This window comes from Kitasatospora sp. NBC_01246 (assembly GCF_036226505.1).
Taxonomy (GTDB): domain Bacteria; phylum Actinomycetota; class Actinomycetes; order Streptomycetales; family Streptomycetaceae; genus Kitasatospora.
In genome coordinates, this window is record NZ_CP108484.1 from 1,541,751 (window position 1) to 2,003,123 (window position 461,373).

Annotated in this window: 358 protein-coding genes, 5 pseudogenes and 2 riboswitches (2 of these 365 running past the window's edge); of the genes and pseudogenes, 196 read left to right on the forward strand and 167 right to left on the reverse strand. The window is 73.7% G+C overall.

What is annotated here, in order from left to right:
- The 3 genes from OG618_RS06740 to OG618_RS06750 all read right to left on the reverse strand — a co-directional run.
- Positions 1–1,076, reverse strand: partial view of a helix-turn-helix transcriptional regulator gene (locus tag OG618_RS06740; protein ID WP_329486303.1) — the start only. Its footprint begins 1,831 nt before the window's first position; the window shows 1,076 of its 2,907 coding nt (coding positions 1–1,076); its start codon is at positions 1,074–1,076; the stop codon falls past the left edge of the window.
- A gap of 72 nt (positions 1,077–1,148) precedes the next feature.
- Positions 1,149–1,352, reverse strand: coding sequence for a hypothetical protein (locus OG618_RS06745; RefSeq protein ID WP_329486304.1), 204 nt, complete (start codon positions 1,350–1,352; stop codon positions 1,149–1,151).
- Between the two features lie 132 nt (positions 1,353–1,484).
- Positions 1,485–4,631 carry a type 2 lanthipeptide synthetase LanM family protein gene (locus OG618_RS06750; protein WP_329486305.1) on the reverse strand — a complete coding sequence of 1,049 codons (3,147 nt, stop codon included), beginning with the start codon at positions 4,629–4,631 and terminating at the stop codon, positions 1,485–1,487.
- Between the two features lie 546 nt (positions 4,632–5,177).
- Here OG618_RS06750 and OG618_RS06755 point away from each other — a divergent pair.
- The 10 genes from OG618_RS06755 to OG618_RS06800 all read left to right on the forward strand — a co-directional run bounded on the left by OG618_RS06755 (position 5,178) and on the right by OG618_RS06800 (position 19,643).
- A complete protein-coding gene (locus OG618_RS06755) occupies positions 5,178–5,801 on the forward strand; it encodes a helix-turn-helix transcriptional regulator (RefSeq protein ID WP_329486306.1) in 624 nt (207 codons plus the stop codon).
- Positions 5,798–6,442, forward strand: a complete 645-nt coding sequence (locus OG618_RS06760) for a response regulator transcription factor (RefSeq protein WP_329486308.1) — start codon at positions 5,798–5,800, stop codon at positions 6,440–6,442. Before OG618_RS06755 ends, OG618_RS06760 begins: the two co-directional genes overlap by 4 nt.
- 181 nt (positions 6,443–6,623) lie before the next feature.
- Positions 6,624–9,827, forward strand: coding sequence for an amino acid adenylation domain-containing protein (locus OG618_RS06765; RefSeq protein ID WP_329486309.1), 3,204 nt, complete (start codon positions 6,624–6,626; stop codon positions 9,825–9,827).
- Between the two features lie 34 nt (positions 9,828–9,861).
- A complete protein-coding gene (ectB, locus tag OG618_RS06770) occupies positions 9,862–11,130 on the forward strand; it encodes a diaminobutyrate--2-oxoglutarate transaminase (RefSeq protein ID WP_329486310.1) in 1,269 nt (422 codons plus the stop codon).
- A gap of 45 nt (positions 11,131–11,175) precedes the next feature.
- Positions 11,176–12,123 carry an ornithine carbamoyltransferase gene (locus tag OG618_RS06775; protein ID WP_329486311.1) on the forward strand — a complete coding sequence of 316 codons (948 nt, stop codon included), beginning with the start codon at positions 11,176–11,178 and terminating at the stop codon, positions 12,121–12,123.
- Between the two features lie 59 nt (positions 12,124–12,182).
- Positions 12,183–14,519, forward strand: a complete 2,337-nt coding sequence (locus OG618_RS06780; protein ID WP_329486312.1) for a lantibiotic dehydratase — start codon at positions 12,183–12,185, stop codon at positions 14,517–14,519.
- Positions 14,516–16,042 (forward strand): amino acid adenylation domain-containing protein, encoded by a 1,527-nt coding sequence (locus OG618_RS06785; RefSeq protein WP_329486313.1) that lies wholly within the window; start codon positions 14,516–14,518, stop codon positions 16,040–16,042. Before OG618_RS06780 ends, OG618_RS06785 begins: the two co-directional genes overlap by 4 nt.
- On the forward strand, positions 16,039–17,016 hold the full coding sequence (locus OG618_RS06790; protein ID WP_329486315.1) for a threonine ammonia-lyase: 978 nt from the start codon (positions 16,039–16,041) through the stop codon (positions 17,014–17,016). Before OG618_RS06785 ends, OG618_RS06790 begins: the two co-directional genes overlap by 4 nt.
- Before the next feature lie 57 nt (positions 17,017–17,073).
- Positions 17,074–17,334: a phosphopantetheine-binding protein gene (locus tag OG618_RS06795; protein WP_329486317.1), complete on the forward strand. Its 261-nt coding sequence runs from the start codon at positions 17,074–17,076 to the stop codon at positions 17,332–17,334.
- An 11-nt stretch (positions 17,335–17,345) separates the two neighbouring features.
- Positions 17,346–19,643, forward strand: a complete 2,298-nt coding sequence (locus OG618_RS06800; protein ID WP_329486318.1) for a lantibiotic dehydratase — start codon at positions 17,346–17,348, stop codon at positions 19,641–19,643.
- Positions 19,644–20,087: 444 nt separating this feature from the next.
- On the opposite strand, the gene OG618_RS06805 is transcribed toward OG618_RS06800, so the two are convergent.
- The 3 genes from OG618_RS06805 to OG618_RS06815 are packed head-to-tail and all read right to left on the reverse strand — an operon-like array spanning position 20,088 to position 34,694.
- Positions 20,088–27,311 carry a non-ribosomal peptide synthetase gene (locus OG618_RS06805; RefSeq protein ID WP_329486319.1) on the reverse strand — a complete coding sequence of 2,408 codons (7,224 nt, stop codon included), beginning with the start codon at positions 27,309–27,311 and terminating at the stop codon, positions 20,088–20,090.
- Positions 27,308–33,778, reverse strand: coding sequence for a non-ribosomal peptide synthetase (locus tag OG618_RS06810; RefSeq protein WP_329486321.1), 6,471 nt, complete (start codon positions 33,776–33,778; stop codon positions 27,308–27,310). The genes OG618_RS06805 and OG618_RS06810 overlap by 4 nt, the downstream gene beginning before the upstream one ends.
- On the reverse strand, positions 33,765–34,694 hold the full coding sequence (locus OG618_RS06815; RefSeq protein ID WP_442906766.1) for a TauD/TfdA family dioxygenase: 930 nt from the start codon (positions 34,692–34,694) through the stop codon (positions 33,765–33,767). The genes OG618_RS06810 and OG618_RS06815 overlap by 14 nt, the downstream gene beginning before the upstream one ends.
- A 292-nt stretch (positions 34,695–34,986) precedes the next feature.
- Between OG618_RS06815 and OG618_RS06820 the strand changes: the two genes are divergently transcribed.
- The 6 genes from OG618_RS06820 to OG618_RS06845 all read left to right on the forward strand — a co-directional run bounded on the left by OG618_RS06820 (position 34,987) and on the right by OG618_RS06845 (position 41,980).
- The gene (locus OG618_RS06820; protein WP_329486323.1) at positions 34,987–35,202 is read left to right on the forward strand and encodes an MbtH family protein; all 216 of its coding nucleotides are present in this window, start codon (positions 34,987–34,989) and stop codon (positions 35,200–35,202) included.
- 32 nt (positions 35,203–35,234) lie between these two features.
- On the forward strand, positions 35,235–36,569 hold the full coding sequence (locus tag OG618_RS06825; RefSeq protein ID WP_329486326.1) for an MFS transporter: 1,335 nt from the start codon (positions 35,235–35,237) through the stop codon (positions 36,567–36,569).
- A gap of 205 nt (positions 36,570–36,774) precedes the next feature.
- Positions 36,775–37,794, forward strand: coding sequence for a 2,3-diaminopropionate biosynthesis protein SbnA (gene sbnA / locus OG618_RS06830; RefSeq protein ID WP_329486327.1), 1,020 nt, complete (start codon positions 36,775–36,777; stop codon positions 37,792–37,794).
- Positions 37,788–38,801: a 2,3-diaminopropionate biosynthesis protein SbnB gene (gene sbnB / locus OG618_RS06835; RefSeq protein ID WP_329486328.1), complete on the forward strand. Its 1,014-nt coding sequence runs from the start codon at positions 37,788–37,790 to the stop codon at positions 38,799–38,801. Before sbnA ends, sbnB begins: the two co-directional genes overlap by 7 nt.
- A gap of 228 nt (positions 38,802–39,029) precedes the next feature.
- A complete protein-coding gene (locus OG618_RS06840; protein ID WP_329486329.1) occupies positions 39,030–41,306 on the forward strand; it encodes an ATP-binding protein in 2,277 nt (758 codons plus the stop codon).
- Between the two features lie 431 nt (positions 41,307–41,737).
- A complete protein-coding gene (locus OG618_RS06845) occupies positions 41,738–41,980 on the forward strand; it encodes a hypothetical protein (protein WP_329486331.1) in 243 nt (80 codons plus the stop codon).
- A gap of 27 nt (positions 41,981–42,007) precedes the next feature.
- Here OG618_RS06845 and OG618_RS06850 read toward each other — a convergent pair whose 3' ends face one another.
- The 4 genes from OG618_RS06850 to OG618_RS06865 form a co-directional block, all read right to left on the reverse strand.
- Entirely contained in the window at positions 42,008–42,943 is a 936-nt protein-coding gene (locus tag OG618_RS06850; RefSeq protein ID WP_329486332.1) for a helix-turn-helix domain-containing protein, read from the reverse strand.
- A gap of 213 nt (positions 42,944–43,156) precedes the next feature.
- Positions 43,157–44,155, reverse strand: coding sequence for an alpha/beta hydrolase (locus OG618_RS06855; protein ID WP_329486333.1), 999 nt, complete (start codon positions 44,153–44,155; stop codon positions 43,157–43,159).
- A gap of 382 nt (positions 44,156–44,537) precedes the next feature.
- Positions 44,538–45,515 (reverse strand): helix-turn-helix domain-containing protein, encoded by a 978-nt coding sequence (locus OG618_RS06860; RefSeq protein WP_329486334.1) that lies wholly within the window; start codon positions 45,513–45,515, stop codon positions 44,538–44,540.
- A 410-nt stretch (positions 45,516–45,925) separates the two neighbouring features.
- Positions 45,926–46,747 carry an alpha/beta fold hydrolase gene (locus OG618_RS06865; protein WP_329486335.1) on the reverse strand — a complete coding sequence of 274 codons (822 nt, stop codon included), beginning with the start codon at positions 46,745–46,747 and terminating at the stop codon, positions 45,926–45,928.
- Between the two features lie 449 nt (positions 46,748–47,196).
- Here OG618_RS06865 and OG618_RS06870 point away from each other — a divergent pair, with 449 nt between their 5' ends.
- Positions 47,197–49,272: a galactose-binding domain-containing protein gene (locus OG618_RS06870; RefSeq protein WP_329486336.1), complete on the forward strand. Its 2,076-nt coding sequence runs from the start codon at positions 47,197–47,199 to the stop codon at positions 49,270–49,272.
- A gap of 66 nt (positions 49,273–49,338) precedes the next feature.
- Here OG618_RS06870 and OG618_RS06875 read toward each other — a convergent pair whose 3' ends face one another.
- Both OG618_RS06875 and OG618_RS06880 read right to left on the reverse strand, forming a co-directional pair.
- The gene (locus tag OG618_RS06875) at positions 49,339–50,208 is read right to left on the reverse strand and encodes an AraC family transcriptional regulator (protein ID WP_329486337.1); all 870 of its coding nucleotides are present in this window, start codon (positions 50,206–50,208) and stop codon (positions 49,339–49,341) included.
- Between the two features lie 396 nt (positions 50,209–50,604).
- Positions 50,605–51,345: a GyrI-like domain-containing protein gene (locus OG618_RS06880; RefSeq protein WP_329486338.1), complete on the reverse strand. Its 741-nt coding sequence runs from the start codon at positions 51,343–51,345 to the stop codon at positions 50,605–50,607.
- A gap of 353 nt (positions 51,346–51,698) precedes the next feature.
- On the opposite strand from OG618_RS06880, the gene OG618_RS06885 reads away from it, so the two are divergent.
- The 25 genes from OG618_RS06885 to OG618_RS07005 all read left to right on the forward strand — a co-directional run bounded on the left by OG618_RS06885 (position 51,699) and on the right by OG618_RS07005 (position 77,711).
- Positions 51,699–53,021 (forward strand): TrpB-like pyridoxal phosphate-dependent enzyme, encoded by a 1,323-nt coding sequence (locus OG618_RS06885; protein WP_329486339.1) that lies wholly within the window; start codon positions 51,699–51,701, stop codon positions 53,019–53,021.
- A gap of 250 nt (positions 53,022–53,271) precedes the next feature.
- A complete protein-coding gene (locus OG618_RS06890) occupies positions 53,272–54,381 on the forward strand; it encodes a 2-deoxy-scyllo-inosose synthase (RefSeq protein ID WP_329486340.1) in 1,110 nt (369 codons plus the stop codon).
- Between the two features lie 94 nt (positions 54,382–54,475).
- Positions 54,476–55,114 (forward strand): class I SAM-dependent methyltransferase, encoded by a 639-nt coding sequence (locus OG618_RS06895; protein WP_329486341.1) that lies wholly within the window; start codon positions 54,476–54,478, stop codon positions 55,112–55,114.
- 139 nt (positions 55,115–55,253) lie between these two features.
- Positions 55,254–56,090 (forward strand): sugar phosphate isomerase/epimerase family protein, encoded by an 837-nt coding sequence (locus OG618_RS06900; RefSeq protein ID WP_329486342.1) that lies wholly within the window; start codon positions 55,254–55,256, stop codon positions 56,088–56,090.
- 7 nt (positions 56,091–56,097) lie between these two features.
- Complete coding sequence (locus tag OG618_RS06905; RefSeq protein WP_329486343.1) at positions 56,098–57,018, forward strand: deoxyribonuclease; 921 nt, start codon at positions 56,098–56,100, stop codon at positions 57,016–57,018.
- The gene (mfnA, locus tag OG618_RS06910) at positions 56,963–58,210 is read left to right on the forward strand and encodes a tyrosine decarboxylase MfnA (protein ID WP_329486344.1); all 1,248 of its coding nucleotides are present in this window, start codon (positions 56,963–56,965) and stop codon (positions 58,208–58,210) included. The genes OG618_RS06905 and mfnA overlap by 56 nt, the downstream gene beginning before the upstream one ends.
- Entirely contained in the window at positions 58,207–59,664 is a 1,458-nt protein-coding gene (locus OG618_RS06915; protein ID WP_329486345.1) for a B12-binding domain-containing radical SAM protein, read from the forward strand. The genes mfnA and OG618_RS06915 overlap by 4 nt, the downstream gene beginning before the upstream one ends.
- Complete coding sequence (locus OG618_RS06920) at positions 59,661–60,713, forward strand: zinc-dependent alcohol dehydrogenase (protein WP_329486346.1); 1,053 nt, start codon at positions 59,661–59,663, stop codon at positions 60,711–60,713. Before OG618_RS06915 ends, OG618_RS06920 begins: the two co-directional genes overlap by 4 nt.
- Positions 60,710–62,044: a phenylacetate--CoA ligase family protein gene (locus OG618_RS06925; protein WP_329486347.1), complete on the forward strand. Its 1,335-nt coding sequence runs from the start codon at positions 60,710–60,712 to the stop codon at positions 62,042–62,044. Before OG618_RS06920 ends, OG618_RS06925 begins: the two co-directional genes overlap by 4 nt.
- Entirely contained in the window at positions 62,041–62,922 is an 882-nt protein-coding gene (locus tag OG618_RS06930; protein WP_329486348.1) for an NAD(P)-binding domain-containing protein, read from the forward strand. Before OG618_RS06925 ends, OG618_RS06930 begins: the two co-directional genes overlap by 4 nt.
- Positions 62,919–64,058, forward strand: a complete 1,140-nt coding sequence (locus OG618_RS06935) for a BtrH N-terminal domain-containing protein (protein WP_329486349.1) — start codon at positions 62,919–62,921, stop codon at positions 64,056–64,058. Before OG618_RS06930 ends, OG618_RS06935 begins: the two co-directional genes overlap by 4 nt.
- Before the next feature lie 5 nt (positions 64,059–64,063).
- A complete protein-coding gene (locus tag OG618_RS06940) occupies positions 64,064–64,744 on the forward strand; it encodes a class I SAM-dependent methyltransferase (protein WP_329486350.1) in 681 nt (226 codons plus the stop codon).
- 15 nt (positions 64,745–64,759) lie between these two features.
- Entirely contained in the window at positions 64,760–66,259 is a 1,500-nt protein-coding gene (locus OG618_RS06945; RefSeq protein WP_329486351.1) for a coproporphyrinogen-III oxidase family protein, read from the forward strand.
- Positions 66,246–67,010, forward strand: a complete 765-nt coding sequence (locus tag OG618_RS06950; protein ID WP_329486352.1) for a class I SAM-dependent methyltransferase — start codon at positions 66,246–66,248, stop codon at positions 67,008–67,010. Before OG618_RS06945 ends, OG618_RS06950 begins: the two co-directional genes overlap by 14 nt.
- A 112-nt stretch (positions 67,011–67,122) precedes the next feature.
- The gene (locus tag OG618_RS06955) at positions 67,123–68,151 is read left to right on the forward strand and encodes a carbon-nitrogen hydrolase family protein (protein WP_329486353.1); all 1,029 of its coding nucleotides are present in this window, start codon (positions 67,123–67,125) and stop codon (positions 68,149–68,151) included.
- Between the two features lie 4 nt (positions 68,152–68,155).
- Entirely contained in the window at positions 68,156–69,088 is a 933-nt protein-coding gene (locus OG618_RS06960; protein WP_329486354.1) for a carbon-nitrogen hydrolase family protein, read from the forward strand.
- Positions 69,089–69,094: 6 nt separating this feature from the next.
- A complete protein-coding gene (locus OG618_RS06965; protein ID WP_329486356.1) occupies positions 69,095–69,718 on the forward strand; it encodes a hypothetical protein in 624 nt (207 codons plus the stop codon).
- Between the two features lie 73 nt (positions 69,719–69,791).
- Complete coding sequence (locus OG618_RS06970; RefSeq protein ID WP_329486357.1) at positions 69,792–70,028, forward strand: ferredoxin; 237 nt, start codon at positions 69,792–69,794, stop codon at positions 70,026–70,028.
- Positions 70,025–70,681 carry an NADPH-dependent FMN reductase gene (locus tag OG618_RS06975; protein ID WP_329486358.1) on the forward strand — a complete coding sequence of 219 codons (657 nt, stop codon included), beginning with the start codon at positions 70,025–70,027 and terminating at the stop codon, positions 70,679–70,681. The genes OG618_RS06970 and OG618_RS06975 overlap by 4 nt, the downstream gene beginning before the upstream one ends.
- 99 nt (positions 70,682–70,780) lie before the next feature.
- Positions 70,781–71,341 carry a hypothetical protein gene (locus OG618_RS06980; RefSeq protein ID WP_329486359.1) on the forward strand — a complete coding sequence of 187 codons (561 nt, stop codon included), beginning with the start codon at positions 70,781–70,783 and terminating at the stop codon, positions 71,339–71,341.
- Positions 71,338–71,937 carry a class I SAM-dependent methyltransferase gene (locus OG618_RS06985; protein ID WP_329486360.1) on the forward strand — a complete coding sequence of 200 codons (600 nt, stop codon included), beginning with the start codon at positions 71,338–71,340 and terminating at the stop codon, positions 71,935–71,937. Before OG618_RS06980 ends, OG618_RS06985 begins: the two co-directional genes overlap by 4 nt.
- 200 nt (positions 71,938–72,137) lie before the next feature.
- Entirely contained in the window at positions 72,138–73,769 is a 1,632-nt protein-coding gene (locus tag OG618_RS06990; RefSeq protein ID WP_329486361.1) for an MFS transporter, read from the forward strand.
- A gap of 129 nt (positions 73,770–73,898) precedes the next feature.
- Positions 73,899–74,600 carry a hypothetical protein gene (locus OG618_RS06995; RefSeq protein ID WP_329486362.1) on the forward strand — a complete coding sequence of 234 codons (702 nt, stop codon included), beginning with the start codon at positions 73,899–73,901 and terminating at the stop codon, positions 74,598–74,600.
- A gap of 93 nt (positions 74,601–74,693) precedes the next feature.
- Complete coding sequence (locus OG618_RS07000; protein ID WP_329486364.1) at positions 74,694–75,482, forward strand: DNA alkylation repair protein; 789 nt, start codon at positions 74,694–74,696, stop codon at positions 75,480–75,482.
- A 48-nt stretch (positions 75,483–75,530) separates the two neighbouring features.
- Positions 75,531–77,711: a molybdopterin-containing oxidoreductase family protein gene (locus OG618_RS07005; RefSeq protein WP_329486365.1), complete on the forward strand. Its 2,181-nt coding sequence runs from the start codon at positions 75,531–75,533 to the stop codon at positions 77,709–77,711.
- Between the two features lie 39 nt (positions 77,712–77,750).
- Here OG618_RS07005 and OG618_RS07010 read toward each other — a convergent pair whose 3' ends face one another.
- Positions 77,751–78,698, reverse strand: a complete 948-nt coding sequence (locus OG618_RS07010; RefSeq protein WP_329486367.1) for a helix-turn-helix domain-containing protein — start codon at positions 78,696–78,698, stop codon at positions 77,751–77,753.
- Positions 78,699–78,798: 100 nt separating this feature from the next.
- Between OG618_RS07010 and OG618_RS07015 the strand changes: the two genes are divergently transcribed.
- Positions 78,799–79,830 carry a saccharopine dehydrogenase NADP-binding domain-containing protein gene (locus OG618_RS07015; RefSeq protein WP_329486368.1) on the forward strand — a complete coding sequence of 344 codons (1,032 nt, stop codon included), beginning with the start codon at positions 78,799–78,801 and terminating at the stop codon, positions 79,828–79,830.
- A gap of 27 nt (positions 79,831–79,857) precedes the next feature.
- Here the strand turns inward: OG618_RS07015 and OG618_RS07020 are convergent, their stop codons facing one another.
- The 3 genes from OG618_RS07020 to OG618_RS07030 all read right to left on the reverse strand — a co-directional run bounded on the left by OG618_RS07020 (position 79,858) and on the right by OG618_RS07030 (position 82,564).
- A complete protein-coding gene (locus OG618_RS07020; RefSeq protein WP_329486369.1) occupies positions 79,858–80,265 on the reverse strand; it encodes a nuclear transport factor 2 family protein in 408 nt (135 codons plus the stop codon).
- A 314-nt stretch (positions 80,266–80,579) separates the two neighbouring features.
- The gene (locus OG618_RS07025; RefSeq protein WP_329486370.1) at positions 80,580–81,044 is read right to left on the reverse strand and encodes a rhodanese-like domain-containing protein; all 465 of its coding nucleotides are present in this window, start codon (positions 81,042–81,044) and stop codon (positions 80,580–80,582) included.
- A 104-nt stretch (positions 81,045–81,148) separates the two neighbouring features.
- Entirely contained in the window at positions 81,149–82,564 is a 1,416-nt protein-coding gene (locus OG618_RS07030) for a helix-turn-helix transcriptional regulator (RefSeq protein ID WP_329486371.1), read from the reverse strand.
- 308 nt (positions 82,565–82,872) lie between these two features.
- On the opposite strand from OG618_RS07030, the gene OG618_RS07035 reads away from it, so the two are divergent.
- A complete protein-coding gene (locus OG618_RS07035; protein ID WP_329486372.1) occupies positions 82,873–86,067 on the forward strand; it encodes a M28 family peptidase in 3,195 nt (1,064 codons plus the stop codon).
- 314 nt (positions 86,068–86,381) lie between these two features.
- A complete protein-coding gene (locus OG618_RS07040; RefSeq protein ID WP_329486374.1) occupies positions 86,382–87,698 on the forward strand; it encodes a cytochrome P450 in 1,317 nt (438 codons plus the stop codon).
- A gap of 144 nt (positions 87,699–87,842) precedes the next feature.
- Here the strand turns inward: OG618_RS07040 and OG618_RS07045 are convergent, their stop codons facing one another.
- Entirely contained in the window at positions 87,843–90,410 is a 2,568-nt protein-coding gene (locus OG618_RS07045) for a discoidin domain-containing protein (protein ID WP_329486375.1), read from the reverse strand.
- A 336-nt stretch (positions 90,411–90,746) separates the two neighbouring features.
- Positions 90,747–92,003: an ROK family transcriptional regulator gene (locus OG618_RS07050; RefSeq protein ID WP_329486376.1), complete on the reverse strand. Its 1,257-nt coding sequence runs from the start codon at positions 92,001–92,003 to the stop codon at positions 90,747–90,749.
- 145 nt (positions 92,004–92,148) lie between these two features.
- Here OG618_RS07050 and OG618_RS07055 point away from each other — a divergent pair, with 145 nt between their 5' ends.
- The 4 genes from OG618_RS07055 to OG618_RS07070 are packed head-to-tail and all read left to right on the forward strand — an operon-like array spanning position 92,149 to position 96,599.
- Entirely contained in the window at positions 92,149–93,462 is a 1,314-nt protein-coding gene (locus OG618_RS07055) for an extracellular solute-binding protein (protein ID WP_329486377.1), read from the forward strand.
- A 1-nt stretch (position 93,463) separates the two neighbouring features.
- Positions 93,464–94,384, forward strand: coding sequence for a carbohydrate ABC transporter permease (locus OG618_RS07060; RefSeq protein ID WP_329486378.1), 921 nt, complete (start codon positions 93,464–93,466; stop codon positions 94,382–94,384).
- Positions 94,381–95,223, forward strand: a complete 843-nt coding sequence (locus OG618_RS07065; RefSeq protein ID WP_329486379.1) for a carbohydrate ABC transporter permease — start codon at positions 94,381–94,383, stop codon at positions 95,221–95,223. Before OG618_RS07060 ends, OG618_RS07065 begins: the two co-directional genes overlap by 4 nt.
- Before the next feature lie 35 nt (positions 95,224–95,258).
- Positions 95,259–96,599 (forward strand): GH1 family beta-glucosidase, encoded by a 1,341-nt coding sequence (locus OG618_RS07070; RefSeq protein ID WP_329492030.1) that lies wholly within the window; start codon positions 95,259–95,261, stop codon positions 96,597–96,599.
- Positions 96,600–96,681: 82 nt separating this feature from the next.
- Here the strand turns inward: OG618_RS07070 and OG618_RS07075 are convergent, their stop codons facing one another.
- Entirely contained in the window at positions 96,682–96,942 is a 261-nt protein-coding gene (locus OG618_RS07075) for a GlsB/YeaQ/YmgE family stress response membrane protein (protein WP_329486380.1), read from the reverse strand.
- Between the two features lie 118 nt (positions 96,943–97,060).
- Positions 97,061–98,629, reverse strand: a complete 1,569-nt coding sequence (locus OG618_RS07080; RefSeq protein ID WP_329486381.1) for an APC family permease — start codon at positions 98,627–98,629, stop codon at positions 97,061–97,063.
- A 306-nt stretch (positions 98,630–98,935) separates the two neighbouring features.
- On the opposite strand from OG618_RS07080, the gene OG618_RS07085 reads away from it, so the two are divergent.
- On the forward strand, positions 98,936–99,238 hold the full coding sequence (locus tag OG618_RS07085; protein ID WP_329486382.1) for a muconolactone Delta-isomerase family protein: 303 nt from the start codon (positions 98,936–98,938) through the stop codon (positions 99,236–99,238).
- Entirely contained in the window at positions 99,235–99,594 is a 360-nt protein-coding gene (locus OG618_RS07090; RefSeq protein WP_329486383.1) for an SgcJ/EcaC family oxidoreductase, read from the forward strand. The genes OG618_RS07085 and OG618_RS07090 overlap by 4 nt, the downstream gene beginning before the upstream one ends.
- Positions 99,595–99,609: 15 nt before the next feature.
- Here the strand turns inward: OG618_RS07090 and OG618_RS07095 are convergent, their stop codons facing one another.
- The 4 genes from OG618_RS07095 to OG618_RS07110 all read right to left on the reverse strand — a co-directional run bounded on the left by OG618_RS07095 (position 99,610) and on the right by OG618_RS07110 (position 108,565).
- The gene (locus OG618_RS07095; protein ID WP_329486384.1) at positions 99,610–100,338 is read right to left on the reverse strand and encodes a DUF7158 domain-containing protein; all 729 of its coding nucleotides are present in this window, start codon (positions 100,336–100,338) and stop codon (positions 99,610–99,612) included.
- Complete coding sequence (locus OG618_RS07100; RefSeq protein WP_329486385.1) at positions 100,335–104,555, reverse strand: NEW3 domain-containing protein; 4,221 nt, start codon at positions 104,553–104,555, stop codon at positions 100,335–100,337. Before OG618_RS07100 ends, OG618_RS07095 begins: the two co-directional genes overlap by 4 nt.
- A 103-nt stretch (positions 104,556–104,658) precedes the next feature.
- Positions 104,659–107,106 carry an endo-beta-N-acetylglucosaminidase gene (locus OG618_RS07105; RefSeq protein WP_329486386.1) on the reverse strand — a complete coding sequence of 816 codons (2,448 nt, stop codon included), beginning with the start codon at positions 107,104–107,106 and terminating at the stop codon, positions 104,659–104,661.
- A 382-nt stretch (positions 107,107–107,488) separates the two neighbouring features.
- Positions 107,489–108,565 (reverse strand): LacI family DNA-binding transcriptional regulator, encoded by a 1,077-nt coding sequence (locus tag OG618_RS07110; RefSeq protein ID WP_329486387.1) that lies wholly within the window; start codon positions 108,563–108,565, stop codon positions 107,489–107,491.
- Between the two features lie 132 nt (positions 108,566–108,697).
- Here OG618_RS07110 and OG618_RS07115 point away from each other — a divergent pair, with 132 nt between their 5' ends.
- The 7 genes from OG618_RS07115 (at position 108,698) to manA (ending at position 119,046) form a co-directional block, all read left to right on the forward strand.
- Complete coding sequence (locus tag OG618_RS07115; protein WP_329486388.1) at positions 108,698–109,984, forward strand: ABC transporter substrate-binding protein; 1,287 nt, start codon at positions 108,698–108,700, stop codon at positions 109,982–109,984.
- Between the two features lie 297 nt (positions 109,985–110,281).
- Entirely contained in the window at positions 110,282–111,154 is an 873-nt protein-coding gene (locus tag OG618_RS07120; RefSeq protein WP_329486389.1) for a carbohydrate ABC transporter permease, read from the forward strand.
- A 4-nt stretch (positions 111,155–111,158) separates the two neighbouring features.
- On the forward strand, positions 111,159–112,100 hold the full coding sequence (locus tag OG618_RS07125) for a carbohydrate ABC transporter permease (RefSeq protein ID WP_329486390.1): 942 nt from the start codon (positions 111,159–111,161) through the stop codon (positions 112,098–112,100).
- 67 nt (positions 112,101–112,167) lie between these two features.
- A complete protein-coding gene (locus OG618_RS07130; RefSeq protein ID WP_329486391.1) occupies positions 112,168–113,493 on the forward strand; it encodes a glycoside hydrolase 5 family protein in 1,326 nt (441 codons plus the stop codon).
- Positions 113,494–113,574: 81 nt separating this feature from the next.
- On the forward strand, positions 113,575–116,625 hold the full coding sequence (locus OG618_RS07135) for an alpha-mannosidase (protein WP_329486392.1): 3,051 nt from the start codon (positions 113,575–113,577) through the stop codon (positions 116,623–116,625).
- Positions 116,626–116,766: 141 nt separating this feature from the next.
- Positions 116,767–117,756 (forward strand): ROK family protein, encoded by a 990-nt coding sequence (locus tag OG618_RS07140; protein ID WP_329486393.1) that lies wholly within the window; start codon positions 116,767–116,769, stop codon positions 117,754–117,756.
- Positions 117,757–117,789: 33 nt separating this feature from the next.
- Complete coding sequence (gene manA / locus OG618_RS07145) at positions 117,790–119,046, forward strand: mannose-6-phosphate isomerase, class I (protein ID WP_329486394.1); 1,257 nt, start codon at positions 117,790–117,792, stop codon at positions 119,044–119,046.
- A 459-nt stretch (positions 119,047–119,505) separates the two neighbouring features.
- On the opposite strand, the gene OG618_RS07150 is transcribed toward manA, so the two are convergent.
- The 5 genes from OG618_RS07150 to OG618_RS07170 all read right to left on the reverse strand — a co-directional run bounded on the left by OG618_RS07150 (position 119,506) and on the right by OG618_RS07170 (position 124,012).
- Entirely contained in the window at positions 119,506–120,045 is a 540-nt protein-coding gene (locus OG618_RS07150) for an acyl-CoA thioesterase (RefSeq protein ID WP_329486395.1), read from the reverse strand.
- Positions 120,042–120,365, reverse strand: a complete 324-nt coding sequence (locus OG618_RS07155; RefSeq protein ID WP_329486396.1) for a hypothetical protein — start codon at positions 120,363–120,365, stop codon at positions 120,042–120,044. Before OG618_RS07155 ends, OG618_RS07150 begins: the two co-directional genes overlap by 4 nt.
- Positions 120,366–120,596: 231 nt before the next feature.
- Positions 120,597–121,532, reverse strand: coding sequence for a DUF6528 family protein (locus OG618_RS07160; RefSeq protein ID WP_329486397.1), 936 nt, complete (start codon positions 121,530–121,532; stop codon positions 120,597–120,599).
- Between the two features lie 153 nt (positions 121,533–121,685).
- Positions 121,686–123,098 carry an NAD(P)/FAD-dependent oxidoreductase gene (locus OG618_RS07165; protein WP_329486398.1) on the reverse strand — a complete coding sequence of 471 codons (1,413 nt, stop codon included), beginning with the start codon at positions 123,096–123,098 and terminating at the stop codon, positions 121,686–121,688.
- Positions 123,099–123,508: 410 nt separating this feature from the next.
- Positions 123,509–124,012 (reverse strand): cysteine/serine endopeptidase inhibitor, encoded by a 504-nt coding sequence (locus tag OG618_RS07170; protein WP_329486399.1) that lies wholly within the window; start codon positions 124,010–124,012, stop codon positions 123,509–123,511.
- A 292-nt stretch (positions 124,013–124,304) separates the two neighbouring features.
- Between OG618_RS07170 and OG618_RS07175 the strand changes: the two genes are divergently transcribed.
- Positions 124,305–124,562: a hypothetical protein gene (locus OG618_RS07175; protein WP_329486400.1), complete on the forward strand. Its 258-nt coding sequence runs from the start codon at positions 124,305–124,307 to the stop codon at positions 124,560–124,562.
- 73 nt (positions 124,563–124,635) lie between these two features.
- Here OG618_RS07175 and OG618_RS07180 read toward each other — a convergent pair whose 3' ends face one another.
- Complete coding sequence (locus OG618_RS07180; RefSeq protein WP_329486402.1) at positions 124,636–125,466, reverse strand: SMP-30/gluconolactonase/LRE family protein; 831 nt, start codon at positions 125,464–125,466, stop codon at positions 124,636–124,638.
- Between the two features lie 281 nt (positions 125,467–125,747).
- Between OG618_RS07180 and OG618_RS07185 the strand changes: the two genes are divergently transcribed.
- Positions 125,748–126,653 carry a hypothetical protein gene (locus OG618_RS07185; protein WP_329486403.1) on the forward strand — a complete coding sequence of 302 codons (906 nt, stop codon included), beginning with the start codon at positions 125,748–125,750 and terminating at the stop codon, positions 126,651–126,653.
- 363 nt (positions 126,654–127,016) lie between these two features.
- Here OG618_RS07185 and OG618_RS07190 read toward each other — a convergent pair whose 3' ends face one another.
- From OG618_RS07190 to OG618_RS07205, 4 genes are all read right to left on the reverse strand, one after another.
- Positions 127,017–127,208 carry a DUF4073 domain-containing protein gene (locus tag OG618_RS07190; RefSeq protein WP_329486404.1) on the reverse strand — a complete coding sequence of 64 codons (192 nt, stop codon included), beginning with the start codon at positions 127,206–127,208 and terminating at the stop codon, positions 127,017–127,019.
- Between the two features lie 8 nt (positions 127,209–127,216).
- Positions 127,217–127,888 carry a metallophosphoesterase family protein gene (locus tag OG618_RS07195; protein WP_329486406.1) on the reverse strand — a complete coding sequence of 224 codons (672 nt, stop codon included), beginning with the start codon at positions 127,886–127,888 and terminating at the stop codon, positions 127,217–127,219.
- A 194-nt stretch (positions 127,889–128,082) separates the two neighbouring features.
- Entirely contained in the window at positions 128,083–129,009 is a 927-nt protein-coding gene (gene bla, locus OG618_RS07200; protein ID WP_329486407.1) for a class A beta-lactamase, read from the reverse strand.
- A gap of 132 nt (positions 129,010–129,141) precedes the next feature.
- Positions 129,142–129,708, reverse strand: coding sequence for a Uma2 family endonuclease (locus OG618_RS07205; protein ID WP_329486409.1), 567 nt, complete (start codon positions 129,706–129,708; stop codon positions 129,142–129,144).
- A gap of 302 nt (positions 129,709–130,010) precedes the next feature.
- On the opposite strand from OG618_RS07205, the gene OG618_RS07210 reads away from it, so the two are divergent.
- The gene (locus tag OG618_RS07210) at positions 130,011–130,676 is read left to right on the forward strand and encodes a 4'-phosphopantetheinyl transferase family protein (protein WP_329492031.1); all 666 of its coding nucleotides are present in this window, start codon (positions 130,011–130,013) and stop codon (positions 130,674–130,676) included.
- Between the two features lie 116 nt (positions 130,677–130,792).
- On the opposite strand, the gene OG618_RS07215 is transcribed toward OG618_RS07210, so the two are convergent.
- Both OG618_RS07215 and OG618_RS07220 read right to left on the reverse strand, forming a co-directional pair.
- A complete protein-coding gene (locus OG618_RS07215) occupies positions 130,793–131,020 on the reverse strand; it encodes a hypothetical protein (RefSeq protein WP_329486410.1) in 228 nt (75 codons plus the stop codon).
- Between the two features lie 393 nt (positions 131,021–131,413).
- Positions 131,414–132,391 (reverse strand): polysaccharide deacetylase family protein, encoded by a 978-nt coding sequence (locus OG618_RS07220; protein WP_329486411.1) that lies wholly within the window; start codon positions 132,389–132,391, stop codon positions 131,414–131,416.
- A 261-nt stretch (positions 132,392–132,652) separates the two neighbouring features.
- On the opposite strand from OG618_RS07220, the gene OG618_RS07225 reads away from it, so the two are divergent.
- Positions 132,653–133,570 carry an SMP-30/gluconolactonase/LRE family protein gene (locus OG618_RS07225; protein WP_329486412.1) on the forward strand — a complete coding sequence of 306 codons (918 nt, stop codon included), beginning with the start codon at positions 132,653–132,655 and terminating at the stop codon, positions 133,568–133,570.
- Positions 133,571–133,650: 80 nt separating this feature from the next.
- Here the strand turns inward: OG618_RS07225 and hemC are convergent, their stop codons facing one another.
- Positions 133,651–134,586 (reverse strand): hydroxymethylbilane synthase, encoded by a 936-nt coding sequence (gene hemC, locus OG618_RS07230; protein WP_329486414.1) that lies wholly within the window; start codon positions 134,584–134,586, stop codon positions 133,651–133,653.
- A gap of 312 nt (positions 134,587–134,898) precedes the next feature.
- Here hemC and OG618_RS07235 point away from each other — a divergent pair, with 312 nt between their 5' ends.
- Both OG618_RS07235 and OG618_RS07240 read left to right on the forward strand, forming a co-directional pair.
- The gene (locus OG618_RS07235) at positions 134,899–136,557 is read left to right on the forward strand and encodes a CehA/McbA family metallohydrolase (RefSeq protein WP_329486416.1); all 1,659 of its coding nucleotides are present in this window, start codon (positions 134,899–134,901) and stop codon (positions 136,555–136,557) included.
- Between the two features lie 284 nt (positions 136,558–136,841).
- Positions 136,842–137,345 carry a hypothetical protein gene (locus tag OG618_RS07240; protein ID WP_329486417.1) on the forward strand — a complete coding sequence of 168 codons (504 nt, stop codon included), beginning with the start codon at positions 136,842–136,844 and terminating at the stop codon, positions 137,343–137,345.
- A gap of 141 nt (positions 137,346–137,486) precedes the next feature.
- Here OG618_RS07240 and OG618_RS07245 read toward each other — a convergent pair whose 3' ends face one another.
- The gene (locus tag OG618_RS07245; RefSeq protein ID WP_329486418.1) at positions 137,487–139,052 is read right to left on the reverse strand and encodes a chitinase; all 1,566 of its coding nucleotides are present in this window, start codon (positions 139,050–139,052) and stop codon (positions 137,487–137,489) included.
- A gap of 594 nt (positions 139,053–139,646) precedes the next feature.
- Between OG618_RS07245 and OG618_RS07250 the strand changes: the two genes are divergently transcribed.
- On the forward strand, positions 139,647–139,916 hold the full coding sequence (locus OG618_RS07250) for a hypothetical protein (protein WP_329486420.1): 270 nt from the start codon (positions 139,647–139,649) through the stop codon (positions 139,914–139,916).
- Between the two features lie 16 nt (positions 139,917–139,932).
- Here the strand turns inward: OG618_RS07250 and OG618_RS07255 are convergent, their stop codons facing one another.
- The 3 genes from OG618_RS07255 to OG618_RS07265 form a co-directional block, all read right to left on the reverse strand.
- Positions 139,933–140,556 (reverse strand): sigma-70 family RNA polymerase sigma factor, encoded by a 624-nt coding sequence (locus tag OG618_RS07255; protein WP_329486422.1) that lies wholly within the window; start codon positions 140,554–140,556, stop codon positions 139,933–139,935.
- Between the two features lie 405 nt (positions 140,557–140,961).
- A complete protein-coding gene (locus OG618_RS07260) occupies positions 140,962–143,376 on the reverse strand; it encodes an ATP-binding protein (protein WP_329486423.1) in 2,415 nt (804 codons plus the stop codon).
- Positions 143,377–143,995: 619 nt separating this feature from the next.
- Complete coding sequence (locus OG618_RS07265) at positions 143,996–146,824, reverse strand: AfsR/SARP family transcriptional regulator (protein WP_329486424.1); 2,829 nt, start codon at positions 146,822–146,824, stop codon at positions 143,996–143,998.
- Between the two features lie 238 nt (positions 146,825–147,062).
- Here OG618_RS07265 and OG618_RS07270 point away from each other — a divergent pair, with 238 nt between their 5' ends.
- Positions 147,063–149,981, forward strand: coding sequence for an AfsR/SARP family transcriptional regulator (locus tag OG618_RS07270; protein WP_329486425.1), 2,919 nt, complete (start codon positions 147,063–147,065; stop codon positions 149,979–149,981).
- Positions 149,982–150,066: 85 nt separating this feature from the next.
- Here the strand turns inward: OG618_RS07270 and OG618_RS07275 are convergent, their stop codons facing one another.
- Positions 150,067–151,539, reverse strand: a complete 1,473-nt coding sequence (locus OG618_RS07275; RefSeq protein WP_329486427.1) for a hypothetical protein — start codon at positions 151,537–151,539, stop codon at positions 150,067–150,069.
- Between the two features lie 782 nt (positions 151,540–152,321).
- Between OG618_RS07275 and OG618_RS07280 the strand changes: the two genes are divergently transcribed.
- The 3 genes from OG618_RS07280 (at position 152,322) to OG618_RS07290 (ending at position 158,578) form a co-directional block, all read left to right on the forward strand.
- Positions 152,322–155,429 (forward strand): hypothetical protein, encoded by a 3,108-nt coding sequence (locus OG618_RS07280; RefSeq protein WP_329486429.1) that lies wholly within the window; start codon positions 152,322–152,324, stop codon positions 155,427–155,429.
- Positions 155,430–155,518: 89 nt separating this feature from the next.
- Positions 155,519–156,496, forward strand: coding sequence for a chitosanase (locus OG618_RS07285; protein ID WP_329486430.1), 978 nt, complete (start codon positions 155,519–155,521; stop codon positions 156,494–156,496).
- Between the two features lie 111 nt (positions 156,497–156,607).
- Positions 156,608–158,578 (forward strand): acyl-CoA dehydrogenase family protein, encoded by a 1,971-nt coding sequence (locus OG618_RS07290; protein ID WP_329486432.1) that lies wholly within the window; start codon positions 156,608–156,610, stop codon positions 158,576–158,578.
- A 114-nt stretch (positions 158,579–158,692) separates the two neighbouring features.
- Here OG618_RS07290 and OG618_RS07295 read toward each other — a convergent pair whose 3' ends face one another.
- Together OG618_RS07295 and OG618_RS07300 are read right to left on the reverse strand one after the other, a co-directional pair.
- Positions 158,693–160,120, reverse strand: a complete 1,428-nt coding sequence (locus OG618_RS07295; protein ID WP_329486434.1) for a hypothetical protein — start codon at positions 160,118–160,120, stop codon at positions 158,693–158,695.
- A 216-nt stretch (positions 160,121–160,336) separates the two neighbouring features.
- Positions 160,337–161,125: a hypothetical protein gene (locus OG618_RS07300; protein ID WP_329486436.1), complete on the reverse strand. Its 789-nt coding sequence runs from the start codon at positions 161,123–161,125 to the stop codon at positions 160,337–160,339.
- Positions 161,126–161,342: 217 nt separating this feature from the next.
- On the opposite strand from OG618_RS07300, the gene OG618_RS07305 reads away from it, so the two are divergent.
- On the forward strand, positions 161,343–162,470 hold the full coding sequence (locus tag OG618_RS07305; protein ID WP_329486438.1) for a MinD/ParA family ATP-binding protein: 1,128 nt from the start codon (positions 161,343–161,345) through the stop codon (positions 162,468–162,470).
- Positions 162,471–163,177: 707 nt separating this feature from the next.
- Complete coding sequence (locus tag OG618_RS07310; RefSeq protein WP_329486439.1) at positions 163,178–166,192, forward strand: AfsR/SARP family transcriptional regulator; 3,015 nt, start codon at positions 163,178–163,180, stop codon at positions 166,190–166,192.
- A 12-nt stretch (positions 166,193–166,204) separates the two neighbouring features.
- Here the strand turns inward: OG618_RS07310 and OG618_RS07315 are convergent, their stop codons facing one another.
- Together OG618_RS07315 and OG618_RS07320 are read right to left on the reverse strand one after the other, a co-directional pair.
- Positions 166,205–166,588, reverse strand: coding sequence for a hypothetical protein (locus OG618_RS07315; protein WP_329486442.1), 384 nt, complete (start codon positions 166,586–166,588; stop codon positions 166,205–166,207).
- A gap of 228 nt (positions 166,589–166,816) precedes the next feature.
- Positions 166,817–167,368 (reverse strand): DinB family protein, encoded by a 552-nt coding sequence (locus OG618_RS07320; RefSeq protein WP_442906767.1) that lies wholly within the window; start codon positions 167,366–167,368, stop codon positions 166,817–166,819.
- A gap of 254 nt (positions 167,369–167,622) precedes the next feature.
- Here OG618_RS07320 and OG618_RS07325 point away from each other — a divergent pair, with 254 nt between their 5' ends.
- Positions 167,623–168,432, forward strand: coding sequence for a class I SAM-dependent methyltransferase (locus tag OG618_RS07325; RefSeq protein ID WP_329486443.1), 810 nt, complete (start codon positions 167,623–167,625; stop codon positions 168,430–168,432).
- A 176-nt stretch (positions 168,433–168,608) separates the two neighbouring features.
- Positions 168,609–170,048, forward strand: coding sequence for a condensation domain-containing protein (locus OG618_RS07330; protein WP_329486445.1), 1,440 nt, complete (start codon positions 168,609–168,611; stop codon positions 170,046–170,048).
- Positions 170,049–170,113: 65 nt separating this feature from the next.
- Here OG618_RS07330 and OG618_RS07335 read toward each other — a convergent pair whose 3' ends face one another.
- From OG618_RS07335 to OG618_RS07355, 5 genes are all read right to left on the reverse strand, one after another.
- Positions 170,114–171,637, reverse strand: a complete 1,524-nt coding sequence (locus OG618_RS07335) for a M1 family metallopeptidase (protein WP_442906935.1) — start codon at positions 171,635–171,637, stop codon at positions 170,114–170,116.
- Between the two features lie 176 nt (positions 171,638–171,813).
- Positions 171,814–172,686 (reverse strand): sulfurtransferase, encoded by an 873-nt coding sequence (locus OG618_RS07340; protein ID WP_329486448.1) that lies wholly within the window; start codon positions 172,684–172,686, stop codon positions 171,814–171,816.
- A gap of 77 nt (positions 172,687–172,763) precedes the next feature.
- Positions 172,764–173,843, reverse strand: coding sequence for a class I SAM-dependent methyltransferase (locus OG618_RS07345; protein ID WP_329486450.1), 1,080 nt, complete (start codon positions 173,841–173,843; stop codon positions 172,764–172,766).
- A 156-nt stretch (positions 173,844–173,999) separates the two neighbouring features.
- A complete protein-coding gene (locus OG618_RS07350; RefSeq protein WP_329486451.1) occupies positions 174,000–174,326 on the reverse strand; it encodes a hypothetical protein in 327 nt (108 codons plus the stop codon).
- 162 nt (positions 174,327–174,488) lie between these two features.
- Entirely contained in the window at positions 174,489–175,427 is a 939-nt protein-coding gene (locus OG618_RS07355; RefSeq protein WP_329486452.1) for a polysaccharide deacetylase family protein, read from the reverse strand.
- Positions 175,428–175,601: 174 nt separating this feature from the next.
- Between OG618_RS07355 and OG618_RS07360 the strand changes: the two genes are divergently transcribed.
- On the forward strand, positions 175,602–176,456 hold the full coding sequence (locus tag OG618_RS07360; protein ID WP_329486454.1) for an SAM-dependent methyltransferase: 855 nt from the start codon (positions 175,602–175,604) through the stop codon (positions 176,454–176,456).
- 46 nt (positions 176,457–176,502) lie between these two features.
- Here OG618_RS07360 and OG618_RS07365 read toward each other — a convergent pair whose 3' ends face one another.
- Complete coding sequence (locus OG618_RS07365) at positions 176,503–177,372, reverse strand: Fpg/Nei family DNA glycosylase (RefSeq protein ID WP_329486455.1); 870 nt, start codon at positions 177,370–177,372, stop codon at positions 176,503–176,505.
- Positions 177,373–177,555: 183 nt separating this feature from the next.
- On the opposite strand from OG618_RS07365, the gene OG618_RS07370 reads away from it, so the two are divergent.
- The 4 genes from OG618_RS07370 (at position 177,556) to OG618_RS07385 (ending at position 180,333) form a co-directional block, all read left to right on the forward strand.
- Entirely contained in the window at positions 177,556–178,026 is a 471-nt protein-coding gene (locus OG618_RS07370; protein WP_329486456.1) for an SRPBCC family protein, read from the forward strand.
- A gap of 98 nt (positions 178,027–178,124) precedes the next feature.
- The gene (locus OG618_RS07375; RefSeq protein WP_329486458.1) at positions 178,125–178,784 is read left to right on the forward strand and encodes a hypothetical protein; all 660 of its coding nucleotides are present in this window, start codon (positions 178,125–178,127) and stop codon (positions 178,782–178,784) included.
- 95 nt (positions 178,785–178,879) lie between these two features.
- A complete protein-coding gene (locus tag OG618_RS07380; protein ID WP_329486461.1) occupies positions 178,880–179,710 on the forward strand; it encodes a DsbA family protein in 831 nt (276 codons plus the stop codon).
- On the forward strand, positions 179,707–180,333 hold the full coding sequence (locus tag OG618_RS07385) for a vitamin K epoxide reductase family protein (RefSeq protein WP_329486462.1): 627 nt from the start codon (positions 179,707–179,709) through the stop codon (positions 180,331–180,333). The genes OG618_RS07380 and OG618_RS07385 overlap by 4 nt, the downstream gene beginning before the upstream one ends.
- A gap of 73 nt (positions 180,334–180,406) precedes the next feature.
- On the opposite strand, the gene OG618_RS07390 is transcribed toward OG618_RS07385, so the two are convergent.
- Positions 180,407–181,405 carry an adenosine deaminase gene (locus OG618_RS07390; RefSeq protein WP_329486463.1) on the reverse strand — a complete coding sequence of 333 codons (999 nt, stop codon included), beginning with the start codon at positions 181,403–181,405 and terminating at the stop codon, positions 180,407–180,409.
- Positions 181,406–181,646: 241 nt separating this feature from the next.
- Here OG618_RS07390 and OG618_RS07395 point away from each other — a divergent pair, with 241 nt between their 5' ends.
- Entirely contained in the window at positions 181,647–181,931 is a 285-nt protein-coding gene (locus OG618_RS07395) for a DUF6158 family protein (RefSeq protein ID WP_329486466.1), read from the forward strand.
- A 124-nt stretch (positions 181,932–182,055) separates the two neighbouring features.
- Positions 182,056–183,444, forward strand: coding sequence for an NADP-dependent succinic semialdehyde dehydrogenase (locus OG618_RS07400; RefSeq protein WP_329486468.1), 1,389 nt, complete (start codon positions 182,056–182,058; stop codon positions 183,442–183,444).
- A gap of 43 nt (positions 183,445–183,487) precedes the next feature.
- Here OG618_RS07400 and OG618_RS07405 read toward each other — a convergent pair whose 3' ends face one another.
- Together OG618_RS07405 and ku are read right to left on the reverse strand one after the other, a co-directional pair.
- Complete coding sequence (locus OG618_RS07405) at positions 183,488–183,769, reverse strand: hypothetical protein (protein WP_329486470.1); 282 nt, start codon at positions 183,767–183,769, stop codon at positions 183,488–183,490.
- Between the two features lie 52 nt (positions 183,770–183,821).
- Positions 183,822–184,880 (reverse strand): non-homologous end joining protein Ku, encoded by a 1,059-nt coding sequence (gene ku / locus OG618_RS07410; RefSeq protein WP_329486471.1) that lies wholly within the window; start codon positions 184,878–184,880, stop codon positions 183,822–183,824.
- 155 nt (positions 184,881–185,035) lie between these two features.
- Here ku and OG618_RS07415 point away from each other — a divergent pair, with 155 nt between their 5' ends.
- Complete coding sequence (locus OG618_RS07415; RefSeq protein WP_329486472.1) at positions 185,036–185,245, forward strand: hypothetical protein; 210 nt, start codon at positions 185,036–185,038, stop codon at positions 185,243–185,245.
- 180 nt (positions 185,246–185,425) lie between these two features.
- The gene (locus OG618_RS07420) at positions 185,426–187,675 is read left to right on the forward strand and encodes an MMPL family transporter (protein ID WP_329486473.1); all 2,250 of its coding nucleotides are present in this window, start codon (positions 185,426–185,428) and stop codon (positions 187,673–187,675) included.
- 38 nt (positions 187,676–187,713) lie between these two features.
- Here OG618_RS07420 and OG618_RS07425 read toward each other — a convergent pair whose 3' ends face one another.
- Positions 187,714–188,955 (reverse strand): metallophosphoesterase, encoded by a 1,242-nt coding sequence (locus OG618_RS07425; protein WP_329492033.1) that lies wholly within the window; start codon positions 188,953–188,955, stop codon positions 187,714–187,716.
- Between the two features lie 274 nt (positions 188,956–189,229).
- On the opposite strand from OG618_RS07425, the gene OG618_RS07430 reads away from it, so the two are divergent.
- The 5 genes from OG618_RS07430 to OG618_RS07450 all read left to right on the forward strand — a co-directional run bounded on the left by OG618_RS07430 (position 189,230) and on the right by OG618_RS07450 (position 197,456).
- Positions 189,230–190,687, forward strand: a complete 1,458-nt coding sequence (locus OG618_RS07430; RefSeq protein ID WP_329486474.1) for an amino acid permease — start codon at positions 189,230–189,232, stop codon at positions 190,685–190,687.
- 206 nt (positions 190,688–190,893) lie between these two features.
- On the forward strand, positions 190,894–191,835 hold the full coding sequence (locus OG618_RS07435) for an EI24 domain-containing protein (RefSeq protein WP_329486475.1): 942 nt from the start codon (positions 190,894–190,896) through the stop codon (positions 191,833–191,835).
- Positions 191,836–192,405: 570 nt separating this feature from the next.
- Positions 192,406–193,083 (forward strand): transglycosylase SLT domain-containing protein, encoded by a 678-nt coding sequence (locus OG618_RS07440; RefSeq protein ID WP_329486476.1) that lies wholly within the window; start codon positions 192,406–192,408, stop codon positions 193,081–193,083.
- A 281-nt stretch (positions 193,084–193,364) separates the two neighbouring features.
- A complete protein-coding gene (locus OG618_RS07445) occupies positions 193,365–194,399 on the forward strand; it encodes a glycosyltransferase family 2 protein (protein ID WP_329486477.1) in 1,035 nt (344 codons plus the stop codon).
- Between the two features lie 162 nt (positions 194,400–194,561).
- Complete coding sequence (locus OG618_RS07450; protein WP_329486478.1) at positions 194,562–197,456, forward strand: FAD-binding and (Fe-S)-binding domain-containing protein; 2,895 nt, start codon at positions 194,562–194,564, stop codon at positions 197,454–197,456.
- Positions 197,457–197,482: 26 nt separating this feature from the next.
- On the opposite strand, the gene OG618_RS07455 is transcribed toward OG618_RS07450, so the two are convergent.
- Together OG618_RS07455 and OG618_RS07460 are read right to left on the reverse strand one after the other, a co-directional pair.
- A complete protein-coding gene (locus tag OG618_RS07455) occupies positions 197,483–197,947 on the reverse strand; it encodes a CBS domain-containing protein (RefSeq protein ID WP_329486479.1) in 465 nt (154 codons plus the stop codon).
- The gene (locus OG618_RS07460; protein ID WP_329486481.1) at positions 197,944–198,942 is read right to left on the reverse strand and encodes a slipin family protein; all 999 of its coding nucleotides are present in this window, start codon (positions 198,940–198,942) and stop codon (positions 197,944–197,946) included. Before OG618_RS07460 ends, OG618_RS07455 begins: the two co-directional genes overlap by 4 nt.
- A 159-nt stretch (positions 198,943–199,101) precedes the next feature.
- On the opposite strand from OG618_RS07460, the gene OG618_RS07465 reads away from it, so the two are divergent.
- Positions 199,102–199,917, forward strand: coding sequence for a uracil-DNA glycosylase (locus OG618_RS07465; RefSeq protein WP_329486482.1), 816 nt, complete (start codon positions 199,102–199,104; stop codon positions 199,915–199,917).
- A 15-nt stretch (positions 199,918–199,932) separates the two neighbouring features.
- On the opposite strand, the gene OG618_RS07470 is transcribed toward OG618_RS07465, so the two are convergent.
- The 3 genes from OG618_RS07470 to OG618_RS07480 all read right to left on the reverse strand — a co-directional run bounded on the left by OG618_RS07470 (position 199,933) and on the right by OG618_RS07480 (position 203,995).
- Entirely contained in the window at positions 199,933–201,879 is a 1,947-nt protein-coding gene (locus OG618_RS07470) for an anthranilate synthase family protein (protein WP_329486484.1), read from the reverse strand.
- Positions 201,876–202,550, reverse strand: coding sequence for an isochorismatase family protein (locus OG618_RS07475; RefSeq protein WP_329486485.1), 675 nt, complete (start codon positions 202,548–202,550; stop codon positions 201,876–201,878). Before OG618_RS07475 ends, OG618_RS07470 begins: the two co-directional genes overlap by 4 nt.
- Positions 202,551–202,780: 230 nt before the next feature.
- Positions 202,781–203,995, reverse strand: a complete 1,215-nt coding sequence (locus OG618_RS07480) for a 3-deoxy-7-phosphoheptulonate synthase (RefSeq protein ID WP_329486487.1) — start codon at positions 203,993–203,995, stop codon at positions 202,781–202,783.
- A gap of 531 nt (positions 203,996–204,526) precedes the next feature.
- Here OG618_RS07480 and OG618_RS07485 point away from each other — a divergent pair.
- A complete protein-coding gene (locus tag OG618_RS07485; protein WP_329486488.1) occupies positions 204,527–205,294 on the forward strand; it encodes an SDR family NAD(P)-dependent oxidoreductase in 768 nt (255 codons plus the stop codon).
- 30 nt (positions 205,295–205,324) lie between these two features.
- Here the strand turns inward: OG618_RS07485 and OG618_RS07490 are convergent, their stop codons facing one another.
- Entirely contained in the window at positions 205,325–206,227 is a 903-nt protein-coding gene (locus tag OG618_RS07490) for a ScbA/BarX family gamma-butyrolactone biosynthesis protein (RefSeq protein WP_329486489.1), read from the reverse strand.
- Positions 206,228–206,360: 133 nt separating this feature from the next.
- Here OG618_RS07490 and OG618_RS07495 point away from each other — a divergent pair, with 133 nt between their 5' ends.
- The 3 genes from OG618_RS07495 to OG618_RS07505 all read left to right on the forward strand — a co-directional run bounded on the left by OG618_RS07495 (position 206,361) and on the right by OG618_RS07505 (position 210,452).
- Positions 206,361–207,014 carry a ScbR family autoregulator-binding transcription factor gene (locus OG618_RS07495; RefSeq protein ID WP_329486490.1) on the forward strand — a complete coding sequence of 218 codons (654 nt, stop codon included), beginning with the start codon at positions 206,361–206,363 and terminating at the stop codon, positions 207,012–207,014.
- Positions 207,015–207,256: 242 nt separating this feature from the next.
- The gene (locus OG618_RS07500) at positions 207,257–208,414 is read left to right on the forward strand and encodes an IS701 family transposase (RefSeq protein WP_329486491.1); all 1,158 of its coding nucleotides are present in this window, start codon (positions 207,257–207,259) and stop codon (positions 208,412–208,414) included.
- A gap of 784 nt (positions 208,415–209,198) precedes the next feature.
- Positions 209,199–210,452, forward strand: a complete 1,254-nt coding sequence (locus OG618_RS07505; RefSeq protein WP_329486493.1) for an IS701 family transposase — start codon at positions 209,199–209,201, stop codon at positions 210,450–210,452.
- A gap of 65 nt (positions 210,453–210,517) precedes the next feature.
- On the opposite strand, the gene OG618_RS07510 is transcribed toward OG618_RS07505, so the two are convergent.
- From OG618_RS07510 to car, 3 genes and pseudogenes are all read right to left on the reverse strand, one after another.
- Positions 210,518–211,231: a ScbR family autoregulator-binding transcription factor gene (locus OG618_RS07510; RefSeq protein ID WP_329486494.1), complete on the reverse strand. Its 714-nt coding sequence runs from the start codon at positions 211,229–211,231 to the stop codon at positions 210,518–210,520.
- 506 nt (positions 211,232–211,737) lie between these two features.
- Positions 211,738–212,448 (reverse strand): methyltransferase domain-containing protein, encoded by a 711-nt coding sequence (locus OG618_RS07515; RefSeq protein ID WP_329486495.1) that lies wholly within the window; start codon positions 212,446–212,448, stop codon positions 211,738–211,740.
- A gap of 97 nt (positions 212,449–212,545) precedes the next feature.
- A pseudogene (gene car / locus OG618_RS07520) lies at positions 212,546–215,986 on the reverse strand (carboxylic acid reductase); the annotation flags it as partial.
- A gap of 564 nt (positions 215,987–216,550) precedes the next feature.
- On the opposite strand from car, the gene OG618_RS07525 reads away from it, so the two are divergent.
- Positions 216,551–217,954, forward strand: coding sequence for an MFS transporter (locus tag OG618_RS07525; RefSeq protein ID WP_329486496.1), 1,404 nt, complete (start codon positions 216,551–216,553; stop codon positions 217,952–217,954).
- Between the two features lie 93 nt (positions 217,955–218,047).
- On the opposite strand, the gene OG618_RS07530 is transcribed toward OG618_RS07525, so the two are convergent.
- The 3 genes from OG618_RS07530 to OG618_RS07540 all read right to left on the reverse strand — a co-directional run bounded on the left by OG618_RS07530 (position 218,048) and on the right by OG618_RS07540 (position 219,274).
- On the reverse strand, positions 218,048–218,395 hold the full coding sequence (locus OG618_RS07530; protein WP_329486497.1) for a hypothetical protein: 348 nt from the start codon (positions 218,393–218,395) through the stop codon (positions 218,048–218,050).
- Positions 218,396–218,510: 115 nt separating this feature from the next.
- Positions 218,511–218,897, reverse strand: a complete 387-nt coding sequence (locus OG618_RS07535; RefSeq protein WP_329486498.1) for a hypothetical protein — start codon at positions 218,895–218,897, stop codon at positions 218,511–218,513.
- Complete coding sequence (locus tag OG618_RS07540) at positions 218,894–219,274, reverse strand: hypothetical protein (protein WP_329486499.1); 381 nt, start codon at positions 219,272–219,274, stop codon at positions 218,894–218,896. The genes OG618_RS07535 and OG618_RS07540 overlap by 4 nt, the downstream gene beginning before the upstream one ends.
- A 505-nt stretch (positions 219,275–219,779) precedes the next feature.
- On the opposite strand from OG618_RS07540, the gene OG618_RS07545 reads away from it, so the two are divergent.
- The 3 genes from OG618_RS07545 to OG618_RS07555 all read left to right on the forward strand — a co-directional run bounded on the left by OG618_RS07545 (position 219,780) and on the right by OG618_RS07555 (position 222,220).
- The gene (locus tag OG618_RS07545) at positions 219,780–220,457 is read left to right on the forward strand and encodes a hypothetical protein (RefSeq protein ID WP_329486500.1); all 678 of its coding nucleotides are present in this window, start codon (positions 219,780–219,782) and stop codon (positions 220,455–220,457) included.
- A gap of 214 nt (positions 220,458–220,671) precedes the next feature.
- Positions 220,672–221,499 carry a DsbA family protein gene (locus OG618_RS07550; protein WP_329486501.1) on the forward strand — a complete coding sequence of 276 codons (828 nt, stop codon included), beginning with the start codon at positions 220,672–220,674 and terminating at the stop codon, positions 221,497–221,499.
- A gap of 64 nt (positions 221,500–221,563) precedes the next feature.
- The gene (locus OG618_RS07555; protein ID WP_329486502.1) at positions 221,564–222,220 is read left to right on the forward strand and encodes a vitamin K epoxide reductase family protein; all 657 of its coding nucleotides are present in this window, start codon (positions 221,564–221,566) and stop codon (positions 222,218–222,220) included.
- A 107-nt stretch (positions 222,221–222,327) separates the two neighbouring features.
- On the opposite strand, the gene OG618_RS07560 is transcribed toward OG618_RS07555, so the two are convergent.
- Together OG618_RS07560 and OG618_RS07565 are read right to left on the reverse strand one after the other, a co-directional pair.
- The gene (locus tag OG618_RS07560) at positions 222,328–222,684 is read right to left on the reverse strand and encodes a hypothetical protein (protein WP_329486504.1); all 357 of its coding nucleotides are present in this window, start codon (positions 222,682–222,684) and stop codon (positions 222,328–222,330) included.
- A gap of 21 nt (positions 222,685–222,705) precedes the next feature.
- Complete coding sequence (locus OG618_RS07565) at positions 222,706–229,935, reverse strand: RHS repeat domain-containing protein (RefSeq protein WP_329486505.1); 7,230 nt, start codon at positions 229,933–229,935, stop codon at positions 222,706–222,708.
- A 506-nt stretch (positions 229,936–230,441) separates the two neighbouring features.
- On the opposite strand from OG618_RS07565, the gene OG618_RS07570 reads away from it, so the two are divergent.
- A complete protein-coding gene (locus OG618_RS07570; protein WP_329486506.1) occupies positions 230,442–235,178 on the forward strand; it encodes a LamG-like jellyroll fold domain-containing protein in 4,737 nt (1,578 codons plus the stop codon).
- Positions 235,179–235,281: 103 nt separating this feature from the next.
- Here the strand turns inward: OG618_RS07570 and OG618_RS07575 are convergent, their stop codons facing one another.
- The 3 genes from OG618_RS07575 to OG618_RS07585 are packed head-to-tail and all read right to left on the reverse strand — an operon-like array spanning position 235,282 to position 237,403.
- A complete protein-coding gene (locus OG618_RS07575) occupies positions 235,282–236,364 on the reverse strand; it encodes a serine hydrolase domain-containing protein (protein WP_329486507.1) in 1,083 nt (360 codons plus the stop codon).
- 58 nt (positions 236,365–236,422) lie between these two features.
- The gene (locus OG618_RS07580; protein WP_329486508.1) at positions 236,423–236,962 is read right to left on the reverse strand and encodes a GNAT family N-acetyltransferase; all 540 of its coding nucleotides are present in this window, start codon (positions 236,960–236,962) and stop codon (positions 236,423–236,425) included.
- A 24-nt stretch (positions 236,963–236,986) separates the two neighbouring features.
- On the reverse strand, positions 236,987–237,403 hold the full coding sequence (locus OG618_RS07585; RefSeq protein WP_329486509.1) for an ankyrin repeat domain-containing protein: 417 nt from the start codon (positions 237,401–237,403) through the stop codon (positions 236,987–236,989).
- Between the two features lie 429 nt (positions 237,404–237,832).
- On the opposite strand from OG618_RS07585, the gene OG618_RS07590 reads away from it, so the two are divergent.
- The 3 genes from OG618_RS07590 to OG618_RS07600 all read left to right on the forward strand — a co-directional run bounded on the left by OG618_RS07590 (position 237,833) and on the right by OG618_RS07600 (position 240,420).
- Positions 237,833–238,027 (forward strand): hypothetical protein, encoded by a 195-nt coding sequence (locus tag OG618_RS07590; RefSeq protein ID WP_327674940.1) that lies wholly within the window; start codon positions 237,833–237,835, stop codon positions 238,025–238,027.
- Between the two features lie 115 nt (positions 238,028–238,142).
- On the forward strand, positions 238,143–239,765 hold the full coding sequence (locus tag OG618_RS07595; RefSeq protein WP_329486511.1) for a hypothetical protein: 1,623 nt from the start codon (positions 238,143–238,145) through the stop codon (positions 239,763–239,765).
- Between the two features lie 280 nt (positions 239,766–240,045).
- The gene (locus OG618_RS07600; RefSeq protein WP_030396357.1) at positions 240,046–240,420 is read left to right on the forward strand and encodes an RNA polymerase-binding protein RbpA; all 375 of its coding nucleotides are present in this window, start codon (positions 240,046–240,048) and stop codon (positions 240,418–240,420) included.
- A gap of 127 nt (positions 240,421–240,547) precedes the next feature.
- On the opposite strand, the gene fxsA is transcribed toward OG618_RS07600, so the two are convergent.
- From fxsA to OG618_RS07625, 5 genes are all read right to left on the reverse strand, one after another.
- Positions 240,548–241,117 (reverse strand): FxsA family membrane protein, encoded by a 570-nt coding sequence (fxsA, locus tag OG618_RS07605; RefSeq protein ID WP_329486512.1) that lies wholly within the window; start codon positions 241,115–241,117, stop codon positions 240,548–240,550.
- A gap of 145 nt (positions 241,118–241,262) precedes the next feature.
- Positions 241,263–242,906, reverse strand: coding sequence for an apolipoprotein N-acyltransferase (gene lnt / locus OG618_RS07610; protein WP_329486513.1), 1,644 nt, complete (start codon positions 242,904–242,906; stop codon positions 241,263–241,265).
- Positions 242,907–243,076: 170 nt separating this feature from the next.
- Positions 243,077–243,532, reverse strand: coding sequence for an N-acetyltransferase (locus OG618_RS07615; protein ID WP_329486514.1), 456 nt, complete (start codon positions 243,530–243,532; stop codon positions 243,077–243,079).
- A gap of 43 nt (positions 243,533–243,575) precedes the next feature.
- Entirely contained in the window at positions 243,576–245,240 is a 1,665-nt protein-coding gene (locus tag OG618_RS07620) for an amidohydrolase (protein WP_329486515.1), read from the reverse strand.
- Positions 245,241–245,271: 31 nt separating this feature from the next.
- A complete protein-coding gene (locus OG618_RS07625; protein ID WP_329486516.1) occupies positions 245,272–245,712 on the reverse strand; it encodes an Lrp/AsnC family transcriptional regulator in 441 nt (146 codons plus the stop codon).
- Positions 245,713–245,941: 229 nt separating this feature from the next.
- Between OG618_RS07625 and OG618_RS07630 the strand changes: the two genes are divergently transcribed.
- On the forward strand, positions 245,942–246,394 hold the full coding sequence (locus tag OG618_RS07630; protein WP_329486517.1) for a hypothetical protein: 453 nt from the start codon (positions 245,942–245,944) through the stop codon (positions 246,392–246,394).
- 127 nt (positions 246,395–246,521) lie between these two features.
- On the opposite strand, the gene OG618_RS07635 is transcribed toward OG618_RS07630, so the two are convergent.
- On the reverse strand, positions 246,522–247,685 hold the full coding sequence (locus tag OG618_RS07635; RefSeq protein WP_329486518.1) for an acyl-CoA dehydrogenase family protein: 1,164 nt from the start codon (positions 247,683–247,685) through the stop codon (positions 246,522–246,524).
- Positions 247,686–248,038: 353 nt separating this feature from the next.
- On the opposite strand from OG618_RS07635, the gene OG618_RS07640 reads away from it, so the two are divergent.
- Both OG618_RS07640 and OG618_RS07645 read left to right on the forward strand, forming a co-directional pair.
- The gene (locus OG618_RS07640; protein ID WP_329492034.1) at positions 248,039–248,596 is read left to right on the forward strand and encodes a uridine kinase family protein; all 558 of its coding nucleotides are present in this window, start codon (positions 248,039–248,041) and stop codon (positions 248,594–248,596) included.
- Positions 248,597–249,024: 428 nt separating this feature from the next.
- Entirely contained in the window at positions 249,025–251,115 is a 2,091-nt protein-coding gene (locus OG618_RS07645; protein WP_329492035.1) for an AAA family ATPase, read from the forward strand.
- Between the two features lie 31 nt (positions 251,116–251,146).
- Here OG618_RS07645 and OG618_RS07650 read toward each other — a convergent pair whose 3' ends face one another.
- The 10 genes from OG618_RS07650 to OG618_RS07695 form a co-directional block, all read right to left on the reverse strand.
- Positions 251,147–252,130, reverse strand: a complete 984-nt coding sequence (locus tag OG618_RS07650; RefSeq protein ID WP_329486519.1) for an NAD-dependent epimerase/dehydratase family protein — start codon at positions 252,128–252,130, stop codon at positions 251,147–251,149.
- A 109-nt stretch (positions 252,131–252,239) separates the two neighbouring features.
- Complete coding sequence (locus OG618_RS07655) at positions 252,240–253,283, reverse strand: hemolysin family protein (RefSeq protein WP_329486520.1); 1,044 nt, start codon at positions 253,281–253,283, stop codon at positions 252,240–252,242.
- Positions 253,280–254,623 carry a hemolysin family protein gene (locus OG618_RS07660; RefSeq protein ID WP_329486521.1) on the reverse strand — a complete coding sequence of 448 codons (1,344 nt, stop codon included), beginning with the start codon at positions 254,621–254,623 and terminating at the stop codon, positions 253,280–253,282. Before OG618_RS07660 ends, OG618_RS07655 begins: the two co-directional genes overlap by 4 nt.
- A gap of 296 nt (positions 254,624–254,919) precedes the next feature.
- On the reverse strand, positions 254,920–255,354 hold the full coding sequence (locus tag OG618_RS07665) for a PH domain-containing protein (RefSeq protein ID WP_329486522.1): 435 nt from the start codon (positions 255,352–255,354) through the stop codon (positions 254,920–254,922).
- 136 nt (positions 255,355–255,490) lie between these two features.
- Positions 255,491–256,339, reverse strand: coding sequence for an ATP phosphoribosyltransferase (gene hisG, locus OG618_RS07670; RefSeq protein WP_329486523.1), 849 nt, complete (start codon positions 256,337–256,339; stop codon positions 255,491–255,493).
- 50 nt (positions 256,340–256,389) lie between these two features.
- Positions 256,390–256,662: a phosphoribosyl-ATP diphosphatase gene (locus tag OG618_RS07675; RefSeq protein WP_329486524.1), complete on the reverse strand. Its 273-nt coding sequence runs from the start codon at positions 256,660–256,662 to the stop codon at positions 256,390–256,392.
- A 110-nt stretch (positions 256,663–256,772) separates the two neighbouring features.
- Positions 256,773–257,246: a 6,7-dimethyl-8-ribityllumazine synthase gene (gene ribH / locus OG618_RS07680; protein ID WP_329486525.1), complete on the reverse strand. Its 474-nt coding sequence runs from the start codon at positions 257,244–257,246 to the stop codon at positions 256,773–256,775.
- 37 nt (positions 257,247–257,283) lie between these two features.
- Complete coding sequence (locus OG618_RS07685; protein WP_329486526.1) at positions 257,284–258,543, reverse strand: bifunctional 3,4-dihydroxy-2-butanone-4-phosphate synthase/GTP cyclohydrolase II; 1,260 nt, start codon at positions 258,541–258,543, stop codon at positions 257,284–257,286.
- Positions 258,540–259,187: a nicotinamide mononucleotide transporter family protein gene (locus OG618_RS07690; RefSeq protein ID WP_329486527.1), complete on the reverse strand. Its 648-nt coding sequence runs from the start codon at positions 259,185–259,187 to the stop codon at positions 258,540–258,542. Before OG618_RS07690 ends, OG618_RS07685 begins: the two co-directional genes overlap by 4 nt.
- On the reverse strand, positions 259,184–259,846 hold the full coding sequence (locus tag OG618_RS07695; RefSeq protein WP_329486528.1) for a riboflavin synthase: 663 nt from the start codon (positions 259,844–259,846) through the stop codon (positions 259,184–259,186). Before OG618_RS07695 ends, OG618_RS07690 begins: the two co-directional genes overlap by 4 nt.
- A gap of 190 nt (positions 259,847–260,036) precedes the next feature.
- Positions 260,037–260,164: riboswitch (FMN riboswitch) on the reverse strand.
- A gap of 246 nt (positions 260,165–260,410) precedes the next feature.
- Between OG618_RS07695 and OG618_RS07700 the strand changes: the two genes are divergently transcribed.
- Positions 260,411–260,659, forward strand: a complete 249-nt coding sequence (locus tag OG618_RS07700) for an SCO4226 family nickel-binding protein (RefSeq protein ID WP_329486529.1) — start codon at positions 260,411–260,413, stop codon at positions 260,657–260,659.
- 47 nt (positions 260,660–260,706) lie between these two features.
- Here the strand turns inward: OG618_RS07700 and OG618_RS07705 are convergent, their stop codons facing one another.
- Complete coding sequence (locus OG618_RS07705; RefSeq protein WP_329486530.1) at positions 260,707–261,012, reverse strand: antibiotic biosynthesis monooxygenase family protein; 306 nt, start codon at positions 261,010–261,012, stop codon at positions 260,707–260,709.
- A 127-nt stretch (positions 261,013–261,139) separates the two neighbouring features.
- Here OG618_RS07705 and OG618_RS07710 point away from each other — a divergent pair, with 127 nt between their 5' ends.
- Both OG618_RS07710 and OG618_RS07715 read left to right on the forward strand, forming a co-directional pair.
- Positions 261,140–261,835 (forward strand): MSMEG_1061 family FMN-dependent PPOX-type flavoprotein, encoded by a 696-nt coding sequence (locus OG618_RS07710; protein WP_329486531.1) that lies wholly within the window; start codon positions 261,140–261,142, stop codon positions 261,833–261,835.
- A gap of 174 nt (positions 261,836–262,009) precedes the next feature.
- On the forward strand, positions 262,010–262,429 hold the full coding sequence (locus OG618_RS07715; RefSeq protein WP_329486532.1) for an HIT family protein: 420 nt from the start codon (positions 262,010–262,012) through the stop codon (positions 262,427–262,429).
- 99 nt (positions 262,430–262,528) lie between these two features.
- Here OG618_RS07715 and OG618_RS07720 read toward each other — a convergent pair whose 3' ends face one another.
- Positions 262,529–263,302 (reverse strand): GntR family transcriptional regulator, encoded by a 774-nt coding sequence (locus tag OG618_RS07720; RefSeq protein ID WP_329486533.1) that lies wholly within the window; start codon positions 263,300–263,302, stop codon positions 262,529–262,531.
- A 313-nt stretch (positions 263,303–263,615) separates the two neighbouring features.
- Between OG618_RS07720 and OG618_RS07725 the strand changes: the two genes are divergently transcribed.
- The 5 genes from OG618_RS07725 to OG618_RS07745 all read left to right on the forward strand — a co-directional run bounded on the left by OG618_RS07725 (position 263,616) and on the right by OG618_RS07745 (position 271,720).
- Entirely contained in the window at positions 263,616–264,692 is a 1,077-nt protein-coding gene (locus OG618_RS07725; protein WP_329486534.1) for a glycoside hydrolase family 19 protein, read from the forward strand.
- Positions 264,693–264,848: 156 nt separating this feature from the next.
- A complete protein-coding gene (locus tag OG618_RS07730; RefSeq protein ID WP_329486535.1) occupies positions 264,849–265,922 on the forward strand; it encodes a serine hydrolase domain-containing protein in 1,074 nt (357 codons plus the stop codon).
- A 133-nt stretch (positions 265,923–266,055) separates the two neighbouring features.
- The gene (locus OG618_RS07735) at positions 266,056–267,240 is read left to right on the forward strand and encodes a thiolase family protein (RefSeq protein WP_329486536.1); all 1,185 of its coding nucleotides are present in this window, start codon (positions 266,056–266,058) and stop codon (positions 267,238–267,240) included.
- A 248-nt stretch (positions 267,241–267,488) separates the two neighbouring features.
- The gene (locus OG618_RS07740) at positions 267,489–271,115 is read left to right on the forward strand and encodes a SpoIIE family protein phosphatase (protein WP_329486537.1); all 3,627 of its coding nucleotides are present in this window, start codon (positions 267,489–267,491) and stop codon (positions 271,113–271,115) included.
- 173 nt (positions 271,116–271,288) lie between these two features.
- A complete protein-coding gene (locus OG618_RS07745; RefSeq protein WP_329486538.1) occupies positions 271,289–271,720 on the forward strand; it encodes a nuclear transport factor 2 family protein in 432 nt (143 codons plus the stop codon).
- A gap of 24 nt (positions 271,721–271,744) precedes the next feature.
- Here OG618_RS07745 and OG618_RS07750 read toward each other — a convergent pair whose 3' ends face one another.
- From OG618_RS07750 to OG618_RS07760, 3 genes are all read right to left on the reverse strand, one after another.
- On the reverse strand, positions 271,745–272,812 hold the full coding sequence (locus OG618_RS07750; RefSeq protein WP_329486539.1) for an S-adenosylmethionine:tRNA ribosyltransferase-isomerase: 1,068 nt from the start codon (positions 272,810–272,812) through the stop codon (positions 271,745–271,747).
- Complete coding sequence (locus OG618_RS07755) at positions 272,809–273,561, reverse strand: SDR family NAD(P)-dependent oxidoreductase (protein ID WP_329486541.1); 753 nt, start codon at positions 273,559–273,561, stop codon at positions 272,809–272,811. The genes OG618_RS07750 and OG618_RS07755 overlap by 4 nt, the downstream gene beginning before the upstream one ends.
- A gap of 72 nt (positions 273,562–273,633) precedes the next feature.
- Complete coding sequence (locus OG618_RS07760; protein WP_329486542.1) at positions 273,634–274,683, reverse strand: pseudouridine synthase; 1,050 nt, start codon at positions 274,681–274,683, stop codon at positions 273,634–273,636.
- A gap of 121 nt (positions 274,684–274,804) precedes the next feature.
- Between OG618_RS07760 and OG618_RS07765 the strand changes: the two genes are divergently transcribed.
- Together OG618_RS07765 and OG618_RS07770 are read left to right on the forward strand one after the other, a co-directional pair.
- On the forward strand, positions 274,805–275,896 hold the full coding sequence (locus OG618_RS07765; RefSeq protein ID WP_329486543.1) for a PP2C family protein-serine/threonine phosphatase: 1,092 nt from the start codon (positions 274,805–274,807) through the stop codon (positions 275,894–275,896).
- A 223-nt stretch (positions 275,897–276,119) separates the two neighbouring features.
- Positions 276,120–276,983 carry a DUF5995 family protein gene (locus tag OG618_RS07770; protein WP_329486544.1) on the forward strand — a complete coding sequence of 288 codons (864 nt, stop codon included), beginning with the start codon at positions 276,120–276,122 and terminating at the stop codon, positions 276,981–276,983.
- Positions 276,984–277,028: 45 nt separating this feature from the next.
- Here OG618_RS07770 and OG618_RS07775 read toward each other — a convergent pair whose 3' ends face one another.
- Positions 277,029–278,468 carry a GuaB1 family IMP dehydrogenase-related protein gene (locus OG618_RS07775; RefSeq protein WP_329486545.1) on the reverse strand — a complete coding sequence of 480 codons (1,440 nt, stop codon included), beginning with the start codon at positions 278,466–278,468 and terminating at the stop codon, positions 277,029–277,031.
- Between the two features lie 285 nt (positions 278,469–278,753).
- On the opposite strand from OG618_RS07775, the gene OG618_RS07780 reads away from it, so the two are divergent.
- On the forward strand, positions 278,754–280,277 hold the full coding sequence (locus OG618_RS07780) for an SDR family NAD(P)-dependent oxidoreductase (RefSeq protein ID WP_442906768.1): 1,524 nt from the start codon (positions 278,754–278,756) through the stop codon (positions 280,275–280,277).
- A 70-nt stretch (positions 280,278–280,347) separates the two neighbouring features.
- Positions 280,348–280,803, forward strand: a complete 456-nt coding sequence (locus OG618_RS07785; RefSeq protein WP_329486546.1) for a nucleotide triphosphate diphosphatase NUDT15 — start codon at positions 280,348–280,350, stop codon at positions 280,801–280,803.
- Between the two features lie 106 nt (positions 280,804–280,909).
- Here the strand turns inward: OG618_RS07785 and OG618_RS07790 are convergent, their stop codons facing one another.
- From OG618_RS07790 to OG618_RS07800, 3 genes are read right to left on the reverse strand one after another with little or no spacing between them, the layout of a single operon-like run.
- Entirely contained in the window at positions 280,910–283,138 is a 2,229-nt protein-coding gene (locus OG618_RS07790) for an FtsX-like permease family protein (RefSeq protein ID WP_329486547.1), read from the reverse strand.
- Entirely contained in the window at positions 283,135–283,821 is a 687-nt protein-coding gene (locus OG618_RS07795) for an ABC transporter ATP-binding protein (RefSeq protein WP_329486548.1), read from the reverse strand. Before OG618_RS07795 ends, OG618_RS07790 begins: the two co-directional genes overlap by 4 nt.
- Positions 283,818–284,342 (reverse strand): PadR family transcriptional regulator, encoded by a 525-nt coding sequence (locus OG618_RS07800; protein ID WP_329486549.1) that lies wholly within the window; start codon positions 284,340–284,342, stop codon positions 283,818–283,820. The genes OG618_RS07795 and OG618_RS07800 overlap by 4 nt, the downstream gene beginning before the upstream one ends.
- 451 nt (positions 284,343–284,793) lie before the next feature.
- Here OG618_RS07800 and OG618_RS07805 point away from each other — a divergent pair, with 451 nt between their 5' ends.
- A complete protein-coding gene (locus tag OG618_RS07805) occupies positions 284,794–285,462 on the forward strand; it encodes an Rv1733c family protein (protein ID WP_329486550.1) in 669 nt (222 codons plus the stop codon).
- 95 nt (positions 285,463–285,557) lie between these two features.
- Here OG618_RS07805 and OG618_RS07810 read toward each other — a convergent pair whose 3' ends face one another.
- Positions 285,558–286,205 carry a YoaK family protein gene (locus OG618_RS07810; RefSeq protein WP_329492037.1) on the reverse strand — a complete coding sequence of 216 codons (648 nt, stop codon included), beginning with the start codon at positions 286,203–286,205 and terminating at the stop codon, positions 285,558–285,560.
- A 261-nt stretch (positions 286,206–286,466) separates the two neighbouring features.
- Between OG618_RS07810 and OG618_RS07815 the strand changes: the two genes are divergently transcribed.
- From OG618_RS07815 to OG618_RS07825, 3 genes are read left to right on the forward strand one after another with little or no spacing between them, the layout of a single operon-like run.
- Positions 286,467–286,835 carry a BlaI/MecI/CopY family transcriptional regulator gene (locus OG618_RS07815; RefSeq protein ID WP_329492038.1) on the forward strand — a complete coding sequence of 123 codons (369 nt, stop codon included), beginning with the start codon at positions 286,467–286,469 and terminating at the stop codon, positions 286,833–286,835.
- Positions 286,832–287,959 carry a M56 family metallopeptidase gene (locus OG618_RS07820; RefSeq protein ID WP_329486551.1) on the forward strand — a complete coding sequence of 376 codons (1,128 nt, stop codon included), beginning with the start codon at positions 286,832–286,834 and terminating at the stop codon, positions 287,957–287,959. Before OG618_RS07815 ends, OG618_RS07820 begins: the two co-directional genes overlap by 4 nt.
- A gap of 47 nt (positions 287,960–288,006) precedes the next feature.
- Positions 288,007–290,427, forward strand: a complete 2,421-nt coding sequence (locus OG618_RS07825; protein WP_329486552.1) for a galactose-binding domain-containing protein — start codon at positions 288,007–288,009, stop codon at positions 290,425–290,427.
- A 63-nt stretch (positions 290,428–290,490) separates the two neighbouring features.
- Here OG618_RS07825 and OG618_RS07830 read toward each other — a convergent pair whose 3' ends face one another.
- The 7 genes from OG618_RS07830 to OG618_RS07860 form a co-directional block, all read right to left on the reverse strand.
- The gene (locus OG618_RS07830) at positions 290,491–291,504 is read right to left on the reverse strand and encodes a LacI family DNA-binding transcriptional regulator (RefSeq protein WP_329486553.1); all 1,014 of its coding nucleotides are present in this window, start codon (positions 291,502–291,504) and stop codon (positions 290,491–290,493) included.
- 174 nt (positions 291,505–291,678) lie between these two features.
- A complete protein-coding gene (locus tag OG618_RS07835; RefSeq protein ID WP_442906769.1) occupies positions 291,679–295,977 on the reverse strand; it encodes a discoidin domain-containing protein in 4,299 nt (1,432 codons plus the stop codon).
- A 184-nt stretch (positions 295,978–296,161) separates the two neighbouring features.
- Positions 296,162–297,787, reverse strand: coding sequence for a glycoside hydrolase family 13 protein (locus OG618_RS07840; RefSeq protein WP_329486554.1), 1,626 nt, complete (start codon positions 297,785–297,787; stop codon positions 296,162–296,164).
- Between the two features lie 32 nt (positions 297,788–297,819).
- Positions 297,820–298,713: a carbohydrate ABC transporter permease gene (locus OG618_RS07845; RefSeq protein WP_329486555.1), complete on the reverse strand. Its 894-nt coding sequence runs from the start codon at positions 298,711–298,713 to the stop codon at positions 297,820–297,822.
- Positions 298,714–298,813: 100 nt separating this feature from the next.
- The gene (locus OG618_RS07850; protein ID WP_329486556.1) at positions 298,814–299,746 is read right to left on the reverse strand and encodes a carbohydrate ABC transporter permease; all 933 of its coding nucleotides are present in this window, start codon (positions 299,744–299,746) and stop codon (positions 298,814–298,816) included.
- Positions 299,747–299,842: 96 nt separating this feature from the next.
- Positions 299,843–301,240: an ABC transporter substrate-binding protein gene (locus OG618_RS07855; protein WP_329486557.1), complete on the reverse strand. Its 1,398-nt coding sequence runs from the start codon at positions 301,238–301,240 to the stop codon at positions 299,843–299,845.
- Between the two features lie 283 nt (positions 301,241–301,523).
- On the reverse strand, positions 301,524–302,495 hold the full coding sequence (locus tag OG618_RS07860) for a C40 family peptidase (protein WP_329486558.1): 972 nt from the start codon (positions 302,493–302,495) through the stop codon (positions 301,524–301,526).
- 415 nt (positions 302,496–302,910) lie between these two features.
- Between OG618_RS07860 and OG618_RS07865 the strand changes: the two genes are divergently transcribed.
- Genes OG618_RS07865 through meaB form a run of 3 tightly spaced genes read left to right on the forward strand, consistent with a single transcriptional unit; the run spans position 302,911 to position 308,023 of the window.
- The gene (locus OG618_RS07865; protein ID WP_329486559.1) at positions 302,911–304,818 is read left to right on the forward strand and encodes a methylmalonyl-CoA mutase subunit beta; all 1,908 of its coding nucleotides are present in this window, start codon (positions 302,911–302,913) and stop codon (positions 304,816–304,818) included.
- Positions 304,815–307,022 carry a methylmalonyl-CoA mutase gene (scpA, locus tag OG618_RS07870; RefSeq protein WP_380386602.1) on the forward strand — a complete coding sequence of 736 codons (2,208 nt, stop codon included), beginning with the start codon at positions 304,815–304,817 and terminating at the stop codon, positions 307,020–307,022. Before OG618_RS07865 ends, scpA begins: the two co-directional genes overlap by 4 nt.
- An 11-nt stretch (positions 307,023–307,033) precedes the next feature.
- On the forward strand, positions 307,034–308,023 hold the full coding sequence (meaB, locus tag OG618_RS07875) for a methylmalonyl Co-A mutase-associated GTPase MeaB (RefSeq protein ID WP_329486561.1): 990 nt from the start codon (positions 307,034–307,036) through the stop codon (positions 308,021–308,023).
- Between the two features lie 218 nt (positions 308,024–308,241).
- On the opposite strand, the gene OG618_RS07880 is transcribed toward meaB, so the two are convergent.
- Entirely contained in the window at positions 308,242–308,733 is a 492-nt protein-coding gene (locus OG618_RS07880) for an ATP-binding protein (RefSeq protein WP_329486562.1), read from the reverse strand.
- 225 nt (positions 308,734–308,958) lie between these two features.
- Between OG618_RS07880 and OG618_RS07885 the strand changes: the two genes are divergently transcribed.
- Together OG618_RS07885 and OG618_RS07890 are read left to right on the forward strand one after the other, a co-directional pair.
- A complete protein-coding gene (locus OG618_RS07885) occupies positions 308,959–309,285 on the forward strand; it encodes a putative quinol monooxygenase (protein WP_329486563.1) in 327 nt (108 codons plus the stop codon).
- Positions 309,282–310,520 (forward strand): helix-turn-helix domain-containing protein, encoded by a 1,239-nt coding sequence (locus tag OG618_RS07890; RefSeq protein WP_329486564.1) that lies wholly within the window; start codon positions 309,282–309,284, stop codon positions 310,518–310,520. The genes OG618_RS07885 and OG618_RS07890 overlap by 4 nt, the downstream gene beginning before the upstream one ends.
- A gap of 196 nt (positions 310,521–310,716) precedes the next feature.
- On the opposite strand, the gene OG618_RS07895 is transcribed toward OG618_RS07890, so the two are convergent.
- Positions 310,717–311,319: a superoxide dismutase gene (locus OG618_RS07895; RefSeq protein WP_329486565.1), complete on the reverse strand. Its 603-nt coding sequence runs from the start codon at positions 311,317–311,319 to the stop codon at positions 310,717–310,719.
- 161 nt (positions 311,320–311,480) lie between these two features.
- Between OG618_RS07895 and tsaD the strand changes: the two genes are divergently transcribed.
- Both tsaD and OG618_RS07905 read left to right on the forward strand, forming a co-directional pair.
- Positions 311,481–312,548 carry a tRNA (adenosine(37)-N6)-threonylcarbamoyltransferase complex transferase subunit TsaD gene (tsaD, locus tag OG618_RS07900; protein ID WP_329486566.1) on the forward strand — a complete coding sequence of 356 codons (1,068 nt, stop codon included), beginning with the start codon at positions 311,481–311,483 and terminating at the stop codon, positions 312,546–312,548.
- Between the two features lie 179 nt (positions 312,549–312,727).
- On the forward strand, positions 312,728–315,043 hold the full coding sequence (locus OG618_RS07905; protein WP_329486567.1) for a M9 family metallopeptidase: 2,316 nt from the start codon (positions 312,728–312,730) through the stop codon (positions 315,041–315,043).
- A 130-nt stretch (positions 315,044–315,173) separates the two neighbouring features.
- On the opposite strand, the gene OG618_RS07910 is transcribed toward OG618_RS07905, so the two are convergent.
- The gene (locus OG618_RS07910; RefSeq protein WP_329486568.1) at positions 315,174–315,680 is read right to left on the reverse strand and encodes a DUF5990 family protein; all 507 of its coding nucleotides are present in this window, start codon (positions 315,678–315,680) and stop codon (positions 315,174–315,176) included.
- Positions 315,681–315,824: 144 nt separating this feature from the next.
- Here OG618_RS07910 and OG618_RS07915 point away from each other — a divergent pair, with 144 nt between their 5' ends.
- Positions 315,825–316,373 carry a histidine kinase gene (locus OG618_RS07915; protein WP_329486569.1) on the forward strand — a complete coding sequence of 183 codons (549 nt, stop codon included), beginning with the start codon at positions 315,825–315,827 and terminating at the stop codon, positions 316,371–316,373.
- Positions 316,374–316,385: 12 nt separating this feature from the next.
- Here OG618_RS07915 and OG618_RS07920 read toward each other — a convergent pair whose 3' ends face one another.
- From OG618_RS07920 to OG618_RS07935, 4 genes are all read right to left on the reverse strand, one after another.
- On the reverse strand, positions 316,386–316,769 hold the full coding sequence (locus tag OG618_RS07920; RefSeq protein WP_329486570.1) for a VOC family protein: 384 nt from the start codon (positions 316,767–316,769) through the stop codon (positions 316,386–316,388).
- 240 nt (positions 316,770–317,009) lie between these two features.
- On the reverse strand, positions 317,010–317,402 hold the full coding sequence (locus OG618_RS07925; RefSeq protein WP_329486571.1) for an ArsR/SmtB family transcription factor: 393 nt from the start codon (positions 317,400–317,402) through the stop codon (positions 317,010–317,012).
- A 96-nt stretch (positions 317,403–317,498) separates the two neighbouring features.
- Positions 317,499–318,845: a phenylacetate--CoA ligase PaaK gene (paaK, locus tag OG618_RS07930; protein WP_329486572.1), complete on the reverse strand. Its 1,347-nt coding sequence runs from the start codon at positions 318,843–318,845 to the stop codon at positions 317,499–317,501.
- 128 nt (positions 318,846–318,973) lie between these two features.
- A complete protein-coding gene (locus OG618_RS07935) occupies positions 318,974–319,879 on the reverse strand; it encodes a LysR family transcriptional regulator (protein ID WP_329492040.1) in 906 nt (301 codons plus the stop codon).
- Between the two features lie 248 nt (positions 319,880–320,127).
- Between OG618_RS07935 and OG618_RS07940 the strand changes: the two genes are divergently transcribed.
- Together OG618_RS07940 and OG618_RS07945 are read left to right on the forward strand one after the other, a co-directional pair.
- Positions 320,128–320,823 carry a type 1 glutamine amidotransferase domain-containing protein gene (locus OG618_RS07940; protein WP_329486573.1) on the forward strand — a complete coding sequence of 232 codons (696 nt, stop codon included), beginning with the start codon at positions 320,128–320,130 and terminating at the stop codon, positions 320,821–320,823.
- Positions 320,824–320,828: 5 nt separating this feature from the next.
- On the forward strand, positions 320,829–321,110 hold the full coding sequence (locus tag OG618_RS07945; RefSeq protein ID WP_329486574.1) for a TetR/AcrR family transcriptional regulator: 282 nt from the start codon (positions 320,829–320,831) through the stop codon (positions 321,108–321,110).
- 296 nt (positions 321,111–321,406) lie between these two features.
- Here the strand turns inward: OG618_RS07945 and OG618_RS07950 are convergent, their stop codons facing one another.
- From OG618_RS07950 to OG618_RS07960, 3 genes are all read right to left on the reverse strand, one after another.
- A complete protein-coding gene (locus OG618_RS07950) occupies positions 321,407–322,141 on the reverse strand; it encodes a Mut7-C RNAse domain-containing protein (RefSeq protein WP_329486575.1) in 735 nt (244 codons plus the stop codon).
- Between the two features lie 155 nt (positions 322,142–322,296).
- Complete coding sequence (locus OG618_RS07955) at positions 322,297–324,567, reverse strand: heavy metal translocating P-type ATPase (RefSeq protein ID WP_329486576.1); 2,271 nt, start codon at positions 324,565–324,567, stop codon at positions 322,297–322,299.
- Positions 324,568–324,684: 117 nt separating this feature from the next.
- Positions 324,685–324,960, reverse strand: a complete 276-nt coding sequence (locus OG618_RS07960) for a heavy-metal-associated domain-containing protein (RefSeq protein WP_329486577.1) — start codon at positions 324,958–324,960, stop codon at positions 324,685–324,687.
- Positions 324,961–325,140: 180 nt separating this feature from the next.
- Here OG618_RS07960 and OG618_RS07965 point away from each other — a divergent pair, with 180 nt between their 5' ends.
- The gene (locus OG618_RS07965) at positions 325,141–325,494 is read left to right on the forward strand and encodes a VOC family protein (RefSeq protein WP_329486578.1); all 354 of its coding nucleotides are present in this window, start codon (positions 325,141–325,143) and stop codon (positions 325,492–325,494) included.
- Between the two features lie 117 nt (positions 325,495–325,611).
- Here the strand turns inward: OG618_RS07965 and OG618_RS07970 are convergent, their stop codons facing one another.
- Positions 325,612–326,418, reverse strand: a complete 807-nt coding sequence (locus OG618_RS07970) for a LysR substrate-binding domain-containing protein (protein ID WP_329486579.1) — start codon at positions 326,416–326,418, stop codon at positions 325,612–325,614.
- Positions 326,419–326,475: 57 nt separating this feature from the next.
- Here OG618_RS07970 and OG618_RS07975 point away from each other — a divergent pair, with 57 nt between their 5' ends.
- Positions 326,476–326,889: a DUF5997 family protein gene (locus tag OG618_RS07975; protein WP_329486580.1), complete on the forward strand. Its 414-nt coding sequence runs from the start codon at positions 326,476–326,478 to the stop codon at positions 326,887–326,889.
- Positions 326,890–327,061: 172 nt separating this feature from the next.
- Here OG618_RS07975 and OG618_RS07980 read toward each other — a convergent pair whose 3' ends face one another.
- The gene (locus OG618_RS07980; RefSeq protein WP_329486581.1) at positions 327,062–327,529 is read right to left on the reverse strand and encodes an SsgA family sporulation/cell division regulator; all 468 of its coding nucleotides are present in this window, start codon (positions 327,527–327,529) and stop codon (positions 327,062–327,064) included.
- On the reverse strand, positions 327,526–327,738 hold the full coding sequence (locus tag OG618_RS07985) for a hypothetical protein (RefSeq protein ID WP_329486583.1): 213 nt from the start codon (positions 327,736–327,738) through the stop codon (positions 327,526–327,528). The genes OG618_RS07980 and OG618_RS07985 overlap by 4 nt, the downstream gene beginning before the upstream one ends.
- A gap of 135 nt (positions 327,739–327,873) precedes the next feature.
- Between OG618_RS07985 and OG618_RS07990 the strand changes: the two genes are divergently transcribed.
- From OG618_RS07990 to OG618_RS08000, 3 genes are all read left to right on the forward strand, one after another.
- Entirely contained in the window at positions 327,874–328,806 is a 933-nt protein-coding gene (locus tag OG618_RS07990; protein WP_329486584.1) for an Lrp/AsnC family transcriptional regulator, read from the forward strand.
- Positions 328,807–328,933: 127 nt separating this feature from the next.
- Positions 328,934–330,448, forward strand: coding sequence for an APC family permease (locus OG618_RS07995; RefSeq protein ID WP_329486585.1), 1,515 nt, complete (start codon positions 328,934–328,936; stop codon positions 330,446–330,448).
- Positions 330,445–332,088 carry an amidohydrolase gene (locus tag OG618_RS08000; protein ID WP_329486586.1) on the forward strand — a complete coding sequence of 548 codons (1,644 nt, stop codon included), beginning with the start codon at positions 330,445–330,447 and terminating at the stop codon, positions 332,086–332,088. The genes OG618_RS07995 and OG618_RS08000 overlap by 4 nt, the downstream gene beginning before the upstream one ends.
- A 32-nt stretch (positions 332,089–332,120) precedes the next feature.
- Here OG618_RS08000 and lysA read toward each other — a convergent pair whose 3' ends face one another.
- Both lysA and OG618_RS08010 read right to left on the reverse strand, forming a co-directional pair.
- Positions 332,121–333,536, reverse strand: coding sequence for a diaminopimelate decarboxylase (lysA, locus tag OG618_RS08005; protein WP_329486587.1), 1,416 nt, complete (start codon positions 333,534–333,536; stop codon positions 332,121–332,123).
- A gap of 81 nt (positions 333,537–333,617) precedes the next feature.
- A complete protein-coding gene (locus OG618_RS08010) occupies positions 333,618–333,854 on the reverse strand; it encodes a hypothetical protein (protein ID WP_329486589.1) in 237 nt (78 codons plus the stop codon).
- Positions 333,855–334,284: 430 nt separating this feature from the next.
- Here OG618_RS08010 and OG618_RS08015 point away from each other — a divergent pair, with 430 nt between their 5' ends.
- From OG618_RS08015 to OG618_RS08050, 8 genes are all read left to right on the forward strand, one after another.
- Complete coding sequence (locus OG618_RS08015; RefSeq protein WP_329486590.1) at positions 334,285–335,061, forward strand: ABC transporter ATP-binding protein; 777 nt, start codon at positions 334,285–334,287, stop codon at positions 335,059–335,061.
- Complete coding sequence (locus tag OG618_RS08020; protein ID WP_329486591.1) at positions 335,058–337,799, forward strand: ABC transporter permease; 2,742 nt, start codon at positions 335,058–335,060, stop codon at positions 337,797–337,799. Before OG618_RS08015 ends, OG618_RS08020 begins: the two co-directional genes overlap by 4 nt.
- A gap of 140 nt (positions 337,800–337,939) precedes the next feature.
- Complete coding sequence (locus OG618_RS08025; protein WP_329486592.1) at positions 337,940–338,554, forward strand: GNAT family N-acetyltransferase; 615 nt, start codon at positions 337,940–337,942, stop codon at positions 338,552–338,554.
- A 179-nt stretch (positions 338,555–338,733) separates the two neighbouring features.
- Positions 338,734–339,492, forward strand: coding sequence for an SOS response-associated peptidase (locus tag OG618_RS08030; RefSeq protein WP_329486594.1), 759 nt, complete (start codon positions 338,734–338,736; stop codon positions 339,490–339,492).
- A 199-nt stretch (positions 339,493–339,691) separates the two neighbouring features.
- Entirely contained in the window at positions 339,692–343,567 is a 3,876-nt protein-coding gene (locus tag OG618_RS08035; protein WP_329486596.1) for an amino acid adenylation domain-containing protein, read from the forward strand.
- A gap of 192 nt (positions 343,568–343,759) precedes the next feature.
- The gene (locus OG618_RS08040) at positions 343,760–345,460 is read left to right on the forward strand and encodes a peptide-N4-asparagine amidase (RefSeq protein WP_329486597.1); all 1,701 of its coding nucleotides are present in this window, start codon (positions 343,760–343,762) and stop codon (positions 345,458–345,460) included.
- Between the two features lie 170 nt (positions 345,461–345,630).
- Entirely contained in the window at positions 345,631–346,188 is a 558-nt protein-coding gene (locus tag OG618_RS08045) for a GNAT family N-acetyltransferase (protein ID WP_329486598.1), read from the forward strand.
- A gap of 110 nt (positions 346,189–346,298) precedes the next feature.
- On the forward strand, positions 346,299–346,655 hold the full coding sequence (locus OG618_RS08050; protein WP_329486599.1) for an SDR family NAD(P)-dependent oxidoreductase: 357 nt from the start codon (positions 346,299–346,301) through the stop codon (positions 346,653–346,655).
- Here the strand turns inward: OG618_RS08050 and metE are convergent.
- Positions 346,549–348,858 (reverse strand): 5-methyltetrahydropteroyltriglutamate--homocysteine S-methyltransferase, encoded by a 2,310-nt coding sequence (gene metE / locus OG618_RS08055; protein ID WP_329486601.1) that lies wholly within the window; start codon positions 348,856–348,858, stop codon positions 346,549–346,551. The two genes, OG618_RS08050 and metE, sit on opposite strands and share 107 nt — an antisense overlap.
- 138 nt (positions 348,859–348,996) lie before the next feature.
- Positions 348,997–349,220: riboswitch (cobalamin riboswitch) on the reverse strand.
- Positions 349,221–349,308: 88 nt separating this feature from the next.
- Here metE and OG618_RS08060 point away from each other — a divergent pair.
- The gene (locus OG618_RS08060; RefSeq protein ID WP_329486603.1) at positions 349,309–349,431 is read left to right on the forward strand and encodes a hypothetical protein; all 123 of its coding nucleotides are present in this window, start codon (positions 349,309–349,311) and stop codon (positions 349,429–349,431) included.
- A gap of 151 nt (positions 349,432–349,582) precedes the next feature.
- The gene (gene cobF, locus OG618_RS08065; RefSeq protein ID WP_329486604.1) at positions 349,583–350,341 is read left to right on the forward strand and encodes a precorrin-6A synthase (deacetylating); all 759 of its coding nucleotides are present in this window, start codon (positions 349,583–349,585) and stop codon (positions 350,339–350,341) included.
- Here the strand turns inward: cobF and OG618_RS08070 are convergent.
- The 4 genes from OG618_RS08070 to OG618_RS08085 all read right to left on the reverse strand — a co-directional run bounded on the left by OG618_RS08070 (position 350,304) and on the right by OG618_RS08085 (position 352,884).
- Positions 350,304–350,585 carry a CopD family protein gene (locus OG618_RS08070; RefSeq protein WP_329486606.1) on the reverse strand — a complete coding sequence of 94 codons (282 nt, stop codon included), beginning with the start codon at positions 350,583–350,585 and terminating at the stop codon, positions 350,304–350,306. The genes cobF and OG618_RS08070 overlap by 38 nt on opposite strands.
- A gap of 93 nt (positions 350,586–350,678) precedes the next feature.
- A complete protein-coding gene (locus OG618_RS08075) occupies positions 350,679–351,305 on the reverse strand; it encodes a MarR family winged helix-turn-helix transcriptional regulator (protein ID WP_329486607.1) in 627 nt (208 codons plus the stop codon).
- Between the two features lie 248 nt (positions 351,306–351,553).
- Positions 351,554–352,498, reverse strand: coding sequence for a M56 family metallopeptidase (locus OG618_RS08080; protein WP_329486608.1), 945 nt, complete (start codon positions 352,496–352,498; stop codon positions 351,554–351,556).
- On the reverse strand, positions 352,495–352,884 hold the full coding sequence (locus tag OG618_RS08085) for a BlaI/MecI/CopY family transcriptional regulator (protein ID WP_329486609.1): 390 nt from the start codon (positions 352,882–352,884) through the stop codon (positions 352,495–352,497). Before OG618_RS08085 ends, OG618_RS08080 begins: the two co-directional genes overlap by 4 nt.
- Positions 352,885–353,072: 188 nt before the next feature.
- Here OG618_RS08085 and OG618_RS08090 point away from each other — a divergent pair, with 188 nt between their 5' ends.
- Positions 353,073–353,651: a flavoprotein gene (locus OG618_RS08090; RefSeq protein WP_329486610.1), complete on the forward strand. Its 579-nt coding sequence runs from the start codon at positions 353,073–353,075 to the stop codon at positions 353,649–353,651.
- Positions 353,652–353,667: 16 nt separating this feature from the next.
- Here the strand turns inward: OG618_RS08090 and OG618_RS08095 are convergent, their stop codons facing one another.
- The 13 genes and pseudogenes from OG618_RS08095 to OG618_RS08160 form a co-directional block, all read right to left on the reverse strand.
- Complete coding sequence (locus OG618_RS08095) at positions 353,668–354,693, reverse strand: chitinase (RefSeq protein WP_329486611.1); 1,026 nt, start codon at positions 354,691–354,693, stop codon at positions 353,668–353,670.
- Positions 354,694–355,132: 439 nt separating this feature from the next.
- Entirely contained in the window at positions 355,133–355,270 is a 138-nt protein-coding gene (locus OG618_RS08100) for a hypothetical protein (protein WP_329486612.1), read from the reverse strand.
- A gap of 257 nt (positions 355,271–355,527) precedes the next feature.
- Positions 355,528–356,433, reverse strand: coding sequence for an AraC family transcriptional regulator (locus tag OG618_RS08105; protein WP_329486613.1), 906 nt, complete (start codon positions 356,431–356,433; stop codon positions 355,528–355,530).
- A complete protein-coding gene (locus tag OG618_RS08110; RefSeq protein WP_329486614.1) occupies positions 356,430–357,188 on the reverse strand; it encodes a phytanoyl-CoA dioxygenase family protein in 759 nt (252 codons plus the stop codon). Before OG618_RS08110 ends, OG618_RS08105 begins: the two co-directional genes overlap by 4 nt.
- A 320-nt stretch (positions 357,189–357,508) precedes the next feature.
- On the reverse strand, positions 357,509–360,331 hold the full coding sequence (locus OG618_RS08115; RefSeq protein WP_329486615.1) for a condensation domain-containing protein: 2,823 nt from the start codon (positions 360,329–360,331) through the stop codon (positions 357,509–357,511).
- The gene (locus OG618_RS08120; protein WP_329486616.1) at positions 360,328–362,151 is read right to left on the reverse strand and encodes a non-ribosomal peptide synthetase; all 1,824 of its coding nucleotides are present in this window, start codon (positions 362,149–362,151) and stop codon (positions 360,328–360,330) included. Before OG618_RS08120 ends, OG618_RS08115 begins: the two co-directional genes overlap by 4 nt.
- Positions 362,152–362,215: 64 nt before the next feature.
- The gene (locus OG618_RS08125; protein WP_329486617.1) at positions 362,216–364,030 is read right to left on the reverse strand and encodes an amino acid adenylation domain-containing protein; all 1,815 of its coding nucleotides are present in this window, start codon (positions 364,028–364,030) and stop codon (positions 362,216–362,218) included.
- Positions 364,031–364,054: 24 nt separating this feature from the next.
- Positions 364,055–365,230, reverse strand: a complete 1,176-nt coding sequence (locus OG618_RS08130; protein ID WP_329486618.1) for an acyl-CoA dehydrogenase family protein — start codon at positions 365,228–365,230, stop codon at positions 364,055–364,057.
- A gap of 14 nt (positions 365,231–365,244) precedes the next feature.
- On the reverse strand, positions 365,245–368,361 hold the full coding sequence (locus tag OG618_RS08135; protein ID WP_329486619.1) for a non-ribosomal peptide synthetase: 3,117 nt from the start codon (positions 368,359–368,361) through the stop codon (positions 365,245–365,247).
- 497 nt (positions 368,362–368,858) lie between these two features.
- Positions 368,859–370,145, reverse strand: a complete 1,287-nt coding sequence (locus OG618_RS08140; RefSeq protein ID WP_329486621.1) for a non-ribosomal peptide synthetase — start codon at positions 370,143–370,145, stop codon at positions 368,859–368,861.
- 51 nt (positions 370,146–370,196) lie between these two features.
- Positions 370,197–371,564: an MFS transporter gene (locus OG618_RS08145; protein ID WP_329486622.1), complete on the reverse strand. Its 1,368-nt coding sequence runs from the start codon at positions 371,562–371,564 to the stop codon at positions 370,197–370,199.
- Positions 371,565–371,998: 434 nt separating this feature from the next.
- Complete coding sequence (locus OG618_RS08150) at positions 371,999–373,099, reverse strand: PP2C family protein-serine/threonine phosphatase (RefSeq protein ID WP_329486623.1); 1,101 nt, start codon at positions 373,097–373,099, stop codon at positions 371,999–372,001.
- Positions 373,100–373,528: 429 nt separating this feature from the next.
- Positions 373,529–373,693, reverse strand: a pseudogene (locus OG618_RS08160) (pirin family protein); the annotation flags it as partial.
- Positions 373,694–373,785: 92 nt separating this feature from the next.
- On the opposite strand from OG618_RS08160, the gene OG618_RS08165 reads away from it, so the two are divergent.
- Positions 373,786–374,940, forward strand: a complete 1,155-nt coding sequence (locus OG618_RS08165) for a tyrosine-type recombinase/integrase (protein WP_329486624.1) — start codon at positions 373,786–373,788, stop codon at positions 374,938–374,940.
- 59 nt (positions 374,941–374,999) lie between these two features.
- On the opposite strand, the gene OG618_RS08170 is transcribed toward OG618_RS08165, so the two are convergent.
- Positions 375,000–375,191, reverse strand: a complete 192-nt coding sequence (locus tag OG618_RS08170; protein WP_329486625.1) for a helix-turn-helix transcriptional regulator — start codon at positions 375,189–375,191, stop codon at positions 375,000–375,002.
- 708 nt (positions 375,192–375,899) lie between these two features.
- Here OG618_RS08170 and OG618_RS08175 point away from each other — a divergent pair.
- A complete protein-coding gene (locus OG618_RS08175) occupies positions 375,900–376,118 on the forward strand; it encodes a hypothetical protein (protein ID WP_329486626.1) in 219 nt (72 codons plus the stop codon).
- A 282-nt stretch (positions 376,119–376,400) separates the two neighbouring features.
- Here the strand turns inward: OG618_RS08175 and OG618_RS08180 are convergent, their stop codons facing one another.
- Complete coding sequence (locus tag OG618_RS08180; protein ID WP_329486628.1) at positions 376,401–378,533, reverse strand: hypothetical protein; 2,133 nt, start codon at positions 378,531–378,533, stop codon at positions 376,401–376,403.
- A 212-nt stretch (positions 378,534–378,745) separates the two neighbouring features.
- Here OG618_RS08180 and OG618_RS08185 point away from each other — a divergent pair, with 212 nt between their 5' ends.
- Together OG618_RS08185 and rplL are read left to right on the forward strand one after the other, a co-directional pair.
- The gene (locus OG618_RS08185) at positions 378,746–379,249 is read left to right on the forward strand and encodes a hypothetical protein (protein WP_329486629.1); all 504 of its coding nucleotides are present in this window, start codon (positions 378,746–378,748) and stop codon (positions 379,247–379,249) included.
- 632 nt (positions 379,250–379,881) lie between these two features.
- The gene (gene rplL, locus OG618_RS08190) at positions 379,882–380,301 is read left to right on the forward strand and encodes a 50S ribosomal protein L7/L12 (RefSeq protein ID WP_329492041.1); all 420 of its coding nucleotides are present in this window, start codon (positions 379,882–379,884) and stop codon (positions 380,299–380,301) included.
- A gap of 526 nt (positions 380,302–380,827) precedes the next feature.
- Here the strand turns inward: rplL and OG618_RS08195 are convergent.
- Positions 380,828–382,687 (reverse strand): ATP-dependent helicase, encoded by a 1,860-nt coding sequence (locus tag OG618_RS08195; RefSeq protein WP_329486631.1) that lies wholly within the window; start codon positions 382,685–382,687, stop codon positions 380,828–380,830.
- Positions 382,684–384,696: an ATP-dependent nuclease gene (locus tag OG618_RS08200; protein ID WP_329486632.1), complete on the reverse strand. Its 2,013-nt coding sequence runs from the start codon at positions 384,694–384,696 to the stop codon at positions 382,684–382,686. Before OG618_RS08200 ends, OG618_RS08195 begins: the two co-directional genes overlap by 4 nt.
- A 383-nt stretch (positions 384,697–385,079) precedes the next feature.
- Between OG618_RS08200 and OG618_RS08205 the strand changes: the two genes are divergently transcribed.
- Positions 385,080–385,844 carry a hypothetical protein gene (locus tag OG618_RS08205; RefSeq protein ID WP_329486633.1) on the forward strand — a complete coding sequence of 255 codons (765 nt, stop codon included), beginning with the start codon at positions 385,080–385,082 and terminating at the stop codon, positions 385,842–385,844.
- A 593-nt stretch (positions 385,845–386,437) separates the two neighbouring features.
- On the forward strand, positions 386,438–387,334 hold the full coding sequence (locus OG618_RS08210) for a hypothetical protein (protein WP_329486634.1): 897 nt from the start codon (positions 386,438–386,440) through the stop codon (positions 387,332–387,334).
- Positions 387,335–387,409: 75 nt separating this feature from the next.
- Here OG618_RS08210 and OG618_RS08215 read toward each other — a convergent pair whose 3' ends face one another.
- From OG618_RS08215 to OG618_RS08230, 4 genes are all read right to left on the reverse strand, one after another.
- Positions 387,410–390,028, reverse strand: a complete 2,619-nt coding sequence (locus OG618_RS08215) for a pPIWI_RE module domain-containing protein (protein WP_329486635.1) — start codon at positions 390,026–390,028, stop codon at positions 387,410–387,412.
- Positions 390,029–390,057: 29 nt separating this feature from the next.
- On the reverse strand, positions 390,058–393,348 hold the full coding sequence (locus OG618_RS08220; RefSeq protein WP_329486636.1) for a hypothetical protein: 3,291 nt from the start codon (positions 393,346–393,348) through the stop codon (positions 390,058–390,060).
- 29 nt (positions 393,349–393,377) lie between these two features.
- Entirely contained in the window at positions 393,378–394,703 is a 1,326-nt protein-coding gene (locus tag OG618_RS08225; RefSeq protein WP_329486637.1) for a restriction endonuclease-related protein, read from the reverse strand.
- 444 nt (positions 394,704–395,147) lie between these two features.
- Complete coding sequence (locus OG618_RS08230; RefSeq protein ID WP_329486638.1) at positions 395,148–395,663, reverse strand: hypothetical protein; 516 nt, start codon at positions 395,661–395,663, stop codon at positions 395,148–395,150.
- Between the two features lie 12 nt (positions 395,664–395,675).
- Here OG618_RS08230 and OG618_RS08235 point away from each other — a divergent pair.
- The 6 genes and pseudogenes from OG618_RS08235 to OG618_RS08260 all read left to right on the forward strand — a co-directional run.
- Positions 395,676–395,893, forward strand: a pseudogene (locus tag OG618_RS08235) (integrase core domain-containing protein); the annotation flags it as partial.
- Positions 395,893–396,180, forward strand: a complete 288-nt coding sequence (locus OG618_RS08240; RefSeq protein WP_329486639.1) for a hypothetical protein — start codon at positions 395,893–395,895, stop codon at positions 396,178–396,180. The pseudogene OG618_RS08235 and the gene OG618_RS08240, both read left to right, overlap by 1 nt.
- Positions 396,181–396,334: 154 nt before the next feature.
- The gene (locus tag OG618_RS08245; protein ID WP_329486640.1) at positions 396,335–398,314 is read left to right on the forward strand and encodes a type I restriction-modification system subunit M; all 1,980 of its coding nucleotides are present in this window, start codon (positions 396,335–396,337) and stop codon (positions 398,312–398,314) included.
- Positions 398,311–399,582 carry a restriction endonuclease subunit S gene (locus OG618_RS08250; protein ID WP_329486641.1) on the forward strand — a complete coding sequence of 424 codons (1,272 nt, stop codon included), beginning with the start codon at positions 398,311–398,313 and terminating at the stop codon, positions 399,580–399,582. Before OG618_RS08245 ends, OG618_RS08250 begins: the two co-directional genes overlap by 4 nt.
- Positions 399,583–399,587: 5 nt before the next feature.
- Positions 399,588–402,689 (forward strand): type I restriction endonuclease subunit R, encoded by a 3,102-nt coding sequence (locus OG618_RS08255; protein WP_329486642.1) that lies wholly within the window; start codon positions 399,588–399,590, stop codon positions 402,687–402,689.
- 154 nt (positions 402,690–402,843) lie between these two features.
- Positions 402,844–403,779: a DUF5655 domain-containing protein gene (locus OG618_RS08260; protein ID WP_329486643.1), complete on the forward strand. Its 936-nt coding sequence runs from the start codon at positions 402,844–402,846 to the stop codon at positions 403,777–403,779.
- 91 nt (positions 403,780–403,870) lie between these two features.
- Here the strand turns inward: OG618_RS08260 and OG618_RS08265 are convergent.
- The 7 genes and pseudogenes from OG618_RS08265 to OG618_RS08295 form a co-directional block, all read right to left on the reverse strand.
- Positions 403,871–404,524, reverse strand: a pseudogene (locus OG618_RS08265) (DNA-methyltransferase); the annotation flags it as partial.
- Between the two features lie 106 nt (positions 404,525–404,630).
- Positions 404,631–404,990 (reverse strand): annotated as a pseudogene (locus OG618_RS38010) (carbamoyltransferase N-terminal domain-containing protein); the annotation flags it as partial.
- A gap of 73 nt (positions 404,991–405,063) precedes the next feature.
- Positions 405,064–406,233: a glycosyltransferase family 9 protein gene (locus OG618_RS08275; RefSeq protein ID WP_329486645.1), complete on the reverse strand. Its 1,170-nt coding sequence runs from the start codon at positions 406,231–406,233 to the stop codon at positions 405,064–405,066.
- On the reverse strand, positions 406,230–407,507 hold the full coding sequence (locus OG618_RS08280; RefSeq protein ID WP_329486646.1) for a hypothetical protein: 1,278 nt from the start codon (positions 407,505–407,507) through the stop codon (positions 406,230–406,232). Before OG618_RS08280 ends, OG618_RS08275 begins: the two co-directional genes overlap by 4 nt.
- Positions 407,504–408,811 (reverse strand): cytochrome P450, encoded by a 1,308-nt coding sequence (locus tag OG618_RS08285; RefSeq protein ID WP_329486647.1) that lies wholly within the window; start codon positions 408,809–408,811, stop codon positions 407,504–407,506. The genes OG618_RS08280 and OG618_RS08285 overlap by 4 nt, the downstream gene beginning before the upstream one ends.
- Positions 408,804–409,886, reverse strand: a complete 1,083-nt coding sequence (locus tag OG618_RS08290; protein ID WP_329486648.1) for a radical SAM protein — start codon at positions 409,884–409,886, stop codon at positions 408,804–408,806. Before OG618_RS08290 ends, OG618_RS08285 begins: the two co-directional genes overlap by 8 nt.
- 176 nt (positions 409,887–410,062) lie before the next feature.
- Complete coding sequence (locus tag OG618_RS08295) at positions 410,063–410,497, reverse strand: NUDIX hydrolase (protein ID WP_329486650.1); 435 nt, start codon at positions 410,495–410,497, stop codon at positions 410,063–410,065.
- Positions 410,498–410,737: 240 nt separating this feature from the next.
- Between OG618_RS08295 and OG618_RS08300 the strand changes: the two genes are divergently transcribed.
- Positions 410,738–411,622, forward strand: a complete 885-nt coding sequence (locus OG618_RS08300; protein ID WP_329486651.1) for a GNAT family N-acetyltransferase — start codon at positions 410,738–410,740, stop codon at positions 411,620–411,622.
- A 64-nt stretch (positions 411,623–411,686) separates the two neighbouring features.
- On the opposite strand, the gene OG618_RS08305 is transcribed toward OG618_RS08300, so the two are convergent.
- The 5 genes from OG618_RS08305 to OG618_RS08325 all read right to left on the reverse strand — a co-directional run bounded on the left by OG618_RS08305 (position 411,687) and on the right by OG618_RS08325 (position 416,303).
- Positions 411,687–412,985 carry an asparagine synthase-related protein gene (locus OG618_RS08305; RefSeq protein WP_329486652.1) on the reverse strand — a complete coding sequence of 433 codons (1,299 nt, stop codon included), beginning with the start codon at positions 412,983–412,985 and terminating at the stop codon, positions 411,687–411,689.
- A 1,029-nt stretch (positions 412,986–414,014) separates the two neighbouring features.
- Complete coding sequence (locus OG618_RS08310; RefSeq protein WP_329486653.1) at positions 414,015–414,845, reverse strand: hypothetical protein; 831 nt, start codon at positions 414,843–414,845, stop codon at positions 414,015–414,017.
- A gap of 3 nt (positions 414,846–414,848) precedes the next feature.
- A complete protein-coding gene (locus tag OG618_RS08315; RefSeq protein WP_329486654.1) occupies positions 414,849–415,436 on the reverse strand; it encodes a hypothetical protein in 588 nt (195 codons plus the stop codon).
- Between the two features lie 241 nt (positions 415,437–415,677).
- A complete protein-coding gene (locus OG618_RS08320; RefSeq protein ID WP_329486655.1) occupies positions 415,678–415,869 on the reverse strand; it encodes a hypothetical protein in 192 nt (63 codons plus the stop codon).
- 131 nt (positions 415,870–416,000) lie between these two features.
- The gene (locus OG618_RS08325; RefSeq protein WP_329486656.1) at positions 416,001–416,303 is read right to left on the reverse strand and encodes a hypothetical protein; all 303 of its coding nucleotides are present in this window, start codon (positions 416,301–416,303) and stop codon (positions 416,001–416,003) included.
- A 378-nt stretch (positions 416,304–416,681) separates the two neighbouring features.
- Between OG618_RS08325 and OG618_RS08330 the strand changes: the two genes are divergently transcribed.
- The 4 genes from OG618_RS08330 to OG618_RS08345 all read left to right on the forward strand — a co-directional run bounded on the left by OG618_RS08330 (position 416,682) and on the right by OG618_RS08345 (position 420,036).
- Complete coding sequence (locus OG618_RS08330; RefSeq protein ID WP_329486657.1) at positions 416,682–417,539, forward strand: helix-turn-helix domain-containing protein; 858 nt, start codon at positions 416,682–416,684, stop codon at positions 417,537–417,539.
- The gene (locus tag OG618_RS08335) at positions 417,536–417,826 is read left to right on the forward strand and encodes a DUF397 domain-containing protein (protein WP_329486658.1); all 291 of its coding nucleotides are present in this window, start codon (positions 417,536–417,538) and stop codon (positions 417,824–417,826) included. Before OG618_RS08330 ends, OG618_RS08335 begins: the two co-directional genes overlap by 4 nt.
- A 205-nt stretch (positions 417,827–418,031) precedes the next feature.
- Positions 418,032–419,321 (forward strand): tetratricopeptide repeat protein, encoded by a 1,290-nt coding sequence (locus tag OG618_RS08340; protein ID WP_329486659.1) that lies wholly within the window; start codon positions 418,032–418,034, stop codon positions 419,319–419,321.
- A 16-nt stretch (positions 419,322–419,337) separates the two neighbouring features.
- Positions 419,338–420,036, forward strand: a complete 699-nt coding sequence (locus OG618_RS08345) for a 2'-5' RNA ligase family protein (protein ID WP_329486660.1) — start codon at positions 419,338–419,340, stop codon at positions 420,034–420,036.
- A gap of 48 nt (positions 420,037–420,084) precedes the next feature.
- On the opposite strand, the gene OG618_RS08350 is transcribed toward OG618_RS08345, so the two are convergent.
- Positions 420,085–421,077: an aldo/keto reductase gene (locus OG618_RS08350; protein WP_329486661.1), complete on the reverse strand. Its 993-nt coding sequence runs from the start codon at positions 421,075–421,077 to the stop codon at positions 420,085–420,087.
- A complete protein-coding gene (locus tag OG618_RS08355) occupies positions 421,074–421,550 on the reverse strand; it encodes an ATP-binding protein (protein WP_329486662.1) in 477 nt (158 codons plus the stop codon). Before OG618_RS08355 ends, OG618_RS08350 begins: the two co-directional genes overlap by 4 nt.
- Positions 421,551–421,936: 386 nt before the next feature.
- Between OG618_RS08355 and OG618_RS08360 the strand changes: the two genes are divergently transcribed.
- From OG618_RS08360 to OG618_RS08395, 8 genes are all read left to right on the forward strand, one after another.
- Entirely contained in the window at positions 421,937–422,329 is a 393-nt protein-coding gene (locus OG618_RS08360; RefSeq protein WP_329486663.1) for a roadblock/LC7 domain-containing protein, read from the forward strand.
- On the forward strand, positions 422,326–423,792 hold the full coding sequence (locus OG618_RS08365) for a hypothetical protein (RefSeq protein ID WP_329486664.1): 1,467 nt from the start codon (positions 422,326–422,328) through the stop codon (positions 423,790–423,792). The genes OG618_RS08360 and OG618_RS08365 overlap by 4 nt, the downstream gene beginning before the upstream one ends.
- Before the next feature lie 55 nt (positions 423,793–423,847).
- A complete protein-coding gene (locus OG618_RS08370; protein ID WP_329486665.1) occupies positions 423,848–424,372 on the forward strand; it encodes a LuxR C-terminal-related transcriptional regulator in 525 nt (174 codons plus the stop codon).
- A complete protein-coding gene (locus tag OG618_RS08375; RefSeq protein ID WP_329486666.1) occupies positions 424,372–424,596 on the forward strand; it encodes a hypothetical protein in 225 nt (74 codons plus the stop codon). The genes OG618_RS08370 and OG618_RS08375 overlap by 1 nt, the downstream gene beginning before the upstream one ends.
- Positions 424,593–426,206 (forward strand): helix-turn-helix transcriptional regulator, encoded by a 1,614-nt coding sequence (locus OG618_RS08380; RefSeq protein ID WP_329486667.1) that lies wholly within the window; start codon positions 424,593–424,595, stop codon positions 426,204–426,206. Before OG618_RS08375 ends, OG618_RS08380 begins: the two co-directional genes overlap by 4 nt.
- A complete protein-coding gene (locus OG618_RS08385) occupies positions 426,203–426,685 on the forward strand; it encodes a hypothetical protein (protein WP_329486668.1) in 483 nt (160 codons plus the stop codon). The genes OG618_RS08380 and OG618_RS08385 overlap by 4 nt, the downstream gene beginning before the upstream one ends.
- 39 nt (positions 426,686–426,724) lie before the next feature.
- Positions 426,725–428,608, forward strand: coding sequence for a glycoside hydrolase family 15 protein (locus OG618_RS08390; RefSeq protein ID WP_329486669.1), 1,884 nt, complete (start codon positions 426,725–426,727; stop codon positions 428,606–428,608).
- 91 nt (positions 428,609–428,699) lie between these two features.
- Complete coding sequence (locus tag OG618_RS08395) at positions 428,700–429,635, forward strand: endonuclease/exonuclease/phosphatase family protein (protein ID WP_329486670.1); 936 nt, start codon at positions 428,700–428,702, stop codon at positions 429,633–429,635.
- A gap of 92 nt (positions 429,636–429,727) precedes the next feature.
- On the opposite strand, the gene OG618_RS08400 is transcribed toward OG618_RS08395, so the two are convergent.
- Together OG618_RS08400 and OG618_RS08405 are read right to left on the reverse strand one after the other, a co-directional pair.
- A complete protein-coding gene (locus OG618_RS08400; protein ID WP_329486671.1) occupies positions 429,728–430,876 on the reverse strand; it encodes a helix-turn-helix domain-containing protein in 1,149 nt (382 codons plus the stop codon).
- Between the two features lie 3 nt (positions 430,877–430,879).
- Positions 430,880–431,311, reverse strand: a complete 432-nt coding sequence (locus OG618_RS08405; RefSeq protein WP_329486672.1) for an NUDIX hydrolase — start codon at positions 431,309–431,311, stop codon at positions 430,880–430,882.
- 177 nt (positions 431,312–431,488) lie between these two features.
- Here OG618_RS08405 and OG618_RS08410 point away from each other — a divergent pair, with 177 nt between their 5' ends.
- The 25 genes from OG618_RS08410 (at position 431,489) to OG618_RS08530 (ending at position 456,605) form a co-directional block, all read left to right on the forward strand.
- Positions 431,489–432,310, forward strand: a complete 822-nt coding sequence (locus tag OG618_RS08410) for a TauD/TfdA family dioxygenase (RefSeq protein ID WP_329486673.1) — start codon at positions 431,489–431,491, stop codon at positions 432,308–432,310.
- A 384-nt stretch (positions 432,311–432,694) separates the two neighbouring features.
- Positions 432,695–432,877 carry an FxLD family lanthipeptide gene (locus tag OG618_RS08415; RefSeq protein ID WP_329486674.1) on the forward strand — a complete coding sequence of 61 codons (183 nt, stop codon included), beginning with the start codon at positions 432,695–432,697 and terminating at the stop codon, positions 432,875–432,877.
- Between the two features lie 231 nt (positions 432,878–433,108).
- Positions 433,109–436,072, forward strand: coding sequence for a lantibiotic dehydratase (locus tag OG618_RS08420; protein WP_329492042.1), 2,964 nt, complete (start codon positions 433,109–433,111; stop codon positions 436,070–436,072).
- Complete coding sequence (locus OG618_RS08425; protein ID WP_329486675.1) at positions 436,069–437,325, forward strand: lanthionine synthetase C family protein; 1,257 nt, start codon at positions 436,069–436,071, stop codon at positions 437,323–437,325. Before OG618_RS08420 ends, OG618_RS08425 begins: the two co-directional genes overlap by 4 nt.
- A 31-nt stretch (positions 437,326–437,356) precedes the next feature.
- The gene (gene fxlM / locus OG618_RS08430) at positions 437,357–439,444 is read left to right on the forward strand and encodes a methyltransferase, FxLD system (protein ID WP_329486676.1); all 2,088 of its coding nucleotides are present in this window, start codon (positions 437,357–437,359) and stop codon (positions 439,442–439,444) included.
- A 94-nt stretch (positions 439,445–439,538) separates the two neighbouring features.
- Complete coding sequence (locus tag OG618_RS08435; RefSeq protein ID WP_329486677.1) at positions 439,539–440,648, forward strand: hypothetical protein; 1,110 nt, start codon at positions 439,539–439,541, stop codon at positions 440,646–440,648.
- A 670-nt stretch (positions 440,649–441,318) separates the two neighbouring features.
- Entirely contained in the window at positions 441,319–442,692 is a 1,374-nt protein-coding gene (locus OG618_RS08440) for an NUDIX hydrolase (protein ID WP_329486678.1), read from the forward strand.
- Positions 442,689–443,189, forward strand: a complete 501-nt coding sequence (locus OG618_RS08445) for an NUDIX hydrolase (RefSeq protein ID WP_329486679.1) — start codon at positions 442,689–442,691, stop codon at positions 443,187–443,189. The genes OG618_RS08440 and OG618_RS08445 overlap by 4 nt, the downstream gene beginning before the upstream one ends.
- Positions 443,186–444,073: a phosphotransferase family protein gene (locus OG618_RS08450; protein WP_329486680.1), complete on the forward strand. Its 888-nt coding sequence runs from the start codon at positions 443,186–443,188 to the stop codon at positions 444,071–444,073. The genes OG618_RS08445 and OG618_RS08450 overlap by 4 nt, the downstream gene beginning before the upstream one ends.
- Before the next feature lie 33 nt (positions 444,074–444,106).
- A complete protein-coding gene (locus OG618_RS08455) occupies positions 444,107–444,838 on the forward strand; it encodes an NUDIX domain-containing protein (protein ID WP_329486681.1) in 732 nt (243 codons plus the stop codon).
- Positions 444,839–444,873: 35 nt separating this feature from the next.
- A complete protein-coding gene (locus OG618_RS08460) occupies positions 444,874–445,458 on the forward strand; it encodes a class I SAM-dependent methyltransferase (RefSeq protein WP_329486682.1) in 585 nt (194 codons plus the stop codon).
- Complete coding sequence (locus OG618_RS08465; protein WP_329486683.1) at positions 445,455–445,931, forward strand: GNAT family N-acetyltransferase; 477 nt, start codon at positions 445,455–445,457, stop codon at positions 445,929–445,931. Before OG618_RS08460 ends, OG618_RS08465 begins: the two co-directional genes overlap by 4 nt.
- A complete protein-coding gene (locus tag OG618_RS08470; RefSeq protein ID WP_329486684.1) occupies positions 445,928–446,419 on the forward strand; it encodes an HIT family protein in 492 nt (163 codons plus the stop codon). Before OG618_RS08465 ends, OG618_RS08470 begins: the two co-directional genes overlap by 4 nt.
- A 2-nt stretch (positions 446,420–446,421) precedes the next feature.
- Positions 446,422–446,934 carry an NUDIX hydrolase gene (locus OG618_RS08475; protein WP_329486686.1) on the forward strand — a complete coding sequence of 171 codons (513 nt, stop codon included), beginning with the start codon at positions 446,422–446,424 and terminating at the stop codon, positions 446,932–446,934.
- 40 nt (positions 446,935–446,974) lie between these two features.
- Positions 446,975–448,987, forward strand: coding sequence for an ABC transporter ATP-binding protein (locus tag OG618_RS08480; RefSeq protein ID WP_329486687.1), 2,013 nt, complete (start codon positions 446,975–446,977; stop codon positions 448,985–448,987).
- Positions 448,988–449,051: 64 nt separating this feature from the next.
- Positions 449,052–449,441, forward strand: a complete 390-nt coding sequence (locus tag OG618_RS08485) for a nucleotide pyrophosphohydrolase (RefSeq protein ID WP_329486688.1) — start codon at positions 449,052–449,054, stop codon at positions 449,439–449,441.
- 75 nt (positions 449,442–449,516) lie between these two features.
- Positions 449,517–449,909 carry an NUDIX hydrolase gene (locus tag OG618_RS08490; RefSeq protein WP_329486689.1) on the forward strand — a complete coding sequence of 131 codons (393 nt, stop codon included), beginning with the start codon at positions 449,517–449,519 and terminating at the stop codon, positions 449,907–449,909.
- Positions 449,906–451,201 carry an MFS transporter gene (locus OG618_RS08495; protein ID WP_329486690.1) on the forward strand — a complete coding sequence of 432 codons (1,296 nt, stop codon included), beginning with the start codon at positions 449,906–449,908 and terminating at the stop codon, positions 451,199–451,201. The genes OG618_RS08490 and OG618_RS08495 overlap by 4 nt, the downstream gene beginning before the upstream one ends.
- Positions 451,198–451,788 carry a class I SAM-dependent methyltransferase gene (locus tag OG618_RS08500; protein WP_329486691.1) on the forward strand — a complete coding sequence of 197 codons (591 nt, stop codon included), beginning with the start codon at positions 451,198–451,200 and terminating at the stop codon, positions 451,786–451,788. The genes OG618_RS08495 and OG618_RS08500 overlap by 4 nt, the downstream gene beginning before the upstream one ends.
- A gap of 30 nt (positions 451,789–451,818) precedes the next feature.
- The gene (locus tag OG618_RS08505) at positions 451,819–452,979 is read left to right on the forward strand and encodes a bifunctional class I SAM-dependent methyltransferase/NUDIX hydrolase (protein WP_329486692.1); all 1,161 of its coding nucleotides are present in this window, start codon (positions 451,819–451,821) and stop codon (positions 452,977–452,979) included.
- Positions 452,980–453,025: 46 nt separating this feature from the next.
- Positions 453,026–453,811, forward strand: coding sequence for a PIG-L deacetylase family protein (locus tag OG618_RS08510; RefSeq protein WP_329486693.1), 786 nt, complete (start codon positions 453,026–453,028; stop codon positions 453,809–453,811).
- A 101-nt stretch (positions 453,812–453,912) separates the two neighbouring features.
- Entirely contained in the window at positions 453,913–454,386 is a 474-nt protein-coding gene (locus tag OG618_RS08515) for a GNAT family N-acetyltransferase (protein ID WP_329486694.1), read from the forward strand.
- 103 nt (positions 454,387–454,489) lie between these two features.
- Positions 454,490–454,894, forward strand: coding sequence for an NUDIX hydrolase (locus OG618_RS08520; protein ID WP_329486695.1), 405 nt, complete (start codon positions 454,490–454,492; stop codon positions 454,892–454,894).
- 15 nt (positions 454,895–454,909) lie between these two features.
- A complete protein-coding gene (locus tag OG618_RS08525; protein ID WP_329492043.1) occupies positions 454,910–455,545 on the forward strand; it encodes a M15 family metallopeptidase in 636 nt (211 codons plus the stop codon).
- Positions 455,546–455,606: 61 nt separating this feature from the next.
- On the forward strand, positions 455,607–456,605 hold the full coding sequence (locus OG618_RS08530; RefSeq protein ID WP_329486696.1) for an endonuclease/exonuclease/phosphatase family protein: 999 nt from the start codon (positions 455,607–455,609) through the stop codon (positions 456,603–456,605).
- Positions 456,606–456,787: 182 nt separating this feature from the next.
- Here the strand turns inward: OG618_RS08530 and OG618_RS08535 are convergent, their stop codons facing one another.
- Positions 456,788–457,294, reverse strand: coding sequence for an NUDIX hydrolase (locus tag OG618_RS08535; protein ID WP_329486697.1), 507 nt, complete (start codon positions 457,292–457,294; stop codon positions 456,788–456,790).
- 3 nt (positions 457,295–457,297) lie between these two features.
- Complete coding sequence (locus OG618_RS08540) at positions 457,298–457,732, reverse strand: hypothetical protein (RefSeq protein ID WP_329486698.1); 435 nt, start codon at positions 457,730–457,732, stop codon at positions 457,298–457,300.
- Between the two features lie 279 nt (positions 457,733–458,011).
- On the opposite strand from OG618_RS08540, the gene OG618_RS08545 reads away from it, so the two are divergent.
- Complete coding sequence (locus OG618_RS08545) at positions 458,012–458,821, forward strand: hypothetical protein (protein WP_329486699.1); 810 nt, start codon at positions 458,012–458,014, stop codon at positions 458,819–458,821.
- Here OG618_RS08545 and OG618_RS08550 read toward each other — a convergent pair.
- Together OG618_RS08550 and OG618_RS08555 are read right to left on the reverse strand one after the other, a co-directional pair.
- Complete coding sequence (locus OG618_RS08550; RefSeq protein ID WP_329486700.1) at positions 458,815–459,906, reverse strand: hypothetical protein; 1,092 nt, start codon at positions 459,904–459,906, stop codon at positions 458,815–458,817. The two genes, OG618_RS08545 and OG618_RS08550, sit on opposite strands and share 7 nt — an antisense overlap.
- A 26-nt stretch (positions 459,907–459,932) precedes the next feature.
- Positions 459,933–461,373, reverse strand: partial view of an HpcH/HpaI aldolase family protein gene (locus OG618_RS08555; RefSeq protein WP_329486701.1) — the 3' portion only. Its footprint extends 1,349 nt past the window's final position; 1,441 of the gene's 2,790 nt are visible here — the last part of the coding sequence; the start codon falls outside the window, past its right edge; the stop codon is at positions 459,933–459,935.

The following is a 461,373-nucleotide window of genomic DNA, read 5'->3' on the forward strand; positions in this document are numbered from 1 at the left end:
GCGAGCAGTGCCTCGGCGGTCAGCGGGTGCTGGAAGGCGTACCAGTCGGGGGCGGGCTCGTCGGCCGCGACCAGCCGGGCGGTGACACCGGCGTGCAGGTGGCTGAGCAGGCTGCGGTCGTCGGCGCCGGTCATCAGCTGGAGCACCGACAGGGGGAAGCGCCGGCCGAGCACGGCGGCGGCGGAGAGCAGGGTCTGCCCCTGCGGGCCGAGTTCGTCGATGCGGTGGATGGCGCCTTCGAGGAGCGCCCTCGGCACGTTGCGGCGCAGGTTCCCGGCCACCCGCCAGGCGGTGTTCTCGCGGACCAGCGCGCCACCGGTGACGGCGCCCTGGAGGAGTTCCTCGACCAGGAACGGGATGCCGGCGCTGTCCTCCCGGATCTGCGTCAGCACTTCGGCGGGCACCAGGCCCGGCTCGGTGTCCAGGCAGGACGCGATCAGGCGGTTCACCTCGTCGTCGTCCAGCGGCGCCAGCCGGAAGACCGTTCCGCTGCGGCGGCGCCCGGCCGACTCGGCGAGCAGGAGTGCCTCGCCCGGTTCCGACCGGACGGTCGCCACCAGCATGACCGGCTGCTGTTCGAGGTTGTCGACGAGGTACTCGACGACGGCCAGCGTCTCGGTGTCGGCGTCGTGCAGGTCCTCCAGGACCAGCAGGCAGCCCTGGTCGCGGCCCGCGGAGGCGAGCAGCCGCAGGACGGCCTCGGCGAGCACCACGGTCGATCCCTGGTCCGGGGTGCCGGTGCTCCAGTCCGGGATGAGCCGGCCGAGCACCGGGCGGTAGGGGCCGAGGCTCGCTTCGTCCGGCGTCTCCCCGCCGCGTGAGAGCGGCATCAGCGCCTCGGTGAGCGGCCGGAGCGGCACCATCGGTCCGATGGTGCTGCTCCGGCCCCGCAGGACGCGGACTCCTGCGTCGACCGCCTCGCCGATCAGCTCGGCGACCAGTCGCGACTTACCGATTCCGCCCTCGCCGACCAGGAATGTGGTACAGCCGCGCGAGCGGCGGAGATCCCGCAGTGATTCGCCGAGTCCGGCGACTTCGGCATCACGGCCGATGAGATGGGCTGCCCGCACACGCATAGCCCCGGATAGTAGTCGCTCTCCCCGCGGAGCGTCGTGTTCATGTTCGGATCGGCCCTACGTGAGTGCAGGTCAGAACGGCACCGAGACAGTGGTGGTGATGGAGCCGAGGCCCACGACCACGCCGCTGCCGAGGCTCATTCCGGCCAGGGCCCGGGTCCGGGCGCAGGCCCCGTTCCGGCGGACCAGGCGGATCTCGCCGGCCGGGTCCGGGGTGGTCGCGGCCTGGTTCGTGGCCTCGCTGCGGACAGCACCGTTGTACAGGGAGTGGGACATGGGGCTTTCCTTTCCATTCGGGAAGCGGTGCGTGGTGATAAGTGGCGCTGTTCTCTGCTGTTTTGTTTTCGTTTCAGGTGGTCTTGTGCTATTCGGTCCTGTTTGTTTCTCTTCGGTTCTCTTCGGTTCTCTTCAGATGGTCGAAGGGGCCGGTGGGGGGCCGGGGGCCGCGTCCAGCAGCAGGACGGAGGGCACGGTGTCGGCGAAGCCCAGCCGGAGCAGCGCGTAGCCGATCCCGGAGAGCCCGGTGAGCAGCCCCGGCGTCGGCACCTGTCCGGGGGTCCCGCAGCGGGGTCCCCAGTCGTGGAGCTGTCCGAGGACCGTTCCGGCCCGGCCGGTCAGGCTGTTGCGCGCGCCGCGGTGGCCGCGCTCGGCGAGCGCCGCCAGCGCCTCCGCGGTGCCCAGCTCTCCGTGGCAGAGGCTGAGGTCCGCCACCGGCGGCTGTCCGGTGAGCCGGTGCACGGCGTCCCGCAGCGGGCTGTCGGGCTGCTCGGCGCACAGGCCCGCGTCGGCCGCCGCCAGCACGGTGCCGGCCGTCCCGGAGCACCAGCCGCCGGTGAGCCGGTCCGCCGCCAGGGCGGTGGTCAGCCGGGCCCGGCCGGCGGCGGCGAACCGCGCGCCGCGCGGGCCGCCGGTGAACCGGGCGTGCCGGGTGAGCGCCCAGCCGATCCCGGCCTCCCCGAAGGCGAAGCCGACCCGGTCCGGCGCCGCGGCGCCGAGCGGACCGGGCGGCGGCAGGCCGAGCAGCCGCTCGGCGATCCGGTCCGCGAGCTCGGCGGCCCGCTCCAGCCCGCGCTCGCGGTGCACCGCGTGCAGGGCCGCGAGCGCCCCGGCCAGGCCCGCCGAGACGCCGGGCCGGGCCTCCTCGTCGAGCGCCGCCACGGCCAGCGCGTCCAGGGCGGCCGGCAGGCAGTCGGCGAGGCCCTCGTCGACCAGGCCGGCCAGCCGGGCGAGCGAGTAGCAGAGGCCGCCCAGGCCCTCGAAGCCGCCCGGGCCCACCGCCAGGCTCAGCTCCGGGTCGGCGGCGGCCGCGGCGACGAGGTCGGGCAGCGGGGCGACCGCCGCCCGGGCCAGACCGGTGTGGCGGGCGGAGCCGGTCAGCGCGCCGAGCTGGGCCAGGAACAGCGCCACCCCGCAGTAGCCCTGGGCGAGCCCGGCGCCCATCGGCAGCACCGTCCAGTGCTCGTCGACGGCCTCCAGGCCGATCCAGTTGACCCGCCCGTGGCCGCTCACGGAGCGGCCGGCGATCTCGTCGGCGATCCCGGAGGCGGCGGCGAGCAGCGCGGACGGCTCCGGGACGGCGGCGGGCGAGGGGCGGGTGCGCCCACCCGTCCGGTGCCGGGGGCCGGTGGCGTCCGGCCCGACGGAGGCCAGCGTGGCCGAAATGATCCATTCCTGGTCGTGGCGGTCGACGGTGTTCATGCCGTCGAGCTTCGCCCGCGCGGTGGCGAGGCCGGAGGTGTCCAGGACGCCGGGCACCGGGCTCCCGTCCGAGGCGAACACCGCGGGCTCGCCGGGCCGGTGGAAGAAGACCGGGACGTCGCCGTCCCACAGGTCGGCGATCTCGTGCTCGATCAGGGCCTGCCGGGCCGGGTCGCCCTGCGATTCGGCCCAGAGCACCGCGAACAGGGCGTCGCGGTCGAGCCCGTCGCCCAGCAGCTGCGGGTGGGTCGCCTCGGCCAGCAGGGTGGCGTAGAGCATCGTCGGGCGGATCACGAGCCGGCCGACGGCCGCCGCCCCGGTGGCCAGCAGCCCGGCCGGGTCGGCGAGTTCGGCCCGGTGCCGGACGACAGCGTCGTACCCGGCGCGGAACCCGGCCAGCGTCGCGGAGAGCCGGTCCGCGCTGCCGGCTCCCGGCACGACGCCGTACGGCCGGTTCTTGGCACCGGTGAACGGCGCCCCGCGGCGCACCAGGCGCATCTCGTCGGTGCCGGTCTCCTCCCAGACCATCCGGGTGTTGGGGAACTCCCCGCCCGGCGCGGCGCCGAGGGCGGAGACGTCGACCGCGCCCAGCTCACCGACCAGCAGCTGGGGCAGCAGGCAGGTGCGGTGCACCGAGGCGGCGTGCGCCGCGGCCGCCGGGTCCGGCAGGGTGGTGCTCCCCTCGCCGAGGACAGGGTGCAGCAGCGTCTCCACGTCGACGAGCACCGGCTGGTCGCCGTGCGCGAGGAGGTTCTCGCAGTGCAGGTCCACCCCTTCGAGGGTGTAGGCGAGGGCGAGCAGGGCGCCCTGGCGGCGGTGGAACCGATCGATCTCGACCAGCGAGCGGCAGGGCCGGTGCTCGATGAACTCCAGCCAGCCGTAGCCGTCCCCGCCGACCCAGCGCGGGGTGCGCGGCGCCAGGCCCGGCACCTTGGCGTCCAGCCAGTCCGTCATGGCGTCCAGGAGCGCGTGCTGGCCGATCGGCCGGGGCTTGTAGACCGCGGTGGCGCCGGCGGCGAACCGCAGCACCGCCACCGACCGGCCCTGCTGGTGGAGGTCCCCGCGGCCCAGCTCGACGGCGGCCAGCGGGCCCTGGTCCCGGCCGTCGAACAGCCCCGCGGTCAGCGCCGGCCGGTCGGCGGCGAGCCGGGTCAGCAGCTCCGCGCCGGAGCGGGCGGTGTGACGGGACGTCCGGGCCATCAGCCGGGCGAGCACCGGGTAGCGGGTGAACAGCCGGGCCAGTCCGGCCCGGGTGCCGGTGCGGGCCGCGAAGTCGGCGAACCGGTCCGCGCCGGTGGCGCCGGCCAGGCCGCCCGCGTCCCGGGCGGCGGCGAGCTCCACGACCAGTGTCCGGGCCGCCTCGCCGGCGAGGCGCTCGGCCAGCCAGCGCGAGTACGCCGGGGCGAACACCGCCAGGTCGGCCGGATCGGCGCCGCCCGCCAGCGCCCGCGCCGTCAGCTCGGCGGTGGCGGCCGCCACCAGCGGGCGCAGCAGCGGTGCGAACACCGTCGCCCCCTCGCCCGCTTCGAGCGGCACGCCCCCGGGGTGCTCCGGCGCGCCGGCGACGGCCCGCTCCGCGAAGACCGCCCACGACGGCTTGGCCAGCCGGCCGGCCAGGCGCTCCGGCGCCTCGGCGGCGAGTGCCGCGGCCAGCCCCGGGTCGACGCCCAGCCGGGCCAGCCGGGCGGCCTCGCAGGCCTGCTCGACCGCCGAGCGGGTGCGTGCCCCGGCCGTCGGGCCCGCCGCCGGCGCCACCGGCGGGTGCGGGGCCGACAGCCGTTCGCGCAGCGTCGCGGCCGGCGCCCACCAGGAGGGCGCCGGCCCTGAGGCCCGGGAAGCGGTGTCGGTTGTGGTCACGTCCGCCACCCTTCCAGCGGCACGACCCTCCGTACAGGGGAGCACCACCCGTAGATTTCGCCGCGGACTACCCAGACGCCGTACCCGGCGTGCCCCAGCTTTGCGCGCCCGGGTGGTCGGACGGGTCGCGGGGGCGGGCGCCGGGTCGGTCCGGGGGGCCGCCGGGACCGCGCGGAGCTGCGGCGGAGCGGTCCCGCGGCCACCCGCGGCGCCACCCGCCGCACCCGGTCGCGGCGGGGCGGCGGCGGGCGACGGCGGGTGCGGCCGGGGGCGGGGGTCCGCGGTCGCACGGGCGCGCCGCCCCCGGTGGGCGGCAGCGGGCCGCCCCCACCCTTCGGGCCCGCCGCCCCGTACCGGACGGACCGGGACGATTCCCCGGCGGATCCGGACGGGGCGCCCGGCACCGTCCGCGCGACGGGGGCCGTCCGGACCGGCCCCGGCGCCCCCCGCGGCGGGGAATGCGGGTGATCGCGCCCCATGCGGCACGGCGCACCGGAAGCGAAGACTCCTCGCCGAGAGGTTCACCCCGCTGACCGAGGAGTGCACATGGGCAACCCCCTGCCGCTTTGTGTCGTGGCCCTGGACCCGGTGCTGGAAGCCGGCGCCGTCAGCGCGCTGTCCGGCAACCCGGACATCGCCCTGGTCCAGCCCGAGGAGAAGGCCGACGTCGCCGTCGTCCTGGTCGACCGGGTGGACCGTCAGGAGCTCGACCTGGTGACCGCGACGCGCACCGGACCGCACCGGCCCGCCGTCGTCGTGATCGCCGCCGACCTGTCCCCGGCCGAGGCCGCGGACGCCATCAACGCCGGGGCCCGCGGCCTGCTGCGCCGGCGCGAGGTCAACGCCGACCGGCTGGCGCGGACGGTGCTCACCGTGGCCGGCGGCGACTGCACGGTGCCGCCCGACCTGATCGACGGGCTCCTCGACCACGGCACCGACCTCGACCCGCACCCCGGCGCCCGCGGCCACGGCCCCGGCTGGGGCCTGGACGAACGGGAGCGCGCCGTCCTGCGGCTGGTGGCCGACGGCCACGAGACCGACGAGATCGCCCGGGCGCTCTGCTACTCCGCACGGACCGTCACCACCGTGGTCCGCGACATCACCCAGCGGTTCCGGCTGCGCAACCGCGCCCACGCGGTGGCCTACGCCCTGCGGGCGGGTCTGCTGTGAGCGCCCTCGCCCTCGCCACCAGGCCAGAGACCGAGCGGCGGCCCGCCACCGCCCTGCGCGTCCACCTCGGCCCGGCGGGCGGGCCGGCCCGCGAGAAGGTGGCCGCCAACCTGCGCCGGGCCGGCATCGAACTCGCGGCCGGCCACTCCGGGGCCACCGTCCGGGTGGCCGCCGGGCCGACGCCCGGCGCCGCGCTGGACGGCTGGCCGGAGCCCGACGGCCGCCCGCTGCTGCTGGTCGCCGACACCTTCACGGCCGACGGGGTCCGGCGGGCCGTCCGCGCCGGCGCGGTGGCCATGCTGCAGTCCGCCGAGGCCACCCCGGAACGCCTGCTCACCGCCGTCCGCTGCGCCCGGCACGGCGAGGGCCGGATGCCCTACGGCGTCCTGGTCGGCCTGCTCGGCCCGGCGGAGGACGGCGCGCCCGCCCCGCGCCGGCCCGCCCCCGACTCCCCGCTGACGGCCCGGCAGACCGCCGTCCTCGGCCTGGTCGCCGAGGGCCACGGGAACGCGGCCATCGCCCGCGAACTCTCCTGCTCCGAGCACACCGTGAAGAACGTCATCTACGACCTGATGGCCCGGCTCCAGGTCCGCAACCGGGCCCACGCGGTGGCCCACGCCGTCCGCACCGGGCTGATCTGACCCGGCGACGCCCCGGCCCGCCGCGGCCGGAGCCGCCGAACAGAGACATTGACGCAGCAAAAGCGGCGCCCCGCGCTGCCGCTCCTTCCCTACTCCCCCGCCGCACCCGACCGGCAAGCTCCGGTTGTGCCCCGACCACCCGGGGCGCGCGACGTTCTGACTACCCCTTGGAGGTGAGCCGGTGGACCGCGGTGACGTCCGGACGACATCGTTCTCGCAGCAACGGCTGTGGTTCCTCGACCAGCTGCGGCCCGGTACGGCGGATCATCTGCTGCCGCTGGCCCTGCGCCTGCGCGGCGGCGTCGACGCCGCCGCCCTCGCCGCCGCCCTGACCGCCGTGGTCGCCCGGCACGAGGTGCTGCGCACCCGGTACGCGGCCGCCGACGGCGAGCCGGTGGCCCGGGTGGCGCCCGCCGTCGAGGTCCCGCTGGAGACCGTCGAGGCGCCCGCCCCCGGCGAAGCCGGCATCACCGCCGTCCTCGACCTGGTGCTGCACCGGCCGATCGAGCTGACCACCGCGCCGCCGCTGCGGGCCACCCTGGCCCGGCTCGCGGCCGACGACCACCTGCTGGTCGTCGTGGTGCACCACATCGCCTTCGACTTCTCCTCCTGGAACGTCTTCACCCGCGAGCTGGCGGCCGCCTACCGCGCGGCGACCACCGGCGGCCCCGACGGCCTGCCGGACCTCCCGCTCCAGTACGCCGACTTCGCGGCCCGCCAGCACGAGCGCACCACCGGACCCCGGCTCGCCCGGCAGCTCGGCTACTGGGGCTCCCGGCTGGCCGGGCTGCCGCCCCTGGAGCTGCCCACCGACCGCGCCCGGCCCGCCGAGTGGGACGGCGCCGCCGCGGTGGCCCGGTTCACCCTCCCCGCCGAGTTGGTGGCACGCGCCGACCAGCTGGCCCGGTCCCGGCGCGCCACCCGGTTCATGGTGCTGCTGGCCGCCTTCCAGGCCCAGCTGGGCCGGTACAGCGGGCAGAGCGACTTCGCCGTCGGCACCCCGGTCGCCGGCCGGGGCCAGGCCGCCACCCGGGACCTCATCGGCCCGTTCGTCAACACCGTGGTGCTGCGCGCCGACCTGTCGGGCCGGCCGAGCTTCGGCGAGCTGGTGGACCGGGTCCGCAGCGGCTCCCTCGCCGACCTCTCGCACGCCGAGACGCCGTTCGAACGCGTCGTCACCGAGCTGGCCCCGGACCGCGACCTCAGCCGCAACCCGCTCTTCCAGGTCTCCTTCCTGACCCTCGACTCCCAGGCCGAACCGCCCGCGCTGCCCGGCCTGGACGTCGAGCTGGTGCCCACCCCCGTCGCCGGGACGCCGTTCGACCTGGCGCTGGACCTGCTCGGCCGCCCCGACGGCAGCCTGGGCCTGCGCCTGCAGTACGCCACCGCGCTGTTCGCCCCCGAGACGGCGGCCCGCCTCACCGAGGACTACGTCGGGCTGCTGCGCGAGGTGCTCGCCGCCCCGGACGAACCGCTGGCCCTCGCCACCGCCCGGCTGGCGCCGCTGCCCTCCGGCGAGCGCCGCCGCCGGCTCGCGCTCGGCCTCGGCGCCGCCCGCGAGGTGCCCTCCCCCACCGTCACCGACCTCTTCGAACGGCAGGCCCGCAGCACCCCGGACGCCATCGCCGTCCGCTCCACGGACGGCGAGCTGAGCTACGCCGGACTCGACGCCCGGGCCGACCGCCTGGCGCACCGGCTGCGCGGCCTCGGCGTCGCCCGCGGCGTCCGGGTCGGCGTCCTGCTGGAGCGCGGCACCGGCCTGCTCACCGCGCTGCTCGCCGTCCTCAAGGCGGACGGCGTCTACGTCCCGCTCGACCCGATGCACCCGGTGAAGCGGATCGGCTACCTGGTCGAGGACACCGGGGCGGCCGTGGTGGTCACCACCGGCGCGCTGGCCGGCCGGGTGGCGGACACCGCCGCGACCACCCTGCTGCTCGACGGCGACGGCCCGCAGACCGGCCCGGTGACCCGGCCGGACCGGCTCGACCGGACCACCGGCCAGGACGACCTCGCCTACGTCTTCCACACGTCCGGCTCGACCGGCATGCCCAAGGGCGTGCAGATCCCGCACCGGGCGCTGACCAACTTCCTCCGGTCGATGGCCGCCCGGCTGGAGCTGCCGCCGCACGCCACCGTCCTCGGACTGACCACCGCCTCCTTCGACCCCTCGATGCTGGAGCTCTGCCTGCCGCTGCTCACCGGCGCCCGGCTGGTGCTCGCCGACACCGAGCAGGCCCGCGACCCCGAGCGGCTGATCCGCCTGATCGGCGAGGCCCGCCCGCACGTCGTCCAGGCCACCCCCTCGATGCTGCGGATGCTGACCGACACCGGCTGGCTGCCCGCTCCCGGCCTCACCGTGCTCTCCGGCGGCGAGAAGCTGCACACCGAGCTGGCGGCGACGCTCGCCGCCGGCGGCGCCCCGGTGTGGGACCTCTACGGGCCGACCGAGGCCACCATCTGGACCAGCGTGGCCCGCCACGGCGCCGACGGACAGGTGCTGAGCTGGGCCGCGGTGGACAACACCAGCGTCCGGGTGCTCGACGACCGGCTGGAGCCGGTGGCCGAGGGCGGCACCGGGCAGGTCTGCATCGGCGGCGACGGCCTCGCCTGGGGCTACCGCGGGCGGCCCGGCCAGACCGCCGGCGCCTTCCTCCCCGACCCGCACGCCACCGTCCCCGGCGGCCGGCTCTACACCACCGGCGACCTCGGCCGGCTGCGCCCGGACGGCTCGCTGGAGATCCTCGGCCGCAGCGACCACCAGGTGAAGATCCGCGGCCACCGGATCGAACCGGGCGAGATCGAGGCCGCGCTGCTCGCCCTGGACGGCGTGCGCTCCGCCGTCGTCCACCCGACCCCGGACGGCTCCGGCGGCCGCCAGCTCACCGCCTACCTGGTCGCGGAGGACGCCGAACGGCCGCCCACCGGCGAGGAGCTGCGCGCCGCCCTGCTCGACTCGCTGCCGCACCACCTCGTCCCGGCCGCGTTCGTGCTGCTGGACGCCATCCCGACCGCGGTCAGCGGCAAGGTCGACCGGCACGCGCTGCCGGTGCCGGAGCCCCGCACGGCCACCGCCGCCTCCGCCGCCCCGCGCACCCCGCGGGAGCGGGCCGTCGCCGCGGTCTGGGAGGAGGTCCTCGGCAGCACCGGGATCGGCGCCCACGACGACTTCTTCCGGCTCGGCGGGCACTCGCTGCTCGCCACCCGGGTGGCCGTACGGCTGCGCGCCGCCCTCGGGGTGGACGTGCCGGTGCGGGCGCTCTTCGACCACCCCACCGTCGCCGCCCTCGCCGCGGCCCTGGACGGCTACCCGCGGACGGCCGCGGACGGCCCGCTGCCCCGGCTGACCGCCCGCCCGCGCGGGGACCGCGCGACCGCGGGCCGCTGACCCCTCCTTGCCCTCCTCGCCCCAAGGAACCCCCATGACCACCGCCACCACCACCGACACCTCCGTCTTCGAGAAGCTCGAATCCGAGGTGCGGTCGTACTGCCGCACCTTCCCCGTGGTGTTCGAGCGCGCCAAGGGCGCGCTGCTGCACACCGACGACGGCCGGGCCTTCATCGACTTCTTCTGCGGCGCCGGCAGCCTCAACTACGGGCACAACGACGACGCGGTCAAGCAGCGCGTCCTGGACTACCTCGCCGCCGACGGCGTGATGCACGGCCTGGACATGCACACCGTCGCGAAGCGCGAGTTCCTCACCCGCTTCAACGAGATCGTCCTGCGGCCGCGCGGGCTCGACTTCAAGGTGCAGTTCACCGGCCCGACCGGCACCGACGCGGTGGAGGCGGCCCTCAAGCTGGCCCGCCGGGCCACCGGCCGCACCGGGCTGACCGCCTTCACCGGCGCCTACCACGGCATGTCGCGCGGCTCGCTGGAGGTCACCGGCAGCCGCCGCGCCCGCCGGGCCGGCGCGGTGACCGGCGGCGACGTCACCTTCGTGCCCTTCGAGGACGGCCCGCTCGGCCCGTTCGACTCGATCGACCTGATCGAGCGGCTCTGGGCCGACCCGTCCTCGGGCACCGAGCCGCCGGCGGCGGTCGTCGTCGAGCCGGTGCAGATGGAGGGCGGCGTCTACCCGGCGAGCCGGGAGTGGCTGCGCCGCCTGCGCGGCGTCACCGAGCAGTACGGCGTGCTGCTGATCCTCGACGAGATCCAGTCCGGCTGCGGCCGCACCGGCACCTTCTTCGGCTTCGAGGACGCCGGGATCGTGCCGGACATCGTCACCGTCTCCAAGTCGCTCAGCGGCTACGGGCTGCCGCTCTCGCTCACGCTGTTCCGCCGCGAGCTGGACCTGTGGCAGCCCGGCGAGCACACCGGCACCTTCCGCGGCAACCAGCTGGCCTTCGTCGCGGCCACCGCCGCCTGCGAGTTCTGGCAGCAGGACGCCTTCCTGACCGGACTGGAGCGGAACTCGGCCCGGCTCGACCGGTTCCGGACGGAGCTCGCCACGCTGGACCCGGAGCTGGTGCTGCGCGGCCGGGGCATGGTGCTCGGCATCGACACCGCCCCGGCGGGCGGCGCCGACCGCGCCGAGCGCGTCCAGCGGTACGCCTTCGACCACGGCCTGATCATCGAGCGCTGCGGCCGGCACGACGAGGTCCTCAAGGTGATGCCCCCGCTGACCATCGCGCCCGAGCTGCTGGACGAGGGCCTCGGCGTCCTGCACGACGCCCTGCGCGCCAACTGACGGTCCGCCACCCGAGTCACCGAGCCACCCGAGGAGGAACCCCCGATGCCCCGACCGCCCCGCCGCCACCTGGTCTCCCTGGACGACCTCTCCGACCGCGAGCTGCGCTGGATCGCGTACCGCGGCGCCCAGTACGCCGCCGGCGAGTGCGAGAGCGCCCGGCCGCTCTCCGACGCCGTCGTCGGCGTGCTGTTCCGCAAGACCTCCACCCGCACCCGCACGGCGTTCTCCGCCGGCGCGCTGCGGCTCGGCGCCCGGCTGATCACATACGGTCCCGACGACCTCCAGGAGAACACCGGCGAGACCACCGAGGACACCGCCGAGGTGCTCTCCCGGATGCTCGACGTGCTGGTGGCGCGCACCGCCGGCAGCACCGAGGAACTCCGCGCCTACGCCGCCCAGCAGCGGATGTCCGTCGTCAACGCGATGAGCGCCGCCGAGCACCCCACCCAGGCGCTCACCGACCTCACCACCATGCTCGGCCACTTCGGGCGGATCGAGGGACTGCGGGTGCTCTACGCGGGGGAGGGCAACAACACCGCCTCGGCGCTCGCCCTCGCGCTCGCCCGCTTCCCCGGCGCCGAGCTGCACCTGCGGACCCCGGCCGGCTACGGGCTCGACCCGGCCTACCTCGACCGCGCCCGCACCCTCGCCAAGGAGGCCGGCGCCCTGGTCGAGGAGCGGCACGACATGGCCGACCTGCCGGAGGCCGACGTCGTCTACACCACGCGCTGGCAGACCACCGGCACGGCCAAGGCCGACCCCGACTGGCGGCGCGACTTCGAGCCGTTCCGGGTCGACTCCTCCGTGCTCGCGGCCTGCCCCGGCGCCGTCTTCATGCACGACCTGCCGGCGCACCGCGGCGACGAGGTGACCGGCGACGTGCTGGACGGCCCCGCGAGCATCGCGTTCCAGCAGGCCGAGAACAAGTACCACAGCGCCCGCGCGGTCCTGGAGTGGTGCCTCGGCGGCATCCCGGCCGAACAGGCCTGACGGCCGGTCGGCCACCGGCGGACGACCCGGCGCACGTTTCCCAGGGAGGTAGCTCAGCAATGTCCGACACCATACGAATGCCCGGCGGTGGGTGGCGCCTGTGGCCGCACTTCGCACTCCGCGGGCCGGGCTTCCCCGCCGCCGGGGTGCTCCGGCTGGCGCCAGAGGGCCTGGCCACGGCCGCCGACAAGTTCACCCCCGGCGAGGTACCGGCGAAGGCCGACTGGGAGGCCTTCGAGGAGGCCTTCACCGCGGCCGCCGTGCAGACCGCGCGGGACCTCCAGGAGATCGCCGCCTCGGGACCGTTCCGGGCCGCGGTGGCCTGGCAGAACCGGGCGGTGCTGGGCACCGGCATCAAGTCGTTCCTCGACTGGACGCCGTCCGCCGAGGGCCGCACCAGCATGCCGCGCCAGCGCGAGGAACTGGTCGCCCACTACTGGCAGCGGTTCTGCGTCAAGAACGACACCATCGGCTTCTTCGGCCCGGTCGGCTGGGGCACCTTCGACACCGACCGGCGCGGCATCGAGGTCCACCCCGGCACCGGCCTGGTCGCCGACTCCCAGGTGTACTTCTCCAGTTGGTCGATGGACGCGCTGGCCAAGGCGATCGACCGGGACCCCCGGGTCCGCGACTGGACGCCGCCGCGCCCGGTGCCGTTCGTCCGGGCCGCCGAGGGTACCGTGCTGGTGCCCGGCCGCCCGCCGCTGCCGGTCTCCGAGGCCGCGCTCGCCGTCTTCCGGCTCTGCGACGGCCGCCGGACCCCGGCCGGGATCGCCGAACTGGCCGGCCGGGAGCTCGGCCGGCCGCTGCCCGCCGCGGAGGTCACCGCCGCGCTGGAGTGGCTGGTCGCCCGTCGGCTGGTGCTGTGGAAGCTCGACGTCCCGGCCGGCACCTACCCGGAGCGGGAACTGCGGGCCATGCTCGACCGCATCGGCGACGCCGAGGTGCGCGAACCCGCGCTGGCCCGGCTGGCGGTCCTCGAAGAGGGCCGCGACCGGGTGCAGCGGGCCGGCACCGACCCCGAGGAGCTGACCGCCGCCCTCGCCGCGCTGGAGGGCGCTTTCGCCGAGATCACCGAGGTCGCGGCGGTCCGCGAGAAGGGCGCCCGGACGGCGCCCAACCGCGCCCTGGTCTACTCCGACACCCGCCGCTCCGCCACCGCCACCGTGGGCACCGCCGTCCTGGAACAGCTCGCCCCGCTGGAGCTGTGCATGACCGCCGCCCGCTGGATGACCAACCGGTACGCGGAGGCGGTCGGCGAGCGCATCCGCACCGCCTACCGCGCCCTGCGCGAGCGCGGCGGCGGCGGCCCGGTCGACCTCGGCTCGCTCTGGTTCGCCTGCCTGCCCGCCCCGCACCCGGAGTCGATCGCCGACATCGACCGGATCCAGGCCGACCTGCGCGAGCGCTGGCGGCGGATCATCGACGCACCGGCCGGCGCCCGGCGGGTCCACCTCACCGCCGCGGACATCGCCGAGCAGGTCCACGAGGCGTTCCCGGAGGGCGGCCGGGGCTGGTCGCTCAGCCGGTACATCAGCCCCGACCTGATGATCATCGCCGAGGACCTCGACGCCGTCGGGCGCGGCGAGTTCGAGCTCGTGATCGGCGAGCTGCACGTCGCGATGAACACCCTCGGGCAGTCCCTCTTCGTCCACCAGCACCCGGACCGCGAGCAGCTGATCGACGAGACCAGCCGCGACTTCCCCGGCCCGCGCCTGCTCCCGATGCTGCCCAAGGAGCTGCCGCTCAAGTGGTCCGCCCGCAGCCGGCAGGCGCTCGGACGGCCGCAGGACCACTACGTCGCCCTCACCGACCACACCTCCGACCCGCACCGCCCGCGCACCGTGCGCTCCGGCGACGTCCTGGTGGAGGAGCGCGACGACCGGCTGGCCGCCGTGCTGCCCGACGGCTCCGAGTTCGAACTGCTCGACGTCTTCTGCCACGCGCTCACCAACCGCGTGATGGACCGCTTCACCCTGCGCTCGGACGGCGACCACTCGCCGCGGATCACCATCGACTCCACCGTGGTCGCCCGGGAGACCTGGCGCTTCGCCGGAGCCGCCCTGGACTTCGCGGACGAGAAGACCGAGGCCCGGCGGTTCGTCCGGGCCCGGCAGTGGCGGGACGCCCACGAGCTGCCCCGCTTCGTCTTCGTGGTCTCCCCCACCGAGCCCCGGCCGTTCTTCGTCGACTTCGACAGCCCGGTCTACGTCACCATCCTCGCCAAGGCCGCCCGCCGGCTCGCCCGCAAGGACCCGGACGCCCGCCTGACCGTCAGCGAGATGCTCCCCACGCCCGAACAGGCCTGGCTCACCGACGACCAGGGGCAGCGCTACACCTCCGAACTGCGCCTCGTCGCCGTCGACCGGACCACCGGGACGGAGGAGCCGGCATGAGCACCCCCGCCGGGGCCACCTTCGTCGACGCCATCCGGGCGCACGCCGACCGCGCACCCCAGGCCCCCGCCCTGCTGACCCCCGGCGGACCGGTCGGCTACGGCGAACTCGCCGAGCGGATCGACCGGCTGGCCGCCCACCTGGCCGCCCACGGCCTCGGGCCGGAACGGGTCTGCGCGGTGGCGCTGCCGCCCGGCGCCGACGCCGTGGTGGCGATCGCCGCGGTCGTCCGCACCGGCGGGGCGTTCCTCGCCCTGGACACCGAACTGCCCGACGGGCGGCTCGCCGCGCTCGCCGCCGGCGGCGCGGCGGCGCACCTGCTCACCACCGCGGCCCTGGCCGACCGGATCGGCCCGCTCGTCGGCGCGCCCGCCCTGCTGCTCGACCGGCTGCCCGCCGACCCGCCGGCCGCCCCCGCGTTCCCCGCCCCGCACCCGCGTTCGCTCGCGTACGTCAGCCACACCTCCGGCTCGACCGGAGCGCCCAACCCGGTGCTGATCGAGCACCACGGCCTCGACACCTATCTGCGTGCCGTCGCCCGCGACAACCACCTCGGCCCCGGCACCGTCACCCTCCAACTCGCCCCGCCCGGCTACGACGCCTCGATCCGGGACACCTTCGCCCCGCTGACCGCCGGCGGCTGCGTCGTCCTCGTCGACCGCTCGCGCCTGCTGCGCGCCGAGGCCTTCGCCGACACCGTCGCCGAGTACGGCGTCGACACCGTCCTCAGCACCACCCCGTCCTTCCTGACCTTCCTCTCCCAGCACCCGCGCGCCGCCGAACGGCTGCGCTCCCTGCGCCTGCTCTGCTCCAGCGGCGAGTCGCTGCGCCCGTTCCTCGCCGCCGGCGGCCGCGCCCTGGTCGGCGGCCGGCTGGTCAACCAGTACGGGCCGACCGAGTGCACCATGACCTCCACCCGCTACGAGGTGCCGGCCGACCCGGACACCGCCACCGACACCGTCGGCACCCCGATCGAGGGCACCGTCGTACGGCTGCTCGACCCGCAGGGCCGCGAAGTCCCGGGCGGCCAGGTCGGCGAGGTGCACATCGGCGGCGCCGGGGTGGCCCGCGGCTACGGCGGACTGCCCGGCCTGACGGCCGACCGCTTCCCGCCCGACCCGCACGGGCCGCCCGGCACCCGGCTGTACCGGACCGGCGACCTCGCCCGGCGCGGCCCCGACGGCACCCTCGACTACCTCGGCCGCGCGGACCGCCAGCTCAAGATCCGCGGCCACCGGGTCGACCCGGCCGAGATCGAGGGCGCCCTGCTCACCCACCCCGACGTCACCGGCGCCGTGGTGACCGCCGAGACCGACGACCGGGGCCGGACCTGGCTCGACGCCCACGTCACCGGCCCGCTCGCCGCCACCCCCGACGCCCGGCTGCGCGCCCACCTCGCGCTCACCCTGCCGCCGCACATGATGCCCCGGCGCTTCACCCGGCTGGAGCGGCTGCCCGTCACGCACAGCGGCAAGACCGACCGCCGCGCCCTGCGCGCGCCCGTGCCGGAGGCCGTCGCGTGACGGCCGCCGACACCCGCCCGCTGACCGGTCTCGCCACCGACACCGGCCTGCCCGGGCCGGCCGACGTCCTGGCCGCCGCCGAGCGGATCGCCCCGCACGTGCGGCACACCCCGCTGCTGCGCCACGACACCCTGCCCGGCCTGCTCGTCAAGGCCGAACACCTGCAGCACAGCGGGTCGTTCAAGCTGCGCGGCGCGGCCAACGCGATGCTCGCGCTCGGCGCCGACGAGGTGGTCGCCGGCTCCTCCGGCAACCACGGCATCGCGGTGGCCACCCTGGGCCGGATGCTCGGCGTCCGGGTCACCGTGGTGATGGCCGCCGGCGCCGCCGAGGCCAAGGAGCGGGCGATCCGGGCGCTCGGCGGCCGGGTCCTGCGGGTGCCCGGCGGGGTCGCCGAACGCGACCGCCACGCCAGGGACCTCGCCGCCCGCACCGGCGCCGCGCTGGTGCCCTCCTCCGACCACGGACTCGTGATCGCCGGTCAGGGCACCGTCGGCCTGGAGGTGTTCCGGGACGCCCCCGACCTCGACGCGGTCTTCGTCCCGGTCGGCGGCGGCGGCCTGCTGGCCGGCGTCCTGCTGGCGGCCGCCCGGCTGCCGAGGCCGGTGCGCGTCATCGGCGTGGAGCCCGAACGGGCCCGCCGCTACGCCCGCTCGATGGCCGCCGGCGAACCGGTCGAGCTGCCGCCCAGCGACACCGTCGCGGACGGGCTGCGCGGCCAGCGGCCCGGTGAGCTGACCTTCCCGATCGTCCGGCGGCGGGTCGACGACCTGATCGGCGTCGACGACGCGGCGGTGCTGCGCGCCATGGACCTGCTGCACCGCGCCGGCATCGCCGCCGAACCCAGCGGCGCCGCCGCGCTGGCCGGCGCGCTGGGCTCCGGCGCCCTGCGGCCCGGCGCGGCGGGCCGCACCGCGGTCGTCGTCTCCGGCGGCAACTCCGCCGCCGTGCTGGCCGCCGCCGCGGCGCGCTGAGCGCCCTGCGCCCCCTCTCGTTCCCCGTACACCCCACCCCTTTCGGAAGGACCCACCATGACCACCATCGACACCGCCGAACTCGCCGGGCAGATCGCCGGCTTCTACCGCGAGACGCTCGGCGACGACAGCCTGGACACCGACAGCGACTTCTTCGAGGCCGGCGGCGACTCGCTCGCCGCCTTCCAGATCGTCGACCGCCTCCAGGAGCTGGTCGGCGCCGAGATCGCCGTCGCCCTGGTCTTCACCTACCCGTCCCCCGCGGAGCTCGCGGAGGTCGTCGTCGACGACCTGTCCCTCGCTCCCGCCTCGGCCTAGGGGGCACCGGCATGCACGAGGAATCCGTCTCCCTGAGCGGCCGGTGGCGGCTGTGGGACCAGGTCGCGGTGCGCGGCCCGGGGTTCCCGGCCGATGGGGTGCTCCGGCTGGCGCCGGAGGGCCTGGCGGCGGCCGCGGACAAGTTCGGGGCCCGGGACAAGCTCTCCGGGGCCGCCTGGCAGGCCTTCGAGGAGGAGTTCACGCAGTCCGCCGCCCGGGCGGCGGAGAACGCGCAGGAGATCGCCGCCTCCGGGCCGTTCCGCGCGGCGGTCGCCTGGCAGAACCGCGGGGTGCTGGACTCGGCGATCCGGCCGTTCCTCAACTGGTCGCCCGCGACCGAGGGCCGGACCTTCAAGCAGCGCCAGCGCGAGGAACTGGTCGCCCACTACTGGCAGCGGTTCTGCGTCAAGAACGACACCATCGGCTTCTTCGGCCCGGTCGGCTGGGGCGCCTTCGACCCCGACCGGCCCGGCATCACCATGGACCCGGGCACCGGGCTGATCGCCTCCTCGGAGGTCTTCTGGTCCAGCTGGTCGATGGACGCGCTGGCCCGCGAGATCGGCGCCGACCCGGCGGTACGCGTCTGGACGGCGCCCCGCCGGGTGCCCTTCGTCCGGCTGGAGGAGGACGCGGTACGCGTCCCCGGCCGCCCGCCGCGCCCGGTGGAGCCGGAGACGCTGCGGGTGCTGCGGCTCTGCGACGGCACCCGCACCGCCCACGCCATCCAGCAGGAGACCGGCCCGGGGACCGACGTCCCCGCGCTCCTCGACGAGCTGGTCCGGCGGCGCTGGATCACCTGGCAGCTCGACCTCCCCGCCGACATCCGGCCGGACCGCCGGCTCCGGACCGCCCTGGAGCGGATCGGCGAACCCGCCGTGCGCGCCGAGGCGCTCGCCCGGCTCGACGAGCTGGAGCGCGCCGGCGAGGCCGTCCGGGCCGCGGCCGACGACCCCGAGCGCCTGGTGGCCGCCCTCACCGAGGTCGAGCAGACCTTCCAGCGGGTGACCGACGCGGCCGCCAAGCGCGAGAAGAGCGGTACCACGGCGCCCGGTCGCGCGGTGGTCTACCAGGACTGCCGGCGTGCGGCCCACGTGACGCTCGGCAGCCGGGTGCTGGAGGCGCTCGCCCCGCTCGAACTGCTGATGGACGGCGCCGCCTGGCTCGCCGCCGCGCTGGCCGCCCGGGTGTCGGAGCGGGTCGCCGCGGTGTACGGGAAGCTGCGCGCCGAGACCGACGCCGACCGCCCGGTGGACCTCGCCACCTTCTGGTTCGCCTGCATGCCCGTGCTGCACGGCGCGGCGGGGGCCGACGCCGCCGAGCTGCAGGCCGAGTTCGAACGCCGCTGGCAGCGGATCCTGCCGTCCACGGAGGGCGTGCGCCGGGTCAACGTCGCGGGCGCCGACCTCGCCGACCGGGTGGCGGAGGCCTTCGGGCCGGCCACCGCCGCGGGCTGGACCGCCGCCCGGTACATCAGCCCGGACATGATGATCGCGGCGGAGGACACCGCGGCGATCGACCGCGGCGAGTTCGAACTCGCCCTGGGCGAGCTGCACCTGGCCTCGAACACGCTCGGCAACGAGCTGTTCGTCAACCAGCACCCGGACCGCCGGGAGCTGTTCGACCGGACCGACCGCGACCACCCGGCGCCGCGGCTGATGCCGCTGCTGCCGAAGGAGCACAAGGCCCGGCTCTCCGCCCGGATCCGGCACGCGCTGGTCCGCCCGCAGGACTACCAGGTCGCCCTGCTCGACAACACGGCCGACCCGCACCGCGACCGGACGGCGCCGAGCGCCGACGCCGTGGTGGAGCAGCGGGACGGCCGGCTGACCGTGGTGCTGCCGGACGGCGCCGTGTTCCCGGCCGTCGAGGTCTTCTCGCACGTGCTGACCACCCTGGTGATGGACCGCTTCCGGCTGCTGCCGGAGGCCGACCACTCCCCCCGGATCACCATCGACAAGATGGTGGTGGCCCGGGAGACCTGGCGGTTCATCGGCTCCACGCTGGACTTCGCGGACGAGAAGACCGAGCCGCGCCGGTTCGTCCGGGCCCGGCACTGGCAGGACGCGAACGAGCTGCCCCGCTTCGTCTTCGTGGTCTCCCCCACCGAACCGCGGCCGTTCTTCGTCGACTTCGACAGCCCGGTCTACGTCAACATCCTCGCCAAGGCCGCCCGCCGGCTGGCCCGCAAGGACCCGGACGCCCGGCTCACCGTCACCGAGATGTTCCCCACGCCGGAGCAGGCCTGGCTCACCGACGACCAGGGCCGCCGCTACACCTCCGAACTGCGGCTGGTCGCCGTGACCGACTGACCCACCCGCACCGCTGCGACACCGACCCGGGCCGGGCTCCTGAGGAGCCCGGCCCGGGTCGTCGGCGCGTCCGTCCGGCGCGGGGCGCCGCGCGCGGCCGTCCCACGCGGACTGTCGGGATCCGGGGCGGGGCCGGGGGCGGGCCGCCGGCGGCGGGGTGTACCCGGCCCGGCGTCCGAGGGCCGGCTCCCCGGAGCGCCGGGGACGGGGCGCCCGGGACGGGGCGCCCGGGACGGGGCGCCCGGGGACGGGGCGCCCGGGGACGGGGCGCCCGGGGGCGGGACCTCACCCCGGTGGAGCGACCGCCGCTGCGGGGCCCGCCCCGCCCCGCGCCGGCGGGAGAGAGGCCGTCCGGGCGTCCGGGCCCGGGCCGGGCACGGCGAAACCGCGAGGGCGGGGGCGCTGTGTGCGCCCCCGCCCTCGCGGTGGTTCCCTCCCCCGGGGTCAGCCGGTGCTCGCTCCGCCGTCGGCGAGGATCGCGGTGATCGTCTCGGCCAGGCGGCCGAGGTGGGGCGGCTTCATGACGCCGAAGTGGTCGCCGGGGATCCGGTGCAGGGCGACGTCGCCGGTGAGCTCCTGCCAGCGGGTCAGGTACTCCCCGAAGTCCTGCCCGGAGGCCACCTCGTGCTCGCCGTCGGCGAGTTCGTCGCTGGCGATCAGGTTCAGCCGCCCGGGGTAGGGGCGGTGACGGTAGGTCAGGCACATCTCCATGACCTCCCGCCACATCCGGGCGGAGGGCAGCCAGACCTCGCCGGCCCCGTGTTCCGGCAGCACGATCCCGACCTCGGGGTCGACGTCGTCCACCAGGTGTTCGAGCAGCGCCAGGGTCTCCCCGCGGAGCGCCGAGGTGTCCTGCCCGGCCGGGGCGGCGGCCAGTTCGGTCAGCTTCGCCACGCAGCTCTCGATCAGCCGGTACTCCTTCCACAGCTCGGGCCGCTCGTGGTTGTCCAGCCCCGGGTCGAGCAGGACGAAGGTGACCTCCTCGCCCTCGGCGGTGAGCCGGTGGGCCAGCTCGCTGGCGATGCCGCTGCCTCCGCACCAGCCGAACAGCCGGTACGGGCCCTGCGGGGCGGCGGCCCGCAGTTCGGCCAGGTAGCGCTCGGCCATCTGCTCGGTCGAGGGGACGGGCTGCCCGTTCTCGGCCTGGAGACCGGGCCAGGCGAAGGCCGCGACCGGCTGGTCCGGGTCGAGGTACGGCACCAGCGGGCGGTACCAGTGGGCGCTGCCTCCGCCGGGGTGCACGCAGAACAGGGGCGGCCTGCCGCCTTCCCGGCGGAGCCAGACCAGCGCCTCCACCGGCTCGCCGGCCGCCGCCGCGTCGACGGCCGCCGCCAGCCCGGCGACGGTCGGGTCCGCCACGAACGAGCGCACGGTCAGGTCGATGCCGTGCCGCTCGCGCAGCAGGGCGGTGATCCGCAGGATGGCCAGCGAGTGGCCGCCGAGGAGGTAGAAGTCGTCGTCCACCCCGACCTGTTCGAGGCCGAGCACCTCGGCCCAGACCTCGGCGACGGCCCGCTCGGTGGCGGTGCGCGGCGCCGCGGAGCCGGCGGTCGGCGCGGGCCCGGAGGGCTCCGGGAGCGCGGCGCGGTCGATCTTCCCGTGGGCGGTGAGCGGGAGTGCGGGCAGTTCCACCCAGGCGCCGGGGACGAGGTAGTCGGGCACCCGCCGCCGGAGCTGCTCGCGCAGCACGGCGACGTCCAGCGGGCCGGTCCCGGGTTCCGGGACGACGTAGCCGACCAGGCGCTTCTGGCCGTCCGGTCCGGGGTGCACGGCCGCCGCGGCCGCCCGGACCGGCGCGAGGCCGCCGATCATGGCCTCCACCTCGGCGAGTTCCACCCGGTGGCCGCGGATCTTCACCTGGTTGTCGCGGCGGCCGACGAAGGACAGCGTCCCGTCGGGGTCGCGGCGGACGATGTCCCCGGTCCGGTAGAAGCGGGCGCCGGGGAGGTCGCCGGACGGGTCCGGCACGAAGCGGTCCGCGGTGAGGTCGGGGCGGCCGAGGTAGCCGCGGGCGAGCCCGGGGCCGCCGACCAGCAGTTCACCGGCCACACCGAACGGCACCGGGTCGAGGTGGTCGTCGACCACCAGGACGCGGGTGTCGGTGATCGGCACGCCGATCGGCACCCCGCGGTCGGCGTCGGCCCCGGTCACCCCGCGCAGCGCCGTGCTGAAGGTGGTGCACTCGGTGGGTCCGTAGCCGTTGGTGAGCGCGACGCCGTGGCCGAGGGCGGTGCGCACGTGCGCGGGCGAGAGGGCGTCGCCGCCGGCGAGCACCTGCCGCACCCCGGCCAGCGCGGCCGGCTCGGTCTCCACCATGTGCTGGAACAGGCCGGCGGTGAGCCAGAGCAGCGTGACCCGGTGCCGGCGGAGCACCTCGGCCAGTTCGGCGGCGGTGGTCGCCCCGGGCGGGCAGACCGCCAGTCGGGCACCGTTGCCCAGCGCCCCCCAGACCTCCAGGGTGGAGGCGTCGAAGGCGAGCGGCGCGTGCAGCAGCAGCACCTGGCCGGGGTCGAGGTCGGCGTAGTTGGGGTCGTGCACCAGCCGGACCACGGCCCGGTGGGTGACCTGGACGCCCTTGGGCCGGCCGGTGGAGCCGGAGGTGTAGGTGACGTAGGCCAGGTTGTCGGGGTGGGTGCCCGCCTCGACCGGGGTCTCCGGCAGGACGGCGAGGCCGGTCCAGGCCGCGTCCAGCGGGACGCAGCGCAGGTCGGCGATCCGCGCGAGGCGGTCGGTGTCCTCCGGCCGGCAGATCACCACGTCGGCGCGGACGTCGTCCAGCACGAAGCCGATCCGGGCGTCCGGGTAGGCGGGGTCGAGCGGGACGTAGTAGCCGCCGGCCTTGAGCACGCCGAGCATGGCCAGCACCGCCTCGACGCCGCGGTCCAGGCAGATCGCGACCGGCGTCTCCGGGCCGACGCCCAGCCCGCGCAGCAGGTGGGCCAGCTGGTTGCTGCCGGTGTCCACCTCCCGGTAGGTGAGGCTCCGTTCGGCGTCCTCCAGGGCGATCGCGTCCGGGTCGGAGCGCTCCGCGACCAGCTCGGGCACGCAGACCTCGGGCAGCGGGCGGGTGGCGGGGGCGGTCGCGCCCGGCCGGTCCAGGCCGGGGGCCCGGAAGGCCTGCGGGTCGGCGTCGGCGTCCTCGGCCATCGCGGTGAGCACGGCGATGAAGGTCTCCCCGATCGCCGCCAGCCGTTCCCGGCCGACCCAGCCGGGGCGGCAGGTCATCCGCAGCTCGCCGGGGAAGGTCCAGACGTCGAAGGTGAACTCGTTCGGGCTGTGGTCGGTGACGGTGCCGATGTCCGACCGGTGCTCGTCGAGCACGTGGAAGTCCAGGTAGGCGAAGACCACCTCGACCAGTGGCTCGCCGCCGCCCCACTCGCGCTGCATCGCGGGCAGCGGGTAGCGGCGGTGCGGCCACAGGGCCAGCTCCTCGGCGAACACCGAGCGCACCAGCTCGCGCCAGCTCGGCGCCCGCAGGTCCACGGCGAACGGCACCGTGTTGAGGTACATGCCGCGGACCCGGTCGCCGCCCGGCAGTTCGGGCCGGCCGTTGGTCACCGCCCCGGCGAGGAACCGGCGCTGGCCGCTGAGCAGGCCGAGCACCTTCAGGTGGGCGGTGTAGAGGACGGTCTTGAGCGAGCTCTGGGTGTCGGCGGCGAGCCGGCGCAGCTTCGGCTCCAGCGCCGCCCAGGGCAGCCGCACCTCGGTGGCGGGCAGGTGCGCCTCGGCCGGGGCGGTGTCGGCGGGCAGCCGCAGCCGGTCGTGGCCGGTGATCCGGCCGCGCCAGAACTCCCGGTCCGCCGGGGAGGCCAGGGCGCGCTTCTCCAGCTGGATGAAGTCGGCGTAGCGGACCTCCGGCGGCGCGGCGGCCGGGGCGCCGGTGCCGGCGGCCAGCTCCCGGTAGGCGGCGCGCAGTTCGCCGATGACGGAGTGGTGGCTCCAGCCGTCCAGGATGGCGTGGCACTCGACGTGGGTCAGCAGCCACTCCCGGTCGCCGACCAGGTGGGCGTGGTAGCGCAGCAGCGGGGCGCGTCCGACGTCGAACGGGGTGCGCTGGGCCTCGGCGCGGAAGCGCCGGACGGCGGCCTGCTGCTCCTCGGCCGGCAGGTGGCGCAGGTCGTCCACGCCGATCTCCAGGTGCAGGTCGTCCGCCGCGTGCACCAGTTGGAGCGGTTCGGAGTACCCGGAGAGGTCGAAGGAGGTGCGCAGGATCTCGTGCCGCTCGATCAGCAGCCGGACCGCGCCGTTCAGCGCCTCGGCGGAGAACGGGCCGTCGTCGACGATCTGGAAGGTGCTGGCGTTCTGGTAGGTGTTGCGCTCGGGGTCGGCCAGCATCTCGTAGACCATGCCGACCTGGACCTGGCCCATCGGGTAGGCGTCGGCCAGGCCCTCGGGGAGGCGCTCGCGGTCGGCCGGGTCGAGCAGCTCGAACCGGCCCACCAGGGTGGTCTCGGCCGCACCGGCGGCCGGCCGGTCGGCCGCCAGCGGGGCCAGCTCGGCGACGGTCTGGCGGGCGAACACGTCCTGGACGGAGAGGGCGAGCCCCTGGTCGCGCAGCGCGCCGACGGCCCGGATGGCGCGCATCGAGTCGCCGCCGAGCTGGAAGAAGCCGTCGTGCACGCCGACCTTGTCGACGCCGAGGGCGGCGGCGAAGGCGTCCGCGAGGGTCTGTTCGAGGGCGCTGCGCGGGGCGACGAACGCGCCGACCAGCTCGGAGCGGGTCCGGTCGGGTGCGGGCAGCGCCTTGCGGTCGGTCTTGCCGCTGGGGGTCAGCGGCAGCGTCTCCAGCGTCGTCCAGTGCACCGGGCGCATGTGCTCCGGCAGCCGTCCGCGCAGGTGCTCGCGGGCCGCCTCGACGTCGGCCCCGGCCGGGACCAGGTAGCCGACCAGTTGGTCGTCGTGGACGGCGACGGCCGCGGCGGCGACGCCGGGGGCCTGCGCCAGGACCGCCTCGATCTCGCCGAGTTCGACCCGCTGGCCGCGGATCTTCACCTGGTGGTCGAGCCGGCCGAGGTACTCGATCTCGCCGTTCGCCCGGTAGCGGGCGAGGTCGCCGGTGCGGTAGAGCCGGCCGCCGGGTTCGGTGGCGAAGGGGTCGGGCACGAAGCGGTCTGCGGTGAGCTCCGCCCGGTTCAGGTAGCCGCGGGCCAACTGGACCCCGCCGAGCAGGAGTTCGCCCGGCACGCCGATCGGCTGCGGGCGCAGCGCGGCGTCCACGATGTAGGTGCGGGTGTTGGAGATCGGGCGGCCGATGGTGACCGGCCGGCCCGGCTCGCAGCGGATCGCGGTGACGTCGACGGCGGCCTCGGTGGGCCCGTACAGGTTGTGCAGTTCGCAGCCGATCCGCTCGTGCACGGCGGTGACCAGCTCGGCGGGCAGTGCCTCGCCGCTGCACACCATGCGGCGCAGCGAGGGCAGCGGCGGCAGCGGCTCGGCGAGGAAGGCCCGCAGCATCGACGGTACGAAGTGCAGGGTGGTGATCCGCTCGGTGCCGATCAGTTCGGCGAGGTAGGCCGGGTCGCGGTGGCCGCCGGGGCGGGCCAGGACCAGGGTCGCACCGGTGATCAGCGGCCAGAAGAACTCCCAGACCGAGACGTCGAAGCTGTACGGGGTCTTCTGCAGCACCCGGTCGTCGGCGTCGAGCCCGTAGGCCTCCTGCATCCAGTGCAGCCGGTTGACGATGGCCCGGTGCTCGACCAGCACGCCCTTGGGGCGGCCGGTCGAACCCGAGGTGTAGATCAGGTAGGCCGGGTGCTCGGGCGCCGCCGCGAAGACCGGGTCGTGGCCCCAGCCGCCGGGCAGTTCGGCGGTGATGTCCACCAGGTGCGGGGCGCCGCCGTTCACCAGCGGGGTGAGCCCCGGGTCGGTGACCACGGCGAGGGCGCCGGAGTCGGCCAGCATGAAGGCGAGCCGGTCCGCCGGGTAGTCGGGGTCGAGCGGCAGGTACGCGCCGCCGGCCTTGAGCACCGCGAGCAGCGCGACCACCAGGTCGGCGCCGCGGTGCAGGCAGACGCCGACCACCGACTCGGGGCCGACGCCGAGCCGGCGCAGGTGGTGGGCGAGCTGGTTGGCCCGGACGTCCAGCTCGCGGTAGCTGAGCTCGGCGCCCTCGAACCGCAGGGCGGTGGCGTTCGGGGTGCGGGCGACCTGCGCCTCGAACAGCAGCGGCAGGGTGCCGGTGGGGTAGCCGCGGCCGGTGGCGTTCCAGCTGAGCAGCTGGCGCTCGCGCTCCTCCCGGGGGAGGATCTCCAGCTCGTCCAGCGGGGTGTCGGGCGCCGCGACGGCGTGCTCCAGCAGCTGGGCGAACTGGGCGGCGAACCGCTCGGCCGTCGCCCGGTCGAACAGCGCGGAGGCGTAGTTGACGCCGCCCGCGAGCGAGCCGTCCGGCTGGGCGGCCAGGCCGACGGTGAGGTCGAACTTGGCGGTGCTCTCGCCGACCGGCAGCCGCTCGACGGTCAGGCCGCCCATGGCCGCGGGCGTGGAGGCGCCGGCGGCGTCCTGCCACAGCAGCATGGAGGAGAACAGCGGTGTGCGGGCGGGGTCGCGCTCGGGCGCCAGCTCCTCGACCAGGCGCTCGAACGGCACCTCCTGGTGGCCGTACGCGTCCAGGGCGGTCTCCCGGACCTGGGACAGCAGCTCGGCGAAGGTCCGCGGGCCGGCCAGGTCGACCCGGAGCACCAGGGTGTTGAGGAAGAGGCCGACGACGTCCTGCACCTCGGCGCGGTCGCGCCCGGCGACCGGGGAGCCGACGGCGACGTCGCGCTGCCCGCTCCAGCGGCCGAGCAGGACGGCGTGGGCGGCCAGCAGGGCCATGAAGGGGGTGGCGCCGTGGTCCCGGGCCAGCGCCGTCAGCCGTCCGGCGGTCGCGGCCGGGACGACCAGCGGCACCAGGGCGCCGGCCGCGTCGCGCACCGGCGGGCGGGGCCGGTCGGTGGGCAGCTCCAGCGGCGCCAGTGCGGCCAGCCGCTCGTTCCAGTGGTCGAGGCGGCGCCGGAGCGCCCCGTCGGAGAGCCGCTCGCGCTGCCAGACGGCGTAGTCGGCGTACTGGACCGGCAGGTCCGGGGTGCGGGCCGGGCGCCCGGCGACGGCGTCGTCGTAGCGCTCGGCGAGTTCGCCGACCAGGAGGTCCTCGGACCAGCCGTCGCAGGCGATGTGGTGGACGGTCAGCAGGACGACGTGCTCCCGCGGGGCGAGCCGGGCCAGGACGGCGGACAGCACCGGGCCCTCGGCGAGGTCCACCGGACGGCGGGCGCCGGTGGCGAGGTCGGCCAGCCGGGCGCCGGCGGCGGCCCGGTCCAGGGTACTCAGGTCCTCCTCGGTGAGCGGCACGACGCTCGGCGCGTCGACCACCTGGACGGGTTCGCCGTCGACCACCGGGTACCTGGTCCGCAGGACTTCGTGGCGGTGCTGGATCCCGTCGAGCGCGGTCCGCAGCGCGGCCCGGTCGAGGGGGCCGGTCAGCCGCAGCGAGGCCGTCACCAGGTACTCGGTGCTGCCGGGCTGGAGCCGGTCGAGGATCCAGAGGCGGCGCTGGGCGAAGGAGAGCGGCAGCGGGCCGCCGCGCGGTGCCCGGGCGATGCCCTCGGCCGGGGCGGTGCCCGCCCGGCCGGCGAGGCGCCGGCGCAGCAGCTCCTGCCGCAGCCGGGTGCGGTCCGTGGTGTCGGTCATCGGTGCCCCTCCTCGGCGAGCAGGCCCGCCACTTCCTCGTCGGTGAGCGCGGTGATCTCGGCCTCGACGGCGTCGGTCACCGCCTCGGTGAGCCGGGCCACCGTGGTGGCCTCGAACAGCAGGCGCAGCGGCAGCTCGACGGCGAACGTCTCGCGGAGCCGGGCCAGGACCCGGGTGGCCAGCAGCGAGTGGCCGCCCAGGGCGAAGAAGTCGTCCTGGACGCCGATCCGCTCGACGCCCAGCACCTCGCCCCAGATCGCGGCGACCGCCTCCTCGGCGGGGTCGCGCGGGGCCAGGTGCTCGCGGGCCCCGCCGGCCAGCGCGGCGGAGGCGTCGGGCAGTGCCTTGCGGTCGACCTTCTTGCTGGCGGTCAGCGGGAGCGCGTCGAGCGGCACCCACAGCGCGGGGATCATGTACTCGGGGAGCAGCGCCCGCAGGTGGCCGCGGAGTTCGGCCACGTCGGGCATCGGGCTGCCGGGCCGGGCCACCAGGTAGGCGGCCAGCCGGCGTTCGCCGGGGGCGGTCTCCGGGGCGGTCACCACCGCCTCCTGGAGGGCGGGGTGGCGGGCCAGCGCCGCCTCGATCTCGCCGAGTTCGATGCGCAGGCCGCGGACCTTGACCTGCTGGTCGATCCGGCCGAGGAACTCGATGGTGCCGTCCGGCCGGTGGCGGGCGAGGTCGCCGGTCCGGTAGAGGCGCCCGCCCGGCTCGCCGCCGAAGGGGTCGGGCACGAAGCGCTCGGCGGTCAGCTCCGGGCGGCGGTGGTAGCCGCGGGCCAGCCGGACGCCGCCCAGGTACAGCTCGCCGGGGACGCCGACCGGGACGGGCCGCTGGTCGGCGTCGAGGATGTGCGCGCGGGTGCCGGGGACGGGCCGCCCGAGCGGCAGGGCCGAGGCCTCGTCGCCCTCCGCCGGCACCTCGGAGACGGGGTGCAGCAGGCAGGTGACGGTGGCCTCGGTCGGGCCGTAGTTGCACAGGAAGCGGGCGGGCAGGCCGGTCTGCGCCCAGCGCCGCGCGTCCAGGCCGGTGACCACGTCGCTGCCGACGTTCATCAGCTTGAGCCCGCTCAGCAGGTGCAGGTCGGGGGACTCCAGGACGGCCCGGTAGTAGGACGGCGTGATCTCGACGACGGTGACCCCGTGCTCGGCGAGCCGGACCGGCAGCTCGGCCGGGGTCCAGAACACCGGGTCGGCGACCACGATGGTGGCGCCCGCGACCAGGGTGGCCGCGATCTGGTCCATCGCCACGTCGAAGGTGAGGGCGGAGAGCAGGACCACCCGCTCGCCGGGGGCGATGCCGTACTGGTCGGCGATCACCCGGCAGTGGTGGGCGTAGGAGCGGTGCTCGATCATGACGCCCTTGGGGCGGCCGGTCGAGCCGGAGGTGTAGATGACGTAGGCGAGGTTCTCCGGCCGGATCAGGACCGGCTCGGCCTCGGTGGCGGCGCTGTCGGTTCCGGCGGCGGTCCCGTCGTCGGTGTGGGTCCCGTCGTCGGTCCCGTCGGCGAGCACCACCCGGTGGGAGCCGGTCACCCGGTCGGCGAAGGCCCCGGTGGTGACCACGAGTTCCGGGCCGGCGTCGGCGAGCATGAACTCCAGCCGCTCGGCCGGGTGCTGCGGGTCGAACGGCACGTACGAGCCGCCGGCCTTCAGCACCGCGAGCAGCACCACGACCGCCTCGACGCCGCGCTCCAGGAGGGAGCCGACGACCGTCTCCGAGGTGACCCCGAGGGCGCGCAGCCGGGCCGCGAACCGGTCGGCCCGCGCGTCGAGTTCGGCGTAGCTCAGCCGCTGGTCGCCGAAGACCACGGCGACCGCGTCCGGGGTGCGCCGGGCCTGCCGGGCGAAGAGCTCGGGCACGCAGAGCCCGTGCTCCTCGACCGGGTCGAGCTCGGCGGCCCGCCCGCCGGCCGGGTCGGCCCAGCGGGTGAGGACGGTGTGCCGCTCCTCGTCGGTGAGCATGCCGAGGTCGCCGATCCGGGCCCCGGGGGCGGCGGTGACGCTGCCGATCAGGGTCAGGTAGTGGCCGGCCATCCGTTCGACGGTCGCCCGGTCGAAGAGCGCGGTCGCGTACTCGAACCAGCAGTACATCCGGCCGCCGCGTTCCTTGACGGTCACGGTGAGGTCGAACTTGGCGATCTCCAGGCCGGCCCGGACCGGCTCCACGGCGGCCGCGCCGAGCCGGGCGGGGACGCCGGCCAGGTGCTGGTGCTCGAACATGACCTGGAACAGCGGGTTGCGGGAGAGGTCCCGCTCCGGGCGCAGCGCGTCGACCAGGTGCTCGAACGGCACGTCCTGGTGGGCGAAGGCGTCGAGCACCGAGCCGCGGACGTGGTCCAGCAGGTCCGGGAAGGCCGGGTTGCCGGCCAGGTCGTTGCGGATCACCAGGTTGTTGGTGAAGAACCCGACGAGGTCCTCGGTCTCCTGGCGGGTCCGCCCGGCGACGGGGGTGCCGACCGCGAGGTCGTCGAGGCCGGTGTAGCGGTGCAGCATCACCTGGAAGACGGCGAGCAGCACCATGAACGGGGTCGCGCCGTGCCGGCCAGCCAGCTCGGTGACGGCCCGGCCGACCTCCGGCGCCACCTCGACGACCACGTTGGCGCCGCGCGAGTCGCGGACGGCCGAGCGGAGCCGGTCGGTGGGCAGCTCGACCGGCGTCAGGCCGCCCAGGCGGTCGCGCCAGTAGGCGAGCTGGTGGTCCAGCCGGCCGGCGTCCTGCTGCTCGCGCTGCCAGACGGCGAAGTCCGCGTACTGGACCGGCTCGGGGGCCGGCAGGGCCGGCGCGTCCTCGGTGAAGGACCGGTAGGCGAGGTCGAGTTCGCGCAGGTAGACGTTGGTCGACCAGGCGTCGAACGCGATGTGGTGCAGGGTCAGGACGAGCAGGTGGTCCTCGGGGGCGGTGCGGATCAGGGTCGCCCGCAGCGGGTGGCCCTGGGCCAGGTCGAACGGGGAGCGGGCCAGCTCGTCGACCAGGGCGCGGGCCCCTGCCTCGGCGTCCGGCCCGGCCGACAGGTCGGTCAGGGTGAAGTCGACCGGCCCGGCGGGGTCGACGACCTGGACGGGGTCGCCGCCCTCGGAGCGGTACCGGGTGCGCAGCACCTCGTGCCGGGCGGAGAGCGCGTCCAGCGCGCCGCGCAGCGCCGCGGTGTCGAGCGGGCCGGTCAGCCGCAGCGCCAGCGGGACGACGTACTCGTGGCTCCCGGGCTCCAGCTGGTCGAGGAACCACATCCGCTGCTGGCCGAAGGAGAGCGGCAGCGGGCGGTCCCGGCCGACGGGGCGGACGGCGTCCGCCGCGGTGTCGGGGCCGGTGCCCGAGGCGCCGTCGATCCGGGCGGCCAGCCCGGCGACGGTCGGCGCGTGGAACAGCTCGCCGACGGTCAGCTCGATGCCGAACGCGCGCCGCAGCCGCAGCACCAGCTTGATCGCGAGCAGCGAGTAGCCGCCGAGCAGGAAGAAGTCGTCGTGCGCGCCGACCCGTTCGACGTCCAGCACCTCGGCCATCAGTGCGGCGACGGTCCGCTCGGCGTCGGTGCGCGGGGCCTCCCAGGCCCGCGCGGCCGGGCGCTCCGGCTCGGCGGCGGGCAGCCGGCGGCGGTCCACCTTGCCGTTGGGCGTGAGCGGCAGCTCGTCGAGCTCGACCACGGCGGACGGCACCATGGCCTCCGGCAGCGCGGCGGCCAGCCGGGCGCGCAGCCCGTCCGGCTCGATCCGCGCCCCGGCGGCGGCCACCACGTAGGCGGTCAACCGGGTGTCGCCGGTGCCGGACCGGTGGGCGGCCACCACGGCGGCGGCCACCGAGGGGTCGGTCGCCAGCAGCGCCTCGATCTCGCCGGGCTCGATCCGCACGCCGCCGATCTTGACCTGGTCGTCGACGCGTCCGACGTACTCCAGCGCGCCGTCCGCGCGGCGGCGCACCAGGTCGCCGGTGCGGTAGCGGCGGGCGCCGGGCACGGCGGCGAACGGGTCCGGGACGAACCGGTCGGCGGTGAGGTCGCCGCGGCCGGCGTAGCCGCGGGCCAGACCGATGCCGCCGACGCAGAGTTCACCGACGACGCCGACCGGCACCAGACGGTCTTCGGCGTCCACCACGTAGGTGCGCACATTGGGCAGCGGCAGGCCGATCGGCACCTGCTCGCCGGGCTCGGCCGGGTCGTAGGGCCAGGCGGTGGAGTCGATCGCGCACTCGGTGGGGCCGTAGGTGTTGACCACCTCGACGTCGACGATCCGGCGCAGCCGGGCGCAGAGTTCGGCGGGCAGCGGCTCGCCCGCCGAGCAGACCACGCGCAGCGCGTCGCAGTCGGCCAGGGCCGGTTCGTCGAGCAGCAGGCGCAGCATCGAGGGCACGCCCTGGAGCACGGTGACGCGGTGCTCGGCGACGGCGCGGGCCATCACCGCCGGGTCGCGGTGGGCGTCCTGCGGGCCGGTGACCACGGTGGCGCCACAGACCAGCGGGGAGAGGAACTCCCAGACCGCGGCGTCGAAGCCGATGGTGGTCTTCTGCAGCACCCGGTCACCGGGGCCGAGGCCGTAGCGCTCCACGGACCAGAGCACCCGGTTGCGGATCGCGGCCTCCGGGACGACGACGCCCTTGGGCCTGCCGGTGGAGCCGGAGGTGTACATCACGTACGCGGCCTCGGCGCCGGTGACGCCGGCGGGTTCGAGGTCCGCCGACGGCGCCCCCGCCGGGTCCTCGCCGCCCTCGCGGTCGAGGACGAGCGTGTTCGGGTGCGGCGGCAGCTGGCCGAGCAGGGACTCCTCGGTGACCAGCAGGCCCACCCCGGCGTCGGCGACCAGGTGGGCCAGCCGCTCGGCCGGCTGCTCCGGGGCCAGCGGCACGTAGACGCCGCCCGCGGTCAGCACCGCGAGCAGGGTGGCGACCAGGTCGGTGCCGCGGTGCAGGGCGACGCCGACGGGGCTCTCCCGGCCGACGCCGCGCGAGCGCAGCACCCCGGCGAGCCGCCGGACCCGGTCGGCGAGAGCGGCGTAGTCGGTCCGCCGCGCGCCGGACACCACGGCGACCGCGTCCGGGGTGGCCAGTGCCTGGGCGAAGAACAGTTCGGCCAGCGACCGCCGCGGGCGCCCGGTCTCGGTGCGGTTCCAGCGGGCGAAGTCGGCCAGCTCCGCGTCGGGGACGGTCTCCAGCGTGTGGGCGGGGGCCGCCGGGCGCTCGGCGATGGCCGCCAGCAGCCGCACCAGGCTCGCCGCCATCCGCTCGATCCGGGCCCGGTCGAAGAGCGCGGTCGGGTAGATCAGCCGGGCCGCGAACGAGCCGTCGGGGAGCTCGGACAGGTGCAGCGAGAGGTCGAACGCGGAGTGCTCGGTGGCCGCCTCGACCTTGCTCACGTCGAGCCCGGGCAGCCGCAGCGGGCGGCGCTCGGCGTTGTGCAGCGCGAAGCCGACCTGGAACACCGGGTTGCGGGAGAGGTCGCGCTCGGGGGCGAGGTCGGCGACCACCCAGCCGAACGGGACGTCCTGGTGCTCGTAGGCGTCCAGGGTGGTCTCGCGGACCCGCGCCAGCAGGTCGAGGAAGGATCCCCGGCCGGACAGGTCGGTCCGCAGCACCAGCGTGTTGAGGAACATGCCGACCAGCGGCTCCAGGGCCACCTCGTCGCGGTCCGAGACCGAGACGCCGACGGCCACGTCGCGGGCGCCGGACCAGCGGGCGAGCAGCAGCTGGAACGCGGCCAGGTGCACCATGAACGGGGTCGCGCCGCCGTCCCGGCCGAGCGCGGCCAGCCGCTGCGCGAGCTCCGCCGGCACGGTGAACGGGACGCTGTCGCCGGCCGGGTCCCACTGCGCCGGGCGGCGGCGGTCGGTGGGCAGCTCCAGCGGTTCCAGGCCGGCCAGCCGCTCCCGCCAGTAGCCGCGCCGCCGCTCGGCCCGCTCGGGGGTGGCGGCCCAGGTGTCGCGCTGCCACTGCGCGAAGTCGGCGTACTGCACCGGGACGGGCTCCAGCGGCGACGGCCGCCCGGCCGCGAAGGCCTCGCAGAGCTCGTGCAGCTCGCGCGCCAGGATGCCCCAGGACCAGCCGTCGAAGGCGATGTGGTGGACGGTCACCAGCAGGACGGCCTCGTCCTCGGCGAACCGGGCCAGGGTCAGCCGCCAGGGCGCCCGGGCGCGCAGGTCGATCGGGGCGCGCAGCTCGGCGGCGTGCAGCTCGCGCACCCTCGCCTCGCGGCCGTCCGCCGGCACCCCGGTCAGGTCGAGCACGGCGAGCGGCACGGGGCCGGGCTCGTCGACGTACTGCACCCCGGTGCCGCCCTCGGTGCCGTAGCGCGAGCGCAGCACCTCGTGCCGCGCCGCGACCTCGGTGAACGCGGCCTCCAGCACCGGCAGGTCGAGCGGGCCGCGGATCCGGAACGCCTCGCACATCAGGTACTCGGTGGAGGCGCCGGAGCGCAGCTGGTCCAGGAACCACAGCTGCTCCTGGGCGTAGGAGAGCGGGAGTCCGCTGTCACCGGTGGGCATCGGACGCCTCCAGGAGCGAGTCGGGGCTGACGGCGGCCGAGTACGGCTCGGCCATGGCCACGGCGATCCGGCGCGGGCCGGTGAACGGCTCGCGGGCGTGCGCCGACAGCATGTTGTCCACCAGCAGGACGTCGTCCCGCTGCCAGTCGAAGCGGCGCCACTCGGCGCGGTAGCAGGCGCGCAGGTGCGCGATGACCTCGTCCGGCACCGGCCGGCCGTCGCCGTAGTAGGTGTTGGTCGGCAGCTGGGAGTCGTCGTACATCTCGCGCAGCGCCGAGCTCACCTCCTCGCCGAGTGTGGTCACGTGGAAGAAGGTGAGGTGGTTGAACCAGACCGTCTCGCCGGTCACCGGGTGGCGGTGCACCGCCCGGCGGCGGGCGCGGGTGCGCAGGCCGTCGGCGGTCCACTCGGTGGCGACGCCGTTGCGGGCGCAGTAGGCGTCGACCTCGGCGCGGTCGGAGGTGTTGAAGGCCTGCTGCCACGGGACGCCGAAGCCGTCCGAGAAGTTGCGCACCACCATCCAGCCGCGGGCGGCGAACTCCTCGCGGACGGCGGGGTCGATCGCCTCGTACACCCGGCGGGTGTCGGCGAGCGGGGTGGCGCCGAGCGTCTCCGGCGGCTCGACGCAGTGGAAGAACAGGGTCATCGGCCAGTCGGCCTGGTAGGAGTTCTCGTTGTGGAGGAAGATCTCCTCGTTCGGCGGGTAGTCGGTCGAGGTGTACACCTGCCCCTTGATGGTGCTGCGCGGCGAGGACCGCTCGGCGTAGGCCAGGGGCGAGCCGGACACCGCCCGCACCGCCGCCTCGAACCCGTCCACCCCGCCGACGCCGAACCCGCGCAGCAGGACCGCGCCGTGTTCGAGCAGCCGGCCGCGGACGAACGGTCGGGCGGCCGAGAGGTACTCGGCCAGGGGCATGCCGGGAGTGTCGGCCGGCACCGTCAGGGGGAGGACGGAGCCCGCGCCGTTCTCCCGGGGTCGGTCCGCCGGCGCGGGCCGTATGGAGGGGTTCGCAGTCATGCGCCTCAGCGTCGTCGCCCGGCGGCCGCTCCCCGGAGAGAACAACCGGCAGTCACGGCGGCAGGCTTGGCGTCGCGGTGACTGCGCCTCCTTCTCTGCATCCGGACCGGGCCGGTGCGGCAGGCTCGCTGGCGCCGCCACCGGTCACGTGAGGTGCGTGACGCGGCAGTTCACCCGAGGGAGGCCCGTCGTGGCCGAGGAAGACACCGACGACCGCACCTACCGCGTCGTCCTCAACGACGAGGAGCAGTACTCCGTCTGGCCCGCCGACCGGGACCTCCCGCTCGGCTGGTACGCGGAGGGCACCGAGGGCACCAGGGCCGACTGCCTGACCCACATCGGCACGGTCTGGACCGACATGCGGCCGCTCAGTCTGCGCCGCCAGATGGAGCGGGCGGCCGGCTAGCGGCCGGTCCGGCCCCGCGAGGTGTGTGACAGATGACCAGCCCCGACACGCGGGCTCCGGCGGACGAGCAGACCCGGCCGCCGGACCCGCCCGATCCACCCGCTCCGGCGGACGCGGCCGATCCACCCGGCCCGGCGGACGCGGCCGGGACGGAAGCCGTGGTCCCGCTGCACCGCAACCGCGACTTCCTGCTGCTGTGGGGCGGCTCGGCCGTCTCCCTGCTCGGCTCGACCGCGACCACCATCGCCTACCCGCTGCTGGTCCTCGCCCTCACCGGCTCGCCGTTCGACGCCGGGCTCGCCGGCTTCGTCGCGCTGCTGCCCGCCCTGCTGCTCCAGCTGCCGGCCGGCGCCCTGGTGGACCGCTGGCCGCGCCGGCGGCTGATGATCTGGTGCGACGCGCTGCGCGCGCTCGGCGCGGCGGTCATCGCCGGCGCGGCGGCGCTCGACCTGCTCAGCCTCCCGCTGGTGCTGGTGGTGGGGTTCACCGAGGGCGCGCTCACCGTCTTCCACGGCCTCGCCGCGCACGCGGCCGTCCCCAACGTCGTGGCACCGGGCCAGCTTTCGCTGGCGCTGTCCCGCAACGAGGCGCGCGGGCGGGGCGCCGTGATGCTCGGCACGCCGCTCGGCGGCATCCTGTTCGGGCTCGGCCGGGCCGTGCCGTTCGTCGCCGACGCGCTGACCTACCTGGTCTCGCTGACCGGCCTGCTGTTCATCCGCAAGGAGTTCGAGGCCGAGCGGTCCGCCGGCACCGGCACCATGCGCGAGCAGGTCCGGGAGGGCCTGGGGTGGCTCTGGAAGCACCCCTTCCTGCGCACCACCACCCTGCTGGTGGCCGGCAGCAACCTGATGTTCCGGGCGCTGTTCCTGGTCGCCATCGTGCTGGCCACCGACGTCGGCGCGTCCTCGGCCGGGGTCGGCCTGATGGTCGGGGTCGCCGGCGCCGGCGGGCTCGCCGGCTCGCTGGCCGCCCCCTGGTTCGCCCGCCGCCTGGGCCTCAGCGCCCTGGTGATCGCGGCGAACTGGGCCTGGGCCGTGCTGATGGTGGTGATCGCCGTCAGCCGCGACCCGTTCACGCTCGCCGCCGCCTACGCGGCGATGTGGTTCGTCGGGCCGCTGTGGAACGTGGCGCTCGGCAGCTACCAGCTGGGCATCACCCCCGACCGGCTGCGCGGCCGGGTGCTCGCGGCGATGAGCACGCTGTCCAACGGGGCCCTGCCGATCGGCTCGCTGCTCGGCGGCCTGCTGCTCGACTCGGCCGGCGCGCGGACCGCCGCGGTGGCCCTGGCGGGCTGGATGGTGCTGCTCGCCGTCGCCGCCTCGGTCGCCCGCACGGTGCGCACCGTGCCCGGCCCGGCGAACCCGTGACCCGGCGGCGCCACCCCCGCCGCCGTACCGCTCCGCCGGCGGCCGCCGCCCCGGCCGCTCCCCCGGTCCCCGCGCTCCCCCGCGGCCACACCCCCGGCCCCGACGGCGACGGCCGGACCACCCCTCGATCCAGTGCTGACAGGAGGAACTAGCGTGTTCCGCACCATGCTCGGGCCGCGCCCCGATCCGACGGGGCGAGGCCATCATGCCGGCACCTGACGACCGGCCGGCCGGCGTCCTCGGCACGATCGGCGGCACCCCGCTGGTCGAACTCGCCAAGCTCGCCCCGGGCCGACACTTCACCACCTACGCCAAGCTGGAGGCGTTCAACCCCGGCGGCAGCATGAAGGACCGGTCGGCGCTGGAGATGCTCCGCGAACGGATCCGCACCGGCGCGCTGGTGCCCGGCCGCTCCGTGGTCGTCGAATCCAGCTCCGGCAACCTCGGGATCGGACTCGCCCAGGTCTGCTCCTACTACGGGCTCCGGTTCATCTGCGTGGTGGACCCGCGCACCAACCGCCAGAACATCGCCATCATGCGGGCGCTCGGCGCCGAGGTGGAGGTGGTCCAGGAGACCGACCCGGTGACCGGCGAGTACCTGCCGGTCCGGATCCGCCGGATCAGCGAGCTGACCGCCCGCATCCCCGGCGCCTACTGGCCCAACCAGTACGCCAACCCGCTGAACCCCCAGGCGCACCGGCGGACGATGCGCGAGATCCTGGACGCCGTCCCCGGCGGGATCGACTACCTGTTCTGCGCGACGAGTTCCTGCGGCACCCTGCGCGGCTGCGCGGAGCAGGTCCGCGAACTGCGCCTGCCGGTGACCGTGGTCGCGGTGGACGCCAGGGGCAGCGCCATCTTCGGCGGCGTCCCGACCTCCCGGCTGATCCCCGGCCACGGCGCGGCCGTCCGGCCCGCGCTCTACCGCGACGGCCTCGCCGACGAGGTCGTCCACGTGACCGACCTCGAATGCGTGGTCGGCTGCCGCCGGCTCGCCGGCCGCGAGGCCATCCTGGCCGGCGGCTCGTCCGGCGCGCTGGTGGCGGCGATCGACCTGATGGCCGACCGCATCCCCGCCGGCTCGCGCTGCGCGGTCGTCCTGCCCGACCGCGGCGAGCGGTACCTCGACACGATCTACAACGACGAATGGGTCGCCCGCCACTTCGGCGACGTGTCCCACCTGTGGAAGGAGAAGGAGTACGCGATGAAGGTGGCACCATGCTGATCCTCGGAGCAGGGGAGGTCCGGCAGGTCCTCGACGGTGCCGAGAGCGAGGTCGTCGCGGCCGTCCGCCGCGCCTACGTCCTGCACGACCGGGGCCGCACGGCCCTGCCGCACTCGGTGTTCCTCCGCTTTCCCGACGACCCGCGCAACCGGATCATCGGACTGCCCGCCTACCTCGGCGAGGACGTCCCGGTGGCGGGCATCAAGTGGATCTCCTCCTTCCCCGGCAACACCGCCGCCGGTCGGGAGCGCGCCTCCGCCGCGGTGATCCTCAACTCCATGGCCACCGGGCACCCGGAGGCCCTGCTGGAGGGCTCGCTGATCTCGGCCCGGCGGACGGCGGCCAGCGCCGCCCTCGCCGCGTCCGTCCTCACCTCGGAGACCCCCGAGACCGGAGCCACCCTGATCGGCTGCGGCGTGATCGGCTTCGAGATCCTGAACTACCTCCGGGCGGTCCTGCCGGACCTCGGCACCGTCACCGTGTTCGACCTCGACCGGTCCCGCGCGGAGGCCTTCGCCGCCCGCTGCGAGGCCCGCTGGCCCGGGCTCAAGACGGCCGTCGCCGAGACGGCCGAGGACGCGATGGCAGCCCACCGGCTGGTCTGCCTGGCCACCACCGCCGGGACCCCGCACCTGACCACCGAGGCCTGCCGGCCGGGCACCCTGGTGCTGCACGTGTCCCTGCGCGACCTGACCGCCGAGAGCATCCTGGGCGCGGTCAACGTGGTCGACGACGCCGACCACGTCTGCCGGGAGCGGACGTCCCTGCACCTGGCCGAGGAGCTGGTCGGCAACCGGGACTTCATCTCCACCTCGCTCGGCGCCGTGCTCCGCGCCGACGAGCCCTACCGGCGCACCGAGGACGGCGTCACCGTCTTCTCGCCGTTCGGGCTCGGCGCGCTCGACCTCGCCCTGGCGGGCCTGGTCCACCGGCAGGCGCGCGAGCGCGGGCTGGGCACCCGGGTGGCGGGATTCCTGCCGGAGGGCGCCGGAGCCGCCGCCGGGTGACGCCACCGGCGCCGCCGGGGCCCCGGGCCGCCGCTCGGCCGGCGGCGGCCCGGGGCCCGGCGGTGGGGCGGGGCCCGGGGGCGGGGCGGGGCCCGGGGGCGGGGCGGGGCCCGGCGGTGGGACGCGCCGCGGGACACCCGGGGGGTGCGCCCCACCGGCCGGAAACCGGGTCGTCGCAGGTCAGAGCCGTGGGCCGGTACGATGATCCCTCACCTATCGGGGGGTCAGATGAGCCAGCCGGACGTTCCGGCCCTGGGACCGCTGCTGCGCGCGCACCGCCACGCCGCCGGGCTGAGCCTGGAGGAACTGGCGGAGGGTTCGGGCGTCAGCGCCCGCGCCATCGGCGACATGGAGCGCGGCCACAGCCGCGGCCCCCAGGCCCGCACCGTCCAGGCCCTCGCCACCGCCCTGGGGCTCGCCCCGGCCGCCAGCGGGACGCTGCTGGGCGCGGCCCGCGCCGGCCGGCGACGGCACCCGGCCGCCGAGGCCACCGGGCTCTGCGACCTGCCGCCCGCGGTACCCGACTTCACCGGCCGCGAGACCGAGACCGACTGGCTCGCCCGGACCGCCGGCGCCCCGGCCGGTCCACCGGTCTCGATCGTCTCCGGCGCGCCCGGACTGGGCAAAACCGCACTCGTCGTGCACGCCGGGGCGCGGCTGGCCGACCGGTTCGCCGACGGCTGCTTCTTCGTCGACCTGCGCGGCCTGGACGCCGAGCCGGTCACCCCGCACGACGCCCTGGGCCGCCTGCTGCGGGCGCTGGGCGTCCGCGAACGCGACCTGCCGGGCGAGACCGACGAGCGCCGCGGGCTCTACCGCCGGCTGATGCGGGAGCGGGAGGCCCTCGTCGTCCTGGACAACGCCGCCCACGAGGCCCAGGTCCGCGCGCTGCTGCCCGGCCCGGGCGCGGGCCGGCTCTGGGTGACCAGCCGCCGCACGCTCGCCGGGATCGAACACGCCCGGCGGCTCCTCTTGGCGCCGCTGCCCGTCGGCGCCGCCACCGCGCTGCTCGGCGCGATCCTCGCCCAGCGCGAGGACGAGCCGGCGGGCGGGTCCGCCCCGGCAGCGCTGGCGCGGATCGCGGAGCTGTGCGGGCACCTCCCGCTGGCGTTGCGCATCGCCGGGAACCGGCTGCTCAGCCGGCCCGCCTGGAGCGCGGACGGCCTCGCCGAACGGCTCGGGGACGAGGACCTCCGGCTGCGCCGCCTGACCGCCGGGGACCTGCGCATCCGCTCGGCGTTCCGGCTCTCCTACGAGCAGCTGGCCGAGCCGGTGCGGCGCCTCTTCCGCCGGCTCGCGCTCGTCCCGGGGGCGGACTTCGACACCGGCGCCGGCGCCGCCCTCACCGGTCTGCGGCCGGACGCGGTCGAGGAGATGCTCGACGAACTCCTCGACCTCGGCCTGCTCGGGCACACCGCCGGCGACCGGCTGCTCTTCCACGACCTGCTGCGGCTGTACGCGCGCGAGCGGCTCCACGAGGAGGAGACCCCGCGGGACGTCGCCACCGCCGAGGCGGCGCTGTACCGCTGGCTGCTCGACGCGGCGGCGGAGGCCGGGCAGTGGTTCCAGCCCGGACCGCCGCCGGCCGGCCGCGCGGCGGCACCCGTCGGCTTCGGCTCGGCGCGGGCCGCGCAGGCCTGGCTGGAGGCCGAGAGCGCCAACTGGCTGACCGCCCTGCGCGCCGCGGCCGCGGCCGGCCGGCACACCGACGTCGTCCGGACCGCGGAGTCCATGCACTGGTTCTCCGACCGCTGGACCAACTGGGGCCACTGGCCCACCGTCTTCGGACTGTCCCGCACGGCGGCGCACGCCCTGGGCGACGACGTCCTCGCGGCCACCCACGCCAACTACCTGGCCTGGGCGGTGCACTACTGCTCGCACCAGCCCCGCGAATCGTCCGCCATCGCGGAACAGGCGGCCGAACTCGCCCGCCGCGGCGGGGACGTCACCCAGGAGGCGTGGGCGCACTTCTACGCGGCGGCGGCCGCCAACCGGCTGGGCGAGCCCGCCGACGCCGTCCCCCGGGCCCGGCGGTCGGCCGAACTCTTCGCGACGGCGGGCGACCGCGAGGGCCGCCCCCAGGCCCTGCTGGCCCTGGCCTCGGCCCAGGCCGGCACCGGCGGCCACGCGGACGCGGTGGCCACCACCGACACCATCCTCGCCCTGCTCGCCGACCCGGCCACCGCACCCGCCGCGCACATCGGCGACTTCACCCGGACCAACGCCCTGTCCCAGCGGGGCGGCGCCCTGCTCGCCCTCGGCCGCGCCCAGGAGGCCGAGCGCACCTACGCCGAAGCCCGCACCGTGGGCGCCCGCGTCGCCGTCCCCCTCCTCCAGGCCATCGCCGCCCTCGGCCAGGCCCAGGCCCTGGCCACCCTCGGCCACCACGACCGCGCCCTCACCGCCGCCCGCGAAGCCAGAACCTTCGCCGAATCCGCCGCCGACCCCACCCGCCTCACCGAAGCCACCCGACTGGAAGCCACCCTGACGGCGCTGAAGGAGTGACCCTGGCGCGGCGCCGACGGAGCCGGACTCGTTCCTGCCCGAGCGTCTCGGGGCGACCCCCAGGTGTCCGGCACGGCGGAGCTGCTCTCTGCTACCGGCTCGGGGCCTCGTGCGCGGTCCGCAGTGGTCGATCGGAACGCCACCCGGCGAACGAGCCGTCGCGGGAACGTACGCCCTCAAGGTCGCCTTCGAACAGCACTGCGGCCTCCGGCCTGCGTGCCGGAGGATCGGCCAGATAGCCGTTGCCGTGATCCCAGGTCCGAAGCTCGCCCGGGAGCGCTTCGTACCAGGCCAGGCCACGGACATTGCAGTTCCTGCACAGGAGCCCCCGCACACACCGCGCTCGGCCTCCAGCGGACCGGCCGGATCATCACCAGCGCCGCGCTGCTGCTGGTGGTCGTGGTCTGCGGGTCCTGACCTCCTCCGTCGCGTTGCTGCAGATGATCGGGTTCGGCCTGGTCATCGCCGTCCTGGTGGACGCGACGCTGGTCCGGGCGGTGCTCGTACCGGCGAGCATGAAGCTGCTGGGCCACTGGGCCTGGTGGGCGCCACGACCGCTGCGGAACCTCCGGCGTCGCCTCGGCCTCGCCCACCGGGAAGGGGCGTCGACCGGTCGTCCGCGCCCGGCCGGCGCCGGGGAGCCGCTCACTCCGCCACCCCTCCGGACGCGTTGATCCCGTCCGGCCCCCGGTCGACCGGGCTCAGCCCGGGAGAGCCGGGTGGGTGGCGGGGTCGTGGGCGGTGGACTGCCAGGCGCGGGGGGTGAGGCCGTAGGTGGTGCGGAAGACGCGGCTGAAGTGGCTGGTGCTGACGAAGCCCCAGCGGCCGGCGACGGCGGCCACGGTGGCGGGGCGGGCCGACGGGCGGGCCAGGTCGCGGCGGCACATCTCCAGGCGGCGCCGCTGGATCCAGCGGCCCACGGTGACGCCCTCGTACTGGAAGAGCTTGTGCAGGTAGCGCACCGAGAAGTGGTGGGCGGCCGCGATCCCCTCCGGGGAGAGCCCGGGGTCGGGGAGCCGGCGCAGGATGTACTCCTTCGTCCGGGCGATCGTGGCCAGGACCTCCTCGGGCACCGGTCCGGCCGCCCGCCGGCGGTGCTCGTGGGCGAGGACGGTGAGCAGGTCCAGTGCCGTACCGGCGAGCCGGGCGGCCACCTGCGGCTCCGGTGCGACCCCGGGGCGGGCCAGCCGGTCCAGGTAGGCGGCCACCAGAGCGGCCGTCCCGGTGTCCGAGCGGAAGGCCGTGCCGGACAGCTCCCGCAGGTCCTCCTCGGCCACTCCGGCCGCTGCCCGGGGCCAGTGGAAGGCCGTGCCGGAGAAGGCCTCCGACACCTCCAGGACGACGGGGCGGCCGGTCCGGGCGACGGCGAACTCGCCCGGCCGCAGGGGCACCCCGTGACCGTCCAGGAGCAGCGCGGCCGTGCCGTGCCGCGGCAGCACCAGGGTGATGTGGTCGCCGCGGCCGCACAGCACCACGCTGCGGCCGTGCGCGGCCGGCCACGGACCGGCGACGATCGAGGAGACCCGCAGCGGGCCGAGCCGGTGGCCGGCGATGCTCGCGGCGAAGGGGACGTGGCCGGACGGGGCGTGGCCGGACGGGACGAGGACGGGGACGGGGACGGGGGCGAGGACGGGCATCGGTACTCCTGCGACGGCCGCCGGGGTGGTCCCGGGCGGCCGGGTGCTGGCACGGGGTGAGGGAAGGGCGCGGGCGACGCGGCCCGCCCTCCCATCCCAGCCGGTCGGACAGCGGGTGACCAGGAAGAACAGCAGGAGGAACTGCGCGGTCGCCGGTGCCGCACGAGCCCCCGTCCTGCCCCGCACCGGCACCGGCTGCCAGCAGCGGCCGGCTTACCAGGAGCGGCGGTGCAGGGCGAGGTGGAGGGTGTCCACGGCCTGGATGAGGGCGGAGCGGGCCGAATCGGTGCGGCAGTGCGAGTCGAGCAGGACGAAGCCGTGCACCACGCCCTGGTAGCGGGTGGCCACCACCGGCACCCCGGCCCGGCGCAGCCGGGCCGCGTAGGCCTCGCCCTCGTCCCGCAGCACGTCGGCCTCGGCGGTGATCACCAGCGCCGGTGGGAGCCCGGCGAGTTCCTCCAGTCCGGCGCGCAGCGGGGCCGCCAGGGACTGCGCCCGGCCGGCCGGGTCGGGCAGGTAGGCGTCCCAGAACCGGCGCATGTCCGCCCGGTGGAGGAAGTACCCGTCGGCGAAGGCACGGTAGGAGGGGGTGTCGAAGTCCGCGTCGGTCACCGGGCAGATCAGCACCTGGTGGAGCAGCTCGGGGCCGCCGCGCCGGCGCAGGAGCAGGGTGAGCGCCGCGACCAGGTTGGCGCCCGCGGAGTCGCCGGCGGCGGCGATCCGGCTCCCGTCCAGCCCGATCTCGTGGCCGTGCGCGGCGATCCAGCGGGCGACGGCGTAGCACTGCTCGACGGCGACCGGGAACCGCTCGGCGGGCGGGCGCCCGTAGTCGACGAGGACCACGGCGGCGTCCGCGCCCACGGCGAACTCCCGCAGCAGGTGGCGGTAGCTGTCGGCGTCGCCCAGCACCCAGCCGAGGCCGTGCAGGAAGAGGACCACCGGGGTCGGCCGGGCGGCGTCGACCGGGCGGATCACCTGGATCCGGACGTGACCGGCCGGTGTCGGCAGCGCCAGCCGGGTGGCGACGGTGTCCCGGTGGCCGTCCGACGGGTGGGGCCCGGCCAGGAAGGCGAGGTCGAGGGGCTCCGGCGCGCTCCCGCCGGGCGGCGCCGCCGTCCGAACGCGGCGGGCGTGGGCGCGGGCGGCCAGGAAGTCCTGGAGGCCGTCGTCCAGGATCGGGCCCGGGGCCTCGGGGGTGGTGCTCTCGGACACTGGTGTGCTGCTCCTGGCGTAGCGGCCGGGTCGGACCGGCTTCCGCGGGTGGGCGTGGCCCCGCCCGGTGGTCGTGGGCTCGCCCGGCGCCGCGGCGTGCGGCGTGCCGGCGCCGCGGGTCCGGGCACGGCGGCGAGCCGGGGGTACTGCCACCGTGCCCGGAGAGCGTGCCGGCCGGGGCCCGGGGCGCCCGGCCGGCACGTCGTCACCTTAGGGACCGGCCGGGCCCGGGACCATACCCGGAGCGCACCGGAAGCCGCCGCTCCGTGCACGGCGGTCGGCCGGTCCCGCGCGCCGCTCCGTGCACGGTGGTCAGCCGGTCCCGCGCGCCGCTCCGTGCACGGTGGTCAGCCGGTCCCGCGCGCCGCTCCGTGCACGGCGGTCAGCCGGCCGTGCGCGCCTCTTCCGTACATCGCGCCCGCCACTCGCGCGGGGACGTCCCGTACGCGGCCCGGAAGGCCCGGCTGAAGTGCGCGGGGTTGACGAACCCCCAGCGCTGGGCGACCGCCGAGACGGTCGGCGCGCTGCGGCTGCGCCGGCCGAGCTCCCGGGCGCACTCCTCCAGCCGGCGCCGCTGGATCAGCCGGCCCACCGTCACGCCTTCGTTCTCGAAGAGCCGGTGCAGGTAGCGCACCGAGATGCGGTGGGCGTCGGCGATGCCCTGCGGGGTCAGCCCCGGATCGCCGAGGTGGCGGTCGATGTGGGCGCGGACCAGCCGGACGAGGTGGGCGCCGGCCTCGTCGGGGCCGGCGGCCGGGCGCCCCGCCAGCTCGCCGACCAGGGTGAGGAACAGGTCGGCGACACTGCCCGCCAGGAGGTCCCCGACGGCGGACGGGTAGCTGGGCGCGGCGTCGGCGAGGGTGTCGAGGAAGGGCAGCAGGACCGCCCCGAGGCTCTCCCGCGAGGTGACGGCCCGCCCGGTCACCCGGCGGATGTCGGCCTCCGGCACACCGAGCAGCCGGTGCGGCAGGTGGAACACGTGGGAGCGGAAGCGCTGCGGGTAGTCGACCGAGTAGGGGCGCGCGGTGTCGTACAGCACGAGGTCGCCGGGCGCGACCTCGGCCCGGCGGCCGTCCTGGGTCAGCACGGCGTGGCCGGACACCTGGACGCCCACCGCCACCTGCGCCTCCGCCCCGGCCGAGCGCGCGATCAGGCCCGGCGTCCGGGACAGCCGGGTGGCGTCCGCCTCCAGCGTGGACACCCGCAGGCTGCCCAGCCGGTGCGACTCCAGCCGGCCGTCGAACGGGCCGTCGGCGAGCGGCACCACCTCCACCGGCGCCAGCGCGTACGAGACCGCCCGGCCCCAGTGCCCCGCCTTCTCCCCGTCCGGCACCGCGGCGGTTGTGACCCGCAGGTTCACCTGGCTGCCCCTCTCTGTCGGCGTTCACGGCCGAAGCCCCGCACGTCCAGCCTGCGGCAGGGAGCGGATGAGTGCCTAGGTCGTCTGACTGTCGTTCTGACGAGCCGGGGCGGCCGGGCGCGCTGGGGCGCGGCTCCCCCGGGCCGGCGACCCTCCCGGCGGGGTCGGCCGTTCGTTCCGTCCGCGCCGGGGCGCGGCACCCGGCGGGCCTGGGTCGTCGGGCGGCGACCCGTCGCCGGGCAGGGTCAAGGCTAACCGGCCGTCAGCCGTGCTCGCGCCCGCCCGGCAACGCCCGCACGCCCCGGACCTGCGCCGATGCGCAGGTCCGGGGCGTGCGGGGGCCGCGGGGGTGGTGGGTGGCCGCCGGGGCGGGCCACCCCACCGGATCAGGCGTCGGATCAGGCGTCGGATCAGGCGCCGAGGAACTCCAGCAGGTCCTTGGTGAACGCGGCCTCGTAGGCGCCGACCAGACCGTGCGGGGCGCCCGGGTAGACCTTGAGGACGCCCTGGGAGAGCAGCTCGACGCTCTTCTCGGCGGAGGCGGCGATCGGCACGATCTGGTCGTCGTCGCCGTGGGCGACCAGGACCGGGATGTCGATCTTCTTGAGGTCCTCGGTGAAGTCGGTCTCCGAGAACGCCTCGACGCAGTCGAGGGCGCCCTTGAGGCCGGCCTGCATGCCCTGCAGCCAGAACTCGCGGCGCTTGCCCTCGGAGACCTCGGCGCCCGGCCGGTTGAAGCCGAAGAAGGCCTCGCTGAGGTCGTAGTAGAACTGCGAGCGGTCGGTCGCGACGCCGGCCCGGATGCCGTCGAAGGCCTCGATCGGGGTGCCCTCGGGGTTGTCCTCGGTGCGCAGCATCAGCGGGGGCACGGCGCCGAGCAGGACGGCCTTGCGCACCCGGTCGCTGCCGTGCCGGCCGAGGTAGCGGGCGACCTCGCCGCCGCCGGTGGAGTGGCCGACCAGGACGGCCTCGGTGAGGTCGAGCCGCTCCATCAGCTCGGCCAGGTCGTCCGCGTACCGGTCCATGTGGTTGCCGTCCCAGGTCTGCTCGGACCGGCCGTGCCCGCGCCGGTCGTGGGCGACGACCCGGTAGCCGGCCTCGGCGACGGCGACGGCGAGGCCGTCCCAGGCGTCGGCGTTCAGCGGCCAGCCGTGCGAGAGGACGACGGGGCGACCGGTGCCCCAGTCCTTGTAGAACTTCTGCGAGCCGTCGGAGAGCGTGATGGTGGGCATGAGGCGCCTTTCTGAAGGGGTGTCACGGCCGGGCCGGAGAGCCCGGACCGGAGAGCCCGGGCCGGGGGCGGCCACGGGGTCGGCCGGGCCTCCGTGCGGAACACCGGGAACGCTAGGGCGCCGTCGGGCCGAGCGGTGCTCCCTCCCTGCACAGCCCTTGCCCACGCGCGCACCGCCCGTCTCCCCGACCACCCGGGGCGGCTCCGGGCCGATCCGAGACCGCCCGGCCGGTCTCCGCATACCGGACAGTCAACTACCGCATCGAACACGGCCTTTCACGTCAACGGACCATCCGTCCAGGGCTATTGACTAAGAATCCAACAGTGGCGATTCTCATCGCACCGAGTACGCGGGACATGACAGTCGCCCGGCGCGAAACAATCAAACACCCCGCGCCGGCGGGTCGTTCGTCCCCGTCGTCCCTGCATCGACGACACGAATGGTGACCGATGAAACCCCCACAGCCCCGCCCTCATCCGCACCGCAGGCGCAGAATCGTCACGGCCCTGGCCTCGCTCCTCACCCTCTTCTCCCTGCTGTTCGCGGCCCCCGCGCCGGGGGCCTCGGGCGGGACGGGCTGGTGGAACCCGGTCGCCCGGCCCGCGCCGGACTCGCAGATCGGCGTCACCGGTGAGCCGTTCCGCGGGACCGACGCCCAGGGCAAGGTCCGCGGCTTCGTCGACGCGCACGACCACCTGATGTCCAACGAGGCGTTCGGCGGCCGTCTCCTGTGCGGGAAGACGTTCTCCGAGGCCGGGATCGCGGACGCGCTCAAGGACTGTCCCGAGCACTACCCCGACGGCTCGCTGGCGGTCTTCGACATGATCACCAAGGGTGGCGACGGCAAGCACGACCCGGTCGGCTGGCCCACCTTCAAGGACTGGCCGGCCCACGACTCGCTGACCCACGAGCAGAACTACTACGCCTGGGTCGAGCGGGCCTGGCGCGGCGGCCAGCGGGTGCTGGTCGACGACCTGGTCACCAACGGGGTGATCTGCTCGGTCTACTTCTTCAAGGACCGCGGCTGCGACGAGATGGACTCCATCCGCCTCCAGGCGCAGAAGACGTACGACCTGCAGGCCTACATCGACCGGATGTACGGCGGGACGGGCAAGGGCTGGTTCCGGATCGTCACCGACAGCGCGCAGGCCCGCCAGGTCGTCGCGCAGGGCAAGCTCGCCGTCGTGCTCGGCGTGGAGACCTCCGAGCCGTTCGGCTGCAAGCAGATCCTGGACGTCGCCCAGTGCGGCAAGGCCGACATCGACCGCGGCCTGGACGAGCTGTACGGCCTGGGCGTGCGCAGCATGTTCCTGTGCCACAAGTTCGACAACGCGCTGTGCGGGGTCCGCTTCGACGAGGGCGCCCTCGGCACGGCGATCAACGCCGGCCAGTTCCTGTCCACCGGCACCTTCTGGACCACCGAGCAGTGCGCCGGGCCGCAGCACGACAACCCCATCGGCCTCGCCGCGGCACCGGAGGCCGAGAAGCTGCTGCCGCCGGGGGTGACCGTGCCGGCGTACGCGGCGGGCGCCCAGTGCAACTCCCGCGGCCTCACCGACCTCGGTGAGTACGCCGTGCGCGGGATGATGCAGCGCAAGATGATGCTGGAAGTCGACCACATGAGCGTCAAGGCGGCCGACCGCGCCTTCGACATCCTGGAGTCCGCGTCCTACCCGGGCGTGATCTCCTCGCACAGCTGGATGGACCTCGACTGGACCGAGCGCGTCTACAAGCTCGGCGGCTTCGTCGCCCAGTACATGAACGGCGCCGAGGCGTTCAGCGCGGAGGCGAAGCGCACTGACGCGCTGCGCGACAAGTACGGGGTGGGCTACGGCTACGGCACCGACATGAACGGCCTCGGCGGCTGGCCCGCGCCGCCCGGCGCGAACGCCCCGCACCCGGTCCAGTACCCGTTCCGCACCACCGACGGCGGCTCGCTCGTCGACCGGCAGACCACCGGCGAGCGGACCTGGGACTACAACATGGACGGCGCCGCGCACTACGGCCTCGTCCCGGACTGGCTGGAGGAGATCCGGCTGGTCGGCGGGCAGGGCGTGGTGGACGACCTGTTCCGGGGCGCCGAGTCCTACCTGACCACCTGGGGCAGCACCGAACAGCACCGGGCCGGCACCAACCTGGCCGCCGGCGCCCCGGCCACGGCCGCGTCCACCGAATGGAACCCGTTCGTCAGCTACGCGGCCGGCCGGGCCGTGGACGGCGACGGCGGCACCCGCTGGGCCAGCGACTGGAACGACGACCAGTGGCTGCGGCTCGACCTCGGGTCCACCACCCTGGTCGGACGCGTCACGCTGGACTGGGAACGCGCCTACGGGAAGGCGTACCGCATCGAGGTGTCCACCGACGGGGCCACCTGGAAGTCGGTGTGGTCCACCACCACGGGGGCGGGCGGGCTGGAGACCGCGCGGTTCACCGGCGTCCCGGCCCGGTACGTCCGCGTCCACGGGGTCCAGCGCGGCACCAGCTGGGGCTACTCGCTCCACGAGGTCGGGGTCTACAGCACCTGACGGACTGCGCGGGCACGGCTTCGCGGCCCCGGGCGACCGCCCGGGGCCGCGGGGCGTGCGCGGCGCTCAGTTCCGGCGGGTGTGCGGCATCAGGTAGACGTCCACGGCGACCTGGCGCTCGGGGTGCGCCGAGGGGAACGAGGAGAACTCCAGGTAGTACGGCAGCGGCGGGCGCTCGGTGCGCTGCATCCCCTTGGTGGCGGCGCTGACCGCCAGGTGCATGTAGGTGAACGGGATCAGCTCGGGCGGTCCGACGTGACGCATCGCCAATCCTGTTGAAGCGGGAACGACTTGGACACCCATCCCGTCCCGGGTCTGCGGGTCGAAGCGGTCCGAGACCGGGACGCAGATGTCGTGCCGGGTCCGGGCGCCGATGAAGAAGTCCGGGTCGTCGTAGGAGACGCCCAACGCCTTGGAGCGGGCCGGGCAGTGGCCGTGGGTGGTGAGCCAGCCGCGCAGCCGCTCCCAGGCGGTGTCGGCGCTGTCGATCGGTCCGAGGTGGGAGTAGAACGCGACCCGGCGCTGCGGGATCGCGGCCGGCCGGATGTCCGAACCGGCCGCACCGGCGGTCGGCCAGGCGGTGTTCTGCGGGTTGGTGCGCAGGTCGGTGGGACATATCCCGTACGCGGACCGGAACGCGCGGGTGAAGGCCGCGTGCGAGTTGTAGCCGGCGCTGACCGCGATGTCGATGATGGTGCGGTCCCCGTAGACCAGCCGGTAGGCCGCCAGGGAGAGCCGGAGCCTGCGGACGTAGCGGTGGATCGGCTCGCCGACCTGGTGCCGGAAGACCCGGCGCAGGTAGTCGGGCGAGGTGTTGGTGGCCATCGCCAGCTCCTCCAGCGAGACGGCGGCCTCACCGTCCCTGACCTGGGCCACGATGTGGGGGATGGCCCGGCGCAGACGCTCGTCGTGGCTGCTCAGCGTGTCGATCTTCATAGCAGACTGAAGCCCTCCGCTTCTCGGGTCCCTCGGGCGGGGTCCGACGGGCGACCGGAGCCGAGCCCGGGCCTGTTGGAGCCGACGCCTGACCGACCGATGGCATGACAATCGATCGCACCTCAATGCCTACCTGCGCGGTCACCCCCCGTGCGCGCCAGGGTCAGACGTCCAGATCCACCTCGCCCCGTGGCATGTCCGGTGGACGGACGCCGCCCTGACAGCGGCTCCCGGGGACGGGCGAAGACGGGCCCCGACGGGCACCTGGCCCTGACGGGGATTCTCACGATGCTAGGGGGGGCGTCCATGGCTGTCCAGCGGGCCGCAGCCGGTGCACGGAGGTGCGCCACGGCGGCCACGGGAGGTCAGGGGTCCGTACCCGGGTGTGCCGACGCCTCAGGACACCGGCTGGCGCAGGATGGTACGGCGTCGCTCGGGGGCCGTCCTGGTCGGGTCCGAGAGGTAGATCTCGTGGTGCCGGCCGGCCTCGCGCAGCCCCTCGGTGTGCAGGTAGTCGTGCAGCAGCTTCACCGTCCGCGGCTCGGTCTCGTAGGGGCCCTGGTGCAGCACCTGGACGCAGCGGCCCTCGGTGAAGGACTCCCGGCGCAGCCGGCCGACCGCCTCGGCCCCGGCCTTCCCTTCCGCCTTGGCCTCCGCCTTGGCGAGCGCGGCGGCGAGTTGCGCGTCGGTGTAGGGGACGGGCTGGCGGATCAGCAGGGTCCACCGCCAGCCGGCCCGGGCGCCGGGGCCGTAGGAGTCGGCGGAGACGGCGTCGAAGTGCGGGTCGTCGCTGTGCCAGAGCCCTTCCAGCGGCATCACCGCGTAGTCCGTCCCGGTGTCGGCCCGGACGGCGAACTTCAGGGCGTAGGAGACCGCGTACAGCGCGGCGATGGCGGGCCCGAACTCGGGGCTCTGCTGCGGGTCGCCGGTCCCGTCGAGGGCCAGGAAGGCGAACTCGGGGACGTCTAGCGGTTGCGGGACGGCCTTCGCACGGTACAGCTCGCCGCCCAGCTTGCGGTGGTCGGTCTTCTCGGCCTTCTTCCCGGTCTTCTCCCCGGCCTTGCCGGACTGCCCTGCCTGCTCTGCCTTCTCGGCCCTCTGCTCGGTCTTCTTCTCGGCCTTGCCGGTGGTACCCATGGTGCACAACTCCCGTACGACTGCGGATCGGGGCGCCCGGGGCGCCGGTGGAACAGGGCGACCGGTGGCCCCCGCAGGGGCGAACGAGACGGCGCGACGACGGTCACCGCGCGTCCGGTCGCACGGTCCGGGCCGCCGCCCCGCCGTCGGTCCGGGCTCCTGACCCGGGCTTCACCCAGGAGCGGGCCGGTCCGGGACCGCTTTTCCACCGTTGCGGTCAAGTACTCCCCCGGCAACCGATCCAAAGCTTGACTGAGCCGGTCAACAACGCTCCTACCGCTTCTCACCCGGTCGTTTCGCTGCGAGAACTGACGTGCGCGGTTCCCCCATCCGGATGACGAGAGGGATGCATCGTGACTCCAGCCGCCCAGTGGACCCCCGTGCCGGTGCCGGCCGCAGCGGACCCCCATGAGGTCCCGTCGCACTGGTTCAACCTCGTCCCCAGCCTGCCCGGCCCCGTCCCGCCGCCCCGCGAGCCCGAGGGCGCCGAGCACGACGCCTGGGGCTCCCGGCTCGCCCTGCAGCAGCGGATCCGGCTCGACGCCGTCCGCGCCCAGGACGGTGCCACCGAACCCTTCCTGGCCATCCCGGAGCGGGTGCGCGAGGAGCTGGCGTCGATCGGACGCCCCACCCCGCTGCTGCGGGCCCGGGCCCTGGAGCGCTACCTGGAGACCCCGGCCCGGATCTACCTCAAGCGCGAGGACGTGCTGCCCACCGGCAGCTTCAAGCTCAACTCGGCCATCGCCCAGGCCCACTACGCGGCCGAGCAGGGCGTCGACACGCTGGTCACCGAGACCGGCGCCGGCCAGTGGGGCCACGCGGTGGCCTGGGCCGCGCGCCGCTTCGGCCTCAGGGCCGTCATCTACTGGGCCGGCGTCTCGGCCCGCCAGAAGCCCGGCCGCCGGGCGCTGATCGAGATGCTCGGCGCCGAGGTGCACGCCTCCCCCAGCGAGCGGACACCGGTCGGCAAGGCGCTGCTGCGCGACGGCCGGCACCTGCTGGGCTCGCTCGGCACCGCGATCGGCGAGGCGATCAGCCACGCCGCGCTGCACCCGGAGACCCGCTACATCTCCGGCAGCAACCTGGCCCACGTACTGATCCACCAGACCGTCATCGGCCAGGAGACCAAGGCCCAGCTGGCCGCCCTCGGCGAGCGGCCGGACGCGCTGGTGGCCTGCGTCGGCGGCGGCAGCAATCTGGGCGGCTTCATGGGCCCCTACCTCGCCGAGAAGGCGGAGCGCGGCGACGACCTGCTGCTGCTCGGCGCGGAGTCCGCGAGCGCCCCCCGGCTGACCCGGGGCACGCTGCGCTACGACCACGCCGACCCGGAGGGCGTCACCCCGCTCGGCAAGTCGTACACCCTCGGCCGGGACTACGAGCTCCCGGAGACCCACGTCGGCGGTCTGCGCCAGCACAGCGGCTCGCCGCTGATCGGCGTGCTGCGCGGCGAGGGGCTGCTGGACGCGGTCGCGTACGAGGAGACGGACGTCTTCGAGACCGGGCGGCTGGTGCTCTCCACCGAGGGGATGCTGATCGCGCCGGAGTCCTGCCACGCCCTGCGCGCGGCCGTGGACCGGGCCGTCCTGGCCCGCGAGACCGGGCGGGCCGAGGTGATCGTCGCCTGCGTCAGCGGCAACGGGCTGCTCGACCTCGACGGCTACCTCGCGCACCGCTGACCACCGGCGCCCCGCGCCCACCACAGGCACCCGTCACCGGGCCCTCCGCCGGGCCCCGCACCACCGCCCGCGCACGCCGGGAGCGTGCCACCGCGTACCCGGGGCCGCGCGCACCACCGGGGGCACCACCCCCGCGCACGACCGAGGTCACGGCACCACCCGCACCGGCACCGCCCGGGCGAGGCGCACGCGCCCCAGGACCACCCGTTCCGACACCACCCGTTCCGACACCCTGCACGAAAGGACCGACGTGTCCGACGGAACCATCATCGAGCTGTCCAGCGGGACCAGCCCAAGCTGCCCGTACTATCTCGGCGAGTCCATCGGCGACCGGCTGCCCGAGTACCTCGGCCGGCACGCCTTCGACGAGTTCTACCTGGTCACCAGCCAGCCGCTGTACGAGCTGTTCGGCCGGGACCTCGCCAACCGGCTCGGCCGGGCCGGCGTCGCCGTCAACCTGATCACCGTGGCCGAGGGCGAGGGCGTCAAGGGCTGGCCCGAGCTCACCGCCCTCTGCGAACGGCTGGTGGCCGCCGGGGCCACCAAGGACTCGATCGTCGGCGCGCTCGGCGGCGGCATGATCAGCAACCTGGCCGGACTGGCCGCCGCCATGGTCTACCGGGGCCTGCGCTTCGTCGAGATCCCGACCACCATGCTGAACCTCACCGACGGCACCCTCAGCAACAAGCAGGCGATCAACGGCGCCCTCGGCAAGAACCAGTTCGGCGTCTACCACGCACCGCTGTTCATCTGGGCCGACGTGGCGATGCTGCGCAGCGAGCCGGAGCGCCAGCACCGCAGCGCGCTGGTGGAGGCGCTGAAGAACGGCCTGGTCAACGACGCCGCGTGGGTCGACCGGATGGAGGGCCTGCTGACCGGCGGTGTGGCGGGCATCCGGGACGACCTGCTCGGGGTCTGCCACGAGGTGGTCCGCAGCAAGCTGGGCATCCTGGCGCAGGACCCGGGCGAGCGCGGCGCCGGCATCATCCTGGAGTACGGCCACACCGTGGGGCACGCCGTGGAGTTCCTCTCCGGGGGCGCGCTGCTGCACGGCGAGGCGGTCGGCATCGGGATGTGCGCCGCGGCCCGGCTGGGCATCCGGCTCGGGATCACCGCCCCGGAGGTGCTGGCGCGCCAGGAGCACCTGCTGGGCACCCTGATCGGCAGTCCGACCACGGTGCCCCGGGAGTTCACCCCGGAGCGGATCGTCGAGGTCATCCTCAGCGACAACAAGCGCCGGGCGGGCAGCGCGGTGCGGTTCGTGCTGGTGCCCGAGGTAGGCCGGGTGCACATCGTCGACGGCGACCACGAGACGCCGGTGCCCGAGCCGCTGCTGAAGAGCGTCCTCGCCGAGGCCTGACCGCCCCCGTACGCGCCCGGGCACCGCGCGCACACCCCCGACCGCCGGCCCAGCAGGGCCGGACGGCCCGTTCGGCCTCCCGAAGGAGTCATCCATGAACGACGCGCATTCGCCGGAGATCGCCGAGACGGTCTACCGGCTCGACGGCCCGCTGCGCTGGGCGCTCGGCGAGGTGCAGGACCTGCTGCGCTCCGTCGGCGCCGCGCCCGGCCAGCAGGTGGTCGACGTCGGCGCGGGCACCGGCTACGCGGCCGTGCCCGCCGCCCGGCTGGTCGGGCCGGAGGGCTCGGTGCACTGCGTCGACGGCAGCCCGGAGCTGCTGGAGGTGCTCGCCGGCCGGGCCGCCCGCGAGGGCGTGGCCGACCGGGTGACCCGCACCGTGAGCCCGGTGGTCCCGCTGCCCGTCGCCGACGCCGCCGCCGACCTGGTGATCTCCACCTACGTCCTGCACGAGCTGGCCGACGACGCGCCCGCCGCGATCGCCGAGATGTACCGGGTGCTGCGCCCCGGCGGGCGGGTGGCGCTGGCGGACTACCGCAAGACCGCCGACAAGGAGCGCAACCGGGAGATCGAGGCCTGGTACGCCCGCCAGCCCGACGGCGCCGGTCCCGAGGAGGTGCACCTGCGCTTCACCCTCAACGAGTTGGAGGAGATGCTGCGCGCCGCCGGCTTCCAGCGGATCGAGCTGCGCACCTGGCACGACTTCCACGTGCACGCCACCGCGGAGAAGTGACCGGCCCCCCGGGCACCGGAGCCCCGGCGCGGCGCACCGACGCGGCCGCGCACCAGCACCCGGCGACCGGCCGGCCAGGACCCGCCGGTCACCGTCGTCACCACCGTCACCACCGTCACCAGCCAGAAGGAGAACTGTCGTGGTCAAGCTTGCCTACAACGCCAACGGCCTGCGGACGATCTCGGTGGAGCGGGCGATCGAGGCGGTCGCCGACGCCGGCTACGAGGGGATCGAACTCTCGCTCCACCCGGCCCACCTGGACCCGTTCGCCTTCGGCCCCGCCGAGGCCGCGCCGATCCGCAAGGCCCTGGAGCGCACCGGCCTGACGGCCTGCTGCCTGGCCGCGGGCGCCGACAACCTGCTCGGTGAGGAGCGCTTCGAGCCCTCGCTGATCCACCCCACCGCCGAGGGCCGGGCCCGCCGCGTCGACCTCGTCCTGCGGTCGGTCCGGATCGCCGACGAACTCGGCATCCCCTACGTCAACTTCGCCACCGGCAAGCGCAAGCCCGAGGTGGCCGAGGAGCAGGCCCGGCAGTGGCTGGACGAGGGCGTCCGGCAGGTGCTGGACGGTCCGGGCACCGCGGTGCTGGCGATGGAGCCCGAGCCGGAGTTCTTCCTGGAGAGCAACGACGGGGTCGCCCGGCTGGCCGACGCGCTGGCCTCGGACCGCTTCGCGCTCGCCCAGGACCTCGGCCACTGCCGGGTGGTGGAGGAGGACTACCTCGCCTCGGTGGAGCGGAACCTGCCCTATACGAAGATCATCCAGGTCGAGGACATCAAGGGCCGGGTGCACCACCACGAGATCCCCGGGGACGGCGACATCGACTTCGCCGGCTTCTTCTCGGTGCTGGGGCGCGGCGGCTACGACGGCTACGTCAGCGTGGAGCTGTACAACCACGCCGACCGCTACGAGCACGCGCTGCGCCGCAGCCGCGAGGTGCTGACCGCCGCGATCGCCGCCGCCGCGCAGGGCTGAGCCCGTCGTGCCCGCCGACCGCCCCGGTCCGCCGCCGCCCCCGCCGCCGCTGGCCCCCCGGGCCCTGCACGGGACCGGACTGACGCCGCTGTTCGACCACCACATCCACACCGACCTGCGCAACGCGGACGACTACGAGCTGATGGCCGTCAGCGGGGTGCTCACCGCGCTCGCCCCGTGCTCCGCCTCGCTGGAGGCCCGGGACTCCGGCAGCGCCTTCGCCGCCCGCTTCGAGCGGCTCGCCGGAGCCGAGACCGCCCGGGCCGCCGCGTACGGGATCGACCTGCACGTGGCGCTCGCGGTGCACGCGGCCGACATGGCGGGGCTGCGCGGCGCGCTGGCCGGGATCGAGGTGCTGGAGCGGTACCTGGACCACCCGAGGGTCCGGGCGCTGGGCGAGGTGTCGCTGCGCGGCGGCGGCCCGGACGAGGTCGAGGTGCTGGAGCGGCAGCTGAAGCTGGCGTCGGCGCGCGCCCTGCCGGTACTGGTCGAGTCGCCGCCCGCGCTGCCGGCCTTCCGGGAGATGCTGGCGCCGCTGGCGGGCGCGGTGGAACGGGCCGGCATCGACCCGGCCACGATCGCCCTGCTCGACCTGGACGAGCAGCGGATCGACCTGCTGGCCGAGCACCCGGCGCTGCGCGGGCTCGGCGGGTACGGGATCGCCGTCGCCCCGCGCCAGGACGCGCTGTTCCAGGTCCGCGAGAAGCAGTCGCACCGCGAGGTGCTCGGCCTGCTGGACCGGTTCGGCCCGGAGCGGCTGATGCTCAACACCGGCCTGCACTTCGGCTCGGCCGACCCGCTGGGTCTGGCCAGGACGGTGCACCGGCTCCGACTCCATGGTGTCCCCGAGCAGATCGTGAGGGCTCTCGCTCATGGCAACGCTGCCCAGTTCTTCGCCGTCCCCCACCGGGTCCCCGCCGCCGGGTGAGCCGGCCGGCGCCCGCCCGCACGGGCTGCCCGACCGGGGCGTCCCCGTCGAGCGGGTGCTGGCCGAGCTGGCCGGGCTCTGCGCGGACGACCACGACTACCGGGACGGCACCGTCTTCAACTCGATCTGCTCGACGCCGCTGCCGGTGGCCGAGCAGGTGTTCGCCGCCCACCAGCAGTCCAACATGGGCGACAACCGGATCTTCCCCTCGCTGCCCCGCGCCGAGGCCGAGGTGACGGCCATGCTGGCCGACCTGATGGACGGCCCCGGGGCCGCCGGGGTGGCCACCTCGGGCGGCACCGAGGCCAACCTGCTGGCGGTGCTCGCCGCGCTCCGGCACCACCGGGCCCGCTTCGGGGCCGGTGCGCCGGCCCGGGTCCTGATGGGCGACAGCGCGCACTTCTCCTTCGACAAGATCGCCGCGCTGCTGGCGGTCGAGGTGGTCCGCGTCCCCTCCGACGAGCGGCTGCGGGTCGACACCGGGCGGCTGCTGCCGCTGGTGACCCCGGAGACCGCGCTGGTGGTGGCCACCGCCGGCAGCTCCGAGTCCGGCGCCGTGGACGACGTGCCGGCGATCGCCGCGCACGCCTCGGCACTCGGCGTACCGGTGCACGTGGACGCCGCCACCGGCGGGTTCCTGGTGCCGTTCGCCCGCGAGCTGGGCGACGACCTGCCGGCGATCGGCTTCGGCGTCGACGGCGTCAGCTCCATCACCCTGGACCCGCACAAGTACGGTGGCGCGCCGATCCCCGCGGGCCACGTGCTCTTCCGCGACCCCGGGGCGCCGGACGCGCTGCGCACCTCCTCGCACTACCGGGGCACCCTCGACCACCACGCCCTGCTCGGCACCCGGCCCGGCGGCGCCCTGCTGGCCACCTGGGCGGCGCTGCGCGCCCAGGGCCGCAACGGCTACCGGGCCTCGGTCGCCGGGCTCTGGGAGCGCCGGGCGCTGCTGGTGCGGCTGCTCACCGAGGCCGGTTTCGAGGTCGCCCCGCGGCCCGAGCTCACCGTGGTGACGGTCCGCCACCCGAGCCCGGAGAAGCTGGTCGACGCGCTGGAGGAGCGCGGCCTGATCGCCTCGGTGGCCCGCCGGCTGGGCCTGCTGCGGCTGGTCGTGCACTGGCACCAGAGCGAGCGGCAACTGCGCGGCCTGGTCGCCGCGCTGGCCGAGGTCGACGGGGGCCGGCCGTGAAGATCCTCTTCGTGTCGATCAACAAGCTGAAGTCCTTCCGGCCGGTCCTGCCGATCGGCATGGTCACCATCGCCACCCAGGCGCGGGCGGCCGGGTACCAGGTCGAGACGCTGGACCTGATGTGGGAGGAGGAGGACGAGCCGGTCGTCCGGGCCGCGGTCCGCGCCTTCAAGCCCGACGTGGTGGGGATCTCGATCCGCAACGTCGACTCGCAGAGCATGCTGGAGCCGGTCGTCTACACCCCGCTCGCCCGCGAGGTGGCCGACTGGTCGCGCGACGAACTGCCCGGCGTCACCGTGCTGCTGGGCGGTCCGGGGTTCTCCACCGTCCCCGAGGACCTGATGGACTTCGTCCGGGCCGACTACGGGATCACCGGTTTCGCCGAGGAGTCCGTCCAGCCGCTGCTGGACCACCTGGCCCGGGGCGAGGAACCGCTGGACGTGCCCGGGGTGATCAGCCCGCGCGAGGGCGGCGGCTACCACCGGCGCGACGCCGTCTTCCGGATCGACTACCGCAAGGCGGCCCGCCCCGACCCGGCCCTGTACGACCAGCGCTACTTCAGCTACTCGTACGAGACCCACGACCGCAGCCTCAAGGTGCCGGCGACCATCCAGACCAAGAAGGGCTGCGTGCTGGAGTGCGTCTTCTGCAGCAACTTCCTGGTGGACGGCACCGGCGTGAAGTTCGACGAGGTCTCCCGGGTGGCCGACGAGGTGGAACGGCTGCGCGACGAGGGCCTGGAGGTCCTGGAGATCGTCGACGGGGTCTTCAACCTGCCGCTCAACTACTCGCTGGAGGTGCTGCGGGAGTTCGTCCGCCGGGGCATCGAGATGCCGTGGTCCTGCATGGTCAACCCGGGCAACGTGACCTCCGAACTGGTCGACCTGATGGTCCGCACCGGCTGCTACTACGTCGAGTTCGGCACCGACTCGGCGTGTGACCGGATCCTGCGCGGGCTGAAGAAGAACTTCCGCCAGCGCCAGATCATCGAGTCGCACCGCAAGTTCGTCGAGGCCGGCATCCGGGTCGAGCACTGCCTGTTCATCGGCAGCCCCGGCGACGACCGGGACTCGGTCCGCGAGACCTTCGACGTGATGGAGCAGCTCGTGCCGCCCGCCACGCCCGACGTGCACGCCTTCTGGACGCTCGGCCTGCGGGTCTGCCGGGGCACCGCCCTGCACACCACCGCCGTCGCCGAAGGCATGATCACCGGAACGGAGCGATTCATCGTGCCCAAGTACTACTGCTCCCGCGCGGTCATCGAGGACGCCGCCGTCCTCGACGAGATCCAGGCGCGGGTGCTCGCCAACGACAACTGGTACCTGTGGTGGGGGCTCAACTCGATCAGCCTGCGCGAGCGCATCACCATGGCCCGCGCGGAGAGCGAGCGGATCGAGGCCGAGCTGAACGACCACCTGCCGCCGCTCCCGGCGGCCGGGGACGGTGCCCGGTGAGCGCCGGGGCGGACCTGCGGCTGACCGGCCCCGGCCGGCTCACCGTCGACGAGGCGAAGCCGCCGACCGCGCCGCTCGGCCCGGACGAGGTCCTGGTCGAGGTCGACCGGGTCACCCTGTGCGGCAGCGACCAGGCGCTGTACGACGGCGCCTACGGCGGCCCGAGCAGCTACCCGCTGCGCTTCGGCCACGAGTGGTCCGGCCTGGTGGTCGACACCGGGAGCAACGGCCGCGCGCTGCTGGGCCAGTGGGTCACCGGCGACTGCTCGCGCTGGTGCGGGGACTGCCCGCGCTGCGGCACCGACCGCAACGTCTGCACCCGGATCGAGAAGTTCGGCCTCACCGTCGACGGCTTCTCGACCCGGCTGCGGACCGTGGACCGCCGCTACCTCTACCCCGACACGCACGGCCTGGGCCCCGGCCTGCTGGCGCTCTCCGAGTTCTTCGCCGTCGCCGCCCAGGGCCTGCGGCGGATCGACCCGCGCCCCGACGAGCGGATCCTGGTGATCGGCGCCGGCGCCCTCGGCCTGGCGAGCTACCTGCTGCTCACCGGGGCGTACGGGGCGGGCGGGGTGGAGCTGCTGGAGGCGGACCCGGTGAAGGCCGCCGCCGTCACCGCGCTGCTGCCGAGCGCCCGGGTCCGCACCGCCGCGCCCGAGCCCGACGCCGCCGCGCGGTCCGCCGGCGGGTACGCCGCCCTGACCGCCGCCGCCCGGTACGACCTGACCGTGGACTGCTCCAGCGGCGCCGACGGCCTCGCCACCGCGCTGGCCTGCGCCGTCCCCCGCGGCCGGGTGCTCTGCTTCGGGCTGCGCCGCAGCGCCGCGCTCCGCACCGACCTGCTGGTGGCCAACGCCCTGACCCTGGTCGGCTCGATCGGCGGCACCGGCGGCTTCCACCGCGCCCAGGAGTTCCTGGCCGGCCACCGCGAGGAGGCCGGGCTGCTGGTCACCCACCGCCTGCCGGCCGAACGGGCGGCGGAGGCCTTCACGCTCGACCCCCGTACCCGGATCAAGACCCAGCTGATGTTTGGAGAGGATGCCCGGTGACCACCGCCGACCGCCCCCCGCACCTGCGCTATCCGGAGATCCGGGAGGCCGCGCTGGCCGACCTGGCCGCGTTCGAGAAGCTCAGCCCCGACCAGGTGCCCGACCACCAGTTCGATCTGCTGCGCCGCCAGTTGGACCACGCCTTCGCCAACTCGCCGTTCTACCGGGAGCGCTGGGCCGGGCGGCACGGCTCTCTGCGGCCCACCAGTGCCGAGGAGCTGCGGACCCTGCCCTTCACCACCAAGGCCGAGCTGCGCGGCGCCTACCCGTTCGGCCTGCTGGCCGTCGGCCGGGAGGAGCTGATCCGCTACGGCGAGTCCACCGGCACCACCGGCAGCCCCACCTCCTCGATGATCACCTACGAGGACTGGATCCGCGGCAACGTCGCGGTCGAGCAGTCCGTCGGCCACGTGCTCGGCCCCGGCGACCTCGTCTTCATCGCCATCCCCTACGAACTCGCCTTCGCCTCCTACGACCTGGACCGGGCGCTGGAGCAGAACGGCGCGGCCGTGGTGCCGGTCGGCACGCTCAGCCTGGTCTGCCCGTTCGAGCGGATGGTCGAGATGATGTGGACCGTCCGCCCGACCGCCCTGGTCTGCACGCCCAGCCGGGCGCTGCGCCTCTACGACATGTTGAAGGACACCGGGCGCGACCCGGCCGAGATCGGGCTGAAGACCTTCCTCTACGTCGGCGAGACCTGCTCCCCCGCCAAGCTGGAGAAGATCGCCGCGCTCTGGGGCGTCCGGCTCTCCAACGCCTACGGCTCCACCGAGACCAACTCGCTCGGCCTGGTCTGCGAGCGGGGCAGCCTGCACCTCACCGAGGACCGGCACCTGTTCGAGGTGATCGACCCGGAGACCACCGAACCCGTCCCCGACGGCACCGCCGGCGAGCTGGTCATCACCGCCCTGGCCGGCCGGGCCATGCCACTGCTGCGCTACCGCAGCGGGGACTTCGTCACCGTCTCCGCCGAGCCCTGCGCCTGCGGCAGCCCGCGCCGGGTGCTCTCGCACCACGGCCGGGTCAGCGAGCAGCTGACCGTCGGCGGGCAGCGGATCAACAAGCTGGCGCTGGAGCAGACCGTGCTCGCCACCGAGGGCGCCGGCCTCTACTGGGCGGCCGGCGTCTCCGGGGACCACCTGGAGATCCGGGTCGAGGCCGAGGTCGAGGACCCGGCGGCGCTCTGCGCGGCCGTCGCCGAGCGGGTCACCGCGGAGTTCGCGGTGCCCGCCTCGGTCGCCCCGATCGACCGCGCCCAGGTGCGGCGGGCGATGGACCGGATGCTCAAGCCCGGCAGCCTCACCATCGAGGACCTGGAGGCGGTCTCATGACCCTCGGCCTGCGCCCGGGCAACCCCGCCGAACCCCGGCACAACGACCCCGGCACGATCGCCGTGGTCGGCCTCGGCCGGCTGGGCTCGGTGCTGGCCGACCGGCTGGCCGAGCGCTTCCCGGTGCTGCTCAACGACAGCGACCCCGCGGTCGCCCGGCGGGTCGCCGCCGAGCTGTCGCTGCCCGACATGGACCAGCGCGAGATCCTCTCCGCCGCCGACACCGTGCTGCTCTGCGTCCCGCCGCAGGAGACCGCGGCCGCGCTGCGCCGGCTCGCCGCGCTGACCGAACAGGTCGGCCGCCGGGCGCTGTTCGTCAACATGGCGACCAGCGTGCCCACCGAGGACCTGCCGGACCTCGGCGTGGAGGTGGTCGGCCTCAAGCCGGTCTGCCAGTTCACCGCCGTGGCCCTCGGCCTCAAGACCGTCCTGGTCACCTCCGCACCGCGCCGGATCGGCCTGCTGCGGACCCTCGCCGCCGACCTCGGCGAGGTGGTGCTCGGACCGGAGGCGTGCGTCGGCCCGGCCAACCGCGCCGCCACCAAGGCCGCCCTGCGCGCCTGCGCCGAACTGGCCGCCGAACTGACCGGCCGCGGCCTGCCCACCGACATCGTGCGGGCGGCGATCCGCAACGTCTTCGTCGGGACGGCGCTGGACTACCCGCCCTCGGACGCCAACCCCTACACCCGCTCGGTGCTGGAGGAGATCGCCGCCGAGGCCGTCGGCGCCGCGCCGCCCGCCGCCGACCGGGCACCGGCCGGGCCGCGGGCCGCCGTCCGGCCACCGACCGTCCTGCCACCCACCGACCTCGTCCCGCCGGACGCGCTCGGCTGGGCCGCCTGGGCCGAGCGCCCCGTCACCCCGGGAGGACCCGCATGACCACCACCCCGCCGGACGTCCCGCACGGCGGCGCGCACTGCGAGACCGCGTCGATGCGCAAGCAACTGGCCGCGCACGACCTGCCGATCAGCGAGGCGATGCTGTTCGGCGTGGCCGGCGGCATCAACTTCATGCACATGCCCGCCCCGCCCGGCGGACGCGGCTTCACCGGCGGCCGCAACGGCCCGTTCCCCGAGTTCACCCGGCGGATGGCGGCCGGCGTCGGCCTCGACCTGGAGGTCGCCGTCACCGACGACCCCGAGCGCGCCTGGGGCGACCTGCTGGCCGAACTCGACCTCGGCCGCCCGGCGGTGGTCTACGCGGACCTCTTCCACCTGCCGTACTTCCAGGCCACCCGGCACTTCGGCGGCCACGCGATCGTCGTCGTCGGCCACGACCGGGACGACGACACCGTCACCGTCTCGGACCGCCCGGCCCGCGCGCAGACCCTGACCACGGCCGAACTCGCCACCGCCCGGGCCTCCGGCCACCAGCCCTTCCCGCCCCGGCACGCCCTGCTGCGCGCCGACTGGAAGGCCGCCCGGTACCCCACCGAGGACGACATCCGCCAGGGCATCCGCTGGTCCTGCCGCGCGATGCTGCACCCGCCCGTGCCCAGCTTCGGGCTGCGCGGCCTCGACTCCTACGGCGCCGGTCTGCGGCACCTGCTGCTCAGCGACACCCCCGCCGCCGCCGTGGTGGACGAACTCGCGGGCGCCTACGTCGACTTCGAACTGGCCGGCACCGGGGGGAACGCCTTCCGCAACCTGTTCCGGACCTTCCTGACCGAAGCCGCCGAGCTCACCGGGGACCACCGGCTGGCCGACGCCGCCCTGCTCTGCGCCGACAGCGCCGGGCGCTGGGAGCGGGTGATCGCCCTGCTGCTGCCCGACTGGACGCCCGCGTTCACCGAACTCGGCGCCGCCTACCGGGCACGGGAGGCCGAGCTGCTGGACGGCGGCGCCGCCGCCCTCGCCCGGGCCGCCCTGCTCGGCGAGCGGCTGCCCGACCTGCGGGCCGCCGCGGCCGCCGGGCTCGCCCCGGTGCGCGAGCGCCTCGCCGGGGAGCTGCGGGCGGCCCTGGCCTCCGTCGCCGAGACCGAGCGGGAGCTGTTCGCCCTGCTGAGGGAGGTGTGAGCGGGGTGTCCACCGGCCTGCTGCCGGCCGTCCGGACGCCGACCCGCCACCGGCTCTCCGACGAGGCCGACCGGCTGGCGTACGACCGGTACGTGGCCGCCCGCAACCAGTACAAGGAGGAGTTCCTCGACCTGCTGGAGAGCGCCTGCACGGACGGCCCGGTGCTGGAGGTCGGCCCCGGCTACGGCGGGTTCGCCGCCCTGCTGCTGGCCCGCCGCCCGGTCGACCTGCGGGTGCTCTGCACCGACCCGGGCGCCGTCGCCCCGCTGCGCGAGCGGCTCGGCGCGGCGGTGCCGGTCGACCACTGGCCGGCCGGCGGCCCGCTGCCGGCCCCCCTCGCCGGGCGCCACCCGCTGGTCTACAGCGTGCACGCGCTCGGGGAGTGCACCGACCCCACCGCCCTGCTCCGCGGAGCGGCGCGGGCCCTGGCCCCCGGCGGCCGGCTGCTGGTCAACGACCTGCGCCGGGACCCGGATCCGTTCATCCTCGAATACACCCTGCGCGAGATGGCCGCCGACGACTCGCCCGACGGCCAGTACCGCTTGCGCACCTACCTGGACTCCCTGCGCGGCGCCTGGACCGGCGCCGAACTGCGTCAACTGCTCGACGCCGCGGGGATGGCCGACTGGGCGGTCGGCCCGGACGGCCCGATGGCACTCACCGTCGAGCACCACCGCGCCACCTGACGACCGGAGAGGCACATGACCCAAGAAGCGATCACCCGGAACTTCCTCGACACCCCCAGCTTCTGGCGCGACTACCCGGAGCGGGACATCGAGTTCGTCCGCTGGTACCCGTGCGACGTCAAGCCGCTGTCGGCGGACCAGATCTACGCCACCCGGGAGAAGTTCCCGAAGACCACGTCGTTCTACGTGCACATCCCGTTCTGCAACCAGGTCTGCACCAGCTGCCCGTACAACAAGTTCTCCACCCGCAACACCCTCACCCAGCGCTACATCCAGGCGCTCAAGCGGGAGATCGACCTCTACTCGCAGCTGCCGCACGTCCGGGACACCGTCTTCACCTCCGGCTACTTCGGCGGCGGCACGCCCACCACGCTGCGCGCCGAGGAGCTCGACGACCTGCTGGGCTACATGAAGCAGCGGCTCAACTTCAGCCCGGACTGCTCGGTCACCATCGAGTCCACCCCCGTCGACGTCGACCAGCAGAAGCTGGACGTGCTGCTCAAGCACGGCGTCAACCGGATGAGCCTGGGCGTCCAGACCTTCCACGACCCGCTGCTGCGCTACCTCGGCCGGGCCCGGGCGCACACCGGCGAGTCCGCCACCCGCACCATCGAGCTGATCGACCGCAGCGGCCTGGAGAACCTCTGCATCGACTACATGATCGGCATCCCCGGCCAGACCCCCGAGCTGTGGGCGCAGGACATCCGCACCCTGATGGACCTCCCGGTGACGTCCTTCTCGGTCTACAACTACGCGGTCATGCCCGGCTCGGAGGTGTTCTTCGCGCTGCAGAGCGGCGCCACGCCGCCCTGCCCGAGCACCCGCGAGGCCGACGAGATGTACCAGTACCTGCACACCACGCTGATGGACGCGGGCTACCTGGCGCTCACCTACAACGACTTCATCGAGCCGATGCGGCCCGAGTGGGAGGCGGCCGGGGTCAAGACGTACCCGGTGGTGAAGGACGGCAGCAAGCCGTACCGCGGCCTGGAGACGGACACCTTCTACCTGACCGACCACCTGTCCCAGATCTGGGGCCGGTGCGGGGACATGGTGGCCATCGGCTCGGGCGCCTACGGGTACCTGAACAACCACATGTACCTCAACGAGCCGGACATCGAGTCGTACATCAGCCGGTGCAACGAGGGCCGGCTGCCGGTGGTGATGGGCGCCTACACCGACGAGCACGAGCAGCGCTGCCGCAGCCTCGTCCTGGGGCTGAAGCTGCTGCGGGTCAAGCGCTCGGTCTACCGCGAGCGGCACGGCGTCGACCCGTACGAGTACTTCAAGGACAAGGTCGACGACCTGGTGGCCAAGGGGCTGCTGGAGGTCGACGCCGACGCGATCCAGGTCACCTACCCGAAGGGCTGGTACTACATCGACAACATCTCCAAGAGCTTCTACTCGGACGCCAACTACCGGCTTCCGCAGCCGACCTCGGCGAGCACCGAGATCCTCAAGTGGCAGATCGACCGCACCGACGGCCGGAAGGGGCTCCCCCTTGTCCAGTTCTGAGACCACCGCGCGCCGCTCCCGCCGGGGGCGGATCTTCGACCTCGCCGAGCGGGCCCCGCAGGGCGACCCGTTCGAGACCGCCGAGGAGTGCCGCGCCTACGACCGCAGCGTGCGCACCTCGATGATCATCCCGATGCAGCACATGATGAAGCTGATCGGGCCGGACTGCGGTCCGGACAAGGACGTCCTGGAGATCGGCTGCGCCAGCGGCCTGCTGTCGCTGCGCCTGGCCGCCCAGCACCGCGACTCCACCTTCACCGGGCTGGACAGCAACGACGCCTTCCTGGAGGTCGCCCGGGAGAACACCATCTTCGCCAACCTGGTCTCCTACGGCGGCGACTTCGCCTGCGACTGGGCCCGGTACAGCCGGCTGCCGTACCCGGACGACAGCTTCGACGTGGTGTTCAGCTTCTGCGCGATCAACCGGTGGGACAAGCCCGCCCGGATCCTGCCCGAGCTGGCCCGGGTCTGCCGCCCCGGCGGCGCCGTCCTGCTGTACGACCTGGCCCGGGACGCCGACGAGGGCATGGTCTCGTTCGTGCTGCAGTACGCCGGCGGTGACGCCAACGCGTTCATGACCTCGCTGCGGGCCTCGTACTCCACCGAGGAGATGCGCGAGCTGCTCGACCAGGTCGGCCTGAACGACTGGAGCGTCACCAAGGAAGGCATCAACCTGGTGGTCTCCTCCCGGGCCAGGGACACCGGGTACACGGTCGGCGAGCCCGGCATCTACGAGCGGATCTTCGACTGACGGTCCCCGCCCCAGGTCCGGGTGGGGTGCCCGCCGCTGCGGCGGGCACCCCACCCGGACCCCCCGGACCACCCCGCCCGCGCCACCGCCCGCCCCCGGAAGGAGCACGACCATGCCCACCGCCGATCTTCGCCGGTACCGGGTCGGCGTCGTCCAGCTGTCCGTCGCCACCAACCGCCGTGCGGAGAACCTGGCGCGGGCCGAGAAGCTGGTGCGCGCCGCGGCCGACGACGACTGCCGGCTCGTCGTCCTGCCCGAGGTGTTCGCCACCGCGCTCAACCTGCCGAAGAGCCACGAGATCGCCGAGCCGGTGCCCGGGCCGCTCACCGAGTGGCTGGCCGGCCTGGCCCGCGAACTCGGCGTCTGGATCGCCGCCGGCGTGCTGGAGCGCGCCGGGGACGACGTGCACAGCACCGCCGTCCTGCTGGACGACACCGGGGAGCTCGTCGGCACCGCGCGGCGCACCATGGTGTACGACTTGGAGGCGCACTTCATCACGGGCCGCACCGGCGCCCGCGTCTTCCCGACCCCGCTCGGCCGGATCGGCTTCGCGCTCGGCTACGACGTGCAGTTCCCGGAGGTGCTGCGCGGCCTGTTCGCCGACTCGGCGGAGATCATCGTGGCCCCCTCCGTCCTGCTGCGGCCGTTCGCCGAGCCGGTGCGGCAGATGCTGCTAGCCCGGGCCGCCGAGAACTGCGCCTACGTGCTGTTCGCCAGCGCGACCGGCGAGAACACCCTCGCCGGGCTCACCTACATGGGCCGCAGCGCGATCCTGCGCAGCCCGCTGGCGATCGGCGCCTACTCGCGGGACTTCCGCAAGCAGCAGCCGGTGCTCGCCGAGGCCGACCGCGAGGAGGCACTGCTGACCGCCGACCTGGACCTGCACGAGCTGCGCCGGATGCGCGAGGCGGCGCCGTTCGCCGCCGACTTCCGCCGGTCGCCGCTCGGCCTGGCGCTGACCGCCGCCACCCACCCGGACGGGCCGCTGCCCGACTGGGCCGCCGCGGCCCTCGCCCCGCACACCGCACCGCATGCCGCTTCGGACACCCCGGACGCCCCGACCCCGGAAGCCCCCGACGCCCCGGTGGCCCCGGACACCTCGGCGGCCCCGGACACCTCGTTCGCCTCGGATGGAGCCTGACCAGATGACCGTCGAACGCTCGCTCGCCACCAGCCGGCCCCGGGTCGCGCTGATCCAGTCCTTCTGGGACCCGGACCCGGAAGTCAACCTGGCCCGGACCCTCGCCCTGCTGGACACCGTCCAGGACGTCGAACTGATCATCCTCCCGGAGTTCTTCCTCGGCCCGCCCTTCTACTTCCCCGGCCGCGCCCACCTCAAGGGCGTGATCGACCAGCCGGTGCCGGGCCCGCTCTTCGACCAGCTCGCCGAGGTGGCCCGCGCCAAGGGCTGCTACCTGCTCTGCGGCACCGTCGTGGAGCGGGAGGGCGACCGGTACTACAACACCTCCGTCCTGCTGGACGACCAGGGCCGGATCGCCGCCAAGGCCCGCAAGACCCACCGGTTCGCCGCCGAGATGGTCACCGTCTCGCCCAGCGACGAACTGGTCATCGTGGACACCCCGTTCGGCCGCCTGGGGATCTGCGTCTGCTCGGACTTCTGGATCCCCGAGGTGCCGCGGACGCTGGCGATGCGCGGCGCCGAGATCATCGCGGTGCCGGGGGCGGCGCTGCGCGGCAACATCCAGATCACCCGGCCGTGCATCCAGGCCAACTCCTCCTTCAACGTCTGCTACACCCTGCTGGCCAGCGCCGTCGGCGAGGTGACCGGCGAGCGCGCCGGACGGACCGTCACCATCTCGGTGGCCGGCCACAGCACCGTCGCCTCGCCCGAGCACCTGGTCGGCTCGCTGGACGAGGAGGAGGGCGTGCTGATCGCCGAGCTCGACCTGGACCGGCTGCGCGAACTGCGGGAGGTCGACCTGTCGTTCCGCAAGAGCCTCTACTTCTGCCTGCACGGCCGTCGGCCCGAGCTGTACCAGGACCTGCTGAAGCCGTACGCCGGCCACCAGGACCTGGAGACCCTCATCACGGACTACCTCACCGCCCGACGGAGCTGATTCGCCATGGCACCCAGCCTGCTGTACCCCGCCGCCGACCACCTGCCCACCGGTGCCGACCGCGAGCCCGCCCTGAAGGAGGTCCTCGACTGGGCCGACCGGGCGGCCGCCACCAACACCGCCGACGCACTGCTCGCCTTCTTCGGCCAGCCGCTGGACCCGCGCACCCTGCGGCTGACCGGCCTGCACCACGTCGCCGTCTACCTGGGCGACTACCGCACCGAGGAGGAGTACGAGGCCTGGCTGGAGACCGTCCGGTCCCACCCGGGACTCGGCCGGGTGTCCGCCGGCCCCTCGCACATCGCGCCGCGGGTGCACGGCACCCCCGGGCACTGGATCAACCTGACCACCGAACGCGGCACCGAGGTCGAGTTCTTCACCTGCCGCGCCTACGGGGCCTGGGCCGACGAGCCGCCGGAGCGCAAGCGGGCGCTGATGTCCCACCTCGGACTCAGCGTCGACACCCCGGACCACGTCCGCCGGGTGCTGGACTACCTGGCCGGCTTCGACAGCGTCGAGGTGCTGGCCTACGCCCCCGAGGACGAACTCGGCCACACCTACGGACACCTGCTGCGCACCGACACCGACCGGGTGCTGGAGCTGGTGCACGCCGGACGGAGCCAGGCATGAGCGAGCGGAGCGAGGTCATCATCCAGTGCCGCGCGTTCCGCGAAGCGGCCACCGAGCGAAGCGAGGCGGGCGCATGAGCGGGTTCCCGGTACCGGCCCGGCTGCCGGAGAACGTGCCCGGGCGGTTCTACGTCAACGCGGAGTGCACCGACTGCGACACCTGCCGCTGCATCGCCCCGGACTCCTTCGTCCGCAACGACAAGGCCGGCTACACCTTCGTCGCCCGCCAGCCGGCCGACGAGGACGAGGAGGAGCTGGTGTACGAGGCGATGGACTGCTGCCCGGCCGACGCCATCTGCGAGGACGAGTGAGCCCCCGTCCGCCGGGGCCGAGGATCCTCGGCCTCGGCGGCTCGCTGCGCCCCGGCTCGACCAGCCAGCTGCTGCTGCGCCGCGCCCTCGCCGTCCTGGACGCCGACGGCTGCCGGACCTCCCTGCTGGACCTGCGCGAGCTGGACCTGCCGTTCTGCAACGGCGACAAGCAGGACCCGTGGCCGAGCCGCCCGGACGTCAAGCTGCTGCGCGAGGAGTTCCGCGCCGCCGACGGCGTCATCCTGGCCGGGCCGGAGTACCACGGGACCATCGGCGGGGCCCTGAAGAACGCCCTGGACCTGCTGGACTTCGAGCACGTCGAGGGGAAGGTCTTCGGGGCGATCTGCGCGCTCGGCGGGCGCAACAACTCCAACGCGCTCAACCACCTGCGCCTGGTGGCCCGCTGGTACCGGGCCTGGATGGTGCCCGAGCAGGTCGCCGTCCCGCAGGCCCGCGGCGCGCTGCCGGGCGGCGAGCCGGCCGATCCCGAGCTCGGTGCGCGGGTGGACGAGCTGGCCCGCAGCGTGGCCCGGGCGGCGGCGCTGCTGCGGCCCGGGGCGGGCGGTCCGGCCGTCGTCGGGTCGGTCCGGCCGGGACCGGCCGTCCCGGAAGAAGTTCCGAACGTGTCCAGGACAGTCAAACGCGGGAGCTGACCCGTTGGTAGCGTCACCCCTGTGAATAAGACGCACACATTGGGTGCGCATTTCCAGGGGGCCGGAGAATGGTTCCCGGTGCACCCCAGACCACTTCTCGTGATCAGTCTCCGCCATCCGTCCAACGGAACTCCGCGGGAGGCGACCTGGCTTCGCCTCACCGCATTTCTGTTCAATCGCGGGATTTCCGACGACCGCACCGTCGGTATCGAAGTCCTGTACGACGATCCGGAGTCCACGGCGCCCGACCGGCGGCGTTTCGACGCCTGCCTGTCGGTGCCCCGGGACCGGGTCGCCGGGCTGTCCCTGCTCGATCCCCGCAGGGACAGCCTGGGCATCCGCGTGCTGCCCGTCCTGAGCGAACGGCTGATGCTCTGGCGGGGCGGTTCGGCCCAGGCCGAACCGCCCGTCCGCCACCGGCACGTCACACCGGCCGCCGACCTCCCGCTGCGGGCCAACTGGCCGCGCTACGAGGTCTACCGGGGCTCGCCCGTGCTCACGCCCGGGCACCCCGAGGTGATCGGCTGGTACGCCACCGCGGCCTCCTCGGCCGGCGCCGTGGGCGGCAGCCACCTCCCCCCGCGCACGCCCGCCACCGGCGTGCCCCGCCGGCCGTACGGTGCGGTCCGGCGCGCCTCCGGAAGGGGTCAACGACCATGACCACGACGACCACGATGAACTGGGACCGGGCCTACAAGGCCGGTGATCACCACCAGTACTGGGAGCTCAGCGCCCCCTCCCCCGACCTGGTCGGCTTCCTCGCCGCCACCCCGCCCGCGCCCGGCGCCCGGGCCCTGGACCTCGGCTGCGGCACCGGCTGGGACACCGTCGCGCTGGCCCGGGCCGGGTACCGCGCGACCGGGGTCGACATCAGCGGCGAGGCCGTCGGCATGGCCGTCGCGCGCGCCGCCGAACTGGGCCTGGAGATCGAGCTGTCGGTCGGCGACGTCCGCGGACTCGACCTGCCGGACGAGGAGTTCGACCTGCTGGTCGACCGCGGCTGCTTCCACCACCTCGGCCCGGACGACCGCGACCGCTACGCGGCCGAGGTGGCCCGGCTGCTGGCCCCCGGCGGCCTGCTCTACCTGCGCGGGAGCCGGCAGGAGATGTTCCCCTTCAAGCCGGTGGACGCCGCCTCGCTCGCCCGGCACTTCCCCTCGGACCGGTTCAGCACCGGCCCGTTGATGCCCTTCCAGCTCCACACCGACGTCCTCCAGCTGGACGCCAACGCGGTGGTCCTGCGCCGCGCCGACTGACTCCGGGGCGGCCCCCGCCGCCCGCCGGCGCGCCCGTGCGGCGCGACCGCCACCCTTGCGGCGCACCGCCGCGACCACCCCTCGCGATCCGTTTCGCGCCGGCCTGACCGAGACCGGCGGACATTCCGTGCTTCCCCGTTTCCGGAGCCCGATGCCCGCTTCGTCCGACGGCTTCCGGCGCTCCAAGAAATGAGCCACCTATGCCCACCCCGCAAAGCCGGGACAAAAGTCCCTGGCTCATCCTCGGCGTGCTCAGTATGGGCTTCTTCATGACGCTGCTCGATATGACGATCGTCAATATCGCGCTGCCCCATGTGATGACCGGAGTACACGCCTCGCTGGACGAGGGCCTGTGGGTGTTCAGCGCCTACATCCTCGGCTACGCCACCCTGCTCATCGTCGCCGGCCGGCTCGGCGACCTGTTCGGGCCCCGCCGGGTCTACCTGTACGGCCTGGCGGTGTTCGTGGTCGCCTCCTGCGTGTGCGGGGTCGCCCCCAACGCGGGCGTGCTGATCGCGGCCCGGGCCGTCCAGGGCATCGGCGGGGCCATGCTCGCCCCGCAGATCCTGCCGATCGTCACCATGGTCTTCCCGCCCTCCAAGTGGGGCGCGGCGTTCGGGTTCACCGGCGCGCTCTCCGGGCTCGCGGTGCTCACCGGGCCGACCCTGGGCGGGGTCATCGTCAGCTACCTGGACTGGCGGTGGATCTTCTACCTCAACCTGCCGATCGGCATCGCCACCGCCTACCTGGTGCTGCGGCACGTCCACGACTACCGGCCGGGCAAACGCCAGCCGCTCGCCGTGCTGCCCACCGCCCTGCTCGTCCTCGGCCTCACCGCGCTGGCCTTCGGCCTGATCGAGGGCGAACGCCTGGAGTGGAACGCCACCGCCTGGGCGGCGATCGCGGCGGGGCTCATGGTCCTGACGTACTTCGTCCTGGACCAGCGCAGGCACCAGCGGTCCGGCCCGCTGCTCCCCTTCGACCTGCTGCGACTGCGCAACTTCGCCCCCGCCAACATCATCGCGGCGATCATGGGCTTCTCGATGCTCGGCGCCTTCCTGCCGATCTCGCTCTACCTCCAGACCGTGCTCGGGATGTCCCCGCTGCGGGCCGGCTTCACCATCGCCGCGATGCCGCTCACCTCGGCGCTGGTCGCCGGGGTCGGCGGCAAGCTCTCCGACCGCGGCTCGGGCAAGGCCGTCATCCTGACCGGGCTGGCCTGCTTCACCGCCGGGCTGGGCTCGTTCGTCCTGGTCACCGGGACGGACACCGGCACGCTCCAGCTGATCGGCCCGTTCGTGCTGGCCGGCCTCGGCATGGGCCTGGTGTTCTCGCCGCTGTTCAGCGTCGGCATGCGCCAGGTCCCGCCGCCGCAGGCCGGGGTGGCCTCCGGACTGGTCAACACCGCCCAGGAGATCGGCGGCCTGCTGGCCAGCGCGGCGATCGGCGCGATCCTGTCGCTGCGGCTCTCCAGCGGCCTGCGCGGCTGGGTGAACGAGCAGGCGCTCGCACTGCCGCCGGAGGCCCGGGAGGGCTTCAAGCGGGCGTTCGCCCCGCTCACCGACGGCGCCCTGAAGATCGGCAGCGGCGGTCCGCCCCCCGCCCTGGCCGGGGCCGACCCGGCGCAGGCGGCCAAGGTCCAGGACGCCTTCGCCGAGGCCTTCACCAGCGCCATGCACAGCGGACTGCTCCTGCCGGTGGGCCTGCTGGCCGTCGGCTGGGTGGCCGCCCTGCTCCTCATCCGGGACGTCCCGGCACCGGCCTTCGGAGCTCCACGACCGCCCGCCGCCAGGGCCACGGGCAGCGCCCCGGCGGCGGCCGAGAAGGCCTGAGGCCACCGGACCGGTGGCTCCGCGCCACCGACCGACGTCCCCCGTCCACCATCCACCCACCACCTACCGATCCGAACCGCATCCGACCGGTCCGCACCGGCGGCACGAACAGAACCGAGGAGTCATCCGATGTCCCAGTCCCCCGTGGTGCTGTCCACGCACATGATGGCGACGTACATGGTCAAGCCCGGCTGCGCCGAGCAGGCCCGTGACATCATCGCCCGGCACTGGCCCACCCTGAAGGCGCACGGCCTGGTCACCGACGAGCCCGCCACCGTCTACCACAGCGAGAGCGAGCACGGTCCGGTCTTCTTCGAGATCGTCACCTGGGTCGACGAGAACGCGGTCAGCCGCGCCTTCAACACCCCGGACGTCAACGCGATCTGGCAGGAGATGGCGGCGATCACCGAGGCCCGCGAGGGCCGGCCGCCGGTCGACTACCCGATCGTGCACCGGATGGGCTACTTCCAGGACGAGCCCGACCTCCCCGAGGAGGACGCCTACACCGGGCTCGCCCACTACCTCGTCCGCCCGGACAAGGTCGCCGAGTTCCACGAGCTGATGGCCCGTGACTGGCCGACCCTGCGCGACGAGAAGCTGACCACCGGCGACCGCGCCGTCGTCTACTTCGGCGAGGACGCCACCGGCCCGTTCTTCCTGGAGATCGTCCGCTGGTACGACCAGCAGGGCCCCAGCATCGCGTACCGCAACGACAAGGTCAGCGCGATCTGGCAGGACGTGTTCCGCTACACCGAGGGCCGCAGCGGCCGCCCCGCCTCCGAGTACCTGTGGGCCGGCGAGATCCGCTACCCGTACCACGACGCCGACTGACGTAACGTCAACACCTCAGAGAAACATCAGCGTTCGGACGGGCCGGGGCTCCGCCCCCGGCCCGTCCGGCCCCGTCCGACCGGAGCTTCCTCGGTGACCCGCAAGACCCCCCAGACCTTCGACACCCCGCCCGCCCCCGTCCTGGCCGACCGGCTCAGGTCCGAGCTGGAGGACAGCGCCGTGCCCGGCCGGGCCGACGGCGAGAAGGCCTACCTGAAGAGCCGGCTGGAGCACATCGGCGTACCGCTGCCCGCCATGCGCACCGTGGTGCGCAACTTCGTCCGCCGCCACCCCGGGATCGACCGGGACACCCTCCTGGAGCTCACCGAGGAGCTCTGGGCCCCGCCCGTCCACGAATCGCGCTCCTGCGCCGCGCTGCTCCTGGAGAGCCGCTCCGACCTGCTGGTCCGCGAGGACACCGGCTACCTGGAACAGCTGCTGCGCGAGTGCGAGACCTGGGCGCACGTCGACCTGATCGCCCCCAAGGGCGCCGGCGCCCTGCTGCTGCGGCTGCCGGAGACCGCCGAGGACTTCCTGCGCTGGAGCCGGGACGACCACCAGTGGGTACGGCGCGGCGGCATCCTGTCCTACCTGCTGGCCCTGCGCGACCGGGGCGAGTTCCCGCACTACTTCGCCGCCTTCGGCGAACTCGCCGACCCGCTGCTGACCGACTCCCGGTTCTTCGTGCGCAAGGCGCTGGGCTGGGCCCTGCGCGAGGGCGCCAAGCACCACCCCGAGGAGGTCGCCGACTGGCTGCGCGCCCGCCTGCCCCGGGTCTCCGGGCTCACCCTGCGCGAGGCGATCCGGCCGATCGACGACGACACCTGCCGGAGCCTCCTGCAGGAGCACGCCGAACTCGGCGGGCGCCGACCGCGCGGCTGACCGCCCGCGCCGCGCCCGGCCGCCACCGCACACCGCCCGGAGGCCCGCATGACCACGCACAGTCCCGCCGACCGGCACCGCCGGCCGCTCCCGGTCGTCCAGGTGCTCGCCGAGGACGGCCGGCACCGGACGATCTGCCGGATGTGCCACGGCGGCTGCGGCGCCGTCGTGACCGTCGACCAGGGGCGGCTGACCGCCATCGAGGGCGACCCGGACAACCCGAACAACCACGGGTTCCTCTGCGCCAAGGGCCGCGCCTCGCTGGAGCACCTCAACCACCCCGACCGGCTGACCACGCCGCTGCTGCGCACCGGGCCGCGCGGCAGCGGCGAGTTCCGGCCGATCGGCTGGGACGAGGCGCTGGAGCGGACGGCCGTCGCGCTCGACCGGGCCCGGATCGAGCACGGCCCGGAGGCGGTGGTGCTGGCCCAGGGCACCGACCGCAACTACCAGGAGTGGCTCTTCCGGTTCGCCAACAGCTTCGGCACGCCCAATGTGCTCGGCCCGGCGCACGTCTGCTTCTACCCGAGGGTGATGGCCGGCATCCTCACCGCGGGCGGCTTCACCTTCTGCGACTACGAGGGCCGGCCCGACCTGGTCCTGGTCTGGGGCTCCAACAAGGCGCTCACCCACGGCGACGGGGTGATCGGCACCCGGCTGCTCGCCTCCGTCCGGGACGGCTCCCGGATGATCGTGATCGACCCCCGGCGGACCTCGCTGGCCGCCCGCGCCGAGCAGTTCCTCCAGGTCCGCCCGGGCGGGGACGCGGCGCTGGCGCTCGCGATGATCCACACCGTGATCGAGGCGGACGCCTACGACCACGCCTTCGTCGAGAAGTACACCGTCGGCTTCGAGGACCTCGCCGCCCACGTCGCCGACTGGACGCCGGAGTCGGTCGCCGAGCGGACCGGCGTGCCGGCCGACCTGATCAGATCGGCCGCCCTCGCCTACGCGGCCGCGCCGAGCGCCGCGATCGAACTCGGCACCGGGCCCCAGCAGCACCGCGACTCCTTCCACACCTGCCGGGCGGTCCTGCTGCTCTCGGCGATCTGCGGCAACCTGGACCGGCCCGGCGGCGACGTCCTGTGGGACCCGCCCGGCATCGACGGCCGCCGGTCCTTCCCGCGCGCCGAGCTGCTGGCGCCCGAGCAGGCCGCCAAGCGCCTCGGCGGCGACCGGCACCGCATCCTGGCGATGTCCGGCTGGGCCCACCCCGGCTCCGTCTGGGACGCCGTGCTCGCACCCGACGCCCCGCACCCGGTGACCACCATGCTGGTGCACGGCAGCAACCTGCTGCTCAACTACGCCGACTCGGACCGCGTCCGGCGGGCCCTGGAGCGGCTGGACTTCCTCGCCGTCGCCGACCTGCGGCTCACCCCGACCGCCGCCATGGCCGACGTCGTGCTCCCGGTCGGCGGCTGGCTGGAGCGGGACCAGATCGTCGAGCACGCCCACTACGTCGCGGCCCGCCGGGCCTTCGCCAAGGTCGGCGACACCCGCTCCGACGAGTGGATCCTCACCGAACTGGCCCACCGGCTGGGCCTGTCCGCCGACTTCTGGCCGGACGCCGCGGACTCCCTGGACACCCGGCTGGAGCCGATCGGCATGGACTGGCGGCAGCTGGCCGAACTCCACTACCGGGCGACCCCCCTGGAGTACCACAAGTACCGCAGCCGCGGCTTCGGCACCCGCAGCGGCAAGGTCGGGCTGCGCTGCGACGCCCTGCGCGCCTTCGGCTACCCGCCGCTGCCCACCCCCGGCCCGCCGGTCGGCGGCCCGGAGGACGGCCCCTACCTGCTCACCTCGGCGCACTCGGCGTTCTACTTCAACTCCGAGTTCCGCGACCTGCCCTCGCTGCGCTCCAAGGAGCCCGAGCCCCGGCTGGAGATGCACCCCGAGGCCGCCGCCCGCGAGGGCATCGCCGACGGCGAGTGGGCGGAACTCGCCACCCGCACCGGCCGCATCCGGCTGCGTGTCCTGCTCACCGACCGGATCGCCCCCGAGGTGGTGATGGCCCCCGCCGCCTGGTGGTACCCGGAGCGCGGCGCCGACGGCGGCTGGCGGGAGGCCAACGTCAACCTGCTGACCACCAACGAGGACGAGAACGCCGAGATGGGCTCCTCCACCTTCCGCGGCCTGCGCTGCACCGTCACCCGCGCGGCGGACCAGTCCCCGGCCCCGGGCGGACCGGCCGCCGCCGCGGCGGGTCCGCGGGCCCCGGGGCGGTGAGCCCGGCCGTCCGCCGGGCCGGCGGCGGGCGCCGACCGGTCAGCCGGCCCTCGCACTGCGGAACGCCTCCCGGTAGCTGTTGGGCGGGACGCCGACGATCCGCTTGAACTGGCGCCGCAGCGTGGTGGCCGTCCCCATCCCGGTGGCGACGGCCACCGCCTCGACGCTCTCGTCGGTGGCCTCCAGCAACTCCTGGGCCCGGCGGACCCGCTGGTTCAGCAGCCACTGGAGCGGTGTCTGCCCGAGCACCGACCGGAACTGCCGGCCGAGGTTGCGCGGGCTGGTGTTCGCCCGCCGCGCCAGGTCGGTCACGGTCAGCGGCCGGTCCAGCCGCTGCTGCGCCCAGGCGAGCACCTGGGTCAGCGGGTGGTCGCCCGTCGCCTGCACCGGTGTGGCCACGAACTGGGCCTGGCCGCCCGTGCGGTGCGGCGGCATGACCAGGCGACGGGCGACCGAGTTGGCGATCGCGGCACCGTGGTCGAGGTGGATCAGGTGCAGGCAGAGGTCCACGGCCGCCGCCTTGCCCGCGGAGGTGAGCACGCTGCCGTTGTCCGTGTAGAGCACGTCCGGGTCGACCACGGCCAGCGGGTGGCGGGCGCTCAGCTCCGCGGTGTGGGCCCAGTGGGTGGTGGCCCGCCGGCCGTCCAGCAGGCCCGCCGCGCCGAGCACGAACGCGCCGGTGCAGAGCGAGGCCACCCGGGCGCCGGCCCGGTGCGCGGCGCGCACCGCCTCGACCAGCTCCGGGGGCGGCGGCTCGTCGAGGTCGGCCCAGGCGGGCACGATCACCGTGTCGGCGTCCACCAGGCGGTCCAGCCCGTGGTCCGGCTCGACGACGAACGGGCCGACCCGTACCGGCCCGGGCCCGCAGAGCACCACGTCGTACCAGCCGTCCACGGCCTCGCGCGGAGGATTGCCGAAGATCTCGTAGGCCACCCCCAGTTCGAAGTGCAGCAGGTTTCCGGCGGTCGGCAGCGCGACAGTGGGCATGTCCGAAAGTGTACGGGTGTTGTCGTTCCGGACCATCACACCCGGGCCCCGCCGGCGACCAGACTGAGGGTCGACAGGACGACGAGAACGGGGAACAGCGATGGGTACGACGGCTGCAGTGGTGGTCTACGGCGCGACGGGGCACACCGGTCGCTTCATGGTGGCCGAGTTGCGACGGCGTGGCTTCGCCCCCGTCCTCTCCGGCCGCAACGCGGCCCAGTTGGAGGCGCTGGCGGCCGAGTGGCCCGGTACCGGGGTCCGGCCGGCCACCGTGGACGACCCGGCCTCGCTGGACCGCGCCCTCGCCGGGGCGGCGGCGGTCGTCAACTGCGCCGGACCGTTCGCGGTGACCGGCGGCCCGGTCGTCGAGGCCGCGATCCGCGCGGGGATCCCCTACGTCGACGTCGCGGCGGAGATCGAGGCGAACGCCGCGACCTTCGCCGACCACGCGGACGCCGCCCGGGCGGCCGGCACCCCGGTCGTCCCGGCGATGGCCTTCTACGGCGGCCTGGGCGACCTGCTGGTCACCGCCGCGATGGGCGAGTGGACCTCGGCGGACCTCGTGCACGTCGCGTACGGGCTGGACAGCTGGCACCCCACGCCGGGCACCCGGGAGGCCGGCCGGGTGTCCCACGAGCGCCGCGCGGGCCGCCGGGTGAGGTTCGCGGACGGCGCGCTGCGGTACCACGACGACGCGCCGTCCGAGCAGCAGTGGACGTTCCCCGCGCCGCTGGGTACCCGCGCGGTGCTCGGGGAGTTCACCATGGCCGACGTCGTCACGGTACCCAGCCACCTGGCCGTGCCGGAGGTCCGCACCTACATGACCGTCGAGGCCGCGGGTGACCTCGCCGGCCCGGACACCCCGGCCCCGGAGGCGGTCGACGACCTGGGCCGGTCGGACCAGAGCTTCGTCGTCGACGTCCTGATCGAGTCCGGCGGGGTCGGGCGCCGGGCCACCGCGCGCGGCCGGGACATCTACGCGATCACCGCCCCGCTGGCGGTGGAGGCCGTCGAGCGCCTGCTGACCGGCCGGGGCCGCACCACCGGGGTCGCCTCGGCCGGCGCGATGTTCGACGCGGCGGACTTCCTGCGGGCGCTGGGCCCGCACCTCTCGGTCGAGCTCCCGCACTGACGCCGCTCGGCCGTCCCCCGCTACCCGCTACGCCTCACCGGCGCGCAGCGGGTAGCGGGGGACGGAGCGGCGGTGGGCGATCCGCCAGCCGTCCCCGGTGCGGACGTAGACGTCGAACCAGTCCCCGTTGTGGACCGTCCCGTCGAGCTGGATCGCCAGGTAGCGGCTGTGGCCCCGGACGGTGCCGTCCGGCTCGACGGTGAGCACGCTGTCCAGGGTGTGCTGGTCGGGGGACCGGCTGCCGAGGTCGCGGCTGAACACCCGGATCTTCTCCAGTCCGCTGAACACCGCTCCGGTGCGGGCGAGTTCGAGCACTCCGTCGGCGGTGAAGACCTCACCCAGCGCCCTGGTGTCGGCGTTGTCGAAGGCGTGCGGGAAGCGGGCGAGCAGCTGGCGGATCTGCTCGGCGTCGGTCGGGGACAGGTCGGCGGCCATGCGGTCTCCTCGGCAGGGAAGTCGGGGCGGGGGTCCGGCACCCGGACCTCGACCGCACCGGTGACCTGACGTCGCGTCAGCGGAGTGCACCCCGGTGACGGGGCTGCCGGCCGGGGCCCGCGGCCGACGTTCTCCGCCGCCCGATTCTAGGAACGCCGGGACGATCTCTCAACGGCCGGGCCGGGGATTCGGCGGCCTCGGAGCATTCCGAAAACCGCACGTCACAGGAGCGAAACACGGCCGCCACACTGACCCGTGGAACGCCGCTGCGACCCGCCTGCCGGCCGACCCGCCCGGCGCCGGGCGCACCGGCCTCAGCAGGCGCAGGAGATCCCGGAGCGCGGGGCGGTCAGGTCGTCCACCGGCCGCTGCTCGCTGCCGTGGTCGGTGTCGTAGGCGAAGCCCTCGCGGGCCCAGTACTCGAAGCCGCCGAGCATCTCCTTGACCGGGTGGCCGAGCCGGGCGAACGCGAGGGCCGCCCGGGTGGCGCCGTTGCAGCCCGGACCCCAGCAGTAGGTGACGACCGTGGCCGAGGGGTCGATCAGCAGCGGCGCGAGTTCGGCGATCCGGGCGGTGGGGATGTGCACCGCGCCGGGGATCCGGCCCTGTGCCCAGGCCACCTCGCCGCGGGAGTCGACCACCACCACACCGGGCACGCCGGCGGTCAGGTCGGCGTGCACGTCCGAGACGTCGGCCTCGAAGGAGAGCCGGCCGAGGAAGTGCGCGGCGGCGACGGCCGGGTCGGCGGCGGGGACGGTGAGAACGGCGCTGGCGGTCATCGGGGTGCTCCTCGCACTCGTACCGGGGTCCGCCCTGTTCGGCGGTGGTCCGATCCTCGCCCGGCGGGGCCGGCGCCCACGAGCGGCGTGATCGCCCGCCTTCGTCAAGATACCGCCAGCCCGTGGGCGCCCAGCCGGATGCGCAGCCCGCGCAGTTCGTGGCGGGCGAGGGCGGGCAGCGCGGTCGCCTCGTCCAGGACCGGGGCGAGCAGCTCCACGGCGGTCCGCGGGTCATGGGCACACAGGTGGCAGTCGGCCATCCGGATGGTGAACAGCAGCCGGGTGGAGGGCAGTTGGTCCGGGGCGAGCAGCCGCAGCGCGGTGTCGGCGGCGTCCACGGCGCGCAGTGCCAGCCGGTGGTCCCCGACGGCGGCGGAGGCGTCGCGCAGTGCGGCGGCGGCGGCCGACTCGACCCGCAGCCGCATCGAGGCGATGGAGAGCCAGGGCGCGTCGGTCTCGTCGTGCTCGCCGATGTGGTCGAGGTGCAGCCGGGCGCGGCCGATGTGCCGGACGGTCGCGCGGACGTCCCCCGCCAGGGCGTGCGCCCGCGCCTGGCCGATCTGGGACATCGCGCCGGCCCAGTGCCGGCCGGGCGCGGCCCGGGCGATCTCGCGGGCGTAGCCGAGCGCGGCGGCCGGGTCGCCGTCGAGCCGGGCGAGGGTGCTCATGTCGCTCAACGCGGCGACCTGGGTGGCCGGGTCGTCGGCCAGTTCGGACCAGGTGAGCGCGCGGTCGAAGCAGGCCATCGCGGTGGCGTTGCGGCCGTGCTGCATCCGCAGTCCACCGGCCGCGTGCGCGTACTCGGCGGCGAGCCGGGCGAGCGCCTGGCGGGCCCGGGCGTCGGTGGTGCCGCCGAGCCGGCGCAGGATCGCCCGCAGGGTCTCCTCGACGGCGGCCGTGCCGGGCCCGGCGGGCGCCTCACCGGCGCGCAGGTGGGCGGCGAGCAGGCCGGTGAGGGCGTGTGCGGTGTCGGCGTCCAGCGGCGGCGCGGTGTCCGGGGCGGCGGCGCAGAACGCGGCGTGCAGGGCGGCGAGTTCGGCGGCCTCGGGGACGGCGCAGCCGGCCGCGCCGTGCAGCGGGCAGAGCAGCCCGTAGTCGGGGAGCCGGCGGGGCGGGCCGCCGGCCGCGAGCGGCGGCAGCGGCGAGGGCGGGGCGGCGGGGCCGCCGGGCAGTGGCGGGCGGGCCCAGCCGGCCGGTCCGGGCGGGGCTGGCGGGGCGGCCGGGGCGGGCCGGTCCCACTCCCCCGCGTCCCCCTCCTCGGCCCGCAGGCAGGCGGTGCGCAGTTCGCCGCCGGCGCCGAGCAGACCGTCCAGCCGCTCGGCGATCCGCGGGGTGGTCCGGCGGGCGCCGTGTTCGAGCTTGCTGACGGCGGTGTGGTCGTAGCCGATCTCGGCGCCGAGCTGGGCCTGGGTGAGGCCGGCCCGGCGGCGCCAGTGCCGCAGCCGGGCGCCGAAGGCGCGCCAGAGCGGGTCGGCCGGCGGCGGACCGACGGACGGTACGTCGGTGTGGCTCCGGGGCACGGGGCTGCCCTCCCGAGTCGGTTCCGGTCCTTCCGATGGACAGGACGGTACTGGACCGGGCGGGCTCCGTACATGAGGTGGTCTCAACCTCTTGGTCTCAACCTCTTCACAAAACCCGCAGCTTGACAGAACTTGCCAACTGCACGGAAGCCATGCCGCAGCCGTTGACCGGGGCATGACGGCATGTGAGTGTTCCGGCACCCGAGCGCGGACGCCCGCAACGGCCGTCCCCCGATGCGGCCCCGCGGTGAGCGCCAGACAGGCACGTCGTCCGCGGTCGAGCACCCCCACGTTCGAGGAGCCTCGGAATGAAACGCAGATTACTGACGGCGGGAACCACCCTGACCGTCCTGGCCGGCATGCTGACCGCCACCGCGGTCGGACAGGCCGCCGCCCAGCCCGGCCCGGCCGTCAGCGCGCCGCCGAGCGCCCTGGCCGCCGCCGTCTCCGCCGCCGACCAGGCGGCCGCGGCGGGCCTGGACGCCCTGGCCAAGGGCCCGGGCGAGACCTACGAGCGCCAGTCCGTCACCCCGTGGCTCGGCGGCCTCTACTCCGTGGCCTACGAGCGCACCTACCAGGGCCTGCCGGTGGTCGGCGGCGACGCCGTCGTCATAGCCGACGGCCAGGGCAGGGTCCGCGGCCTCCAGTCCGCCGCCACCGGTCCGGTCGGCGGCCCGACCAAGGCCGCGATCAGCGCCGCCCAGGCGGAGAAGACCGCGCGCACCCGGCTGGCCGCCGTCGACGGCGTCGACACCCGCCGCCTGGTGGTCAAGGTGCAGGACGGCACCGGGCGGCTCGCCTGGGAGACCGTGCTCACCGGCCGGACCGGCGCGGCCCCGAGCCGGCTGCACGTCTTCGTCGACGCCCGCACCGGCGAGGTGATCGACAGCTACGACGACGTCAAGGCCGGTACCGCGAACAGCAAGTGGAACGGCCCGGCCCCGGTCACCATCAACACCACCGCCTCGGGCGGCACCTACTCGCTGCGCGACCCGAGCCGGTCCGGGCTGAGCTGTGCGGACTACAGCTCCGGCCAGGTGTTCTCCAAGTCCAGCGACTCCTGGGGCACCGGCAACCCGACCAGCAAGGAGACCGGCTGCGCCGACGTGATGTTCGCGGCGCAGAAGGAGTGGGACATGCTCCGCGACTGGCTGGGCCGCAACGGCCACAACGGCAACGGCGGCAGCTGGCCGGTCAAGGTGGGCCTGAACGACGTCAACGCCTACTGGGACGGCTCCTCCGTCTCGATCGGCCACAACAACGCCAACGAGTGGATCGCCTCCATCGACGTGGTCGGCCACGAGTTCGGCCACGGCATCGACCAGTACACGCCGGGCGGCGCCAACAACGAGAACGGCCTCGGCGAGGGCACCGGCGACATCTTCGGCGCGCTGACCGAGGCGTACGCCAACGAGCCGTCCCCCTACGACAACCCGGACTACACCGTCGGCGAGATGATCAACCTGGTCGGCAGCGGGCCGATCCGCAACATGTACAACCCCTCGCTGGTGGGCAACAACCCCAACTGCTACTCCTCCTCGATCCCGAGCACCGAGGTGCACGCGGCGGCGGGCCCGCTGAACCACTGGTTCTACCTGCTCTCCGAGGGCTCCAACCCGGGCGGCGGCAAGCCCACCAGCCCGACCTGCAACAACTCCTCGGTGACCGGCGTCGGCATCAAGGACGCCGGGCGGATCTTCTACGGCGGCATGCTGCTCAAGACCAGCGGCATGACCTACAAGAAGTACCGGGTCACCACGCTCACCGCGGCCAAGAGCCTCGACCCCGGCTGCGGCCTGTTCACCCGCACCAAGGCGGCCTGGGACGCGATCAGCGTCCCCGCCCAGAGCGGTGAGCCCACCTGCACGCCGTCCGGCACCAACGACTACTCCCTGCTGGTCAACCCGACCGCCGGCTCCGTGCAGCCCGGCGCCACCACCAGCGCCACGGTGAGCACCGCGGTCACCTCGGGCACCGCCCAGGCCGTCAACCTGGCCGTCTCCGGCGCCCCGGCCGGCGTCACCGCCTCGGTCAGCCCGTCCTCCGTGCAGGCCGGCTCCTCCGCGACGCTGAACGTCTCGGCCTCCTCCTCGGCCACCCCCGGCACCTACGTGCTCACGGTGACCGGCACCGGTTCCGCCACCCACAGCGCGCAGTACACGCTGACGGTCGGCAACGGGAACCCCAACCCCGGCGTGCCCGACGTCAGCGTCGCCAACGTCCAGGCGCACCTCGCCCAGCTGAACACCATCGCCTCGCAGAACGGCGGCAACCGCCGGGCCGGCTCGGCCGGCCACAGCCAGTCGCTCGCCTACATCAAGGGCAAGCTGCAGGCCGCCGGCTACACCGTCAGCGAGCAGACCTGCACCTCCTGCACCTACAGCTCCAACAACCTGATCGCGGACTGGCCGGGCGGCCCGGCCGACCAGGTGACCATGTTCGGCGCCCACCTCGACAGCGTCGCCGTCGGCCCGGGCATCAACGACAACGGCTCCGGCTCCGCCGTCCTGCTGGAGAACGCGCTGACCCTCGCCCAGCAGAACCCCACCCTGACCCGGCACGTCCGGTTCGCCTGGTGGACGGGTGAGGAGCAGGGCCTGCAGGGCTCGCAGCACTACGTCAACCAGCTGGGCTCCACCCAGCGCAGCGCCATCAAGGGCTACTACAACTTCGACATGGTCGGCTCGCCCAACGCCGGCTACTTCATCAACAACATCGGCTCCGCCACCTCCGCCCCGATGAAGGCCTACTGGGACTCCCTGGGCATCCAGCCCGAGGAGAACGTCGAGGGCCAGGGCCGCTCCGACGACTACTCCTTCCAGCAGGGCGGCATCCCCACCTCCGGCTACGCGGCCGGCGCCAGCGCCGTCAAGACCGCGGCCCAGGCGACCAAGTGGGGCGGCACCGCCAACCGGGCGTACGACTCCTGCTACCACCAGGCGTGCGACACCACCAGCAACATCAACGCCACCGCCCTGGACCGCAGCGCCGACGGCGTCGCGTACACCCTGTGGAAGACCTCGGTCGGCACCGGGCCCATCCCGACCAACGACTTCTCGGTCGCGGTGAACCCGACCACCGGCAACGCCCTCCCGGGCGGGAGCACCAGCGCCACGGTCTCCACCGCCACCACCTCCGGCTCCGCCCAGACGGTGAACCTCACCGCCTCGGGCGCGCCCAGCGGGGTCACCGTGTCGGTCAGCCCGTCCTCGGTGCAGTCCGGCTCCTCCGCGACGCTGAACGTCTCGGTCGGCTCCGGCGTCCAGGCCGGCACCTACACCATCACGGTGACCGGTACCGGCTCGGCCACCCACAGCACCACGTACTCGCTGGTGGTCGGCACCGACCCGGGCAACCCGGGCGGCACCTGGACGCCGGGCACCACCTACAGCGCGGGTGACGTGGTCACCTGGAACGGTGTCAGCTACCGCTGCATCCAGGGCCACACCGCCCAGGTCGGCTGGGAGCCCAACATCGTCCCGGCCCTCTGGCAGCAGATCTGACCTGATCCGGAGGCCGTCGGGCCGGGCCGGGCCGCGGTTCGTCGAGGGGGACGAACCGCGGCCCGGCCGTCTGTTCGGCGGGGGTCACCGGGCGCACGACGGGGTGCGGCCCCGGTCGGCACCCGATCCGGTCGGCACTGCCGTCCGGGCGGATCGGAACCCCGCCGTCGTTGCGGGCCCCGGCGGTGCGGCCGGGGCCCGCAACACGTACGCCCGGCGGCAGGGCGGCGCACGGCGACCGTGCGCTGACGTACAGTCAGCCCGGGGCCCGTGCCCCGCCCAGCAGTCGACCGTGCCGGCAGAGGAGAAGCGCCGTGGCCACCGAAGCCCACCCCGTCCCCGTCCCGCCGCCCGCCGACGGGGCCGCCCGGCCCGTTCCCGAACTGCCGGCCGAGGCCGTCACCCGGTGGCGGGCCGAGGGGTCCGAGCTGGTCGAGCTGCTCGCGCTCGCCCACCGGGAGCTGGGCGGCGTCGCGGCGTTCCGGCTCGGACCGGCCCCCACCGTGCTGGTCACCGATCCGGAGGCGGTGCAGCACGTGCTCGGGCGGCACCCGGACCGCTACGTCAAGCGCTCCCACCGGGCCCGGATGCTGGCCGGCGAGGGCGTCCTGTCCGCCACCGGAGAGGCCTGGAAGCGCCAACGGCGGATGCTGCAGTCCCAGTTCACCGGACCGGGGATGCGCCGCTACGAGCGGCGGATCGCCGAGGCCGCCCGCCGCGCCGCCGACCGCTGGGCCGGGTACGCCCGCACCGGCGAGCGCTTCGACCTCGGCGAGGAGATGCGGCACTTCGCCCTCGACACCATCTGGCGCGCCCTCACCGGCCGCCCGCTGGACGACCGGACCGACCGCGAACTCGCCTCGGTGGCACGGGTGGTGGCCGCGCTGCCGACGCTGCCCGCGGACGGCGCCGACGCCCGGGACGCGGTCGCCGAGGACCTGGCCAGGATCGACGCCGTCGCGCACGCCGCGATCGACGCCGCCCGGCGCGACCCGGCGGGCGACGGCCTGCTCCGGGTGCTGGTCGAGGCCGCCGACGAACACCCCGAGTACACCGACCGGTTGATCCGCGACGAGCTGGTGACCCTGCTGGTCGCCGGGCACGAGACCACCGCCATCACATTGACCTGGCTCTTCCTGTTGCTCGACGGCAACCCCGGGGCCCGCGCGTGGGCGCTGGCGGCCGGCCCCGAGGGCTCGGCCGGGCGGCGCGAGGCGGTGCAGGCGCTGGTCAGCGAGACCCTGCGGCTCTACCCCTCCGCCTGGATCCTGCCCCGGCACGCGGCGGAGGCCGACACCCTGGCGGGCCACCGGATCGAGGCCGGTACGGACCTGCTGGTCTGCCCCTATCTGACCCACCGGGACGCGGAGTTGTGGCCCGACCCGGAGCGCTTCGACCCGGCCCGGTTCACCTCCCCCGGCCGCAAGCCCGCCCACCTGGGCGCCTACTACCCCTTCGGGCTCGGCGCGCGCGCCTGCCTGGGCACCCAGTTCGCCGTGCGGGAGACCACCGCCCTGGTCGAACTCCTGCTGGAGCACAGCCCGCGGCTGCTCGCCGTCCCCACCGGCTCCGCGTACGGGATCACCGTCCGGCCCGACGGGCCCGCCCCGGCCACGCTCGCGGGAGCGTGACCGGGGCGGGCCGGCCAGCGGGGGGACCGTCGGGGACGGCCGGTCGGAGACGGTCAGTGCAGGGCCGGTCAGTGCAGGGCCGGTCAGGGCAGGGCCGGTCAGTGCAGGGCCGGTCAGGGCGTTCAGGGTCAGGTCAGGGACCGGTCAGGGGAAGGCGACCACGGTGGACGGGACGGTGGCGGTGCCGGAGGTCGCGCCACCGGTGCCGTTGACCACGTGCTCGTACTGGCCGTTGCCGCCCAGCGAGACCACCGACAGGTCGTGCAGGCGCACCCCGGGCCGGACCGGGACCTCGAAGCCGTGGTCCATCCGGATGGTCGGGTCCACGTTGAAGTAGCAGTAGCTGCCGAGGCCCCAGCCCTCGTGGGTGGTCACGCCGTCGTCGACCTTGTAGGCCGCGAAGCCCTTGGTCGCGCCGTTCTGCACGGCCGCCTGGTTCGGCGCGTCGTACGCCTTCTCGTTCTGGAAGAAGATCGTCCGGCCGCGCTCGCCGGACCACTCGACGTCGTACTTCTTGAAGTGCTCCACGAACAGGCCGGTGGCGAGCACGTCGTCCCCGCGCACCAGCAGGCCGTAGTCGGCGGGGTTGGTGGTCCAGCCGACCCCGGCGCCGTGGTCGGCCCGCCAGATCCAGCTGTGGTCGACGATCACGTCGTCACTGTTGACCACGATCCCGGCGGTGGCGGAGCCGGGGCCGGCGCCGCCGACCCGGATGAACACGTCCTGGAGGGTGGTCGGGTCGGCCGCGTGGTCGGCGGCGGCGTTGTCCGGCCCGATCTGCACCAGGGAGGGCGAGTTGACCGCTCCGGCGTCGACCAGCAGACCGGCCAGCCGGACGCCGTCGACGTCGGCCACCTTGATCGCCGTCACCCCGTTGTCCGGGACGACGGTGGCCAGGCCGAGGCCGAGCACCACGGTGTCGGGCCGGTTCACCTCGATCGGCCGGTCGACGTGGTACACGCCGGGGGTGAAGAGCAGGTCGAGCCCCTGGGCCAGCGCCGCGTTGATGGTCGCCGCGGTGGCACCCGGCTTGACCACGTAGAACTGGCTGAGCGGCCGCGAACCGCCCTGCGGGGTACCGTCCCAGGAGACGCCGCGGGCGTCGGTCCGCTTGGCCGGGACGAACACCTTGTAGTCGTTGCCGTCCAGGTAGAGGAACGGCTTCTCGCGGGAGACCGGTGTGCTGTCGAGCGTGGTGTAGGGCGGGTTGGGGAAGCCCTGCGCCGGGGCGCCCTGGACGCCGGAGAACACCTGGTTCCAGACCCCGTTGGAGAAGCCGCCGACCGCGCTGTCCCGGGTGTACCACTGCTGCTGGGAGTAGTTGCCGACGGTGCCGTCGATCCGGCTGTCGGCGATGTAGCCGCCGCTGGCCCAGCCGTAGCCGTCGGGCGACAGGTTGAGGCCGCCCTTGACGTGCATCCGGCGCAGCGGCGCCGCCTGGGCGACGGCCCAGCGGTCGGTGCCGTTGACCGGGTTGAGCGCGAGGTTCTCGGCGGAGCGCCAGAAGTTCTGCGTCGCGTTGCCGTTGAACCAGCCGGCGTCCACCGTGACATCGCCGTTGATGGTGGTGTCGTCCGGCTTCAGGCCGAGGCCGGCGATCGAGGTGTAGAAGCCGAGCTGCGCGTTGAGGTTGTTGTAGGTGCCCGGCTTGAACAGCAGCGCGTAGCGCTCGCTGCCGAACTGGTTGGCCTCCTGCTGGTGGAAGACCGCGTCGACCTTGGCCTGGATCCCGGGGGTGGCGGGGTCGAAGACCAGCACGTTGGGGCCGAGGTCGCCGCCGCCCTGGACCGGCGGCACGGTCGGCCCGTCGGTGGTGTTGACCCGGAAGTCCCAGAGCGAGTACCCCCAGGCGGTGCCGCGGGCCTGCCCGTTCATCCGGACGTAGCGGCCGCTGCCGGAGACGGCGAGCGTCTCGGTGCCGCCGGTACCGGTCGCGGTGGCGTACAGCGTCCGCCAGCTCGATCCGTCGTCCGAGGTCTGGAGCTGGTAGGAACGCCCGTACGCGGCCTCCCAGTTCAGGACGACCCGGCAGAGCGGGCGGACCGAGCCGAGGTCGACCTGGAGCCACTGCTGGTCGCTCGCCGCGGAGGACCAGCGGGTGCCCGGGTCGCCGTCGACGGCGTTGCCGGCCGCCGTACCGGCGTTCTCCGCGGACGAGGCGGTGGCGGGCCGGCCCCGGGCGGCGTCGGTGCTGCCGCAGTCGGCGCCGCCCGGGGTGAAGGCGCCGTAGACCTGGAACTCCCAGAGCGAGTAGCCGTATCCGGTACCCCGGGCCAGGCCGTTCATCCGGACGTAGCGGCCGCTGCCGGAGACGGCGAGCGTCTCGGTGCCGCCGGTACCGGTGGTGGTGCTGTAGAGCGTCCGCCAGCTCGATCCGTCGTCCGAGACCTGGATCTGGTACGCACGGCCGTACGCCGCCTCCCAGGTGAGCACCACCTTGGTGAGCGCGGCACTGGCGCCGAGGTCGACCTGGAGCCACTGCTGGTCGCTCGCCGCGGACGACCAGCGGGTGCCGGTGGACCCGTCGACGGCGTAGGCGGCCGGGGTGGCGCCGTTCTCGGTGGACGAGGCGGTGACCGCCCGGCCCTGGGAGATCAGGGCGTCGGCGGCGTGGGCGGCCGGCGCGGGCAGCGCCAGGACGGCGCCCGAGAGCAGGGCGAGGCCGGCCAGTGCGGCCGGGGCCCTGCGGGGGCGTGCTGAAGCGAGCCTCATGGGCTTCTCCTGCGGTGGGGGTGAGTGGGGTGTGGGGGCGCGCGCCACGGCCCGCACCCGGTGCGGCGCAGGTACCGGGCGTGGGGGAACGGCGGGGCGGCCGGGCGGTCAGCGGTCGACGGTCGGCCGGCCGGGCTCGGCAGGTGGTGGCCGGCCGGGCACGGGTGGACGGCCGCCGGAGGTCCGACGGAGCGCCACCGGCCCGTCGTCCGGGCTCGGGGAGCGTCCCCGACCGGGAGTCTCGGGGCTGCCGATCGGGGGTGTCAACCCTTCGCGCCGACTTTCCTCACACCGTGAACTTGCCGGTGTGCCAACGGATCGGCAGAAGAAGCCAGGTCAGGCGGGGGTGGCCCGCACCTCCCGCGCCCGCGGTTCGGCGCGACGCGGGAACTCCCCGCCGGAGTCCAGGAAGTCGGTCAGCGGCAGGGTCGCCGCGCCGACGGTGACCGCCTCCGGCCCGAGCATGCCGAGCACGATCGAGGTCTGCTCCCGGGGGAACCGCAGCGCGTACTCGGTGGCGGCGGAGCGGATCGCGGGCAGCAGCCGGGGGCCCAGCAGCAGCCCCGCCCAGCCGCCGATCACGATCCGCTCGGGGTTGAACAGGTTGACCAGGTCCGCGATCGCCGCGCCCAGGTACTCCGCCGCCTCGGCCAGCAGCCCGGTGGCCGCCGGCTCGCCCGCCTCGGCGGCCGCCAGCAGCGCGGCCAGCCCGGCCTTCTCGCCGCCGCCGGGCGGCGCCGCGCCCCACCGCTCGACCAGCGCCTCGGCGCCGACGTACGCCTCCAGGCAGCCGCGCGCGCCGCACCGGCAGCGCCGGCCGCCGACGTGCACCTTGGTGTGGCCCCACTCGCCGGCGCTGCTGGTTGCGCCGCGGAAGCGCACGCCGTCGGCGATCACGCAGGCGCCGACCCCGGAGCCGAACAGCGCGATCACCGCGTGCCGGACCCCGCGCCCGGCGCCGAACCACATCTCGGCCTGGCCGAGCGTCTTGGCGCCGTTGTCGACGAACAGCGGCAGGTCGGTACCGGCTCTCAGCAGCCGGCCGAGCGGGACGCCCTCCCAGCCGACGGTCTGGCTGTGCACGACGATCCCGAGGCCGTCCGGGGCCGGGTCGCCCTGGTCGACGATGCCCGGGACGCCGATGCCGACGCCGAGCACGGTCGCCGGATCGGTGCCGGTGCGCTCCAGCACCTCGGCCAGTCCGGACAGGATCAGCTCCACCACGTGGTCCACGTCGTGGCCGCAGTCGGAGAGCGGCCGGTCGCTGGCGGCCAGTTCGGTCCGGGCCAGGTCGAACAGGGCGACCCTGACCTGCGTCTCCCCGACGTCCACGCCGACCAGCCGGGCCCGCCCGGCGGCGACCCGGAGCAGGATCCGGGGGCGGCCGCCGTCCGACTCCACCGAGCCGCACTCCTCGATCAGCCCGTCGGCGAGCAGCTCGCCGGTCACGTTGCTGATCGAACCGGCACTGAGCCCGGTGATCACGCCGAGCTCCTGCCGGCTGAGCGGCCCGTCGAAGTACAGCCGCCGCAGCAGCGCCGACCGGCTGCCCCTGCGCAGGTCACGCACCGTCTTCTTGCCTCGCACGGTCATGGCATCTCCCTCCTGATCCGAATCTATCGCTGTCCGAACCCTTGACGGAAGCTTTTCTCACACGTTAAATCACGGCCTGAAGTAAGCATTCCATCAAGGCACTTCACCCGAACCCGCCCACCCCGCCCGAGAGGGGCAATCGGTCATGCCCATCAGCCGAGTCGCTGCGGCCACCGCCCTGGTCGCCACCCTGGTCCTCACCGCCACCGCCTGCGGCGGCGGTTCCACGTCCGGCGGCGGAGACAACAGCAGCCCCGGCACGCTCACCTACTGGGCCTCCAACCAGGGCACCAGTCTGGAGAACGACCGGCAGGTCCTGGAGCCGGAACTCAGGAAGTTCGAGCAGCAGACCGGCATCAAGGTCAAGCTGGAGGTCATCCCCTGGGCCGACCTGCTCAACCGGATCCTCGCCGCCACCAGCTCCGGCCAGGGCCCCGACGTGCTGAACATCGGCAACACCTGGTCCGCCTCGCTCCAGGCCACCGGCGCGCTGCTCCCCTTCGACGCGGCCGCCCTCAGCAGGATCGGCGGCAAGGAGCGCTTCCTGCCCGCCGCGCTCGCCTCGGCCGGCGCCCCCGGCCAGGACCCGGCCGCCGTCCCGCTGTACTCGATGGCCTACGGCCTGTACTACAACAAGAAGCTCTTCGCCGAGGCCGGCCTCGACAAGCCCCCGGCCACCTGGGAGGAGCTGGTCGCCGACGGGAAGAAGCTCACCACCGGCGACCGCCACGGCATCGCCCTGGAGGGCGGCAACGTCTCCGAGAACGTCCACCACGCCTTCGTCCTCGCCAAGCAGCAGGGCACCGACTTCTTCGACGCGGCCGGCAAGCCCGCCTTCGACAGCCCGGGCGCCGTCGCCGCCGTCAAACAGTACGTCGGCCTGCTCGGCACCGAGAAGATCGCCGCGCCCGGCAACGCCGAGTACGCCAACAACCAGTCCGTCACCGACTTCGCCACCGGCAAGGCCGCCATGCTGATGTGGCAGGCCGCCGGCGCCAACCTCAAGTCCCACGGCATGAACCCCGAGGACTACGGCGTCGCCCCCGTCCCCGTCCCGGCCGGCGCCACCGGCGGACGCGCCACCACCTCGATGGTCGCCGGCATCAACCTGGCCGTGTTCAAGAACACCAGGAACACCGACGGCGCGCTCTCCTTCGTCAAGTTCATGACCGGCACCGAGGAGCAGACCCAGCTCAACCGGACGTACGGCTCCATCCCGCCGGTCAAGGACGCCCAGGCCGATCCGGCCTTCGCCACCCCCGAGCTCAAGGCCCTCACCGACGTCCTCTCGACGAGCGCCCAACCGCTCCCGCAGGTCGCCGACGAGAGCCAGTTCGAGACCCTGGTCGGCACCGCCGTGAAGAACCTGCTCGCCGCGGCCGCCGGCGGCAAGGCCGTCACCGACGAGTCCGTGAAGGCCGAACTCACCAAGGCCCAGCAGCAGATGCCGGCCAAGTGAAGTGATCCGCAAGCGCCTCCTCCCCCGTCGCAGCGCGCTGCCTTACCTGCTGCTGCTCCCCGCCCTCGTGCTCGAACTGCTCATCCACCTGGTGCCGATGGTGGTCGGCATCGTGATGAGCTTCAAACAGCTCACCCAGTTCTTCCTCCGGGACTGGACCGCCGCCCCCTGGGCGGGTCTCGCCAACTACCGGATGGCGGTGGACTTCCACGCCCCCGTCGGCCGGGCCCTGCTGCACTCCTTCTGGGTCACCTGCGCCTTCACCGCCCTGGCCGTCGGCCTCTCCTGGCTGCTCGGCACCGCCGCCGCGATCATGATGCAGGACACCTTCCGCGGCCGCGGCCTGCTGCGCGCCCTGTTCCTGCTCCCGTACGCGCTGCCGGTCTACGCCGCCGTCATCACCTGGTCGTTCATGTTCCAACGGGACACCGGCCTGATCAACCATGTGCTGCACGACCAGCTCCACCTGGTCGACGACAAGCCGTTCTGGCTGCTCGGCGACAACAGCTTCACCGCCCTGGTCACCGTCTCGGTCTGGCGCAGCTGGCCGTTCGCCTTCCTCACCCTCACCGCGGGCCTGCAGAACATCCCGCGCGAGCTCTACGAGGCCGCCGCCCTGGACGGCGCCGGCGTCCGGCAGCAGATCCGCCGGATCACCCTGCCCTCGCTGCGCCCGGTCAACCTGGTGCTCGTCCTGGTGCTGTTCCTCTGGACGTTCAACGACTTCAACACGCCGTACGTGCTGTTCGGCCGGTCGGCGCCGGAGGCGGCGGACCTGATCTCGGTCCACATCTACCAGTCCTCCTTCGTCACCTGGAACTTCGGCGCGGGCTCCGCGATGTCGGTCCTGCTGCTGCTCTTCCTGCTGCTGGTGACCTCCGGCTACCTGCTGCTCACCTCGCGCCGAAGGGATGCGCAATGATCGGCCCGCCCGCGTCCTTCCGCTGGATCCGCCGGATCCTGCTGACCGCGCTCGCCCTCTTCGCGGCCGCGCCCGTCCTGGTGATGCTCAGCAGCTCACTGAAGCCGCTGCAGGACGTCCAGGGACCGTTCCGGTGGATCCCGAGCACCGTCACCCTCCGGCCCTACCTGGACATCTGGCGCACCATCCCGCTCGGCCGGTACCTGGTGAACTCGCTGATCGTGGCGGGCGGCGCCACCGTGCTCTCGGTGCTGGTCGCGATCCTCGCCGCCTACGCGGTGAGCCGCTACCGCTTCCGCGGCCGCCGGCTGTTCACCGTCACCGTGCTCTCCACCCAGATGTTCCCGGGCATCCTCTTCCTGCTGCCGCTCTTCCTGATCTTCGTCAACGTCGGCAACGCGACCGGGGTGGCGCTGTACGGCAGCCGGGGCGGCCTGATCCTGACCTACCTCACCTTCTCGCTGCCGTTCTCGATCTGGATGCTGGTCGGCTACTTCGACTCCATCCCGCGCGACCTCGACGAGGCCGCCCTGGTCGACGGCTGCGGGCCGGTCCAGGCGCTGCTGCGGATCATCGTCCCCGCGGCCGTGCCCGGCATCGTGGCGGTCGCGGTGTACGCCTTCATGACCGCCTGGGGCGAGGTGCTGTTCGCCTCCGTGCTCACCAACGACGAGACCCGCACCCTCGCCGTCGGCCTGCGCGGCTACGCCACCCTCAGCGACGTGTACTGGAACCAGGTGATGGCCGCCTCCCTGGTGGTGAGCGTGCCCGTGGTCGCCGGCTTCCTGCTGCTCCAGCGCTACCTGGTCGCCGGGCTCACCGCCGGAGCCGTCAAGTGACCCTCTCCGAACTCCCCTTGAGCGAAAGGCTCGCCGTGAACGACCTCAGCGCCCTCCCCGACGACTTCCTCTGGGGCGCGGCCACCGCCGCCTACCAGATCGAGGGGGCGGTGGACGCCGACGGCCGCGCACCGTCCATCTGGGACACCTTCTCGCACACCCCCGGCAAGGTCGCCGGGGGCGACACCGGCGACACCGCCTGCGACCACTACCGGCGCTGGCCCGAGGACGTCGCGCTGATGAAGCGGCTCGGCCTCGACGCCTACCGGTTCTCGATCGCCTGGCCCCGGGTGGTGCCGCTCGCCGACGACAAGGTCAACACCGCCGGTCTGGACTTCTACGACCGCCTCGTGGACGCCCTGCTGGCCGCCGGCATCACGCCCTTCCCGACGCTCTACCACTGGGACCTCCCGCAGGCCCAGCAGGACCGCGGCGGCTGGCCCGTCCGGGAGACCGCCGAGCGCTTCGCCGAGTACACCGCCGCGGTGGCGGCCCGGCTCGGCGACCGGGTGACCGACTGGGCGACCCTCAACGAACCGCTCTGCTCCGCCTGGATCGGCCACCTGGACGGGGCGATGGCCCCCGGCCTGACCGACCTCACCGCGGCCGTCCGGGCCTCCTACCACCTGCACCTCGCCCACGGCCTGGCCGTCCAGGTGCTGCGCGAGAACGTCGCCGGGGCCCGGATCGGCATCGTCAACAACCTGAGCCCGGTGACCGCCGCCACCGACTCCGAGGCCGACCGGGCCGCCGCCGTCCGCGCCGACGGCCACATCAACCGCTGGTGGCTGGACCCGGTCCTCGGCCGCGGCTACCCCGAGGACATGGTGCGGGCCTACGGCGTCGACCTGCCGGTGCGCGACGGCGACCTCGACCTCATCGGGGCCCCGCTGGACTGGATCGGCCTGAACTACTACTTCCGCCAGATCGTCGCCGACGACCCGACCGGCCCCGCCCCGCACTTCCGCCAGCTGCCCGGCCCCGGCGCCGAGCGGACCGCGATGCCGTGGGAGGTGCACGCCCCCGGGCTGGAGGAACTGCTGCTGCGCCTCACCCGCGAGTACGGCGCGCGGCGGATCTACGTCACCGAGAACGGTTCCGCCTACCGCGACACCGTCGGCCCCGACGGCAGCGTCCACGACCCGGAGCGCACCGCCTACCTGGAGCAGCACCTGGCCGCCTGCGCCCGGGCCACCGCCCAGGGTGCCCCGCTGGCCGGGTACTTCGCCTGGTCGCTGCTGGACAACTTCGAGTGGGCGTACGGCTACGACAAGCGCTTCGGCCTCGTCCACGTCGACTACGCGACCCAGCGGCGGACGGTCAAGACCAGCGGCCGGCGCTACGCCGACCTGATCACCGCCCACCGGGGGCGCTGACGCCGACACCCGAGGGGCGCGGACCGAATCGGTCCGCGCCCCTCGGGTGCACCCCTGCCCCCGCACCGCCCCGTCGGCCGCGTCAGTGGCGCCGTCCCAGGTAGGCCGGGGTGACGGCGGAGATCAGCACGGCGGCCGCGGCCACCTGGAGCAGGTGGCGTATCCAGTCGACCCCGTCCGTGTGCCGCACGCCGACCGCCGAGGCGAGCAGATTGCCGAGCAGTGCGCCCACCAGCCCCAGCAGTACCGTGAGCCAGAGCGGAACGGGCTGACGGCCCGGCAGTACCAGCTTGGCGAGCAGACCGACGACGAGTCCGACGACGAGCGCCCAGATCAGCGTCATGGGGAACAACCTCCCTGTGGGCCGGGCTCCCGGCCGGTCGACCGGGGCGCCCTCCGCCTGCCCCGCCGGCCCCGCTTCATTCCTGGGTCGCCCGCGAGCCTGCCGCGCCCCGGGGAGGCTACGGCGCGTCGACCGGGTCGGCGGCGCTCACCGGCACGTCCGGGTGGCGGAACCAGGAGCCCTGCACGGCCCACTGGACCAGCATCAGCACACCGCCCAGCAGCAGGGCGCCGATGCCGATCACGGTCACCCCGCCGGTCTCGCCGATCAGCGGCAGATCGATCGAGGTCGCCCCGTAGTCGGCGGCCGCGTAGACGTCGAACGCGGCGTAGCAGAAGAAGTACAGCAGCACCACGCCGCCCAGCAGCGGGACGAGCCCCTTGAAGACGAAGTCCTTGACGCTCCTGGTCAGCACCCGCCGGTAGTACCAGACGCAGGCGAAGCCGGTCAGGCCGTAGTAGAAGGCGATGCCGAGCCCCACCGAGGCGATCGAGTCGGCCAGGACGTTGCCGCTGATCGCGGTCAGCAGGACGTAGAAGGCGATCGACGCCAGGCCCATGCCGACGGTCGACCAGGTCGGGGTGCGGTGGCGGGGGTGCACCCGGCCGAACGCGGCGGGCACGGCCCTGTGCGCGGCCATCGAGAAGGCGGTCCGGGCGGTGGGCAGGATGGTGGTCTGGGTGGAGGCCGCCGCCGAGGTCAGCACCATGAAGATCAGCAGCTTGCTGAGGAACCCGCCGAAGCCCGCCGTGCCGAACACCGCGTCACCGAGGCCGGACAGCACGTCCCCGGAGTTCTCCTCGTTGCCCAGTCCGATGCCCTCCGTGCCGATCCCCGCGAACGACAGCGCCGAGGTGGACACCAGGGTGTAGATCAACAGCAGCAGCACGGTGGAGATGACGGCCGCCCGCCCCGGGGTGCGCTTCGCGTCGGCGGTCTCCTCGTTGACCGAGACGGCGGTGTCCCAGCCCCAGTAGATGAACACCGCGGCGAGCATCCCGGCCGTGAAGGCACCGGCCGAGGGGATGTCCAAGGGGTTGAACCAGGAGGCGCTGACGTGGGCCGCCGTGGCGGGCGCACCGCTGCCGTAGGCCTTGACCAGGGCGGTGACCGACAGCACGACCAGCATCACCACCTCGATCGACAGCAGCCAGCGCTGCAGAGCGGCGGAGATCTCGATCCCGACGTAGCAGATCGCCGTCATCACGACGATCCAGACCACGCCGGCGATCGACGTCCAGACCGTGCTGTCGGCGAGCGAGTCCAGCCCCACCAGCCGGAACCCGTACACGCCCGCGATCTGCGCCAGGTTCGCCATCACGATGATGTCGGCGACGATGATCCCCCAGCCGCCCATCCAGCCGGTGCGCGGCCCGAACGCCCGGGCGGCCCAGGTGAAGGTGGTGCCGCAGTCCGGATCGGAGGCGTTCAGCTCCTTGTACGCGTACGCGATCATCAGCATCGGGATGAACGCCAGGATGGTGACGATCGGCGCCTGGAAACCCACCCCCACCACGATGATGCCGAGCGTCGCGGCGAGGCTGTACGCGGGCGCGGTGGAGGCCAGCCCGATGGCGACCGAGGACACCAGACCGAGCGCACCGGTCTTCAGCCCCTTCTCGCCCGCACCCGAGCCGGTCGCCACTGGCGCCACGCCCGGGGCCGGGCCGTCGGAGGAGTGCGGCATGGGTCCCACCTCCTCCCCCTGACCCACCCGAGTGCCTCGGGCCCGGTCACGGGGTCAGACAAATCACCCTGAACCGACCATACTGCCGCCACCCCTCCCCGGCTCGCTGCGCGCCTGCGGCCCAGCTGGGGGCGCCCCGGCCCGCTCCGGGGCGCCGCGTCACCCCTCACCGACCGGCACTCGCCCACCGCGCGGGCGGCCCGGCCTCCGAACCGCGTGGCGGTGCCGGGTGCGGTCGGGGTGGTCGCCGATACTCCGAGCAGCCGAGCGACGGCGGAGGGGTGAGCGAGAGGATCCCGATTCCCGATGGAGTTCCTGGTCGACATGGTGACCACCGTCCCCGACGGGACGAGCGAGGAGGAGGTGGCGCGGATGCGGGCCCGGGAGGCCGTCCGGGCCGGGGAGCTGGCCGCGCAGGGGAGCCTGCTGCGGCTCTGGCGGCCGCCGCTCTCGGCCGGCGAGTGGCGCACCTGGGGGCTGTTCAGCGCGCCCGACGCGGAGCGGCTGGAGCGGCTCCTGGCCTCGATGCCGCTGCGGGTCTGGCGGCGCGACCGCGTCACGCCGCTGTCGCCGCACCCGAGCGACCCCGGGGCGGAGGGCGTCCGATGAGCGACACCGCCGTGCTGCGGGGCGTGCTGGACCGCTGGAAGGCGGCCGTCGACGCCCATCGGCCCGAGGCGGTCGCGGCCTGCTTCACCGAGGACGCGGTCTTCCAGGGCCTGCACCCGTACAGCGTCGGGCGGCCGGGCGTCGCCGCCTACTACGCCTCCCAGCCGGCCGGGATGACGGCCGACTACCGCGTCCTGGAGACCAGGCGGCTCACCGACGGCCTCCTGCTCGGCTACCTCGCCGTCGACTTCGCCTTCGTCGACCGGCCGACGCTGACCGTGAACCTCGGGGTCCTGCTGAGCAGGGCGGGCGACGGCTGGTCCATCGCCCACTACCAGGTCTCGCTGCTGCCCTGACGGCTCGGTCCCGCGTCAGTGCCGGTGGTGGTTGTCGGGCTGGGCCGGATCGCCGGGGTGTTCGAGGCCGGGCAGCAGGGTGAGCCGGGCGGCGCGGGTGCGGTCGAGCCAGCGGACGAAGGCGGCGCGGCGGGCGGCGGCCCGGACGGCGGGGGCCGGGTCGCCGCCCGCCTCCCCCGGCGGGTGGACGGCGAGCAGGGCCGCCGTCCACCCGCCCGCCGTGACCCAGGCGCCCGGCCCGGCGGCGCGGAGGGCGTCGGCGAGGGCGAGCGGGAGGGTCGCCGGGTCGGCCTCGCAGCCGCCGCCGTCGGGGAAGCCGAGCCGCCAGAGGGCGGGAACGGGGCGGTCGGCGGTCATCGCCCGGTAGTGGGCCACCTCGTCCGCCCGGGGCCGGACGTCCGCCGTGACGGCCTCGAAGACCGCCCGGACGGCCGCGCTGCCCTCGTACGCGGCGGCCGTGATCGAGCCGAGTTCGACGGCGGCCTGCTGGTCGAGCCGGGCGGGGGTGCCGGTGCCGAGCGGCAGCCCGCGCTCGGTGCACACGGTGGAGCACAGCTCCTCCGTCAGCACCACCTGGGCAACCCAGCGGGCGAGTTGGCGGTCCTCGGAGCTGCCGGGCCGCGGCAGGGCGGCGGAGCGCGGGCCAGACCGCAGGGCGGCGAGGCGGCGGTCGAGTTCGGTGCGCGGCAGCGGGCGGCCGTCGAGCAGACCGAGGGCGCCGGCCACCGGGGCCCCGGCGGTCACGGCTCCACCACCAGGGCGACGGCCGGGGAGTACTGGCAGCGGCCGAACCACATCACCTTGGCCAGCGCCCAGGAGGCACCCGGCTCGGCGTCCTCGGGAGCCGCGAGCTCGAAGGCGGCGGTCTCGGTGGCGCCGGCGGCGAGGGTGAAGCCGCGGACGGGGGCGCCGACCGCCTCCCACGTCCCCCAAGGTGAGACCAGCTGGAGTTCGCCCCGGATCTCGCCGCGGGTCCGGTTGGCGAGCCGGACGGCGAGGGTGGCCCGGCCGCCGGGAGTCAGCCGCAGCCGCTCCTCGGCCACCGTCACGGTGAGACCGCTGTCGCGGCCGTCCATGGACTCGGTGCCCTGGGCGGCGGTCCAGTCCTCGGGCGTCTCCCCGGGGGCGGGCAGCAGGCCGGGGAGCTCCCCGACGGCGAGGGTGACGACGTCCTCGATCCGCTGGTCCTCGTGCGTGATCCGGACGGCGGCGAAGTACAACCCGGGTTCGACCGCCGCCGGCGGGGTGAGCGTGACCGGGAAGCGCAGGTGTCCGCCCGGCTCCAGGCGGTAGGGGCGGGCGCCGAGGCTCGCCGTCCAGCCCTCGGGGGGCAGGATCAGCGCGGCGCCCTCCACCGCGGCGTCCCGCAGCTGGGAGGAGAGGGCGACGGAGAGCTCGACCGGCTCACCCGGCCCGGCCGTCCGCAGCAGGCCGGGCGAGACGCCGACCGACACCGGGAGGTAACCGAGCGGCGCCGGGCCCCGGTTGTGCAGCCAGTAGCGGGCGTGGACCGGCTGGGCGGCCTCGGCGACCGCGCCGAGCACCGGGCCGGCCGGGTCGGCGGCCACGCTCGGCCGGGCCAGCACGGTGGCGATCTGCGAACCGGCGAGCTCCAGGGCCCCGTCGACGGAGTCCAGCGGCCGTTCCAGCAGGTCGGCGCGGTGCGGGTCGGTCAGCCCGAGGGCGCCGCCGAGGGTGGCGGTGCGGCCCAGGCCGGTGGACTCGACCAGCCGGACGGTGAGTCGGCCGTCGCCCGGGGCGGCCGCCGAGCCGTGCGCGATCGGGTTGCCGGTCGGCTTGAGGGTGCCCAGCAGCACCTCCCGGGCGGGTTCGACCCGCAGCCAGGAGAGGGTGGCGGGCAGCGGCCCCTTCCGCGCGGGGGCGATCCGGGCGTACAGCGGGTGGTTGAACTCCTGCCCCTGGGCGGGCAGCGCCTGGGCCCGCCAGTCCCCCGCGCCGCCGACCAGCGCGTAGCTGAACTCATGCGTCCAGTGCTGGAGCTGGAAGGACGCGCCGTCGGGCAGGGTGCGCCGGGGCGGGTCGATCCAGACGCCGGAGGGCCAGCCGGTGCAGGAGCGCATCAGCGAGAGGTGCAGCGCGCCGGTGGCGTCGACCGCGAAACCGGGCAGGCCGAAGCTCAGCAGTCCGACGCTGTGATCGGTGAGCCGCTCCGCCGGGTGGAGCGCTCCGGGGCAGACGGCGGTGATCCGGGCGTCGGCGAGGTCGTGGACCAGCGCGGCCGGGTCGGTCACCACCAGGGCGGGCAGCGCCCGCAGGTCGCGCAGGTCGGCGCCGGGCTGCCAGACCTCGGCCAGCGGAGCCAGCGCGGGGACCCAGACGGCGCCGTGCGCCTTGAGCACGGTGGCGTACTCCTCGCCGGCCCGCTCGATCAGCTCCCGGGCGGCGGCATTGGCCTCCGGACCTCCGAGGACGATCCGGAAGTCCGGCAGGTTGGAGTCGACGTCCAGCCAGCCGTAGCGGGCCCAGTCGGCGCCGGAGGTCGTGGCGGTGACGCCGATCCGGGCGAGCGCGACCACCAGGTCGCGGGCGTCGGCGGCGGAGTCGAGGTCGGGAGTGATCACCTCGGCGACGCCGAGGGCGCGTTCGCCGAGCGGCGCGCCGGCCGGGTCGGTGAGGGCGACCCGGGCGGTGGAGCCCAGGCCGAACCAGGTGTTGGCCGGATTGTCCAGGGTCCAGGGCGCCTCGGCGGAGTCCACGTCGGGCAGCGCGAAACCGCGCCCGACCACCGCGTCGGCGACCTCGCTGACCGGCAGCGCGCCGGGCAGGTCGACCGGGAAGCGCAGCCGCAGCAGGCGGTCGGCGCCGGAGAAGTCGACCACCCTGGTCCGGCAGTCGACCCGGTCGACGCCCCGCCAGAGCGTCACGGTCTGCTCGTACCGGACGCCGTCCACGGTGCCGGCGATCACCAGCCGCTCACCGAGCGGGCCGGTCTCGCGGCGCACGCTCGCCGGCTGCCCGCCGGAGCCGAGGACGGGCCCCTTGGGGACGAGGTGCCACGGGCCCTCGCCGAAGTCGGGGTGCTGCGGGTACTCCTCGTACACCCGCAGCTCGTTGCCGATCCGGCCGTTCCGAATTAACTCCCTCTCGTGCAAAAGATCCTGAATGGACGTCAGTCCGCCGCCCCGGGCCGGGTCGGCGGTCACCCGGTAGCGGGCGTTGGCGACGGTGTGGCCCTCGGCGCGCGACCAGGCGGTGTCCTCGACCCCGTCGGCGGAGGGGACCAGCCGCCAGGTGCGCCAGCCCAGGGCGGGCACCCCGGCGGCCAGGAAGCGCAGGGTGCCCCGGTCCACGGCGCTGGGTACCACGGCGCCGGTGTCGTCCAGGACGAGGACGGCCCGGGAGCGACCCCGCGGCAGCCGGACGGCGACCAGGTCGGTGCGGTCGAAGGAGAGGGTGTTGGTGACGACGACGGCCGAACCGATGCCGGCGGTGTCGATCCGGCCGGTGAGCGCGTCCAGCGACCGGTCCCGGACGTCGGCGGCCAGGTCGTACGCCTCGCGCCAGCCGCCGAGCAGGTCGAGGTAGACCTGGTCGGACTCCGAGCCGGTGATCGCGTCGTGGTGGGCGCCGTAGGCGAGGTGGCGCCAGACCTTGTCCAGCGCGGCCCCCGGGTAGCGGCCCAGCCCCTGCACGGTGGCCAGGGTGGCGAGCTTCTCGGCGTCGACGGCGGCGACCTCGGCGGCCCGCTGGGCCTGCTTGGTGTCGATGTAGGAGACGTCCTTGCCGGTGTAGACCGGGTTCATGTCCCGGGTCTGCGGGCTGGGCCGGCGGCCGGTGGCGGCCAGCTCGGCGCGGACGGCGTCCAGGAAGTCGCGCGGGGTGGCGCAGACGAACCGCGGCCAGAGGTACTTGCGCGCCCAGGAGCGGTGGATCTCGGTGACCCACTTGTTCGGCGGGGTGTAGTCGGTGCCGACGGGCAGCAGCAGGTTCTTCGTCGCGCCGACCGGCTTGAGCTTGCGGTACAGCTCGTAGACGGCCTGCTCGGCGGTGGCGAGGTCGGCGGAGGAGTCCATCCACCAGCCGGCCGAGTAGTGGTGCGGCATGTAGTGGGTGAGCACGCCGTCGCCGGAGGGCGCGATCCACTCGAACTCGCTCGGGAACTGCATCACCCGGGCGTCGTCCTTGGCCTCGCGGAAGTTCTTCTGGATCGGGCCCCACTGGTGGAACGGGCCGCGGGCCCAGGCGCTGCCGGTGAGCCCGGCGGCCGCGAGGTGACCGGGGAACTGCGGGTCGTGGCCGAACACGTCCAGCTGCCAGGCGGTCCGCGGGTCGCCGCCGAGGATGTCGCGCTGGTAGCCGATGCCGTAGACGATGTTGCGGATGGTGGTCTCGGCACCGGTGAGGTTGGTGTTGGGCTCGTTGTAGGTGCCGCCGACCAGTTCCACCTGACCGCGCTCCAGCAGCAGCCGCAGCGCCGCGCGGCGTTCCGGGTGCTGGTCGAAGTAGGGCTTCAGGTAGTCGACTTCGGCGAGTACGAACCTGTAGACCGGGTCACGCAGCGCGAGGTCCAGGTGCGCGTCGACGAGCGCGAAGCCGTTGCGCTCCCAGAGCGGCCGGGTGGTCGCGTCGGCGGAGAGCAGCTCCCAGGGCGAGGTGTAGGCGGCCTGGGTGTTCCACCAGACCGGGTCGTAGTGGAAGTGCGAGACCAGGTACATCGTCCAGCCGGGTTCGGCCGCCTCGACGACGGCCTCGACGGTCGCGGTGACGCCGTCCGTCGCCGCGGTCACCAGGACCGGGATCCGGGCCCCGGGCTCGGCGCCGGTGATCTCCAGGGGGACTTCGACCAGCCCCGTGCCGGCCTCCTCGCCGCGTACGCCCGGGCCGGTGACGGTGATCCGGGCGGGCGGGCCGTCGAGGGTCACGCGCAGCAGCTGGCGCGGCGCGTCCTCGGGGCCGGTGAAGAGGTCCGTGCTCTCGACGGCGGTGATGGTGACCGGCACGGGGTGGGTCCTTTCGGGAGACGGAGCGGGTCGGGAACCGGGGCCGGGACGTGTCCGGTGATTCCCGTCGCATCAGCGCGCGACGGGAATCACCGGAGGAGCCCTACGCGCCCCAGGCCTCGAACTCGTAGATCCGGGCGGCGGGGTCGGTGCCCTGGGTCGGCTTGGTCACCGAGAGCCGGACGTAGCGGGCCGTGGTGCTCACCGGGTGGGTGGTGGTCCCGGCGGTGTTGCCGGTGACGGTGGCGACGGTGGTCCACGCGTCGGCGGTGGAGTCGCGCACCTGGATGGTGAAGTCCCGGGTGTTGTACGCCGCGCTCTCACCCCCGGCCGAGGCGTGCTTCACCACGAACCTGCTCAGCGGCTTGGCCGAACCGAGGTCCACCTCCAGCCACTTGGCCGACGTGGTGGTGCACCACTTGTCGCCGTTGCCGCCGTTCACGGTGCCGTTGACGGCCTTGGCCGGGGTCTCGTTGCCGTTGCACTGGCCGGAGGCGGTGGCCGGGCGGTTCAGTGCCAGGTTGCCGCCGACCGGCGGGGTGCCCGTCCAGGAGACGGTGGTGGTGGCGGCGGCGGAGCGGCCGTACTCGGTGGAGACCGCCTCCACCTCGACGGTGGTGCCGCTCTCCGTCCCGGCCCGCTCCAGCTTGTTGACGAAGTAGGCGTCGGACGGCGTCGCGCCGAGGTAGCTGCGGCTGCCGTCGGCGTTGCGCCGGTACAGCTCGTAGTGGTGCACCGAGCCGCTCGCCGAGGCCGTCCAGGAGAGCCGCAGCGACTGGCTGGAGCCGGCCACCACGTCACTGGCGCCGAGCACGGTGAGGCCGCTCGGCGCGGCCGGCGCGTCGACCACACCGTCGTAGACGGCGAGCTGACCGACCCTCAGGTCGTAGGCCGGGTTCGATCCTTCGACCTGGAGGCCGATCTGGGCGATGGTGCGGCCGGCGTAGGCGGAGAGGTCGAGGGTGTGCCGCTCCCACCCGGTACCGGAGTTCGCGCCGACGTCGACGGTGGTGAAGGTGCCGGGTGCGTCGGTGAAGGAGATCGCGGCCTTCAGCCCGGTGGCCCCGGCGGCCGGGGTCTTGAGCACCAGCGAGAGCTTGCTGTCCGCCGCGACCGGCAGTCTGCTCTGGTAGAGGCGCACGGTGTTGGTGGCGTCCAGCTTGCCGCTGAGCCGCAGCGAGGAGCCGCCCTCGTAGGCGTCGGTGAAGTCGACGGACGGGGTCAGCTTGGTGCCGCTGGAACCGACCAGCCAGCGGTAGGTCGGCGGGACGTCCTGGAGCGAGAGGTTGTTCCAGCCGCCGGTGGCGACCCGGCCGCCACCGGCGTTGTAGAAGTCGCCCTGACCGGTGGAGAAGTTGGTGACGAAGGGCTTCGCGGTGATCGGAGAGGACTCGGCTATGTAGGTCGACAGGCCCTTCCAGCTCGACGAAGTGGCGGTGTTCGACGGGTCGTTGTTGGCGCCGACCCAGTAGCGGGAGTCCTTGGCGTAGAAGTCGGCGCGGTCGGTGGCGGACTTCCACGTCCACTCGGGCCGGTAGAGCCCGAGCGAGGTGGTGTGCGCCTTGCCGGCCGGGAAGAGCGCGTTCCAGTCGACGCCGGTGTTGTAGCCGTTGGACTCGGTGTCGATCCCGGAGTAGAGGTCGTACTCGTCGCGGCCGAGGCCGCGGGCCAGCGAGCGGGACGAATCCAGCCCGCCGGAGCTCCAGTTGAAGTTCAGGAACATCGAGTCGGAGGTCCGCTTGGCGCCGTCCTGGAGGAAGGAGTCGTTGGCGGAGGTCAGCGCGTTCTGCCAGGACACCGAGCCGGACTCGGTCATCGCGTCGTACCACATGTACTCGGTGCCGGTCTGCGCCTTGGTGTACTGCATGAGGTTGCGCACCTCGCCGGCCAGCGCCGAATCCCCGCCGCCGGTCTCCTGGTTGATGAACCAGCCGTCGAAGCCGTAGTACTGGGCGGCCTGGGTGAGCTTGTCCGCGACCGGGTAGCGGGAGCCGGACTTCTGGACGAAGTCGCGGACCCACTGGAGCTGGCCGCCGTAGGCGGCGGGCGGGAAGAAGACGGTGCCGTAGACCTTGACGCCGTTGCGGTGCGCGGCGTCGATGACGGTCGGGTTGGGGGCGAGGATCAGGCCCTCTCCGGCCGAGCCGCCCCAGAAAACCAGCTTGTCGACGTACTGCCAGTAGCCGAAGGCGTAGTAGTTCGGGTCGGCCGAGCCCTGGGAGGGGTTGTTGGAGGTCGGGCCGAAGGAGACCAGCGAGGCCACCTTGCCCTCGCCGGCCCGGGCGTTGGGGTTGGCCTTGAGCGCCGGGTCGCTGGTGCGTGGCCGGAGCGGGACGCGGGACCGGTTGAAGCGGGCGTCCGGGTCGGTGGCCGGGTCCCAGTTCAGGATGGTGTTCGGGTACCAGTAGGAGGCGTAGGGCTGGGTGCCGGCGGCCGCGGCGGCGGCCGGGGTGGCCGGTGCCGGAGCGGGATCCGCGTGGGCGGTGGGCGCGGTGCCGAGGACGGCGGCCCCGAGGGCGGCGCTCAGCAGGAGGGGGAGACGTCGTGACATGCGGTGGCTCCGATCGAGCGGAGGAGGGTGGGGGCGGTGCCGCCCGCGAGGGGCGGTCCGGGTGCATGTGCGAGGTACGTGCGGTGGTGCGGGTGGGCGTGGTGGTGCGGGTGCGGTGGCGCCGATCGCGGGGAGTCCCCGCCCGGCCGGCCCCGGCCCACTCGGTGCCGGACGGCCGAGGGGCCGACGGTGCGAGGCAGGCGGAACGGGGAACGGCGGTACGAGGAAGGCAGAACGGCCGCGCACCGGCTCCCGCCCAGGGGGCGCACGGGGCAGCACGGGCACGACGCCCCCGCCGCCCCGGCCGCGACGGCCCGGCCCGGGAGCCGCCCGGCTCCCCGCCACCGTGGCGCGCCGAGCGGACCGGCTCGGCGCTGCGAGGCTAAACCGGTTCAGACCGACTGTCAACGGCCCCGGCAACAGCCACCCCTGAGGGTGACTCGGGGGTCGGCGGTGAGGTGGACTCGCGGACCGTGAGGCGCGGCGTGGGCATCTGCAGGTCCCGGCCGGGGCCGGTCCCGTCGATCACCGCGAGCAGGCTGCTCGCGACCTGCTCGCCGAGCGCGAAGGTGTCCCGGCTGAGGGCGGTCAGCGGCGGGTGGACGATCCGGGCGAGCACCGAGTCGTCGAAGGAGACGATCGACAGCTCCCCGGGCACCGCCACTCCCATCTCGCCGGCCACCCCCAGACCGGCCACCGCCATGACGTCGCTGTCGTAGACGATCGCGGTGGGCCGCCGGGGCCGGGAGAGCAGGGCCCGGGTGGCGGCCGCGCCCTCGGCGTCGCTGAAGTCGGTCGGCACCGAGACCGCCTCCTCCAGGTCCAGCCGCCGGGAGGCGTCGCGCAGGGCGCGGATCCGGCGCTGGGTGTGCTGGAAGTGCGGGAGGCCGGCCAGGTGGGCGATCCGGCGGTGCCCGATCGCGGCCAGGTAGTCGACGATCGAGAGCATCGCCTCCCGGTCGTCGGCCCAGATCCGCAGCGGCCCGCCGCCCTTGCCGGGGCCGCCCAGCACCACGGCGGGCAGGGCGAGTTCCTCCAGCGCCTCCAGCCGCGGGTCGCGCACCTGGAGGTCGACCACGATGAAGCCGTCGACCCGGTGCTCGGAGGCCCAGCGCCGGTAGACGCCGATCTCGGCGGCGGTGTCCTCGACCACCATCAGGTGCAGCGCGACCGCGTGGGCGGAGAGCACCGCCTGGAGGCCGGAGAGCAGTTGGCTGAAGAACGGCTCGACCCCGATGGTGCGGGCGGGGCGGGCGATCACCAGCCCGACCGCGTCGGCCCGGGCGCCGCCCAGGGCGCGGGCGGCGCTGTGCGGCCGCCAGTTCATCTCCTCGGCGACCCGGAGGATCCGGGCCCTGGTCGCCTCGCTCACCCCGGGGCGCCCGTTGAGCGCGAAGGACACCGCGCCCTTCGAGACCCCGGCCTGGCGCGCGATGTCGGCGATGGTCGGTCTGCCCACAGAATCCGACTCCTCTCTTGACATCCAAGTTTAGGCGGGAGCATAGTCCCTGCAACAGCTAGACCGGTTTAGTAAGTCAGGTTCTGTACGTCAGCACAATCCCCCACCCACCCCCTGGACCGGGAGACCCTCATGCGAAGAATCTGGGCGGCACTGACGATGGCGGCGGTCACCACCGCCACGCTCACCGGCTGCGGACTCGGCTCCGACACCAAGAGCGACGACACCGCGGCGAGTGCGGCCGCCACCGGTGACGTCAAGGGCAAGGTCTCGCTCCAGACCTGGGCACTCAAGCCGAAGTTCACCGATTACATGCAGAGCGTGATCGACGGCTTCAAGCAGAAGTACCCGGGCGTCGAGGTCGACTGGCTCGACCAGCCCGGCGACGGCTACTCGGACAAGGTGCTCAGCCAGGCCGCGGCCGGCGGCCTCCCCGACGTGGTGAACCTCCCGCCGGACTTCGCCCTCCCGCTGGCCAGGCAGAACCAGCTGCTGGACATCGCCAAGGCCGACCCGAAGCTCGCCGACGAGTACGTCGCGGGCGGCGTCGACGCCTACCGCTTCCGCGGCATGGACGGCACCTACGGCTACCCCTGGTACCTCAACACCGATGTGAACTACTGGAATTCCGAGCTGCTGACGAAGAACGGCCTCGATCCCAGGGCCCTTCCCGGCACCCTGGACGAACTGATCGCCCAGGCCCGGGTGTTCAAGGAGAAGTCGGACGGCTCGACCTACCTGATGAGCCGCAAGCCCGGCCTCGGCGACCTGGTCAACGCCGGCGTCAAGGTGATGTCGGACGACGGCAAGTCCTTCACCTTCAACACCCCCGAGGCCGCCGCGCTGCTCGACAAGTACCGCGCGGCGTTCAAGGAGGGCCTGCTGCCCAAGGACGTCCTGACCGACACCTACGCCGGCAACTCCAAGCTCTTCAACGCCGGCACCGCGGGCTGGACCACCGGCGGCGCCAACTTCATCACCAGCGTCGCGACCGACAACCCGACCCTCGCCCCGAAGATCGTCTCCTCCCCCGCGACGGGCACGCCGCCGCTCTACGTCCAGGGCCTGTCCGTCCCGAGGAACAGCAAGAACCCGGCCGCCGCGGTGGCCCTCGCCCGCTGGGTCACCAGCGCCGAGAACCAGGCCAAGTTCGCCCACCTGACCAGCATCTTCCCGTCCACCAAGGCATCCGCCGGCGACCCCTTCTTCAGCAAGAGCGACGGCACCAACGCCGGTGACGCCAAGGTCGTCGCGTTCACCTCGCTGGCCAAGGCGAAGATCCTCCAGCCGGTCGAGGTCGACGATGCGATGGGCACCGTCATCAAGCAGCAGATCGCCCTGGCGATCAGCGGCGACGCGACCTCGAAGCAGGCCCTGGACACCGCCGTCGAGCGCTGCAACCAGCTGCTCAAGGGCTGATCCGACCCCCGGACGAGCCCCCGGCAGTATTCCGGACCGGTGGCGCGGCGGCGTCCTCCCCCAGGAGCCGCCGCCCGCCGGGGCCACCCGCACCGACCGGCCACCCCCGACCGCCCGCACCGCCACCCCCGACCGCCCGCACCGCCCGCACCGGCCGCCGGCACCGCCCCCGGCCCGCCGGGACCCGGCCGCAACACCCCGGCCGCAGCCCCCGCCGCGACTCCCCGGCCCGACGGCCCCGGCCCGCACCGCACCACCCCCGGGGACCCACCCTCCCCGCCCCAGGAAGGCATCGGTATGACCCACCGGCGTTGGTTCACCCCCTGGCTGCTCGCCGGGCCCGCGATCATCTGGCTGGTCGTCTTCAACCTCTGGCCGACGGTCAACACGGTGATCCTCTCGTTCACCAACGCCAAGCCGCTGGGCGGCGGCCGGTTCACCGGCCTCGCCAACTACGAACGCATCTTCAGCGACGAGCAGTTGGCCGACGCCCTGCTCAACAGCATCGTCTACCTGCTGATCTGCCTCCCGCTGCTGACCGTCCTGCCGCTGCTGCTCGCCCTGCTGGTGCAGCGCAAGCTGCCCGGCATCACCTTCTTCCGCACCGCCTTCTACACCCCGGTGATCGCCTCCGCCGTCGTGGTGGCGCTGATCTGGGGCTGGGTGCTCGACGACCGCGGGCTGGTCAACGGCCTGCTCCAGCAGACCGGGCTGGCCGACTCCCCGGTCGCGTTCCTCACCGACCGCTGGCTGCTGCTGCTCAGCTCGATCGCCCTGACCACCTGGAAGGGCCTCGGCTACTACATGGTGATCTACCTGTCGGCGCTGGCCAACGTCGGCCGTGAGCTGCACGAGGCCGCCGCGGTCGACGGCGCGAGCGCCTTCCGCCGGTTCTGGCACGTCACCCTGCCCGGGGTGCGCCCCACCATGATGCTGATCTCGGTCCTGATCTCGGTCTCCTCACTGCGCGTCTTCTCCGAGCTGTACGTGCTCTCCAACGGCACCGGCGGCCCCGGCGGCCGGGACATGTCGGTGGTGATGCTGATCCAGATGTACAGCCGCGGCTTCACCGGCCACCTGGGCTACGCCTCGGCGCTCAGCCTGCTGCTGTTCGTCATCACCCTCGGCCCGATGCTGCTCCTGACGCGCCTGAACCGGAAGGCGGACTGACCCCGTGACCCGACCCGCCACCCCCACCGGGCCCGCCCAGGCACCCGCCACGGCGCCGGTCCCCGCTCCCCGCGAGCCCGCGGACCGCCCCGCCGCCGCCCGGCGCGCCCGGAGCTTCAACTCCCCCTCCCCCGCCCAGACCGCGCTGCGCTACCTGCTCCTGCTGGTCGTCCTGCTGCTGGTGATCGGCCCGTTCCTCTGGCAGCTCTCCACCTCGCTCAAGGGGCCGGGCGAGGATGTCTACACCAAGCACCCGAGCTTCTTCCCGCAAGACCTCACCTTCGCCAACTACGGCAAGGTCGCCGACACCATCCCGGTCTGGACGTACGCGGCCAACTCGCTGGTCGTGGCCGCGATCGCGATCTTCGGCAACGTGGTCGGCACCACCCTGGCCGGCTACGCCCTGGCCAAACTGCGCTTCCGCGGCGCCCGGCTGGTCTTCGGCCTCTTCCTCGCCACGCTGGTCCTGCCCGGCGAGGTCACCATCGTCTCCCAGTACGTGACGGTCCGCAGCCTCGGCCTGGCCGACTCGCTGACCGGCGTCGCCCTGCCCGGCGCGATCGCCATGCTCAACGTGCTGCTGATGCGGACGGCCTTCGCGGCCGTCCCGCCCGAACTCGACCAGGCCGCCCTGGTGGACGGCGCCTCCGTCTGGCAGCGCCTGTGGCACATCGGCCTGCCGAACGTGCGCGGCATGCTCAGCGTGATCGTCATCTTCACCTTCATCGGCGCCTGGGACGACTTCCTCTGGCCGCTGATCGTGCTCAACGACCCGCAGAAGTACACGCTCACCGTCGGACTCCAGTACCTCAACGGCACGTTCAGCGCCAACCCCCGGCTGATCGCGGCCGGCACCATGATCGCCTTCCTGCCGATCGTCGTGGTGTTCGGCGTCTGCCAGCGCTTCTTCTTCAAGGGCGTCGAGGAGGGGGCCGTCAAGGGGTAGCCGCGCCATCCGCCCGACCCGTCGCCGTACCCGCGACGGCCGCACCCACCGAGGAAGCCCACCGCGCATGACCGCCGCTCAGGACCGCCCGCAGGACCGCCCGCAGGACCGCGCCCAGGACCGGGCCGGGAACCGCACCCAGGCCCCCGCCGCCCCGCGCTTCGGCGTCAACTACACGCCCAGCGCCGGCTGGTTCCACCACTGGCTCGACTTCGACCTCGACGCCGTCCGCGCCGACCTCGACTCGATCGCCGCGCTCGGCCTGGACCACGTCCGGGTCTTCCCGCTCTGGCCCGTCTTCCAGCCGAACCGGACGCTGATCCGCCCGCGCGCCGTCGAGCAGCTGACCGAGCTGGTGGACGCGGCCGGCGAGCGCGGCCTGGACGTCGCGGTGGACGGCCTCCAGGGCCACCTGTCGAGCTTCGACTTCCAGCCCTCGTGGACGCAGACCTGGCACCGCCGCAACCTCTTCACCGACCCGGACGTGATCGACGGCCAGGCCGCCTACCTGCACACCCTGGCCGCGGCCCTGCACGAGCGGCCCAACTTCCTCGGCATGACGGTCGGCAACGAGGTCAACCAGTTCTCCGGCGACCCGCACCCCGACCCGGACCGGGCCACCCCCGGGCAGGTCGACGCCTGGCTGCGCCGGATGCTCGCCGCCTGCGAGCAGGGCGCGCCCGGCCGGCTCCACCTGCACGCCTCCTACGACGCCGCCTGGTACCTGGACGAGCACCCGTTCACCCCCTGGCACTCGGCCCGGCTCGGCGCCGCCACCGCCGTGCACTCCTGGGTGTTCAACGGCACCGCCCAGCGCTACGGGGCGCACTCCACCGCCACCGCCCAGCACGCCGCCTACCTGGTCGAGCTCTCCAAGGCCTGGGCGGACGACCCGCACCGCCCGGTCTGGCTGCAGGAGGTCGGCGCGCCGGCCCCGCACATCACCGCCGAGGACGCCGCCCGGTTCACCGGCGACACGGTGGCGGCCGTGCTGGACTGCCCGGACCTCTGGGGCGTCACCTGGTGGTGCTCGCACGACGTCGACCGCTCGCTGGCCGACTTCCCCGAGCTGGAGTACAGCCTCGGCCTGCTCACCACCGACCGCCGGGTCAAACCGGCCGGCGCCCGGCTCGCCGCCGCCGTCGCGGACCTGCGCACCGACCGGCGGCCGCCCCGGCCGCGCACCACCGCCGTGGTGGTCGCCACCGGCGACGACGTCACCTCGCCCAAGCGCTCGGTCTGCGGCCCGGGCGGCACCGTCTTCGAGGCGTTCATGCGCCTCGCCGAGGCCGGCGCCCGGCCGACCGCGGTGCTCGCCGAGCGCGCCGAGGACCGCGCCCACCTGGCCGCCCGGGGCATCACCGAGGTCGTCCACCCGGACGACGTACGCTGACGAACCACCGCCCGGACCTCGCGAAAGCCGCACCCCGACTCCCCGTCACCACCCCTCAGTCACGCAACGGAGCCTGCTGACATGCACGATGACCGCAGCCTGGTCGAGTCCCGCCTCAAGCGCGTCCTGGAGGAGCGCATCCGACCGGCGCTCTACCCGGAGTCCGTCCCGCTGGAGGTCACGGTCTGGACCGCGCCCGGCGAGCCCGTCCCGGTCGCCGAGGGCCTCGCCGCGCCGCGCACCCCGATCGCCGTCGGCGACGCCTGGGGCGCCCCGTGGAGCACCAGCTGGATCACCGTCGCGGGTACCGTGCCCGAGGCGTGGGCCGGGCGGACCGTCGAGGCGCTGATCGACCTCGGCTTCGACGCCAACATGCCCGGCTTCCAGTGCGAGGGCCTGGTCTACCGCCCGGACGGCAGTCCGGTGAAGGGCCTCAACCCGCAGAACCAGTGGGTGCGGATCGCCGCCCCCGCGGCCGGCGGCGAGCAGGTGCTGCTGCACGTCGAGGCCGCCGCCAACCCGGTGATCCTCGACTACCACCCCTTCCTGCCGACCGAGCTCGGCGACAAGGACACCGCCGGCGACCGGCCGCAGTACAAGCTGGCCCGGATGGACCTCGCGGTCTTCGACGAGACGGTCTGGCAGCTCGTCATGGACCTGGAGGTGCTGGGCGAGCTGATGGAGGAGCTGCCGGTCGACGGCGCCCGCCGCTGGGACGTGCTGCGCGCCGTCGAGCGGTCCCTGGACGCGATCGACCTCCAGGACGTCAACGGCACCGCGGCCGCCGCCCGGGAGCAGCTGGCCGGCGTGCTGGCCTCGCCGGCCGTGCCCTCCGCGCACCGGATCAGCGCGGTCGGCCACGCGCACATCGACTCGGCCTGGCTCTGGCCGCTGCGCGAGACCGTCCGCAAGGTCGCCCGCACCACCGCCAACATGACGGCGCTGCTGGAGGACGAGCCGGACTTCGTCTACACCATGTCGCAGGCGCAGCAGTACGCCTGGATCAAGGAGCACCGGCCCGAGGTCTACGCACGGGTCAAGAAGGCCGTCGCCGAGGGCCGGTTCGTGCCGGCCGGCGGCATGTGGGTGGAGTCCGACACCAACATGCCCGGTTCGGAGGCGATGGCGCGGCAGTTCGTCCACGGCAAGCGGTTCTTCCTGGAGGAGTTCGGGGTCGAGAACCAGGAGGCGTGGCTGCCGGACACCTTCGGCTTCACCGGCGGGCTGCCGCAGATCATCCGCAACGCGGGCTCCAAGTGGCTGCTGACCCAGAAGATCTCGTGGAGCCAGGTCAACAAGTTCCCGCACCACACCTTCCTCTGGGAGGGCATCGACGGAACGCGGATCTTCACCCATTTCCCGCCCGTGGACACCTACAACTGCTCCATGAAGGGCAAGGAGATCGCGCACGCCGCGCGGAACTTCAAGGACAAGGGCGTGGCCCGGCACTCGATCGCCCCGACCGGCTGGGGCGACGGCGGCGGCGGCACCACCCGCGAGATGATCGCCAAGGCGGCCCGGCTGCGGGACCTGGAGGGTTCGGCCACGGTCCGCTGGGAGCGGCCGGCCGAGTTCTTCGAGAAGGCCGAGGCCGAGTACCCGAATCCGCCGGTCTGGGTGGGCGAGCTGTACCTGGAGCTGCACCGGGCCACCCTGACCAGCCAGGCCAAGACCAAGCAGGGCAACCGCCGCAGCGAGAACCTGCTGCGCGAGGCCGAGCTGTGGTGCGCCACCGCCGCGCTGCGCACCGGGCTGGCGTACCCGTACGAGGAGCTGGACCGGATCTGGAAGACGGTGCTGCTGCACCAGTTCCACGACATCCTGCCCGGCTCGTCGATCGCCTGGGTCCACCGGGAGGCCGAGGCAACGTACGCGGCGCTCGGCGAGGAGCTGGAGGCGCTGATCGAGCGGGCCCAGCAGGCCCTGGCCGGGGACCGGGCGGGCGGGCGCGAGCTGGTGTTCAACGGCGCCCCGCACACCCGCTCGGCGGCGCCCGCCGGCGGCGCGGCGCCGGCCTCGGCGGCGCCCGCGGACGGCTGCGCGGTCACCGCGCGGGCGGGCGGCGGGTTCGTGCTGGAGAACGGCCTGCTGTCCGTCACGGTGGACGCCGAGGGCCTGGTCGTCTCGGCGGTGGACCTCGCCACCGGGCGCGAGACGGTGGCCCCCGGCGAGCGCGCCAACCTGCTCCAGCTGCACCCGGACTTCCCGAACATGTGGGACGCCTGGGACGTGGACCAGTTCTACCGCAACTCCGTCACCGACCTGACCGGGGTGGACGCGCTCACCGTGTCGCTCGCCGCACCGGACGCGGTCGCCGTCCGGGTGGCCCGCTCCTTCGGCTCCTCCACGGTGGTCCAGACGCTGACCCTGCGCGCGGGCGCCCGGCGGCTGGACATCGACACCGAGGTGGACTGGCACGAGACGGAGAAGTTCCTCAAGGCGGCCTTCCCGCTGGACGTGCACACCGAGCGGTACGCCGCCGAGACCCAGTTCGGCCACCTCTACCGGCCCACCCACACCAACACCAGCTGGGAGGCGGCCAAGTTCGAGGCCTGCAACCACCGCTTCGTCCACCTGGACGAGCCGGGCTGGGGCGTCGCGCTGGTCACCGCCTCCACCTACGGCCACGACGTCACCCGCACGGTCCGCGCGGCGGACGGCGGCACCACGACCACGGTGCGGTTCTCGCTGCTGCGCGCCCCGCGCTTCCCCGACCCGCAGACCGACCAGGGCCTGCACCGGTTCCGGCACGCCCTGGTGCCGGGCGCCGGGATCGCCGACGCCGTCCGCGAGGGCTACCTGATCAGCCTGCCCGAGCGGCGGGTGACCGGCACCGCCGACGCCGTCCGGCCGCTGGTGGAGCTGGACGAGGACGCCCTGGTGGTCAGCGCCGTCAAGCTGGCCGACGACGGCAGCGGGGACGTGGTCGTCCGCGTCTACGAGGCCAACGGCGGCCGCGCCCGGGGCCGGCTCACGACCTCGTTCCCGCTGGCCGGGGCGGTGCCCTGCGACCTGCTGGAGCGGCCGTGGGACGGCACCCGCGGCTCGGTGACGGTGAGCGGCGACGGCGTCGAGCTGGCCCTGCGGCCGTTCGAGCTGGTCACGCTGCGCCTGACGGCCGCCGCGGGCTGACGCCCCGGTCCGGCCCGGCGGGTGCCCGCCCGACGCCGTCCGTCCGGGCGTCCCGCGGGCCCGCCCGGGCCGGATTTACCCTGCCCCTGTGCCTCCGCCCGCCCGGGCGGGGGCCCCGTCCCCGGTTCTGGAGCCCCTGCGATGACCGCCGCCCCGCCCGTCCGCCCGCTGTTCGCCGCCCTCGACATCGGCGGGACGAAGATCGCCGGGGCGCTCGTCGACGAACGCGGGGAGCTCTCCCACCGACTCCAACTGCCCACTCCCGCTGCGCAGTCCGGCGCGGCCGTGCTGGCCGTGGTGCACCAGGTGCTCGACCGGCTCGCCACCGCGCCCGGCTGGGCCGCGGTGACCGCCGTCGGCATCGGCAGCGCCGGGCCGGTGGACCTCCGGCACGGCACCGTCAGCCCGGTCAACATCCCCGGCTGGCGGGCGTTCCCGCTGGTCGCCGAAGTGGCCGCGCACCCCGCCGTGGCCGGGGCCGCCGTCCCGGTGGCGCTGGCCGGGGACGGCGTCGCGATGGCGGCCGCCGAGCAGTGGCGCGGCGCCGCGCGCGACGCCGCCAACGCGCTCTGCCTGGTGGTCTCCACCGGGGTCGGCGCCGGGCTGGTCCTGGACGGCGCGGTGCGGCCCGGCCCCAGCGGCAATGCCGGCCACCTCGGTCACATCAGCGTCGACCTGGACGGCGACCCCTGCCCCTGCGGCTCGCGCGGCTGCCTGGAGGGGATCGCCTCCGGTCCGGCGATCGCCCGGCGGGCCGTGGCCCGGGGCTGGCGCCCGTCGAACGGGGGCGAGGACCGCTCGGCGCGCGCCGTCGCCGCCGACGCGCTGGCCGGCGATCCGGTCGCGCTCGCCTCCTTCGACCGGGCCGCCCAGGCGCTGGCCGCCGGGATCGCCGCCACCGCCGCCCTGGTCGACCTCGACCGGGTGGTGATCGGCGGCGGGGTCGCCGCCGCCGGCGCCCCGCTGTTCGACCCGCTCGCCCGCCACCTCGACCGGTACGCCGCGCTGCCCTACGTCCGGGGCCTCGACGTCCGCCGCGCCGAACTCGGCACCGACGCGGGCCTGATCGGCGCGGCGGCGCTCTGCCGACCGGCGCCGGCGGGGCGTCAGGCACCCCCGGGCCCGCTGTAGCCGCCCCGTCGGCCCCCTCAGGAGAGGCCCCGCATGCCCACACCCGCCCGTCCCCCGTTCGCCCCGCTCCTCAACCCCGTCCGCGGCTACGCGTGGGGGTCCATCACCGCCATCCCCGCGCTCACCAGCGCCCCGCCCACCGGCGAACCGCAGGCCGAGCTCTGGATGGGTGCCCACCCGTCCGCGCCCTCGCTGCGGGACGACGGCGCGGACGCGGGCCCCCGCCCGCTCGACCGGCTGATCGCCGAGGACCCGGACGGCGAGCTCGGGCCGGACACCGTGAAGCGGTTCGGGCCGCGACTCCCCTTCCTGTTCAAGGTGCTGGCCGCCGACCGGGCGCTCTCGCTCCAGGTGCACCCGACCCGGGCGCAGGCCGAGGCCGGCTTCGCCGCCGAGGAGGCCCGCGGCATCCCCCGGGACGCCCCGCGGCGGATCTTCCGGGACCGCGGCCACAAGCCCGAACTGATCTGCGCCCTCGGCGACTTCGAGGCACTCTGCGGGTTCCGACCGGCGCCCGCCACCGCCGGGCTGCTGGACGCGCTGGCCGTCCCGCTGCTCACCCCCTGGGTCACCGCACTGCGCCACCGGCCGGCCGAGGAGGTGCTGCCCGCGATGCTGCGGCACGTCCTGGAGGACGTCCGCCCCGGGCCGGCCGAGCTCGCCGCCGTGGGCGCGGCACTGCGGCGGGTCGCCGCCGGCGGCGGACCGTACGCCGCCGCCTGCGCCGCCTACGCGCGGGCGGCCCGGGACTACCCCGGTGACCCGGGCCTGGTCGCCGCGCTGCTGCTGAACCACGTCCGGCTCGGGGCGGGCCAGGCCCTGGCGCTGGACGCCGGGGTGCCGCATGCCTATCTGCACGGTCTGGGCGTCGAGTTGATGGCCAACTCGGACAACGTGCTGCGCTGCGGCCTCACCGCCAAGCACATCGACGTGGACGGGCTGCTGGCGGTGACCTCGTTCCGGACCGGTGAGCCCCCCGTGCTCACCGCCTCCCCTGCCGCCGGGCCCCCCGCGAACGGCGCACCGGCCCGTGGGGGGATCGAGGAGGTCTTCCCGTCACCGGCCGAGGAGTTCCGGCTCTCCCGGCTGCGGCCCACCGCCGCCCCCACCGGGATCGACCTGACCGCGCCGCAGATCCTGCTCTGTACGGCCGGGCGGGCCCGGCTGCGGAGCGCCGCGGGCCACACCCTCGACCTGCGGCCGGGCGGATCGGCCTACCTGCGGCCGACCGGCGACCCGGTCCTCCTGACGGGCGCCGGCGCGGAGCTGTTCCGCGCCACGACCGGCTGAGCGGCGCGGGCGACCCACCGGCCGGTCCACGGGATGACCCACCGGGTGAGCACCGGACGACCCACCGGGTGAGCACCGGGCGGCTCCCCCGGCCGCTTCCGGCCGCCGCCTCGTCCGGGTGTCGGGAGCGCGGCAGCCGGTCGGCGTCCCGGCCGGGTGCTCCGCAGTCGGCGGCGCCATTGCCGCCGCTGCCCACCCCACCGCCGCCGTCCTCGCCGCGGCCGCCCCCGTACCCGCCGCCCTCGCGTCGGCCACGACGATCGCGGCCCGGCCGGGCGCCCGGCGGTGCCCGCGGGCTCGGCCGCCGCGGCCTCGCCCACCGGTCCTGCCCGCGCTGCGGGTCATGCTCGTCCTACGGCCCAGTGGGCCCTGTCCCGGACGCGTCCGTGGTCCCGGACGCCCCGGATGTGCTGGATGTGCTGGATGCCGGCAGCGTCATCGGTGCCGGCATCGCCGCCGTCAGCGCGCCGAGGCGCGACAGCGTCGGCGGGCGCGGAGCGCCGAGCCGGGCAGCGGGCTGCGCGATGCCGACACCGGCACCCGCTGTGACGGCGCCGAGGCCGTCGCCTCGACCGCCTCGCCCGGGACGAACGCCGAGAGAAATCGGCGCTCGGACTGGCTGAGTTTACGGGAACGGCCCGATTCGCGGTCCCGGGCGACCACCACCGTGCGCGCCCGCATATAGGTGAGCGGATCGCGGCAGACATTCACCACCACATGCGCGGAACTCCGGCCCAGCCGCTCCACGGTCAGCCGTACCAGCAATGGCTCCGGCTGGTGGTGCAACTGTTCCAGGTAATCGATCTCGTGCCGTGCGATCAGGAATCCGGACGGAAAGAGGGATTCCCGGACGGCGACCTTGTGGTGGCAGAAGAGGTCGTAAATCCCCTCCTGGACGTAGGAGACCAGCCGGGCGTTGTTGATGTGCCCGTTCTCGTCCACGTCGCTCCACCGGGTGGGGCAGGTCAGGACGTGCGCGTTGGAGTGCGGCGCGCTCACGGCTTCTTCAGCCCGGCATCGCCCTGGCCGCCCGCTCCGGCGGGCAGCAGCGCCCGCCGCAACCGGGCGTAGTAAACAGCGTGTTCGGACGCCATCCGGGCCGCTGTCCACCCCTCCTCGGCGGCCTCGGCGGCAGCCTGGACGACCAGGCTGTCCAGCACCCCGTCGACGGCCCGGCAGAGGTCGGCGACCGCCGCCAGGCGCTCGGGGACGTCGGAGCCGCCGGCCCCGCCCCGGGCCGGGAAGGCCGCGAGGGAGTCCACGGCGAGCCGCAGCTCGTCCACGGCGACCGGCCGGATTTCCGAAATGCTATTACCCATGAGTTTCTCCCGAATTAGCTGAGGCATTCGTCGGATGCGTTCGAACGGACCGGTGCGGCACACACGCAAGCGAGGTACCCCCCGGTGCACTGGACGCTATCCCAGGCTGGGCACCGCATACGAGGTTTGGGCGGCCGCAGGGGAAACTGCCCACCATTGGAGTAGTTTGCCGGGGCATAAAATCTGCCGCATCAGCCGAATGCCACCCCGGGCCGTCACCCTGAGCGACCGTCACCCGCTCCAACTGGCCCACCAGCGCGCCTTGTACAACTGCGTACCGCGCAGGGTCCGGGCACCGTCCGGACCGTGGAGTGCCAGGACGGAGGTGCACCAGGAGCAGGCCCCCGCATGGTCGGGGGCGGCGGTGAGCAGCCGCCCGGTGCCGGGTTCGTCGCCGACGCTCTTGATGTCACGCTCCGCGGCCTCGTCGGCGAACCGCACCCGGGTGAAGCGTCCGCCGGCCGGGTCGAACTGCCACAGGTGCCCGGCGGTGCTCACCCAGAACCGGCCCGGCGCGGCGAGCACCGGCGCGAGGTCGTGCCCGCCCGGCTCCGGCAGCGGGATGCTCCGGGCGGCCGTGAGCACCGGCGCGGCCGGTGTGCCGCCCACCCGGAGCGCGGTGAGTTCGTCGTCCCCCACCGCCCAGAGCAGCCGGGTGCGCCCGTCCCACTGGACGCCGTGCGCGCCCTTGAGCGGGTACACCGCGTGGACGGCGCTGCGCGGCCCCCGCGAGGCGGCGTAGAGCCGGACCCACCCGCCCGCGCTGGCCGCGACGGCGACGTTGCCGTCCGGCAGCAGCTCCACGCTGTGCGGGTTGGCGCCGCCGGTGTCGGCGGCCCAGTAGGTGCCGCCGGTCGCGGTGTCGACCACCGCCACCAGCCCGCCGCTGGCGGTGGTCAGCAGGTAGCGGCGGCCGCCGCGCACCCGGCTCTTCGCCTCGTCCGGCATCGACCAGCTGTGCGCCGGGGTGAGATCGGCGAGGTCCGCCGCGCGGTCCGCGCTCCAGGACCACACCACCGGCAGCCGGCCAGGTCCCCGATAGGCCATCAGCTCCTCGGCGCTCTGCAGCAGGAGCACGCTGCGCGATCCCTGATCCACCACCACGACCGCCCAGCCCGGCCGCACCGGCAGGGCCGAGGCCGTCGGCGCACCGAGCCCCAGTGACACGGCCAGCCCCACCAGTCCCACTCGCCACCTGCGCACCCGCGCCGTCCCTCCGCCGCCTCGACCCCGGGACCACCGTGCGTCGTGGCGACCGCCGCTGCCACCGCGGCACGCCCGAACGGCCGCCGGGAGCACGGCCGCTCGGTCGCCCCTCGGTCAGTGCCGTCCGGAGATGGCGTCCGCCAGCCGGGCGAGCGGTGAGCCGGTGGCCCGGCCGGTGGACTCCTGGCGGTCGGCGGCATGGTACGCGGCGTAGAGGGCGTGCACACCGAGCCAGCGCAGCGGCTCCGGCTCCCAGCGGCGCACCCGGTGGCCGACCCAGGGCAGCCGGGTGAGCTCGGTGTCACGGCCGAGGACGAGGTCGCGCAGGGTGCGGCCGGCCAGGTTGGCGGTGGTGACCCCGCTGCCCACGTACCCGCCGGCCCAGCCGAGCCCGGAGGCGCGGTCGAGGTCCACGGTGGCGCACCAGTCGCGGGGGACGCCGAGCACCCCGGCCCAGGCGTGGTCGATCCGGGCACCGGCGGCGGCCGGGAAGAAGCTGTCGAGGATCTCGCGCAGCTGCCGGACGGTGGCCGGCTGGGTGGTCCCGTCCGCGTCGGTGCGCGAGCCGTACCGGTAGGGGACGCCGCGCCCGCCGAGCGCGATCCGGTCGTCCGCGGTGCGCTGCGCGTACATGTAGGCATGGGCGAAGTCGCCGAGGACTTCGCGGCCGGCCCAGCCGGTCCGGGCCCAGAAGGACTCCGGCAGCGGTTCGGTGGCGATCATCGCGGAGTTCATCGGCAGCCAGGTCCGCCGCTCGCCCCGGAGCCCGGCGGTGAACCCCTCGGTGGCGCGCAGCACGTGGTCGGCGGTGACCGTGCCGTGCGGGGTGACGGCGCGGGCCCGGCGGCCGGCGCCGCCCGGCTCGACGGCGGTGACCGGCGTCCGCTCGTGGACGCGGACGCCCAGACCCGCCACCACCTCGGCGAGCCCGCGGGCCAGCTTGGCGGGCTGGACGCGCGCGCCGTAGGGCGTCCAGGTGCCGCCGAGGGTGCCGGCGATCCGGATGCGCTCACCGGTCTCGGCCGCCGTCAGCAGCCGGATGCGGTCCGCACCGAAGGAGCGCTCGGCCGTCGCGAAGGCCTGCAACCGGGCCAGCTGGGCCGGGGTCCGGGCGACCTCCAGGACGCCGCCCCGGACGAGGTCCGCCTCGATGCGCTCGGCGGCGACGGTGTCGGCCACCTCGCCGACCGCCTCGTCCATCACCCGCTGCATCGCGGCGGCCGGCCCGGCCCCGTACCGGCGGGCGAAGGCCGACCGGCCGGCGAACCCGTTGTAGAGCCACCCGCCGTTGCGCCCCGAGGCGCCGTAACCGCAGAACCGGCGCTCCAGCACGGTGATCCGCAGTCCGGGGTCGGCCTTCTTGAGGTAGTAGGCGGTCCAGAGCCCGGTGTACCCGCCACCGACGATGCACACGTCCGCGTCGGCGTCGCCCGGCAGCGCGGGCCGGGGCTCGGGCAGTCCGGTCTGCGCGTACCAGAAGGAGACGCGGCCGTTGACGGCCGGGGATTCGTCGCCGGAGCGGTCCACGGGAACCTGCCTTCGCTCGGTGGTCTCCCCGGACGCTATGCCGCGGCGGTGCACCGCGACCACCGACACGGTGGCAGGATCCGCGTACCCCGCCCTGCACACTGTCAGAGCCTCCGACGCCGGCCCGGTCGACAACTCTGGTTACCTCGCGGCATTTCGGTAACTATAGTTACCACCATGTCGACACCCGAGATCACCGCCCCGGAGCGGGCGGCACTCGCACGGATCCTCCAGGGCGCCCTCGGCCCGCCCGCCCCGGCCGCGCACGCCGGGCGCCACCGTTGCGCAGTGGACGCCGTCGAGGTGGCCCTGGCCGTCCTCGACAGCCGCGGCGGAGCGTCGCCGCGAAGTGACGGCCGCCCGCACCCGGACCGGCCGGCAGGGCGCCGACCGGTCCGGCCCGCGGCGGGTCAGCGCGAAGCGCCCGCTCCCGCGCCGATCGTCGAGCCCTCGATGGGCGCCGACAGCGGGATCGTCTCCCCGGCGAAACCGGCCTTGACGAACTGCCAGGTGAGCCCGTTGATCACGCCCTGGCCCAGCGGCGCGAACCTGGCGAAGGCCGGCTGGCTCAGGTCGAGGTGCGTGGAGTCGCAGGACGGACACTTGTCCCGGACCGGGACGGTGACCGTCTTGCCCTGATAGGTCACCTTGACCGAGATGCCCTTGCACAGCGGGTCGTTGTTCGGATTCGCCGAAGTCCACCAGGTGTGCGAGACCGCCACCAGCATCTGGTTGGACGCGTTGATCTGGGTGCCGCAGGCGCCGTAGCCGGCGTCGTTGTAGTAGGTCGCCTTGCCGGTCATCGGCTTGTTGATCGGGATCGCGGCACTGGCCGAACCCGCGGTCAGGGCGATCAGTGCGGCGGCGGCGAGCGGAGCGCCGGCCAGGATCCTGAGGTTCTTGACGACTCGCATGGTTCCCTCCGATTGTCGGTGCGGACGGCATGACCGAGTACGGGCGGGCCGGCGGACCTGCGGAAGCTCCCGAGCAGGCCGAATCGGCTTGCGGTGCAGTGGAGTTCGGGCACGTCCGACCTACCCAGGGAAGGACCGTATGCCGGACGCCGAAGGGAGGTCCATACCTTTGATGTGTTGTCATGAACACAAAGCAGGAAGCTTTACGAAAGCGGCCGAAGGCGGGACGATACGTGACCGCAGAGCGGACGACGCGTTGTCAGTTCACGCGTCCCACTCTCCGGAGGCCCCCTTGCGCATCCCGTCCCGCACGCCGTCCCGCACCCCGCTCCGCCCCGCGTTCCGCGTTCCGCTCCGCCGCGCCGCCCTCGGCGCCGCCCTGCTGGGCGCGGCCGTCCTGACCGGTGCCACCGCGACCCCGGCGGCGGCCGTGCCCCGGGAGGTGAACCAGGGCTACGTCATCCCGGTCGGCGGCATCACCGACCTCGGCGCGCTGCCCGTCCTCGGCAGCCTCGGGATGGACTTCGCCCGCCTGCTCGGGCAGTCCTGAGCCACCCGCTCAGCACCGGGCGGCCGGCCCGGCACCGGCCGCCCGACACTCCCGCGCTCCCGCCCCCGCGCCCTCAGGCCCGGCCGCGCACCCCCGGGACGGCCAGCTCGAACAGCCGCCCGGAGAGCGGGTGTTCCCCGCTCCGGGCGGTGGTGACGAACAGCGTGTCCAGCCCCGGCCCGCCGAAGGCACAGCTGGTCGTCCGCGGCGCCGGGACCTCCACGGTGTCGAGCAGCCGGCCCCCCGGCGAGAGGCAGTGCACCGCCCCGCCGTCCCAGAACGCCACCCAGAGGTTCCCGGCCTCGTCCAGGGTCATGCCGTCGGGCATCCCCGGCAGGTGGGAGACGTCCAGCGAACGGATCCGGCGGCCGACCGGGCCGTGCTCGGGGTACTCGTAGAACCCGATCCGCCGGGTCGGGGTGTCGATGTGCCAGAGCCGGTCCGGCTCGGGCCAGGCCAGGCCGTTGGGGATGGCCAGGCCGTCCAGGATCGGCCGCACCGAGCCGTCGGACTCCAGCCGGTACAGCGACCCCGGCTGCTGCGGCCCGGTGCGCTGCATGGTGCCCGCGACCGGCCGGCCGTACGGGTCCCGCTTCCCGTCGTTCATCCGGCGGTCCGGCCGGTCGGCCTCGACGGCCGCGAGCAGCTCCGTCCGGCCGGTCGCGGTGTCCAGCGACTCGAACCCGCGCTCGGTCGCGAGGACCGGGCTGCCCTCCGCGGCCGGCATCAACGTGCCCGGGGTGACGTCCAGTTCGAGCACCGTGAGCCGGCCGCTCGGACGGTGGAGGGTGAGGACCTCGCGGTCCGGGATGCCGATCCAGCGGATCGACTGGGCGGCCGCATCCCAGACCGGGCCTTCACCCAGGGTGAGGCAGGGGGTGTCGGCGACGGGTTCGGCACGCATGGGCATCTCCTCGGACTGGACGGCGGGCTCGACGCGACGGGCTTCCGGAAGCATCGCACCCGCCGACCGGATCGGCGGGTGCCGGGGTGGGACGGATTCACCGGACGAGCCACACACCGCAGTCGAACAGTGTGACGATCCGATTCCGGACAGTGACGATCGGGATCGGGTCAGCCCCCGGCGATCACCTCCCCGGCGCCGCCGCGCACCGCCACCCTGGTCTCGGCACTCTCGCGTGCCGCACCTACAGGGGAGGGCAGTTGAGGGGCACCGCCGGCCGAGTGGACCTACTCCGCACCGAGGTCGAGAACGGCTTCACCGAACTGCGCGGCACCGGTGACGCCCTGCGCACCGAACTGCTCGACGCCATCGTCGACGGCCTGCGCGACCACCGCGACGAGATCGTCACCGCGCTCACCAGGGAGCGGCAGTCCGCCGAACAGGCCGACCGCGACACCCGGCGGCTGCAGCGCCGGCTCACCGAGGCGCGCGAGGAACTGCACCGCCTCCAGCTCCGGGCCGCCGAGACCGCCCAGCCCCGACCCGAACCCGTCGACCCGCCGGATCCCACCTACCTCCCCGTGAAGGAGACGCCCGTGCCCGAGACCGCCCACGCCGAGGAGAGCAGCAGCCCGTCCCCCGGCATCACCGCCGAACAGGCGCAGCAGCTCATCGACCTGCTCGCCCGGCTCACCCCCGCCGAGGCGGTCGCACCTGCCCCGGACCGGCCCGCCGCCGACGCGCCGCCCGTCGACGCGGGCGGCGTCGCCGACCTCATCCCCGCCACCCTCGCCTGGCCCGCCCACGTGGCCACCCTGCTGAAGGCCGCCGCCGTCAACACCGTGGCGATCGCCTGCAACCCGCACACCTGGGAGTTCCTCGGCAAGCGGGTGGAGGGCGCCGAACACTTCGACCAGCAGGAGGCCGCCCAGCGCCCCCGCGGCGCCTTCCAGGAGGACGAGGCCGACAACCTCCTCTCCGGACGCAGCGTCATCGCCCTCCTCAACGCCCTGCGCACCACCGTCTACGCGGGCACCGGCCAGGACGTCGAGACCTGGGCCCTCGCCGTCACCTGCTACGAGCGCATCGCCGAAGTCGTCAACTCCACCCGCCCGGCCCGCGACGAACACGAGTCCACCCGCCCCCGCATCGTCCTGGACGACCTCACCGCGAAGACCCCCGCCTGACCCGCCCCCACCGGACGGCGGCACCAGGCACGGCGTGGTGACACTGAGCGCCGGTCGGGCGCCCCCGGTGCTGAACACCGTGGCGACGTACCGGCTCTCGGGGTGGCGGGCCGTAACGGTGGAGTTCGGCGGCGCGGTCGACGTCTCGCGATAGCCGGAGACCGTCAGCTCTCCCCCCGGAGTCAATGTCAGATGAGTGTGGGCCGACGATTGGTGGGCGAGCCACGCGTGCGCTACGTGTCGGTGAGAATACTCATTCGATACGCTCGTCACGCCTCGTTCGGCCGATCCGCTGGATTTCCACACCGGAGTGGGAAGTCGGACCGGCCGACTTCCCACTCATCCGGTGGTCCGTGTCGGGGGCTACATCGGGGTGGCGAGGGGGACGGTGATCTGCTTCAGCCAGGTGTGGGTGGCGAAGTCGCGGGCCTTGAGGACGACGCGGTCGTTGTGGACCTCCACCTGGAGGCCCTGGTTGAAGGTGCCGGGCACGGCCGACTCGCCGCCCTGGCCGTTGTCGGTGTAACCGGTCTGCACGGCGCCGGTGTTGACCACCGAGAAGCCTAGAGGTTGTTCCGGCTGCCGGAGACGGTGTTCGGCAGCGGGTGGTGAGTGATCACCATGACCGGCCGGCGGCGCTGCGCCCAGTGGGTGAGCCGCTGTTCGAGCCAGGTGAACTGGGTGTCGCTGAGCCACACTTCGTCCCAGAGCTTCGGGTCGTGGAAGTGCATGTAGCGCTCGGTGCCCAGGGTCAGCACCGGGATGCCGCCGAAGACGTGCTCGGAGAAGACGGTGCTGCGGCCGGCGAAGGTGTAGAAGCTGCGGAACAGCGAGTCCTCGGTGGCGCCGTTGGGCCAGGCGGCCTGGTCCAGGGTGGCCGGGTCGCGCCACTTCGGCACGTAGAACTCGTGGTTGCCGATCGCCCAGGCGACCGTCGCCGGGTGGCTCGTCCTGGCGAACTCGGCCCGGACGGCGGCGTATTCGGCGTCGAAGCCGCGTGGGGTGATGTCACCGGCGACGGCGAGACCGGAGGAGGCGGGGTTGGTGGACCTCATGTCACGCAGCGCCACACCGAGGTCGCCGAGGTCGCCCTGGATGTCGCTGATGACGTTGAAGGTGGTGACGGGGCCACCGGCGGAGGGCCGCGCGGCGGCCGGGGTCGCGGTGACCGCGGTGGCGGTCACGGCGGTCACGGCTCCGGCGGCGGCGGTGCTGAGCAGGGTCCTGCGGTCCACGGGTACGTCCTTCCGGGGGGAGGGCGGCGCCGTGCCGGACGGACCGGCGCGGCGCCGCCTGTGGGGATCAGACCCGTCATCTCTAAGTGATCACGCTGAACGGACCGGCGGAGACGGTGTGTATACCGCGTGAACGGCTCCCCAAGCGCCGCACCCCGGCGTGGGTCCGGGCCCGGGCCCGGACCCACGGGGTGTCAGCTCAGGGCTGCCGCCAGGAGAGCGGCCGCCTTGGCGACCAGCGGCTCGTCCGCCGCCGCGTCGGCGTCGCGCTGGGTGGACAGGACGGCCAGGACGACGGGCGTGCGGTCCGGTGTCCAGGCGATGCCGACGTCGTTGGTGGTGCCGTACTCGCCGGTGCCGGTCTTGTCCGCGAGGGTCCAGTCCTTGGGGAGTCCGGCGCGGAAGCGGGCGGTGCTGGTGGTGTTGGCGAGCAGCCAGTCGGTCAACTGCCGCCGGTCCCGCGGCGCCAGCGCGTCCCCGAGGACCAGCTTCTGGTTGGTCCGGCCGATGGCGGCCGGGGTGGTGGTGTCCGTCGTGCGCTCCGGTTCGGCGGAGTTCAGCGCGGGCTCCCACCGGTCGAGCCGCGTCACCCGGTCGCCGATGGACCGGCAGAAGCGGGTGATCGCCGTCGGACCGCCGAGCTCACGGAGCAGCAGGTTGTCGGCGGCGTTGTCGCTGTAGTCGATGGCCGCGACGCACAGCTCGGCCACGGTCATGCCGTTGGCGAGGTGCTCGGGCGTGCCCGTGATCGGGGCGTAGCCCGAGTTCTTGACGTCCTGCTCGGTGTACCGGATCCGCTTGGCGAGGTACTCGCCGCCCCGGTCGAGGTCCCGCAGGACGGCCGCGGCGGTGATCGTCTTGTGCGCGGAACAGATGGGGAAGCGCTCGTCGGCGCGGTACGTCACGGTCCGGCCCGTGACGGTGTTGCGCCCGAACACCCCGAGCCGGGCGCCGTGCTCCCGTTCCAGGTCGGCCAGGGCCCGGCCCACCGCGTCCCCACCCGCCGGAGCGAGGCCCGCCGCATGGGCCGACCCGCCCGCCGACACACCGGCGGCGAGTACCGCCCCGGCACCGAAGGCCAGCACCGCGCGACGCCCGGGGCGCCCTGCGAAGGTCTCCACGATCGCATTCTCCTCTTGTTCGGCAACGATCCTTCGGAACTCAGGACGCCCCGGCAGCCCCACCGGTTCACCCGCTTCCCAACGGATCGTCCGACGAACGGCCCCGGCCCGCCTTCACGGGGCCCGCCGGGCTCAGAAGCCGGTCGTGTCCAGTACCAGCCCCAACGGCGCGGGCAGGTGCAGCGAGGTACCGAACGGATGGGGCCCTTCCACCCGGGTGTAGCCGAGCCGGCCCGGCTGCGAGAACAGCGTGCAGGTGCGTTCCTGACGGTCGACCAGGAGGTAGACCGGGGCCCCGAACTGCGAGTAACGACGCCGCTTGGCGGTCCGGTCGGTCTCACCGTTCGACGGCGACGTCACTTCGACGACCAGCACGGTCTGATCCGGCAGGAGCGCGCCCTCCGTCTTCGCCAGTTCGGCGGGTACGACCGCGAGGTCCGGTACGTAGAAGTTCTGCGTCCCGGGCAGGTCGAGGTTCCCGGAACCGGCGCGGAGGCCGAGTTCGCGCATCCGGGGCCCGATCTGCTCGCGGATCAGGTCGACGGCGGTCTCGTGGGCCCAGGACGGTGACACAGGGGTGATGACTCCCTCGACGATCTCGACGCGCTCACCCGCGATGTGCTGGATCGCGTACTTCAGGGCCTGCTCCGGATTCGGCACCCGGCTGTAGTCACCCGGACCGGCATGCGCGGTGCTCACGTGCTGCTCTCCTGTTCGGATCTCAATCCCCTACGGAACAGTGACAGTTGGTCGCTTCCTCGGTGGCCAGGCCGACACGGCCGAAGCGCTGAGCGAGCCCCGGCCCGCAGAGGCACAGGAGGAGCCGAGGCACTCAGTAACGTTACTAGGAGACACCGCCCGGCGTCGGCGGCGCTCCCGGGACCAGACGGCCCCCAGGGCCCGGAGGGGGTGTTCGACCGTGGTCGGGCGGCCCTCCTCCCGGGCGGGTCGGCCGGGTTAAGCTCACCGTCGTACGCATGCCACACATTCAGGGGGGACCTGTGATCGGCGAACTGCTTCCCGCGGCGGTCGTGGTGGAGACGGCCTACGACGACCCGCCGCAGGCGCGGCTGGAGCCGGCGGAGGAGGCGGTCGTCGCCCGGGCCGTCGAGACCCGGCGGCGGGAGTTCACCACCGTCCGGTACTGCGCCCGCCTCGCGCTCGGGCGGCTCGGCGTCCCGTACCGGCCGCTGGTACCCGGCCTGCGTGGCGCGCCGAGCTGGCCCGACGGGGTGGTCGGGAGCCTCACGCACTGCGCCGGTTTCCGGGGCGCGGCCGTCGCCCGGGCGGGCGAGGTCGTCTCGATCGGTATCGACGCCGAGCCGGCCGAGGCGCTGCCGGAGGGGGTGCTCGACGCCATCGCGCTGCCCGGCGAGCAGGAGCGGAACGGCAAGCTGCTCGCGGACCACCCGGGGCTGCCCTGGGACCGGCTGCTGTTCAGTGCCAAGGAGGCCGTCTACAAGGCGTGGTTCCCGCTGACCGGCGTCTTCCTGGAGTTCTCGGAGGCCGACATCACGCTGCGTCCGGACGGCACCTTCCACGCCGTCCTGCTGGTTCCGGGCCCGGTGGTGGACGGACACCGCCTCGGGGGCTTCGACGGGCGGTGGGTCGTCCGGGACGGGCTGCTCGCCACCGCGATCACCGTTCTGCCGGGGGCACGCGGCTGACCGGGGCACGCGGGTCGTACGTGGCGGCCCGGGCCGTCGGGGCCTGGGCCGGTTCCGGGACTACTCGGACGGGTGGGGCCGGATCGGCCGCCTGACCTGCCGGCGGCCGGCCCGGCTCAGAGTTTGAACAGCTTGTCGTAGGGCTGCACGACTCGCACCTGGTGCGAGCCGAAGTCGACCAGGACCGCGCCCTGGCCGGCGGTCTCGGTGCTGATGATGCGGCCCAGACCGTACTGGTCGTGGGTCACGCGGTCACCGGCCTCGAACTGCTTGAGGGGCGGTGGGACCTCGCTTCGGAAGGGACTGGTGGGCAGGTGGCGTCTCGGCGCAGGTGATTTCGTCATCCCTGGAAGTATGCGCCCAGTTCGCCGTCCCCGGCCGCACCGGGGCGCCGAATTCCGGGATCCGCCCGGGCCGCCGACCGTCCGGCACCGGCCCGCCGCGAGGGTGGCCGAGCGAGCGCGGCGGCCCGCCGGGGCACCCCGTTCCGGCGCCGTTCCCCCCGCGTTCCGGCCCCGTTCCTGCACTTTCCCGGTTGCCCCCGGCCGCCGGCCGGCTCCGCACCGGGCACCGCCGGCGGTGGCCGCCACGCCCCGTGAGGCTTCCCGTACGGGGTGGGAGAGTTCGGACGGTCGCTTGACAAAGCCGGATCCAGCCGCGGCAGCACGGGACTGGGCGCCCGGGCGAGTCGCCCCCGGTGGCTGGGAACGCGGGCGCGCCCCGGACCGGGGCGCGGCTCAGGCCAGGGCGTCGCAGAGGCGGACGAAGGTGCGCCCCTGCGCCAGCAGCGCCGGCAGGGCCGCCGCGAAGCCCGGCGCCGTCCCGCCTCCCGGGTGGTTCATATGGGCGATCACGATCGCCCCGGGCGGCGCGGCCGCCACCTCGCTGCGGACCTGGGCGGCGCTGAAGGTGGCGCCGCCGTCGCCGTTGACGGTGAAGCCGGCCACGCGTTCGCCCAACCCGGTGACGATCCGGGTGGCGACGTCGTCGTAGTGGGCGGTGCCGGAGCGGAAGAACCGCGGCGGCCGGCCGAGCAGGGCGGTCAGCTTCGCCGCGTTGCCCGCGATCTCGTCGTACGCCTCGCCCACGTCCCGGGTGCCCGCGATCCCGTACGCGGAGCGGCCGGCGACCGAGAGCGGCCGGTGCGCCGTCCCGTGGTTGGCGATCTCGAACAGCGGGTCACCGGCCAGGGCCTCGAACTCGGCGGGGTTGGCGTCGATCCAGCGGGCGTTGAGGAAGAGCGTCGCGGGGACGCCGTTGGCCCGGAGGAGGTCGATCAGGTCCGCGTCGTAGCCGGAGCCGCCGGGGCCTCCGCAGGCGTCGAAGGTGAGCGCGGTGGTCCGTGCCCCGTCCGGCAGCCCGGTGATCACCCCGGACACCTCCAGGCCCCACTCCTCGGGCACGGCGTCCCCGTAGCGGGCCACCACCTCGGCGCGCCCGACGGCGGGCGCGGGCAGCGGCGGCTCCGGCACGGCGGGCGGCCCGGCGGCGGGGGCCGGGGCTTCGGCGGGGGCTTCGGCGGGGGACGAGGCACTGGGCGAGACAGTGGGCGAGGTGATGGCCGGTGCGGCCGGCGCGGCGGAGGCGGTGGCCGCCGCCACGGGCTGCGCCGTGGGCTGCGTCGCCGGTCCGGCCACCGCCCCGGCGAGGGGCCGGCAACCCGCCAGCGCGCCGCCCGCCGCCAGCACCAGGACCGTCCGACGACTCAGCCCCATGCGCCCATTCCTCCACACTCCGTCATAAAGTCAGATGAACCGTCTGTCTGTTTCTATGAATACCGATCGGCTGACACCCGCAACTCCAGGCCCAGGTCGGCCCGCCGCTCCCCCGGCCGCGTGCGAACCCCCGGCGGCGGGTCCGGACGCGGGAGCGGACGCGGCTCAGGAGCAGGAAGTCGGCCGGTCCGACGTCCTACTCCGGACAGCCCAGCAGCCCCGGCCGACGGTCCGGCCGGGCCCGCCGACCGAGGAGCCCCCGTGCCCGAACCCCACCCCACCGACCCCCGGCCCGGTGATCCACGCCCCACCGGCCCGCACCCCGCCGATCCACACCCCACCGAGGCCGTCCGAACCGTCCTGTCCGGGCTCGCCCTCGGGGAGTCGCCCCGCTGGCACGACGGCCGGCTCTGGCTCTGCGACTGGGGCGCCCAGGAGCTGATCGCGGTCGGGCCCGACGGCCGGGCCGCCGTCGCCGCCACCGTGCCCTCGTTCCCGTTCTGCATCGACTGGCTGCCCGGGCCGGACGGCCGCCTGCTGGTCGTCGCCGGCGGTGACGGGCGCCTGCTGCGCCAGGAGGCGGACGGCGCCCTGGCCCCCTGCGCGGACCTGCGCCCGCTCTCCGACCGGCCGTGGAACGAGGTGGCCGTGGACGGGCGCGGCAACGCCTACGTCAACGGCATCGGGTTCGACCTGATGGGCGGCGAGGCGCCCGCGCCGGGCCTGATCGCCCTGGTGGCCCCGGACGGCGAGGTCCGCCGGGTGGCCGACGGCCTGGCGTTCCCCAACGGCATGGCCGTCACCCCCGACGGCTCGACGCTCCTCGTCGCCGAGTCCTACGCCGCCCGGCTGACCGCCTTCACCATCGGGCCCGGCGGCGACCTGACCGACCGCCGGGTCTGGGCCGAGGTGCCGGGCTCGGCACCGGACGGGATCTGCCTGGACGCCGAGGGCGCGGTCTGGTTCGCCGACGTCCCCGGCCGCTGCTGCGTCCGGGTCCGCGAGGGCGGCAAGGTGCTCCGGCGGATCGAGCTCGACCGCGGCTGCTTCTCCTGCGCCCTCGGCGGCCCGGACGGCCGGACCCTCTTCCTGACCGCCGCCGAGTGGCCGCCCCCGCCGGGCGCCCGCACCGGCCGGCTCCTGGCCGTCGACGTGGACGTCCCGGCCCACCGTCGGTGAGCCGTCCCGGCCCGGGCCGCCGTGACGCGGCCCCGACGACGATGCCCGGTCCACCGGGCGCGCGTCCGACGGCTCGCCGGTCAGGCCGGGACGGCGGGCCGGATTCCGTCGAGGATAGTCCGCGCGCCCCGGTCCACCAGGTCTCCGGCCAGGTCCGCGCCCAGCCGCTCGGGCTCGCTCGCGGGCCCGGTGACCGATCCGGTGACCTGGCGCCGCCCGTCGAGCGAGGTGACCTGGGCGAACAGGTGCAGCGTCCCGTCGGGCCGGGTCGTGGCGCAGGCGCCCACCGGCACGCTGCACCCGCCGTGCAGCTGCGCCAGCAGGGACCGCTCCGCGCGGACCTCACGGTCGACGGCGCGGTCCCCGACGGTCGACAGCACGTCCCGGACCGCCCGGTCGTCCACCCGGACCTGGATGCCCAGCGCGCCCTGGCCCGGGCTCGGGGGGAAGAGGTCGAGGGGCAGCGGTTCTCCGATCGCGTCCTGCCGGCCGAGCCGGTTCAGACCGGCGACGGCGAGGACCACGGCGTCCAGCCTCATGGACCGCAGCTTCTCCAGCCGGGTCGGCACGTTGCCCCGGATCGGCACCGGGACGATGTCGGGGCGCACGGCGAGGAGCTGGGCGATGCGACGGGCCGCGCCCGTGCCCACCCGGGCCCCGTGCGGGAGCCCGGCCAGCGTCGATCCGCACAGCGCGTCGCGGACGTCCTCCCGGCCCGGCGGGGGCAGCAGCATCAGGCCCTCGGGATTCGCGGTCGGCAGGTCCTTCAGCGAGTGGACCACCACGTCCACGTCCCCGCGCAGGAGGGCGGCCTCCTGCTCGGTGCTGAACGCCGACCCGCCGCTGACGGCCGAGACGTTCGCCAGCAGCGACGTCCGGTCGCGGTCGCCGCCTTCGAGGATCACCCGCTGGGTGAAGGCGATCTCCGGGAACCGGCCGCGCAGCGGGGCCAGGAAGTCGCGCACCTGCGTCCGGGCCAGGGCGCTTGCACGGGAGCCGACCAGGTACGTGGGCACGGGAACCAACTCCTACGGTTGACTGCCTGTCAGTTCCATCGTAGGCGGGGCGGCCCGCTGCCTTTACAGACAGCGCGTCGGAAAGGGGCCGTACCCGGCGGGCGGGTCGCCCCGGCGGGCCCCGTTGCCCCGGCGGGCCGATCGCCCCGGCATACCGGCGTGCCCGCCGGCCGGCCTCCCGGGCACCTTCACCGAGCCGACCGACTGCGGCCCGGCCCGGCTCACCGGCGGTTCACCGGTGGGGGTAGGGGGCCGGGCGTGCCGGCCGGGTGTCCGCCCGCCGCCGGTGTCCGCCCCAGACCGGAGGCTCCGATGACCGACCGCGACGCCGACACCCCCACCGAGCCCGCCCGATCCGGCTCGCCCCGGGCCGGCTTACCGCAGACCGACCCGGTCCCGGCCGGGGCACGGACCGAGCGCCCCGGGCCCGACCGGCGCGGCCTGCTCCGGACCGGGCTGGCCACCGGCGCCGTCACCGCCCTCGGCCTGGCCGCCGCCGCACCCGCCGGGGCAGCCCACGCGCTGCCCGACCGGACGATCACCCTGTCCGGCCATCTCCCCACCGGCGCCCCCGACTTCGTCCTCCTGCCGTTCGACGTCCCGGACGGCGTCCGGGAGATCGCCGTCTCCTACAGCTACGACCGGCCGACCGTCCTCACCGGGACCCCCGGCAACTCCTGCGACATCGGCCTCTTCGACGAGGGCGGCACCGAACTCGGCGGGCGCGGCTTCCGCGGCTGGTCGGGCGGGTTCCGCACCGAGTTCACCGTCGCCCGCGACCGGGCGACGCCCGGCTACCTGCCCGGTCCGATCCGCCCCGGTCGCTGGAACATCGTGCTCGGCCCCTACCAGGTGGCACCCCAGGGGCTCGACTACCGCGTCCAGGTGACGCTGCGGTTCGGCCCGCCCGGGCCGGAGTTCACCCCGTCCTACCCGCCGGAGCGGGCCCGTGGCCGGGGCCGCGCCTGGTACCGGGGCGACTCCCACCTGCACACCGTGCACTCCGACGGGCGCCGGCTCCCGGCGGAGGTGGCGGCGGGTGCCCGGGAGGCCGGGCTGGACTTCATCGTCTCCACCGACCACAACACCACCTCCGCGCACGGCGTCTGGGGGCCGCTGGCCGGGCCGGACCTGTTGATCGTGCTCGGCGAGGAGGTCACCACCCGCAACGGCCACTGGCTGGCGCTGGGCCTGGAGCCGGGCCGGTTCGTCGACTGGCGCTACCGGGCGCGCGACGGGGAGTTCCCGCGCTTCGCCCGGCAGGTCCGCCGCCAGGGCGGCCTGGTGGTGCCCGCGCACCCGTACTGCCCGTACGTCGCCTGCCAGTGGAAGTTCGGCTACCAGGACGCGGACGCGGTCGAGGTCTGGAACGGACCGTGGACGTACGACGACGAGTCGGCGGTGGACACCTGGGACGCACAGCTCGCGGTCGCGCTGCGCGAGGGGCGGCCCTGGCTGCCGGCCGTCGGCAACAGCGACGCGCACAGCGCCCCGCAGGTCATCGGCTCCCCGCACACCGTCGTCCTGGCCGAGGACCTCACCCGGGCGGCGATCCTCGACGGGCTCCGGGCCGGCCGCAGCTGGCTGGCCGAATCGGCCGGCGTCGGGCTCGACCTCACCGCCACCGGGCAGGGCCGCCAGGCGGGCATCGGCGAACAGCTGACCGTTCCGGCGGACGCCCCGGTGGACGTCCGGCTCGCGGTCTCCGGAGTGCCGGGCGGCACCGTCCGCCTCCTGACCGACGAGGGCCAGTTGCACCAGGAGTCGCTGCCCGCCGACGGCGCCGGCACGGTGGTCTGGCGCACCACCGCCTCGCTCGCCGCGTACGTCCGGGCGGAGGTGCGCCGGCCGAGGGCGGACGGGACGCCCGGCCGGGGCAACGCGATGGGGCCGGACCTCCCGTGGGGGCCGATGGCGGCGCTGACCAACCCGATCGTGCTGCGGACGCAGAAGCGTTCCGGGGACCGTTAGCGTCGGTCCGGCGATTCCCGGGACGATCGGTGGAAGGAGTCGTGGAGGTGCGGTGGGGGCGGCGGTCCGAGGACCGACGGGGGGAGGACTCGGAGCACCGGCGTGGACTAGGTTGATCTCCGACAGCAGTCGGTCGTGGGGACGAGGCGGCCGGCTGTCCGTAGCCGGGTCGGGCCGCCGTGCCAGGGCCCGGCCGCCGGTTCGTCTCCGGTCGGCCCGGTGCGCCGGCCGCCACCCCTCCCCCGGTTACCCCGTCCCCCCGGCCCGCGAAGGGATCAGCAGCTGTGAACCGTACGACCGTAGGTGGGCCGAAGCTCGGGGGCGGTCGGGGCGCCGGCGGCGTCGTCGTCCTCGCCGACCCGGCCGGGGCCGGGAGCGGCGCGGTCGCACCCCTGCTGGCCAACTCCCTGCACCCGAGCGTGCTCCTGCGGGCGGACGACTTCCGGCGGGCGATCCGGCAGGGGTTCGTCCCGTCGCACCTGCCGCAGGCGCACCGGCAGAACGAGACGGCCCTGGCGGCCGCGATCCAGGCCGCCTTCGCCTTCGCCACCGGCGGCTACCAGGTGGTGCTGGAGGCCACGGTCGCGCCGCCGGCGCTGGACGTGCTGCGTCGGGAGAGCCGGACGACCGGGGCGCCCCTGCACTACGTGGTCCTGCGGCCGTCCGGCGGCCCCGGGGAGTCGGACCCGCCGGACCGGCACGACGTCGACGTCGCGGCGGAGCCCAAGGCGACGGCCGGGACGGTGCTCGCCGGCCTGGGCCGGGGGGCCTTCCTGCTCGGCTGGTGAACCCGACGGAGGCCGCCCCCGGCACCCCGGTGGACGCGGCCCCGGCCGAACCTGACGACACGCGGCCCTCGGCACCCCGATCCACCGGGTGCCGGGGGCCGCGCGTCGTCACCTGCCGTCGGTGGGAGCAGGCCCGCACGATCAGCCGGCAGCCGGCTCCGGGTCACGGCGGCGGGTGGAGACCAGCCCGAGCGCACCGCCGAGGAAGAGCAGGGCCCCGGTGGTGGTGAGCAGGACGTCGGTGCCGTCCGCACCGGTGGAGGCGAGCGAGCCGCCGCCCGGCGCGGCGGGCGCGGGAGCACCGCCGGCGGCCTGGGTCGGCGGGGGCGACCCCTCGGGGGCCGCGGTGGCCGGGCCGGACGCAGTGGTGGCCGTACCCGTCGGGGTCACGGGCGGCTTCGAGGTGGTGGTGGTCGCACCCGGGGTGGTGGGGGCGGTCGAGGCCGGCGTCGTGGGTACGCCCGTCGGCGCCGGTGTGACCGGGGCCGGACTCGGCGGGACGCAGGCCGTACGGGCGGGCGTCGGGGTGCCGTCGGACGGGCGGGCGGACGGCGAGGCCGACGGGCCGTCGGCCGGCGGGACCGCGTCGGCCGGGCGGGCGACGGTCGGGGTCGGCAGCGGCCAGGTGGTCCGGCCGGGGCCCGGGGGCAGCGTGGTGACGACCGACGGGCTCGGGCAGGGGCCGTCCCCACCGGGCACCGAGTCCACGTGGTAGCCGGCCACGATCCGGGTGAAGTCGTACGCGGTCTGCTGGACGCCGCTGCACGTCGCGGTGGTGAAGGTGCCGCTCGCGCACGGGCGGTCGCGGTTGACCGCCCAGAAGCCGAACCGGGCCAGGTGGTGGGTGGCGGCGAAGTCGCGGACGGAGCGGAAGTCGGCCGGGGTGAGCTGCTCGCCCTGCTGGTCGGTGCGGCCGTTCATGGAGGAGAGGCCGGAGTGGCGCCAGGCCTTGTCGTCGTCCCAGCCGTAGGCGGCGGCGACGGCCCGCTGGAGGCCGCTGACGGCGGTGACGGTCGCGGCGGCCATGGTGCCGTCATGGCTCGTGAAGTCGAACGGCATGGCCGTCCAACCGTCCACCACCAGAGCGGCCTTGGCGGCGGTCCTGATCAGGTCGGCGCCGTCGGCGTCCGGGCCGGTCGGGTCGACCGGGAAGCTGACGTAGACGAGCAGTCCGGGGTTCTTGGCCTTCAGCGTCTTCAGCGCGTCGACGACCCGCTGCCGCACCGCGGGGGTGCTCAGCTCGGTCGACTCCAGGTCGATGTCCACGGCCTGGAGGCCGTACGCGTCGACCACCTTCTGGTAGGCGGCGGCCAGTTCGGCGGCGGTGGCGCAGCGTTCGCCGAGCTTGGCACCGTCCCAGCCGCCGAAGGAGGCGAGGATCTCGCCGCCGGCGGCCCGGATCCGCTTGATCACCTTCTCGTCGGCGCCGCCCGTGAGGGCGCGGCTGCCGTCCCACTTCGGGTCGCAGCCACCGCCGGAGAGGACGAAGGAGAGGGCGAACTGCCGCAGCCCGGTGGCCTTCATGACGGCGACCGGGTCGGGGGCGTCGCCCCAACCGAGGTACTCGGAGACGGCGTTGAGACCGACCGGGTCCGGGGCCTCGGCGGCGGGAGCCTGGTGCTGCATGAGGATGAGCGCGGCGCCGGCGACGAGGGCGGTGGAGGCCGCCGCCATCCGTCGTCGTCGGGTGAGCCGGTGTTTGGGCATCGGGACTCTCCTGGGCTGGGAGCGGACGGGCGGGCCGGCCCGGCGTCCGCCACGCGGCGCGCCCCGGCGGTAGCCCTCCCACAAGGGCACCGCCGGGGCGCCAGGGACCCGGATCCCGCCGGGGCGCGGGAGCCGGGAGTTCCATGGCCGGAGCCGGACGCTGAACCTGGGCCGGTGGGCCCGGGACACGCCGCGCGCCGTACACGGGGCGCGGCTCTCAGCAGTAGCTACGGACGGGCCACGCCTCCCGGTTCACGCTCTCCACACCGGATTGACCGTCAGAGACGCCGCACCGGGCCGGAGTTGACACCCGCCGGAGGGCGGGTGAACCGGCGCCCGCACGGGGGGACGAGCGCCGGTGGCGGTACCGCCACCCTGGAGAACGGCCCGGACCCCCGGACTGGTTCACCGCCGCGGAGAACTTCCTGAGCCCTGAGCCTTGGGCTCGGGCCTGGGCGTGGGGGCCCGACCCGTGAGCACGTCCACGTACTGGACGGCGCCCGGGCCGCCGCCCTCACCGCCCGACGGCCGGTTCCGCACCCTCACCCCCGCCGCCGAGGTGCGCCCCCCGGCCCCGACGACCAGAGTGAGGTGGTGAGCATCCTGGTACTCCTCGAACCCGAACTCGTCCGCACCTCGACAGCGAGCGGCGGCACCGACTACGTCGAGGTCGTGCGCGCCGTCCACGCGGCCCGGGCCGCCCCGGCGCCGGCCGGTCGGCCCGAGGAACTGACCCTCTGCGGCATGGGAACCGACCGGATGCGCCGCGACCCGTACCGGGCGCCCGACCCCGACGCGCCGTGGTACCCGCCGAAGTGGAGCGGCCAGGTGTGCCCGTACTGCGACCGCGTGGTCCGCACCTGAGTGCGGACCGGGGCGGCTACCCCGCGGCGACCATGCCGCGGGCTTCGAGGATCGGGCGCAGCGCGCGGACCGCGTAGAAGCTGCGGGACTTGACGGTGCCGACCGGGACGCCGAGGACGGCGGCGGCCTCGGCCATCGAGCGGCCGTGCATGTGCAGCTCGACCAGGACGTCGCGGTGGTGCGGCTGCAGCTCGGCGAGCGCGATCGCCATGTCCTGGGCGGCGAGCACCTCGTCGTAGGGGTCGTGGGTGCCGGCGTGCTCCTCGGGAGCGTCGTCGGCGACCTCCTGGGCGCGGGCGGCCTGCATCCGGAAGTGGTCGATGGCGATCCGGCGGGCCACCGTGAACAGCCACGGACGGCTGTACTCGGGGCCCCGGCGGATGGCGGCCGGGTTCTGCCAGGCGCGCAGTAGGGTCTCCTGCACGATGTCCTCGGCCTTGCCCCGGTCGCCGCTGGTGACGCGCAGCATCGCGCGCAGCAGGTAGCCGCCGTGCAGGCGGTACAGCTCGGCCAGGGTCTGCTGGTCGAGGGTGGGCCGGTCCGCACGGCTGACGGGAGCGTCCGGGGCGCCCCCGGCCTCCCCGGCCTCCCCGGCTGCCCGATGGGTGTCCTCGGCGTGAACGGTAGCGTCGATGGCCACGGCGGTTGAGTCCCTCGCAACGGTTGGTCGATATGTCGGGACGAGCCGGTGCGGCTGTCCCTCCCCCCTTGCTGGGACACATTTCCAGCCACGGCCAAGACCGGACCAACGCTGCGCCAACGAACCTCACGCCAGGGCGTTGGCGGCGGGAGGGGCGTCCGCCGCTCCCCGTACCGCGACCGCGGGGCGGCCGATGTCACGCCCCGTCGACGGAAGCACCCGATCGGCCGGGGCCCGCGGCTGCTTCCATTCCCTACCCACGGCCGGACCCGGCCGCGCGGTTCACCGGCCACACGGTTCACCGGCCACACGGTTCACCGGCCGCGCGGTTCACCGGTGGCCGATCACCGGCGGGCGGTGGGCGCCCCGGGCCGACCGGCACGGCCGGGGCGGAGCGGCGCCGCGTCAGCCGGTGCGCCGGTGGTTCCCACGGGCGCCCTCGGCGGTGAGGTCGGTCAGTGCCGTGGTCAGCAGCTCGCGGGCCTCGTCCGCACGGTCCAGCTCGATCAGGGCGGTGCCCAGCTCGGTGAGGGTCTGGGTCATGCTGTCGGGCTGCCCGGCCCCCTCGAAGTGGCCGAGGGCCTGGCGGTAGGCGGCCTCCGCCTCGGACCACTCCAGCAGTGCGGAGTGGTCGAGGCCGACCTCGTGGGCGGCGAACCCGGCCAACAGGTGGACGATGTGCGAGGAGGTGCCGTCCAGCCACCCGAGGATCTCGGCGACGAGCAGCCGGTGGCTCTCCAGCGCCTCCCGGGGCCGGCCGGACTCCCGCAGGCAGGAGCCGACGCAGCGCAGCGCCACGATCCGCCCCACCTCGGCGGACCGGCCCTCCAGCGAGGTGAACACCTCGGCGGCCTGGCGGTAGGAGTCCATCGCCTCCTCCGGCCGGTGCAGCCGGCGCAGGGCGGTGGCGCAGTAGGCGAGGGCCCAGGCCTCCTGCTGGGCGTCGCCGATCCGGCGGGCCAGGTCCAGGGCCTCCGAGGCGACCGCGAGCCCCGACCGGTAGCGGTGCAGGCAGGTGATGTGGGACCAGGCCAGGTAGTTCAGGTGGACGGCCTCGGCGAGCCGGTCGCCGACGGCGCGGGCGGAGTCCGCCGAGAGCCGGAAGACCTCGGCCCAGACGTCCCAGTGCAGCAGGCTGTCGGAGAACCAGTGCATGGCCTCGGCGGTGTCCACCACCTGCCGGTGCCGGCCGGTGGCGTTCGCGTGCTGCAGGGCGGCCAGCCACTCGGGGTGCTCCTCCTCCAGCCAGCGCCGGGCGTCGGCGAGGGTGACCGGGGCGGTGGCCGGATCCGGGTCGGCCGATTCGGCACCGGCGTGCTCGGCGCCCTCCACGTCGAACCGCAGACCGGCGGCGGCGGCCCGGCGCAGCAACCGGTCGCCGGCCTGCTCGCGGGCGGCCTCCAGGGCCTGCGGGCCGTCGTCGGCGGCGAGCCGCTCGCCCGCGTAGAGGCGGACCAGGTCGTGCAGGCGGTAGCGCTCGGGGGCCGCGGCGGGCTGCAGCAGTCCGGCGTCGGCGAGTTCCTCCAGCCGGCGGTCGGTCTGCTGGACGGGAAGGCCCGCGTAGGCGGCGACGGTGGCGGCGGTGAAGTCCTTTCCCGCGGACAGCGAGCAGCGGCGCAGGACCAGCGCGGTGGCGGCGGGGAGCTTGCGGTAGGAGAGCGCGAAGGCCGCGCGCACTCGCAGGTCACCGGCCTCCAGCACGTCCAACCGGTACTCCTCGGCGGCGAGTTGGCGGACCAGGTGGCTGACGGGCTGCTGCGGGCGGGCCACCAGCCGCTGTCCGGCGATCCGCAGGGCGAGCGGCAGGTGGCCGCAGAGCCGGGCGAGTTCGGCGGCGGCGTCGGGTTCGGCCGCGAGCCGCTCGGGGCCGGCGATCCGGGCCAGCAGGGCGGCCGACTCGCCGGGGGCGAGGACGTCCAGCGGCAGGCGGTGCACCGATTCCAGGCCGGGCAGCACGTGCCGGCTGGTGATGATCGTCAGGGCCGGGCCGGAGCCCGGCAGGAGCAGGCGGACCTGTGCCTCGTCGGCGGCGTTGTCCAGGATCAGGACGAGGCGCCGCTCCCGGACCAGGGTGCGGAACAGGCTGGCGCGCTCCTCGGTGTCGGCGGGCACCGAGCGGTCGGCGACGCCGAGGGCGCGGAGGATCTGGCCGAGGGCGTCGCGCGGTGCGAGCGGCGTCGGAGCCATCCCGCGCAGGTCGAGGGAGAGCTGGCCGTCGGGGAACTGCGGGGCCAGGGTGTGGGCGGCGTGCAGGGCGAAGGCGGTCTTGCCCAGGCCGGGCTGACCGTAGGCGAGCACGATCCGGGGGTGTGCCGGATCGGCGTCCCGGACCAGCCGGTGCAGCCGGGCCAGGGCGTCCTCCCGGGCGGTGAAGTCGGCGATGTCCCGGGGCAGCGCGAGTGCGGAGAACACCGCCTCGGCCGGGCTGTCGCTCCCGGGATCGGCCGCGGTCGCGGTCGCGGGCACGGTCGCGGTCTCGGGCGCGGTCGCGGGGGCGGTCTCGGGCGCGGGCGCGGGCGCGGGGGCGTCCACGGCGGCGGGCGTCTCGGGGGCGGCGGGCGCGGCGGTCCCGGGGGCCGGGCGCGGGGCCCTCGCGCGGGTGGGGGTGCGCCGGGGACGCCCGTCGCGGGCGGCCCGGTCGAGCGCGGCGGTCCGGTCCGGGTCGAGACGCAGCGCGACGGCCAGGGCCTGCACCGTGCGCTGCTGCGGTCCCCGGGTGCGGCCGCGCTCCATGTCGCCGAGCGCGCGCAGGCTGATCCCGGCCGCCCGGGCCAGCTCGGCCTGCGTCAGACCGGCCAGCACCCGGAAGCGTGCCAGCAACAGGCAGAACTCCTCCGCCGCGGCGGAACTGCCTGTCGCTATGCCCTGCGGGCTGCCTGCGGGGTTGCCTGTCGCACCCATCGCCACCCCTGTCACTCACGGTGTCGGCCTCTTCACCGAACACGTCAGGTCAGACAGTATGCACTGGTCAAAGTCGTGATCTTGCACCGGATCGGCCCACGCCCGGCCGCCCGGTGGCGCCCCGGCCGGAGCCGGGCCGCCGGTCCGCCCGCTCGGGAACGGGATGGGCGGAACACGATGCGCCGCCACCTGCGGGGCGGTGGCTCCGCCGCTACTTCCGCCTGTGGTTCTGCCCATCCCCGCACACGAAGGTGCCCAGAACCGCCCGCCGTCCGCACGGGCGGGCACTCGGCGGTCAGCGGTGGCGGCTCCCGACCGCACGGCCCGACGCGCGCAGGAGCGTGACCACCGGCGCAGGCGAACGGTCCTCATGCGACCGAGACGGGTCCGCCCGCACACGAGGCCCCCCGACACCGCCCTCGGCGGCGGCGCCTCCCCGGCCGCACGGCCCGGCCCACCCCGGACCGCGGCCGCCGGCGCGGGCCGGCAGGCCTCATGCGACCGAGACCACCTGAATCCGCCCGAGACGGACCCGCCGTCAGCGGGCAGCGGTGGCGGCGGCCCGGCGCTCCTCCGCCGCGGCCTCGGCCGTACGGCCGAGCGCCCGCAGGACCGTGGCCATCAGCGTGTGCGAGCGGGCCTCGACACCCGGATCGGCCTGGGTGCGGCCGAGCACGAGGGCCAGCCGGGCCGTGGTCAGGGCGTCGCCGTGGCGGCCGAGCGCGTGGAGGGCCTCGGCCCGGGTGTGAGTGGCCCGGACGGTCTCGGCCGCGTCCGGGTGGGCGGCGAGGATGCGCACGGCCTCGTCGGCGTGGGCGAGAGCCGCTTCGAGGGCGCCGCCGGCCACCTGGGCTCCGGCCAGGTCGTCGAGCGCCCGGGCGAGCAGCCGGTCGTCGGCCAGCGAGCGGGCGCGGGCCACGATGTCCGCCATCAGCGGCAGGGCGCGGTCCGGCCTCCCGGCGCCGGCCAGGCCGGCCGCGATCCGGACCCGGCAGTGGTGGCGTTCGACCGGGTCGCCGACCTGGTCGGCGGAGGTGAGCGCCCGGTCCAGGTGGTCGAGGGCGGCCCTGACGTCCCGCCGGTCGACCAGGACCGCGGCGAGGTCGGTGGTCAGCCGGGCCACGGCGGCCGGATCGGCGCAGGCGCGGGCGGCCCGCAGACCGGACTCGACGGTGGTCCACCACCCGGCGCGGCGGTGCCCGGACCCGGCGTAGAGGGCGCCGGCCCGGTGGGCGAGCCGCCAGGCCTCGGCGAACCGGCCGTGCCGTTCGGCGCGCAGCACCAGGCCGCGGACGGCGGGCTCCTCGCGGTCGAACCAGTCGGCGGCCCGGCGGGCGCTCGGCGGCAGGGGGCGGTCCCCGGCGGACGGGCCCACGACCGACGGAGCGACAGCGGACGGGCCGACGGCGGACGGCGGACCGTCGCCCGGCCGGCCGACCCGGGCGGCGGTGGCGTTCAGGTAGTGCTCGATCAGCCGGTCCAGGGCCGCCGCGCGCTGGTCGGCCGGGAGTTCGGCGGCCAGCCGGGCGCCGTGCCGGCGGACCAGCTCGCGCCGGGCGAACAGGCCGGGCGCGCCCTCCTCCACCAGGTGGACGGCGTCGAGCTGGACCAGCAGGCCGCGGGCCGCGGCCGGCGGCACCTCGGCGAGGGCGGCGGCGGCGAGCGGCTCGATGACCGCGCCGGGGTGCAGGCCGAGCAGGGCGAACAGGCGCGCCGCGGCCGGCGCCAGGGTGCGGCAGGTCAGGTCGAGGGCCGCGCCGAAGCCGGGCGGACCGAGGTCGGCGCGGGCCGGGTCGGCGAGCCCCGACGGCTCCTCGGCGAACTCCGCCACCAGGTCCTCCAGGGCCCAGTCCGGGCGGGCGCCCAGCCGGGCCGCGGCGAGGCGCAGGGCGAGCGGCAGGTGGTCGCACCGTTCGGCGAGTTCGGCGGCGGCGAGCGGCTCGGCGGTCACCCGGGCCGGGTCCAGCGCCCGGGCCAGCAGCTCCTGGGACTCGGCCGGGGTCAGGGCGTCGAGCGGGAACGGGGTGGCGCCCTCGTGCACCAGCAGGTCCCGCAGCCGGCTGCGGCTGGTGATGACGGTGACGGGTCCGACCCAGGCCCGGCCGGTCTCGGGTCCGGCCTCGGGCGGCGGATCGGGCAGCAGCGGGGCGAGTTGCTCGTAGGAGCGCGCGTTGTCCAGCACGATCAGCAGCCGGCGGCCCGTCACCAGCTCGCGGAAGCGGCGGGCGCGGCCGTCGAGCGAGGCGGGCAGCGCGCTCCCGGTGACGCCCAGGGCGGTCAGGAAACCGGCCAGCACCTCGGCCGGGTCGCGGGGGCCGCTCTCGTCGAAGCCGCGCAGATCGGCGTGGAGCCGGCCGTCGGGAAAGCGGTCGGCGGCCCGGTGGGCCCAGCTCTGGACCAGGCTGCTCTTCCCGACCCCGGCCGGTCCGGTGACCAGGACGGGGCCGGCCTCCCGGCCGGCGGCGACGGCCGCGTCCAGGCGGTCGAGCTCGGCCGCCCGGCCGACGAACCGCCGGTTGGCGCGGGGCAGTTGTGAGGGGACGAGGTGCGGCGGGCGGGCCGTGGCGACGGGCGGCCGGTGCTCGGCGCGGGGCGTGGTGAGGACGGCCGGCCGGCCCGCGACGCGCTCGCCGGCCAGCCGCAGTTCGGGCCCCGGCGCCGTCGGCAGCTGCGCCGTGACCCGCTCGTACCAGGCCCGCGCCTCGGCCCGGCGCCCGGCCTGGTCCAGGCAGTCGATCAGCCGGACGGCCAGCCGCTGGTGGGTGGGGTGGGACGCGGCGGTCTCGAACAGCTCGGCGACCAGTTCGGCGCCGCGGTCCAGCCGGCAGAGCCCCTCGGCCAGCCGGTCCAGGGCGCGCAGCCGCAGGTCGGTCAGCCGGGGGGCGGCCTGCTCGCGCAGCAGGGCGGAGCCGCAGTCGGTCAGGGCCGGACCGCGCCAGAGGTCCAGCGCCGCCCGCAGCAGTGGCAGCACCGGGTCGTCCGCCCCGGTGGCGCGGTCCGCCGGGGCGGCGGCGGGGTCCGGCCGGCCGGGGAGCAGCACCCCGGCCCGGTCGCAGAGGCGTTCGAAGCGCAGGGCGTCCACCTGCTCCGGATCCCCGCTCAGGACGTAACCGGCGCCCCGGGTGGCCAGCTCCAGTCCACCGTCCAGCAGCCGGCGCAGTCCGGCGACGTGCCCCTGCAGCGCGGCGCGCGCGGTCGCGGGCGGGTTCCCGTCCCAGACCAGCTCGATCAGCCGGTCGGTGGGCACCACCCGGTCGAGTTCCACGGCCAGCGCGGCGAGCAGCGCACGGCGCTTCGGCGCCGAGGGCGTGGCCGCCGTGCTGCAGTCGTAGCGGACGGTCACGGCACCGAGCAGGTCGATCCGCATACGGCCTCCTCGTCATATGTCAGTGATCGGCATATTGACGGATCCGACCGGGAAATGCCCAATCACGGACCACGGTGTGCCCGAAAGGGCAGGAGCCGGCACCCCGCTCCGGCGTCCACGGCGCGGACGAAATGCCAACCCGGACAAACGGCACGGATACACTGCAGCCCGATATCAGGCTGGACCGCCGTGGGGGGCGACTGTGGGCGACCGCGTGGGCATCCGACTGCTCGGCCCCGTGGAGCTGCGAACCGGGTCCGAGGGGTACGTCGCGCTACCCGGACCGCAACGGCGCGCCGTCCTGGCCCTGCTGGCCCTGCGGCTCGGACGGGTCGTCGCGGTGGAGCGCTTCTTCGAGCTGCTCTGGGGCGAGGATCCACCGGCCCGGGCCAGGGCGGCCCTGCAGGGGCACGTCGCCGCGCTGCGCAAGGTCCTCGCCGCCACCCCCTTCGAGCTGTCCACCCGGGCGCCCGGCTATCTGCTCACCGGCCCGGCCGAGCAGGTCGACGCGCTGCGCTTCGAAGCGCTGTCCGCCCGCGCCGGGGAGCACGCCGACCGGGCCGACCGCGGCGCGGACGCCGAGGCGATCGGGCTGCTGGAACGGGCCATGGGCCTGTGGACCGGCGCCGCCCTGGCCGACCTGCCCGACACCGAACTGCGACAGGCCCTGGCCGGCCGGCTGGAGGAGGCCGGGACGAGGGCGCTGATCGGCTGGGCCCGGCTGCGGCTGCGCCAGGGATCCGGCGCCGCCGCCGTGGAGGCCCTGGAACAGCGGGTGCGGGCCGACGGGCTGCGCGAGGAGGTGGTGGCCCTGCTGGTCCGCTGCCTCCACCAGGCCGGGCGGCCCGCCGACGCGCTGGCGGTCTACCACCAGGCCCGGGAGCTGCTCTCCCGCGAGCTGGGCATGGTGCCCGGCGCGGAGCTGCAGGCCGCACTGGCCCGGGTGCTGGCCGAGGAGCCGGCCGCCGGGACGGTGCCCGGCCCCGGGCCGGCGGCGCCGCGCGCCCCTGCGAGCACGCGACCGCCGGTGGCCCCTGAGCCGCCCGCGGCCGCCGACCCGCCGGTGGTCCCCGCCCCACCCGTGGCCGGTCCGGCCCCCGCGGCCGCACCCTCCCCGGTCGAGCCCTCGAAGCCCCGCCAGCTCCCCCGCCGGCCCATCGGCTTCGTCGGGCGCGGCCCCGAGTCGCACTGGCTCGACCGCGAGTGCGGTCCGGACCGCACCGGTGACGGACTGGCCGTGGTGGTCGGCCCGGCCGGTGTCGGGAAGAGCGCCACCGTCATCCGCTGGGCGCACCGGACGGCCGCCGGCTTCCCGGACGGCCAGCTCTTCGTCGACCTGCGCGGCTTCGATCCGGCCGGACCGGCCGACCCGGCCGAGGTCCTCGGCCAGTTCCTGCTGGCCCTGGGCGTCCCGGAGGCGGCCATCCCCGAGGACCGGGCGAGCCGCGCCGGCCTCTACCGCGCCCGGACCGGCGACCTCCGCCTGCTCGTCCTGCTGGACAACGCGCACAGCGCCGCCCACGTCGCCGACCTGCTGCCGGCCGGGCCCGACTGCGCCGCCGTGGTCACCAGCCGCACCTCCCTGGAGGACCTGGTGGTCACCGAGGGCGCCGCCATCCTGCGGCTGGAGGCGCTGCCCGGGGGCGACGCGCTGCGGCTGCTCGAACGGAGCCTGGCCCCCGAGCGGGTCCTCGCCGAGGCCGCCGCCGCCGAGCGACTGATCGAACTCTGCGACCACCTGCCGCTCGCCCTGCGGATCGCGAGCTCCCGGCTGGCCGCCCGACCGGACTGGACGATCACCGACCTGGTCGCCGAGCTCTCCGACGAGCGGACCCGGCTGCTCGCCCTGGAGACCGACGGCGCGGTCAGCATCCGCACCACCCTGATGCTCACCCACCGCCACCTCTCCGACCGGGCCGCCACCCTGCTCACCCTGCTGGCCGCGCACCCCGGCCGGGAGGTGGACACCGCCGCCACCGCCGCGCTGCTGGGTACCGACCCGGCCACCGCCCGCGACGCGCTGGGCGAACTGGCCGCCCACCACCTGCTCGGCGAGAGCGCGCCGGGCCGGTACAGCCGCCACGACCTGATCCGGCTGTTCAGCGTCGAACTCCTCGCCGAACAGCCCCCCGAGCTCCGCCGGCTCGCCGTCGAACGGCTGCTGGACTACTACGTCACCGCCGTCCAGCACTGCGGCGAACACCTCGAACCCGGGCAGGACGGCTACGGCGAACGCGCCCACCCGCCCGCCGCGCTGCCCGCCGCGAGCGACACCCGCGCCGCGCTCGACTGGTTCCGCGCGGAGCAGTCGACGATCCGCGCGCTGGTCGACACCGCCGGCGCGGTCGACCCCGAACGGGCCTGGCGCCTGGCCATGTCGTCGAGCGCGCTGTACTACGGCTCCAGCCGGCTGGCCGACTGGCTGAGCTGCCTGCGGGCGGGCGAGCGCGCCGCCGAACAGTGCGGCGACCGGGTCGCCACCGCGCTGCTGCGGGGTGCCTCGGCGAACGCGCTGCTGGGGCTGGAACGCCGTGAGGAGGGGGCCGAGGCGGCCCGGCGGGCCGTCGCCGACACCACGCCCGCGGACGGCTTCGCGCACATCCGCGCCCTGGCCACCGCGTCGCTCGGCACCGCCCTGCTCGGGGACCCGGTCCGGGCCACCGCACTGGCGGCGGCCGCGGTGGCCCTCGCCGAGGAGTCCGGCTCCGCGCAGCGGACCTCCTACGCCCTCGGCTACGCCGCGTCGGCCGCCCTGATGGCGGGCGACCACGACGGCGCGCTGCGCCGGGCCCGCGAGACCAGGGCCCTGCTGCCCGACCACCCGGCCGCGACGATCCACGCCTGGTCGATGCTGACCGAGGCGCACGCCCTGCAGGCCCTCGGCCTCGCCGAGGCCTCCGAACTGGCCTGGGCCCGGCTCCTGGTCACCTGCGAGCAGGCCGGTTTCCTGCACCTGCAGGCCGTCTCGGAGGAGTGCTACGCCGCCTTCCTGCGGACCCAGGGCCGCGAGGAGGAGGCGACCGAGCACCTGAAGGCGGCCGTCGGACTGTACCGGCTGCACCGACATCAGGCCGGCTCCCCGAGCGGCGTGCCCGCCGCGATCGAACGCTCACTGCGGCCCCCGCCGGCCGGGGCGGCGCCTGTCGGCCGGCTCTGAGGCTCCCTCGGGCCGCCCCGGACGGCGCCGAGGCCGGCCGGTCCGGTACCGGGACGGGCGGGTGCGGTGATGATCCGAACGCCCGTCAGCCGGTGCAGTCGGCACGGACGGCGCCGGCCGCGTGGTGGGCCTTGTCGGCATCGCCGCCCCAGTCGATGCCCCGGTCGTGGAGCATCACCGCGATCCGGCCGCCGGTCAGCGGGAAGGTACCGGCGCTGGCCCACGTGCCCCGGGCCGCGGTCTGGTCGACCTTGAACTCGCCGACGGTGCCGCTGCCGGGCATCGAGCTGTTCTGCACGGTGTAGACGGTGGGCTTGCCACCCACCATCTTGCGGTCGCTGCTGTTCGGGACGTAGACGGAGATCTTGCAGCTGCCGGTGGTGACCGGGGCGGTGGTGAAGGTCCACACCACCGAGTTGCCCTTGTCCTTGCCGTCGCCGCTCATCGGCACCGAGTCGTACTTGCCGTTGCAACCCGACCCGGAGTACCCCCCGGCCGAGTTGACCGTCCAGCCGGTGCTGCCGTTCGTCCACTGGCCGTACTGGGCGTAGCCGGTGCCGGAGTTGCCGCAGCCGGTGCCGGCGACGGCGGTGAAGGTGGGCGCGACGGGCTTCGGCGGGACGGGCGGCTGGGGCACCGGCGGCTGCGGCTTGGGCTGCTGGGGGACCGGCGGCTGCGGTGCGGTACCGCCGCTCCCACCGGTACCCCCGGTGCTCCCGGTGCTCCCGCCGGTGCCCCCGCTGCCACCGGTGCTGCCGCCCGTACCGCCCGTACCACCGGTACCGCCGCTGCCCGTGCTGCCGGTAGCGCCGCCGCCACCGGTACCGCCGCTGCCGCCCGTCGTCGGCGGCTTGGCACCGGGGGCGGGCCGGGAGAGCAGGTTGGTGCCGGGGGGCGGCGCGGTGTTCGGCGCGGCCCCGTTGCCCGGGGTGGTACCGGGCACGCCCCCGGGGGCGCCGTCCGCCCCGGGCGTGGTCGGGGCGCCCGCGGCCGGGTCCGGGGGGAGGGTCGGATCGGTGGGCGCGGCCGGGGCGCCGGAGGCGTTCGGATCGGTGGGTGCGTCGATCGGTGCGGGATCGCCGAACTCCGGCCCCTCGGGAAGGGGCAGGTCCGCCTGGCTCAGGCCGACGTTGTCGGCCGTCCCGTCCCTCCCGGTCCGACTCCCATCGGTGATCAGGAACGGCAGGCCCATCAGCACCACACCGGCGGTGGCGGCGGCGACCATCACCGGCCGCTTCAGCCGGGCCCGGCCGAAGCGGTCCGGGCGCGCGACCGGCGCGAGGGCGGTCGGCCCCGGCTCCGGCCCCGGCTCAGGGTCGGGCACCGGCGCGAGCACCGGTCCGGGCACGACGGGGGTCGGCGGCAGCGGGGGCTCCGCGGCCGCGACCGGGCCGGTCGACACGGCGGCGACCTGCCCGTACTCCGGCACGACCGGCGGCGGAGCCACGGGCAGCACGGCGGCCGGCGGTACGGCCGCGGCTGCCGGGTCGGGTGCCCCCGCTCCACCGGCCTCCTCGTCCATCTCCCAAGCCACCGAGGGCAGCTGAATGCTCGCCACCCCGCTCTGAGCCCCGTTTCCACTCGTGCTCGTGCCCACCACAGCTCCTCGGCTCCGCATGCCGTCCCTGTCGGCGGAACCGCCCGGCCGACAGGGCCACCGGCGCTTCCACTCGGTACCTACGGCCCGGCCGGGCCGTGCGGTTCACCGGTCGTCGGTGGAGCACGGCCCGGCCGGGCCGTTGAGCGCCGAGCGGCTGTCGTCAGCGATGGTGTCCAACAGGTCCGCACCGCGTCCGGGCCTGACCGGACCAGGCCCCGGTTGCCCCCTCGGTGGTGCGGTGGGCGTGCTCCCGCGCGGCACCGCCAGGCGAAGGCGGTCCCACTGCCGGGTGCTGCCGGTGACGACGTCCTCGCCTCCCGGCGACTCCTCCACCGTTGGCACCTACCCGCCTGCGGGCGGCGTAGGTACGCGCACGCAGTCGGAGCTCGGCGGCGAACCGGCTCGTCCCGTCGACCGGGTCGGGCTAGGTCGTGCCGTCCTGCCGTACCAGGGTCGTCTCCCCGACCGTCGCCAAGGCCGTGACCACGCTGCCGTCCGCGCCGTGCGGCTTCGGTTCCAGCGGCTCCCCCCCCGGGGCATCGCGCGGTGCGCCCGGATGGCGGGTTCGGCCGTCCGGGCGCGTGCACAGCCGCGTTCCAGCCGCCGGGGACTCTCCGCTGCGCCCCCTCCACGGCCTGTCGCGCCTGGGCAGTGCCCACGAGGTCCTACGGGCCCACGGTCTCGCCCGGTCCGGGCCGGTCACTGAACCGGTGGCCGGGCGGCGCCCGTATTCCCCGACGATGAGTCTCTCCCGCCTCGGCCTGCCCTCCGGTGACCCGGCCGCGCCCCGCCGCCGGTTCGGCCGCCGGCGTGGCGGGGCCGCCGCGCTGCCCGCCGGGGGCGGCCCGGTAAACGCCTCCCCGGTGCCGGCGGTGGCCGCCGCTCCGGCCGGGGCCGCGCTCGCCCTCCGGTCCGAGCTGCGCCCCGTCGGCCCACACTTCGTCATCGCCCCCTCCACCGCCGGGGACGACGAACTGTCGGCGGCGGTCGCCACCCTGCGCCCGGTGCCCGACAGCATCGTCGTGGTCGCCGCCGCACCCGACTCGGCCGCCGTCCTGCGGGACCGGATGGCCGACCTCGGCGTGATCGCCCGCTCGCGCGGCGCCGCCACGCTGGTACTGGCCGCCTCCGGCCTCGCCGCGCTCGCCCCCAACGGCCGCCGCCCGGCCGAGGTGGTCGCCGACCGGGCCGGCCTGCCGGTGATCGCGCCGGACGGCCTGGTGGAAATCACCCCGGACGGCAACCTCAAGGTCACCGCGCCCGACGGCGCCGGCGAGGCCGCCTCCTGGTGGCACTGCGCACCCGGCAGCGCACCGCGCCGGGTGCGGGAGACGATCGGCGCCACCGCGCCGGTCGAGCCGCCCTCCACCGCCGTCGCGGTCGTACCCGCCGGCCCGGCCGGGCACCTGCCGGTCGAGAGCGCCACCGCCGCCCGCCGCCCCCCGGCCGTGCACGTGCTGCGGCTGCCCGCCGGTTTCTGGCTCACCCACCCGTCCGCCCCGCCCCCCGGCCCGATGCCCGGCCTCGGGCTGGCCGCCGCGCCGCCCGGCACCGTGGTGCTGGTCGTCGGCACCCCGGCACGGCCCGTCCTGCTGCCCGAGGACTTCGCGGAGGCCGTGGTCGGCCTGCCGGTGGACACCTCGCGGCTGCTGGTCAGCGCGCCCTGGGCGGCCCCGGACGAACTCGCCGCCCTGACCGGGGCGCTGTCGGCCCGGCTGGCCCGCCCGGTCAGCGCCGCGATCGGCCTCCCGGTGCTCGGCCCGGGCGGCCCCACCTCGCGCATCCTCGACACCCACGGCCGGGCCCGCTGGGAGCCGTACCTGCTGCGGCTCGCCGCCGCGCCCGGCCAGGGCACCGCCCCCGCCGCCTGGCGCAACGGGGGCGCCTCCTGGCGGACCGACGGGCCTGGTGTCTTCGAGGCGTTCCCCTACTGGGCGTTGGAGGCCGTCCCGGCCGGCCTCTGGCTCCGGCCGGAGCCTCCGCACGTCCTCACCCCGCGCTTCCGCCGGCCCGAGGCGGCCCGCCCGCTGCTGATCGTCGGTGAGCGGGACCGGCCCGTCGAGGCCGACGTCTTCGAGGAGCTGGGCAGCCTGCTCGACCGCCTGCCGTCCTCCGGCTCGGACGGGTTCGGGCTGCTGGTGCACGGGCTGCTGGAGCCGTCCACCGAACGGATCGCCCGGTTCATCGCCCGGATGCACGACCTGGACTGGCTCGGACCGGAGCAGCCCGCCGGTTCCGTGCCGGGCGTGGCGGCGGTGTCGTACGGGATCGGTGGCCTCCCCGCGGCCCGCCCGACGGCCGTGGAGGCCGCGCCACAGCCCGCGCCGGCCGCCGTGGCGGCCTCACCACGCCCCGTTCCTGCCGCCGCGGAGGCCGCGCCACAGCCCGTCCCGGCCGCCGTGGCGCCGCCCCGGGCCGCGGCGCTGTCCGGTCCGCCGGCCGGGCCCTCGGCGTTCGCCGTACCGACCACCACCAGTGGTGGCCCCGGCCTCCCCCCGCCGGTGGGCGCGGCGCCGCGCGGGACCGACCCCCTCGGTACCGCCCGGGCCACCGCCGGCGGGCCTTCGGCGGCGGCGACCGAGGAGCGGAACCCTGCGGAGAGCGCTCCCCGGACCGACCCGGCCACCGACCCCGTCACCGCCCCGGTCACCGCCTCGTACGCCCACCGGGTGGACACCGCCTCCGAACCCCCGTACGAGCGCACGGACTTCGCCCGGCTGGACGCGGCCGACGTCGAACCGCACGGCGACCCCACCATCGCGGACCCGCACGGCGACCCCACCATCGCGGACCCGCACGGCGACCCCACCGTCGCGGACCCGCACAGCGAGCCGGACGAACCACCGGACAGGCGCCCTTTGGAGCCGGTCGGTCCGGAGTCACTCGACCCGGAGCCGGTCGAAGACCCCCAAGAGCTCACCGACGAGTTCACCAGGGTGGAACCGGACGGCGGCCCGGCACGGGCATCGGCCCCGCCGCGCGCCCGTCACCTCCGCCCGGAGGACTTCCCCGTCCCCGTTGCGGTCAGCGGCACCGACGACCGGGACGCCGTCCGGACGCTGCTCGGCGAGCACTACCACCGCTGCTCCGGCCGGATCGACCAGGTCACCACCCGGTTGCCGAGGCTGCGGTCGACCTCCAAGGACGACATCAAGCCCGATCTCGCCGCCGTCCTGCTGCACCACGGCGACACCGGAATCCCCGCAGAACGGGCGGAGTTGATCGCGGCCGCCCGCTCCCGCGACCCGATCCTCGCGCCCTTCCTCCGCTGCCTCGGCTCCGGGCTGCGCCGCTTCCCGAGCCACCACGGCGCCGTGCTGCTCTGTGCCCCGCCCGGCCCGGATCCGGCGGCCCTGCTCGCCCACTACGCGGTCGGACAGGTGGTGACGGAGCCCGCCCCGGTCACCGGCCTGACCGCCAGCGCCGTCGAAATCCCCGGCGCGGCGGTCGAGTTCGTCATCTGGTCGGCCACCGGGCGGCGCACCTCGGCCTTCGGCTCGGGCACCGAGGAGCTGCGGGTGACCTTCGCCCCGGGCACGTCCTTCACCGTGGTGGCCGTCCTGCCCTCCGATGACACCGAGAACGCGGAGGACAACGAGCACGCCGAGGACCCCGGGTACGCCGCCGAGCCGTCCGGCCGCCGCCCCGCCCGCGTCCTGCTGCGCGAGTACACCGGAGCCGCCGGCGCCGACCCGGACGAACGGGACCGCAGCGCCCTGACCCGCCTCCAGTCGTGGCTGGACCGCAGGGACCGGCTGAGCCCAGCCGAGCGCCGGCGGATCGAGGACCCCGAGCGCTTCCACCTCACCCCGGGGGTCGAGCTTCTGCCTGGTCCCGAGGGTGCGTGAACCCGCCGTCGGACGGCGGCCGTTCACCAAGCGAACCCGCTCGCCCGCCGTTCCCGCGGCCGATCCGGCCGCCCGACCCCGGAGCCTCCATGCCGATCCGGCCCACCCCGCTGCCCCTCGCCCTGACCGCCCTCCTGTTGGCCGGCGCCCTCCCCGTGCTCCCGGCCGCCGCGGCGTCCCCGAGCCCCACCCCGAGCGGCTCGCCCACCACGACGGTCGCCGACCCCGCCCCGGCGAACCACGGGCGCCCCCACCGCACCACCCTGCCCACGGCCAAGTCACCGATCACGCCCAGTGGTTCGCCATCCGGCTCCGCCTCCGGCCCGCCGTCCGGCAAGCCCACCACGACCGGGGCCGGCGACCTCACCGACCCGCATCTCAAGGACATCGCCCAGCAGTTCGTCTCCAGCGCCGAGAACTCCTCCCTCGACTGGAAGGCGCAGTTCGCCTACATCGAGGACATCAAGGACGGCCGCGGCTACACCGCGGGCATCGTCGGCTTCTGCTCCGGCACCGGCGACATGGTCGAACTGGTCCGCCACTACCGCGAGTTGAAGGCCGACAACGTCCTGGCCAAGTACCTCCCCGCGCTGGAGAAGCTGGACGGCTCCGCCTCGCACAGCGGCCTCGACCCCGACTTCACCTCGGACTGGAAGAAGGCGGCCCAGGACCCGGTCTTCCGCAAGGCCCAGGAGGACGAGCGCGACCGCGTCTACTTCACCCCGGCCGTCACCCAGGCCAAGTCCGACGGACTGCACGCGCTCGGCCAACTCGCCTACTACGACGCCATCGTGATGCACGGCCCGGGCAACAGCGCGGACAGCTTCGGCGGGATCCGCGCGGCGGCGCTCAAGAAGGCCAAGCCCCCGGCGCAGGGCGGCGACGAGAAGGCCTACCTCGCCGCGTTCCTGGACGCCCGCGCCGCCGCCATGCGCACCGAGGCGGCCCACTCCGACACCTCCCGCGTCGACACCGCCCAGCGCCTCTTCCTCCAGGCCGGGAACCTCGACCTGCACACCCCGCTGAGCTGGAAGGTCTACGGCGAGTCCTTCCACATCGACAAGTAGCCCACCGGGTGACGGAAGAGCGGCGGGCCGCCCGCGGAGGCGACCCGCCGCTTTCGGTGATCTTGATCACAAAGCCGTTTCCCCGGACCCTGTTCGCCCATTCATCACCGCATGACAACCATTCCCGGCAGTCGCACCGTCACCACGGACGACCGAAGCGCCACCCGGGCACCGGACTCCCCTGCACCGGTCGCCGTCGCCGCTTCCACCGCCGTCACCGTTACCACCAGCGTCACCGTCACCACTGCCACTGCCACCACTGCCACTGCCACCACTGCCGAGCTCACCCGGCTGCTCTACGGCCCCGACCACGAGCGGGTCCACGGCCCGTGGCGGCGGTTGCTCGCCGACCCCCGGATGCGGACCGACCCCGGCGCCGCCACCGCGGACCGGATCGCCGCCAGCTACCGGCGGTTACGGCAGGTCAACCGGATGACCGACGCCACCGCACTGGCCACCGACCCGCGCGCGCTGGCCGCGCTGCACGAATGGCTGGGCCCGCTGGACGGCGCGCTGGTCGTCGTCGCCGGCATCCACTACAACCTCTTCCTCGGCAGCCTGCTCGACCACGACCCGCACGAGAAGCGGCCGTTGGACCCGTACCTCGCGATGGAACGGATCGGCACCTTCCTCTGCACCGAGCTCGGCCACGGCAACGACGCCATCGCGCTGCGGACCACCGCCGTCTACGACCGCACCGACCGCACCTTCACCCTGCACACGCCCGACGCGGGTGCGCAGAAGTTCATGCCGAACACCGGCCCGGCCGGCGGGCCGAAGTCCGCCGTGGTCGCCGCCCGCCTCCTGGTCGACGGCCGGGACCACGGGATCTTCCTCTTCCTCACCCCGCTCACCGACGAGGTCGGCCCGCTGCCCGGCGTCACCGTCCGCCCGCTGCCGCAGCGCCCCGGCAACCCGGTCGACCACTGCCTGACCTCCTTCGACGAGGTCGTCCTGCCCCACGAGGCGCTGCTGACCGGCGAACACGGCCGACTCGGGCCCGACGCCGGGTTCACCAGCTCCCTCGGCAGCAGGCGGAAACGGTTCCTCACCAGCATCGGCCGGGTCACCGCCGGCAAGCTCTGCATGAGCGCGGCGGCGGTCGGCTGCGCCCGCGCGGTGCTGACCGTGGCCGTCCGCTACGCCCACCACCGCGAGGTGACCGGGGCCCGCGCGGACCGCCGCATCCCGGTCTGGGCCCACCGCAGCCACCACGGCCCGCTGCTGGAGGCGGCCGCCACCACCTACGCGATGACCGCCCTGCACCGGGCCGCGGTCGAGCGCTGGACCGGCCGGGACGACACCGACCCGGGCGAGATCGCCGCTGCCGAGCGGCTGGCCGCCGTCACCAAGGGCTGGACCACCTGGCAGGCCCGCAACCTGATCATCGAGTGCCGCGAACGCTGTGGCGCCCAGGGACTGCTCCCGGTCAACGGGATCTCCCCGCTCGCCATGGACATCGAGGGCACCATCACCGCCGAGGGCGACAACCTCGCGCTCTGGGCCAAGGCCGGCGCCGAACTCCTGCTGGCCGAGTCCGCGCCGCCCGGGGCCGTCCCCGAAGGCGGCCCCGACGACCCGGCCGTGCTCCAGTCCCTGCTGCACGCGGCGGAGCACCTGCACCTGAGCCGCGCCCGCGTCCTGCTGCGGCAGGCGCCGTCCGGGGACGGCCTGCGCCGCTGGAACACCGCCTCACCCGCCGCGCTGGCCGCCGTCACCGCCCACGCCGAACGCTCCGCCGGCGCCGCCCTGCTGGCCCTCGCCGAGCAGGCCACCGAGCCGCGGGCCCGCAGCCTGCTGCTCGACCTGTACCGGCTCTTCGCGCTGCGCCGGGTCAGCACGGAGAGCGGTCCTCTGCTGAGCGAGGGGCTCCTGACGGATCATTACGTGCGACTGCTCCCCGACCTGATCGAACAGGTCATCGGCCGACTGGCGGACCGGGGCCGACAGCTGGTGGACGCCTTCGGCCTGCCGGAGGAGTTCCTCGCCGGCCTCCCGATCGCCGGCCCCGACTACCAGCGCGCCTTCGACCACCCTGAGGCACATTGGAACGCCACCGAGCCTGCTGTTCGACCGATCTGACCCGCCGACAGGCCTCCGGGGTCCCCCCGCACCGGGTCCCGCCGGTCCGCCCCCACGGCGGACCGGCGGGACCGTCCACGGTCACCCCGGGTCGTGCTCAGCCGCGTGCGGAGTTCACCACGGCCGGGGCGGCCGCGGCCGCCCGGTGCCGGCCTCACCGGCGACCGCCTCCTGCCCGGAGACCTCGGCAGCCCGCTCGGCGTGCACGCCGTGGTCGGCCGGGCCGGCCTGCGTGGTCCACCGGGGGGTGGTGGCCGCCCCGCCCCGGCTCCCGGTCGGTACGCCCCGCACGGCCTCGTGCCCGAGCGGCACCGCCGGGGAGGCCTGCTGGGCCGCCGGCCGGCCCGTCTCACCGCGCCACACCGCTCCCCGGGCGGCCTCGTACCCGGCGGGCATCCCCGGCCGAACCGGCTCCGCCACCTCGGCGTCCCACACCGCGGGCGCCTCCCACTCCGCCGACGACTCCCACACGGCAGGCACCGCCCGCTCCACCGGAACCGCGCGCTCGGCAGGCACCGCCCGCTCCACCGGGACCGCGCGCTCGGCAGGCACCGCCCGCTCCACCGGGACCGCCCGCTCGGCGGGCTGCCCCGGCCCCAGGTTGCGCATCGCCTTCTGCGGACCGGTCGCCCCGCTGACGGGCTCGCGCCCCGCCAACACCTCCTGGAGGGCAACCGGTTCGACCGACGCCTTCTCGTCCGCCCGCCAACGGGCCGGCACGGCCCGGGTCGCCGCCTGCCCCAGCACCTGCCCCAGCACCTGCCCCTGACCGCTCTTCCGGCGGATCGCGGGGACCTCCCCGGGGCCGAGCTCGGACAGCGGAACCGGGACGCGCTCCCAGCCTTCCGGCACGGGCGGGAGCGACTGCCACGGGTCGTACGCCACGGCGGGCTCCCCGCCGGCAGCCGCCTGATCCGCACCCCGCCCGGAAGGAGCCGCCGGACCGCGCCCCCACCCGGCCGACGCCGTGCCGACGCCCTCCTGCCCGACGCCGTGCCCGGCGCCGTGCCCACGGCCCTGCTCGACCCCGTGCCCGCCACCCCGCTCGCTGCCCTGCCCGCTGCCGCGCCCGTCCTCACTCGCGGTCCGGTACCCCACCCGGTCGGTCCCTGCGAGCGTGGGCGTGCCCGGATAGGGGTCCGCGGAGGTGCGGACCACCGGGGTCGCCGCCGGGATCGGCGCCGAAGCCGGCTCCTCCTGCGGCGCCCCCGCGTCCAGGCAGACCAGCCGCAGCGTGAAGTTGCGCTCGGTCGGGTCGCCGTCGACCCAGTCCACGTCCTTGCTCCGCACCACCCGGGACCGCCGGCCGCCGTCCGACGCCTGCAACGGCCCGGGCAGCACCCGGACGTTGGGCCGCCACCCGAGGCCGGGGGCGTAGTGCTCCAGGTGCAGCTCCCACTCCTGCGCCGGGACCTCCAGCGACGCCCCCACCCGGCCCGGCAGCACCACCGCGCCGTACGGGGTGCGCACCACCGCCCGCTGGTCGAAGGCGGCGTCCTTGCCGATCACCGTGATCCGCCATGCTCCGTCCATCCGCAGCACGGGTGTCCTCCCCAGGTCGGTGGGTGCGGGACCGGCCGACCCCGCACCTCGCTCGACGGCTCGCCGGACGCCGGTGGTTCACCGCACGAGGCCGGGCCCCCGCACGTCCACCGGACGAGGCCGGGGGCCCACCGGACAGCGCCGGGCGTCCGCGGCTTCACCCCGGGGCGCGACCGCGACGCCCGGGGGTTCAGGGCCGCCGCGGCCGACCGGCCCTCAGGCGGTGCGTCGGCGGTGCTGGAGCCGGGCCGCGACCAGGACGCCGCCGCCGAGCAGCAGGGCGCCGCCGCCGACGCCCGCGATCAGCGCCGAACCGCCGCCGCCACCGGTGTGCGCGAGGTCCGTACCGACGGGCACCGCCGTGACGGACGGCGAGGCCGAGGGGCTCGGGGAGACAACGGACGAGGACGACTGGGACGCCGTGGGCGTCGGACGGTCGGACGGCTTGGTGCTGGGCGGCGGCGTGACCGGCCGGCTCGGCGTCCCGCTGGGCGTCGGGCTCGCCGACCCGCTGGGCGTCCGGCTCGGGGTCGGCGTCATCGAGCCCGTCGGCGTGGGCGTGGCCGTGCGGCTCGGGGTCGTGCTGGGAGCCGGGGTGGTCGGCGCGGGGGTGGTGGGCGTGGCCGTCGGCGTGGGCGTGGGCGTGGTGGTCGGCGTCGGCGTGACGCAGAGCGGCACGTCCGCGATCCGCTTCTCCACCTGGGTGTCGGCCAGGCGGTAGCGCCAGGTGTCCCCCTGACCGGTGTAGCCGACGGTGACCTTCACCGACCCGTGGGCGGCCACCGTGCCGTGGTACTTCTCGTCGCTGCCGACCCGGGTCAGCGTGTACTCCCCGGCGGCGCGGTAGTTGTTGCCCAGGACCAGCTCGACGTGGGCCGCGTCGGTGCGGCAACCGACGCTCAGCGAGGCGTCGGCCGGCTGCCAGGCCATCGCCGTCCCCGAACCCGCGGCGGCGAGGGCCGCGACGGCGCTTCCGGTCACCAGGGCCGCTCGAACGTACTTCATCACTGCTCTCCTTCGGGTCCCGCAGGACGTGTCGCCCTGGGCCGGCGGCCGCACGGCCCCCCTGTCGTCTACGGCGGCACGGCGGGCTCCGGTTCACCGCCCTGAGGTGGATCCGGGAGCCGCCGGGAAGCCCGGACAGGCCGCTGAACTGCGGCGCGTCGGCGATCCGTAGAGCGGAGTGGACCGTGTGACCGCAGCCCGCGCCAGGAGGAGAACAATGACCGCCGGCCCCGACACCGCGTACCGCCCCGCACCGGCGGCGGCGCTCGACGCCTTCGGCACCGTCCTGCTGCCGCGGCTCGCCCCCGCCCCCTGCCCCGCCACCGCGTCGCCGGCCCCGCTGCCCGTCGCACACCCCGCGCCGCGGCCCACGCTCCCGCCGCCCGCAGCGCGGTTCGCTCCCCCGCGACCCACGGTGCCCCCGCCCGTGCCGCGGTTCGCTCCCCCGCGGCCCAGCCTGCCCCCGCCCGCCCCGCGCCCCCTCCCGGAGCAGCGCCGCAGCGTGCTGGACGTGCTGCGCACCGGGGAGCGCCGTGGCCGCGAGCAGTTGCGGCTCATCCGCTCGCCGCTGCACGGCAGTTGCCGGATCGCCGTGATCAGCGCCACCGGCAACGTCGGCAAGACCTCGCTGGTGCGTGCCCTGGGAGCGATGCTCGCCACCGAACGCGGCGAGCCGGTGGCCGCGGTCGACGCGGGGGCGCCGTACCCGAACTCGCCGGTCCGGCCGGCCGGTCCGCCGGCCCGGGTCGGCATCACCGAGCTCGCGGCGGCGCTGCGCGGCGGCGGCCCGGCGGCCGTCGACCCCCGGCCGTACCTCTCCCCGACCCCGAGCGGGCTGGCCGTCCTGGCCGGCCCGGCGTACCCCGCGGTGGGCCGGCCGCTCGACGAGGGCGACTACCGCGCCGTCCTGGCGGCGCTCGCCGAGCGGTACCCGCTCACGCTGACCGACGCGGGCGCGGGGCTGCTCGACGGCCCGATGCGCGGCGTGCTCGACCTGGCCGACCAGCTGGTCCTCGTCACCACGCCGAGCGTGGACGGCGCGGGCCGTGCCACCGCGACCCTCGACCTGCTGCACGCCCACGGGTACGGGGAGCTGGCCGAACGCTCCGTCACCGCGATCTCGGCGGTCCCCGGCGCCGGGCGCCCGGTCCACCCGTCGGATCTGCGGGCGTACTTCGGCACCCGCTGCCGGGGCGTGGTGGAGGTGCCGTTCGACGAGCACCTCGCCGCTGCCGCGGAGTCCGAGCCGGGTCGACTCGGCCACCGTACCCGCCGGGCGGTCCGCGAGCTGGCCGCGCTGATCGGCGACGAGCTGTGGCGGGCGGGCCGACCCACCGGCTGGTGAGCCCACCGGCGGCCGATCCACACCTCGCCGCCCCGACCCGCCGACCGGCACACCAACGCCGCCTCCGGCCGCTCACCGGCCGACCCGACAGCGGCCGCCACCCCCGCCTGCCCCCGAACGCCCGCTCCCCCCGCCGCCCCCGGCTGCCCCTCCCACCTGCCCCAGAACGCCCGCTCCTCGCCGGAGCTGCCCGAAAGACCCGCCCGTTCGGGCAGAAGAGCGTGCCCCGACGTGCATACCTGGTATGCCCGGCCACTCCCCTGCCGGACGCCTGCCGACCGGCGGCCGGCCCGGGCGGCACCCCGCCACCAGCGGCCTGACCGCCCACTCGGGCCGCCGTACCCGGCCCCGACCAGCCGCTACGCCCGGAGCCTGCGGACCCCGCCGACGCCCGACGGCCCGCCCCACCGGCCGTGGACATGGCACGAGCGCGTCAGGTAGACCTGTCCACCCGGCCTCCCCGGAGGCCGCCGGCGCCCGCAACCACCTGATCGCCCGTCAGTGAACTCCTCACGAACGGCGGTCGTACGCCGGGCGCCGGAGCGCCGTTCGAGCCGCCGGTGACGGCCGGCGGCGGCCGGAGCCGGGATGCTTCGCCGACGTACCGCCGTCCGCCGGACGGCCCGGACCGCTCGTCGGGCGTGGCTAGACTGCGGCCGAGATGTGGACGGAAAGCTGAGACGATCCGCTTCTACCTGGGGGGATCCGTGTTCATTCGACTGCTGGGGCCGGTGGAACTGCGGGCCGCCGACGGTCGCGCCGTCGAACCGGCCGGCCCCAAGCGGTGCGCCGTCCTGGCCCTGCTGGCGCTCGAACTCGGCCGCACCGTCCCGGTCGAGCGGCTCTTCGAGCTGCTCTGGGGCGAGGCCCCGCCCGCCCGGGCCCGGGCCGCCGTACAGGGGCACATCGCCGCGCTGCGCAAGCAGATCGCCGACTCCCCCTTCACCCTGCTGACCCGCGCACCCGGCTACCGCCTCGACGGCCCGGCCGAGCTGGTGGACGCGCTGCTCTTCGAGCGGCTCACCGCGCTGGCCGCCGGGGAGTGCGCCCCCGGGGGCGACGAGGCCGCCGTCAAGCTGCTGCGCGAGGCCCTGGACCTCTGGCACGGCGGCACGGCCCTGGCCAACTTGCCCGAGACCGGTCTGCGGCACGCCGTCGCCGACCGGCTCGACCGGCGCCGCACCCGCGCGCTGGAGTGCTGGGCCGAGCGCCTGCTGCGGCTCGGCCGGGGCGCCGACGCCGTCACCGACCTCGACCGCGCCGCCGAGGCCGACGGCCTCCACGAGCCGCTGGCCGCCCTGCTGGTCCGCTGCCTCCACCAGGCGGGCCGCTTCGCCGACGCGCTCACCGCCTACCACCGCACCCGGCGCCGGCTCGCCGAGGAGCTGGGCCTCGCGCCGGGCCGCGCCCTGCAGTCGGCCGTGGACGACATGCTCACCGCCGACCCGGACCCGACCCCTGCCGCACCCGCTGCCCCCACCTCGCCGCCCGTGCCGGTCGACCCGGTCGACCCGCCGGCCCCCCGCCCGACCGTGAACCAGCTCCCCCGCGCGGCAGCACGGTTCGTCGGCCGCGCGGCCGAACAGCGCTGGCTGGACGCCGAGTGCGCCGGACCGCACGGCGGCGGCAGCCTCGCCGTCGTGACCGGGCCGGCCGGCGCGGGCAAGACCGCGACCGTGGTCCAGTGGGCGCACGCCGCGGCCGACGCCTTCCCCGACGGCCTGCTCTTCGCCGACCTGAACGGCTTCGGCCCGGGCCACCGCACCGGCCCGGTCGAGGTGCTGGGCAGGTTCCTCCGCGCTCTCGGCGTCGAGGAGCGCGAGCTGCCGGAGGACCGCTACGCCCGGGCCGCGCTCTACCGGGCGCTGACCGGCCGGCGCCGGCTGCTGGTCGTCCTGGACAACGCCGGTGACGCCGAGGACCTCGCGGACCTGCTGCCGGCCGGGCCCGACTGCGCCACCGTGATCACCAGCCGCAGCTCCCTGGAGGACGTGGTGGTCACCGAGGGGGCCGCCCTGCTGCGGCTCGGCGCGCTGCCGGCCGAGGACGCGCTGGGCCTGCTGGAGCACCTGCTGACCCCGGCCCGGGTCCGGGCCGAGCCGGAGTCCTCGGCCAAGGTCGCCGAGCTCTGCGACCGCCTGCCGCTCGCGCTGCGGATCGCCGCGGCCCGGCTGGCCGCCCAGCCGGGCTGGGCGATCGCCGACCTCGTGCCCGAACTCGCCGACGAGCGCACCCGCCTGCAGACCCTGGACACCCAGGGCGCGATCAGCGTGCGCAGCGCGCTGGGCCTGACGGTCCGCCGGCTCTCGGCCACCGCCGTCCACCTGCTCGCCCTGCTCGCCGCGCACCCGGGCCCGGAGACCGACGCCCACGCGGCCGCCGCCCTGCTGGCCACCGACACCGCCGAGGCCCGGCGGGCACTCGGCTCGCTGGCCGCCCACCACCTGCTCACCGAGGACACCCCGGGCCGCTACCGCCGGCACGACCTGATCCGCCTCTACGGCGCCGAACTCCTCGACGAGCGGCCGGCGTCCGAGCGCGCCGGCGCCACCCTGGCACTGGTGGACCACTTCCTGGCGGCCGCCGCGCACGGCGCGGGGCTGCTCCAGCCCGGCCTCGACCCGTTCGGTCCGCCGCCGCTGCCCGGTCCGGCCCGGCCGCGGCTGCCCGACGTGCGCGCCGCGCTGGACTGGTTCCGCGCCGAGGAACCCACCATCCGCGGCCTGGTCACCTCGGCGGCCGACCTCGGCGACCACCGGCGCGCCTGGCGGCTGGCCTACCTGGCCAACTGCCTCTACTACGGCGCCGGCCGCCGGACGGACCGGCTGGCCTGCCTGCGCGCGGGGCTGGAGTCGGCCGTGCTGACCGGCGATCCGGCCGCCGTCGCCTCGATGGAGGCCTCGACGGCCCGCGCGCTGAGCGGCCTCGGGCGGGCCGAGGAGGCCCACCGGCTGGCCCTGCGAGCGGTCACCCGCACCGCGGACGCCGGGGGCGACGTCCATGTGCACGCCCTCACCGTGCTGGCGGTGGCCAGCGCGGCCCGCGGCGAGCACGCCGAGGCCGTCCGGCTGGGCGAGCGGGCGATCGCCCTGGCCGGCGCGCACGGCCTCGCGGAGCACGCGCCCTTCGCGTTCAGCAACACCGCCGCCCTGCACGGCTTCGCCGGGGACGCCGGGCAGGCCCTGCGCCGGGCCCGGGAGGCCCGGGCGCTGCTCGCGGAGCACCCGCAGGCGACGTACCACCTGTCCGCCATGGTCAACGAGGCGCACGCGCTCCAGCAGCTCCGCCGCCCGGCCGAGGCCGGACGGGCCTGGCGGGAGACCATGGAACGCTGTCGCGCCGCCGGCGCCGTCCATCTGGAGGCGGTGGCGGAGCGCCACTACGCCGACTTCCTGCTGGACGCCGACCGTCCGGTGGAGGCCGCCTCGCACCTGCGGTCCGCGCACTGCCTGTACGAGCGGCTCGGGGACGCCGGCGTCGCCCGGCAGCTGGAGCGCCGGCTGGCCACGCTGGCCGGCGCGGTCACCGTGGCGCCGTCCGCCCGGCGGGCGTTACCGGCCGCGTCCGGCGCCCGCCGGAGCCGGCCGCCCGACCGCGGCAGCCCGTGCGGGGAGGTCCCGCGCCACCCGGAGGCCGGGGTGCGCCGGAGCACGGTGACGGTCCGGCGGGCCTGCCGGTCCGGTGGCCACCACCGGGCCGCCGCCCGGCCGGGCCGGGTCTAGGACGGCCCGGGTCTAGGACGGCCCGGCGTCCCCGGCCAGCTCGGCGATCAGCTCCTGCACGCCGTCCTCGCCGAACCGGTGCAGCAGCATCGCGACCCACTCCACCACCTCGGCCCGCTCCAGCGGCGCCCACCCGGGCGCGGACGGGTGCTCGTCGACCACCAGCGCCTCGGCGACCAGGCGCAGCCCGTCCGGCACCGGCAGCAGCCGTGAGCCGTCCAGTCCGCGCAGGGCGAGCCGCCGGGCCGCCGCCGCGACCTCCGCGCCGCCGGCCGGCGGCGCCGGTAGTCCGTGGCCGCACCCCGCTTCGCCCGTCGGCGCCTCCTCCCGGGGCTCCGCGGCCAACCAGGAGGCGATCAGCTCCCGGATCTCCGGCTCGTCCGCCATCTCCACCATGCCAGCAAGCATGCCAGCGCCTCGCTCGGTCATCATCACCGTCATGTGAACGAGAACGGCTGCCACCCCGTGCAGCGTTCAACTACGTCCGCGACCTGCGCCGGGACCACCTCGCCCGCCCCCGGCGCCGTGGCGGACCGACCGTCGACCACCCGGCCCGGGCGGCAGTGATCCGTACACACCCCGTCACCCGCCCGGGTCGTTCCGCGCGCCCCGGCGGGAGCGCCGCTACGCGCCGACCGTTCCGTCGATCGCCTCGCGCAGGAAGTCGGCGTGCCCGTTGTGCCGGGCGTACTCGTGGATCAGGTGCAGCATCACCAGCCGCAGCGACACGTCCGCGCCCCACTTCGGCATGTAGCCCGTGACGTCCAGCGACTCCGCCTCCCGCTCGATCCGCCGGGCGTGCTCGACCTCCGCCGTCCAGGCCGCGAAGGCCTCGCCGCGGTCGGCGGCGGCCGCGTCGTACGCCACCTGGAAGTCGCCCTCCGGGGACCAGACGAGCGGGACGTCCTCCCGGCCGATCACCCGGCGGAACCACGTCCGCTCCACCTCGGCCATGTGCCGCACCAGCCCGAGCAGGCTCAGCGTGGACGGCGGGCTCGACAGCTGCTTCAACTGCTCCTCGGTCAGCCCCTCGCACTTCATCGCCAGGGTCGCCCGGTGGTAGTCCAGGAACGCGCGCAGCATCTCGCGCTCGCCCCCGGTCAGCGGCGGAGCGACCCGTGCGTCGGTCGTCCCGGTGGTCGTGGTCGTCGTGGTCGTCTCGGTCGTCTCAGTCATCTCGGTCTCCCGGTCGGGTGGGTGCGGGCACCCCGGCCGGGCACCGCTTCCATCCCAGGCCCATCCCGGCCCCGCTGTCCACCCGATATTTCCGTCCGCCCCGCACGGTGGGCCCGCCCCGTCAACACGCCGTCACTCGCCGTACCTCCCAGGCCTCATTCGTCACGGTCCGCGTTCGGACGCCGACCGGTTTGGGTACGTACCTCGGCGCGCCCGAGGTCCGGGCGCCCGCCTCACGAGGAAGCCGAGCAGCGATGGACCAGAACCGCATTCCCGCGACCGTCCGACGGACGTACGGCGTCGACGACCTGAGTCAGGCCCCCAGCTTCGCGGGCGGATTCATCAACTTCGGCGACTGGAGCGGCATCGACACCGACGCGCCCACCCCGGAGGACCGCATCCGCAGCCAGGAGGAGCTGTACCGCCGGGTGCTGCGCTCGTTCCCGGCCCCCACCGAGCGGCTGCGGCTGGCCGAGGTGGGCTGCGGCCGGGGCCTCGGCGCGGCGCTCGCGCTCTGCGAGTTCCGGTTCGCCGCGGTGACGGGCGTGGACATCCACCCGGACCAGGTCGAACGCGCCCGCGCGGTCAACGCCCGCGCGCTGGCGACGTTCCCGGACCGTCTCGCCTACAGCCTGGGCGCGGCGGACGACCTGCCCTTCCCGGACGCCGCCCTGGACGGCCTCTACTCCGTGGAGGCGGCCCAGCACTTCCGTGAACTGACCGGCTTCGCCCGCGAGTCGGCCCGGGTGCTGCGCCCCGGCGGCCGGCTGGCCGTGACGACCTTCTTCAGCTCCGGCCCGGAGGTCGCCGAGCGGCTGAGCATCCTGCTCGGCAGCTTCGCCGAGGGCCTGGACGTCGCCCACCCGCTCGCCGCCTTCACCGACGACCTCACCGCCGCCGGCTTCACCGAGGTCACCGCCGAGTCGATCGGCACCGCCGTCTGGCCCGGTCTGGACCGCTACCTGAAGGACACCGTGCCGCCCGGCCACTGGGCCCGCAACTTCCTCGCCGCCTGGCAGAGCGGCCTGCTCGACTACCACCTCGTCACCGCCACCCGCGTCTGACCGCACCGCACCGGGCGGCGCCCCCGGCCGAAATCCGAGGCTCGACGTGACCATGGCGGTGCGCCACACTCTTCCCTTGGCAACACACGCGCTCCCACCGCACCGACCGCCCCATGCCGAGGAGGCGACGCAGCCGCACCGCGCCGCTTCCACCACCGCACATCGGAGAGCACACGGTGACCACGAGTCAGCAACTGGAGATCGACTTCTCGTCCGGCAGATCCGGCACGGGACCGGCCACCTGGGGCCAGCAGGCCATCTGGGACGCCGTGGGCCGGCTGGCTCCGGCCGACGCGCCGCGCTACAACATCACGGCCTCCGCCCCGCTGGACCCGGGCCTGCCGGTGGCGGTCGTGCTGGGCGCCCTGGAGGGCCTGCTCCAGCTGCACGACTCGCTGCGCACCCGGCTCGTCGAGGACGACCGGGGGCGACTGCGGCAGATCGTCGACCCGGCCGGCCGGCTGACCGTGCACACCCGCCGGTGCGACGGCGACGCGGCCGACCTCGCCGCGGTCGGCGCCGCCCTGCACGAGGAGTTGGCGGCGCTGCCCTTCGACTGCACCGCGCAGTGGCCGATACGCGTCGGCCTGGTCGAGACGGCCGGGCTGGTCCGGCACATGGCGCTCGTCCTCTCCCACACGGCCCTGGACGGCGCGGGCATGGGCCTGCTGGTGCTGGACCTCAGCGAGCTGGCTCAGGGCGCCTCGGTGGAAGCCATCAGCACCCTCCGCGGCGCCCAGCAACCGCTCGAAGAGGCGGAGTTCCAGACCTCCGCGCGCGGTCTGCGGCGCGATGTGAACGCCCGCGCCCATGTGGTGCGCAAGCTACGGCTGGGGCCGCCGCGGCTCTTCCCGCCCGCCGCGACCCACGCGCCGGAGCCCTTCCCGAACGCCGTGCTCAGCTCCCCGGCGCTGCTCCGGGCGGTCGACACGGTCGCGGCCGGCCACCGGGCGAGCACTTCCTCGGTGCTGCTCGCCGCGGTGGCGGTGATGACCGCGCGGCTCTCCGGCTCTCCGGACGCGGTGCTCCAGGTGATCGTCAACAACCGGTTCCTGCCCGGGCTGGCCTCCGCGGTGAGCCCGGTGGCCGGCGATGGCCTGTTCCATCTGCCGGACGCGGACGGCGAGTTCGGTGACGCCGTCCGCCGCACCCATGCCGCCTCGATCGCCACCTACCGGCACGCCTACTACAACAAGCGCCTGCTGGACGAGGAGATCGCCCGGCTGACCGCCGAACACGGCCCGCTCGCCGACCGCTCCTGCGTCTTCAACGACACCCGCGACCTGCTCCCGTCGATGCTCGCCGCGCCCGACACCGAGTCCGATCCCGACCCCGGGCCCGACTCCGAGCCCGGGTCCGACCACGACCCCCGAGCCGGAGCAGGGGCGGCCGACGCCGGCACCACCCTCACCTGGCCGGTCGAGTTCCCGCCGCGCCCCGGCCTCTCCTACGCCCTGGACGCGCTCCAGACCCCGGACGCGCTCCAGCTCGCGATGACGGCGGACAGCTCGGTGCTCCCCCGCCCCGCGATGGAGCGGTTCCTCTACGGCGTCGAGGCCCTGATCCTCAGCGAGGCCCGGGCGCTGGCCCCGGCCCTGGCCGTGCCCGCCTCCTGACCACCCGCGCCGCCGCCCCGCACGGAGCCCGGCCGACCGCTCCACCGGTCGGCCGGACCGGTGCGTCAGTGCCGCTGCTCGTGGACCGAGTTGGTCTCCTGGATCTTCTTCCACGACTTCGGCTCCGGCAGCTGCGCCTTGGCCGTCGGCGCCAGGGCCGGCGCGCCGGCCGCGCCGGGCGCCGACGCCGCCGGGACGCCCGCCGAGGAGAGGGCCGGCTTCGAGTCGGTGAACAGCCAGGTGTTGAAGAGCTCCCCGAGCGGCTTGCCGGAGATCCGCTCGGCGAAGGCCTGGAACTGCGGGATGGTGGCGTTGCCGTAGCGGCGCTCGGTCGGCCACCCCTTCAGGATCTTGAAGAACTTCTCGTCACCGACGGCGTTGCGCAGCGCCTGGATGGCCACCGCGCCCCGGTCGTAGACGGCTCCGGCGAACTGGTGGTCCGGCCCCGGGTCGCCCGGCCTGACCGTCCAGAAGGCGTCGCCGGCCGGGTAGAAGGAGTAGACGTAGTCGGCGAGCTCCTGTGCGGTGCCCTCGTTCTCGTGCTCGGACCAGAGCCACTGCGCGTAGCGGGCGAAGCCCTCGTTGAGCCAGATGTCGCTCCAGCGCTGGACGGAGACGCTGTCGCCGTACCACTGGTGGGCCAGCTCGTGCACGACGACGGCGGTGTTGGCGCCGCGCGAGAACTGGGCGGGGCTGTAGAACACCTGGGTCTGGGTCTCCAGGGCGTAGCCGGTCCTCACGTTGGGGACGTAGCCGCCGACCGAGTCGAACGGGTACGCGCCGAAGTAGCCGCTCAGCCAGTCCACCACCTCGCCGGTCCGCTCGACGCTGGCCCGCGCCGCGCCGTCGTTGTCGCCGAGGTCCTTGCTGTAGGCGGTGGTGACCGGCAGCCCACCGGGCGTGGTGTCGGTCCTGATGTCGAACTTGCCGATCGCCAGGGTGGCCAGATAGGTCGCCTGCGGCTTGGCCTCGCGCCAGTTGTAGCGCGTCCAGCCGGCCTTGGAGCTCTGGCCGGTCAGCAGGCCGTTGCTGATCGCCTGGGTGCCGTCGGGCACCAGGACGGAGACGTCGAAGGTGGCCTTGTCGGTGGGGTGGTCGTTGCTCGGGAACCACCAGGGCGCGCTCTCCGGCTCGTTGGCCGCGACGCCGCCGTCGGGGGTGCGCAGCCAGGCGGAGAAGCCGTCGCGCTTCACCTCGCCGGGCTTGTCCGCGTAGCGGACCACCACGGTCACCGGGCTGCCCTTGGCGAGCGGCCGGGCCGGGGTGATCTCCAGCTCCGACTCGCCGGTGGCGGCGAACGTGGCCGGGCGGCCGTTGACCAGGATCTCCTTGACGCCGAGCACGAAGTCCAGGTTGAACCGGGTGAGGTCCTGGGTCGTGGTGGCGAGGATGGTGGTGGTGCCTTCCAGTTCGTCGGTCACGGGCTGGTATTTGAGTCGGATGTCGTAGTGCGAGACGTTGTACCCGCCGTTGCCGGCGTTGGGGTAGTAGGTGTCGCCGATGCCCGCGGCGCCCGGGCCGCCCTGGGCGGCGGAGGCGGGGACGGTCAGCAGCAGGGCGAGCGCGCCGGCGGCGGCGGGGACGAGCATTCTCTTGCGCAAGGCGGTCTCCGGGGTCACTGGGACAGTGGGTCGGATCGATCCCTGTCCCGGCGGGCCCCGGCCCACTCCTCCGGGATGAAATGTTCATGAGAAGAAATGAGCCGACATGGCGCCGCCGCGCGCCCGTCACCCCCGACCGCTCGCGACCCGGACCCGACCCGGCCTCACGCCCCCAGCGCCACCGGCGCCCGCACCAGCGAGCCGTACTCCGTCCACGAGCCGTCGTAGTTCTTGACGTCCGGGTACCCGAGCAGCTCGGTGAGCGCGAACCAGGTGTGCGCCGAGCGCTCCCCGATCCGGCAGTACGCGATCACCTCGCGGTCCCGGGAGACCCCCTGCCCGCCGTACAGCGCGCGCAGCTCCTCGGCGGACCGGAAGGTGCCGTCGTCGTTGGCCGCCTGCGACCAGGGGATGTTCACCGCGCCGGGGATGTGCCCGGGCACCTGCGCCTGCTCCCGCGGCAGGTGCGGCGGGGCCAGTGCCTCGCCCCGGTACTCGGCCGGCGAGCGGACGTCGACCAGGACGGCGTCGGTGCCGGGCTTGGCGAACACCTCGGCCGTGGCCAGCACCTCGTCGCGCAGCGCCCGCACCTCGGGGTGTTCGGGCCCGCTCAGCCGGAGGGCGCTGTGCTGGTAGTCCATCACCTCCTGGCTGAGCTCCCGCTCCTCCAGCTCCCACTTCTTGCGTCCGCCGTCGAGCAGCCGCACCGGTCCGAAGCCGCGCAGCCGCAGCAGCCAGTAGGCGTAGGCGGCGAACCAGTTGTTGTTGCCGCCGTACAGCACCACGGTGGTGTCGTCCTCCACGTCGGCCGCGCGCAGCAGCTGCTGCACGCCCTCGCGGTCGGCGTAGTCGCGGCCCACCCGGCTGTGCAGGTCGGTGGTCCAGTTCCAGCCGACCGCTCCGGGGATGTGCCCCTGCCCGTACGCCGTGGTGTCCTCGTCCACCTCGACGATGCGGACGGTGCCGTCGTCGAGGTGCCGGGCGAGCCACTCGGTGGGGACCAGCGCCTCGGGGTGTGCGTAGCCGTTGCCGGTCATCGCTGCCCTCCTTCACTCGGACTCTTCGAACCTACGTCCGACCACAGAGCCCGGCCACCCCCGCCCGCCGCGGCCCGCTATCCCTCGGCCCCGGCCGGCCGCACCACGTAGTACAGGTTGAGCACGTCGCCCTCGACCCGCTTCGTCTCCATCGCGCCGAACCCGGCCTCGGCGAGCATCCGGCGGGCCGTCTGCTCGCCCCAGACCGTGCCCAGCCCCGCACCGCCCTCACCGAGCGAGACCGTCATGCAGTAGAAGGTCGACAGCGCGTACAGCGCCGGGGCGAGCGGGTGGTCGATGTTCTCCTCCAGCCGGCTGCTGGCGGCGATGTCGCCCATCAGGAAGACGCCGTCCGGCCGCAGCGCACCGGCGACGGCGGCCAGCGTCCGGGCCGGGCGGGCCAGGTCGTGGATCACGTCGAAGGCGGTGACCAGGTCGTAGGAGCCGGAGAGCGCGGCGGAGTCGGCGACCTCGAAGCGGGCGTTGGCCAGGCCCAGCTCGGCGGCCTCGGCCCGCGCCGCTTCGATGCCGGCCTCCGAGATGTCGACCCCGGTGCAGCGGCTCTCGGGGAAGGCCCGGGCGATCAGGTTGACGGCGTGCCCCTGCCCGGTGCCGATGTCGAGGGTGTCGATCCCGGCCCGCAGCCGCTCGGTCAGCCCCGGCACGAGCGGGAGGATGGCCTCCACCAGGGCCACGTCGTACACCCGCCGCGACTCCTCGCCCTGCAGGGCCTGGAACCGCGGGTACGCCGAGTAGGGCACCCCGCCGCCCTTCCGGAAGGCCTCCACCACCTGCTGCTCGACCTCGCCCATCAGCGCCAGGTACTGCATCAGCCCGGCCATGTTGTCCGGGCCGGCCGCCCTGGTCAGGGAGGCCGCGTGCTCGGGCGGCAGCGCGTAGGTGGACCGCTTCGGGTCGTAGTCGACGATCCCGCCGACCACCATGGCGCCCAGCCACTCCCGGACGTAGCGCTCGTTCAGCCCGCCGGCGCGGGCGATCTCCTCACTGGTCGAGGGGGCGAGCCCGGCCATGGTGTCGAAGAGCTCGGTCTGATGGCCGATGCTGGCCATGAATCCCAGGCAGGCGTCGTTCAGCAGGTGCAGGGTGCGCCCCGCGAACTCCTCTTGCCGGACCGGATCGAGTGCCGAAGCGGACATCATTCCTCCTCCGCCGTCGGAGCCGACGCGAACCCCTCCCCCAGTCACGCTACGCCGCCCGCCCGGCCGGGGCCGATCGGCGGCGGCCCCACGGATCGGCGCGGGCGGCCCGGCGATGACGACCGGGCCGCCCCGCGCCCACCGGGGTCGGCCGGCTCAGGAGAAGACGACGGACCGCAGGTGGAGCCGGTTGCTGTACTTCTTGCCCGGGAGCATCACGAAGAAGACGTCGCCCGCGCAGTCGAAGTCGAGGTAGACCGTGGCCGTCGAGCGGGTGTGGTTCTCGGGCGCGAAGGCCGGAACGTCGGTGGTGGCGCCCGGGAGGTCGACGCACTCGCCGCTCACCGGGTCGGCCAGACCGGTCTCCGCCCCGCGGCCGACCTTGTAGAGGAAGTCACCGGTGGCCGCACCGGCGGAGGCGGGTACCGCGAGGACGAGGGCGATGGCGCTGGCGGCGGCGAGCGTGGCGTTGCGGAGACGCATGGGGGAGGGGCCTTTCAGGGCGGTACACACGGGTACCGGGGAAACTGATGCGAGAACACCCTAGAAGCCCAAAAAGCGCAGAAACGGTTCTTCCAATCCACTCTTTCGAGTGGTTTAGACGGAAATGCCGCTACCTGGCACCACTCCCCCGCACATGCGTCCTCACCCCGGCGGTGCGGTGAAGTAGTACCCGGAGTCGATCAGCACCGGCAGGTACGCCTTCAGCGCGGCCACCGTCTGCGAACGGTCGCCGCCGCCGTCGTGGTTCAGCACGATCGCGCCCGGCCGGACGTCCTTCAGGATCCGCTCGGTGATCACCGAGGTGCCCGGCCTGGCCCAGTCGCGCGGATCCACCGACCACCCCATCGACCGCATCCCGAGCGAGGCGCTGACCTTGAGCGCGGCCGTGGACCAGTCCCCGCCGGGCGCGCGGAACCAGGTCGGCGGCTTCCCGGTGGTCCGGTTCAGCAGGTCGGAGGTGCGCTCCAGTTCGTCGCGCACCTTGCCCTCCGAGAGGCTCCGCAGATCCGGGTGGGTCCAGGTGTGGTTGGCGATGTGGTGGCCGCGCGCCGCGATCTCCCGGACCAGCCCGGGGTGCTCGACGGCGTTCTCGCCGATCAGGAAGAAGGTGGCCCTGATCCGGTACTGCTCCAGCAGGGCCAGCACGGTCGGGGTGTGGCGCGGGTCCGGGCCGTCGTCGATGGTGAGGGCCACCACCCGGCGTTCGGCGTCGAGTTCGTACACCGGCTTGCTCTCGGCGGCCGTCAGCACCCGGGGCGCGGCGACCGGCGCGACCGAGGCGGCGGGTGCGGAGGAGGCGGGGGCGGCGGGCGCCGAGGCGGGGCCGGCCGCGGAGGCAGAGGCGGAGGGGGCGGGCGAGGGAGCCGCGGAGGGCGGGGCCGAGGCGGCCGAAGCCGTCGCGGCGGCGGCGGGCACGGCGGCGGGCCCGTCCGAGGCCGCACCGGCGGCCTCGGCACCCGGCGCGGCGGCGGCCGCGCCGTCCAGCCCCTCCGACCCCCGGCAACCGGCGACCCCGAGCAGCGACATCCCGGCCGCGACCAGTAGCAATCTACGCGAAGTAATCTGACGATCAGACAGCATGATCGATGCTTCCCCCGCGAACCGTCACGCCTCCCACCGGCAACTCCGACGGCCCCCAGCATCACTCCGACGGCCCAGCCCCACCGCACCCCGGCGGACCGGGTGACCACCGCCCCGACCGGACCGCTACGCTGACCTCCCCAGTGTGATGATCTGTCTTCAGAGGACGTGGCCATGACGACAAGTCAGGACTTCTCCGACCAGGCCCAGGACGACGCCGTCGAGCTGAGCGAGTGGCAGCGTTTCGGCGTCGACACCAGCGCTCCGCACTCCGCACGCGTGTACGACTACTGGCTGGGCGGGAAGACCAACTTTCCTCCGGACCGCGCCATGGGACAGGCCATCGAGCAGGCCGTCCCCAGCGTGAAGGCGATGGCCAAGGAGAACCGGGCGTTCCAGGGCCGCGCCGTCCGCTACCTGGCCCGGGAGCAGGGCATCCGGCAATTCCTCGACCTCGGCACCGGCATCCCCACCTCGCCCAACACCCACGAGATCGCCGAGGCGGTCAGCCCCGGCACCCGGGTGGTCTATGTCGACAACGACCCGATCGTGCTCGCCCACGCCCGGGCACTGATGGTCTCCACGCCCGCCAGCCGCACCACCTACATCCACGCCGACCTGGGCAAGCCCGCCGAACTGCTCGGCGACCCGGCGCTCACCTCCACGCTGGACCTCGACCAGCCGGTCGGCCTGCTGATGATCGCCGTCCTGATGCTGGTCGCCGACGAGGACGACCCGTGGGCCAAGGTCGCCGCGCTGCGCGACGCGCTGCCCAGCGGGAGCTGTCTGGCGCTCACCCACCCCACCCAGGACTTCGACCCGGCGAGCGTCGCCAAGGTCGCGGAGGCGGCCCGGGCCGGCGGGATGACCCTCGTCCCGCGCACCCGTGACGAGGTCGCCGCGTTCTTCGACGGCTGGGAGCTGATCGAGCCCGGGGTCGCCCCGGTGATGGGCTGGCGCCCGGACGGCGAGCCGCCGGCCGACCCGACCGCCGCCTACTACTGGGGCGGCGTCGCCCGGAAGCCGTAGGCGCGCCCGTCGGCACCCCCCGGGGCGGACCGGCCCCGGGGGCCCGCTATTTCAGCAGCCTCGACAGCCGCCGGTCCGCGAGCGGCTTGCCGCCGGTCTGGCAGGTGGGGCAGTACTGCAGCGAGGAATCGGCGAACGACACCTCGCGCACGGTGTCCCCGCAGACCGGGCACGGCTGCCCGGTCCGGCCGTGCACCCGCAGGCCGAGCTTCTTCTCCGCCTTGAGGTCCCCCGCCGCCAGCCCGCGGGAGCGCTCCACCGCGTCGCGCAGGGTGGCGCCGAGCGCCTCGAACAGCCGGGCCCGCTCGTCCTCCGTCAGGCTCGACGCCAGCTTGTACGGCGACATCCGGGCCGCGTGCAGCACCTCGTCCGAGTAGGCGTTGCCGACCCCGGCCAGCACGCCCTGGTCCCGCAGCACGCCCTTCAGCCGGCGGCGCTCGCCGCTCAGCAGGGCGGTGAAGTCCGCCAGGGTGAAGCCCGGGTCCAGCGGGTCCGGGCCGAGCCGGGCGACACCGGGGACGGCGGCCGGGTCCGTCACCACGTACACCGCGAGCCCCTTCTTGGTGCCCGCCTCGGTGAGGTCGAAGCCGTCCCCGTCGGGCCCCTCCAGCCGCACCCGCAGGGCCAGCGGGTTCTTCCCGCCCGGGCGCGGGGGCTCGGCCGGCAGGCTGTCCTTCCACCGGAGCCAGCCGGCCCGGGCCAGGTGGACGACCAGGTGCAGGCCGCCGGCCTCGATGTCGAGGAACTTCCCGTGCCGGGTGACGGGGCCGACCGTCCGCCCCTCCAGCGCCGTCACCGGCGGGTCGTAGGTCTTCAGGGCGCTGATGGCCACCGGCTGCACCCGGGCGATCACCCGCCCGGTCAACCGCTCGGACAGGAAGGCGCTGAGGGCCTCGACCTCGGGCAGCTCCGGCATGCGCCCAGTCTCGCGCAGACCTCCGGCCCCCGCCCGCCGGTCGCCTCCCGGTCGTCCGGTCGTCCCGGTCGTCCGGTTGTCCGGTTACCGCCGCTCTCGTTGCCCCGCAGCGGCCGGTGGGCGCAGGCTGGAGGTGCCCCGCACCACCGCAGCGCCCGAGCCCGGGAAAGGTCCGGCCCCCTCATGAGCACGCTCGAAGAGCAGATCGACATCGATGCCCCGGTGCTGGCGGCCTGGGAGCAGCTGCACCGGGTCCACGACTACCCGCGGTTCGTGGGCGGGGTGCGCAGTGCCTACCCGCACGGCACCAGCCTCGCGCACCTCGGGGTGGAGATCGGCGGGACCGAGCGCGACGTCGAGACCGAGATCACCGACCGGGGCCGGGGCCGGGTGATGGCCTGGCGGACGCTGAACGGCCCGCGGCTGCACGGCGCGTTCGCGCTGCTCCCGCTGGACCGGAGCCACACCCGGCTGCAGATCCGCGTCGAGTACGACCCGGAGACGGTGCAGCAGGTGTTCGGCGGGCCACGCGGCTTCGCCCAGGCCGGCGCGATCGAGCGGGTGGTCCGTGCCGACCTGGAGCTGTTCCGGGAGATCGTCGAGGCCCGGACGGCCGCCGCCCGCCCCGGGCCGGCTGCCGAGAGCCCTCGATAAGGATCGAATAAGCCCAGCTCAGAGCTGGTGGTGAGGATCTTCACAGGAGTCCGTCGGCCAGGTCGTCCACCGTTCAACCTGTGGCAGACTCGGATGCCATGAGTACCGGCCCGGCCACCAGGACGCTTCGCGCGGCGATCTTCGCCGCGCTGGTCGTGCTGCTCGCCGGGCTCGGCCAGGTGCTGGTCACCGGACGCCCGCTGCCGCTCGGCACGCTGGCCGTGGCCGGCGGCGCCGTCTTCGCGGTGGCGTTCGCCCTGGCCGGATCCGAGCGCGGCTTCCCGGCGATCGCGGCGGTCTTCCTGCCGCTGGAGCTGGGTCTGAGCGCGCTGTTCGACTTCGCCCAGAGCACCTGCCCCTCGCTCCCGCCCGGCTCCGCGCGCGGCTTCGAGCCGCTGCTGTGCGGCGGCGGCTCGCTCGGCGGGGTCCTGCTGGGCCACGGTGTCTCCCGGTCCGCCGGCCTGCTGGTGCTGCTGGCACTGCACGGCGCGATCGCCCTGGCCGCCGCCTTCTGGCTGCGCCGCGCCGACGCCGCGCTGAGCGCGTTCGCCGCCTCCGCCCGGGTGCTGGGCGACTTCGCCCGGCGCTTCCCGACCGCCGCCGGCCACTGGCTGCTGCTGCTCGCGGCGCCCGTCCCGGCCCGGCCGCTGGTGCGGATGCCGTTCCCGCGCGCCAGCCGCGTGCGCGTCCCCGTCGAGGACGTGCTGCTCAGCCCCGCCGTCCGTCGTGGGCCTCCGGTGCCCGTCCCGGCCTGCTGAGAGCACTCTCCCGAGCGTTTCCCGGCCGGTCGTTCTCGCCGCGCGCCCGTGCGCGCCCGCCCGTCACCGACCGAGAGCACAGGACGACACCCGCCATGAGCAAGAAGCCCCAGCCGATCAACGCCAGGACGACGAACACCCGGACCGCCAGGAGCGAGGCCCGGCGCGCCGCCACCGAGCGGATGCGCGAGGAGCGCGAGCGCACCGAGCGGGCGGCGAGGATCCGCCGCCGGACGATCGTCGGCGCCGCCTCCGCCGCCGTGCTGGCGCTGGCCGCCGGTGTGGCCTTCGCCGTCGGCGGCTCCTCCGGCCCGGCCGACACCGCCGCCGCCGGGCCGCTGGTCGTCCCCGCCAACGCGGGCGGCGCCGACGGCACCGTGATCACCTACGGCAAGGCCGACGCCCCGCACACCCTGGAGATCTACGAGGACTTCCGCTGCCCGTACTGCGAGCAGCTGGAGACCACCAATGGCAAGACCGTCCAGCAGCTCGCCGACGACGGCACCTACAAGATCGAGTACCACCTGGCGACGTTCCTGGACCAGGGCCTGGGCGGCAAGGGCTCGCGCACCGCGCTGGCCGCCGCCGGGGCGGCGCTCAACGAGGGCGTGGACAAGTTCAAGCAGTTCCACGACGTGCTGTACGCCAACCAGCCCGACGAGCGCAACGACGGCTTCGCCGACGTGAACCGGCTGCTGGACCTCGCCGAGCAGGTCCCGGGTCTGAAGACGGACGCCTTCGTGAAGGCCGTCCAGGACGGCACCTACGCCCCGTGGGCCAGTCAGGTGAACAAGGCCTTCGACAGGAGCGGGGTCACCGGCACCCCCACGGTGAAGCTGGACGGTACCAAGCTCGACGTCTTCACGAACGGCGCGCCCGTCACTCCCGAGCGCTTCACCGCGATGGTCAAGCAGGTGACCGGGTGACGGCCGCCGGTACGGTCGCCGCACCCGCGCGCGGCCACGGCGCGAGCCGGCCGTTCGCGCTCCTGCTGCTGATCGGCGGCGCGATCGGGATCTTCGCCTCGGCCGTCCTCACACTGGACAAGATCCGGCTGCTGGAGGACCCGTCGTACGTCCCCAACTGCAACATCAACCCGATCATCAGCTGCGGCTCGATCATGCGCAGCGACCAGGCCGAGGCCTTCGGCTTCCCCAACTCGCTGCTGGGCCTGGTCGGCTTCGCCGTGGTGATCGCGATCGGCGCCGGCCTGCTGGCCGGGGCGACGTACCGGCGCTGGTTCTGGCTCGGCCTCCAGGCCGGGACGGTGTTCGGGATCGGTTTCGTGACCTGGCTGATGTACCAGGCGCTGTACCGGATCGGCGCGCTCTGCCCGTACTGCATGGTGGTCTGGGCCACCATGATCCCGCTGTTCTGGTACACCACCCTGCACAATCTGCGCACCGGCGTGATCCCGACCCCGCGCGCCCTGCGCCCGGTGGTGCGGGAGGCCGCCCGCTACCACTGGGTGGTGCCGGCGCTCTGGTACGCGGTGATCGTGCTGCTGGTCCTCGACCGGTTCTGGTACTACTGGCGCACGCTGGTCTGAGCCTCCCACCGGCTCCGGGCCCGTCGCGGCCCGGAGCCGGTACCTCCGGATTCGATGCCCCCGGCGTCGGGGCTCAGACGCCGGCCGGCTCGAACGCGTAGGCCGCCACCTCGGCCAGCAGCGCCGCCCGGCGGTCCTCGTCCAGGAACGAGGCGCGGAAGGAGTTGGCGGCGAGCAGGCGCAGCGTCTCGGGCGCGAGCGCGAGGGCCCCGGCCACCGCACGGTAGTTGTCGTCGACGTAGCCGCCGAAGTACGCCGGGTCGTCGGAGTTGACGGTCACCAGCAGGCCGGCCGCGAGCATGGCGGGCAGCGGGTGGTCGGCCAGCGTGTCGACGCAGCGCAGGCGCACGTTGGAGAGCGGGCAGAGGGTGAGCGGGATCTGCTCGCGGACCAGGCGGTCGACCAGCGCCGGGTCCTCCAGGCAGCGCAGACCGTGGTCGATCCGCTCGACCCCGAGGACGTCCAGGGCCTCGGTGACGTACGAGGCCGGGCCCTCCTCCCCCGCGTGTGCGACCCGGTGCAGCCCGGCCTCGGCGGCGCGCCGGTAGACCTCGCGGAACTTGGCCGGCGGGTTCCCGACCTCCGCCGAGTCGAGCCCGATCCCGGTGATCCGGCCGAAGTGCGGCCGGGCGGCCTCGAAGGTCTCCAGCGCGGACTCGGCGGTCTCGTCCCGCAGGAAGCACATGATCAGCCGGGTGCTGACGCCGTACCGCTCCTCGCTGCGGTCCAGGGCCCGCCCGAGGCCCTCCACCACCACGTCCAGCGGCACCCCGCGGGCGGTGTGCGCCTGCGGGTCGAAGAAGATCTCGGCGTGCCGCACCCCCTGCCCGGCGGCCCGGGCCAGGTACGCGTCGGCGAGGTCGGCGAAGTCCGCCTCGGTGCGCAGCACCGTCATCAGCGCGTAGTAGAGGTCCAGGAAGGACTGCAGGTCGCTGAAGGAGTAGGCCCGGCGGAGCTCCTCGGTGTCGGCGTACGGGAGCGTGACGCCGTTGCGCGCGGCGAGCGCGAAGGCGAGTTCCGGCTCCAGGGTGCCTTCGATGTGCAGGTGGAGTTCGGCCTTGGGCAGCGACATGGGTGATCGTTCCGAGTTCTGGGAGGGAAAGGAAGGGACGTCAGGATAGTCATCGTACGATCCGGTCACCCGATCACCACCTCGCCGGGCCCCCGTGGGCGGCGGCCGGGCCGCACGCCTCGCGAAAGCCCCCGGGGGCGACGACACTGCCGGTACGGGAGTCCCGTCGGCACGCCGGTGTACCGGCCGCGGTCGGGGGCACCCGGGTACGGGGGGATTCGCGCCGAGGAGGTAGTGGACCATGCGGCACCCGGACGACGCTCCGCACACCAGGCCCTCGGGGATCTCCCCGCACGCCCTGGGCAACGACACCCTGCTGCACGAGCTGGAGCAGCTGCACCGGACCAGGCACGAGACCTTCCTGTACGGGTCGGAGGAGGCCCTGAAGCGGCACACCCTGCGGACCGGGCAGCTGGAGGCGGAGTACCTGCACCGGTTCCCGAACCGGCTGGTCACGGCCGGCCGGACCAGGGCGGGCGCCCGCGCCCGGGAGGCCGCGGCGCGGGTGGAGTCGCTGCCGGAGTGAGGCCGCGGCGGCCGGCGCCCGGCGGGACACGCCGGGCGGCGGTGGTGCGCTCGGGGCGGGGTGTCGGCCAGGGTGGAGCAACGACTCCGGAGCAATCCCCCACGGACACCTGGGAGCCCACCGCATGGCCATCGCAAGCGTCAACCCCGCGACCGGCGAGACCCTGGAGACCTTCGAAGCGCTGGACGCCGCCGGCATCGAGCAGCGGCTGGCCCGCGCCGAGGCGGCGTTCCAGTCCTACCGCACCACCTCCTTCGCGTACCGCGCCGAGCTGCTGCGCCGCGCCGCCGACCTGCTGGACGCGGACCTGGAGTCCGTCGCCCGCACGATGACCGAGGAGATGGGCAAGCCGCTGGCGGCCGCCCGCGCCGAGGCCGCCAAGTGCGCGAAGGCGATGCGCTGGTACGCCGAGAACGCCGAGGGGCTGCTCGCCGACGAGCACCCCGCCCCGGCCGACGTCGCCGACTCCGGCGCCGCCCGGGCCTACGTCCGCTACCGCCCGATCGGGGCGGTGCTGGCCGTGATGCCGTGGAACTTCCCGTTCTGGCAGGTGATCCGGTTCGCCGCACCGGCCCTGATGGCGGGCAACGTCGGCCTGCTGAAGCACGCGTCCAACGTCCCCCGGACCGCGGTGGCCCTGGAGGAGCTGTTCCGCCGGGCCGGGTTCCCGGAGGGCTGCTTCCAGACCCTGCTGATCGGCTCGAGCGCGGTGGAGGGCGTGATCCGCGACCGCCGGGTGGCCGCGGTGACACTGACCGGCAGCGAGCCCGCCGGGCGGGCGGTGGCGGCGACGGCCGCGGACGAGGTGAAGAAGGCCGTGCTGGAGCTGGGCGGCAGCGACCCGTTCGTGGTCCTGCCGAGCGCCGACCTGGACGCCGCCGTGGCCACCGCCGTCCGGGCCCGGGTGCAGAACAACGGGCAGTCCTGCATCGCCGCCAAGCGCTTCATCGTGCACACCGCCGTGTACCGGCCGTTCACCGAGGCGTTCACCGCGGCCATGCGGGCGCTGACCGTCGGCGATCCGATGGAGGAGGCGACCGAGGTCGGCCCGATGGCCAGCAGCCAGGGGCGGGACGACCTGGAGGAGCTGGTCGAGGACGCCCGGGCGCACGGGGCCGCGGTGGAGTGCGGCGGCCGCCGCCCCGCGGGCCGGGAGGCCGGCTGGTTCTACGAGCCGACGGTGCTGACCGGCATCACCCCGGCGATGCGGATCCACCTGGAGGAGACCTTCGGCCCGGTCGCCACCGTCTACGAGGCCGCCGACCTGGACGAGGCGGTGGCCCTGGCCAACGACACGCCCTTCGGGCTCAGCTCCAACGTCTGGACCACCGACCCGGCCGAGCAGGAGCGCTTCGTCCGGGACATCCAGGCCGGCGGGGTGTTCTTCAACGGCATGACCGCCTCGCACCCGGCCCTGCCGTTCGGCGGCGTCAAGCGCTCGGGCTTCGGGCGCGAGCTGAGCGGCCACGGGATCCGGGAGTTCTGCAACATCACCACCGTCTGGGTGGCCTGACGGCGGCCGGGGCGGGGCCGTCCGGGCCCCGCCCCGGCCGGGGTCACGCGGCCATCCGGTGCCTGCCCTGGCCGGGTGTCATCCAGCGGGCGACCATGCCGCACAGCGCGATCAGGGTGACGCCCCACACGATGCTGAAGACGATCAGCCAGGGCAGCGAGGTCACCTGGGACCCGACGGCGCCGAGGCCGAGCGAGAGCGCGAGCATCAGCACCACGGCCGTCGGACCGAGGCTGAGCAGGCCGTGCCAGGCCCGGTGCGCCAGGCTCGGGTGCCGCGGCGCGTCGGGGCCGGTGTCGAGCGCCTTGTAGGTCAGTAGGTCCATCTGGGATCGCCTCCGGACGTCGGGGACTGCCGGTGATCAGCTCACCAAGGCCTCACGAGACCTTGCGGGGAGCTGCGGACTTCCTGCTGGTGGTCTTCTTCGCGGCCGCGGCCGGCTTCGCGGTGCCGGCCGCGGCCCTGGTGGCGGCCCGGTCCGCGGTGGCCCGGCCGGTGGCCGTCCTGGGAGCAGTCGCCTTCTTGGCCGCCGCCTTCCCGGCCGTCGCCTTCCCGGCGGGCGCGCGCTTGCGGGCTGCCGGGGCCTCCACCGGGGGCGGCTCCTCCACCGCCAAGCCGGCCTCCGGTTCGGCGCCCGGCCCGGCCCGGCGGCCGCGGTGGGCGCCCTCGGCCTGCTTGAGACTGCTGCGCAGCGCCGCCATCAGATCGATGACGTTGTCCGGAGCCTCGCCGGACTCCTCCTCGTGCGGCACTTCGACGCCCTGGATCCGGGCCTCGATGACCTGCTGCAGCGCCCGCTGGTAGTCGTCGTGGAGCTGGGAGAGGTCGAAGTCCTCGGAGAGCGTGTCCATCAGCGAGCGGGCCATCTTCAGCTCCTGCGGCCGCACGGTCACCTGCTCGTCGGGCGCGATCCCGGCCGCCGGGCGGACCTCGTCGGGCCAGATGCAGGTCTGCAGCACCAGCGTCCCGTCGTGCACCCGCAGCACGGCCGGCGACTCCCTGGTCCGCAGCGCGATCTTGGTGACCGCGATCCGGCCGGACTCGGTGAGCGCGTCGCGCAGCAGCGCGTACGGCTTGGCGGCGGCCTTGTCGGCGACACCGACGTAGTAGGCCTTGGAGAACATCAGCGGGTCGATCTCGGCCGCGTCCACGAACGCCAGCACGTCGATGACCTTCTTGCTGGGCAGCGGCAGCTCGGCGAGGTCCTCGTCGGTGAGGGTGACGGTCCGCCCGTCGGGTGACTCGTAGCCCTTGGCGATCTCCGCGTAGGGGACTTCCTTCCCCTCCTGCTCGCAGTACCGCTTCATCCGCACCCGGCCGCCGTCCTTCGCGTGCACCTGGTGCAGCGGGACGTCGTGCTCCTGGGTCGCGGAGTACAGGTGGACGGGGATGCTGACCAGCCCGAAGCTGATCGTCCCCTTCCAGGTGGTCTGCATGGGGTGTCGCCCCTTCCCGGACGGTCCCCCTCCCGGAGATCTCCACTGTGCCCGGATTCACCCCGATCGGCCACACGGTCCCGGTCCGGGCCGACGCGGCGGGCCGGACCGGGCCGGACCGGCGGACAATGGCCGGGAGCCGAGGAGGTGGCGCCATGCCGGGGACGCGCCCGCCCCCACCGTCCGAGCGGACCACGTACGTCGTGTCGTACGCCGTGGCCGGGGAGCCCGGGGTCCGGCGGGCGGAGGTCACGGTGGTGCCCGGGTACTCGCAAGAGAGCGACATCCCGCGGATCCTCGCCGCCCGCCTCACCGGGCGGCCGGAGGGCGCGCGGATCGTCCTGCTGGAGCTGCGCCCGGCCTGAGGGTCCGGCCGGGCGCGGGGGCGGGCCGACGGGCCCGGGCGGGACCCGCCGAACGGAGGCACCGGGGCGTGTCAGCGGGTGATCGCCCCGGATCGCCCGGCACCGCTCCCTAGCATCGGGACTCCGTGGTCCCGCCCGACCAGGCGTGACGGAACGTCACCCCCGGCCCCAGGAGCGTTCATGCCCTCGTCCTCCGGCGGCCCCGCCCGCATCCCCGGCCCGGCCCGCCCCCCGCAACCGCCCCGGCGCGGCGCCCTGCGGCGACTGGGCGAGTGGTGCGCGCGCCACTCGGTCCTGGTGATCGTGCTCTGGCTGGTCACCCTGGCCGGCGTCCAGGTGATCGACCGGGCGGTCGGCGGGACGTTCTCGGACGACTTCTCGCTCTCGGACACCCAGGCGCAGGAGGGCCGCAACGTCCTCCAGGCGCACGAACCGGCGGCCGGCGGCACCAGCTCCCAGGTGGTGCTCCACGACAGCCAGTCACTGACCGGGTTCCAGAGCCAGATCGACCAGGTGGTCGGCTCGCTGAGCGCGCTGCCGCACGTGCAGTCCGCGCAGAGTCCGCTGCCGCCTGCCGGCCAGCCCTCCCCGCCCGGCGGCCCGCTCGCCGCGGACGGCCTCACCGGCTACCTCACGGTCCGCTTCGACGTGAACCCCACGACCCTCGGCGACGACTACCTCGACGGCGTCGACACCGCCGTCGCCCCGTTGCGGGCGGCCGGGGTGGAGGTCGAGTACGGCGGGCCGCTGGGCGAACTGGCGCGCCCGGTGGCCGACGACCGGGTCAGCGAGCTGATCGGCTTCGGGGTCGCGATCGTCGTTCTGCTGATCGGCTTCGGCAGCGTGATCGCGGCCGGCCTGCCGCTGGTCACCGCCCTGATCGGGGCCGTCGTCGGCCTCGGGGTGCTCGGCCTGCTGGCCGCCGCCACCACCTTCGCCACGGTCGCCCCCACCCTGGCGACCATGATCGGCATCGGCGTCGGCATCGACTACGCGCTGTTCCTGCTCACCCGGCACCGACAGGGCCTGATGGACGGCAAGGACCCGGTGGCCTCCGCCGGGCACGCCGTGGCGACCAGCGGCCGGGCGGTGCTGGTCTCCGGCTGCACCGTGGTGATCGCGCTGGCCGGTCTGGTCGTCTCCCGGGTCAACTTCATCGCCAAGCTCGGCGCCGCCGCGGGGGTGACGGTGATCTCCGCCGTCCTCGCCGCACTCACCCTGCTCCCGGCCCTGATGGGCCTGATCGGCCGCCGGATGGACCGCTGGACGGTGCATTCGCCGGTCGCCGAGACCGGCGTCGCGCCCGGCGAGGAGATCACCGGGACGTGGCACCGCTACGCCCAGCGGGTGGAGCGCCGCCCGTGGTGGTTCCTGGCCGCCGGGGTGGTCGTCGTCGGCGTCCTCGCCATCCCGCTCTTCTCCATCCAGCTCGGCCACATCGACGACGGGGCCGACCCGACCACCTTCACCGACCGGCGCGCCTTCGACCTGATGTCCGACGCCTTCGGCCCCGGCTCCAACGGCCCGATCACCGTGGTCGTCGACCAGAGCGCCGTCGCGGCCGACGCCCGGCCGGCGCTGCTGAGCTCCGTGCAGCAGGCGCTGGCCGGCACGCCCGACACCTCCGGCGTCACCCCGCTCCAGACCAGCTCCGACGGCGACGTGCTGTTCGACACCGTCACCCCCGCCCAGCGGCCGCAGGACGAGCAGACCACCCAGTTGGTCGGGCACCTCTCCGGCACCGTCCTGCCGCAGGCCGTGGCGGGGAGCGGCGCCAAGACCTATGTGACCGGCACGACGGCCGCCCAGGTGGAGTTCGCCGACATCGTGGCCGCCCGGCTGCTGCCGATCATCGCGGTGGTGGTCGGCCTGGCCTTCCTGATCATCCTGGCCGTCTTCCGGGGCCTGCTGATCGCGGTGAAGGCGGCCGTGCTCAACCTGATCTCCATCGCCGCCTCCTACGGCGTCCTGGTGGCGGTCTTCCAGTGGGGCTGGGGCGGGCCCGCACTGGGGGTCGCCGGAACGGTCCCGATCGAGAGCTACGTCCCGATGATGATGTTCGCCATCGTCTTCGGCCTCAGCATGGACTACGAGATCTTCCTGCTCTCCCGGGTGCACGAGGCCTGGCTGAGCACCGGGGACAGCCGGGGCAGCGTGGCCCACGCCCTGGAGATCACCGCCCGGGTGATCACCTGCGCGGCGCTGATCATGGTCAGCGTGTTCGCCGCCTTCATCGTGAGCGACAACATCGTGATCAAGATGATGGGCCTCGGGCTGGCCGTCAGCGTGCTGATCGACGCCACCGTGGTCCGGCTGCTCCTGGTCCCGGCCGTGATGACCCTGCTGGGCCCCGCCGCCTGGTGGACGCCCCGCTTCCTGGACCGGGTGCTCCCGCACCTCGACACCGAGGGCGAGGGCGAGCGGGCCTGAGGGTGGCGGGGCGGGCCGGGCGGGCCGGACCGCCGGGCTCAGGCCCGGAGCGAGGCCAGCGTGACGATGGTGATGTCGGACGGCGCGCCGACCCGGACCGGCGGGCCCCATGCCCCGGCCCCGCGGGTCACGTACAGCTGGGTGTCGCCGTACCGTTCCAGGCCGGCGACGGTCGGGTTGGCCAGTTCGGCCAGGTAGTTGCCCGGCCAGAGCTGGCCGCCGTGGGTGTGGCCGGAGAGCTGGAGGTCGACGCCGTGCCGGACGGCGTCGTGGATGGTGACCGGCTGGTGCGAGAGCAGCACCGAGGTGCGGGCCCGGTCGCGGTCGCCGAGCGCCTTGTCGAAGTCCGGGCCGTCGCCCTCGGTGCGCCCGGCGATGTCGTTGACCCCGGCCAGGTCGAACCCGGCGAGCTCCACCCGGGCGTTCTGCAGCGGGTGGACACCCAGCTCGCGGACGAAGTCCACCCAGGGGGCCGCGCCGGAGAAGTACTCGTGGTTGCCGGTGACGAAGTACGCGCCGTCCCGCGCCCGCAGCTGCGCCAGCGGCTCCGCCGCACGCCCGAGTTCGGCGACCGAGCCGTCCACCAGGTCACCGACGATCGCGATCAGGTCGGGCTGCGCGCCGTTGATCGTGTCGACGATCCGCCGGGTGTGCTCACGCCCGAGGATCGGGCCCAGGTGGATGTCGCTGACCACGGCGATCCGGTAGCCGTGCGCCCGCGCGGGCAGCTTCGCCAGCGGCACGGTGACCTGCTTCAGACGCGGCCCCCGCAGCACCCCGTAGGTGCCGGTGCCGACCACGGCGGCCGCCGCGCCGGAGGCGCCGATCGCGAGCGTCCGGGCGACGAAGAGCCGGCGCCCGGGCGAGGGCGCGGTGGTCGGCACCGGCTCGGCGGCCGCCGGCCCGGCTCCGTCGCCGTCCACCGCCGCGGGGGCGGCCACCGGCTCCGGCGGGGTCACCGCCCGCGGACGCGGCAGCCGGAGCAGCAGCGGGCGGAGGGCCTCGCCGACCGCCACCGCCATCAGCAGGTAGAGCAGCACCGCCAGCCAGAGGTAGCCCGGCCAGGCCAGCCAGCGCTCGACGGACATCGGCAACCCCCGCCCGCCGACCAGCGCGCCCAGCGAGAGCAGCGGCAGCACGACGGCCAGCACGGTGCCCGCCCGGCGCCACCGACCGCCGGGAGCGGAGACGTCGCGCACCAGGCGCCGCCAGAGGTACCAGTGCGCGAGGGCCAGCACGGCCAGGACGGCGAGGACGCCGATCACCACGAGGACGATCATCACGCCGCCAGTATGAACGCCCGCCCGGCCGGCACCGACGACGGCCCCCGAGGCCGCCGGACCGGCTGGCGCTGTGTCAGATTTGAGCTTTCCACCACCCCGGTCCACCCGCTCTGACCTGGCGCTTTGTGTCCGCTGAGCGAACATTTCCGAAGGCCTTGTTCCGATACTCGTAGGTAGAAGTTAAGTTGCACCGCAATGCGCGGGTCCGTCCCCCACCCTCCGGCGTTCGAGCCGAGGGGCAGCCGCGCGGGAAAGGCACAGGGCACCCTCGATGAGTGCGGAAACCACCACCTCGGCCGGCTCGCCGCCGGCCGATGCCGCTCCGCAGCAGCAGAAGCAGCTCCAGCACGGTCAGGGCGCCGACGGGCACCTGAAGGCCGGGCTCAAGAACCGCCACCTGTCGATGATCGCGATCGGCGGCGTGATCGGCGCCGGCCTGTTCGTGGGCTCCGGCGCGGGCATCGCGGCCACCGGCCCCGGCATCCTGCTCTCCTACACCCTCGCCGGCGTGCTGGTCGTCCTGGTCATGCGGATGCTCGGTGAGATGGCGGCGGCCGACCCGCAGAGCGGATCGTTCTCGGCCTACGCCGACCGGGCGCTCGGCCGCTGGGCCGGCTTCTCGATCGGCTGGCTGTACTGGTTCTTCTGGGTCGTGGTGCTGGCCGTCGAGGCCACCGCCGGGGCGAAGATCCTCAACAACTGGGTGCCCGGCGTGCCGCAGTGGGCGTTCGCACTGATCGTGATGGCGGTGCTGACCGCCACCAACCTCTTCTCGGTGGCCTCCTACGGCGAGTTCGAGTTCTGGTTCGCCGGCATCAAGGTGGTGGCGATCGCCGCCTTCCTGGTGATCGGCACGCTCGCCGCGTTCGGGCTGCTGCCCGGCACCCACGCGGTCGGCACGGAGAACCTGACCGGCCACGGCGGCTTCCTCCCGCACGGTGTGGGCGCGGTCTTCACCGGCATGCTCACCGTGGTCTTCGCCTTCATGGGCAGCGAGATCGTCACCCTGGCCGCCGGCGAGTCGGAGGACCCGGAGAAGGCGGTCAGCAAGGCCACCAACAGTGTGATCTGGCGCATCGGCATCTTCTACCTGGGCTCGATCCTGCTGGTCGTGACCCTGCTCCCGTGGGACTCGGCGGCCGTCAAGGGCAGCCCCTACGTCGCCGTGCTGGAGCACGTCGGCATCCCGGGCGCCGGCCAGGTGATGGACGTGATCGTGCTGACCGCCGTGCTCTCCTGCCTCAACTCGGGGATGTACACCGCCTCCCGGATGGCCTTCTCGCTGGGCCAGCGCGGCGACGCCCCCAAGGCCTTCGCCTCGGTGACCAGCCGCGGCGTGCCGCGGATCGCGATCCTCGTCTCGGTGGTCTTCGGCTTCGTGGCGGTGTTCTTCAACTACACCTCCCCCGACACCGTCTTCTCCTTCCTGCTCAACTCCTCCGGCGCGGTGGCGCTCTTCGTCTGGCTCGTGATCTGCTTCTCCCAGTTGAGGATGCGCAAGATCATCGAGCGCGAGACGCCCGAGCGCCTGACCGTCCGGATGTGGCTGTACCCCTACCTCACCTGGACCGCGATCGGCATGATCGGCTTCGTGATGGCGTACATGTTCACCGACGCCGACGGGCGGAAGCAGATGTACCTGTCGCTGGTCGCCGCAGCCATCGTGCTGACGGCATCGGCCGTGGTGGGCCGCAGGCGACGGGCTGCGGCAGTGACGCCGGCTGCCTGAGCCGTCGCGCCGCCCGCACGCCGGGCCCGGGAGCCGTTGCGGAGGCTCCCGGGCCCGGTGGCGTTTTCGGCCCGGCGCCCGGGGGCCGGGCCCGTCTCCGGCGCATGGTGCGATTTCCGGCCCGGTGCCCGGCGGGCCCGCCCCCGGTACCGGATCAGGACGGGACGGAGATGACCCGCCGACGCCCAGCCCCTACCCTTCCCCCTATGCGAGATCTTGCAGCGGGGTTGGGGTACCTGGCCAAGGGCCAGAAGTGGGTGGGCCGGCACGGCCGCTGGTGGGGCTTCGGGATGCTGCCCGCGCTGATCACCCTGGTCGGGTACGTGGTGGCGCTGGTGTTCCTCGGCGGCTGGTCGGAGGAGCTCGCCGAGTGGGCCACCCCGTTCGCCGACGGCTGGGGCTCGCCCTGGCAGGGCCTGCTGCGCACCGCCCTCGCCGCGATCGTCTTCGGCGGCGGGCTGCTGATCTCCGTCATCACCTTCACCGCCGTCACGCTGCTGGTCGGCCAGCCGTTCTACGAGTCGCTCTGCGAGAAGGTCGACGAGACCGAGGGCGGCGCGCCCACCCCGCCGAACGTGCCGCTCTGGCGCGAGCTGGCCGTCTCGGCGCGGGACAGCCTCTACGTGCTGGTCCGGGTGGCCGGGTTCGGCGTCCTGCTGTTCGCCTGCGGGTTCATCCCGGTGGTCGGGCAGACGCTGGTGCCGGTGGCCGGGTTCCTGGTGTCCGGCTTCTTCCTCACCGTCGAGCTGACGGCGGTGGCCCTGCAGCGCCGCGGCGTGCCGCAGCGCGAGCGGATCCGGCTGCTGCGCTCCCGGCTCGGGCTGGCCTTCGGCTTCGGCGTGCCGCTGATCCTGGGCTTCCTCGTCCCGTTGGTGACCGTCCTCGCGATGCCCGGCGCGGTGGCCGGTGCCACCCTGCTGGCGCGCGACCTGGTGCCGGTGGAGGACGCCGAGGACGAGCCGGACGAGCAGGACCGGCAGGACCGGCAGGGCCAGGCGGACGACGCGGGCGGGGCACCCGGGGTGCCCGGGGTGCCCGGGTACGGGCCCGGGTACGGCGAGCAGCGACCGGTGCCGGGGAACCCGTACGCGACGGGCCCGGAGCCGGTCCGGCCGTACGGGGGGCCGAACCCGTACTCCTCCCGCTGAGGGCCGGGGGCGCGGAGCGGTGACCGTCCGGTCACCGCGCGTCGCACCGGGGCCGCCGCGCTGTGAAGCCGCCCACACGGCTCCGCGCTGCTACTGCCCTCGATAGTCGTCGCCGGGCCGGGGTCCGCCCACGCAGCCGCGGAGCGGCGCCCCCCGGCCGTGCCGGCCCAGTGGCCGGCCCCGGAGCGGACCGCGAAGAACGCAGGCCACCGCGCCGATTCACCCCCTGCTCCGTCGGACCGGCGGTCGACCGGCCGTCGGTCGACGGGATCGGACCGCCCACCTCGAAGCGCCCGGCCGCGGCCGGGCGCTTCGCCGTTCGGGCCGCCCCACCCACTACCCGCCGTAGTAGCCGCTGCCTTTGCCGCCCCCGCCGGGCTCTGCGAAGAATGGCCAGTCGCCAGGCAGCGCGAACCGGTCCGTCCGCCGCGCGTCCCGCCCGCCCCGCCGTCACGGCCGGGGTGCCATGGCCGTCCCGGACGGCATCGCGGGCCCTGTCCGCCCGTGTCCTCGTGCCGGAGCCCCCGTGCTCCCCGGTACGGCCCCCGACGGAAAAGGATCGTCCGCTCCATGCAGCTCAGCCATGCCCGCCGCAACTCGCTGATCACCGGTATCACCACCCTCGTGGTGGCGGGTGCGGCCACCGCCGCCCTCGCCGTCCCGCAGAGCGGCGGCAGCGTCGCCGAGGCGGCCGCCCCGGTGGCCGGTGTCTCCGTGGACGGGCAGCCGGTGGCCGCCCAGGCCGACCCGGCCGCGGCCGACGCCGCTGCTGCGGCCGCTGCCCAGGCGCAGGCGCAGGCCCAGGCACAGGCCGAGGCGGACGCCGCCGCGCAGGCCCAGGCCGCCGCGCAGGCCCAGGCCGAGGCGAAGGCGCAGGCGGACGCCAAGGCCAAGGCCGACGCGGAGGCCGCCGCCTCCCGCTCGCAGGAGCGCGCCGCGCTCAACGCCAAGCCCACCTACTCCGGCAGCGCCCGTGAGATCGCCGCCCAGATCGTCCCGGCCGGCCAGCTGCAGTGCTTCAGCAACATCGTGTCCCACGAGAGCAGCTGGAACCACCTCGCCGTCAACGCCTCCTCCGGCGCCTACGGCCTGGTCCAGGCGCTCCCCGGCTCCAAGATGGCCTCGGCCGGCGCCGACTGGCGCACCAACCCCGCCACCCAGATCAAGTGGGGCCTGGACTACATGAACTCCCGGTACGGCAGCCCCTGCGGCGCCTGGTCCTTCTGGCAGAGCCACCACTGGTACTGAGCCGACCCGGCCGGTAGCAGCCCCGAGGACCCCGCGCGGCAGACCCGCGCGGGGTCCTCGGCCTTTCCGTACCGCGAGGTCCGGGACCGCCCGCGACCGGCCCGTCCGCGCGGGCACCGGCGCCGTCGTCGGATCCGGCCGGCGGCGCCGCTCGACGTGGACACGCCCGGCATGACGGGTGAAGATATGGCGCACGCTCGTACGATTTGACGCGGATTGATCAGAATTACCGACCGTCAGGGCTTTGCCACCTTCCGGCCGCGCTCCTACGCTCCGGCCTCATGCCCTCTCCCCTGATCAGCGTCGTGCTCCCCGCCTACGACCAGCAGAAACAGCTGGCGGAATGCCTCGACTCGCTCCTTGCGCAGTCCTTCCGCGACTTCGAGGTCATCCTGGTCGCGGACCGTTCCCCCGAGACCCCGGCCGACCTCGCCGACGCGTACGCGGCGCGGCACCCGCAGGTCTCGGCGCTGCACCTCAACGCCTCCGTCGGCGTGGGCGTCAGCCGGGACGCGGGCGCCGCCCGGGCGACCGGCGAGTACCTGCTCTTCCTCGACGCCGACCACCTGCTCCCCCGGGACGGCCTGCGCTCGCTCGCCGACCGGCTGGAGCAGACCGGCCCGGTGGACGTGCTGCTGTTCGGGCACACCCGGCGGCACGGCGGGCGCGACTGGCCGGGCGGCGCGGAGGCGGTGCTGGCCGAGGCCGGGCCCGAGGTCACCGGGCCGGCCGCCCGTCCCGAGCTGCTCGGCGCGCCCGCGCTGATCTGGGACCGGCTGCTACGGCGCGACTTCTGGCAGGGCCGCGCGCTCGCCTTCCCGGACGGCCGCTACGAGGAGATCCCGGCCGTGCACCGGGCCATGCTGACCGCCGGACGGATCGCCGTGCTGCCGCGCGCCTGCGTCCAGCTGCGGCGGCGGGAGACCGTCCACCCGGCCGGCTCGCCCGGCAGCAGCCAGTTCGACATCTTCGACCAGTACGAGCGCAGCTTCGCCCTGCTGGACGAGGTGGCGGCCTGGCAGCCGGAGCTGGAGGCCGTCCGCGACGCCCTGTTCACCCGGATGGTCCGGCACTACCTGTTCGTGTTCGACCTGGCCGGGTGCGTGGCGCGGGCCGAGCGGCCCCAGTTCTTCCACCGCGCCGCCGAGCACCACCGCCGCTTCCAGCCGGCCGGGCACCGGCGGCCCGGCGGGCGCGAGGGCGTGAAGTTCTCGCTACTGGCCGGCGGCGCCTACCCGGCCTTCGAGATGGCCAAGCTCTCGCACATCGCCAAGGGCACCCTCACCGGCTCGGCCCGCCGCCGGGCCTCGGCCTGACCCGGACGGCATCCCGGCGGCAGGAGACCGGACGTCCGTCCGGCGGAGCCGGCGTGCGGCCGACACTCCGTCGGCCGCACGCCGGGGTGGCCCGTACCGGGCGCGCCGTCCGGCTGGGATGATCGGCGGCGGTACGCCGAGCCCACCCCCGGGAGGACCCACGTGAGCCGACCGTCCGCCGCCCCCGGCGCCGACCTCGCCCGGGAGCTCGCCGCGACCCTGCGCGGCGACGTCCGCTTCGGCGCCGCCGAGCGCACCGTCTACAGCCACGACGCGTCCAACTACCGCCACCTGCCGCTCGGCGTGGTCAAGCCGGCCGACCTCGACGACGTCCGGACGGCCGTCGCGCTCTGCCGGCAGTACGGCGTACCGGTGGTGCCGCGCGGGGCCGGCACCAGCATCGGCGGGCAGGCGATCGGCCCGGGCGCGGTCGTCCTGGACTTCCGGCGCCACCTGGGCGCGGTGCACGGCGTGGACCCGGAACGCCGCACCGCCCGGGTCGAGCCGGGCGCCGTGCTGGACCACCTCCAGCGGGCCGCCCGCCCGCACGGCCTGCGCTTCGGGCCGGACCCGTCCACGCACAGCCGGTGCACCCTCGGCGGCATGATCGGCAACGACTCCTGCGGCGCCCACTCCGTCCTCTGGGGGCGCACCTCCGACAACGTCGAGTCCCTCGACCTGCTGCTCGCCGACGGCACCGAACTCACCGTCGGCGGCCCGCTCGGGCCCGCCGAACGCACGGCGCTGCGCGCCCTGCCCGGGCGCGCGGGCCGACTCCACCGCGACCTCCAGGACTTCACCGACCGCAACCTCGCCGTGATCCGCCAGGGCATGCCGGACCTGCCGCGCCGCACCTCCGGCTACCCGCTGGACGCCCTGCTCCCCGAACGCGGCCACCACCTCGCCCGGGCCCTCACCGGCACCGAGGGCACCTGCGCGCTGCTGCTCGGCGCCACCGTCCGACTGGTCGAGGACCCGCCCGCCCGCGCCCTGGTGGTGGCCGGCTACCCGGACGAGACGGCCGCCGCCGACGCGGTCCCCGCCCTGCTGCCGCTGCGCCCGCTGACCGTCGAGGGCATGGCCGCCGACCTGATCGCCGCGCTGCTCGCCGCCGGACCGCGGCCGCCCGCACTGGACCGGCTGCCCGAGGGCGCCTGCTGGCTCTTCCTGGAGACCGCCGGCGCGACCCCCGCCGAGGCCCTCGACGCGGCCCGGCGGCTCGCCGACGCCGTCCGCCGGGAGCGCTCCGCCACCACCTCCGTCGTCACCGACCCCGGCGAGCAGCGCCAGCTCTGGGGCGTGCGCGAGGCCGGCGCGGGGATCGTCACCCGGCTGCCCGACGGCGGCGAGGCCTGGCCCGGCTGGGAGGACTCGGCCGTCCCGCCGGAGCGGCTCGGCGACTACCTGCGCGACCTGCGGGCGCTGCTGCGCCGCCACCACCTGCGCGGCGTCCCGTACGGGCACTTCGGCGAGGGCTGCGTCCACCTGCGGATCGACTTCCCGCTCACCGCGCCGCACGGGCCGGCGGTGTTCCGGGAGTTCCTGGAGCAGGCCGCCGACCTCGCGGTCTCGTACGGCGGTTCGCTCTCCGGTGAGCACGGCGACGGGCAGGCCCGCGCCGAGCTGCTGCCCCGGATGTACCCGCCCGGGATCATCGCGCTCTTCGGCGAGTTCAAGCGGATCTGGGACGCCGACAACCTGCTCAACCCGGGTGCCCTGGTGGACCCGCGCCCGCTCGACGCCGACCTGCGGCTGGCCGGGCCGGTACGCGCGCTCCCGCTCGCCCTCCCGTACGCGCAGGACGACGGCAGCCTCGCCAAAGCCGTGCACCGCTGCGTCGGGGTGGCCAAGTGCGTGGACCCCGAGACCGGGGTGATGTGCCCGAGCTACATGGCCACCGGCGAGGAGCGCCACTCCACCCGGGGCCGCGCCCGGCTGCTCGCCGAGATGCTGCGCGGCGCGGAGGGCGCGATCCCGGACGGCTGGCGCTCACCGGAGGTCAGGGAGGCGCTGGACCTCTGCCTCGGCTGCAAGGGCTGCGCCGGCGACTGCCCGGTCCACGTCGACATGGCCACCTACCGGACCGAGTTCCTGTACCAGCACTACCGGCACCGCCCCAGGCCCCTGTCGCACTACTCGATGGGGTGGCTGCCGCTCTGGCTGCGGGCCGTCGCACTCGCCCCCGGCGCGGCCAACCTGATCGCCCGGTCCGCCGCCGCCGGCCCGCTGAAGCGGCTCGGCGGGGTGGACCGGCGCCGACCGGTCCCGGTGTTCCCGCCCGAGACCTTCACCCGCTGGTACCGCCGTCACCGCGCCACGCACCCGGCCCAGGCCGGCGCCCGCCCCGTCCTGCTCTGGCCGGACACCTTCTCCGACCACCTCCAGCCGAACGTGCTGCGCGCCGCCGTCGAGGTGCTCTCCCACCTGGGCTTCGACGTCCGGCTGCCGGACGGCCCCGTCTGCTGCGGGCTCACCTGGTACTCCAGCGGCCAGCTGGGCACCGCCCGGCGGGTGATGCGACGCAGCCTGCGCGCGCTCGCCGCCACCGGGCTGCCCGCCGACACCCCGGTGGTCGGCCTGGACCCGAGCTGCACCGCCACCCTGCGCGAGGACCTGCCCCGGCTGCTCGGCGCCGACGGCCGCCCGCTCGCCGAACGGACGCGCACCTTCGCCGAGTTCATCGACCAGTACGCGCCGGACGCCCCGCTCCCCCGGCTCCCGCTGGACGCCGTCACCCAGACCCACTGCCACCAGCACGCCGTCCTCGGCACCGCCGCCGACCGCCGGGTGGAGGCCCGCACCGGTCTGCGCAACCGCGTCCTCGACTCCGGCTGCTGCGGGCTGGCCGGCAGCTTCGGCTTCGAGCGGGGCCACTTCGAGGTGTCCGTGACGATCGCCGAACGCGTGCTGCTGCCCGAGCTGCGAGCGGCGGCCCCGGACACCGTCGTGCTGGCCGACGGCTTCAGCTGCCGCACGCAGATCGCCCACCTGGCCGAGGGCCGCCAGGCCCTCCACCTCGCCGAACTGCTGCAGCGGGGCCTCCGGGAGCAGCGCTGACCGCCCGGTGGGAGCGGCGCGCGACCCTAGACCGCCTGCGGCTCCTGCACCTCCGTCGACCGCGGCGGCTCCTCCGCGCAGACCGCCGAGACGAACTCCGCCAGCCGGGCCTGCGGCAAGCCGCGCGCGATGTCCGCCTCGCTGATCATCCCGACCACCTCGTGCTCCGGGTGGTTGATCACCGGGAGCCGGCGCACCCGGTACTGCTCCATCATCCGCAGCACCTGCTCGGCGTCCTCGTCCGCCTCCACCGTCATCGGCCGGCCCTGGGCGATCTCGCCCGCCGTCACCTGTTCGGGGTCGCGGCCCTCGGCGACGCACTTCAGCACGATGTCGCGGTCGGTCACGATGCCGAGCAGCTTCTGCCGCTCACCGCAGATGGGCAACGCCCCGACGTCGCGTTCCCGCATGATCCGGGCGGCGGAGGCGAGGGTCTCGTGCTCACCCACGCACGCCGCGCCCGGGTGCATGATGTCGCTGGCTCTGGTCATGATCGGCCTCCTGACGTGCCTGCCACTCCCGTCCCTCCATCGTGGTCCGGGCCCGGGGGCGCCGCCACCGGGCCCGGCGCGGGGTGGTCGGGGCCGTTCAGCCGGCCCACCGGCGACTGCTCCAGCACCTCCTCCAGCGGCGGCAGTTCGAGCTGCTCCACCTCCGGAAGCCGCGGCGGTTCGGCCGGTGGCGGCTCCGCGCCCGCCTGCTCGCCGCCGTCGCCCGCCGTCCTGCGGTTCACCTCCGCCGCGCTGTCCAGGAACCGCAGCAGCTCGACCGGGAACGGCAGCACCAGCGTCGAGTTCTTCTCCGCCGCCACCTCCACCACGGTCTGCAGCAGCCTCAGTTGGAGCGCCGCCGGAGTCGCGCTCATCACCGCCGCGGCCTCCGACAGCCGCGCCGAGGCCTGGTACTCGCCGTCCGCCGTGATGATCCTCGCCCGGCGCTCCCGCTCGGCCTCCGCCTGCCGGGACATCGAGCGCTTCATCGACTCCGGCAGGGCGACGTCCTTGATCTCGACCCGGTCGATCTCGATGCCCCAGCCCAGCGCCGGGCTGTCGATCATCAGCTCCAGTCCCTGGTTGATCGGCTCCCGGTTGGCCAGCAGGTCGTCCAGCTCGCTCTTGCCGATGATTGAGCGCAGCGAGGTCTGGGCGACCTGCGAGATGGCGAAGTTGTAGTCCTGCACGTTGACGGTCGCCTTCACCGGGTCCTCCACCCGGAAGTAGACGACCGCGTCCACCCGGACGGTCACGTTGTCGCGGGTGATGCCCTCCTGGGCGGGGATCGGCATCGTCACGATCTGGACGTTCACCTTGCGCAGCCGGTCCGCCACCGGCATCAGCCGCACCAGCCCGGGGCCCTGCACCTGCTCGCGAACCCGGCCGAAGCGGAACACCACGCCCCGCTGGAACTGCTGCACGACCCGGACGCTCAGCCCGGCCCACACGGCCACCAGTACGACGGCCGCCAGCACCGCATCGAATATCAGCATCGCGGTCTCCTCGCGCGCACCACCGCCCCGGCGGTCGCCGCCCCGGCCCGGCCGGGGGCCGCCAGAGCAGCCGATTCCACGCTACGCCTGCGGAGGCGCCGCCGGAACGGGCCGCCCGTGGGCCGCCGACCGCCGGCCGCCGCGCCTAAGATCGTCCCCATGTCCCAGCCCGCAGCCGACGGCCCGGCCACCGACCCCGAGGACCCGGGCCACCCCGTCGCGGCCGCCGCCCGCACGGCCACGGTCTCCGCGCTGGACGCCGTCGTCACCGGTTGCCGCGCCTGTCCCCGCCTGGTCGAGTGGCGCGAGGCGACGGCCCGCACCAAGCGCCGCGCCTACCTGGACTGGGACTACTGGGGCCGCCCGATCCCCGGCTTCGGCCCGCCCGACGCGCCGCTGGTCCTGGTCGGCCTCGCCCCCGCCGCGCACGGCGGCAACCGCACCGGCCGGATCTTCACCGGCGACCCGTCCGGCGACCTGCTCTACGCCACGCTCCACGCGCTCGGGCTGGCGAACCGCGCCGAGTCCGTCCGGCACGGGGACGGCCTGCGCCTGCACGGCGTCCGGATCACCGACCCGGTGCGCTGCGCGCCGCCCGACAACAAGCCGACCACCGCCGAACGGGACACCTGCCGCCCGTGGATCACCCGCGAGCTGGAGCTGCTGCGGCCGACCGTGCGGACCGTCGTGGCGCTCGGCGGCTTCGCCTGGCAGGCGCTGCTCCCGGCGGTCGCCGCCGCCGGCTGGCGGGTGCCCCGGCCCCGGCCGGTCTTCGGCCACGGCGCCCGGGTCGCCCTGCCGGCCGCCGACGGCGGACCGCCGCTGGAGCTGTACGGGTGCTACCACGTCAGCCCGCGCAACACGAACACCGGCCGGCTGAGCACCGTCATGCTGCGCGAGCTGCTCCGCGAGGCCGCCCGTTCGGCCGGTCTGGACCCCCTCCCGGAGCGCCCGGTCGCCGGTGGGGAGCCGTAGCCGTCCGGCGGCCCCTCAGCCCGCCAGTACCTCGGTCAGCAGCCCGCCGACCAGCCGGACGCCGTCCTCGGTGAGGATCGACTCGGCGTGGAACTGCAGCGAGGCGAAGTGCGGGCCGCGCAGCGCGTGCACCTCGCCGGTGTCCGCGTCGCGGCTCACCTCGACCAGGCCGACGCCCTCGCACTCGACCTTGGCCTCGACGCTGCGGGCCGCGAAGGTGTTGTAGAAGCCCACCCGCTCCCGGACGCCGAAGAGGTCGATCTCCCGCTGCACGCCCTGGTTCGGCGCCTCCCGGCGGACCAGCGGGAGGCCGAGCCGCAGGCCGAGCACCTGGTGGCTGAGGCAGACCGCGAAGAACGGCCGCCGCTCCCGGAGCAGCGTGTCGATCGTCGACCGCAGCCGCGCGATCTTGGGGTGGCCCGCGCCGCGCGGATCTCCCGGGCCGGGGCCCATCACGACGAGGTCGTACCCGTCCGGCGCGTACGGCTCGTCGAACCGGCGGACCGTCACCGCGAGGCCGAGCGAGCGGAGCTGGTGGTCGATCATCGCGGTGAAGGTGTCCTCCGCGTCCACCACGAGCACCCGGCGACCGGTCAGGGCGGGCCTCGGCCGGGAGCGCGCGGACGCCGGTGCCAGCCAGAAGTCGGCGATGCCGGTGTTGCGCCGCTCCAGCGCGGCCCGGACGTCCGGGTGCGCGCCGTAGACGGCCGGGGCCTTGGCCGGGGCCCTGGCCGGGGTCAGGGCCGGGGTCGGCGCCGCCGGGCCGTCCGCCTGGAGGGCCGCGAGCAGGCCCGCCGCCTTCGCCCGGGTCTCGGCCACCTCCTGCTCGGGGTCGGAGTGGCGCACCAGGGTGGCACCCACCCCGATCCGGACCCGGCCCGCGTCGTCGATGTCGGCCGTGCGGATCAGGATCGACGAGTCCAGCGCGGGTCCGCCGTGCTCGTCGCGCCCGATCAGCGCGACCACCCCGCTGTAGTAGCCGCGCCCCTGCGGCTCGTACCGGCGGATGACCCGGCAGGCGCTCTCCAGCGGGCTGCCGGTGACGGTCGGGGCGAACAGCGTCTCGCGCAGGATCTCCCGCGGATCGCGGTCGGTGCGCCCCTCGATGAAGTACTCGGTGTGCGCCAGCCGCGCCATCTCCTTGAGGTACGGGCCCACCACCCGGCCGCCCTCCGCGCAGATCCGGGCCATCATCTTGAGTTCCTCGTCCACCACCATGTACAGCTCGTCGGCCTCCTTGCGGTCGGCCAGGAAGTCCATCACCCCGGGCAGGGTCGGGCCGGACTGCGGGTACCGGTAGGTGCCGCTGATCGGGTTCATCACGGCCTTGCCGCCGGCGAGGCTGAGGTGCCGCTCCGGGGTGGCGCCGACGAACGTACGGGCGCCGGTGTGCACGATGAAGGTCCAGTAGGCGCCCGACTCGCCCCGCACCAGCCGCCGGAAGAACGACAGCGCGCTGTGCGTGGTGTAGCCGGTGATGTCGGCGAGGAACGAGCGCTTGATGACGAAGTTCGCGCCCTCGCCCCGGCCGATCTCGTCGCCGACGACCCTGCGCACCGTCCCGGCGTAGGTCTCGTCGTCCACGTCGAAGTGGCCGCCGGCCAGCGTGATCGGCACGTCCGGGAGCCGTCGCAGCACCTCGGCCAGCGGCAGCACGCCCTGGTCGGTGACGGTCATCGCGATCAGCGGCTCGCCGTCGTCGGCGCAGGCGTAGCCGCGCTCGGCGATCTGCCGGTAGGGGACGATCGCCAGCACCTCGTGACGGGCGTCCCCGGCGGCGGCCCCGGCGGGGACGGGGAGCTCGGCGAGCGTCCCCGGCGTCGACACCGTGCCGACCAGCACGTCCAGCGCGTCCGGCCCGGTCGACTCCGGGCGGTGGATGAGGGCGAAGGGCGGCGGCCGCAGCCCCAGGACGCGGTCCAGCAGGTCCACGGGGTAAGGCGCCGCCCCGGCCCCGGTCATGCGCCGGCCTCCCCCGGGCCACCGGCCGCGACGGCGGCCGGCCGGAGCGCGGCGAGGACGTCGTCGGTGGTGACGACCACGGCGCAGCGCCGCGCCGCGTAGTCCAGGGCCAGCCGGTGGTACTCCTCGGAGAAGTCCGCGACGGCGTCCGCCACCAGGAACGGCTGGATGTCGTTGGTGAACGCCTCGACCGCGGAGATCAGCACCCCGACGTGCGCGTAGACGCCGCAGAGGACGAGCTGGTCGCGGCCCTGTTCGCGCATCCGGTCCAGCAGGCCGGAGCGGAAGAAGGCGCTGTACCGCCATTTGGTGAACACCCAGTCGGCCGGGGCCGGTTCGAGCGGCTCGACGACCTGCCGGTCGACCGGGTCGACCCGCATGCCCGGCCCCCAGAAGTCCTTCAACAGGCCGCGCTCCTCCTCGGTCATGCCACCGGGCTGGGCGGTGTAGGCGACCGGGACCCCCAGGGCGGCGCCGCGCTCGCGCAACCGGGCGGCGTTGCCGACCAGGTGGTCGCGGACGGCCGCGGGGAACGGCCGCAGGAAGTAGCGCTGCATGTCGTGCACGAGCAGCACCGCCCGGTCCGGGTCCACGGTCCACCGGGCGGTGTTGCCGGGCAGGTCGGCCGCGGTCGGCATCGGGTACGGCGCGATGGGGGGTATGCCCGCCATGGCCTTCCTCTCCTGGGTTCCTGGGTCTGGGTTCCTGGGTCGAATAGCTGGTGGGGCTGGTGGGACCGAGCGCTGTCGGGCGGGAGCGGACGGGCCGCCGGGTGGGTGGCGCGGGCGGCCGCGCCGGTGGGCCGGTCCGGCGCCGCGGCCGCCGGGGGCGGTGGCGTCCGCTGTGCCGGACCGGGGCACGGTGGCGCCGCGGGTACGCGGCGCCGGGGCGGCGGGTGGGCTCAGCCCTGGGCCGCGGCGGCGCCCACCGGGGTCGACCGGCCGGTCAGCCACCAGGCCGAGACCACGGAGAGGGCCTGGCCCGGGTTGAGCCGGGGGTCGCAGAAGCTCGTGTACTTGGCCCCGACCTCGTCGATCCGGGCTTCGCTCTGGACGCATTCGGTCACGTCGTCGGGAGTGGTCTCCAGGTGGAGCCCGCCCGCCGTGCCGCCGGCGTTGCGGACGGCGTGCTGGAACTCCCGCACCTCGCGGGAGATCTCCCGCACGAACCGGGTCTTGAGGCCGTCCGGCGTGCTGACGGTGTTGCCGTGCATCGGGTCGGTGAGCCAGATCACCGGGTGGCCCGCGGCCTTCACCGCCTCGACGAGGACGGGCAGCCGCCCGGCCACCGCCTCGGCCCCCATCCGGGCGATCAGGGTGAGCCGGCCCGGCTCGCGCCGGGGGTCGAGCCGCTCGCACAGGGCCAGCAGGTCGTCGACCGCCATGGTGGGACCGACCTTGCAGGCCACCGGGTTCATCACCTCGGCTAGCAGGGTGACGTGGGCGCCGTCGACCTGCCTGGTCCGCTCGCCGATCCACGGCCAGTGGGTGGAGGCGAGCAGCAGCCGTCCCTCGTCGTCCCGGCGCAGCATGGGGACTTCGTAGTCGAGCAGCAGTGCCTCGTGGCTCGTCCAGACGGGCGTCCCGAGGGAGAGGGGCCCGCCGCGGCTGCGCCAGCCCAGGTGTCCCATGACGTCGTAGGCGGTCTGGTAGCCCGTCAGCAGTCTCAACGGGTCGGGGCGCCGCAGCTCCGGGTCGGGCTCCGGGCTGTTGACCATGTGCCCCCGGTAGACCGGCAGTTCGACGTTCCCGACCCGTTCGGTGGGGTGGGAGCGGGGCTTGGCGAACTGTCCGGCGATCCGGCCGGCGCGGATCACCGGCTTGCAGGTGTCCAGTTGGAGCGCGCCCGCGAGCAGGTCGAGCACGCCGACCTTGCGGGCCACGTAGCCGGGGGTGCACTCGGCCGGGTCCTCCGCGCAGTCGCCCGCCTGCACCACGTGGGCTTCGCCCGCGGCGACCCGGGCCAGCAGCGCGCGCAGGGTAGAGACGTCCTCCGCCTCGACCAGTGCGGGGCGGGTCGCCAGTTCCTTCCGCACCTGGCGGACCAGCGCGGTGTCCTCCCACGGTGGTTGCTGCAACGCGCTTTCCAGTCGGATATCGAGCAGAGTACTTTCCACCGATTTCTCCAAATCGCGAACGGGCGATGGGCGCGGTCGCCCCACGGCCGAGCAGGCGAGCGTCGTGCGCGGCTGTCAACGGAGCCGGAATTCGAATCCACACAGGCCCGGGGGCGCGGTCGCCGCACCGTCGGCGGGACCGGGGAACTTCTCGTTCGTCCTGGGTGAACGTCGATGGAACACGAGGGCTGTGGGCGCAGAGGTCGGGCCGGACCGCCCCACCGCGACGGTGGGCGCCGAACCGTCGGCGGCCTCCGCCACCGTCCAAATCATGGAACAGAACGGAGTGCCGGCCAACGTTCGTCATCGCACTTCGTCAGGTGACCGGCACTTCGTCAGGTGACCGCTACTCCGTCAGGTGCCGAATAGTCCATCAGGTCGCTGCGGGCACGTAGCACCGCCGGCGGCCGCACCGGTTCGAGGGGGCTCCGAAGCCGGCTCGACGAACTGAATCGCCATCAAATCATCGTGACAGCGGGAGGACAGGCCGACCTGGTGACGTCCGGACGGGGGCCTGCGAGACTTCGGGCCATGAACAGCGACCTCCTCTCCGGCAGAATCGTCCTCATCACCGGCGCGAGCAGCGGCATCGGCGCCGCGGCGGCCCACGTGTTCGCCCGGGAGGGCGCCACCGTGGTGCTCACCGCCCGCCGGGAAGAACGCCTGGCCGCACTGACCGCCGAACTACGCGAAAAGGGAGCCCGCGCCGCGTACGTGGTCGGCGACGTATCCGTCGCCCGAGATGCCGCGAGGGCGGTCGAGTTCGCCGTGGCCGAATACGGGCGGCTCGACTCGGCCTTCAACAATGCGGGGATCGGCGGCGACCGCACCCCGCTGCACCTGATGTCGGACGACGTCTACGACACCGTCATGGACACCAATGTGCGCGGCGTCTTCAACTGCCTGCGGTACGAGATAACGGCGATGCTGGAACAATCCGGCGGGGGCACCATCGTCAACAACAGCAGTGTGGGCGGCCTGGTGTCGATCCCCGCCGCCGCCCCCTACATCGCCTCGAAGCACGCGGTCATCGGCTTCACCAGGGCCGCCGCCGACGAGTACGCCAAGCAGGGCATCCGGGTGAACGCGGTCGCCCCCGGAACCACCCGAAGCGAGATCACGGCCGACTGGTTCGGCCGCAATCCCGGCCTGGAGGATCTGGCCAACTCGCTGACGCCACAGGGGCGTACGGCGGCTCCGGAGGAGATCGCGGAGGCGGCGGCCTGGCTGCTGAGCGACCGCTGCCCGTTCCTGACCGGCACCGTCCTGCCGGTGGACGGCGGCTTCGTCAACCGGTGAGCCGCCCCCGGCCGCCCGGCGGTGGCACCGTCACCGCCGCAGACCGTTGAACTCGACCCGGAAGGCCGGCTCCCCGCCCTGCGTGCCCGTGACCCGGACGGCGCACCGGGCGGGGTGGCCGGCCGGTGTCTCCTCCGCCTCGATCCAGCACGGCCGGTCGAACTCCACGTACCGCCGGAAGCTGGTGGCGACCCGCAGGGGCAGGAAGGACGACCGGCCCCGAAGGGCCTGCGCGGCCTGGGCCGCGGCCTCCAGCAGGGCCAGCCCCGGGACGTGGTCCACGGGGTGGTCGAAGAGCAGGTGGTTGTCGATGTCGTTGCGCAGCAGCCAGCGGTGCGGCCGGTCGCCCGGCGCGAGGGCGACGTCGGAGGCGCGCGGCCGGGCCACGAGGTCGGCGGCTATCGGCTCCGGTAACGGCCAGGCGCCCCAGCCGACCCCGAGGCCGTTTCCCCGCACCCGCCGGTAGGCGGCGGGCGAGATCCAGCCGAACTCGGAGTCCGCCCGGGCCGCCACGACGCCGTCGCAGCGGATCAGGATGCCCATCCGCAGAGAGCTGACGGGCCGTCGGTTCCGCACGGCGCCCGCCACGGTGACCCGTACGTCCAGCCTCGCGCTCCGGCCGCGTGGCACGCGGAAGTCCGGGTCGATCGTGTAGTCCAGGGTGCTCAACACGGTCTGATGGGTCAGCGGGACGCCGTACTCGGCGTGCGCGACGACCAGGCCGCTCTGCCGGATGGTCTGGGCGAGTATCCGCGGGTCGTACGGCAGGCCCACCTGCACGGCCGGCCACCGGACGCCGACCCCGAACTCGTCGGCCCCCAGCCGCTCCCAGCCGGTGACCAGGACGGACGTGCCCCGCCGCAGATGCGCGTAGGCGCCTACGAGAGCGGGCGAAGGAGTGGATGAACGTGGTGCGAGCGTGACGTCTTGCAAGGCCCCCCCTTGGTCTGACGGGTCGGCACAGCTCAGTGGACTGTGCTATTCAAGTACCGGCTCTCCGGTCGGTTTCGAACCATGAGCAAGTCTAGTTCAAGCAATGGTAAAGAGAATGCAGTGGAGGCATAAAGTGTCAAGGCAGGAGCGCGCGATCCATACCCGCCGGCTGATCCTGGAGGCCGCGGCCGAGATGTTCAACGAGCTCGGGTACGACGCCACCACCATCGGCGGCCTCATCGAGCGCATCCAACTCACCCGCGGTGGCCTCTACTTCCACTTCACCACCAAGGAGCAGCTCGCCCGCGGCGTGCTGGCCGAGGCGGTGACCATGGAGGGGCTGGCCCCGCAGGCCTTCAAGCTGCAGGAGTGGGTGGACCTCGCCCTGCTGCTCGCCCACCGGCTGCCCCGGGAGCCGATGCTGAGCGCCGCGATCCGGCTGTCCGTGGACGTCAAGTCGCGCGGCCTGTTCGGCACCCGCTGGCCCGACTGGATCGAGGTGGGGCAGGGACTGCTGACCGAGGCGAAGGAGCGCGGCGAACTGCTCGCGCACGTCGACCCGACCGAGACCGCCCGGCTGTTCGTGGGGGCGTGGACCGGGGTCCAGCTGATCACCGAGACCCTGCCGGAGCGGACCCTCTCCCAGGAGATCTCGAACCTGTTCGCACTCGTCCTCCCCAATGTCGCCAGCGCCGGCGTGCTGGCCAGGCTGGACTCCTCCCCCTACCGCGCGAAGCGCCTCCTGGAGGAGGCCGGCCAGGCCGGGGCGCCGTCCCCGGTCGACTGACCGGCCGTCCGGACCACCGCCCGACCACCCTCGCCCCGGCGACCGTGCCGGCCGGCCGGCACGGAATTCGCACCTGCGATTCCCGTGTCCACGCGGCACGACGGGGCAGCCACCGTCCGCGCCGGCCTGTATAAATGAGAACAGGACAGCAGTCCTCTTTTGGGAGTCCGACGCGGACGACGCCGATGCGGGGCGGCGGTCCGTCCGGTCGGCTGGGGTGGCGGACCACGGGGGGATCAACCATGCGACACCTGCACCGATCCGTCGGCGCGACGGACGGCGAACCGGCCGCCGACACGGCGCTCGACCCCGAGCTCAGCGCCCAGTTGTTCGGCTCGCTGCGGCGCAGCGGCCAGCGGCTCAAGGCCGAGCAGTACGTCCGCGGCCTGCTCGCGCTGGAGGGGCGCAAGACCCTGCGCGGCATCGCGGCGCAGTTCGACGGCGCCGCGGCGCAGCAGAGCGTCCACCACTTCATCAGCGCGTCGCCCTGGGACTGGATGCCGGTACGGCACGCCCTGGCCCGCGAGGTGCAGCGGGCCCTGGCACCGCAGGCCTGGGTGATCAGACCGATCCTGATACCCAAGGCCGGCTCCCATTCAGTCGGCATCGACCAGCAACTGCTGCCGCTCGGACGGATCGTCAACGGCCAGCACGCGGTGGGGGCCTGGCTGGCCTCCGGACACTGCGCCGTCCCCGTCGACTGGCAGCTGCGGCTCTCCGACCGTTGGCTGACCGATCCGCTGCGGCAACGGGCGAGCGTTCCCGCCGACGCCGCGGTCGCCACCATCGAGGACTGCGTCCGGGCCGCGGTGGCCGACATCCGGGAGATCGGCGGGGTGCTGCGCGGGCCGGTCGTGGTGGACGTCGGGGAGGTGGACGCCGTGGCGGTCGCCCGCCACCTGGCGGCCCTGGGCGTCGCGTTCGTGGTGCGGGTCGGCCCGCAGGCCCAGCTCTGGCTCGACCGGACCGAACTGCCCAGCTACAGCGGCCGGGAGCACACCGTGGGCGAGCTCGCCGAGTCGCTCCCTCGGCTGCGCCGGCAGGTGAATCCGGGCGACGGCCCGACGACCGCGGTGGCGATCCCGGTGGTGACCTCGCCGGCCCGCGGGGAGCGGATGCTGCTGCTCGGCGAGTGGCGGCCGGCCGGGCGCCCGCGCCGGCGGCTCTGGCTCACCAACGCCGACGCGCCCTCCGTCCTCACCGCGCTGCGGCTCACCCGCCTGCCGGGCGTCGTCCTGCGGGACTTCACCGCGATCTCCGAGCGAGTGGGGGTACGGGACTTCGGCGGGCGGTCGTTCCCGGGCTGGCACCGGCACATCACGCTGGCGTCGGTCGCCCACCTGATCGCCACCCTGGAGAACCGGCGGCCGCTACTGCCCGGCAGCCGGGCCGGACGCTGACCCACCGGCGCAGGCTTCACAGGACTACTGTCCGGTAATGTGACACTCTCACTCCTCGTGCCATGGCATCGCCTCCGATCGCTCCTTACTGTCTGGAGCAGCGCACGAGCACGTTCACGACCGCCACGGGAGACCGAACAGGAGTGTGCACACGTGGAGTTCACCTTCTTCGGACTTCCCTGGCGGCGCTTCGGCAGGGGCCCGGCACGGGCCGTGTCCGCAGGACAGGACGGTCGTCCGCTCAGCCGTTGTGCCTCCCGCCCCTGATCGAGCGCGGACCGATCGGCTCCCGCACTGAGGACAGGGACGCCGCACCGCCAAGAAGCCGCTCCCCCAGTCGCGGCAGGGCCCGGCGACGGCCGGTCCCGCTTCCGACCCTCACCCCGACCCGCGCCGCCCTGACCCGCGCCGACCCGCGCCGCCCTGACCCGCGCCGACCCGCGCCGCCCCGACCGACGCTCCCGATCCACCCGGCCACCCGGCCACCCGGCCACCGCGAGGCCGACCCCGCCGCCGCCGTCCGGCGCCTCCCCCCGAACACCACGACCACGGAGACGACTTGACCTCTCAGACGTTGGCACAGCGACGGCGCACCCAGGCTCCGGTCGGCGACAACGACCGGTCGAAGCCCTCCGCCCGCCCCCTGCGCCCCACCGGATTCCCCTCTTCCGTCCCGGCCCCCATTCCCGCCCCCATCCCGCCTGCGGCCGCCTCTCCGTGCCCGGCGCCGGCCGGTCCGCAGGGCTCCGCCTTCCCGGCCCGGCTCGCGCCCGAAGGGCCGTCCGTGGCCGCCGAGCCGTCCGGACCGGGCCCGGCCCGCCATCCCCGCACACCGTTCCCGCCCGGCGCCCACGACGTCCTGCTCACCGAGCTCTGCTCGATCCTGTTCACCTCGCTCTCCCGCAGCGACCAGTGCCGCAAGGGCATGCAGTACCTGCGCGGACTGCTGGAGACCGAGGGGCGCAAGTCGATCCGCAACATCGCGGCGCTGCTCGGCAAGCCGGCCTCGGAGCAGAACCTGCACCACTTCATCTGCAGTTCGACCTGGGACTGGATCCCCATCCGCCGGGCGCTGGCCCACTACCTGGCCGGCGCGGCGGCCCCCCAGGCGTGGGTGGTGCAGCCGATGATCATCCCCAAGACGGGGCAGCACTCGGTCGGCGTCGAACGGCACTTCTTCCCGACCCTCGGGCAGGTGCTGAACGCCCAGCACGCCATCGGCGTCTGGGCGGCCTCGGAGGAGCTGAGCACCCCGGTCAACTGGCGCCTGCACCTGCCCGAGGCCTGGCTCAAGGACGATCTGCGGCGCAGTCAGGTGTCGATCCCGGACGAGGCCGGGGTGGAGACCCTCGGCGAGTGCGTGACCGAGGCCTGCCTGGAGACCACCACGGGCTGGGGGCTGCCGGTCCGGCCCGTGGTGCTCGACATCGGTGAGTCACAGGCCATAACGATCTTCGGGAAGCTGCACGCCCACGGGGTGCCGCTGCTCGCCCGGGTCGGCGGCGACCTCCGGCTCTCCGTACTGGACCAGGCCCTGCCCGCCTCGGGGAGCAGGCCGCAGCCGGCCCTGCGCATCATGAGCCTGGCCAAGGACCTGCGCCGGCTCGTCCCCGGCCGGGAGCACGGCCGGGAGCACGGTCCGCACACGGCCCCCCGGGCGGTACCGGCCGCCACCGTCCGGGTCGGCCTGCCCACGCCGTCCGCGCCGTCCGCACCGGGCACACCGACCGCACCGGGCACACCGGGCAATCCAGGCGCTCCGAGTGGTGAACTCCTGCTGCTGGGCATCGGTGAGGAGGGCGGGCACTGGCCCGCGGAGCTCTGGCTGACCAATCTGACCGCCGTGCCACCGGCCACCCTGGTCCGGCTCAGCCGGCTCACCGGAAAGGTCGACCGGGACTTCACGGAGATCGCGGACCGGGTGGGCATCCGCGACTTCACCGGGCGCTCCTTCAGCGGCTGGCACCGCCACGTCACGCTGGCCTCGGCCGCCCACGCGGTCGTCGCCCTCGCCGACCGGCGCGAGCGGCCCGCCTGAGCGAGCCACCACCGGCCGGGGGCGGCCGGGCTGGGGAGCGGCGGGGGCGACGCCGGCCCCGGCCGTCAGCAGCAGGACAGCGCGTCGCAGGGCTGCGCCGCCCGCCGCCCGCCGCCCTCGCCCCACTCCGCGCCGGCCGCCCGCTCGCCGCCCTCCGGCGGCTCCGCACAGCTGCCCTCCGGAACGATCCCGGCCCGCGCCTCCGCCGTCGCGAGCTGCGGCAGCATCAACCGCCAGAACGGCGTGACCGCCTGACGCGAGTGCCACTGGGGGTCGCGCCGCCCGAGCACCTCCAGCCCGGCGACGACAGCGGTGATCGCGGCCACGGCGTCGTCGAGCACGATGTCGGCGGCCAGGCTGCCCTGGGCCCTGGCCACGGTCAGCATCAGCTGGACCCAGTCCTGCCACTGCTGCCACAGGTCGGCACCGCCCGGCCAGGTGGCGTCGCTGCCGAGGCAGAACCCGGCCCGCAGCACCGCGTCGGTGGAGAGCCGCCGGGCCAGCAGGTGCGAGGTGTCGACGAGCAGCTGGAGCGGTACGGGGTGCCGCAGTGGAACGTTCCCGGTGATGTGCAGCAGGGTTTCCGCGGCGGCCGATTCGACCGCCTCGCCGAGCGCCCGCTTGTTCCCGAAGTGGAAATGCAGCGCACCGTGGCTGAGACCGGCCCGGACACAGATCTGGGTTATGGAGGATTCCGCGAATCCCGATCGGGCGAAGGTCTCCGCGGCAGAACGGATCAGTTCCTGCCGGGTGCGGACGGCACGATTCTGCTTGGCCATGGGAGCGCTCCGGAAATGGGGTGAGCGACGGGTGAAACGCACGGAAGCATGCCGCGGGGCGACAAGGGAGGCGTCGATTCCGGTAGCCGTCACGCGGCCCGGCCGGATCGTGCCCGACAGCACTCGCGCCGGGGTGGATCGCGCCCGGTCCGGATCGGCCTGGATCGGCACCCGGAGATTATCGCCGGGGCCGCCGCCCCCGGCCTGATCGGCATGCGCGCATTCACGCGCACCGGGTCGGATCCTATCACCCCCGCAACCCTCCATGTACAGAACGTAATGGTCCGGAGCGCTATCGCGGCTCGAATTGCTCGCCCTTTCGTTCGACCGCTCCGGCGGCCGCCCGGCATTCGCATGCCGCTGGAATATTCCGGCCCCCGGGCCACCCCGACCGGCCCCCGGCCGCATGCGAAACCGCCCGGAGGGCCGGCCCGACGAATGCGGGCCGGCCCTCCGGGCGACCGGGTGTACGGGTTGCGCCGCGGGCGGTGTGCGCGCTCCTGCGGTCAGCGTTCCAGCGGGCGGATCTCGAAGAGCTTGTAGGTGACGTCCACACCCGCCAGCTGCCGGTCGGCGCTGCCCAGCATCGTCAGCGAGCTCCCCGCCTCGGCGGCGAGCTGGGCGATCCGGGTGGCGTCACCGAAGCTGTTGAAGGTGACCAGGGCCCGGCCGCCGGGCAGCACCCGGTCGTGCACCTGGGCGAGGTAGCGGCCGAGGGCGCTGTAGCCGCGGTCGAAGATCGCCCACTCGACGTCCTGCTTGAACTCGAAGTCCTTCGGCGCCTCGAAGACGCTGCAGTTCCAGAAGACGGTGTCGAAGCGCTCCTCGGGGCCGAGCGCGTCGAACACGTCGCTGCGCAGCACCCGGACCCGGTCGGCGACGGCGTGCCGTGCGGCGTTGCGGGCGGCACTGTCGACCGCGGTGTCGGTGATGTCGGTGGCGGTCACCCGCGCACAGCCGTGCAGGGCCGCCCAGACCGCGGTGACGCCGGCCCCGCAGCCGATCTCCAGGAAGCTGCCACCGGCCGGGTAGGGGATCGCGCCGGTGTACCACTCGGTGCCGGTGCCCGGCCGCGGCTCGTAGGTGCCGGGGATCAAGTCCCACTCCAGGCCGAGGAGTTCGAAGGTGGTCGGCTCGGTCTCGACCGGGCCCAGCTGCTCGACGAGACGGCGCCCGAGATCGTAGCGCTCCTCGAACTTCGCGGATGTCTGTTCCATGGTTCTCTGCTCCAGGGGTCGATGTCCGATGGGCGGTGGGTCGTTCGCGCGGCGGGCCGTCCGGCACCGCCGGGGGGTGCGGCGACGGCCGCGGGTCTCACCAGCCGAGGCGCTCGCCGAGCAGCTTCAGGTCGGCGGCGTACTTGGCGATGAAGGCGGGCGAGAGCTGCGGGATGTCCCGCGCCGGTCCGATCCCGGCGGCCCGGACGGCGGCCCGGAACCGGTCGGAGGGGATGACCGACCCGGGCACCGCCTCCTCCGGCCGCTTGAACGCGTGGACCAGCGGCAGCGCCGAGTGCTGTCGCTGCCCCTCGGGCAGGGCCCGCATCGCGGCCTCGAACCGGACGAACCAGTCGTCGTAGTCGGCCACCCGCTCGATCCGGTGCCCGGCCTCGACCAGCCAGTCCACGAAGCTGTCGAGCGACACCCCGTCGTCGTTCGGGTTGACCAGGCTGAAGGTCCGGTAGCCCTCGGTGCCCTGGCCGCCCAGGGCCACCACCGCGGCGGCGGTGAAGTCCACCGGCAGGCCGTCGTAGTGCGCCCGCCGGCGGTTCCCCCGGTCGTCGGTGCGGTAGAAGGAGTGCGGCGCGATGCCGGTGGCGATCACGCTGAGCAGCAGCCGGGTGAACTGGTCCGGGACGTTCAGCTGCCCGGCGTAGCGGCTGTGCGCGAGGATCATGTTGGACCGGAACGTGGTGACCGGGAGTCCGCACCGGTCGTGCGCCTCGCGCAGCAGGACCTCGCCGGCCCACTTGCTGGTCGCGTAACCGCCCGCGTAGCCCTCGTCGGTCTGCTGCACCGGGAGGGCGGTCCTGACGTCCGAGTCCTCGTCCAGCGCCCCGCCGGCCCGGGAGGTGGCGACCGCCACGCTGGAGATGTAGGTGAAGGGCTTGATCCGGCCGGTGAGCCCCAGCCGGATCAGCTCGGCCGTGCCGACGACGTTCGCCTCGAACAGGTGGTGGTACGGGAGGACGTGGTTCACCAGGGCGCCGGCGTGGACGATCACGTCCACCTCCTCGGAGAGCCGCTTCCAGGTCGTGTCGTCCAGGCCCAGCCGCGGCTCCGCGATGTCGCCCGCCAGGACTTCCAGGTGCCCGTCGGCCAGCTCCCGGTAGCGGCGCACCAGTTCGTCGTCGCCGCTGACGAAGGCCTCGTCGAGGCGCCCGCGGGCCGCGTCCGCGTCCCGCCCGCGCACCACGCAGATCACCGTCCCGCCGACCGGGGCCAGCCGCTCCAGCCACTCCAGGCAGAGGAAGTGGCCGAGGTAGCCGCTCGCGCCGGTCAGCAGCACCGTCCGGGGCTCGCCCGAAGGCTGCGGCAGGGTCCGGGCGTCGGCGATGGTCCGGTCGTCGAGGAACTTGTCCAGCGTGAGGTCCCCGGCGCGGACCCGCGTGCCGTCCTCGCCGTGCACCGAGGCGAAGGTGACCCCCCGCAGGCCCGTCGCGCGCTTGGTCTCGATGTAGCCGGCCAGTTGACGCAGGTCGTAGGCGGGGCTGATGACGGTGTCGACGGGGACCCGTACGCCGAAGATGTCGTGGAGCAGGTTGGAGAAGGAGACGGCGGTCAGCGAGTCCCCGCCGATCTCCCGGAAGCGCGCGGCGGGGCCGACCTCGACGGTGGAGCCCGCGAGCAGCGCCCGGGTGGCCCGCTGGACCGTCTCCAGCACCGGCCGGTCGGCGCCCGTACGGCGCAGCTCCAGCAGCTCCCGGCTCTCCCGGGCGGCTATGTCGGCGTACAGCTCCTCCAGTTCGCGGCCGTAGCGTTCCTGGAGCCGGGGCCGCAGCAGCTTGCGGTGGTCCGAGAGCAGGCCGTTCGCCTGGTCGAAGGGCTCGGCCTCGATCAGGACGTCGCGCGGGATCTCGTAGGAGTTCAGTCCGGCCTCGCGGGCGATCTGCTGAAACGATTCGCTCAGCAGCTGGCGGAGGTGTTCCCGGTCATCGCCGAACTGGTCGAGGGCGGCCGGCGTGGGCACGACCACGGCCAGCAGATAGGACCGCTCGCTGTTGCCGTACACGAAGATCTGCCGGACCAGCGGGCTCGCCGCGAACTCGGACTCCAGTCGCGCGGTCGCCACGAACTCGCCCTGGGAGAGCTTCAGCACGCTCTTGCGGCGGTCCAGGATGGTGAACCGGTCCGGCCCGAGCTCCGCGACGATGTCGCCGGTCCGGTAGTAGCCGTCCTCGTCGATGATCTCCGCCGACAGCTCGGGCTGCTTGTAGTAGCCGGGCACGACGGCCTCGGACTTCAGCAGCAACTCCCCCCGCGGGTGCGGTGAGTCGGTCCTGTAGTAGCCGAGTTCGGGCACGTCGGCCAGCTTGTAGTCGATCACCGGTGGGCGGAGCAGCTTGTCGTCGACGGAGACGGCGGCGGCCTCGGTGGAGCCGTAGATGATGGTCAGCTCGAAGCCCAGCAAGGCCTCGACGAAGACCCGTAGTTCGGCCGAGAGCGGGGCGGAGCCGCAGCTGGCCCAGGCGAGCCGGCCGCCCAGGAGGTTCTCCCGCAGCTCGGCCAGGACCTCGGCCTCGACCGCCCGCCGGTCGGCGCCGGCGAGCTCCCGCCGGTCCAGCTCGCTCTGGTACTTCTGGTAGAGCATCTCGCAGACCCGTGGCACCAGCGACAGTTCGGTGGGCCGGACCAGTGCGATGTCCTCGAAGAAGGTCGACATGTCGCTGCTGGCCGTGAAGTAGCTGATCCCGCTGCGGGCGAGGGTGTTCTTCAGCGACGAGTGCCCGGCGACATGGCTCATCGGCATGTAGTTGATGTTGATCGCGAGGAGGTCGGAGAACAGCTTCGACCAGGCCCCGCCCCACATCGCGCTCAGCAGGGTGTCGGTGTACACCGCGCCCTTGGGCGTTCCGGTGCTGCCCGAGGTGTAGATCAGCATGGCCAGCGGGTCGTCGCCGTCCTCGGGGACGAACAACGGCGCGTCGGGCAGCGCGGATCCGCGGCCGACGACGTCCGCCAGGGTGTCGATCGCCACCTCGCGGCCGGCCTCTGCCAGGCGCTCGCGCGCGGCGGTGAACTTCTCGAACTGGTCGGTGACGTCCGGGTGGTAGTCGAAGACCACCAGCCGGCGGGCCGAGGGGTTAGCCAGCAGCAGTTCGACCGCGACGTGCAGCCGCTCGATGCTCGCCGCGACGACGAAGGGCTCGGTCTCCTCGACGATCGAGGCGAGTTGCGCCAGCGGGGCGCTGGTCTGCAGCGGGACGCTGACCACGCCGAGGTAGTTGCAGGCGAGGTCGACCACCGCGTAGTCGCCGCTGGCGAAGCCGAGCAGGGCGATCCGCTCGCCCGGTTCCAGCGGATGCTCCGGGTGCCGGTGCCATTCCGCGGCCACCGCGCGGACCCGCCCCCAGAGTTCGCTGTAACTGGTCGTTTCGTAGTGCGCCAGGAGGCGGAGCGAAACGCGGCCGGTGTCGGCGTCCCGCACGAACTCCTTCGCGCGTTCACCGATTGCGGGCCGGTCCGTGTGGCGCTGCATGACTTTTGCTAACGTTTGCGCAAGCCGCATTCTGGGTCTCCGCATCGCATCGCCGGCAGACTGCCGTGGCTGTTATTCGAAGGACCGGTGCTGGTCGGCCTGCACGCCGACGACGGCACACTCGTCTCCCGGACGCTCCGTCCATTGCTCCGAGTTCGTGCCCCGATGCTAACCAGAGCCGAACCGGGTTCCTGAACAAACGAACGACGATCTGTCAGGTCGGCCGTTTGCCGGGCCCCGTACGCCGAGTTCCCCCGGGCCCGCACAAAGTCCTTCGCCTGCGGTCTTGTTGCCGTCGGACCGGGTCGGCCGGCGGGAACTTCCGGCGCACCGCACCGCGGAGCGGGCGCATGCGACGCGGTCGAATGAGCCGACCGCGCGCCGCCGTCGATGACCGCCGTCCATGGCCGCCGACCGGGCCCGGAGAGCCGTAGTTGACACGCTTGCCGTGTTCGCCTTGCGCAGGTCTGGTTACTTAGGGCAGCATCAAGCTTATGCAATATAGCGCGTAGACAATTATCGCGGACGCGGGTTGAGCGCGCTCAAGATCATTCTAGTGGGAGGGATGTGCCCATGTCAGGCAGCTCGGCTCCGAGTGAACACCGGACGGGAGGCGACGCCTTGGCAGCACCCGAGGCGCCGTCCGAGACGGCAGCACCGGAGGTCCAGCAGGACTCCCTGCGCTGGTCGGCACGGTTATGGGTGTCGCTGCTGATCTTCAGCGGCGTGATCCTGCTCGACGGGCTCGACATCTCGATGATCGTGGTGACCATCCCCGAGATCCAGAACGAGCTCGGGATGACCGCGGCCACCGCCCAGTGGCTGGTCGGCGCCTACATCCTGGCCTTCGGCAGCTTCCTGCTGCTGGGCGGGCGGGTCGCCGACCTGTTCGGCCGACGCCGGGTGCTGGTGATCGCGATGGCCGCGTTCGCGGTCGTCTCGCTGTTCGGCGCGCTCGCCGACAGCTCGGTCCTGCTGATCGTCTCGCGCTTCGTCAAGGGCATGGCGGCGGGCTTCGCCGCCCCGGCCGCGATGTCGCTGCTGACCACGACGTTCCCCGAAGGGCCCCAGCGCAACAAGGCGTTCGGCATCTTCAACGTCTTCGAGGCGTCCGGCTACTCCTCCGGCCTGCTGGTCGGCGGCCTGCTCGCGGGCCTGAGCTGGCGGTCCATCTTCATCCTGCCGATCCCGCTCTCCGTGCTGCTGCTGATCGGCGCCCTGCGCTTCCTGCCGCCGGACCCGCCGCGCACCGAACGGCCGCGACTCGACATCGGCGGCGCCGCGACCCTGCTCGCCGGCACCCTCCTGCTGGTCTTCACCGTGGTCTCCGCCGCCGAGGCCGGCTGGGGCTCGGTGCGGACGATCGGCGGATTCGCCCTGTCGGCCGCCCTGTTGGCCGCCTTCCTGGTGATCGAGCGCAGCGTGAAGGAGCCGCTGATCCGGCTCGCCATCTTCCGCAACCGCAGCCTGGTGAGCGCCAACGTCAGCATCGCCCTGCTGTACGGCGGCGCGATGGGCTTCCAGTTCCTGCTCGCCCTCTACCTCCAGGACCTCCAGGGCTGGCGGCCGTGGCAGATGGCCCTGGTCCTGCTGCCGGCCGGCCTCATGGTGGTCATCATCGGTCCCAAGCTCGGCGCGCTGATGGAGCGGTTCGGCGTGACCAAGATCCTGATGGTCGGGCTGGTCGCCTTCCTCCCCTGCTACCTGCTGATGCTCTTCATCGGCCCCGAACCCGACCTCTGGCGCGTGCTGTTGCCCGCCTCCGTACTGTGGGGCGTGGGCTTCGCGCTCAGCATCGCGACGCTCATGGTCGCGGGCACCAACGGCGTCGCGGACGAGGAGCAGGGGCTCGCCGCCGGGCTGCTCAACAGTTCGCTGCAGGTCGGCGGCGCCTTCGGCCTCGCCGTCGTGACCGCGGTCATCATGCCCGGCACCGAGCTGTCGATGTTCTACCCCGGCCTCGCGGTCATCCTCGGCTTCGCCGTCCTCACGCTGATGGCGCAGTTGACCAACCGTCAGAAGTGACCGACCGGCGCGGCGGGCCGGAGCTCCGGTGACCGCCGCGCCGGACGCTCCGGCCCCGACCGGACGGTCGACCGGTCGGTGAGGGGAACCCGGTCAAAGGAGGTTGCCCGGTCGGCGACGGGAACCCGGTCGAGCACCCGCTCCATAGCGGCCCGTCAGCCGAACCGCGCCGGCTCCCGGCCGGACGCCCGCGCCCACACCGCCACCCGCTGGGCCGAGGGCCGCGCGCGCCACCTCCGCGGCCGCCAACTCCGGCCCGTACAGCACGCCGTACCCGAACACGTTGCCGGACCCGGCCGCCCGCTCCCGGAGCGCCGCCGCGGCCACCACCGCGTCCGGCCCGGCCGCCCGGACGGCGCCGTCCAGCCCGGCGAGCACCGCGGCCTGCACCCCGATCCGGTGGAGCACCACCGCACCCGCGGTGGTTTCGTGTGCGGCCATGCGCGTTCACCCCCTCACGTCGGGGTCGGCGGGACGCCTTCCAGGCTGGCCCGCGGCCCCCGGACGGGCACGGGGCCCGGGCCCGTCCGGGGGGCGGGAACCGGCCGAACCGGACTCAGGGCCTCAGTTGGACCGCCAGCGACATCGTGTAGCCGACGAGCGCGGCGAAGAAGCAGACCGCGGTGGCGTGCCGCGCGGTGAAGGGCAGCCCGGACAGCGAGGGGAAGAGCAGGACGGCGGTGCCCGCGGCCAGGTCGGCGATGTAGAGGCCGCCGGGCGGGACCACCCCGGTGGAGCGGGCGGCCCAGCCGGTGGCCACCAGGAAGCCGGTGAGCAGGATGAACCCCGAGAGCAGCCCGGAGCCGATGCTGGCCAGGGCGGGGTGCGGCTCGGGCGGATCCTCGCCCTCGGGGAGGGCGGGGCGCAGCCGGTGGGCGACGGCGAGTGCGGTCATCGCGACCGTCACGGCCGCGACGGCGCTGAGCAGGGGGCCAGGGTTCACCTGCGGCTCCTGGAGGTCGGGGGGTGGTGGCCGAGGACCGCGGCCAGCGCGGCCGGGACCAGCACGGCGAGGATCATGACGGTGGCCCAGACGGTCGGTTCGAGGGCGGGCGGCGCGGGCCCGCCGGCCGGGGGCGGGGGCGCGGCGACGACCGCGACCGTCGCGGACGGGCTCGGGGGCGGGGCGAGGACCGGAGCGGGAGGCGGGGCGGGAGCCGGGGTGGGAACCGGCCGCGGGGTCGGGGTGACGGTGGCCACGGTCGCCGGGGCGACCGCCGGGTGCTGCGCGGCGGCGGTCTCCGCGGCCGCCGGCCCGGGCACGGCGGACCGGGTCGGGGCGGGCGGCGTCGGGGCGGCCGACATCGGGACCGGCGGCACGGGCTGGGCGGATCCCGGAGCCGACGGCGCGGGCGAAGGTGTGGCCGAAGGCGGGTGCCCCGGTACCGGACAGTGGATCGGCGGCAGGTGGCTGAACGGCGGCACGGGTGGCACGGGAAGCACCGGAGGCCAGAACGGTGGCGGGGAAGGGAGCGAAGGAGGCCAGGGCAGCGGAGCGGGCACGAGGGCGGGAGGGGCCGGCACCGGCGCCGACGGCCGGGGCGGCCCCTGCACCGGAGAGTGCGCCTCGGCGGCGGCGGGCGGACGCGGGTGCGCCGCGCCGGTGGCGTGGTCCATCGCCCGATTGTCGGAGCGCCGCCCCCTCCGGCGGCAGCCCCTGACGCCCGCTCACCCCGGCTCCGGCGCCCAAACCCATCCCACCGGTGAACCCACCACCCCCGTACCGCAAACGAACGACCGATGACGGTCCATCTGTTCGCCGGTCGCCGCTCACCCGCCGACGCACCCTCGTGCGGCGTGTAAGCGTCGTGGCATACTCCGGGGCATGACGACTTCCACCCCTGCGACCAGGGCCCTGCGGGCCGCGGTGTTCACCGCGCTCGCCGTGCCGCTGTCCGCGCTGGGCCAGGTCGTCATCACCGGTCGTCCGCTGCCGCTCGCCCTGGTCGCCGCCGTGACCGTCATCGTCTTCCTGGTCGCGACCGCGCTGGCCGGCCGGGAGCGGCGGCTGCTGCACATCTCCGCCGTGCTGGTCCCGGTCGAGCTGCTGCTCAACACCACCTTCAACCTGGGCCAGGCCGGCTGCGGCCCGGTCCTGGGCGCCGGACACGCCCCCGCCCGCGGGATGAACCTGCTGGTCTGCGGCGGCGGTTCGGTGGACGGCTCGCTGTTCTCGGGGCCCCTGGGGCACACCGGGCCGGTCGCGCCCGCCGCCACCCAGCTGCTGGTCCTGCTGGCCCATCTGCTGGTCGCGCTGGCCGCCGCCGTCTGGCTGCGGCTGGGCGACGCCGCCCTGTCCGGTCTGGCCCGGGCGCTGCGCGCCCTGCGCCACGCGGTCGCGGCCCCGCTGCGGGCGCTGCTCCTGCTGCTGGCGCCGGTACCGCTGCGGCCGGTGCGGCGGGTGCCGCTGCCGGTCTCGGACCGCCCCCGGCCGCTCCGCGAGGCCGTGGTGCTCAGCCCGGCGCCGCGACGCGGTCCGCCGGCCTTCGCGCCTGCCTGCTGACACCCCCGTCCGGCTTCACGCCGGTCCGTAGGGCTCCCGGCCCGCGGACCCCGCCGGCCGGGCCGGCCCCGGGCCACCGCCCGGCACTCGCAGGCAGCGCGCCGACTCCCGAGTCCACCGACCCGGCCCCCTCGTGCCCGCGGCCTTCCGTGCCGCGCCGAGGCGGCCACCCAGGAAGCGCATGTCGCGCGCCGTGTCCAGGAGTTGACCCATCATGGCCCAGCCCACCGAACAGCCCGCCCGTAAGCAGTCCCAGCGCGTCAGCGCCCGCGAGCGGATCCAGGAGGCGCAGCTGCGCGAGCGCGCCGCCGCCAAGCGCCGGCAGCGGATCGTCGTCGGCGTCTCGATCGTCGCCGTCCTCGCCCTGGCCGGCGGTACCGCGCTGGCGATCAACGCGGCGGGCGGCGACGACCCGTCCAGCGCGTCCGCCGCCGCCGACCCGACCGCGCTGGTCGTCCCGGCCAACACCACCGGCCCCGACGGCACCGTGATCGTGTACGGCAAGCCGGACGCCGCCCACACCCTCCAGGTGTTCGAGGACTTCCGCTGCCCGGTCTGCAAGAGCTTCGAGGCGACCAACGGCGACACCGTCAGGAAGCTGGCGGACGACGGCACCGTCAGGGTGGAGTACCACCTGGCGGCGTTCCTCGACAAGAACCTCGGCGGCAAGGGCTCGCGCACCGCGCTCGCAGCCGTCGGCGCGGCGCTCAACGAGGGCGTCGACAAGTTCAAGCAGTTCCACGACGTGCTGTACGCCAACCAGCCCGACGAGCGCGAGGACGGCTTCGGCGACGTCAACCACCTGCTGGACCTGGCCGGCCAGGTGCCCGGTCTGAAGACGGACGCCTTCGTCAAGGCGGTGACCGACCGCACCTACGCCCCGTGGGCGAAGAAGGTCGCGGACGCCTTCAACGACAGCGGGGTGACGGGCACGCCGACGGTCAAGCTGGACGGCAAGCCGATCACCCTGTTCAGCGGGAACCGCGCCACCACGCCGGAGCAGTTCACCGCCCAGGTGAAGCAGGCCGCGGGCTTGCAGTGAGCACCACCGGCCCGGCCGACCACCCGGCCGGGCCGGCCCTTCACACCCACCGGAGTGCTCCGCGATGACCGCCCCGACTGCCGTGAACCCGCCCCGCTCCCGCTCCGCCGCCTCCCCGCCGCACGGCACGCCGATCGGCGCCGGCCGGGCGTTCGCCCTGTTCGTGTTCCTCGGCGGACTCCTCGGCCTCGCCGCCTCGGCCGTCCTCACCTTCGACAAGCTCCGCCTCCTGGAGAACCCGTCCTACGTCCCCAGTTGCAACATCAACCCGGTGATCAGCTGCGGGTCGGTGATGCGCACCGAGCAGGCGGAGGTCTTCGGCTTCCCGAACCCGCTGCTCGGCCTGGCCGCCTTCGGTGCCGTCGCCGCGGTCGGCGCCGGGCTGCTGGCCGGCGCCGCCTACCGGCGCTGGTTCTGGCTGGCCCTGCAGGCCGGCACCCTGGCCGGCGTGGTCTTCGTGCACTGGCTGATCGACCAGGCGCTGTACGACATCGGCGCGCTCTGCCCGTACTGCGTGGTGGTCTGGGCCACGGTGGTGCCGCTCTGCTGGTACACCACGCTGCACAACCTGCGCTCCGGGGTGATACCCGTCGGTCCCCGGCTGCGACCGGTGGTCCGCGAGGCCGCCCGCTACCACTGGGCCCTGCCGGTGCTGTGGGCCGCGGTGATCGCCCTGCTGGTCCTCAACCGGTTCTGGTCCTACTGGAGCACCCTGCTCTGACGCCCCCCGGAGAACGCCCCCGCCCCGAGAACGACGTCGGCCTCCAGGACCCGTGGGGGGTCCTGGAGGCCGACGTCGGGTACCGGCCCCCGGGCGGGGGACCGCGCTCAGGAGGCGCGGTGGAACCGCTGGGGAAGCGTCCCCTTGCGCCACAGCTGGTCGAGGCGCTCGAAGAAGCCGTCGGAATCGGCGGAGACCACGCGCCGCTCGTCCGCGGTCATCCGGGCGAACGGGTCGTCGAACGCGAGCTTCTTCGGCTTGACGCCGACGGAGCTGCACATCCGGCGGCACGCGTGGCACCACGTCCGCCAGAACAGCACCGGGCGGCCCGCCCTGCTGCCCTCGTAGACGTAGCTGCGCACCGCGACCTTCCGGCAGACCGGGCACTCCTTCTCCGACTGGTCGTCGACGAAGTTCGGCTGGGTCGCCAGCTGACGGATCTCACTGTCGATGTAGGACTTCATTCCGGTGCTCCCACTGCTCTCCTACTTCCTCCCCTTCGTCCGGCGGAGGTACTCGGCGTAGCGCTTGTCCGCGTAGGCCTCGGCCTGGGCCTCCATGTCGGGCAGGTGGCCGTTCTTGTGATGGTAGAGCTCGTGGAGGATCGTCCTGAGGGCCGTCTCCATGTCCCGCAGCCCCTCCGTACTGATCTCGATCAGCGGGAGCTTGTTCGGCCCGACGACGGCGACCCGCAGCGCGTTCCCGTTGCCCTTCCCGGTGAAGGGGCTGCTGCCGAGGGCGACGGAGTTGGGGTGCTCGATCTTCGGGACGTGGACGATGTCGTACCCCTTGACGCTCATCCCGGCCCGGCCGAGGGCGATCCGCACCGACTTGATGCTGACGCCGGTCCGGGCCGCCGCCTCGGACCCCCCGCCGGTCGCGGCGGCCGAGGTGCCGCCTCCGCCCGGCGTGCCGCCGGTGCCGGTGGGCGTGTCTCCGGTCGCGGCGGGCTCCCCGCCGCCGCCGTCGCCGGAGCCCTTCCCGCCCTCGGGCGCCTTGTCGGCCTTGCCCCCGCCGCCGGGTTCGCCGGGCTCCTTGCCGGTGCCCGACTTCGGGTTGCTGGGGCCCTCCGTCTTCGGTGTGGTGGGCGCGGGTTCCGCCTGCGGGGCGGTCGTGGTCGGCAGGTCGCCGTCCACGAACTTCCGGACCGCGCTGATGAAGCCGTCGCCCTCCGACATCGCGAGCTTGATGGCCTTGGCGCTCTTGAAGCCCCAGATGGTGCCCTTGACGAGGCCGACGCCGTCGATGGCCAGCGAGCCGATGGTGCCGGTCCACTGACCGGCGACGTAGGCGGTGGAGCTGGAGTCGGTGTCGAACAGCTCGGCCAGCGGGTCGTCGTCGACGTAACCGGTGTGGCCCAGCTTGTACGGGGTGTCGTTCTCGTAGTCGAAGATCTCGTTGAAGACCTCGTTGTCCCCGTTGTAGCAGTCCGCGGCGGCGTTCCACCCGTCCGAGAGGGTGTTGACGCTCCACTGCCACGGGTCGCCGACGACGGAGTCGCCGACGCCGGTGAAGAAGCCCCCGATGTCGTCGAGGCTCCACCACAGACCGGTCGGGTCGCTGCCCGAGACCGGGTTGTTCGCGGCGTAGGTGTAGCCGCCCATCTGGTTGGGATCGCCGGCCTCGAAGACCGGGTCCACCGACAGGAAGCGGCCGAGCACCGGGTCGTACTGGCGGGCGCCGAGGAGGTCCAGGCCGGTCGTCGGATCGGCCGGCTTGCCCAGGAAGCCGTGGTTGTCCGCCCAGGAGGCCGGGGCGGGACCGCGCTGGTTGCCGTACGGGTCGTAGGCCCGGCGGGTGATCGCCAGCGTCTTCGCGTCGACCTGGAGCTGGGCGGTGCCCTGCGGATTGGTCGGCTGGTAGCTGATGGTGCCGTTGCTCGCCCGGACGATGGTCGTGCCGTCGGGGCAGCTGTAGTACCGCAGGGCGCTGACGGCCTTGGTGGCCTTGTCGAGGGTGAGCTGCTCCGTGCCGCCGAACAGGTAGAGCGTGGTGCTGGTGGGCCCGCGCTGGAGGAGCAGCGCGCCGTCGGCGTCGTAGAGGTAGGTGGTCTCCTTCCCGTCGGTGGTGATGCCGGAGGTCGCGCCCTCGGCGTCGTAGCTGATGACCTGGTCGAGCGGCGCCGCTCCGGTACCGACCCGCCTGGTGGTGTTGCCCGCGTTGTCGTACGTCGGGGTGAGCGTGCTGGTGCCGGTCGTCGGGTTCGAGGTGACGATCCCGGTCGCCGCGTTCGGCCGGGTGGTCGGCGTCGCGCCGGCCACCGGGTAGCTGCTGGACTGCGTGGTGTCCTTGGCCGCGTTGCCGGTCACGTCGTGCTTGACCTGGAGCGTGCGGTCACCGAGCAGGTCGTACTGCCAGTCGGTCCAGTACGGGGCCGGGCCGCCGATGGTCGAGGGACCGGGCGTGCTGGTCTTGCAGGCGGCGAGCTGCCCGGCCGTCGGGCTGGTGATCCCCTTCGTGTCGGTCCAGGCGGTGGTCAGCCGGCGCAGTGCGTCGTAGCTGAAGCACTGGGTGTCGGTGACCCGGTCGGCACCGCCCGAGGACTGGGTCTCGGAGACGGTGGTGAGGTTGCCCACCTGGTCGTAGCCGTAGGTGGTGTCGGAGATCGGGTTGACGGTGTTGTTCTGCAGGGTGACCCGGTTGGTGGCCAGCCGGCCGGTGACCTGGTCGTAGGTCTGCGCGGTGCGCAGCTGCTTGGTCGGGGTGCCGATGGTGGTCTGCAGGACCTGGCCGAGCGGGCTGTAGCTGGTGGTGTTGACGTAGGGGGTGGTCGGCGAGCCCATGGAGACCAGGCCGCCCTGCAGGTTGTAGCCGAAGCCGACGGTCTCCTCGGCCAGACCGCCCGCGGCCCCGAAGGTCGTCGAGCCGAGCAGGCCGACGGTGTCGGTGTAGCTCGCGGCCGTGGTGTACGTGCCGGCGAGCTTGCCCTCGCCCACCGGGACGGTCACCGTGCTGCCGGTCGGCTGGTACGCGGTCGTGTACCCGTCGATCCGGGTGACGTAGGCGTCGCCGGCGCGGCCGTTGACGTACCGCGTCGTGGCGTCGGGGTAGCCCTTGGCCTTGGCGTCGAAGCTCCACTCGGCGAGCAGCTTCGTCTGGTCGGTGGTGCTGGTCCCCGCGTACTTCGCGGTGGTGCGGCCCATGCCGTCGTAGACGTACGACAGCCACTGGCCCCGGCCGTCCCGCGCCCTGGCGAGCCGGCCGAGGTCGTCGTACTCCTTGACCGAGGTGCCGCTGTCGGGGTCGGTCTGCGACACCAGCTGACCGCGCAGGTCGTAGGTGTAGCTCCAGACGTTGCCGGCGGTGTCCTTGACCGACGCGACGTCGCCCCTGGCGTCGAAGGTGTAGCTGGTGGTGACGTCGGCGCTGCCGACGGCGCCGACGGGCCCGGTGGACCAGACGACCGCGTTGGACGCGTTGGACACCGCGACCACGCCGTCGCCCCGGACCATGAGGTAGGCGCCGGTGGCACCGGTCGTGCCGCTCCTCCAGAGCCGCGCCGTCCTGGTCGCGTTCTGGACCACGAAGTCGCCGTCGGCCTGCATGACCGCCACGGCGCCCGGGTTGCCGGACGTGCCCGAGGACCAGAGCGTCCGGCCGTCGGCGAGCCCGGTCAGCACCAGGTTCCCGTCCGCCCGCATCGCCAGCCGGACGCTCTTGGACACCACCGACGTGCCCGAGGCGATCACCGTGCCGGCGGTCAGCTTCCGGTCGGGGGTGTCGTCGTGCACGACGGTCGAGGTGGTGCGGCCGAGGCCGTCGGTGTAGGTCGTCGTGCGCGCCGCACCGACCGTGGTGTCGACGCGGTCGGCACCCGGGTAGGACGTGCCGGACTGCCACAGGGTGCTGGCGAACGAGACCTGCTGGACCGAGACCGGCCTGCCCTGTCCGTCGTAGGCGGTCCTGGTCACCGACGGGCCGGTGTTGTTGGTCTCCGCCCACATGCCGGTGCCCGCCTCGTGCGCGGCGTCGGTGTAGGGGGCGATGTTGGAGACGGCCCAGCCGTGCGAGTCGTAGAAGCTCGACGACACGAGGCGCCCGGCGGAGTTGTCCGCGGTCGTGGTCTGGCTCTGCCGCGGCCTCAGCAGCCCGTCGTAGTAGGTGACGGACTTGTTGTACGAGCCGTTCTCGCGCAGGGTCTCGGTGGTGACGGCGGAGGGGTCCGGCTTGTCGCCGGCACCGTGCACGTCGTAGCCGAACTTGCGGTCGGGGCTCTGGGTCGCCTTGCTGCGGCCCGGCGTCCACACCTTGGTGCGGCGGCCGAGCGCGTCGAACTCGACGTCGGTGATCCGGCCGTTGACGTCGACGGCGTGCGTGACGGCGCCGCGCGCCACCGAGATCGTGCTGGTGGCCACCCAGCCCAACGGGTTCCTGGTCGACAGCGAGTCCGGGAGGACGCCGTCGGCCGGGAGGTAGGCGGTCGTGGTCGCGGCACCCACCGCGTCCACCGTCTTGGTGACGCGGCCGTACTTGTCGTACTCCAGCCCGCCGAGCGACTGGTAGGACGGCTGCCCGGGGGCGGTGTACGACTTGATGGACTGGGTGCCGGTCACCAGGCCGAGCGAGCTGCCGTTGCGGCCGAGCACGCCGTAGGCGGCCGGGTCCGGCACTCCGGCGGCGCCGTCGTAGAAGAAGCGCTTGCCGTAGAGCGTGGTGGTCCCGCCGGGTGTGGTGCCGCACGGCCCGGCGACGGTGAGGACCTCGCTCGGGTAGATCAGCATCATCGGATTGGCGGCGGGTGCCGGGGCGTATTCGGTGGTGGTGCAGGTCTGCTGCCCCGAGGCCGCCAGGTCGCCCTTCTCGTCGACCTGGTGGACCCGGCCGAGGTCGTCCATGGTGGTCACGGTCTGCACGGTCCGCCACGAGCCGTCGGACAGCAGGCCCAGCGAACGGGCCGAGGTCGAACGGACCTGGTGGGCCTTCAGGTCGGGGAGCGTGGACAGCTTCGCGGGTGCGGGGTCCTCCGAGGTCCAGGCCGTCCGGGCGGCACTGGCGGTCTCGGCGACCGTCGGCGGGTCGGCCAGCGTCTTGGCGACGACGCTGCCGCCGGCCTTGGTGAAGGTCTGCGTCTCGTAGGGGGCACCGGCCGACCAGGGGTTGTCGGTGATCTCCTCGTTGAGCGAGTTCCGCACCTTGACGGTGCGCCTGGTCCCGTCCGCCTTGTAGTCGCCGTCCATGCCCTGGAGGTAGGAGACGACGCTCTGGGTGATCGGGTCCGGGGCGGCGCCGGTGGTGGTGGTGACGGTGCGGTAGCCCCGGAACTGGTTCCAGGTGCGGTGCTGGTCGTCGGTCAGGTCGGAGTCGTCACGGTGCCAGGCGGCGCCGTCGCTGTAGGCGTAGTTGGTCACCTTGGCCGGCGAGCCGGCCTTGGTCCGGTCGCTGTCGGTGACCTGGGCGACCAGGGTCTTGTGGAACCAGTCCTCGATCGGGTCCTTCCCGCCGGGCGTCGTCCACCAGACCGGGTAGCAGGCCATGGTGTTGGCGTCGGCCGAGGCCGGCATGGTGTTCTTCTCGCGCGAGCACTCCGGCGCCCGGTAGGTGACCGCGACGGATTCGCCGGTCTCGGTCTGGATGCTGGAGACGCGCGGGTGGAACAGCGGCGGGGCGGCCGGAGAGAGGCCGTCGACCCGGTTGTCCATCTCGATGCCGGTGAAGGTGACCGGGTCGAGGGTGAGCGGGCCGCCGCCGCCGGCGGAGGTGTCCCGGCCGGTGTGGACGATCTCGGAGAGCCACATCACGGACTGCAGCGCGCCGGCGTTCGTCGGGTCCTGGGTCTTGCCGGTGACCGGGTCGTAGGTGCCGCCGGCATCGGAGAAGACCTGCTTCAGCTCGAAGCTGTCGACGTCCTGCCAGCCGGATCCGGTACGGACCTTGGTGTCCACCGACTTCAGCCGGAAGGTCGACCAGAAGGTCGGTCCGCCGGTGAGGCAGACCCCGTCGGTGTCGTCGTCCTCGACCTTGTTCTTGTCGGTGGCGAGGCAGGTCAGGTCGTACGGCGTGTCCGGCCAGTTGGTCGCGGTGTCCCGCGACAGGTTGTCGAGGGTGCAGACGCTGTCGGAGGTCGTGCAGCGCTGCGCCGCGTTGAACACGACCTTGGCGGCGGGCTCGCGGCCGGCCTGCGCGTCCGTCAGCTGGTAGCCGTAGGAGATCTGGGTGAGGCGGCCGCCCCGGGTGTACTGGGTGAGGGTGCCGCCCTTGTCGTCCTTGGCGACCTGGCCGTAGCCCATGTTGTAGTAGTTGGACTCGGTCGACCAGTCGTAGCGCTGGACGTTGCCGTGCGGGTCCACGGCGAAGTCGAGGTTGAACCGGTAGCCGACCAGCTGGTCGCACCGCGAGTCATTGCCGTCGGCGGAGTCGTGGCACGGGTCCTCCGCCTTCGGGTGGTAGACCGGCACGCCCCAGGCGCTGTTGGTCGCCGTGTCCGACGTGGTGCCCGGCGCGTGGTTCAGGCCCAGGTAGTACGCGGTGCCGTCGGTGGTGGTGACCTTGAAGTACTCACCCTGCCAGAGGCCGTTGGTGGCCCCGGTCAGCCGCTCGATCCTCGTGCCGTCGTCGTTCTGCAGCCGGTAGCCGCCCGAGGAGTCCCGGAGCAGCTCGCCGGTGTGCGAGCCGAGCGAGATCGTGGCGTTCCAGCCGCCCCAGCACTCGTCCCCGGAGTCCTCGATGCCCTGGTCCTTGCACGCCTTGTAGGAGCGCTCGATGAAGCCCGGGCTGTAGCCCCAGCCGTCACCGATCCACGAGGACTGCGAGTTGCGGGCCGAGGTCTCGCCGTCCACCGACTGCGAGTCGTAGGCGAGGGTGACCGCGGGCGCGGCGCCGCCGAGCGACGGCGGCACGGTGATCGGGTAGGCGTAGGTGAACGCGCCGGAGGCGGAGGCCGTCCAGGCGCCCGAGGCGGACAGCGAGGTCGCCCCGTAGTCGCCCTGCGAGCCGCCGGAGCCGGCGACCGCCGCGACCGCCATGGTGGCGCCGGCCGAGCGCGCGGCCGACGACGCGGCGGCGAAGCCGCTCGTACCGGTCCGCACGTCGGAGGCGACCGCGACCGTACCCGACAGCGTCCGGGCCCGCGGGTCGTTGGTGAACTCGATCGGCGTCTGCCGGCGGCACTCCGCGCGCTGCGGCGTCGTCAGTGCACAGCCCGGCAGCGCGACCAGCCGCAGCCGGGAGGCCCAACCGCCGCCGTACGCCTGCTCGATGGAGCTGTAGTCGAGCGACACCGAGACGCCGCCCACTCCCGGCCTGCCGTCACCGCGGGCCAGTCCGACCAGGAGCCCGTCGACGCCGGCGGCCTTGGCGCCGCTCCGGTCGGCCAGCCGGACCTCGACCGAGGAGAGCGGCGCGACCGGGGCGACCGGGGCGATCAGGCGCCCGGACCGCGGGCCGAGCGCCGAGGTCGGGACGGCGGACACCGAGACCGGGGTACCGCCCGCCTTCAGGCGCCCGGTGGCCGGCGAACCGCCGAGGTCGACGGTGGCGGTGGAGCCGCCGGGCCAGCGGGCCGCCTCCGGGGTGTGCGTCCGGAGCTCCCGGGCGCCCTTCGGAACGGCCGGCTTCGGGGCGGGGCGCGCCGCGCCCACCGGCCCCCCGGGCACCTTCGGTTGCTGGGGGAGCGGGTCGGCCGACCATATCTCGCCGGTGTAGCGGTAGGGGCCTACGAGGACGTCGGTGGCCACCGCCAGCGGCGTCGCCAGCGAGAACGCGGCAACCGTCGCCATCGCGACCGTCCCCCGTCTCGCCCATCCCCTCCCCCGGGCAGCACGAGACCATCGCACTTTCGCGCGCATCGTGAATCATCCCCCTATTAACAGTTTTGGACGGCCCCGGGGCTGATGCACCATCACGCGATCCCGCCCCTGGCCAGGGCGAACCGTATTGCCACACACGCATCACCGGCAATACCCTTCCCCGGCAGTCACATCGCTCACAACAATCACACCCGACCCAGGGGTTTCGACGGGTCAGGTGTCCGATGCCTGCGATGTGGCCAAATCCACTGCCCGCCAGGGGGGTTGTGAATCCCCCCGCGAAACGGTCGCGGGCACCAGACACATTCGAAGGATCTTTCGTGGGGGAAAACACCCGCGTCCCACGCGGTGGGACGCGATCGCCAGGACGTCGGCTCGCGCTGACGGCGGCGCTCGCCGGCCTGATACTCGGCACCGCCGGCCCGGCCCTGGCCGATGACCGGCCCGCGGACCGGCCCGCCGTCTCCGACTCACCGATGAGGGCGGCCTCCGAACGCGCGAAGAAGGAGCGGAAGCCGGTCGCGGTCGAGGAGTTGACCTCCGAGACGACCCAGACGGTGGCCAACGCGGACGGCACCTTCACGCTGACCGACCACGTCCAGCCGGTCCGGGTGAAGCGCGACGGCTCCTGGTCGGCCGTGGACGCGACCCTGGGGAGGAACGGCGACGGCACCTTCTCGCCGAAGGCCACCCCGGCCGGGCTGGCCCTCTCCGGCGGCGGCTCCGGCCCGCTGGCCACGCTCACCGACGCCAAGGGCCGCCGGCTCTCCGTCACCTTCCCGGTCGCCCTGCCCGCTCCGGCCGTCACGGGTGACAGCGCGACCTACGGCAACGTCCTGCCCGGCGTCGACCTGCGGGTCATCGCCAACGACCAGGGCGGCCTGCGCGAGGTCCTGGTCGTCCACGACGCCACGGCCGCCGCCGACCCGGCGCTGAAGTCCCTGAAGCTCGCGGTCGCCACCAGCGACGGGCTGACCGTGGCCGCCGACGAGAACGGCTCCGTCACCGCGCGGACCACCGACGGGACGACGGCGTTCACCGCGCCGACCCCGGTCATGTGGGACTCGTCGACCACCGCCGGTACGGTCGCGGCGCGGCCCGCCCAGGCACCCGCCCCGGCGGCGCGCAAGGGCGAGCTCAGGTCGGCCCGCGTCGACGAGGCGCCGCCCGCCGCGCCCGCCCCCACCCGCTCCACCGAACGCGAGCCCGGCACCGGCGCGCAGCTCAAGCGGATCGCCGTGACGGCCGAGCCCGGCGCACTGACCCTGGTACCCGACGCCGGGCTGCTGACCGGCCCGGACACCGTGTGGCCGCTGTACATCGACCCCTCGGTCAGCCCGGTGACCAACGGCACCAGCCACTACGCCACGGTCCGGGAGGGCTGCCCCGGCATCGTCGCCTACGACGAGCCGCAGGACAACGGCCAGGGCGCCGGCTACCAGCACTGGAACGACTGCCAGGGCCTGTACCGGTCCTTCTACCAGATCGACACCAGCAACCTGACCGGTGACATGGTGGTCTCCCGGTCGGAGTTCCACATCACCGAGACCTACGGTGCGTCCTTCGACTGCAACCACACCGCGCCGGTGTCCCTGGCCACCGTCAGCGAGCTCGCGACCGACACCAAGTGGTCCAAGCAGCCCTGGGTGACCGGCGACGGGTGGCTCGGCGGCGCGCAGTACCCGAAGAGCTCCAACATCTCGAACCACTGCGGCAACCACGAGGCCGTGTTCAACGTCACCGGCCAGATGCAGAAGCTCGTCGGCCACAACTCCAACTGGACCGTCGGCATCTTCGGCAACGAGACCAAGTCGTCGGGCAACAACGACTTCATGCGGTTCAACACCAATCCGTACGTGGTCACGGTGTTCGACATCGCGCCCAACGCCCCCGACATGATCAGCGTCAGTCCGCAGCCGCACAGCCCGGACAGCAACGGCTGCGACGGCGTGAACATCGGCTGGATCGGCAACTCCGGCACCACCGGCAGCGCCTCCAACATCACCCTGAACGCCCGGCTCTCCACCAAGATGAGCGGTGTCAACCTCCAGGCCATGGCGCACGTCTGGGACAACATGTCCAACGACGGCGGTGGCAACCCGGCCAGCAAGTCCTGGCCGTGGAGCGCGTCGGTGAGCAACTGGGGCACCGTCTACGACAACGTCGGCTTCACCGTCGAGGACGGCCACCAGTACGGCTGGAACATGATCGCCAGCGACGGCACCCTGACCGGCCCCAGCTCCCCCTACTGCTACTTCAACGTCGACCTGACCCCGCCGAGCATCCCGACGGTCGCCGACAACGCGGCCTTCCCGCCGCTCGGCAGCGACCGGACGCCCACCGGCCACGCCGGCGCCACCGGGGCCAAGGTGCGGGTCACCGCCAACGACCCGGTGCCGGGCGGCTGCACCCGCGGCAGCTGCGTCAGCAGCGGGATCGACCGGTTCGAGTACTCGCTGGACGCCAACATCCCCGGCGGCGGCCCGTCCGTCCCCGCCGTCCAGGCGGCCGGCGGCACCGCGACCGCGGACGTCCCGATCAGTGTGAGCAGCGCCCAGTGGGGCACCCACACGCTGTTCGTGCGCGCCGTCGACAAGGCCGGCAACACCCAGGGCACCGTCGCCCAGTACAGCTTCTTCGCCCCGTTCGACCCCAGCGCCAAGGTGGCCCCGGGCGACCTGAACGGCGACGGGGTCCCGGACCTCGCCGCCACCACGACCGCCGGCGACCTGGTGCGCGTCCCGGGTGGCGGCTCCACCGAGGACCTCGAAACCATCTCCACCCCGGCGACCAGCCCGGACGGCACCGGCTGGAACAACTACCTGGTCGCCCACCGCGGCACCCTCACCGCGGCCATGGCCGACGACCTGTTCGCCTATCAGAAGACGACCCACAAGCTGTACCTGTACCAGAACGACGCCAACACGGCGGGCGGCACCACGGGCCACTTCACGCTGACCCAGAACGTCGTCCCCCTCAACAACTCCGCGGGCTGCCCCGCCAAGGGCTCGGACGGCACCTGGAACAAGGTCACCCAGATCCTGGCACCCGGCAAGCTCGCCCAGATGGCCGACGTACCGGACCTGGTGACGGTCGACAACGCGGAGCTCTGGTACTTCCCGGGTACCTACCAGGCGGGCTGCAACCTCGCCGCGGGCGTGAAGATCGGCACCGGTGACTGGTCCCGCACCACCCTGCTCGCACCGGGCACGGTGAACGGCGTCCCCACCCTGTGGGCCCGCGAGAACGCCACCGGCGCCGTCAGCAGCTTCCCGCTGACCTTCGACGGCAACGGCGTCCCGACCACCCGGATCACCGCTCCGACCAGGGCCCCGCTGACCTCCGGCGTGCTCGACACCGCCGGTAAGAACATGTGCCTGGACATCAACGGCTCGAACACCGCCAACGGCACACCGGCGCAGATGTACAGCTGCAACACCACCGACGCGCAGAGCGCCGCCCTCGGCACCGACAGCAGCGTCCACCTGCTGGGCAAGTGCCTCGACGTGAGCCGCGGCGGCCTCGACAACGGCAGCCCGGTCCAGCTCTGGGACTGCAACGGCACCGGCGCCCAGAAGTGGGTCCCCGGTCCGTTCGCCGGCTCGCTGCTCAACCCGCAGTCCGGCCGGTGCCTGGCCGACCCCGCGGCGTCCAACACGCCCAGGACCCAGCTGATCCTCTGGGACTGCCTGACCGACCACGCCGAGCAGGTCTGGGCCGCGACCACCACGGGCAAGGCCCTGCCGCCGGCCCAGCCGGTCCTCCCGACCGGCCTCGGCGACCGGCTGGCCCCGACCGTGGCCTCCCCCGGTGACGTCGACGGCGACGGCAACCCCGACCTGTACGGGACGTCCGCCACCGGCACCGTCACCCGGCTCCCGGGCGCCCGGACGCCGGCCGCCCAGGCGGCCGACCGCTGGAGGCTGACCGACACCACCGACAGCCGGCGGGCCAACGACCTGACCGTGGCCGGCGGAGCGGCCGTCGGCCCCGACGCCACCCGGGGCACGGTCCTGAACCTGCCCGGCGGCACCGGCTACGCGGTCAGTGCCAGCGGCTCCGTCGACACGCGCAAGAGCTACACCGTCTCCGCCTGGGTCAAGCCCGGCGACCTGGCCAACACCTCCGTGTTCGTCAGCCAGGGCGGCACCAACAACGTCGGCCTCCAGCTGTACTACTCCGCCTGGGCGCACGCCTTCGCGTTCGGCCGCAACGTCGACGACTCGGCCGTCGACACCTTCAACGCCGTCTACGGCCCGACCACCGGCGGCCTCAGCCCCAGGCTCAACACCTGGACCCACCTGACCGGGGTCTACGACGCCGGCACCAAGCAGCTCCAGCTCTTCGTCAACGGCGCCGCGGCCGGTGCCGCGGCCTACGCCGGCACCGAGTGGAACGCCACCGGGCCGGTCCAGATCGGCCGGCGGGTCCTGGCCGGCGGGTACGCCCAGTACGCGACCGGCTCGGTCGGCGACGTCGTGATCGTCCCGTCCGCGCTGCCTGCCACCGCCGCCGCGGCGCTGGCCACCGACACCGCCCAGTTCGACGCCCCGGTGCTGCTCGGCGACGTCCACCGGCCCACCGACCGGTGGAGGCTCACGAACTCCGCCGACGAGATCCGGCCGGCCAACAGCCTCACCGTCTCGGGCTCGGCCTCGTTCGTCAACGACACCACCCGCGGCACCGTCCTCGGCCTGTCCGGCGCCACCGACGCGCTGGCCACCACCGGCGGCCCGGTCGTCGACACCGCCAGGAGCTACTCCGTCTCGGCCTGGGCCTACCTGACCGGGACGAACGACTACGCGACCGTGGCGGCCCAGTCGGGTACCAGCGTGAGCGCCTTCTACCTGCAGTACTCGAAGGCCTTCAACGCCTGGACGTTCGTCTCGCCGTCCGGCGACTCGACCGGACCGGCCTCCTACCCGGCCGCGTTCGCGAGCACGCCGCCGGCCCTCAACACCTGGACCCACCTGGTCGCCACCTACGACGCGCCCGGCCAGACCATGAGCCTGTACGTCAACGGCAAGCTCGCGGCCACCGCCGTCAACTCCACTCCGTGGGCCTCCACCGGCCCCCTGACCATCGGCTCGGCCAAGAACGGGAACAGCTTCCCCGGCCGGATCAGCGACGTCCAGACCTGGACCAGCGCGCTCTCCCCGGCCGCCGTCGCCTCGCTCGACTCGGAGCAGCCCGTGCTGACCCAGCTCGTCTGACCCAGCTCGTCCGACCCGCTGGGCCGGTCCATGACGTCGGCCTCCGGGACCCGCCAACGGTCCCGGAGGCCGACGTTGTGCTGTGTGGCGCCCCTGCGGACGGCTAGCCGAAGACCGCCCGGCGGAAGGCGTTGCGCAGGTCGGTGAGGGGCTGGGTCTCGCGGCTGTAGTGCACCTTGTTGGTGAGCAGCAGCGCCCAGCGGCCGAGCCGGCGGGAGACCCAGATCCCGGTGCCGGTGAAGCCGTAGTGGACGAAGGTGCCGTCGGCGGGGTCGGTGCCGGGGGCGCAGAGCCAGGACAGGCCGCGCGCGGGGGCGAGTCCGCCGGTCTGTTCGCGCAGCGACTCGGCGATCCAGGGTCCGGCCCAGGGCAGCGCGGCCGGCGGGTCGACCAGGGCGGTGAGGAAGCGTTCGAGGTCGCGGGCGGTGGAGAAGGCGCCCGCGTTGCCGCAGACGCCGCCGAGCAGCCGGGCCGAGGGGTCGTGCACCACCCCGCGCAGCGGGGCGCCGACGGCCCGGTCGTACTCGGTGGGTGCGGTGCGGGCGGCCGACGCCGGACCGAGCGGGCCGAAGCGGGTGTCGGTCATGCCGAGCGGGCGCCAGACCTGCCGTTCGGCGAGCGCGTCGAGCGGGGCGCCGGCCAGGTCCTCGACCAGGTGGCCCAGCAGCACGGCGGCACGGTCGGTGTACTCGACGGCGGTGCCGGGCGGGCGGTGCAGCGGGGCGGCGACGACGCCGGCCCGGATCGCCGCCCGGTCCCGGCCGTAGCGCTGCTCGAACTCCGTGCGCAGCGGCAGTCCCGCCGTGTGGGCGAGGAGTTGACGGGCCGTCACGCGCCCCGTCGGCTGCCCCGCGGCCGGCGGCCAGTAGTCGCCGAGCGGGCGGTCGAGCGGGAGCCGGCCGGCCTGCCGGAGCGCGCCCGCACACGGCCAGAGGGCGACGATCTTCGTGAGGCTGGCGAGGTCGAAGAGCGTGTCGGGCCCCATCTCCAGCCCCTCGTACGGGCCTTGGCCGAGCACCCCGACGGAGCCCCGGCCCCGCCCGCCGGCGGCGTCGCCGACGGCCCAGACGCCGCCCGTGCCGACCCGGCGCAGCCCCGCCTCCACCAATCGCTCCAACTCGCCACCGGGGGCGCCGAGCACGGCCGGCGGGTCGGGGGCCGCGGCCCGTACCGGCTGCTCGTCCACGCCTGCCCCCGCCCGCTCGGCCACCGGTCCGCCCGGAGCCTACCCAGCGGGCGGGCGGTCAGACGGCGGGCACGCCGCCGAACTCCTTGCCGAGGCAGATGCTCTGCGGGTGGTCGCGGTAGATGCCGAACTTCTGGATCGGGTCGTAGCCCTCGGATCCGTAGAGCGCGACCGCCTCGGGCTGCTCGGTCCCGGTCTCCAGCACGAACCTGGTCCGGCCGGCCTCGGCGGCGGTCTGCTCCAGGCGGCGCAGCACCGTCCGCGCGAGGCCGCGCCCGCGGGCCCGGGGGACGACGAACATCCGCTTCAGCTCGGCGTCGCCGTCGCGCAGGCCGTGCGGGCCGGCCTGCTTGGCGCGCCAGCCGCCGCAGGCCACCGGCCGGCCGTCGAGGTAGGCGATCAGGAACAGACCGGCCGGCGCCTCGAAGTCGTCGGGGTGCAGCTCGGTGAGGTCGCCCTCGCCGTAGCGGCGGACGTACTCCTCCTGCACCTCCGCCGAGAGGCGCTGGGCGTCCGGGTGGCCGTAGCCGGTGACGCGGATCTCGATGATGTCGCCCTTGCCGTCCCGCAGCTCGGCGGTCCCCGTGATGCTCTCCATGGTTGAAAAGCCTACGACCTCGGGTCAGCGGCCCTCGAACCGGGCGACCAGCTCCTCCTTGCCGAACATCCGGGCGGTGTCGACGGCGGACGGCGTACCGGCCGTCGGGTCGGCGCCGCCCGCCAGCAGGGCGGTCAGCACGTCCTCGGCGCCCTTGAAGACGGCGCCGGCCAGCGGGGTCTGGCCGCGGTCGTTGGCCCGGTTCGGGTCGGCGCCGCGCGCCACCAGGGCGGTGACGGTGGCGGCGTGCCCGTGGTACGCGGCGAGCATCAGCAGGGTGTCGCCGCGGTCGTTGGTCAGGTTGGCGGGCGCGCCGGCGTCGACGTAGGCGGCGAGGGTGTCGGTGTCACCGGCCCGGGCCGCGTCGAAGAGCTTCCCGGCCAGCTCGATCACCTCGGAGTCCGGGGCGTCGGCGGGCTGCTGGCTGGCGGCGTCGGTCATGGCGGGCCTCTCCTGGGCGTTCTCGGGCACCCCGGGCCTCGCCCGGGAGCTTCTCGGTCTGTCGGTCGCGCGTACCGCACCGTAGCGGCCCGGCGCGCGGACGATCCAGCGCGCGTCCGGACTTCGGACGCCGGCCGGACCGCGGCATTCCCCCGCACGACACACGGGCGGGAAGGTTTCGCCGCCGTTCGAGCGAACTTCCCGGCCCCCTCGGTGCCTTCCCGGCCACCCGCCGGGAATGCCTCGCCGCGCCGGTACACGGGGCCGCCGGGCCCCGTTCCGGGCGGTTCGCATACCTCCCCCCGGCGCCCATCCGGGTATTGGCCGAGAAGACCACCCATTTGCACCGTTCCATCATCTATTACTTTTTGTCACGATTAAGGCACATTCCGTGACACTGTCCCTGTCCCCCTCCCCGAGGAGCAGAGCGTGATCCTCTCGATTTCCGGCATCGTCCTGTTCGGCACCATCGCCTTTCTCTTCTTCCGCAGGGACGGACTAAAGGTCTCCCACGCGATCGTCTGCGCCCTGCTCGGCTTCTACATCGCCGGCTCCTCGATCGCTCCGAGCATCACCGCGGGCGGCGCCAGCCTGGCCAGCCTGCTCGGCGGCCTCAAGTTCTAGCGCGGCCACTCCCCCGTACGGGCCCGGGCGCGGATCCCACCGCCCCCGGGCCCCGTCGTACACCCGACGCCGACCCCCTGAACCCGACCGTCCCACTCGCCCGGGGAGCCAAGGAATGCCGCTCAACCGCCACTTCAGCAAGGGCCGCGACCTCGCCCGCACGGCCGGCGACCACGCCTCCGACATGTTCGCGCCGCTGACCGTCATCGGGCGCGGGATGCGCCACCACGTCGCCTGGGCCAAGAGCCGCTGGCAGGCGACCCCGAAGGACCGGCGCGGACCGACGGTCTTCCTGGTCGCCGCCATGCTGCTCGGCATCTACCTGCTGCCGCACGGGCTGCTGTTCGCCCTGGTGGCCCTGATGGCCAGCGCCGCCTGGAACGGCCGCTCCCCCAAGGCCGCGGCGGGGCCGCCCGAGCCGGACGTCGTCGACGTCAAGCTCGCCGCCCTGTACGCCGCGCTGACCCCGTACCTGGCCTCACCGGACGACCTCAGCCCGCTCTACCACCACGAGGGCGGCTACAAGGACGTCTTCGGCTCCTGGGAGTTCGACGCCGAGGGGCGGCTCTCCCGGCTGGAGCTGGTCTACCCGGCCTACTTCACCGACACCGAGCCCGCCGCCCGGGCCCGGATCGAGCAGGTCGTCCAGGGCAAGGCCGGCCGCGCCCGGGAGTACCGCTTCGACTGGGACGAGGAGTCCAACCGGCTGCGGATCGCCGCCCTGGCCCCGCTGCCCACGGACATCGCGGCCCAGCGCTTCGTGACCACCCCCGGCGAGATCGTGCTGGGCTTCACCGACGAGGCCGGCAGCGCCCGGACCATCCCGGTGGGCCAGGGCGGCGCCGTCACCCAGCAGCCGCCGGTGGTCTGGCGCACCGGTCCCCGCTCGGGCGAGCCGCACCTGCTGGCGCTCGGCGTGACCGGCTACGGCACCTCCAGCCTGATCCGGTCGATCGCGCTCCAGGCGCTGCCCCACGGCGACCTGGTGGTGATCGACGGCGCCGGCACCGGCGAGCACGCCTGCCTGGTCAGCCGGCCCGGCGTGCACACCGTGGAGACCAGCCTGCACGGCGCGCTGGCCGCGCTGGAGTGGGTCGCCCGGGAGACCGAGCGCCGGTTGACCGCGTTGAACGCCGCCCGGCACGCGGGGGCGGCCGCGCCCGAGGACGTCACCCGGCCGCTCTGGCTGCTGCTCGACCACCCGACCGAGCTGAGCGAGCTGGCCCACGCCGAGGGCCGGCCGGACCCGCAGGACCTGCTGGAGCTCCCGCTGCGGCACGGCCGGGCCGCCCGGGTCACCGTCGTGTTCGCCGACGACATCGAGGCCCGGGACCGGATCACCCCGACCGTGCGGGCCACCACCCGGGCCCGTGTCCTGCTCGGCCCGACCGGCCCCGAGGAGTCCTACGGCACGCTCGGCGCGCCGCTGGACATCGTGCCCGCCGCGCACGCCCCGGCCGGCCGCGGCTACGCCCGGATCGGCACCGGCACACCGGTCCGCCTCCAGGTGCCGGCCACCGTCGACCCGCTGGACGAGGAGGCCCCGGCCCAGCTGCGCGAGGCGGTGATCGCCCTGCTCCCGCACCGCGACACCCGGACCGAGGCGGCCGCTCCGGTCGACGTCCCGCCGCGCCCGGCCGGCCCGCCGCCGGTACCGGTGGCCGAGCCGGTCCAGCAGCCGCAGGCGGTCGACCTGGGCAAGGAGCACGCGCCCCTGCGGTTCCGTCCACTGGCCTGAAAGGGGCCCGCCGGGGCGGGGCGACGTAGGGCGGCGGATCCCGTCCCGGTACGCTCGTGGTGGAAAGGCCGACCGATCACCAGATGTGAAATAGCTGACACCTGGGGTGATATCCACGGCCAGATGTGACAAATCGGGCGCCGGTGGGTACAAACAGGGGCGGCACGACAGACGACGCATGTCCCGGGACGGGAATCTTCGTCGGAAGCCGAGCGTTGACCGAACGACGAAGAACAGCGACCACTAGTCCTGTGGGCCATAAGCCCGGGAGGCACGATTCATGAGCGAGCGAGCTCTCCGCGGCACGCGACTCGGGGCCACTAGCTACGAGACCGACCGTGGTATCGATCTGGCTCCCCGCCAGACCGTCGAGTACGCATGTCAGAACGGACACCGATTCGAGGTTCCTTTCTCGGTCGAGGCGGAGATCCCCTCGGCCTGGGAATGCCGCTTCTGCGGCCAGGAGGCAGTACTCCTCGACGGTGACGAGCCTGAGGAGAAGAAGACCAAGCCCACGCGTACCCATTGGGACATGCTGATGGAGCGCCGCACGCGCGAGGAGCTGGAGGAGGTGCTGGCCGAGCGGCTGGCCGTACTCCGCTCCGGAGGGATGAACCTCGCGGTACACCCGCGGGACACCCGCAAGAGCGCCTGACCCGTTTCCCGCCCCGGCGGGAGCACGCGAAAAGGGACCCTGGCCCCCAGGGTCCCTTTCGCATGTCCGGGTCCTTCGACGGCGGCCGCCCCGGGCGCTGATGCCCCGGGGCGGCCGCCGTCGCCGGTCAGCCCTTCAGCGGCGGACGGTAGGTGGTGTCCGGGCCCTGCGGGCCGGCGCCCGGCTCGACCACCTCGCCCTGGATCACCTTGCCGTCCGGGCGGTGGATGCGCAGCTGCTCCTGCAGCCGCACCGCGTCCGCGAGCGGATCGGCCCCGAGGCCGGCGGTGCTGCGCAGCGCCTTGTCCGCGAAGCGGCGCCCGGCGGCCCGCCAGAGCGCCCGGGTCGGCGGGAGGAGCAGGGTCAGCGCGAGCGCGTCCGAGAGGAAGCCCGGCAGCATCAGCAGCAGGCCGGCCAGCACGGTGAGGCTGGTGCCGGTCTGCGGCTGCTGCGACTTCGGGTCCCGGCTCTGGTCGATCGCCGCGGACAGCGCCTTCAGCCCCGCGCGCTTGATCAGCGAACCGCCGATCAAGGCCCCGGCGATCAGCAGCAGCACGACGGTCAGGCCGCCCAGCCACGAGCCCACCTGGACCAGCAGCCAGATCTCCAGCACCAGCCAGGCGGTGACCACCAACGGCAGCACCCGGCGGAGCTTTCCGCGCCGGGCCTGAGGGGCAGGGGTAGCTTGCTGGGTCACGGTACGAATCCACTCCATAGCGGTGCTCTGCGCGCCGCACGGGAGATCCGGGCCGGCTACGGCACCACCTGGTCCAACGACCAGCCGCCGGCCGGTGTTCCACCGCCGCCCGGGCCGACGGGCCCGCCGACCGGCCGCGCCGGGGTCAGGAGGCCGCCGGGCCGGAGGGCTCGGAGGCGGCCGGGCGGGTCACCCGGCGGCGGCCGATCAGCAGGGCCGCGCCGCAGGCCAGCAGGCCCGCGACGGCCAGCGTCCACTCGGGCGCGACGCCCACCCGGTCCGCCACCGTGGTGCCGTCGCGCAGCGGGACGACGGCGGACAGCTCGGCGGCGGTCAGCTCCTCGGTGCGCTGCTGCACCGAGCCGTCGGGGGCGATCACCGCGCTGATCCCGCTGGTGGCGGCGATCAGCACGGCCCGGCCGTGCTCGACGGCACGCAGCCGGGACATCGCGAGCTGCTGCTCGGGCTGGCCGGTCTTCGCGTAGGTCGCGTTGTTGGTCTGGACGACGAGCACCCGGGCGCCCTTGTCCACGGTGTCGCGGACGATCTCGTCGTACGCCACCTCGAAGCAGATGACGTCGCCGATCTTCGCCGGGCCCAGCTGCATGACGCCGTTGTGGTCGCCGGGGTAGAAGTCGCGGGCGACCCGCTGCAGCCGGGTGATCACCTTCATCAGCTGGTCGCGGAACGGCACGTACTCGCCGAACGGGACGGGGTGCTGCTTGGTGTAGGAGGCGCCCGGACCGGTCTTCGGGTCCCAGACGATGCCCTCGTTCTGGACGTGCCGCTCGTCCGGCCCGTCCACCAGGGTGCCGACCAGGGTGGGTACGCCGACCGCCTTCACGGCGTCGTCGATGCGCCGGTAGGCCAGCGGGTCGCTGAACGGGTCGAGGTCGGAGGAGTTCTCCGGCCAGATCACCACGTCCGGCTTCTCCACCCGGCCGGCCTCGATGTCGGCGGCGAGCTTCTCGGTGGCGGCGGCGTGGTTGTTCAGCACCATCATCGGCCGGCCGAGGAAGTCCATCCCCGGGTTGGGCACGTTGCCCTGGATCAGGGCGACCTTGACGGTGTCGGCGGGCGCGGTGGGCACCGGGACCAGATAACCGGCCAGCAGGGCCGCGACGGCGCCCAGCGCGGCCAGCGCGGCGGCCCGGGGCGCCCGGCGGGGCCCGCGCAGCCGCAGCGCCGCCCAGGCCAGCAGGGCGCCGGCCAGCGCGACGGCGAAGGTCACCAGCGGGGCGCCGCCGATCGCGGCGAGCGGGGTGAACGGGGTGGCGGTGTTGGCGAACGCGAGGCGGCCCCAGGGGAAGCCGCCGAGCGGCAGCCGGTCACGGGCCCACTCCTGGGTGATCCAGAGGCAGGCCGCCCAGAGCGGCCAGCCGGGCAGCCGGGAGGTGAGCGCCAGGCCGGAGCCGAGGGCCGCCAGGAAGAGCGCCTCGATCACCGAGAGGCCGACGGTGGCGTCCCAGCCGACCACCCGCAGCCAGCTGAGCAGCAGCAGGAAGAACGGCAGCCCGAAGGCGAAGCCCGTCCAGGCGGCCTGCCGGACGGTGCGGCCGAGGGTGAGCAGCGAGAGCGCGGCGACGCCCACCAGTGAGAGCGGCCAGAGGTCGAACGGCGGGAAGGCCAGCGCGAGGAGCAGCCCGGCGAGGACGGCCAGGCCGGTGCGGGGCAGTCCGGCGCGCACCTTGGCGACGGCGCGGGCGGCCCGGCCGGGGGCGGGGGCGTCGGACGTCACGGACGCCTCGGGGAGGGCGTCCGACCGCTCCTGTGTGACGTGGAGTGCCACCGGCGCACCATCTTCCTGGTCGGGCTGTCCGCGCTTGGCTGTCCGTTGGCGCGTTCTTCACCGCCCGTTGAGTTCGGACGCTGTGCGAAAGACGGTACCCCGGAACCGGCCCCGCGCGTGAGGCCGGGTGGCCCGCCGAGCAGCGGGTTCCCGGCCCTGGTGGGGCGGTGTCAGCGCGGGCTGTAGCGGACCGTGCGCAGCGGCCAGTCGGCGGCGAGCCAGGCGGCCACCGCGCGGTACAACGGGGCGTCCAGCTCGGCGCGGTCGGCGCGGACCCAGGAGCTGACCGTCGTGGTGGCCGGGTCCTCGTGGTCCGGGTAGATGTACACGCAGCCGACGACGTCACCGCCGGGGTTCGCCAGCACGGTGTAGGTGAAGCCGCGGCGGTGCTCGAAGTCGGCGGCGTGCCGGCGCAGGTCGGCCAGGTTGCGCTCCGGCGTCATGCCCTCGGCGGGCGGCCAGCTGCCGGTCCAGCCCGGGGTGGCGTGGATGTGGTCGATGCTCGACGTCCAGGCCGCGAGGTCGGAGTCGTTGTGCTGCTCGCCGAGGGGCTCCAGGCGGAACCCCTCGGCGGCGAGGGTGCGGGGGACGACGAAGCCGGCGGGTACCAGCGGATGATCACTCATGCCGGTCAACCTACGCAGCGCGGGCCGCCCCGGTCACCCGGACCTACCGCGGGGCCGCCCGCTCCGCCACCGCCCGGTGGACGGTCCGGCCCCGGACCACGGTGCGCAGGCAGACCGGCAGCGGACGGCCCGGGGTGAGGTCGGGCAGCCCGGGGGTGCCGGAGCGCGGGTCGGTGGACCAGCCGGCCACCCGGGAGTCGGGGGCCTGGACCACGAGCTCGTCGGCGGCCCAGACCGCGTAGCTGGCGATCGCGCCGGGGACGAGCACGCCGTCCTGGTCGCGGCCGATCGCCCGCCAGCCGCCCCGGGTGTGGGCGGTGAAGGCGGCGCGGGCCGAGATCCGGTGGTCGAGGGTCCGGTGGAAGGCCGCCGCACGGACGGTGCCCCAGGGATCGAGCGGGGTGACCGGGGCGTCCGAGCCGAAGGCCAGCGGGACGCCGGCCCGCAGCAGCGCGGCGAACGGGTTGAGCGCGGCGGCGCGCTCGGCGCCGAGCCGCTGGACGTACATGCCGTCCGGGCCGCCCCAGGCGGCGTCGAAGGCGGGCTGCACGGAGGCGGTGAGGCCGAGTTCGGCGAAGGCCGCGACGGACGCCCCGTCCAGTGCCTCGGCGTGCTCCACGCGGTGGCGCAGCGCCCTGACGCGGTCGGCGCCGACCCGCTCGCCGGCCGCCCGGACGCCGGCGAGGACGGCGCCCACGGCGGCGTCGCCGATGGCGTGGAAGCCGGCCTGCAGCCCGGCCTCGGTGCAGGCGGCGACGTGGTCGGCGACCTGCTCGGCGCTCAGGTAGGAGGTGCCGGTGTGGTCGGCGTCGGCGTAGGGGCTGTGCAGGCAGGCGGTGTGCGAGCCGATCGCGCCGTCGACGAAGAGGTCGCCGCCGGCGCCCACCGCGCCGAGCCGGCGGGCCGTCTCGACGCCGCCCAGCTCGCCCCAGTAGCCGAACACCTCGGGCCCCTCGCCGTCGGCGGCGAGGTCCAGCAGCGCGGCGAGGTCCTGCTCCGAGGAGATCTCCGGGCCGGCGCACTCGTGCAGCGCGCCGATGCCGAGCTCGGCGGCCCGGGCCAGCGTCGCGCGCTGGGCACGCCGGCGCTGCTCGGGGGTGAGGTGCGCGAGCGCGGTCCGGCGCACGGCGTGGTGGGCGTCGCGGGTGAGCGGGCCGTCGGCGGAGAAGCCGGGCCGGTCGGCGAGGCCGGCGGTGAGCGCGCGCAGCGCGGTGGTGGCCAGCGCGGAGTGCACGTCGGTGCGGGAGAGGTAGAGCGCGGCGCCGCCGGCGGCCGCGTCCAGCTCGGCGAGCGTCGGCGGTCGGCCCTCGGGCCAGCCGGTCTCGTCCCAGCCGTGCCCGATGAGCACGCCGCCCGGCTCGGGGCGGTCGGCCGCGAAGGCGGCGAGGGCCTCCAGCGCGGCGGCGAGCGAGGGCAGGCCGGTGAGGTCCAGACCGGTGAGCGCCAGACCGGTGGCGGTGGCGTGCACGTGGGCGTCGACGAAGGCGGGGGTGACCAGGGCGCCGTCGAGCTCGACGATCTCGTCCGCGGCGTCGGCGTACGCCTCGGCCGCGCCGTCGCTGCCGACCCAGGCGACGTGCTCGCCCTCGACGAGCATCGCGGTGGCGAAGGGGTCGGCGGGGCTGTAGACGGCGCCGCCGCGCAGCAGGACGGTTCGTGGGCCCCTCTGGCCCGAGGGCGGGCCGGGAGGGAGGGTGCGTTCGGTCATGACGCCAAGTCTGCACCTCCCGGAGGGGCGGTCAGAGCTTCGGGGGCCTCGCCTCGTAGGGCGTCGAGAGCACGACGGTGGTGCGGGTGGAGACGCCGGCCGCGCTGCGGATCCGGGCCAGCAGGTCCTCCAGGTCGCCGGGGGCGCCGACGCGGACCTTGAGGATGTAGTTCTCGTCCCCGGCGACGCTGTGGCAGGCCTCGATCTCGGGCAGCCCGGCGAGCCTCTCCGGGGTGTCGTCCGGGGCGCTGGGGTCGAAGGGCTTGACCGAGATGAAGGCGGTCAGCGCCAGCTCGACCGCGTCGGGGTCGACGATGGCGGTGTAGCCGCGGATCACACCGCGCTGCTCCAGACGGCGCACCCGCTGGTGCACCGCCGAGGTGGACAGGCCGGTGGCCTTGCCCAGGTCCGTGTAGCTCATCCGGCCGTCCTCCAGGAGCAGCTGAACGATGCGTTGGTCGAGATCCTCCACAAGGCGCAAACCTACCCGGTCGGGGGCGCGCGCGGCGCCACAGCGGGCGCGCACGGTGTCACTCGCGGCCGCGCCGGGTGCCGGGCGGGCACATGCCGGGCGAATGTGGCGAAGGACACACCCGGTGCATCACAGTGCACCGGCCTGCAGGATTATGAGTCCGCGTCGGCGGGAAGTGCTGGTTGTGGCCCCGGGCGACCACGCCGGGCCCGATCCGAGGGGGATCACCATGCGTGCAACTGACCGGCACTCGCTGAGCGCCGACGACACCCACGATATGACCGGCCGCGAGGATCTCGCGGTCCCCCACGAGCCGTCGGCGGGGGTCGATCCGGGCGAGGGCGAGACCTGGGACATCGTCCGGGTGCACTGCCCGGAGTGCCGCCGTCCGATCGCCCTGGTGGGCGACGAGGAGCGGCTGCCGCAGCACGCCGTGCTGCCGACCGCCTGGCACCCCTTCTCGCCCGCGCTCTGCCCGGGCTCGGGAGCGCCGACGGACGACCTGGCGGAGGTGGAGTCGGCGGAGGACGCCGGGACCGCCGGTCTGGAGGCGCTGCTCGCCCTCCCGTCCGAACTCGACTGGCGCACCCAGCCGTTCTCCCACGCCGTGGCGCACCGCCCGGTGCGGACGGCGCCCGCGCCGGCCATCCCGCAGCAGCGCAGCCGGCTCGTCCGGCACTGACGGCCGCTCCCGTCCCGGGGGTTGACCGGCCGTCAGCCGACGGCCGGTCCCGACCACCGGGGCGGGAGACGCCTCCGGGCGCCACTCCGCACCCTGGAGTGACGCCCGGAGGCCGTTTCGGGGGCCGTCAGCCGGAGGTGAGGTGGCGGCCGATCACCAGGCGCTGGATCTGGTTGGTGCCCTCGACGATCTGCAGCACCTTGGCCTCGCGCATGTAGCGCTCGGCCGGGAAGTCCTGGGTGTAGCCGTAGCCGCCGAGGACCTGGACGGCGTCGGTGGTGACCCGCATCGCCGCGTCGGTGCAGAACAGCTTGGCCATCGCCGCCTGCTTGGAGAACGGCCGGCCGGCGTCGCGCAGCCGGGCGGCGGCCAGGTAGAGCGAGCGCCCGGCCTCGATCTGGGTGGCCATGTCCGCGAGCATGAAGGACAGGCCCTGGAACTCGGCGATCGGCCGGCCGAACTGGCGGCGGGTACCGGCGTACTCGACCGCGAGGTCGAGCGCGGCCTGGGCGACGCCGATCGCGCAGGCGGCGATGCCGAGCCGGCCGGAGTCCAGGGCGGCGAGCGCGATCTGGAAGCCCTGGCCCTCGCTGCCGATCAGCCGGCCGCGCTCGACCCGGGCGCCGTCGAAGTGCAGCTGCGCGGTCGGCGAGGACCGCATGCCCATCTTGTGCTCCGGCGGCGCGGCCGACAGACCGGCCACCCCGGCGGGCACCAGCAGGCAGCTGATGCCGCGCGCGCCCGGCTCGCCGGTGCGCACCAGGGCGCTGTAGAAGTCGGCCTCCCCGCCGTGGGTGATCCACGCCTTGGTGCCGCTGACCACGTACTCCTCGCCGTCCAGGTCGGCGCGGGTGCGCAGCGCGGCGGCGTCCGAGCCGGACTGCGGCTCGGAGAGGCAGTAGGCGCCGAGCTGCTCACCGGAGAGCATGCCGGGCAGCCAGGCGGCGCGCTGCTCGTCGCTGCCGAAACCGGCCAGGGCGTGGCAGGAGAGGGTGTGCACGCTGACCCCGAGGCCGACCGCCAGCCAGCCGCCCGCGAGCTCCTCCAGGACCTGGAGGTAGACCTCGTAGGGCTGGTCGCCGCCGCCGTACTTCTCCTCGTAGGGGAGGGAGAGCAGACCGGCCTCGCCGAGGGTGCGGAACACCTCGCGCGGGAAGCGGCCGGCGGCCTCGTCCTCCGCCGCGCGCGGCTGGATCTCGCGCTGGACCAGCTCCCGGGTGAGGCTCAGCAGTTCGCGGGCCTCGTCGGTCGGCAGCTGGCGTTCCACGGCGTTCGCTGGGGACGGGGTCATGGCGGCTGGTCGCCTCCTCGTTCGGGCACCGGGCCCTGGTGTGGCGGGCCCGACGCGGGTGTGGCACGTCGGGCCGACCGGCACCGGGTTACGGTGAACGGCCGTTCACATGCGTGGCGAAGTGAGTATGCCCGATCCCGGCGCTGCCGTCACGACCTGCACGGAATCACTGTCCGTCCTGGCGTACGGGCCCCCGTAGGGTTGCCGATGTGGCCTCTTCCGAAACGTCCAGCACCCCTTCCGGCGCCCCGCCGGCCGCCCCCGCGGCCGGCGGGGCGCCGGACGCGCCCGGCCGGCCCGGATCGCCCGCCGCGGCCGAGGGCCTCCCCGACCTCGCCGGCCTCGCCGCCGGGCTGCGCGCGCTGGCACCCTCCTGCGGCCCGGTCCGGCTGGTCGCGGTGGACGGGCACGCCGGCTCCGGCAAGACCACCTTCACCGGCCGGCTGGCCGCCGCGCTCGGGGGTGCGCCGGTGGTCCACCTGGACGACCTGGCCACCCATGCCGAGCCCTTCGGCTGGACGGAGCGGTTGCGCACCCAGGTGCTCGACCCGCTGGCCGCCGGCCGGGACGCGGCGTACCGGGTGTACGACTGGACGCTGGGGCGCTTCGCCGGCACCGCGGTGGTGCCGCTCGCCCCGGTGGTGCTGATCGAGGGCGTCGGCGCCGGCCGGCGGGCGGTCCGGCCCCGGCTGGCGCGGCTGATCTGGATGGAGCTGGCCGCCGAGGACGCCCGGCGGCGCGGGGAGGAGCGGGACGGTCCGGCCCTGGCGGAGTTCTGGGCGGGCTGGGCGCGGGCGGAGTCGGCGCACTTCGCCGCCGACCCCAGCCGCCCGTACGCGGCAACCGTCGTCGACGGAGTGACCGGGCGGATCGCACCGAGCACCGTCGGTGAACCTTCAACAAGCCCTTGACCTGCGGTGTCACCAGGACTTAGGTTCTCCTCAGTTGCCGAGGTTGTTGATCGCGCAACATCGGACTCGGCATCCCCGGCTTGTTCCCCCGTGAGCCGGGGGTGCCGTCCCCCTCCCGCCGCCCGGACCCCGCCCGACCGGGGCCGAGGCCCGGCCGGATCGCACCGGCGCCCAATCCCCGCGCGCGCGATCGTATTTGACTCCGCACGGCACTCTTCCGGATCAGCGCCGCGCCGGTACGATTCCTGGAGGCGCATATGCGCCCCGGGGGCTATCGACGACCGGCCGGCTTCTCCGCACCTCGAATGGCCGACCGAGCCCCAGGCACACCGCGGGGGGCGTGAGTGACGACGGTGGACAGTTCCGACGGCAACAACACGGGCGGCCCGGCTCCGAACCGGCTCGCCGACCGCGCCTGGCTGCGTGCCATGGACGCCTACACGGCGGGCGCGTACGCCCGCGCGGAGGAGGAGTTCCGCGCGGCCGTGCGGCTCGATCCGGGGATGGCCGACGCCTGGCTCGGCCTGCACGCCCTGCGCAGCGACACCTCCGGGGCGCTGCTCGCGATGTACCGCCACCGGACGCGGTTCGGCGAGCAGCGCCGGCTCCACCGGCGCCCGCTCAGTTCCTGGTACTGGCTGGGCTGGTGGGTGCAGCCCGTCCTGGAGGACAGCCGCGACCTGGCGCTCGCGCACGCCTCGCACTGGCTGGACGGCCGCCATCTCGCCGAACTGGACAGGGCGTTGGAGCAGTGCCCGGTCCCGGAGGAGGACCCGTCCGCGCGCTTCCTGCACGCGTGCCGGTCCTACCTCCTCAAGGACTGGGAACAGCTGATCCGGGACACCGACCGGCTGCTGGACGACCAGCTGCTGGGCATCGAGGCCGGGCTCTTCGCGGGCATGGCGCGGGTCCGGCTGGACATGTGCGCCCAGGCGCAGGCCCCGCTCGCCGCCTCGCTGGCCCGCTGCCGCTCCGAGCAGCCGCAGCGCAAGGAGCTGCGGTACTGGCTCGCCCGGGCCTACGAGGGCGCCGGGCGCAGCGCCGCCGCGCTGCCGCTCTACCGGGCGGTGCACCGGGCCGATCCGGCCTTCATGGACACCGCGACCCGGCTCGCCGCGATCTCCGCCGAGGACGGCGTGGTCGACGCGCTGCTGGACGCGGTGGGCGGCCTCGGCCGTGAGGGCGGGAAGCCCTCGGGCGGCGACGAGGCGTTCGACGCGCTGTCGCTGGGCCTGGACACGGTGGGCGCCGAGGAGGCCGGGCTGGACGACGCGGCGCTGGAGGCCTCGGGGTGCGAGGCCCCGGGCCTCGAAGCCGCCGGGTACCCGGGCGAGGCCTACCCCGGTGAGGCCCTCTCCGGCGAGACCTACCCCGGTGAGCCCTACCAGGCCGCGCCCTGTTCCGGCGAGCCGTACCGGACCGAGCCCGGCCAGAGCGAGGCGTACCCCGCCGGGGCCTTCCCGGCCGGGACCGGTGGGCCGGGCGCGCAGGAGCCGCCGGGGGCGGGCGCGGCCACCGACCGGGAGGCCGGACCGGCGCTGCCCGCCGGTGAGCGCTCCGGCGCGCCGCTGCCCCCCGCCGGCTCCGGGCCCGCCGTGCCGGTCCGCGGCGAGGCGCCGCCCAGACCCGCGGGCGGCCACCCGGCCGCCGGACGCGACGGCGACGAGCGGGAGCTGGACGCGGCGCTGGCCGAACTCTCCCGGATGGTCGGCCTGGAGCCGGTCAAGCGCCAGGTCCGGGCGCTCTCCGCGCAGTTGCGGATGTCCCGGCTGCGGGCGGCGCAGGGCCTGCCGGTGCAGCCGCCCAAGCGCCACTTCGTCTTCTCCGGCCCCTCCGGTACCGGCAAGACCACCGTGGCGCGCATCCTCGGGCGGGTCTTCCACGCCCTCGGGCTGCTCTCGGGGGACCACCTGGTGGAGGCCCAGCGGGCCGACCTGGTGGGCGAGTTCCTCGGCCAGACGGCCGTCAAGGCGAATGAGCTGATCGACTCCGCGCTGGACGGCGTGCTCTTCATCGACGAGGCCTACAGCCTCTCCAACTCCGGCTACAGCAAGGGCGACGCCTACGGAGACGAGGCGCTGCAGGTGCTGCTGAAGCGGGCCGAGGACAACCGCGACCGGCTGGTGGTGATCCTGGCCGGCTACCCGGAGGGCATGAACCGGCTGCTCGCCACCAACCCCGGCCTCAACTCCCGCTTCACCACCCGGGTCGACTTCCCCAGCTACCGCCCCGGCGAACTCACCGCGATCGGCGCCGCGCTGGCCGACCGGGACGGCGACGGCTGGGACGAGGACGCCGCCGAGGAACTGGCCAGCATCTGCATCCACGTGGTCCGCGAGGGATGGATCGACGACCTGGGCAACGGACGGTTCATCCGCACCCTGTACGAGAAGTCCTGCGCCTACCGGGACCTGCGGCTCTCGATGCTGCGCGAGCCGCCCGGGCGCGAGGACCTGGCGACCCTGCGGCTGCCGGACCTCGTGCAGGCGTACGGCGAGCTGATCGACGGCCGGGGCTGAGCCGGCGGAGCGGGTCCGCCGGCTCCGCCGCTCAGCTCCCGAGCACCTTCGCCTCCCGCTCCGCGTCCAGGCCGACCACCGGCCGGTCCGGGCGTTGCGGGGCGGTGCCGCCGATGGACCGCAGCCAGGCCCAGGTGTCGGCGACCGTCTCCGCGACCGGGCGGCAGCGCAGCCCGGCGGCGACCGCCTTGGCCACGTCGGAGCCGTGCACGGTGTCGTGCAGCTCGCCCGGCGGGACCCAGACCGGCAGGTCGCTCCACGGTTCGATGCCGGCCGCCAGGATCCGGTCGGGCTCCGTCCAGCGCAGCTCCGCGTCCGAGCCGGTGGCCCGGACGCAGGCCTCCAGCAGCTCGCCCATGGTGGCGTGCCCCCGCGGGCTGACCAGGTCGTACGCACCGCCGTGGCCGGCCACCAGGGCGTCCAGGGTCCAGACCGCGATGTCCCGGGCGTCGATGTACTGCACCGGCAGGTCGCGCGGGCCGGGGGCGAGCACCGGGCCGCCGCGGGCGATCCGGCCCAGCCACCAGGGCAGCCGGCCGATGTTCTCGTACGGACCGATGATCAGCCCGGCCCGGGCCAGCAGCGCCCGGTCGCCGAAGGCGTCCAGCAGCGCCAGCTCGCCGCCGCGCTTGGCCTGCGGGTAGGCGACCTCGCCGGCGTCCGGCGAGCCCTCGACCAGCGCGGCGCTCTCGTCCGCCCCGGCCGGGGTCGGGTACGCGTACACCGACCGGCTCGACACGTAGGCGTAGCGGCCGACCCGGCCGGCCAGCAGGCGGGCGCTGTCGCGCACCGCCGAGGGCGCGCCGGACCAGGTGTCCACCACCGCGTCCCACTCCCCCTCGGCCAGCGCGGCCAGGCCGTCCTCGGCCCGCCGGTCGCCGTGCAGCGCCCGCACACCGGCCGGCGGCGCGTGCGTCCCCCGGTGGAAGACCGTCACCTCCCACCCGCGCTCCAGCGCCTCCTCGGTCACGGCCCGACCGACGAACTCCGTCCCACCCAGCAGCAGCAGTCTCATACCGACCACCCTGCCGAGCGGACGGCGTTCTGGGAACGGCCGCATGCTCAGAGCAGAATCGCCCAGAGCGGAACCTCGCGGCCCGGGGGGCGGCCGCCGGGACGGGCCGTCAGGCGGCGGAGCGGTGGTCCGGGTCGTGCACCTCGCCGACCAGCTCCTCCACCACGTCCTCCAGCGTCACCACGCCGAGCGTGCGCCCGTCCTGGTCGACCACCGCCGCCAGGTGGCAGGCGGCCCGGCGCATCGCGCCGAGCGCGTCGTCCAGCGGGAGCGTGCCGCGCACCACGGTGATCGGGCGCCAGAGGCGGGCCGGCACCGGCGCCGCCTGGTCGTCGACGTCCAGGATGTCCTTGAGGTGCAGGTAGCCCAGGTAGCCGGCGGCCGGGTCGCCCTCGGTGACCGGGAAGCGCGAGAAGCCGGTGCGCAGCGCCAGCTCCTCGACCTGGGCGGCGGTCACCTTGGTGTCCACGGTGACGAGCTGCTCGGGCTTGAGCAGCACCTCGGTGACCGGGCGGCGGCCCAGCTCCAGGGCGTCCTCCAGACGCTCCTGGCGGCCCTCGTCGAGCAGGCCGGCGTCCCGGGAGTCGACCAGCAGGTACATCAGCTGCTCGGTGGTGAAGACCGACTCGACCTCGTCCTTGGACTCGACCTTGAACAGCCTCAGCACGGCGTTGGCGAAGGCGTTCAGGAAGAAGATCACCGGCGCGAGCCAGCGGGCCAGCCGGTCCAGCGGCGGGCCGAGCCGGAGCGCGGCCTTCTCCGGCCCCGCCAGCGCGAGGTTCTTCGGCACCATCTCGCCCATCACCATGTGCAGGAAGACCACCACGGCCAGCGAGATCCCGTAGGAGAGCGGGTGCATCAGGCCGGCCGGCACGCCGAGGGCGTGGAACGGGCCCTCCAGCAGGTGGGCGATGGTCGGCTCGGCGAGCGCGCCCAGGCCCAGCGAGCAGACGGTGATGCCGAGCTGGGCGGCGGCGAGCATGGCGGAGACGTTGGAGAGCGCGTGCAGCACGGTGCGGGCGCGCTTGTCGCCCGCCTCGGCGAGCGGTTCGATCTGGCTGCGCCGGACGGAGACCACCGCGAACTCGGCGCCGACGAAGAACGCGTTGCCCAGCAGGAGCAGGACGGCGAGGGCCAGTTGGAGCACGGTCATCGGGCGCCGCCCTCGTCGTCACCGGGGCGCGGGCGCCCGCTCGTGCGCTCCACCCGCACCCGGCTGGTGCGGTGGCGGTCCACGGCCTCGACGGTGAACCGCCAGCCGGGCAGCTCGGCCTGCTCGCCCGGGACGGGCAGCCGGCCGAGGAGGTCAGAGACCAGGCCGGCCAGGGTCTCGTAGGGGCCGTCGGGCACGTGCAGGCCGATCGACTCCAGGTGGTCGATCCGGGCCCGGCCGTCGGCGGCCCAGACCGGCAGCCCGTGCAACGGCGGCAGCGGGATCAGTTCGGGGGTGTCGGCGGGGTCGTGCTCGTCCTGCACCTCGCCGACCAGCTCCTCGACGATGTCCTCGACGGTGACCACGCCGGCGGTGCCGCCGTACTCGTCGACCACGATGGCCATCGGCTGGAGCCGGCGCAGCTGGTCCAGCAGGCGCTCGGCGGGGAGCGTCTCGGGCACCAGCAGCGGCGGCACCGCCAGATCGCCGACCCTGACCAGAGCGCGCCGGGCGGGCGGCACCGCGAGGGCGTCCTTGAGCGTGACGGTGCCGGTGACCTCGTCCAGGCTGTCGGTGTAGACCGGGAAGCGGGAGAGGCCGGTGGCCCGGGTGAGGTTGAGCACGTCGGCGGCGCTGGCGTCGCGCTGGAGGGCGGCGACGTCGATCCGCGGCGTCATCACCGACTCGGCGGTGAGGTCGCCGAGGCCGAGGGTGCGCACGAACAGGGTGGCGGACTCCTCGTCCATCACCCCGGCCCGGGCCGAGTGCCGGGCGAGTGAGCCCAGCTCGGCGGGGGTCCGGGCCTGGCCCAGCTCCTCCTGCGGCTCGACGCCGAGGGCGCGGACGGTGCGGTCCGCCGAGCCGTTCAGGAAGCTGATCAGCGGGCGGCAGGCGTGCGAGAAGGCCATGTGCGGGGCGGCCACCGAGCGGGCCACCTGGAGCGGCCGGGAGATCGCCCAGTTCTTCGGGACGAGCTCGCCGATCACCATCTGCACCACGGTGGCCAGCAGCATGCCGACGATCACCGCGACGCCCCGGGCGGCCCCGTCGGGCAGGCCGACGGTGGTGAACACCGGCTTCAGCAGGACGGAGAGGGCCGGCTCGGCGAGCATGCCGACCACCAGCGAGGTGACGGTGATGCCGAGCTGCGCGCCGGAGAGTTCGAACGAGAGGTGCCGCACGGCGCGGACGACCCGGGCTGACCGGGCGTCGCCGGCTTCGGCGGAGCGCTCCACCGCACCCCGCTCCACGGTCACGAAGGCGAACTCGGCGGCCACGAACAGGCCGTTGGCGAGGATCAGCAGGAACGCCGCGAACAGCAGCAGCCAGGCGGTGATCACAGTGCCGCCTGCCTTCCGATACCGGGAAGCCGGGCGGCGCGGGTACTACCGGACGGATCGTCCATGGACGGGGGGAGTCACTCCTCAAGTCGTTTCCGCGCAGGGCCCGCTGTCGGGCGGCGCCGGTCAAATGGCATGGCTTTGCCCTGCTTTTTACCAGCGTAGACGATACCCGTGCGACTGTCGGCCCCCCGTTCGGACCCGCCAGGGGGCGGCGCCGGGCGGACAGGGGTCGGCCCGGGCGGCGTAGGGGGCGGGTAGGGGGCGGGCGAGCCGGGGGTGGTCGGGGCGGCGGATCAGCGGCCGCGGCGCTCGACCAGGTCGCGCAGCGCCCGGGCGTCCGCGATCGCCTGCGCCTTGCCGAGCCCGGACTGGATGCCGACCACGGCCAGCGAGGTGCCGTCGGCCAGGTCGAGGGTCGCCCACGGGTCCCCCTGGCGGAAGTTGACCCGGACGATCTCCGCCCAGGCCAGCCGGCGGCGGCGGACGAAGTTCACCACGGTGATGCCCTCGGTGTCGGCGCTCACCCGGGGCCGGGCCAGCATGAGGCCGACGCCGGCGAACAGCACGCCGCTGAGCACCATCATGAGCCGGTCGTTGAACTGCCAGCTCGCCGGGAGCGCGAGGGCGATCGCGACGAACATCACGACCAGCAGCACGCAGACCGGCAGCAGCACGGCCCGGGTGCGGCGCGGGGCCCAGGTGACGGGGAACTCGGCGGGGCTGGTCACGTGCGGTCTCCGGGGGGTCCAGGCGGGGCGGCACCGGCGGCCGGGTGCCGGCCGTCGACGAAAGGGCGGGGGCGCCGACCGGCGCCCCCGCCCCATTGAACCGCTGTTTAACTCCGCTGCTTCACGCGCGGGGGTGTCAGAGGCGGCAGGCGTGGATGTTCGTCACCAGGATGGCCCGGGCGCCGATGCCCCACAGGTCGTCCATGATCCGCTGGGCCTCCTTGCGGAGCACCATCGAACGGACGGCCACCCAGCCCTCGGTGTGCAGCGGGGAGACGGTCGGCGACTCCAGGCCGGGGGTCAGCGCGACGGCGGCGCCCACGTTCTCGGCACGGATGTCGTAGTCCATCAGGACGTAGCGACGGGCCACCAGCACGCCCTGGAGGCGGCGCAGGAACTGGTCGACGCCCGCGTCCTCCCCCGCGCCCTTCGGGCGGATCACCACGGCGTCCGAGACCAGGATCGGCTCGCCGAAGACCTCCAGCCCGGCGTTGCGCAGGCTGGTGCCGGTCTCCACCACGTCGGCGATCACATCGGCCACGCCCAGCTGCACCGCGGTCTCGACCGCGCCGTCCAGCTTGGTCACGGTGGCCTTGACCCCGTGGTCGGCCAGGTGCTGCTCGACCAGACCGGTGTACGAGGTGGCGATCCGCAGCCCCTCCAGGCCCTGCACGTCCTTCACGTCCACGCCCTCCGGGCGGGCGAAGCGGAAGGTGGAGCCGCCGAACCCGAGGGCCAGCACCTCCTCGGCGTTGGAGTGCGAGTCCAGCAGCAGGTCGCGGCCGGTGATGCCGACGTCCAGCCGGCCGGAGCCGACGTACACCGCGATGTCGCGCGGGCGCAGGAAGAAGAACTCGACCTCGTTGTTCGGGTCGACGAGCACGAGCTCCTTGGGGTCCTTGCGCTGGCGGTAGCCGGCCTCATGGAGCATCTCCGCCGCGGGACCCGAGAGCGAACCCTTGTTGGGGACGGCGATGCGCAGCATGGAAGTCGGTTCCTTACCTGGTGGGGGTGGGGTGTGCTGTTCGGACCGGTTCAGAGGTACTTGTAGACGTCGTCGAGCGTCAGCCCACGGGCGACCATCATCACCTGAAGGTGGTACAGGAGCTGGGAGATCTCCTCGGCGGTCTGCTCGTCCGACTGGAACTCGGCGGCCATCCAGACCTCGGCGGCCTCCTCGACGACCTTCTTGCCGATCGCATGGACGCCCTGCTGGACGAGCTGCGCGGTACGGGAGGACGAGGGGTCGCCGGTGGCGGCCTTCTGCTGGAGCTCGGTGAAGAGCTCCTCGAATGTCTTCGAAACCATGATGGACTCACCTTACGGCGTGCGGGCTTACAGGCGGTAAACGGTCCCGGACCGTGGACAGTCCGGTGGACGTCCACGGTCCGGGACCGTGCCGTTGGTCGGTGGGCGCGTCAGGCGAGCGACTTGAGGACGGCGGCGGTGGCGACGGCCGCCGTGACGGCCTCGTGCCCCTTGTCCTCGGAGGAGCCGGGCAGGCCCGCGCGGTCCACCGCCTGCTGCTCGTTGTCGCAGGTCAGGACGCCGAAGCCGATCGGGACGCCGGTGTCGACGCTGACCTGGGTGAGGCCGGCGGTGGCGGCCTGGCAGACGTAGTCGAAGTGCGGGGTGCCGCCGCGGATGACCACGCCGAGCGCGATCACCGCGTCGTAGCCGCGGTCGGCGAGGCGCTTGGCGGCGACCGGCAGTTCGAAGGTGCCGGGCACCCGCAGCACGGTCGGCTCGTCGATGCCGAGCTCCTTGAGGGCGCGGTGGGCGCCGTCCAGCAGGCCGTTCATCACCTGCTCGTGCCACTGGGCCGCGATCACGGCGACCTTGAGGCCGGCGGCGTTGTCGATGGTCAGCTCGGGGGCTCCGTGGCCGCTCATGTGCTGTTCCTCTTTCGGGGGTCGTGACGGGGGTGCTTCAGGAGCCGAGACCGGGCAGGTCGTGGCCCATCCGGTCGCGCTTGGTCCGCAGGTATCGCAGGTTGTGCTCGCCCGCCGGGGTCTCGACCGGCTCGCGGCCCTTGACCTTCAGGCCGTGCTCGGTGAGCGCGGCGAGCTTCTCGGGGTTGTTGGTGAGCAGGGTGAGCGAGCGGACGCCGAGGTCGCCGAGCATCTGGGCGCCGATGCTGTAGTCGCGGGCGTCGGCGGGCAGGCCGAGGTCCAGGTTGGCGTCGACGGTGTCGCGGCCCTGCTCCTGGAGCTCGTAGGCGCGCAGCTTGTGGGCGAGGCCGATGCCCCGGCCCTCGTGGCCGCGCAGGTAGAGGACGACGCCCCGGCCGGCCTCGGTCACCCTGCGAAGCGAGGCCTCCAGCTGCGGGCCGCAGTCGCAGCGCAGCGAGCCGAACACGTCACCGGTGAGGCACTCGGAGTGGACCCGCACCAGCACGTCCTCGCCGTCGGGGAGGCGGCCGTCGGCGTCCAGGCCGCCGGCCACCAGGGCGAGGTGCTCGACGCCGTCGATGGTGCCGCGGTAGCCGACGGCGGTGAACTCCCCGTACGCGGTGGGCAGCGCGGTGACGGCGGCCCGGTCCACGTGGAGTTCGGTGCGGCGGCGGTAGGCGATCAGGTCCTCGATGGAGATGATCGCCAGGCCGTGCTCGCGGGCGAAGGCGACCAGCTCGGGCAGCCGGGCCATCGTGCCGTCGTCGTTGACCACCTCGGCGATGGCGCCGGCCGGTGCCAGCCCGGCCAGCCGGGCCAGGTCGACGGCGGCCTCGGTGTGGCCGGGGCGCACGAGCACGCCGCCCTCGACGGCCCGCAGCGGGAAGACGTGCCCGGGGCGGGTGAGGTCGCCGGGCTCCGTCCCGGTGGAGGAGAGCAGCCGGACGGTCCGCGCGCGGTCGGCGGCCGAGATGCCGGTGTCGACCCCGTCGCGGGCGTCGACCGAGACGGCGTAGGCGGTGCCCTTGCGGTCCTCGTTGACCTGGGTCATCGGGGGCAGCTTGAGCCGGTCCAGCTCCGGGCCGGTCATCGGGACGCAGATCACGCCGGAGCTGTAGCGGATGGTGAAGGCCATCAGCTCGGGGGTGGCGGCGGAGGCGGCGAAGACGATGTCGCCCTCGTTCTCGCGGTCCTCGTCGTCGACCACGATCACGGCTCGGCCGAGCGCGATGTCGGCGACGGCCCGCTCGACCGGGTCGAGCGCGAGGTCGAGGTCGGCGGTCTGGTTGGCGGTCATGCCGTGGCTCCCTGCGGGACGGTGGCGGACGTGGTGCGCGGCTCACGGGTGCTCAGCCACCAGGAACGCAGGCCGAGCAGTACCAGGACGAAGTAGATCGAGTAGGTGAGGCCGGAGAAGGAGTAGCCGCTGTTGAAGGCGAGCGGGACGCCGACCACGTCGACGGCGATCCAGGCGAACCAGAACTCCACCCAGCCGCGGGCCTGGGCGACCATCGCCGCCAGCGTGCCGACGAAGATGTAGGCGTCCGACCAGGGGCTCCAGGAGAGGCTGGGGTTGGCCAGGAAGAGCCAGGCCAGCGCACCGGTGCCGAGCGCGGTGCCGGCCACCAGGGCGGCCCGCTCGGGCCAGCTCGCGAACCGGACGGCGATGCCGTCCGCCCCGCGGCGGCCGCGCCGCCACTGCGTCCAGCCCCAGGCGGCCGTGGCGACCACGATCAGCTGCTTGCCGATCAGGCCGGGGACGTGGCCGTTCAGGTAGGCCGTGATCAGCACGGCGCCGGAGAGCAGCTGCACCGGCCAGCTCCACACCGAGCGGCGCCAGCCGAGCGCGAGGCCGCCCAGGCCGAGCAGGTTGCCGATCATGTCGGCCCACTTCACGTGCTCACCGAAGACGGTGAACGCTTCTCCGCTCAGCCAGTTCACTGGGCTTCTCCGGTGATCGTCGAGGGCAGGGTGCGGGAGTCGAGCAGCCGCTCCACGTACTTGGCGAGGACGTCGACCTCCAGGTTGACGCTCTCGCCGACGGCCTTGGTGCCGAGCGTGGTCAGCGCGAGGGTGGCCGGGATGAGGCTGACGGTGAAGCTGTCGCGGGCGGCCTCGACCACGGTCAGGCTGACGCCGTCCACGGTGATCGAGCCCTTCTCCACCAGGTAGCGGGAGATGGTGGCGGGCAGCGAGAAGCGCAGCACCTCCCAGCGGAGCTTGCCGTCGGCGTCGCGCTCGCCGGGCTCGCGGCCCAACAGGGCGCCGGTGGCGTCGACATGGCCCTGGACGAGGTGCCCGCCGAGCCGTGCGCCGAGGGCCATCGCGCGTTCCAGGTTGACCCGGGAGCCGGGGGCGAGCTCGCCCAGACTGGAGCGGTGGAGCGTCTCGGCCATCACATCGGCGCTGAACTCACCGGACCGGCCGGCCAGTTCCTCGGGAGTGTCGACGACGGTCAGGCAGACGCCGTTGACCGCGATGGAGTCGCCGTGGTGCGCGTCCTGACAGACCACCGGTCCGCGCAGGCGGATTCGCGAGGAGTCGCCGATCTCCTCGATCGACACGACCTCGCCGAGCTCTTCGATGATGCCGGTGAACACCCGGGTTCTCCTCGCGCTTGGGGGCGCGGACTCCGGGGCGGGCATGGGAGAGGACACGGACGGGCACGGGTGCGCGGGCCACCGGACAGGACCCGTCGCCGGGCTGTCGCGCAACCGCCGGGAGAGAGCTCTCCCGTCGCACACCTGCCCGCGGTCCACCGGGGGACCACGGGTACTGCTCATCGTCCGCCGCGCACGCCTCCCATCCGGACTTTAACCGTCGGTCCAGGAATTTCACCTGGTCAACCGGCCGCTGGCTGCGGACGGGTCGCGGACTGTAACCGCCGGTTCGGATTTTCACCGACCCCGGAGTGCGCTGAACGTCACTGCTACTACTGACGTCATTGTGCCATGGCCCGCACAGGCCCAGGGAGAGGCTTCCGCTGTGGTCTGTTTCACGCGGGCGGCGGGAATGCGCGGGGCGGCGCGGGCCCTGCGGGCGGCCCGCGGAGGGGTGCCGGGCCGGCCGGGCCGCCGTCCGGTGGCGGCCCGGGGTGCGACGGGCGCAGGCTGGTGGTACACGGCCGGCGCCGACCGGCCGGGACTCCTGGAGGTGCGAGGACGATGGCCAAGTTCATGGACGTCCACCACGGCATGACCGGAATCACCGGCGAGGAACTGCGGATGGCCCACCAGGCGGACCTGGCGGTCCAGGAGAACGAGGGCGTGCAGTTCGAGCAGGCCTGGGCCGACCCGGAGTCCGGCACCGTCTACTGCCTCTCCGAGGCGCCGTCGAAGGAGGCCGTGCAGCGCGTCCACGAGCGCACCGGCCACCCGGCGGACGAGATCCACCCGGTGCCGCTCGTGGTCTGACGGCCCTCGCCCGGCCGGTCGCCTGCGCGCCGGGGCGGGGCGGCGTTTCAGGTGGCCGGTACCAGGGTGAAGTGGCTGACCTCGGGCGGGTGCGCGAGGTAGCGCAGCTCGCCCTCCGACCAGACCGGCCGGATCCGCCACATCGGCCCCGCGTACCCGCGTAGCGCCTCCTCGTCGCGCCACCGGCTGAGCACCAGCACCCGGTGGCCGTCCTCCGTCACCGAGCGCAGCAGTTCGCCGCCCAGACAGCCGTCGGTCCGGCCGAGCTGGGGGATCACCTGCGTGGCGAGCACCGCGCAGAACTCCTCGACGTGTCCGGCCATGACCTGCCCGGCCCAAATCCTGACGATCACGTCCACCACCTCCCGCGAAAGTCCTTGGCCCCATTATCGGCGCGGAGCCGCTGGTGGGGAGGGTCCGGTGGCTCCCCGGGCAGGACCAGGGCGCCGGTGGCCGGACGAGCTTCGCTAGATTCCCGGTATGACCACCACACCGGAGACCGCCGTTCCGTCCAGCACCCCGCCCGAGGCGCCGGAGAGCCTGTTCGCCGCCCTCGGCGCCCACGCGCTGCGCACCGCGGCGGACCTCCGAGACGTCTACGAGCAGCCCGGCGACCACACGCGGCGCAAGCAGGTGGACCACATCCACGAGCCGGCGCGGCAGTTGATCGCCTGCTCCTCGCTGGTCCTCGTGGCGAGCGCGGACGCGGCCGGACGGTGCGACGTCTCGCCGCGCGGCGGGCCGCCCGGGCTGGTGTCGGTGCTGGACGAGCACACCCTGGCCATCCCCGACGCCACCGGGAACAAGCGGCTGGACACCCTGCACAACATCATCGAGACCGGCCGGGTCGGGCTGCTCTTCGTGGTGCCGGGCCGGGACACCACGCTCCGGGTCAACGGGCGCGCCTGCGTCTCCACCGACCCGCGGCTGCTGGAGCAGCTGACGGCGGTCGGCAAGCCGCCGCGCAGCGCCGTCGTGGTGGCGGTCGAGGAGGTGTACGCGCACTGCCCGAAGGCGTTCCTGCGCGGCTCGGCCTGGAAGCCGGAGAACTGGGTCGGCAAGGACGAGCAGCCCAGCTCCGCCGAGGTCACCCTGTCCCACCTGCGCGATCCCGGCCTGACCATCGAGATGATCGAGGAGACCGAGCGGGAGTCGCTGCTCTACCGGTACGAGTAGGCGGTCCCGGCCGGGCGGGCCCGCACCGCGCGGCGCTGGCCCGCCCACACGTGCCGGGCTCAGGCCGCGGCCCCGACGTCCACCACGCTCGCGTCGGCGGCCGGACGGGTGAAGCGGCGCGGATGCGTGGTCCGCGGGCGTGCCGGGCCGGCGGGTGGTGGCTTGAATGGACGGATGGACTGCGTCTTCTGTGCGGTGGTGGCGGGCGAGGAGCCGGCCCACCGGGTGCTGGACGACGAGGCGGCGGTGGCCTTCCTGGACCGGCGTCCGCTCTTCCCCGGCCACGTCCTGGTCGTGCCGCGCGCCCACCACCGCACGCTGGCGGACCTGCCGGCGGCGGAGGTGGGGCCGTTCTTCCTGCGGGTGCGGCGGGTGGCCGCCGCCGTGGAGGCGGGGCTGGGGGCGGCGGGCAGCTTCGTCGCGGCGAACAACCGGATCAGCCAGTCGGTGCCGCACCTGCACGTGCACGTCGTGCCGCGCAATCCGAAGGACGGGTTGCGCGGCTTCTTCTGGCCACGGGGGAAGTACCCGGACGAGGCGGCCGCGGCGGCGGTCACCGAGCGGCTGCGGGCCGCACTCGCCGCGCCCGGGTAGCCGGACGGCCCGGGCGTCGGGTCCGCCGGGCCGGACGCGGGCGCGGCGCGACCGGGTGCGACGGGGCCGGATGCGACGGGGCCGGCACCGGACCGGGCGTCAGTCGGCTTCCAGCCGGGTGGTGAAGCTGAACCGGTCGCCCCGGTAGAGCGAGCGGACCCGCTCCAGCGGCACGCCGTCCGCGTCCCTGGTGAGCCGGTGGAGCAGCAGCATCGGCAGGGCGGGCGGGGTGCCGATCAGCAGCGCCTCGCGCGGGGAGGCGAGCACCGTCTCGATCCGCTCGTCGGCCCCGCCGAACTCGATGCCGGCCTTCTCCCGGAGGAAGGCGTAGAAGGACGCCCCGGGGTCGAACTCCCGGTCCAGCGCGGGCACCCGGGCCACCGCCAGGTAGGTGCTCTCCAGGCCGACCCGCTCGCCGTCCGCGAGCAGCACCCGCTCCAGGTGCCAGACCTGCTCCCCCACCGCGACGGCCAGTTGCCCGGCGAGCAGCGGATCGGCGGCGAACCGCTCCAGCCCGATCAGGTTGCGGCCGGGCAGCCGCCCCTGGCGGCGGACGCCCTCGGTGTAGCTGGCCAGCGAGAGCGGCTGCTCCAGCTTCGGCCCGGCGACCACCGTGCTGCGGCCGCGGCGGCGGACCCGGCCCTGGATCAGCAGATCGCGCAGTGCCTGGCGGAGGGTCTCCCGGGCCACCTCGAATCGGGCCGCGAGATCGCGCTCGGTCGGCAGCACGCCGCCCTCGCCGAGCTCGTCCAGCAACTCCTCCAGTCGGCCCTTGACGGCGTAGTACTTGGGCACCCGACCGTGGTCGGGGATGCCCGACCTGATCGGCGCGCCGGGACCGGTCGAGACGGCCGGCCCGGGAGTCTCTTCCATGGCGCCATCCTCGCAGACTCCGCGGCACCGTCCGGTTCCGGCCGAATTCGCCCCGAACCCCCGTCATGCTCTTGACAGGTATAGACCATTCCGCTTGAGTCTGGGGTTAACCCCGCACGGCCCGCACCGGCCCGTACCCCCGGCCGGCCCGCACCTCCCCCGGCCCGCACCTCCCCCGGCCGCATCCCGGTCGGCCGCACCTCGGGCGGCCCGTCCCCCCACGACGCGCCGCACACCGCGGGGCCGCGCGCTCCCTGTCACGACCCACCTCCCTCCACGACCGTGCGGCCCCCACCGCACAAGGGGTGATCAAGTGTCAACGAAACGCCTGCTCGCACTGCTGTCCGCGCTGGTCACGGCGCTGGCCGTGTTCCTGCTGCTGCCCGCCTCGGCGGCCAACGCGGCCGCCTGCGCCACGCCGTGGAACGCGTCCACCGCGTACACCGGCGGCGCGGCCGTCTCCTACAACGGGCACAACTGGTCCGCCAAGTGGTGGACCCAGAACGAGACCCCGAGCACCGCCGGCACCGGCGTCTGGGCCGACCAGGGCTCCTGCGGCGGGTCGACCGACCCGACGCCGACCCCCGGCGGCTGCGTCTACCCGGACTGGGTCGCCGGACGCGCGTACACCACCGGCGCGATCGTCCGCTACACCAACGGCGGGTACTACCGGGCCACCCACGACAACCCGGGCTACGACCCGGTGATCAGCACCTGGTACTGGGAGCCGTACAGCTGCGGCCCGACCACCCCCACCACCCCGAACCCCGGCGGGTTCCCGGTCAGCCAGGCGCAGTTCAACCAGATGTTCCCGAACCGGAACTCCTTCTACACCTACCAGGGGCTGCTCGACGCGCTCAGCGCCTACCCGGCCTTCGCGAACACCGGCGGCGACACCGTCCGCAAGCAGGAGGCCGCGGCCTTCCTCGCCAACGTGAACCACGAGACCGGCGGGCTGGTCTACGTGGTCGAGCAGAACACGGCCAACTACCCCCACTACTGCGACAGCTCGCAGCCGTACGGGTGCCCGGCCGGGCAGGCCGCGTACTACGGGCGCGGTCCGATCCAGCTGAGCTGGAACTTCAACTACAAGGCCGCCGGCGACGCCCTGGGCATCGACCTGCTGCACAACCCCGGCCTGGTGCAGACCGACCCGGCGGTGGCCTGGAAGACCGCCCTCTGGTACTGGAACACCCAGACCGGCCCGGGCACCATGACCCCGCACAACGCCATGGTCAACGGGGCCGGCTTCGGCGAGACGATCCGCAGCATCAACGGCTCGCTGGAGTGCAACGGCGGCAACCCGGCGCAGGTGCAGAGCCGGATCAACGCCTACCAGTCCTTCACCCAGATCCTCGGCACCGTCCCGGGCCCGAACCTGGGCTGCTGACGCCGCGCCAGGGGTGACTCCGCCCCGCTACGCCCCGCCGCTCTCCCCGCACATCAGGGGGAGCAGCGGGGCGTACTCCTGACGGAGGACCGGCGGGGGCGGGAATCGTCGTCCGGGCGGACGACCGGGCTCCGCCGGACACCTAGGCTCGAAGCCATGAACGACCTTGGCAGCCTTGTCCAACAGACCGCCGACCGGCTCGCGACCCAGCAGGTCGGCGTGGTGGTCGCCGGCCTGGCCGGCGGCGCGGTGGAGATCCGGGGCGCCGGGAGCACCGCCGCCGGCCGGCCCGGTGACGTGCCCGGCCCGCGGACGGTCTTCGAAATCGGTTCGGTGACCAAGGTGTTCACCTCGCTCGCGCTGGCCCGAATGGCGCTCGACGGCTCGACGGCGCTCGACGAACCGCTGGCGGACGTCCTGGCGGGCGCCCTGCCGGCCGGGGTGAGCGTGCCGGCCAGGCGCGGCAGGCCGATCGCGCTGCGGCACCTCGCCACCCACACCTCCGGCCTGCCCCGGCTGCCCGCCGGGATGCTGCTGCCCGCACTGCTCCGCCCGAACAAGCCGGACCCGTACCGCGACTGCACCTCCGACATGCTGCTCGCCGGGCTCGCCCGGACCAGACCCCGGGCCGCTCCCGGGCGGGGCTTCCGCTACTCCAACCTCGGCGCCGGGCTGCTCGGCCTGGCGCTGGCCCACCGGGCCGGCACGGGGTACGAGGAGCTGGTGACCCGGGAGGTCTGCGAACCGCTCGGGCTCACCGACACGGTGATCCGCGTCGACGGGGAGCGGGCCGGCCGGCTCGCCCAGGGCCACACGCCCGGGCGCCGACCGGTGCCCGGCTGGCAGCTGGCCGACCTCGCCGGCGCCGGCGGGCTACGCTCGACCGCCGCCGACCTGGCGGTACTGCTCCGGGCCCAGCTGGCCTGCGGCACGGACGGCGGCGAGCCACTGGCGCCGGCGATCGCCCTCACCCGGGAGGTGGAGCACCGGGTCAACCCGTTCGCCTGGGTGCACCTCGGCTGGCTCGGCCACCGGCTGCACCCCCGCCAGGGCGGCCACCTGCAGATCTGGCACAACGGCGGGACGGGCGGCTTCCGCTCCTTCGTCGCCTTCGACCCCGAGAAGCAGGTGGGCGTGATCGCCCTGGCCAACACCCGCCGCTCGGTCGATCCGGGCGGCATAGCCCTGCTGCGGACCCTGCAGAGCCGTTACCCGGAGGCCGCCGCCTGACCGGACCCGAGGACGGAGGAGGTTCGATGGTTGGATTTCCAAACCCACTCCCCTATAGTGGGTTCGGCTTTCCCACTACCCTCGTGCCCCGGGCCCGACCGCCCGGCGCCCTTCGCAGAGGAAGGCGGCCGTCATGCGTGACGCCGTAATCGTCGAAGCTGTCCGCACCCCCATCGGCAAGGGCAAACCGGGGGGCGCGCTCTCCGCCGTCCACCCGGTGGAACTTCTCGCGCACACCCTCCGGACCCTGGTCGGACGCAGCGGGATCGACCCGGCCCTGGTCGACGACGTGATCGGCGGCTGCGTCGACCAGGTCGGCGAGCAGGCCATGAACACCACCCGCTACGCCTGGCTGGCGGCCGGCCTGCCGGAGTCCGTCCCGGCGACCACCGTGGACCGGCAGTGCGGCTCCTCCCAGCAGGCCGTCCACTTCGCCGCCCAGGGCGTGATCGCGGGCGCGTACGACCTGGTGGTGGCCTGCGGCGTCGAGTCGATGAGCCGGGTGCCGATGTGGTCCAACGTGCCGCCCGGCGCGGACCCGTTCAGCGCCGCGATCAACGCACGCTACCCCGGCGGGCTGATCCCGCAGGGCGTCAGCGCCGAGCTGATCGCCGCCAAGTGGTCCGTCACCCGGGAGGCGATGGACGCCTTCGCCCTCGACTCGCACGCCAAGGCCGCGCACGCCCACGCCGCCGGCTGGTTCGAGGCGGAGCTGGCCCCGGTGCCGACGCCCGCCGGGATCGTCACGAGGGACGAGTCGGTGCGTCCGGGCAGCACACCCGAGGTGCTCGCCGGACTGCGGCCCTCGTTCACCGACCCCGCCATGGCCGAGCGGTACCCGCAGATCCAGTGGTCGGTGACGCCCGGCAACAGCAGCCCGATCAACGACGGCGCCTCGGCGGTGCTGATCACCAGCAGCGAGACGGCCGCCCGGCTGGGCCTGCGCCCGCTGGCCCGGCTGCACTCCTTCGCGGTGACCGGTTCGGACCCGCTGCTGATGCTCACCGGCGTGCTCCCCGCCACCGAGAAGGTGCTGCGGCGGTCCGGGCTCTCGCCGGCGGACATCGACCTGTTCGAGGTGAACGAGGCGTTCGCCTCGGTGGTGCTGGCCTGGCTGCAGGAGACCGGGGTCGACCCGGCCAAGGTCAACGTGAACGGCGGCGCGATCGCGCTCGGCCACCCGCTCGGGGCGAGCGGCACCCGGCTGATGACCACCCTGGTGCACGCGATGCGCCGGCGCGGCGCGCGCTACGCCCTGCAGACCATGTGCGAGGCGGGCGGCCTGGCCAACGCCACCGTCCTGGAGGCGCTGGACTGACCTCGCGGGACCGACCGCGGTGGCGCGCCCCCGTCCCGCCCCGAGCGGCCGTGGCAGGGCGGGCGGCGGCGCCCCGGCGGAGTGCGCGGGGCGGGGGTGCGGGGGCCGTGGGAAGATGGCAGGGCTGGCAGAAACGATCTCCGGGCGGTTCTCTGGCCATGGTGAACGAGCAACGTGATACCGGCGGCTCCGAGGGGCCGCGCCCGGGGCGCCCGGGCGCCGGGGGGTCGCGTCAGGACGCCCTGCTGATGGTCCCGATCGCGACCGCCCTGATCGAGGCGGACGGGCGGATCCTGCACTGGAGCAGTGACGCCGAGGCGTTGCTCGGTTACAGCGCCGAGGAGGCCATCGGTTCGCTGGCCGCGCAGCTGCTGGCCACCGACGACCAGCGGCCCGAGGTCCTGGAGCTCTTCCAGGAGATCGTGGACGGGCGCGGCTGGTCGGGCGTCTTCCCGGTCCGGCACCGGGACGGCCACTACGTGAACCTGGAGTTCCGCACCCACCCGATCTCCGGCCCCGGCGGCAGTCCGCTGGTGCTGGCCGTCGCGTCCGACGTCACGACGCTGCGCCGGATCCAGGCGGACCTCGCCGTCCTGGACGGGTTCTTCACGCAGTCCCCCGTCGGGATGGCCGTGTACGACAGCCGACTGGCCTTCGTCCGGCTGAACGACGCACTGGCCCGGGTCAACGGCCTGCCCGCCGAGGCGCACCTGGGCCACCGCCTCACCGAACTGCTGCCCGGCATCAACGGCGCCGAGAGCGAGGAGGTGATGCGGCAGGTGCTGGAGAGCGGCGATCCGGTCGTGGACGCCCGCTCGCACGGCCGCACCCCCGGCGACCCGACGCACGACCACGCCTGGTCGGCCTCCTACTTCCGGCTGGAGGACCCGGGCGGCGAGGTCCTCGGGGTCAGCTCGACGCTCATCGACATCACCGAACGGTTCCGCGCGGACGCCCGGGCCGCCCGCGCCCAGGAGCGGCTGGCGCTGCTCGTCGACGCCACCGCCTCCATCGGCACCACCCTGGACCTGCGGCAGACCGCCCGGGAGCTGGCCGACGCGATGGTGCCCAGGGTCGCCGACATCAGCGGGGTGTTCGCGCTGGAGGCCCTGGTCGCCGGACGCACCGTGGAGCCGCTCGACCCGTCCGTCCCGCACCTGGTCCGCCGGCTGGCGCTCGCCACCACCGACCCGCTCTACCCCGCCGAGGCACTGCCGGTGGACTCGGTGTACGAGCTGTCGCCGGACTCCCCGTACGGGAGGGCGCTGGCGACCGGGCGGACGGTGGTGACGCCGTCCTGGGAGCTGCCGCCGCTGAGTTCGGCGATCACCGAGAGCCGCCGGCAGGCCTACCTCGGCGACCGGCCCCGCTCGGTGCGGATCACCCCGCTGGTGGCGCGCGGCACCACGCTCGGCATGGTGGTGTACTCCCGGCGCGGCGAGCGGGAGGCGTTCGCCGAGGCGGACATCACGCTCGGTGACGAGCTGGCCTCGCGGGCCGCCGTCGCCATCGACAACGCCCGGCTCTACCTGCGCCAGCACCAGACGGTGCTCGCCCGCCAGCAGGCGCTGCGCGAGGCGAAGGCCGCGCAGGAACGGCTGGCCCTGGTCAACGTCGCCTCGGCGCGGATCGGCACCACCCTCGACCTGGCGCAGACCGCGAAGGAGCTGGCCGAGGTCGCGACGCCCCGGCTGGCCGACACCGTGGTGGTGGAGGTGCTGGACGACCTGGTGCGCGGCGAGCGCGAGGTCCGCGCCCCGGCGGACGGCTCCGCCGTGCTGCGCCGGATGGCGTTCCACTCGGCGCACGGCTCGACGCTGGAGCCGATCGACCGCACCGGCGGGGTGCAGCGGTTCGCGCCCGGCTCGCCGTACGCGTGGAGCCTCGCCCACCGCAAGCCGGTGCTGGTGCCGCGGATGGACGAGGAGGGGATGGCCTGGTTCGCCGACGACCCCGTCCGCACCGCGGCCGCGCGGGAGCAGAACGTCCTCTCGTTCATGGTGGTGCCGCTGATCGCCCGCGGCTCGCCGGTCGGCGTCGCCGCCTTCTACCGGACGGTGGTCGAACGACCGTACGAGGACGACGACCTGGCGCTCGCCGGGGAGCTGGCGGTCCGGGCGGCCGTCTCGATCGACAACGCGCTGCTGTTCACCCGGGAGCGCGACGCGGCCGCCGCCCGCCAGCGCGCCCTGGACGAGGCCTGGGCGGCCCAGCAGCGGCTCTCCCTGCTCAACGAGGCGAGCACCCGGATCGGCACCACGCTCGATCTGCACCGCACCGCCGAGGAGTTGGTGGAGGTGGTGATCCCGCGGTTCGCCGACTTCGTCACCGTCGACCTGCGCGACGCGGTGCTCGGCGGCGAGGACCCGAGCCCGGTACCGGACGACGGCTCCGTCCTGATGCGGGCGGTCGCCGTCGGCGAGGCCAGCCCGGACGGCACCATGGCGGCCGCCGCAGACCAGGTGGGCGCCACCTCGCAGTCCGCCCAGGTGTACGCGCAGAGCCTGCGCACCGGCCGGTCGATCCTGGTCTCGGAGGTGGACGAGACGGCACTGCGCGGGATCGTGGCCGCGCCGGACCGGGTGCAGCCGGGCCTGGACGCCGGGGTGCACTCCTATCTGATGGTGCCGCTGCTGGCCCGCGGGATGGTGCTGGGCGGCGCGGAGTTCCTGCGGACGAGGAACCCGGTGCCGTACGGGCCGGCGGACCGCGCCCTCGCCGAGGAGCTGGCCGCGCGGACGGCGCTCGCGATGGACAACGCCCGGCTCTACCGCCGCGAACGGGACACCGCGCTCACCCTGCAGCGCAGCCTCCTGCCGCAGGAGATCCACCGCGCGATCGGCCTGGAGATCGCCTACCGCTACCTGCCCAGCAGCGTGGTCAGCGAGGTCGGCGGCGACTGGTTCGACATCGTCCCGCTCTCCTCCGGCCGGGTCGCGCTGGTGGTCGGCGACGTGATGGGCCACGGCATCCGGGCCGCCGCCACGATGGGCCAGCTGCGCACCGTGGCACGGACGTTGATCACCCTCGACCTCGACCCGGAACGGGTGATGCACCGGCTCGACGAGGCCACCGCGGAGATCGGCGAGGGCCAGTTCGCCACCTGCGTCTGCGTGATCTACGACCCGGTGGACCGGCGCTGCACCGCCGCCTGCGCGGGCCACCTGCCGCCGGTGGTGGCCGACGCCGACGGCCGGGCCCAGCTGGTCGAACTGCCCCCGGGCGCACCGCTCGGCGTCGGCGGGGTCCCCTTCGAGAGCATCGAGTTCACGCTCCCGGAGGACGGCATCCTGGCGCTCTACACGGACGGCCTGGTCGAGCGCCGGGGCCGCGACCTCGACGAGGGCCTGGACCTGCTCTGCCGGACCGTCGGCGACCGGCACCGCACGCTGGAGCAGACCTGCGACGCCGTGCTCGCCCAACTCACCGGCCGCACCAGCGAGGACGACATCGCGATCATCCTGGCCCAGGCCCGGCCGACCGGCACCGACCGGATCGCCACCCTCTCGCTCAGCGACGACCACGCGATGGTCGCGCACTCCCGCCGCTTCACCCGGGAGACGCTGACCGGCTGGGGCCTGGGCGCGCTCGCCGACTGGACCGAACTGCTCACCAGCGAGCTGATCACCAACGCGCTGGTGCACGCCGGATCCCCCGTCCAGCTGCGGCTGTTCCACAACCGGGTGCTCACCGTGGAGGTCGCCGACCGGGACAGCGAGTCGCCGCGGATCCGCCGCGCCCAGGAGGAGGACGAGGGCGGGCGCGGCATGCACCTGGTCAACGAACTCGCGCACCGCTGGGGCACCCGCCGCACCCGGGAGGGCAAGGTGGTCTGGTTCGAGCTGGAGCTGCCGCCGGGCAGCCGGCCCTGGTAGCTCCTCCCCCGGCCGCGCACCCGCCCCGGCCTGGTACGACAACCGATCCTTGTCGCCGCCCACGCCGGGTTGTTGGCCCGCCCGGCGGCCGGGCGGTTGGCTTGGTCCCACAGGACGGCGCGGCCGGGCGAGGGGCCCGGCGACCGTCCGGGACCGCAACCCGAGGAGCCGTCGTGAACCGAGCCGTCGTGAACCAGCTGGACCCCCGCACCGTCGTGGAGCGCTACGTCACCGCCATCGCCGAGGGCGACCTGCCCACCGCGGCGGCCTCGTTCGCCGAGGACGCCACCTGGTCCTACCCGGGCGACCTGCCGCTGTCCGGGGTCTGGCGCGGCCGGACCGCCATCCTCGACGACTTCCTCGGCTCGGTGGGCACGCTGTTCGCGCCCGGCACCCCCCTGGAGGTGACGCTGACCGGTCTGCTCGCCGACGGCCCGCAGGTGGTCGCCGAGTGGACCGCGCGGGGGACGGCGGCCAACGGCGCCGCCTACCACAACCGGTGCCTGGGCGTCTTCACCGTCGAGAACGGCCTGATCACCGCCGTCCGCGAGTACCTCGACACCGACCACGCGGCGCGCACGCTCTTCGCGCCCGCGGCCGGCTGACGGCCAGCCGCCGCCCGGCCGGGCCTAGTCCGGCAGCAGTAGGTTGACGTCGCCGAACTCGTGCCACAGGTAGCGCTCGTGGACGGCCGCCGCGTAGCAGCGTTCGAGCAGCGGCCGGCCGGCCACCGCGGCGAGCATCAGCAGATGGGACGCGCGGGGCTCGTGCCAGCCGGTGAGCAGGCCGTCCACCGCGCGCACCCCGCGCTCGGGGGTGACCACCAGTTCGGTCCAGCCCTCGGCCTCCCGGACGCTCCCGTCCGGCCCGACCGCCGACTCCAGGGCCCGGACGGCGGTGGTGCCGACCGCGATCACCCGCCCGCCACCGGCCCGGACGTGGCCGACCAGCCGGGCCGTGGCGGCCGGTACCCGGAACCACTCGGCGTACGGCGCCTCGTGCGCCTCCGGCGAGGCGACACCGGTGTGCAGCGTGATCGGCGCGACCAGCACGCCCCGCCCGGCCAGCCGGGCCACCACCCCGGCGGTGAACGGCCGGGCGGCGCTGGGCATCTCGCTGCTGCCCGGAACGGTGGCGAAGACCGTCTGGTAGGCCTCGATCGGCCAGTCCCGGTCCACGTAGCCGTACCGGATCGCCTTGCCGTGGCGGCCCAGGTAGGCCACCAGCGGTTCGGGCAGGGCGAGTCGGGCGTGCCAGAGCCGGGGCGTGAACGCCTCGACCAGGTCGGCCGCGGCGCCGCCCGGCAGCGCCACCCGCAGCCCCGGCCGGCCCGGGGACTCCTCCGGTGGCCAGAAGGCGGCCGCCGCGCCGGGGGCGGGGCGGCGCAGCTCGACCCGGAAGGCCCCGCGCCGGTCCGGCCGGGCCGAGGAGAGGTGCAGCGCCACGGGGGTGCCGTCGGCCAGCCGGCCGGGCAGCGCGGCGGGCAGGGTCGCCGAGTTGTTCACCACCAGGAGGTCCCCGGGGCGCAGCACCTCGGGGAGCTCGGTGAAGCGGCGGTGCCCGACGGCCGGCCCGCTCCGGCGGCCGACCAGCATCCGCACGCCGTCGCGGGCGGTGCCGCGCGCCTCCGCCGGGGCCCGGGCGGAGAGTTCGGGCGGGACGGTGACGTCGATCCCGGGGACCGCGGCGGCGGTCATCGCGCGGCCCGCGCACCTGCCGGGAGGTGCGCGGCACGGTAGCGGCCGGAGGGCCGGCTGCCGCCCACCAGGGCGAGCAGCGCGGGCACCACGGTCTCGGGGAGCGGCTCGCCGGAGATGTCCTCGCCCGGGCAGGCGTCCTGGTACATCCGGGTGCGCATGCTGCCCGGGTCCACCGCCCAGACCCGCACCGCCTCCTCCTCCCGGGCCAGCACGGCGGAGGCCTGGTCCAGTGCCGCCTTGCTGGCGCCGTAGCCGCCCCACCCGGGGTAGGCCTCGACGGCCGCGTCCGAGCTGATGTTCAGGACGGCCCCGCCGTGCCGGCGCAGCTGGGGCAGCACGAGCTGGGTGAGCGCGATCGGCGCCAGGGCGTTGACCTCGAAGGTCTCCAGCAGATCGGGCAGCGGGACGTCGGCGAGGCGGGGCAGCGGGACGTCGGTCGTGTCGGAGCCGTTGAGCGTGCCGGCGTTGTTGACCAGGAGCCGTGCTCCGCCGAGGCCGGCGGCCGCCTCGGCGAGGCGGGCCCGGTGGCCGTCGTCGACGACCGAGCCGGCCGGCGCGACCACCGTGGTGACGGCGGCCAGTTCGGCCTCGACGGCGGAGAGTTCGGCCGCGTCGCGGGCGGTGATCACCAGCTGCCAGCCGTCGGCGGCGAGCGCCCGGGCCAGCGCCCGGCCGAGGCCGCGCGAGGCACCGGTGACCACGGCGACGGGGGCGGCGGATCCTGCGGTGTGCTGAGGTGCGTTCATGGCACCACGATCGCTCCGGGGCGGTCCGGTGCGGATCGGACCGCAGGCCGGGGGGCCGGTGGTCCGTTCGGCCTAGATCGCCGGACCGAGGCCCGGACCGTGGTCCCGGTCCCGGTCGGAGTCCTCGTCGGAGTCCCGGTCCGGGTCCCGGGCCGGACGGGGTGCGGGGACCGGCGCGTCGGCGGCCGCCCAGGACTGCGGATCGGCCCAGGCGGCCAGGGTGCGGCGGGTCTCGAAGCGGTGCGGCCGGCCGGTCAGCGGGTCGGTGAACTCGACCACGGAGGCGAGTAGTTGCAGCGGCCGGCGGAAGTCGTCCGGGGCCGGCTCGGGCAGCACCACCGGGTACACCGGATCCCCCAGGATCGGCACCCCGAGGCCGCTCATGTGCAGCCGCAGCTGGTGGGTGCGCCCGCTGAGCGGCCGCAGCCGGTAGCGGCCCAGACCGTCCCGGTGCTCGACCAGGTCGATCCGGCTCTCGCTGTTGGGCGGGGCGTCCAGCTCCCGCGCCGCGATCACGCCGCGCTCCTTGACGATGTGGCTGCGGACCGTACGGGGCAGCGCGAGCGCCGGATCGTGCGGTGCGACGGCCTGGTACTCCTTGCGCACCAGCCGGTCCCGGAAGAGCGTCTGGTAGGCGCCCCGGTCCTCCGGCCGCACCACGAACATCGCCAGGCCCGCCGTCAGCCGGTCCAGCCGGTGCGCCGGGCTGAGCGCGGGCAGGTCGAGCCCGTGCCTCAGCCGGGAGAGCGCCGTCTCGACGACGTGCCGGCCGCGCGGGGTGGTTGCCAGGAAGTGCGGCTTGTCGACCACCACCAGGTGGTCGTCCCGGTACAGCACCTCCAGCTCGAACGGGACGGGGACCTCCGCGGGCAGGTCCCGGTAGAGCCAGAGGTGACCGGCGGGGCGGAACGGCTCCTCCGGCCCGATCGGGCCGTCCACGCCGACGATCTCACGCCCGCGCAGCAGCGCGTCGATCCGCGCCGGGTCGACGGTCGGCAGCCGCTCGGCCAGGTAGGCGCGCACCGTCGGCCACGGCCCCTCGGCGGGCAGCCGCAGGTGCACCGGGTCCACCCCGCGGCGCTGCGGGAGGGGTGCGGTCGGTGCCTTGCGCTTGCGTCTCATCTCACCGCCACCCTAACCGGGGCCACCGCGGCTCCCGGGGCCCGGCCGGATGCCCGAGGTGCCGGGGACGGCCGGGCCGGTGGAGAGTGGACAGTGGGCCCCGCCCACCGGAGGTGTACGCGTGACCAGAGACGGCCCGGAGGACGCGCTGCCGGCGTTGCGCCTGCCCCGGCGGGCCAAGCGGCTACTCGGCTGCGCGTTCCTGCTGCTGGTCGCGGCCGTGGTGGCCGACCTGATCACCGGGCCGGGGACGACGCTCTCCCCCGTGCTCGCGGTGGCGCCGATGCTGGCGGGGGCGATCACCCGCTCGGCCCGGGTGCCCCTGTTCGCTGGGGCGGTCGCCACCGCCGCCGTGGTGCTGCTGGAGCTCAGCAACAGCGGGCTGCCGCTGTCCGTGCACCTCGCCGCGCTGATCACCGTCCTGGCCGCCACCCTGGCCAGTGCCGCCAACGTCGTCCTGGTGGCGGCCCGGGAGCGCGAACTCACCCAGGTCCGGACGGTGGCCGAGGCGGCGCAGCGGGCCCTGCTGCGCCCGCCGCCGGAACGGATCGGACCACTGCGGGTGGCCGTGCGGTACGCCGCCGCGGCGGCCGAGGCGCGGATCGGCGGGGACCTCTACGAGGTGGTGGACACCCCGCACGGGATCCGGATCCTGCTGGGGGACGTCCAGGGCCACGGGCTCCCGGCGGTGGAGACCGCCACGGACGTGCTGGGCGTGTTCCGGGAGGCCGCGCGGACCGAGCCCGACCTGGTCCGGGTGGCGGAGCGGCTGGACGCCGCGCTGTCCGAGCGCCGGGTCAACGAGCGCTTCGCGACCGCCTTCCTGCTGGACGTGGCCCCGGCCGGCGGGCCGGCCCGTTTCGTCAACTGCGGGCATCCGCACCCGCTGCTGCGCCGCGCCGGCCGGGTGACCGAGCTGGCTCCGCCGCTGCACGCCCCGCCGCTGGGCCTGCTCGGGCTGATCGGCGGGCACTACCGGGCGGGCGGCTTCGAGCCGCTCCCGGGGGACCTGCTGATCCTCTACACCGACGGCGTCTCGGAGGCCCGCGACACCGCGGACCGGTTCTACCCGCTGGCGGAGCGGCTCGCCGCGCTGCCGGCGACTGGCCCCGGGGACGTCCTGGACGCGCTGCTCGCCGAGGTCGGCGACTGGGTCGGCACCGCCGGGCCGACCGACGACGCGGCGCTCCTCGCCCTGCGCTGGGAGCAGTGAGCGCTGTCCCGGGAGCGGTGAGCCCCGGCCCGGGTACGGTGGATCACCGGCACCTTCGAGCTGTCGGTGGACCACGAGGGCGGCCACACCTACGCCCTGGAGTACGAGCTGGGCTGACGGCACCGGGCGCGCACCGGCCCGGCCTCCGCGCGGCGCCCGACCGTTCACCCGGGCCACTGTCACGATGATGCGATCAGTGCACGATCGACATCGGAGGGTGACGATGCCCGGTACGGCGGCCTCGGTGACGGGGGCGGGAGCAGGGGCACCGGCAACGCGGACGGTCGACGAGGTGCTCGGCCGGCTGCGGGCGATCGGGGCCGGACTGCCCCTGGACGACGGCGTGGCGGTGTTCAACCGGATGTACCTCACCGTCACGGACGCGGTGCGCCGCCGGCTGGCGCGCCCGGAGCACTCACGCGGCGCCCCGGACCGCCTTGGCCGCCCGTACTTCGCCGACCCGGCCGGGATGGCCGAGCTGGACGTGGTCTTCGCCGGGCGCTACCTGCTGGCCCTGGACGCCGAGGCGGCCGGGCGGCCGGTACCGGCCTGCTGGCGGCCGCTCTTCGCCCTGCGGGCGCACCGGGGCGTGCACCCGCTGCAGTTCGCGCTGGCCGGGATGAACGCCCACATCCAGCACGACCTGCCGCTCGCCGTGCTCGACACCTGCCGGCGGCTCGGCTGCGGGCCCGAGCGGCTCGCCGGGGACTACCACCGGGTCAACGACCTGCTGGCCGGGGTGGAGACGGCCGTCCGGGAGCAGCTGATGCCCGGGCCGGACGCCCTGGAGCGGGCCGAGCCGCTGACGCACCTGCTGGGCACCTGGTCGGTCGACACCGCCCGCGAGGCGGCCTGGGCGACCGTCCGCGCGCTCTGGCAGCTGCGCGGCGTGCCGTCGGCCGCCGCGGCGCTCGCCGCCGCGCTGGACACCTCGGTCGGCCTGCTCGGCCGCGCCCTGCTCACCCCGCTCGGCCCGGACCGGCCCCGCGCCGGGGGCGCGGCACCCCCGGCGGACGGGCCGCCCGCTCCCGAGCGGCCGACGGCCGGCCGGCTCCCCGTGGCGAGGAACCGGCCGGCCGTCGGTTGACCGTGCGTCGGGCGCCTGGTCCCCACTCGGTCCGGACCGCCGCGATCAGGCCCAGCTGGAGTGCAGCGGCTTGCCCTCGGCGTAGCCGGCCGCGCTCTGGATGCCGACCACGGCCTTCTCGTGGAACTCCTCCAGGCTGGAGGCGCCCGCGTAGGTGCAGGAGCTGCGCACCCCGGCGACGATCGAGTCGATGAGGTCCTCGACGCCCGGGCGGGCCGGGTCGACGAACATCCGGGAGTGCGAGATGCCCTCCTCGAAGAGCGCCTTGCGGGCGCGGTCGTAGGAGGAGTCCTGCGAGGTGCGGTTGCTCACCGCGCGCGCCGAGGCCATCCCGAAGCTCTCCTTGTACTGGCGGCCGTCGGCGGTGGTCTGCAGGTCGCCCGGGGACTCGTACGTCCCGGCGAACCAGGAACCGATCATCACGTTGGACGCGCCGGCGGCCAGCGCCATCGCGACGTCGCGCGGGTGGCGGACGCCGCCGTCGGCCCAGACGTGCTTGCCGAGCCGGCGGGCCTCGGCCGCGCACTCCAGGACGGCGGAGAACTGCGGGCGGCCGACGCCGGTCATCATCCGGGTGGTGCACATCGCGCCGGGGCCGACACCGACCTTGAGGATGTCGGCGCCCGCCTCGACCAGGTCGCGGACACCGTCGGCGGAGACCACGTTGCCGGCCACGATCGGGATCCGCGGGTCGAGCCCGCGCACCGCGCGCAGCGCGCTGATCATGGACTCCTGGTGGCCGTGCGCCGTGTCGACCACCAGCACGTCGGCGCCGGCCTCGATCAGCGCCTTGGCCTTGCCGGCCACGTCGCCGTTGATGCCGACGGTGGCGGCGACCCGCAGGTGGCCCCGCGCGTCGACGGCCGGGGTGTAGAGGGTGGCGCGCAGCGCGTTCTTGCGGGTCAGGATGCCGACCAGGCGGCCGTCGGCGTCGACCACCGGCGCGAGCTTGCGGTGCGCCTCGGTGAGCTTGTCGAAGGCGGCGCGCGGGTCGATGCCCTCCTCCAGCAGCAGCAGGTCGCGGGACATCACGTCGGCGAGGCCGGTGAAGCGGTCGACGCCCTGGCAGTCGGAGTCGGTGACCACGCCGATCGGCTTGCCGTCCTCGACCACGACCAGCGCGCCGTGGGCGCGCTTGTGCAGCAGCGAGAGAGCCTCGGCGACGGTGGCGCCCGGGGCCAGCGTGATGGCGGTGTCGTGCACCAGGTGGCGCTGCTTGACCCAGCCGATGACGTCGGCGATCACCTCGGTCGGGATGTCCTGCGGGATGGCGACCAGACCGCCGCGGCGGGCCACGGTCTCGGCCATCCGGCGGCCGGCGATGGCGGTCATGTTGGCCACCACCAGCGGGATGGTGGTGCCGGTGCCGTCGTTCGAGGAGAGGTCGACACCCTGCCGGGAGCCCACGGCGGAGCGGCTGGGGACCATGAAGACGTCGTCGTACGTGAGGTCGTACGAGGGCTTGAGGTCGTTCAGGAAGCGCATGAAGAAAGGGCTCTCTGGCTGGGAGAAGGTACACCTCGGGTGCGGTTGCGGCGAGGCCGCCGGGCGCACTCGGGCGCCCGGCACCCAACGTTCGATTCTCCGGTACGGGGCGGGCAAAAGCCAGTTCGACCCCGATCGCTGGCACAGTGCACAACACATGATCAGCAGCGCGGGCCCCGCCTTGGAGCTTCCTCCAAGTGATCGCCTTTTCGCCCCGGCCAGGGCCGCTCCCGTAGCATTCACGCGGTAACGGCGAGGCAATCCAGGAAAGCGGCAGCGGGCATCATGACGGCGGGCGTGGACATCGAGCAGGGCATCGAGCAGGGCGGCGGCACGGAGGTCAGCACCGAGGAGGAGATCGACTACGGTCCCGGCCTCGACCCCGAGCGGCTGCGGCTCTGCCTGGACGTGATCGCCGAGCTGGACCAGCTGCACGTCGACCACCCGGACGCGATCACCGTCCGCCAGGCCGTCGGCGGCATATTCCGCACGCTCAAGCAGCGCCGCCGCCAGGAGACCCGGGCCCGCAAGACCGCGAACGACCGCGAGGTCACCGCCCGCACCGCCACCGGCGCGCCCAGCCGGATCGACGACGAGACGGCCGGCGCGTTCGGCCTGACCACCGTCACCACCACCGAGATCGCCGGCATCCTGGAGCGCCCGCGCTCCTGCTACACCTGCAAGCAGCGGTACGTCGAGGTGGACGCGTTCTACCACAACCTCTGCCAGACCTGCGCGGTGAAGAACCGCGCCCGCCGGGACGCCCGCGCCGACCTCACCGGCAAGCGCGCGCTGCTCACCGGCGGCCGGGCCAAGATCGGCATGTACATCGCGCTGATGCTGCTCCGCGACGGCGCGCACACCACCATCACCACCCGGTTCCCCAACGACGCCATCCGCCGCTTCACCGCGATGCCGGACAGCGCCGACTGGCTGCACCGCCTGAAGATCGTCGGCATCGACCTGCGCGACCCGGCCCAGGTCCTGGCGCTGGCCGACGAGGTCGCCGCCGACGGCCCGCTGGACATCCTGATCAACAACGCCGCGCAGACGGTGCGCCGTCCGCCGGAGTCGTACCGCGAGCTGGTCAACGCCGAGTCCGCGCCGCTGCCGGCCGGCGAGCTGCCGCAGTCCACCACCATCGGCCGCTTCGGCAGCGGCAGCGTGGACCTGCCCGCGCTGCCCGCCCAGGCGACCGGCGGCGGCGAGCGGATCTCCGCCGAGGACGTCACCTCCCTCGCCCTGGTCACCGGCTCCGCCACGCCCGCCCGGATCGAGGCCGGCACCGCGATCGACGCCGGCGGGCTGGTGCCCGACCTCGCGCCCACCAACAGCTGGGTGCAGACCGTCAACGAGGTCGGCCCGGTGGAGCTGCTGGAGGTCCAGCTCTGCAACTCCACCGCGCCGTTCATCCTGATCAGCCGGCTGCGCCCGGCGATGGCCGCCTCGGCGTCCCGCCGCAAGTACGTGGTCAACGTCTCCGCGATGGAGGGCGTCTTCGCCCGCGGCTACAAGGGCGCCGGCCACCCGCACACCAACATGGCCAAGGCCGCGCTGAACATGCTCACCCGCACCAGCGCGCAGGAGATGTTCGAGTCCGACGGCATCCTGATGACCGCCGTCGACACCGGCTGGATCACCGACGAGCGCCCGCACCCGGACAAGATGCGGCTGGCCGACGAGGGCTTCCACGCCCCGCTCGACCTGGTCGACGGCGCGGCCCGGGTGTACGACCCGATCGTCCGCGGCGAGCAGGGCGAGGACCTCTACGGCTGCTTCCTGAAGGACTTCGACCGCGCCGCCTGGTAGGCCCCACCGTCCGGTGGACCCCACCGCCGGTGGCCCCCGCCGTCCGGTAGACCCCGCGAGGAGGACCGAGTTGACCACCGCACCGCTGATCGGCGCCGGCGTGATCGTGCCCACCGGTGACGGCCGGGTGCTGCTCGGCCACCGGATCACCGCCGGCGAGCCGCCCACCTGGAGCCTGCCGGGCGGCAAGGTGGACGACCCGGGCGAGTCCTTCGAGCAGGCCGCGGCGCGCGAACTCGCCGAGGAGACCGGCATCGTGCTGCCGGCCTCGGCGATGCGGGTGCTCGCCGTGCTGCTCGACCACGAGCTGGGTCGCCCCCGGCTGACCGCGGCCGTACTCGCCCCGCCGAGCCTGGCCGCGGCCCTGGTCACCGAGCCGCACGCCTGCGCGGGTTGGGAGCGCGTCGCGATCGACGCCCTGCCCGAGCCGATGTTCTACCCGTCGGCGCTGGTCCTCGGCAGCTGGCTGCCGCACCTCCCCCCGGTGATCCGGGCCGGGACGCACGCGTACCCCGTCGCCGGGTAGGGCGACGGGGCACCGCGGCCCGGGCGGGCCTTCCGCGGGCGGGTTCGGCGGTGAGCGGGTGAAGCCGTGGGCGGGCCGAGCCGTGGGCGGGCCGGCTGAGGGCGGGTCAGCCGTTGCGGGCCGCCTCCGGGCCGGTCAGCCGCCTCAGCAGCGGGAGCGTCGAGGCGATGATCCCGAGCGAGGCCGCCAGCCCGAGCGCCACCAGCGCGAAGTACACCGCCCCCGGTGACACCAGGTCGTAGTGCATCTGCGACGTGAGGAACATCGCCGCCGCCCCGAACCCGGTGCCGGTCGCGATCACCGACACCACCAGCAGCGGCAGCGCGCTCTCCAGCCCGACCACCCGTCGCAGCAGGCCGAGCGGCGCCCCGGTGAGCCGCAGCATCGCGAACGGGCGCCGGCGGTCCGAGAGGCCCGCCACCACGCTGACCGCGAGGCTGCACCCGGCGATCGGCAGCGTGGTCAGCAGCACCACGTTGGCCAGCTGCCGCCAGCCGGCCAGCTGCTTCTGCTGGCTGGAGCCCCAGTCGCCGACCGTCCGCGCCCGGTACTGCGGGTACGCCTCGGTCAGCAGGGTGCGGGTCCGCTCCATGGCCGCGACGGAGCCGTCGGTGGACACGTAGACGTTGCGCACCGGGAGCGCGGCCGCCTCCTCGGCGGAGACCGGCGCGGCCGGCCACTCGTGCGCGGCATTGGACCTCAGGTCCAGGAAGGCCCACTGCGGGACACCCGCGACGCTCGCACCGGCCGGGCAGTGGCCGGCCACCGGGGTCTGCGCGAGGTCGTCGCAGAGCACCAGGCTCGGGGAGAAGCCGGGCCGCTCGCCCGGCTCGGCGCCGAGCGCCCGCGGGTTGTCGTGGCCCACCGTGAGGCCCCGGAACCCCGGCACCGCCCGGAGGTCCGCCAGCAGTCGCTCGGGCAGCGCGTCCGTCATCGGCGGCTCGTCGACCATCGCGCCGTGCTCCACCACGACCCGGGTCTGCGGATCCCCGCTGAGCGCGCCGCGGTTCTCGTTGATGGTGCCGATGATGCAGACCGTGGCCGTGGTGACGAAGAGGGCGAGGACGAGCCCGGCGACCGAGCGGAACCCGGTCCTGGGGTCGTCCGCGAGCCGCCGCACCGCGATCAGTGTGGCCGGGCGGCTGGTGCGGGCGGCGACGGCCCGGGCCGCGACCATGGTGAGCCAGGGCCCGGCGACCACCAGCCCGAGCATGATCAGCAGGAAGCCGGTCAGATAGGCCGCCGTCTGCTGGTCGGTGGTGTCCGGGCGGCGGTTCACGAAGAAGCCGAGCTCGGCGAGGCCGGCCAGCAGCGGGACCAGCCGCCAGTGGGTCGGCGGCCTGGGGGTGACCCGGCGGGTGACCCCCAGCGGGGAGACGGTGACCCGACGCAGCGCCAGCCGGGCCGCGACCGCCGCCGCCACCGGAACGCCGACGGCCACCGCCACCGCCTGGAGCGGGGTGAGCGTCAGGTCGTCGAGGAAGAACCGGTCACCGGTGAACGGGACGGTCGCCGCCAGCGGGCGCAGCGCCAGGTGGAGGCCGAAACCGAGGACCGTGCCGACGGCGGCGGCCACCGTGGACTCGACCGCCGAGATCAGCGAGATCTGCCCCGGGGTGGCGCCGACCAGCCGCATCGCCGCGTAGCGCTGCTCTCGGGTGGCGGCGGAGAGCCGGGTGGCGGTGCCGATGAAGACGACCACCGGGAAGATCAGCGCCCCGGCCACGACCGAGAGGATCAGCGTCATGGCGTCGCCGCGCGTGCCCGGCCCCGGGCAGTCGTTGTCGCAGCTGGGCGGCAGGACGGTGGCGATGGTGGTGACCTCCCGCGCCCCCGGCATGGTCGAGATCTCCGCCGCCGTCCGGCCCGCGACCACGAACAGCGAGTCCGGGGAGGGCAGCGCCGCGTCGCCGAGGACGCCGGCCAGCCGGCCGGGGAAGCGGTCGCCCAGCTCGCCGGCCGGGGTCCTGCGCAGCAGTTCGGCCAGCGCGGGCGAGACGTAGTACTCCCCGGGCGCGGGCACCGCGTCGAGCCCCGGCGGGACGGGCGCCGTCGGCCCGGTGGCGGCGACGTCGACCCGCAGGATCTGCTCGCCGTCGTAGTAGTCCCCGTGGGCCCACCACCAGAGCGGGTCCACGGGGGCCGTCTCGGTCCGGCTCGCCGCGCCGGTGTTGGTCCACACGGCCCGGTCGTTGGCCTGGCCGACGGCGTTGATGCTCGCCAGCGTGGAGAGCAGCAGACCGACGCCGATCGCCACGGCGGCGGCGATGACGGCCAGCCGGGCCAGGGCCTCCCGCCCGCCGCTGACGGCGAGGCGCAGCGCGAAGGCGATCATCGGCCCACCGGGTCCGCCGAGAGCGAGGTGGCCCGGCCGTCGCGCACGATCGCCTCGCGGTCGGCGTAGGCGGCGACCCGGGGCTCGTGGGTGACCAGGATGACGGTGGTGCCCTGCTCGCGGGCCGCGCCGACCATCAGCTCCATCACCTGCTCACCGGTCAGCGAGTCCAGCGCGCCGGTCGGCTCGTCGGCGAACAGCACCCGGGGGCGCGCCACCAGGCCGCGGGCGAGCGCGACGCGCTGCGCCTGACCGCCCGACAGCTCACCGGAGCGGCGCTTCCCCAGGCCGTCCAGCCCCAGCCGGGCGAACCAGGGCCGGGCCTCGGCCAGCGCCGCCGCCCGCCGGGTGCCGCTCAGCAGCAGCGGCAGCGCGACGTTCTCCTCGGCGGTCAACTCGGGGACGAGCTGGCCGAACTGGAAGACGAAGCCGAACCGGTCGCGCCGCAGGGCGCTGCGCCCGGCCTCGTTCATGGTGTCGATCCGCTGCCCGTCGAACAGGACCTCGCCGGAGGACGGGGTGAGGATGCCGGCCAGGCAGTGCAGCAGCGTCGACTTGCCGGAGCCGCTGGGGCCCATGATCGCGAGCACCTCACCGGCGCCGACGGCCAGGCTCGCGCCGCGCAGGGCCGGGGTCTCGCCGTAGGCGAGCGTGATGTCGCGGGCCTCGATCAGCGGCGTCATGACCGCACCGCCTCGGCGAGCGCGTCCAGGCGGGCGGTGGTCAGGTCGATCCAGCGCAGATCGGCCTCCAGGTGGAACAGCCCGTGGTCGGCGAGCAGGGCGTCGACCAGCTCGCCGCCCCGGCGCAGCTCGGTGAGTTCGCGCATCCGCCGTAGGTGGGCGGCGCGCTGGGTGTCGAGGTACACCTCGGCGTCGCGGCCGAGCATCAGGGCCAGCACCACCTTGGTGAAGAGCACCGTCTGCAGGCTGGGCTCGGGCGCGACGGGCTCGGTGAGCCAGTGCTCGAACTCCGTCACACCGGCCTCGGTGATCACGTAGCGCTTGCGCTCGGGGCCGTCGCCGGGCTCGGCCTCGCCGGGCACCACCTTGCCGTCCCGGGCCAGCCGGCCGAGCGTGGCGTAGACCTGGCCGTAGGGCAGGGGCTTGCCCCGGCCGAAGAAGGTGTCGTAGTCGCGCTTGAGGTCGTAGCCATGGCTCGGCTCTCGCTCCAGCAGCCCGAGAAGGGTCAGGGGAACACTCATGAGAGGACCATACACCCGACGTATACCCCGAGTGTATAGCTGGCGGGAATACGGCTCCGAGCTGCGAAGGCGCTGATCCGTTGGCGGGAGTCGGCCGCTCCGGGAACCGGCGGGGCGGTGAGCGGGAGGCGGCCCCGCACCGCCTCCCGCGCCACACCGGCGGCCCGACCTGCCCCCACAGCGGGCCGGGCCGACCGCGTCCCCGACACCTCTCGGACGCGGCACCCACCAGCCTGCCCCGGCCACCCCACCGGCGCCGAGGGCCGAACGTCCCGGTCGCGCGGCGGGCCCCGGTCCTGACGGCCGGTCGGCGGGCGGGCGCCGCGGTACGAGCGCGCACGACTCTTGTGCCGCGGCCGGAGCGGAGGGAGATTGAGAGCCGGAGCCCGGCGGACGATCCCGGCCGGGCGCCCGAGCGCCGCTGCGACCTACCACCCGAGGAGCACGCATCGTGTCCAGCACCTCCGGCCCGGTCCGGCCCGCGTCGCTCCCGCGGCGGGCCGGACGGCAGCTGCGGCAGGCCCTCGGCAGCCACCGCTCCCCCCTGGTCCGGCCGCTGGACCGGTCCCGCGGCCGAGCCTGGTGCACGGCCGCGCTGGCGATCCTGCTCGCCCTGACCGCCGCCGTCGTCGGCGCGCTGCTCGGCTACCGGACCGTCGGGCGGGACGCCGACGCGGACCTGGCACGGCTGCGCCGGGTCGACGCCGTGGTGCTCTCCACCGACCGGCACGGAGCCGCCGTGGGAAGCCGCTCGGCGGGCGGCTACCAGGGCAGGGTGGCCGCCGAGGCCACCTGGACCGCGCCGAACGGGCAGTGGCGCACCGGCACCATCGAGGTGCACCGGACCGCCGTGGTCGGAACCACCGTCCCCGTCTGGGTGGACGAGGCCGGTCTGGTGACCGATCCCCCGACCACCCGGGCGGGCGTGGCGATCGAGGCGGTCTGCGTGGGCCTCGCGGGCTTCACCGTCGTCGGCGCGGGCGTCGTGGCCGCCCTCGCCCTGCGCCTGCGGACCCTCGACCGGCGGGCCGACCTCGCCTGGCAGCGGTCCTGGAGCAGGCTCGAACCGCTCTGGAGCGGCCGCGCGAGCCACAGCCCCGACGGGGCGCAGGGCGACTGACCCCGGCCGGGGGCCGCCGGGCCGGCCCGGCGGCCCCCGAAGTCCGCCGCCCGGACCGGCTCCGGGTCCGGGTCCTCCGCCCGACCGTCGGCGCCTCAGGACCCGCCGTCCCACCCGGTCCAGGCCGGGGCGGGGAGGCCGGCGGACGCACGGTGGGTGAGCACGGCGACGGCCACCAGGAGGGCCAGCGCCAGGGCGAGGGCGATCGGCACATCGGCGTTCAGGACCAGCGCGGCGCCCAGGACGGCACCGCCGAACATCCAGACCGCCGAGGCGAAGCGGCGGATCCCGGCCAGGTCGGCGGCCAGGCCGGTCAGGGTCATGGTGAGCACGGTGGTGGTGAGGTCGGGCACCTTGAGGGAGCGGACGACGGCGTTCTGCAGCCCCATCGCGAACCCGAGCAGACCGGTCAGCGCGTAGCGCGCGGGCTCGCCGGTGTGGCCGGCCAGCGCCGCCAGGGCGGTGCCGAGGGCCACCAGCACCGCCTGGACGGCGGCGGAGACGACCAGCAGCCGGCCCCGGTGGCCGGGCAGGCGTTCGCTGAGCCGGCCACCGGCGAGCGCGCCCGCCAGGAACGCGCCCAACGCGGTGAGCGAGGCGGTGGCGGAGAACCCGGCCGCGCCCGCCAGGGCGAAGCCCAGGAAGACCACGTTGCCCGTCATGTTGGCGACGAAGACATGCCCGAGGGCGAGGTAACTCACCGCGTCCACCAGCCCGGTGACGACGGTGAGCAACAGCAGCATCGGCACCAGCGGGCCGTGCCGGGGGTCGCTCCACACAGCTGTCCTCCTCCGGTTCGCGCGCTCCGGTGGGCTCCGGCGCTCCGTCCGTTCTACGCCCGTCCGCCCGCCCGGGGCACGCCGAACCCCCGCCGGTGCCCGAACGGCTCCACCGCGCCCACCGGGAGAGCGCCGGACGGGCACCTCGGCCGCCGCCCGTACGATGGGCCGGTGGGCGGCCGGCCAGGGCGGCCGGGTGCGGATGGAAGGGGCGTTCGGGCGGTGTTGCGCGGGTTCGGCGATCTGGAGGCCGAGATCATGGACCGGCTCTGGTCCTGGGGCCGGGCGGCCACCGCCCGCGAGATCGTCGACGACCTGCTGCTGCGGCGGCCGCTCGCCTACACCACCGTCACCACCGTGGCCGACATCCTGCACACCAAGGGGTGGCTGCGCCGGGAGAAGGTCGGCCGGGCGTGGGTGTACGAGCCGACCTGCACCCGCGAGGCGTACACCGCCCAACTGATGCACCAGGCACTGGAGACCACCTCCGACCGGGCCGGGGCCCTGCTGCACTTCGTCGACCGGATGAGCGGGGACGAGGCCTCGGCCCTGCTGGCGGCCCTGGAGCAGGTGAAGGAGCGGGACACCCCGTGACGCTCGCGCTGCTGGCGCTCCACCTCGTCCTGGTCGGCGCCGTCCTCCCCCGGTGGCTGGCCGGTTCGCGCCGGCTCCAGGCCCGGCCGGCGGCGGGCGTCGCGGTCTGGCTGGCACTGATGGCCTCCTTCGGGACCGCGCTGCTGCTCGCGGCGCACCACCTGGCGGCGACGCTCGGCCACCGGCCGGCCGGGCTGGCCGGACTGCTCCCGCACGTCGAGGCCGGTCCGGCCACCGACCCGCACGCGCACGGCTGGTGGGCGCCGGCCGCGGTGGCGCTCGCCCTGGGCGGGGTCGCCGTGGCCCTCGGGACGCGGGCCGCGCGGCTGCGGAGCCGGCACCGGGCGGTGCTGGACGTGGTCGCGGTCCGCGACCGGCACCACCGCGCGCTGGTGCTCGACGACGCCCGGCCGGCCGTCTACTGCCTGCCCGGCCGCCGGGCCCGGGTGGTGGTGTCGCGCGGCGCGGTGGAGCTGCTCGACGAGCGCCGGCTGGCCGCCGCGGTCGCGCACGAGCGCGGGCACATCCGGGGGCGCCACCACCTGGCGCGGCTCGCGGTGGACACCTTCGCCCTGCCCCTCGGCCGGCTGCCGCTGGCCCGCACCGGCCGGGCGGAGGTGGCGCTGCTGCTGGAGATGGCCGCCGACGACGCCGCGCTGGCGACCGCGACGCGCTCCGAACTGGCCTCCGCCCTCTGCCTGCTGGCCACGGCGGCCCGGCCGGCGGGCCCGCGTTCGCGGCGGCCGCCACCGGCGTCCTCGCCCGCGTCCAGCGCCTGGGCCGACCCGAGGTCACGCCCCGCCCCTGGGTCTCCGTCTGCCGCGTCGGCGCGGCCTCCGCCCCCCTGCTCCCCTACCTGCTGGCCTGCGCGCAGCACCCGTAGGGCCCCGGGGCCGGAGCGATCCGGCCATGTCCGGGTGCGGCCGGCGGGGCGGGAGTGGCGGCGCGGGAGTGCGTCGGGCCGGGGCCGGCGACGCGGTGGTGATGACCTGCCCCGGGCGTGCCTGCCGGATCGTCGGTCGGGCGCTCCCCGCGGCATGGTCGGCCCCCAACCGCTCCCTTCTTGCGGAGTGTCTGTCAATATTTTGCGCATATCCATGGACTTCATGCAGAGGCGCCCCTAGTGTTCCCCTCGCTCGGCCTCCCACCCACGCCAGTGAGGACGTCGCCCATGCCACCTCCCGCCTTCCGCCGTCTGCGCGCACCGCTCGCCGCGCTGACCGCCGCCGCCCTCTCCGCGGCCGCCCTGCTCACCGTCACCACCCAGCCCGCGCACGCCGCGGCCGTGCCGACCCTCTCGCCGCTGGACGTCCCCGGCCGGGGCGCCGCCGTGAAGTTCAAGGAGCAGGAGGCCGAGTTCGCGGCCACCAACGGCACGGTGATCGGCCCCGAGCGCCGCTACGGCACACTCCCCTCGGAGGCCTCCGGCCGCCAGGCCGTCACGCTGTCCGCGACCGGCCAGTACGTCGAGTTCACGCTGACCGCCCCGGCCGACGCGATGAGCTTCCGCTACAGCCTGCCGGACAGCGCGGACGGCCGGGGCCGGGACGCCTCGATCGACCTCCTGGTCAACGGGTCGAAGCTGAAGTCCGTCCCGGTCACCTCGAAGTACGGCTGGTACTACGGGGGTTACCCCTTCAACAACAACCCCGGGGACACCGACCCGCACCACTTCTACGACGAGACCCGGACCATGTTCGGCTCCTCGCTGCCCGCCGGCACGAAGATCCGGCTGCAGGTGTCCTCGATCGCGCAGTCCCCCGCCTTCACCGTCGACCTGGCCGACTTCGAGCAGGTCGGCGCGCCGATCGGCAAGCCCGCCGGGGCGATCGACGTGGTGGCGGACTTCGGCGCCGACCCGACCGGGGCCGGCGACAACACCGCGCGGTTCCAGAGCGCGGTCGACGCCGGCCGGGCCCAGGGCCGGACGGTCTACATCCCGCCGGGCAGCTACACGCTGTACGACCACGTGGTGGTGGACGGCGTCACCCTGGCCGGGGCCGGGCCCTGGTACAGCGTTCTCGGCGGCCGCGACCCGGTCAACCGCAACCGGGCCGCCGGGATCTACGGCAAGTACGTGGCGGGCGGCGGCTACGGCGGGGCGGTCCGGCCGCAGGAGGCCAACGGACCGAGCCGGAACGTCACCCTGCGGGACTTCGCCGTCATCGGCGACATCCGCGAGCGGGTGGACGACGACCAGGTGAACGCGCTCGGCGGGGCGATGAGCGACTCCACCGTGGACAACCTGTGGATCCAGCACACCAAGGTCGGCGCCTGGATGGACGGGCCGATGGACCGGTTCACCATCCGGAACAGCCGCATCCTGGACCAGACCGCGGACGGCGTGAACTTCCACACCGGGGTGACGAACTCGACGGTGACCAACACCTTCGTCCGCAACACCGGTGACGACGGCCTCGCCTCCTGGCCGGAGCGCGTCCCCAACGCGGGAGACAGCTTCACCCACAACACCGTGGTCGTCCCCGTGCTGGCCAACAACATCGTGACGTACGGGGGCCGGGACTTCACGATCTCCGACAACGTGATGGCGGACACCGTCAGCAACGGCGGCGGCCTGCACATCGCCAACCGGTACCCGGGGGTCGGCTCGGGCTGGGGGACCGCCGTCGCGGGCACCGTCAACGCGCTCCGGAACACCCTGATCCGGACCGGGAACAGCGACTACAACTGGAACTTCGGCGTCGGGGCGGTCTGGTTCAGCGGCCTCAACGAGCCGATCAGCGGAGCCGCGATCACCATCGGCGACACCGACATCCTGGACAGCTCCTACGAGGCGATCCAGACCATCGAGGGCTCGTCCAGCGGGATCGCCTTCACCGGCGTGACCATCGACGGCGCGGGTGCCTACGCCATCCAGGCGCAGGCCGAGTCGACGATGCGGTTCACCGGTGTGAAGGCCCGCAACATCGCCCAGTCCGCCACCCCGACCCACAACTGCGTCGGCGCCGGCTTCCGGATCACCGACGGCGGCGGCAACTCCGGCTGGGCGGGCTCCACCTGCGGCGGCACCTGGCCGGCCCCGCAGTTCACCTACGGCGGCCGGCCGGGCGGCGGCGGCCCGGGCACCCCGAGCCCGTCCGGCACCCCGAGCCCCTCGACCACGCCCACCTCCACGCCCACCCCGTCGACCACGCCCACCCCGACCACGCCGCCCGGCACGGTGGACCTGCTGCACGGCAGGGCGATCGCGGCGAGCAGCTACACCGACGTCTACCCCCCGCAGCGGGCCGACGACGGCGACCGGGCCAGCTACTGGGAGAGCGCCAACAACGCCTTCCCGCAGTGGATCACGGGTGACCTCGGCAGCCCCGTCGCGGTCGGCCGACTGGTGCTCACCCTGCCGCCCGGCTGGGAGGCGCGGACCCAGACCCTGACCGTCCAGGCCTCCACCGACGGCGGCTCCTGGAGCACGGTCAAGCCCTCGGCCGGGTACCGCTTCGACCCGGCCACCGGGAACACCGTCACCGTCCAGGTGCCCGGGACGACCGCCCGCTACCTGCGGCTCACCTTCACCGGCAACACCGGCTGGCCGGCCGGCCAGCTCTCCGAGTTCCAGGTGTACGGCCCCTGACGGACCGGCACGGACGCAGGCCCCCGGAGACCGACACGGTCTCCGGGGGCCTGCCCGTCTCGGTCAGGACCGGGCGCGCGGCGGCGCCGTCGACCCCCGGACCACCAGTTCCGGCTCGAACAGCAGCTCGTCGTGGGTGATCCGGGCTCCGCCGATCTCCCCCACCAGGAGGTCCACCGCGGCCCGGCCCATCGCCTCGATCGGCTGCCGGACGGTGGTCAGCGGCGGATCGGTGCAGGTCATGAAGGACGAGTCGTCGTAGCCGATCACCGACACGTCGTCCGGCACCGAGAGACCGGCCCGGCGGGCCGCCCTGATCGCGCCGAGCGCCAGCGGGTCGCTGGCGCAGATGATCCCGGTGACGCCCTCGCGGAGCAGCCGGGTGGTGGCGGCCTGGCCGCCCTCCAGGGTGAACAGCGCCCGCTCGACCCGGCTCTCCGGGAGGTCGAGGCCGGCCTTCGCCGCCGCGGCCCGCGCGGCGGCCAGCTTGCGCCGGGACGGCACGTGGTCGGCCGGGCCGAGCACCAGCCCGATCCTGCGGTGGCCGAGCTGGCGCAGGTGCCCGACGGACTGCTCGACGGCGACCGCGTCGTCGCAGGACACCCGGGCGAAGTCGAGGCCCTCGATGGCCGCGTTCAGCAGCACCGTCGGCAGGCTGCGCTCGGCCAGCCGGTCGTAGTGGTCGTGGGCGGCGTCGGCCTGGGCGTAGAGGCCGCCGAAGAAGACCACGCCGGAGACCTGCTGGGAGAGCAGCAGGTCGACGTAGTCCGCCTCGGACACCCCGCCGGCGGTCTGGGTGCAGAGGACCGGGGTGAACCCCTGGCCGGCCAGCGCGCCGCCGACCGCCTCGGCGAAGGCCGGGAAGATCGGGTTCTGCAGCTCCGGCATGACCAGGCCCACCAACCGGGCGCGTTCGCCGCGCAGCTGGGTGGGGCGCTCGTAGCCGAGCACGTCCAGGGCGGTCAGCACGGCGGCCCTGGTCGCCTCCGAGACGCCGGGCTTGTCGTTCAGCACCCGGCTGACGGTGGCCTCGCTGACCCCGACCTTCTGCGCCACCTGGGCAAGTCGTCGTGTCATGGGGGGAGTGTACGTCGTTCCTCGCAAGAACTTGCGTCTTCTTGCGCTCTCTTGAACCGCCTTGCGCTCGCTCCCACCGCCCCGGAACGCGCCCGCCGGCGAGCGGCGGACAGCCCGAGGTGCCGCCGGGACGGGGGTCCGTCCCGGCGGCACCGGTGTCGGAGCGCTTCGGGGCTACGGGTTGACGGTGATGGTGAAGGTGGAGGTGGTGTTCCTGATGTCCTGGTCGTTGCCGGCCAGGCGCAGGTGGTTGAAGACCACCGAGCCGACCGCCGGGCCCTGCCCGGGCTCGGCCGACTCGTTCGCCCAGATCCCGAAGCCGGACCTGGCGTCGAAGGCGTCACCGCTGCGGCGCGCCCCGGTGATCGAGACGTTGCTGAAGACGGTGTCCTTGACCGGGAACTGCGGCTGCCCGCCGGAGTAGTTGGTCTGGAACATGATGCCGTGGTACGTCGGGTCGACGATGTCCACATCGCTCACCCGGATGCCCTGGAACACCTTGGAGGCCGAGAACACCCAGATCGCGGGGAAGGTCTGGGAGCCCCAGAAGTGGCCCCCGGCCCGGACGACCGAGATGTTCTGCAGGGCCGTCGGTTCGGTGCCGAAGCCGTTCATCGGGTACCCGAAGTCCAGCGAGCTGATGGTGACGCCCGAGTAGACCAGGGTGTCGGCGATGTAGATGTTGCGGAAGGTGTTGGCGTAGCCGCCGTACACGGCGACCCCGGCCGCCCGCCAGGTGAGGATCGAGGTCAGGTTCTCGAAGACGTTGTTCTTCTCGTCCGCGCCGCCCGCGTCGATCGCGGAGAACAGCGCGAAGGAGTCGTCCCCGGTGGCCCGGGCCTCGTTGTTGGTGACCAGGTTGTCGGTGGAGCCGTTGGTCATGTTGACGCCGTCCGCGAAGGTGTCGCGGATCCGGCTGTTGCTGATGGTCATGAAGTCGGTGTTGGCCCCCCAGTAGAGGCAGACCATGTGCTCGGCCCAGATGTCGTCGATCACCATGTGGGCGACGTTGGCGAAGTCGAAGACCTTGCCGGGGCCGTCGATCCGGGAGGTGTAGTTGCCGAAGTAGGCGAACCCGGCGAAGGTCGAGCCGTTGGCCGTCGCCTCCGCGCGGAAGCCGACGTCGGTGTTGCTCTGGGTGGCGGGCGCCCGGAACCGGGTGAACCAGGGGCCCGCGCCGATCACCTTGACGGGCTTGCCGTAGACCTGGAACTTGCTCGCCGTCTGGTAGTCGCCCGCCGGCAGGTAGACGCCGGCCAGGGTGCCGGTGGTGTCCATCCGCACCTTGTCCAGGGCGTTCTGCACGTCCTGGTGGGTGAAGCCGGCCGGGACGGCGTAGTGCGCCGGGTCCGGGTTCGGCGTCGCGGTGGCCTGCTCCAGGCTGACGAAGTCGATCGCGTAGCGGGAGGTGTCGCCGCCGTCCTTCTGCAGCCTGATCCGGCTGCCGGCCGGCACGGTGGTGCCGAGCAGGACGTTCGCCTCGTCGTAGACGTGCCGCGGGGCGCCCGCGCCGGGCGAGTTGCCCGGCGCGGTCTCGGCGCCGTACAGCCAGGCGTACTTGGAGGTCAGGTCGATCTTCTTGAGGAAGGTGCCGTCGACGTAGACGCTGAGCGTGGCGTCGGTGCCGTCGCCGCCGGCGGCGTCCGGGACGGAGAACCGGGTGACGAGCGTGTTGGTCGGCGCCCGGGTGGTGAACTCGACCGAGGCGCCAGTGGAGTTGAGCGTCACCGCGCGCCGGCCGCTGGCCTCGCCGGCGAGGTCCCCGACGACCCGGTTCGGCCCGACCAGGCCCGCGCCGCCGGCCAGCACGCCGTCCTCGGCCTCGTAGGTGTCGTAGGGCATGTTCGCGCCCCGGCCGACGTGGAGCGGCTGGGTGGAGGTGTTGTCGGTCTGCTTGGCCGGCGGCTCGTTGGCGTCCGCCGCGATCACCGTCTTCACGGTGTACCGGCCGTTCGCCGCCGTCCAGGTGCCGAGCGTCACCGGCGCGCTGGTCGCGCCGGGGGCGATCGTGCCGGTGTAGGCGCCGGACAGCGTCCTCACCACGGTGCCGGCGGCGTCGGCGACCGTCAGGGTGATGGCGTGGGCGCCGCCGGCCGAGGCCGTGGTGCCCTGGTTCTTCACCGCCACCGAGAAGGTGACGGTGTTCCCGGCGGCCGGGTTGGCCGGGGACCAGACGGTCGGGGCGGCGAGCAGGTCGGAGCCGGGGGCCCGGGTGACCACCAGGGGGGCCGGCGCGGTGGCGGTGTTGTTGGTCTCGTCCCGCTCGATCACCGCGTTGGCCTCGTCGACCTTGGCGGAGAGCTGGTAGCTGCCGGCCGCGCGCACGCCGGCGTCCAGCGTGACGGTGCCGGCGGCGCCGACGGCCAGCGGGCCGACCTGGGCGGTGCCGACCTTGGTCGAGCCCAGGTAGAAGCCGACGGCGGTCGCGGCCGAGGGCAGGGTGCCGAGGTTGCGGACCGTCGCGGAGAGCGTGACCGGGTCGGTCTCGACCGGCGCGGCCGGGGTGACGGAGACGTCGGTGACGGTGAGGTCCGGGTTGGCCGCCGGGGTGCCGATCACCTGGAACTCGGCCACCTGGCCGCCGGTGGACCCGGTGTTGGCGGTGATCCGCAGCTGGACGTCGGCCGCGGTGGCGCCGACCGGGACGGTCACGGAGTTCCCGGCGGGCTGGACGAAGTCGTAGCCGCGGGCCGGTACCAGGGTGGTGAAGCCGGTACCGGACTGGTCCCGGCCGAGCACCTCGATCGTCTGGCTCCGGCTGGACCAGGCCGCGGCCGGGTTCAGCTTGACCACGACGGAGTCCACCGCCGCGTTGGAGCCCAGCGCCACCGTCAGGGTGTCGGGGTAGCTGTTGGCGTTGCCCTCCCAGTAGGTGGCGGTGTCGTTGTCGTTGGCGTTCGCCGCGACGAAGGTGTTGATCACCGAGGAGGCGCTGATCGGCTTGCCGGCCGCCAGGTTGGTCCCGCTCCCGCCGCTGCCGGCCCGCACCACGGTGTTGCTGCTCGCGGACTGGTTGCCGGCGGCGTCCCGGGCCTTCACGTAGTAGGAGACGGTGGCGCTGTCCGGCTGGCCGTCGGTGTAGCTCAGCACGGCGGCGGCCACGCTCGCCCGGAGCGCGCCGTTCGCGTAGACGTCGTAGCCGGTGACCCCGGTGTCGTCGGTCGAGGCCGACCAGGTCAGACGGATCCGGCCCGCCGCGGGCTGGTCGTAGCCGAGGGCGCCGGGCGCGGACGGCGCCTGGGTGTCGCCGCTCTGACCGGTCCTGGTCACCGTGTCGCTGCTCGGCGACTGGTTGCCGGCGGCATCCCGGGCCTTCACGTAGTAGGAGACGGTGGCGCTGTCCGGGCGGCTGTCGGTGTAGCCCAGCACGGTGCCCGGCACGCTGGTCAGCAGCGCGCCGTTCGCGTAGAGGTCGTAGCCGGTGACCCCGGTGTCGTCGGTCGAGGCCGACCAGGTCAGGTGGATCCGGCCGGGCGCGGGCCGGTCGTAGGCGAGGCCGCTCGGGGCGGTGGGCGCCCGGGTGTCGCCGGTGGCCGGGCCGTACACCTCCAGTTCGGCCAGTTGGGCGGCGGCCCAGCCGGTGTTGGCGGTCACTTCGACCCGCACGAACCGGGTGGTGGTGGCCCCCAGGTCGAGGACGACGGCGTTCCCGGTGGCCGGGTCGAAGACCCGGGCGGCCGAGGCGGCCAGGTCGGTGAAGGCGCTGCCGTCGGTGCTGCCGCGCACGGCGAGCGTCTGCGTCCGGCGCTCCCAGCCGGCCGGCAGCCGCAGCGCCACGCGGTTGACCGCCACGGCGGCGCCGAGGTCGACCTGGACCCACTGCGGCAGCGCGCCGTTGGCGCTCTCCCAGTAGCTGGCCGCGTTGCCGTCACCGGCGTTCGCCGGGGCGTAGGCCTGGCTCTGGCTTCCGGCGCTGAACGGCCGCCCGAGCGCCAGGTTCGCCCCGGCGGCGCCGGCCGCGCGCACCTCCAGCTCGGCGATCTGGGCGGCCGGCCAGCCGGTGTTGGCGGAGACCGCCAGCCGCAGGTAGCGGGTGCTCGCCGCCGGGAAGGCGATCCGCACGGTGTTGCCGGTACCGGGCGCGAAGGCGTAGCCGGCCGCGCCCACCAGGGTGGTGAAGCCGGTGCCGTCGGCGCTGCCCTGGACGGCGAGCGTCTCGGTGCGGCTCTCCCAGGACGCGGGGAGCTTCAGCACCACCTCGTCGACCGCGGCGGGGGCGCCGAGGTCGACCTGGACCCACTGCGGCAGCGCGCCGTTGGCGCTCTCCCAGTAGGTGGCGGCGTCGCCGTCGTTGACGGCGGTGACCGGCCGGCCGGCGATGCTGCTGCTCGCGGCGGCGGGCCGGCCCGCCGCCAGGTCGGGGCCGCCGGCCGCGGCGGCGGTGGTGGCCGGCAGCAGCGGGCCGGCCAGGGCCAGCAGGCCGGTGGCGAGCGTGCCCGCCAGCCAGCGGAAGATCGGTGCTCGGGTTCTCACGGGGTCCTCTGTCTCGTCTCGTCCGAACGCGTGGATGGGGGTGGGGGGTGGGGCCCTGTCCGGCCGTCAGGACCGGGTGCGGGCGGGGGTGAGCGGGCCATCCGTGGCTCCGGGGGGCAGCGGCGGGCCGGGGCGGCGCCCGGTCCGGGGGCGGACCGGGCGGGGGGGTGTCCGCCCCGGGCGGTCAGGCGACGCGCAGCCAGACCGCGGTGTCGGGCGGGAGTAGCCCGCCCGCGGTGAGCGGGCCGCTGGCGAGCAGGACCGCGCGGTGCGCGGGCAGCGGATGCGGCGCGGCGCCGAGGTTCACCACGCACTGGAAGCCGGCGCCGCGGTGGAACGCCAGCACCTCGCCGGGAGCGGCGGTCCAGCCGAAGACCTCGCCGCGCAGGGCGTCCTCGGCGCGGCGCAGCCGCAGCGCGGCGCGGTAGAGCGCGAGCATCGAACCAGGGTCGGCCGACTGGGCCTCGACGGTGAGCGGGGCCCAGTCGGCCGGCTGCGGGAGCCAGGGCTCGGCCGGAGCCTGGCTGAACCCGTACGGGGGTCGGTCGCCCGACCAGGGGAGCGGTACCCGGCAGCCGTCGCGGCCCGGGTCGGTACCGCCGGAGCGCAGGTGCATCGGGTCCTGGAGGCGGTCCGGCGGCAGGTCCTCGACCTCGGGCAGGCCGAGTTCCTCGCCCTGGTAGAGGTAGACCGCGCCGGGCAGGGCCAGCGAGAGCAGCGCCGCCGCCCGGGCCCGGCGCCGGCCAAGCTCCGGGTCGGTCGGGGTGCCCCAGGCCTTGGCGGCGAAGTCGAACCGGGTGTCCCGGCGGCCGTAGCGGGTGACCGTCCGGGTGACGTCGTGGTTGGCGAGCACCCAGGTGGCCGGGGCGCCGACCGGGGCGTGCAGCCCCAGCGTGGTGTCGATCGACTCGCGCAGCGCGGCCGCCTCCCAGGGGCGGGCCAGGAAGTCGAAGTTGAAGGCGGTGTGCAGCTCGTCCGGGCGCAGGTACCGGGCGAAGCGCTCGGCGTCCGGCAGCCAGACCTCGCCGACCAGGATCCGGGTGTCCGGGTAGCTGTCGGCGATTGCCCGCCAGGAGCGGTAGACGCCGTGCAACTCCTCGCGGTCGGTGAACGGGTGCGGGTCCCGGCCCTTGACGAAGTCGGGCAGCGCCGGGTCCTTGGCCAGCAGCGCGGCGGAGTCGATCCGGACGCCGGCCGCGCCCCGGTCGAACCAGAAGCGCAGGATCTCCTCGTGCTCGGTGCGCACCCGGGGGTGGGCCCAGTTGAGGTCGGGCTGCTGGGCGGCGAACAGGTGGAGGTACCACGCGCCGTCCGCCGTCCTGGTCCACGGGCGGCCGCCGAACTCGGAGACCCAGTCGTTGGGCGGGAGTTCGCCGTCGGGGCCGCGCCCGGCGCGGAAGTGGAACAGTTCGCGCTCCGGACTGCCGGGGCCCGCCGCGAGCGCGGCCCGGAACCACGGGTGCTGGTCCGAGACGTGGTTCGGCACGATGTCCACGATGGTGCGGATGCCGTGGCCGAGCGCCTCCGCGATGAGCTGCTCGGCGTCCGCGAGGGTGCCGAACAGCGGGTCCACGCCCCGGTAGTCGGCGACGTCGTAGCCGCCGTCGGCCATCGGGGACGGGTACCAGGGGTTGAACCAGACGGCGTCGACGCCGAGGTCGGCCAGGTAGGGCAGCCTGCTGCGGACACCGGCGAGGTCCCCCGTGCCGTCGCCGTCGGCGTCGGCGAAGCTGCGCGGGTACACCTGGTAGATCACCGCGTCGCGCCACCAGTGCGGGGTCTCGAACGGGAGCCGGGATTGCTGTCCCACGGTGGGTCCTTTCGGATCGGCGCCCGGGCCGGTCAGCCTTTGAGTCCACCCGAGGTGAGCCCGGACATGATGTTGCGTTGGAAGATCAGGAAGAAGACGACGGTCGGCGCCGAGGCGATGGCCAGGGCCGCGATGACGACGTTCTGCGGCACGCCCGTGGAGAGCGACTTGATGCCGATGTTGAGGGTCTGCCGGGCCGGGTCCGGCTGGACGAGCATCGGCCAGAGGAAGTCCTTCCAGACGTTCACCACGGCGAAGATCGAGACCACGCCGAGGATCGGCCGGGACATCGGCAGCACGATGGAGCGCAGGGCGCGCAGCGGGGTGGCGCCGTCGATCGCGGCGGCCGCCATGAGGTCCTCCGGGATGGAGTCGAAGAACCGTTTCAGCAGGAAGATGTTGAAGGCGTTGGCCACCGTCGGCAACCAGATCGCCCAGGGCGTGTTGATCAGGTTGACGTGCAGCAGCGGCAGGTCCAGGACGGTCAGGTACTGCGGGACGACCAGCACCGCGGCCGGGATCATCAGGGTGGCCAGCATCATGCCGAGGATCAGATTGCCCAGGACGGGCCGCAGCTTGGACAGCGCGTAGGCCGCCGCCACGTCGAGGACCAGCTGGAAGGCGAGCGCGCCGAAGGCGTAGTACAGCGTGTTGAAGAGCAGCCGGCCGAGGCCGAGCCGGCTCCACGCGGTCGCGTAGGTGTCCGGGTGGAGCTCGGCGGGGAAGAGCGTGGGCGGGTTGCGGACCACCTCGGCGGTGGACTTCAGGCCGCCGGTCACCAGCCAGTACAGCGGGCCGAGGAAGACCAGGGTGAAGACCACGACGGTCGCCACCAGGGTCAGCCGGTAGAGCAGTCGGCCGCGTGGGCGGTCGAGTTGGGTCTGCGAGATCAGCGTCCGGGTCTGCGGCTGCACCGGGGCTCCCATGGGTCTGGTCGGGTGTGGTCCGGGACTGGACGGCCCCGGGTCAGTCGGCCCCGGGTCGGTCGGCCCCGGGTCGGTCGGCCCCGGGTCGGTCGGCCCCGGGTCAGTCGGCCTCGCGCGACAGCCGCGCGTACAGGGCGGAGAATCCGGCCAGCACCAGCAGCATGATCAGGCCGAGCGCCGAGGCGGCGCCGTAGTTGTTGAAGTTGAAGGCGTACTGGTAGACGAGGTGGACCACGGTGGTGGTGGAGCCCTGCGGCCCGTTGCCACCGGTCAGCAGGTAGGGCTCGACGAACACCTGCATGGTGGCGACGATCTGGAGCAGCAGCAGGAGCGAGAGCACCAGCCTGGTCTGCGGGACGGTCACGTGCCAGATCCGGCGCCACAGGCCGGCCCCGTCCAGTTCGGCCGCCTCGTAGAGCTCCCCCGGGATGCCCTGGAGGGCCGCCAGGTAGATCAGGGTGGCGCCGCCCATGTTCATCCAGGTGGAGGCGATGACCACCGAGAGCAGCGCGGTGTCGGGCGAGTCGAGCCAGGCCGAGGTCGGCAGGTGGAGCGCCCGCAGCACGCTGTTGAACAACCCGTGGTCCGGGTCGTAGAAGTACTTGAAGAGCAGCACGGAGGCCACCGGCGGCATCATCACCGGCAGGTAGACCAGCACCCGCAGGTAGGCCTTGGCGTGCCGCAGCTCGTTCAGCAGCACGGCGACCAGGAACGGCACCGCGAAGCCGAACACCAGTGCCAGCAGGGTGAACACCAGGGTGTTGCGCCAGGCCTGCCAGAACGCCGGGTCCTGGAGCAGCTGGTCGACGTTGTCCAGGCCGACCCAGCTGGTCCGGCCCCGCCTGGTCCGCTGGAAGCTCATGACGACTTCACGGACCATCGGGTACCAGGTGAAGAAGCAGAAACAGAGCAGTGCGCCGAGCAGGAAGCCGTGCGCGGTGAGGTTGCGCCGCAGCCCCCGCCCCAGCCGGCCGCGCCGCCGGGGCTCACTGGTGGGCCGGGCCGCCTTCCCGGCGACACTGATCGCTGCCATCCCTCGTTCTCCGCTTCGTCGCTGTCCGTCGCTGTCCGTCGCTGTTCACCGGTGGCCGTCGGTGGCCGGGGGCGCGGGGCCGGCCCCGCCCGTTCGCTACTGGAGGCTGGCCAGTACCTGGTTGACCTGGGTCTCGGCGTCGTTCAGCAGCTTGGCGACGTCGGCGCCCTTGTCGGTCAGCACGGCCGACATCGCGTTGTCGAGCACCTTGTAGATCTGCTGCGCGTGGGCCGGCTCGGTGCGGCCCGGCACGGACGCGGCGAGGTAGGGCGCGTAGTTCTGGACCGGGACGGTGGCGCTGGCCGCCTTCGCCCGGTTGTCCTGCTCCAGCGAGGCGCCGGTGAGGAAGAAGGGCTGCGGGAGGCCGACCGGCAGGCCGTCCGCCTTGGTCCGGGCGTAGTCGAACTGGCCCTTGCCCTGGGTGAGGAACTTGAAGTTCACCCAGGCGACGGCCGCCCTGATCTGGTCCGGGCTGGAGCCCTTCTTGACCATGTAGTCGTTGCCGCCGAGCAGCGCGGCCTTGCCGCCGGGCATCGGCCCCATGCCGTAGTCGGCGTAGTCCCCGTTCAGGGTCTGCACCATGTAGGTGATGTCGTCCGGGGCGCCGATGTACATCCCGAGCCGGTCGGTGGACATCCGGGTCATCAGGTCGGGCCACTTGAGGCTCTGCGCGGAGCCCATCGAGTCGTCGGTCCAGCGCATGTCGTACAGGGTCTGCAGGACCTGCCGGCCCTCGGCGGTGTTGAACGCGGCCTTCCGGCCGTCCTCGCCGACCATCCGGCCGCCCAGCCCGTACAGCTCGGCGGTGAAGTGCCAGCCGCCCTGGTTGGTCGCGCTGTAGTCGCCGTAGCCGTTGACCCCGTTGCCGAGCGCGGCGATCCGCTTCGCGGCCTCGCGGATCTCCGGCCAGGTCGTGGGGGGCTTGTCCGGGTCGAGCCCGGCCTGCTTGAACAGCTTGCGGTTGTAGAGCAGGCCCAGCTTGTAGTTCGAGGTGGGCAGGCCGTAGAGCTTGTCGCCGTCCTTGAGCGTGGCGAGCACCGAGGGGTCGATGTCCTTCAGCGCCGGCACGGTCGTCTCGTCGACGTAGCCGGAGATGTCCTCGGCCGCGCCCTCGTCCAGCACCTGGTCGAGGTCGGTGAAGTAGGTGTAGAAGACGTCGGTCTGGGTCCGGCCCTTGAGCTGGGCGGTGAACGGCGCGGGCTCCTCGCAGGGCGAGGCGTCCTTGCTGGTGATCGTGACGTTCGGGTAGCGCTGGTGGAACGCCTCGACGTCCTCGGCCCACTGCTTGCGCTCGGCGGCCTTGGTGACCGGGGGCTGGCAGTCGACGCTGATGCTGACCTTCGCGTTCGGGTCCAGGGTCGAGCCGGCGCCGCCCGACGGCGCCGCGCCGGCTGCCCCGCTGTCGTCCGAACTGCCGCACGCGGCAAGGGAGAAGGCCAGTCCTGCGGCCACGGCGACGGCGGCGGTTCTCCGGCGGAGCCCGGTTCTGTTCATGGCGGACGGCCCTTCTGCAGGCATGGGTGGTGGGGGCGCCGCGGTGCTCGTCCGGCGGCTCCGCCACTTAACCACCGCGCAACAGAGGGCCACAAGATGTCGACAGGACTTTGCAAGAAATCGACTTCATGACGTCAGATCAACACCAGGGACGCCGAACGGCGAACGCCCCCGGTCGGAACCGGGGGCGTTCGGCAGGTCGGACGGCGGGTCGGTGCGGGGCGGGTGGGCGGGTCGATGCAGGGCGGGTGGGCGGGTCGGGCGGGGGGTCGACGGCCCGCCGCTACAGGCGGACGGCGCCGACGTACGGCATCACGTCGATCGGCAGCACCTCGACGTTCTTGCCGGTGCGCGGCGCGTGGATCATCTTGCCCTCGCCGATGTAGAGGCCGACGTGGTGCAGGTCCGGGTAGAAGAAGACGAGGTCACCGGGCTGGAGGTCGCCGCGGGCCACCCGCAGGCCGGTCTTCCACTGGTCCTGGGAGATCCGGGGCAGCTTGACGTCGGCGGCCCGCCAGGCCGCGCCGGTCAGACCGGAGCAGTCGAAGCCGGCGGGTCCGGTGGCGCCCCAGACGTAGGGCTTGCCGAGCTGCGCGTAGGCGAACCGGACGGCCGCCGCGGCCCGGCCGGTGGCCGGGCCGTCGTAGGCGGGGCGCGCGGTGGCCCGGGACGCCCGGCCGGCGGCGTCCTGGGCGTTGACCTTGGCCCGGTCGGCGGCACTGAGCCGGTTCAGCAGCGCCTGCGCCGCGGCGAGCTTCCCCTGGATCGCCTTCTTCTCCGCGGCCAGCGCGGTACCGGCCGCGTCGAGCTCGGCAAGGGTGGCGGCGGCCTCGGCGCGGTCCTGGTCGAGCCGGCGCTGCTCGCTGCGGGCCTGCGCGAGCAGCGCGGCCTGGGAGTCGAGGACCTGGTTCTGCGCCGAGGCCTTGGCCAGGTAGCCGCCCGGGTCGGAGTCGAGCATCAGCCGCACGGACGGGTCGATGCCGCCGGTGCGGTACTGCTCGGCGGCGACGGCGCCCAGCCGGGTGCGCAGCTCGTTCATCGCCTCCTGGCCCCGGACGACCTCGTCCTGGATCCGGTTGGCCTCGCCCTGGAGCCGCTGCCGCTTCTCCTGGAAGCCGTTGTGGCGCTCGATCGACTGTTCGGCCTCCTCGTTGAGGCGGTCGACCTGCTCCTTGACGGCGTCGGGCGTGGGCGCGGGCTCGGCCTGCGCGGTACCGGCCGCGAGCACCGCGCCGCCCGCCAGTGCCGTGCTCATGACCGCCATCCGGGCCCGACCGGGCGGGCTGGGCTTTCGGCGCTTTCCCATGGCGGTGGGCTCCTTCACGTGGCACGGCGGCACGACGGCGCGCCACCCCGGCCAGCGGGCCCCGCGAACGGGACCGGACGGGACAGGAGTGGGCAGGGCAGGGCGAAGCAGGCGAGGGGTACATCCCCGACGGCTTCTACTAAGCAACTTAATAGATAGCCCACCCGGTTCCGCAACCCGCCCGCCGTAGCGCGCCCCCCGGCCCGGCCGCGCCACTGTCCACACCCTGAGAAACTCCCCGACCGGTTTCCCCCGCAGTTGGACGCCGCCGACCCCTCTGAAGTGCGAGGAAGCGGAAAGCGAGGGCAAGGTCACACCCTCGGCCTCTGCTGCGCCGACGCAAACGAGCGCTAACCTGCGGGGCATGACGGTCCCGCCCGAAGGGCTTCCCCTGGCCGCCGAATTCCCGGCCGCACACCGCGAGCAGTGGCAGCACCTCGTCGAGAGCGTGCTGCGAAAGTCGGGTGCGCAGCCCGCGGACGGCGCAGCGGCCGAGCAGGCGCTCACCACCGCACTCCAGGACGGGCTGCGCGCCCGCCCGCTGTACACCGCCGAGGACTCCCCGGCCGAGCCCGGCTACCCCGGCTTCCCGCCGTTCGTCCGCGGCGGCCGGCCGCAGGGCAGCACGGTCTCCGGCTGGGACGTCCGCCAGCGGCACACCGATCCGGACCCGCGCCGGGCCAACGAGGCCGTGCTGGCCGATCTGGAGAACGGCGGCAGCTCGCTCTGGCTTGAGCTGGGCGGCGACGCCCTGCCGGTCGCGGCCCTGCCCGACGTGCTGACCGGCGTCTACCTCGACCTGGCCGGCATCGTGCTCGACGCCGGCCCGGAATTCGCCGAAGCCGCCGAGCAGTTGTTCAAGCTCTACGAGGAGCGCGAGGTGTCCGCCGGCGCCGCCGCGGGCAACCTCGGCGCCGACCCGCTGGGCCTCCAGGCCCGCACCGGCCAGGCCGGGCGCACCGAGGCGCTGCTCACCGGGGCCACCGCCCTCGCGGCCCGCTGCGCCGCGGGCTTCCCGGGCCTGCGCGCCCTCGTCGTCGACGCCCTCCCCTACCACGAGGCCGGCGCCTCCCCCGCGCAGGAGCTCGGCTGCTCCCTCGCCACCGGCGTCGCCTACCTGCGGGCCCTCACCGCCGCCGGGCTGCCGGTCGACGCCGCGCTCGGCCAGCTGGAGTTCCGCTACGCGGCCGACGCCGACCAGTTCCTGACGATCGCCAAGTTCCGGGCCGCGCGCCGGCTCTGGGCCCGGGTGGCCGAGGTGTCGGGGGCCGCGCCGGAGGCCTCGGCGCAGCGCCAGCACGCCGTCACCTCCGCCGTGATGATGACCGAGCGCGACCCGTGGGTGAACATGCTGCGCACCACGGTGGCCTGCCTGGCCGCCGGGGTCGGCGGCGCGGACGCGGTGAGCGTCCAGCCGTTCGACAGCGCGGTCGGCCTCTCCGACGCCTTCGCCCGCCGGATCGCCCGCAACACCCAGGCGATCCTGCTGGAGGAGTCGCACCTGGCCCGGGTCGTCGACCCGGCCGGCGGCTCCTGGTACGTGGAGCGGCTGACCGACGAGCTCGCGCACGCCGCCTGGGCCTGGTTCCAGGAGATCGAGCGGGCCGGCGGCCAGCAGGCCGCCCTGGGCTCCGGCCTGGTCGGCGAGCGGATCGCCGCCACCTGGGCGGAGCGCTCGGTGGCGCTCGCCAAGCGGCGCGAACCCATCACCGGCGTCAGCGAGTTCCCGAACCTCGGCGAGCAGCCGCTGGTCCGCGAGCCGGCCCCGGCCGGGCCCGGCGGCGGTCTGCCGCGGGTGCGCCGGTCCGAGGCCTACGAGGCGCTGCGCGCCCGCTCGGACGCCCGGCTGGCCGCCACCGGGGCCCGGCCGGCGCTCTTCCTGGCCTCGCTCGGGACGGCCTCCGCGCACACCGCGCGGACCACCTTCGCGGCCAACCTGTTCCAGGCCGGCGGCATCGCGACCACCTCCGCCGAGACCGCGCTGACCGGGCCGGACGTCGCGGCCGCGGCCGCCGGGGCGTTCACCGCCTCCGGCGCCCGGGTGGCCTGCCTCTGCTCCAGCGACCAGGTGTACGGCGAGCACGCCGAGGCGGTGGCCGCGGCGCTCAAGGCCGCCGGCGCCCGGCGGGTGCTGCTGGCCGGCCGGCCCGGTGAGCGGCGCGAGGCGTACGAGCGGGCGGGCGTGGACGGGTTCGTCTTCGCGGGCAGCGACGCCGTCGCGGTCCTGACCTCGCTCCTGGACGAGATCACCGACGAAAGCGGAGTGGCCTGATGATCCCCGACTTCACCGGAATCGGGCTGGACGCGGACGGCCGCTCGGACGTCACCGGCGAGCAGTGGCGCGCCTCCTGGCGGCAGGCGACCGGCAAGGACGTCGACGAGCAGCTCTGGGACACCCCCGAGGGCATCGGCGTCAAGCCGCTCTACACCGCGGACGACCTGGCGGGCCTGGACTTCCTGGGCACCTACCCCGGCATCGCCCCGTACCTGCGCGGCCCGTACCCGACGATGTACGTCAACCAGCCGTGGACGGTCCGGCAGTACGCCGGCTTCTCCACCGCCGAGGAGTCCAACGCCTTCTACCGCCGCAACCTGGCGGCCGGTCAGAAGGGCCTGTCGGTCGCGTTCGACCTGCCGACCCACCGCGGCTACGACAGCGACCACCCGCGGGTCACCGGCGACGTCGGCATGGCCGGCGTGGCGATCGACTCCATCTACGACATGCGCCAGCTCTTCGACGGCATCCCGCTGGACAAGATGTCGGTGTCGATGACCATGAACGGCGCGGTACTGCCCGTCCTGGCGCTGTACATCGTCGCGGCCGAGGAGCAGGGGGTGGCGCCCGAGAAGCTCGCGGGGACCATCCAGAACGACATCCTCAAGGAGTTCATGGTCCGCAACACCTACATCTACCCGCCGCAGCCGTCGATGCGGATCATCTCGGACATCTTCGCGTACACCTCGCAGAAGATGCCGCGGTACAACTCGATCTCCATCTCCGGCTACCACATCCAGGAGGCCGGGGCCACCGCCGACCTGGAGCTGGCCTACACCCTGGCCGACGGCGTGGAGTACCTGCGGGCGGGCCTGGACGTCGGGCTGGACGTGGACGCCTTCGCGCCACGCCTGTCGTTCTTCTGGGCGATCGGGATGAACTTCTTCATGGAGGTCGCCAAGCTGCGCGCGGCCCGGCTGCTCTGGGCCAAGCTGGTCAAGCAGTTCGACCCGAAGAACGCCAAGTCGCTGTCGCTGCGCACCCACTCGCAGACCTCCGGCTGGTCGCTGACCGCGCAGGACGTGTTCAACAACGTCACCCGCACCTGCGTCGAGGCGATGGCGGCCACCCAGGGCCACACCCAGTCGCTGCACACCAACGCGCTCGACGAGGCGCTGGCACTGCCGACCGACTTCTCCGCCCGGATCGCCCGCAACACCCAGCTGCTGCTCCAGCAGGAGTCCGGCACCTGCCGGTCGATCGACCCGTGGGGCGGCTCCGCGTACGTCGAGAAGCTGACCCACGACCTGGCCCGCCGCGCCTGGCAGCACATCCAGGAGGTGGAGGCGGCCGGCGGCATGGCCAAGGCCATCGACGCGGGCATCCCCAAGCTGCGCGTGGAGGAGGCCGCCGCCCGCACCCAGGCCCGGATCGACTCCGGCCGCCAGCCGGTGATCGGCGTCAACAAGTACCGGGTGGACAGCGACGAGCAGATCGACGTGCTCAAGGTCGACAACTCCTCGGTGCGCACCCGCCAGATCGAGAAGCTGCGCCGGCTGCGCGAGGAGCGCGACGAGGCCGTCACCCAGGCCGCCCTGCACGCGCTCACCCGGGCCGCCGAGGCCGGTCCGCAGCGCGGCGGCGGCCTGGACGGCAACCTGCTCGCGCTGGCCGTGGACGCGGCCCGCGCCAAGGCCACCGTCGGCGAGATCTCGGACGCCCTGGAGAAGGTGTACGGCCGGCACTCGGGCCAGATCCGTACCATTTCTGGTGTGTACCGAGACGAAGCCGGGCCGTCGGCCCCCCTCCAGCGCACCCGTGACCTGGTCGAGCGGTTCGAGCGGGCCGAGGGCCGGCGTCCGCGCATCCTGGTCGCCAAGATGGGCCAGGACGGCCACGACCGCGGCCAGAAGGTGATCGCCACCGCCTTCGCCGACCTCGGCTTCACGGTCGACGTCGGTCCGCTGTTCCAGACCCCGGCGGAGGTCGCCCGCCAGGCCGTCGAGGCGGACGTGCACATCGTCGGCGTCTCCTCGCTGGCCGCCGGCCACCTCACCCTGGTGCCTGCGCTGCGCGCCGAACTCGCCGAGGCCGGCCGGGAGGACATCACCATCGTGGTCGGCGGGGTCATCCCCCCGGGCGACTTCGAGGCGCTCTACGAGGCCGGGGCGGCCGCCGTCTTCCCGCCCGGCACGGTGATCCCGGAGGCCGCCTTCGACCTGCTGAAGTCGCTCGCCGCCGACCTCGGCCACGAGTTGTGAGCCGCTGAACGATGGCGCCCCGGACGATCGACCTCGACCAGTACGCCCAGGGGGTGCGGGAGGGCTCGCGCGCGTTCATCGCGCGGGCCATCACCCTCGTGGAGTCCACCCGGCCCGACCACCGCGCGCTGGCGCAGCAGTTGCTCACCCGGCTGCTGCCGCACGCGGGCGGCGCGGTCCGGGTGGGCATCACCGGCGTCCCCGGTGTCGGCAAGTCGACCTTCATCGACGCCTTCGGCACCCGGCTCACCGCCCTCGGACACAAGGTCGCGGTGCTCGCCGTCGACCCGACGTCCAGCCGGACCGGCGGCTCGATCCTGGGTGACAAGACCCGGATGGAGCGGCTCGCGGTCGACCCCGCGGCGTTCGTCCGCCCCTCCCCCACCTCCGGCACGCTGGGCGGGGTGGCCCGGGCCACCCGGGAGTCGATGGTGGTGATGGAGGCCGCCGGCTACGACGTGGTCCTCATCGAGACGGTCGGCGTCGGGCAGTCGGAGACCGCGGTCGCGGGCATGGTGGACTCCTTCCTGCTGCTCTCGCTGGCCCGCACCGGGGACCAGCTCCAGGGCATCAAGAAGGGCGTGCTGGAGCTCGCCGACGTGATCGCCGTCAACAAGGCGGACGGGCCGCACGAGACCGACGCCAAGGCCGCCGCGCGCGAACTCGCCGGCGCGCTGCGGCTGTTGCAGGCCCCGGACGCGCCGTGGACGCCGCCGGTGCTCACCTGCAGCGGCCGCGACGGCACCGGGCTGGACACCCTGTGGGAGCGGTTGCAGCAGCACCGCAAGGTCCTCGACGCGACCGGCGCGCTGGAGGCCAAGCGCCGCGACCAGCAGGTGGAGTGGACCTGGGCGATGGTGCACGACCAGCTCTACGCCCAGCTCCACGAACACCCCGAGGTCCGCCGCCTGGCCCCCGCCCTGGAACGCGAGGTCCGCGAGGGCACCCTCCCGGCGAGCCTGGCGGCGCAGCGCCTCCTGGACGCCTTCCGCACCCCCTGACCAACGGCCGACGGCCCCGGACCGCACGCGGTCCGGGGCCGTCGCACTACCGCCCGCGCCGGGTCAGGCCGACCGGCTCCGCGTCGACACTCGGGCCACCGCCGCGCCCGCCCTCACTGGTCAGCGGTCCCACCCCACGCCGAACCCGGCCGTCACAACGGCGGAGAAGAAGAACCACCACACCAGGCGTGCGACGGTCGACCTGTCGAGGCCCGCCACTACGCCGCCTCGGGCAGCGCGCGAAGGCCGTACGCCGTGCCCCACCCGCGGGTGGGGCACGGCGATTCACGACTCTCCAGGAACTCGAACCAGACCACCTTGCCCGCGCCCACCGGCTGCCACCCCCAGGCGTGCGCCAACGCCTCCACCAACAACAGTCCGCGCCCACCGCACGATTCGGCGTCACGCTCCTGTCGCGGGAGCACCACGGACCCATCGGCGACCTCCACCCGCAACCGTCCGGCACGACGCCGGACGGTCACCACGCAGCGCTCCGCGGTGTGCACCAGCGCGTTCGCGATCACCTCGCTCGCACAGAGTTCCACGTCCTGGAGCGCATCGGGTGGGAGCGGCACGCCCCAGTCACGCACGATCGCCATCACCATCCGCCGCGCCGCCGGTACCGCCTCCACCCCCGGCGGTACACCCCACTCCAACGGAACCGGAAACCGCGCGGTGCCGAGCGGACTGACGATCATGTTCCACCCCATTGCTCCTCCATCGCTCCGGGTGGATCGGAGCGCCTACGGCCCTCCGATCCACCCACGGGGTAGTGGCCACCGGTGGACGGCGGCGAAAGGAACTCCACCAGTCGCACTCAGCGACCGACACGCGACCCAAAGTAGTCGCAGGGAATCTGCGAGTCAAGAAGCTCTGCTACTCGCAGTCCTTCACCGAGTCGTGCGAGACTCAGCCGATACAGGAAGGGGAGTTCCATGGGATTCGGTCTTGTTGTGCGCTTCGTCGCTCGCGACGCGGCGGCGGCCCAGGCCTTCGACGAGCTGGCGGGGGAGGCGCTCGAAGGGATTCGTTCCGAGGAGCCCGGCACCCTCGTCTACGTCAACCACGCGGTGCCGGAGGAACCACACATTCGAGTCTTCTACGAGCTGTACGCCGACCGCGAAGCGTTCGAGGCGCATGAACGCCAACCGCACGTCCGCCGGTTCCTGGCAGAGCGTGGCCAGTACCTCGAATCGTTCGAGGTCACGTTCCTGGACGAGATCGCCGGCAAGGGCTCGTCCGGCGACCCGGCCGCCCGGTGAGCCCTGAGGAGTGGCGGGCCTTCGGCGCCCGGGTCGCCCAGCTCCGTAAGAGTCGCGGACTGAAGCAGGAACAACTCGCCGCTGCCATCAGCCGAACCGCCAGCTGGGTGTCGCAGGTCGAGCGGGGTGTTCAGCCGGTAGTCCGCCTCGACGTACTCCAGCTGCTGGCGAACGGCCTCGGCGTGTCCGTTCAGGCGCTGCGGCCCGAGGCACCCTCGCCCGCTGCACCCGCGCTCTCGACCGGGGACCGGTCCAACGACCTTGACCTGGTGCGGCTGTCACTCTCGGGTCATCCAGCTCTCGATCTGCTGCTCGGTGAGAGCGTCCTGCCGGAAGATCCCGACCTCGACGAGCTCACCGTCGTCGTTCAGGACCTCTGGGACTTGACGCACAGTGCGCGATTCGCCGAGTTGAGCACCGCCATCGCCGATGCCCTGCCACGACTGGAAAGGGCATCACGGACCGCGGCCCCGGCAGCACGCCCAGCGGTCCACATCCTCCTCAGCCAGGCCTACCAGGCTGTCGCAGCCGCGTTCGTCCGCCAGGACGAAGTCGATGCGGCATGGGTGGCAGCCGATCGAGCCGTCCAAGCGGCCGAGAAGTCCGGGCAGCCCCTGCACGTGTTCGCCGGCATCTATCGGCTGGCCCACGCGTTCGTCCGGCTACAGCGACTGGACCAGGCAGAACACGCAGCCGGAGGTGCGGTGGCCGCCCTGCGGTCATACGTCTCGACAACCGACCCGCCGCCGGAGGCGCTCTCCGTACTCGGCGCTCTCCACCTGGTTCTCGCGCTGGCCGCGGCTCGCGCCGGCCAACGCGACCGGGCACGAAACGAACTCGACAACGCCCGCGCGGTCGCGGCTCGACTCGGCGAGGACCGCAACGACTTCCATCTGGAGTTCGGCCCCACCAATATCGAGATCCAGGCCGTCTCGACGGCCGTCGACCTCGGCGACGCGGGCGAGGCCCTGGACCTGGGCCACCGCATCGACGCCGGGCGACTATCGCCCGAGCGGAGGTCCAGGCTCCTGATCGACCTCGGAAGGGCGCACGCGCAGAGGCGCCACCTCGGTGAGGCCCTCGACTGCCTGCTGCGCGCCGAGGAGCTGGCCCCGGAGAACGTCCGGGCCCACGTGGCGGCACGGGAGACCATCCGTGAACTCATCCTCGTCGCAGGCCGAAGCGCACCACCGGAGCTGGTGAAGCTCGCCAAACGCACGAACGCGGCGGGGTGACGGGATCACGGGCCGTCGCGGGCTGGCCATCGAGGTCGAGGATCCGGTCCGGCGGCTGCCGGCGGACGCGCACTCGACGGGTGATCCGAGCCGGCTGACCGTCGCCTCCCGCATCGCGGACGGCGCCCGCAGATGAACGGCCGACGGCCCCGGACCGCACGCGGTCCGGGGCCGTCGCACTACCGCACGCGCCGGGTCAGGCCGCGGTGGCCGCCGCGAAGCGGGTCGAGACGTCCTGCCAGTTGACGACGTCCCAGAGCTTGGTGACGTAGTCCGGGCGGACGTTGCGGTACTGCAGGTAGTACGCGTGCTCCCAGGCGTCGAAGGCCAGCAGCGGGGTGGTGCCCTGGCCGACGTTGCCGTGGTGGTCGTAGACCTGCTCGACGATCAGGCGCTTGCCGAGCGGTTCCCAGGAGAGGATGCCCCAACCGGAGCCCTGGACGCCGGTGGTGGCGGTGGTGAGCTGCTTCTTGAAGGCCTCGAAGCCGCCGAAGTGCTCGGTGATGGCGTCGGCCAGCGCGCCCTCGGGGCGGTCGCCGCCCTCCGGGGAGAGGTTCTCCCAGAACAGCGAGTGCAGCACGTGGCCGGAGAGGTGGAAGGCGAAGGTCTTCTGCAGGCCGACGAGACCGCCGAACTGCTCCTTGTCGCGCGCCTCGGCGAGCTGCTCCAGGGTGTCGTTGGCGCCCTTGACGTACGCCGCGTGGTGCTTCGAGTGGTGCAGCTCCAGGATCTCGGCGGACATCGCCCGCTCCAGCGCGGAGTAGTCGTACGGCAGGTCGGGAAGCGAGTAGGTGCTCATCAGGAGGCGGGCCCTTTCAGCGAGTTCAGCGGTGGTGATCGTGCCGGGACCACACTATTGCGTATTGGTTGCAGGAACGAAGGGTGGGCTCCTGCATATTCCCCGTGTCTCGTCATGCACAATGGACGCTCAGATGTAATGAGCGGCAAGGGTGAGTGACCATGACCGGATCGCCGGTGGTGCTGGGGATCGAGTCGTCCTGCGACGAGACCGGTGCCGGCCTCGTCCAGGACGGGCGACTGCTCGGTCAGGCGGTGGCGTCCAGCATGGACGAGCACGCCCGCTTCGGCGGCGTGGTGCCCGAGATCGCCGCCCGCGCGCACGTGCACGCGATGGCGCCGGTGGTCCGCGAGGCGCTCGACCGGGCCGGGCTCACCCTCGCCGACGTCGGCGCCGTCGCCGTGACGGCCGGCCCCGGGCTCTCCGGCGCGCTCCAGGTCGGCGTGGCCGCCGCCAAGGGGTACGCCTTCTCGCTCGGCGTCCCGCTCTACGGGGTCCACCACCTGGCCGGGCACGTCGCCGCCGCGACACTGGACGGCGGGCCGCTGCCGAACCCCTGTGTGGTGCTGATCGTCTCCGGCGGCCACACCTCCCTGCTGCTGGTCCGCGACCTCGCCCGGGACCGGATCGTCCACCTCGGCGACACGCTGGACGACGCGGCCGGCGAGTGCTTCGACAAGGTCGCCCGGATCCTCGGCCTGCCCTACCCCGGCGGCCCCGCCGTCGACCGCGCCGCCCGCGACGGCGACCCGCGCGCCGTCCGGCTGCCGCGCCCGCTCACCGGGCCGCATGACGATCCGTACGCGTTCTCCTTCTCCGGCCTCAAGACCGCCGCCGCCCGCTGGGTCGAGGCGCGGCGCGCCACCGGCGGCGAGCCGAACGTCCCCGACGCGGCCGCCGCGCTCCAGGAGGCGATCGCCGACGTGCTGACCCGCAAGGCCGTCCGCGCCTGCACCGACCACGGCATCACCACCCTGGTGGTGGTCGGCGGCGTCGCGGCCAACTCCCGCGTCCGGGAGCTGGCCGAGCGGCGCTGCGCCTCGGCCGGGATCACCCTGCGGGTGCCGCCGCTGCGGCTGTGCACCGACAACGGCGCGATGGTCGCCGCCATCGGCGACCTGCTGGTGCGGGCGGGCGCCGAGCCGGCGCCGGCCGACCTCTCGATCGACCCGTCCGCCCCGCTGGAGTTCGCGGCGCTCACCCCGCTCGCCGCGCCCCGGGCCGCCTGACCCGCTCCCTCCGCGCCGCCCCTGCCCCGACCGCCTCCTGACAACGTTTCGGTTGCGGCGGGGGGCAATCCGATCCGGGGTCTTCCCGCCGCCGTGCGACATGTGCCATTTTACATGTCACACATCGGCGGTCGCGTCCCCAACAACGCGGCCACGAACGGCCCCGGAGGCCCCCACAGATGCGTCCCTCCCGGATATCCAAGGCCACCCTGCGCAGAGTGCCCGCACTCGGCGCGGCCTTCTTCCTCGCGCTCGGCCTGTTCGCCCCCCAGAGCCACGCCGCCCCGGTCGGCCCGGCCGCGCCCGCCAAGGCCGCCACCGGAGCCACCCCGGCGGCCGCGCCGAAGGCGATCCCGGTGCCCAAGTCCCCCGACGCGAGCACCGGCGACCGCCCGCTCGCCGCCGAGAGCACCGGAAGGGCGAGCACCGCCCACCCGGCCACCGAGGCCGCGCCGGCCGCCGACAGCAAGGGCGGCAAGAGCGCCAAGCAGTTCTCCGCGGCTCCGGCGGCCGTCGACTGCAACCTCTCCGGCGTGCTCGGCGCCTCGGGCGGCGCACTGGTCCAGCAGCTCACCGCGCTCCCCGACGTGACCTGCACCTACCCGCTGTTCAACCTCACCGGTGCGGACGCGGGCAAGGTCTTCCGCGAGGCCCAGATGGTGACCGTCGCCGACGCGCTGCGCACCGCCTCGGCCGGCTACGCGGGCAACAACAGCGCCTCGATCGGCCAGCTGGTGATGTTCCTGCGCGCCGGCTACTACGTGCAGGAGAACAACGCCGCCTCCGTCGGCGGCTACGGCGCCCCGCTGCAGACCTCGATCCGCGGCGCGCTGGACGCCTTCTTCGCCGCCCCGCACAGCCAGGACGTCACCGAGGCCAACGGCGCCACCCTCAACGAGGCCGTCACGCTGATCGACAGCTCGCACGAGAACGGCCGGTACGCCGGCGTCGTCAAGCGGCTGCTCGCCGGCTACAACAGCACCTGGCCGGCCTCGATGGACCTCGCCGTGCAGCACGTCGAGTGGGTCATCGAGAGCGGCTTCGACCTGGAGCACGGCGACCGCGGCTTCGTCGCCGCCCTCCAGGCCGACCCGTCCATCGCCACCGCCTGGGCCGGCTTCGTCACCCGCAACGGCGCGATGCTCAACGGCGGCGACGTCGTCACCCGGATCGGCATGCAGCTCGGCAACCTGGTCGCCGTGGACGGCCTCCGGGCCCAGGGCCGCCCCCTGGTCAAGGACCTGATCAACCGCTACCCGCTGGTCGGCGCCACCGGCCCGCTCACCATGAACCTGGTCTGGTTCACCGAGAAGAAGGACGCCGGCAACTGCACCGTCTACGGCACCTGTGACCTGCCGAAGCGGCTCGTCCCGCTGGTGCTCACCGTCGACCACACCTGCAACGCCAACCTGCGCATCCGCGCCCAGGACATGACGGCCCAGCAGCTGGCCGACACCTGCACCAGCCTGGTCAACGAGGACGCCGCCTTCCACAAGGTCATCAAGGACAACGGCCCGATCCCCGGCGACCTGAACACCAGCCTGGAGGTCGTCGCCTTCGACGACTACTACAACTACTCGCTGTACGCCTGGCTCATGTACAACATCGCGGTCGACAACGGCGGCATGTACGAGGAGGGCAACCCGGCCGCGGCCGGCAACCAGGCCCGCTTCATCGCCCACGAGGCCGACTGGCTGCGCCCCGCCTTCCAGATCTGGAACCTCAACCACGAGTACACCCACTACCTCGACGGCCGCTACAACATGGCCGGTGACTTCGAGGCCGGGATGACCACCCCGACCATCTGGTGGGTCGAGGGCATCGCCGAGTACATCTCGTACAGCTACCGCGGCGAGCGCTACGCCGCCGCCATCACCGAGGCGGGCAAGGGCACCTACAAGCTGAGCACCCTCTTCGACACCACCTACGACAACGCCGACTCGACCCGGATCTACAACTGGGGCTACCTGGCCGTCCGGTACATGCTCCAGTCGCACCCGCAGGACGTCGACGCGCTGCTCGCCAGGTACCGGGTCGGCGACTGGGCCGGCGCCCGCACCCTGCTCACCTCCACCATCGGCACCCGGTACGACGCCGACTTCGCGAGCTGGCTGACCGCCTGCGCGGCCGACAACTGCGGCACCCTGCCCGCCGACCAGGCCCCGCTCTGCGGCGCCGCCGACACCCGCCAGTTCGACAAGAACTGCCGCCGGGACAACGTCGCCGCCGCCACCGGCAACTACAGCTACAGCTTCCTGTACCTGCCCGCCGGCGTGAAGCAGCTGACCGTCACCACCACCGGCGGCTCCGGCAACGCCGACCTGTACTACAACGGCGGCAGCTGGGCCACCACCGGCTCCTACCTGGCGAAGTCCGCCAACGCCGGGAACGGCGAGACGCTGACGATCACCAACCCGCCCTCCGGCTGGGTCTACTTCAGCCTCTACGCCCAGCAGGGCTTCAACGGCGCCACCGTCACCACCCGGTACCAGTAGGCACCGAGCAGTACCGGTAGGCACCACGCAGTACCGGTAGCACCACGCAGTAGGCACCGCTCGCACCCGGCACGGCCGGCGAAGGGCCCCGCTCCCGGCGGGGCCCTTCGCCACGTCCCGGCACCGGCCGTCACTCTCCGGCCCCGGCCGGCCCGGCGGACCAGGCGACCAGCGGCGGCCGGACGGCGGCGCAGAGCGGGTGCCCCTTGACGTCGGTCAGCCCGAGCCGGGCCACCAGGGTGCCGCCGCGCACGGCCGCGTCGGCGGTGTCCGGATCGACCGCCGCCAGCATCAGCTTGGCCCGGCGGAACATCGTGAAGCCCTCCGGCCCGGCCGCGACCCCGTCCGTGCGGCCGCTCGCGATCCAGGAGAGGTAGACGAACCGCGCCCCCGGACCGCCCTGGACGTAGGGGCCGAGCAGGTCCACTCCCGCCGGGAGCGGCTTCACGGTGCACTCCAGGGTCCAGGCCGCCCGGGCCGCGTCGCCCGGCTGCGGGTCGAGCAACTCGCCCGGCCGGCCGCGCCGTTGCACGGCGACATGGATGTCCTGGTAGCCCGGGAACCCCGGCGCCGCGGGGCAGCTGCGCCCCGGGAGGTCGGTCGCCTCGATCCTGATCCGCACGCTCGTGTTCGCCATGGGCACCATCCTCGCGCGCCGGACCGGCCCGGCGTCCGCACCGGGGCGGGGGCCGCGGGGACTCCCGCATTCCTGTGGCAGGCCCGCCCGCCCGCCGTCAGGATGGGAGGCCAGGGAACACAGCCCCGACCCGATCGGACCGCGATGACCGACCAGCACAACGTCGTCCTGCTCACCTTCCCGGACCCGTCCGCCTGCCGGCCCGCGTTCGAGGAGGCCGAGCACCTGCCCGGGCTCCGGCAGGCCGCCGTCCTGGAGCGCTCCGCCGACGGCCTGCTGGAGACCAAGGACGGCTACGCGCGCGGGGCCGGGGTGGCCACGGTGGGGTCGGGCGTGGTCGGCGGCCTGATCGGGCTGCTCGGCGGGCCGATCGGCTCGCTGCTCGGGTTCGCGGCCGGCGCGGCGCTCGGCAACGCCGCCGAGGAGGGCCGCGCCGCCACCGGCGGGGCCGGGCTGATCGTGCTCTCGCCGCGGGTGCCCGACGGAGCGGCGGTGCTGGTGCTGGACATCCGCGAGGCGTCCCCGGCCGCCGCCGACGAGTTCGCCGCCCGGCACGGGGCGACGGTCGAGCGGATCGACGCGGAGGACTTCGCCGGGCAGGTCCGCGCCGCCGAGGAGCGCGCCGAGACCCCGGCGGACGACGGGCCGGGCGCGGCGGACGGGCCGCAGCGGACGGACGGCGCCGGGGCCTGACGGCGGCCCGCGCTACGGCGCGGGGCGGACGATCCGCCGGACCAGCTCCGCCGTCCACTCCACGTACTCGATCTCGGCGCCGTCGGCGTGCCGGGCGTAGAGGAAGCGGCCGGTCGGCGCGGGCGTCTCGGGGGTGGTGATCACCGCCCCGGCGGCCAGCAGGGTGGCCCTGAGCTCGTCCAGGTCGCTGACCACGACGGTCGCGGTGGCGTGCGCGTACCGGGCGCGCTCCCCGGCCGTACCGGCGATCACCAGGAAGTCCCCGACGGCCGCCAACTCGACGGCCTCGAAGCCCAGTCGCAGGTCGGGCTCGGCGCCGGTGAGCGTCCGCAGCAGCGGCAGGGCCTCGTCGAGGCTGTCCACCCAGAGGCGGGCGTAGGTCTTCAGGATGGCCATGGGTGCTCCGAATCGTCCGGACCGCGGCGGCACTCGCCGCCGATCGCCCGCTCACCCTAGGCACGGGAGGCGCGGGCGGAGAAGAACGCACTTTCCGGTGACCGGGGCACCTTCCGGTGACCGACCCCCCGTCACGGACCGGGCGGGCGCGGGGCCACGGCCGCCGGGTGCGGCGGCTCAGTCGTGCTGCCCTCAGTCGTGCGGCGGCTCAGTCGTGCGGCGGCTCGGTCATGCGGTGGCTCAGTCGTGCGGCGGCAGCCCGCTGATCTGGTGGTCGGCGACGTTGAGCGCCTCGTTGACCAGCCGGCGCAGATGCCCGTGCCGCAGGGCGTAGACCACCCGCCGCCCGTCCTTGCGGGTGGTGACCAGGCCCGCCAGCCGGAGCTTGCCCAGGTGCTGGCTGACCGACGGCCGCGCCGCACCGCACGCCTCGGTCAGCGTGGTCACATCGGCCTCGCCCTCGCCCAGGCGCTGCAGCAGCGCGAGCCGGGTGCGGTCGGCGAGCAGAGCGAGGACGGCGGCGGCGGTCTCCAGCCGCTCGTCGCCGGGCGGGCGCTTCGCGTCGTCCGGCGACGGCCCGCCGACCGGCTGTTGCGACCGATGTGCACCTGACAGCCGCACGCTCCCGCTCATGGCCACATCGTAGAGCGCTCACCCGTTCGCGCGCGGCGCGGGACGACGGCACGGGCGGCTGTGCGGACGGCGGCGCCCTCGGGGCCGCCGGCGGGCTCACCGCTCCCGCAGGTCCACCACCCGGCGGATCTTCCCCACCGAACGCTCCAGGGTGTACGGCTCCACCACGTCGACCTCCACGGTGACGCCGACGCCGTCCTTCACGCCCCGGGCGATCGCCGCGGCGGCGGCCTCGCGCTGCTCGGGCGCGGCGTCCGGGCGGGCCTCGACCCGGACCGCCATCCGGTCCAGCCGGCCCTGCCGGGTGAGCCGGAGCTGGAAGTGCGGCGCCACGGCGGGGGTGCGCAGCAGGATCTCCTCGATCTGGGTCGGGAAGACGTTCACCCCGCGCAGGATGATCATGTCGTCGCAGCGGCCGGTGACCTTCGCCATCCGCCGGAAGGCGGGCCGGGCCGTCCCCGGCAGCAGCCGGGTGAGGTCGCCGGTGCGGTACCGGACGACCGGCAGCGCCTCCTTGGTCAGCGAGGTGAACACGATCTCGCCGCTCTCGCCGTCGGGCAGCACCCGGTCGGTGAGCGGGTCGACCACCTCCGGGTAGAAGTGGTCCTCCCAGATGTGCAGCCCGTCCTTGGTCTCCACGCACTCCTGGGCGATGCCCGGGCCCATCACCTCGGAGAGGCCGTAGATGTCGACGGCGTGGATGTCCATCCGCTCCTCGATCTCGTGGCGCATCGCCTCCGTCCACGGCTCGGCGCCGAAGATGCCGACCCGCAGCCAGGTGCTCCGCGGATCGACGCCCTGCTTCTCGAACTCGTCGAGCAGGGTGAGCAGGTAGGAGGGGGTGACCATGATGATCTCGGGCCGGAAGTCCTGGATGATCTGCACCTGCCGGGCCGTCATCCCGCCCGAGGCGGGGATCACCGTGCAGCCCGCCCGCTCGGCGCCGTAGTGGGCGCCGAGACCGCCGGTGAACAGCCCGTACCCGTAGGCGACGTGCACCTTGTGGCCGCGCCGGCCGCCGGCCGCCCGGATGGAGCGGGCCACCACGTCGGCCCAGACCGAGAGGTCGTGCTCGGTGTACCCGACCACGGTGGGCCGGCCGGTGGTGCCGCTGGACGCGTGGATCCGGCGGACCTCCTCCACCGGGACGGCGAACATCCCGAAGGGGTAGCTCTCCCGCAGGTCGGCCTTGGTGGTGAAGGGGAACCGGGCGAGGTCACCGAGCGTGCGGCAGTCCTCGGGGGCCACCCCGGCCGCGTCGAACTTGCGCCGGTACAGCTCGACGTGGTCGTACGCGTGGCGCAGGGTGGCCCGCAGGTGCCGCAGCTGGTGCTCGGCCAGCTCCCCGGCGGTCATCCGCTCCCCGGCGTCGAGCAGCTCGGCCGGGAGCGGCTCCCCCCGGCGCCCGCCCGGCGGGTTCGGGTCGGTCGTTCCTGCGCTCATCGCGTCTCCTCCGCCGTCTCCGCCCAGCTCAGCCGCCGACCGATCATTCGGTCAGTGTTCGACGGGCCAAGTAATCCAGCACCCGAACCGGCTGTCAAGGGACGCGGCCCCGGGCGGCCGGCGATCGCTCACCAGGTGCGGGCGGCCGCCAGCAGGTGGTCCCGGACCCGGGCCACCCGGCCGTCCGGGTCGGCGCCGGGGCGTTCCACGAGGTAACCGGTGTTGATCGGCGGGTCCTCCGGGTCGTCCAGCAGCACCAGCCGGCCGTCGGCCAGCCGGTCCGCGCAGAGGTAGCGCGGGACGACCGCGAAGCCCGCGCCGGCGGCCACCGCGGCGACCACCCCGCGCAGGTCGGGCACGGTCAGGGCGGCCCGGCAGGCGAGCCGGCGGCCGAACACGTGGCGCCAGTAGCGGCGGACGATCGGCAGGTCCTCGGCGTAGGCGACCAGCGGTACCCCGTGCAGGGCGGCCGGGCCCTCGGCCGCGAGCCGCCCGCCCAGGCGCTCGGCCCAGACCGGCGCGGCGACCAGGACGAACTCCTCGTCGCCCATCGGCACGGCCGACAGGGCGCGCCCGCGCGGTCTGCTCGTCGCGATGACCAGGTCGTGGCGGCCCGCGCGCAGCTCCTCCAGCAGCGGCTCGGTCAGGCCCGCGGTCACCCGCAGCCGCACGCCCTCGGCGACCAGCGGGGCGAGCGCGGGCAGGACGAGTGTGCCGAGCAGTTCGGCGGGCCCGGCCAGGTGGACCGGCTCGCCCTCGGCCTCGGGGCGCGCGCCGGGGCCGGTGGCGGCGGCGAGCGCGTCCAGCGGACCGGCGATCCGGGCGGCGAGTTCGTCGGCGGCCGGCGTCGGGGCCACCCCGCGCGGCAGCCGCTCGAACAGCTCGCGCCCGCCCTGGCGCTCCAGCGCCCGGATCTGGGTGGTCACCGTGGGCTGGGAGAGGCCCAGCACCTGGGCGGCGGCCGTGAACGACCCGGCCCGGTGGACGGCCAGGAAGGTGCGCAGCAGGTTGAGGTCGGCGGGCCCGGCCGGCAGCGGTGACGGCACCGGTGGCACGGCGGACTCCTCGGCGTCGGGGCGGTTCACCCGGCAAGCCTATTCCCCGGCACCCATTGGAATGCCTATGGCAGCCATCGGATCAGCCATTGGTGACACCCGGGAGACCCGGCCTATCGTCGGGTCCATCGCCGAACTGACGGTCCGGACCGGAAACGTCAGTGCATCCAGGGCGTCAGACCGTACACCGGGCCCGACGGCCCCTCCCGCAGAGAAGAGCCCCCAGCATGTCGAAGATCCTCTTCGTCCTCACCGGCGCCACCTACTGGACGCTGGCCGACGGCACCCAGCACCCCACCGGCTTCTGGGCCGACGAGGCCGTCGCCCCGTACGAGGCGTTCCGGGCCGCGGGCCACACGGTCACCGTCGCCACCCCGGGCGGGGTGATCCCGACCGTCGACTCGGGCAGCCTGGCCCCCGAGTTCAACGGCGGCGAGGAGGGCGCCGCGAAGGTCGCGGCCGCGCTGGACACCTTCGTGGAGCTGCGCCACCCCGTGCGGCTGGAGGACGTGGACCTCGCCGACTACGACGCCGTCTTCTACCCGGGCGGCCACGGCCCGATGGAGGACCTCGCCGTCGACCCCGTCTCCGGCCGGCTGCTGGTCGCCGCCCTGGCGTCCGGCAAGCCGCTCGGCGTGGTCTGCCACGGACCGGCCGCGCTGCTGGCCGCCGGGCTGCCGGACGGCTCCAACGCCTTCGCCGGCTACCGGCTGACCGGCTTCACCAATGCCGAGGAGACCCAGGCCGGCCTGGCCGGCAACGCGAAGTGGCTGCTCCAGGACCGCCTGGTCGCGGCGGGCGTGGACTTCCAGGAGGGCGAGCCGTGGGCCCCGAAGGTGGTCGTCGACCGCAACCTGGTCACCGGTCAGAACCCGGCCTCCGCCGCCCCGCTCGCCGTCGAGCTGCTGAAGAAGCTGGCCTGACGGCCGTGGCCGCCGACCGGCTGGACGAAGTCCTCGACGCCGCCTACGCCTGCCTCACCCGGTACGGCGTGCGGCGCACCACGATGGACGACATCGCCGGTGCCATGGGCGTGTCCCGATCGGCGGTCCACCAGTACGTCCGGGGCAAGGACGACGCCTTCCGCCGGCTCGCCGAGCGCCTGCACCGGCAGGCGCTCGCGCGGGCCCGGCGGGCCGCCGCCGCGCCGGACGCCCCCACGCCGAGCGCGTCCGCGGCGTGCTCGCCGCCAAGTTCGACCTCGCCCTGACGCTTGCCGGGGACTCCCCGCACACCGCCGAACTCCTGGACGGCGGGGCCAGGTTGTTCGCCTCCGCCTGTGCCGCCTTCGGCGCCGAGCTGCGCGGCCTGCTCACCAGGCTGTTCACCGAGTCGTTCGCCGAGGCCGGGCTGGCCGCCGACGCCGCCGCGCCCGCCGGTCCGGGCCGGTCCGCGCGGGTGGGGCCGGCCGAGGCCGCCGAGATCGGCCTCGCCCTGGTGCGCGGCCTGGAGTCCGCGCCGAACGCCCGGCACCTCCTCGGCCAGGGGCTCAGGCGGCCGGGGCGCTCAGGCGACGACCGGGGGGCCGAACTCGCGGACGGCGTCGGCCACGATGGCGTCGAGCGTCGCGTGGTGGGCGCCCCGCCAGTAGGCCTGCCCGCAGTCGGTGCACTGCGCGAACGCGTCGTACGACCGCTCGGTGCCGTCCCGGAGCTGGTCCTGCACCGAGGTCTTGGCGACGGTGCGCAGCGTCCCGTTGCAGGTGGTGCACCTGCTCCAGGGGGCGAGCGGGGGCGCGAAGCGCGAGAGCACGTCCCGCAGCTGGTCGGCGGGCCGGTGGCTGTAGACGTAGGCGCCCGCCCAGAGTTCGCGGCGGCGCAGCAGGCCGCGGTCGCGCGAGAGCATCACACGCTGTTCGGCGGCCGAGCGGGCCGCCAGCGCGGCGTCGCCGATGTCCGGGTTCTCGTAGGCGGCGTCGACGCCCAGCAGCCGCAGCCGGCGCGCGAGCGTCCCGAGGTGGACGTCGAGCAGGAACCGGGGCGGCTCGGCCGATGCCTGCGGCCTCCGGACGGCCCGCACCGAGACCTGCTCGCCGGCCCCGGGGATGTGCGCGGCGGCCACCGGCCGCCCGTCCACGAGCAGTTCGCCGACCTCGGTGAGCGGGACGCCGAGTGACTCCACCACGTGTCCGAGCGTCGCGGCCCCGTCGGTCCGCAGCGCGGACCGCTCCGCCCGCCGCCCGGCGGGGAGGAAGACGTGCAGGTCGGGGGCGAAGCTCAGCCAGATCTCCGGTCTCTCCACCCCGCCAGCATGCCAGCGGGCGGGCGGTGGCGGCCAGCACTTTTCGACGGCCGCGGCGGGGCCGCCGCGCCGCCGGCCCCGGCCCGCTCCCGAAGATGCCCGGCCGCTCCCCACCCGTCGGGGGGTGGGGAGCGGCCGGGCGGTGCGGGCGGGCGTCAGCGGAAGGTCCGGAGCCGGAGGCTGTTGCCCACCACGAAGACGGAGGAGAAGGCCATGGTGGCGCCGGCGATCATGGGGTTCAGGAGGCCGGTGGCGGCGAGGGGGAGGGCGGCGAGGTTGTAGCCGAAGGCCCAGGCGAGGTTGCCCTTGATGGTGGTGAGGGTGGTGCGGGCGAGGCGGATGGCGTCGGGGGCGGCGGTGAGGTCGCCGCTGACGAGGGTGAGGTCGGCGGCCTGGATGGCGGCGTCGGTGCCGGTGCCGAGGGCGAGGCCGAGGTCGGCGGTGGCGAGGGCGGCGGCGTCGTTGACGCCGTCGCCGATCATGGCGACGGTGTGGCCCTGGTGTTGGAGGGCGCGGATGGTGTCGGCCTTGTCCTGGGGGAGGACTTCGGCGATGACGTCGGTGGGGTCGATGCCGATCTCGGCGGCGACGGTGTGGGCGGCGGTGGTGTTGTCGCCGGTGAGGAGGATGGGGCGTAGGCCGAGGGCGCGTAGTCGGGTGATGGCGTGGGCGCTGGTGGGTTTGACGGCGTCGGCGATTTCGAGGACGGCGCGGGGGGTGTTGTCCCAGGTGATGGTGACGGTGGTGCGTCCGGCGGTCTCGGCGGCGGTTCGGGCGGCGGCGAGGGTGGGGGGCAGGGGGTGGTGGTCGGGGTGGGTGTGGCGGCCGGCGGTGACGTGGTGGCCTTCGACGGTGCCGTGGACGCCGAGGCCGGGGAGGTTGTGGAAGTCGTGGACGGGGGGGAGGGTGCCGAGGCGTTGGGTGGCGGCGGTGGTGATGGCGGTGGCGATGGGGTGTTCGGAGGCGTGTTCGAGGGCGCCGGCCAGGCGTAGGACGTCGGTTTCGGTGGTGTCGTGGGTGGTGTGGACGGCGAGGAGGGTCATGCGGCCGGTGGTGACGGTGCCGGTCTTGTCGAGGACGACGGTGTCGACGCGGCGGGTGGTTTCGAGGACTTCGGGGCCTTTGATGAGGATGCCGAGTTGGGCGCCGCGTCCGGTGCCGACCATGAGGGCGGTGGGGGTGGCGAGGCCGAGGGCGCAGGGGCAGGCGATGATCAGGACGGCGACGGCGGCGGTGAAGGCCTGGGTGGGGTTGTCGGTGGTGAGGAGCCAGGTGGTGAGGGTGGTGAGGGCGAGCAGGATGACGGTGGGGACGAAGACGGCGGAGATGCGGTCGGCGAGGCGTTGGGCGGCGGCTTTGCCGTTCTGGGCGTCTTCGACGAGTGTGGCGATGCGGGCGAGTTGGGTGTCGGCGCCGACGTGGGTGGCTTCGACGACGAGGCGGCCGCCGGCGTTGAGGGTGGCGCCGGTGACGGTGTCGCCGACGGTGACCTCGACCGGGACGGACTCGCCGGTGAGCATCGAGGCGTCCACCGCGGAGGAGCCCTCGACGACGGTGCCGTCCGTCGCGATCTTCTCCCCCGGACGCACCACGAACCGCATCCCGGGGGCGAGTTCGGCGATCGGGAGGCGGACCTCGACGCCGCCGCGCAGCACGGTGACGTCCTTGGCGCCGAGCTCCAGCAGCGCCGTCAGCGCGGCGCCGGCGGTCCGCTTGGCGCGCGCCTCGAAGTAGCGGCCGGCCAGCACGAACGCGACGATGCCGGCCGCCGCCTCCAGGTAGATGTCGGCCGAGCCGTCACCGCGGGCGAGGCTGAACTCGAAGGCGTGCCGCATGCCCGGCATCCCCGCGTGCCCGAGGAACAGGGCCCAGAGCGACCAGCCGAAGGCGGCCAGCGTGCCGAGCGAGACCAGGGTGTCCATGGTCGCGGCGCCGTGCTTCAGGTTGGTCCAGGCGGCCCGGTGGAAGGGCCAGGCCGCGTAGGTGACGACCGGCGCCGCGAGGGTGAGCGAGAGCCACTGCCAGTTGTCGAACTGCAGGGCCGGCACCATGGCCATCGCGATCACCGGCACCGCCAGGGCGAGCGCGGTGGCCAACCGCTGCCGCAGTGGGGCGAGTTCGTCCGGTCCGGCACCGGCCTCCGCCCCCTGCGCACCGGCCCCCGCCGACCGCGCGGACGGCGCCCGCGCGGTGTCGGGGTCCGGGAGGGCCGCGGTGTAGCCGGTGGCCTCGACGGTGGCGACCAGGTCCGCGATCCGGACGCCGTCGGCCACGACCGCCCGCGCCTTCCCGGTCGCGTAGTTGACCGTGGCCTCGACCCCCTCCATCCGGTTGAGCTTCTTCTCGATCCGGGCCGCGCAGGACGCGCAGGTCATGCCGCCGATCCGGAGGTCCACCTCCGTGGAGGCGGGTGCCTGAGTGGTCATCTGGGCTCCTCGTGGTGCGTCGTCGGTGGCGCCCTCGGCGCGACCGTCTTGCGGGTGCTGCGGGGGCGGGCCCTCGGGACCCGCCCCCTTTCATACCCCTCGGGGGTACGGGGCCGGTCAGACCCGGCCGGCCAGCGCGTAGCCCGCGCCGTCGATCGCCTCGCGCAGCGCCTCGTCGTCCGGCTCGGCCTCGGACACGACGGTGACCAGGCCGGCCTCGACGTCCACGTCGACGGCGGTGACGCCCGGCAGGCCCGTCACCGCCCGGCCGACGGCCTGCTCGCAGTGGCCGCAGGTCAGGCCGGTGACCGCGTAGACCGTGGTCACGGCGCCGATGGTGGCGACGGTCGTGGCGCCGGTGGAGCAGGTGCCGGTGGTGGAGCAGCAGGACATGGTTTCCTCCGGAGCGGTCGACGAGCCTGTCGTGATGCCCGTGGTTCGATACCCCCTAGGGGTATCGCTCGGGCATGGCTCCATTCATACCCCCAGGGGGTATCAAGCGCAACCCTTGGAGCGCACCGGTCCGCCCCGCCGCGCCACTCGCCGGATCGACGGGCCTGGCAGGATGGCGGCATGGAACGTGTGCTGGGAGTGGGCGGGTACTTCATGCGGGCCACCGACCCGGTGGCGCTGGGCGCCTGGTACCGCGATTGCCTCGGTCTCGACGCCGACGAGCACGGCCTGTGGCAGCAGGAAGCCGGGCCGACGGTGTTCGCGGCCTTCGAGTCCGGAACCGACTACTTCGGCTCCCCCGCGCAGCGGACGATGCTCAACTTCCGCGTCCGCGACCTGGCGGCGATGCTCGCGCAACTCCGCGCCAAGGGCGCGGACGTGGCCGAGGAGACCCAGGACATGGCGGGCGTCGGCCGGTTCGGCTGGGTCACCGACCCCGAGGGCAACCGCATCGAACTGTGGCAGCCCGGCTGACGGCACCGCCGCGCGGGCGGTGACCGCCGGCCGGAGGTGTCACGGGCCCGGCCGGGGTTCGTCCCGGCCCCACCGCCGCCGGCCCCCGGTCCATCGTGGCGGGGGCCGGCGGGCGGGTCAGGAGGAGCGGCGGGGGCGGCCGCGGCGGGGGGCGCCGGCCTTGCCGGAGCCCGACTTCCCCGCGGCGGGGCGGCCGCCGCCGGACTTCCCGCCGCCGGAGCGGCCCGCGGCCGCGGGCTTGCCGGAGCCGGCGCGCGGGCGGCCGCCACCGGCGGCGGCCTTCTTCGGCTGCTCGGCCGCGGGGGGCGTCTGGCCCCGGCCGCGCGAGCTGTTGACCGTCCGGCCGCGGACGATCCCGATGAACTCCTCGATCAGGTCGGTGGTCCGGTCCAGCTGCCAGGCCAGGGCGACCTGCGACTGGGGGGCGTCCGACACCGTCCGGAAGGTGAGGTCCCGGCGGTGGTGGAAGCGGGCGAGCGACTGCGGGACGAGCAGGACGCCGACCCCCGCCGCCACCAGTTCGATCGCGTCCGCGGTGGTGGCCGGGCGCTCGATCGCCGGGCGGCCGGGCAGCTCCGCCCAGCCCAGGGTGTCGTCCAGCGGGTGGAAGACCACTTCCTCGGCGAGGTCCGCGAGGGGCACCTCGTCGGCCGCCGCCAGCCAGTGGTCCTTCGGGAACACGACGACCGTGGCCTCGGTGTAGAGCGGGATCGCGCTGAGGCGGTCCCGGTCCACCGGGAGCCGGACCAGCCCCGCGTCGGCGGCGTCGGCCAGCAGCGTCGCCGCGCCCTCCTCCACCGGTACCGCGACCAGGGTGAGCGGGACGTCGGGCAGCCGCTCCTCCCAGACGCGCACCCACTTACCGGGCGTCACGCCCGGAACGTACACCAGTCGGAACGAGGGGTTCGCCTGCATCTCTGTCACGCTGCAAGGCTACCGACCGTGATCGGGGCCGCCACTCACTCGCTTACCCTAGTGACCATGACATCGCTCAAGTCGAAGACGACCCAGACCATGAAGCCGGCCACGGCCGCCAAGAAGCTGGGCATCTACCTCAACGCCGCCCCCGCCGAGTTCCAGGAGGGCGTGGTCTCCCGCGAGGAGCTCAACACCCTGCAGGCCGACCCGCCCGCGTGGCTCCAGGAGCTGCGGCGCAACGGCCCGCACCCCCGCCCGGTCGTCGCGGCCAAGCTCGGCGTCTCCGTCTCGGGCCTGGCCCGCGGCGGCGTCACCGAGGCGCTCACCACCGAGCAGATCGAGGCCCTGAAGACCGAGAACCCGGCCTGGCTGGAGCGCGAGCGCACCATCCAGGCCGACGTCCGCAAGGAGGCCGTGCGGATCAAGGAGAAGAACGAGCAGCAGGCCGCCGCGACGCCGCCCGCCAAGACCCGCTGACCCCGCCCGGGGCGGCGGCCTCCTCGCCTTCCGCCGCCCGGTCGCTCCCTGCGCACCGCCCGCGCGCCGACGGCTCCGCGCCGACGGCCCGCCGCGGCCGACCGCTCCCGGCCGCCCCTCCGGTCCACCGCCCCGCCCGCGCGGGCAGCCGGGCACCTTCCGCCGCCCCCGGTCACGGCCCCGGCCTGCCGTGGTCGAGCAGCCGGCGCACCAGCCCGTCCAGGTCGAGGTACTCGTGCTCCCGGCCGGGCGGGACCAGGCGGTCGGTGCGCCCGAGGAAGACCCTGACCTCGGCGGCCCGGGCCCGGAGCACGACACTGCCCTCGTCCCCGCCGAGCGCGACCAGCACGGTGCCGGCGTCCTCGCCGGTGCCCGGGCGGACCGCCACGTCGCCGATGCCCGCCTCCCGCGTGGTCCCCGCCGCCAGCAGCTCGCGCGCGAACATCCAGGTGATCGGCTCCGCCCGGTCGACGTGACTGTCCAGGTAGACCGCGTACGGCTCGGCCACGTCGTAGCGAAGGCGGGCCTTCACGCAGACGGTGAGGCCCGGACAGACGACCGCCCGCAGGTCGAGGTCCAGGGCCGTCGCCTCCGCGCCGGAGCGCTGCGGGGGGACGTGCGGCGTCTCCCGGCCGGTCATTCCGGTTCTCCGGCGGAACCGGTGGCACCGAGGGCCGGCGGGACGAACCGGGGTGGCTGGACCAGCCGGTGCCACTCCTGGTCGACGTGGCCGGGCACCGTCCGCCCGTAGCCGATCCAGAGGGCGACGAGGTGCGTGAAGATCGGTGCCTGCTCATGAGGAATCGTTTCTTCGCCTGCGAGGGCGAAGGCCTGGAGGTCGTTTCTCATGCCTGGACAACGACGGGCCCCACCTGCGGTAACCCTCCGCCCCCCGGCGCAGTCGCGCGGACCCGTCCGGCCCGGCCCCGCCGCGGCCGGATAGATTGCCGGGACCAGCCACCCCGCCGCCCCCGGGAGCCCCACGTGCTCGACACCACGGACGCCGCCCTCGTACGGGAGCTCCAGCGCGACGGCCGCGTCAGCTACCAGCGGCTCGCCGAACTGCTGGAGATCTCCCGGGAGGCCGCGCGGGCCCGGGTGCAGCGGCTGCTGACCCGGGGCGAGGTGCGGATCGTCGGCATCGTGCCGCCCGCCGTCGCCGGGATCACCACCGTCGCCCACGCCTCCCTGGACGTGGCCGGCCCGGCCCGGCCGGTGGCCGTGGCGGCCGCCGGCCGGCGGGCGGCCAGCTTCGTCTCCTGCACCGCCGGGCGGCGGAGCGTGATCGCCGAGCTCCGGGTGGCCGACGACGCGGCGCTGGAGCGCGAGTTCGCCGCACTGCGGGCGGTGCCCGGGGTACGCGGCGTCGAGGTGTTCCGCTGCACCGAGCTGGTCCGGGACGCGTACGCGCCGTCCGGGCCGGACCTCCGGACCGGCGCGCTGCCCGCCCTGGACGGGACCGACCGGCGGCTGCTCGGACTCCTCCAGGCCGACGGGCGGGCCAGCTTCGCGGCGCTGGCGGACCGGATCGGCCTCTCCCAGCCGGCCACCCGGGCCCGGGTGCTGCGCCTGCTGGAGGTCGGCGCGGTGCACGTCACCGGCCTGGTGGAGTCGCGGGCGCTCGGCGTCCGGGAGGCCGCCGGGGTGGGGCTCGGGGTGCTCGGACCGGCACGCGAGGTCGCGGAGGCCGCCGCCGCGCTGCCCGGCGTCAACTACGTGGCCTCGGGCTACGGCCGCTTCGACCTCGTCTGCGGGCTGGACGCCCCGGACCGCCCGGCCCTGCTGCACGGTCTGGAGGCGCTCCGCGGACTGCCCGGCGTGACGCGCTCGGAGTCCTGGGTGCACCTCGACATCGTCAAGGAGTCCTACACCTACGATCTGCCCATCGGACCGGCACTCGACAGCCCTGAACGATGATCGGCAAATGATTCGCAGAATGGGGCCGATTCTCTAGGCGAAATGACAGTCGTGAGCCCTTGACGCTTTCTTTTCACCGCCCTTTCAATGGTCGGACACCTTCCCCGTGAGAGAGTCCGGTCCCCCGATGGCCTCTTCCCCTCCCCCACAGACCGCCGACGGCCCCCGGCCCGCCGGTCCCCCGCAGCCCGCCGACGGCCCCCGGCCCGCGGTCGAGGCGCTCCCCCGCTCCCTGGGCGTCTTCGGCGGGGTCCTGCTCACCCTGTCCTGCGTCACCCCGGCCTCGTCGCTCTTCATCGTGGTGCCCCCGCTGCTGATGTCGCAGGGCAGCGGCGCCGTGATCAGCCTGCTGATCGCCGCCGTGCTCTCGCTGGGCGTCGGCCTCTGCTACGCCGAACTCGGCACCCTGGTGCCCAGCGCCGGCGGCGAGTACTCGATCGTCGGCCAGGTGCTCGGGCGACTGGCCGGCTGGCTGGTCTTCATGATCTCGATCGTCTCGCTGCTGGTCATCCCGCCGATCATCGCGCTCGGCACCGCCGACTACCTCGGCTCGGTGCTCTCGCTGGACCCGGCGGTCGCCGGCGCCGCCGTGATGGCGCTGGCCGTCGCGGTCGGCGTGCTGGACATCAAGTCCAACGCGCTGATCACCGGCATCTTCCTCGGACTCGAAGTGCTCGCCGCCGGCATCGTCGCGGTGCTCGGCTTCACCCACGTCCACCAGCCGGTCTCCTCACTGGTGCACGCCGTCGTCCCGGACGGGCAGGGCGGCACCGGACCGTTCACCCTCGGACTGCTGGTGTCCGGGCTGGCCGTGGCGATGTTCACGTACAACGGCTTCGGCACCGCCGTCTACCTCTCGGAGGACCTGCGCGACCCGCGCCGCACGGTCGCCCGCACGGTGCTCTGGTCGCTGCTGGCCGGGGTCGTGGTGATCACCGTCCCGGTGGTGGCGATCTGCCTCGGGGTCGCGTCGCCCGACCAGTTGGCCGCCGGTGACCTGGTCGCCATCGTCGACTCCTGGGCCGGCAGCACGGTGGGCACCTTCGTCAGCCTCTGCATCGCCGCCGCGATCCTCAACGCCGTCATCGTCATGGTGATCCAGAACGGCCGGGTGCTGTACGCCTCCGCCCGCGACCGCACCTGGCCCGACCCGGTCAACCGGGCACTCGGCACCCTGCACCCGCGCTGGGGCTCGCCGTGGGTCGCCACCCTCGCGATCGGCGCGCCCGGCGCCGTGCTCGCCCTGACCGTGCCGATCGACGCGCTGCTCGGCTTCACCGGGGTCGTGGTCGCCGTCATCTACCTGCTGCTCGGCGTCGCCGCGCTGCTCGCCCGGCGCGGCCGGCACCGGGGCGCGCCCGCCTGGCGGATGCCGCTCTGGCCCGTGGCGCCCGTGCTCACCACCGTGGTGCTCGGCTACGCGCTCACCCAACAGGCCGGCCGGGACCTGCTGATCACCCTCGCCGTGCTGCTCGTCGGGGTCCTCTACTGGTTCCTCTACCTGCGCCCGCGCAGCGCGACCCACTGGGTGCTCAGCCTCCCGGCCGACCAGGCCGAGGCCCCGCGCGGCGTCGCCGCCGGCCACTCGGCCACCGACCGCACCCCCGCTTCCGCTCCCGCCACCGCTCCGGAGTTCTCGTGAACCGCCCCGCCGACCTGATCGTCCACAACGCCCACGTCCACACCGTGGACGACCGCCGGCCGCGCGCCGAGGCGGTCGCCGTCCGCGACGGCCGGATCGTCCACGTCGGCGACGGCGACGACTGGCGGGCCCTGGCCGGGCCCGGCACCGAGGTCGTCGACGGCCGGGGGCGCCTGCTGGTGCCCGGCTTCGTCGACAGCCACAACCACGTCCGGCTCGGCTCCGACGCCGCCTGCGTCCAACTCGCCGGCGCCACCGACCTGCCCGAGATCGGCCGCCGGATCGGCCGGTGGCTGGAGCGGAACCCCGGCGCCGACTGGATCGAGGCCGAGGCCTTCGACTACACCGCCGTCCCCGGCGGCCGGATGCCCACAGCGGCCGACCTCGACCCCTACACCGGCGACCACCCGGCCCTGGTCCTCAGCTACGACGTGCACACCGCCTGGCTGAACACCGCCGCGCTGCGCCGCCTGGGCATCACCGCCGAGACCCGGGAACTCGCCTTCGGCACCGTCCGGAAGGACCCGGCGACCGGCGAGCCCACCGGGTTCCTCACCGACTTCGCGGTGCGCGGCCTCTCCCGCGACGGGCACCGCGCGCTGCGCGCCGCCGGGGTGCCGTGGGCCGACCCCGAGCGGCAGTACGGGCGGCTCGCCGCCAGCCTCGACATGGCCGCCCGCTACGGCATCACCACCGTCGTCGAACCGCAGAACTCGCTCGACGACCTCGCCCTCTTCGAGCGGGCCATCGCCGAGGGCCGGCTGCGCTCGCGCCTGGTCGCCGCGCTGTTCCACCCGCGCGGCACCACCGCGGCGGAGCTCGCCGAGTTCGCGGCGGCCGCCCGCCGCCACACCGGCGACCGCTTCCGGGTCGGCCCGCTGAAGCTGTACATCGACGACGTGGTCGAGCCGCACACCGCCGCGCTGCTGGAGCCCTACGCGGGCCACCACAGCCACCGGGGCGAGACCTTCTACCCCGCCGAGGAGTTCGCCGAGCTCCTGACCTCGCTCGACGCGGCCGGCTTCCAGGCCTTCGTGCACGCGACCGGGGACCGCGGAATCCGTACCGTGCTGGACGCCGTCGAGCACGCCCGCCGGGTCAACGGGCCGCGCGACGCCCGCCACCAGGTGGTCCACGTCGAGTGCCTCGACCCGGCCGACGTCTCCCGCTTCGCCGAGCTGGGCGTGGTCGCCTGCATGCAGCCCCGGCACTGCTCCCCCGACATCGCCGGCCCCGGCAAGGACTGGGCCGAGGCGGTGGGCGAGGGCCGCTGGTCCAAGGCCTGGCCGATGCGCAGCCTCCAGGAGGCCGGGGCGACGCTCGCCTTCTCCAGCGACTGGAACGTCGCCGAGATGGACCCGCTGGTCGGCCTCTACACCGCCGTCACCCGCCGGGGCCTGGCCGGCGGGGAGCCGTGGATGGAGGGCGAGACCGTCTCGCTGGCCACCGCGCTGCGTGGCTACACCCTCGGCAGTGCCTACGCCAACTTCCTGGACGACCGCCTCGGCTCGCTCACCCCCGGCAAGCTCGCCGACCTCGTCCTGCTCTCCGAGGACCTGTTCGCCGTCGACCCGAAGGCGATCCCGGAGGCGCGCGTCGAGCTGAGCGTCGTCGGCGGGGAGGTCGTGCACCGGGCCTAGGGGGAGTTCGCACCCGCCCCGGGCGGCGCCGGTCAGCGGCCGACCTCACGGGCCCGGAAGTCCTCGACCGTCTCACGGCGGATCAGCAGGCGGGCCCGGCCGTCCCGGACGGCGGCGACGGCCGGGCGCCCGACCAGGTTGTAGCCGGAGGCCATCGAGAACTGGTAGGCGCCGGCCGCCGGGACGGCCAGCAGGTCCCCCGCCCGCAGGTCGGCCGGCAGGCCGGCGCCCCGCACCAGCACGTCGCCGGCCTCGCAGTGCCGCCCGACCACGTCCACGCGGGCCGCCGGGGCGTCGGAGCGCCGGCCGACCAGCCGCGCGGTGTACGGGGAGCCGTAGAGAGCGGGCCGCGGGTTGTCGCTCATGCCGCCGTCGACGGCGGCGAAGACCCGGCCGTCCGCGCCGTGCTTGACCGACAGCACCCGGTAGAGCGCCACCCCGGCCGGCCCGGCGACGGCCCGGCCGGGCTCGATCACCAGGCGCGGCACCGCGAGCCCGGCCCCGGCGCAGCGCTCGGCGAGCCGGCGCGGCACCCGGGCGGCGAAGTCGGCGAGGTCGAAGGCGTCGTCCCCCGGCAGGTAGCGGATGCCGTGGCCGCCGCCGAGGTCCAGTTCGGGCAGCTCGACGCCGTGCCGCTCGCGCAGCTCCGCCAGGAAGGCCACCACCGTGTCCACGGCGGCGAGGTAGGGCTCGACCCCGGTGATCTGGGAGCCCAGGTGGCAGTGCAGGCCGACCAGGTCGAGGCCGGGCTGGGCCAGCACCCGGGCGATCGCGTCGGCCGCGTCCCCGCCCTCGATCGGGAGGCCGAACTTCTGGCCGCCGACGCCCGTGCGCACCGCCTCGTGGTGGCCGGCGGCGATGCCCGGAACCACTCGGACCAGCACCCGCTGCGGGGTGTCCGCGGCCACCAGGGCCGCCAGCCGGGCGATCTCCCCCGGTCCGTCGATGACGATCCGGCCGACCCTCAGCCGCCGGGCGAGCCGGAGCTCCTCCGGCGTCTTGGCGTTGCCGTGCAGCAGGATCCGCTGCGCCGGGAACCCGGCCGCGGCGGCCAGCGAGAGCTCCCCGGAGGAGCAGACGTCCAGGCCTAGGCCCTCCTCGCCGACCCAGTCGGCCATCGCGCCGCACAGGAAGGCCTTGGCCGCGTAGAGCACGTCGGCGTGCGGCAGGGCCTGCCGGTAGGCGCGGGCGCGGGCCCGCACCTCGTCCTCGTCCAGGACGTACAGCGGGGTGCCGAACCGGTCGGCGGCCTCGGCCAGGCCGACCCCGCCGACCAGCAGGTCCCCACCGGGGGCGGCGTGCGCCGAGGCCGGCCACGGGCCGCCGAGCGGCTCGGCGGCCCCCGCCGGCACGGGCGCCGCCGCCTCCGGCGCGGGGACGGGAGCGGGGAGGGGGGCGGGGGCGGGAGCGGGGACGGGGGCGGGAGCGGGGGCGGGAAGGACGGTCATGGCGGCGGCTCCTGCGGGCGGGGGCGGGGCGGGGGCGGGGCGGGCGGGGCGCCGGCGGTGTCCCGCCCGGCGCGGGCGGCGTCAGTCGAGGTACTGCAGGGCGATCCGGCAGTGCGCCGCCCGGCCGCGCCACTGCCGGACGGCCGCCCCGGACGGCTCGTCGCCCTCCTCGTCCGCCCCGGCCAGGACGTCGGGCACCGGGGCGGGACCGCGGCGACGCGGCGGCACGGCGTCGCGTTCGACGACGGCGAGCGGGCGCCGCACGGCGGTGCCCGCGGTGGCGCCGGGGTGGCCGAAGAGGACCTGGGTGTCGCTCATGGTGGACGTTCCTTCCGAAGTACCGGCGGGCCGCCGGGGTGCGGGCCCGCAGCTCCAGTGGAGCCCCGTCCGCCCCGACCGGGGCCGGCCTTGACGCGGGGCGTACGCACAACAGGCCTTCCTTGACGGCACCTTGACGACCGCCGGCCCGAACGGTGCCTGCTCCTGCTGCCTCCTCCTGCCGCCTCGCTCCCCCGTCGGCGGGAGCCGTCCCGCCCGGCCGGCGGGGCGGTCGCGGACGCCCCGCCGGCGGTCGGACCGGGCCCGGACAGAATCGTGACCGTCCAGCGGACAAGATATGTCGGCAACCTGCATATACTTTTGCTCGGCAGGTGCGATATACATACGGGGTATGCAAAGCCGGTCCGGCCGGAGGCGCCCCGCCCCACCCGCCGAAGGCTTCCTGATGCCCTGTCTCAAAGGGGGACCCATGTTCGAAACCAGTCCGTCCAGGAACGGCGCCGCCCCGGTGCTGCACCTGGACAACGTCACCCGGGTGCACGGCCGCGGCGCGGCCGAGGTGCACGCGCTGCGCGGCGTGGACCTCAAGGTGCAGGCCGGCGAGTTCGTCGCCGTGATGGGCCCGTCCGGCTCCGGCAAGTCGACCCTGCTCACCCTCGCCGGCGGCCTGGACACCCCCACCACCGGCCAGGTCCTGGTCGAGGGCACCGCACTCGGCGGCCTGAGCCGCAAGAAGCTCGCCGCGGCCCGGCGGCGCTCGATCGGCTACGTGTTCCAGGACTACAACCTGATCCCGGCCCTCACCGCCGCCGAGAACATCGCGCTGCCGCGCGAACTCGACGGCGTCTCCGGCCGGGTGACGCGCCGTGAGGCACTGGCCGCACTGGAGGAACTCGGCATCCCCGAGCTGGCCGGCCGCTACCCCGACGACATGTCCGGCGGCCAGCAGCAGCGCGTGGCCATCGCCCGCGCCCTGGTCGGCGAGCGCCGCCTCGTCCTCGCCGACGAGCCCACCGGCGCCCTCGACTCCGCCAACGGCGAAGCCGTCCTGGGCGTCCTGCGGGCCCGCTGCGACGCCGGCGCCGCCGCGATGATGGTCACCCACGAACCCCGGCACGCCAGCTGGGCCGACCGGGTCGTCTTCCTCCGCGACGGGCTGATCGTCGACGAGGGCTTCGGCCGCAGCGTCGAGAGCCTGCAGACCATGGCCGCCCGCCACGGGACCCGGATCGAGGCCACCGGATGAAGCTCGGACCCCTGAAGGTCGCGCTGCGGATCGCCCGCCGCGACGCCCTGCGCGCCAAGGGCCGCAGCGCCCTCGTCATCGCCATGATCTCGCTGCCCGTGCTCGGCGTGGCCGGCGCCGACATCGTCTACCGCAGTGGCCAGCTCGCCCCGGTGGAGCGGGTCGAACGGCTGGCCGGCGGGGCCGACGCACTCGTCACCGCCTACGAGCTCGGCAGCACCGTCCAGCAGCGCCCGTTCGCCGAGGACGGCGCGCTCGCGATCGGCGTCCGGGCCAACCAGGGACCGACCCCGGAGCAGACCCGCAGCGCCGGCGCCGACCCGGCCGCGCTGCTGAAAGAGCTGCTGCCCGGCTCGGCCCTGCTGCCGGCCGCCGCCGGTCTCAACGCCAGCGCCGGCTCGCCCAACGGCCTGGTCCGGACCGAGACCGCCGAGGCCGACCTCACCGATCCGGTCTGGAAGGGCCGGCTCGACCTGGTCGAGGGCCGCACCCCGAACGCCGCGCACGAGGCGGCCGTCACCCGGGAGTTCCTCACCGAGTCCGGCCTGCGCCTCGGTCAGACCACCACCCTCAAGGGGCTGGAGAAGACGCCGTTCACCCTGACCGGCGTCGTGGAGCACCCCGACGACCTCGCCAAGGTCGAGTTCGTCGGCCGCCCCGGCGAGGTCCTCGCCCCGCTGGCCGCGGCCGCGCCGGCCGCCGCCAAGCCCCCGACCGGGGCGGGCGACCGCTCGACCCCGGGCAAGCCGGCCTGGCTGCTGAAACTGCCCGCCGGGGCGACCCTCGACTGGGAGGGCGTCAAGAAGCTCAACCGGTACGGCTTCACCGCGACCTCCCGCGCGGTGGCGCTCGACCCGCCGTCCGAGTCCCAGATCACCTACCAGCGGCTGGAGTTCGGCTCCAGCAGCCCGCTGCGCTCCGACAAGGCCGTGGTGGTCGGCACCGTCGCGGGCATGGCCCTGCTGGAGGTCGCCCTGCTCGCCGGGCCGGCCTTCGCCGTCGGCGCCCGGAGGTCCCGCCGGCAGCTCGCCCTGATCGGCGCGAGCGGCGGCGACCGCGGCCACATCGCCTCCGTCGTCCTCGGCTCGGGCCTGGTGCTCGGCGCGGTCGGCGCGGTCACCGGCGTGGTGCTCGGGACCGGCCTGGTGGCCCTGACCCGGTCGTGGATCGAGGAGACCGGTGGCAGCCGGTTCGGCCACTTCGGCGTCCAGGCGCCCGACCTGCTCGCCATCGCGGTCGTCGGCGTGGTCACCGCGCTGCTCGCGGCCGCGCTGCCCGCCCTCCAGGCCGCCCGGCAGAGCGTCACCGCCGGCCTCACCGGCCGTGACACCGTCAGGCCGCCGAGCCGCTGGACCACCGCCGCCGGCATCGTGCTCTTCGTCTCCGGCGCGGCCGTCGCGCTGCTCGCCGTCGGGACCAACGACGGCACCGGCCGGGGCATCCCGGTCTTCGCCGGCCTGGACAAGATGACCCTGATGGTGCTCGCGGGGTCGGCCACCGCCGAACTCGGCCTGCTCGCCCTCACCCCGGTACTGATCGCCCTCTGCGGCCGGCTCGCCCGGTTCCTGCCGCTCGGCGGCCGGCTCGCCCTGCGCGACTCGGCCCGCCACCGCGGCCGCACCGCCCCGGCCATCGCGGCCGTGATGGCCGCCGTCGCCGGCTCGGTGGCGATCGGCCTCTACACCGCGAGCAGCGACGTCATGGACGCCGCCTCCTACCGGCCGCACAGCCCGGTCAACTCCGTCTCGCTCGGCGTGCTCACCGACAGCCCGCTGCTCCCCCAGGTGCGCGCGGCCATCGAGCAGGACCTGCCCGAGCTCGGGGAACGCGCCGATCTCGGCACCGCGGTCTACTCGTGGTGCGCGGAGTGCTCCAGCAACGTCACCGTCAAGGGCGGGGTCGGCTTCGGCTCCCGGGCCCTCGTCGTCGGCGACGCGACCGTCCTGCACAACGCCTTCGCCGTCCGCGACCCGGCCGCCGAGCAGGCGCTGGCCGCCGGCAAGGCCGTGGTCTTCGACCGCTCCCTGCTCAGCGGCGACAAGGTCGTGCTCCAGCTGACGGGTGGCTTCACCGCCCCGCCGCAGCCGGGTGCCGCCCCGGCGCAGGAGATCCGGGAGATCCCCGTCGACGCCGTCGTGGTCGAGAACCCGACCGCCGCCCGGTACGGGGTCGGCGTCATCGGCACCCGGACGATCACCGGACTGGGTCTCACGACGAAGCCCAGCGGCTCGGTCTGGCTGCCGTCCACCGCGCCGGACCGCAAGGCGACGCAGCGGGCCGCGGCCACCGCCGACCGCATCCTGCCGAGCGCCCTGCTCGACGTGGAGCGCGGGTTCGAGCCGAAGAGCGACGTACCGACCATCGCCCTCACCGGCTTCGCCGCCCTGGTCGTGCTCGGCGCCGCGTGCATCGCCACCGGCCTCGCCGCCGCCGACTCCCGGCGCGACCAGGCGACCCTCGCCGCGGTCGGCGCGCCGCCGGGGATCCGCCGGACCCTCTCCGGCATCCAGTGCGCGCTGATCGCCGTCCTGGGCGCGGCCCTCGGCACGATCAACGGGTTCGTCCCGGCGGTCGCCCTGCTGATGGCCCGTGACGTCGCCAACCAGGCTGGCAGCAGCACGATCGTGGTGCCCTGGGCGAACATCGGGCTCACCACCGTCGCCGTCCCACTGTTCGCCGGACTGCTGGCCGTCCTGTTCACCCGCGCCGACGCGCCGCTCACCCGCCGGCTCGGCTGAGCCCGCACCGTCCCCCCGGGCGCCGTCCCCCCGCACCGCGCGGGGGGACGGCGCCCGTCCGCACGTCCCGTCCCGCCCGGCGCCCCCGGCACCGTCGTACGCTGACGATCACCCTCTCCCGGCCTCCCGAAGGTGGCGTCTTGAACCGACCGACCGCACCCGTGACCGCCCGCACCGCGACCTCCGCCGACGTCGACGCGATCGTCGCCACCCTGACCTCCGCGTTCTTCGACGACCCGCTCTGGGGCCCGGCGTTCCCCGACCGCGAGCGACGGGCGGCCCAGGCCTCCGCGATGTGGCGCCTGTTCGCCACCTCCGCCCTGCGCTACCCCTGGACCCTGGTGACGCCGAACGTGGAGTCCGCCGCGCTGTGGATCCCGCCCGGCGGCAACGACCTCAGCCCCGACGAGGAGGAGGGCCTGGAGGACTTCCTGGTCGGCATCACCGACCGGGCCACCGCCGACGGCCTGCTCGCGATCCTCGCGGACCTCGAAGCGGCCCACCCGAGAAGCGAACCGCACTTCTTCCTGAGCCTGCTGGCCACCCACGGCGACCACCGCGGCCACGGCTTCGGCATGGGCCTGCTCGCCGAGAACCTGGCCCGGATCGACGCCCTCGGCGCGGCCGCCTACCTGGAGTCCTGCAACCCCGCCAACAATGAGCGCTACGCCCGGGCGGGCTTCACCGAACTCGACCGGATCACCGTCCCGTCCGGCCACACCGTCTCCACCATGTGGCGCCCGGCCCGCCACTGAGCCGCCACCCGGCGCGGCGCCCACCCGCCCGCACCCGGCGCGGGCGGCGCCGTCGCCGGGACCGGGACCGCCGGACGCCCGGACGGCCCTGCGCCCGGGCGCCGGCCCCGGGTTGACACCGCCTCCGGCCGGGCCCGCGCCTGTGGCCCCGGCGGCCCGGTGGTGGCAGAGTGGCGCCCATGTGCGGCCGATTCGTCTCCACCACCACGCCCCAGGACCTGCTCGGCCTGCTCGGGGTGACCGGCTGGAACCCGGCCGAGACCCTCGCGCCGAGCTGGAACGTCGCCCCCACGGACCCGGTGTGGACGGTGCTGGAACGGGTCGACCGCGAGACCAGCGAACTCGCCCGCCGGCTCCGCCCGGTGCGGTGGGGCCTGGTCCCCTCCTGGTCCAAGGACCCGGCCACGGGCGCCAGGCTGATCAACGCCCGGGCCGAGACGGTGCACGAGAAGCCCGCCTTCCGCTCCGCCTTCGCCAAGCGCCGCTGCGTCCTGCCTGCCGACGGCTACTACGAGTGGGTGCGGGTGCCCGCCGCCGAGGGCCGCAAGGCCTACAAGCAGCCCTACTACCTCCACCCCCGCGCCGGCGGCCCGCTGGTGATGGCCGGGCTGTACGAGTTCTGGCGGGACCGCTCGCTGCCCGAGGACGACCCGGCGGCCTGGCTCACCACCGCCACGATCATCACCACCGACGCCACCGACGCGGCCGGCCGCGTCCACGACCGGATGCCGCTCACCATCGGCCCGGCCGACCTGGACGCCTGGCTCGACCCGGAGCACGACGACCCGGTGGAGCTGCGGCGGCTCCTGCACGCCCCGGCCGGGGACGAACTCGCGGTCCGGGCGGTCTCCACCACCGTCAACAGCGTCCGCAACAACGGCGCCGCCCTGCTGGACGCGGTACCGGACCCGGTGGGCCACGGCGACGGGCCGGGCTGACCGAGCACCCGCCGGCGGGCCACCGGTCCCGGGCCGGGGCACGACGCCCGGGACATGGCCCGGGCGCGGCCGGACGGCGGCCGGGCGGAAGAGACGGCCGGTGCCCCAGGCGGCCGGGACACCGGGTGGCGGAGCTTGGATGGCACGCCCGCCTCGACGGGCGACGTCATCCGTCCTCGCCACCCGATGGGGAACCCACATGTCCGCACAGTCCGCGCAGCTCACCCTCCACGACACCCGCCGCGCCCGCTGCCTGCCCGACCTGCTCGACCGGCAGGTGGCCGAGCGGCCGGACGCCGTCGCCGTGACCGGCCGCGGCGCACACCTCGGCTTCCGGGACCTCCGCGCCGCCGCCGCCGGCCTGGGCGCCCACCTGCACCAGCTCGGCGTGGCGGCCGACGACTGCGTCGGCCTCTACGTCGACCCCTCGCCGGAGCTGATGGTGGGCGCCTGGGGCATCCTCTACGCCGGCGCCGCCTATCTGCCACTGTCCCCGGAGTACCCCGAGGACCGGATCCGCTACATGATCGAGGACAGCCGGACCGGGGTGATCGTCACCCAGGAGCACCTGCGCACCCGGCTGGCCGGACTCGTCCCGCCGGGCACCCGGATCCTCGTCCCCGCCGGCCCGGACCGGGCGCCCGGGACACCCGGCGCGGCCGGAGCCGACGACGCGCCCCCGTTCCCGCACCAGAGCCGGGGCCCGGCGAGCCCCCGGCCGGAGTCGCTCGCCTACGTCATCTACACCTCCGGCAGCACCGGCCGCCCCAAGGGAGTGATGATCGAGCACCGGAGCATCGTGTCCCAGCTGCGCTGGCTGGTCGCCGACGGCCACCTCGGGCCGGACGCCGCCGTGCTGCAGAAGACGCCGATGAGCTTCGACGCGGCGCAGTGGGAGATCCTGGCACCGGCCGGCGGCGCGCGGGTCGTGCTCGGCGCCCCCGGCGTCTACCGGGACCCGGAAGCCCTGATCGACACCGTCCGGGAGTACGGGGTGACCACGCTGCAGTGCGTGCCCACCCTGCTCCAGGCGCTGCTGGACACCGAGCGGCTGGGCGACTGCGGCACGCTGCGGCGGCTGTACTCGGGCGGCGAGGCGCTCTCGCGCCGGCTCGCCCGGGCGCTCACCGCCGAGCTGCCGCAGGCCGCGCTGGTCAACCTCTACGGGCCGACCGAGTGCACCATCAACGCGACCGCCCACCTCGTCGACCCCGCCGCCGTGGGCGAGGACGCCGGGTCGGTGCCGATCGGCGTGCCGGTCGACCGCACCCACTGCTTCGTGCTCGACGGGGACCTGGCGCCGGTGGAGCCCGGCGCCACCGGCGAGCTCCACCTGAGCGGTGTCCAGCTCGCCCGCGGCTACCTGAACCGGCCCGACCTGACGGCGGAGCGCTTCGTCGCCTCGCCCCACCTCCCGGGCGAGCGGCTGTACCGCACCGGGGACCTCGCCCACTGGAACCCGGACGGCACGCTCCAGTGCGCCGGCCGGGTGGACAACCAGGTCAAGCTGCGGGGCTACCGGGTCGAGCTGGACGAGATCGCGCTCGCCATCGAGGAGCACACCTGGGTCCGCCGGGCGGCGGCGATCGTCACCGACGACCCCCGGACGGGCCACCGGAACCTGGTGGCCTGCGTCGAACTGGACCCCAAGGAGGCGGCCCTGATGGACCAGGGCAGCCACGGCGGCCACCACCGGTCCAAGGCGAGCCGGCTCCAGGTCCGGGCGCAGCTGTCCGACCCCGGGGTGCGGGACGCCGCCGAACTGGCGGGCCGGCCGGTGGTGGCGCTGCCCGGCGGGCGGGAGAGCGAGCGGCAGCGGCGCGAGACCTTCGCCCGCAAGACCTACCGCTTCTACGAGGGCGGCCGGGTCACCCGCGACGACCTTCTGGCGCTGCTCGCGCCGCCGGCCGCCCCGGCGGGCCCCGTCACGCCGCGCACCGGCGAGCCGGATCTCGCCGAACTGGGCTTGATCCTGCGGTGGTTCGGCCAGTTCCACAGCTCGGAGCGGCTGCTGCCGAAGTACGCGTACGCCTCCCCGGGCGCGCTGTACGCCACCCAGCTGTACCTGGAGACCGGCGGGACCGGCGGCCTCGACGCCGGCGTGTACTACTACCACCCGGTCGAGCACGCCCTGGTCCGGGTCGGCGAGGGTACCGGGGGCCCGGGCCTCACCGTCCACTTCCTCGGCAAGCGGCGCGCGATCGCGCCCGTCTACCGGAACAACATCCTGGAGGTGCTGGAGTTCGAGGCGGGTCACATGCTGGGCGTGTTCGAGGAGGTGCTGCCCGCCCACGGGCTGGCCGTCCGGCCGGTCGGCCTGCTGCCGTCCGTCCGGGCCGGGCTGGACGTGGCCGAGGAGGACCACTACCTCGGCACCTTCGCGATCGTGCCCGCCGACGGCCGGCCGGCGGCGGACCGCACCGAGTACTACGTCCAGGCCCACCCCGGTGGCGTCGAGGGCCTGGCCGCCGGCCAGTACCGCTGGACGGACGGCGGGTTGGCGCGGATCTCGGACGAGCTGGTGCGGTCGCGGGACGTGATCGCGATCAACCAGCAGGTGTACGAGCGGGCCGGCTTCGGCATCACCGCCGTCGGCCGGGCCGAGGAGCCGTGGCTGGAGTACCTCGGTCTCGGCACCGCCCTGCACCGGCTCCAGCGGGGCGGCCTCGCCCTCGGCCTCGGGTTCATGTCCTCCGGCTACAGCTCGAACACCGGGCACCCGCTGCCGTCCGCCCGGCGGATCGACGCGGTGCTGGCCTCCTGCGGGATCGCGCCGGGCCCGTCGTACTTCTTCCTCGGCGGGAAGGTGAGCGAGGAGCAGATCCGCAGCGAGGGCATGATCGAGGACGCCGTCCACATGAAGGGTCCGGCCGAGATCGTCCGGGACGAACTGGCCGCCGTCCTGCCCGACTACATGCTCCCCAACCGGGTGCTCGTCCTCGACGAGCTGCCGCTGACCGCCAACGGCAAGGTCGACGCGAAGGCGCTGGCCGCCGGTGCGGCGGTCCGGACGGCGGACGCGGGCGGGCCGAAGGTCGCGCCGTCGACGCCGACCGAGCACCGGCTCGCGGCCGCCTGGGGCGGGGCGCTGAGGTACCAGGAGGTCTCGGTGCGGGACGACTTCTTCGCCGCCGGCGGCAACTCGCTGATCGCCGTGGCGCTGATCAACCGGCTGAACCGGGAGTTCGGCACCCGGCTGCCGCTGCAGGTCCTCTTCGAGAGCCCGAGGCTGGCCGACCTGGCCGCCCGGATCGACGAGGACACCGGTGAGCCCGGCTCGCGGCTGGTGCCGCTGCACCGCGCGGGCACCGGCGACCCGGTGTTCTGCTGGCCGGGGCTCGGCGGCTACCCGATGAACCTGCGGCTGCTCGGGAGCACCGTGGGCCGCCCGTTCTACGGCATCCAGGCGCACGGCATCAACGCCGGTGAGACGCCGTACCCGACGATCCGGGAGATGGCCGCGGCCGACCTCGCCGAGATCCGCCGGGTGCGGCCGGAGGGCCCCTACACCCTGTGGGGCTACTCCTTCGGCGCCCGGGTCGCCTTCGAGACGGCCTGGCAGCTGGAACAGGCCGGCGAGCGGGTCGCGGACCTGCTGCTGATCTGCCCCGGCAACCCGGAGCTGCGGCGCGGCGGCGGCGAGCGGCACGGACGCGAGGCCTCGTACCGCGACCCGGCCTACGTGGCGATCCTCTACTCGGTGTTCGCCGGCTCGGTCCGCGGGCCCGACCTGGAGGCCTGCCTGGCCGAGGCGCACGACGAGGACGGCTTCACGGCCTTCGTGCACCGCCTGCTGCCGGAGCTGGGCGAGGAGTTGATCCGCCGGATCGCCCGGATCGTCGGGGAGACCTACGAGTTCGACTACAGCTTCGGCGAACTCGCGCAGCGGCGGCTGGACGCGCCGGTGACCATCGTCAAGGCCGCCGGTGACGACTACTCCTTCATCGAGGGGAGTTCGGGGTACTCGGCCGCGCCGCCGGTCGTCGTCGAACTGAGCGGCGACCACTACGGCGTGCTCAGGGAGCGGGGCGTCGGCGAACTGGTCGCCGCGATCCGGGCCCGGCCGGCCGGCTGAGCGGTCGGCCCTCCCGTCCCGGCGGAGCGGGAGGGCCGCCGGCGGACCGGCGCCGCCGGGTGATCACCCGCCCGGCGGCGCCGCCGTGCCGGACCGTCCCGCCGGCCGCCCCCTCTTCACCGATTGACGATGACATGCCATTGTCGGGGGCGCCACCCGGACCGCCCGTCCGGGCCGAGGAGAGGAAGACCCTTGGCCGTACCCCCGCTGATCCGCCGCGGGCCGAGGCCCGGCGGCCCGGCCCGCCGGGCCGCCCGCCTGCTCGGCGCCGTCGTCCTCGCCCTCACCGGCGCGCTGACCGCCGCCGGCCCCGCGCACGCCGACTTCGGCACCGATTACCACGACCCGCTCACCGCCGCGAAGCCGCTCACCCGGCCGGACACCCGCGCCTGCACCGTCGAGGCGATGCACGACCAGCCGTTCCGGGACGGCTACGGCAACCCGCCCGACACCCCGTACACCGCCACCGTCACCCCGCCCGCCGCCTGCGCCGGACCCTGGTCGGCGGTCGTGCTGACCCTGCACGGGCAGGTCGCCGGGCGGCAGTTCGACCGGCTGTTCACCGTCCGGGTCGGCGGCGTGGAGGTCCTGCTCTCTTCCACCCCCGAGCCCTCCGCCGACGGCATCGGATGGACGGTCGAACGGGACGTCACCCGGTACGCGCCGCTGTTCGCCGGCGGCCCGCAGCCGTTCGCCTTCGACCTCGCCAACGTCACCGACGCCACCTACACCGGCGTCTTCCGGATCACCGCCGAGCTCACCTTCTACACCACCTCCGCCCGGTGGCCCGCCGCCCGCACCGCCGACCGGCTGCTCACCACCGGGCCGTTCGGGCTCACCCAGGCCGCCCCGACCGCCACCCGCGACCTCGCCTTCCCGCCGAACCTGGAACGCCTGACCGCCGAGGTGTACGCCCGGGGCGGCGGCGCCTGCGAGGAGTTCGCGTACGCCTCCGCGCCCGACGCGTTCGTCGGCGCGAACCCCGGGCTGGGCGCCTGCGGCAAGGGCCCGTTCCGCGAGCTGCGGCTGACCGTGGACGGCCGGGTGGCCGGCGCGGTCTGGCCGTACCCCGTGATCTACACCGGCGGCTGGGACCCGCTGCTCTGGCGGCCCACCCCCGGCATCTTCGCCTTCGACCTGCCCGCCTACCGGCTCGACCTCACCCCGTACGTCGGCCTGCTGCTGGACGGCCGCCCGCACGCCGTCGGCATCACCGTCAACGCGGCCGAGGCCCAGGGCAACGACGTCTGGACGGGCCAGGTCAACCTGTTCGCCGAGGTCGACCACGGCGCCGCCCGCACCACCGGGGCGCTCACCGACCACGCGGTCGCCCCGGAGGCCGCCGTCTCCACCGCGCTGACCGACCACGGCGGCGGCAGCGGCGACTGGTCCGTCACCGCGGGCCGGCACGACCGGGCCCGCGGCTGGGTACAGACCTCGCACGGCCGGGTCACCACCGAGGTCCGCGACACCCTCGTCTTCGGCTCCACCCAGCGGTTCCGGGACAGCGGCAACGACCTGACGCTGCGCAACCGCACCGACCTGACCCGCACCACCAGCACCTGGGGCGACGGGCCGCGGCGCACCACCACCGTGCACGAGGGCGCGCCGCTGGACGTCGACTACCGCGTCACCCACGACGCGGCCGGCGCGAACGACCAGGTCACCACCATGAACCTCGGCTACCACCGGGACACCACCGGCACGGTCGGCGGCCGGACCACCGAGCGTTCCGCCGTCGACCACACCCTGCGCCCGACCGCCCACCGGCACGACGGCGACAGCACCGTCCGCACCGGCGGCTCCGTCGAGGACTACCGCAGCACCGGGCCCGACGGCCCGTACCACCGCTCCCTCACCACCGTGGACGGCTGGCCGACCGACCGGGGGTGAACCCGGCGCCGGGTCGCACCGCTCCGGCCGCACCGGGCGGACGGTTCGACCCGGCGGGCGCCTCGCAGGCTCCGGCGGGCCGCCTGCTGGCCCCGGCGGGAACGCCGTTACCCGCCCGGTGCGCGGTAATTCGCTGGTGCGGACGACACCGGCCCTGATAGCAATGTGACATGCTACACAACTCCAAAGTCGCCCTCCGGGCCAGACACGACGCCGACGTCCCCGTGCTGCAGGCCGAGCTGTACGACGACGTCGCCACCCGCTCCCGGGCCGACTCCCGGCCCTGGCAGCCCGTTTCACCGGGCGCCGCCGGGTCCCCGTACGCGGTCGCCGCCCCCTCGGACGAGGCCGCCTGCTTCTCCGTCACCACCCTCCCCTCGGGCGACCTCGCCGGCGAGGCCCTCCTCTGGGGCATCGACACCCACAACCGCACCGCCCATCTCGGCCTCGCCCTGCGCCCCGCCCTCCGCGGCCGGGGCCTGGCCCGCGAGGTCGTCGCGCTGCTGTGCCACTACGGCTTCACCGTCCGCGGCCTGCACCGCCTCCAGATCGACACCCTCGCCGAGAACCTGCCGATGATCGCCGCCGCGACCCGCGCCGGCTTCACCCTCGAAGGCACCCTGCGCCGCTCCGCTTGGGCCTACGGCGCCCACCGCGACGAGGTCGTGCTCGGCCTGCTCGCCGAGGAGTGGACCACCCCGGCCGACGTGGCCTCCGACCGGGTCTGACCCGCCCCCGAGGCCCGGATGCGGCCCGGGGGCAGAGCTGCGATGGTTCCAGCCTGGGCCGCGCCCGGCCGGGTGGACGGCGGCCGGGCAGCGCGCCGGCGGAGTCGACGATGGACCTGCACCTGTCGGGCAAGGCCGCCGTGGTGACCGGGGCGGGCAAGGGCATCGGCCTCGCCGTCACCCGGGCCCTCGCCGCCGAGGGCGTCAGGGTGCTGGCCGCCTGCCGGACCGTGACCGAGGACCTCGCCGCACTCGGCCGCACGACCGACGTCCTACCGCTCCAGGCGGACCTCACCGCCGCGGACGGCCCGGAGCGGGCGGCGGGCCGGGGGCCGGCCCGCCGCCCGCTCCGGCGCGGTGTCAGCCGCCCAGTTCGGCGCGGACCAGCCTGGCCGCCTCGACCAGGTGCTCCAGCGAGGCCCGGGTCTCCGTCCAACCGCGGGTCTTCAGGCCGCAGTCGGGGTTGACCCAGAGCCGCTCGGCCGGGATCGCGGCCAGCCCGGCGCGGAGCAGCGAGGCCGCCTCCTCGGTGCTCGGCACCCGGGGCGAGTGGATGTCGTAGACGCCGGGGCCGACCTCGCGCGGGTAGCCTGCCCCGGCCAGCTCGTGGGCGACCTCCATGTGCGAGCGGGCCGCCTCCAGGGAGATCACGTCGGCGTCGAGCTCGTCGATGGCGGTCATGATCGCGCCGAACTCGGCGTAGCACATGTGGGTGTGGATCTGGGTGTCGGCGCGGACCCCGGAGGTGGAGAGCCGGAAGGACTCGGTGGCCCACTCCAGATAGGCCGCCCGGTCGGCGGACCGCAGCGGCAGGGTCTCGCGCAGCGCCGGCTCGTCGACCTGGATGACGGCGGCGCCGGCGGCCTCCAGGTCGGTGACCTCGTCGCGCAGGGCGAGCGCGACCTGCCGGGCGGTGTCGCCGGTCGGCTGGTCGTCCCGGACGAAGGACCAGGCGAGCATGGTCACCGGTCCGGTGAGCATGCCCTTGACCGGACGGTCCGTCAGATCGGCCGCGTAGCGGTACCAGTCGACAGTCATCGGGTGCGGGCGGGAGATGTCCCCGGCCAGCACCGGCGGCCGGACGTAGCGGGTGCCGTAGGACTGCACCCAGCCGTGCCGGGTGGCCAGGTAGCCGGTCAGCTGCTCGGCGAAGTACTGCACCATGTCGTTGCGTTCGGGCTCGCCGTGGACGAGCACGTCGAGGCCCGCCTTCTCCTGGTAGGCGATCACCTCGCGGACCTCGGCCCGCATCCGGTCCCGGTAGGTTCCGTCGTCGATGCGGCCGGCGCGCAGGTCGGCGCGGGCGGTGCGCAGTTCGGTGGTCTGCGGGAAGGAGCCGATGGTGGTGGTCGGCAGCAGCGGCAGGCCGAGCCGGGCCCGCTGCGCCTCGGCGCGCTCGGGGTAGGCCGGGGCGCGGCGGGCGTCCTCGGGGGCGGTGGCGGCGACCCGGGCCCGGACGGCCGGGTCGCGGGTCAGCGCCGAGCCGGCGCGGGAGGCCAGGTCGGCCCGGTTGGCGGCCAGTTGGGCCGCGATGGTGTCGGTGCCGTGGGCCAGGCCGCGGGCCAGGGTGGCGACCTCGGTGGACTTCTGACGGGCGAAGGCGAGCCAGCGGGCGACCTGCGGGTCGAGGTCGCGCTCCAGGTCGGCGTCGAGCGGGACGTGCAGCAGCGAGCAGGACGGTGCGACGTCGACCCGGTCCGCCAGGCCGAGCAACGTGCCGAGGGTGGCGAGGGACTTCTCCAGGTTGTTGATCCAGATGTTGCGGCCGTCCACCACACCCGCCACCAGGCGCTTGCCGGGCACTCCGCCGACGGCGGCGAGGTCGTCGAGGTTGGCGGCGCCGGGGCCGGTGAAGTCCAGGCCGATGCCCTCGATCGGGGCCTTGGCCAGGACGGGCAGGGCCTCGCCGAGCCGGTCGAAGTAGCTGGTGACCAGCAGTTGCGGGCGGTCGGTGAGCGCACCGAGCTCGCGGTAGACGCGGGTGGCGGCGTTCAGTTCGGCCGGGGTGCGGTCCTGGACGAGCGCGGGCTCGTCCAGCTGGACCCAGTCGGCGCCGGCGGCCCGCAGGTCGGCGAGGAGTTCCGCGTAGACGGGCAGCAGCCGGTCCAGCAGGGTGACCGGCCGGAAGTCGGCGGCCACGCCGGGGGCGGGCTTGGCGAGCAGCAGGTAGGTCAGCGGTCCGACCAGCACGGGCCGGGGGCGGTGGCCGAGGCCGAGCGCCTCACGCAGTTCGGAGACCGGCTTGGCGGAGTTCGCGGCGAAGACCGTGTCCGGGCCCAACTCCGGTACGAGGTAGTGGTAGTTGGTGTCGAACCACTTGGTCATCTCCAGCGGTGCGACGTCCTGGGTGCCGCGCGCCATGGCGAAGTAGCCGTCCAGCGGGTCGGTGTCGACGGCGGCGCGGTGGCGGGCCGGGATGGCGCCGACCGCGACCGTGGTGTCCAGGACGTGGTCGTAGAGCGAGAAGTCGCCGGTGGGGACTTCGGTGATGCCCGCGTCGGCCAGCTGCCGCCAGTTGGCGCGGCGCAGGACGGCGGCGGTGGCGTGCAGGGCGGCGGCGTCGACGCGGCCCGCCCAGTACCCCTCGACGGCCTTCTTCAGCTCCCGGTCGGCACCCTGCCTCGGGTAGCCGTACACGGTGGCCTGCGGGGTGGTGGAACTCGGTGACACGGAACTCTCCTTCGCGAGTCGCGCTGCGATCCCGGGAGAGCACGACGGCGTGGAGGTACGGCAGTGGGGGCACGGCACCGGGGTGGGCCCGCCCGCTCCGCCGACCCGCCCTCGAGGTCACCGAGATCACCGCGTGCGGGGTGCACGCGGGCAGTGGCAGGTCTTCGGACTCGCGGGCGCGTCCGCCTGGCTTCCAGGCCGGACACCTACTGGCCGTCGCTTCCCGGGCCCGGCTGGGCCCAGTGCGTGTGACGGCGGTCGTTCCCACTCACCGCTGCGGGGCAGTCCCGGATTCCCACCGGGTTCCCTCTTGCGACGCCGTGGCTGGAGGACACGGCGAACCGACTGCACCGCCCACCCTAGGCCCATCACCGGCGGCGCGTCAGTGATTGTCCGGATCGCGGATGGCCGGGACGGCCCCGGCGGCCCCCGGCCGCCCGGGCAGTTCAGGTGGTGGTCGAGGCGGTGGTCGAGGACGAGCGCGTCACGAAGGACGTGCTGGTCACCCCGGCCAAGGTGCTCGCCGCCGCGCACGCCGTGCCGGCTACCCCCGACGGCGGAGCCAGAACATGACGGCCCGCCATGGCGACGGCCGAAAGGCCGGGTCAGGGGCGCGTGCATGACGTCACAGTGCCACCGGACCGGTCGCCCGCGGCCCACCCGGCGGTTCGCCCGGGACCGGCCGCGCCCGGCGGACGGGCAGCCGCACGGCACAATCACTGTCATGCGGCACATCTTCCTCATCGGCATCGGGGCGGGCGATCCCGACCACCTCACCCTGCAGGCGGTCAAGGCCCTCGCCCGCACCGACGTCTTCTTCATCCTCGACAAGAACGAGGAACGGCAGGACCTCATCCGGCTGCGCCGGCAACTGCTGACCGAGCACGGCCGCCCCGGCCACCGCGTCATCGAGGTCGCGGACGCCGAGCGGGACCGCGCCACCCCGGCGTACACCGCGGCCGTGGACGACTGGCGCACCCGCCGGGCCGACCTGGTCGAGCGGCTGGTCGCCGAGCACCTCGGCCCGGAGGAGACCGGCGCGTTCCTGGTCTGGGGCGACCCGAGCCTCTACGACAGCGTCATCGCCGTGATCGACGAGGTCCTGGCCCGCGGCGGCGCCACCTTCGGGTACGAGGTGGTCCCGGGCATCAGCAGCGTCTCGGCGCTCGCCGCCCGGCACCGCACCACCCTGACCCGGGTCGGCCGCCCGCTGCAGATCACCACCGGCCGCCGTCTCGCCGAGGGCTTCCCCGAGCAGGTGGACGACGTGGTGGTGATGCTGGACGGGCGGGCCGCGTTCACCGGGATCGATCCCGAGGGGCTGGAGATCTTCTACGGCGCCTACCTGGGCACCCCGGACGAGATCCTCGTCTCCGGCCCCCTCGCCGAAACCGCCCCCCGGATCCGCGCGCTCCGCGACGAGGCCCGCGAACGCAAGGGCTGGATCATGGACACCTACCTCCTCCGCCGCTCCGGGAGCTGACCCACACCCGCCCCCGGGCCGACCGGCCCGGGGCCCGGGCGATTCGGGGCCTCAGCCGGAACTGGTTGAAGGCGCCCGCGGTGACCAGGCCGACGACCAGCAGGATCTTGACCAGCAGGGCGGTGCCGTAGCCGGTGGTCCAGAGCGGGGAGACCGCGCCGACGTGCTTCCAGCCGAGCCGGAGGCCGGCGACGGTGACCGCGCCGACGCAGATCATCGCGACCGGACTGAAGCGGCGCCACATCTCGGCCCAGAGCAGGCCGGCCCCGTCGCCGAGGCGGCCGGGGTGACCGATCAGTGGCGCGCGGCGCCCGTTTCACCTGGTGAGGCGGGACGGCTACGAACCGGCCGGGGCCCCGCCGCCGTCCCGGCCGGCCACGTCCTCGGACCGCTCGCCGGCCACCCCGGGCGCCCCGGCTGCCCCGCCGGCGCCCTCGCGCTCGACGGCCCACTCCGTACGGCGTTCGCGGGTCAGGACCCAGTCGGCGGCCCGGCGCGGAGCCGAGCCCGCCGAGCCGCTCCGGGCGGCGGCGGCGCACACCCGCCGCAGCAGGGAGTTCAACTGGGTGCGCTCACCGCGCGTCAGGGACACCAGCAGGTCGTCCTGCACGGCCGACTCGTCGCTGTGCAGGATCTCCAGCGCGAGCTGCCCCGAGGAGGTGAGCGTCAGCACCTCGTGCCGACCGCCGACCTGGACGAACAGGGACTGGACCAGGCCCGCCGCGACGAGATCGTCGAGGGTCTGCGCGGTGTCGACCGCACCCCCGTCGATCCCGGCGACCAGGTCGGGTCGGGCGTGCGGGCCCAGCCGGGCCAGCGTGGAGAGGACGGACAGGTGCGCCGGGCTCATCCCCCGGAACTCCAGGCGCGCCGCGAGCAGGGCGTCCGCCGCCCGGCCGGCCGCCGACAGGAGGTGGACGGTCTGCTCGAAGGGACTCGACGATCCCTTCCCCCTGTCGTACACGTCGCATCCAATCGCTGGTGGAGGGCTGCACCACCTCCGGCGGGGGTCACGGGACCACCGACGCCATGCCACGCTGCCGAACGCCGATCACCGGAGGGCCGCGAAGCCCGCTCGCGCGCCGCGCCGGGCACGGCGCCGCACGGCGCACCGAGGCCAACGATAGCCGCGCCACGCCGATCGGTCTACATCGATGTCGTCCGCGACACCCGCTCCCCCGCCGCCGGCGGCCGGCGCCGACAACGGCCCCGTCACCGGCCCGGGACGGCCCGCGCGGCGTACTCCACGTACTCGTGCAGCCCGTACGCCAGCCCCGGGATCAGCACCGACACCGCCACCACCGCCACCAGCCAGGCCACGCCCACCCGCACCGCGCGACCGCGCGGCAGGACCGGCACCGACCCCAGCAGCGCCTCGACCCGCCGCGGCACCGGACCGGCGCCCACCGACAGCAACGGGTTCCGGCTCCCGCCCGCCCGGGTGGCGGCGGACCCGGCCAGCGCCGCCCGCGCGATCGCCGTCGCCGCCAGCCGGCGGTCCCCCACCGACCCGGCCGCGGCCTCGTCGGCCCACCGTTCCAGGTGGAAGCCCAGCGCCTCCCGCAGGCCCCGCAGCGCCGGGTGCACCGCCGCCGCGAGGTCCGTGACGACGGACAGCACGTGGTGGCGCCCCGCCAGGTGGGCCCGCTCGTGCGCGAGCAGCACCTCGCGCTCCGCCGGACCGAGTTCGCGCACCATGCCCGAGGTCACCACGACCCGCCCGGGGCGCCCGCGGAAGCCGGGCAGGGCGAAGGCCTCCGCGTCGCCGCCCGGCACCACCAGCACGTCGCCGTCGGCCACCCCGTCACCGGTGGACTCCCAGGCCTTCGCGAGCAGCGCGCGATGGGCGAGCCAGCGGCGCGCCAGCAGCACGGCCTGGACCGCCAGCACCACCCCGGCCGCACCGGAGACCGGCACGACGGCCGGCCACCGCTCCAGCACGCGCGCCGGCGGCACCCGCTCCATCGAGGCGAGGAACGGCACGTGGAACAGCGCGACCAGCGCCGCCGCGGTGCCGCCCGCCAGCAGTACGGCCGCACCCGTCAGCGCCACGCACGCCTCGCGCGGCGGCAGGAGCGCGGCCAGCCGGCGGGCGGCGGGCGCCGCGCCCCACGGAGCCAGCAGCGTCAGCGCGACCAGGGCGAGGGCCAGGGTCATGCGCGGCCCTCTCCGTCCGGGGCCTCCAGCAGGAGGCGCCGGAGTACCTCCTCGTCCCCCTCGGACAGCGATGACACGAACCGCTTCAGCACCAGCTCACGGTGCGGGTCGCTCTCCAGTTCACGGCGCATCCGCCCGGCCACCAGACCGGCGGCGTCGGCGACCGGCGCGTACGCGAAGCCCCGCCCCGGGCGGCTGCGCTCCAGCGTCCCGTTCTCGTGCAGCCGGCCCAGCACCGTCGCCACCGTCGTCCGGGCCAGCCCCCGGTCGAGCGCCTCGTTGACCTCCTGCGCCGTCAGCGGCCGCTCGGCCGCCCACAGCACGGCCAGTACGTCCGCGACCAGCTCGCCGTGCGGCCGCCTCGTGTCCCGGCTGTCGTCCACCATGTCTCCCGTCCACGGCCGCGCCGCCGGGCAGACGTACAGCGAACCCGGCGACGCCTGCGCCCTCACCACGGCCGACTACATGGTCGTAGACGATCCGGTCGGATGTTCGTAAGGTATGCCTCACCCAACTGTACTGGCCCCACCGGCAGGGCAGACTGGCCGCAGGAGCGCCGCCCTGGGGCTTCACCATGGTGGCCGGGAGAGTCGGGAGTTCAGGTGTGACCGCGCATCGCGAGCCGTTCCTCTACATCGTCGTCTGCGCGTCGGGCATCGCCGGCGGGGTGGACGAGCTGATCACCGCCGCCCGGGCCGAGGGCTGGGGAGTCGGCGTGATCGCCACCCCGAACGGACTCGGGTTCATCGACCGGAAGGCCGTCGAAGCCCGGACCGGCTACCCGATCCGCTCCGCCTGGCGCACGCCGGGCGACCCCCGGCCGCTGCCCCCGGCGGACGCCATCGCGGTGGCGCCCGCCACGTTCAACACCATCAACAAGTGGGCCGCCGGCATCTCCGACACCCTCGCCCTCGGCATCCTCTGCGAGGCGTACGGCCTGGGCATCCCGGTGGCCGTCCAGCCCTACCTCAACGCCGCCCAGGCCGCCCACCCCGCCTACGCGGAGAGCCTGACCCGGCTCCGGTCGATGGGCGTCCTGATCGGTGACGCCACCCCCCACCAGCCCAAGGCCGAGGGGGCCGGCGCCGCGTACGACTGGACCCGGGTGCTCGACCTGCTCCGCCCGGTGATCACTGCGGCCGGCCGGGAGTAACGGCCCGCCGCCACCGTCACCGGGGGGTCTTCCGGAAGGCGTCCGGGGTGCGGGCGGTCCACGGCCGGGAGTGCGTGCGCGGGAACGGGTCGAGGATGCGGGAGAAGTGGGCGGGATCCTGGGCGGTGCCGCTGCACCGCTCCGAGAGGGTGCCCGCCACCGCGCAGGGCCGGTCCCGCCCGACCGACCAGAAGGCGAGCAGCCGGATGCCCTTCTCGGCCGCGAACCTCGCCAGGCGGGCGGCGTCCTCGGTGGAGAAGACCTCGTTGACGGCGTCGTTGACCCCGATCATCGGGGTGTTGCCCTGCATCGCCCACAGCTGCTCGGGGCTCTTCTCCGGCCAGAGCCGCCCGAGTTGCTCGTGCAGTCCGGTCGCGGCCCCGATCGCGGCGGCGCCCATGTCGAGGTCGGGCCCGTAGTCCATCGTCATGACGTTGACCACGTCCACGTCCAGTCCGTGCTGCCGCGCGTTGGTCAGCAGCCACACCCCGTTGTCGGACAGGCCCCAGGGGTTGACCGGCAGGGTGTAGTCCACGTCGAGCGGGCGGCCGACCAGGCGGTACTCCTGCTGCAGTTCGGCGAGCGCCCGGTTGCGGCGGTCGTCGGCCGGCTGGTCGTCCAGCGCCGCGCCCTCGATGTCGAGGTCGATCCTGGTGACGCCCAGGGTGTTCACCACGCGCCGGTAGGCGGCCTTCAGGGCGCTCACCGTGTCGCAGGCCTGGGCGAGTTCGCGCCCACCGGCCCCGCCGAAGGAGACGATCGCGTCGCCGCCCGCCGTCCGCAGACCCCGCAGGGCCGAGAGCCACTCCGGGTCGTCGACGGGGATGGTGCCGTCGAAGGCGCCGTTGCACCCGCCGTCGCTGACGACGAAGGCGAGGGTGAAGTAGCTCAGGCCGGTGTTCCTGCGGACCTCGGCGAGCGTGTCGGGCGAGTTCCAGGTCTCCAGGTACGGGGCGGTGAAGTGGGCCGGGAACCCGGGGCGGTGGTGGATCGGCGGCCGCACCGGGCCCGTGGAGCCGCGGGAGACGGCGCTCGCGGGCACGACACCGAGCGGCACGGGAGCCGGGGGCGGGGGGCCGGCAGCCGTGGCACCCGGCGGCGTGGAACCGAGCGGCGCAGCTCCGACGGCGGGGGTAGCGACAGGGTGACCGCCGACCGCCGGGGTACCGAGAGGCGCGGAGCCGACCGCGAGGCCCGGCATGGCGGTCGCATGGGCGGGTGCGACGAGCAGCAGAGCCGCGCCCAGGGCCAGCGGGGGGAGGAACGAACTCGGACGGAAGGGGCTGGGCAAGGCGCTGCTCTCTCTTCTGATCCTGGATCGGTGGTCCCCGAGGCTGCCGAGGAGGCCGCCCGGCTCAGAGCCGGACGCCGGAGCGGGTGTCGTGCGGGGGCGGAGGTGGCGGGCGAGACCGTCGGTCCTCGCAGGCGGGACCGTGGACGGCCCCACCCGGGCGGACGCAGGACGCCGGGGCCGACGGGCGTCAGTCCCGGGTGGCCGGGAAATCCACCCCGAGCCTGTCCCCCACCCCGCTGAAGATCCCGACGAAGCACCCGCCGGCCGGCATCAGCGAGCCGCACAGCACGGCGGCGGACTTCTTGGCGTGCGGGAAACGTGACACGGGGGTGCTCCCTCGACAGCGTGAGGCGGGCGGCGCCGGCCTCGATTGCGTCGATTCGTTCCCGTGCGAAGAGTCGGCGGGGGTCGGCCGCCGCGAAATTCACCTGATGGGACGTCACGACCGCCGGCCTGACGACCGGGCTGCGGGCGGTTCAGAGGCTGCGGGCGGTGATGTCGCCGTGGGAGGTGGTGGCGCGGATGGTGAACGCCCCGCTGGGCCACCGGCCGGCCCGTCGGGGCGCCGCCCCGCCGGGTGGCTCAGAGGTGCAGGGTGCCCCGGAGCGTGCGGTGGGCGGCGGGTGGGTGGCCGTGGTGGCGGCGGAAGGCGGTGGTGAAGGCGCGGGTGTCGAGGTAGCCGCAGGACCGGGCGATGTCGGCGATGCCGGTGGCGGAGTCCAGGAGCAGCATCGCCGCCAGGTCGAGCCGCATCCGGCGCAGCGAGGCCATCAGGGAGGAACCGGTCTCGGCCAGGAAGAGGCGTTCGGCATGGCGTGCGGAGAGGTGCGCGGCGGCCGCCACGTCGCGGACGGTGACGGGTCGGGCCAGGTTGTCGGCCAGGTAGCGCCGCATCAGCACCACCGGTGGCGAGAGGCGGGTACCGGGGCTCGCCGTCACCCGCAGGTCCTCCTCGGGGGCGAAGGCCCGGGCCGTCTCCACCACCAGGGCGGTGCCGAGACCGGTCAGCCCCGCCTGGTAGCCGGAGCGCAGCGGGACGGCCTGTTCGGCGAGGGCGGCCACCAGGGAGGCCAGCGAACCGATGCTCCGCGACACCGCCGGCCCGGCCAGGTCGGTGAGTCCGGACCACCAGCCGCGCTCGCCCGGCAGCGGCCCGGGCCGCCCCTCCCGGAGGGTGAACCCCCAGTAGACGATGCCGAGCGGCTCGGCGCGGCTCGACTCGATCTCGTGCACCACGCCGGGGCGGGCGACGAAGACGTCCCCCGCTCCGATCTCGTGGTGCTCCTGGCCGGTGCTGAACCGGCCGGCGCCGCCGTAGGCGAGGCACACCTCGTAGAAGGAGTGCCGGTGCCAGTAGTTGCGCCACGGCGAGGTCGGATAGAACCCCAGGTGGACGAAGTCGGCTCGGAAGTCGTCCACCGGGCAGCTCCGCAGGACGCCGGTGAGCTCGCCGAACGCCCCGGCGTGCGCCAGTTGTCCCAGCGTCAAGCGTTCCTCCTGCCCGTGGGGTCGACCCCGGCCAGCATCATGCCCTGGCCCAGCGACTGGTCATGCGTGCGGACCGCCGGCGGATCCGCCGGGTCGCGGAACTGCACCAGCCAGGTGGTCCGCGCCTCCTCACTGGTGTTGACCCCGGAGGCGTGGATCGTCAGGTAGGAGAAGAAGAGCACGTCCCCGGCCTCGGCGGGCAGGGGCAGCGCCGAGGCCGACGGCACCTGCGGGAGGTGGTGACTGCCCTCCTCCACGTGCTCCAGCGGGCCGAGCCGGTGGCTGCCCGGGACGATGCGCACGCAGCCCCTCTCCTCCGGGGCGTCGTCCAGGTGGAAGATCGCGGCGGCCACCCGGTGGTGGGTGTGCGGGAAGAACGGGTGGTCCTGGTGCGGCGGGAAGGGCGAGCCGTTCTCCGGGGGCTTCACGAACAGCTTGGTGTGGTGCAGTTGCACGTTCGGACCGCCCAGCACGGCCGCCGCGACGGAGGTGAAGCGTTCGTCCACCAGCAGTCGGGAGAAGGCCGCGGAATGGAACTGCGCGTCGTGCAGGTGCTGGATGCGGGTCGGCCGGCCGCCCGCGAGGACGGCCGCCGCACCCCAGGTCGGGTCCTCGCCGGTGTCCAGTGCGGCCAGCAGCCGGTGGGCGCCGCGGCGCAGCTCCGCCGCCTCCGCGCGGTCGAGCAGCCCCTTGACCAGTACGTAGCCGTTCTCCGCGTACTGCTCGGCCAGGGCCGCGAGGTCGGTCACCGTCACGCTCTCACTCCTTCGCCCGGGCGGGAGGCTCCCGCCCGGTTCGGGATCGACGGTAGGCACTCGCCCGCGGCCGTGACAGACACGTGGCGGACGGCTCTGTTCGCGGGACGGACACGCCTGCCGGGGCCTCGTCCAACCGGTCGACGAGGTCCGCGGTGCTCAGGCCCGGGGTGGTCTCCCGCACGACGGCGTCGACTTCGTCCCGGTGGGCGACCCGGTCGGCGTTGCCCAGGAACCGGGGGTCGTCGGCCGTGGAACAGATCCAAGGAGCCCCGCCAGAAGGAGTTCTGGCGGGGCTCCTTGGCATGCGGTGGGCCGGCTCAGCCGACCATTGTCGCCAGGACGGTGCGCCAGTCCTCGCCCGGTTCGGGGGTGAGGGGGGCGGTCAGGGTCTCGGTCAGGTAGTGCCAGGGGCGGCGGAGTTCCTCGTCGGTGTCGGGGGCGGTGGTGATCGGGCTGTCCGTGCCGAGGAGGCGGACCAGTTCGGCGGTGAACTCCGCCCAGGAGACGTGTCCGCTCACCGCGTTGACGACCCGGCCGGCCGCCGGGTGCCCCGGCGTGGTGCAGGCGGCGAGGGCGCGGGCCAGGGCGGCGGCGTGCACCCAGGAGGCGCCGTACCAGTGGTCGGCCACCGGGAGGGCGATCGGGCGGCCGGCCAGGGCGGCCTGGTAGAGGGCGCCGGTGGAGCCCCAGCGGAGCTGGTCGCGCAGGCGGTGGTGCGGGCCCCAGACGATCGGGGCGCGCACGGCGGTGGCCTGGCCGCTCCGGGTGGCGGCGGCTTCGAACAGGATCCGTTCGCAGTCCAGCTTGGCCTGCCCGTACGGGGTGACCGCCGCGCCGCTGGGGCTGCCCTCGGGGACTCGGGTGCCCGTCGGGCGGCCGTACGCGTCGATGCTGCTGACGAAGACGAACGGGCCGCCGCCCCGCCAGCCGTCGACCAGGGCGCGCATCGCGGCGAGGTCGGTGGCGTGGTCGGTGAAGGTGCAGGCGGAGTGGATCACGGCGTCCGCCCCCTCGACGGCGCGCCGCAGGCTGTCCGGGTCGGCGAGGTCGCCCTCCGCCACCTCGGCGCCGTTCAGGGCGGGCAGGTGCGCGGACTCGGGCCGGACCAGCACGCGGACCGGCCTGCCCTGGGCCATCAGCTCCTGGAGGACCGCCGCGCCGACCCCGCCGGTCGCGCCGGTGAGCAGCACGGTGCCGGTGCGGGAGCGGGTGCGCGGGCGGGCGCCGGAGGTCCGGGCGAGGGCCGCGCGGCGCTCGTCCTCGCGGCTGGCGAGCACCGCGGCGAGGGCGCGCGGGGTGCGCTGCTCCAGGATGTCGAGCCCGGTGAGCGGCAGCCCGGTGCGGATCCGCAGGCGTTCGGCGAGCTGGACGGCGACCAGGGAGTGGCCGCCGAGGGCGAAGAAGTCGCCGTCGGCGGGCGGGGTGGTGCCCAGCAGTTCGCCGAACGCCTCCCGGACGGTGTCCACCGGGCCGTCCGGAGGCAGTCCGTCACCGGGAGGTGTGGCGGCGCCCGGCAGCCGGGCGGGGTCGGGGGCGCCGTCGGGGTGGCGCGGCAGTCGGTCCACCAGGGTGACGGCGTGCGGGAGTTCGGCGGCCGGGAGGCGTCCGCGCAGGGCGGCGCGCAGCTCGGTGCCGGTCGGGGCGACCGGTCCGCGGACCACCGCGTAGGCGAGCGGCGGGCCGTCGGCGCGCTCGATCACGGCCGCCTCGACCACGCCGGGGTCGGCCAGCAGGCCTTCCACCACCGGGTGTTCGGCGGCGGCCAGGAGGCGTCCCGGCAGTTCGGACAGGTGCGGGTCCGCCTCCCCCGCCACCGCCGTGAGCACGGCGGCGAAGGCGTCGAGCAGGTGGACGGCGGTGGCCTCGTCCAGCACGTCCCGGTCGTGCTGCACCAGGCAGCGCGGCGCGGGGCCCTCCTCGACGAGCAGGGCCAGGCCGAACTTGGCCAGCCCCAGGTCGAGTTCGACGTTCTCGGAGGTCAGGCCCGGCAGCGTCAGCGGTGCGGCGGGCTGGATCAGGTCACAGGTGACCGACAGCAGCGGGGTGCCGTCGGTGCCGCGGGCGGCCGCGCCGAGCCGCTCGACCACGAGGTCGAACGGCACGTCGTGGTGCCGCTGGGCGTCGAGCAGTTCGCCCCGTACGGCGGTCAGCAGTTCCGCGAACGACGGGTCTCCGGCCGGGTCGGCCCGGACGGCGAGGGTGTTGACCGCGAGGCCGACGGTGTGCCGCAGGTCGGGCCGGGCGCGGTGGCCGCTGGCACAGCCGAGGACGAGGTCGTCCTGCCCGGAGGCGGTCCGCAGGGTGGCGAACGCGGCGGCCAGGACGACGGTGAACAGGGTGGCGCCGTGCCGGGCGCCGAGGCCGCGCAGGCGGTCCAGGACGGCGGGGTCCAGCGGAGCGGCGTGCAGCGCGGCCCGGCGTTCGCGGGCGCCGGGCGGGACGGCCCGCAGCAGCGCCGGCGGGCGGGCGCCGGTCAGCCGGGCGGCGAGCGCGTCGGCGGCGGCCGTGAGTTCGGCGTCCCGGGCGCGCTCCTGGCGGGCGTACTCGGCGTACGGCGGTCCCGGCGCCGGGAGTCGGGGCGGCGTGCCGTCGCGAGCGGCCTCGTACAGCGCGGCCAGGTCGGCGGCCAGGACCGGCAGCGAGCCTCCATCGACGGCGATGTGATGGATCGTCAGGACCAGGGTGTGGTCCTGCGGCCCGTTCCGCAGCAGGAGGGCGCGCAGCACCGGTCCGGTGGCGAGGTCGAACGGGCGGGCGGCCTCGGCGGCGAGCTGCACCGCGGCCGCCTCGTCCGTCGTGGCGTCCACGACCGGCAGCGGCACCGGGGCGACCGGGTCGGTCTGCTGGTACGGCTGTCCGGCGCGGCTCGGGTAGCGGGTGCGCAGGACGGCGTGCCGTTCGGTCAGCCCGGTGAGCGCGGCGGCGAGGGCCGCCCGGTCGAGCGGACCGCGCAGCCGGGCGGCGATCGGGACGTTGTACAGGGCGCCGCCCTGGCCGAGGTGGTCCATCAGCCACATCCGCTGCTGGGCGTGCGAGAGCGGGGCCGGGCCGTCGGGCACGGTCGGGCGGCGCGGCGGGGCGGCGGCGCTGCGCCGGCCACGGGCGCGGCGCAGCAGGTCGGCCTGGTCGACGGCGGTCACCGGCCCGCTCCCGGCGCCTCGTCCGAAGCGGCGGCGGGGACCGTTGCGGCGGGAGCTCCCGCACCGCCCACGCCGTCGGCGGCCCGCAGGCCCCGTTCGAGCAGCTCCGCCTGCCCGGCGACGGTCGGGTGGTCGAGGAAGTCGCCGAGCGACAGCTCGACGCCGAGGTCCTCCCGCAGGTCGTCGACGACCCACATGGCGAGCAGCGAGTGGCCGCCCTCGGCGAGGAAGTCGGCGGCCGGGTCGGTGATCGGACGCTCCAGGGCCCGGCTCCAGGCCTCGGCGACGACCTGCTGGATCGGGGTGAGCGCGACGCGCTCGGCGGGGCGCTGCCCGACCTCGTCGGCGGCGGCCAGTGCCCGCCGGTCCACCTTTCCGGCACCGGTCAGCGGCAGCGCGGCGAGCACCGTCCAGGCGGTGGGCAGCAGATGGGCGGGCAGTCGCTCGGCGAGCCGGGCGCGCAGCGTCCCGACGGCCTGGCCGGCGCCTTCGGCGAGGACGACGCAGGCGGTGAGGGCGGCGTCGTCCTGCCCGGCCCTACGGACCACGACGGCCGCCTCGGCGACCTCGGGGAGCTGCAGCAGCGCGTGCTCGACCTCGCCCGGTTCGATCCGGAAGCCGCGCACCTTGACCTGCTCGTCCGTACGGCCGTGGAACTCCAGCGTGCCGTCGGGCAGTTCGCGCACCAGGTCGCCGCTGCGGTAGGCACGCCCGACGTCCGGCAGCTCGCGGAAGCGCTCGGCGGTCAGCTCGGGCCGGTTGACATAGCCCTGGGCGAGGCGTTCACCGGCGATCCACAGCTCGCCGACGGTGCCCGGCGGGACCGGCGCGAGCCGCTCGTCCAGGACGAGGACGCGGGCACCGCCGAAGGGCCGGCCGATCGGAACGGCGCCGGCACAGTCGGCCTGGGTGACCCGGTGCAGGGTGGTGAAGGTGGTGGCCTCGGTCGGTCCGTAGACGTTGACCAGTTCGAGCCACGGGAAGGCGCGCAGCACCGAGCCCGCGTGCTCGGGCGACAGCACCTCGCCGCCGACCGCCAGGGTGCGCAGCACCCCGAAGATCCGCGACTGCCGGGCGGCGAGGTGGTGGAAGAGCGCGCTGGTGAGCAGCAGGGTGGTGACGCCGAACCGCTCGACGTCACGGCCCAGGTCCTCCGCGGTCGGCCGGTCGGCCGGCGAGACGGCGACGGCGGCGCCGCGGGCCAGCGGGGCCCACAGCTCGAAGGTGGAGGCGTCGAAGGTGACGGCGGAGTGGAAGAGCACCCGGTCGCGCGGGCCGACCGCGATGGCGTCCGGGGCGGTGACCAGGTCGGTGACGGCGCCGTGCGGGACGAGCACGCCCTTGGGCCGCCCGGTGGAGCCGGAGGTGTAGAAGACCAGGGCGGGCGCGGCCGGGTCGGCGGTGTCAGGCGCCACCGCCCCGGTCGCGTCGGTGCCGTGCTCGGTCAGCACGAGGGTCCGGTCCTCGGTGAGGCCGGCCTCGGCGAGCAGCGCCTTGTCGCCGAGGACGAGCCGGACTCCGGCGTCGGCGGTCATCTCGGCGATGCGCGGGCGCGGGTAGGCCGGGTCGAGCGGGAGGACGTGGCCGCCGGTGCGCCAGATCGCGAGCTGGGCGACGACCAGGCGGGTGGAGCGGGCACAGAGCAGGCCGACGGCGCTGCCGGGGCCGATTCCCCGGGCGGTCAGGACGGCGGCCAACCTGGCTGCGGCGTCCACGAGTTCGCGGTAGGTGAGGACGGTGGAGCCGTCGGTCACGGCGAGCGCGTCGGGCTGCCGTTCGGCCTGTTGGGCGATCAGCGCGGGCAAGGTCGCGATGGTCATGGTATTCCCTTCCGGGCGCCCCGGCGGTACGGCCGGGGCGCCCCAGTGAGGCGGTGCGGGAGGGTCAGGCGGTCGCGGCCGGGGCGGCCGCCCGCTCCTCGACCAGTCGGGCGACGGCCCGCAGGTCCGGCTGGCGCAGCACCAGGGGTGCGCGCAGCCGGATCCCGTACGCGCTTTCGAGCGCCTCCAGCAGTCGGGCGGCGGCGAGCGAATTGCCGCCGGAGGCGAGGAAGTTGTCGGCGAGGCCGAGGTCGGCACGGCCGATCAGCTCACGGCAGAGCTTCAGTACGGTGCGCTCGGCGGGGGTGTCGCCCTGCTCCGCCGCCGCGGGCTCCGGTGGCACCGCGGCCAGCAGCGCCCGGCGGTCCACCTTGCCGTTGGCGTCCAGCGGGAAGCGGTCCACCAACCGGACGGCGGAGGGCACCGCCTGCTCGGGAAGCCAGGGCCGGACGGCGTCCAGCAGCCGCGCCGGGTCGATGCCGCCCTCGGAGGCGGCCCCGCCGGCCTCCCCGCCCTCGCCCACCTGGACGAAGGCGAGCAGCCGGACGCCACCGGCGGGCGCCTGCTCGGCGGCCACGACCGCCCGGCGCACCCGCGGGTCGCGCTCGAACGCGGCCTCGACCTCGGCGGGTTCGATCCGCACACCGCTGACCTTGACCTGGTCGTCCAGGCGGCCCTGGAACTCCAGCACCCCGTCCGCACGCATGACGACCCGGTCGCCGGTGCGGTAGACCCGGTCGGTGCCGTCCACGCCCTCGGGGGCATCGAGGAAGCGGAGGGCGGTCAGCTCGGGGTCGAGGTACCCGGCGGCCAGGCCGCGCCCGCCGATCCGCAGCTCACCGGAGACGCCGCGCGGCACCGGCCGGCCGTCCTCGTCGGTGACCAGCACGACCGCGCCCGCGATCGGCAGCCCGATCGGCGGTGCGCCGTCGCCGTGGTCGCCGCCGGGGGCCATCGTGTGCACGGTGGTGGTGACGGTGGCCTCGGCGGGGCCGTAGGCGTTGTGGACGGTGGCGGTGACGTCCGGCCCGGGGGCGCGGCGCAGCCGGTCGCCGCCGACGGTGAGGTGGCGCAGCGCCAGCCCGGCGGGCCACGGGCGGCCCAGGACGGGCTCGGCCAGCGGGGTGGGCAGGACGGCCACGGTGATGCCGGCCTCGCCCCACCAGTCGGTGAGCGCGCCGGAGTCCCAGCGGACGGCCTCGGGGGCCACCACCAGGGCGGCGCCGGAGGTGAGACCGGCCCACAGCTCCATCACGTGCGGGTCGAAGGCGACGCCGATCAGCAGGCTGTGCCGCTCGCCGGGGCCGAGGCCGGTCAGCTCGCGGTACCACCGCAGCATCGCGCCGAGCGCGGGCCCGGTGACGGCGACGGCCTTCGGGGTGCCGGTGGACCCGGAGGTGAGCACCGCGTAGTGGGTGCCGGCCGGGACGGGCACCTGCGTGCCGGACGCCAGGGCGGCCACCACGCCCTCGGTGGGCAGGTCCAGCGCGAGGCGTTCGCCACCCGGCGGCAGCAGGTCCGGCTCGCCGACCAGGCAGGCCGGTCGCAGCTGCTCGGCGACGGCCCGCAGCCGGCGCTCGCCGGGGCGCGGACCGAGCGGCAGGTGGACGGCGCCGAGCTTGGCGGCGGCCAGGGTGACGGCCACCAGCGACACCGAGTGGCCGAGGCAGACGCCGAGCAGGTCGCCCGGGCCGACCTTGCCGCGCAGGGCTTCGGCCGTTCTGTCGGTGAGGCGGTCGAGCTCGGCGTAGCTGTAGGTCCGCTCGCCGTCGATCAGCGCGGGGGCGTCCGGGGTGCGCTGCGCCCAGCTGGTGAACAGGTCGAGGATCGCGCCGTCCCGGTACGGACGGCCGGATGCGACGCTCAGGGATTCCATCATGGTCTCCTCAGTCTTGACGAACCGTCAGTTCAGGCCCATGGAGCGGGCGATGATGACCTTCTGCACCTCGGAGGTGCCCTCGATGATCGTGGTCATCCGCACGTAGCGGTACAGGAACTCCAGCGGGTGGCCCCGCACCCAGCCGGTGGCGCCGTGCACCTGGAGCGAGCGGTCGACCGCCCGCACCGCGGTCTCGGAGGCGGTGAGCTTGGCGAGCGCGGCGTTCTCGGGCGACTCGGTGCCCTCGTCGACCAGCCGGGCGCAGGCGAGGGTGAGCAGCTTGGAGGCCTCGACCTCGGCCCGGGTCGACACCAGGTGCTCCTGGACGTGCTGGTACTCGCCGATCACCCGGCCGAAGGCACGCCGGTCCCTGGCGTACTCGACGCCGATGCGCAGCGCGTACTCCGCGATGCCGTTGCACATCGCGGCGACCACCAGGCGGCCGCGCGAGAGGCTGTCCATGGCGAGGGCGGTGGCGGCGCCGACCCCCTCCTCGCCGCCGATCACGGCCTCCGGGCCGACGGTGACCCCGTCGAGGAGCAGCTCGAACAGCGGCTCGCCGGACATGCCCTCATAGCGCTGGCCGATCCGCAGCCCGGGCTGGTCCATCGGCAGCACGAAGGCGGTGGACCCGGTCGTGGGACCGGCGCCGTCGCCGAGGTCGGTGGCGGCCACGACCAGCGCGATCCCGGCGTGCTCGGCGTTGCTGACGAAGGTCTTGCGCCCGTTCAGCACCCACCGGTCGCCGTCGCGCCGCGCGGTGGTGGTGAGCCGGAAGGCGTCGGAACCGGCGTGCGGCTCGGTGAGGGCGAGGCAGCGGGTCTGCTCGCCGCGCACCAGCGGGATCAGGTGGCGCTCGATCTGCTCGGGGGTGCCGTGGCGCAGCAGCGGGCTGGGACCGTCGGAGCCGGCCAGCGCGTACGGGGCCAGGACGCAGCCGCTGCGCCCGGCGGCGTGGTGCAGCAGGACGACGGCGGTGAACGGCATGCCGGAGCCGCCGAGCTCCTCCGGGTAGTCGCCGGCGTAGAAGCCGAGCGCGGCGGAGCGCTTGCGGACGTAGCTGCGCAGGTCGCCCGGCACCTGGTCGGCGGTCTCGGGCAACTCGGCTGCCAGCGGGACGAGTTCGCGGCGGACGAAGCTCTCGAAGGCCTCGACGAGTTCGCGGTGGCCGTCTTCCAGGACGGCGGAGGGCGCGGTCATCTCGGTGCCGCCTTTCACTTCTGGCCGATGAGGGCGCGGGCCTGGTCGGCCAGCACGGCGTGGCGGAACAGGGTGCGCAGCGGCGGCCGGCTGCCGAGGTGCGGCTCCAGGTGGGCGGCGAGCTGCGCGGCGAGCAGCGAGTGGCCGCCGACCTCGAAGAAGTGCGAGTCCGCGGAGAAGCGGTCGTGGCCGAGCACCTCGCGCCAGGCGGCGGCGATCAACTCCTGGGCGGGGTCGGCGAAGGCGCTCGGCACGGTCTCCGCATCGGCGGCCTCCTCGGCCTCGTCCGCCAGCCGGGCGAGGGCGGCGCGGTCGGGCTTGCCGCCGGGCAGGGTCGGCATCGCCGCGACGGCGGTCCAGCTCGCCGGGACGAGTCCGCCGGGCAGCCGGCGGGCGAGCGCCTCGTGCAGGCCGGCCTGGTCGGGGCGGTCGGTGCCCTCCAGGAATCCGAGCAGCCGGGGACCGGTCTGCGGGTCGGTGTGCAGCACCACCGCGCAGGAACGGCCGCCGAGTTCGGCGGAGGCGGCGGCCTCGATCTCCTCCAGCTCGATGCGGTGGCCGCGGAGCTTGACCTGGTTGTCGGCGCGGCCGAGGAAGCACAGCCGGCCGTCCAGGTCGCGGTAGCCGCGGTCGCCGGTGCGGTAGACGCGGGCGCCGTCGAGCGCGGGGACGCTGACGAAGCGGGCGGCGGTCGGCTCCGGCAGGCCGAGGTAGCCGTCGGCCAGCATCGGCCCAGCGACGACGAGTTCGCCGACGCAGCCGGCCGGCAGCGGGCGCAGGGTGTCGTCCAGGACGTACATCCGGACGCCGTCCAGCTCGGTGCCGAGCGGGACCTCGGCGTCCTCGGCGACATCGGCGGCGGTCACCTGGTACACGGTGGAGGTGACGGTGGCCTCGGTGACGCCGTAGCCGTTCAGCACGGTGGTGTGCTCGATCAGGTCCGCGAGCGCCCGGGCGGGCAGCCGCTCGCCGCCGAGCACGAGCAGCCGGGGCGACCAGCGGTCGTCGCGCAGCGCCTCGCACAGGTCCTCGCGGACGGCGAGCAGGTAGCTGGTCGGCAGGTTGGCGACGGTGACGCCGCGGGCGGCGAGGACGGCCACCAGCTCGGGCCCGGTGGGCACCTCGCGCTGCGGCACGACCAGGGCGGCGCCCACGGCGAGCGCGGGCAGCACCTCCTCCAGCGCCACGTCGAAGGACGGCCGGGCGAACAGCAGCACCCGGTCGGCGGAGGTGAGTTCGTAGCGCGCGGCGATCGCGGCGACGTAGCCGGCGAGCGCCGCACGGCCGACCCGGACGGGCTTGGGCACACCGGTGGAGCCGGAGGTGTGGATCAGGTAGGCGGCGCCGTCCAGGGCCTCGGCGGGCTCGGCCTTCGGGAACGCCGGGCCGTCCAGGAGCGCCGGGGTGACACCCTCGGCGGGCAGCGCGAGGGCGCTTTGCCGGGTGGCCAGGACGAGGGCCGGGCTCAGCCGCTCCAGCAGCAGGCCGAGCCGGGCGGCCGGGTCCTCGGTGGACAGCGGCGCGTAGACGGCGCCGTGACGCAGGCAGGCGAGCAGGGCGACCACGCTGTCCGCGCCGCGCGGCAGGACGGTGGCCACCGGCTGACCCGGGGCGACCCCGGCGGCGCGCAGCCGCTCGACCAGCGCGGCGACGCGGCGGTCGAGTTCGCCGTAGCTGATCCGCTCGCTGCCGGCCAGCAGGGCGAGTGCGCTCGGATCGTGGGCGGCGGCCGGGTCGAGCAACGCCGGGGCGTCGGCGGGCACGGCCGGGGCGTCCGCGGGCGCGGTGGCGGGCGGCTCTGCCGCGGGCGCCGGGGCCAGCTCGGCGATCGGCGCCAGCGGGCGGTCGAGGTAGCAGCGCAGCAGCTCCAGCAGCCGCTCGGACAGCAGCACGGCCTCGGACTCGCGGAACAGGTCCGCGTCGTAGTCCCAGACCAGGGTCATGCCGGCGACGCCGTGCTTCTCGCCGACCACCCGGCGGTCGTCGGGCAGCAGCACCAGGTCGAGGTCGAAGCGGGTGGTGCCGGTGTTGAAGCCCTCGTACAGCGAGACCTCCAGCCCGGGAGCCTGGACGTCCGGCAGCGCCGCGTCGTGCGCGCTGAACATCACGTTCCACAGCGGGTTGTCGGCGCCGCTGGTGTGCAGGCCCAGGCGGCGGGTCAGCTCCTGCACCGGCAGGTCCTGGTACGGCAGCGCGCGCATCAGGACGTCGGTCACCTCGTCCACCGCCTCGGTGCCGGGCGCGGCGGGACCGAGCCGCAGGCGCAGCGGCACGGTGTTCACGAACATGCCGACGGTGCCCTCGAAGCCCTCCGGGCGGTTGCCGACGGCGGTGCCGACCACGAGCTCGCGGTGCCCGCTGTGCCTGCGCAGCAGCTCGGCGAGCAGGGCGAGCATGGTGCTGAACGGGGTGTGGCCGTCCGCCTTGCTGCGCTCGCGCAGCCGCTCGGCCAGGTCGGCGCCGATCGACTGGCGCAGCTGGCCGCCCCGGTGACGGCGCTCGGCGCCCGGCCGGGCCAGCCCGGGCAGCGTGACCTCGCGCGGCGCGTCGGCCAGCTCCTTGGTCCAGAAGTCGAGTGCGCGCTCGCGGGACACGTCGGCGGCGGTCCGCGCGTGCTCCTCGTACGAGGGGGCGGCGGGCAGCTCGTAGGGCTCGCCGAGGACCTGGGCGCGGTAGACGGTGAACAGGTCGCGCAGCAGGATCGCGAAGGAGTGGCCGTCGTGGACGAGGTGGTGCTCGACGTGGATCAGCCGGTGGTGCTGCTCGGCGATCCGGACCAGGTGCCAGCGCAGCACCGGCGCCCGCTCGGTGTCCACCGGCTCCTCGGCCTCGGCGGCGAGCAGTCGCCGGAAGGCGGCGTCCGGGTCGTCCTCGGCGGTGAAGTCGCTGTGGCGCAGCTCCGGCCGACACCCCTCGGCGACCCGCTGGCCGGGCAGGCCCTCGGGCCGGGGCACCAACTCCAGGCGCAGGCCCGGGTGGTGGTCCAGGACGGCGGTCAGACCCGCGTGCAGCGCGTCCCGGTCGAGGGTGCCGTACAGGTCGAGGACGGCGGTGAAGTTGTAGGCGCGGCTGCCCGGCAGCATCTGTTCGTGCAGCCAGACGATCTCTTGCGACGGAGAGAGTGCGAACATGGGCGGTTCCCTTGTGTGGTGGGCTTGTCGGCACGTCGGTGGTGGCGCCGGCGGCGGGCGTGGGGTGGTCCCGGTCCGGCTGGTGACCGGGGCGCACCGAGGTGACGGTGCGGTCCCGGGTCGGGGCATCTGCACGGTCGGGCCCGTCAGGGCCCGCGCGTCCAGGCGCGGTGGATCCGGCGAGGCGGATCCGGTGGGGGAGCTCAGGCCCGCGCGGGAGGGCGCGGGAGGTCGGGCCGTGGGGGCCGGCAACGGGCTGTCGGGCCGTGCGAGGTCGGGCCGTGGGAGGTCGGGCCCTCGCGGTGGGGCGCGGGAGCGGTGCGGCACGGGAGCGGTGGGGCGCGGGAGCGGCGCGGCGCGAGCCCCGGCCGGGGAGGGCGCGTTCGGACCCGGCGGCCCGGCTGTGGGAGTCCCGCGCCAGGTCGGCCGCCGGATACCGGCGGCAGGTCAGGCGCCGGTGTCCGCCGGAACGTCAGACGCCGTACCCCGGAGACGGATCAGGCGAGCGCGCCCGGGCGGGGCCGGGCGTAGAGGTGCTGCCGCAGGACGGCGAGCAGGTCGGCGAAGGCGGCGTGGGCGTCGGTCTCGGCGAAGCGGTCGCTGTCCCAGGCGAGCCGGACCAGCAGGTCGTCGCCGTGCGAGGCGGAGACGGCGAGCGGGGCGGCGAGCGGTCGTCCGGCCAGGTGGGTCTCCCGGCCGGGCGTGCCGCCGAGCACCAGCGGCGGGCGGCGGTGCAGGTCCTCCAGGGTGAGCATGGCGTCCAGCGCGCCCGACCAGGCCGCCCCCGCGGTCCGTGCGGCGCGCACCACCTCGTCGAACGGGGTGCCGGCGTGGTCGAGGTCGTCCCACCAGGCGTCGGCGAGGGCGTCCAGGTCGTCGGTGGGGGTCGGACCGGCCGGGTGCACCAGGGTGTTGAGGAAGCAGCCGAGCGCGGCGGGCGCGCCGGGCGGGCGGCCGCCCCACGGGTAGCCGAGCGCGAGCGGCCCGTCCACGGGGTGCAGCCGGTGCGCGGCGGCCCCGACGGCGTCCAGCAGGGCCGGGAAGACCGCGCCGCGGGCGGCGCCCTCGGCGGCGGGCAGCCGCTCGGTGAGCATCCCGGTGGACGTGGCCGCGCCGCCGCCAGCCCCGGTCAGGGCGCCGAGCCGACGGCTCCAGTGGGCCTGGGCGGCGGTCCCGCCGGCGGCGTCCTCGGCGGCCAGTTGGAGTTCGACGGCCTGGCGGTAGTCGGCCAGCGCCTGCGGGCCGGGGCCCGCCGCCGGGGCGTCACCGCCCTCGTAGGCCTCGCTCAGCTCGGCGGTGAGCACCCCGAGCGACTGCTCGTCGCAGGCCGCGTGGTCGAGCGCGAGGGCGAGCAGCTCCTCCTCGCCGTCCGGGTCCCGGGCCACCAGCAGGCGCAGCGCGGGGCCGCCTGCGGGGCGGTCCAGCAGGGCCCGGCGCAGCGCCGCGCGGGCCGTGTCGCCGGGGGCGACGGTGATCCGGGCGGCCTCGGCCGAGGGGCCGCCGACCCGCAGGACGGGTGTGCCGCGCACGGTCGCGAAGCCGCCGGACAGGGCCGGGTGGTGGGCGGCGACCGCGGCCGCGGCGCGGGCCAGCCGCTCCACGTCGAGGGTGCCCCGCGGGTAGGCGAAGAACAGCGGGACGACGTCGGAGCGGTCGTGCGGCGCGAGTCGACGGGTGATCAGGAACCGTCGCTGGGCTCCGGTCAGTGGGAGCAGGTCAGCCGGGGAGTCCGCGGCAGCGCTGCGGTACCGGGCGAGGTAGGCGGAGGTGATGCTGGCGTGCACGGGAACGGTCTCCGGTTTCCGGTCGCGGCTCGGCAGGAGGTCTGGGGTCGGTCAGTGGGTGCTGGGGCTCACGGCGGGCTCCTCGGCGGCGCGATCGGGGCTGCCCCCGGCGGCGCTGTCGGGTGTGGTCGCGGTGGCGTCCCCGCCGGCGGCGGGCGACCCGGTACCGTCCGGGCCGCCCGGCAGCTCGCGCATCCGCCGCAGCGGCGACAGCAGCAGCGGCACCGGCACGAGCAGGAACCCGACCGCGCCGAGCCAGAGCGCGGCCCGCGGCCCGGCCGAGTCGGCGACGATGCCGCCGCCCAGCGCGCCGATCGGCAGCGTGCCCCACACCAGGAAGCGCATGGTGGCGTTCATCCGGCCGAGCAGCTCCGGCGGGCAGACGCTCTGCCTGAAGCTGACCTGGGCGACGTTGTAGGCGACCGCCCCGAACAGCACCACCCCGGAGGCGAGGCCGAACAGCACCACGCCCAGGCCGCCGTCGGACAGCGGCCACAGCACCGCGAACGGCGCCGTCACCAGCGTGGACAGCCAGATCAGCCGGGCTTGTCCGACCCACCGCGCCAGCCGGCCGGCGCACAGCGCGCCCGCCAGCCCGCCGACGGCGGAGACCGACAGCAGCACGCCGATGGCCCCCGGCGCCAGGTCGAGCACCCGCACCCAGAAGACGGTCTGCACGGCCATCAGCACGGCCGCGAACAGGTTGGACACCGCGGTGGCGGCCGCGATCGCCCGCAGCAGCGGGTGCCCGAGCACGAACCGGACGCCCTCCCCCACCTCGGCGCGCAGCGAGCGCCCGGGCTCCGGCTCCGCGAGCGGCTCCTCGACCCGGATCCGGGCGAGCAGCAGTGCGGAGACCAGGTAGCCGAAGGCGTCGGCCACGATGGCGAGCGGCGCGCCGAGCAGTTGGACCAGTCCGCCGCCGAGGCCCGGTCCGGCGATCTGCGCCGAGGACCGGACCGTCTCCAACGCCCCGTTCCCGTCGACCAGTTGCTCGCGCGGCAGGACGGCGGGCAGGAAGGACTGGTGGGCGACGTCGAAGAACACCGTCGCCACCCCCGTGACCAGCGCCACCAGGTAGAGCTGCGGCATGGTCAGCACCCCGAGCGCCGCCGCCGGCGGGATCGTCCCGACCGCCAGGCAGCGCACGAGGTCGGCGCGGATCAGCACCGGAAGCTTGCGCATCCGGTCCAGCCAGGCTCCGGCCGGCAGTCCGACCAGCAGGAAGGCGGCGGTCTCGGCGGCGGTCAGCAGGCCGACCTCGAACGGGGTGGCGTCCAGCACCACCACCGCCACCAAGGGCAGCGCGACCAGCGTGACCTGACTGCCCGTCTGGGCCGCCGCGGCGCCGGTCAGCAGGAGCCGGAAGTCGCGGTGGCCGAACAGACGGGCCCGACGGGGGTGAGGCTTCTCGTTCATTGGTTCGACTTTCCGTCACCCCTTCGACACCGGGCAACCACCGGGTCCGTTTCCGGACGAACCGCCGTTCGGCCGGATCCCGCCACTCCCCCGACCACCCCTTGCAGGCCTCTTACGCGCCCTTATGGCCCGGGCGCGGGGCCCCCGCGGCCGGTCGGCCTAGGCGGCACGGGCCGAGGAGCACCCGGGGCCCGTCGACGGTCGGCCGTCCATTTCTCCGTCCGATATTCGGACCCCTACTTTCCGGCCATCGGACGCCACCGCTCAACTTGGCCGGATTCCGTGGAGTACCGCGAGGACGTCACCCCACCGTGATATGGGCGTGACCGACGGTGGCCGCGTCGACCCATCGACCCGTCCGCCCGTCCGCATGTCGACCCGTCCGCATGTCCACCCGTCCGTATGTCGACCCGTCCACCCGACCTGCCGCGCCCTCAGTCCTCCGACCGACGGGTGATCGCCAGCACCGCCATGTCGTCGTCCCGCGGACCGCCGGTCCACCGCTCGACATCGGCCACCAGCGCGTCCAGCACCTCGCCCGGCCCGGCGACCGGCCCCAGCCCGGCCAGCCCGAGCACCGGGTCGTAGAACTCCCCCGCCGCATCCCGGGCCTCGGTCACCCCGTCGGTCACCAGCAGCAGCGTGCACCCGGGCGGGAACGGCCGGCTCTCCGGCGCGGGCCGCGCGACCCCCAGGCCGCCCATCCCCAGCGGCAGCCCCGGGTCGGCCGCGTCCAACCGCAGCACGGGCGGCGCGAGACGGGCGTCGGCGCTCAGCAGGTACGGGCCGGGGTGCCCGCAGTCGAGCGTGCGCACCACCCCCTCCCCCAGCGGGAGCTCCACCAGCAGCGCCGTGATGAACCCCTCCATCCGCAGCTCCTCGCTCATCTGGTCGGCCTCCCGGAGCAGCGAGTCCTCCAGCGCGTCCGCGAGCGCCGCCAGGTCCGCCACCCGGTGCGAGGCCTCCCGGAAGGCCCCCAGCAGCACCGAGACCGCCCCCACCGCCTGCAGCCCCTTGCCCCGCACGTCCGCGATCAGCACCCGGACGCCGAAGCGGGTGGTCTGCAGCGCGTAGGCGTCCCCGCCGATCAGCGCCTCGTCCTGGGCCGCGTGGTAGGAGGCCGCGACCGACAGCTCCCCCACCCGCCCCGGCGGCTCCGGCAGCACCGCCTGCTGCGCCGCCTCCGCCACCGACCGCACCCGCGCGAGCCGCCGCCCGTGCCGGGCCACCACACGGTTCACCCCGACCCCGAGCAGGGCGGCGAAGGCCGTGTTGGCCAGCTCCAGGAACCCGTCGGCGGTCCCGATCGACCCGTCCTGGGTGGACAGCACCAGGATCCCGGTCACATTGGCCAGTCCGACCGCACAGGTGTCCCGCAAGGTCAGCAGCGCCCCGGACAACACGGCGGCGGCGGCCAGCAACGGGTCACCCCAGTAGTCGGCCGGATCCAGCGAATTCCACACCAGCCCGCCGACGATCAGCAACCACGGCGCGACCCGCACATACGGCGGCCACTGCACGGACCTCGGGGGCATCGGCGACCTGGCTTCCGTCTCACCACCATCCGGAAGGGCTCCCTCCGATCGTAGCCACGTGCCGTCGGAACTCGCACGACGGATGACGTCGCCGGGCGGTGAGCGCCGAAGGACGGACGCCTCGTGAAGCGCCGACGCCCCACCCGGCCGGCGGGCGGCGCACCCCGCCGGCAGACGTCACCCCACCGCCCTCCCCGCTCTCCTACCTGCCGCAGGTCCTCACCCACCCGACCCGGCCTCCAACTGCCCAGCCCACCACGGACTCATCGGCCTGCACGAACGCGCCGAGAACCTCGGCGGCACCCTGACCAGCGGCCCCACCACCGACGGCGGCTTCCGCGTGCGCGCCACCCTGCCCGACCGCAGGCACTGACCCGGTGGTCGTCGGAGCGGCGAACCGATGCCTCCGGCGGTACCCGTGGCAGCGGGTCAGCGCACCCGTCCCCGTGGCTTGAGGGGCAGCGCGGGGAGTTCCGGGGCGCGGAGCCGGGCGCCGTCGTAGCCGTGGACCTCGCCGAAGCGGGTGGTGGTCATCCAGTCCTCGCGGGCCTGGAGGATCTCCTCACCGGATCGGCCGATGAAGTTCCACCACATATCACGGTTCTGCCGTTTCGTCCCAGGTCAGGGGCGTGATCGACCATCCAGCGTCAGCAAAAGGTCAGCAAGGCGCCCGGAGGTCGAAAACCATGGCAACCACCAACCTCATCCGCGGCATGGGCAGCGTCTTCAAGGAGTGCGAACACCCCGAGTCACGGTGGTCGCGCTGCCCGCACGAGTACAAGATCCGCTTCCGCAACGCAGCCGGGAAGCAGAGCGAGGAGTCCGGCTTCACCACCCAGGACAAGGCCAAGGCCCGCCTCGCCGAGGTCTACCAGACCCGCAAGAACAGCCCGCAGAGCCAGCGCAAGGCGGAACGCATCCAGAAGTACGGCCCGATGCAGTTCGGCGACTACGTCGCCGAGTGGAAGCCCAGCCAGCGCGACCTCAGCCCGGCCTCCGTACGGCACCTCGACTCACTGCTGGAGCACCACCTCTACCCCGCCTTCCGAAGCCGGCGGATGGGCACCTTCGACCACAAGGTCGTCGAGGCGTTCATCCAGACCATGGAGCGCAACGGCACCGGCCTCGCCACCCAGGCCAACGCCTTCGACAAGCTGAAGGCAATCCTCCTGGACGCCCACCGGCTCGGCCTCTACGACGACAACCCGCTCACCGGCGTCAAGCCCCCGCAGTACGACCCCAAGCGCACCGTCATCCCGTCCCCCGCCAAGCTCCAAGAGATACGCGCCGCCGGCGACGACATGTTCCTCCTCGTCGCCGACCTGATGAGCGGCTGCGGCATGCGCAACGGCGAAGCCCTGGCCGTCAACCTCAACAACATCGTCGCCGACGACATCTACCGGATCACCGAACAGGTCAACCAGACCACCAAGACCTACGCACCCCTCAAGCACCGCAAGGCCGGCGACTACCGCGACGTCCCCCTCCCCGCCCGGGTCAAGCACAGCATCGAGTGGTACGCGGACAAGTACGGCACCGTCGACGGCTACCTGCTCCGGCACCCCAAGGACCTGAGCAGGCCCCTGCCCAACCACTACCTCGACAACCAGTGGCGACGGATCAAGCAGGACGGCACCGTCGAGATCCCCGAAGGCATGGTCGTCTACGGCTTCCGCCACTTCTTCGCATCCAACTGCCTCACCCACAACATCCCGATCACCGACGTCGCCGAATGGATGGGCCACCGCAGCCTCGACATCACCTTCAAAATCTACCGCCACCTCATGCCCGGCTCCATCGGCCGAGCCGCCCAGGTCCTCGACCTCGGCCTCGCCGCCTGAACACGCGGAGGCCCTGCCCCCGAACCGGGGCAGGGCCTGCACGGAGCATTCCTACGGACTCAGCCACCCAGCAGCCGCTGCTGCTTCACCCACGCCTGAACCTCGGACACCTTGAACTGAAGCTTTCCGTTGCGCCCAACCCCGAACCTGTATGGCACCAGTCCGACCCGGGGCGCTTCCCGATACACCCACGCCACGGACATGTTCAGGTACTCCGCGGTCTCCTTGACGCTCATGAACTGCCCGGGCACAGGTCCTCCTTCGACGACTAGGGACCGCTACCGGGTCCCACCACCCCAACCTTCCGGTCAGGCAGCGATTTGGCCGGGCCGGAACTTCGCGATAACGGGCAGACGCGGCCCTGATTAGAACACCGATCACATCAGCACCCGCTACCTCGACTATGGCGGCGCACGCGGTCTCAGCGCCGACCGCCTCCACGCGGACGGAAGCATCTCCGCCAGCCGTTCCGGCGGACGCCGAGCAGCTGACCGTACGGCTGGTCCTCCTCCGGGCCCGGACGAACTCGGGTATCGGATCCCGTTTGACGTCGACCCGCTGGGCTGACGAACAGATGAACCGGTGGAGCGGCCCGCGCGGGGCATGGGCACCCACTCGGGCCGCTTCCGCCCCCGCTCGGAGGGCCGAACCGCTCTGGAGCAGCTACGCGCGCTGCTCGGGGAACCCGCATGCTGGGGTTCGGCCAGGCCCGCGATCTGGGATGCCAGTGAGCTGTACCTCGGTTTCCGGCTGCCGGCCGACCTCAAGGCGTTCCTCGATCTGTACGACCCCGGCTCGGTGGACGGTTACCTGACGATCAACCGGCCGATGGACACAACACCTGCCGAGCTGGAGCGCTACTGGGGACCCCCACCTGAGCGTCCAGCCTGGTACGGGGAGATCGCCGACGGCTGCTGGGAGGTGGACGAGTCCGACGTCCGATCAGGCGTTCTACTGCCGTGGGGAAGCGACGAACACGGCAGCCGGTACTTCTTCCGCGCGTCGAGGACGATCCCACCGAGTGGCGGATCATCATCAGCAGTGACGAGGGCAAGTGGTTCGAGACGGCCGGGACGTTCACCGAGTTCCTGGTGCGCTGCTTTCACCGGATCGACCATCCCGACTTCATGGACTCCAGCTGGCCGAGGCCCGGCGCGCGCTACGAGGCCCGTGCATGACCCCGCACTCAGCGTCCCGGATCACTACCCTTGCGTCGGCTTGAGCGAGCACGCAGTACGGCGCACTTGCCACCACGCCGAATCTCGCAGGTCAGGGCCTTCCCCATCCGCCGCGAATGACGCGTGATGCCACCTCATGACACCCAGTCCGTGAGAGGCTGCGGACAACCAAGCCTTCGGAGTCTTGCCTCACGTCACCACCAGGAGACGCTTCGATGCTCCGCCCTGGCATGAGCGTCAAGCCGGACGGCAGGACCTCCCGGCGCCGGCGAGTCATAGCGCTCAGGCAGCGCTCCCGGAGACCATATGGTTCTGTAGGAAGGACATGATCTCCGGAGTCGCCCGAAAGTTCCGCACATCGACGTGATTGATTCCGGCCGCGCCCAGCCGGTCGATATCCAGAAGAAAGCTCTCACCGTCCGTCGACAGCATTCCCAAACGCTCCAGGCATTCGACTATTCTGGCGGCTTTCGGATCCCCCCGGATCACGTACCGGTCCAGCTGCGCCCGGTTGGCGGATAGCCTCCTGCTACTCCCCAGGTGGACGGTACTCCGGAAACGCGCGAGTATTCGCCTGAGCGTATAGAAGTAATCGCCGAGAGCGACCTCCCCGGGCACGCGGGGAGCCCGGTGGTTGAGAAGAGATCCTTCGATCTCCGCCCCGGCCACGGAGAACACCCCGCCGCCGAACGTACGGACGTGAAGCGAATAGTCGGAGATGACGAGCTCACTGTCGATAGACACCGGTCCGTCCTCCGTGGACTCGACATACAGCGAACCGGCCTCGATCGAGAGGCACTCCGCCCTGATGGAGACGGACGGTCCGAGCTTCACCACCTGGCCCGGGGCAACGATCTCGACAGTCCCCGCGTAGTCCACCGAAAGGCCCTGACAGCGACTCGGCAGACGCAGACTGCGCCCGGCCACCTGAAGGGGAACCCGGGCGTCGTCGGGGCGCCGGCCCCTCGCGGCTCGCCGGACCTGCAGCTCGCCGGTCTCCTTATCGGCACCGATAGCAAACTCGTATTCCAGAGCACTGTCCCGTCGAGCCGCGAGTGAAGAGATCAGCAGATCGCACCGGTCCGCCGGAAACGCACCGGTACCGGTGTCCGAGGAGTTCACCATCTCCACAATGAACGGGGCTAGGGCGGGAGAGGGGAGGCTGTCCGCCTGCCTCAGCTGCCGGATCACTCGTCCGCCGACCTGGTCGACGATCTGGTCGCTGAGCACCATGGCGTACATGTAGTCGCGGAAGATTCCATTCACGTACTGCCGGTCGGTCGTGACGAACGGGTGGAGGCGCAGCTGTTGGGCCACCTGCTCCCGGTATGTCTCCTTGAGAGGTTCCGGGAGGAGTGCCGGAAGATCGACGTCGGTGCTCTCCGCCTCCACAAGGGACAGCAGTCGCACACACTGCTCCAGCGGGTTGTAGGCCAGAGCCTGGGCGTCGAACATATCCTTGGAAACCATGTCCTCGTATTGCCACGCGTCCAGGAACTTTCCCTTCTCCCGCACCAACAGATCCTCCGTCAGGGTCTTGATAATCTGCCATTCCGGAACAGATTCTGGCGTCGAAGGCGTGTCGCCGGCAAGGCTCCCAATCATATCGGAGAAGTTTGGAACGCACAGGTAAGAGGCGATGGCATCGAGCACCGGAGAGTATCCGAGAAAACGCCAGGCGCTCTCATCGCCCCAGTAGTCGCCGGTTGCCACACCCAATCCTCTGGCGATTCTCCCGAGCACCATTTCCCGCACCGCGCGATAAGGCTTGGGATTATCCCGGTGCACGAGCGCCCCTTTATACAGCCGATCGAGCTTCAGGTCGATGTACTTCTCTGCCTCGCCTTTCGAGAAATACTCAACCGACAAGCGGCGAAGGGGCAGGCCCTCCTGCTTGAAGGTGTCGATCACCCAGTCCGCCGTATCCAGGCGCGCGAGCATGACGACGTTGCCCAGGCCGACGGAACCCCGGAGAACCCGGCAAATTCCCTGCAGAAAGGCTTGGAGGTTGAGCTCGCCGGAGAGGAGCGACGTCTCATCGAGCGCATCCAGGACAATGGCGGCATTGTTACTCCGCAGCAGGTCGCGGAATTGTCCGGCAGCTACCATGCCGAGCGCCTCGGCCAGTATCCCCGTAAAGTCGGTGGCACCCACCCGCTGTCCGGCCAGATCGACTAGGGGTGCACCGCATCGCGCCGCTATCGCCCGGGAGCACGTCGTCTTGCCCGCCGCTGCCGGGGCCACGATAAGGACCGCAGCGGCTGCAGCATTTGGGTCGCCGTCCTCCGCGAGCCGAGGCGAGACGAAGTCAGGCTGAACGTCTCTGACGAATTTCAGCCCTCTGGTTGAGTCCTCCACTGGAAAGGTCCGGCTGTCGACTCTCGGTAACTGGTCAGCAAATCCGTTGACGTCCACGGAGAGCACCACTCCTTCTCACCTCGCCCGTCAGCGGCCGGGGCGTCCAGCGGACGCATTCCTTACACTCCAGTCGAACGCTCCCCGGGCAATCTGGCAACCTAGGCTCAGGTGGCGATCAACCGCCCGCTGCCAGAACATGGAACGTGTTCCCTCGTCTTCGGCTGCACCGACCGCACGAGCCCAACTGGGGTCGTGTGGTGCCGCACGCAATGTCGCTGGGCATTTTCGCAACCGGGGTGAGTACGGTCGTCCTGATCGCGGAGGGCGCTGCGATAAGCCTGGTCGTCGCGACCGCCATCCTGACCACCCTGATCGCGGTGTACCGGGCAACCGCCTTGTGGTGGGTGAAGCTCGCGGAGCGTGACGAGGGAGAGATCACGGCGAGCGGCGGGACGGTCGTCAGTCTGCTCGCCGAGCCGGATCGGGCGGCTCAGGCCATGTCGACGTCAGGCACGCTGCTCGTCACGGTGCAGGGAGTCGTCCTCGGTTTGGTCTTCACCTTCAACAAGGGTCAACCAATTCTGATCACGGCGAAAGTCGGCATCGGCTCACTCGCTTTCGGTGTCTGCGCGGGCCTGTTACTCGTGTCGCTGTGCACCTTCTCCCTACCTGGTCGACGGACCCGAGCGGTGTCGAACCTCCTCTTCACCCTTGCCATCTGGAGCTTGAGTTACGGATTGGTGTGCATCGCGGCCGCAGCGATCGCGTCGTGATGCCGCTGAGCCACCCACCGGAGGCCAGCATGGAGACAGCCCTACAAATCGCCGCGGTACGGGCCTTGCAGCAGGCAGGCCTGCTCGCGTATCGGGAGGAATCGCTGAGGGCCGTCGGGCAGTACGCCCTTGAGTTGGCCGAGACCAGTGCAATGACGCTGGAGTCGATAGACGCATTGGTGGCGCACGACTGTGTCGGTGCGGCGGAGTTGGCGGTGGTGGAACAGGCGGCGGGCGGCCACACAATAGAGCTGCCCGTCACTGTACACAAGGCGCACATGGTTCTGGCCTCCATCAAATGGAACTGCTCGGGCCTATATTGCCCCGCGCCGACCGCACCGGACCAGTACCACGCTGACCGGATTACGTTGCTGTCAGGAGACGCGGAGAAGATCGCAACCCTGGCCGGCACCGGCCTTGAGCTCATCTCCCCCCGGGCCTTACACGACCTTGTCCGCCGCATCGAAGACGGCTATCGAACTCAGCCGACGAGCAGGCTCCGGGCCTTCGGCGCCGGGCGCGGGCTCCGGTTGCAGGGCGTTCTCTGGCGACTCCAGCTCACCATCGACAAGCGGCCGGGCTTCCTGGAACCGCTCGACACCGCCTGCCTCGACACCGTGCAGGAGCTGGGCCTGCACGCGGAGCCAAGAGCCTGGTCGTCGACCGGGGCAGCGGCGCGCGCACGCCGCAACGAGGAGTTGCTGCACTCCATCGAGGAGATGTCGTTGATCGACCTCGCTGATTTCGTCCGGGCCTTCGAGGCTCGGTTCGACGTCGTATCGGCTGGCGCCCCGACCGTGGTCTCTGCTAGCGGCGAGAGCGCTCCCGCGATCGAGCAGCAAGACGAATTCGACGTCGTCCTACAAGACGCCGGCAACCAGAAGCTGCGGGTCATCCGAGAGGTACGCGCGCTGACCAACCTCGGGCTGAGCGAGGCCAAGGACCTCGTCGACAGCACTCCGCGACCGCTCCTGTCGAAAGTCAGCAGGGAGACCGCCGAGCGGGCCAAGTCCCAGCTCGAACGGGCTGGCGCCTCCGTCGAGGTCAGGTAACGGTACCGTCGTCGACTGGTGGCGCAGCTCGACCGCCAGGTCGCGCTGGTCGGAGAGTAGGTAACGCGTGAAATTCCCCTGCTGCCTTAGCAGACTGGCGCGTTGACCGAGGTGGTGGAGTGGTGCGCGCAGGCTGTGGCGGCCACAGGTAGAGCCGTGACATCGGGCTTCCCTGGCGTACCCCGACCACCGCGGCCAGGGTCGCGACCGGCAGCAACAAGATCGACGGATGGGAGTTCTGGCGGCTGACCATCGCCGGTGTGGAGCAGACCCTCGCTGATTTCCGCGCCAAGCACTTCCCACCCATCGCACCGGTCTGAGCGGCGGGCGTCGGCAGTGATGGCGATGATGTGGCCCTCCTTGTTTGCTGCGTGATCCCTCGCAGGGACGGCGCATCTCGGCGGCGAATCCGGATGTGTGCAAGTCGAAGAGATCTATCCGCGCTGGGCGGGGCAGCCAGCGCTCCAGACGGCGTCCCGGCCAAGGGGTGTGCCCTACGCCGAGGCCATACGCCGCGCCTAACGCCTCAGACCAGTTGGCTCTCGATTTCGGCAACGAATCTCGTAGGCCCGGGAGCACGGTCCTCCGCCGGGTAGTACCTGTTGGCTGGCCGCTTGTATCGGTCGCCGGCGATAAGGATCGCCTCGTTCTTGGCACGGGTGATGGCGACGTAGAACTCGCGGCGCGCCTCTGCCACCTGTGAAGGTCCGGGCGGCCGACCTGGGAAGTAGGAGGGCACCAGTTCTTCAACGAGACCGGGAAGGAGCACAATCGAGAATTCGCGGCCTTTGGCACTGTGGTAGGTGGTCAGAGCGATATGACCCGGCATTTGGCCGCCAGCAAGCTCAGCCATGGTGATCGGCGAGGATTCCAAGTCCTGCAGCCTCTCAGCGGTGTCATGATCGCGCGGGTCCCGGCTGGCCTTGGCCAACGTTCCAAGGTCCATGCCCGGTCGAAGCGCCTCCAGGAAAGCCCGCGCGTCGTCTACCGGTGCGGGCCGCTGCTGCGCGTCCAAAAGTTCCGCGAGCTGCCGTGCGAGCGCGCGACGTGTGTCGTCGGGATGGGCGATGCCTGCCACTTGGAGCTGTCGCTTCCAGATGGAGGCAAGGTCTCGCAGAGGCAGAGCAGGGACCCTTCCCGTGCTTCGGGGGTTGCCTGCGCTCACGGGGCCGGCCAAAGCCCTTGCGGCGCACCTGGCCACAAGATCGGCGAGCGGGCCCTCCGGGCGGCGGCGATGCTTCTCCCGGTCGTACGGCACTCCTGCGGCGTCCAGCTGTTGGGAAAGCGCATCAAGTACTGCTCCTTGCGCCCGGTACAGGATCGCGATGCTCTCCGGGGTGACTCCTGGCTCGCGGAGCCGGGCGCCGACGATCTCGACGGCGAGTGCCGCATGTTCGTCGAGGCCGCCGCCAACGTGCCTGACTGTGACCGTGCCTGCGTCCGTCCGTGTCGGGTTCGCCTTGTATCCGCGGTCTCGACCGAGAACGGCGCGCCCGGCAGCGACGAGGCTGCTTCCGCTGCGGTAGTTCAAGGTGAGCTGGATCGGGTGGAATCCTCGTTCGTACAGCCGCCGCAGGTACCGGACGTGAGCACCCTGGTATGCAAACAGGATCTGGTCGGGGTCGCCGACGGCTGTGACCGTGGCACCGGCATCGAGTAGGACCTCGACGAGCGCATGAAGGACGGGGCCGAGGTCCTGGTACTCGTCGACCACGATGTGCGGATAGCGGGCGACGAGTTGCTCTCTGGCAGTCCTGCTGCGGCGTAGTAGTGCGACGGCGCGGCCTGTCATCGCTTCGAAGTCAATGAGGTCGTTCTCTCGCAGGAGTTCTTCGTACCGGTTGACGGTGCGCTTGTAGGTCAGGTCATAGCTCGTGGTGGACTCCCCCGCGTAGAGATCTCTACGGAGGCGGTTGAGAGTGGTTCTGTCCCGCGAGGTCGGAGTGCCCAGGCCGGACTCGTGAGCAGCCTGGTCCATCAGTTTCTTGCAGGTCGCGGCTTCGGGAACACGGGTGGTTTCCCGATCGAAGCCTTCGTCGATCAGGTGCGCGTACGGCCTGAGAACGCTGTTGAGGCAGAAGGAATGAACGGTTGCGCTGGTGAGACGCCGTCCAGGGCGGATCCCGAGCCCGTGCAGTCTTGTGGTCATCTCATCGGCTGCGGCTTCGGTGTAGGTCAGAGCCGCAACGCCCCGTCGGGAGCTGGTGGTTGTGAGAAGGACGCCGACTCGGGCCACCAGGGTCCGGGTCTTCCCCGCTCCCGGTCCGGCGATCACGATCACGTTACCGGCGTGGGTCGCCGCTTCACGTTGCTGCGGGTCGAGTTCCTTGATCTCGGCAGCCAGGACCGGCGGCAGTGGTAGCGGTGTGGTTGACGTGGTGGTCATGCCGGGCTTCCAGAGTTCGCGGCTGGGCCAGTTTCCTCATCGGGTGTCGGTGTGCGGGGGCGAGCGGGCAGCAGGGGTGTTCCTCGGACGGCCTGGCTGAGGTTTTCCAGCAGGGTCAGGATCGTTCCAGCTCCGGGGATGCTTCTGAGTTCGGTCTGGGAGAAGGCGTCGTCGGACTTGTCGGAGTAGAACTCGGCCAACCTGGTGCGTAGGTCCATGCCCGCCACGTGGCCGGCGAGTCGCTGGCTGAACCGCCCCTTCCCAATCTTCTCGATCTCGGCGATGTAGTCGGCTCGCTCGTCCGCTGCGGCCGTGCCGGCCTCCACGGGTTCGAGCAACGTCTTGAAGGCCGCCCGGCTGCTGGGCCGGGACTTGAAGTCGTTGTACGTGGCTATCAGTTCTTCGCTGAGGAGGTTGGCAATGTCGACCTCCAGGGTGTGCTGTCCCACGTAGATGCGCGCGCTTCGCGCCCTCACGACCTGCCGTGAGCGGCCGGGCCGCATGCCCGTTGCCGGGAGGTCGGCCTTGGTGATGGAGTCGATTCCGTCCTTCAGCCTGCTTGCGAGTTGCGTGCGGTCGGCCAGTTCAGCGAGCTGCTGGGCACGCCACAGGCCCGGCTCCTTGAGCCAGGTTCTCTCGGTTCCCTTGTCTGTCGGGGTCGCGTTGGCAGCATCGCCGTCGGTGAGAATCCAGTGCGGCCGGTTGAGCGCCTGCGGACCGAGAAGCTTCGCGTAGGGGGCGAAGTCGGTTCCCTCGACGCTGGAGACGACGATTCCGTGGTCGTCGAAGTCGAATCCTGCGGCTTTCGCGAGCGCCGGCAGCAGGTAGGCGTCGGCGGCTCCCTCCACGAAGATCACCTCGCGGGCGAAGAGGATCTCCGCACGGGTGACGTTGAGATAGCGCTCAAGGTCCACAGCATCCGCGGCGCCGATGACGCCGGGGGGTACGACGGTGGCCGTCGTGTGGCCGTTGCGGAAGTCGGCCAGCACGATACTCGACAGCGGGGTGACGGCGGCGATGTGCGGGCTGTGAGTCGTCAGCAGGAGAGGAGTGGGTTCGCGAAGTAGGTGTGCGAAGACCTTGCGCTGCAGGCTTGGGTGAAGGTGCGCCTCGGGTTCCTCGACAGCCAGGATCGTGTCTTCCCCGTCCGTCACCGAACGGCGGAAGCGCAAGTGCTCCAGGAGGAGCGCCAGGTAGACCACGTTCGCGGTTCCGGTCGAGGCGCAGTCAATACCGCGTGTGGCGGCGGCGTCGGTCAGCAGCTGGACGCTGCGGATGAGGTCCTCCTCCCGGCCGGCGAAGTCTAGGGAGGGCACCAGGGCGAGCTGGGACCCCGCAAGCAGCTCCAGCCGTCGTGTGAGATCGGCGACGAGCTTCTTCACGTTATCGTCGTTGTTGAGTTGGCTCCGGGCGGCTTTGAGGGCGGCCAAGGTGTTCTGGATGCTCTGCTCCGCCGGCGGCGTATCCCGCAGCAGCCTTGTCAGTGGGCTGCGGTCGGCACGCCGGAAATCGCCCTCGGCATCGCGCAGTGCGTGGAGGACGGTCAGCGGGACGTGGTCCATCGCGTGCCGCATGGGTTGCGTCGGATCGTTCCCGCCGTAGATGTCGTACGCGTAGTCGTCGATGGTCAGGGCCCGGCCGAGCGTGCCAGCTTCCACCTTGGGTCCGAAGGTATAAGTCAGCCGCGCGACGCGAGGCTCCCCGTCACGGCTGACAAGGCTGCCATCGAAGGTCCCTTGCGCGTCCGCGTCATCGTCGAAGTCCGTCAGGTCGACCTCGATAGTGACGGTTGGGTTCGAGTCGGCCGCAGCGCCGTCATGGATGTCGTCCGCCTGGAGCCGGCGCGCGCGGCTGGAAAGCTCCGGATCCAGGACCAATCGAAGGGCGTGAAGAAGGTTGCTCTTGCCGACCCCGTTGAGCCCAAGGATGACGGCGGGGGTAGGGAACGGTTCGATCAGGAGATCGCGGAAGTTCCGGAAATTCTTGATTCGCACCCTCGACAACCGCATGCAGTCCCACTCCTAGAACCGTCCCCACACACGCGCTGCCCGCGCGCGCCACCCTTGCCGCTAGAGACTACCCACTCGCCCTGGGCACGTTGCCGTCGACCAAGTCATCTGGTAGGTAAAACCGTCCGCCCTATGGGGATTGACGCCCACCTCCACGCCCGCTTCCCAATCCTTCCAAAGTCGCCAACCTGCTCTTCGCCGACCTTGCCGAGCTGACGATCAGCACCGGCATGAGCAACGGTTGGCCTCGCCCCCTACACCTGGGTGAGGCCAACCTGTCCGGAAGTAACCCATTTATCCGAATCTTTCGCATTGGTGCGACATCCACCGCAGCTTGTTCGAACCAGCCCCGGACTGTCAGAGTCGCGTGTCACGCTGGCTCTGTGAACTACGGCTATCTCGTTCCTGTGCCGCCGGGGCTCTACGCCAACGAGAAGGAGCTTGCCGAGAGCGTTCTCAGCATGCTCGAACCGCACTTCCACATCGACACAGAGGTACCTGGGAGATACTGGACCGGCGAGAAGGTTCGCATCGACGCCGTATTACGTCCCCACGATCCGGAACCCTGGTTCGACGAGAACCCGACGTTCGGGATCGAGTTCAAGCTCCCACCCGACGATTTCGAAACCAGGACCTTCGCGGAGTGGATAGCCCAGGCAGTGGACTACTCACACTGCACCTTCGAGGAGTATGGCCGGCTAGCGGTCTTCCTCTGCCCTTCACCGTTCAACTCCCTGATGGCCGCCCTGAGCGACCATCATGAGCGCCTTGCCACCACGAACACCTTCGAGTACCAGCGGCGCCTTGCCGCCACGCTCTGGAGCATCGGGGGGAGGCCGGAACCAACCGAGGAACAGATCAATGCCGAGGCCCGCGCCCGGCAGCGGCAGGAGCACAGGCGGCTGGAAACGATCGAAGCCGGAGCTAAGGCTGAAGGCTTCAAAAGCGCCGACGACCGTTCCAGGAAGGCGTGGCTCGACAAAGCCGCGTTCATGGCTCACATCATGGGGCAGCTCAACATAGGTGAGCTGATGCCACACCAGATGTATGGATGGACGCTCCTCAGGACGGGACAGCGTCTCTGGAGCGAACTGGACGGCGTGGCCCGCCGGATGGGGAGCGTCCGCCCGCATCTTGGCTCACGGTAAGCCCTACGAGGCGATACCCAATTCGCACCGAGGTGCAGCTGCTAAGCCGTGGGCGAAACGCGGCGACGCCAGCGTCCACCCATGAGGAGCTCCGCGGGACAGTGGACAGCGATATGGACTGTCGCGGTCGGCCTGCCCGCCCAAACCCCCGGCCGCCACATCGTGCGCTGCGATGGCTTCCCCACAGAGGACCCGGCCCGGGCCGCCCCGCGCCGCCCTGCTCGAGCGCCACAACGGATTCTTCACCACCGATCCGAACCAGACCGTCGCCGATTCCCTCACCGCCTGGCCTACGCCAAAGCCCCGGTCCTTGAGCGCACCACCCTGACCAGCCATCGGCACCTACGTCGCCCTCATCGGCGTCTGCCGTACCGCCCGGACCGCCGCGCAGGAGGTCACAGCCGTGCCCGGCTGACCCGCCACTGCAAGTCGGCCGATCTGTCGCCAGCCCATCGAGCTGATAGATCATCATAGAGGCTTCGGCCTAGACCGCTTTCTGGAGACCTGCAACGATGAGAACTCCCCATGCAGCCGGCCACGTGCCAGCCGCCCACCCCGCGTTCCTCCGGGGAACCATCCACGCTGAGAACAAGATGGCCACGCAGATCGCACACGGTCACTTCTGGGAAGAGGAACATGTCACCCATGAGTTGTGCGAGCAGATGTTCCCAGAGGTGCGGTACGTGAAATTCAACCGCCCTCAGGAAACACGGATCGGCGCCGACTATCTCTGGTGGTGGTCCGATCCCGACGGCCAATCCTTCGGATGCCTAATCCAAGCCAAGAGCCTCAAGAAGCGAGCGAACTCATGGCGGGTCGGGTCAGACGACCCGAGCAAGCTCGACAAGCAGCTGACCCGGCTTCTCGCCGCGGCCGACCAGCTCCAGGTCCCCGCCGCCGTCAGTCTCTACGCCGGGGACGCCGCCTACCGCCACGACCTCGTCTGCTCGTTCGGCCATCAGGACGCCCCGTGCAACCGGCGCGAAGGCGCCGCAGTTACCCTTCTCCCCGCATTGCCGGTCCTGCATGACAACCGCCACCAGGTGGGACGGTCTCTGATGGCGCGGCTGCCTGTTGGCGGTGTCGATGGTGCCGACGTCTTCCATCAAGCCCTCCCCCTGGTCCGCCTGACGGATCCTGGGCCCGACCCGCAGACCATCACCTATACGGACCTCGACCTGCAGGGAATTCGTCGCGATCTGCGGCCCTTCTTGGTGGAGGACCAGACTGGCGCCCGCAAGGTCGCGAAGATGCTCTACGACGCTATGCGCTGCTACCAGACCAGCGACAGCATGCCCAAGGACCGCCTCGCCTATATGAGTCCCTGGCAGCTGCCGTCCCGTCTCGACTTCACCCGCTCCACCTCCATCCGCCATATCCACCGTGGCCTACGCTCCGAGCTGCCCGACTACGTCGAGCCCGCCCTGGCCGGCGCCGTGCCCAGCAGCGTTGCCCAGTACGCCGCTGGCCTCGTCCTGGTCCAGCTTTAACCGACGGCTCGAGGGTCTGGCAGGCAGCGCCCGGCTCTCCGAGGGCCGGCCCTCGGAGAGCCGGGCGCTGCCTCTCTACACGATGTACTCGTCCATCAGCGATGCGAGGTGGACGACGGCGGGCCACGTTGTCGCGATGGTGGTGTGGGCGTGGAGGCGTCGTTGGGCATGGGCGTACATGGCCCAGTCGGCGGGGTCGTCGCCCTCCTGCAGGAAGGCCGGGATGATTTCCAGGGAGGCCGGGTTGGAGCAGGTTCGGGTCCGGTTCAATGTCTGGGCGGGGTCGAGCTTGGTGATGGCGAGCGAGGTTTGGTTCTGGTCGGAGCGCGGGTTGACGCCCCAGAAGGCGCGCTCGGCGATCTCCACGATGCCGGAGAATCGACCGTACCGGGCTACCTGAGTTGGCTCGCCGCTCTCGTCGTCCTGGCCGGCCGCCATCTCCCAGGTGACGCCGAAGGCTCGGGGGACCGCCTCGCGGTCGCTGGCTTCGCGCAGCCTGATGACCCGCAGGCCGGGGTGATCTCCAGGCTTTCGGGCAGTAGGAGTCACCTCGGGATCCTTCATGTCGATCCCGGGCAGGACGAGTTCGTCGAAGGTGATTCGGCTGTCCTGCAGCCAGGGCCACACGCCGTGTTCACTCAGGCGCGCGCGGCGCACAAGCAGGAGTCGGTTGGCCGTTGAGTCGAGGGCAAGCGCCTGGGTGATGAAGTCGGCAAGTGCCGCGCGGGAACTACGGAGGGAGATGCGGCCGCGGCCGGCGACCAGTGCCTCTGGCAGCGCAGTCAGTGGCATCGGTTCTTCAGTCGGGTGACTGGGGGTGGGCATGAGCTGCGCGGAAGGCGGTGCGTCGGTGTGCTGGCGGATCAGGATAGGGACGATCCGCTCGCCAGCGGGAGCAAGCCAGAGCGTGATGAGCTCGAACGGTCCCTCGATCCCGCGTGGGAGGGGGAGCTTGGGCAGGTGTCCGGCCTGGCGCAGCGCGTCGTTGAGGGCGGAGGCTGCCCGTTCGATGTCGGTGGTGGAGAAATCGGTTCCAGGGAAGCGCTTGGCGAGGGCTGCCTTGGTGGGGTTGGGGTTGGCCGGGGCGACGGGGCGCAGGCATTGCACGTTGCGGCGCAGGGTGGGCAGGACCTTTTTGAAGAACGGCTTGGGGTCGCGCTGGCGAGTGCGGGAGAAGTAGGCCGGACCTTCCATTTCGACGATGCAGGCGATCGGTTCGCTCAGCCGGGGAAAGGCTTCGGCGAGCTGGGCCGCACGTTCGGCTTCGCTTTTCTCGTAGGCGACTCGGCGGGCTGCGGGGTCGGTGTCGGTGGAGCGAGGAAGGCCAGCAGTCAGGCTACCCGGGTCACGGCGGTGGAGGGTGAGGTTGATCGGCCCGGTGAGGTGCGCGGCGGTGCTGGTGGTGGGTTCGGTGGGTGTGAGGCCGAGCTTGGTGGCAGCTGCGGTCAACAGGGCGTCCCAGGTTCGGTCCGAGGTTGCCCAGGCTTCGAGCGAGTAGGTGGGGGTGATGGGAAGTTCGAGCGGCAGGCGGGCCTTCGAGCGCGTCGCCGCCTTGCGGTTCGGGGTGAGGGGCCGCAGGCCCTTGTCCTCAAGCTGTTGGGCGACCTGGGTGAGGATTTCCATATGGTCGCGGGGCTGGTAGCCGGTGCCGACGGGGTGCTCGTGGGTGGCGCGAGCCGGAGGACTGTCAGCGGAGTCCGGGTATCGGTAGGTCATGCCGGTGCTGTGGACGATGTGTGCGGCAAAGGGCTGGCCGGCTGCGTCTCCAGGGGCGGTGCGCAGTTGTTCGAGGCTGGGTGGCTGGTGGCGGGTGAGGCGGGCGAGGATCTCGGCGGCCCCGGGCTGCCAGGACCATTCGCTTCGGTCGCCTCGGGAGCGGATGGTGACCGCGCTTTGGAGGAGCATCGGGCGCTCGTGACCGTGGACGAACCCGTCTTTGGCGGACAGCAGGACACTGATGGTGGGGTCGCCGTATCCGCGTCGGGGGATGTAGTCGACCGGGTGGGTGGCGAGCCGGGTCATGCTGAGGTTGACGTGCAGGTGGATCTCTGAGACGCCAGGCACTTTTTCAAGGTGGAAGGTCAGCACGTCCACGCTTGCACCGGCTGCGCCATCGTCGTCGATGAGTGTCTCGGGTGTGCCGAGGTGGAGGGTGCGGCGGCCGTCGGCGCGGGTGGGGCCGAGTCGGAGGTCCCTTTGGTGGCCTAGGAGTTGCAGGCCGGTGGTGGTCACGTGCTCGGCGGCGAGGCTGGGGAGGAGGTCGAAGACGTGATTTTGGGGGTTGGCGGTGCCGTTGGGGTGGAGTCCGTGGTCGGCGAGGTCGAGGTCGTCTGCGGCCCAGTCGAACTGGCCGGCGTTTTCGAGGAGGGTGTACCAGTCGGTGTCGGGGAGGTGGGGTGCGACGCGGGAGGAGGCCCAGGCGGAGAGTGCGATCAGCAGGAGGTCGGGGTCGACTTCGGTGCGGGCGCGGATCCAGGCGGGGTCGCGGGGGTTCCAGTGGACGGCGGTGATGTCCGGGTCGATGAGGGTGAGCAGGTCCTCGAGCGAGCGGGTGGGCAGCTGGTCGGGTCCATTGCGGGGTCGGCGGCTGGGGCGGCTGTGCCAGGCGTTCTCGAGGAGGGTGAGCATGGCTGGCGGGCAGGTGGTGCGGTAGCCGGTGCAGGGCCAGGTGGCGCCCTTAGTGAAGGTGAGCACGGTGGCCTGGGTGTGGCGGTAGACGGGCATTAGCGGTGGCCCCAGTCGATGGTGTCGAGGAGGTGGGAGGCCAGGCCCCAGCAGGCCTGGGCGAGTGCGTGGTCGAGGCGTTCGGTCGCGGTGGCGGTTGGGCCTTGCTCTGTGAGCCAGCCGTGCAGGAGCTGTTGGGCGGCGACGATGACGCTGGTGCGCGGAGTGTCAGCGGTGGTGTCGTCGAGGTTTGCGGTGCGGGGTGCGAACGCCGCGTCGCAGAGGTAGACGAGGATCTTCTCGTTGCCGCGGATGCCGCGCCCGATGGTCTGGTGGAGCGGGACGAGGAAGTTGCCGACGAATGCGGCGTGTTCGACCGGGTCGGTGAGGCGACTGAATAGGACGGGTTCACCGACCCGTCGCTGCCAGCGGCGTCGTTCGGTGTGGCGCAGGATGCGGGCGAGGTCGACCGGGTCAGTGTGGTCGGGGGCGGTGAGGTCGATGGGGTGACGGAGGCGACGCATGGCCTCGCGGCTGAGCAGGGAGAGGGGGAAGGTGGCGTCGTCGGCGGGCGGGTGGATGCGTGCCAGGTAGAACACGGCGCCCAGGGCGGCGACGCCGCGGGCGTTGAGGATGTTGTGGCCCCGTTGGATGGCGCCTTCAGCGGCTACGAGGATGTCGGCGCCGGAGGTGGCGAAGGAGGCCAGGCGTCGCCGGGGGATGCTGTGCCGGCTCGGGGGGTCGTCGTCGCGGATGACGTGCAGGGCTGTGTACGGGGTCTTGTGGTTGATGTAGTCCGCGACGGTCTGGGCGTCACTGGTGCTCTGGACGGTGAACAGCACCTGCTGGCGGTCGGCGGCGAGACGTTGGCGTGCCCGTTGCAGGAGTGACTCCGTGGCCCCGGGTGGGGGGTTGCAGATCCAGTCGGCGGCCGTGCTGAGGGCGAAGGTGTGCAAGGCGGGGTTGCCGCCGGTGCCTGAGATGAAGACTGGCCGGCCGTCGCGGTAGCGGGGCGGCCGGAAGAACATGTGGCTTTCCAGCAGCGCCGCTCGGGCTCGGGCCGGCTCGCGCAGGACCAGGTCGGGGGTGGCGTCGAGGTGGAAGCGCGGAGAGGCGGGCATCCAGCTGGTGGCGGACGCCAGGATCACATTCGGGCCTTCGATGCCTTCGCTGGCGAGGAGGTCGTGCAGGTGATAAAGAAGCCAGCGGCCAACGCCGCGCAGCCACAGGATGCTGAAGGAGCCACTATCGCCGCCCGGGTTGGGCTGCCACTGAAGGGCCATCAGGTTCCCTGCGGCCTGCTCAGGGACGAAGGACATCAGGTCGCGGGGTGGCTGGCGGCTCCAGAAGTCATCGCCATCTCCGGTGAGTGACTTGGTGATAGCGGGCAGACGCTGGGCAACCTCGAAGAACGAGGTCGTGATGCGGGCCGCCCACAGGCCGGTCTGCAGGATCTGCCCGAGTTCGGCAGATGTGCCGCGAACGGCCGCATCTTCACCGAGGGACGGCTGGTGCTCCTTGATCCACGCCTCGGCAGCGTCCTGGGCGGACACGAGGGTGTCGTGGGTCGCGGTCATGGCTTCGATCAGCTCGGCCCAGTTCTCGGGCGGGGCCTGGAACGGGGCGGTGACCAGCGGCTCGAAGTGTTCGTCGAAGAACAGGTCGGCCGCCTCCTCCATGTCCGCGTTGTGGGCGAAGTCGTTGCGCTCACCGAGGCCATGCAGGTTGCGCGCAAGGCGCCTCAGGAGGCTGTAGCCGGTGAACGGACCCTCGGCAATGACGGTGCGTAGCTCGTCCGCGCTCGGGTCGATCATCAGCTGGTAGAGCTCAGTCAGGGCCTGGTCGTGGCGACGGAAGTATCTGTCGCCGGCTCTTACTTCCGGGTCGAGCAGGTCGAGGAACCAGGAGTGCTCCAAGCGCTGGCCGATCCGGTCCCCGACCCGGTGGCTCCAGCCCCTGCCTGGTTGGGAAAGGATCTCGTTCAGCAGGAAGCGGTCGTCGAACTGTTGCTGCACGGTGTCCGCCTCGTCCACCAGCAGCACATCGAGGTGGTGTTGGGCTGCTTCAGCGACGCGGACATCGATCTGCGACTGGGGCATCATGGTGGAGGCGAGGCCGGCCGCGGTGGTGACCCAGACCTGTGCTTCGGCCACCTTGCGTGCGGTCGCATGGGCCGGACAGACCGGGAGGATCGGGCAGTCCCCGCGCCCTTTCTGGCCGACCACCGTGAGCATGCCCGTGCAGGGCCGTTCCTCTCTTGGCAGTGTTTCCCGATCGGTCCTGCTGGTCAGCCGCAGTTCCTCCAGGTAGCACTGGTCGTCGGCGAACTCGGCGGCGGGGTCGGGGCCAGTGGGGAAGGTGGTGTTGCCGTCGTACAGGAGCGAGCGCCAGTAGCGGTCCTTGTGGAGGCCCTCTCGGGTGCGGCCGAAGATCGGAACTGTGCCGATGCCCAGGGTCTGCAGGAAGCTGACCTTGGCGTAGACGTCGCTGCCCGAGGCGAGGACGAATCCGACCTTGCCTCCGCGGCGGGCGACGATGAATGCGATCAGGTCCAGCAGGGTGGACTTGCCGCTGTTCATCAGCCCGACCACGTGCCACAGGCCGACGACAGAGACCTGTTCATCGTCATCTCGCAGATCGCGCAGGCGGCCTGTGGACCTGTCGGTCACGAGCGCTTCGATCCGTTTCAGACGCGTCTTAAAGTCGCGGTTCTCGACTTCCGGATGGCCGGCCAGGATCTCGTCCATCTCTGCGGCGGCCCGGCGAAGGTCCCCCTTGGTGAGGGGGATCGGCGTCCTGGTACGGCAGCTGGTGGCTGGCAGCATGGGCAGGGGCTGGGCCGCCACGAAGGTATCGGGGATGCGAATCTGCTCACGACTGCCATCGGCACGCTCGAAGGAGCAGGTGGACCCTGGCGGCACCGGTTGGAATGTCCGGCGCGTTTTGTAGGGCACGGATTTCTGCAGGGCCTGCCGGTAGAGGTCATGGCGGGCCGCGCCGTACGGGGTGCCGCGCCGGGTGAACACGGTCGAGGGCTCTGCCCTGTGCCCGCGCATCTCGCCCGGCTCGAAGCCCCGCACCTGGGCCGGCAACTTCACATAATGGTCCAGCTTCTCGCGCAGGGTGCCGCTCTTGGCCATAGGTCCCATCAGCTCCCGCAGTGTGCGGATTTGCGGGTCCAGCTCGGGATCGATGCGCATGTACCCGGCGAGCACGGGCCACAGCGCGCCGGTGCCCTCACCGGGCAGATGGTCGGCCAGGAAGGACAGTCCGAGTTCAAGAGCGCAGAGCTCGCGCGGCTTGAGCGGACCGAGCAGCGGCCGCACGCACTCGTCGTTCAGCTCGGCCACGAGGCGCTTGCTCCACGAGATGCTGTCCCTCACCGTGCGGCCCCGCTTCCGCCCGCACGGCGGGCGGCTTGGCGCAGAAACGTCTGCTCATCGAGAACCTCGATCCCGGCGACGCGGCCCTGCAACTCACGCTCCAGATCTGCCCGGTAGCCGGGAGTCCGCACGCGGTGCATCGGGAGGACGATGATGCGCCGCTGGGCCCGCACCCGCGCATCGATACGAAAACCGCGGGCGAGAAGAGCCGGGCTGGAGCAGTCCTTCGCGTCGACTGCCCAGCACTCCGTCTCCCCGCTCGGCTCCAGCGGCTCAAACGTCACTGCCGCGTCCCAGGCGTCCAGACACGGCCATGGCTCGAGCCGCACGCGTCCCGAAGGAAGCTCGGCAAGCCGGTCCAGCAACCGGCCCTCCAGCAACCCCGGATCGTGGAAGAACTGGCGGGTCGCACGGTGCTGGACCCAGTACCCGCCCAGGCAAACCACCTCGTGCATCTCGGCCTCTCCGGTGCATCCGGGTGTCCCACACCGGCTCGTGCCCTCGTCGAGCAGGTTGCGGCAGTCGCCGCATCGCCTCAACCGGGCCTTTCCCGGGACTGGCACTGAACGGAAGACGTAACCGGTCCGAACGAACTTCGCAAAGAACGTGTCGCTGTCCGAGTCGGCCTTCGGGAGTTCGTACGCCAGTGCCTGGACCTGTCGGTCGCCGAGCACCGCATGGTCGATCAGCAGGCGCCGCAGGCGCGCGTAGAGTCGCTGGACTGCCTCCTCGTCGGTGCCGTTCATCCGCGCGCAGAGCAGCAACGCGTCGAAGGTCTGGTTCTGTACGAGCTCCGCCTCGACATCGGCGTGCCGTACCAGATCGGCTGCCTGCTCGGCGAACTCCGACAGTTCATCCCCGTCCAGCAGCGTCACCTCGAGGTCGGCGTCGGCGAGAGCGAGCGGCACGGGCCAAGCGGCCATCGGCCGCCGGCACCAACCGAACAGATCCAGGTCGTTCGTGGGCCAGTTCAGCCCCAGGGCCTGGGCCTTCCACCACAAGCGTCCCCGCGCATCACGCCACGCCCGTGGCAGCGTTCCCTGATCACCGGACCGCCAATGCCCGTGGCCTTCCTGCTGCCGGTCCAGCCGGATCCGTGCCAGCGCGGCGCACAGCAATTCCACTGTCAGGTAGTCGTCCTGCCCATCCTTCTGAGCAGCGCCAGGATGTCCCGGTGATCGATCACGGGCCATCAGTTCGGACGGATCATCGGGTTTTGACGCCCCCAGCTTGACGTGGCGGGGCGACGGCTCGCTGGGAGCTGGAAGGGCGGCCGTCCGGCGGGTGTCCATGCCGATACCTATACAGTACGTCTCCGACATCTCACGGAGCGTATTGACGGCCTGGGCGAGGCACTCGTACCATCCGGCGGCCCCACTTGCGCGCCATGAAACGGCTCGATCCGAGAGAGTGCCTGAACCGTTGATCTGGCGCTGGCCCACCACAACGCTCGTCATCTCTGGTCGCGCCGCGGCCTTTCCGCGGCCTGGGAGAACCGGAGTCCTCGCAGGGCATGGAAGGGCAGCGTTCGGCCGCCGCGCACGCCGGGACTACACCTGCAGGATCAGTGTCTCCGCACGTGGCTGACCACCGTTGCACTCTCTTGAGCCTTCCGCCGGGCGAGCGCCAGGCATTCCATCCGCTGGATCCGCTGGTCGGCAGGCAGCGGATCCTCACCAAGCCGGAGGCGCAGCCGGCTCGCTTCATCGAAGTCCGCAAGCGGGGCATTGGCCGCGTCGATTGCCTGCCCAATCAGCCGATCCCGTCTACAGGGATCTCGCAGGCGGATCGCCAGCTGGCCATCGGTAGGCAGCAACCGTCTCGACGTACGGCTTCAAGCCCGGCTCGAGCCTACGGCGCAGGAGATCCGCGTCCGCAGTTGAAAGCGCGAGCGAGGGCCGTCGCATCCGGGCGCTCCATGACCTGGGGTCAGGGAAGGCTTCGAGTCGTGTGACCAGGTCACGCAAGACGAGGCCTTCGCGGAAGGGTGCCAGGCCGTGAATCCGAAGGTCGCAGCCCTCGGTGAACGATCGCTCTCCGAACACGACGGGTTCGTCGAGGGTGCGCACCTGACTGGTGACCGATCCGCGGGCGATGATGCGACCCAGGTCCCGGGTGGGGCTGCCGAAGCATCGGCGTGTCGAGTAGAGCAGCACCTCATCACCCTCTTGAATGGCGCGGGCCACCTGGGCGCGTGCGGTGGGGAAGGCCATGCGCTGTTCGGCGAGGACCCAGCTCAGGGCGGTTCGGTCGCTGATGATGACCAGGTGCGTGGCTGCCATAAGGGCCAAGATATCGAGGCTGGGGGTCGGGCCAGGCGGCACGGCCCGACCCTGTTCCCGGTGACGCCTGCGGCCGTGCTGGCGTGGCACCGCAGGCTCATCGCCAGAAGTGGGACTACAGCCAGCGCCGGACCAGGCAGGGCAGGCCGCTATCCGCGGGCGCGGTGAACGCGTTGGCGCTGCGGCTGGCCCGGGAGAATCCGCAGTGGGGCTGCCGTCGGATCCAAGGGTGAACTCGGCGGACTTGGTCGGTGGGCAGGCCCCATTCCCTCCGGGCGACAACCCTGAACTGGCCTTGATGCTCACTGGCGCGCCCGACGCGTTGGCCGAAAGCGGTGGCGACCTCTACCCGGCGATCCTCAACGTCGCGGTGAACGCCTTGACGGCCGGCCATCTCCACAGCGAGGACGGCTGCGTCAGCTGCAGCTATCGCGACGAGACCGGAGACGACTGGCAGGCCCGGACGGACGCCATCACCACCGCGCCACTTCACTATGCGGTCCAGCGGGCGACATAAATCGGACTTTTAGCCTAAATCAGTCAGGCGCTGCTTCTTGAGCGACACCGGTCCTGTCAGTGGCACAATTTACATTTTCGCCTGTGGACCAGCACCATCACTGGGCAGCCTCTCAGCGGGTGCCCCAGCAGCCGCGCTAGGAAGGACAAGTCACGTGGTCGACTTGGAGAAGGACGCCTGGGCCATCGCCGACACGCTTCGCGGGGTGTATGCCCGCAACAAGGCAGGTGACGTCATCCTGCCCATGACGATCCTGCGGCGCCTGGAGTGCGTCATGGCACCCCACCGCGCCCAGGTTGCCGCGATCATTGCCCAGCAGCCGAACGAGACGCTGCGCGTGAAGATGATCAAGTCTTTCACAGGCGGCCTCAAGTTCTACAACACGACGAAGCACACCCTCGCCTCGGTGTACGACTCCGGTGACGACATGGCAGACAACCTGCTGGAGTATGTGCGTGGGTTCAGCGAGGACATCGACATCTTCGCCAACTTCCATCTGCCCCAGCACATCGACCGGATGAGGAAAGGTGGCATCCTCGCCACGATCGTCCGCCAGTTCCGCGACCTCGACCTGTCCCCCGAGGCAGTGCCGAACTCCAAGATGGGCCAGCTGTTCGAGCACCTCATCTACATGGACTTCGAGTCGTCCAACGCTGAGTCCGGCGACCACTACACCCCCCGCGACGCGATCAACCTGCTTGTCGACTTGTTGTTCGCCGAAGATGACAACGCGCTGTCCGGCGACGCCATCCGCAGCATCTACGACCCCACCGTCGGCACCGGCGGCATGCTCAGCGTGGCAGAGGAGCACCTGCACCGCATGAACCAGGAGGCGGAGCTTCTCCTGTACGGGCAGGAGCTGCGGCCCGAGTCCTACGCCATGTGCCGCTCCGACATGCTCGCAAAGGGCCAGAACCCCCAGAACATCGCGCTGGGCAACACCCTGACCAAGGACCTGTTCCCGGACGACAGGTTCAACTACATCCTTTCCAACCCGCCCTACGGAGTGGACTGGAAGAACATCGCCGAGGATGTGGAGAGGGAGCACAAGAGGGGCTTCAGTGGTCGCTTTGGGGCTGGCCTACCTCCGACCTCCGATGGTGCTCTGCTGTTCGTACAGCATGCGATTGCCAAGATGAACCCCGCTGACAGCCAGGATGGCGGCGCCCGGGCCGGCATCGTTCTGAACGGCTCCCCGCTGTTCTCGGGCGGCGCCGGAAGCGGCTCTAGCAATATCCGGGGGTGGCTGCTGGAGAACGACTTGATCGAAGCCATCGTCGCGCTGCCGAGCGACATGTTTTACAACACCGGCATTCCCACGTACCTGTGGATCTTCGACAACAACAAACACCCCGAGCGCCAAGGCAAAGTACAGCTCATCGACGCCACCGCGCTGGGCGCCAAGATGCGCAAGTCGCTGGGCTCCAAGCGCGTCGAGATCGACGACGCCGCCCGGGAACGCGTGCTGCAGCAGTACGCAGACATGGAGTCCTCGGAGACGTCCAAGATCTTCGACAGTCTCGACTTCGCCTTCTGGCAGATCACCGTCGAGCGGCCCCTGCGGCGCAACTTCGAGACCAAGCCCGAGCGCGTCGCCCTCGTCGCTGAGCACAAGAGCCTCGGGCACATCGACGGCCTCATCGACGCTCTGAACTCCTTCCACGGGGGCCACTACCTCAATCGCGAGGCCTTCCTCAACGACCTGGGCAAGCACCTCGGTTCCTGCGGCATCAGCCTGACCTCTGCGCAGCGCAAGGCCCTGTGGCAAACCCTCGGCGAGCGCGACGAGAACGCCGACATCTGCCGCTTCCAGTCCGGCAAGAACAAGGGGGAGCCAGAACCCGACATCCCCCTGCGTGATACCGAGATCGTCCCCTTCGCCTGGAATGGGCACCCAAAGAGCCACGACGCCAAGGACGCCACCATCAAGGCGTACTTCACGGCGGAGGTCAAGCCTCACTTCGAGGACGCGTGGGTCGACGACACCAAGACCAAGGTGGGCTACGAGATCCCGTTCACCCTCCACTTCTACAAGTACGTGCCCCCGCGCACGCTTGCTCAGATCGACGCCGACCTCGACGAGTCCCTGCAGGAGATCCTCGGCCTGCTGCACAGGGTGGAGGCAAGCAAGTGAGCACCCCGCTTCCCTGGGGAGACACCCAGCAGCCGTGGACGATCGGTCAGGTCAAGCATCTGGGCAGTGTCACTCTCGGCAAGATGCTCCAGACAAACGACACCGGCCAAGACGTCCTTGCTCCGTACATGAGGGCGGCCAACGTCCAGCCTGACGGCGTCCTCGCCTTGGGCGACGTGAAGGAAATGTGGTTCTCGCCTTCCGAGCTGGACGATCTCACCCTTCGGCAGGGTGACGTCGTCGTGGTCGAGGGCGGACAGGGAGGCTTCGGGCGTGCTGCATATGTGGGTGAAGACCTCGATGGCTGGGGGTTCCAGAACTCGATCAACCGAGTCCGGTCGAGAACTGGGAATGATGGGCGATTCCTTGCGTACTACCTGATCGCCCTGCGCGCCACCGGGTTCCTCCGGAGGTACTGCAACGTCGTCTCCATGCCGCACCTGACGGCCGAGAAGCTGGCAGCTGTTCCCCTCCCGCTTCCCTCCGGTCCTGAGCAACGCGCCATCGCTGACCACCTGGATCGGGAGGCCGCTGAGATCGACGGCCTCATTGCCGCGCTGGAACGGTTCATTGGACGGCTTCAGGAACGACGTCGAGCAGTCGTTGAGCATGAGCTTGCGGAGGTTGTGCCGGCGGTGCCCGGTACACGGCTGAAGCACCTGGCGCGGTCCGTTCGCCAGGGGTGGAGCCCCCAGTGCTTTCCTTGGCCTGGTGATGGAGTCCAGACCTGGGCAGTCCTAAAAGCCGGGGCAGCTAACCGCGGGCTCTTCCGACCGGAAGAAAATAAAGAACTCCCCGCAGACCTGGAGCCGCGTCCGTCAACGGTGGTACGGCGCGGCGATCTCTTGGTCTCCCGAGCTAACACCCGTGACCTTGTCGGCAGTGCAGCTGTAGTGGCCGGAGACTACCCTCGGCTCATGCTGAGCGACAAGCTCTACGCTCTCGCCCTTGACGAGTCCAAAGCGTTGCCCCGGTATGTCGCCTACCTGATGGCCAGCCGCCGTGTCAGGGATTTGATCGAGATGGCCGCATCTGGTGCGAGCTCTTCGATGCTGAACATCAGCAGGGACGACATCGTGAACCTTCCGATGAATGTTCCTGAGGCCGCTGAACAGCGTCGCATCCTCAATCACCTGGACCGTGTAACAGCGGAGATCGACATCCTGATCGAGAAGACGCAGCGGCACATCGACCTTGCCAAAGAGCGTCGGATCGCGCTCATCACCGCGGCCGTGACCGGCCAGATCGAATTCCCCAAGGAGGCTTGAACCAGGTGGACCTGACCTACGAGTCGGAGTTCGAGCAGCGCATCTGTGAGTACCTGGCCGCCCAGGGGTGGCTGTACTCCCCGAACGGGGAGGGATACGACACTGAGCGTGCCCTGTTTCCGGATGACGTGTTCGGGTGGCTTAAGGACCTGGACCCGAGGGCGTGGGAGCGCAGCATCGGTTCTGGCCTGCGAGCGGACTCGGCAAAGGAGGCACTGCTGGACCTGATCGTGCAGCTGCGCTCAACCCCGCTGGATAACAGGGGCGGTGGCCCTGGTGGAACCCTGCAGTTGCTTCGCTCGAACGTCCCTGTGGGGCTGCGGGACGAGCTGAAGATGGTCCAGTGGCGCCCGGCGGACCCGACGAACACCACCCGCAAGGCTGCTTACGACAAGGTGCGCCTGCGGATCATGCGGCAGGTGCACTACTCGCGGAAAAAGCCTCACGACAGCATCGATCTGGTCGCGTTCATCAACGGCATCCCGGTGGCCACGTTTGAGCTGAAGACCAACTTCAAGCAGTCTATCGACGCTGCGGTCAAGCAGTACGCTCAGGACCGCAACCCCAGGGGAGAGCCGCTGCTGGCGTTCGGCACCGGGGCCCTTGTGCATTTTGTGGTCACCGAGTCTGAGGTCCGCATGACGACCCATCTGGACGGTGAGAACACCTACTTTCTGCCGTTCAACAAGGGCAACAACGGTGGCGCGGGGAACCCGGTCAACGAGCATGGGCCGGCCACCGCGTACCTGTGGGAGCAGGTCATGGCCCGCGACACGTGGCTCGACGTCTTCGGTTCCATGCTGTTTGTGGACGTCAAGACAAGCACCAACGCGATCACGCGCGAGCGCAAGACTTCGACGAAGGTTATATTCCCTCGCTTCCACCAGTGGCAGGCCGTCTCGCGGATGGTCGAGCAGGTCAAGACTGAGAGCGCGGGAGGACGGTTCCTGATCCAGCACTCTGCAGGGTCGGGCAAGACGAACACGATCGGGTGGACTGCGCACCGCCTGTCGAACCTGCACGACGAAACGGGTCGCAAGATCTTCGACACAGTCGTGGTGATCACCGACCGCACTGTGCTCGACGACCAGATGCAACGTGCGATCCTGCAGATCGAGGGCAAGCCGGACTACGTCTACAACGTCGACAAGAGGGCCCGCACTGACGAGGGCTCCAAGTCCCGTGCACTGCTCAAGGCCCTGCAGGACCGTCGCCGCATCGTGGTGGTGACCATCCAGACCTTTCCGGCCGTGCTCAAGTTCCTGGCACAGGACGGCTCGCTGGTCGGGCACCGGTTCGCGGTCATCGCCGATGAGGCGCATTCCTCACAGGCCGGTGCCACCGCCAAGAAGGTGCGCCAAGTACTGCGCGCCGGCGGTCAGGAAATCGATGAGGGCGCGGAGGTTGACGCCGAGGACACAATCAACGCGTTTGCTGACGCCCCGACTCCGAACGTTTCATTCTTCGCGTTCACCGCCACCCCGAAACCCAAGACGATCGAGCTATTTGGGCGCCGAAAGACGCCCAATGCCAAGCCGTCCGCGTTCGACGTGTACTCGATGAAGCAGGCCATCCAGGAGGGGTTCATCCTGGACGTCCTGCCTCGCTACCAAAACTACGGGACCGTTTACCAGATCGCTGAGGCGATCAAGAAGAACGGTGTCAACGTCTCCGCCGACGACGAGGACAACCTGGTCGAGAAAACCGCAGCGGCCAAAGCTCTGAAGCGGTTCGTACGGCTGCACCCGACGAACATCTCCCAGAAGGTTGAGATCATCGTCGAGCATTTCCGTACCAATGTGGCCGGCCTGCTGGACGGTCACGCAAAGGCCATGATCGTGACCTCGGAGCGCAAGCACGCGCTGCGGTACAAGCTGGCGATCGACAAGTACATCAAGGCCAGGGGGTACGACCTGGGTACCCTGGTTGCGTTTTCCGGCACTCTAGACGACCCGGAGTCCGGCATCCATGAGGAGGTCTCCGAGTTCAAGATGAATCCGGGCGTCGGACCCGACCTGGCCGAGGCATTCGCCGAGCCGAACTACCGCGTCATGATAGCTGCGGACAAGTTCCAGACCGGGTTCGATCAGCCGTTACTGTGCGCTATGTACGTCGACAAGCGTCTGGGCGGTATCCAGGCTGTGCAGACCCTGTCGCGCCTGAACCGCACTTTCCGGACGGGAAACCTGGTTAAGGACCGGGTGTTCATCCTGGACTTCATCAACGAGCCTAAGGACATCCAGGCGGCCTTCGCGGAGTACTACGAGGAAGCCGAGATCGAGACCGAGACCAATCCCAACCAACTGCACGTGCTGGCCATGGGGCTGCGCACCTTCGGTATCTTCGACAACCAGGATGTCACCCAATTCGCCGAAGGCGCCCAGGACGGTGACCGCAACGCGATCACCGCAGCAATGAGCCGGGCTCAGGACCGGTTCGCCCTGGCATGGGAGCAGGCCCAGGGCGACGAGGACACTCAGACCGTGGAGCGGCTGGAGCAGTTCCGGAAGAACGTCTCCTCATTCGTGCGACTGTACGACTTTCTGTCTCAGGTTTACGACTATTCTGGCTCCCCGCTCGAAGACCTGTGCGCGTTCTGCCGTGAACTTGCCCAATGGATCAAGGCCGAACGGACGCACGACGAGATCGACATCTCAAGCGCCCGGCTGGTCGCTATCGAGCAGAAGGACAAGGGCGTCACCAACGTGTCAGTCACCGAGAAGGGCGACAAGCTGACCGGACCGAGCGCGCTGGGTACGGCCAAGGTGAAGGACCCTGAGATGGTCCCGCTACTGGAGGTCATCGACACTCTCAACACCCTGTTCGACGACCTGTCGGAGTCTGCCGTCGCCGGACTGATGGCGCTTGTCATCCAGGCGGCAAAGTCCGATGAGGTGCTGAGGTCGCGTGCGCTGGAGAACAGCCTGGAGAACTTCCTGAAGTCCGAGAAGGTCCGGGACCGGATCCTCGACACCCTTCTTGCCGCCCCCGGGGAACTCGGGAGGGTAGTCGCCGAGGTCGTCGGCGACGGCAAGGGCCTGGACAGCATCATCGCCGGCGCCTTCCACGGCGTGCGTCTGGACGCCGAGCAGGAGGCTTCTGAATGAAGTCGTCAGGCCGCTGCAGTTGTGGGGTGCTGGTCCGACTTGGTCAGTGGGGTTCCCAGGTGAGTTGATCTCGCCCTCGAACGATGGGCCGAAGTGGAATACGGCGTCCCCCGTTTCGATTGGGCTCTTCGTACGATCGTGCGAAGGGGGCTGGGTGAGCGATCTCAAGGTGTTTAGGCTCGGGGCGGACGGCCAGGACGTGGAGCTGCGCGGCTCGACTGTGGCGCTGGAGGTGCGGCTCCAGCGCCGGGTGGAGGCGGGGATGGAGCGTATGCTCGGCATCCGGCTCCTGGCGTCGGAGTACCCGACCGGTCCGTGGCACCGGGGGCGGGTGGACTCGCTCGGCCTGGACGAGAACGGCGTGCCGGTCGTGGTCGAGTTCAAGAAGGGCAACGACAGCGGGGTAGTCTCGCAGGCCGTCTCCTACCTGACCTGGTTGAAGAGCTGCCGCCACGAGTTCGAGGCCCTCGTCAGGGAGAAGCTGGGCCCGGAGGCGGCCGAGTCCATCAACTGGCGCTCGCCCCGGGCACTGTGCATCGCGGCCGGGTACTCGCACCACGACCGGGTCGCGGTCGGCGACCTCGGTCGGCACTGGCCGATCGAGCTGGTCCGTTACCGGGTCTTCGACGGCGGGCTGCTGAGCCTCCAGCTGGTCGAGCCGGTCTCCGCCGCCGTCAGCACTGCGGCCGTGCGCAGATCGAACGCATCCGCGGTTCTGGCGGCTGCCGCCGAGGCCGCCGAGCTGCCGGTTCTCCTCGAAGCACCAGAGTGCCTCCGGGACCTCTACAACGAGCTGGACGAGGTACTCAACATGTCGGGCGAGGTGGAGGTCGTCCCCCTCCGGCACTACATCGCCTACCGCCGTCTGCAGAACGTGGCGAGCGTGATTTTCCGGCCGTCCCCTTCCCACCGGGCAATCCTGCTGTACTTGCGGCTGGACCCGGACACGATGGTGCTGGAGGAGGGCTTCACGCGCGACATGCGCGGGATCGGGCACCTGGGGACCGGGGACCTGGAGGTGCGGATCGCCTCGGCGGCCGACCTGGAGAAGGCGGTGCCGCTGATCCGGCGGGCGGTGCAGGCGGCCTGACGAAGGCGTGAGGGCGGCTGGAGCAATGATGCTCCAGCCGCCCTTCTGCGTCTGCGGCCCGTGCGGTGCCGTCCGCCCGGGGCTCTCACCGTCACGCCTCCGGTCCGGCGAGGACGAAGTCGTCCTGGGTCAGCTCTGCGCGCAGTCGCTGGTCGGCGATCTCGGCGTAGTGCGGGGAGAGCTCGGCACCCACGAAGCGCCGGCCTTCGCGCAGGGCGGCGATGCCGGTCGAGCCGCTGCCGGTGAAGGGGTCGAGGACGACGCCGTTCTCGGGGCAGATCTGGACGAGCTGCTGCATGATCTCCAGCGGCTTCTGGGTGATGTGGACCCGGTCCTTGCGGGGCTGGCTGGCGATGAAGTGACCCGGCAGGTAGATCGCCCGGCTGTTGTCGAGGGTGCCCTTGACGCCCCAGGTGATGAACTCCGCGGACTGCTTGAAGCCTCCCTTCCTCGGTCGGCTGGCGGGCTTGATCCACGGGATGGTGCCCTGCCACGTCCATCCGGCCATCTGGAGCGCGTCGCTGGTCGTGGGCTCCTGCCTCCAGTCGGAGAAGACCATCGCGACCGAGTGCTCGGTGCTCGCCCGGTAGGACTCGGTGAGCAGTTCGGTGAGCCACGAGCGGTAGGAGCGCTGGTCGCGGTTTTCGCCGGGGAAGGTCTTCAGGTCGTGGGCGGAGTTGGAGGTCACGTACTTGGCGCGGGCGTCGCGGCTGGTGCGCTCGGAGGACGTCCTGCCGCCCGGAGAAGGGGAACTGGCGCAGGACCTTGCATCCGCTGATGGTGCCGTGGGCGAGGGTGGCGGATATGCCGTCGCCGGAGCCGTCGACCACCAAGACGGCTGCCTCGTCGAAGCCGCTCGGGTGGAAGGCGGAGGCGGCGTGCGCGAGGTGGTGCTCGATCACGGTGATCTGGCGGGGCCGGTGGTGGCCGAACAGGGTGGGGTCGAGGAGTTCGGCGATCAGCTCGCTGTCGGTGCAGGTGTCGCTGGGCTCGGGCCATGTGGGGTTGAAGGCGATGGCGATCTCGTCCACCTGGGCCAGGGTGATGCCGGCCTCCGCGAGGCAGTAGGCCGCGGCCACGGCGCAGGAGCGGGAGTCCTTGTGGTGCTTGCGTCGGGAGAACCGCTCCTCCTCGGCGAAGGCGACGACGCGGCCGTCGATGACCAGGCAGGCAGAGGCGTCGTGGTAGTAGGGGCCGCCCAGCCCCAGCACAATTCCCAACGCAGATCACTCCTTCTCGCGAAAGTCGCCCATCCCCAGCGTGTGGCCGGGTGCGGGCAGACGGTCAGGTCAGGTGGTCAAGGGTCGCCTTGAGGACGGTGGCCGGGTCGATGGTGTCCATGCAGCCGCCGACCCCGCCGCAGGCGACCTGATGGGCGCACGGCGAGCACGCCAGCGTCGAGCGCAGCGCGGTGACGTTGGTGACGTGTTTGGGGATGACCTCGGCGCCGTTGCTCGGCCCGAGCAGCAGCACCGTCGGCTTGGTGTGTGCGAGCGCGAGGTGGAAGCCGAAGGAGTCGCCGGTCACCACCACGTCGACCAGACCCGGCAGTGCGGACGCCTCCTCCAGACTCAGCGGCGCGTACGCGACCCTGGACTCGTCGGCGCCGCGCATCCGCAGGTGACGCACCAGCGCCTCGCACGCGGCCTGGTCGGTCGGGCCGCCCAGGATCGCCAGCTGCGCGCCGTGGTCCAGGAGCGCGTCGGCGAGTTCAGCCCAGTGCCGGGCCGGCCACAACTTCGCGGCCAGCGACCCGCCCAGGTTCAGGCACACCCGCGGTCCGGTGCGCTCGCCGAGCAGCCCGGCCGCCCGCCGCCGGGCGTCCTCTGGCACAGCCAGGACGTACGGCTCGCCGGCGTACTCGTAACCGGCGACGGCGAAGTACAGCTCGGTCCACGTCTGCGCGTTGGTGGTGGTGCGGTAGTCGTTCCAGGTGTTCTGCCGGAAGAACTGCTCCGCGGCCGGGCCGATCGGATACAGGCCGTGGTGGGGCCCGCCGAAGGCGAGCCCGGCCTTGTGCCGGGCCTCGATCCGGTCGACCAGCGCCGCCGCCGACGGGGTTCGTTCGAAGGAATACACGGCGTCGAAGTGGCGAGAGGGCAGCTGGGCGGCGGCCTCCCAGTCGTGGACGAGGACCTCGTCCACGTAGGGGTTCATCCGAAGGATCGGGGCGTTTGCCTCGTCGACGAGCCAGGTGACGTGCGTGCCCGGGTGGTCGTCGCGGATCCGCTTGGGCAGCGGGGACGCGATGAGCATGTCGCCCAGCAGGCCGAGCATCACGATCAGCACCCGGAAGTCGACCGGGTCGTGGTGCGGACACCCGTGGCACGGCCGCCAGAACCGGCACGGCATCCCGCCCGCGAAGTGTCGGCAGTCCGGGCGGATCTCGAACGTCTCGATGGTGTGCACGGGACCGAGGAAGACGCCCTTGCCCGGGATCTGCTCCGGGATCACGCGTCACCTCCGATCCCGGCCGCGGCGAGCGCCGAGCACAGCACCTGCTCGTCCGCCCCGTCCGGCCGGTACGCCGCCGCCAGGGCCCGGGCCCGGGGCGTGACGGCGGCCGGATCCACCCGGTCTCGCAGCACGGCGGTGAAGATGGCGGCCAGCTCGTCGATGCAGTCCTCGCGCATCCCGGCCCAGGTGACCTCCTGCACGCCCAGGCGCAGTCCCGCGTCGGCGGTAATGTGCGGCAGCGGGATCGCGTTAACGACGATCCCGGTCTCGAACAGGCGGCGGGAGGCCTGCTCGGCGTCCATCAGCGGGGCGATGTCGATCCACAGCTGGTGGCAGTCGGTGAACCCTGCTTTCTCCCCGCATACCGTGAACCCGCGCTCGGCCAGCTTCGCGCCCAGGCGCCGGGCGTTGGCGACGGTGGCGTGCGCGTACTGCCGGCCTCGGGCGTCCATCTCGGCGGCGGCTACGGCCAGGGCGACGACGTCGGCCGGGTGGTGGTGGGAGACGAAGTGCGAGGCATGCTCGTCCAGCCGGGCCGCCAAACCGGCTTCGTTGGTTGCCAGCAGGCCCTTGTGCGGGCCCGGGTAGGTCTTGTGAGTGGAGCCGCCGAGACTATCCGCGCCCTCGGCGAGCGGGTTCTGCCAGGCGCCGCCGGCGATCAGACCCAGGGTGTGCGAGGCGTCGTAGTGGATCACCGCCTCGGGGCCGACCACCTCCCGAAGGCCCGGAAGGTCCACGGGGAACAGGCACATGAACGCGTCCAGGTACACCAGCTGAGGCCGCGACCCGGTCCCAAGGAGGCGGGCGAGGGCGTCCAGATCGAGGGTGCAGGTGGCCGGGTCAACGGGTAGATCGCGCATCTGCAGTCCCAGCCGGGTGCCGATGAAGCGGGTCGAGCCGTGCCCGCCGTCGCGCTCGGCGAGGTTGAACGCGGTCGCGCCTGGGCCGGCCAGCGCGGACAGTGCGACCGTGAGCGCCGACACCCCGGAGACGGGCTTGAGGTTCACATGCTCCGCCCCCAGCTGCGCGCCCAGCCGCTCCGCGGCGGCCTGCTCGACGGCGACGAGGTCCTGGCGGCCCGGCCAGGCCCAGTTCTCGGTTCCGTCTCCGGGGAAGGCGTAGCGGACGGCGGCGTCCATCAGGTGCGGGATGCGGGCGGCCAGCGACAGCCCGTTCTCGCTGGGCACCAGGTGCAGCCGGTGCCGGCCGGCCGCGTGCTGGGCGGCAGCCTGCTGGAGGACGGCGAGTGCGTCGGGCGGGGTGCGGGTCACGAAGCGGGCTCCTGGTCGAGGGCGAAGGACAGCGGGTCGATGGGGGCCTTGGCGGGCCGGTGGCGGATCCGCGTGGGCGGCCCGTCGGGCAGCTGTGGAAGCCCGCGGTTCAGGACGGAGGTCATGACGGTGAGGGCCATCAGTTCGGCGAGCGGCCGGCCCAGGCAGGCGTGCGCGCCGCCGCCGAACGCCCACAGCCGTGACCGGTGGGCCTGCCCGGCGAGGAAGCGTCCTGGACGGAAAGCGTGGGGCTGGGGGAAGACCTTGGGGTCGAAGTGCCCGGCGGACGGTGAGTAGGCCACCCGCGTGCCCGCCTCGATCCGGTGGCCGCCCAAGGTCACGGGGCAGACCGTCTCCCGCATCGACAGCAAGTTCGGCGAGTGCAGGCGCTGGGTCTCGGCGAGCACCGACTTCAGCACCGGCAGAGCGCCGCGCCGCACCAGCAGCTCCGGCTCCGCCGACACCGCGCGGGCCTCCGCTGCCGCGAGCCGGGCAAGCTCCCGGTAGCCGGCCAGCCCCACCAGGCACCAGGTGGCCAGGCTCGCCGTCGTCTCCCGTGCGGCGATCAGCAGAGCCAGCAGATGGTCTGCCAGCGGCCCCGCTGCTGCCGGGGCGTCATCGAAGGCGGCCACCAGGCCGGCGAGTGCCGAGTCGGCAGACGCGACCCGGATGGCCTCGGCGGCCCGCCGGGCGAACAGATCGTGCAGTCGCCGCCGCGCGGCGCGCCCCGCCCAGTACCGCGCGGTCGCAAACCTGGCCGGCCCCGGCGGCGCGCCGGTCGCCCCGACGAACCGCTCGAAGTCAGAGGCGAACACCGCCGCGTCCGCCTCTTCCGGGGCGACGCCGAGCAGGACACGAGCGCTCATCGCGCCGGTCAACTCCCGCATCTCTCGGTGCAGATCCCGTGCACCGTGCTGCGCCCACCAGGCCGCCACGGGGGCGGTCACCTCCAGCAGGGCCGACACGTAGCCGGGCAGCGCTCGCCCGGACAGCGTGGTCCGCAGTCGGCGCCGTGCCTCGCCGTGGCCGTCCCCGGTGAGGTTGAACAGCGCATGGCCGAACAGGTCGTGCACCAGCGGGGTGTTGAGCACCTCCAGGTGGCCGCGTTCGGCCGCGAAGAGCTCGCCCAGCCCCTCCCAGGTACCGACCAGCACGGTCTCCACGCCGTCCACCGGCATCCGGAACACCGGCCCGTGCCGGTGGTGGCCCTCGTCCAGGACGCCGAGCGGGTCGGCGTCGAAGCCGTGGGCCGCGTGCCATGGGGGTAGCCCGCCGGCCGTCGATGTGACGGTCCGGTCAGACACCGGAGCGCTCCAGGACGTTCAGCTGCTGCGCCGCGCGGGCGGTGATGGCGGCGTGGTCGAGCGCGATCACCTCCAGCGGCGGCCGGCAGGAGCAGTCCGCGGGCAGGTCGGCCGCATCGCCGCTCTCCCCGAACCGCATCAGCGCGTCCACCACCTGGTCCGCGCAGGACGGGCACGCGTCGGGGAAGACAGACTCGAAGTCCGTGCCGCGCAGGTTCACGCACGCGACCCGCACCGCGAGCCGCTCGTGGACCCGGCGGACCGCCTCCACCACCGTCCACAGGTTCGGCGGCGTGTACTGGCCGGCCTGCCACAGCTCCCACGCCACCGTGTTGCGCGACACCCGCGTCGGGCACAGCGTCATCCCGCGCACGCCGAGACCGGTCAGGTAGTCCACCGACTTCACCACGTCGGTCACCGCCTCGCCGTCGGTCAGGAACGGCGGCTTGATCATCAGGTAGATCTTCGGGTCCACCCCGAGGTCGGCCATCACCGCGAGCGCCCGCTCGAAGGACTTCTGGGAGATGCGGGTGTTCACCAGCGTCTCGCGCACCAGCTCGTCGGCGGACTGCAGCCCGATCCCGATCTCCAGCTGCACCCCGCCCAGGGCCTTCACGAACGGGGCCAGCACCGAGGCGGTGACGAACTGTGGCAGCGACTCGACCACGAGACGCTTCACCCCGGCCGCCGCGACCAGGCGGGCGATCTCGACCTGGACAACGCGGGGGATCTCGCGCGGGGCGAAGAAGCTGCCGTCGTTGTAGAGGGAGAGCACCTCGTAGGCGGGCTCGTTCTCGGTCCGGGCCAGCGTGCGCCGTACCTGGTCCAGAAGACTCTCGGGCGAAGTGCCGCCGTCGATACCGTAGTTGTTGAAGTTGGTGAAGGGGCACATCGTGCACGTCGGCACCGAGCAGCCGCCGGACATGATGATGACCTTCTTGCGGCCGACCAGCTCGCCGCTGGGCAGCCGGATCTTGTCGTAGTCGGTGAACCGCGGCTCGGCCGGCTTCGTCTGAATCCCGGATGTGCGCAGACGCAGCGACAGATCACCGATCCGGCGACGAAGGTCGCCCACGGACATAGGAACGTCAAGCGCGTGCTCAGGCATGAAATGCCCCCCATTTTCCCAGTTGATCAGCCGGTGCCGTGGACCGGTGGCTCGCGGCGCAGCCGTCTATGAACGCAAAATCTGATCCAGCAGTGCGCCTGGCCGCCGGAGTCCGGGGAGCGCACCTGACCCGCGCGGGATGGTTAGTCGAACAGGCTTCCCAGCAAGGCGCCCTGGCCGGACTGGAGGATATGGGCTGCCGCCAGCGGCATCCAGAAGCACTCGAACCGAGTCGGATCCTGCTCGTCGTCGTGGTTCTCCTGGCTCATCCACCGCTGCGGGGTGGGTTCGGTCGGCTCAAGGTGGAAGACGTGGCGGTGCTGGATCTCGAAGCGGTATGGGCTGATGTCGTAGGTGGTCTCACCAAGCTTTCGCACGATCTTGAGGCCAGCGAGCCCCGTCTCCTCGCGAGCTTCACGCAGAGCTGCGGCCTCCGGTGTCTCGTCTGTGCGGATGCTGCCGGCGGGGACCTGGATACCGACTTCCTCGTAGCTGTAGTCGGTGTGCCGGAAGACCAGCAGCTTCCCGTCGCGGACGACGTAGACGAGAACCTTCTCCTTGGTGACCTTCTCGGGCATCGGGTACCTCCAGTACGAGGGGATGGATGACCAGAACCCCAGCCGGGCCCGGGTCGTCTCCCGGGCCAACCCCTGGGCCTGGTCGCTGGGAAGCCAACGCATCCAAGCGATCTGACATAGAGTCATATCTCGCCCCAAGGCGGTACAGTTCCGACGCCATCCTCCGAGAGCCACAGGCGCAACGGCGCCTCGACGGCGGGTGAGTGGGCAGTCGGCGCACAACAGAGGAGGCGCGTGAGCGTGGCAACGGTGACCACCGGTCCGGCGATGGGCCTGTCCGTACGTCCCTATGAGACGGCCGACCAGGACGCGGTCCTCGCGCTGGTGAACGCTGACCGACTCACGGGCCAACCTGAGAGCACCGCGAGCATGCTGGCCGACGCACTGGCTGGCAAGTCGCAGGTGGACGCCGGATGGTGGGAGGAGCTTGACGCTCCGAGCACCGACGTCGTCCATGACGCTTCCGGGCGAGTACTGGGGGTCATTTCGTACGCCGTGCGCCCCTCGGACGGCACTGGGCTCCTGTTGTGGCTGCACTGCCAGGAAGACCAGGTCATCGCCAGCGCGCTGATCACCCACGTGGTGCGCGAGCTCGGCGACCGCATGATCCTCGCCTTCGAATTCGCATCCGCGCTGACACTCGGGCTGGAGGGCCTGCCCGTAGGCCACCGCCCCGAGACCCGCCAGGCGCTGGAGCTGGCCGGGTTCTCGGGCCGGAACCTTTGGCGCTACATGCACTCCCCGCTGCCGATCGCGGGCCTGCCGCACGCTGCCTCCTACACGGTGAGCGAGTGCGAGGAGCCGCCTGGAAAGCAGCTGGAGATCCGCAGTGACAACGGTGAACTGATGGCCGAGGCGACGATCGGCCGACCTGTCGCAGGGATCGGTGTGCTGTGGTGGATCAGCGTGACCCCCGCGCACCGCGGGCGCGGTCTGGGGCCGGCGCTGGTGGGGTCCTGCCTTGACCTTCTCGCGGGTCTGGGGGCGAGCGAGGTCGTCCTGTTCGTGGACGACGACGCCCCGGCCGACGATGTTGAGCGAAGCCGGGCCGCCGCGAATCTGATGTACGACCGAGCAGGTCTGGTTGAGGTCGATCGTCTGTGGAGCTTCTCGCGCCGTCCTTGAACTTCCACACGGTGCACCTTGGTTCAATGTGTCCGCTCCGATCGCGGGAGCATCAGTGGGGTTGTCATCGCAGGTCGGCGCCGTGCTCCAGGGCGCCGGCCAACCAGCGCTCGATGGCTGCCACCACCAGGAGCACGGCCGCGTCCCGCTCGATCGCCAGAGCGGCCGGGTCGATCAGCCCGGCCTCCACGCAGATCGGCGCCTTCCGGCCTGCTTCAGCCTGCAGACCGAGGGCGGCGGTGAAGTACTGCTTGCGCTGGGGTAGCGCATGGACGGTTCCGCTGGGAAGCAGCCGAATCACTTGGGCCTTGCAGCGCTGATAGGCGCTGGGAAGGCCCGGGTGGTACCGGTCGCCGATCGGCAGCGCGAGGGCCGCGGCGAGGAACCCCGCGTGTAGGAACGGCGAGGCCTCCGCCACCCTCCCCGCTGGCATGATGATTTCGCGGGGCAGCAGTGCGTCGCGGGCGTCGGCCTGGGCCCACGTGCGCCCGGCCGAGGCATGGGCAGCGACTGTGCCGTCCACCCATCTCCTGGCCCATTCGGTAGCCGCCTCTCGGAACGGCTCCGCGAGCACGGCGGGCGCCACGGGATCACACCAGGACGGCCAGTTGGCGGCCCAGTAGGCCCGTGCCCGAGCCTGACGAGGCAGCAACCCCGCCGCCAGCGCGACGACTTCCCCAAACGCCCCCGGGCCCGAGCGTGCCATGTCGCTCACATACTGCACAGCGCCTCGCACCCCCCGCCGTCGGGCTACCTCAGCAGCGGCGAACCGCGGGACGCCCAACAGCTCATCGGCACCGTCCCCGGAGAGCAGCATCGCGCACCCGAGCGAGTGCGCTGCCTCTGCCGCCGCCGCGTTCACCTCGGGCAGCGCATCCAGCCGTGGCCCTGCTGCAGTCCACGCCGGCTCGGCGCGATCCCGCGCGGGGTCGAGCACGACGAGGTCCGTGGGAAGCCTCAGCGCATCCACTAATTCATGGACTACAGCCGCAGCGCTACTGCCGGCATCGTCGCGCAGGTCCGTGGTCAGCGCCACTACACGGCGATCATCGGCAACCCGCAGCACGTGGAGCAGTACTGCGAGCGAGTCCAACCCGCCGGAGACCAGGACCCCGATCGTCTGCGCGCCCTCGGTGAGCTCGCGGACAGAGGCGGTGAACGCCGACCTGAGATCAGCGGCCTGTGCCTGCGGTAGGGCGGCGGGAACCCGGTGAACGTTACGCCAGGGCGAGGCCGGGATGAACTCACCCAGCATCGCCGGAGGCGCCAGGAGCAGGGCCAGCGCAGACAGGTCGACCACGGGGACGGGGCCCGCCAGAACCAGCGGATCAGCTGACCTGCGGCCGGCCCCGTCCTCGAACATTGGCAGGAGACTCACCTGCGGCGCAGCGCCAGTAGGCCGCGAGTCAGATCCTGGACGAACGCCCAGGCGCCCTGGGTGGCCCCGCCTCCCGGGCTCCCCTTACTCCCCTTGCCATGCTGCCCGTCGCCGGGCACTGACTTCGTCGACACGAACACCCTCCCTGATCGTCAGAGTTACCATTCGATCCCTCACAGTGACCGCATGGCGATCCGTCCATGCTGGCAGCCGACGCGAGGACGGTCGCGATCCCGTCCCAAGACGTCCCCGAGACGTCCCGGGCGAAACGGCGTCAACCATCCGACCTGACCTCTCATCAACTTCGCGCAGCAGAAAGACCTCCACCGGGCGGTCCTTCCCCAGCGGCGCCAATCCCTCGGCTGTCGTGACGTGACCGAGTTCCTACGACGCCAGGAGGAACCTCGCCGCCCGCACACGAGGCAGCATCCGCGTCTGGGCCCGTTCACCCGAATTCGGGCTGGAAGCCGAGGACGCGCCGGTCAAGTTCTCAGCTGCACCGAGGAGAAGGGGGCCAAGCCCCGGATAGCATCCTCGGTCCACAGCCTGGAGCATCTCCACGAGGGCCACGAGTTGGCCGATGCGTCCCGCCGAAGCCGTCGATGCTCGCGCAGGAATTCGGCTGATGAGCAGGCTGCGTGCCTCTCGCCAGCGCGTCTCGTCGCCGCTGTGGCCCGACTGGGCCCGCGGGTTGTCGCCGTTGAGGTAGGCCAGCTCGATAACGTTCAGGACGGCAGCGTGCCACTCGGCGGCCGTGATCTCTCCCGCCTGGTAGGCGTCGTCGATGGGGCCAGGTCACGCCAGCCTCTTTCCTTCGCGCTCGCGACGTCCTCAGCGCCGTGGGCGCCACGAGGCCGTGCGGTGGGGTTCATGTCTACTCCGTCTCTGTGCGCTGTTCGACTTGGTTGCGGAGCTGGGCACGGCCTCTGGTCAGTGCGGAGGCGAGCCGGGTGATCGTCGCCAACGAGACGCTGTTCCACCGCCAGCGACACTCCCTCTCGGCAGGGCTGCCCCTCAGCCCGATTGAAGAGCACGGATCAGTTGTACTGCCTCCCTCCGTGCCGGCCCGGCCCGCGGATCCTCCGGATCGGTGTACGGTCCGACGATCTTCGCCAGCACGAACAACTGCATCACTGTCCCGTCCCGGCTCTCCAGGTCTGCCTGACGCTCCGTGCGCACTCGGTCCGCGAGCGCCGGTACGGCGAGCGAGGCAGCGTACAGCGACGCCGAATCCAGTCCGTACGGCGCCATCCCCCAGTCCTCCCAATCGAACATGCAGAACTCACCAGGACCGGTGACATTCGCCCAGTTCAGGTCTGCGTGTGCAGGGCACCACCGTTCAACCCTGGTGTCCTGTACCTCCGGAAAGGCGGCTCCGATGGTGTCGTCGATCAGCTTCTGGGTGATCTGCTCAGTGTCCGGGGTCGCCACTCGCGCCGTCCATTGAGCGGCAAGTGCGTCCAACGAGGCGTTCAGCGAGCGCCACCACGTATCCGGCAGCTCCGGGTCGGCAGCCACTACCGCCCCACCGACCGGCTGGCCCGGCAGCAGCGAGGTCTCGTCCGCCTGCCAGATCGCCCGGTCGTGAGGGTCCTGCCACGTTACCGAACCGAACCAGCGCGGCATCGCCACGCCGGCCAGCACGACCGCGGCTTCGACTCCACCCCAGCCCTGTTCCCGGGCCCGCACCCACGGGCGGCGTTCAACCCGGACCCAGCTGCTGCGGTCGGTACGGACTCCGACGGTCCGGCGCTTGCACACCACGCCGGTCCGGACCAACGCCGTGCCGAGGCGTTGCTCCACCTGGTCCAGCACGTGATCGACGGGTTCCTGCCGGAGATCCATGGTCTACCGGACGAATCCGGTGGCGATGACCTGCGGCGGGGTGACCCCGGTCAACTCACAGGCCTGCTCGGCAAGGGAGGGTGCCAGTTCCGGGTAGTACCCGCGGTCGACGGCCTGGAGCATCTCAGCAAGGGCGACCAGTTGACCGATACGTCCCGCCGGTGTGTCCAGGACATCGGAGAACTCCACGCGGATGCGTTGTGCGACCGCTGGCACGAGAAGGCCGCTCACCCACAGAACCGCAGGATCGTAGCCGGCCGGGACGAGTCCCCAGCGCTCCCAGTCCAGAATCATGAGCCGCGGGGCGGTCAGATTGGCCCACTGCAGGTCCCCGTGACCGGTGACCCGCTCGACCTCCGTGGGGGCCGGGATGCCGAGGTACTTGGGGAACACCTCCTCCATCCAGGCCGACCGCAAGGTGATCTTCGTCCCGGGCGCCGTGGCAATGCCGTCCAGCGCGCTCTTCAGGTCACTCCACCAGTCATCCTCCAGACCCGGGTCTTCGCGCAGATCCGGTGTCACGGACACCGCCGGCCCGGTGAAGTCGAAGAGGTCGGCCTGGTAGAAGTAACCATCCTCGGTCCAGTCCACGGTGTCATGCAGCTGCGGGCGGGGAACGGCCTCCCGAATGAGCTGCTGTGCTCCAAGCGGTCCTTGACCAGGCGGCCGGGGAGCGCGACGGCGGCTGTGGCAGGAGACCCGGAGCCAGAGGCCATCAGCCCGGCGGCCAACGGTCGAACCGGAGGTACCGAAGACGGACGGCCCGGAGCAGACGAGACCGAGGAAGGCGGTGGCCCTCGCGTGTGCGTGCTCCAGGCGGTGTCGGGTTTCGTCATCCGGCTGAGAGGACATCGAGCACCTTCTTGAGTCGGTCTTCCGGAATCGGGCGGGCGAGAGCTGTCGTGGCATCGTCCCAGTGCGCGCGGCTGCCGGTCGAGATGAGGACGAGGTCCAGCACCGGGCACGCTCCGACGACCTGGAACGCGGCGGCGTGCGGGGTCGATCCCGGCTGGATGAGGTTCACCAGCTCGGATGTCATCAGGCCGGGCAGCCCGCCTCGCAGTAGTCGCATCCCATGTGCTGTCTGACCGTCGGGCAAAGTGACGCGGTTGCACACGACGTCCACGCCGGGCGATTGGGTGAACCTCGCAGCGATCAGCGCGGCGATGGTCGCATGGTCCGGCTGGCGGGGGTCTCGGCGCCGCCGTAGGTCCACGTGGCCGGATCCCAGGTGGCCCCATCCCGGAGCCGCTCGTGCTCACCGATCCGGAAAAGGTTCGGGTTGTCATCGGTGATCGGTGTGCGGAACTGCTCCGCCGAGGCTGCGCCGTAGCGGCCGGCCGGGTGCGGGTTCGCCGCCGCGGTCCGGTAGCGCCACTCCTCCGCTGCCTCGAATGCCGAGGTGAATGCCGTGGTCCGCGTGTTGAGGTCGCGGGCCGTAGGCAGAACTTCGTTCAACGAGCGCGGCCTCCCGCTCCGGACCCGCCTCGAGTGCCGCCAGGACGGTTCCCTGATCCACGTGTTGCCTCCCGTCCGCCCGGAAGTCTGCGAAGAGCCGCCCTGGCGCCGTCGTGGAGCTGACGTCGTAGCACCAGGTTCGAGCCCACGAGCAGCAACCGGGCTGTGGTGTAACGAGGTTCGATGGGCCGACGGGGGGGTGGGGGTGCCTCTCCGCGTAGGGTGGCGTGCGTCCCGTTTCCGACCGTGACCGATGATGACGCTACGTCAGACGAGCGGCAAGAGGGTCGAAAAGGAAACTCTGCCCTTTTCGCCGAACCGGCATATGCGAGCAGCTGTCCAAGCGCTAGCCTTTCCCAACGAAGGGGAGGTGCTGCAGTGCCCGTCGAGCCGACACCCAGGCGACGCCGACTCGCCAGCGAGGTCCGACTTGCCCGCAAGCGCCTCGGCTGGAGTGTTGAACAAGCGGCCGTCGAACTCGGATACGGCTCCGCGTCCACCATCTCGAAGATCGAGAACGGCACTCAGGGGATCAAGCCGCAACAGCTCCCCCACTTCTTCGCAGTTCTCGGGATCACCGAACCTGCAGTGCAAGAAGCCTGGCGCGATATGGTCCGGAACGCCCGCGATCAAGATTGGCACCAGCGCTACCCCGGTGTCGCCGACGACCCACTGGGCGACTACCTCGCCAACCTGGAGATCGCATCCAGCCTGTTCATCTGGTCGCCTGTCGCTGTCCACGGCCTACTCCAGTGCGACGCCTACGAGCTGGCTGTGATCATCGCCGGCCGTGCCTGGAAGAGCGACGAGGACATCGAGCGCTTCATCACAGTGCGACGCAACAGCCGACATGCCGCCCTCTCGCGCAGGACGCCGCTTCGGATTCGGGCGATCCTGACCGAAGCCCAACTTCGCCAGGAGGTCGGTGGCCAAGCCACAGCCTGTGCCCAGGCACTACATCTCATCGAACTGGCCCGCACGCACAGGAACATCGTCATCCAGGTGATCCCGCTCTCGCGCGGCGCGCACGCCGGCTGCGACGGCCCGTTCATGGCGTGGACGTTCCCGACCGGACACGACTCGGTCACCATCGAGGGCATGAAGACCGCCCTCCACCTCAACAACCCTGACACCGTTACCGACTACCACACCACCAGCGATCAGCTGAAGACCGACGCACTGCCGCCAAAGGAATCGCTCGAACTCCTCGCTCAAATCGCCAAGGACCTCTCGTGACACACAATCTCGCGCCCCACCGCCCTGTGTCTGATTCCGACAGCATCGTCACAGCAGAAGAGAAGAACTCCCTCGATCCGGCCTGGGTCAAGGACCAACTCGAACGCGCGACGTGGCTGACGGCAAGTACCGGCGGGAGCAACTGCCTCCAGGTCGCGTTTCTTGACCGTGGGCTCGTCAGCACTGGCGACTCGCTGAATCCTGACCGAGATCCCCTTCTCTTCGCGGCCGGCGAGTGGGACGACTTCCTCGCGGGTGCCAAGGCGGGACGGTTTGATCGTCCCTGACTCCACAACACGGGGCACATCGACTCGGCATCGGGGTGGCGTGAACGTCAGCGCTCCAGGCCAGGGCCATGAGTGGCTGGGCGCGCACTTCCCGAGTTCCGTTGATGAGCGGGCTTCTGATGTGGTTTCCCGAGAGTAACAATGCGTACAGACTGTATCGCTGATCGTCACCTGCGGGCAGGTCGTTCAGCGGGGAGGTGTCCAAGTGCTGCGTATTGCCCAGCTCTGCCAGCAACGTGGTTGGACAAGGTATCTGACGTTCGACATCGAGCTGAGCAGAGCCCGGAAGCTGGCTGCGCAGAGGGACGACAACCGGGACCTGCTGTTCGTGACGGTGTCGCGTCGGACCTTCTACCGGTGGATGGGTGACGGTGACCGGCATGAGCCGCGGCCCGAGACCGTGCGCGTGTTGATGTACATGTTCGACATGCTCGACGAGCCGCCGATGGCCCTGTTCGAGGAGGTCGGGGACGCTGCTTCTCGTGGCACGGCTCGAAGCCCCTTCGATGCGAGTGCCCTTCTGGGCGTCGGCTCGTCGCCGTCGGCCGTGGATCCGGCACTCCTGGCCCTGGCCGAAAGCCGGATCGCCGAGATCGTGGAGCACTACGAGATGCTCGGGCCGCAGCAGTTGGCGCGCGAGGCGCTGCTTCTTCGGTCCATGCTGCAGGTACTTCTCAGTGGACGTCAGACACTGCGCCAGCGCGAGCGCACGATGCAGTTGAGCGGACAGGTCGCGGCTCTACTCGGGTACATGTCGGTCAACTCCGGCCAGCCGGACGCCGCTGCGGGTTACCTCGCCGAAGCCATGGGCGTTGCAGCGGAGATCGAGGACACCGCGCTCCAGATGTGGGTGCTCGGCACGCAGTCGTTCAGCCTTTACTACCAGCGGGATTACAAGAAGGCGGACGAGGCTGCCCGGATGGCGGTCGAGCTGGACCCGAGCAGCCCGCTGGCGATTCGCCCGCTCATCAACGGGCGAGCCCGCGCGCTCGCCCGCCTCGGGGTGAAGCGCGAGGCCGAGTACGTGATCGGCGCCGCACTTGCCCTTACCGGCCGCACGGACGACCTGCCGGAAGGCGTGAGCTCCTGCATCTCATTGGGCGCGTACTCGCCGGCCCGTACGCTCGCCAACGCCATTACAGCGCACCTGTCCCTCGGCGACACCTCGAAGGTGTTCTCCCTCGCCAAGGAGATCGAGCCGATGGTCGTCTCCTCTGAGTCGGCCTGGACGCGAGCCCTGGTGGGCCTCGACCTCGCAACCGCACACCTCCAGGGCAACCGCCCCGACGTCGAGCAGGCCATGGCGCTGGGCACCACCGCGATCGAGGCCGGCGGGATGCCCCCGATTCGCTCGGTCCACCAGCGAGGTGGCGAACTGCTGCGACAAGCTGGTGCCTGGCGTGGCGAGGCCGGGGTGCGGGAGTATGCGGAGCGGCTGCGTTCCTGGGAGTCGAGTCCTCTCGCGGCCCCGCTCGTGGCGAGCGCGACGACCTAGCAAGGAGTTCTGGCACGTGCTTCTGACCGACAGCCGGGCGTTCCCGGCCGAGCCTCCCGCCGACCTGGACAGCCCGGAAGCGATCACCGCACACGACCAGTCGGTGTTCGACGCGACCGCGACGATGAAGAACCACTGGGACCGGGCGGGCTGGAGCGAGGAGCGACGTGCGCTGTACTGGTTCCTGACCTTCCCGGACGATTCCGCTCTGATCGGAACGGCCCGCGCGTGCCAGGAGGGGCTCGACGGGCTCGGCCTGGACCTGGTCCCGGCGGACGGTCTGCACGTCACAGTGGCACGGGTCGGCGAATCCGTGGACACCTCTCCGGAGGTGCTGGCGGAGCTGGTTCGGCGGGTCAGGCAGCGCGGGTTGAAGAGCTTCGAGATCGCAGCACATCCGCTGGCCGGCTCCCAGGGGGCGGTCCGTTTCACTCTGACGCCATGGCGGCCCCTGGTGGCACTTCACGCAGCACTGGCTGCCTGCGGGCGGGAAGCCGGGGTGACAGGCGGCCGTCAGACCTCCTCGTTCCGGCCGCACCTGAGCATCGCCTACAACCCTTCGGTCCGGCCGGCTCAACCGATCATCGACCAGGTCTCGCGACTCCGGGAGATCCAACCGGTCCCGCTGGAGATCACCGGGGTGGACCTCGTGGAGCTGCGCCGGGAGGCACGTGAATACCGGTGGGAGGTTCTCCACCGCCTCGAACTTCAGTAGGCGGCGGATTCGGCTTGAGATTCGCAAGCCGAACTGAGGTTCCACCGGTCACTGGATCTTGGCAAGGTCCAGGGTGTGGTGGTGCAGCTCCGCGCGTACCGGGGCATAGACGCTGTCGGCGAGTTCGATGTCGGACTCGTCGAACGCGTACAAGTTGGTGAAATTCTGGACGATATGCCGACGGTTGCCGAAGCCGGCGACCACGACCGTGTTCGGGCTCTGCTCGATGCAGTGCCGCAGGGCGATTGCCGCCTCACCGCCCGGAAGGTGTGAGACATGCTCGCGGAGCGGTCGTAGTCCTCGGCGAAGGGCAGCCCACGCGGAGGCGGGAAGGTCAGGCATCGGTGAGATGCGTCCGCGGGTGTCGGCGAGAGTGCCTCTGGCCAGGGGAGCACAGAGAAGTACCCCGACCTTGCGTCGCCGCGTGAATGTGAAGAGATCTTCCCCTTGAACGATGACGAGCGGCTGCAGCGGATTGAAGCGGGTCAGGACGACGTCCGGTTGGACGACCTCGAAGACCTTCGCGAACCGTTGCGTCTGGTCGGCCCCGGTTGTTCGACTCGGATGGGGGCCGCGCAGTCCTATGGCACCAATGACTCCCATGCGCCGGAACGCCGTCAGGGCTTCGGCTGCCTCATGGAGGTAGCGGTCGTCCGGCCCGAAGTCGAGACTCGGCAGGACGTAGAGCGCGACATGGTCGTCCCGGAGGTTGTCCAGGGTCTGCTCCAGCTGGTGACGCACGTGAGGTGATGCGTACGGGTGGGGCGCGGTTCCGACATTCTGGATCTTGGTGACGATTTGGAGTCCGGCGCCCCGGTGCTCTTCGATCAGCTGACCGAGAATTCGCTCGGCGTGGCCTTGGCCGTAGGTGTCCGCCGTGACGAAGAGAGTCGCGCCGGCTTCTACGGCGGCACGAAGTGCGCCGAGCGTCTCGCGGTCCTGCCGCAGGCCACCGATGCCGGTCGAACGGCATCCGACGCCGAGCGGGTGGGCTTGGATCGTCCTGCTCAGGTGGCGTGCAGCCGGGCTGGACAGGGTCACCGAGCCACGTCCTTCTCCGGGCCGAAGAGTGCGGTGACGACCGTGCCGCCGGGGACCAGCTCGACACACCATGCGGTCGCGCAGTGGTCCACCAAGGCCAGCCCTCGCCCCCCTTCGGTCAGTTGGTCGGTGGAGCCCAAGCAAGTCGGATCGTAAAGGACGGATGCTCGGCGGGCGATGGTGTCCGCCCCGTTCCTGGCGTCCCTCACCGCGATGGTGATCCCGCTCGGATACCAGCGGATGGTCAGTTCCTCCGCACCGTCCGCATGGTTGATCGCGTTGGCCACGACCTCGGTGGTGGCCAGAACGGCGTCATCGAGTTGCGAAGCGGAAACCCATCCGGAGACGACCTGCTTCACCATGGTCCTGGCGTAGGAGCACGGCGAGACCCGTGTGTTCAGCAGGGTTCGACGTTCGCCGATGAGGTCGCCGAGTCGGAATTGCCCAAGCGTGGTGGAGGTTGCGAAGCCCACCGGCGCCTCCCTGCGACGTAGCCCTCGGATGCAGGTGGTCCTGCCCGCCCTCTCACCATCAGGCAGCGCTGGCGGCAAACCAGTGCCAAGCCAGTGCCAATCCGGCGCCGTCGGGAGCTGAGGTGCCATCGCCAGAACATGGCAAACCATCCCGTACAGAACGAATCTGCGGAACAGATTGCGTTGAGATTCAACGAACTTGGCACCGCCATGGCACTGGTTTGCCGTCCGCCCCGCCGCAGAGTGGAGCCGTCGGCCCCGTTGAGGTCGTGGAAACGCCTTCAAGGCAGTCCGCGGCTGCTGCGGGGGCAGGACCCATAGCCGTCGCGCCCGGCCGTCACCGGCGCCGTCGTCACCGCCCCTCACCATCTGGCCAAGGAGCAACCGTGAACCCCCACCCGCATCTCCCGGTCCTGGGCGACCTGGTGGCCGGCACCGCCGGTGCCGTCGCCGCCATCCACGTCAGCTCCGAGGGGCTCGTCCTCGGCACCTCGCCGGGTATCGGCCGCGACGAGGCCGACACCTGGGCCGCCTTGATGTCGGGCCTGGGCGCGATGAGTTCCAGGAGCGTCGGCGTCGTCGGCCACCTCACCTCGGGCGAGCACCCCTGGGGACACAGCGTGATCGAGGACCGCGCCGGCCGGACCATGACGCTGGTGGGCGCGGCCGATCACTCGATGCTGGCCGTGGTCGGCGCCGAGGGAGCGGACCTGGGTGAGATCGCGGCGCGGCTGATCGTCCTCGCGGACCGGGGCCTCGCTGCGGCGGTGGCGGCGTGAGTGCGGCCCCGGCCGATCGGCTCGCACCGGCCGGGCAGCGCCCGCTGCCGCTGCCCGCCGTCCTGGCCGCAGCCCACTTCCCCGATCCGCACAGCCCCGGCATGAGCGGGCTTGCGTCCTATCTCGCCCGCAGGGGCGCCCGGGTGACAGTGGCGCCGTCGCAGGCACAGCGCGACTCCGAACTTCTCTCGCGGCTCAGCCGCTCCGGGGCCCTGCTGCAACACCCGGACGCGCGTACGACCTCGCTGATCTGGGGCGGGGACGGCGCGGCAGTGCCCGAGATGCTGGACCTCGCCACCGGCAGGGGACTCCCCACGATGGGCCACTCCCGGGCGGTCGAGCTACTGAGTGGCACAGCGCCCACTACCGTGGCCGTCGTCGGCAGCCACTCCACCGCGATGGCCGCCGCCGCCCTTACCTGCGCGCTCGCCGTCCGCGACCCGGGCTGGATCCTCAACGACGCACCGTACGGCGACGCGCCCGGCTACGACGGCAGCGGCGAGGTCCTGGTGGTGGACGTGTGCCCCGACGGCGCAGTCCACGAGGCCGAACCGCCTGGCTGGCGCCACCGAACCCTTGGCGCGGGCCTGCGCCCGACGGTCACGCTGGTGACTGGGGTGGATGAGGCGCCCCCGGCCTTCCTGACCCGCGAGGAGGCGCTGGAGCAGATCGAGGCCCTCGCCCGCCGCAGCGAGACCGTGGTGGTGTGGTCCGGCCAGGTCGGCTGCGACGAGTTGGTGGAGCGGCTGCGCCGCCACCCGGGGCCCAGGGTGGTGTCGGTGGGCCGGGGCGAGGGCATGGACGTGGCGGTCCTCGGGCTGCTGTGGAGCGGCGAGGACCACCGCCTCACCATCCAGGCCGGCGGCGAGCGGTCCATCGTCACCGTGCCGGTGGCCGGCACGACGGCCGCCCTCGGTGTCGCGGCCGCGTTCGCGGCCGGCTGGGCGCTCGGTCTGTCCGGCACGGATCTCGCCGACGGGCTGACCGCGTTCCCGGGGGTCGAGCGGTCGTTGACCCGCCTCGGCACGGTCGGCGGCGTCACCGTGCTGGAGTCCCGCGCTCAGCACCCCGAGGAGATCGCCGCCGACCTCCGGGGTGCCCGGATGCTCACCGAGGGCGCCGTGGTCGTGCTCTACGAGCCTGTCGGCCACTTGCGCACCGCCGCGCTCGCCGGGCGGATCACCGAAGCCCTGACGGCTGCCGACCACACGGTGCTGATGCCCGTCCACTCGGCCTCGGTCCGCTCGCAGCGCCACGCCGACGGCATCGAGGCCCTGGTCCGCGCCGCCTCCGGCGGCACGCTCGTGATCCCCGAGCCCGGTTCCTGCCAGATGGGCCCGGACGACCTGGCCGTGTCCCTCGCTCAACGGGGCGACCTGATCCTGACCATCGGCCCCGACGCGGCCCGCCGGATCGGTCCCCACCTGCTGGCCGCGCTCGACCAGCCCCGCCCCGCCCGGTAGAGGCCTGCGGCCTCCCTCTTCCTTTTCGCTCGCACTCGCCACGAGGAGCTTCGCCATGCCCGCTTCCCTGCCCGAACGGCCGGACCTGTCCGAGGCCGAGATCCTGCTGCTGCGCCAGGTAGCCGGCGGCCACCTGAACGCGGCGGTCAGCCGCGCCACCGGCATCCCCGAGAAGTCCGTCACCACCACCGTCACCGCGCTGACGTCCAAGCTCGGCACGCCGCACCGCTACCGCGCCGCCGCCATGGGCGTGGGCTGGGGGTGGGTGCGCACCGAGGACGTTCCCGTGGTCAACCCCACCGGCGTACCGCTGCCCGCGCAGCAGCGGGAGGTCCTCGTCGGCTTGGTTTCCGGGGAGGAACCGCAGGCGACCGCGAAGCGGCTCGGCCTGGCTGAGGGCACGGTGCGCACCTACGTGCAGAAGATCCTCACCACCTTCGGGGTCCGCTCCCGGCAGCAGGCGGCGGCCCTCGCCCTCCTTTCCGGCGTTGTCCCGTTGAGCGCCTTGGGCGAGGACTGGCCGGACACCGCGTTCGGCGAGGCCGTCGAGCCGGTGCCGCAGCCAGCCGGGGCGAGCTGATGCCGGGCGGGACGCGGTTGCTGGCGGGCCTGCTCGCGGGGGCGGCCTGCCTGCTGCTGGCGATGGCGGCCGGTGCGGCGACGGCGGCGGCGGTCCGGTACGAGCACGCGGACGCGGTGCACCGACCGGTGGTGCTGGCCGGCACCACCTACACCGTCGGCCTGGCCCTACTGGTCGCGGCCGGCGTACTGGGCGCAGGCCGCGCCCGAGGGGGCGTGCGGTGAGCGCTCGAACGGCACCGAAGAAGCTCACCGCCCAGCAGGCTGCCGTCCTGGACCGGGTCGGCGCAGGGATGAGCAACAGGGAGATCAGCGCGGCCCTCGCGCTGGGGCCCGACACCGTCAAGCGCTACCTGGCGCAGGCATTCGTCCGTCTAGACGCACAGGGACGGGTCCACGCGTTCGCGCGGGCTTGGCAGTCGGGCCAGCTCCCCCACACGCAACCGGTGACCGGGCCTCCCATCCTGACCGGGGAACAGACCCTGATCCTGCGCATCTGGGCGGCGGGGGGCAGCCGGCCGCACACCGCCCGTGCGCTCCGAGTCTCGAAGACGACAGCGGGGCGCCGCGAGCAGGACGTCCTCGACGCCCTCGGCACCGCGCACCGTGTGGTTGCCGTGCGCATCGCCCTTGAGCACCAGCTGATCGACCAGGACGACGAGAGCCTCTCCGTTCTGTGCACCACACCCATGGCGGCCGATCCGGGCCAGGGCCGCACCCACCCACTCCAGGAAGAGGAGTCGAGCGATGCCGAACCTGCCGCCCGACCGGTAGCCCACTCGCCGAACGGCCCCGGACCGGCGGGCCGGTTCGAGGAGGCCCTGCGCTCGGTCGCCGGGGTGATCGTGCACCTGGGAGCCCTGGCCGGTCTCGGAACCGCGCCCACCCTGGCGGACATCCTTTTGGGCACCGCGCCCCGCAACAGGACGCCGACGGTCGTGCGCCTAGTCCACCGGGCGCTCGCGCTCGGGGTGCCGTGCGCGCTGGTGATTCCGCCAGGGGCCACCGATGTGGTCAAAAACGTGACCGCGGCGGGGCTCGCCTGCGCCTGGTCGGGCGCCATCCGCCAAGGCACCCCCAACCCGGCAGCCGCCTACGCGGCAGCTGCCCACGAGCTCGGCGCGCTTCCCGACCAGTGCTTGGTGGTGTGTACGGGCGACCAGGCCCCGGTGGCGGCGGCGGTCGGTCCCCGGCAGGTCCTGACCACGGCGACCGCCGCCGCCCGGACGGTGCCGCGCCGCAGTCCGCTGCCCGCGATCACCACGCGGGAGCGGCAGATCGCCGAGCTGGCCGCCAGGGGCCACAGCGCCGACCAGATCGGCGAACGGCTCGCCGTCGGTGAGCAGTTGGTCAGGTCCGAGCTGGCCGCGCTCCGCCACCGGTTCGCTGTGACGGACGACACCGAGCTCGTCGCTCGTCTGATCACCGCCGAACTGATCGACACCCGGCATCTGCGCGCCGAACTGCCCGCACGCGCCCCGGACCTGGACCAGGCGGAACGCGCCGTCCTCGCCCTGATGTGCGCGGGCGCCCTGGACCCGGGCGGTGTGCGCGCGGTCGGCCTCACCCAGCGCGAAGCCCGCGCCGCCGAGGCACGCGCCATCCAGGCGCTCTCCCCGCGCCGCAGCCGCACCCACGCCGTCGCTGCGGCCCTGATCACCGGGGCCGTCGCCCCGCCCCTCCCGCCGCCCGCCAGCGACCCGGAACCCGCCATATCTCCTGCCGCACCGCGCCGCCGACCTCGCTTATCGCCGTCCCGGCCCTCCGCCGGCCACTCGGCTCCCCGCCGCCGCTGCCCAGCGGCCGAGGACGAGCACGCCCCCGCAGCCCGGTGAGCCGCGCGCTTGCCCCCGGCCGTCCGCAGCATCTGCGGGCGCCCGCCCTGCCGGACCCAGGCAGCGGACCGGTCGTCCTGCTGACCGGAGCGTCCACCGGACGCCCGCGCTGGCAGACCCGGGCCGTGCGGCTGCTCGCCGAATGCGGCTACACCGGTACTGTGCTCGACCCCTACGTGCCCGGCGACACCGAACTGCCATGGCGCAACGGTTGGCTCGACCGGGCCGAGGCGAGAGCCGACGTGCTGCTGGCCTGGCGCCCACTCGGCCCGTGGCCCGTCGTCAAAGCACACCGCACCTACCTCGCCAACCGGCTCCGCCCGCCGATCGTCGTCGGCTGCCCGCCCTTCCCCGCCTGGCAGGCCGCCACCCGCCGTTGCCTGGCCAGGGACTTTCCTTCCCTGCCGGTGCACTCCACGCTCGACACCACCGTGGAGACCACCGTGGCACGGATCGCAGCGCGCACCCGCCGACGCTGACCAACCACTCTGCCCTCCGACCATGTCAGGACAACCGGCATGCCCGAGCTCAACCAGCCGCCGATCAGAGACCTCGCGCCCGTCGGCAACGGCCGCTCCACCGCCCTGGTCACCGCCACCGGCGCGATGCCGTGGCTGTGTCTGCCGGACTTCGACTCCCCGGCCGTGCTCGCCGGCCTCCTCGGCAGCCGCCGACACGGCTCCTGGACGCTCGCCCCTACCTCTGCCCACCCGACCCCGGCCACCAGCCGCGCCTACCGGCCCGGTTCCCTCGTGCTCGACCAGGTGTGGGAGCTGCCCGACGGAACCCTGCGAGTCACCGAGTTCATGCCCGCCTACGGAGACGACCGGCCCGCCCAGGTGATCCGCCTCGCGACGTGCCTGCGCGGGCAGGTGACCGTGACCTCCCGCGTCCTGCTCGCCCCCGACTACGGCCGGGCCCCCCTCCGCCTGGGCGCGACCATCGGCCCCGGGGGAGTTCGGCGCCTGGCCGCCGAGCACAAGGGCGCCACCCTGTGGCTGGACGGACTCGACTACCGGATCAACCGGCACGGCACCGCCACCGCCACCACCGTCCTGAGCACCGGGCAGCAAGCGGCATACGCGCTGACCTGGCAGCAGCCGGGCGACCCGGTCCCCCCGATCCCCGACGCCGAACGGGCGCTGGCCGCCACCCTGTGCGAGTGGGACGATTGGAGCGCCCGCTGCACCCGCACGGGCCCGGACCGCGACGCGGTCCTCAGTTCTCTGGCCGTCCTCGCCTCCCTCATCCACGCCCCGACCGGCGCGATCATCGCTGCCCCCACCACCTCCCTGCCGGAGCAGATCGGTGGCGAGAGGAACTGGGACTACCGGTACTGCTGGCTGCGGGACTCCGCGCTCACCGCCAGGGAACTGCTGCGCACTGGCGACTACCTCCCCGAGGTACGGGCCTGGCGCCGGTGGATGATCGAGACGATCGGCGACCCGGCCGACGTGCGGATCATGTACCGCCTCGACGGCGGCAGCAACCTGCCCGAGACCGTGCTGGACCACCTGCCCGGCTACCAGGGCTCCCTCCCGGTGCGTATCGGCAACGGCGCCGCCGACCAGCTCCAGCTCGACGTGTTCGGCTATGTCGCGGACACACTGCTGGCCGCCGAGGATGCCGGCCTCGAACCCGACCCGGCGGCTGACGCGCTCCTGCTCGGACTGGCCGGTGTCGTCGCCACCACCTGGAACCAGCCCGATCAGGGGATCTGGGAGATCCGAGGCCCCCAACGGCACTTCACCTACTCCAAGATCATGGCGTGGGTCGCGCTCGACCGGACCGTCAGGCTGCTGGAGCGCCGTCCGGCCCCGAACCTGCCTGCTCTCGCACGGCTTCGCGGGCACGCTGCTCTCATCCACACCACCGTGCTCGGCCAGGGCTACGACCCGGCCAGCAACGCCTTCACCCAGTATTTCGGCGGCCGGGAGCTGGACGCCTCCCTCCTGCTCCTCCCTCAGACTGGCTTCCTCCCGCCCGATGACAAGCGGGTGATCGGCACCATCGAGGCCATCCAACGCGAACTGGCCACCTACGACGGCCTCGTGCTGCGCTACCGCACCCACCAGGAGGCCGGCGCCAACGTGGACGGGCTGGTAGGCCACGAGGGTGCCTTCGTCGCCTGCTCATTCTGGCTCGTGGCCGCGCTCGCCCTCGTCGGCCGCACCGAGGAGGCCCGCGAACGCATGGACGCGCTGCTCGCCCTGCGCTCGGACGTCGGAATCCTGGCCGAGGAGTACGACCCCTTGACCGGCGACCAATTGGGCAATTCCCCTCAGGGCCTGAGCCACCTCGCACTTGTCAACGCCGCTTGCGCCCTCGCCGCCTCCGAGGTCCACGCCGCCCGGCCCATCGTTGTGCCCCGGCAGAACACGCCGGTCGCCGCCTCGCTCTGACCTGCCGACCCGCTCCGCGCCGGAACGCCTCGTCCCGCACACCTGCCCTCATCCACACCCTCCTTCCCGCCGACTGCTCCAGGAGAGCGCCTTGGCCACGATCACGATCGGATCCTTCAACCTCGACCATGACGGCTTCACCAAGTCCCCCCGTGGTGGCGGCCACTTCGACAAGTGGCACGAAGCCCACGAGATCCTCAGCAGCAGCTACTCGTTCGACGTCCTGTTCCGGCAGGAGATGAGCCACTCCGCCGCCGACGGCGGCCGGCTGCTCCACGAGGCGGAGCGGATGCTGGGCATGCGCGGCTTCATGGCCCCCTCCGCGCCCGCGGAGTCGCACAACCCGACCGGCCTGTTCATCCGCGAGGACACCTTCCGCGTCACCGGCGTCTGGCCGCAGGAGAAGGACTGGTGGCTGCCGCCGTGCGTGGTATCCACTCGGTACGCCGAGACGGGAGTACCGCTCCAACTCGCCTCGGTTCACCTGGGCTACCGATCGCCGGCGCGGCGCCAGATCGAGGCCGACAACATGACCACCTGGCAACGGCCCGATCTGGCCGTACTTCTCGGCGGCGACTTCAACTCCTACAGCGGATCGGACCGGGAACAGCAGCCCTTCCCCGACTGGCCGAACCTCCTGGACCGTGCCCACCAGGAGCACCGCACCCGCAGTGGCTCGGTGACCGACACCGAGCCGGACCGGATCCTCACCGCCGTCGGCATCGACGACGTCGCCCTGCACGCAGCCACCCACCTCGGCCAGGCCGACGCTCTCGCCGCCACCGCGAGCATGGACCCCGCCACCAGGAAGCGGCAGGGACCGGCCCAGCGGATCGACTTCCAGAGAGCGTCGCGCGTCCTGCTCCCGGCCCTGCGGGACTTCCGCGTGGTCCCGCTGCCTGACCTGTCCGACCACCCGCTCACCATCTCGGTCTGGGACGCCGACGCCTTCATCACCGGGCTGGAGAAGCACCGCACCTTCGACTACCGGCGCCCCAGTCGCGCCTGCGCCGCCCTCGAGGAGTGAAGACGCAGGAAGACCGTGGCCAGGTCGGTCGTGGTCGCGGGCCCCAGGGCCGAATCCCAAGGAGGGGAAGACAAGTGACCTGCGCCGGCTACTCAGGCTGCTATGTCCGCCCGCAGGCGGGTGAGGGTTCCCTGCGCCTGCTCGCGGACATCTGGGAGTCCACTGCTGGCACGGATGACCCGCTGAACTTGGTGTGGCAGGCGGTGCAGTTCGGCGCCGTGCAGGGCCGCGCGCATCTGTTCGCCAGCGGCGTCCTGGTCGCCGCGGCGGAGCAGGATCTGGCCTGCGGTGATCGCGGAGATGATGCGCCACTGCGGGCTGGTCTGGAATCCCGGTACGGGTGCGCGTTCCAGGAGTTCGGCGGCGCCCGGCACGCGGCCGGTCGCGGCGAGGCCGCGCAGCTGAACCTCGTGGAGGGTGAATTCGGAGAACAGCGGGGTGACGCTGACGGTGTCGAGCAGGTGTCGGCTCTCTGCGACAGCTTCGTCGAACACCGTCGTGGCACCGGCCGTTCCGGCGGCGCGGGCGAGCAGGATCACGGCCGCCGCGCGGTCGTCCGGGGTGTGGGAGAGGTCGCGGGCGCGGCCGAGGCGCTCCAGTGCGGCGTGGTGCAGGCCCGCCTTGCGCAACTCGTTGCCGTGATGGCGCAGAGCATGGGCGTGCAGGGCCCGGTCGTCGAGGCGGCGGGCGATGGCGACGCCTTTGCCGGTCCAGCGTGCGGCGGTGGCGAGGCGTTCCTCGGGCAGGACGTGGCCGAGGGCAACGCCGAGCCCGACGCGGGCGCGGGCGAGCAGGCGCAGGACATCGGTGTCGGTGTGGCCGTCGGCGGCTCTGGCTTCGAGGCGGGCGACGAGGGGCCAGAGTTCGTCGACGGCCGCGGCGGCCTGGCCGGCCTGGCGGGCGATCTCGGCCAGGCGCAGGACGCTCTCACCGAATTGGATCATGGCGTGGTGGTCTCCGTCGGCGTCGTCGGTGATGCCGAAGACGTGGGGTGGCAGGCCGAGGCGCTCCGCAATGTGCCGCAGCGCGCCGATGTCGGTGATGGTCCGGCTTCCGGTCTCCACGCGGGAGATGTAGGAGGTGGAGTATCCGAGGAGGGTGCCGAGTTCCTCCTGCGGGAGCTGGTTCAGGTGCCGGTAGAAGGCGAGGATCTCGGGCAGGCTGCGACGGCGCAGGATGTCCTGGGCCCGGGGGGTCGTCCAGTGCCAGCGGATTCCGCTGTGCGGATCTCGGCGCGCCACCGGTCAGGCCCAGCCCTGGAGTTCGTACCAGCGGGCGATGGAGTCCTTGTACCCCTGCGGCATGACCAGGGAGGGCACCTCGTCGCGGTGGAAGAGCGCGGCTTCCTTGTGCTCGTGGCTGACGACCGGGGGCCGGTGGGCGTCAGCGGCGGTGCAGCCGTAGGTGACGATGAACACCCGCCGGCCGGGCAGCGGCTCGTACATCCACACATCCAGCAGCGGACCGGCGGAGGCCGTCCAGCCGCACTCCTCGCGGATCTCGGTCTCCACCCGTTCCTCGGGAGTCTCCGGTCCCTCCAGCTTCCCGCCCGGCAGCTCCCACTCGGCCCGCTCGTTCTTCAGCAGCAGCACCCGTCCTCGCGGGTCAAGCACGACGCCCTTGATCGAGATCGGGAACTTCGGCGGCACATAGGGCTGTTCAGAAGGTCCGGTCATCTCTTCTTCCATGGCGCACGGACGGGCACGGGCCCGTCGAACGTAGCAGCCGGCCGCCGCCGCAGGCGCCCTGCAGCCGGTCATCGGGCTTTGACAATCTGTCACTTCACTCGGGATCGATGCGCCCGGGAGAGTGTGTCCTCGCCCATCCGCCCGTTCTCACGAGGGGGATCCTCCATGCCGTCTTCCCACACTCCGGTGCCCGCCGTGGACGAAGAGTTCACCCTCGGCGCCCTGGCCGACGGGGCCTTGGAGCGTGCCGCGGGCGTGCTGCGCGAGCACGGCCTGGTGCAGCTCGGGCGCCTCGGCGGGCGCGACGACGTGCTCGAAGCGGCCGGGCGGTTCATGGCCGAGCCGTGGCAGCACCGCGACGCCGACCCGGACGGGCTGACCGTCGTGCGCGACACCGGCCGGCACGAGGGCCTGGCGGGTTTCGCCGGCCTCGGGCGCGGCGACCTCTCGCTGCACACCGAGTGCGCCCAGCTGCCCCGCCCGCCCCGCCTCCTGCTCCTGGCCTGCGCCCGGACGGCCGATTCGGGAGGCGAGACCCTCCTGGTGGACGGCCGGGCCGTCCTCGCCGAGCTGGCCGGCTTCCACCCGACCTCGCTGGAGGCCCTCGCGGCGCCGCGGGCCGCGTACTTCGGCGGCGCGGACGGCCACTTCGCCCCCGTTCTGGAACACCTGCCCGACGGCCGGTGGCGCCTGCGACTGCGCCAGGACTCCCTCGCCCGGTTCTCCCCGGACGCCGAAGCCCACCTGCCGGCGCTGCGCCGCGCTGTCGAGCACAACACCACCCGCACGCGCCTGGCCAGCGGACAGGGCCTCGTCCTGGACAACCACCGCGTTCTGCACGGCCGCACCGCCTTCGTCGGGGCCCGGCTTCTGCTGCGGGCCCTGGGAGAACCGCGCGCCGTTCTCGGCCTGGACAGCGGGTTCCCGGCCCCCTGGACCGCGCCGCGGCTGGCCCCGGCGGGTGACGGCGTGGATATCGCCACGTAGTGCGAACGGTCCGAGCACCTCACAGCTTCCGCCCCCGAGGCCCGATCGGGCACTTCGGACAGGCGGAGCCGGGGGGACACCACCATCCCTTGGTGTCCCCCGGAAACCCGGCTTCGGCCGGAGCGAACAACCCGATCGCTGTCGGCCGCGATGCCTGGCACGAGCCGCGATCCCGCGCAGCCGGGCCGGGGGCAGCGTTCGGCGGCCGGTTCGTACTGGGCCGGCCCCACCCGTCCACTGGCAGGAGGTTCGCGATGTAGGCCCGACAGCAGGGTGCCTCCCGGAGGCGGTCACAACCGCCCGCGAGCGTGGTCGGTCGACCGCGCTCCGAACAGAGGCAATTGTCCCAGAGCAACAACGACCATTTCTCGAACAGGAGTTGACATGACCCACAGCATCACGCACGGCACCACCCAGGTGAACCCGCAGAACCCGCAGGGCGCCACGTCGGACGGCTTCGACCTGGACGTCACCCTCGTGGAGGTCACCGACGCGGCCCGCCTGGTCAACATCACCGGCGACAACTGCGGCTCCACCTGCGGCGCCTGCACCACCGGCGTCGCCTGACCGGCACCCCAGCACCACCGGGTCGGTGCCGCCGCTACCAACGCGCGCGGCGGCACCGACCGCCCCCTTCCTCACCGCGACCGTACGGAGGCACTCGTGGCTGCTCAGACCCAGGCGTTCCGCGCCGCCGGCATGGCGCTGGTGCGCGCCGTCGCCCACCCCGCGCGGGACCTGCCGCCGTGGCCCGACCTGACCGATCCCGTCCCGGACGCAGCGACCACGGCTTCACAAGTGGAGTGGCTGCGCTCGGTGTGGGAGCTGCAGGACCTCGCCGAGGGGCTGCACCTGGCCAGCCCGGCACTTGCCGCGCAGATGCGCACCCTGGTCACTGCCACCGCCCCGTTGGCCCGCGATGTCCGGCGCTCCGCCTTGGCCCTCGCCCGCTACCTCCTGCGGGCGACAAGCCGCGCCACGCCGTTCGGCCTGTTCGCCGGCGTAACGAGCGCCGGCACCGGCGCAAGCGCGGCGGCCCGCTGGGGCAGTGATCATCGCGCGGTCGCTTCCGCCTCCGCCCACTGGCTGGCGGGCGTGATCGCCCGCCTCGAAGCCTGCCCGGAGCTGCGAGGCCGCCTCCCGGTCATCGCGAACAGCGCGCTGTCGGTGCGCGGGGACCGCCTGATCGTGCCGTACCAGCCGAGCCCGGACGGGCAGCGAAGCGCCGCGGTGGAGGTGTCCCTGCGCCACACCGCGCCGGTGAGCGCCGCCCTGGCGATGGCCCGCACGCCGGTACGCCTGGACGACCTGACCGGCAAACTCCTCGCGGACTTCCCCGCCGCCGGCCCCCAGCGGGTGACGGCTCTCCTCGACGAACTGATCGCCCGGCGCGCCCTGATCACCGCTCTCCACGCGCCCAGCACATCGACCGACGCCCTCGGACACCTCGTGACCCAGTTGGAGGCCGCCGGCGCCCGCGCCATCGCCCCGGTCGCAGACCTGACCGAGGAGCTGCGCGAGATCCACACCGTGCTGCAGGACAGCGCGGAACGGCCCGCCGAACAGACTCGCCCGGACCGACAGGGCGCGGCTGCGCGGATGAACGACCTGCTGCCCACCGAACGGCACCCGCTCACGGTGGACCTGCGGCTGGACGCCACGATCGCCCTGCCCCCCGCGGTCGCGCGCGAGGCAGAACGCGCCGCTCTGGCCCTGGCCCGGGTCAGCGCCGCCCCCTGGGGCACCGCCTCCTGGAAGGCGTATCACCAGCGGTTCTACGAGCGATTCGGAATCGGCTCGATGGTGCCGGTCACGGACGTCGTCGCCGACAGCGGTATCGGCTTCCCCGACGGCTACCCCGGCTCGACGGCCGGCGAGCGCCGCCCCACGCTCACCGGCCGCGACGAGGCCCTGGTGCGCCTCGCCCAGGGCGCGGCACTGGACGGCCGCGACGAAGTGGTCCTGGACGAGGCCATGATCGCCTCCCTCTCCCTCGGGCCGGACCGGGTACGGCTGCCACCGCACCTGGAGCTGGGGGTGCGGGTGCACGCCGCCGGCACCGCAGACCTGGAGTGGGGGAAGTTCAAGCTGGAGGTCGTGAGCGTCTCCCGGGGCGCAGGAGTGGGAACGGGCCGGTTCCTGCAGGTGCTGGACCCGGCCCACCGCGCCGCTTTCGCCGCCGAGCTGGCGGACCTGCCGGGCGCCGACCCCAACACGGTGGCCGCCCAGCTGTCCTTCCCGCCACTGGAGCCGGACACCGCGCACGTCACCCGCGCCCCGCGGATCCTGTCAACGGCGATCACCCTGGAGGAGCACCGTCCGCCCGGCGACGGCATCCTGACCCTGCAGGACCTGGCCGTGGGCTGCGACGGCCGGCGGATGTACCTGGCCGCGCCGACGCTCGGGCGCCGCGTGGAGGCCGTCGCGATGCACGCGCTGAACCCCCACACCCACACCCCGCCGCTCGCCCGCTTCCTCGCCGAACTCAGCCGCGCCCAGTGCGCCGCGGTGACCCTCTTCGACTGGGGTGCGGCGCGGACCATGCCGTTCCTTCCGCGCCTGCGCCACGGCCGGACCGTGCTGTCCCCTGCGCGCTGGCGCCTGGAGAGCGCCGACCTGCCGGCCCGGGCCCGCCCGTGGGCCGAGTGGGACGCGGCGTTCGCCGCCTGTCGCTCCCGACGTCGCGTCCCCCAACAGGTCTCGCTGACGGAGGGGGACCGGCTGCTGCCCCTGGACCTGGAGGAGGTCGGCCACCGGGCGCTGCTGCGCGCCCACCTCGACGCCGGCGCCCCCGCTGTGCTCACCGAGGCCGCCCGGGACGCCGGCTGGTGCGAGGGCCGGGCCCACGAGATCGTCGTGCCGCTCAAGGCCGCCCGGCCGCCGCAGTGGCCGGCCCTGCCCGCACCCACTCGCCGGCGGACCACCGGCCGTGAGCACGGGCAGACGCCCGCCGCCTCCACCGTCCTGCTCGCCGGCCTCTACGGCGACATACGGCGCCAGGACACCCTGCTGGCCCAGCACCTGCCCGACCTCCTGCAGCGGCTCGGCGAACCGCCCTGGTGGTACGTCCGGTTCCGCGACCCCGACCAGCACCTGCGGCTGCGCATCGCCCTGCCCGACCCCGCCGGCTTCGCCCCGGTGGCCGCCACGGTGAGCAGCTGGGCCGACGAGCTGCACCACGCCGGGCTGCTGCGCGAGGTCCGCTATCCCGTCTCCTACCCGGAGTGGGGCCGCTGGGGCGCAGGTGCGGCCTGGGACGCGGCCGAGAACGTGTTCCGGGCGGACTCGCGCGCCCTGCTCGCCCAGTTGCGCCGCCCGGCCGGCCCGGACCGCCGGGCCCTGGTCGCCGCGCACAGCATCGCCATCGCCGCGGCGTTCCTGGGCAGCGCCGTCGCCGGTGCTGACTGGATCATCGAGAACGTCCCGCCTGCCGCCCCGGCGCGGGTGCGCCGTGCGCAGTTCGCCGAGGCGGTGCGTCTTGCCGACCCGCGTGGTGACTGGGCGGCCCTGCGCGCGGTGCCGGGCGGCGGCGCCATCGTGGAGGCTTGGGCCGGGCGCGACGCGGCGTTGGCCGCATACCGCGCGCACCTTCCGGGCCCCGACACTCACGGGATCGCCGTCGACGACGTGCTCGGTTCCCTGCTCCACGTTCACTTCGTGCGTGCCGTCGCCGTCGACTTCCCCGAGGAGGCGATCTGCCTCTACCTCGCGCGGGCCGCCGCCCTCGCCTGGAAGGCCCGAACCGCCGGGGGGAACGCATGACCGCCCACCCCGCACAGCACCTGGCCGTCCATGTCGCCGACCGCCTCGCCGAGCCCGAGGCCGCACCGGCCGCCTACCGGGCCAAGGACTGGTGGCGTCAGTCCCTCGCCCACGGCATCCCCGGGATCGCGCTGCTCCACATCGAACTCGCTGCCCGGGGCCTGCGGCCCTGGCAGCGGGCCCACGACTGGCTCGCGGCCACCGCCCGGGCCCCCGTCACCAGCGGGCCCGACAGTCACCCCTTCCACGGCGCGCCGGCCCTCGCGCACGCCCTGGCCTGCGCCGCCGAGCACCTCCCCGGCTCCTACCAGCGCCCCCTGCACACCCTCGATCAGCAGCTCGCCGCCGACACCCGGCGACGGCTCGACGCCGCGCACCGCCGCATCGACGACGGGCAACCGCCCGCCCTCGCCGAGTTCGACGCGATCCACGGCCTCACCGGCTACGGCGCCCGCCTGCTGCACCGCGACCCCGACAGCGACGTCGGCCGGGCCGTCCTGGAGTACCTCGTGCGCCTGGCCGAGCCGCTCACCGTCGACGGGCGGGAACTGCCCGGCTGGTGGACCCTGGGCGGGCCCTCCGGCCGCCCCGACACCCGCTTCCCCGGCGGTCACGCCAACACCGGCGCCGCCCACGGCATCACCGGCCCTCTCCTGCTGCTCAGCCGGCTGGCCCGCCACGGCATCACCGTGCCGGGCCAGCTCGAGGGGATCAGCACCGTTCTCGCCTGGCTGGACCGTTGGCGCCAGGACACCGACCGCGGACCGGCCTGGCCGTACTGGATCACCCCCGCCGAACTGCGCACCGACCGTGCCGCGCCGAACGCGCCGCTGCGGCCCTCCTGGTGCTACGGCACCGCCGGTGTGGGCCGCGCCCAGCAACTGGCCGCCATCGCCCTCGGCGACCGCGCCCGCCAACTCGCTGCGGAGAACGCCCTCGCCGACGCCCTCACCGACCCCGCCCAGCTCGCCGCGACCACCGACATCTCCCTGTGCCACGGCTTCGCGGGACTCGCCCACATCGCCGCCCGCGCCGCCCACGACGCCCTCCCCGAAACCGCCCCCCGCCTGCGCGCCCTCGTCCCCGCCCTGCTCACCGCCGTCCGGCGTGAGGCCGCCGTCGCGCTGGTGGACGCGCCGGACGCCGGCCCAGGTCTTCTCGACGGCGCGGCCGGCGTCGCCCTGGCCACGCTCGCGGCCGGCAGCACCGATCCACCCCGCTCGGCCTGGGACGCCTGCCTGCTCATCTCCTGACCGCCCGCCACCCTGTCGTGAGGAACCCCGGATGCCCCCCGTCCCCTGGCACCAGCACACCATCGAGTTCACCGACCGCCCAAGCGCCCAGCCGGTCATCACCGACATCCTCGGTCCGGCCCTGGCCGCGGCCGAAGCCGAGGGGCTCCTCCACCGCTGGTGGTACATGAACAAGCAGCCGTGGCCGCTGCGCTACCAGGCCCACACCGCCCCCACGGCCATCACCGACCTGCTCGACAGTCTCACCGCCGCCGGCCGGATCGTCTCCTGGAACAACGGCATCTACGAGCCCGAGACCCTCGCCTTCGGCGGCCCCGAAGCCATGGACGCCGCCCACACCCTCTTCCACCACGACAGCCACCACCTGCTCACCTACGCCCCGCCGCCCACCGCCCGGCACCTGGGCCGGCGCGAGAGCACGATCCTGCTGGCCGGCGCCATGATGCGCGCCGCCGGCCTCGACTGGTACGAGCAGGGCGACGTCTGGGGCAAGGTCACCGAACTGCGCCCACACCCGGTGCCGCTCCCGCCCGGCAGGGCCGCGCAGACGACAACCGCGATGCGCCATCTCATGAGCGCCGACACCCGAGTCCTCTGCAACCCGGGCGGCCCGCTCGCGGAGCACACCGCGTGGGTCCTCGCCTTCGAACAGGCCGGCCTGACCCTCGCCCGCCTCGCCACAGGAGGCCGCCTCACCCGGGGCCTGCGCGCCGTCCTCGCCCACCACATCGTCTTCCACGCCAACCGTGCCGGCCTCCCCCTGGAGGACCAGAGCGCCATGTCAGCACTAGCGAAAGCAGTAGTCATGGGAACGAGCAACACCACCGCGTCGCAGCCCGGGGCCAACCCCGACCGCAATAGCCTCGGCGCCGTGAACACCGACACGATCGACTCCGACACCACCGCCGAAGACCTCCGCAACGCCCTGATCGACCAGATCATCAAGGACGGCCGCGTCCGCACCCCGCGCATCGAGGACACGATGCGCACCGTTGCCCGCCACCTCTTCGTCCCCAAGGCGCCCCTCGAACAGGCATACGCCAACTGGACCGTCGACATCAAGCAGGACACCGACGGCACCTCCATCAGCTGCGCCTCCCAGCCCGGCATCGTCGGCCTCATGCTGGAGCAGCTGCAGCCCCAGCCCGGCGACAAGATCCTCGAGCTCGGCGCCGGCACCGGCTACAACGCCGCCCTCCTCGCCCACCTGACCGGCCCCACCGGCCACGTCACCACCATCGACGTCGACACCGACCTCGTGGAGGGCGCCCGCGCCCACCTCCTCGCGGCCGGCTTCGACAACGTCACGGTCCTGCAGCGCGACGGCGCACTCGGCCACCCCGACGGCGGCCTCTACGACCGCATCATCGCCACCGTCGGCGCCCACGGCGTCCCCCACGCCTGGCTCACCCAACTCGCCCCCGGCGGCCTGCTCCTCGTCCCCCAGCGACTGCGCGGCAGCGTCTCGCGCTCCATCGCCTACAAGCAACGCCCCGACGGCGTGTGGGCCTCCACCGGCAGCGAGATGAACACCTTCATGCCGCTGCGCCGGGGCATCGCCGACGACGAGCGCCGCATCATCGCGGTCACGGCGAGCGGCCTGGTGCGCCTGCAGACCAACAGCGAGCAGGCGGTCGACGCCCAGGCCCTGGCCGACGTCCTGGACCAGCCCCGCACCGAGGTGTGGTCCGGCGTGCTCTACCGGGCGATGGAGTCGCCGGAGTGGATGGAGCTGTTCCTGTCCTGCTCGCTGCCCAGCGGCCTGAACCAGATGCCCTTCGCGAGCCAGGCCCGCGGCGGCCTGCTCACCGACGACCCGTACCCGAGCTCCACCGCGGCGTTCGACGGCGGCGCCCTCACCTACCTCGCCCGGCGCCTGTCCGACCAGCGCACCCCCGAGGGCGGCAAGCTCTGGGAGTTCGGCGTCGTCGGCCACGGGCCCGGCAGCGACGAGCTGGCCGCCCGCGTGGCCGAGGCCATGCGGACCTGGGACCGCGAGTACCGCGACCGCGAGGCCCGGTTCGAGCTGCACCCGCTCGACGCCGCGCCCATCGCCCCGGCCCCCGGCCGCTTCACCTTCGACACCCCGCTGAACCGGATCGTCATCGACTGGCGCTGATCCGCACCCGGCACACAGCACCACGGGTTCCCGCCGCCCGCTCGCGGGTGGCGGGAACCCGGCCCCAGCCCGTCACAGCCGTCCGGGAGGACGCATGGACCCGCACGGAGCGACAGCCCGCCGCTTCCCCCTCGTGGCCCGGGTAAGGCCGCCGTGCCTCCCGCTCCACACCCGCATCGACAAACTCACCGAACTCGCCGACACGGCCCTGACCCAGGCATACCAGGGCCTGGCGTCCAGCGTCTTCAACCAGGCCGCGCTCCTGGCCTCCGACCTGGACCTGCCCGACCTCGCCCGCCAGTGGTGCCACCAGCACGCCGCCGCCTACCTGCAGCACACCCCGCTCACCGGAATGGACGCGATCCGCGCCCTGGAGCCGATCGTCAACCTCGCCCGGCTCCACATCCGCGCCGGCCGCACCGACCAGGGCCACCAGCTTCTCCTCACCCTCTACGACACGGTCACCGCCGCCACGGCCGCCACCCTCGACGGCATCCACATACCGGCCCACCTCACCGCCACCGACGCCGACCGAGACGAGGTACGCCAGTGGCTGTGGCGGGTCGTCATAGCCGACGGCACCCGCGCCCTCACCACCGCCGGACGCTGGCCGGACGCCCTCGCCCACCTCGAGAAGCACCGCGGCGTCGGCGCCCACATGCTCGACGGCCGCCAGGTCGCCGTCCTCGCCCACGCCACCACCGGCGACCACCACGGTGCACAGCAACTCCTCACCGACACCACCCCAGGCGAACCCTGGGAGAACGCCGTCACCGCCTGCCTCACCGCACTGTGCCACCCGGCCGGCCACCCACCCACCACCAGCGAAATCGACGCCCTGCTCGACCACTTCCCCCGGCTTGAGATCCGCACCGATCTGGCGGTCTTCCACACCCGCCTCCTGCTGTCGGCCGTCGACATCGACGGCGGCGCAAGCCATCCGGGCATACGGACCGAAGCGTCTGCCCTGGCCGACCGGATCGCGGAGGCCGGCGACGGGTACGCAGCCCGCGAAGTCCTCACCCATCACAGCTGCGTCACCATCCTCACCGAAAGGCAGACCCGGACCCTCGAAGACGCGGTGGAGATGTGTGCCCTCGGGCATCGCACGATCCCGGGCAACCTTCGACGCCGCCTGTCCTGCGCCCTGCTCACCAGCGAAGCCGTCATCGCCCGGACGTTGAGCGCCCAACTCCATCGGTGAACACAACAGAGGGCCGCAGCCCACCCCACTTCCCGTCCGAAGCGAGTTCGAAAAGGCGACTCGGTCATACCAAACCACTCCGCGGCGAGGCCCGCCCATGGGCCTTGAATCCCGGCACTGTCTGTGAGACGTCCTCCCTACCGCGAAGACGCCTCCAAGATCCACACCCGCACGGGATCCCAGACAGCCGCCCGAAACCCTTCGGGCAACTGACCAGCCGAACGGGTGAATCAGGCGACGGCTACGCGACTCACGAACTCCTCGACCACCCCGGCGCCCGCAGCCGCCTGGACAGCGGCACGGCAGCCTCGCTCGAACGCTCGCTCGCCGCCTGCGCGCTGGACTCCGGCGCCCTGCCCGCCGCCCTCCGCGGCCGACTGGACGACGCCCTGGAGCGCGCCCGGAAGGTGCTCGAAAACAACCCGTTCGACCCGGGCTCGCCCGGAGGTAATCCACTTGAACAAGGCCCTCGAACAGCACCATCATCGGACGCTTCCAGCCCGTAGCTTGTTCATCAACTCGACTGTTCAGTAGTTGAGTTGGAGATTCCGTATGTGCCGAACCGGCGTTTCGCGCGCCCGCGTGGCCGACCTGAGCCCGAAGGACCCGTGGCCAGTCCCGGCCCCGAACAGCGGGCCGTGCCCGCCCGAGAGATCAAGGAGTCCAACCGGTGATCGACTTCGGTGAACTGACCGCATTGGCCGCCCGCGAGGGCAGGGAGCGGATCGGGGTCGGCGTGGTGGTCCGCGACGCCTCGGGCCGAATCCTGCTGATCCGCCGGGCCCCGCACGACGCCCTGCCCGGCCTGTGGGAGTACCCCGGTGGAGGCCGGGACGACGGCGAGGGCGTGGAGGAGGGCGCGGCCCGGGAGCTGGCCGAGGAGACCGGGCTCGCCGGCCTGCCGCTGGAGTACCTGCGGCACCTCGACTTCACCAACCAGTCCGGGCGGCGGGTGCGGCAGTTCGTCTTCACCAGCACCGTCCCCGACGGCACCCCGGTGGCCCTCTCCGCGGACCACGACGACCACCAGTGGGCGGACGCGAACTCCCTGCCGCCCACCGGCGACGGGCAGCGGGAGGTGATCGAGTGGCTCACCCGCCGCTTGGCAATCCCCGGCTGGCGGCCGGTCGGCGGCTACCTCACCACCATCGCCCGTCCCACGGCCTACGGCAGCTTCCTGATCACCGACCCGCAGGGCCGCATCCTCGGCATGCGCTCGACCATCAACCCGACGGTGTGGAACTTCCCCGGCGGCAACGTCGAGCACGGTCGGACACCGTTCGCCACCGCGCTGATCGAGGGCATGGAGGAGCTGGGCCTCGATCTCGCCGCCGAGAATCCCGAGGTGACCGCCCAGCGGCGCCTGGTCGCCGTCATCCACGAGCAGGCCGGTACCGAGTACCCGGTGCCGGTCTGCGGCTATGTCTTCGACGGCGGCGTCCTCACCCCCGAGCAGCAGGCGAGGATCCGTCTCGATCCGGCCGAGCACACCGAGTGGCGGTTCGAGACCGCCCACGACTGGCGCGCGCTCATGGACCCGGACCGGTACCAGCGGCTCCGGCAAGTGCTGCGCGCCCACCGCTCCGGTCTCACGCTCTACCTGGAGCGCCCCGCACCGCCCGACGACGACTTCGAAGGCGTCCTCGTCCTCGTCACCGACCCCGCAGGCCGGCTGCTGATGAACCTGCGCGAAGACAGGCCCGGCCCCTGGCCCGGTTACTGGACGCCGATCGGCGGCTGGCGCGAAGGCCGGGAGACGGCCGAGGAGACCGCTGCGCGCGAGGTCGCCGAGGAGGCCGGGATCACCGTCTCCGACCTGCGGCCCCTCCCCGGCCCGCACCACGACCTCGGCCTCCCGCTCACCCAGGTCCTGCACGCCGTCTGGACCGGCCCCGAGAGCGACCTCCAACTCGGCGACGAGGGCCTGGCCGTGCGCATGGTCCCCCTCGACGAGGTGCCGCTGCTCAAGGTCCCGCCCTACATGCAGCACTACTTGCCGCTGCTCGCCGCCTCGGCCGACCGGATCGCTGGGGGGACCGCGTGAACACACCCGAGCACACCCGGTGCCCCACCGTCACCGCGTCCCGGACAGCCGGAGCGGATCCGATCACCCTGGTCGTCGGCGTCCACCTCGTCCTGACCGACACCGGCAGCGTGCTGCTCGGCCGGCGCCGCAACACCAGCTACGCGAACGGCCTGTGGCACCTGCCGGCCGGGCACATGCTCGCGGGCGAACCGGTGACGGGCTCGATGTGCCGCGAGGCCAACGAGGAACTGGGCATCCATGTGCGCGAGGAGGACCTCGTCCTCGTCCACACGTTGCACCACCTCGACCCGGACGACGGTCGCAGTCGTCTCCAGCTGTTCTTCCGCCCCACCCGCTACGACGGCCACGTGCGCAACGCGGAGCCGCACAAGTGCGAGGACCTGCGTTGGTGGCCGCTCGACTCGCTGCCGGACGACACCGTCCCCTACACCGCCCACGCGCTCGCCGAGATCACCCGCGGCAGCACCCTGTCCACCGTCGGGTGGACCCCGTGAGCGCCCCCGACATGCCAGCCGACGTCAACCGGCTGCTGCGCGCGACGGCAGAGGACTACGAGCTGCTGGGCGCGCGCTCCCTCGATCGCGCCGGCCAGCCGGTCGTCTGGGAGGTCCTCGGTGCCGCCGGGCGCAGGCTGTTCGCCAAGCGCCACAAGAACGCGCTCATGCACCAGCGAGAAGCCGCCGCCTACCGTCTCCTCGCACCAGGGCTCGGCAGCGGCCGGGCACCGGCCCTGCTTGCCGAGGACACCCGGTCGCTGCTCGTCGTCACCTCCGCGCTGCCCGGCACCCCGGTCATCAGCACCGACCTCACCGCCGCCGAGGAGCAGGAGGTGTACCGGCAGGCCGGGCACCTCGCCGCGGTCATCCACGCGCAGCCGACGGCCGGCGCTCCCGTCGGCGAGTACCTGCCCTGGGACCAGGAGCGCGAACGCGCGCTGGCCCGCGCCCGGGAGGCGCGCCTCCCGGAGGAGGACATCACCGTCTTGGCCGAGGCGACCCGCCACGAACCCCCGCGCACGGCGCTCGCCTACTGCCACGGCGACTTCGGCCCTCGGAACTGGATCGTGCGCCGCGAGGGCGACCGGCTGCTGCTCGGGGTCATCGACTTCGAGCGCAGCCACGTCGAAGCGCCCGCGCGCCGCGACCTGATGCGCCTCACGCTCCAGCTCACCCCCCGTCGCCCCGACCTGCGAGCCGCATTCACCACCGGATACGGGCGCGAACTCACGCCGCAGGAGCGGGCGGCGTGCCGGGCGTGGGCCGCGATCGACTGCCCCGCCGCGCTGCGCTGGGCCATGGGCCACCACCGGGACGAGGAGGTCCTCGGCTACGCCCGCACCGTCCTCGACCTGCTGCGCCACCCGAACCCCGTTGCGTGAACACCCTTTTCCTCACTACCGGTTGGAGTCTCCGTGCAGTCCCTGCGTCAGGCCGTGTGCGTCATCGTCCACGACGAGAAGGCGAGCAAGGTCGCCTGCGTCCACTACGCCAACGATTCCTGGTCCACGGTGCCCGCCTGGACCGTCCCCGGTGGCAAGGTCGAGGAGGGCGAGCGTCTGGACGAGGCCGCCGCCCGCGAGCTGCACGAGGAGTCGGGCCTGGTCGTCGCCCCCGAGGACCTGCGGCTGGTCCACACCATCCAGGTCAAGGCCGGGTGGGACGGCAAGGGCCCGTTCCTGCTCTCGGTCTTCGCCGCGACCTCGTGGCGGGGCGAGCTGACGAACACCGAGCCGGACAAGCACCTCGCCGTCCTGTGGATGGACGCCTCCGCGCTGCCCACCCCGATGTTCCCCACCTCGCACGCCGCCCTCACCGCCTACCTCGCCGGCGACGGGCGGGGTTCTCCACCTACGGCTGGGACGCCTCGGAGGACCTGCGCGCCCTGGTCGGGGCCTGAGATGCCCGGCCGCCACCGCCGCCCGCCCACCGGCGAGCAGGCGGCCCTGCCCGCGGACATCGACCTGCGGCTGCTCGCCATCACCCAGGGTCGCACCGTCACCGAGGAAGGCGTCGCCACGCTCCCCGGCTCCGCGCACGCGTACGCCTACCGCACGCTCTACCGGCCCGACGGCAGCGCGGAGAGGCTGCTGGAGCGCCTGGCTCCCGGCCCGCTGCGCCCGCCCGGCCTGCGCCCCACCGACTGACCCGTCCGCCGGCGCCCCGACCGAGAGGAGCGGCAGTGTCCGCCGCAGACCACTGGAACGACCACTACAAGCAGGGGAAAGGATTTCGTCCCGTCGCCGAGCTGGAGGTCGACCTGCTCACCGAGCATCTCGGCCCCGGCAACGGCCGCCGGGCGCTCGACGTGGGCTGCGGCACCGGCGAATACTCCGCCGCCCTCCACGATCTGGGCTTCCAGGTCACGGGCGTCGACTTCTCCGAGGTAGCCGTCGCCACCGCCCAGGACCGGCAGGGAGAGCGCGACGGGCTCGACTTCCGGCTCCTCGACGTGGACCGCGGGGGCCTGGACATGCTCCCGGCCGGCGAGTTCGACCTGATCACCTGTCGGCTGTTCCTCCCGTTCGCCGACCTCGTGCCGACCGTCGCCTGCGCCCGTCGCCTCCTCGTCCCCGGCGGCCGACTGCTCGTCACTACCCCGCTCGCCGAACGCCAACGCGCCGGCTGGGAATCGATCGGTCTGCGCTCGGCCAGTCTCGACCTGCTGCGCGCCTTCGGCTGGAGCGCCATGACCGAGTACCCGCTCGACGACCTGCTCTGCCTCCTGCTGACCACCCACTTCGCCCTGGAGAGGACCAGCCGATGACCCCCACCACCGCCGCCCGACCCGCCGTCCCCGAGGACGCCGACGAACTGCTGCGCCTGCGCGTCGCCGTCCTGGACGGCGGCCCGCTCACCGACGAGTGGCGCAACACCTTCCGCGACGACATGCGCGAGCGCCTGAACACCGACCCGAACCTGCTCGCCTACGTCGTCCCCACCGAGAGCGGCCTCGCCGCGTGCGCCATCGGCATCGTCTACCGCGGCTACCTCGGCCCCGCGTTCCCCACCGGCCTGTGGGGCCGCATCCACACCGTGGTGACCGACCCCGCCCACCAGCGACGCGGACACGGCCGGGCCGTCACCACCGCCCTCGTCGAAGCCCTCAAGGACCGCGGCTGCGGGTCCGTCGAACTGCGGGCCACCGCCGCCGGCGCGGGCCTGTACCGCACCCTCGGCTTCGAACCCCTCGACGGCTTCATGACACTGCGACCCGGCCCCGGCGGGTGGGCGCGGTGACCGCCTTCGACCTCGACGCCTACAACGAGCGGGCCCGCAACGGGCCGTGCTTCATCTGCTCAATGCTCGCCGGCGCCCCCGGCTACCAGCACCGGATCGTCCTGGACGACGGCCTCCACGTCGCCTTCCTCGACCGTTACCCCACCCTGCACGGCAAGGTCCTGGTCGCCCCGCGCACCCACGTCGAGGACACCATCGGCGACTTCACCGAGGACCAGTACCTCACCCTGCAACGCGTGGTCCACCGCGTCGCCACCGCGCTCACGGCGACCGTTCCGACCGAGCGCGTGTACGTGCTGAGCCTCGGCAGCCAGCAGGGCAACGCCCACGTCCACTGGCACATCGCCGCCCTCCCGCCCAACACCCCCTACGAGCAGCAGCAGTTCCACGCCCTGATGACCGAAGACGCCGGGGTACTGCCCGACGACCCCGAGCAGGCCGACCGCCTCGCCGCCGACCTGCGCGCCCGCCTCAACGGAGGAACCTGACCGTGGCCTTCGTCCCGCCCAAGCAATTCGTCCCCACCCTGCCGCACGGCGTCTCCTACGCCGGCGTGTTCTTCACCGACCGCCGGGACCGGCCGCTGCTGCTCACCTCGGTCCATCACCCGGGCGAGTACCAGTACCCCGGAGGACTTCTGGACCCGGGTGAGGACCCGTGGAGGTGCGCACTGCGGGAGACCGGCGAGGAGATCGGCTTCGTCCCCGCCTCTCTGGACGACGCGCCCCGTCTCCTGCTGCTCTCCTTCACCCCGCCCGAGCCGCCGTGGCCGTGGAAGATCGGTGTCACCTTCGACGGCGGCCGGCTCACCGACGAGGAGATCGAGCGGATCACCCTCGACCCCGCCGAGCACAGCGGCCACGCGGTGCGCACCGTCGAGGACTGGTCGACCATCGTCACCCCGCGCCGGCTGCGCACGCTGCGCGTCTCGCTCTGCGCCCGCCGTACCGGCCGCGCCGAGTACCTCGTCTCCGAGCCCCGGGTGCCGGGCGAGAACGGATGACGACCCCCTCCCGCAACGTCCGCACAGTTGAGGAGAGCGATTGAAGACCCGCCCGACCAAGCCCCCGGCCGACGAGAGCGTCTCCGACAGCGAGCAGTTCCTGTTCGGCGGCCGTCTGCGCTACGACTACGGCTTCACCCACCACGAGCAGACCATGCTCAAGATCGACTTTCTCACAGTCGCCCGCCAGATCCCCCGCCTGCTCCGCACCGCCCTGCGCCTGGCCTGGCAGGCCGACCGGACCGCCCTGGTGGTCATCGCCGTCGCCGAGATCGGCCGAGCCCTGGCCGCAGCCTTCGGCCTGCTCGCCACCAGCCGCGCCCTCGCCTCCCTCTTCGCCTCCGGCAGCGCCGACCAGCTGCTGCGAGCGGCACTCCCCGCCGCGCTCGCCGTCGGCGGCGCCTCCGCCCTCTCCGCGCTCCTGGGCATCGCCTCCTCCTGGGCGGGCGGCCGGCTGGAGCCCAAGACCGAACGCGCCGCCACCGTCGCCTTCCTGCGCGGTGCGGCCCGCGTGGAGCTGGCCTCCCTGGAGGACCCGGACTTCAGCAGGCTGCTGGAGTCCGCCCGGTTCGGCACCGCGGCGGTGCGGCGCCTCATCAGCCAGAGCATCGCCGTCCTCACCGCCCTGCTCGGCCTGGCCGCCGCCGGCGGGGTTCTGCTGACCCTCGACCCGGTGCTCATGCCCATGCTGATCTTGATCGCAGCTCCGAAAGGATGGGGCGCTGTACGCTCGGCCCGCCGCCGCTACGGCTCGATGATGGCCTGGCTCCAGCACCACCGGGCCTCCGCCATCCTCGCCCAGCTGATCACCCAGCCGCACTCCGCACCCGAGGTCCGCGTCCACGCCATCGGCCCGTTCATCCTCGGCCACTACACCGCGATGGCCGAGGCCTCCGAACAGGAGCAGAACCGCCTCGCACGCGCCGCCGCCGGCACCTCCCTGCTCGCCTCCGCCCTCTCCGGGCTGGCCGCCGCCGCGACCTTCGCCGTCCTGGGCTGGCTCGTCCACGACGGGCAGATGGCCCTCGCCGTCGCCGGGACCGCGGTCGTCGGTATCCGCACCGGAGCCGCCGACATCACCTCCCTCGTGCGCACCGCGAACGGACTGTACGAGGAGGCCCTGTTCGTCGCCGACCTGGAGCGTCTCCAGCGCGAGTCCGAGCGCCGCGCCATCCCCACCGGCGGCACCGACCTCCCGCACCGCCCGGAGACCATCACCCTGGAAGGCGTCGGCTTCACCTACCCCGGCCGCACGAACCCGGCCCTGTCCGACGTCACCCTGCAGATCCCGCGCGGACAGGTCGTCGCCCTGGTCGGGGACAACGGCTCCGGCAAGTCCACCCTCGTCAAGATCCTCTGCGGCCTCTACCTCCCGGACACCGGCCGCATCCGCTGGGACGGCACCGACACCGCCCGAGCCGACCGCGACCAGCTGTTCTCCTCCATCGCCGTCCTCGAACAGGACTTCCAGCGCTGGCCGTTCACCCTGCGCGCCAACGTCCTGGTCGGCCGCCCCGAGCACGGCGACGACCCCGCCCTCCTCAAGCGCGCCGCCGACTACGCCGAGCTGCACCCCATCGTCGAGGCCCAGACCAACGGCTGGGACACCCTCGCCGCCCGCGGCTTCCAGGGCGGCGTCCAGCTCTCCGGCGGGCAGTGGCAGCGCGTCGGCATGGCCCGCACCCACCACCGCGCCACCACCCACGGCCCCGGCGGGCGACCCACCCACCTCGTCATCGCCGACGAGCCGACCTCCGCCCTCGACGCCCAGTCCGAGGTGGCCGCCTTCGCCCGCATCCGCGAACTCGCCGACCAGGGCCTCACCGTCATCCTGATCACCCACCGGCTCGCCGCCACCGCCGACGCCGACCTCATCTACGTCCTCCACCAGGGCCGGCTCGCCGAACAGGGCAGCCACGCCGAGCTGATGGCCGACCCCGACGGCCGGTACCGGGCCTCCTACCTCCTCCAGGCCGCCCAGTACGCCACCACCGTCCCCCAGCAGCGCGACGCCGACCGGGCCCACAACGAGCCGGCCCCGGAACCTGCCTGACCCCCGCCCGGCGGGCACCCGACCGGGTGCCCGCCCCGTGTCCACCCCCTTCGAGGAGCCGACCGTGTCCGACCGAGAGCGGCTGCACGATGCCGTGCGCGAGGTCCGCGAGTCCTACGACCAGCTGAACGAACAAAGGCTCGGACGCCGGTGGGACCTCACCGACTACGCGCTCGGCTTCGTGGGCGACGTGGGCGATCTCGCGAAGCTGATCATGGCCCACGAAGGGCACCGTACCGACGTGGCGGCCGGCCGCGAGCTGCTCGCCCACGAGCTGTCGGACTGCCTGTTCTCCCTCCTCGTGATCGCGGAGGCGACCGGTATCGACCTCGAAGCCCGGTTCCCCGCCGACATGGCCGCACTCACCGCCCGCATCCGCGCACGGATCACCGCCGACGGACCGGCGTCTCCCGCTGACGCCGACGGCGGGCCGCTTCCACCCGCCGCACCGTGACTTCGTCCGTCCTCCCCCCGGTAGTCCTGAGCGACCTGCGGCCCGCCGCCCCCTCCGCCCCGAACCGAGAGCCTCGTGATCATCCAGTTCACCAACCACGGACTGCCCGTCCCCTCCATCACCTCCTGGTCCGCCGAATCCCCCCGCACGCCGGAGCCGATACGGTGCAAAAGGCCCGACGGCCCCTTCCTGGGCTACGCCGACGAGCTCGCCCAGGACCGCGGCTGGCACGGCCCGCTGCTCGTGCGCCGGCCCCTTGCCCGGAGCCGCGCCATTGCCGCCCGGCACTGGGAGGGTGAGCCGTACAACCGGGAGCCGGACGCCCACAGCGAGCCAGCCTGGGTCGATCCCGCCGGCCCACCCACCGGCTGTCACCCCTTCACCCACGAGATCCCGCACCTGTTCACCGCCGACCACCGGTACGCCGACGCGGGTGCCCCGCGACGGTCCGGAGGTGGGGCCGGATGACGGTGTCCACCCGGGGGCCACAGGCTTCGGCGTGGGCGAGCCGGTCCTTCCGGTACCTCCTGGGGAGCGAGGCCGTGAGCCTGTCCGGGTCGGCGGTGAGCACCATCGCCCTGCCCGCGCTGGCGGTCCTCAAGCTCCACGCGAGCGCGACCGAGGTCGCGGTGCTCGCCTTCGTCGGCCAGCTGCCGAACACACTCGCGCTGTGGGCCGGGGCCCTGTCGGACCGGTACGACAAGCGGCGTCAGCTGATCGGCGCGGATCTGGCGGCGGCCGGCGCTCTGGTCACGGTCCCGGCCGCCGCCCTGGGCGGCGTGCTGACCATCGGCCAGCTGTACGTGGTTCTCCTCGTGACCGGCGCAGCGAAGGTGGTGCACGACGCCGCGGCGATCAGTCTGCTGCCCGCCGTCGTCACGCCGAAGCAGTTGCAGGGCGCCAACTCCCGGCTGGGCGCAGCGTCGTCGGTGGCTGACAGCGCGGGCAGCAACGCGGGTGCCGCGCTCGTCGGTGCCGTCGGCCCGGCGACGTCGGTCCTCGCCGACGCCGCCTCCTTCCTGGTCTCCGCCGTGCTCGTCTGGCGTATCCATACCCCCCGGCCGTCCGGACGGTCGGCGGAGGAGGGACGGCGCAGCCTCATGCGGGACATCGCCGAAGGCGTGCGGTACGTGATCGGGCAGCCCACGATCCGCACGGTGATCGCGGCCCTGTCCGCGCTCTCGTTCGGCCTGGCGATCATGAACACGTACTGGGCCTTTCACCTCCTGACGACGCTCGGCGTCTCCCCGGCCGGGCTCGGGGTGATCATGGGCGTCGGCGGTGTCGGGAGCCTGGCCGGTGCGCTGCTCGCGCCGAGGGTCGCGGCCCGAATCGGCATCGGGCCCACGATCGTCGCCGGATTCGCGGTCAGCCCACTCGCCCAGCTCCCCCTGCTGCTCGCCGGGCCCGGGCTCGGCTGGCAGGTCACCCTGGCTGCGGCGCTCACCGTGCAGTTGTTCTGGGCCACCGCGTCCGGGACCAGTCAGAGGTCCCTTCGTCAGACCCTGTGCGACCCGCGGTTTCAGGGCCGGATGCAGGCGGCCAGCACCACGGTGACCGCCGGGAGCCGGCCGCTGGCCGCCGCGTGCGCCGGCGCGCTCGCACTCGTCCTGGGCGTGCCGACCGTCCTTGCCGTCGGCGCGCTCCTCCAGGTCGTACCGGTGGTCCTGCTGCTGGCCTCCCCCGTGCGCACGCTGCGGGACATGCCCGCCCCGACCGTCCCCGCGGCCGTGCCGCCCGCCCGAGAAGGAACATCATGACCACCACCACGTCCACCGCGAGCACCGCCTACTGGGAGCCGCTCTGGGCCGGTGGCCGCCGCTACCGGCAGACCGACGATGCCGAGAGGCGGCTGATGGACGAGCACCTCGGCCCCGGACGCGCCCGGCCGGCCCTCGACATCGGCAGTGGCGACGGCACTCTGGCCCGCCGCCTCCACCACGAGCTCGGCTACCGTACGACCGGCGTCGACTGCGCCCCCAGCGCACTCGCCCTCGCCGCCACCCTCGACACCGGCCCCGGCCCCGGCCCGGTCTGGCGGTGCCTGGACATCACCACCGACGACCTCACCGCCCTGCCGGACCCGGCCTACGCGCTCGTCACCTGCCGCCTGGTCTACCGGTGGATGGACGACAAGGCCGCCTTCGTCCACCGCGTCCGCCGGCTCCTCGCGCCCGGCGGAGTGTTCTGGGTGGTCGCCGAGATCGCCGGCCGCCGCACGACCACGGACCCGGCCCTCCAAGAGCTTGGGATCACCCCTGCCGAGGCTGAGCTCCTCACGACCGGCTGGTCCGTCGTGCGCACGGCCGACCTCGACGTGCTCCGCTGCTACGCGCTGCGTCCCTGACCCCGCCCCCGCACTGTGATGGAGGACCTGGTGACCATCGAGAACGACACCGTCGCGATCTGGAACACCTATGGCGCTCACCAACTGGCCAGGGGGCTTGAGCTGCCCGAGCTGGACCGGTGGGACTGGGGAATCCCGGACACCGGACCCGGCATCAAGGCCCTCGGGGAGGTCGCGCGGCTGCGTGTCCTCGACCTCGGCAGCGGGCTCGGCCGCCACGCCGCACGGCTGGCCGCCCTGGGCGCCGACGTCACCGCCGTGGACGTCTCCCCCGCCCAGCACCGGCGCGCTCTCGCCCGCTATCCGGGTAACCAGGGTCTGCACCTGGTGTGCGCCGACGCCGTGGCCCACCTGTGCGACGCCGATCCGTACGACCTGATCTACTCCGTCGGCTCAGTGCCGTACCTGGACCCGGACCGGCTGCTGCCCGCCCTGGCCAACGGCATCAGGCCCGGCGGGCGCCTGGTCTTCTCCGCGCTGCACACCAACTCCCACGGCTCCGGACCCTCGACCGAGGCGGCCCCGCGGCCCGAGATCCTTCGACTGCCCGGCACCACCGAGGACCACTCCGTGGACATGTGGGTTCTCACGCCACAACTATGGGAGGACCTCCTGGTCCAGCACGGTCTCACCATGGAATCGGTCACGGCGATCGACTCACCGACCCCGGAGAACCCGCTCTCCTACCGGCTGTACGCGGGCCGCCGCCCCCAGCGCGTACCGAGCCGCCCTCGCACCAGCGAGCCGCCCCCGCCGAACACCGCGCTGGGCGTCGGTGTGATCGTGAACGGCCCGGAAGGTGTCCTGCTCGGACGGCATCGGCACCGCACCTGGGAACTCGCCGGCGGGACCGTCGAGCCGGGCGAGAGCTTCGCCGAAGCCGCCGTTCGTGAACTCCGCGAGGAGACCGGCCTCGTGGCCAAACCTGACGACGCGCAGGTGTTGGGCACGCTCCTGGACCGGGTGGGCGGCGTCGCCCGGGTGACGGTGCCCGTCCTCGTCACCCGCTGGTCCGGCATCCCCCACCAGCGCGAAGAGACCATCGGGTCCTGGCGGTTCTGGCCCCTGGACGCGCTGCCCCAGCCGGTGTTCGTACCGAGCGCCCAGTGCCTGACGGCCTGGGACCCGGCCCTCCCGCTCGACCACCCGCCCGCCCACTTCCAGCCCTACGACAGCCCCGGCCGGCCCTAGCCCGGCCGCCACCCACCACCACGTTCGACAGAAAGGGACCACCACCGTGACGCCACCCCCTCCCGCTGCTCCCCGGCCGTCCCTCCTGGGGGTCTTCGGCCACCCGGACGACGAGTCCCTCCTGGCCGGGGGCGTCCTCGCGCAGCACGCCGCTTCGGGCGCGGCGACCGCCGTGGTCACCGCCACCTGGTCCCCCGACAGCCACCGGGCCGCCGAACTCGCGGATGCGCTGTCCATCCTGGGGGCCGGGGAACCGAGGATGCTCGGCTACGCCGACGCTCGCATCCCGGACTCCGCGCCCGACCGGCTCCGGCTGTGCGACGCCCCGCTGGACGAGGTGGTGGGGCTGATCGTCGGACACATCCGCGCCGTGCGACCTCAGGTCGTGGTGACCCACGACGGCTACGGCCAGCTGACCGGACATCCGGATCACGTCCGGACCCACCAGGCGACCGTGCTGGCCTACCACGCCGCCGGCCTCGAGCACCTCCACCCGAAGGCCGGAGCGCCGTGGCGGCCCGGAGCCCTGTACGCGGCCACGCACCCGCACGCGGGGGTGGGCGAGCTGGGACCGCTTCTGGAGCGGGTCGGGAAGAAGGTGCTCAGTGTGCCGGACGAGCACGTCACCGCAGCCGTCGACGTACGGCCGTGGCTCCAGCGGAAATGGGGTGCCATCCTCGCGCACCAGAGCGAAGTGGCCCGGGAACGACCTCTGCCCGGCATCCTGGCCCGCCTGCCGGTCGATACCCGGCACCGGATCCTGTCCACCGAGTACTACACGCGCCTCGACATCAAGCCCGCCGCAGGCGGCCTGACCGAGCTGACGTCCTGACCGGTACGACGATGCCATATGCCGCCAAGGCCCGCCCGGCCACCAGATGAACCTGGTGCCGACCCCACGTCCCCTCCTCCCATGAGAAAGGTCCGTCACCCGTGACCGTGCCCCGCCCCGCCACATCCGACGACGCCGCCGAGATCGCCCGGCTCCGATCGCAGCTGATCCTGTCCGAACCGCTGGACGCGACCTGGCTCACCATCTGCCGGGACCAGCTCGCCGACCGGCTCCGGCCCGGCGGCGACGCTCGCGCCTGCGTCGTCGACGCCCCGTCCGGAGGTCTCGCCAGCTGCGCTCTCGGCCTCATCCACGCCGTACTCCCCGCCCCCAAGTACCCCCGGGGCCTCGCCGCGCGGATCCACGCCGTGGCCACCGACCCCGACCACCGGCGCCGAGGCTACGCACGGGCCGCCCTCGCCGGACTGCTCGCCCGGTTGGAGAAGGACGGCGTCACCCTCTACGAGCTGTACGCCAGCGAGGGCTCAGCTCCGCTGTACGCCTCACTCGGCTTCACCAGCGACCCCGCACTCATGCGGATGACCCGGTTCCCCACCAGCGGGAGCTCCGCATGAGTCAGGGCCCGGCCTGGCTGCCCCCCCCGAGCGGTACGCCGAGACCCTGCCGAAGGCCACGATCTTCGGCTCCGTGTTCTTCACCGACGAACACGATCACCCGGTGCAGCTGAGGGCCGTCTACTCCGCGGTCCACCCCTGGCAATGGCCCGGGGGAACAACCGAACGAGGCGAACGACCGTGGGAGACGGCGGTACGGGAGTGCGAGGAGGAGACCGGGCTCGTACCACCCGGCCCGCCGCACCTCCTGGCGGCGGTGTTCGGCTTGCCCGGGACCGAATGGCCCTACGCCACGGCCGGCTTCGTCTTCGACGGCGGCCGGCTCACCACCGCGCAGATCAGCAGCATCCGGCTCGCTCCGGACGAGCACGACGAAGTCCGCGCGCTGCCGCTGCCTAAGTGGCGGCCACTCATGCCGGCCCGGGACTTCAACCGGCTGACCACAGTGATGAACGCCCGCCGGACCGGCACGACGGCGTACTTCGATTCCTGGGACTGGGAGGTATGAGTGAGCATCCTCCTGATGTCCGATCCACGCGTGGCGACGATCCCCGTCGTGGACCGCGGCGAGCGCCTCTTGGACGTCCGCGCCGACGGCGAGTTGCTGGTCGACAGCCGCAGAGCCGACGAGACGGGCGCCTTCGCCCATCTCCGGCAAGGAGTCCTGGAGAGACTGCTGCACGCCCAGGCGCTCCTGCCCGACGGGCTGCGCCTGCTCCTCATCGAGGGCTTCCGGCCTCCCGCCCTGCAACGACAGTACTTCGAGCAGTACGCGCAGGAGTTGCGCGCGGCCAACCCGACGTGGAGCCCCGAGCAGGTCCGGGAGGCCTCCAGCCGGTTCGTCTCGCCCCCGGATATCGCGCCGCACAGTGCCGGCGCCGCCGTCGACATCACCCTCGTGAACACCGAAGGCATCGAACTGGACATGGGCACGCGCGTGAACGCGAGCCTGGAAGAGAGCGCTGGCGCCTGCAACACCGGCGCCGACTCGATCAGCCACCAGGCCCACACGAACCGGACCACGCTGAGCACCGCCCTGTCCGCCGCCGGGTTCGTGAACTACGCAACCGAGTGGCGGCACTGGAGCCGCGGCGACCGGCACTGGGCGCTCATGACGAACCAGCCCTGCGCCCTGTACGGGCCACGAGAGCTTCCTTGACCATGTCGGCATCAGCCGGCCGAACACCGATCATCCGCCCTACTCCCCGGAGGAGTTGAACGTGCCGCCCACGATACGGATCGCCAATCTCAACGCGTACAAGCTCACGATCGATCAGCCGCCAGAGCGTTGGGAGGCTAGGGCCACCGCGATCAAGGAGATCACCCCCGACGTCCTGGCCCTTCAGGAGGTCCTGGTCGATGGGGCCCTCCGCGACGGGGAGACCGAGCTCGAACGGACCGAGCGGTGTCGGGCCGAGGCCGCCGGGATCATCGAGCGTCTCGCGGCCGACTGCGGACTGACCGCCACGACCGTACGCGCCGACGGAACATCCGGTGGCATCGCCATGGCGAACAACCAGCACCGGGGTTGGTTCACTGCCGTCCTCTGGAATCCGGACACCGTGCGCGCGGTGCCCGGTGGGTTCCGCGCCCATGGCGCGCCGGACTTCTGGCACGGTTTCACCACGATCCAACTCGACATCGGCGCGGCTGTGCCGGTAGTCATCGGCTCGTATCACGGCGACCCGTTCCGCCCGGACTTCCGCGCGGATGAGGCACGGCGGTTGAAGGGGGCGCTCCGCCGCACCGGCGGCGCGAAGCCGGGGTTCGTGCTGGGCGACTTCAACGCTATCTCCGCCGCAACCATTACCACTCCCGACGGCTCGACGTCCTTCTACGACGCCGAGCCGTACAGCCAGCAGGACCATGATGACCTGGAGTACCAGGTGCTGGAAGGCACCATCGGCAAGGGGAATCTCGCTGATCGCCGGCAGACCGAGATCTTGTTGCGCCGGGGCTTCATGGTCGATGCCGCCGCACACCTGGGGGCGCCGTGGGAGCCGACGGTCAGTCATTGGGAGGACGGCAAGGGCGACCCGGATCCGTGGGGGCCGCGCAGGATCGATCTGGCGCTGGCGACCCGTCCGGCCGCCCCCGCCGTGATCAGCTACCAAACCCACCGCAGCCCGGCCGCACTGGCCGCGTCCGACCACCTGCCGATCATTGTGGACGTCGACCCGGCCGCCATTTCCCGTGACCCCGAGGCTTCTGGCGGGTGACACGAGAGGAAGTCCCGGCAATCGTGCCACCGATGACGGTACAGACCTCTGGCGGACCGTGCGGGCCGTGACAGAGTGGTGGTCGTCAGGGGCCGCGAACGCGACCGGGCTGGCCGAGCAGCTCGTGATGAGCGCAGGCGTACGCCCGGTACTCGGGGTACTGCGAGCTGCCCCCGGGCAGGTCAGTCGGCGGGCTGGTCTTCTCGGTAGGACCACACGCGGCCTGCAGTGGAGCCGTCGAGGTAGTCCAGCAGGGGTTCGATCTCAGGGCGGGAGGCGGTGGACGAGGCCAGGACCCTCCTGGCTTCGTCCAGCGGCAGGAGGACGGAGCCGGTGACCTTGCCATCCGGGTCGTGGACGGCGATCTCCCCGTCCCAGTCGGTGCAGTCGAAGGTAAGGACCACCGTGGAGGGGTAGCGGGTGGTCGTGGTGTTGACGAGGTAGGCCAGTGGGCCGACTGTCGCCAGGCGCAGGCCGGTCTCTTCGAGGACCTCGCGGATGAGAGCCTCGCCGAGGAGTTCGCCGCGCTCGACCCCGCCGCCGGGGATGGACCACATCTCCTGGCCGTCGCGCTGCTCCTGAACGAGGACGATCTGGTCTCCGCGTCGCAGCAGGGCTGCGACGACCTGGACGCCGGGGCCGGCGACGGGCGCGGGGGCCGAGGTGGTGGTGGGCTGGGTTGCGGTCATTGCTCACTCCAGTTCGTCTCGCAGGGCCGCTGTGCATCCGGGGATCTGGGTGGGGTCGCGGCCGTGCCAGTACAGGAAGTACGAGAGGTGGATGACCAGGCGGTGGAAGGTGAGGCGCTGCTCGAGCCTCGGGTCGGCCGGCTGGGCGCGCTGCCGCCAGTAGGCGTCCAGCAGCTGTCGGCGGTCCTCGGGTGAGGTGAGGCACCAGCGGTCGATCTTGACGAAGTCGCTGGCGTCCTCCGCCGCGGTGGGCGTGGTCGAAGTCGAGCAGGGCGATCTGGCCGCCGGGTCGGATAAGGATGCTATCGGCGTGTGCTGGCCGAGGCGGGTGAGGAGGTCGTTCAGCTGGCGGGTGCGCGAAGCCGGTGTCGCCGTCGCGCCGGGCCATGCCCACTCCCTGTCGCAGGTAGGGAGTTTGAGTGAGCAGGTCTGTCCCATACATGAGCGAGGGGTGGGGATTTTCTCAACGAGCCCCATCACCCGCTACAAGCCGCACGACGACAAAGCCCTTGCGGACATCGCCGTCCACCCGACCGCGTAGCACGTGTCCTGACCGCCCTGGCACCGGGCGGGGAACCCGTGCCACGGGCTCCCCGCCCCGCCCGCGGCCAGTGGACTGCGGCCCTGTCCTTCGGCGGTGTCCGCCGCATGGCCCTGGCAAGTGCGCGGGGTGTGAGTCCCACCTCCCGCAGCGCTCTCGATCGCTAGGGTGCTTCCGTGACCTGGAAATTCGCCACAAGCCGCATCGGCCACGACGGTGCTGGCGCCCTGACGCTGGAGGTGTGCCATCGCCGGGCGGACTACGGCAACCGCTTCGGCGGGATGTTCTGGCTCAGCAGCCCACCGCTGCCGGTGCAGTCGCCAGAGCTGGAAGTGTTCTGCCCCGTGTGCACGGCGGACCGAGGTCTGACCGTCTCCGGCGTGTGGGGCGGCCCTGCCCAGCTGACCTGTGTGTGTGGTCACTCGTGGACGCCCCACCTGCCCGGACTCACGCCCGAACTGTTGCTGCGGGCGCTGGTGCGCTTGGCGCTCTCATCGAATCCCGGTCCTGGTGTGCCGCTGTGGCGGATGCGAGCCGACCACGACGCCGAGCCACCCACGCCGCTCCAGCAGACTGTTCGTCCGTACCTGGTCGAGGCGGGGCGCGCGCTTAATCGCCGCGAGTGGGTATTCACCGAGGACGAGGGGCGTGTCGCCGCTGACGTGCTGACGCGAGCCGGCTGCACGGTCTACCGGAACGTCAGTGAGCTTCCGGTGGAGGAGCAGAGCGACGAGGCGCGCCTGGCCTGGGTCCGCGACAACCTCCAAGTCCTCGAAGACCACAGCCGGGCGGCCGGTGGACGTCTGGGGACGTTCATGTCGGACTGCGCGGCGGCGCTGAGTCCTGCCGCCGCTCTGACCATGGACGACCTGGAGCCCGGCACGACCTGGTCCGGCCTACCGCCGGTGCTGGACGACGCCCTCCGGGCGCTCGGAGCGGTCCATGTCGTGCTGGTCGCCGGCGCCACGGGCGACGTCGACTACTGACCACCCGGCGTTCCGGTGGATCGTTGTTCCCACGGCAGTCGTCGCCACGGCGGGGGCTGCCAGTCGACCAGCCGGGATGCGGTGATCGTCGCGGTGCTGCGAGTGCTGTCCGGTGCGACCACACGCAGACCGCCGGCGTACGGCAGGACCGTGTCCGGGCGGACCCGCACGCGGGCAGAGCCACCGCCGGGCTCGGTGAGGTGCCTGCGGCGGAGCGTCACCCACGCGGTCCAGGCACAGAGGGCTAGGCCAGCCCAGACGGACTGCCCGTCCTCGGTTTCCAGTTCGGCGAGCAGGGACTGCCAAGACCCGTCGGGGCGCCTGACTCCGTGCTCCAGGAGGACGGCGCACCGCCGTGGCGAGACGATGCCGACGACGTTGTCGGCCAGCAGCTTGTAGAGCAGCCGGCCGAGGGGGATCTCGGCCGGGATGCCGTCCAGGCCGGGCAGCGCTGCCAGGAGGAGGCCGTAGGCGATGCCGTCGTACAGGCCGTTGGCAACGCCGGGGCCGGCGGCGGTAAGGCCGAACGACACGACCGCGTCGTCCCAACCGCCCTTCCCTCCGCCGCCGTACAGCACTTCGTTGTTGCTGGGGTGCAGGGACAGGTGGACGATCGGGACCGACGCCGGTCCGCGGTCGACTACCACCGCCGTGACCCAGGCAGAGGATCTGCCATCGAGTACGGTGCTGCCGGCCAGCGCCGCCGGCACTCCGCGGTCGGGCCGATTCCGCAGCATCTGCGCGAGCGCGTGGCGGCGCGCGTCGACCGCCAGGGTCGATCCCGGGGGCACGGCCTCGCGGTGGCAGGCCAGGACGCGGCCCACCTGCCGGGCCGCCTCGCCGCCGTCGCCGACGGCCGCCGCGACCTCCTCCAGCGACACTGTGATCAACGGCGAGCGGAGCCCGGTCTGCGTTGGAGGGAAGCGGTGCAGGGCATCGGCGAGCAGCCGCACGGCCTCCTCGCGGCCCGGCACGGAGCCGATTCGATGTTCCGCCCAGGCCGTCAGGTGCTCTGCCCATTCCAGGCAGTGATCGAGCCCGCTGTCGACGGCCAGCTGGCCGAACAGCGCGTCGTCCGGTTCCATGCCGCTCCCCTCGAGCGGGCCCGGCGTCACAGGCGGAACGGGCTGGTCGGCCTGAACAGGGTGTCCAGGCCGGCCAGAAGAGCGGGCCCGGGTACGTCGTCCCCGCGGGCGGGGAGTTCGGTGCGCAGGTGCTGCCACAGGCGGGCAACGGGGTCGTTCGCGTCGGCGAGGTCGTGGCCCAGGGCAGCCAGGCGCTGTTCCCAGCGTGGTGGCACGCTACCCACGTCCTCGCCGTCCCGTAGTGCCGCGAACTCCCGAAGCTGCTCGATGCCCACCTGATCCGGTTGGGTGCTCTGTTCGTCGGCGAGGATGTACAGCGCCACGGTCACCGCAGCGCACCCGTCGCGCAGGTTTCCGTCGCGGTTTGCGTACTTGCCAACCCGGGATCCGACCAACTGGATGGTGCGCTGCCAGGCGGCCTGCCACGTGCCCGGGCCGCCCTCGCGCTGCCAGTCGCTCAGGTAGTCGATGACCGGCCGTCGGCGCGGGGCGAACTTGTCGCTCTGGGTGCGCAGACGGGTCAGCAGGGTGCGCACGGCGTCGGCCAGGCGCAGGCCGTCGGCGCTGCCCGCCGCAGCTGGGTCGGCCAGGACGAGCGCGCTCTGGACCAGCAGGAGCTCTGTTTCGTAGCCGGGGTGCCGGGCCGGGAGTCGGGGCGCGAGGGCGGCAAACAGCGCCTCGGCCAGGTCTCCGGCGGCGGGGTCGGCGCCCTCAGCGATCCGCACCTCCGCGTGACTCGGTCCGTCGTACCAGGGGCGGCTGGCCTGTTCCTCCTGATCATGGAGGCAGGCGTTCAGGAGGCGCTCGGCGCGTCGGGCCGGGTAGGCGGGGTCGACCTCGGTGAGGACGAGGTGCTGGAACAGCTGGCGGCCGGCCAAGCCCGACGGGCCGTCGGGCGAGGTGGTCGTGGTCCCGCACGAGCAGTGCAGCGTCAGCGGGTCACCCCACACGCCCTCGGCCAGGAAGTCGTCGGTTGCGCCGCACCAGGAACATGCCAGAATCTCCAGCCCCGTCGACGGCTCGTAGCGCGGGGTCGCGAGCGACGAGTCGTCGGCCTGGATCTCGTTCCAGCGCTCCGCATCGGCATCGAAGCGACGCAGCACGATACGCCCCAGCGCGAACTGCCAGCGGTGGCCTGGGTCGGTGCTGGGCGGCGGTCCCTCAACCGACGGCTCGACTCGGTAGCCGATGTCCCGCAGGAACATCGTGCGCCGACGGGACGCCAGCACATCCACGTCGGCAGCGTCATCCGGGACGGCGAGGATGTCCGCGATGTGAGCCAGGGTGCAGCTGTGGCGCCCGTTGCCGTCGCAGCAGTAAGCGTGGTGGGCGCCTACGATCTGTCGGGCGGCCTCCACGAGCACCACCAGTGGGTCCGGTTCGTGCTCATCGACCAGCAGGACTCGGCGCAGGCCGGCCGCATACCCGGTGGCGCCGAGGGGGAACGCGAACTCGGCGATCAGGCGG

Coding starts and splice junctions, on each gene's coding strand:
- OG618_RS06745 (WP_329486304.1), bottom strand. CDS start 1,352: ATGTCCCACTCCCTGTACAACGGTGCTGTCCGCAGCGAGGCCACGAAC.
- OG618_RS06755 (WP_329486306.1), top strand. CDS start 5,178: ATGGGCAACCCCCTGCCGCTTTGTGTCGTGGCCCTGGACCCGGTGCTG.
- ectB (WP_329486310.1), top strand. CDS start 9,862: ATGACCACCGCCACCACCACCGACACCTCCGTCTTCGAGAAGCTCGAA.
- OG618_RS06775 (WP_329486311.1), top strand. CDS start 11,176: ATGCCCCGACCGCCCCGCCGCCACCTGGTCTCCCTGGACGACCTCTCC.
- OG618_RS06780 (WP_329486312.1), top strand. CDS start 12,183: ATGTCCGACACCATACGAATGCCCGGCGGTGGGTGGCGCCTGTGGCCG.
- OG618_RS06785 (WP_329486313.1), top strand. CDS start 14,516: ATGAGCACCCCCGCCGGGGCCACCTTCGTCGACGCCATCCGGGCGCAC.
- OG618_RS06795 (WP_329486317.1), top strand. CDS start 17,074: ATGACCACCATCGACACCGCCGAACTCGCCGGGCAGATCGCCGGCTTC.
- OG618_RS06800 (WP_329486318.1), top strand. CDS start 17,346: ATGCACGAGGAATCCGTCTCCCTGAGCGGCCGGTGGCGGCTGTGGGAC.
- OG618_RS06805 (WP_329486319.1), bottom strand. CDS start 27,311: ATGACCGACACCACGGACCGCACCCGGCTGCGGCAGGAGCTGCTGCGC.
- OG618_RS06810 (WP_329486321.1), bottom strand. CDS start 33,778: ATGCCCACCGGTGACAGCGGACTCCCGCTCTCCTACGCCCAGGAGCAG.
- OG618_RS06815 (WP_442906766.1), bottom strand. CDS start 34,694: ATGCCCCTGGCCGAGTACCTCTCGGCCGCCCGACCGTTCGTCCGCGGC.
- OG618_RS06825 (WP_329486326.1), top strand. CDS start 35,235: ATGACCAGCCCCGACACGCGGGCTCCGGCGGACGAGCAGACCCGGCCG.
- sbnA (WP_329486327.1), top strand. CDS start 36,775: ATGCCGGCACCTGACGACCGGCCGGCCGGCGTCCTCGGCACGATCGGC.
- sbnB (WP_329486328.1), top strand. CDS start 37,788: ATGCTGATCCTCGGAGCAGGGGAGGTCCGGCAGGTCCTCGACGGTGCC.
- OG618_RS06840 (WP_329486329.1), top strand. CDS start 39,030: ATGAGCCAGCCGGACGTTCCGGCCCTGGGACCGCTGCTGCGCGCGCAC.
- OG618_RS06850 (WP_329486332.1), bottom strand. CDS start 42,943: ATGCCCGTCCTCGCCCCCGTCCCCGTCCCCGTCCTCGTCCCGTCCGGC.
- OG618_RS06865 (WP_329486335.1), bottom strand. CDS start 46,747: ATGCCCACCATCACGCTCTCCGACGGCTCGCAGAAGTTCTACAAGGAC.
- OG618_RS06870 (WP_329486336.1), top strand. CDS start 47,197: ATGAAACCCCCACAGCCCCGCCCTCATCCGCACCGCAGGCGCAGAATC.
- OG618_RS06875 (WP_329486337.1), bottom strand. CDS start 50,208: ATGAAGATCGACACGCTGAGCAGCCACGACGAGCGTCTGCGCCGGGCC.
- OG618_RS06880 (WP_329486338.1), bottom strand. CDS start 51,345: ATGGGTACCACCGGCAAGGCCGAGAAGAAGACCGAGCAGAGGGCCGAG.
- OG618_RS06895 (WP_329486341.1), top strand. CDS start 54,476: ATGAACGACGCGCATTCGCCGGAGATCGCCGAGACGGTCTACCGGCTC.
- mfnA (WP_329486344.1), top strand. CDS start 56,963: ATGGCAACGCTGCCCAGTTCTTCGCCGTCCCCCACCGGGTCCCCGCCG.
- OG618_RS06930 (WP_329486348.1), top strand. CDS start 62,041: ATGACCCTCGGCCTGCGCCCGGGCAACCCCGCCGAACCCCGGCACAAC.
- OG618_RS06935 (WP_329486349.1), top strand. CDS start 62,919: ATGACCACCACCCCGCCGGACGTCCCGCACGGCGGCGCGCACTGCGAG.
- OG618_RS06945 (WP_329486351.1), top strand. CDS start 64,760: ATGACCCAAGAAGCGATCACCCGGAACTTCCTCGACACCCCCAGCTTC.
- OG618_RS06955 (WP_329486353.1), top strand. CDS start 67,123: ATGCCCACCGCCGATCTTCGCCGGTACCGGGTCGGCGTCGTCCAGCTG.
- OG618_RS06960 (WP_329486354.1), top strand. CDS start 68,156: ATGACCGTCGAACGCTCGCTCGCCACCAGCCGGCCCCGGGTCGCGCTG.
- OG618_RS06965 (WP_329486356.1), top strand. CDS start 69,095: ATGGCACCCAGCCTGCTGTACCCCGCCGCCGACCACCTGCCCACCGGT.
- OG618_RS06970 (WP_329486357.1), top strand. CDS start 69,792: ATGAGCGGGTTCCCGGTACCGGCCCGGCTGCCGGAGAACGTGCCCGGG.
- OG618_RS06985 (WP_329486360.1), top strand. CDS start 71,338: ATGACCACGACGACCACGATGAACTGGGACCGGGCCTACAAGGCCGGT.
- OG618_RS06990 (WP_329486361.1), top strand. CDS start 72,138: ATGCCCACCCCGCAAAGCCGGGACAAAAGTCCCTGGCTCATCCTCGGC.
- OG618_RS06995 (WP_329486362.1), top strand. CDS start 73,899: ATGTCCCAGTCCCCCGTGGTGCTGTCCACGCACATGATGGCGACGTAC.
- OG618_RS07005 (WP_329486365.1), top strand. CDS start 75,531: ATGACCACGCACAGTCCCGCCGACCGGCACCGCCGGCCGCTCCCGGTC.
- OG618_RS07010 (WP_329486367.1), bottom strand. CDS start 78,698: ATGCCCACTGTCGCGCTGCCGACCGCCGGAAACCTGCTGCACTTCGAA.
- OG618_RS07015 (WP_329486368.1), top strand. CDS start 78,799: ATGGGTACGACGGCTGCAGTGGTGGTCTACGGCGCGACGGGGCACACC.
- OG618_RS07020 (WP_329486369.1), bottom strand. CDS start 80,265: ATGGCCGCCGACCTGTCCCCGACCGACGCCGAGCAGATCCGCCAGCTG.
- OG618_RS07025 (WP_329486370.1), bottom strand. CDS start 81,044: ATGACCGCCAGCGCCGTTCTCACCGTCCCCGCCGCCGACCCGGCCGTC.
- OG618_RS07035 (WP_329486372.1), top strand. CDS start 82,873: ATGAAACGCAGATTACTGACGGCGGGAACCACCCTGACCGTCCTGGCC.
- OG618_RS07045 (WP_329486375.1), bottom strand. CDS start 90,410: ATGAGGCTCGCTTCAGCACGCCCCCGCAGGGCCCCGGCCGCACTGGCC.
- OG618_RS07050 (WP_329486376.1), bottom strand. CDS start 92,003: ATGACCGTGCGAGGCAAGAAGACGGTGCGTGACCTGCGCAGGGGCAGC.
- OG618_RS07055 (WP_329486377.1), top strand. CDS start 92,149: ATGCCCATCAGCCGAGTCGCTGCGGCCACCGCCCTGGTCGCCACCCTG.
- OG618_RS07065 (WP_329486379.1), top strand. CDS start 94,381: ATGATCGGCCCGCCCGCGTCCTTCCGCTGGATCCGCCGGATCCTGCTG.
- OG618_RS07075 (WP_329486380.1), bottom strand. CDS start 96,942: ATGACGCTGATCTGGGCGCTCGTCGTCGGACTCGTCGTCGGTCTGCTC.
- OG618_RS07080 (WP_329486381.1), bottom strand. CDS start 98,629: ATGCCGCACTCCTCCGACGGCCCGGCCCCGGGCGTGGCGCCAGTGGCG.
- OG618_RS07085 (WP_329486382.1), top strand. CDS start 98,936: ATGGAGTTCCTGGTCGACATGGTGACCACCGTCCCCGACGGGACGAGC.
- OG618_RS07090 (WP_329486383.1), top strand. CDS start 99,235: ATGAGCGACACCGCCGTGCTGCGGGGCGTGCTGGACCGCTGGAAGGCG.
- OG618_RS07105 (WP_329486386.1), bottom strand. CDS start 107,106: ATGTCACGACGTCTCCCCCTCCTGCTGAGCGCCGCCCTCGGGGCCGCC.
- OG618_RS07115 (WP_329486388.1), top strand. CDS start 108,698: ATGCGAAGAATCTGGGCGGCACTGACGATGGCGGCGGTCACCACCGCC.
- OG618_RS07120 (WP_329486389.1), top strand. CDS start 110,282: ATGACCCACCGGCGTTGGTTCACCCCCTGGCTGCTCGCCGGGCCCGCG.
- OG618_RS07130 (WP_329486391.1), top strand. CDS start 112,168: ATGACCGCCGCTCAGGACCGCCCGCAGGACCGCCCGCAGGACCGCGCC.
- OG618_RS07135 (WP_329486392.1), top strand. CDS start 113,575: ATGCACGATGACCGCAGCCTGGTCGAGTCCCGCCTCAAGCGCGTCCTG.
- OG618_RS07140 (WP_329486393.1), top strand. CDS start 116,767: ATGACCGCCGCCCCGCCCGTCCGCCCGCTGTTCGCCGCCCTCGACATC.
- manA (WP_329486394.1), top strand. CDS start 117,790: ATGCCCACACCCGCCCGTCCCCCGTTCGCCCCGCTCCTCAACCCCGTC.
- OG618_RS07155 (WP_329486396.1), bottom strand. CDS start 120,365: ATGGGTAATAGCATTTCGGAAATCCGGCCGGTCGCCGTGGACGAGCTG.
- OG618_RS07170 (WP_329486399.1), bottom strand. CDS start 124,012: ATGCGAGTCGTCAAGAACCTCAGGATCCTGGCCGGCGCTCCGCTCGCC.
- OG618_RS07180 (WP_329486402.1), bottom strand. CDS start 125,466: ATGCGTGCCGAACCCGTCGCCGACACCCCCTGCCTCACCCTGGGTGAA.
- OG618_RS07215 (WP_329486410.1), bottom strand. CDS start 131,020: ATGACGAAATCACCTGCGCCGAGACGCCACCTGCCCACCAGTCCCTTC.
- OG618_RS07220 (WP_329486411.1), bottom strand. CDS start 132,391: ATGGGGCTGAGTCGTCGGACGGTCCTGGTGCTGGCGGCGGGCGGCGCG.
- OG618_RS07235 (WP_329486416.1), top strand. CDS start 134,899: ATGACCGACCGCGACGCCGACACCCCCACCGAGCCCGCCCGATCCGGC.
- OG618_RS07245 (WP_329486418.1), bottom strand. CDS start 139,052: ATGCCCAAACACCGGCTCACCCGACGACGACGGATGGCGGCGGCCTCC.
- OG618_RS07265 (WP_329486424.1), bottom strand. CDS start 146,824: ATGCGGATCGACCTGCTCGGTGCCGTGACCGTCCGCTACGACTGCAGC.
- OG618_RS07280 (WP_329486429.1), top strand. CDS start 152,322: ATGAGTCTCTCCCGCCTCGGCCTGCCCTCCGGTGACCCGGCCGCGCCC.
- OG618_RS07285 (WP_329486430.1), top strand. CDS start 155,519: ATGCCGATCCGGCCCACCCCGCTGCCCCTCGCCCTGACCGCCCTCCTG.
- OG618_RS07290 (WP_329486432.1), top strand. CDS start 156,608: ATGACAACCATTCCCGGCAGTCGCACCGTCACCACGGACGACCGAAGC.
- OG618_RS07300 (WP_329486436.1), bottom strand. CDS start 161,125: ATGAAGTACGTTCGAGCGGCCCTGGTGACCGGAAGCGCCGTCGCGGCC.
- OG618_RS07305 (WP_329486438.1), top strand. CDS start 161,343: ATGACCGCCGGCCCCGACACCGCGTACCGCCCCGCACCGGCGGCGGCG.
- OG618_RS07315 (WP_329486442.1), bottom strand. CDS start 166,588: ATGGTGGAGATGGCGGACGAGCCGGAGATCCGGGAGCTGATCGCCTCC.
- OG618_RS07320 (WP_442906767.1), bottom strand. CDS start 167,368: ATGACTGAGACGACCGAGACGACCACGACGACCACGACCACCGGGACG.
- OG618_RS07325 (WP_329486443.1), top strand. CDS start 167,623: ATGGACCAGAACCGCATTCCCGCGACCGTCCGACGGACGTACGGCGTC.
- OG618_RS07335 (WP_442906935.1), bottom strand. CDS start 171,637: ATGCTCGTCCCCGCCGCCGCCGGCGCGCTCGCCCTGCTGCTGACCGTC.
- OG618_RS07340 (WP_329486448.1), bottom strand. CDS start 172,686: ATGACCGGCAACGGCTACGCACACCCCGAGGCGCTGGTCCCCACCGAG.
- OG618_RS07345 (WP_329486450.1), bottom strand. CDS start 173,843: ATGTCCGCTTCGGCACTCGATCCGGTCCGGCAAGAGGAGTTCGCGGGG.
- OG618_RS07350 (WP_329486451.1), bottom strand. CDS start 174,326: ATGCGTCTCCGCAACGCCACGCTCGCCGCCGCCAGCGCCATCGCCCTC.
- OG618_RS07355 (WP_329486452.1), bottom strand. CDS start 175,427: ATGCTGTCTGATCGTCAGATTACTTCGCGTAGATTGCTACTGGTCGCG.
- OG618_RS07360 (WP_329486454.1), top strand. CDS start 175,602: ATGACGACAAGTCAGGACTTCTCCGACCAGGCCCAGGACGACGCCGTC.
- OG618_RS07365 (WP_329486455.1), bottom strand. CDS start 177,372: ATGCCGGAGCTGCCCGAGGTCGAGGCCCTCAGCGCCTTCCTGTCCGAG.
- OG618_RS07370 (WP_329486456.1), top strand. CDS start 177,556: ATGAGCACGCTCGAAGAGCAGATCGACATCGATGCCCCGGTGCTGGCG.
- OG618_RS07375 (WP_329486458.1), top strand. CDS start 178,125: ATGAGTACCGGCCCGGCCACCAGGACGCTTCGCGCGGCGATCTTCGCC.
- OG618_RS07380 (WP_329486461.1), top strand. CDS start 178,880: ATGAGCAAGAAGCCCCAGCCGATCAACGCCAGGACGACGAACACCCGG.
- OG618_RS07390 (WP_329486463.1), bottom strand. CDS start 181,405: ATGTCGCTGCCCAAGGCCGAACTCCACCTGCACATCGAAGGCACCCTG.
- OG618_RS07395 (WP_329486466.1), top strand. CDS start 181,647: ATGCGGCACCCGGACGACGCTCCGCACACCAGGCCCTCGGGGATCTCC.
- OG618_RS07400 (WP_329486468.1), top strand. CDS start 182,056: ATGGCCATCGCAAGCGTCAACCCCGCGACCGGCGAGACCCTGGAGACC.
- OG618_RS07405 (WP_329486470.1), bottom strand. CDS start 183,769: ATGGACCTACTGACCTACAAGGCGCTCGACACCGGCCCCGACGCGCCG.
- ku (WP_329486471.1), bottom strand. CDS start 184,880: ATGCAGACCACCTGGAAGGGGACGATCAGCTTCGGGCTGGTCAGCATC.
- OG618_RS07415 (WP_329486472.1), top strand. CDS start 185,036: ATGCCGGGGACGCGCCCGCCCCCACCGTCCGAGCGGACCACGTACGTC.
- OG618_RS07420 (WP_329486473.1), top strand. CDS start 185,426: ATGCCCTCGTCCTCCGGCGGCCCCGCCCGCATCCCCGGCCCGGCCCGC.
- OG618_RS07425 (WP_329492033.1), bottom strand. CDS start 188,955: ATGATCGTCCTCGTGGTGATCGGCGTCCTCGCCGTCCTGGCCGTGCTG.
- OG618_RS07430 (WP_329486474.1), top strand. CDS start 189,230: ATGAGTGCGGAAACCACCACCTCGGCCGGCTCGCCGCCGGCCGATGCC.
- OG618_RS07435 (WP_329486475.1), top strand. CDS start 190,894: ATGCGAGATCTTGCAGCGGGGTTGGGGTACCTGGCCAAGGGCCAGAAG.
- OG618_RS07440 (WP_329486476.1), top strand. CDS start 192,406: ATGCAGCTCAGCCATGCCCGCCGCAACTCGCTGATCACCGGTATCACC.
- OG618_RS07445 (WP_329486477.1), top strand. CDS start 193,365: ATGCCCTCTCCCCTGATCAGCGTCGTGCTCCCCGCCTACGACCAGCAG.
- OG618_RS07455 (WP_329486479.1), bottom strand. CDS start 197,947: ATGACCAGAGCCAGCGACATCATGCACCCGGGCGCGGCGTGCGTGGGT.
- OG618_RS07460 (WP_329486481.1), bottom strand. CDS start 198,942: ATGCTGATATTCGATGCGGTGCTGGCGGCCGTCGTACTGGTGGCCGTG.
- OG618_RS07465 (WP_329486482.1), top strand. CDS start 199,102: ATGTCCCAGCCCGCAGCCGACGGCCCGGCCACCGACCCCGAGGACCCG.
- OG618_RS07470 (WP_329486484.1), bottom strand. CDS start 201,879: ATGACCGGGGCCGGGGCGGCGCCTTACCCCGTGGACCTGCTGGACCGC.
- OG618_RS07475 (WP_329486485.1), bottom strand. CDS start 202,550: ATGGCGGGCATACCCCCCATCGCGCCGTACCCGATGCCGACCGCGGCC.
- OG618_RS07485 (WP_329486488.1), top strand. CDS start 204,527: ATGAACAGCGACCTCCTCTCCGGCAGAATCGTCCTCATCACCGGCGCG.
- OG618_RS07500 (WP_329486491.1), top strand. CDS start 207,257: ATGCGACACCTGCACCGATCCGTCGGCGCGACGGACGGCGAACCGGCC.
- OG618_RS07510 (WP_329486494.1), bottom strand. CDS start 211,231: ATGGCCAAGCAGAATCGTGCCGTCCGCACCCGGCAGGAACTGATCCGT.
- OG618_RS07515 (WP_329486495.1), bottom strand. CDS start 212,448: ATGGAACAGACATCCGCGAAGTTCGAGGAGCGCTACGATCTCGGGCGC.
- OG618_RS07530 (WP_329486497.1), bottom strand. CDS start 218,395: ATGGCCGCACACGAAACCACCGCGGGTGCGGTGGTGCTCCACCGGATC.
- OG618_RS07545 (WP_329486500.1), top strand. CDS start 219,780: ATGACGACTTCCACCCCTGCGACCAGGGCCCTGCGGGCCGCGGTGTTC.
- OG618_RS07550 (WP_329486501.1), top strand. CDS start 220,672: ATGGCCCAGCCCACCGAACAGCCCGCCCGTAAGCAGTCCCAGCGCGTC.
- OG618_RS07555 (WP_329486502.1), top strand. CDS start 221,564: ATGACCGCCCCGACTGCCGTGAACCCGCCCCGCTCCCGCTCCGCCGCC.
- OG618_RS07560 (WP_329486504.1), bottom strand. CDS start 222,684: ATGAAGTCCTACATCGACAGTGAGATCCGTCAGCTGGCGACCCAGCCG.
- OG618_RS07565 (WP_329486505.1), bottom strand. CDS start 229,935: ATGGCGACGGTTGCCGCGTTCTCGCTGGCGACGCCGCTGGCGGTGGCC.
- OG618_RS07570 (WP_329486506.1), top strand. CDS start 230,442: ATGAGGGCGGCCTCCGAACGCGCGAAGAAGGAGCGGAAGCCGGTCGCG.
- OG618_RS07580 (WP_329486508.1), bottom strand. CDS start 236,962: ATGGAGAGCATCACGGGGACCGCCGAGCTGCGGGACGGCAAGGGCGAC.
- OG618_RS07585 (WP_329486509.1), bottom strand. CDS start 237,403: ATGACCGACGCCGCCAGCCAGCAGCCCGCCGACGCCCCGGACTCCGAG.
- OG618_RS07595 (WP_329486511.1), top strand. CDS start 238,143: ATGCCGCTCAACCGCCACTTCAGCAAGGGCCGCGACCTCGCCCGCACG.
- OG618_RS07600 (WP_030396357.1), top strand. CDS start 240,046: ATGAGCGAGCGAGCTCTCCGCGGCACGCGACTCGGGGCCACTAGCTAC.
- OG618_RS07615 (WP_329486514.1), bottom strand. CDS start 243,532: ATGAGTGATCATCCGCTGGTACCCGCCGGCTTCGTCGTCCCCCGCACC.
- OG618_RS07620 (WP_329486515.1), bottom strand. CDS start 245,240: ATGACCGAACGCACCCTCCCTCCCGGCCCGCCCTCGGGCCAGAGGGGC.
- OG618_RS07630 (WP_329486517.1), top strand. CDS start 245,942: ATGCGTGCAACTGACCGGCACTCGCTGAGCGCCGACGACACCCACGAT.
- OG618_RS07635 (WP_329486518.1), bottom strand. CDS start 247,685: ATGACCCCGTCCCCAGCGAACGCCGTGGAACGCCAGCTGCCGACCGAC.
- OG618_RS07645 (WP_329492035.1), top strand. CDS start 249,025: ATGGACGCCTACACGGCGGGCGCGTACGCCCGCGCGGAGGAGGAGTTC.
- OG618_RS07650 (WP_329486519.1), bottom strand. CDS start 252,130: ATGAGACTGCTGCTGCTGGGTGGGACGGAGTTCGTCGGTCGGGCCGTG.
- OG618_RS07655 (WP_329486520.1), bottom strand. CDS start 253,283: ATGACCGTGCTCCAACTGGCCCTCGCCGTCCTGCTCCTGCTGGGCAAC.
- hisG (WP_329486523.1), bottom strand. CDS start 256,339: ATGCTGCGCATCGCCGTCCCCAACAAGGGTTCGCTCTCGGGTCCCGCG.
- OG618_RS07675 (WP_329486524.1), bottom strand. CDS start 256,662: ATGGTTTCGAAGACATTCGAGGAGCTCTTCACCGAGCTCCAGCAGAAG.
- ribH (WP_329486525.1), bottom strand. CDS start 257,246: ATGAGCGGCCACGGAGCCCCCGAGCTGACCATCGACAACGCCGCCGGC.
- OG618_RS07685 (WP_329486526.1), bottom strand. CDS start 258,543: ATGACCGCCAACCAGACCGCCGACCTCGACCTCGCGCTCGACCCGGTC.
- OG618_RS07700 (WP_329486529.1), top strand. CDS start 260,411: ATGGCCAAGTTCATGGACGTCCACCACGGCATGACCGGAATCACCGGC.
- OG618_RS07710 (WP_329486531.1), top strand. CDS start 261,140: ATGACCACCACACCGGAGACCGCCGTTCCGTCCAGCACCCCGCCCGAG.
- OG618_RS07715 (WP_329486532.1), top strand. CDS start 262,010: ATGGACTGCGTCTTCTGTGCGGTGGTGGCGGGCGAGGAGCCGGCCCAC.
- OG618_RS07720 (WP_329486533.1), bottom strand. CDS start 263,302: ATGGAAGAGACTCCCGGGCCGGCCGTCTCGACCGGTCCCGGCGCGCCG.
- OG618_RS07730 (WP_329486535.1), top strand. CDS start 264,849: ATGAACGACCTTGGCAGCCTTGTCCAACAGACCGCCGACCGGCTCGCG.
- OG618_RS07735 (WP_329486536.1), top strand. CDS start 266,056: ATGCGTGACGCCGTAATCGTCGAAGCTGTCCGCACCCCCATCGGCAAG.
- OG618_RS07740 (WP_329486537.1), top strand. CDS start 267,489: ATGGTCCCGATCGCGACCGCCCTGATCGAGGCGGACGGGCGGATCCTG.
- OG618_RS07750 (WP_329486539.1), bottom strand. CDS start 272,812: ATGACCGCCGCCGCGGTCCCCGGGATCGACGTCACCGTCCCGCCCGAA.
- OG618_RS07755 (WP_329486541.1), bottom strand. CDS start 273,561: ATGAACGCACCTCAGCACACCGCAGGATCCGCCGCCCCCGTCGCCGTG.
- OG618_RS07760 (WP_329486542.1), bottom strand. CDS start 274,683: ATGAGACGCAAGCGCAAGGCACCGACCGCACCCCTCCCGCAGCGCCGC.
- OG618_RS07770 (WP_329486544.1), top strand. CDS start 276,120: ATGCCCGGTACGGCGGCCTCGGTGACGGGGGCGGGAGCAGGGGCACCG.
- OG618_RS07775 (WP_329486545.1), bottom strand. CDS start 278,468: ATGCGCTTCCTGAACGACCTCAAGCCCTCGTACGACCTCACGTACGAC.
- OG618_RS07780 (WP_442906768.1), top strand. CDS start 278,754: ATGACGGCGGGCGTGGACATCGAGCAGGGCATCGAGCAGGGCGGCGGC.
- OG618_RS07790 (WP_329486547.1), bottom strand. CDS start 283,138: ATGATCGCCTTCGCGCTGCGCCTCGCCGTCAGCGGCGGGCGGGAGGCC.
- OG618_RS07795 (WP_329486548.1), bottom strand. CDS start 283,821: ATGACGCCGCTGATCGAGGCCCGCGACATCACGCTCGCCTACGGCGAG.
- OG618_RS07800 (WP_329486549.1), bottom strand. CDS start 284,342: ATGAGTGTTCCCCTGACCCTTCTCGGGCTGCTGGAGCGAGAGCCGAGC.
- OG618_RS07810 (WP_329492037.1), bottom strand. CDS start 286,205: ATGCTGCTGTTGCTCACCGTCGTCACCGGGCTGGTGGACGCGGTGAGT.
- OG618_RS07825 (WP_329486552.1), top strand. CDS start 288,007: ATGCCACCTCCCGCCTTCCGCCGTCTGCGCGCACCGCTCGCCGCGCTG.
- OG618_RS07830 (WP_329486553.1), bottom strand. CDS start 291,504: ATGACACGACGACTTGCCCAGGTGGCGCAGAAGGTCGGGGTCAGCGAG.
- OG618_RS07845 (WP_329486555.1), bottom strand. CDS start 298,713: ATGGGAGCCCCGGTGCAGCCGCAGACCCGGACGCTGATCTCGCAGACC.
- OG618_RS07850 (WP_329486556.1), bottom strand. CDS start 299,746: ATGGCAGCGATCAGTGTCGCCGGGAAGGCGGCCCGGCCCACCAGTGAG.
- OG618_RS07855 (WP_329486557.1), bottom strand. CDS start 301,240: ATGAACAGAACCGGGCTCCGCCGGAGAACCGCCGCCGTCGCCGTGGCC.
- OG618_RS07860 (WP_329486558.1), bottom strand. CDS start 302,495: ATGAGCACGGCACTGGCGGGCGGCGCGGTGCTCGCGGCCGGTACCGCG.
- OG618_RS07865 (WP_329486559.1), top strand. CDS start 302,911: ATGACGGTCCCGCCCGAAGGGCTTCCCCTGGCCGCCGAATTCCCGGCC.
- meaB (WP_329486561.1), top strand. CDS start 307,034: ATGGCGCCCCGGACGATCGACCTCGACCAGTACGCCCAGGGGGTGCGG.
- OG618_RS07880 (WP_329486562.1), bottom strand. CDS start 308,733: ATGGGGTGGAACATGATCGTCAGTCCGCTCGGCACCGCGCGGTTTCCG.
- OG618_RS07885 (WP_329486563.1), top strand. CDS start 308,959: ATGGGATTCGGTCTTGTTGTGCGCTTCGTCGCTCGCGACGCGGCGGCG.
- OG618_RS07895 (WP_329486565.1), bottom strand. CDS start 311,319: ATGAGCACCTACTCGCTTCCCGACCTGCCGTACGACTACTCCGCGCTG.
- tsaD (WP_329486566.1), top strand. CDS start 311,481: ATGACCGGATCGCCGGTGGTGCTGGGGATCGAGTCGTCCTGCGACGAG.
- OG618_RS07905 (WP_329486567.1), top strand. CDS start 312,728: ATGCGTCCCTCCCGGATATCCAAGGCCACCCTGCGCAGAGTGCCCGCA.
- OG618_RS07910 (WP_329486568.1), bottom strand. CDS start 315,680: ATGGCGAACACGAGCGTGCGGATCAGGATCGAGGCGACCGACCTCCCG.
- OG618_RS07915 (WP_329486569.1), top strand. CDS start 315,825: ATGACCGACCAGCACAACGTCGTCCTGCTCACCTTCCCGGACCCGTCC.
- OG618_RS07920 (WP_329486570.1), bottom strand. CDS start 316,769: ATGGCCATCCTGAAGACCTACGCCCGCCTCTGGGTGGACAGCCTCGAC.
- OG618_RS07925 (WP_329486571.1), bottom strand. CDS start 317,402: ATGAGCGGGAGCGTGCGGCTGTCAGGTGCACATCGGTCGCAACAGCCG.
- paaK (WP_329486572.1), bottom strand. CDS start 318,845: ATGAGCGCAGGAACGACCGACCCGAACCCGCCGGGCGGGCGCCGGGGG.
- OG618_RS07940 (WP_329486573.1), top strand. CDS start 320,128: ATGTCGAAGATCCTCTTCGTCCTCACCGGCGCCACCTACTGGACGCTG.
- OG618_RS07955 (WP_329486576.1), bottom strand. CDS start 324,567: ATGACCACTCAGGCACCCGCCTCCACGGAGGTGGACCTCCGGATCGGC.
- OG618_RS07960 (WP_329486577.1), bottom strand. CDS start 324,960: ATGTCCTGCTGCTCCACCACCGGCACCTGCTCCACCGGCGCCACGACC.
- OG618_RS07965 (WP_329486578.1), top strand. CDS start 325,141: ATGGAACGTGTGCTGGGAGTGGGCGGGTACTTCATGCGGGCCACCGAC.
- OG618_RS07975 (WP_329486580.1), top strand. CDS start 326,476: ATGACATCGCTCAAGTCGAAGACGACCCAGACCATGAAGCCGGCCACG.
- OG618_RS07980 (WP_329486581.1), bottom strand. CDS start 327,529: ATGACCGGCCGGGAGACGCCGCACGTCCCCCCGCAGCGCTCCGGCGCG.
- OG618_RS07985 (WP_329486583.1), bottom strand. CDS start 327,738: ATGAGAAACGACCTCCAGGCCTTCGCCCTCGCAGGCGAAGAAACGATT.
- OG618_RS07995 (WP_329486585.1), top strand. CDS start 328,934: ATGGCCTCTTCCCCTCCCCCACAGACCGCCGACGGCCCCCGGCCCGCC.
- lysA (WP_329486587.1), bottom strand. CDS start 333,536: ATGACCGTCCTTCCCGCCCCCGCTCCCGCCCCCGTCCCCGCTCCCGCC.
- OG618_RS08010 (WP_329486589.1), bottom strand. CDS start 333,854: ATGAGCGACACCCAGGTCCTCTTCGGCCACCCCGGCGCCACCGCGGGC.
- OG618_RS08015 (WP_329486590.1), top strand. CDS start 334,285: ATGTTCGAAACCAGTCCGTCCAGGAACGGCGCCGCCCCGGTGCTGCAC.
- OG618_RS08020 (WP_329486591.1), top strand. CDS start 335,058: ATGAAGCTCGGACCCCTGAAGGTCGCGCTGCGGATCGCCCGCCGCGAC.
- OG618_RS08030 (WP_329486594.1), top strand. CDS start 338,734: ATGTGCGGCCGATTCGTCTCCACCACCACGCCCCAGGACCTGCTCGGC.
- OG618_RS08035 (WP_329486596.1), top strand. CDS start 339,692: ATGTCCGCACAGTCCGCGCAGCTCACCCTCCACGACACCCGCCGCGCC.
- OG618_RS08045 (WP_329486598.1), top strand. CDS start 345,631: ATGCTACACAACTCCAAAGTCGCCCTCCGGGCCAGACACGACGCCGAC.
- OG618_RS08050 (WP_329486599.1), top strand. CDS start 346,299: ATGGACCTGCACCTGTCGGGCAAGGCCGCCGTGGTGACCGGGGCGGGC.
- cobF (WP_329486604.1), top strand. CDS start 349,583: ATGCGGCACATCTTCCTCATCGGCATCGGGGCGGGCGATCCCGACCAC.
- OG618_RS08070 (WP_329486606.1), bottom strand. CDS start 350,585: ATGTGGCGCCGCTTCAGTCCGGTCGCGATGATCTGCGTCGGCGCGGTC.
- OG618_RS08080 (WP_329486608.1), bottom strand. CDS start 352,498: ATGACCCTGGCCCTCGCCCTGGTCGCGCTGACGCTGCTGGCTCCGTGG.
- OG618_RS08085 (WP_329486609.1), bottom strand. CDS start 352,884: ATGGTGGACGACAGCCGGGACACGAGGCGGCCGCACGGCGAGCTGGTC.
- OG618_RS08090 (WP_329486610.1), top strand. CDS start 353,073: ATGGTGGCCGGGAGAGTCGGGAGTTCAGGTGTGACCGCGCATCGCGAG.
- OG618_RS08120 (WP_329486616.1), bottom strand. CDS start 362,151: ATGACCATCGCGACCTTGCCCGCGCTGATCGCCCAACAGGCCGAACGG.
- OG618_RS08125 (WP_329486617.1), bottom strand. CDS start 364,030: ATGATGGAATCCCTGAGCGTCGCATCCGGCCGTCCGTACCGGGACGGC.
- OG618_RS08130 (WP_329486618.1), bottom strand. CDS start 365,230: ATGACCGCGCCCTCCGCCGTCCTGGAAGACGGCCACCGCGAACTCGTC.
- OG618_RS08135 (WP_329486619.1), bottom strand. CDS start 368,361: ATGTTCGCACTCTCTCCGTCGCAAGAGATCGTCTGGCTGCACGAACAG.
- OG618_RS08145 (WP_329486622.1), bottom strand. CDS start 371,564: ATGAACGAGAAGCCTCACCCCCGTCGGGCCCGTCTGTTCGGCCACCGC.
- OG618_RS08150 (WP_329486623.1), bottom strand. CDS start 373,099: ATGCCCCCGAGGTCCGTGCAGTGGCCGCCGTATGTGCGGGTCGCGCCG.
- OG618_RS08165 (WP_329486624.1), top strand. CDS start 373,786: ATGGCAACCACCAACCTCATCCGCGGCATGGGCAGCGTCTTCAAGGAG.
- OG618_RS08185 (WP_329486629.1), top strand. CDS start 378,746: ATGTCGCTGGGCATTTTCGCAACCGGGGTGAGTACGGTCGTCCTGATC.
- OG618_RS08195 (WP_329486631.1), bottom strand. CDS start 382,687: ATGACCACCACGTCAACCACACCGCTACCACTGCCGCCGGTCCTGGCT.
- OG618_RS08200 (WP_329486632.1), bottom strand. CDS start 384,696: ATGCGGTTGTCGAGGGTGCGAATCAAGAATTTCCGGAACTTCCGCGAT.
- OG618_RS08210 (WP_329486634.1), top strand. CDS start 386,438: ATGGCCACGCAGATCGCACACGGTCACTTCTGGGAAGAGGAACATGTC.
- OG618_RS08225 (WP_329486637.1), bottom strand. CDS start 394,703: ATGTCGGAGACGTACTGTATAGGTATCGGCATGGACACCCGCCGGACG.
- OG618_RS08230 (WP_329486638.1), bottom strand. CDS start 395,663: ATGGCAGCCACGCACCTGGTCATCATCAGCGACCGAACCGCCCTGAGC.
- OG618_RS08295 (WP_329486650.1), bottom strand. CDS start 410,497: ATGCCCGAGAAGGTCACCAAGGAGAAGGTTCTCGTCTACGTCGTCCGC.
- OG618_RS08305 (WP_329486652.1), bottom strand. CDS start 412,985: ATGTTCGAGGACGGGGCCGGCCGCAGGTCAGCTGATCCGCTGGTTCTG.
- OG618_RS08310 (WP_329486653.1), bottom strand. CDS start 414,845: ATGGATCTCCGGCAGGAACCCGTCGATCACGTGCTGGACCAGGTGGAG.
- OG618_RS08370 (WP_329486665.1), top strand. CDS start 423,848: ATGCCCGCTTCCCTGCCCGAACGGCCGGACCTGTCCGAGGCCGAGATC.
- OG618_RS08375 (WP_329486666.1), top strand. CDS start 424,372: ATGCCGGGCGGGACGCGGTTGCTGGCGGGCCTGCTCGCGGGGGCGGCC.
- OG618_RS08390 (WP_329486669.1), top strand. CDS start 426,725: ATGCCCGAGCTCAACCAGCCGCCGATCAGAGACCTCGCGCCCGTCGGC.
- OG618_RS08405 (WP_329486672.1), bottom strand. CDS start 431,311: ATGACCGGACCTTCTGAACAGCCCTATGTGCCGCCGAAGTTCCCGATC.
- OG618_RS08410 (WP_329486673.1), top strand. CDS start 431,489: ATGCCGTCTTCCCACACTCCGGTGCCCGCCGTGGACGAAGAGTTCACC.
- OG618_RS08415 (WP_329486674.1), top strand. CDS start 432,695: ATGACCCACAGCATCACGCACGGCACCACCCAGGTGAACCCGCAGAAC.
- OG618_RS08425 (WP_329486675.1), top strand. CDS start 436,069: ATGACCGCCCACCCCGCACAGCACCTGGCCGTCCATGTCGCCGACCGC.
- fxlM (WP_329486676.1), top strand. CDS start 437,357: ATGCCCCCCGTCCCCTGGCACCAGCACACCATCGAGTTCACCGACCGC.
- OG618_RS08435 (WP_329486677.1), top strand. CDS start 439,539: ATGGACCCGCACGGAGCGACAGCCCGCCGCTTCCCCCTCGTGGCCCGG.
- OG618_RS08465 (WP_329486683.1), top strand. CDS start 445,455: ATGACCCCCACCACCGCCGCCCGACCCGCCGTCCCCGAGGACGCCGAC.
- OG618_RS08495 (WP_329486690.1), top strand. CDS start 449,906: ATGACGGTGTCCACCCGGGGGCCACAGGCTTCGGCGTGGGCGAGCCGG.
- OG618_RS08500 (WP_329486691.1), top strand. CDS start 451,198: ATGACCACCACCACGTCCACCGCGAGCACCGCCTACTGGGAGCCGCTC.
- OG618_RS08525 (WP_329492043.1), top strand. CDS start 454,910: ATGTCCGATCCACGCGTGGCGACGATCCCCGTCGTGGACCGCGGCGAG.
- OG618_RS08535 (WP_329486697.1), bottom strand. CDS start 457,294: ATGACCGCAACCCAGCCCACCACCACCTCGGCCCCCGCGCCCGTCGCC.
- OG618_RS08540 (WP_329486698.1), bottom strand. CDS start 457,732: ATGGGACAGACCTGCTCACTCAAACTCCCTACCTGCGACAGGGAGTGG.
- OG618_RS08550 (WP_329486700.1), bottom strand. CDS start 459,906: ATGGAACCGGACGACGCGCTGTTCGGCCAGCTGGCCGTCGACAGCGGG.